The following is a 456970-nucleotide window of genomic DNA, read 5'->3' as shown; positions in this document are numbered from 1 at the left end:
AAGGCGACGATAGCGCGAAGGTGGAGCGTATCGTCAATGATCTTGTCGGCATCATCGCGAATGCCCGCTCTGCCGCGTGAGGCATAGCAACAATAAATCAGCAAAAAGCCGGCCTTCCGCCGGCTTTTTCTTTGAGTATTTACTAATAAATATAGTGAATGAGCGTGGTTAATCGGGACTTAACCATTTTACGTCAATCTCCATGACTGAACAGTTCACTGGCATCTGCTGCCGCAAACGCACGTGCCTCTTCTGGAGTGGAAGTCATGAAAAACGCCCTGGCCGGATTTCTGGCCGTCCTGCTGACCGGCACCAGCGCCATTGCCGCCGATCTTTATCAAGCTGAGCCTGCGCCGACCTATGCTCCCGAAGTGGAGATCACCCAGGCAAGCGGCTGGTATCTGCGAGGCGACGTCGGTTATTCTTTCAATAAGCTGCGTGGTGCCAATTATTATCAGGGTGGCCCTGGTGGCTATCTCGCTGATTTCGATACCGCGAAGATCGACGATAGCTATGTCATTGGCGCCGGTGTCGGTTATCAGTTCAACAACTATTTCCGCAGTGACGTGACCTTCGACTATATGGGCAAGTCGGATTTTCGTGGCTCCACGAGCGGTTTCTGCGGTTCCGTTCCCGGCCGCTGCGTCTCGGAGGATCTTAGCTCGGTTCGCGCCTATACTCTGATGGCAAATGCCTACGTCGATCTCGGGACTTACGGACGTGTGACGCCGTATGTCGGCGGTGGTATCGGCGGCTCCTACGTCAAGTGGGACAAGCTGCGCAACACATCCTGCAGTGTCAATGGTCTTGGCTGCGACCCGACCACCGAACACGGCGGCAGGGGCAAGTGGCGTTTCGCTTACGCCCTTATGGCTGGCGCATCCATTGATGTTACCTGTAATCTGAAGGCCGATATCGGTTACCGTTTCCGTCACATCAACAAGGGCGACATGTTCGCTTATGAGAATGGCGGCGGCCCCGGTCGTGACAAAGGTCTTTATTCGCATGAGGTACGCGTTGGTGGCCGTTATGTCTTCAATGGCTGCGATACCGCTCAGTACATGCCGCCTGCCGATATTCCGCTGCAGCCTGCCGTCTACAAATAGACGTCACGTCCCGCTGATAGTTTCGGGCCGTCCGCATCCTCCGGGTGCGGGCGGTTTTGTGTTATCGGCATGTGGCAAGGGACATGACGCATATGGACCAAGATTCTTCTGCGTAGCGACATATTCCGCTTGACTGGGATCGGCGACAGGAATAGCAACGGCGTCAGGACACTCCACCCTAACGTGGAGCGCCTATCTGGAAGGGTAGTCAAATGACAGATATCGTGAAGCCGGACGTCCGTCCGGGCAATACGCATTTTTCCTCTGGTCCCTGCTCGAAGCGCCCCGGTTGGTCGCTAGATGCTCTCTCCGATGCGCCGCTCGGTCGCTCGCATCGCGCCAAGGTTGGCAAAGCCAAGCTGAAGCAGGCCATCGATCTCACCCGTGAAGTTCTTGATGTTCCCGCCGATTATCGCATCGGTATCGTTCCCGCATCCGACACCGGCGCCGTTGAAATGGCGCTCTGGTCGCTGCTCGGCGAACGTGGCGTCGATATGCTCGCCTGGGAAAGCTTCGGCGCCGGCTGGGTCACCGACGTCGTCAAGCAGCTGAAGCTGAAGGACGTTCGCAAGTTCGAGGCCGATTACGGTCTGCTGCCGAACCTTGCCGAAGTCGATTTCGACCGCGACGTGGTCTTCACCTGGAACGGTACGACCTCTGGCGTTCGTGTTCCCAACGCCGATTTCATTCCCGCCGACCGCAAGGGCCTGACCATCTGCGACGCCACCTCGGCGGCTTTCGCGCAGGATATGGACTTTACGAAACTCGACGTCGTCACCTTCTCCTGGCAGAAGGTTCTCGGCGGCGAGGGCGGCCATGGCGTCATCATCCTGTCGCCGCGCGCCGTTGAGCGTCTCTTGAGCTACGCGCCGGCATGGCCGCTGCCGAAAATCTTCCGCATGGTTTCCGGCGGCAAGCTGATCGAAGGCATCTTCACCGGTGAAACCATCAACACGCCGTCCATGCTCTGCGTTGAAGATTATATCGACGCGCTGCTCTGGGCAAAGAATCTCGGTGGCCTGAAGGCGCTGATCGGCCGCGCCGATGCCAATGCCAAGGTTATCTACGACTTCATCGAGAAGAACGACTGGATCGCCAACCTGGCCGTGAAGCCGGAAACTCGCTCCAACACGTCTGTTTGCCTCAAGATCGTTGATCCCGAGGTCCAGGCGCTGGATGCCGCGGCACAGGCCGATTTTGCCAAGGGCGTCGTCGCCCTGCTCGAAAAGGAAAATGTCGCCCTCGATATCGGCGCTTACCGCGACGCCCCGTCCGGTCTGCGCATCTGGGCCGGCGCCACCATCGAGACGGCTGATATGGAAGCCGTCATGCCCTGGCTCACCTGGGCTTACCAGACGCAGAAGGCAGCACTTTCCAAGGCTGCCGCCTGATTTTGATACCGGCCCTGCGCTGATGCAGGGCCGCATAGTTCCCGCTTTCAAAACTGCACCGTTTTTCAAGGAGCCCGTGAACCATGGCACCTCGCGTACTCGTATCCGACGAACTGTCGGAAACCGCCGTCCAGATTTTCCGTGATCGTGGCGTCGAAGTCGATTTCCAGCCGAAGCTCGGCAAGGACAAGGACAAGCTTGCTGAAATCATCGGCAATTACGATGGCTTGGCCATCCGCTCTGCCACCAAGGCAACCGAAAAGCTGATCGAAGCCGCCACCAACCTCAAGGTCATCGGCCGCGCCGGCATCGGCGTCGACAATGTTGACATCCCGGCCGCCTCGCGCCGCGGTATCATTGTCATGAACACGCCATTCGGCAACTCCATCACAACGGCAGAACACGCGATTGCGCTGATGTTTGCCGTCGCCCGCCAGCTTCCGGCAGCCGACAGTTCCACGCAGGCCGGCAAGTGGGAAAAGTCGAAGTTCATGGGTGTCGAAATCACCGGCAAGACGCTCGGCGTCATCGGTGCGGGTAACATCGGTTCGATCGTCTGCTCGCGTGCACTTGGCCTTAAGATGCATGTTCTGGCCTATGACCCCTTCCTCTCCCCAGAGCGCGCGCAGGAAATGGGCGTCACCAAGGTTGAGCTGGACGAGTTGCTAGCCCAGGCCGATTTCATCACTCTGCATGTGCCGATGACCGACAAGACGCGCGGCATCCTCAACGCTGAAAACCTTGCCAAGACCAAGAAGGGCGTACGTATCGTCAACTGCGCCCGTGGTGGTCTGGTGGATGAAGCTGCCCTTGCGGAAGCCATCAAGTCCGGCCATGTCGCCGGTGCCGGTTTTGACGTGTTCGAAGTCGAGCCCGCCACCGAGAGCCCGCTTTTCGGCCTTCCTAACGTCGTCTGCACGCCGCATCTTGGCGCTTCGACCACGGAAGCACAGGAAAACGTTGCCCTGCAGGTTGCCGAGCAGATGTCGGATTACCTCGTCAAGGGTGCCGTGTCCAACGCCATCAACATGCCGTCGATCACGGCTGAGGAAGCGCCGCGTCTGAAGCCCTTCATCCGTCTCGCGGATGTTCTCGGGTCTTTCGTCGGCCAGGTACAGGAAAGCGCCACCAAGGAAATCGAAATCCTTTATGACGGTGCAACCGCCAACATGAACACGAAGGCGTTGACCAGTGCATTGCTGGCCGGCCTCATCCGCAGTCAGGTTGCCGATGTGAACATGGTTTCGGCCCCGGTCATGATCAAGGAGAAAGGCATCATCCTTTCCGAGGTCAAGCGCGACAAGACCGGCGTTTACGACGGTTACATCAAGCTGACGGTGAAGACGGAAAACCAGATCCGCTCGGTTGCCGGCACGGTGTTCTCGGATGGCAAGCCACGTTTCATCCAGATCAAGAACATCAACATGGATGCCGATGTCGGATCGCACATGATCTACATCACCAATACCGACGTTCCCGGCATGATCGGCTTCATGGGCACCACGCTCGGCGAGGCTGGCGTCAACATCGCCAACTTCCAGCTTGGACGTGAAAAGGAAGGCGGCGACGCCATCGCCCTGCTTTATGTCGACGGTCCGGTTTCCGAAGAGGTGCTGGACAAGCTGCGCGCCAACCCGGCCATCCGTCAGGTCAAGCCGCTGACGTTCAACGTCGACTGATCTATCGTTCCTCCCAAGGGGACAATAGGAACCGGTGCAGGGGAAACCCTGTGCCGGTTTTTGTTTTTCCAGCTTTCGATTTGCGGCAGATTGCACGCGCCTCACGCCTTGGTTGCATATCACAAAAAATTTAAGCCGAGCGGTCTAAAAATGATGATCATGAGTTGCTATATCGCCTGTTGAGATGCCGCTCATGGGAGGGCGGCCAATAGGAGATAACGATGTTTGCTGCCTTTCGGCGCTTCAAGGGTTTGTTCGCAGTCGCCGCGCTTGGTATCGCGGTTTCTTTTGTGGCGGTTGATATGGCAGAAGCACGTCGCGCCAGCGGCGGTTTCGGCAGCCGTGGCACGCGGACCTACTCCGCTCCGCCTTCGACCAGCACTGCGCCCGGCCAGACCGCGCCGATTAACCGAAGCATGACGCCCAACACCAACCAGGCAGCTCCTGGCGCTGCTCAGCCGGCACGTCCGGGCGCGCAGGCGCCGCAGCAGAATCGTGGCCTCTTCGGCGGCATGATGGGTGGTCTGATGGGCGGCCTGCTGATGGGCGGTCTGTTCGGCATGCTTCTGGGGGGCGGTTTCGGCGGCATGGCCGGTTTCTTCGGCATGTTGCTGCAGGTTGCGCTGATCGGCCTTCTGGTCATGCTCGCCATGCGTTTCTTCGCGTCGCGCCGTCAGGGCCAGCCCGCTTATGGATCGGCCAACGGCTCGCACCGCACGGATCATTCCGGCTCCTCCTATAATGGCGGTTCGCAGGCGGGTCCGGCCGCATCCTCGTTCAAGATCCCGAAGATCGGCGCGATGGCCGGCGCTGCGGGCGGAGCGGCTGCTGCTGCCGCAACGGCAAAGCCCACGCCCCACGCCAACGCCATCTCGGAGGGCGACGAAATCGGCATCACGCAGGGCGACCTCGAGACGTTCCAGAAAATGCTGGAAGACGTGCAGGCTGCCTATGCCGCCGAGGATTATGGCACATTGCGCAAACTGACGACGCCCGAAGCCATGTCTTATCTCGCTGAAGAACTCAGCGATAACGCGACCAGCGGTGTGAAAAACGACGTGCGCGAGGTGACGCTACTGCAGGGCGATGTCGCCGAAGCATGGCACGAAGAAGGGCAGGACTACGCGACAGTCGCGATGCGCTACTCTGCCATCGACGTGATGCGCGACCGCACCTCCGGCAAGGTGATCGAAGGTGACGAGCAACATCCGTCCGAATCGGTGGAAATGTGGACCTTTGTCCGCCGCCCCGGCAACGACAACTGGCAGGTCGCCGCCATCCAGGCCGCCGCCTGACGAATCAGAGCCTCTTAAACGGATAAGGCCCGGCGGTCGCTTCACCGCCGGGCCTTATCCGTTTCGTTCGATAAGCTTCCTAAAAAGCATGGCGGGATGCCGCCAAAAAAGATTGGGAGATCTTACGGGTGATATATCCGCCAGCCACGCGCGGCGGATTCGGCTTTCCCCTGCCATGCAAGGCCTTGAGGCTTGTTTGCCTTGGTATGTCCCGGGCGCATGGCTCATCCGTTTCACGGAATTGCCTTTTTTCATTCATCCGGCATTCAGTCCCCGCGTCCTAACCACAGGGCGTACACGTTAATGTGACTTTTCGTGCCGGTTCTAAACCGCTTTGGGAGCGGAACCTCAGCCGCAAAAACGCGTTGACAATCCAATTCCCGGCATCTCGCAGGCCGGGCTGGGTGGCCGGGCAATGCACGGCCCGCGAGAACGGAGAGCTATCGAAATGAAACGCTTTGACCTGATCGACGGGATGCGTGGTTACTTCCTCGTCTTCATGCTGATCAACCATCTGGTGTTTGCCGGCGGCTTCTGGCTGGTGGAAATCAACCATCGCCAGTTCGCCTTTGTCGAGGACGCGCAGGGCTTCGTATTCCTGTCCGGCCTGCTGATCGGCATGGTATATGCGCGCAAGATGATGAAATATGGCTATGACGCCGGTAAACAGATGATCTGGAACCGCGCGCTGGAACTCTATCGTTATGCGATGGGTCTCGTCATCGCCGTTTTGTTCTTCCGTATGATTATCCCGCATGCACCCTATATCTGGTACAATTGGCTCGGCATGACGTCTTTCGACGATCCGCTGCGTTTGGCGGCAATTGCGACATTTCTCTTCCAGCCGACCTTCATGGACATTCTGCCGCAATATATTGTCTACATGATTTTCGCGCCTGTCCTGGTGAAGCTCTGCCTCGATGGCAAGTGGGCCTATGTCATGGCCGGCTCGCTGCTGGTCTGGATGGCGGGACAGCTTGGCCTGCAGCAGATTGTGACGACGCCTCTCAATGAACTCGTCAAGGGCGCGGACGAACAGGGTATTCGCGTAAGCTTCAACCTGCTCGGCTGGCAGCTGGTGTTCTACTCGGCGCTGGTGATGGGTGCTATGACGGCGCAGAACCGCATTCCGTGGAAGAAGATTTTCTCCCCGGAGCACACTTGGCTGCCGAAGGCCGCGCTTGTCATCTGCCTGTTCTTCATGCCGCTTCGCATCGCTACCGCGTGGGGTCTGATGCCGGAATTCATGATGGGCAAGTTTTCGACGATGGAAATCCGCGCCGATTTCGGCCCGGTCTATCTCATCAACTTCCTCGCCGTCGGCGTTGGCCTCACCTGGCTCGTGATTGCCGGACCGCATCACCATCGCCCGCTCGTGCGCTCCATAGCCGAAGGCGTTATCTGGGTGCTGTCGCTGAAGTTCCTGCAATTGCTCGGCCGCCACTCGCTGCAGGTCTATGTCTGGCACGTGGCGATCGTTTACGGCGTTTATTATCTCGATGGACGCACGGCGGAACTGTCGCAGCTGAACAAGACGCTGATCGCCTTCACGGCCATCGGATTGCTGGCCATGCCCGCCCTGTGGCGAGAGCGCGACAAGTGGTTCGGCAGCAGCGGCCAGAAGACGGCTGGCGCCTGAAGCCCTCCACAAGGGGAATCAGACGGCTTTACGGGGCGGTTTTCAGCCCCGTACTTGCGTGTGAAGCCATTCCTTTCTATATGCAGCCCTTAAATCCGCGGTATGGCGAGACAGGACGGCCCGTTTGGTGGCCAAGGTTTCTTGCGGCGGATGACCGACAGGCGGCGGGGCCTTTACCCCCGTTATGACTGACGATGGGAAAAAACGTGAATACGCTCGATTTTGACAAGAGGCCGGAAGATACCCGGATCGTTGTCGCCATGTCCGGTGGCGTCGATTCTTCTGTTGTGGCCGGTATCCTCAAGCGCGAGGGCTACGATGTCCTCGGCATCACCCTCCAGCTATATGACCATGGCGCCGCCGTGCACCGCGCCGGCTCCTGTTGCGCCGGCCAGGATATCGACGATGCGCGCCGGGTCTGCGAAACGCTGGGCATCCCCCATTACGTGCTGGATTATGAAGCGCGGTTCCGTGAAACCGTCATCAACCCCTTTGCGGAAGCTTATGCGATGGGTGAGACCCCCATTCCCTGTGTTGCCTGCAACCAGACGGTAAAATTCGCCGATCTTCTAGCGACCGCGCAGGAACTGGGTGCCGATGCGCTGGCCACGGGCCACTACATCCGTTCGCGGCCCAACCCCGTTCCCGGCCAGGCGGGCCGCCGCGCGCTCTATCGGCCGATCGACAGCGACCGCGACCAGAGCTGGTTCCTGTTCGCAACCACGCAGGAACAGATCGATTATCTGCGCTTTCCCCTCGGTGGCCTCTCCAAGGCCGAAACGCGGGCTTTGGCGGAAGAAATGGGGCTTGTCGTTGCCAAGAAGGCCGACAGCCAGGATATCTGTTTCGTGCCGCAGGGCAAATATACCGATATCATCAACAAGCTGAAGCCGAATGCGGCTCTGGCGGGTGATATCGTGCATCTCGACGGGCGTGTGCTCGGCCGCCACGATGGCATCGTGCATTATACGATCGGCCAGCGCCGCGGTATCGGTGTTGCGACGGGCGAGCCGCTTTACGTCGTGCATCTCGATGCGCGTGGCCGCCGGGTCATCGTTGGCCCGCGTGAGGCGCTGGAAACCCGCCGCGTCTATCTGCGTGACATGAACTGGCTGGGTGATGGCGACCTGGCCGTTGACGCCGGGCAGGGCTTCGCCTGTTTCGCCAAGGTGCGTTCCACCCGTCCTCCGACGGAGGCAGTGCTGCATGCGGATGAGAATGGTATCTATGTCGACCTGATGACCGGAGAGGCGGGTGTCGCGCCCGGTCAGGCCTGCGTGCTTTATTCCGCGCCGGGCGCGGATGCCCGCGTGTACGGCGGCGGTTTCATTGAACGGTCCGAGCGCTCGGCGGAGGCCGAGGCGTCGCTCAAGGCGCTTCTGGAAAAGCCGGTTGCCGCCTGAAACCACTCGCTTTTTGCAGCGATGCGGAAAGCGAATTTTTTGCGCATCTTGCGCTTGACACTTTGGGGAGCGGCACCTTATAAGCCGCTCATCCTGATGGAACAGCCGGTCACATGACTGTCACGTTTCCCCTGTGGCGGGGTAGCTCAGGTGGTTAGAGCAGCGGAATCATAATCCGCGTGTCGGGGGTTCAAGTCCCTCTCCCGCTACCACTTTTCTTCATACAAAAAAACCATACCTCACCGTGCAGCGCGGGAGTTCGTTGCTTGTCTCGGTGGAAAATAGCAATGGATCAAGCGCCTTCGCCGGCGAATCTCGCCCAAAAAAAGGGAAACCCGCTTACTGCTAAAATGCAGCCAGCGGGCCTCAACCTCTACCCCCTCCCACAAGGGCGGCTGCACAAAAGCACACTGAATGAAATATGGCAAGATCAAGGCGTTCATATTGTTGTTGCTGACAGGGTTGTTCCGCCATTCAGCCGCGTATGACGGGGCTCTCACCGTAGTTTTAAAGGGGCGGACGCAAGAGACGACTTTAAAGAGGGTAAAAAAATGCCCGCTGGCAGCGGGCAATCAGAGGGAACTGAGGTTAGGAGCCTCAGCGTTCAAACGGCCATCCTCGATATAGGTTCCGCCCGGGGGACGATTTTTGTACCGCTCGTACACAGACAATATGAAGCCGATGACGCCGAAACGAAAACCGCCGCTGCGAAAAAATAAACATCCGGAAGATCATTACTTGGGAAACTGGAGCGGGCGAAGGGATTTGAACCCTCGACCCCAACCTTGGCAAGGTTGTGCTCTACCCCTGAGCTACACCCGCTCAAATCCACCGGTCCGGGGTAGTATGCTGAACCGTGGGCCGCCGAAGCGGCGACGGGCGCTATATCGCTCAATCGATTTTGGAATGCAACAGGGAAATGACAAAAACGCGAAAATTTCTTTGAGAAATGCGACAAGCGGCGGAAAAGATTGATAATTTTTCCTGCAGCCGATTTTTCCCGCGTTGCCAATGGGCGGCTGCCCCCTTAATCATGACCCAACGACAATGGAATCGGCAGAGGCAGGTGGCAGCATATGGCGGAAAATTCTCGCAAGACGGCAGCGGAGCTGTTCGAATTTCTCGATGGGCTCGGAATTTCGCACACCACGAAACAGCACGAGCCTGTCTTTACCGTCGCGGAATCGCAGTCATTGCGCGACCTGATCCCTGGGGGCCACACAAAGAACCTCTTTGTAAAGGACAAGAAGGACCAGTACTTCGTTCTGACCGTGGAAGAAAACGCGGTGGTGGATCTGAAAAGCGTCCATAAGATCATCGGTGCTGCAAGCCGCGTGTCCTTCGGCCGGCCGGAAAAAATGCTCGAATATCTGGGTGTGGTGCCGGGTTCGGTCACGGTGTTCGGCGCAATCAACGACACGGACCGGCAGGTCACTTTTGTGTTGGATAGCGCGCTGCTGGAAAACGAACTTGTCAATGGCCACCCGCTCTCCAACGACCAGACGACGACAATCGCATCCGCGGATCTCATTCGCTTTCTCGAGGCGACCGGACATACGCCGCTTGTCTTGAAAGTCAGCGAGTGAGATACGATCTTTGCTTCAATCAAGACATATGACAGAGGTTACGGGAGACCGGCATGAGCGACACGAATAATCCTTACGGCGGTTCCTACGGCGGGCAGATGTCCGCAAGCGCGCACTATAGTGGCGAGCTGAATGGTGCGTCCTCCGGACACATTAAGGACACAACGACGGCTGGTTTCTCCAAGGACGTTCTCGAAGAGTCACGTCGTCAGCCAGTTCTCGTGGATTTCTGGGCGCCCTGGTGCGGCCCGTGCAAACAGCTGACGCCCGTGCTCGAGAAAGTCGTCAACGAAGCGAATGGCCGCGTGAAGCTCGTGAAGCTGAACATTGACGACCACCCGTCCATTCCCGGCCAGCTCGGCATCCAGTCCATTCCGGCAATCGTCGCTTTTGCCGATGGCCGGCCGGTCGACGGCTTCATGGGCGCGGTGCCGGAAAGCCAGATCAAGCAATTCATCGAAAAGATTGCCGGCCCTGATGCAGGCGATCCCAAGGCGGAGATCGAGGCCGTTCTGACCGAAGCGAAACAGCTTCTGGCCGATGGCGATTTTAACGGCGCAGCACAGCTCTTTGGCGCCGTCATGCAGGCGGATCCGGAAAACCCCGCAGCGATTGCCGGCATTGCCGAATGCATGATCGCCGCCGGACAATATGAGCGGGCCAGTGAATTGCTGTCGTCACTGCCGGCGGAACTTAATGAGGATGCGGGCATTCAGCTCGTTTCGAAAAAGATCGCGCAATATGAGGAAGCCCGCAAGATCGGCGATCCCGTGGCGCTGGAAAGCGAACTGGCAGCCGACCCGGATCGACACGAGGCACGGGTTAAGCTTGCGAAGGTGCTGAATGCGCAGGGCCGGCGCGACGAGGCGGCGGATCATCTGCTCTACGTCATGCGTAAGGATCGGACCTTCGACGACGACGGCGCGCGCCGCCAGCTTCTCGAATTTTTCGAGGCCTGGGGCTTTAAGGATCCGGCGACCGTCGCGGGCCGCCGGAAGCTTTCGTCGATACTGTTTTCTTAATGCGGGCATATCCCGGCCAGGCGGTTGATCCGCCGGCCGGCAGCAGTGAACAGGGGGCTTGATTCCCATGCATGTCGGAAATGCAAGATATGTGAAGAGCGACGACCTGCCGGAAACCGTGCCGGTTTTTCCCCTTCCCGGTGCTCTTCTGTTGCCGGAAGGCCATCTTCCACTCAATATCTTCGAGCCAAGATATCTTGCCATGATCGACACGGCGTTGGCGGGTCACCGTCTCATCGGCATGGTGCAGCCAGCCCTTCATGTCATTGAATCGGGCCTAGAGGGCGGGCCGTTGAGTGCGGTTGGGTGCCTTGGCCGCATCACCTCCTTTTCCGAAACCGGCGATGGCCGTTACATCATCTCGCTGACTGGTGTGTGCCGTTTCCGTCTGCTGGAGGAGGTGGAGGCCGGCAAGCCCTATCGCAGTTTCCGTCACGCGCCCTTCATCGCCGATCTTTCCGGCGAATACGATGAGGAGGCCGTGGACCGTGAAAACCTGCTGCGGGTGTTCCGCTCGTTTCTGGATGCCAACCAGCTGGAAGCGGATTGGGAGAGTGTGGAAAGGGCCGGCAACCGTGTTCTGGTCAATTCGCTTTCCATGATGTCTCCTTTTGGACCCGCCGAAAAACAGGCGCTGCTGGAAGCGCCCGATCTGAAGACGCGGGCCGAAACATTGATCGCCATCACCGAGATCGTTCTTGCCCAAGGATCGGGTGAGGGCGGCAACGTGCTGCAGTAGGATCGCCGCCATGGACGACAGGATGAACAACGTCGATCCGAAGCTTCTCGAATTGCTTGTCTGCCCTTTGACGAAGGGCCGCCTTTCCTATGACCGTGCCCGCAATGAACTCATCTCCGAAAATGCGCGGCTTGCTTATCCAATTCGTGACGGTGTGCCGATCATGCTCATCTCGGAAGCGCGTAAAATAGAGGACTAATCGCAGCTTCTTTTACTCTCCACAGATTGTCATGGCGCGAATTGACGAAGATGCGTTGACAACCATGCGTGGATTTGACCAGAGTCCCGCCCGACATGTCTGTTGCGGGGAGAGAACTGATGTCGTTGCGCGCGCTCGTCCGGATTTCGCTGGTTGCGGTCTCAGCCGCCATGATTTTTGCGCCAGCCATGGCGGCGGAACCCTCCCGCAAGGTCGTGACCACCCAAAATGGCGATTATTTCGGCTTCGATCTCAGGACGGAGCAAAACGCCTCGTTGGAGCAATGTGGCGAGATTTGCGCCGGAGACACATCCTGCAAGGCCTTTACCTACAATCCAAAGGTGAAATGGTGCTTCCTCAAATCTGATTTCAATCAGCTGAACGCCTTCCCCGGTGCGGTTGCCGGCAAGATTGTCGAAGTGGCGACGGAAGCCGATATCGGCGCGCCGCAGCGCCTGTCCTTCGTCACTGACAGCCTGCAGCAGGAAGCGCGTCGAATGAAATCCGGCCTTGCGGCGAATGACGGTGAGGGCGGGCAAGGCGTGGAAGCCCTCGTACAGACGGCGCGGCAGCAGGCGGCCGGGGGCAATATTCCCGATGCGGTTACGACCTATAAGCAGGCCCTTGCGATCACGCCAGACGATGGCGCGCTCTGGGCGGAGCTTTCCGAAAAGGCGGCGCAGGTCACCGATAATTATTCGATCGCAGGGCAGGCGGCGTCTGCCGCCATCAATGCCTATCAGCTGAGCCGAACGGTCAGCGCCCGCACCGAAGCCCTCAACCGGCTGGCGAAGGCATTTGAAAGAACCCAGAATTATCGCGCAGCCCTCAATGCCTATAAGGAAAGCCTTGCGCTTACCGACGATTCACAGACAAAGGCGGCCTATGCCGACCTGCGCACGCGCCAGGGTTTTCGCGTCATCAACAATACGGTGGATACGGACAGCGTAAGCCCGCGCGCCTGCGTGCAGTTTTCCGAACCGCTGGTGAAGAATGGCGTCGATTATTCTTCCTTCATCACGCTGGATGGGGCAGCTCCCAAGGCCATCGAGGCGAAGGGCAGCGAAATTTGCGTCGAAGGCCTGACCCATGGCCAGCGCTACAAGATCGCACTGCGCGCCGGCCTGCCGTCTTCCGTGGAAGAGCCGCTGGAAAAACAGGTCAATCTCGATATTTACGTGCGTGACCGCACGGCCAGTGTGCGCTTCACCGGCGAGAATTTCGTGCTGCCGGGCAGTGCGCGCCGTGGCATTCCGATTGTCTCTGTGAATGCCGACAAGGCCGACCTGAAGCTTTATCGCGTCGGTGACCGCAATATCACCGCGCTGCTCGCAAATTCGCAGTTTCTGACGCAGATGGACGGTTACAATGCCGACCGTATCGAAAACGAAATCGGCGAGCTTGTCTGGCAGGGCTCGATTGATATCCAGCCCGATCTCAACAAGGATGTGGTCACGAGTTTTCCAGTGGATGAGGCCTTGCCGGAGCGCAAGCCGGGCATCTATGTGCTGACTGCCGTGCCGCCGGGCACGGCGCCGGAAACCTGGGATTCACGCGCCACCCAATGGTTCCTCGTGTCGGATACCGGCATCACCACCTATGCCGGAACGGACGGTTTGAATGTATTTGTCCGTGCACTCGGCAGCGCCAAACCGCTTGCGGACGTGGATCTGCAGCTCCTGGCCAAGAACAACGAGGTGCTGGGCACCGCGAAAACCGATGCGGACGGACGCGCGGTATTCTCTGCCGGCCTGATGCGCGGCACGGCGGCTCAGGCGCCTGCCATCCTGACCGCGCGCAACGGCGATGAGGATTACGTGTTCCTCGATATGACCCGTGCAGGCTTCGATCTCTCGGATCGCGGCGTGACGGGACGTGCAGCACCCGGTGCTATCGACGTGTTCAGCTGGACCGAACGTGGCATCTACCGTGCCGGCGAGACCGTGCATGCCGCAGCCCTGGCCCGTGACGTTGACGGCAAGGCAATCGAAGACCTGCCGCTCACTTTCATTTTCTCACGCCCTGACGGGGTGGAAGACCGGCGCTTTGTCAGCGACGGCAAGGCGCTTGGCGGTCATGCGGTGGATCTGCCGTTGCAGGCAAATGCCATGCGCGGCACCTGGACATTGCGCATCCATACCGACCCGAAAACGGCTGCGATCAGCGAAAAGAGCTTCCTTGTCGATGATTTTGTGCCTGACCGCACCGAGTTTGACCTCTCGAGCAAGGCAAAACAGATCGATCCGGGCGCAGAAACGGCAATCGACGTTGATGGCCGTTATCTTTATGGCGCGCCCGCTGCCGGCCTGACGCTGGAAGGGGAGGTCGCGATCAAGCCGACGCGCACCAGCGCCGATTTCGAAGGTTATTTCTTCGGCCTGGCCGATGAGGAAAGCGAAGAGGAAAACCGCACGACGCTTGCCGATCTGCCGGTCCTGGATGAAGAGGGCAAAGCGAGCTTCAACGTTGATCTCACCGATCTGCCATCCACAACGCAGCTTCTCTCCGCCAACATCACCGTGCGCATGCGCGAAGCCGGCGGCCGCGCCGTGGAACGCTCGCTGGCGCTGCCCATCAAGGCGGAAGCATCCGTCATTGGCATCAAGCCGCAGTTTTCCGGCGATCTCGCCCAGAACTCCGTTGGACGTTTCCATATCATCGGTGTCAGTGCCGATGGTGCCAAACAGGCGATGAATGGCCTGACCTGGAAGCTCATCAAGGTAGAGCGTAACTATCAATGGTATCGCCAGGGTAATTCCTGGCGTTATGAGCCCGTGGAATACACCAAGCAGCAGGAAACCGGCACGCTTTCGGTCGACGCCAATGGCGGCGAAATTTCCGTTCCGGTCACCTGGGGCCGCTACCGGCTGGAAGTGGAGGGTGCGGGTAATGGCGCACCGGTTTCCAGTGTCGAATTCGATGCCGGTTTCTATGTCGAGGCAAGCTCGACGGAAACGCCGGATGCGCTGGAAATCGCGCTGGACAAACAGAGCTACAAGATCGGCGATACGGCCAAACTCAAGGTCTCCTCACGTTTCGCCGGTGAATTGATGATAACGTCCGGTTCGGAAAAGCTGATTGCGGTACAGAACGCCGAGATCGGCGAAGAGGGCGGCGAGATCGACATTCCGGTCACCGAGGAATGGGGCGCTGGCGCTTATGTGACGGCGACGCTGTTCCGCCCCGGCGACGCGCAGGAAAGCCGTATGCCCATGCGCGCCATCGGCATCAAGTGGCTTGCCGTCGATCCGGCCGAGCGCAAGCTTGCCGTCACACTCGGCGCGCCGCAGAAGACGCTGCCGCGCCAGCCGCTCGAAATTCCGATCACGGTTGCGGGGGCTGGTGTGGGCGAAAAGGCCTACGCCATCGTTGCGGCGGTCGATGTCGGCATCTTGAACCTCACCCGCTATGAGCCGCCGAAGCCGGATGAATGGTATTTCGGCCAGCGCCGGCTGGGACTGGAAATCCGCGACCTCTATGGCCGCCTGATTGACGGCTCGCTTGGCGCCACCGGCCGGCTGCGCACCGGCGGTGATGGCGGCGGGGCGGCCCTTCAGGGCAGCCCGCCCACGGAAAAGCTTGTGGCCTTCTTTGCCGGTCCGGTCGAACTCGACGCTAACGGCAAGGCGACTGTGAGCTTCGATATTCCGCAGTTCAACGGGACGGCCCGCATCATGGCGGTTGCCTGGACGAAGACCGGCGTGGGACATGCGGTTTCCGATGCCATCATTCGCGATCCCGTCGTGGTAACGGCCAGCGCGCCGAAATTCCTCGCCCCCGGCGATATCTCGCAATTGCGGCTTGATATCGCCAATACGGATGGCGACGCCGGCGACTACCGGCTGGATGTGACCAGCAATACGGCTCTGACGGTCGATCAGGGTGAAGTGTCGCAGACACTTGCGCTGCAAAAGGGCGGCAAGTCGTCTTTGACCGTTCCGCTGACGGGCGAACAGCCCGGCAATGGCGCGATCACAATCAAGGTCTCCAATGCGGCAGGTGTCTCGCTTGAGCAGGTTCTGAACATTCCGGTGCGCCCGGCCGTTCTTCCAGTCACGACGCGGCGCGAAATCAAGATTGCGCCGAACAGCAGCCTGACGATCAATGGCGATCTTCTGGCCGACAGTATGCTCCTCGGCTCGTCCGTCGCCGTTAATGTCACGCGCTCGCCCGCTTTCGATATCCCGGCGCTGGTGATGATGCTGGACAAATATCCTTATGGCTGCGCCGAACAGACGACGAGCCGCGCGCTGCCGCTGCTTTACGTCTCGGAACTGACGAAGGACAGCGGCATGGCTGAAGATCCCGACACCCGTAAGAGGGTTCAGGAAGCGGTCTACCGCGTGCTGTCCTTCCAGTCGAGTTCCGGCAGCTTCGGCCTCTGGTCGCCGGGTTACGGCGATCTGTGGCTCGATGCCTATATTACCGACTTCCTGACCCGCGCGCGCGAGCAGAGGTACGATGTCCCCGAAGCGGCCATGGTGCAGGCGTTGAACAACCTGCAGAACGGCCTGTCCTATGACAGCAATGTCAAGGATCGCGGCAACGAGATCGCCTATTCGCTTTATGTGCTGGCGCGCAACCGCAAGGCGGCGATCAACGATCTGCGTTATTACGCCGATACTGCGCTTGCCGATTTCCCGACGCCGCTTGCCAAGGCGCAGGTTGCCGCAGCCCTTTCGCTTTACGGCGACCAGGCCCGTTCGAAGACCGTGTTCGGTGCTTCGCTCGACATGGCCAGCCGCGCCACCAATGTCAGCTTCGCCCGCGCCGATTATGGCTCCGCCCTTCGCGACGGTGCGGCGGCGCTGGCGCTGGCGGCGGAAAGCCGTCCGGTTCCGGCCGTCGTGCCGCAGCTTGCCGGTGCCGTGGCAAGGGAATGGGAAAAGAAGCCCTATACCAGCACACAGGAGCAGGCATGGATGCTGCTGGCCGCCCGGGCCGTGAAAGGCGAGGACAAGGACATCCGTCTCGATGTGAACGGTGATTTACAGACCGGCGGTTTCGGGAAGCGGATGAGCGGCGATGAATTGCTGGCGGCACCCTTGAAGATCGCCAATGCCTCGGCTGATCCGGTCACGGCCGTTGTCACTACGGTGGCCCCGCCGGCTCAGCCGCTCGCTGCCGGCGGCGAAGGCTTCACCATCACCCGCACATATTACTCCATGGACGGTGAAGAGGTGAACCCGAGCGACGTCACACAGAACGAACGTTATGTCGTGGTTCTGAACGTGGTGCCGCAGAATAACTGGCAGTCGCGCATTCTGGTAACGGATCTACTGCCTTCCGGTTTCGAGATCGACAATCCGAGCCTCGTCAATTCGGCCGAACTGTCGAATTTCGACTGGTTGCCGGAAACGGAGGCGGCGCATACAGAATTCCGCTACGACCGTTTTGTGGCGGCCTTCGATCGCTCGGCAGGGGACAGTTCGGAAATTGCGCTGGCCTATGTCGTCCGCGCGGTCACTCCCGGTACTTATGATCATCCGGCGGCGTCTGTTGAGGATATGTACCGGGCGCAATTTGCCGCCCGCACCGCAACCGGCCGCATGGAGGTGCGTTCGGCGACCCCATGAGACGGAAAAAAGCTGTCATCGTCGGCTTCGTTGTGGCCGCATTGCTTATCGGCGGTGCGGCCTTCGGTCTCGATGCGCTGGACAAGGCCTACCCGCCGCCGCTCGAGGCAGCGCGGCAGCGATCCTTCGAGGTGTTGGACCGCGACGGCAAGTTGCTGCGTGCCTTCGCAACACCGGATGGCCGCTGGCGGCTCGACACCACGGCGGCCGAGGTCGATCCGCAGTTCCTGCGGATGCTGGTCGCCTATGAGGACCAACGCTTTTACGACCATCACGGTATCGATCCCTGGGCCTTGCTGCGTTCCGCGTGGCAACTGGTGAGCAACGGCCGGATCGTATCCGGCGCCTCGACGCTTTCCATGCAGGTGGCGCGGCTGGTCGAGCCGCGCGCCGACCGCTCCTTCTCGGCAAAGCTTCTTCAGGCCCTGCGGGCTATTCAAATCGAACGGCGGCTCAGCAAGGCGGATATCCTCGATCTTTATCTGAATATCGCGCCCTATGGCGGTAATCTCGAAGGCATACGCGCGGCCAGCCTCGCCTGGTTCGGCAAGGAGCCGGGAAGGCTCGACACGGCCGAAGCGGCCCTTCTGGTCGCCCTGCCGCAATTGCCAGAAAGGCGTCGCCCGGACAGGTATCCCGAGGCGGCGAGACAGGCAAGGGAACGGGTCTTGCAGAGGCTTGCCGTCGAACGTGTCGTGGGTGAGGGCGAAGCCGAACGGGCGACGCTTGCGGGCGTTCCGACCAGCCGGCGCGATCTGCCGGCGCTAGCACCGCACATGGCTGCTGCCGCGCGTGCGAAATTCCCCAATGCTGCGGAAATACGCTCGACTCTGAAGCTTTCGATCCAGCGGGAACTGGAAGGCGTGGCGCGCCATGCAGCAGGAAAAATCGGCGATAAGGTATCCGTCGCCATCGTCATGGCCGATGCAGAGAGCGGGGATATTCTGGCGGAGGTCGGCTCGGCGGATTATCTCGATACCGCGAGGAGGGGTTTCGTGGAGATGAGCCGCGCGGTGCGCTCGCCCGGATCGACCCTCAAGCCATTCATTTATGGCCTCGCCTTTGAGGATGGCCTGATCGGTCAGGAGACCATCATCGAGGATCGCCCGGCTGATTTTTCCGGTTACCGGCCGCGCAATTTCGACATGCATTATCAGGGCGATGTCAGCATCAGGCAGGCGCTGCAACTGTCGCTCAACGTGCCCGCCGTGAAATTGCTCGACTCAGTGAGCCCATCGGCGCTGATGGTGCGGTTCCGGCGGTCTGGCGTCACACTCGCGTTGCCTGCCAACGAAGCACCCGGGCTCGCCATTGCTCTCGGAGGCGCCGGTATTTCGCTTGTCGATCTTGTCCAGCTTTATGCCGGGCTAACAGGTGGCGACGGTCCGGTACGCCTCGGTGATGGCGTCCGCTCCGCCCCGGAACGACTGGAAGGCGACCGATTGTTTTCCGATGCCGCAATCTGGAACGTTTCGGACATCCTGTCCGGCGTGCTGCCGCCACTCGGCATGAAACAGCGCGGCATCGCCTACAAGACCGGCACCAGCTACGGTTACCGCGACGCCTGGTCGATCGGGTATGACGGGCGGCACGTGGTCGGCGTCTGGGTCGGCCGCGCCGATAACGGCGCCGTGCCGGGTATTGCCGGTTACGCGACGGCGGCTCCCATCCTCTTCGAGGCCTTTGAAAAATCGGGCGTGGCCATCACGCCAATGCCGACAGCACCCTCCGGCGTCGCGCGCGTGAGCGTGGCCGACCTTCCGGCAAACCAGCGGCGTTTTACGACGACCGCAAACGGCCTGCTTTCGGCTTCAAGACGTGAAAGCGCCCCGCGCATCGTTTATCCGCCCGAGGGCGCGCGGGTGGAGCTTTCCGGCCAGTCGGGCATCTCGCCACTGGTGCTGAAGCTTCAGGGCGGGCGTGCACCCTTCCGCTGGCTCGCCAACGGTTTGCCTTTGCCGGATGCGTCCCACCGTCGCAACAGTGAATGGCGACCGGAAGGGCAGGGGTTTTCCACACTCACGGTGATTGACGCCGATGGCCGTGCGTCGAGTGTCCGGATTTTCGTCGAATGATGACGGCGCGTCCAAGTCAACAACGGCCGCCGAGGGCTCCTGTAAGACAGGCCTTGTGACCGTCTCGTCGACCAAGTGCGGCAAGCCGGTCAACCGCGGGGAGATGACCGGTCCAATCCTATTGAGCCACATCGAACGAATGGCGGTCGATCCGCTCCTGAAGCGAAGCCACAACCGCTTGCAGAAACTCCCGGCGTCTTTGATTGGTCGTTGCCGCCAACGTCACCTGCAACCGGCTGCTGATCCTGTTCAGGAAGCCAACATGGTTGAAGCTGTCGGCGGCTATATTCACCTCCACCTCGTCCATGTAATGTGCCAGATGCGGTTCCAGCGCGAGATTTGCATCCGTCTGGTAGCAGGCAGCCATCTGTTCTCCAAGTGTGGACATCTGCACATATGGACCATATTCGTCGATCATCAAATCTCCCTCGTCTCGCGCGACCCACTTCGACAGGCGCCTCGTCGTCACTGATAGGAAATAGGAAGCGATTGCTGGCTTTCAACGTTCCCCTACGAAGCTTTGAACTTTCTGTGTTCTAGGAGGAAACGCTATTATGTCGGTCGATCTGATATTTGCCAATTGCAGGCGGCAGGCTGGCAAAGAATACGCACCACTTCTCGCGCCCGGACCAGCTGTCTGCTGGTCGCTGTCCGATTATGTCATTGATTTTAAATAATTTTCAGGAAATGGTGTCCACGAGAAACGCCAATCCTGTTTTGAGATTTCGAATTACTCAATAAAATCAATTATTTCATTTGGGCTGTCAATAGCGGTAATGTAGCAGTCCGTCATTTTTCCTGTAGCATTTGCAACTGCTCTGGCAGGCTTCGTGATCGCTTAGCGGGGCGATGGGATGTGCTAAATTACTCCACGATAAGAAGCGCTCGAACGGGAAACGTCTGTGGTCGTGAAACCGTGTTTGTTCAAGAATGCCTTCGCCACGTCCAAGGGTGTTGGATTTCTTGGTCCTAGGACAATGCGATCTATCGACATTGAGGGCACAGTGCTTGAGAACTGGATCGCGTAGTGTGGCACCAGCTTTCTGCCAGAGGTATGAAACTCGCACTTTGGGTAGTTCTGCGTAACTGACCACGTCAGCCGCGTTTCGTTCTCTTCTCGAAACGCTGGATTTTTCATTCGGTAGGATAAATCCACGAGTGACAGCATGAATGCGCCGACTACAGCGGCGGGGCTGGATAGCACCGCACGAAACTGATCTTGTGCACCTTGCCAACCGGTTGAAGTGGCTGCCGGTATTTTGGAAATCACATCCCGTATTGCGTCCTTTACAGGAAAAAAACGAGTGCGGAAAATCTCAAGCTGTTCGGCTTCGCTGTACACTACCTGTTGTAGTTTTAAACTATTAGAATCCGCACAACTAGCTAGCGAATGGTCATTGAAACCTATCGCGAGACCAAAACCATCGTCTGCATAACCTCGCCATTGACTGAGCATATCATCATCAGGCGTTAGACAGAGACCTAGGACATCCCAAAAATCGAGCGAAGCTTTAAAAAGCTCTGATAGTCGCTGGATTTCCGAGCTAGTGTAGCCGTATTCGAGACAGACGTTTCGCAACAAACTGTCCGTCCAACGCCCTTCTTGGGCGTCATTCGATGACGAAAGTGACGACAGCCATATGCTTTTAGTGCGTATGATGCTCTCAAAAGTCGAAAGACTACAGTAATGATACAATGTCAAAGGCTTACCCAAAAAGCTCGTGACTCAGTTGGATGCGATTAGAGCAGGAAATACCGTGTTTTCCTATGCCCAAGTTAGGTTCCCACAACCATCTCGAAGCTTTGTCGATAATCCGTTCCAAAAATCCAGAAATCCGTAATTTTCTAAATACTCCTGAATTCAAAAACAGGAGATTTACTAATGGATTTAAACAATTACTTTGATGGACTTAACAGCAAGAAGCACGGTTTCAGCAAGTCTGAAGATTTCGAGAAATACTCCCTCTATCGTTGCTACATCAATATCCTTGCTCGTTGCCGCAATGAAAACCACCCGCGCTATGCCGATTATGGCGGAAGAGGCATTCTCTGTCATTTTGAGAGTTTTGAAGCGTTCGCCCGCGAAGTTGGTCTTCGTCCGTCTTCTGGTCACTCCATCGACCGTATCGACAACGAGCGCGGATACGAACCCGGAAATGTTCGTTGGGCAACTGACGCGGAACAGTCTCGCAATCGCCGTCCTTACAAGAAGCGGACAAAGCCAACTGTGAGAAAGCCTACCCTTCACTAAGCGGGAAAAATCGGGAGCGTTCCTGTTCGTCTACATAATGGATGAACAATAAAACATCCCCAAAAGCTCTTCAGATCATCAAGGCGTCTGAAGGCTGCAAACTTAAAGCCTATCTCTGCCCCGCGAACATTCCGACCATCGGATACGGACATACCAAGACAGTCACTTTGGCTGATGTGAAGCGCGGCAAGACAATCACCCAAAACGAAGCTGAGAGGCTGCTTGCCCTTGATCTGGCTGAATTCGAAAAAGGCGTGGCAAGGCGGGTCAAAGTCTCATTGACCGAAAACCAGTTCGGCGCGCTCGTATCATTCGCCTTCAATGTCGGGCTTGGCGCGCTATCAAGCTCAACCCTTCTCAAGAAGATAAACGGCAAAGCGCCGATTACCGAGATCGGGAAGTCATGGCTTCAATGGGATAAGGCAAGGGTGAAAGGGGTTCTCACACCCTTGCGCGGTTTGACTATACGTCGGCAGGCTGAATTTGACCTGTTCAAATCAGGCTAAATCTTACCGTTCTTTTTGATCACTTCAGCAGCGTTGAATGCGCCCCTGGCTCCAGCTTCGTTTGCATGGAACATGATGACTGTCACACCGATCTGTGCTGTAGGCGCGTACATCGGCGTGCTGAAGGAGTTTGCACTGTACGTACCGTAAGCGGTATTGCCATAGACGTTCGCAGAAGCGTTGCCATACGTGTTCGTATTCATTCCGACGAAGCGAGAACCCTGCGCAGTGGCGACCTGATCAAGCCTGAAATGGGTGTATCCGCGTTTTACAGTGGCTTCAGCCGCCTTTTTCATGGTGATGGCACCGGCAGCACTCGTGAAAATCAAACCACTTGCATTTGTGTCCAATCGCACCGCGTTAGGTGCAAGCGGCATTTCACTCGTGGTCGCACAGCTTGAGAGCATCGCGCAAAGCACGAAGCAAGCAACAACAATCTTCTTCATAATTCCCCCAAGAAATAGACAGTGCCATTAGTATTCTTTTTGGGGCTGAAGGCAATTGAATCACGTAATCGACCACAACTTTAATTGGCGGTCGCTGTATCCATAGCTGGTTCGATAAAAGTGCCGTCGCTGCAAATCCAACCCGGTTTAGGGGCGGTATCGTTTTCTTCCAATTCGAAAAGAGTGAAATCGGTTGGGAGCGTCAGATACGTGGCATCAACCTCTGCCCCTACAACTCTGTTATTGGCGACGACGACTTTTATTGTTCCCGAAGTATCGACGCCCTGAACAATGTTCCATCTGGCTCGTGACCACACATACCAATCGTCATCATCTCTTTTCCAAAACATTGCATTGAAAGGTGCATATGGTGGTAGCTCTGCTGGCTTGTAGCTGATCCAATTTCCGTGATTTATCATTTAAATATCCTCTTAAAAATTATCCGACATTGTACCAGTTGCCCCAAATGTCGGTTTGCTGGATGGTGCGGTAAAATAGTGCGACCAGTGATCGATTATCGCCGGGTCCATTATTTGTGGTCACGCCGCAAACAACATTTGGAGCGAGGTTAGTGTCGAAAATACCGCCTGTACTTCTGACATCCGCCCAACCAATACCGCCGTATCTAATTCGGTTTGAACGGCTCATAATGTTAGAAATCCACTCATTGAAGTACGGTAGAAACACGTTGCCATCCGATCCGACACGACCGCCGCCGGGAAGCCATAAAGTTCCGTCCGGTGCAAAATCCCATCCATTTGCATTCGCTCCGATAAATGAGTTGCCGTTAGTACGCTGACCGAACGTTGCAAGACCTTCTGTTCGATTAGCCGCGCCGAAAGACATCATTGCCTGACCGTTCACGGTGTTTCTAATCGCAAGCATTGGTGCGGCTGACGTGCCAGCGTTAGCGATAATGCTCAAACCACCCGCCAAAGAGCCACCGGACGTGTTTAATTTACCCGCAAGACCGGTATCGACATAAGCAGTCGTCGCAAGCCGATTGGAATTATTTCCTTGCGTCTGTGTTGGTGCAGTTGGCGTACCCGTGAAAGACGGAGAAGCCAGATTTGCTTTCAGATTAAGAGCGGTTTGAGTGTTGGTCTGAGCGCTATCCAAAGCGGTCTGAACTGCCGTGGAAATTGGAAGGGTAGCAGGCGTATAAGTCGCCAGTGTGGTTGCATTGCCGTTGATATTGATTGGAAACGTATCGCCAAAATCCGTGCTGTCTGCCTGCATGAGAAGCCGATTGCCGGAACTCATACCAAGAGAAATCTTTGCGCTTCCCTGATTGGCACCACCGCCCTGTTGAATCGGCATGAATGCGAGACTGACCAACTCGAACGCCGTGCCATTATAGACAACTTCGACCATGCGCCCCGAGACGATTGCCCCGGCGATCAAAGGCGAACCATCCGTTTGGGAAACGATTGCCTTGGTTCCAAGCTGGTTGATGTTCAAAGTCGCTGCGCCAGTGTTCGTCGCATGCGCCCAAAAGCGATAGACAATGCCTTTCGAATATCCGGCTGGTGCCGCTTCATATGTGAGAACATAGGCATTGCCCGTTCCCGAAGAGGTGTAAACGGGATTTGCTTGATCATAAAAACGCTTCAGCGATCCACGAATTGTGCGGATTATTGGTGCCACTTGGGAAGGGCTATATCCGCCTTGTACGCCATTCGGGGAAGGCTGAGTGTTGTCGGCATCAAGCTCTTTCCAATCGAAAGAAATTAAGTCTGTCATGAGCTTTTCGCCCTCTTGTTATTATTGATTTTATTTAGATTATTGGTCGTCTTCGTAGCCGAGATCGCGGAAGTAATCGGCAATGGCGGCTGCAACCGCCTGATCAGAAGTACGCTTGCGGATTTCCACGAGCTTCTTCATGTGCCCTTGCATTCCGCCTTTTTGCATCTCTGCCTTGGGGATATCGGCAAGCCACGCGACTGTTTCCGGGTTCTTGAAAAGCGCCACGCGACTGTTGGTGAAAAGCTTGTTCGCTCCAGCTTTTGCGGCACCTTTCGCCGCTCCAATGGCAAGTGCGGACATCGGCTCAACACCCGCCGCCATACCGAGTGCGGAAGTCAGCACGTTGTTCTTGTCCAACGGATTGATGTTGTCGAGCATCTGCTTGTGCGTCTGGCTATTCGAATGGTTCGCACCGCGAGCATATTGCTTCATATTGTTCGAGATGCGGGCAAGCCTGTCCAAGTCCTGTCGATATTGCTGGTTCTTCGTGCCCTTAAAGATGGCATCTTTCGCTTCGGGAGACATCTTGGACCACTTGTTCAGGAACATGGTGGAATTGAATTGCTCCACCCCTTCAACATCCGTGAACTTGCCAAGCTGTTCGATGCTGCTGGAAACAACATCAGCCCATGCGTCTTTGCCGCCTTCGGATTTTTCAACAGTTCTACGAATTTGCGCGATACGATTCCCACCGCGATTGGTCGTCTCGGTCGCGAATTGCCAAATCTTGTCGGTATCGGGAGCTTGGATGATTTTATCGGCAACACTGCCTTTGCCGAACCCTTTCACCGGGTCCATGTGCCGCCTGTACTGATTGTTGGCTTTCCTCCACGCCTGCGCCGCATCCTCACCAGAAGCGAGAGCGGTCTTTTCCATGTCGGCAGTCAATGCGCCGTACAAGCCGTTTAGATGGTTTGAGAGAACCTTATCGTCAGTGTCTTTCGCCCGTTGACCAATAATCGTTCGCGCTTTCTGAAGCTGATCGAAGGTCATGCCGTTCTGAGCGTCTTCAAGAATAGCGGTCGCATCATCAATCACGCTGTCCGTCTGCGAACCGATTGCACGCTTGTCGAAACTGCCCATGGCATCGCGATCCGACTTGAGCTTTTGCAAGAAGGAGGACGTATTGTCGATGACGGCAGGAGAAGTCACTTTCTCGCCAACACGGTCATAGAGTTGATTGGATCGTTGGAAGCCAGCCTGTTTTGCAAGCTTTGCCTGCTCTTTGAGAAGTTCGCCAAGTTCCGCCTGAGTTCTGGCAGTTCCTGTTCCCGAAACAATCCGGTCAAATTCGCCGTCCATCGCCTGATGAGCATCGTCAATGCGCTTCTGAATTTCATCACCGTTTCGAAGCGAAGAAAGAGCATGCTCGAATTTCGATGTGCGCGGATTACCGTTCACCATGCCGGGAAGTGGATTATCAGCGCCGATAGCGTTCAGGTCTGCCAATCTTGCCTGAGCCTTGGCAACATCATCGACTCCACCGACCAGCATCTTTTTATAGGCATTTTTACCGGCTTTCCATCCGGCACCAACCGCACGACCGGCACCTTCGCCAGCCGCACCCATCGCAAACGTCTTGCCCATATCGATAGCTTGTTCAGAACCGGTTCGCGTGTCTTCGTTGCCGAACAGCCAATTCAAACCGCGCTGAACGCCCTCACGACCAGCGACAGAACCGCCGCCAGCACCAGTTACTGCGCCACTAAAGGCACCAACGCCTGTTCCAAGCACAGGAACGGCAGAACCAACAGCACCGCCGCCGATACCACCAAGAACACCACCAACAGCGCCGCCAACCGTTTCACCGATTTCAGGAGTGATAGATGCAAAGTCGCCAAGAGACGGAAACCAGCTTTCCGTATTGTAAAGCCGCGTCCTGCCTTTCTCATCTGTGAAAATGAAGTTGTCGTCGCCATAGGGTTTTGCGTCGGGATATGTCTTTTGAATAACCTTCAGTCGGTCTTCGGGCTTATCGAGTGCACCAACCGCCATGCGGACATTCCAAGGTGCATCGCCTGCGTTGTCAGAGATATCGCGAGGATCGGGACCGGCATTTCCGAAAACGTTCGTGCCGCTATCTTTCTCGATGATCTTGCGCTTCCAATCGGGAATGGCACCGCCATCACGTTCAATAATTTTCTTCTTCCAATCGTCCATATCTTAAAGCGTGAAGCCTCCAAGCCCGGAGAGACCGCCCCGGCGTTTGCGTTGTTCTGGCAATGAAGAAAGAATGGCGATTTCGACGGGACTTCCGCCACCGATCCTACCGCCTTGTGCCCTTGCTGTTGCCTGTATTTGGCTATTTAGCGCGGTATCCTGTTCTGCGAGGGTCTTGGCGAAATCACCGATCTGGCTGAAACCCTTCGTCACTTTATCGGTGTCCATGCCAAGAATTTTGTCACCGATCTGAACGTCAGAACCAGTCAGATTATTGTATGCATCGATCAGAACACCATTACGGCTTTTCGGCTCTTCCGCCTTTTGAGCAAGAGCAAGTGTTTCCGCGCCGGGAACTTCCTTTGGCGCTGATGCAGGATCGGCGGCAGCAATAACTTCCGAGACGATATCGGGCTTGGCTTGGGATGGAGCGCCATTATAGGCAGCTTTTAGCCATTCCGGCGCGTTGTCACCTTTGCCGCCAGCCCCCCAAACACCCGGCGAACCCATACCAATATGCATCGAACCTTGCTGCATATAGCCGGGACCAGCACCGAAACCGGTAATGCCATTTGCTTTGCCTTCGCTGACAATCTGCTGAAAGATCGGGCGATCCTGATCGTTCGCCCAATCCAGCCTTTTTCCGTCTTTGTAAAAGAAAACATCAGCCGCGCCGCCGTGATCGTGCCGGGTTGAACCAACACGATTACCACCTTCCTCGATTCCTGGCTGTCCACCTGAAAAAACTTCGGCAGTGACGCCCATGTTTTCCAGATAGCCAAGCCGTTTCAAAAGCTCTTCGGAAAGCTCACGATTGCGAGTAGCGCCCTGATTGGCATAGCGGATGTAATTGACCATCAGCGCTTCCTCCGAACCATCTCAGCCGGGTCGTCACTGAAGCGGTAGGCTGCACCAGTCGGAACAGCATCATATGCAGCTTCGGAATCAACGACGACCGTTTCAACAGCCGAACGCTTTTCAGGAACAGCAATGCCACCTTTGAGAAATGCGCGCTGCTTCTCGTTTTCGGGCGTATCAGGATAAATGGCATCAACACGAGAACTGTAACTGGCGATCTTGTCTTTCGCGACCTTTTCCTGAATTTCGAGCAGGCGAAGGATGGAGCCTTCATCAAGGCTGATATTGCCGCCTGCCGCCTTTTCTGCGAACGCACGGTCGCTATCGGAGATATTGGCGGAACCGACAATATCCTTGATCATCGCACCGACCATGGGAGCAACAGCCGACTGGAAGGTCTCCGTGTTCTGGATTTCCTTGGTGTCAGCCACGCCGAGCAAAGCGCCGACCTTCTGGAGATATAGCCGCTTATCAGCCATGGCACCGGTAATGGCTCCTGATCTGATCGCGTTCTGCGCTTCGAAGTTCGATTTCAGACCAGCGACGGCGGAAGTCGCGCCTTTCCGTTCGTCAATGAACTCTTCGAAAATCTTCCCGTCTTTAGGAGCCGTATTGACGTTGATATTGGTGTCGTTCTTTTTTGTGAATTCGTATTTGCGGAAATCGGGGTTTTCGACGCCGAACTGATAATCTTTCTGATCAGAGGTAATCTCGGCATTCTGCCCAACAGCCGAACCAAGGCTTTCCGCCTTTTTCGTATCGAACACGCTCTTTCCATAGCCATCTGCAAGCCGATAGGAACCGTCTTCTCCAAGGACCATTCCATTGTCTGCGGCATGCTGCTGCAACTTTTGGATTTGCCCCTGCGTCTCCCGTGCACCAGCGTCATCGCCATTGGCAAGTTGCATTTGGTGAAGCGCAAAAAGGGCTTCAATGGAATAGCCGTTCTCGGAAGGCGAACCATATTTTTCAATGAAGGTAGAAGCGCGATTCTGCGCGTCCTGTACATTCTGAAGCTTCACTTGATTTGCCCGGTTGGTAATTCCTTTCGTCTGACGATCAGCAATGCCGTCCATGTTGGCATTGTATGCACCCACGCCATTGCCGAGACCTTGCCCAACAATCTGGAGAAGGTTCGTAGGCTTCTCAGAAGGACCGCCAGCAGCCATCATTGCAGCACCGCCAAGCAAAAGGCTTTGGGCGAGCGACTGACGCTTATCGGCATCTTCCGGCAGGAACTGAGAAAGGAAGTTCTCTTTCTTCGCCTGTTCAGGAGTGAGAACGGCTTTCAGGTCGTCTTCACCATTGGGTTTCTTTTTGAAAAGGAAATCAAATACGCCAGCCATAATTACGCTGCCTCCATAAGTTTCGTCACATCGATATGGAGCTTTCCGTCAATTTCGATTGCAGCGTCTGTTTTGCGATCAACCTCTTCTGCGACAGGTCCATACCAACGCTGCTGATCGGGGTCGTTTTTGTACGTGAATTCGTAAATCGCGATGCGTTCGCCATTCGTCAGCGGCATAAATCCGACATGCTTGTGCAGGATTTTCTCAGACGCTTGGCAAAGTGCGAACAAGCCAGCGAGCGACGACAAGCCGCCAAGAATTTGACCGCCAGTATTCGAATAGACCGGCGTCTGTGACGACTGGCTATTGTAGCCGCCACCATTGAGCAGGTTGATGAAGTTCGCAGCATTCATAATCGGCTGCTGTTGCTGTTGATCCCAAGAACCAATTTCAGCCGCCTTGAGAGCATCCAGACGAGAATCCTGACTTGCCCCGACATTCGCCAGTTGCTGCGATGGGAGGTACTGGTTCTGATAGGTCTGACCAGCCATGTTTGCAGCATTGAGCTTTTGCGAAGCCAGACTGGAATCCGCTGCAACAGAAGCGTTCGCTGCATTCAGCTTCTGATCGTTCAAGCCGAGCATGTTCGAAATCGAGTTCTGATAGTTGTTGCTCAGCGCGTTCATGCCGGAAAGCTGATAGGAACGATCATTCGCTTGCTGGTTCTGGTTATTGGCGATGTCCTGATTATAGAGCGAGCCATAGGCATTCGCTGCATTCATCTGGTTCGAGACATCCTGATTGTACTGGTTGCCGTACATGTCAGTCGCAACCTTCGCCATTTCATTGGCGGCGGTAGTTTCCGCATTATTCCGTTGAGTAGCGTAAGCGCCGGAACCCATACGACCAATCGCAGCCGCCTGACTGTCAATTCCGGGATTGGTGATGTTCTTCAGCTTGTTGGCAATCTGGTCTTGCTGGTTCGAAACCATCTGAGAAAGATACGGATTGTTGCCGATATTCGCTCCGGAAGCAGTCTTTTGAAGATACTGCATCGCCGGGTTGTTCGAAGTCTGACCGCTTGCAAATTGTCCATTGGCAATATTGGAAGCAATCATATTGGTCGGATTTGGTGCAAAATCACTCGTATTCTGGAGCTGAGAATAAGTGTTCTGCGCTTGCTGATTTCCAGCGCTATTCATCACCGAATTGACGGCGTTCGTTGCGTTCGTCAGCGTGGACGTATTGCCGTTTCTGGCAATGTTTTCCGCCTGACTTAAAGCGTCTTTCGTTGCCTGAGATTGATCAGCAATGAGCGAGCCTTGATACGCTTGGGGAGCGCCAGATTTATAGAGATTGTCGAGAGTCGCATACTGATCAAGCAGATACTGTTTTGACCCGCTCCATGGCTCCGTGGAAGTCGTTGTGGTTGTTGTCTTGGGAGTTGACGCCATTGATTAAAGCCTCTTTATGAATTCTTCTTCTTGTTTTTCGAAGCCGTATTTCAGGATTATTTTATGCCATTCAGGGCGGGGAGTCCCGACCAGTTTTGTAAATCCTTGATCTTTCAGGAACCGACAAAGAATGACTTGGCAGTGCATGATTTCCTTCAAGGATTTGTTCTTTTCACCACCCAAAAGCAGAACGTTTGCGATCCATTCCCCTTCATATTTGCAGAGTTCAAGGACACAAGCGGAGTGATCAGCCGTGACAAGATGCCATTCGGATTTGCGCAGATTTTCAAGCATTTCGTCTTCATCGAAAACCGCTGGAGTTCTTTCAAAAGCAGACAGAAGCCAACTTCTAACCCGCGCATATTCTTCTTCGCTGAAACCCATCTGCATCATACGTTGAACACCACGTAATCGAATGTTCTGGCAGTCGTCGCAGAAGCATGAGTTATGACGAAGGAGCCGCCATTTATTGCGGAAATGAACGTCGAACTTAGAGCATTTGCCGCTGCAACCGTTCTTGCCTGAAGAACGATCTTGCTTTGGCTGTTTACCTTGGGATTCGTAACCGTTGTCGAAGTGGTTGAATTCGCCAAAGTCACAGAGCCGGTATTATCAAACTGACTGGCAATTTGATTTACAACGCTTGTGATCTGTCTTGTATTCGTATGATCGTAGACTCTTTCCATTACGCTATTTAGCGTTTTCCCGCCGTCTGCCCGTCGATCTGAAAAGCAAATGCAGTCTTCCAATCACCAGAAATTCTGACGCGGAAACGCTGGAAACGTGACTTTTCACGGAAATAAGCAAAGCCGGTTTCTGAGCTTGTATCTTTCAAATCTGACCACTGGATTGGATCGGAAAGGAGCCTACGAGTACAGACCTGAATCCGAGCCGTTCCATTGCCTTCAAACAATGGTCTTGCTCTGGAAATGGATGCGATATCCGCACCTGTTTGATTGGGCAGAACTTTCGAAAGCTGATATTCCGGCGTCTCAATCGATAGTTCGAGCGTCTGACCGGAGAATGAATAAACAGCGCCTTCATTGCTCATCGCCCAAAGCATGGACTTGCCACCTGACCAGATGGGATCATCAAAAGAGGCAGGAACATTGTCCAGCGCTCCATACGTATCCAACTGGTCAATCGTCCATGGCAGCGAAATTGAATTGAAGATCATATCCGCTGTTGCATCAGCCGTTGACCATTCGCCCGTCTGATAATTGAAGATCAGCATCATATCAGGATGCCCGTTCGGGGAATTGACCGAACAGAAAGACCAGTAAATCAGGGTTTCGCGGGGATCGGCAGCTACCGACATAAGGTGCAGTTTGTCGGGATCGGCGTTTTGCAGGAACCACTTGTCAATTTTGCCGGAACCAATTGGGGTGAGACCGCCACCGCTAAGAAGGTAAAAGCCATCTTCGGAAAGGAAGAAATGTCGCCCTTCAACGGAAATCACGGATTCCGCCACTGAACAGCCTTTTCCAACTACGCGATCTGTGAAGCTGAAAACGTAGGGTGCTCCGATATACTGCATCTGAACGATACCACGCTGGAGCAGTATCCAGCACTGATCATCCGTGACGATACCCATGATGGAGCCGTAGCCGTGGACATCCTGAAAATCGGATTGCGTGGAAGGATTGAAGGTCCAATCCGAAGGAGCCTCTATGCCGCTCCAGCGGACGCGATAGGGCACAGCGCCGTCAAGGGCGTCATATGTGTTCCCAAGGATCGTGAAGCCCTTGTGAGTGGCGATATGTCTGCCTTTTACCAGCGTCGTCAGATTGGCGAACTGGATATCCTGATTCATATCGATGAATTGGGGTTCATCACTGAAGTTGGTGAAGAGTTGCAGGCTTCCGAATTCGACCGATTTCCAGCGTTCTTTGCCGGTTGTCAGATAGCCACCTGATCGGGAAATGTTCGTCCATTGGCGGGTTGAAGGAGAGAGCTTGTAGAGCGCAGTTGCACCGCCGCCATAGACCTTCGCATCACCAGATGCATTCTGACCAATAGCTGTCCCAAGCGGACGAGAAGCCATTGCCGTCTCAGAATACAGCGATGCAGCTTTCATCGGGAAGAACGTGACACCACCGGCAAACGAACCGCGCCCGGGTGTTCCGTTGTGGGCACGAACAACACCCGGATTGTTGAGCGCGGGAAGATCGGGGGTCCAAGACGTGAAGGGCTGGTCGATTACCATGTTGGACCGCCAAGCGTGATAGAGCCAGTCATGCGTCCGCGCCTGTCATCTTCCGCCAGAACACTAAGAGCTTCGTTCAAAGCAGCCTGCTCAGATGCAATACCTTCGGCGTCCTTTTCCCAACGGTAGAATTCCCTGAGAACGGCTGAAATGTAGACGTTCTGGAAATTATCGAAGAGCCAATTGGAACTGGTCTCGGTCAACGGCGTGAAGGCTGAATAGTAGGTAAGCTTGACCGTATCTTCGGCTTGACCGGCGAAGATCATCTTTTCGGAGACGCGATAATAGCCAACCTCGTCACAAGTCAGCGTGGCACTGTTGATGGAAACAGGTTTGTATCGCTTCGCAATGCCGGTAATGGCGCGAATTTCGATGAAGTCGGCGGGCAGATCGGCAATGTCGTCGGTGATGGAAAGGACAATGGTCTTTTCGGATCGGTAATGGCGAACAATCGGGCGAAGATGGCTTTCAGCACGAAGAATGAAACTGTTGATCGGGGCGTCGTCGCGGATGGTGTAGCTTTTGATCAGGTCAAGGAAGGCTTGATAGGTCATATCAGAGCCTCCAATTGTTCACGCGAAACTTTGCATAATCAGCGTCATTGAGACGGCGCTTCATCGCTTCAGGATCGTCGGTAATGCCTTCGCGTTTCCAATCGAAATACAAGCCGATTGGAATGCCAGCGACTTTCACGACATCGGAATGTTTACCAGTCTGATTGAAATCGGCAGCTTCTTGCGCGTTTGCATCGAGCATTGCCTGAATGTTTTTGTAATCGGTTTTGACAATGATTTTGTCACCGTCTCGGATCAAAGTGACCGTGTAGTCGGGAGTGTCTTCCCATACGATTGAGCCGGATTGTATCAGATCACCAGCTTGAAAATTGTCCATCAATTATGCCTCTAAAATGTCTATTGACGTATTTAGCGGCGGCTTGAATTTGAGAGATTTTGCATAAAAAAGAGCCTCCGAAGAGGCTCTTAGTCGTTCCTTGAATTTATGATTATTAGCCGTTCAAGTCAGCGATCTTGGCATTGCCCTTTTCATTGAGGCATTCCAGCGTCGTTTCGGTGACGAGCATATAGCGTTCGCTATCGCCAGTCTTGCCGAGTTCCTTCTTTTCGACGCCACGAAGGACAGCCGAATTCCAAAGAGCCGGATCGTAAGCAATGACGGTCGAAGTGGACATGAAACGATGCGGAAGGATCGTGACCGTGCCGAAATCCGAAACGTAAAGGTCTACAGCCTGATTGACGGTCTTCTTATCTGCGTTCTGCTGCTTGGTCGAACCACCGTTGAAGGTCGAAATCTTCGACTTCAGGATACCCGGCGCAATAACCGTGTTCGGATCACCACCAGCTTCCCAAATCTTCTGGAGAGCGGAAATGAACAGTGCTTCGGTGAGAGGACGAGCCGTGCCAGCCGTAGGAGCATTGACGACACCACCGGCAAAGCCGGTCGATGCGCCGTTCGCGCCGTGCAGAGCGTTGGTAGAGATGAAAGCTTCAGCGCCACCGAGCTTGCGAACACCGACTGCAACAGAGCCATTGCCAGAGACATAAGCAGCTTCTTGGTCTCGCTTCAGTTCTTTGCCTTTCTTGGCGATCTGGCGAGCAAGTTCATCCTTTGCGCCAGCCGTGTTGACAGCGTTCAGAGTAGAACTCAGGCGAATGTCCTTCTGGAAAATCTGCGTGACGTTCGAAATACGAACAGGACCATTCAGGGTCGTATCCGTGGCGTCCGCGCCTTCAGCAATGGCGTTGTCCTTATTGGCAGCGGCGAGTTCGTCCTGAAGCCATTCATGCTTGACAGCGGTTGCCTTGGTCTTGCCGATAGAGGAAATAAATGGAGTCTCTTCCGGCGAAATCATTGAAATGACGTTGCTCAAATCTTCGCGTACATGGGAGACATTGGTCGTGGTTAAAGTGGGCATTTTCTTACCTTCTTGTTCTTAGAGTAGATTTTTGATGAGGGCTGCGGCGTCCGCAACACTACGAGATTGGTTGAATTTTTCGAAAGATTGACGATCATAATCAGCAGCTGTCTTTCGCGAATTTTCCTTCGCGGAAATAACCGGCTTCTTCGCGATCTTTTCGACTACCTGCGGAATTGCCTTTTGTGCTTTTTCAGCCTGAACAACTCGGTACAGTAGGTCGATGATACGGAAGTCAGCGATGCTCTTGATTTCCTGCTCGTTAAAGCCAGTGTCCAAAAGCAATCCAGTGATGTCACTGAAAACTTCGTCAGCCTTGTTTTTGTCCTTCAGATCAGGGTACTTTTCGAAGAAGCGATTGCTCGTTTCCTGAATTGCGGACCTATGCTGTTCTTCCTCATATGCGGCTGCTTTCCGCTTCAAGGCAGTTTCAGCTTCATAAATTTGGCGAACGGCGTATTCACGCTTTTCCCATTGGGCTTTCTGTCGGACATATTCCGCCGGATCATTTTCTGCGAGCCAATCGAAATCGGGATATTCCATCTGCCGGAACTCGATTGAAACTTGCTGTTTCAGGGCTTCAATCCCTGCCAGTGCTTCAGATCGAAGGGAGTTAATGTCCCTTTGGTTTTCCTGATAGAACTTCCGTTGTTCGGCAATTTCCTGCGTCTTCTTCGTATAATCGGCTTGTCTCATATAAGAGGACCGAATTTCGCTAAGACTTACCTGATTGCCATCGATATCGAAATATTGCTCTTCCGGCGTCTCGTCAGTTTCAGGAGCTTCATCAGCTTCTTCGACTGCCGGTAATTCAACGTTCTCGTCTGGTTGCTCATCAAAAGAGTCCTCAGATACGTCGAGAGTTTGACTGATAAGATCAGCCGCTTCATTAATGTTTAATGCAGTTCCTTCCGGATTATTGCCTTCAATTTCCATCTATTTAGTAATTCCTAAAGTGTTTTTGGTTCGAATATTTAGTATTCTTCATCTTTCTGCGATTGCGTTTCGAACTTTGCGACTTCAATGTATTTATCGAGCCTTTGATTGATCAGCTTGAAGCCATGGCTGAGTTGGTGAACGCCATCTAATTCTTCCGCTTGCCCTAACTTTGTGTTCATGAACGCTTCGAAAATTTCGGCTTCAATGCACTTCATCAGATCGCGGAAATCTTCGTTTTCCTTCAAGCGAAGTGCCGCATTTGCTTTCTCAATATTGTTCATTCGGAACCTCAATCATTATCTGCGGAATGTCGCTTATCGGGGTGTCTGTCTGTGAATATTTCTTGTCCAGTTCCATCAGCTTTAGGAGGTAATTTTGCTCCTGCTGTTTGCTCTTCAATTCCATCTCTTCACGGAATTCGGCTTGCTGCTGCTGGAGTTGGGCAACCAGTTTCTGCATTTCGAAATTGCGATCAGCTTCATCAGATTGCGCCTTCAACTGAGCCTTGACCTTTTCCATCTCAATGAGACCGGCATTAGGATCGACTGGAGGCTGTGGTGGTGGCGGCGGCGGAAGTGTGGATGGATCGACAAAGAACAGGCTGCTATTCTTGAAACCTGCTGTCTCGGAAAGCTTGGCAAGGGTGTTGTAAATCGTCTGAGCGTTGACGATTGGAAGACCAGCCTGCATGGCGGACATCTGCTGTGCCAAGAGGTTGCTCAATGATGCAGTCGATTGGTCACGGCTCATCACACCAAAGGCAACAGAGGTCGTCACGTCCAGTTCAGGCGTAAATTCGTCAATCGGCACAAAGTTGTTCGTCAGTCTGGCGATGAACTCCTGCGCCTCTTCTGGTTTCTGAAGAAGCTGGTCGATCACGATACGGATGAGGTAGGCATAGCCAGTGTCGGCAAAATAGCGGCTGATCATTTCGACCAAGAGCTGGCTGGAGTTGTTGCGCTGGTTCACGGCGGTTGCGGTGGCATTCTGAAGGTCGCTGGCATTCAGGGACACCATCTGAGGACCGACACCAGTCGTGAAATCGAGACTGTTCGACAGATTGGCAATGACCGGCATTGCATCGCCCCCAGCGAAAGGCGGAATAGAATAGCTGATGCCTGCCTGTGGATCGTTTGAGCGAACGATGGAGCCGGGGTGAACGTTCAGAAGGTCGTCCAGATTGACGGCATCCGGGTTCACGATCTTCGTCGGATTTACGTGGCTGTGCAGATCGTCAATGATAGCGCGGTTCAGCCGAGTGATCAGGATATGATCATCGCCAATCTTGTCAGCGATACCCATGCTGAAAAGGGTGTCTGCTTGCGGGAATGGAACGAACGGAGCATATGGATAGAAACGCGTGGTCTCTTCGTAATCGAGCAGGACAGGCTTTTCTGTACCACCGGCAAGGGTGAAGCGATAGTGCCGCGCCTTCTTGTCGATCTTCATTTTGCAGTAGACGACAAAGACTTCGACATCATCGCCTGAAACGCCCTGATCGCCACCAAGGTCTTTCGAGCGTTCCAAGGCAATGCCATCATTCTTGCTCGATGCCAGCGCGATTTGCGACACCTTCTCGGCGTCATAACCCATTTCAAGCAGGGTCGCCTTCGAAACGACCTTACGATGTCCCTGAAGTTTGGCAGCAATACCGCCCGTTTCAGGATCGATTTTTGCGTCTCGGGAAATGATGAAATCTTCGGGAGCGACACTCAGGACGTTGAAAACGGGATTACGGCGAACGGCTCTGATCTTCAGGTCTCGGACCGACATACCAACTTCGTTCAGGTACGGCTTTGAAGCTTCCTCAATTACGATTTGACCGGCTTCCTCTTGCTGATCGAATGCCAAAAGCTGTGCATCTGGAATGCCCTTGAATGTGCGGGGAAGACCTTCAATGGTCTCGGTCGTGAATTCGGCGGTGATGATGCCCAAACCACAAATAAAACCGTTCTGGAGCCATGGCTGAAGAAACGAAAGATGGCTGTTCTTCGTCTTCAAAATCCAATTCACAACGGATGTTTGCTGACGAGCAATCGCTTCGTCTTCTGGTCCAAATGGCAGGAATTCGCAGACATTTTCCGGGCTATCGAAGATGCGGATCATGCTGGCAACGGACCAGTCAACGCGCTGCTGAACTTCAGGCGAAACCCATTTCGAGCGACCTTTGATTTTGTCGTCGCCGGGAAGATATGCGCGCTTATAGTATTTCAGCGCCGTTTCGTGCTTCGTCGCGACATTCGAATTGCTGAAATTTACAGCGTCTTTCAGTTTTACCGCGATGTTGGTTTGAATAGCCTGTTCGTCCATTAATCCTTTCTCTTTGTTTCAGGCTATTTAGCTTCACTGATAGCTTTGGAGGTTCGTGTACTCGATTGGCTTTGACCAAGAGTATTTGCTTTGGAATCGAGAAGGATTGACACTAAAAGTGATAGCCAAGGCGTCGGCATAGTCGGGCGAACGACCGAGCCGCTTTTTCAGTGCCTTCTTCTCTTCAAGTTTGATCTTGCCCGACCCGTCATCGTAAGTCGGTGTGACAAGCTCTTCGATAAGCCGCTGATGATTGGGAATGGAAACATTCTCTGTCTGAAACCATTCGCGCATCTCGAACCAAATCTGGTCACGGACGCGATGATAGCGGTCCGGATTACGTGTCGGCGTTCCAGCAAAAATGCAGGAATGTACAGGAAGCCCGAAGTCTTTCAGGTTGCTGTAGACGCCGTGACCAAGACCGGTCGCATCAACGGCAATGATGGCTGGTCGAAGGTTTTTCGGGGTGGACTGATAAAGGTCTCTGACCTTGTACGCCAACTGTGTCGGATCAAGTCCGCGCCATTCCTCAAAGCCCAACAGCAAATTGTCATGGCGCATCGCCAGAACGGAACTGTCCTTACCAGCGCCAGCCGGATCAAGACCCCATATGACAGGCGCGTTCGGTGCAGGAACGACTTCCGTGTTGAGAACGGCTGTTTCAATCCATTCCCGACTGATCAGCCCGTCAATATCGGAAAGTGGAAACTCGCCAAGGACCATGACGCGATATTCGCGGCTGAGTGGACCGCCATAGTTCCGTGCAAGCTGTTCGAATGTTTTGGGATCGAAATGCGGGCTATCCTTCATCTGCCCGTGGACTTGCGTCCATTCATCTCGGATGTCTGGATCGCAGTGAGTGCGCCAGAAGAAGCCGCTTGCCTTCGAAGGGTTCGAGACCAGACAGAGCTTTGCGTTGGGATCGGTAAGGATGTTTAGCAACGCGCCAGTGAAAACGGCGTCGTCAATGCCGGATGCCTCATCTACGATGACGAAGTTGTTGTGGGCATGGATACCGCGAGCATTGTCGGGCTTGTCGCCGCTTGCCAGACGATATTCGGCAAAACAGGAACTCGGATTGACCGTGCGGCTGATGCGCGTTGCCTGAACGTCAAAGCTCTCTTTGAAGATCGGAGACATCTTCCCATGGAGTACCTGGAGTTCTTTCCAGATACCGCCGCGTAGCTGTGGTTCCGATGGTCCGAAGATCGAAACCTGAACCTGATCGTGGGTGATCAATGCCCACCACGTCACAATGGCTTCTGCATGCGTCTTGCCGAATCCGACACCGCCGCGAAAGGTAATGGTGCGCTTAGTGCGGAAAGCTTCGCAGAATTCGATTTGTTTCGGGGTAAGGGTAGAGCAAAAAACCTGAAGCGCGAAAACGGCAATGTCTTCGCGGTAAACGTCTATAAGTGCTGCTAATTCGTGTAAATTGTCGTCTTTATTCGCCATCCGATATTTAGCGGAATGGCAAATTCAATCAGACTTTCGGTTGAGGAAACGAAGCAGGAATTCCCGCAAATCCTCTTTCATCTTGCCGGGATTTTTCGCGTAATCCTTGGCAATGAGCAGCAAGGCTTCAGCGAAATACATGCCGAGAAGACCAACGCCGAAGGCGACGGAATTTAGTGTTTGTGGATCGGCAATCGAGAACAGAGAAGCAATCAGGGGAGTGACATAGGCGGCAATGATGCTGCCGATGAATCCACCGAACAGGTTCTGCCAGAGCGTACCGGTTTTCGCCACGAAGGATCGCACGACCGAACCGAAGAAGCCTGCAACGATGTGACTGGTCTGGAAGCCATTGCTCGCCAAAAACAGTGAGATGGCAGCGACTGCCGCAACTATCCAATCAATCATCGTCGTCGGTGTCTTCTTCCGGCGTGATGTCGATCATCTTTTCCTTGGCACCCGGCAGCTTCAGCGAATTGATTTGCGCGAGCATGCCGGCAATCGAATGGGAGTGGTTCACATTGACGTTCGTATCTGCCTTTGCCTTGGGAATGATTGCGCCCAACAACCATTCAGCACACTTGAAGCGAACGCCGTCGCTGGTGTTCGGATTATTCATCAATGCGATCATGTTTTCTAGCGCTTCAGGCGTGGCGTCCATGATGCTGTTTTTAAGCTCTTCGGGAAACTTTTTGCGTCCACTGCCTTTTGGTGGCGGGTTGCCTTTTTGAAAACCTATCTTCTTCAACCGCTCCTTGTTTTCCTCCGACTTGCTCCATTCACTCATACGGCTCTGCCTCCAAATGTTTTGAGAAAGGCAAGCGCGTCATCTTCATAGGTGAAATCGACCGTGAAGAATCCTTCATCGACGGCTAACTTAAAGTCTTCTGAAATGAGTTCACGGATTTTAGAACCGAACTTGGAATCGATCCATTCGGCATAAATGTTGTCTTCCTTTGCCTGTTTAATTGCCGCGTCATATCCGCGTGGAAGATGAAAAATAACTTGCATGCTTTGCTTTTCTCTGAGATCCGTTTTTCAGATATTTAGCGAAACAACGATTGGAGAGTTAAATGACAACCTTCTTGGAGTATTCGAAAAGCTATGAGGTCAAGGAAAACGAAGCCGTAAACGCTTTTTTGGCGGCACTTATTCGTCAGAAGAAGGCTTTCGAAACCGGCGAAACAAGCCGTCGCAGTTGGGTAAAAGAAGAAAATGGCAGCTTCTACATTAAGCTCGGAAAGCTCGCAAAAACATACCGTGTGGGAAGCAAACCTGATGTCAGCGACTTCCTTCACCGGGCGGCAGTAGGCGCACAGACAGAGGCGGACTTCAGAGCTTCGATTGAAGAAGCCTACGGCTCGTCGGATGTAGCTTCAGAAACCAAACCCAAGCGCGGTCGTAAGCCGAAGAACGCCTGATCAATTCGGCTGAGTTGCCGCCTTCAAACGTTCGATGGACAGGGCGAATTCTTCGTTCGCCCGTTCTTCGCTCAATGCATCCAATAGGTCGATTGCCGACCATTCCCTTGCAAAGCTGTCTTCAATCACGCGGTTTCTTTTATTCAGGGCAACGATGGAGTTGGACAGCGTTTCCGCATCCAGCTTCATTTGTTCAATGGTCTTTTCATTCAGGGAAACTGTAAGGCTGAGCGTCGAATTTTCAGCGGTCAACGATGCGATCTGGCTAGAGGCGATCTTGTAATAGATGCCGAAAGCCGCGATCAGAGCAAGAAACAGGGTGATTGCGCCGATGGTGGCATAGGATTTCAGTTGAGCGAACATGCCGGTATTTAGCAAGCACGGCGTCACACGCTAAATCGATCAAGCACCTTTGGTCTGAGCGTCGTCTTTGCGCGCTAGCGCTTTTGGCAGTTGCCGGTTCACGATATCGTCAAATTGGTCCATCAGTTTGATAGCGTTGCCCGCATCGGGATCATCCCCCATAAATGAGCAAATTCGGATAGCAAGCGCGTGTGGTGTGGCATCACCATTTTCATTGCCATCAAGCGCTATGGTCGCATCATGAAGCTTTTTGAGATGGACTTTGATTTGCTTCGGGGTGTCATTGTGAGCAATTGCATTGCGAAGGTGATTAAACCGAACAAGCGCATGAGCAAGTTTGTCACCGCTATCGTCTGTACCGCGCCATGAAGCTCTGACAACCGCAATCTTATGAGTGTAGCCCAATCGACCGTCAGCAAGCTTTTCCGCGTGAGGAAGCGAACGAGCAAGGAATTCGTCCATCTCCAGTTCAAGCGCAGCGTGATAGGTCAGGACATCCACCGTGAGCTGATCGGGTTGCTTCTGACCGGACGCTGTGACGCGAAGAATGCCTTCGAGACTGTCATAACCCACCTTACCCATCGCATGCCCCTCTGGTTTTGGACGGAAACTTCACGTTGATACAGTTCGTATTGCAACCTCTCGATTATGGTTTGTCAACGTGGCGTACGGGATGAAAACTATGGTGTTCAGGCATCATCCGAAAAGCTGTGACGATTCAAAATTTCTGGATACCCTGATCTTTGTAAGCAGGAAGTGCAGAGGGGGGTGTGGGGTGCGAGTCACCCCCTCACGTTCCACCGGATTATAGATGTGCGACCTGTTCAGCGGCAGCGGCTTTCTTCGCACGGCTTCTTTGTGTCCGTTCCCTTTGGTCCTGCTTTCGCTCTTCCGGCGTCATGTCTTTATGCTTAGTACGAGTGCGAATGATTGGGTTCAATGCTTTAACCTCCATTCTTGTAGAGGGCTTGGTAACGCCGAACAGGTTGCGCAAATAATTGGCGGTTCGCAGATCAAGCACGATGAACACAAGCTCTTCCGGCTTGCTTCCATGGTCTCTTACCGAGCTACGGGTAAGCATCTGGAAGACCATCTCACAACTTTGCGCGATATGAAGTTCTTCCTTCGATATGCCAGTCACCGCGTTCCAGATACGTTCATCCAATTTCGAAGGATTGAGCGGTGCAAGATGCAGACAGACATGACGATCCATGAAGGCATTCAACCCGACTGGATTGGGTGGCACCATCTCTGAATTGTTGAGGGGCCATGTGAAAATGGATTTGGCTGAGAGCGTCACGAGATGATCAACGGCACCATATTCGGCAAGAAACACACTAGCCGTCGCATCCGCGAACTTCTGATACCCAACCTTCTCCAAGCCCGACATCGAAACGTCTTGGTCCAGTAAATGACGAAAGGTGATGTTTGCTGCCTTGTGGCTGAAGTCGTCGTAGCGTTCACCCTTGATCGATGGATGAGGCACGAAATTCACGCGGTCTTTCCATGCATGATATAGCTTCGTTTGGAAGAAGTTGGCACCAGCGAGTGACACGGTCTTATTGTGGCGCAATGCAGACGGTTGGAGCCATGCATAGATGTTCAATATGCCGTCTTCTTCGTCATTGTTCTCTTCGATGTTGGCGACGAAGTTCTGATATTCAGCCTTTGAGACGAGAACCAAATAATCGTCGCTGCTGATCCTCTTTGCAATTTCGCGCAGATGCGGCAAAGCCTGAAAGGATGAATCGTGAGACATGCCGTTCTCAACGATGTCTTCGACGGCTTCGGTAAGAACAAGCTCGATGAAGCCTTCATACTGGCTTGCTCTGGATTTTTTGATGATGGAGACGACAAATTCGCGAGCGGTCTTCACTTTCTCTTTCAGGACAAATTTCTCAACTGGCGAGAAGAACTCATCAATGAATAGGTGATGATCAGCGGTCGCTTCAAGTGCGAGCTTTGCCACGTTGTGGTTGATAATGGCAATGCTGTCTCGCTTTTCCTCACAGTGCTTTACAAGCGATTGAGTGCAGTTTCCATGTCCGGTTTCTTGCGAAATTACTTTGGATTTAACGCCGATTGCAGCAAGATCATGGTGCTGCTCGAAGGACAAAAGGTTTGTCGGTGTGGCGATAATGGCTGGCTCGTTCAGCGTCTTGAGATATCGATGTAGACTGTGAGTTTTTCCGGCACCGGGCAGAGCATCGACATAGTAAATTATGGGTTTCATTTTCCTTTCCCGAGTTGTTTGTTTCGACAATAAAAAGGGACTTAGCACCCGGTCCAAGCGCGCTAAATCCCTTCAAAATCATTCATACAGGAAATGGAAATGCGTAAACCGTTCAATATGACCCTTGGAATAGAAGCCATTGGACCGGTTTCGTTTTCCATCTGTATTTAGACAGCGAAGAAGCTGGAATGGCGATATTTTATTGCTTTGTTTCGTCCTAAATGTAATTTTATTGCGTTGTGAAAGGCAGGATAAAAACGGACACCACTCAAGTACCGGCTGGACTGAAACATCCACCACTCAAGTACCGGAAAGGTAAAAGGAGGACTCAATATTAAACGAGTGGAAATCAATTATCTTGGAAAGGAAAGATCATATTCAATGATTTTATCTACCTGTTTCCCGCGAAGCGGCGAGCCGTAGGCTCGCATCTATGCTTGGTAGGAAATCTTCTTATTCCTAGAATTTAATATGAAAGAAAGATCATATTCAATACCATATTCGATGGACGCCGTAGGCGGACATGATCGCGTAGCGATCCACCTAAGTTTGGTGGGAAAACTTCTTATTCAATAAGGAAACATTAGATTTCTTGTAAACTGGAAGGAAAGATTATTACCTCATCATATTCAACCATTTCAAAAGACATATGTGATGGACGCCGTAGGCGGGCATGCCGCGCAGCGGCTTACTAGATCGAATATTATAATTGGCTAGGTCTCATTGAATTTCATGAGGAAAGATTATCACTTCAACAAATCCAATCATTTCCTACCAAACTTAGGTGGATCGCTACGCGATCATGTCCGCCTACGGCGTCCATCGAATACGGTTTTTAATAAGCTAGAAATAATCCAACCCCACCAATAACCATCAGTTAAATGTCACAAATCCTCTTAGATATTTAAGAAGAAATGTTACAATTCATTGCGAAGCAATGACGTACTTGAGTGGTGGTTGGTGACATCAAATCACCCATTTTCGATCAGCTATTCAAAGCCTTTCCGAAAACCAGTAACTTCTCAAATTTCCTTAAATCCAACATTTCAAAACCCCTGAAAAATAAGGGTTTCCGGCTGCTATAAACACGTCTTTTTCGCCGAAACGTATAATCTTACCCCCACCGGAAAATAAAATCGCTCTCAGTTTAAGGGAATCAGCGAAAGCGCTTATTTCTAAGGGCTCGTAGCGTCCGATAGGGTATAGCTCTGCGTACATCCAAAACCCTAGTCCAATTGGTGTCCGTTAGGGTTGACTTCGGTCAACGTACATGCATTTAATCGGTCAGCACCTATTCGGACACTTGGAGCCGCTATGACCACCATCCTTTACGCCCGCGTATCAACCCTCGAACAAGACCTTTCACATCAGGAAACCCACGCGCGGCAAGCCGGTTTCGAAATCGATGAGGTAGTTGCAGATCATGGCGTTTCAGGCGTCAGCACAAAGCTCTCCGAAAGACCTGAAGGAAGGCGACTATTCGACAAGCTGCGCAAAGGAGATGTACTCGTTGTTCGTTGGGTAGATCGTCTTGGCAGGAGCTACGAGGATGTGACCGAGACCATTCGACACTTCATGAAAATGGGGGTGATCATCAGAACCGTCATCAACAAAATGACTTTCGATGGATCGACTGATGAGCCAATTGAAAAGGCAGTCAGAGACGCCCTGATTGGCTTCATGGCGGCGACTGCACAAGCACAGGCGGAAGCGACTAAAGCCGCTCAGCGAGCCGGTATTGAAGCAAGGAAAAATAATCGCGAGCTCTATCGGGGGAAGAAGCCAAGTTTCGACCGGAAAGCCTTTAGCGATGTCATGGACATGCTGGCGAACGATGCAGGCGCATCAGCCATTTCTAAGGTGACAGGACTTACACGACAGACCATTCTCCGCATTAAAGCAGACCCGGCAGCGGCTGAAACTGCATTGCAAAGATGGGGTATGTGATTGTTCTATGATAGTGGAATATCGCGAAAATGCGGTGCGAGCGGCGGTCGCGGGCTGGATTTGTGGTCGCATTCAGCTGTCGAGTGAGTGAAATCTACTTGAAGTTGTCGTTCGTATCAGATATCTCCAAATTAGTTTATATGAGGGGAATATGCCGTTTTCTGCAACAGTTCTTAATGTTTTGATCGCGTCGCCGTCTGATTGTAAAGAAGAGCGCGCTGCGATTGCGCAAAGCCTTCACGAGTGGAACTCTCTTCACTCTGCGACGCAGCAGATAATACTGCTTCCGGTTATGTGGGAGACGCATAGTGTGCCTGAGATGGGGGACAGACCACAAGGACTCATCAATAACCGAGTCGTTAGAGGATGCGATATACTGATTGGTTCTTTCTGGACTCGAATTGGTAGCCCTACTGGAGAAGAAATCAGCGGGACAGTTGAAGAGATCCGGTGGTTTTTGTCTCAGAAAAAGCCAGTAATGCTTTACTATTCCAAGAAAAACGTGGGTTTAGACTCCGTCGATTTGGAGCAGGTAAGAAAATTGAAAGAATTCAAGCTTTCGATACGCGATAAAGGCATCCAAGAAGATTACAATGACATCGGCGAACTACGTGAAAAATTGTCACGTCACCTCACTATTGTGCTGCGGGACGTTCCAATTGCACCTGTAATCGATAAGAAGATTGTAGCAGCAGCGAAAGCGTCGACTCGTGATGATATGCCTGCTCCAAAGAAAAAAACAACAACTATGCCGACATCAGGCGGTACGTCTGAGATATATTTAGAGGAATCTACCCCGAAGTCTTTCATCATTAGAGGGGAAGTGAAGGGATTAGAAACTGCGCTGGAGGCTGTAGGTGGAAAACTAACAACGCTTCAAACCGGCGGAAGAGCTTGGATGTTTTCAAAGCGCCACGTTGCGACAGTCGCAAAGATTCTAAAGATCAAGCCTGTCATTCGTGAGAAAGGTTAGGACGTGTGGACTTCGATGAATCACTAACGACGTGAGACACGATCCGAGGCTGTTTTTTGGAGGCAGTCACGGGTCCACACGTGATCGGCTACAAGCGCATCCGCGGTTGGTCAGGGTGCGATAACCCTTGAATTGGGGTAATCTATTTATCTGCGAAGCGACCAGCCATCCTAACCCTTCCGGCATATGTCCTCACAATTGACCGCTCACCTATATCGTCACTCAACGCGCGCTCGCGAATCCGCATAGTGTGACCTAGTTTTTCTCCGGGGTCTTTCCTCCCCCAGTGAGGGGCTGCCATTTCTGCTTCTGATCGGTTAGCTGCTTCATAAACGCTGTACGGTTGGAGCAGAAGCTCCATTGCTTTATTCAGATTGTAGCCTTTGATAAAACGGGGAACATCCGAATTCCCGGATTTCCTCGCAACGAACACGTCCATAACATCCTTCTGGGTGGTTAAAGGGTTGCCTTTAAGAAAAGCACATATCATCGGAAAAATGATAGGAACTTCGATCTTTCTTTTATCATCCCATACAGAGCAAATGATTTCAAAAAGATCGATAGCTTTTTCAATCTGTCTGAGTTCCATCTCAAATTGCATCGAAATGTCTGTAATTAGCTCAACCACATCCATCGTTTCCAATGTAGATAATCTTTGCCCTACAAAACTCCCGCTTTTCACCAAATGTGCAGTAAGTTCGGAGGTTTCGGCAGCCGCCAGCATGTACGAGCGATCAAAAAACCTTGCCAAATAGTGCCGACTATCGAACTCGCTTCCGTAAACAGCCTTGATCGAATTCGCCAGTTGGGTGGTGTCGGTGCCAAGAACGAACACAACGTTTTCGACTTCAAATAGGTGCTTGATCCGCTCCAGCATTTCGATTGCGTAGGTCGGGCGGCAACGATCTAGTTCGTCAATGAGAATGAAAAACGGTGGCTTAAAATTCACCCCTGACAGGGTCTTCACAGCATTTGCCAAGCTCGCTTGAAAATTATCGAGGCTGACTTTCGCTTCGTTGAACTGTGCTAACTTTCGCTCGGCAAACTTGTCGATTTGTGCCTGAGTGAATTTTATCACTTCACCTGTTGCGTCATCCACCACTGCTTCGACTTCGACTTTTCCGGAGACGATCTCCTTTGCTGTTTCGGCAAGCTCTTCGGCAGCTTCACCCACGACGTAAGTCGTCGCTCGTTTTGCGATGCCTTTACCGATGAGAAGGGACATCTTTCCCACGTTACGACGGAAGTTTTTTGTAGCGGTTTTGATCTTTCTTTTTGCTGAACGATCTTTTGACTGAAAATTTGTCAGAAACCGATCGAATTCAGCAACAACGGCTGTCAACGGATCATCCGAAAAGTCGTCTCGCCATGCGTCGATCATAATTGCTGGATGTCCAGCTTCTTTGAGGTCGGCAAATAGCCCTTTCATAAAAAAAGTTTTGCCTTCACCCCACGTCGCATCAATATTGAGGACATATGATCCGGTCTTGCCGCGTCCAATTCGTTCAAGCACACGCTGTTGAAGGAACTTGATGATGTATGCCGACTCTTCAGCCCGCCCAAGTTTATCGTGGTTCTCGATCCAATATGACAAGTTCAGCCCGCCTGATATGTAATCTACCCAACATGAACTAAATCATGCGTTGAGTTTGGCTTGCAATACTATTTTTACGAGGGAGGTCGCGCTTTTCGAGATATGCCCAGATTACTGCCAAAGCAGTTAGGGCGATGACCGACGCAAGCACCACGGAGAGCACACCCTGCGCTGAGACTTCTAGTCCTAGGAACTTTATGGTGATCTTGGGCATTGGGCGCACCTTTCCATTAAAAAACAAATGAAGGTGCTGCTTGCTGCTTCGCATAGTGGGAAACGGCACAGATTCGTCAATGGTATTATTGCAACATTATTCTATCCAGAGCGGCTAATTTGCCATTCTGTGGACAACGGGGATGCCTGATAGCCGATTGCCCCTATGAAATCCCCAAGAGTGAAGCAAGTGCAGTGAGGGACAAGCTGGAAAAGATCGCCGCAAGTACAACCCGATTTGCGGTTGCGGCATCATTATTCTCATGAAGACGGTTCACCGGGAAAGCCCATTTCACGTATCCAAAGAGAGCGCGATACGCGAATAATGAAATGCCGATGCCGTAAATGAAAAAAGCTATCCGATATGACCAATTAGGACGCTCTGCCGGGAAGAAATACTCGGCGTAGACGGCAATCCAATAAAGCGCGTAAGGAAACGCACACAGCCATAATCCGACATCGTATGCAAATTTTTCATGGATGAAGGCATACCATCTTCTTTTTGAATTCAAGCGCTGACGGACGATTGTTTGCGCAGCTCTGAAGAAAGCTACGTCTTGGCATTCGAGTACAGCTTCACTCTCGTTGGGGGTTGGGTCTGAAACAAGGGGATTGGGATCGAACAAGGGCGGCTTGTCGAACGCCAGTGCGACACCAAAAAAGTTCGCAGGCTTGTTGCCGTTGGCATTCCGTTTGAACGCAGTGAGGTTGGTGAAGTAAATTGTTTTGATTGGGAACGGTACATCCTCCGCATCGAATACCTCTTGTGTCTCTCCGTACACGGTCTGCCCATCAAAACCGACGATGGACACAGTCACCCTGAAGGCATCCTGTAGAAGGAAGGCTTTCCGGCTATCGAACGCTTCATCGCCTTCGTTTTCAAGCTTGACGAGTTTGGATATGATCGATGCACCTTCCCGAGCGTTTAGTTGCTGAAGCTCACGGTAGGATGCTTTGACATCGGAAAGGGTGAGGTGATTGCCGCGAATTGGAATTCGCTCTTCGTACCAGATAGCATCTGGATTGTAGCGTTGCGAAATATTCGTTTCCGACATCAGGTTTTGCCTACAAAACAACTTATGCTCGATTCTTCGAGCAGTTGGCGCTTTCAGTCAACCGCACGAGTGGATCGTGCACTGCTTTAAAGTCGCCGACGAGCAATCAGCGCAAAAGCTATCACTGTTAGAAAAAAGACGAGAAACACTGGAAGCGCGCCTGTCGCTGTCGCTTCCATAAACCAGAGTTTTATCGACAATTGTTGCTGCATTAGGCATGCCTCTCGAAAAACTGAGTTATTATTACAGTGCATTTTGTCTACCGATGCAGCAAGCCTACTATATATAGTATTAACGCATTCTTGCCTTTAACGGGTTGTTAACCTGCACTCCATCTCATCCAGCTTTTCCAGATCGCGTTTGGTCAGCTTCAGCATTTCTCTGGTGAGGCTCTTAGCGTCCTTCAGAATGGCTTCGAATTCAGCAAATCGTTGATGGTCCATGGTCTTCGTTCTCCTGTCGGTTGATGGCAGGAATATTTATCGTTTGGAGCGTTTTGACGTGTTTGCGCGAAACCCGGCACATTATCCAGTCGTTGAAATATGCCGGGTCCAAAAGCGCATCATGATTGAATTGGGTTTTTGCTTCGAAGTAGCCGCATTCTGAAGAGGAACGGCAGAGATGCAGGATTTCGCGCTTGAAGCCATCGGAACCATTAGCCGCGACCAGTTTTTTCAGGGTCGTATTGCTGCCATAGTAGGTTTGCCAGTCGCTTTCGGTGATCTTCGTGCGCTTGCGAGACTTCCCTTTGAGCGGGGGGAGCTTCTTGCGACTGAAGAAGGCTTTACGACCGATGTATTTTCGCCGTGTGGCGATTTCGGTGATGAGATAGACGAAGCCGTAATGGTCGTTGATGTCAGCGGAAGTGAATTCCTTTCCCTGAAAGAGCCACATGCGAAAATACCCTAAGTTTTAAACGGGTATTTAGCGGGCAACAAAAAAGGCGTCGGGAAGGAGAAACCCGAAGCCTTTTAAGCGGAGAATAATCCATGCCGACTGAATTGCAGGATCATTCCTATTTAGTATTTTTCTGAACGGCGGCGCTTACCGAACGTTCTTAATCCAGTCCATTGAGGTGTTTTCCAACCTTTGCGCCGATGGCGAGAACGACAAAGCATGCAACGGTGAAGGTGCTGATAGAGACAGTGATCATCTCTGCCTCCTTGCAATATCGAAGCCAGCAAAAAAGACTGCGAAAGCAAGCCCGATAACCTGCCAGTACGTGAGCGTGATCTGAGTGATTTCGGTCATAGTGCGATAGCCTTTGCGTCCCTAAACGCCTTATGAAGTGGATCGAGCGCTTTTTCTGTCTCCGTGATCCTTTTCGCAAACTCAGCAGGGTCCGTGACCACTTCCTCAGCCCGGTCGAGCGAAGCCTCAATGGATGACGCGCTCACAATGATTGCCTCGAACTCAGTGTGTCCGCGTTCCCTCCACGCTTCGGCTTCTTCTGATACCTGCTTTAATTCGCGCCTACGGCTATCTAGGATTTTGCGACCTAAATCGTTTTCTTTGAAGCGTTTTGCTGCTGCTCGTACCTCTTCGAGAGAACTGGTCGTTTTCACGAGATCGTTGATTGTGTTTTCTATATCGTCGCTCATGCTATTTCCTCGTTTCAGATGTGGGGATCAGATTGAGTTCGTCTTGAACCCGCTTCTTCGCCTTGGCATGTGAAATTGCCGCGTCAATGAAGCCTTTTTCTTTCGCGATCCGAATTAGCCAATCACTATGATTGGCTAATTCGTTCCGTAGTTTTTCGCTCTTAACGAGCTTTTCAAATGTAAATTTGGTCATAAAAAATCTTTCAAATAAGTAACCCAATTTCGTTTTGTATTCGATTTTTATTGCGGGCATGAATGATCGCGGTGTCGTAGTATCCCTTCGCCTTAAGTTCAGAGATAAGCCGATCATAAAGAAGAAAAAACTCCTCCCGCACGGTTTTATTTTTAATTATATTTTCGAATGTAAATTCCTTCATTTTGCATATCCGTTTTGGGATATGACTCTGTTTCATAATGTATTTTGGCTGCTGCCTTCACGGTCAAGTCATATGCTGTTTGAGTTAGGGGTTGCTTCGTCTGGAATAGCCTTTTGGAGAGCATCCAGTTTGTTTTCGAGGTCATATCCAGCGCCGTACCTCATCGTCATGCCAGCGCTGGAATGTCCCATGATGCTGTTCTTGAGAGTGTCATTGCAGCCAGAGTTTCGCAGCCGATCTGCCATCAGATGGCGGTAGCTGTAAAAGCTCTTGTCCGGGGTGATAGTGCGAATGAGCTTGTTCACCATCGCGGAGAAAGCTTCTGGTCCCGTATCGTGATTGTAGCGAGGGAAGCCTTTCGGATATTTCTTAAGAGCTTTCACTGCCGCTGGAAGTAGCGGGATATCCCGTACACGGCTTTGAGCTTTCGCTTTCACTCGTAAAGCGTTGGGCTGGATCGAAATGTAAGGGATCGGCACATCAAGGTGGATGTCATCCGCCGTTAAAAAAGCGATCTCTTTGCAGGTTGCGCCGGTCAATTCGCCAAGCAGCGCAATGCATTTCAGTTCGTCGTTCGCCTTGCTGCCCTGAATCTTCTCCCGAAGCTGCACGACTTCAGCTTCTGTAAAGGTGTCGCGTTTGCCATCTTGTGTTTTGAATTTGAGACCGTCGAACGGATTTAGGTGCGCCCGCTCGGGTGCAACCTCTTGCAATGCTTCTTTTACGACGACCTTTAGCCACATGAATTTCTTGTTCGCCGTCGCCGGGGTAATCTTGCCTTCCTTTTTTGTTGCCGCCTTGAACCGCTTTGACAATTTGAGTTTGTAGTCGCGAGCGACCGTCGCAGAGATGTCAAGTACGTCCAAGTCACCGATTTCTTCGATAAAATTACTGACGGCTTCCCGGTACTTCATCCATTTTTTATCGGATTCTCTCTTATTGCCCGAATGCAACTCGTCGCTATGGAGGTCGATGTACCGTTCCAGCGCTTGGGAAAGTGTCATTGCCGGTTTTGTGGCAACCCCGCCAAGAGCAGCCACTTCGGCATGATCGGGAGACTTGATGATGTTCAGCATCTTCAGATGCCCTGCCATCATAGATATTGAATCGCGTATCAGCGCCAACTCAACTTCAAAGGCTGGCTGGTACTTGATTCCTAGCCTATCGGAGACTCTCGAAAGCTCATCGAATGACGGTCGTTCAATATCCGCGATATCGGTTTCGCTGAACAGATTTCGATAGTGAGCCATGAGCGCTGCTGCTTTAACAGCAGCTTCATTCTCGGATCGGGTTTTCAGTGAGCGCCAGAACTCCCGCCGCTTGAATTTTCGTCGTTGGGCAATGGGTACGGCGATCCTGAAATAATATACGCCTTTACGGTTGAAAATGTATTTTACGTCGAGCAGCATTACCATGACCTCCCAATATGAATAAAAAACACCTCCTTCGACAGAACATCGGTGAATTGATTTGTTTTCAAAATATAATTGATTTCCGCACGGGTGAATGGAAGCGAATATTTGGCGCTTCCACGAATGCGAGTGAATATATTAATCGCATAATTAATGAATAATGTCAACAGTGCTTTGGAGGGTATTCTTCCATTTTCAAAAAAGTAACTTTCTATTTTGGAAACATATTGTGTTCTTCGCTTGCTGATACTTCGATAGCGCAATAGACCCCGCTTATGGGGAGGCAAAAGGCTGCACAGATGCGGGTTTGTAGCAAACCCGCTCGAATAATGTAGCAAAATAGGGCTGAAAGCCCATAATGCGTTGATTTTAATAGAAAAAATGGTGTCCACGAGAGGATTCGAACCTCCGACCCCAGGATTCATACCGCTTCGGCTTTCGCCGCCGCCCTGCCTTGTTGGGAAGGGCGTTCGTGGTCTGGACTGTCCCTTCACCATGGGCCGTGAGGCCTTTAGGTGCTGCCCATCCAGTCTCTACACCTTCACCGGATTTCTCCGGAGCTTGGCTCGGGATTGGCATGCTGGAAGACCAGCGAAGCTTTCCCCGACTTTGAGCAGATCGATTGCGTCGTTTCCGGGCGCAACCCCCAATTTGTCTTAGGAATCCTGTGCTCTATCCTGCTGAGCTACGTGGACACTGAATTGCTCTTTAACCTGACCCAGCCGGCGGATCAACCGCGTTCTTCATAGCGGTTGATCTCGTCCTCCGCTTTCTTCGCGTTGGCCTGACATCAGCTCGTCAGGCGCTGTTCTGCAAGTTTTACCCAATAGGAGATGCCGTAGGCGATGGCTTCGTCGTTGAAGTCATAACCAGGATTGTGGAGCCCGGCCGAATCGCCATTGCCAATAAAGATGAAGCAGCCGGGCCTTTCCTTCAACATGAAGGAGAAATCCTCTCCTGCCATGGAGGGATCGACATCGGGGTCTACATTCGGTTCGCCAACCACATCGCGGGCCACACGGATAGCGTGGTCGGTTTCAGCGGCGTGGTTGAAGGTCACCGGGCAATAGCGCTCATAGACGACTTCGGCTTCCGCGCCATTGGCAAGCGCAATGCCTTCCGCCATCTGCTTGATACGTTCCTGGGCGAGATCGCGCACTGTTTCATCGAGGCTGCGCACGGTGCCGGCGATCAGCGCCTCGTTGGGAATGATGTTGTGGCTGGAGCCGGCCTGAAAGCGCGTGACCGAGACGACAACGGAGCGGATCGGATCGGCATTGCGTGAGGCGATCATCTGCAGGTTGCCAACGATCTGCGCGCCGATGGTGATGGGGTCGATCGTGCGATGCGGCTGGGCCGCATGGCCGCCTCGGCCCTTGACCGTGATTGAGAACTTGTCCGGTGCGGCCATGATGCCGCCCTTGCGGATGGCGAAGGCGCCAAGCGGAATGCCCGGCATATTGTGCATTCCGTAAACTTCGTCGATGCCGAAACGCTCCATCAGGCCGTCTTCGACCATGGCGAGCGCGCCGGCGCCGCCTTCTTCCGCTGGCTGGAAAATGACAGCGATCGAGCCCGCGAAATTGCGGGTCTCGGTGAGGTACTTCGCCGCGCCGAGAAGCATCGCGGTGTGGCCGTCATGGCCGCAGGCGTGCATGACGCCGGGCGTTTTCGATGCCCAGGCTTTGCCGGTTTCCTCGACTATGGGCAGCGCGTCCATATCCGCGCGGAAGCCGATGGTGCGATTGCCTGGAAGATTGCCCCTGATGATGCCGACGACGCCGGTGCGGCCGAGACCGGTCACGATTTCGTCAACGCCGAAAGATTTCAGCTTCTCCGCGACGAAGGCCGCGGTGTTGTCGACATCATACAAAATCTCTGGATTTTCATGCAGGTGATGCCGCCATTCGCTGACTTCCTGCTGGAGTTCGGCGGCTCTGTTCAAAATCGGCATTCGTTCATTCCTGGGTTCATCGGTACGGCGTGTCGTAAAACTCCATCCTCCGTGGTGGATAGTGCGCCGCATAATTGACGTAATCAATGTACTTTGCCATTGCTAGGACATATATGGTGAATATTGCCATTCCCCGACTGAAGACGGGAATTCGAGGACTAGCCTTGCCACAGACTTTCAAATCGCCAAACGCCGCCCGCCGGCTTTCCGCAGCCATTGCCATCATCACCGCAGGTGTCGTCGCCGCGGCCCCGGTGGCCAATGCCAATCCGAAAATGGTGGTCGATGTCAAAACCGGCAAGGTGATCTCGCACCAAGAAGCCTTCCGCAAATGGTATCCGGCCTCGCTGACCAAGCTGATGACCGCCTATATCGCCTTTTCGCAGATGAAGGCTGGCAAGATCAGCCCGCAGACCGAAGTGGTGATGAGCAAGAAGGCCGCCGACCAGCCCGCCTCCAAGATGTATTTCAAGCCCGGCCAGAAACTGACGATGGACAGCGCGCTGAAGCTGCTGCTGATCAAGTCCGCCAACGATATTGCGGTCGCGATTGCGGAGACCATCGGCGGCAACACGGATAATTTCGTGGCGCAGATGAATGCGCAGGCGCAGCGCCTCGGCATGAATTCCACGCATTACGTGAACCCCAATGGTCTGCCGGGGAAGGGCCAGTACACGACGGCCCGCGACCTCGCGCTGCTGGCGCTGATCATCAAGCGGGAATTTCCCGAATATGCGCATTATTTCTCGCTTGAGGGCGTCACCACGGGCAAAAAGAATTACGCCAATTTCAATATGCTGGTTGGCCGCTTCGATGGCGCGGATGGCATGAAGACCGGCTTTATCTGCGCTTCCGGGTTCAACCAGGTGGCATCGGCCGTGCGCAATGGCCGCTCGATCATCACTGTGGTGCTGGGTGCCGATAGTCTCGCGGGTCGAACCGACCAGTCGGCCGATCTTCTGCAGATGGGCCTGACGTCTCCTTCCGGTCAGGGTGTCTCGCTCGCCTCGCTTGCCCCTTATGGCGATACCGCAGAGGTCAACGATATCAGCGCCGAAATATGCAACCCGAAGGCGGCCAAAATCCGCAGTGAGGGACGCGACGATGCCGGCCGCATGGTCATCCATTCGCCCTATGTGCAGGAAATGACCCGTCCGCCGGAATATTCCTTTGCCGGTCTTATACCGGGCAGCGAGACGGTCGCGGTTAATGCGCCCAAGGGCGCGGCCGCAAAGGGCCAATTGGCGAATGTGCCGATCCCGATCCCGCGCCCCACATTCTGACGGACAGGCGAAGGTGCTGGGACAGGTCTCCCGGCCGCCCTGCCATTTGGCTATTCGCAGATCGATCATGTTATGATATTACAATGTCGCTCGCGGCTTCCAGCCTCGGGCGATTTGTTTTAGCTTTATGCCGTTGCGGGTTTTATGTCCTGAACTGACTTCCCCAAAGCGGCAATCAACATACAGGCCAGACATGTCTCGCGATCGTATCCCGGTTTCCATTATCACCGGATTTCTCGGCGCCGGAAAATCGACTCTGCTCAATCGGCTCCTCAAGGATCCTGACATGAGCGACGCGGCGATCATCATCAATGAATTCGGCGATGTCAGCATCGATCACATGCTGGTCGAAAGCGCGGGCGAGGGCATTATAGAACTGGCGGAAGGGTGCCTTTGCTGCACCGTGCGCGGCGAACTGGTGGACACGCTGGCGGAACTGATGGACGGTATCCAGACCGGCAAGCTGAAGCCGGTGAAGCGCGTGGTCATCGAAACGACCGGCCTTGCCGATCCCGCCCCCGTCATGCAGTCGGTCATGGGTAACCCCGTCATTGCGCAGAATTTCGTGCTGGTTGGCATGGTCACTGTGGTGGATGCCGTGAACGGCCTCTCCACACTCGACAATCATCAGGAAGCTGTGAAACAGGTGGCTGTGGCCGATCGTCTTGTGGTGACGAAACGAGCGCTCGCCGATGACGCCACGATTGCGGCATTGACTGCCCGCCTAGAGGCGCTCAATCCGCGCGCGATCATCGAGGACGGTGACAAAACCGACTGGAGTGCTGCGGGGCTTCTCAATAACGGCCTTTACGATGCCGGCAATAAAACTGCCGATGTCAGCCGTTGGTTAGGCGAAGAGGCGCTGCACGATCACCACCACCATGATCATGCACATGATCACCATCACGGCGAGCACGATGATCACCACCACCATGACCACGACGTGAACCGCCACGATGCATCCATTCGTTCCTTTTCGATCATACACGACGAGCCGATAAGCCCAATGGCCATCGACATGTTTGTGGATTTGCTGCGCTCGGCGCATGGTGAAAAGCTTCTGCGCATGAAGGCCATCGTGAAGCTCACGGACAATCCGGACAGGCCGTTGGTGCTCCATGGCGTGCAGACGATTTTTCACGCGCCGGAGCGTCTTTCCGCCTGGCCGGACCCCGCTGATCAGCGCACGCGCATGGTGCTGATTACGAAGGATTTGCCGGAGGCTTTCGTAAAGGACCTCTTCGCTGCCTTCACCAGCGCGCCGGGTATCGATCGACCTGACCGGCAGGCACTGACGGATAATCCTTTGGCGGTTTCTGGGTTGAAGTTTTGAAGTAGTATGGAATGGCGGCCGGGCCGGGGTGTGGCTTACCCCCCTCTGTCCTGCCGGACATCTCCCCTTCAAGGGGGGAGATCGACAAGGGGCCTGCTCCGAATACTCATTTCCGCATCGACGGTCGCAGCGAGCATACTGGCGAGGGAACGAGCGGCCACAGCGACTGATCTCCCCCCTTGAAGGGGAGATGTCCGGCAGGACAGAGGGGGGTGAACCACCGGCGACACCGTCAAACGTCGGTTTTCCCACCCTTCATAATCCGAAACCGATGGCCCTTATCCAGCGCCGTCGTCTCCACCAGGCAATGCCCATCCTCATTGCACATATGTGTAATATCGATCACCGCCAAAGGATCGGTCGTCTCGACGGTGAGAACATCCCCCGTCTTCAGCGTTGCGAGCTTCTTGCGGCTTCTCAAAACCGGAAGGGGGCATTTAAGCCCCCTCAAATCATAGATGATATCGCTTGTTGCGGTCATTCCTTGGCCCAGAACTTCCAGAATGGCTTTTTCTCCGGTGCTTCCGGCGCCGGGGCTGCGGAATAGGCAAGCGGGTTCATGGCTGGCACCGGAACGCTCTGGGCAGCAGCGCCAGTCTGGCCTGCTGCAGGCGTAGCCGAGGCAACCATTGTCGGGGTAGCTGGTGCCGGGTTCGATTGCGGCGCCGTGGCCGGCTGGTTAGCCGAAGGGCGAGGGCCACGCAGCGCCGAGGCGGTTGCGGTGGTCGCTGGCGAAGACGATGTCACCTGCTGCGCCTTCTTCTCCATCAGCGCGGCATATTCCGTTTCCTTCATCAGTTTGCCGGCCTTCAGCGCCGAGCCCGTCGGGGCATAGGCGGGTTCGCGGCCCTTGCGCTTTTCGGCCACCAGCGCCTTGCGCTCGGCTTCGCTCGGGTCGTACCAGGCCATGCCTTCATATTTCTTCATCGCCTTTTCATAGGCGAGATCGTAAGTCTTCTCATAGCTCGAAAGCGCGCTGACAAGTGCGGGCGGCGTGCTCATGGGCGGGCACTGGGCCGACGCGTTGAAGCTGCCACCTTCCGCCTGCTGGTTGAAGACATATTTCTTCTCGCAGACATTCACTTCCGGCGGACGTTTGGTGACTTCGAAATTGTCGTAGCCGACCTTCAGCATCTTCCAGAATTCGAGGTGCTCGCTCTTGCGATGACGGGCCATGTTTTCCGCCGTCATGCGGAAAGGAAATGCCTGCAGCTGAACTGTCTTCTGGCCGCCCTTGAAGGCATCGCGGGCAAAACCGTAGATTTCAAGAATCTGCGCATCCGTCATCGAGTAACAGCCTGATGATGAGCAGGCGCCATGGATCATCAGGTTGGTGCCGTTGCGGCCATTGGCAGCATCGTAGCGGTTCGGGAAGCCGGTATTGATGGCGAGGTAATATTTCGAATTCGGATTGAGATGGGCTGGCGTCAGGTTGTAGAAACCTTCCGGCGCCTGCCGGTCGCCTTCCTTGACCTTGGGGCCGAGTTTTCCCGACCATGCGCAGATTTGATATTCGGCAATCTTGTCGAAACGGTTATCGCGCTTGGCCTTCCAGATTTCCAGCGCACCTTCTTCCTTGAAGATACGGATCATGATCGGCGACGTGCGGTCCATGCCCTTCTTGTCGATCTCGGCCAGAATGGACGGAGACAGCGGGTAATCAACCTTGTTCTTGATGTGCGACACATCACGTTCGACGGTTTCGAGTGTATCGTTACAACCGGCGAGAACGAGCGCGGTACAGGCAAGAAGTGCAAAATGTGTCAAACGCATGATCTGATCCGAAAGACGATGGCACGAAGTGGCGGCAGTTCTATACCGTTCCGTGTGCAATTTAAATACGGTATTAACCGTTTACATCTTCTTAACTCAAATCGGATCCGCCCCCGCGGCCGCCGATCCATCTTTTGATGTGACCGGACTATGGCCGAGTTGGGGCGATAGCGGCGGAAATTAAGGCCGCCTCAGAGATTACGGCCGATATCCAGGAACTTCTGGCGGCGTTCGGCCCTAAGCTGCGTGCCCGAGCGCTGGGAAAGATCGGCCAGCGCCTTGGCGATAACGTCGCCTGTCGCGCTGATCACGGTTTCCGGCGCGCGATGCGCGCCACCGATCGGCTCGGGAATGATACCATCGATGACGCCGAGCGACTTCAGATCTTCCGAAGTGATCTTCATGTTGGTGGCGGCTTCCTTGGCGCGGGTCGAATCGCGCCAGAGAATGGAGGCCGCACCTTCCGGCGAGATTACAGAGTAGATTGCATGTTCCAGCATGTAGACGCGGTTGCCGGTGGCAATCGCGATGGCTCCGCCCGAGCCGCCTTCGCCGATGACGACGGAGACGATCGGCACCTTCACGTTCAGGCACATTTCCGTCGAGCGGGCGATGGCCTCAGCCTGGCCGCGCTCTTCCGCACCCACGCCGGGGTAGGCGCCCGCGGTATCGATAAGCGTGACGACAGGCAGCGAGAAGCGGTCGGCCAATTCCAGCACGCGGATAGCCTTGCGGTAACCTTCCGGGCGCGGGCTGCCGAAATTGTGCTTCAGCCGGCTCTTGGTGTCATTGCCCTTTTCCTGGCCGATAATTGCGACTGGCTGACCGTTGAAACGGGCAAGGCCGGCCTGTATGGCGGCGTCTTCGGAGAACTTGCGGTCGCCGGCAAGCGGCGTGAAATCCGTAAACAGGGCCTTGGCGTAATCAACGAAATGCGGACGCTGCGGATGACGCGCGACCTGCGTTTTCTGCCAGGCGTTCAGCTTGGAATAGATGTCCTGCATCGCATCGTTGACGCGCGATTCCAGGCGGTTGATCTCCTCCGAGGTGTCTATGCTCTCGTCTTCATCGGCAAGCTTCTTCAGCTCGATGATCTTGCCCTCAAGGTCCGAGATAGGTTTTTCGAAGTCGAGATAATTGTGCATGAGATCCGTTTCCGATCGTTTTGCGCAAGGTTTGACCGGATTATCCGGCGGTTCCGGTCGCTCTAATCAAGGTTTTTGCCCTGTTTGGCAAGGGGGTGATGTGTTTGTACCAGCTCTTGCAAGCGTTCTTCCAGCACATGTGTATAGATTTGTGTCGTGGAAATGTCGGAGTGGCCGAGCAGTTCCTGCACCGCGCGCAAATCCGCACCGTTCTGCAAGAGGTGGCTGGCAAAGGCGTGGCGCAGCACATGCGGTGACACTGCCGAGTGGGGCAGCCCGGCCCGAATGGCGATGTCCTTGAGGTCGCGGGCGAAGACCTGACGGGGCAGATAGCCTTCCTTGCTGTTGGATGGGAAGAGCCACGGGCTATCCGTCGCTTCGGCCTTTTTCGCTGCCTTGCCTTTTTCTGAGGCAAGCGCCTTTCGGGCGGCTTCATATTTTTCCATGGCCTCGATCGCCGTTCGGGAAAGAAGAACCATCCGGTCCTTGTTACCCTTGCCGCGGATCATCAGGAAACGTCCTTCCTGACGCAGCACTTTGACCGGAAGCGAGACGAGTTCGCTGACACGCATGCCGGTGGCATAAAGAAGCTCAAGCAGCAGATGCATGCGGATGCGCGCGAGCTGGCCGGGACCTTCGTTTGCCGCTTCCTGCGCCGCGAGCCCAAGGAGACGGTTTACATCGGCGACGCTCATCGTTTTCGGCAGGGCAACGCCCTTCTTGGGCGCATCGATGATGCCGGTCGGGTCGTCACTGCGCAGGCCTTCCGAATAAAGAAAGCGATAAAACTGCCGCATGGATGAGAGGCGTCTCGCCTGCGAGGTCGCAGCGAAGCCTTGCGCGGAAAGATGGGTCAGATAGGCGGAAAGGTCCGATGTGGCGGCTTCTGTCAGAGACTGGCGGCGGCTCCCAAGGAATTCGCGCAGGTCCGTCAGATCACGCTCGTAAGATGCGAGCGTGTTGGCGGCTGCACCCCGCTCGGCGCTCATCATCTCCAGAAAACTCTCCAGCCGCGCGCTGTCGCGCCCCCCCGCCGGTTGTCCGCTCATGGGGTGCGCCTTGCCGGTTCTGCCCCCGGTGGGTTCAGCCTTTCCGAGGGAATGCGCACCGTTACTTCGCGGTCGCGGGGCTGAACGACCATGACAAGCAGCACCATGCCGCCATAGACCAGCCCCGCGATGGTCGCCAGTATCATCGTGAAGCGGAAGAGGGTGGGCATGGCGGCTCCGTGAAGGTGGCGGTCGAAACGTATATGCGGTGCGGCGAAACCGGCGGCAAGCTGAAAAAGCCTGCCACTGTCACCGCCGCATGCGGCGATCATTGTGATTCACCGCAATTCAGTCAGCAATTTGGCTTGACGCTTCGTAAACATTTGCAGATATCCATGCCAAACGGGCTTTCAAATTTATGAGCGAAACGAATTTATCCGTCCCGGCGACACTCGGGGAGCAAGCGCGGGCAAAACTCGGACGGCGCAATATCGTCTTTGTCGGACTGATGGGCGCCGGAAAGTCGGCGATAGGCCGCATGGTTGCCCAGCAGCTCAGGGTTCCCTTCATCGATACGGATGTCGAAATCGAACGGGTTTCGCGCATGACGATATCAGAACTTTTTGCCACCTATGGTGAAGAAGAATTCCGGGCGCTGGAAACGCGGGTCATCAAGCGGCTGCTGCGCGGCGGGCCCAAGGTCATCTCAACTGGCGGCGGCGCCTTCATAAACGACAATACGCGCCGGCACATCAGCCGTGGTGGGATTTCGCTGTGGCTGAAGGCGGATCTGGAGGTGTTGTGGGAGAGGGTGAACAAGCGTGATCACCGCCCGCTTCTCAAGACCGAAAACCCCAGGGCCACGCTGGCGGCCCTGATGGAGAAGCGCTATCCGATCTATTCGGAAGCAGATCTCACCATCGAATCCCGTGATGTCCGCAAGGAAATCATCGTGACCGAAGTGCTGGCCGCCATTGCCGGCATCGAACAGAAAGACTGATTCCCATGACGCCTTCTGAAATCCACGCCGATGAACGTCTCGTCCATGTGCCGCTCGGTGAGCGCGCCTATGACATTCTGATCGGGCCGGGCCTCATCGGCCGGGCTGGCGGCGAAATCTCGGCGCGGCTGAGGGGCCGGCGTGCGGCGATCATCACCGATGAGCATGTCGCGCCGCTCTACCTTGAAGGCTTGATGGATGGACTGCAGACGGACGGCATCGAGGCTGTTTCCCTGACCCTGCCGGCCGGTGAAAAGACCAAGAGCTTCGAGCATCTCGTCACTGTCTGCGATGCGGTTCTAGCCGCAAGGGTGGAACGCAATGATGCGGTAATCGCGCTTGGCGGCGGCGTGATCGGCGATCTCGCCGGTTTTGCAGCCGGTATCGTCCGCCGCGGCGTACGTTTCGTGCAGATACCGACCTCGCTTCTGGCGCAGGTCGATTCCTCCGTCGGCGGCAAGACCGGCATCAACACCCGCCACGGCAAGAACCTCATTGGCGTCTTCCACCAGCCTGATCTGGTGCTGGCGGATACGGCAGTGCTCGATACGCTCAGTCCACGCGAATTCCGCGCCGGCTACGCCGAAGTGGTGAAATACGGCCTGATCGACAAGCCGGATTTTTTCTTCTGGCTGGAAAAGAACTGGGACGACATCCGCACCGGCGGCCCTGCCCGCATCCAGGCGATTGCGACCAGCTGCCAGGCCAAGGCAGACGTGGTGGTGGCCGACGAAAAGGAAAACGGCGTACGCGCCCTTCTGAATCTCGGCCACACCTTCGGTCACGCACTGGAGGCGGCGACCAATTACGACAGCAAGCGGCTGGTGCATGGTGAAGGTGTCGCCATCGGCATGGTGCTGGCGCACCAGTTCTCTGCCCGCCTGAACCTCGCAAGTCCTGACGATGCCGCGCGCATCGAAGCGCACCTGAAGGCAGTCGGCCTGCCGACCACAATGAAAGATATTCCCGGCGAATTGCCGCCCGTCGAAACGCTGATGACGGCAATTGCGCAGGATAAGAAAGTCAAGGGCGGCAAGCTCACCTTCATCCTCACCCACGGCATTGGCCAGTCCTTCGTGGCGGATGACGTTGCGGCATCCGAGGTGCAGTCCTTCCTGTCGGAGAAGCATCCGGGGTGAACTGGCGCTGAGAGGTACGGTGAGGGCGCCCCCTCATCGCCTCGCTTCGCTCCGGCACTTCTCCCCGGCGGGGAAAAGAACAAGCTGTTTTGGCAATGCTCTACGGGGAAAAGTTGCTGGCGCCTTGAGCAAGGCGTTGCCGCCCGGTTTCTTCTCCCCGCCGGTGAGAAGGTAGCCCGAAGGGCCGGGTAAGGGGGGCTTGCTCTCGGTTCTGATGACAAGCTTTACTTAAAACCGCACCGCTTCCCCCGGTGCCGCTGCCTCTATCGCCAGCGCGTGAAGCCCGGCATCGAGTTCGGGCTTCAAAAGCGCGTTGATTGCCCGGTGCCGTTCGATGCGGGACTTGCCGGAAAAGCTCTCCGACACTATCTGGACACGCATATGCGTTTCGCCGGTACCTGTGATATCCGGCTGGTGGCCCGCATGCATCTGGCTTTCATCGACGACCCTCAGGCGCTCCGGTGAAAAGCTTTCCCGAAGCTTGGTTTCTATGCGCTCTCGCAGAGACATTCGAAGGGCTCCAATTCTGTTTGCCGGTCTTTGAAGGGGGCTCCCTAAAAGCCTGTAACATTCCGCTTTGTCAATTCTTGTTGTGCGGCTTTTCGCACCCCATAATCAGGGCATCATGAAACTGGATTCGAAATATTTCGACCGCATCCGCACGCGCCGGAAAAGGGAGCGGGAACCTGAGGTTCAGGCCCCAACCTGCCAGTGGGACGGATGCGACAAGCCGGGCATTCACCGGGCACCCGTCGGCCGCAATGCCGAGGGGCAATTCTTCCTGTTCTGTTTTGAGCACGTGAAGGAGTATAATAAAGGCTACAATTATTTTTCCGGCCTGTCCGACAGCGAGATCGCCCGTTACCAGAAGGAAGCGATCACCGGCCATCGCCCCACCTGGACGGTTGGCGTCAACAAGACCGCCCGCGACAGCCCGCTGCATTCCACGCTGCGCTCCGGCACGGCGAGCGGCAATGCCCGTATCCGTGATCCTTTCGGCTTTGCCGGCGGTTTTGCGGGCGGCTCGAAGGCAGGCGGCACCCGCATGCAGCAGGACCGCAAATTGAAGACGCTGGAGGCAAAAGCCTTCGATACGCTCGGACTTTCTTCCAGTGCAAAGCAGGAAGACATAAAAAGGCGCTATAAGGAGCTTGTCAAAAAGCACCATCCTGATGCTAATGGTGGCGATCGTGGTTCGGAAGAACGTTTTCGGGCTGTTGTTCAAGCATATCAATTGTTAAAGCAGTCAGGTTTCTGCTAAGCCAACTTCTGTGTTTACCGCCTGATTGATGATGTGGCCGGGTGGCTGCCGCCCGCCTTGGAGACGTGATGAGCAAAATCGACCTTGATATTTCCAACCTGCCCGACACGACGGTGTCCGTGCGGGAGGTTTTCGGCATTGATACGGATCTGCGGGTTCCCGCCTATTCCCAGGGCGACGCCTATGTGCCTGATCTCGATCCCGACTATCTTTTCGACCGCGACACGACGCTCGCGATCCTTGCCGGTTTTGCTCACAACCGACGTGTCATGGTCTCCGGCTTCCACGGCACGGGTAAATCCACCCATATCGAGCAGGTGGCTGCCCGTCTCAACTGGCCCTGCGTGCGCGTCAACCTCGACAGCCATGTCAGCCGTATCGATCTCGTCGGCAAGGACGCCATCGTCCTGAAAGACGGCAAACAGGTTACCGAATTCAAGGACGGCATCCTGCCCTGGGCCTACCAGCACAATGTCGCGCTTGTCTTCGATGAATATGATGCCGGTCGCCCAGATGTGATGTTCGTGATCCAGCGCGTGCTGGAATCGTCTGGCCGCCTGACCCTGCTCGACCAGAGCCGCGTTATCCGTCCTCATCCGGCCTTCCGCATTTTCGCGACCGCCAACACCATCGGCCTTGGTGATACGACCGGCCTTTACCACGGCACGCAGCAGATCAACCAGGCGCAGATGGACCGCTGGTCCATCGTCACCACGCTGAATTATCTGCCGCATGAGCAGGAAGTGAACATCATCGCCGCCAAGGTGAAGAGCTTCGACAATCCGAAGGGACGCGAAACCGTCTCCAAGATGGTGCGCGTGGCGGATCTTACCCGTTCGGCTTTCATCAATGGCGATCTCTCCACCGTCATGAGCCCGCGTACCGTCATCACCTGGGCGGAAAATGCGGAAATCTTCGGCGATCTCGCCTTTGCCTTCCGCGTGACCTTCCTCAACAAGTGCGACGAGCTGGAGCGCACGCTGGTGGCCGAACAGTATCAGCGGGCCTTTGGCGTCGAGCTGAAGGAAAGCGCTGCGAACATCGTTCTCAGCGCCTGATCGTTCCCGGCTTGCCCGGAAAAGATCATCCATGACTTGAGGACGCCGGCGGATCGCGCATCCAGAGATGCGTAGGCCGCAGGCGTCGACAATCGACAGGAAAGACAATGGCAGCGCGCGGCGACAATTCCAGAGCGAAACCGGGTACGGCGGTCGATACGGAACCGTTGCGTCAGGCGATTGCCGGATGCGTGCGATCCGTCGCTGGCGATGCCGAAGTCGAAGTCGTTTTCGCCAATGAACGGCCGGGTCTTGCCGGCGAGCGCATGCGCCTGCCGGAAATTTCCAAGAAACCCACCGCGCAGGAAATTGCCATTACCCGCGGCCTCGGCGATTCCATGGCGCTGCGTCTCGCCTGCCACGATGCGGATACCCATGCGGTGATGTCGCCGCAGGGCGCTGAAGCGCGGTTGATCTTCGATGCGGTAGAGCAGGCGCGCGTTGAATCGATCGGTGCGCTGCGCATGCCGGGCATGGCTTCCAATATCCATGCCATGAACACGGAAAAATACGCCAAGGCGAATTTTGCCGGTATTACAAAACAGGATGATGCTCCTCTTGCCGAAGCCGTTTCGCTGTTGGTGCGCGAGAAGCTGACAGGCGAAAAGCCGCCGGAAAGTGCCGGCAAGGTTCTCGACCTCTGGCGCGACTTCATCGAGGACAAGGCTGCCGGCGACCTGAACGATCTTTCCAAGGTGATCGGCGACCAGAAGGCGTTTTCGCGTCTTGTGCGCAAGATGCTGACCTCCATGCAGATGGCGGAGGATTTTGGCGACGAGGATAACGAGCCGGAAAGTCAGGAAGCGGAATCCAACGAGGACCAGCCGCGCACCAACGAGACCGAAGAAGAGCAGGTCGAGGAAGAGGCCGGCTCCGACGCGACGCCCGCCGATGAGAACGAGGCCTCGCAGGAGGAAATGGAAGAAGGCGAGATGGACGGCGCCGAGATGTCGGACGAGGAAATGTCCGACGATCTCGACGAGGATTCCGAAACGCCCGGCGAGACCCGCCGTCCCAACAGCCCCTTCGATGATTTCAACGAGAAAGTCGATTACCGCATCTTCACGCAGGAATTCGACGAGGAAATCCACGCCGAGGAACTGTGCGACGAGGCCGAGCTTGACCGTCTGCGCGCCTTCCTCGACAAGCAGCTTGCTCATCTGCAGGGCGCTGTGGGGCGCTTGGCGAACCGTCTGCAGCGCCGCCTGATGGCGCAGCAGAACCGTTCCTGGGATTTCGATCTGGAAGAGGGTTATCTCGATCCGGCCCGCCTCGTCAGGCTCATCATCGATCCCATGCAGCCGCTCTCCTTCAAGAAGGAACGCGACACCAAATTCCGCGATACCGTGGTTTCGCTGGTCATCGACAATTCCGGTTCGATGCGCGGCCGTCCGATCACGGTTGCCGCCACCTGCGCCGATATTCTCGCGCGTACCCTGGAGCGTTCCGGTGTAAAGGTGGAAATTCTGGGCTTCACCACCAAGGCATGGAAGGGCGGGCAATCGCGTGAGCAATGGCTCGCCAGCGGCAAGCCGGCTTCGCCGGGCCGCCTTAACGATCTGCGCCATATCATCTACAAGTCGGCGGATGCGCCGTGGCGGCGCGCACGGCGCAATCTCGGCCTGATGATGCGCGAAGGCTTGCTCAAGGAAAACATCGACGGCGAGGCGCTGATGTGGGCGCATAATCGCCTGATCGGCCGCCCCGAGCAGCGCAAGATCATGATGATGATCTCTGATGGTGCGCCGGTGGACGATTCAACCCTGTCGGTCAATCCGGGCAACTATCTGGAGCGGCACCTGCGCGCCGTTATCGAGCAGATCGAAACGCGTTCGCCGGTGGAGCTGCTGGCAATCGGTATCGGTCATGACGTGACACGTTATTATCGCCGCGCGGTCACCATTGTGGATGCGGACGAGCTGGCTGGCGCGATGACCGAACAGCTCGCGGCGCTCTTTGAAGATACGAGCGGTGCTGCCGGTTCGTCCCGCAGGGTCCGTCGTGCGGGATAAGCAGGGCGGGGCGTCCTCCGCCCGCAAAACGCTCTTGATGGCCGCCATTCTGGCGGCCGTATCGCTTTGTCCGGTTTCCATTGGCGCGTCCGCCATCGATGTGCCGGTCACCGTCCGTCAGCTCTCCGGTTTCGAGGTCGGCACCAGCGAAAAACGTTTCGGCAAGCTGGAATTCATTGGCGGAATGGTGATGAGTGCGCCGGAAAAGTTGTTCGGCGCTATCTCCTCCATCCGGTTCCGCCCCAACGGGGAAGACTTCGTTGCGGTGCTGGATACCGGCCACTGGCTGACCGGTAGGGTGACACGTGACGCTGTCGGGGCGCTGTCTGGTCTTGCTGAAGTCCGTATTACCCCGATGCTGGACATGAACGGCCGCGAACCGCCGCGCAAGATGGAGATGGATGCGGAAGGGCTGGCGCTCCGCGGCGGCAGGGTTTTCGTCAGTTACGAGCAACGCCACAGGATCGATATCTATCCCGATCCGGGCTTTGCCACCTCGAAGCCACTTGGCCGTCTGCCGCATCTCATTCCCAATAATGAGCTGCGCCACAATGGCGGCATGGAGGCGCTGGCGGTCTCGCCAGCCGATTCGCCGCTCGCGGGCGCTCTCGTCGTCGTTGCGGAGAAAAGCATTGATGCGGACGGCAATCTTCTCGCCGCGATCCTTGAGGGGCCGCTGAAAGGCACATTCGCGGTTACCCACCATCCCTCCTTCGACGTGACTGATGGCGCATTCCTGCCCAATGGCGACCTGTTGCTGCTCGAGCGCCGCTTCAATTTTGCCGAAGGCGTCGGCATGCGCATCCGCCGCATACATGGTGCTGATATCCGGCCGGGCGCGGTGGTGGATGGTGAAATCCTCATGGAAGCCGGCATGGCCTACCAGATCGACAATATGGAAGGCATGGATGTGGTGAAGGGGCCGGATGGTTCGACGCGCCTCGTCATCATTTCTGATGACAACCACTCTTTCCTCCAGCGCAACCTGATGCTGGAATTCAGACTAGTGGAGTAAAATCAAGTCTGCTGCTGCGCCGCCTTGTAGGCAGCCATCAGATCCTCGACGGGAATGCCGTCGATCTTCATGCCGGTCATTCGGCATGACGTTATCTGCGCACCGGACAGATTTGAGTTGCTCAGTTTCAGACCGGAAAAATTGACGTCATCGATCGACCAGCCGGACATGTTGTTATCCGTGAACGACGCACCCGACAAATTAATATTGTTGAAGCTCGCCCCGGAAAGATTGACGTTGTCGAAGACCGTGCCGGAAAGATTGACGTCATTGAAGGTTGAGCCTGAAAGCGTAGCGCTGGCGGCCTCTACAATGTCGATAACGTCCTTGATCTGCATGTCTACTCGCCTCCGCGCTGTGCCACGGACGACAGACTGCAATGCTGACGGCTGGCTTGCAAGCGCGATTTGATCCGCGCTTGACGGTCTCAAACGCGGCCGGTTTTGACGGCGCCCGGCATCGGCTTCAGCGTGTTCATCAGCGCGCCGTAAGGCAGGAGCATGACAAGGCCGACGAGAACCTTCACCGAAAGATCGCCCAGGGCCCATGAAATCCAACGGGGTGCTTCCACGGCGAAGACACCGAGGATGGGAGCGTATTCGATTGCGAAGGCATCGTTGGGGCCGACGAAGGAGAAGCTTGCCGCAAAGGCGATGGAGAAGAAGAGCGCCGTATCCAGCACCGAACCCAGCATGGAGCCGGCCAGCGGCGCATGCCACCAGCGCTGGCGGCGCAGGCGGTTGAACACGGAAATGTCTAGCAGCTGGCCGATCAGATAAGCCGTCCCAGAGGCGACTGCAATGCGTGGAATGGATGTCCAGAAAGACAGCGTGACCCCGACGACGAAGCCAGCAAGCACGACGCGGCGCGCTATGGATGGGCCAAACTGGCGGTTCGTCAGGTCCGTGACAAGGAAGGCGATTGGATAGGTGAAGGCGCCCCAGGTCAGCAGGTCGCCGAGATTGATGCCGAACAGCGAACCGGAAAGCGGATATTGCACCAGAATGTTGGACGCAACGACCACGAGGGTCATCAGCACGACATAGATAAGCGTATAGCGCAGGTAGAGCATTTTTTTATCCTGGGTGATGCCACCAGTTGGAACCGGATTAAACAAGCAAAAGGCTTGAGCGGCCAAAGCCAGTCAAGCCTTCCGAATGTCGATGATGTCGAAACTGCTATTAAGCAGCTTCAGCCGTCTTCTTGGCGATCTGGCGGCGCAGGAGACGAGCGCGCATGCTCAGTTCGTTTTCGCCGGACTTCAGAAGGAAGGCATCGAGGCCGCCACGGTGTTCAACGGAGCGCAGAGCGGCTGCGGAAACACGCAGGCGGAAACGCTGGCCGAGAGCATCGGAGATCAACGTAACCTGGCAAAGGTTCGGAAGGAACCGGCGCTTGGTCTTGTTGTTGGCGTGGCTGACGTTGTTGCCCGTCTGGACGCCCTTGCCGGTCAATTCGCATACACGGGACATGGGTACACCTATTCGTTTCGTCTGTTTCACCACTGGCTCGCCACCGGCAAAACCGGGGTGGCAATCCAACTGGCCATGATTGGAAAGTTGCGGTTCTATAGTCAGACGAGACTTAACAGTCAAGCCGCTCGCGAGCAAATGAAAGGAAATTCCGGCGTTTTCAACCGGCATCCGCTTTTTTATTGCCACAAGTCGGCGTATATCATCGCCCGATAAGGCCGCTTCCGCGCCTCTTTTAAGGTGATATCGAAATGATTGCCAGAGGAAAAAGCATTTTCGTGGCCGCGACAATGGCGTTAGCGGGTGTCTCCCCCTCGCTCGCTGCCGAAGCGCGCCACACAAGCGAATACAGCATCAATCTCGGCATTTTGCCGATTGCCAAAGCGAGTTTTTCGACTCGCATGGATGGACCAAATTATTCGATCTCCGGGTCCTTCAGTGCCGCCGGTCTTGCCAGCATTCTCAAGGATATTTCCGGCAAGACGACCGTTTCCGGCGCGAGACGTGGCCATCGGCTGCAGGCCAACGAGTATTCGCTGGTCTATAAGGACGGCAAACGCGTGCGCACCTATGACGTCGTCTATCGCAACGGCAACGTCACATCGACGACGGTGAAACCGGAGCCGAAGACACGGCCGGACAATTGGGTTGATGTGAAAGACCGCGACCTGCGCTCGGTTCTCGATCCGATTTCAGGTCTCATCATTCCCGCGGGCGGCCGCGTCTGCCCGACTCGTCTGCCGATCTATGACGGCGAATCGCGACTCGATCTGGTTTTGAGCTCCAGCGGCACCAAGCCGTTCAAGACCAATGGTTTTAATGGCGATGCCATCGTCTGCAAGGCGCGTTATGTGCCGAAGTCGGGTTACCGGCAGGGGCGCAAGGATATCGAATATCTGAAATCCATTTCGATGGAGATCTGGTTCGCCAAGTCGAACAACATGGATGTCTATGCGCCTGTTTACGCGATCATCCCGACGCGGGTGGGACAGGTCTACATCACCGCCACGAAATACGGCGGCTGACTAAGGCTGATGGTAGTGTAAGAAAAGCAGACGTTGCGGCGTATTTTTTCTCCCCGCCAGGGAGAGGGTGGCCCGAAGGGTCGGATGAGGGGGCAAGCTCTCGGTTTGTCTCTACCCTTGCCTCCTCATCCCGCTGCCGCGGACCTTTCCCCGACGGGGAAAAAACAAGTGGCATCCGCTCGCTTCATCGGCATTGCTCTGAAAGTTACTGCGCATCCCCAGGCGACCAGCCGGGTTCGGCCATGACGAAACTCGAAAAAGCAAAGCCCGGCGAGACGGTGCAGCCGACGAGGGTATAATCACCGAGGCTTTCGGCCGACTGCCAGCAATTGGCGGGAACGATGACCTGCGGGCGCTCGCCTTCCAGAATGGCAGGGCCGAGCGTGAAGGTCTGCACTTCCCGGCCATCCTGCGAAAGATGCAGCGCGATCGGCGCGCCGGCATAATAGTGCCAGACTTCCACCGCATCGGTTACCCGATGCCAGTGCGAGCGATCGCCTTTTTCCAGGAGATAATAGATGGCCGTCGAATGACCGCGATCGCCGCCGGCCTTGTCACGGAAAGTCTGGTGGTAAAAACCGCCCTCGGGATGCGGCTCCAGCCCCAGTTCACGAATGATCGCCTGCGCAGATATATCCGTTCCCATCAGAAGTTATCCTTGCGCGTGCGGATTTCCGCGAAGACGTCGGCATCGGTGGCGCTTTCCAGACCAAGATTTTTGCGAATGCCGGTATCCGCCACCCGCATATAGGGGTTGGTCTGTTTTTCGAGCCCGATGGTGGTGGGAATGGTGAATTCATTCGCCTGCCGTGCCTTTTCCACCTTTTCCGCGCGGTCACGCAGCGCGGCATTGTCGGGGTCGATGGTCAGGGCAAAGCGGGCATTGCTCAGCGTGTATTCATGGCCGAAATAGACCTTGGTCTCATCCGGCAAAGCCATCAGCTTCTGGAAGGAATGCCACATATCCGCCGCCGGGCGTTCGAAAAGGCGACCGCAGCCCATGGCAAACAGCGTATCGGCGGCAAACAGCAGCCCGTCATCCGGCATATAATAACAGATATGCCCCGCCGTATGGCCGGGTGTGGCGATGATCTGAACGCGGCGGCCGGCGAATTCGAATTCGTCGCCATCGGCCTGCGAGCGGTCGAGCCCCGGTATGGCCACGGCCTCATCATAAGGGCCGTAAATTTCGCACTGAAACTTGTCTTTCAGCGCAAGATTGGCTTCCACATGGTCCTGATGGTGATGCGTGGTGAAAATATGGGTGAGCTTCCAGCCGTGGCCGTCGAGAGCGTGCAGGATAGGGCCTTCTTCCGGCGCGTCGATGGCGGCAGTCGCCCCGCTTTCGGGGTCGTGCAACAAAACCCCGAAATTGTCGCTGCGGCAAAGAAAGACGTCTATTTCCAAAGGTTTCATCGTATCCTCTCCATTTGCCGGCCAAAACCGGCGCATTCGCCTGCCTGACTTTCCCAACTGACTTCCAATGTAAGGGCAGACGCCTTGAAGTCCAACCGCCTGATGCTACATTCTCGCCCATGAATACCGATATCGTCGATCTGCGCGAATTCTATCATTCTCCGCTTGGCCGCTCTGCCGAGCAGGCGATCACCATGGCGCTTTCGACGCTGTGGCCTCCCTTGCCGGAAGAGCGGCTGGTGGGCCTCGGTTATGCCGTGCCGTTTCTGGACCGGTTCCGCCGCGATACGGAGCGCACCTTTGCTTTCATGCCCGCGGGGCAGGGCGCCGTGAACTGGCCGGCCGGTGAGCTTTCATCCACCGCGCTAGTGTTCGACGAGGAGCTGCCGCTGCCCGATTCGTCGATAGATCGGGTCCTGATGGTGCATGCGCTGGAATTTGCCGAAAATCCGCGTGAAAGTTTAAAGGAGCTGTGGCGGGTGCTGGCGCCGGGCGGTCGCCTAGTCATCGTGGTGCCGAACCGCCGCGGCGTCTGGGCGCGCATGGAACACACGCCTTTCGGTTCCGGCCGGCCCTATTCGCGCGGGCAGCTGACGGCGCTGTTGCGCGAAACCAATTTCACGCCGGGCGCCACCGCCGAGGCGCTGTTCTTTCCGCCCACCACAAGCCGGCCGGTGCTGAAATTCCGCCGTTACCTAGAACATACCGGGCGTCGTCTCTGGCCGCTGTTTTCCGGCGTCATCGTGGTGGAAGCGCAAAAACGTCTCTATCAGGGATTGCCAGTCACCCAGCGCGCCTCGCGCCGGGTTTTCGTGCCGGTACTCGCGCCACAGGGGGTGCCCACCACCCGCGCGGCCGCAAACCAAGGAAAGCCGCGCTGACCCTCGACAAAGCGACCGTTCCGGTCTAATGCCTCCGGCATTGCTTTTGCCGGGTTCTCCGGCGCTTTCCAAAGGTCGATCAAATGAGTGCAGAGCTTAGCCAACCTGTTCCGCGTCCGGGTATTCTGGATATCGCCGCTTATGTTCCGGGCAAGGAGCATGTGGATGGCGTTGCGAAGGTTTATAAGCTCTCCTCCAATGAAACCCCGCTTGGGCCGAGCCCGAAAGCCATCGAGGCTTTCGGTACGGCGGCCAGCCATCTGGAAATCTATCCGGACGGGCAGGCGATTGCGTTGCGGCAGGCCATTGCCGACGTGCATGGCCTCAACATCGCGAATATCCTGTGCGGCAACGGCTCCGACGAGCTTCTTGGCCTGCTTTGCCACGTCTATCTGGGTGCGGGCGATGAGGCGATCATCACCGAACACGGTTTTCTCGTCTACAAGATCCAGATCATGGGCGCGGGCGCGACACCGGTGACGGTGAAGGAAAAGGATTGCGCTGTCGATGTGGACGCGATCCTCGCCGCCGTGACGCCGAAGACCAAAATGGTGTTCATCGCCAATCCCGGCAATCCCACCGGCACCTATGTTCCGGTTGCGGAAATTCGCCGCCTGCAGGCCGCCCTGCCGAAACATGTTCTGCTGGTGCTGGATGCGGCCTATGCCGAATATGTGCGCAAGAACGACTATGAGGCCGGGCTGGAACTGGTTTCCGGCAACCGCAACGTGGTGATGACCCGCACCTTCTCGAAGGTCTACGGCCTTGCTGCCCTGCGCGTGGGCTGGATGTATGGTCCGGCCGCCATCGTCGACGCGCTGAACCGTGTGCGCGGACCGTTCAACATGAGCGCGCCGGCCATCGCAGCGGGTGCCGCTGCCATCCGCGATCAGGCTTTCGTCGAAAAAGCCGTGGCGCACAACGCGGTGTGGATGGAAAAGCTGGTCACGACCTTTACCGGCCTCGGCCTCACCGTCACGCCGTCAGTCACCAACTTCATCCTCATCCATTTTCCGGATCAGGACGGCAAGCGGGCAACGGACGCTGACGAGTTCCTGAGCCGCCGCGGATACATTCTGCGTGCGGTGCGCGGTTACGGTTTCCCCAATGCGCTCAGAATGACCATCGGTTCGGAAGAGGCCAATCTTGGCGTCATCGCTGCTCTCAACGAGTTCATGGGGCGGGCTTGATGGCTGAGATCATGTTTGAACGCATCGCGCTGATCGGCATCGGCCTGATCGGCTCGTCCATTGCCCGGGACATCAAGGAACTGGGGCTCGCCCGCCATGTGATTATTTCCACCCGCAGCGAAGATACACTGAAACGGGCGGAAGAACTGGCGCTTGGCAAGGATTATACCGTCTCGGCGGCGGAAGCGGTGAAGGATGCCGATCTCGTCATCGTTTCGGTGCCGGTCGGCGCGTCTGAAAGCGTGGCGCGGCAGATCGCACCGCATCTGAAACCGGGCGCCATCGTTACCGATGTGGGTTCCACCAAGGCTTCGGTCATCGCACAGATGGCGCCGCATATGCCTGACAACGTGCATTTCATTCCCGGCCATCCGCTGGCAGGTACGGAAAAATCCGGCCCGGATGCCGGTTTTGCCGGCCTCTTCCGCGACCGCTGGTGCATCTTCACCCCGCTGCCGGGCACGGACGCGGCGGCGCTGGAGAAGCTGAAGGATTTCTGGCGGGCGCTCGGTTCGCGCGTGGATGAAATGGATGCCGAACACCACGACAAGGTTCTGGCCATTGTTTCGCATCTGCCGCATATCATCGCCTACAACATCGTCGGCACCGCGGATGATCTGGAGACGGTGACCGAATCGGAAGTCATCAAATATTCTGCCTCCGGTTTCCGCGACTTCACACGTCTGGCCGCCTCCGATCCTACCATGTGGCGCGACGTCTGCCTGCACAACAAGGACGCCATCCTTGAGATGCTTGCCCGGTTTTCCGAGGACCTCGCCTCCCTGCAAAGGGCGATTCGCTGGGGAGAGGGCGACAAGCTGTTCGAGCTGTTCTCGCGCACCCGCGCTATTCGTCGCTCCATCGTGCAGGCAGGTCAGGACGTCGATGCGCCCGACTTCGGTCGTCACGCGCTGGATCAGAAGAAGTAGGGCGCCGCTGGCGACAGTCCTGGCCGGATTTGATCCGGCCATCAAACCGCTGGTAAAGTGTCACAGCCTTGCTTTCGTCATCCTCGGGCTTGTCCCAAGGATGACGTCGATTACGGGCTAACCCTCAGATCGGCGGAATCTTGCCCAGCGGGATAAAGCCACTGATCGTGGCGCGGCCGCGGTCCACTACGAGATCGACGGACGCCCTGTCACCGCCGCCGGCGAGTGCGCCGAGCAGCTTGCGCGCCGTGTCGATGGTGGATTGCAGCTGTGGAAACGCCTGCTTGGCATTGTCAGACCACGCGCCGAGCTTTTCGATCTCCAGCTTGAACTTGCCGGAGAGATAACCCTCGTTATCGAAGGAGAAGGGGCCGCTGATGCGCATGACACGGCCTTCGCCGATATCGGCGACCAGCCGGCGAAGCTCGCCACTTGCGCCATAAAGGCCAGCTGTATCGCTGCCATCCACCATGCCTGCCTTGCCGGCGAGCGTGACATCGGCAATGGCGTTGAGACGCGGAAGAACCTGCGGCCAGTCCTTGATGGCGGTCGCGGAGTCCGTGAGCGTGATCGCGCCATCGAGATCGGCGCCGTTCTGGCGCAGGTGCATCTCCGTCTTGACGGCATCGAAGTCGATGGTCTGGCCGGTGACCGAGGAAACCGCCTGCGCCTTTAGCCCGTCGATGATGAGTGAGCTGCGGTCAATACCCTTCAGCCTGGTGACGATGCTGGACTGCATGTTCTTCCATTCTGCTGAAATGGTCAGGCCGTGGGCCGAGCGGATTTCCGCAGGCGAATCGAGTTCCCAGACGATATGGCCGGGATTGTAGACCTGTGCCGCCGAGCGCAATTCGCCAAAGGAGGCGGAGACGCCGTTCTGGCTGTCATCCACCGTCACCTTCGCGCAGAAGAGGCCGATGCGAAAGGGATAACCCTTGAAGGCGATATCGCTGCATTCGCCGCTGACGCTGCGGGCCTGCGAGGGGGAAATCACGTTCAGGACAGTCTGCTTCAGCCTGTCGGCGGCGTAAAACCACCCGGCGGTATAAAGTCCGATAACCACGAGGATGGCGATGGCGAGCCAGAGGAATTTTTTGGCCGTGCCGGATTGGCTTGACGCTGCCATATTGATCTCCGATGAACAGACTTCAGGGAATTTTGATTTGGCTTGGGATATGGACGATTTTTGGGTCTTTGGCTACGGTTCGTTAATGTGGAACCCTGGCTTCGCCTTTGAGGAGAGGCAGCAGGCACGATTGCACGGTTATCGGCGCTCGCTCTGCATCAGCTCCAATTTTTACAGAGGCACGGAAGAAAAGCCCGGCCTCGTTCTCGGGCTGGAACGCGGTGGTTCATGTCTTGGCGTCGCTTTTCGCGTGCGGGGCAAGGATCATGATCCCGTCATGGCCTATCTGCGTGAGCGCGAACTGGTGACGAACGTCTACAAGGAGCGGGTAGTTTCGATCGCGCTTTCCGACGGCCGGCGCGGGAGTGCCGTGACCTACGTGGCCGATCCCGCGCATGAGCAATATATCGGCGGTCTCGGCGTTGCCGAATCGGCTGTCATCATCGCGGCTGCGGCCGGTCGCTCCGGTCCGAACACGGATTACGTCTTCAACACCGTGCAGCATCTGCAGGACATGGGCATACGCGATTCCTTGCTGGAGAGCATCGCTGCCAATGTCGGCGCGCTTGTCGCTCAGCCAGCCGTTGATTCCTTGCCCTGAAGTTCGGCAATCCGCTTCACCGCAGTCGGCGGCAAGGGCAAATGCGGATTGTTGCTCACGGTTTCCAGCAGCAATTCGTCGCTTGCCTTTTCCGTGACATCGATCAGGCGCTTGAAGAACACATCGGGGTCGAGCCCCGGTTCGATGGCGGGCAGGATACGCACCTTGAAATGGCCGGGATAACGCATGGTGGAACGGCGCGGCCAGAAGAGGCCCGGATGCATGGCGACGGGAATGACCGGAACCTGAAGGTCACGGTACAGCCTCGCGATGCCGTAACGATATTCAGGCTCGGCGCCCGGCGGCCGGCGTGTCCCTTCGGGATAGATGATGAGTTCGCGGCCCGCGGCCATTTCCTCTTTCGCGCGCTCCATCACCTTCAACATCACCTTGCCGCGTGCGGCGCGGTTGACCGGGATCATCCTCTGTTTCATCGCGTACCAGCCGAACAGCGGGATCCACAAAAGTTCGCGCTTTAGAATATAGACCGGATCGGGAAGGTTGGGCAGCAGCGCATAGGTGTCCCAGAAGGACTGGTGCTTCGGCGCGAAGATGCAGCCAGTCTCTGGAATGTTTTCCAGCCCTTCGATCTCGAAGGTGGTGCCGACGATAGTTTTCATCAGCCAGTGATTGGAGCGCGCCCAGTTCTTCGGGATTTCGTAGGCGATCTTGCGTGGCAGGATAAAATAGATCGGCGTCAGCACGATCATGCGGACAATCAGGTTGAGATAAAACAGCGTATTGAAAAGAAAAGAGCGCAGCTTGAGCATCAACAGCCTTCCCGGGACGCAGCCGTTTCGAAGTCTTTAGCGTTTCGATGCCGGATGCCGATGTCAGACGCCTACACGAAAACAAGGGGCGGCAGCAAGCGTGTTTCTGGATGCTTATGAGGAAGCTGCAGTGACTTTAGGTGCAGTGTGATCGGCAGTGGCCTTGCGCAGGCCATCGCCCTTGCCGAAGCCCGTCAGGTCACGTCCGGCCGCCGCCACGAATTTCAGATATTCATAAAGCATGGTTCTCACCACATCCGGTTCCACGAACCAGTTGGTGCGGGCAAGATCGGCGCTGATGACGGGATAGGCGATGAATTGCGTGTGTGGGCTGGCGCTGCGCAATTCATGAAGGCTGCGATGCATGTGATAATTATTTGTGACGACCACGATGGACGAGTAGTTGTGATCGCGTATCCAGCTCGCCGCCTCATTGGCGTTACCGATCGTATCTATCGCCTTGTAGCCCATGTCCACGCAGCAGGTGAACATATCGGACGACCCTTGCGTCATCTTGCGTATCTGCGAGCGGGTGGTGGCCGGGTTGACGCCTGAAATCAAAAGCCGTTTGCCCACGCCGTCTCTCAGAAGGCCGACCGCCTGTTCGATGCGCTGATAACCGCCAGTGAGCACGATGATGGCATCGCCTCTGGCACCCTCGGGCGGGCGCATCGAGGCGACAGAATCGGCAAACCACAGGAAACCACCGGAAAATGCGCCGAGCGCGATGACGCAGAGCAGGATGAGGCCGCGGATAAAACGGCGCAATGGACCACGCCGCGCCAAAAGCCCCTTTCGGGCCGGTCGCGTCGCTGCCTGATCCTGGTCCGTCCGACTCACAAACATTCCTCCTGATTACTCGCCGATTAAGGCAAGGAACAGGCATTTTTGTCCACCGTCCGCAGGTTACATCCCGTTCGTGACGGTTTCAGTTTTTCCGCTAGATTCATCGTGTCATCACGATGCCAGGCCGTCGCTTTTCGACGGATCGGACCGGACGCGATCGATATCGTCGATGGTGCGGATGACGGTGACGCGTGCGGTGATGGTGGTGAGAAGCGCGATGATGATCATCGTCATCGCAATGCCGAAATAACCGCCAAGGCCGACGGAAAAGGAGCCAAAAAGCGCACTTGCCTGATCGCTCTGGGGGGTGGCGACGGTGCTCGACTGCCAGAAACCGGCGACGAGGAACACGGCGGCTGCCAGCGCACTGCCCGCTGCCGCGCCCTTGAGGCTGATCTTCAGGAAGTGTTTCTGGAATTCCCGCGCCACGAAGCTGCTCTCCGCGCCGACAAAATGCAGAACCTCGACAATGTGCCGATTGCCGGAAAGCGCGCCGCGGGTGGCAAATACGACAGTCAGCACCATGGCTGTGAACACGAGAACGAGGACGCCAACGCCGATCATGACAGTGGTTCTTGCCATGGAAACGAGCCGGTCGACCCAGGTGCGATGGTCGTCCAGAAATGCCTGTGGAATCTCGGCCTTCAGCATATCCCGCATCGCCTGGAAATCGGGCGGATTGTTTTCATCGATGGTGATGACGACGAGACGCGGTATGGGAAGTTCGGAGAGATCGAGCCCGCTGCCGAGCCACGGCTCCAGCAGGCGCGATGTCGCCGCATCGTCAAGAATGGTGCCATCGCGGGTGCCGACGAAGGTGAGCGCCAGATTGCGCACCTTGTTCAGCGCTGCATTCATGTCCAGCCCGTCCTCGGGTTTGATCTGGATGGTGATCTCACGGGAAATCTGGCTCTGCCACGTGGCGGCGGTGGCGCGCACCATGGAAACGGCGCCGAGCGTGAGGCAGGCGAGAAAAGCCATGATGGCGATGACCACCATCAGCGCATTGCCCTGAATGTTGGAGGGCGGCAGAATGGGTGCCATCGGGCGGATGCGCATGGGCGGACGCTTCGGCTGCGCCGCTTCCGGCTTCAACGGTTTGCGGGTGATCTCATTCATAGATGTCGAGCCGCCCTTCGGTCAGGATCATCCGGCGCGCATCGATCTGGTCCATCAGGCCGAAGTCATGGGTGGCGATAACGACGGCGGTGCCCAGCCGGTTGAGTTCCAGAAACAGGTTGAGAAGGCGCTTGGCCATCGGCGGATCAACATTGCCGGTCGGCTCGTCGGCCAGCAATATTTCCGGCTGGTCCATCAGCGCGCGGGCAATGGCGGCGCGCTGCTTCTCGCCGCCGGAAAGGATCGCCGGCAGCACGTTGACACGCTCGCCGAGCCCAACCCATTTCAGAAGCTCGATCACGTCATTGCGATAGGCGCTTTCTTCCTTGCCACGCACGCGCAGCGGCAGGGCGACATTCTCATAGGTCGTCAGATGATCAAGCAGCCGGAAATCCTGAAAGACAATGCCGACGCGCCGGCGCAACATCGGCAGCTCGCTGCGCGGAATGCGTGACACATCGCGATTGAACATGCGGATATTGCCGCGGGTCGGCTGCAGCGACATCAGTAGCAGGCGCAGCAGCGTTGTCTTGCCGGCGCCCGAGGGGCCGGTCAGAAACTGGAACGACCCTTTGGGAATATCGAAGGTCATGTCCCTCAGGATTTCGGGTCCCATGCCGTAACGCAACCCGACATTTTCGAAATGGATCAACGGACTTCCAGTCTCTTCGTTTCGTGGTGGTTCGCAAGCCGCTGGGATGAAGCCGGAGGGCGCGGTCTACCCCGGTTCGGGACGCCCGGCGAGCGGTTTTTGCGAAGCATTAACCATTTAAATTTAAAACTTGGCAGGATTCGTTGCAATGCCCAGTTTTGCGGGCCGGAAAACCTCACCCAAGGAATTCTATGGCTATGTTCCGTTCATCTCGCCGGCAAGCGGCATTCGATTTTGACCTCCTGATGCCGGAGACGCCGCTGCGCCGCACGGCGCGGGCGGCAAACCCGACAGTTGACGTGGTAGACGCGGAATTTGTCACCATCAAGGAAAACCGTCCGCGCCAGCCCGGAAACGACAATCGCGGCGCGAGGCCCCTGGACGGGGCAAAACCACCTGTCACCATCGGTGTGCTTGGCCTCGCCTTCATCGGCTGGCTGGATCGCAGATTATCCCTCCTGTCGGCGGACGCTTATTCCGCGCTGGTGGCGGGGCTCGCCATTCTTGTTTTTGTCTGTTCAGGCGGCCTCTCGGTGGTGGTGCCGGAAAAGACCGCTGTAGCAGCGTTGGTCAGTCCCCTCGCCATTTCCCATGTCACCGTGACGCCGCAGGAGGCGGGCGGTATGGATATCCTGCTCATCAATGGCATCGTGGAGAACAACGGCGGCAAGCTTGAAGAGGTGCCGGCCCTTCGCGCCGACCTTTTTGCCGCCAAGGGACAACTGGTGGCCAGCATGGTCATTGAACCGCCGGTTAAACAGATGCAGCCCGGTTTCAGCCACGGTTTTTCGGCAAAACTGCGCCATCCCGGTGGAAAAACGCCCGAGATCAAGCTTTCCTTCGTTGAGGCGGGTGCGTCCGGACGCTGACTGTGCTAACGCCTGTCTTCTATTTTTACTGAAAGGTAAAATCGGCAAGGCGCAGCACAGGAGTAAGAATGCCCGTCGTCCGTGGAAAAAATATCGAGCCGCTTTATACCGCCGAGCAGATTGCAGAGCGCAATCGCGACATGGCCAAGCACATTGCCAGCGGCCCGACCAAGGATCTGCTCGTCATTGCCGTGCTCAAGGGATCGTTCATTTTCGCGGCCGACCTTATCCGCGCGCTGCATGACAGTGGTCTTGCCCCCGAGGTCGAATTCATTACGCTGTCGAGCTATGGCACCGGCACGGTCTCGCAGGGCGTGAGGATCGTCAAGGATATCGACAGCGACGTGAAAGACCGCGACGTCCTGCTGATTGACGACATTCTCGAATCCGGCCGCACGCTGCGCTTCGCCAAGGAACTGCTTTACGAACGTGGCGCTCGCAACGTCACCATCGCCGTGCTTCTCGACAAGAAAGTCAAGCGCAAGGAAGATCTGGAAGCCGATTATGTCGGTTTCGAATGTCCTGATTATTTCGTGGTGGGTTACGGCATGGATGTCGCTTATGCGTTCCGCGAGCTGCCCTTCGTCGGCGTTGTCACCGGCGACGCCTGAGCAGTTTTCCCGTGCCGGAACGGCACAGCGAAGAGACGCCTCATTAACCATTCACCTAGCCAAAGCCTGGGTGTTTACCTCTTGAAAAGAGGAGCCTGCGATGTTGCTCACGGCTGGAAATGATGCCCAGGAGCAATGAGTAATGGCGAAGATTCTGATTACCGAAGACGAGGATGCGCTGCGTTCTTTCGTGGCGCGGGCGCTCCGTCTCGACGGTCACGAGACCCATGAGGCGGCAGACGGCGAGCAGGGCCTGGAAAAGCTTCAGGAAACCAGTTTCGATCTTCTTCTTTCGGATATCCGCATGCCGGTCATGGATGGCATCGAGCTGGCGCACCGCGCCGCCGAAAGCTTCCCGGCCATGCGTATTTTGTTGATGACCGGTTACGCCGAGCAGCGCGAACGGGCGGATGATCTGGCGACGAAGATCGTGGACGTGGTTTCCAAACCTTTTGCGCTTCCGGATATTCGCAAGGCCGTGGCGCGGGCGCTTGCGGCCTGAGTGGCAAGGGCGCAGAGATTTAAAGGGCGGCCGTCGGGCCGCCTTTTTTGTTGGTCAGCCCCCTGGCTCAGCGCAGTTCCCTACCTCCGTCATTCCGGCCTTGAGCCGGAATCCAGCCAGCCCAAGTCCTTGGGCTGAAAGAACTCTTTCCGCCGCGCAGACGCGCGTCTGCTGGATGCCGGATCAAGTCCGGCATGACGGAAACTTTAGCTTCTGAAAAAGGATGTAACGAGGCGCACCATTACCTGTGCGGACCCTCACCTGATATCCAGCAGCCGCTCGAGATAACGCCGTTCCACCTCACCCGGCGGATTGTTGCCGAGCTTTTCGCGGATGGCATCAAGAATCTCGCGGGCGCGTTGCACGTCTATTTCGTCAGGCACCTTCACCTGATCGCCAAAGTCAGGGCCGGTGGTGCTGCGCGGACGGCCGAGCGGATCGCGGCCGTTCTGGCCGCCTTGACCGGCCATGCCTTCCTGCCCCTGACCAGGCTGCTGGCCCTGCTGGCGCATGGCCTGCATGATCTGGCCCATCATGTCCTGTGCGCCCTGGCGCAGCGCATTCAGCGCATTGCCCTGGCCCTCGACGGCCTGTTCACCCTGGCTCTTGCCCAACGCCTCACCGGCACCCTGCATTTCCTGCTGCGCCTTGCCGAAATTTTCGCCCGGCTCCATGCCGAGATCGCGAAGTCCCTGCTGCAATTCGCCGAGCTGCTTGCCGAGGGCATCCTGCTGGGCCCGCAGGTTTTTCAGCGCTTCGCGCAATTGCTCGGCGGTCATCTGGTCAGTCTGCTGCTGTCCGCCCTGTTGGCCATTCTCACCCTGTTGGCCTTGCTGGCCCTGAGGCGGTTGCTGGCCGTTTTCGCCCATCTGCTGGTCGTCGCTTTCGCCGCCCTGCTGCGGATCACCGCGCTGCATCCGGTCGCGCAATGCCTGATCCAGCTTGAAGGTTTCGTCCATCAGCTTCTGTTGCTGCTGCAGGATTTCGCCAAGCTTGTCGATCTGCTGGCGCATCTTGCTGCTCTGCTGCTGGCCTTGCTGCCCCTGACGCTGCGGTCGGCCGGCTTGCAGATTGTTCATCATGCGCTGCAATTGCGAGAGCATTTCCTGCGCGGCATCGCGGTTTCCGGAACGGGCGAGATTCTCGATCTGGTTCATCATGTTTTCCAGATCGCGTTGGCGCAGCACGTTCTGTGCCTGTTGGTTCATGTTGGCTTGCGGCGCATTCTGCATGCGTTGCGCAAGCTCGCTCATGAACTGCTGCATCGCCTCGCGCAGCTCCTGCATGAGCTTGGCCACTTCTTCATCGGAGGCATTGCGCTGAAGCGCCTCGGAAAGGGCGGTCTGTGCATCGCGCAGGCGCCTTTCCGCCTGCGAAAGATCACCATCCTCGATGCCCAGTGCGATCTCCCAGAGGTAATCCGCCGTGTCCTTCAGCATTTCCTCATTATAGGCGAGCCGCATGCGGGTCTGCGCCGATTGCAGCAGGAGATAATGCGTCGTGTTGGGAATGGTCTCTTCCGGACGCATTCCAACCGCCTCGTTATAGGCGATCGCCTTCGGCATCTGGCGTGTGTCGAGCGAAAAAATCTGCCGCTGTTCGGCAATGGAAGCGGCCAGCGGTTCGGAAAAATTGCGGCCCGGCAGCACCATTTCATGCGGAGGGCTGCGGCCGGTCTGGCCTGCACCGTCAGTCGCCACCAGTGTAATACGCACGCGTTTCCCGGCCATCGGATGTTCGGTCAGGTTGCGGCTGGTCAGCCCCTTGATCTCGCGATTGTTCTGCCGCGGCAGATCGAGCTTGAATTCCGGCGACGGGTAAAGCGCTGTCGCGCCTTCGGCAACGCCGATAGGCTCAATAATTGCGTGAGCTTCCTTCAACCCGTAATCATCCTTGGCGGTGAAGCCGATTTCCAGCGCGCCGTTGACGGCGCGGCGCGGCATGTTGTCGAAGGCAATGCTGGGCGGCTGGTCCGGGATGACATTGAACAACCATTGCTCACCATTGGCGGTTATCATGCCGCTTTCGGTGACATCCATCGCGAAGGTGCGCGGTGCCAAGGGCTGATCCGCCAAAGGAGCCTGCGCCGGAACCGCGACATCACCGCTCGCGCTGTCGGCCCGGGTTGTCTCGGGAGCGAGCTTTTGCAGGGCGCCCGCCATTTCCGGTTCGAAGGTCACTTCTTCGCCGCCATCACCACCGGTCATGCGGATCGTCAGCCTGGAGGACTGCGGCACGGAAACCGCGTCGCGGTTGGTCGCGTCACGCCCAGTCAGGAAAATCGGTGCACGGCCGGTATAAGAGGGCGGCGTAACCCAGGCGTCCAGTCGAATATCGGGATTGAGCGGACCCACGGTCGGTTGGCTGCGGAAGGCATCGGCAATCGTGCCTGCGCCGTTGGAAAAGGAAAAACCGAAGGCAGCGGCCAGAAGAAGGGCGGGAACGGCGCGTAGGGCGAGACGGTCATAACGGGCGATATCGGGCTTCGGCAGACCGGCATTCAGTGCGGCGATACGCTCCGCCATGCGGATCTGGTGTTCCTTCCAGAGCGTTCTGGAAAAAGGCGTGTCGAAGGCCGGTTCGTCTTCCTGTACTCCAACAGGTTGGTGTGCAAGACCGTTGCGATCTTCGAGAAGGCGGGAAGCGTCGTTGTCGGTCGGCCATTTCAGCCGCGCGATCGGCAGGAGAGTGGCAATGAAGGCGAACACGAGCACGAAAACGACGCCGAGCCGCAGAAAATCCGGCATGTGCCGGTAAAGGCCGAACCAGGCAAGCACCAGAAACAGAGCGGCAATAGAGAGCGGCCATAGCGTTTTCGGGGCGATCTTCTCCGAAAGCAGAACGATTTTTGCGAAGAAACGCTTGGCGGCAACCCGGCGGGCAAGGTCCGGCCGCTGCACGAATGCGCCAGTGGAGCGCTTTCTGCCTGTCCTGTCCTCTCCGGCTGTGGTCATCAATCCGTTCTCCCGGTTCTGGCCACGTCAACGCCATTCCCGGAACGGCGAGTTCTCCATATCACAGAGGCAAGGATAACATTCTTTGTGGCGAAGACGAGGGCAGCCAAGCCCTCACCCCCATTTTTTAGGCAGCTTCGCTCAATTGTGATCGGCTGCAAGCGGATCAGTCGAGCCAGGCGGGCACGGAATCGAGGGCGATCAGCTCTTCATACGTGCCGCGGGGGCGGATGACGTGGAATTTGTCACCCTTGACCAGCACTTCCGGCACCAGCAGGCGGGAATTATAGGTTCCTGCCTGCACCGCACCATAGGCACCAGCGGAACTGACGGCGATGAGATCGCCCGGTTGCGGTGCGGCCATCTCACGGTCCAGCGCCAGATAATCGCCGGTTTCGCAGACCGGGCCGACGATATCGGCCTTGATGCGCGGCGTATCCTCTGCCGGTTGCACCACCGGGCGGATGCCGTGATAGGCCTCATACAGTGTGGGACGGATGAGGTCGTTCATCGCGCCGTCAACGATTACAAAGGTCTTTTCGCCGCCATCCTTCACATAGATGACTTCCGTTACCAGAATGCCGGCATTACCGACGATCAGACGGCCGGGCTCGGTGACGATCTTGCAGTTGAGGCTTTTCAACTCGTTCTTGACGATATGCGCATAGGCATCCGGCAGCGGCGGCGGATTGTTGTCGTCGCGGTAGGGAATGCCGAGGCCGCCGCCGATATCGACGTGGCTGATCGCATGGCCATCGCCGCGAAGCGCTTCCACCAGTTCGCGCAGCAGCCGGAAGGCGTCTTCGAAAGGCTGCAACTCGGTGATCTGGCTGCCGATATGCATGTCGATGCCCGTGACTTCGATGCCGGGCAGGGTTGCAGCATGGGCATAGACGGCGCGCGCCCGCTCATAGGAAATGCCGAACTTGTTTTCTTTCTTGCCGGTGGAAATCTTGGCGTGGGTGCGCGCATCCACATCAGGGTTGATGCGGAAGGAGACATGCGCCCGCTTGCCCGCCTTGATGGCGCGCAGATTGAGGACTTCCAGCTCCGGCTCGGATTCGATGTTGAAACAATAAATGCCCACATCCAGCGCATAATCCATTTCCGCAACCGTCTTGCCGACGCCGGAGAACATGATGCGGTTTGCCGGCACGCCAGCAGCCAGAGCGCGACGCAATTCACCGCCGGAGACGACGTCGATGCCAGCGCCGAGCTTTGCCAGCGTCTTCAGCACCGCCTGGTTGGAATTGGCCTTCATGGCATAACAGACCATGGCGTCCACATCGGCAAACGCACCTGAGAAAACCTTGTAGTGGCGCTCCAGGGTTGCGGTCGAATAGACGTAGAAGGGCGTGCCGACCGCCTTGGCGATCTCGGGCACGGGCACGTTTTCGGCGTGCAGCACGCCGTCGATATAGCCAAAATGGTTCACGGCTTTTTACCCGTCAGAGAAGCTTGTCGAGAATGAAGGGCCGTTCCGCCGTTGCCGGCTTCGGCTCACTGCCATCGGCGGCGCGCTTGTTGCGCATTTCGACCGGCGTGCTCGGCGGATCGATGTCGCCCTTGCGCCCGCAGGCGCTGAGAGCGAGGCTTACGGCAAGCGTCATGCCGATGGGAACGATGAGTTTGCGCACGGATTTTGAAAGCATGGGCCTGTCCAAAGGAAATATGTGCCTCTCTGATAACGAAAAACAGGGCGCTTGTGCACCCTGTTTCTTGTGATCGCAGCGTAACGTGATTTTATCAGTTGCGTCCGCGCCACCAGGCGATCTGCTTCTTCACTTCCGAAGGAGCCGTGCCACCGAAACTGGTGCGGCTGGCGACCGACGCCTCCACGGACAGAACGTCGAAAACACCCTTGTTGATACCGGGGTGGATCGCCTGCAACTCCTCCAGCGAAAGATCGGCGAGATCGCAGCCTTTCTTTTCCGCCAGCGCCACGGCATTGCCGGTCACATGGTGGGCATCGCGGAAGGGCAGACCTGCTTCTCGCACCAGCCAGTCGGCCAGATCTGTCGCGGTGGAATAACCTGAACCCGCCGCTGCGCGCATGCGGTCCTTGCGTACTTCGAGGTCGCGGATCATGCCGGTCATGGCGGCGATCGCCAGTTCCAGGCTTTCGGCGGCGTCGAAAACCTGTTCCTTGTCTTCCTGCATGTCCTTGGAATAGGCGAGCGGCAGACCCTTCATCACGGTGAGGAGAGCGATCAGCGAGCCGTTGATGCGGCCGGTCTTGGCGCGCACCAGCTCAGCGGCATCAGGGTTCTTCTTCTGCGGCATGATCGACGAGCCTGTGGAAAAGGCGTCCGACAGCCGGATGAAACCAAATTGCGGCGTCGACCAGATGACGATCTCTTCGGCAAGACGCGACAGATGCGTGGCGCAGATGGAGGCGATCGACAGGAATTCCAGCGCGAAATCGCGGTCGGACACGGTGTCGATGGAGTTGCGGGTCGGCTCGCGGAAACCGAGCGCCTTGGCCGTCATGTGGCGATCGATCGGATAGCCGGTGCCGGCAAGGGCAGCCGCACCAATCGGGCTTTCGTCCATGTGCTCGATGGCGTGGCGTACGCGGGCGCGGTCACGGCCGAACATTTCCACATAGGCCATGCAATGATGGCCGAAGGTGACAGGCTGCGCCGTCTGCAAATGCGTGAAACCGGGCATGACCGTATCGGCGTTTTCCTCGGCGCGGTCGAGGAAGGCGGCGATGAGCGCCGTCAGCATACCTTCGGCTTTCTGCAATTCTTCCTTGACCCACAGGCGGAAATCGAGCGCCACCTGGTCGTTGCGCGAGCGGGCGGTATGGAGGCGGCCGGCGGCCGGGCCGATGAGGGTGGCAAGCCGCGCTTCGATATTCATGTGAATATCTTCGAGCTTGCGGGAGAATTCGAAGCTGCCGGATTCGATCTCTGACAGGATCGTGTTCAGGCCTTCGGTGATCTTGTCTTTATCTTCAGGCGAAATAATGCCTTTAGATGCCAGCATGGCGGCATGCGCCATAGAGCCGCGGATATCCTGGGCGTAAAGTTTCTTGTCGAAGCCGATGGAGGCATTTATCTCTTCCATGATGGCAGATGGCCCGGAAGCGAAACGCCCGCCCCACATCTGGTTGGAGGATTTCTGATCTGTGCCGTCAGCCATGTGTGATGCCCTGGAGTATTCGATGACAGAGAAAAGGCCGTTCAGGCTTCCTTCCGCCAAATTGGTTGCAATTGCTGCCGTTGCCGGTGTGCTCGCCGGTGCAGGCGCGGTCTGGTTCAGGCATATTGGGTCTGAGGGCCCGGTTCAAGGGGCAGCGGTGGCCGACGCCGGTTTATGTGAAGGTGCGGCGAACCGCATTGCGACGCTGAAACCCTTTCTGAAGGGCCAGGTGGCGGCTATGTCGGCGGCAGACGCCCCGCGCGTTATTCCGCTCTCCTTCAAAGGGCCGGAGGGGAAAGATATGAGCCTTGCCGATCTCAAGGGTAAAGCGGTGCTGCTCAATCTCTGGGCGACGTGGTGCGTGCCCTGCCGGGAAGAAATGCCGGCGCTGAACGCGCTGGAGAAGGAAAAGGGCGGTAACGGCTTTGAAGTCGTGGCTGTTAACATCGATACGGGCGGGGATGAAAAGCCGAAAGCCTTCATGGACGAATACAAGATCGATTCCCTGAAGCACTATCGCGACAGTTCCATGGGCGTTTTCAACGTTCTCAAAAAGGAAGGCCTTGCCTTTGGCCTGCCCGCAACCCTGCTGCTGGACGAAAACGGGTGCCTGCTCGGCGCCATGAACGGCCCGGCGGCGTGGGATAGCGAAGATGCGAAGGCGCTGATATCGGCAGTCAAATGACTGCCGATAAGACTTTTCGAACTCAGTATAGCGGGTCCACCGATACACCGTAATAAAGGCCTCGGCCGACACGACCCTGATTGCCTTCAAGGGTAATGCCAAACCCGGCTTCAATTTCCTTCAATATTGCAGCTTTGATGGAGGCGCTGGTTGATGCCTTATATGTAATGGCGTAATCCAGATCCGCCTTGCAAGCAGAACGTACAATATGTGCATTTTGCTTCTTGCGTTGTTTCCGAAGGATATTGCGGCACTCCGGCCCCAGCGTCTTTTCTATGGCTTCGAGTTTGTCGAGGCCGTATTCGAGATATTCGATATTGCTGAACCTGATTGTCAGGTTGTTCACATATTGCGCGCTGCTTGAAAATCCGAGTTTCTGCAGATTGTCTGCATTGAAGGAGAAATCCTTCTTTCGCCCGAAATCACTGATTTCGCCCCTCCCTTTTTCAGGGCTGCCAGGGAACGTCACATATTCCGGAGAGCAGATGTAACCAAGCGAGATATCGTCTTTGTCGTTATATCGATTGGTCTTTTTCCAGACGATGTTACCTGGACCAAAGCTGGTGCTGGGCGGCACCGTCGTGAGATAACCAGCCCTTCTGACAATCTCCCGCGGATTTTCCGAAACGCAACCGCTCGCGAGAATGGCGACAATAGACATTGCAATATGAATTTTCATGTAAGCCCCCAAAAGAATCACAGCATGATCTTGGGTTCGCACGCACTGCGCGTCTACTTACTTTATAATCGCATAGATTGCATTGTCGCCCGGTTGCTTTCTGCGGTGGAGCAACGAAAGAACAGTGAAGGTTCTATCGTGTCGGAACCGGCGTCTCGCCGCGGTAATCATAAAAACCGCGGCCGGACTTGCGGCCGAGCCAGCCGGCTTCGACATATTTGACCAGCAGCGGGCAAGGGCGGTATTTGCTGTCGGACAGGCCGTCATGCAGCACCTGCATGATCGACAAACAGGTATCGAGGCCGATGAAGTCTGCGAGCTGCAGCGGACCCATCGGGTGGTTCGCGCCGAGGCGCATGGCGGTGTCGATGGCTTCCACGGAGCCAACGCCTTCATAAAGCGTATAGATTGCCTCGTTGATCATCGGCAGAAGGATGCGGTTGACGATGAAGGCTGGGAAATCTTCGGCGACGGTGATCGCCTTTTCGAGCGTCCGCACATAGTCCTTGGCCGCATCGAAGGTCTTTTCATTGGTGGCGATGCCGCGCACCAGTTCCACCAGTTTCATGACCGGCACCGGGTTCATGAAGTGGATGCCCATGAACTGTTCCGGACGGTCGGTGGCAGAGGCAAGCCGGGTGATGGAAAGTGAAGACGTGTTGGTGGCGAGAAGCGCCTCCGGCTTCAGGACCGGGCAGATCTGCGCATAGATCTTGCGCTTGATCTCTTCGTTCTCGGTGGCAGCCTCGATGACGAGGTCCATGGGTGCCAGATCGTTGACATCGGTCGAACCGCTGATGAGCGCCAGGGCCTGCTTGCGGGCCTCGTCGGAAAGCTTGCCGTTGGTGACCTGGCGCGCGAGATTGCCATTGATCGTGGCAAGGCCGGCCTCGATGCCGTCTTTGGAAAGATCGTAGATATGAACCCTGTAGCCGGCAACCGCAGAGACATGTGCGATGCCGCACCCCATCTGACCGGCTCCGATGACACCGATGTTCTTAAAGGGGGCGGTCATATGCTGTTCTCCCATGTGCTGCATGTGCAAATTCGCTGGCGATGTTACGCATATCGCCGAAAAAGAGAAGGCGGCGCGTTCAAAAAACGCGCCGCCTTCATCATCTATTTGAAATCAGAGGGCCTTTTGCAGTTCCGGCAATGCCTCGAAGAGGTCCGCCACAAGGCCGTAATCGGCAACCTGGAAGATCGGCGCTTCTTCGTCCTTGTTGATGGCGACGATGACCTTGCTGTCCTTCATGCCGGCCAGATGCTGGATGGCACCGGAAATGCCCGCCGCGATGTAAAGCTGTGGGGCGACGACCTTGCCGGTCTGGCCCACCTGCCAGTCATTCGGCGCATAGCCGGCGTCGACGGCAGCGCGCGATGCACCAACGGCAGCACCGAGCTTGTCGGCGACAGGAAGGATGACTTCCTTGAATTTTTCCGAAGAACCGAGAGCACGGCCACCCGAGATGATGATCTTCGCCGAGGTCAGTTCCGGACGGTCGGACGAGGCCAGTGCATCAGAAACGAAAGAGGAGACGCCTGGGTTTTCAGCGGCGGCGATCGTCTCGACCGCTGCCGAACCGCCTTCTGCCGCTGCCGCAAAGGCCGTCGGGCGAACGGTGATGACCTTCTTGCCATTGGTTGCCTGAACGGTCTGAATGGCATTACCGGCATAGATCGGGCGCTTGAAGGTATCCGGGCTGACAACTTCGATGATTTCCGAGACCTGAGCCACGTCGAGAAGCGCAGCAACACGCGGCGTGACGTTCTTTGCCGAGGCGGTCGCAGGAGCGATGATGACGTCATAGGACGGGGCAAGCGAAACGATCAGCGCCGCCAGCGGTTCCGCCAGCTGGTTTGCATAGAATGCGTCGTCGGCAAGCAGCACCTTGGAAACACCGGAAAGTTTTGCTGCGGCGTCGGCAGCGCCCCTGGCGCCGGATCCGGCGACCAGCACATGGACGTCGCCGCCAATCTGGGTTGCCGCCGTCAGGGTCTTTGCCGTCAGGTCGGAAAGGGTTGCGTTGTCGTGTTCTGCCAGAAGAAGAATGGCCATGAGAATATCTCCCTTTTCCGAAACCTTAGAGGACGCCGTCGGCTTTGAGCTTTTCGACCAGCTCGGCAACCGAGCCCACCTTGATGCCGGCCTTGCGGCCCGCCGGCTCTTCGGTCTTCAACACCTTCAGGCGCGGCGAAACATCGACGCCGAAATCGGCCGGAGCCTTCTTGTCGAGCGGCTTCTTTTTCGCCTTCATGATGTTCGGCAGCGAGGCATAACGCGGCTCGTTCAGACGAAGATCGGTGGTGACGACAGCGGGAAGCTTCAGTTCCACCGTCTGCAGGCCGCCATCGACTTCGCGGGTCACCGCAACCTTGCCGTCGGCAGGCACGACCTTCGAGGCGAAGGTGCCCTGGCCCCAGCCGAGGAGGGCTGCCAGCATCTGGCCGGTCTGGTTCGAATCGTCGTCAATCGCCTGCTTGCCGACAATGACGAGACCGGGCTGCTCAGCCTCGGCCACGCCCTTCAGGAGCTTGGCGACAGCGAGCGGCTCGACCGTTTCATCGGTCTCGATCAGGATGGCGCGATCGGCACCCATCGCAAGCGCGGTGCGCAGCGTTTCTTCCGCCTTGGCAGGTCCAATGGAGACGACGACGACTTCTTCAGCCTTGCCGGCTTCCTTCAGGCGAAGGGCCTCTTCCACCGAGATTTCGTCGAACGGGTTCATCGACATCTTCACATTGGCAAGCTCAACGCCGGAACCATCCGCCTTCACGCGGATCTTCACGTTGTAATCGACGACTCGTTTAACGGGGACAAGGATTTTCATCGGCGGCTTTCCTCAAACTCCTGTCCGCTTGGCAATGCCGAGCGGACCTCCAAAAACAGGTTGGCGACATGGATAAGCATTTTTCCCGCAATTACAACGGAGCAATCTTCATTATCGCATGCACACAAGGCATATCTTACGTTGACGTTAACGTAAATACTCTATCTCTGACGTGACCTCTCATCTACCCCCGTCATAGCCGCGTTCGATGTGCGACAACCCCGCCGTTTGCGACGTATTTTTGAACTGTGCCGCCCTCGGCGGGACAATGGTGCGATCAAACAGGGGAACGCCCCGTCTGCGCATTAAAATTACCATGATGGCGCCCGCCAAGATGCCGCCGACATGCGCGCCCCAGGAGACATTCTCTTCCAGCCCGAGCGCCAGCATCAGGAACTGCTGGCCAATCCACAGCGCCAGGGGAATGAAGGCGGGCAGTGGAAGCGGAATGCGCATGAGGACCAGCACCCAGACGCGCACTTTTGGATGCAGCAGGAAATAGGCCGCGACGACGCCGGAAACCGCACCCGAGGCACCGATCAGTGGTCCTTCCGAGGTGGGTGCGACGAAACCGTGAAACAGCGCGCCGGCGATGGCACAGGCGAGATAGAAGATCAGGAAACGAAAATGGCCGAGCGCATCCTCGACATTGTCGCCGAAGACCCAGAGAAACAGCATGTTGCCGGCCAGATGCCAGAAATCGAGATGAAGAAAGGCATAGGTGATGGCGGTGAGGTCATCAGGCACGACCTGCAGGGCGGGTTCCAGATAGGCGTAATCGAACACCACGGCGGGAATGAAGCCGAGGCCGAGGGCAGCGGCATTGGCTTCGGTGTCGCTGGCCAGCACGCCGGTAAACAGCCAGACCAACACGTTGACCACGATCAGGCCGATGGTGACATATTGCAGCCGGATATGCTTGAGGGAATTCGCATCGTGCAGCGGTATGAACATCGAACGCCCTTTGGTTGCGTCGTTGAAACGCCTTAGCGGTTCTTGCCCGGAACCCACAATATGTCGGCCTTGCCGGCATCATTGGCGAAACGGGCCGCGACAAACAGGAAGTCGGAGAGGCGATTGGCATATTTGATGGCGGCCGGGCTGACGATCTCGTTCTCGGTGACGGAAAGCTCCACCATCAGCCTTTCTGCGCGCCGGCAAACCGTGCGTGCCAAATGCAGATTTGCCGCCGCGGCGCTGCCGCCCGGCAGCACGAACGACGTCAACGGTTCGAGGGTGGCGTTGAGGTCGTCGATTTCGCTTTCCAGCCGTGTGACCTGGCTTTCGACTATACGCAACGGTTCGTAAGGCAGCGGTTCGCCATCGTCAGGCGTGGCAAGATCGGCGCCGAGGTCGAAAAGATCGTTCTGGATGCGGAAAAGCATGGCATCCAGCTTTTCCAGCCCAGCCGTGTGAAGCCGCGCGACACCGATGGCCGAATTGGTCTCGTCCACCGTGCCATAGGCTTCGACGCGCAGATCGTGCTTCGGTCGGCGCGGGCCGGAAACCAGCGCCGTCGTGCCCTTGTCGCCGGTGCGGGTGTAGATCTTGTTCAGTTTCACCATGTCAGCGGCCGCCTCCGCTGAGCCAGAGGGTGAGCATGATCAGAGCGATGGCAATGGCCTGCAGAAGCAGGCGAAGCTGCATCAGCTTGTTGGACCGGTTGGCGTCCTGTCCCTTCAGCATGTTGAAGAGGCCGCGTATCAACACGATGACGACAAGCCCCATGACGATAAGGGCCAGAACGGTGGTGAAGCCGGACATGCGGTATTACTCCTCCTCAATCGAATCTGCGCAGCAGACGATAGAAAAGTCCGGCAGGCAAGAGCCGTTTCAGCATAAGCCCCTGTTTGGCCGGAACAGTAACGGGATAATGTGGTTTCGGCCTTGCAGCCGTCAGGGCGTGTTTCAGCACGGCATAAACGGCATCCGGGCCGAGCTTGTGACGGTTGACGGGGCCGGAACCATCCATACGCGCCAGCTGGCGTTTATATTCTGCCGCATGGGCCGAATTTTCGAGATCGATATGCTCATTGATATGAGCAAGCGCCGTCGCGGTGAATTTCGACGTGATCGGGCCGGGTTCGATCAGACTGACATGGATACCGCTGTCCTGAAGCTCCATGCGCAGGGTGACGCCCAGCCCCTCAAGCGCGAATTTCGAAGCGGTGTAGGCGCCGCGATAGCGATAGGGCACGAGCCCGAGAATGGACGAGCAATGCACGATGCGGCCCGCACCACCCGCCCGCATAAAGGGAATGACCCGCCGCGTCAGATCGTGCCAGCCGAAGACATTGGTTTCGAACTGGGCTCTCAGCGCTTCGACTGGCAGGTCCTCCACCGCGCCCGGCTGGCCATAGGCGCCATTGTTGAAAAGCGCATCGATGCGGCCGCCGGTGCGGGCGGCGACGGTGTCCACCAGCGCGGCGATGGTTTCGGGCTTTGTGTAATCCATGATCAGGGTTTCTATGCCCTGATTTTCGAGGGCTGCCATGTCAGCGATGCGCCGCACGGTGGCAAAGACCCGCCAGCCGTCCCGGTGGAGCGCGCCGGCGCAATAGGCGCCGATGCCCGAGGAACATCCGGTGATGATGATGACGGGTTTTTCAGACATTTGCCGCTCCGGGAAACCGACTGTCGCTCTGGTCCGATTACCCGGCCCGTTAAAATCCAATCGCGCGAAATCCGTGTCCTTCGGGAACCGAAAGGTCAGCTTGCGCGCTGTACAAAACGAAGCTGATTTCCCATATTCGGGGCGAAGTTACAAATGAAATGCCGATGAATGGAGGCGACATGGTTGCCGCAGTGCGCCTGGCAGGCAAGGTTGCCTTCGATGCCTATTCCCATTTCGCCGAGGATGACGGCTGGGCGATGGCGAGCCACATGGCGCTGTCCATCCTGCTGGCGCTGTTTCCGTTCCTGATCTTCGGCACGGCGCTGGCCGGTTTTCTGGGCGCCGACCAGTTCTCAGAAACGGCGGTGCATCTGATTTTCGACACCTGGCCGGAAGCAATTGCCGGTCCGCTGGCAGCTCAGGTGCAGCAGGTTCTCACCATCCCGCGCGGCGGCCTGCTGACGATTTCGGTACTGGCGGCTGCATACTTCGCCTCGAACGGCGTCGAGGCGCTGCGCATTTCGCTGAACCGCGCCTATCGCGTCACGGAAACGCGCTGGTGGTATGTGACCCGGCTGCTCAGCCTGCTTTATGTCCTGATTGCCGTTGTGGTCTTTGCCGGAATCAGTACCGTGCTCGTCGCCGTGCCGGTCGCCATGTCCTTCGCCGAACGGCGGTTTCCGTGGCTGACGGATGTGCTGAACACCATTTCCAGCCTCGGCCTTTATGGCACCATCGTGGTGCTGACGGCGGGGCTGGTGGCGGCGCATCTGTGGCTACCCGCAGGCAAGCGCCGCATCTGGGATGTCTGGCCGGGTATTTTGCTGACGATGATATTCTGGGTCATCGGCGCGGCTATCTTCGCCTATTATCTCTCCACCTTCGCCAATTATGCCGCCACCTATGCCGGTCTCGCCTCCGTCATGGTGGTTCTGGTGTTCCTTTATATGGTCGGCGTCATCTTCATGCTCGGCGCGGAGGTGAATGCCGCGTTGATGAAATACAAGGTCCGGCAGATCATCCGCCGTAACATCGGCGGCAATGGCACGCGCCGCGGGCAGGCGCTAGAGGAGGCCGACAAGCCGGCGGATATCTGAGGGCGTCGCTCCTTCGGCGCGAAGGGCGGAAAGCCCGGTACTGCCTTCGCTTTTCGAAAGCTTGCGCCCGTCCGTGCCCAAAATCAGTCGGTGATGATGATAAGCGGGCTGCGGTAGGTCCAGCAGCTGCTGCAGCAGCCGGTGGATGGCGGTGGCATGGAAGAGATCCATGCCGCGCACCACATGGGTGATCCCCTGCAGTGCATCGTCAATAACAACGGAAAGATGATAGCTCGAAGGCGCGTCGGAACGCGACAGCACCACATCGCCCCAGAGCGCGGGCAGGGCCTCGATCTGCCCCGTCGCCCCGTCGCCGCTCTCCTGCCAGAACAGGGGGGTACGGGCGGCGCGTATCGCCTTGTCCATGTCGAGCCGCCAGGCGTGTTGCCGGCCGGATGCGAGCAGGGCCGCCCGTTCCGCCTTCGGCCTCTCGCGGTCGACGGACGGATAGAGCGGCGCTCCGTCAGGATCGCGCGGCCATGTCCCGCCTTCCGCTTCGAAGGCACCGACAATGGCCCTGGTTTCGCCACGGCTGAGAAAGGCGGGATAGGCAAGATCCGCCTCGATCAGCCTGTGCAGCGCCATCCGGTAATCATCGAAATGCTCCGATTGTCGCCGCACTGGCTCTTCCCAAGAGAGTTCCAGCCAGCCGAGATCATCATAGATCGCCTGTTCCAGCTGCGGCGTGCAGCGCGTCTGGTCTATATCCTCTATACGCAGCAGAAAGCGGCCGCCATTGTTCAGCGCCATGTCATGGTTCAGGAATGCGGAAAGCGCATGGCCGAGATGCAGCGGGCCGTTGGGGCTTGGCGCGAAACGGTAAACCGGTTTTTGACGGATGGATGAAGGCATGGTTTCTTCTGCCATGTTTTAATGCACCCCGCCAGCGGGCTGGCGGCATATGGAATGACCGACATGAAAATCATCACCGGGATGGATGACATCAGCGAAGGGCTGGAGCATCTCGCCCGCCTCGACCCCGCACTTGCCCCTGTCATTGAGATAGCCGGTCCGCTGGAACTGCGCATCCACGAGCCCGGCTTTGCCGGCCTTGCTCATATCGTCGTCTCGCAGATGGTGTCGCGCGCCAGCGCCACTGCCATATGGGCGCGTATTCACACCGGGACGGGCGGCGCGGTCACGGCGGAAAACTATCTCGGCGCACCGGAGGAATTGCGGGCTACTTTCGGCCTTTCGCGTGCCAAGGCGACGACGCTGGAAGGACTGGCTCGCGCCGTTACCGAAGGGCAGATCGACCTTGACGGCGTGGTGCGCAAGGAGGGGAGTGCAGCCCTTTCTGAACTGGTGGCGCTTCGTGGCATAGGCCCATGGACGGCAGAGGTATATCTGATGTTCTGCGGAGGCCATCCGGATATTTTTCCCGTTGGCGATGTGGCGCTGAGATCAGCGGTGGCACATGCGCTCGATCTGGAGATCAGGCCGGAAGCGAAATGGCTCGCGGAACGCGCGACACTCTGGTCGCCATGGCGCTCCGTCGCCGCCCGGCTTTTCTGGGGTTATTACGCCAACATCATGCGGCGCGCGATGGTGCCACTGCCCTGAGCGGGGTCAAAAATCGGCAATCCGATAGGGCAGGGCGCCGCGTGAAAGATGATCGAAATGCAGCTTGCGTTTCAGCGGCGGCACGGCGCGCTGCACGCAATCCACCCTTTCGCACACCCGACAGGAAATGCCGATCGGTTTGAAGGAAGCCGCATTGCCGAGATCGAGCGTGTCGGCGTAGACGAAATTCTGCGCATGGGAAATTTCGCAGCCGAGTGCGATGGCGTAACGCGGCCTTTCCGTATTGAAACCGGCGCCGGCCTTTTCGATCTGGGTGGCGATGGAAAGATAGCGCACGCCGTCAGGTGTTTCCGCCAGCTGCCGCACGATCCTGTCGGAGCTTTCGAAAGCCTGATGGATATTCCACAGCGGACAGGCCGCGCCGAACCGGGCAAATTGTAGCCGCGTGGCGCTGTGGCGTTTGGTGATGTTGCCGGCGCGGTCGATCTTGGCGAAAAAGATGGGTACGCCCTTCATGCCGGGTCGCTGCAGGGTGCTCAGACGGTGTGCCACCTGCTCAAGGCTCGCGCCAAAACGCACGGCGAGAAGTTCGAGATCATGGCGCAGTTCCTGTGCCGCCCGGTGAAATTGCCCATAGGGCAGGATGAGCGCTGCGGCAAAATAATTGTGCAGTCCGATGCGACAGATTTCGGCCGCTTCCGTGTTGCGGAAATCGGCGCCAGCCAGCACCCTGTCCACCGTCGGGCCGGCGTGAAGCTGGGCGATCTGCAACGCGAGCTGAAAACAGCGGGTGGATGCGGCCATGTAGGAACTGAGGGCGAGCGTTTTGCCGACAGGATCGAAATGCCGGATCAGCCCGCCTGCCGCCGCGGTTCTTGTGATATGGATGCCGTAACGGTTCCTGAGATGCGCTGCCAGAATGCCGTCGGTCTCGCCGCCCTCGATCTCCAGTTCCTGCGCCAGCTCCTCGGCCAGAAGATCAATCTCGGCAACGTAATTGTCGACGAAGTGAAAGAAATCGCGGACCTCCTCATAGGGTGTTCTTTCAACCTGTGCGGTGCCGCGGCCCAGGCGGTCATCCAGTTGCACCAGCTGTTCGCTGTTCTGGCGATAGGCCTGATGGGCCCGCAGCAGCGCATGGGCAAAACCCGGTGCGTTCTGGGCAATCAGCTTCAACTCCTGAAGCCCCGGTTCATAATTCATGAACAGTGGGTCCTTCAGCGCCTCGCGCACGGCGGAAACCAGCCGGTCGCTTTCGCCTGTCGCCAGTTCCGCCATGTCGAGCTGGAATTTTTCCACCAGCGTCACCAGAACGCTGGCCGAAACGGGGCGCTGGTTGTTTTCGATCTGGTTCAGATAGCTCGCGGAGATGCCCAGCCGTTCGGCAAATTGCGCCTGCGTGGCGCGGGCATTTTCGCGAAGGCCGCGCACCTTGCGGCCGATGAAGAGTTTTTCCGTCGCCATGTTGCAACTTTGCAAAATTAAATATTGCAAATATTTATGGCACGCATACGCGCACGATCAAGGCTTCTGGCAGAGTATTTTCTGGGTTATTGATCGTGGCATAACGCATGGAGGATACATGCCCGGCATTCTGGAGCAGTTGGAAACGCGGCGGGAAGAGGCTCGGCTCGGTGGCGGCGTCAAGCGCATCGAGGCGCAGCACGCAAAGGGCAAGCTGACGGCGCGCGAGCGCATCGACGTACTCTTGGATGAGGGTTCCTTCGAAGAATACGACATGTATGTCACCCACCGAGCGGTGGATTTCGGCATGGCGGGCCAGAAGATCGCGGGCGACGGCGTCGTGACCGGTTGGGGCACCATCAATGGCCGGCAGGTCTATGTGTTTTCCCAGGATTTCACCGTGCTCGGCGGTTCGCTATCCGAGACCCATGCGCAGAAAATCTGCAAGATCATGGATATGGCGGTGCGTAACGGCGCGCCTGTTATCGGCCTCAACGACAGCGGCGGCGCGCGCATTCAGGAAGGCGTGGCCTCGCTTGGCGGTTATGCTGATGTCTTCAAGCGTAATGTCGTCGCCTCCGGCGTCGTGCCACAGATCTCCGTCATCATGGGGCCATGTGCGGGTGGTGCGGTTTATTCGCCTGCTATGACCGATTTCATCTTCATGGTGCGCGATACCTCCTACATGTTCGTGACGGGGCCGGATGTGGTGAAGACGGTGACGAACGAGATCGTCACGGCCGAAGAACTGGGCGGCGCCTCGACCCATACCAAAAAATCTTCCGTCGCTGACGGCGCTTACGAAAACGACATCGAGACGCTGGAACATGTGCGGCTGCTCTTTGATTTTCTGCCGCTCAACAATCGCGAAAAGCCGCCGGTGCGGCCGTTCCACGACGATCCGGCGCGCCTGGAAGCGCGGCTCGATACGCTGATCCCCGACAGTTCCAACAAGCCCTATGACATGAAGGAACTGATCCACGCGCTGGCCGACGAGGGCGATTTCTTCGAATTGCAGGAGGCCTTTGCCCGAAACATCATCACCGGCTTCATTCGTCTCGAAGGCCAGACGGTCGGCGTCGTCGCCAACCAGCCGATGGTGCTGGCCGGCTGCCTCGATATCGACAGTTCGCGCAAGGCCGCCCGCTTCGTGCGCTTCTGCGACGCCTTCAACATTCCGTTGCTGACGCTGGTGGATGTGCCGGGTTTCCTGCCAGGCACGGCCCAGGAATATGGCGGCGTCATCAAGCACGGCGCAAAACTTCTCTTCGCCTATTCGGAGGCGACAGTGCCGATGGTGACGCTGATCACCCGCAAGGCCTATGGCGGGGCTTACGACGTGATGGCCTCCAAACATATCGGCGCGGACGTCAACTACGCCTGGCCAACGGCCGAAATTGCCGTGATGGGTGCCAAGGGCGCGGCGGAAATCCTCTATCGTTCCGAGCTTGCCGATCCCGAGAAGATCGCTGCGCGCACAAGAGAATATGAGGAGCGTTTCGCCAATCCCTTCGTCGCGGCGGAGCGCGGATTTATCGATGAGGTCATCATGCCGCATTCCTCGCGCCGCCGCATCGCCCGCGCGTTTGCGTCGCTGCGCAACAAGAGCGTGGAAACCCGCTGGAAGAAACACGACACCATTCCGCTCTGATCTGCTGAAGGGCTGGAAAAATGCTTCGGCCACCTTACTATATGGATGTTCAGGCGCCCGGATGTCCGGATGTCCTCTTGAAACGCACAAGGACACATTTTCATGGCCGAAAAATCCTCAGCAGATAATTTCCCCGCCGGATATGAAGTGCCCAAGGTCTGGACCTGGGACAAGGGCAATGGCGGCCAGTTCGCCAATATCAACCGGCCGATCGCCGGTCCCACCCATGAAAAGGAACTTCCCGTCGGCAAGCATCCGCTGCAGCTTTATTCGCTGGCGACGCCGAATGGCCAGAAGGTCACCATCATGCTGGAAGAATTGCTTGCCGCCGGCCACAAGGGCGCCGAATACGATGCCTGGCTGATCAAGATCGGCGAAGGCGACCAGTTTGGTTCCGGTTTTGTCGAGGTCAACCCGAACTCCAAGATCCCGGCGCTGATGGACCATTCGACGCCGGAGCCGACGCGCGTTTTCGAAAGCGGCTCCATCCTCGTTTACCTCGCGGAAAAATTCGGCGCCTTCCTGCCGAAGGAGGGCAATGCGCGCACGCAGGCGCTGAACTGGCTGTTCTGGCAGATGGGCTCCGCCCCCTTCCTTGGCGGTGGTTTCGGCCATTTTTATGCCTATGCGCCGATCAAGATCAAATACGCCATCGATCGTTACGCCATGGAAGTCAAACGCCAGCTCGACGTGCTGGATCGCCATCTCGCCGAAAACCGTTATCTCGCCGGTTCGGAATACACGATTGCCGACATGGCGGTATGGCCGTGGTATGGCAAGATCGCGCTTGGCCAGGCATATGGCGATGCGGGTGCTTTCCTTGAAGCAGACGGTTATAAGAACGTCATGCGCTGGACACTGGAAATCGGCGAACGCCCTGCTGTAAAACGCGGCGTGATCGTCAACAAGACCTCCGGCGATCCGTCTGAACAATTGCATGAACGCCACGATGCCTCCGACTTCGACACGAAGACGCAGGACAAGATCGGCAAGGCGTAACAGATACGAGAAGGACTAAAGATGGCGAACCTGCCCGAAATGACCAAACACAAGGGATTTCCCTCCGGTATGCCGAGCACGGGCGTCCAGTTCACCATCCGCCGCGCCAACCCCAAAGGGGTAACACCGATCAAGATGATACCCCGCCGGGCGCGCAACGACACCAAGGAGCATCGCATCGATGCCGCCTTTCTGCACTCGCTCTGGCACCATTTCGGTGCCGAGCCCTTCGAGCGCGGCAATCTCGACGCCGCCCGCCTCAACCTGCTTTTCGGCCGCGAGGTCGTACCTGCGGAGAAAAATTTCGACCCTGTTTCCTATCAGGCAATGCTCGTCATAGACGAACGCGTCGCCCGGCAGAATTTCCCGGAATCCTTCGAGAATTTTTTCGAGATTTGAGGGCTGTTTAAGGGTTTGTGCTGAGGGAGAGGGCAACAACCGCATGATCAAGAAAATCCTCATCGCCAATCGCGGCGAGATTGCCTGCCGGGTCATCAAGACGGCGAAGAAGATGGGCATCGCCACCGTTGCGGTCTATTCGGATGCCGATGCCAATGCGCTGCATGTGAGACAGGCAGATGAAGCCGTTCATATCGGCCCGGCACCCTCGTCACAGTCCTATATCGTCATCGACAAGATCCTTGAGGCGATCAAGAAGACCGGAGCGGATGCGGTCCATCCGGGCTACGGATTCCTGTCGGAAAACGCCGCCTTTGCGCAGGCGCTGGAAAAGGCGGGTGTCGTTTTTATCGGTCCGCCCGTCGGCGCGATCGAGGCTATGGGTGACAAGATCACGTCGAAGAAACTGGCTGCGAAAGCCGGCGTCTCCACCGTGCCCGGCCACATGGGGCTGATCGAGGATGCGGATGAGGCGGTGAAGATCGCCTCGCAGATCGGTTATCCGGTCATGATCAAGGCGTCTGCCGGCGGTGGCGGCAAGGGCATGCGCATCGCCTTCAACGACGCTGAGGCGCGCGAGGGTTTCCAGTCCTCGAAAAACGAGGCGAAATCCTCCTTTGGTGACGACCGCATCTTCATCGAAAAATTCGTCACCCAGCCGCGCCATATTGAAATTCAGGTGCTGGGCGACAAGCACGGTAATATCCTTTATCTCGGGGAGCGCGAATGCTCTATCCAGCGGCGCAACCAGAAGGTCATCGAGGAAGCGCCGTCGCCGTTTCTGGACGAGGTGACTCGGAAAGCCATGGGCGAGCAGGCCGTGGCGCTGGCGAGAGCGGTCGGTTACCACTCCGCCGGCACGGTGGAGTTCATTGTTGATGGCGACCGCAACTTTTATTTCCTCGAAATGAACACCCGTTTGCAGGTGGAACATCCGGTAACGGAACTGATTACCGGCATCGATCTGGTTGAACAGATGATCCGTGTGGCCTCAGGTGAAAAACTGTCCTTCGGACAGGCGGATGTAAAGCTGAACGGTTGGGCGATCGAAAGCCGGCTTTATGCCGAGGATCCCTATCGCAACTTCCTTCCTTCGATCGGTCGTCTGACGCGTTATCGGCCGCCGCAGGAGGGGGCGCAGGAAAACGGCACCATTCTCCGCAACGATACCGGCGTTTTCGAGGGCGGCGAGATTTCGATGTATTACGATCCAATGATCGCCAAGCTGTGCAGCTGGGGCAAGGATCGCGAAACAGCCATCGATGCCATGGGGCAGGCGCTCGACCGTTTCGAAGTGGAGGGCATCGGCCACAATCTGCCCTTCCTGTCGGCCGTCATGCAGCATGAGCGCTTTCGCTCTGGCAGGCTCACGACGGGCTTCATCGCGGAAGAGTTTCCGGAAGGCTTCTCCGGCGTCGAGCCGGATGAAGCCGCAGCACGCAGGCTTTCTGCCATTGCCGCTATCATCAATCAGCGTGTGCAGAACCGAGCGGTGGAAATTTCCGGTACCATCGGCAATCATCGCCGCATTATCGGGCAAGACTGGATGGTTTCGTTTGGTGAGTTTCGCCACCGGCTCAGCATTGAAACCGGTGCGGATGGCGCGGCGGTCAGTTTTGAAGACGGGACAGCGCTCACCATCGATACCGGCTGGCTTCCCGGTCAAAGCCTTGGCCTGTTTACGGTGGCGGGCGAGGTCATTGCCGTCAAGGTCGATCTTGCAGGCGCAGCGGTTCGTCTGCGCTGGGGTGGCATGGATGTTCTCGCCCGCGTGCGCAGCCCGCGCGTGGCGGAACTGGCGCTGCTGATGCCGGAAAAACTGCCGCCGGATACGTCGAAACTGCTGCTCTGCCCCATGCCGGGGGTCATCACCGGTATTTCGGTGGATGAGGGTGACGAGGTAGAGGCCGGGCAGGCACTGGCGACGGTGGAAGCCATGAAAATGGAAAACATCCTGCGTGCCGAAAAACGCGGTCGTGTTGCGAGAGTGGCGGCGAAACCCGGCGATAGTCTCGCTGTGGATGAGGTTATTCTCGAGTTCGAGTGAAGGTCGCTGCCGGTTTTTCCGGAACGGATACCGGCCGGGGCGGTTTACCGCGTCGGACCTGCGGACGGGCCGGGCGAATCTTGCCTTGATCTCCCGCTGGAATGCTAGAGCGAAATGCAAACGGGGAGAGATGCATGTCAGGTGAAAAAACGGTGCGGGATTGGCTTCACCTTGCTGAAAAGGAGCTGAAGCGCTCACCGGACACACTCGTCTGGCACACGCCCGAGGGTATCGAGGTCAAGCCGCTCTATACGGCCGACGACCTGCAACATGTTTCCCATCTGAACAGCCTGCCGGGATTTGCGCCTTTCACCCGCGGCCCGCGCGCCACCATGTATGCGGGACGGCCCTGGACCATCCGCCAATATGCCGGTTTCTCCACCGCGGAAGCCTCGAATGCCTTTTACCGCAAGGCGCTGGCTGCCGGTCAGCAGGGCGTTTCCGTCGCCTTCGATCTCGCTACCCATCGCGGTTATGACAGCGACCATCCGCGCGTGGAGGGCGATGTCGGCAAGGCGGGCGTGGCGATCGATAGCGTCGAGGACATGAAAATCCTGTTCGACGGCATCCCGCTCGACAAGGTCTCGGTGTCCATGACGATGAATGGCGCGGTCATCCCCGTTCTTGCCAATTTTATCGTCGCGGGGGAGGAACAGGGCGTGCCGCGTGCCGCGCTTTCCGGTACCATCCAGAACGACATCCTCAAGGAGTTTATGGTCCGCAACACCTATATCTATCCGCCCGAACCCTCGATGCGGATCATCGCCGACATCATCGAATATACGGCGAGGGAGATGCCGAAATTCAACTCCATCTCCATTTCCGGCTATCACATGCAGGAGGCCGGGGCGACGCTGGTGCAGGAGCTTGCCTTCACACTCGCGGATGGCCGTGAATATGTGCGGGCGGCGCTGGCCAAGGGGCTGAATGTTGACGATTTTGCCGGCCGCCTGTCTTTCTTTTTCGCCATCGGCATGAATTTCTTCATGGAGGCGGCCAAGCTGCGCGCCGCGCGCCTGCTCTGGTCACGCATCATGGAGGAATTCAAGCCGCAAAAGGCGTCCTCGCTGATGCTGCGCACCCATTGCCAGACATCGGGCGTGTCGCTCCAGGAGCAGGACCCCTATAACAACATCGTCCGCACTGCCTTCGAGGCCATGTCGGCCGTGCTCGGCGGCACGCAATCACTGCACACCAATTCCTTTGATGAGGCGATTGCGCTGCCGACGGAATTCTCCGCCCGCATTGCCCGCAATACCCAGCTGATCCTCCAGCATGAGACCGGCGTCACCCGGGTCGTCGATCCCTTGGCCGGTTCCTATTATGTCGAAAGCCTGACGAATGAGCTGGCCGAGAAGGCCTGGGCGCTGATCGAGGAGGTCGAGGCGCTTGGCGGCATGACAAAGGCCGTGGCGGAAGGCCTGCCGAAACGGCTGATTGAGGAGGCCGCGACACGCCGGCAGGCGGCGGTGGACAAGGGCGAGGAGGTGATCGTCGGCGTCAACCGCTATCGTCTCGAGAATGAAGAGGATATCGATGTTCTCGATATCGATAACGCCGCCGTGCGGGCCGCGCAAATCCGCCGCATCGAAGACACGCGCCGGCGCCGCGATGGCAAGGACGTGACCGCCGCTTTGCAGGCGCTTTCAGAGGTGGCCCGCGGCGGCAAGGGCAATATTCTCGAAGCCGCCGTCGTCGCGGCCCGTGCACGCGCCACGGTGGGAGAGATTTCCGATGCGCTGCGCGCGGCCTTCGGAGACCACGCTGCGGTGCCCGAGGTGGTGAGCGATATCTACGGCGAGGCTTATAAGGATGAGCCGGAACTCGCTACGCTTGCCGCCCGCCTTTCAGGTGTGGCTGAACGGATCGGCACCAAACCGCGCATCATGGTCGCCAAGCTGGGGCAGGATGGGCATGATCGTGGCGCAAAGGTTATTGCGTCTGCCTTCGGCGATATTGGTTTCGACGTGTTGGCCGGTCCCCTGTTCCAGACCCCGGCGGAGGCGGCCGAGCTTGCCGTTGAGAACAAGGTGCATGTGGTCGGCATATCGTCGCTCGCCGCAGGGCACAAGACGCTTGCGCCGCAGCTGGTCGAGGCGCTGAAACAGAAAGGCGCGCAAGGCGTCATCGTTGTTGTCGGTGGGGTCATTCCGCGCCAGGATTATCAGTTCCTGCTCGACCACGGAGTCTCGGCAATCTTCGGCCCCGGTACCAATGTCATGGATGCGGCCAACAAGGTGCTCGACCTGCTCGAAGGCATCAGGCGGAACGTGTGAGGGAAGGCGGCCATGTTCGGAAGATTGAACCACGTTGCCCTTGCGGTGCCTGATCTTAATGCCGCTGTTTCGCGATACACGGCGCTCGGCGCACGGGTTTCCGAGCCGCAATCGCTGCCGGAACATGGTGTGACGGTGGTGTTCATTCAGGCTGATAACACCAAGATCGAACTTCTTCACCCGCTCGGCGAAAACTCGCCGATTGCCGCTTTTCTCGAACGCAATCCGGGCGGCGGCACACATCATCTCTGCTTCGAGGTGCCGGATATACTGGCGGCGCGCGACGACCTCATTCAAAAAGGCGTCCGTATTCTCGGCGATGGCACGCCAAAGATCGGCGCGCACGGCAATCCCGTTCTTTTCCTGCATCCGAAGGATATGGGCGGGGTGCTTTACGAACTCGAGCAGGTTTCTCAGACACACGGCTGAAACATAAATCTCCTAGGAGGCTGACCCTGTGAGGCAATGGCCACGGTGGCGCTTTTACGTGCGCTTTCGGGGTTCGTTTGTTTTCTTTTGACATTCGTTTTGTTTTCGTTTTTATGTAATTGTCTTTCCATAAAGGGTTTCTCCCTTGCATTGTCGCGGAGGCTTCATGTCCAGCGAAAACATTTTTGATCTTTTTGTCATCGGCGGCGGCATCAATGGCTGCGGCATTGCCCGTGATGCGGTGGGCAGGGGTTATTCCGTGGCGCTTGCGGAAAAAGGCGATTTCGCTTCCGGCACGTCGTCCGCCGCCACCAAGCTCATCCATGGCGGCCTGCGGTATCTCGAACATTACGAGTTTCGTCTGGTGCGCGAGGCGCTGATGGAGCGGGAAATTCTCTGGGCCATGGCACCGCATGTCATCTGGCCCATGCGTTTCGTCCTGCCCATTCAGAAGGGCGGGGTGCGCCCGGCCTGGATGGTTCGGCTTGGCCTGTTTCTTTATGACAATCTCGGCGGCCGGAAACTTTTGCCAGCCACCCGAACGCTCGATCTGCGGAAGGACCCGGCTGGAAAGCCTCTGAAGCCGGCTTTTGCCAGGGCCTTCGAATATTCCGACGGTTGGGTGGATGATGCCCGTTTCGTGGTTCTCAATGCGCGCGATGCCGCTAATCGCGGCGCGATGATCATGAACCGCACGCGGGTCGTTTCCGCACGACGCGAAGGTGGGCTATGGCTCATCGAAACTCTGGACGAAAAAACCGGCCGTGCGGGCGTGCACAAGGCACGTATGCTGGTGAACGCCGCTGGTCCCTGGGTGGATACGGTGCTTTCCGGCGTCTTCGGGCGAAAGGATGTGCATAATGTCCGGCTCGTGCAGGGCAGCCATGTTATCGTGCGCCGGAAGTTTTCCGATCCGCGCGCCTATTTCTTCCAGAACCCTGACAACCGCATCATCTTCGCCATTCCCTATGAGCGGGATTTCACCCTGATCGGCACCACGGATCGCGACTACAAGGGCGATCCGGCCAAGGTTCGCATTTCCGAAGAAGAGATTTCCTATCTCTGCAACGCCGCCAGCGACTATTTCAGCGAGCCGGTTCGGCCGGAAGACATCGTCTGGACCTATTCCGGCGTGCGGCCGCTCTTTGATGATGGTGCTTCGAAAGCGCAGGAAGCCACACGCGATTACGTGCTGAAGGTTGAGGAGGGCAACGGGCAAGCTCCACTCCTCAATATTTTCGGCGGCAAGCTCACCACCTATCGACGGCTGGCGGAACATGCGTTGGAAAAGATCGGCGCGGCGATCGGCGAGAAGGGCAAGCCATGGACGGCGGGCTCACACCTGCCGGGCGGAGATTTCGGCGCGGAGAGATATGAGACGCAGGTGCGGGCGCTTGTCTCCCGATATCCTTTCCTCGATAGACACCATGCCGAGCGGCTAGTCAGAAACTACGGTACGAAGGCTGCGGAATTGTTGGGCGGCGTTACCGATGCCGTCGGGCTCGGCCGGCATTTCGGCGGCACGCTCTATGAATGCGAGGTGCGCTGGCTGGTTGAGCAGGAATGGGCCTGCACGGCCGAGGACATTCTCTGGCGACGCACGAAACAGGGCCTTCGCCTGAACAAGGCCGAGGCCGCCGAGCTGGATGACTTCGTATCCAAGCTGACGGGTGGAAGGAAAGAGGCGGAAGCTGCGGTGGAGCGAGCCTGAACGTCTTCCGCTAGTGTCAGGCTGTGGAGTTCCTCGCCGGTTTCGGAAAGCTTTCTGCACTCAATATATAGTCATCGGCGGCGGAAAGAGCGTGTTCCATATGCCCTTCGAACACCAGTTCCGGTTCGTTCGGTGCTATTACAATTTCCGGCATGCCGCCGAAACGCACTGCTTGCGATTGCGCCAGCCCGTCGCGCAGGCCGCTTTCCAGGAGGTCGAAATAACGCGTGCCGGGGCCGGTGATGAAAACCGGCATATGACCATGCAGGCTGAAGAGGCGTGAAAGGCCGTTGCCGAGCGCCAGCCCAGCGGTGCGGAACGCAAACCGCGCCATGCGTCCCCCCGCGCGGGCTGAAGCGGCGATCTTGTCCACCTCGGCTATCGGCACGAACTTCGCAGGTTCGGCCTGCGGTGGGGCCTCGAAAGCCGAGCGCAGGATGGCGTAGAAGCCGGAATAAGCCTCGATGCAGCCCTTGGTGCCGCAGCGGCACAAGGCGCCGTCGGCCAGATGCAGCATATGTCCGAAGTTGGGGGCGCTAACCTCGATCGTGCCGCCCGTTGCACGCGCGACGCCAAGGCCAATACTATGGCCGAGCGACAGGGTAACAAGGGCATCCGGCGCGGGATTGCCCTTCGCATGCTCTCCCATCCAGATGGCTTTTGCGGCCAGCAGCGTCTCGTTGTTCAACGTCACGCGGGTGCGCCCGTCTTGCGAAACAAGCTGCTGGAAATCTATCTTTTCGTCGCCGAGAACCGGAGACCAGAGAAGCGTTGCCGCGCCCGCATCGACCAGCCCCTTGCTGCTGATCGAGACCTGGAGAATATCATGACTGTCGATGCGTGAGCGGTCGGCAAGCCGTGCAAGACCGCCAAGGATCGCGCCGCCGAACGTGCCTTTTTCAGCGGCGATCCTCTGTTCGGTAAAGCGGTCCACCAGCTTGCCGGCATAATTGACCAGCGAATATTGCACGCTATCTGAAGAAATGATGACGATGGCGACGTGACAGAAAGCCCCGCGTGGCCCGAAGAGAATGCGCGGCCGGCCCCGACCGGCGGTTGCAAGCTGTTCTTTCCGTAATATGAGGCCCGCCCGCTCAAGCTCGGTGGTGATGGCGGAAACGGTTGCTGAAGCAAGCCCGGTGAAAGTCGACATGTCCGTATGGGAGAGACTGCCGTGCAGGCGCAGTGCGGCCATCACCGACAGGCTGTTTTTCTGGCGCACCAGTTCCGTGCTTGCAATGGCGGACATGGGCTGGGGCATGCTCCCTGAACGGCCTTTTTCCTGTCGTGCTAGACCTGTCCATGGCGCATGTGCTGGACAAGATCAAGGCACCCGGATGCTGCCCGCAGCCGTTGTTGACAGCATAGGGAATCTCTGACATTAATTTTCTCGACTGTCGAGAAAATTGTGAAACCACAGCGACCGGCAGCTTTTTCAGGCGTTTTCCCCGCATGGAGGTGTGGGGCAGCGCTCTTACCGGGAGGACATCATGAATTCATTTGCCAAGCTTCTGGCGGGTACAGCCGTACTCGTTTCCCTGCATACGGCCGCTATTGCGGCTGACCTCGTCGTCGGCGTATCCTGGTCGAATTTCCAGGAAGAGCGCTGGAAGACCGATGAGGCGGCCATCAAGGCAGCCCTCGACAAGGCAGGCGCAAAGTATATCTCCGCCGATGCGCAGTCATCCGCGGCCAAGCAGCTGACTGATGTGGAATCGTTGATTTCCCAGGGCGCCAACGCGCTGATCATCCTGGCGCAGGACAGCGACGCCATCGGCCCGGCTGTTGAAAAGGCAGTTGCCGAGGGTATTCCGGTTGTCGGTTATGACCGCCTGATCGAAAACAAGAACGCCTTCTACATCACCTTCGACAACAAGGAAGTCGGTCGTCTGCAGGCAGCCGAAGTCTTCAAGGTGAAGCCGGAAGGCAACTATGTTTTCATCAAGGGCTCATCTTCCGATCCGAACGCGGATTTCCTCTTTGCGGGCCAGCAGGAAGTGCTGAAGGCGGCCATCGACGGCGGCAAGATCAAGAATGTCGGCGAAGCCTATACCGATGGCTGGAAGCCGGAAAATGCCCAAAAGAACATGGAACAGTTCCTGACCAAGAACAACAACAAGGTCGATGCGGTCGTCGCCTCGAATGACGGTACGGCCGGTGGCGCAATCGCCGCGCTCGCCGCGCAGGGCTTGGCGGGGTCGGTCCCGGTTTCCGGGCAGGATGCCGATTTCGCCGCGCTGAACCGCGTCGCGCTCGGCACACAGACCGTCTCAGTCTGGAAGGACAGCCGCGAACTCGGCAAGGAAGCAGCCGGCATCGCGCTGGAACTGGCCGGTGGCAAGAAGATGACGGAGATCAAGGGCGTCACCGCTTTTGACGGAGGTCCGAAGAAGGTGACGATGCAGTCGGTGTTCCTCAAGCCGATCGCCATCACCAAGGACAATCTGAACGTCGTTATCGATGCGGGCTGGATCAAGAAGGAAACCGCCTGCCAGGGCGTGAAGGCCGGGTCCGTCAAGGCCTGCGACTGATCGAATATGTCCCGGTTCGGGCGCCGCGCCATGGTTCATGGCGCGGCGCCCTTTAAGATGTGAGGAGCACCGGCAGTTCATGGCCGATATGACCCAATCCAATTCCACAGCGTCCGCCAAGACGGAAAAGACCGGCTCGATTGCGCGCTTCATCAGCGCCACGGAACTCGATACCCGCCTGCTCGGGATGGTCGGCGCACTTCTTCTGATCTGGATCGGATTTCATATCCTGTCCGGCGGCCTGTTCCTGACGCCGCGAAATCTCTGGAACCTTTCCGTGCAGACCGCGTCCGTGGCCGTTATGGCAACCGGCATGGTCCTCGTCATCGTCACCCGCAACATCGATCTCTCGGTGGGTTCCATCCTCGGTTTTTCGGGTATGATCATGGGTGTCATGCAGGCGGAAATCCTGCCGCAGATCCTTGGCTTCGAACATTGGGCCACATGGATTGTCACGCTTGCGGTCGGCATTCTCGTCGGCGGCGCGATCGGCATGTTGCAGGGCTCCATCATCGCCTTCCTCAACGTACCCTCCTTCATCGTGACGCTCGGTGGCCTGCTCGTCTGGCGCGGCGGCACGTGGTTCATCACCAGCGGCCGCACGGTGGCGCCGATGGATTCCACCTTCCGCCTGATGGGGGGCGGCACCAGCGGCTCGATCGGTGCGACATGGAGCTGGATAGCCGCGGCCGTCGCCTGCGTCGCCATTGTGGCGGCAATCCTGAATTCACGTCATCAGCGCCGACGTTTCGGCTTTCCGCTACGGCCCGTCTGGGCGGAGTATTTTCTGGCCGCGCTCGGATGCCTTGTCGTCATCGGTTTCGTGGCCGTCGTCAACAGCTACCCATGGCCGGTCAACATTGCCCGCAACTATGCCGATGCCAACGGCATCGCCTGGCCGGATGGCGGCCTGTTCATTCCGCACGGCATCGCCATTCCCGTTTTGATGGCGCTCGCCGTCGGTGCGGTCATGACCTTTATCGCCACACGGCTTCGTTTCGGACGGTATGTCTTCGCCATCGGCGGTAACCCTGAAGCTGCCGAACTTGCCGGTATCAAGACCCGCTGGGTCACGGTGAAGATCTTCACGCTGATGGGGGTTCTGTGCGCCATCGCCGCGGCGATTTCAACCGCTCGCCTCAATGCCGCTACCAATGCCCAGGGTGAGCTCGATGAACTCTACACCATCGCGGCAGCCGTCATCGGCGGCACCTCGCTTGCCGGCGGCGTCGGAACCATAGCGGGTGCGATGCTCGGCGCGCTCGTCATGCAGTCGCTGCAATCCGGCATGGTGCTGGTGGGCATCGATACGCCCTTCCAGCGCATCGTCGTCGGTGTGGTTCTGGTCGTCGCCGTCTGGCTCGACACCATCTATCGCGCCCGCGCCAAGTAAGAACCGAGGAGAACTCTTATGACGGACCAAGTCACGCCCCTCGTGGAAATGCGCAATATTTCCATTTCCTTCGGCGGCATCCACGCGGTGGAAAACGCCTCTGTCGATCTTTTCCCCGGCGAGGTTGTCGCCCTTCTCGGCCATAACGGCGCAGGCAAATCGACCCTGATCAAGATCCTCTCAGGCGCCTATCGGCGCGATAGCGGCGATATCCTCATCAATGGCGAAGAGGCGGATATCCGCAATCCCCGTGACGCCAAGAAATATGGCATCGAGACCATCTACCAGACGCTTGCCGTGGCCGACAATGTCGATGCGGCAGCCAATCTTTATCTCGGCCGCGAGCTGAAGACGAAATGGGGCACGCTGGACGATGTCGCCATGGAAGCCTCCGCGCGTGAGGTCATGGGACGTCTCAACCCGAATTTTCGGCGGTTCAAGGAGCCGGTAAAGGCGCTGTCCGGCGGCCAGCGGCAGTCCGTTGCCATTGCCCGTGCCATTCTCTTTGACGCCCGCATCCTTATCATGGACGAACCGACGGCGGCGCTCGGTCCGCAGGAGACCGCGCAGGTCGGCGATCTCGTCAAGGAGCTGAAACGGCAGGGCATCGGCATCTTTCTCATCAGCCACGATATTCACGACGTTTTCGATCTCGCCGATCGTGTGTTCGTGATGAAAAACGGCAAGGTGGTGGGCCATGCCCGCACCCAGGATGTGACCAAGGACGAAGTGCTCGGGATGATCATTCTGGGCAAGGTGCCTGCGGGTGCCGTGGCAGGCCCCGGCGCGGTCGTATCCTGACTGTCGAATATTCCGTCCGAAGACGCGCAAAATCCGAAGCGGCTTCGGACTTCCTTTCGCAGCGCTTGTTGATGACAAAGGCCCGGTGGTAAGCCGGGCCTTTGTCATTGGATTTGCAGAAAACCGGAAGCGCTACCGACGGACCGGCCGCGCCGGAGCGGCACGAAAAAAGCGGACCGACGCCTCATGACCGGAGATCGAGATGGAGGCGCTCAATCCTGCAGATTACGCCAGCCGCCTGTTCAATGGAGGTCGGCCGGAGCGAAACCACCCCCATTCGCCTCCGCGGCTGTGAGCGGCAGGCCGTGCTGATTGATGTCCTGGGCGAGCGACAACAAGGCCATTTCCAGGAAATAGGTCGACATGCCGAGTTCCAGAGATTTCGACCGCTGGCATAGGTAGGAAACCATCCGCCCAAGCGCCAGAATCTCGTCTGCATCGTCCTGTTCAAGTACTGCTGTGGTAGGCGTGACCATGATTCCCTCTCGACAGTCGACGGTATGAGAACGCGTGAAACCGCGTTGTTCATTTTCGACCACATCGAGCGTCACGCGAGCGTCACACCTGCGTCAATCGTCGTTTTTGGTTTCCGCGGTGCCAGCATTTTCAATGGCTTCGGAAGCTGCCAATGATGTGACGAGGGCAACAATGCTCTTGCGCACGGCGGCGCTCCTGATGCGCGAAAAGGCCTGGTTGAGCGAAAAACCTTCGTTGGAGGCGACAAATGTCTGCATGGCGTTGATCGAGCCGAGGGCCGGATTGGCTTCTCCGCCGTCGGGCGTGGCATTGGCGAATAGCGAACTGACCTCTACACCGAGGATGGATGCTATGGCCTGCAGGCGTGATGCGCCGACGCGATTGGCGCCTTTTTCGTATTTCTGCACCTGCTGAAAGGTGATGCCCAATCGCCCGGCCAGCGCGCTCTGGCTCATGCCGAGCGACTTGCGGCGCATTCTGATTTGCGCGCCCACATGCACATCGATCGGGCTGGGTAGTTTCGCTTGCATTACAAATTCCTCCGGCTGTGAGGGCTAATTCGATGATCGTCAATTAATATTGTCGAAGGTATACATTCAACACAATTTCCACGGGTATTATGAACCTTTATTGCTAAAAGAACAGGGTTTTTCATCTGGAATCGATTGTCAGAGGCCCCGCATTATAACCTTTGTAGCGCAGCGCAACGCCCCGTTGCGGCTTGCAAGATGACTGAATCCCAAAACGCCGATCGCACGAAAGCCGAGGCTTTCCCATATCCGCCGATTTTCCGCATCGAAGTCCGCGAGCAGTTCCAGATCGCCGAAATGCGGAACCCAGACCAACGGCTGGGTCTCGCCGTTGCGCGTCACGTTTTCAAGGAGGACGTTGTTGTAAAGCCTCGGCAGGCATTTGTTGGTGTCGATGGTGGGCAAAACCGGCACGGGATTTCGCAGGATGGCGAAACCCTGGCGCGCGAGTGAAAGAGCAGACGCGTCCAGCTTCCGTTTCAGCTCCTCGGCGGCACGGGGGTAGCGCATGTCACCGGCTTCCGGATCGGCGACGAGCAGAAGCGGCCGCCCGTCGCGCCGAAGTCCGGTTATCGAAACGAACTGATCGACGTGGAAACCGCACTGGTGGATGTTCCTGGCGGCCATTGCCGGTCCGGACCCCGTCTGCGAAAGGTCTGGTTGGACTGTTTCGCCGAGGTCTTCCGGCCTATAGCCGAAGCTGAAGACGGCCCGTGGGTCAAGAGCCTCGATCCGCAGCCAACGACGTGAAAGGGTGGCCGGCGCGCTCCGCGCGCTTTGTGCGCCGCCCTGCAGGCTGGCGTGGCCGACCAGCCGGTAATCCGGGCCGACAAGTTGGTTGCCGCCGGGCAGGATGACATCGGAGATTGCGGTCCCAAACCCGAAACGGACTGCAAGCGCCTGGCTTATAGCGCTCTCCCCGCTTGAGACCAATTCCGGTGTCAGGGCGTCTGCGCGCAGCCGGACATGGAACATATCCTGTATCCACGGGTGCGGAACGGTGCCGGGTTCATCAAGCGTCACCAAGTCTACCTGGCAGGTGACAGCGAGACGATCGAGCCAGCTCCGCGCGGCTGCAAGGCACGGACGATCAACCAGCAGAAGAACCGCGACATTTCGCGGCAGGGTCAAAAGCAGGTTACCGATGGGAACAAGAGGTGAAACGGTAAAGCCGATCCCGGCGTCGGCAAACCAAGCGGCGGGCAGCGAGAGCGCGATCGTCTCGATGAGGCCACCACAATCGGCCATCAGAGGCGAAGGCTGATCAGTGGTCACCGCGTGGACCTCCCGCGGTCCGTCCGGACGCCAATTGCTGGAAGAAGAGAGTATTCTGGAATTTCCAGCCTGGCGGTGGCGGGGTCGGTAACGCGCTGCCGTTCAGTATGGCCAGAAGCAGGGCGGCGTCGTTTCGTTTGACGGAAACAGCATGAGCGGCGAGAAGATTTGCCGCTTCGGCTTCGAGACCGGCCTCCGTGGTGACGGAGCGCCAGGTCCTGCGGGTGAAATGCAGAGAGCGGGCGGCATCCAGCAGGGCGTTCCGCTCTGCGGGCCCGAAGGAGGTTCCGCACGCCGCGAGCGTTGCTTCGGCATCAACCAGCGCGACAGTGAGCGGGCTGTAACCGAGCTCTCTTGGGGCGTGGTTCACGGCCACATCGGCATCGGAAAAACGCCGTCCATCCCGATAGTCTTCGAAGACGTGACCAATGCCGATCATGCCAAAGGCGGCGCATTCTGCCGCGCGCAGCGCGCCCATGCTGGCGGCACCGAAAACGGTGACGCCTGATGCAAGCGCGTAAAGGATTTCCTTGTGCCAGACGGCGGCGCAATCGCCATAAAGCCCATCGATCAGCCCAATGACCTTGATGTCTTGACGGACCGCATCGAGAATATCGCCGCATGCCGCCGGGCCGCGAAGATCAAGGCCGGCGAACTGGCCGGCAATGCCGTGGATGGATGGGCCCGCGAAAACCACCGGTTTCATGTCGTCCTCCCGGCCTTCAGAAAACCCTCGAGCGTTCGTTGCGATAGGCGTTGCATTCCGCGGCTAAGCGGGGCCAGCCCGCTTGCCAGGACGCGCACGACGTGCAGCCCGGAGAGGCCCGTTTTCAGCGTAAAAACATGGACATCGTCGATGCCATGCGCAAAAAGGTGTTCCGCAAGCTGGCGCCATGGCGGCAAAAAGGTTTCGAAACGCGATAAGTCGAGACTGCCCGGCGCCTGTTCTGCCTGATTTGCCCCAGGGGCCACGGGCTTGGAAGCAACCCCGTCACGCCGATAACGAAGCGGGGAGAGATCGTCGCGGGCACCACTAATATCCGTCAACCGCGACTGGACCGCCTCCAGTAGCGCGGCAAGCGCGGCGTCGTAAACGTCGGGACGGCAGGCCGCCCCGGCAGCGCTGCGGGTCGCCGGCCCATCCTGCGCATGAAGCGACCGCGGCAGGCTTGCCATCACCACCGGCACGCCGAGTGCATTTGTCATGTCAAAGAAGGAGGGCGGCAGACCGAGGTCCGAAAGATGCCGGACAAGCCTGTCGAATGATGTTTCGACGCCCGCTGGCAACAGGATCGGTCTGGGGCTGACGGCGCGGGTTTCGAAAGCGTCCACGAGAAAGCAGGCGTCGTTTTCGATCAATTCCTGCAGGGCATGGAGGACGACGTGGTCATGATTGAAACCGGCTGCGAGGCCCTGCGAACTCATGAGGAAGGCTTGCCGGTCCCAGGGGAAATCCGCTCGAAAATCCATGCCGATCAGCTCAAAGGGAGCGTAGATCTCCTGCTGCCGACGAACCGATGTTCCCTTCACCCACGCGCGTTCACGCTGGGGGTCGAGCATGTCCATATCGACCCTGCCAACGCTCTCGAAGGGGATTAAGGGAAAACCCTTGTCGCGCATATCGTGGATTGAGCCGAAAGCGACCGTGTGTCTGCGGGTATCCTCGGCAACCGCGCCTTCGATCGCCTCCATCACGGCAGAGAGCCTCGCCTGCGCCGGAACTAGTCCCTTGCCCTGTGACACCGATAAACCGCGCGAATTGGGGCGAACCGCAAACCAAACGGGTATGCCGACAATATCGAGGCCGGTCACGTCGCCGACACGGGTAATCCCGAACCGCCGGAGCAGTTCGGGATCGAAGATGGAAGCGTCTGCATCACCTTTGTCCGTTGTCGCTGACATGGAAGGACCTTGAGCGGTCAAGGCTTCACAATCGCCGTCAGGGCGCGGCGTTCGGGTCGTCGGCAAGGATCGCGTCGAACAATTCGCCGGTGATCGAACCCGCGGGCCCGACTGCCTTCAGTGCCGCTTCGATCGGCGTCAGCACCATGCGGTTGAAATCCCAGCCGGCATCGACCACTTCACCGATAAAGGCAAAATCGGCTTCGGACACGACGGCGCCGCCTGAGACAAGCGCCTCGATGCCTTGAATCTGGACCTGGTCCAGCTCGGCTTCAGGTTGGCCGTCCTGGCGGACAAGCATGGCCTTGGCTGCTGCAGCCACGCGGGCGTAACCATCCACGCCGGGGTGGCTCGCCTCATAGGCGGTGATCGTTTCGTGCGATACCGAAGCAACCCTGAGCGGCGTGGTGCGAATGAACAGAACGCCAAAACCCTTTTTCCCGACGATAAAGAAATGCGACGACATATTCTCTCCTATTTGATCCCGGCTAAACGAAGCGCTTGATAAAATTTTTCGTTTGCTACCGGGTCGCGGTCCGGAGACAGGCTGCTGATCTCCCTTGCCGTCATGCCCGGATAGTTTTCCTGTAGCCTGCTGCCGGCTTCCCGGGCGGCGGCCAGATCACCGTGAAGCGCGTGACTTGCGGTCAGAACTCGCAGCGCGGGCTCATCGTCTTCCATGCGACCGCAGAGTTCCACCGCGGCCCCATAATCTTCTCGCTTGAACGCGATGCTGGCCCCAGCCCACCAGTAAATATCGGGGGCGAGCGGGTTGAGGTCGATGGCCTGCTGAAATTTTTCCCACGCGACTTCCGCCTCACCGAAATGGGCGAGCGCATCGGCATGCTGGAGAAGCAGGTCGGCTGAGTTCGGGGCGAGCGCTTCCGCCTCGAAGAATTTCTCGGCAGACATGTCGAAATCCCGCTGATAAAGCGCCACCACCGCGCACATCCAGTGGCCGACGCCGAGGGCCGGATCAATCTCCACAGAGGCGTCAGCCTCGGCCTTGGCGCGGTGCAGCAGGTGAGGGTCGTTACCGCCCAGCATCAGCCACTCCAGTTGCAGACTTTGCGCAACGCGGGCGCGGGCGACCGCCATTCCGTGATCGAGATCGACAGCCTTGCGGAACATCGAGCGGGCCCTGCGCAGGAGCGGCAGGTCGCATTTGCCGCGCAGAAGCTGCTGGCCCTCCAGCAATTGCCGGTAAGCCTCGCCACTGTGGTTACGGTCGGGTTCCACCTGAAGCCGCTCGATCTCCCGCGCAAGCGCAGCAGCCACCTGTTTGGACAGCAGCCGGAAGGCCGCGTGGATGTGCCTTTCGGTCAGCACCGCCTCCAGCGACCAGACGATTTCACCGGTCGTTTCCTCGATCAGCGCCACGGACATGCGGGCATCGTCAAAAACTGTCGACATGATGCGATAATCGGCCCGCAACATGGCATATCCGTCATCCGCCCGGTCATGCGAGAGCGCAAAGGTACTGTGCGGTGAAAGGACGGTGAAGGTCCGATACCGCACAAGGCTGTTTGCGACGTCTTCGACAAAGGCCTGCATCACCGGTGAAACGGATAGCCCGTCCACCCGCGCCGGCCGGCAGAAAGCCACGCGCGGTTTTGCCAGCGATTGCCGGCGACTGCTTTCCTCCGGCTCGGCGGGGGTCGCGATTGTCGCGGTGAGGCTTTGTATTCGCCGCCTCAGCGCGACGGTTTCGGCTTCCGGCGGGCGTCCCTCCTGGCGGAGCTGTTCCAGCAACAGCTGGTACATGCTCTCGCAACCGCTGATATTGCCGATCCGCGCATAGGAGGCCATGGCGGCACGATAGGTTTCTTCGCGCTCCGGCTCGATATTGCGCGCGCGCTCGGAAAGTCTGGCGATATCATTCGAGCTGGCGCGACCGAAGCGGGTCAGCTCCTCCAGAAGCTGCGTGTAGCTCGAAAAAAACAGGTCCTTGAGACGGCGACGCTCTGAAAGCAGCCAGAGGTAGAGATGGTCCTGGCCGGCATCCAGTCCCTCCAGAAGGTCGCCGCCGAACTCCAGAAGGGCCTTCAGCCGCCGCATCGGGTTTTCGGCTCTCGCATCGGCGAGAAAAAGCGCGAGGTCCGTGCGCTGCGCCAGCTTTCCGGCCTTCAGATCATTCCCTTCCGTCAGCAGAATGGCCTCGTCGTCGCCGAAGAGTTTCTGAAGGCGCAGAATGAGCTGCCGCAAATTGCCCAGCGCCCTTTTTTGCTCGACATCTTCCCACAGCAGCGATGCGAGGTGCTGGCGGGACAGGGACTGGTTGGGAGCAAGGATCAGGGCGGCCGTGAGGGCAAAACCCTTGGACGGAAAAAATGCCTCCCGCACCGCTTCACAGCGCGGGGTGCCAAAAAGCCGGATCGCTATCAGTTCATCGTTCCCAGCCACTTTCGTCCCCCTTGAATCACCATCTAACAACGTGCCCGGGAAATTGAAAGTCATCATAGCATTCGATTTGACGCTGGTGTGACGCCGCCTGCCTATTGTCGCAAACAGAAGCGTGAATGACGGGCGGAACCGGCAGGCGACAGGTATCGGGGATCATCGAAAGTGATAGCGTTCAACGGAAGCTACATGGCATTCGAGCCGCGTATTGAGCCTTACCAGCGCGCCGATGACGTCGGATACGCGGTTAGTGAATTCATGTGGTTCAAGGGCCGCCCGTTTTATCCGGTCTCGGCGCTGGTTCACGCGAAGGTCGCGCATGCAAGGCTGTCGGCGGAAAAATGCGATGATCAGGATGAGGACAATCTCGACATTCTCTTCCGCATGCCTGCCGTGGCGGGCGGACACTTCTTCGAGATCGTGCTGCGTTCGAACGAAGGCACTTTCTATGGCGGCTGGCTGTGGGGAGAGGAACTGGAAATCCTGAACGAGGTGGTCAACGGCTATCGCGTTCTGGCGGGTAAATTCGACGACAGGCTCATCCGGTTCGAATATTCCAGACGTTTTCAGCGTTACCGGACGGTGGAGCCGCTGCCGGTGGAGAAATCAGTTTTCCTGATCCAGCGGGAGGCGAAACCTCACCCGGGCGGGCGGAGTTTTCCCGCGGGCGCGGCGCGCTGATTGCGGGGTGCTTCGCGTTCAGGGGAGAACGCGGCGCGCGGGCAGAGGGGGTTCGGTAGATTCACCTGGCAGAGCTCAGGCCTGATCGGGGAATACCGGTGCATATTTTTATTTTTATTGTGTGGAAAATTATGATGCCCAATCAAGGTAACATGCGTAACAGGCGGGTGTCATCGCAGCTTCTGGCGGTGAATAGCGCTTCCGACAGCCGTGCGTTTTCGACGGAGCGCGCCGAGGGGGAATCACGTCCGCAAGCTCATAAAGACAGGCTTCATGTCGTGGAAGAGGGGGAAGCCGGGCTGGCGTTCCCGCCGCGCCCTTCGGACGTGCGCGAGGGGGAAGAAGCGGGACGCCGGGCGGAAATCAGCAACATGGTCGTCGACGCCGATATCAGGGTCGCGAAATGGGCATGGGCAGTGCTTGCGATTGGGCATTGTCTGCTGATCTATTTCATGGTGCGTAATCTCGGTTGACTCCTCCTGCCCAAACGGGCTTCAACAGCCGATATCGTCCGCCACTAATTCGGGCATCGGAACTTGGAGAGTGTCGCACCCCCGAAACTGAGTGGATATCCAGTCCGGCTCCTCCGCAGCCCTGTAGCGCCGCTTCCGCCACGTCGATTTGCGGACTTCGCTCAGCGGAATGTCATAAAGCTGTAAATGAACAAACTTAATTGAGTGATCGGTCTCGATGGAGACGCATCACCACGGTCCACCCGTTGGCCTCGCCGGCGGGCACGGACTTTTCTTATCACGTCGCTTCGGCCGAGACAGACCATGTCTGTGCTGGCCGGCCTGATCTTTCGGTGCGGCATGACGCGCTGCGCGGTCGCGCGAATTCGCATGACTTTCTTAGCTCTGGAGATGACGAAGTGAGCAATCTTATTGGTACCGGTTTTAACGCCGGCTCGGACGATGGCGAGTTCGCCACGCTTGAAAACGATTTGCGTGCCCTTGCCGATATTGACTGCGACACCGTCGAAATCGCCGCCACCAGCCTCGACGTGATTGCCGGCGGCCGCATCATCGAGGAGCGCGCGGACCGTCTCGTGTCGCTCGCAAGGCAGTTCGGCTTCCGTTACACGGTGCACGGCCTGGTTTCATCCAACTTCATGGATCCGGTGACCTGCCGCTACCAGATCGATGCCGCGAAGGCGCTTGCCGTTCTCTGTGACCGCATCGGTGCGGGTATTCTTGTCCAGCATGGCGGCGCGCTGCGCGCTGACCAGATCGCCGAGCGGGCAGAGGCCGATCATCGTGAACGCGACGCGCTTTTCGAACTCGCGGAATTCTGCCGGCCCTATGGTGTGCGGATTGCGCTCGAAAATATCTTCACCACCGAACCCGGCCAATACCGCCAGACACCGGCTGAGGTGGCAGCGACCGTTAAGGCTGTCGGCCACGACAATGTCGTGGCGCTGATCGACTTCAGCCATGCATATCTCGAATCCACTTATCGTGGCCTGGACTTCCGTGAACAGCTTCGTGCCATGGCGCCGGTCGCCGGTCATCTCCATGTCCACGATTCCTTCGGCCGGCCGCAGGGTTTCTACCAGCCCTATTTTCCGCAGGAAAACACAGCGCTCGGCATCGGCGATCTGCATATGCCGCTCGGCTGGGGCGACATTGAATGGGAGAGCATCTTCTCCGAACTGACCTTCCTGCCTGACACCGTTCTGATGATGGAAATCGGCCGTCGCTATCGGGCCGAGCAGCCCGCAAGCCTCGAAACGGCGCGGCGTCTGATGACGCTTAACGCCGAACGGACACTGCTCGCAGCAGAGTGAGGGAACCGAATTGCGCGCGGCCGCGATCGGCTGACGCGGCTGCCGGCATTCTGTTCACGCTGCCCAGTCGGAGAGCGAATAGGCCCTGATGTAGTCGATCATCATTTGCGAACCGTCGCTGAAATCACCTGCCGAGGGTGTTCCCGCCATGCCGCCGACGGCAAGATTGACGACCATGTACATCGGATCATGCATATCGTCAGGCGTATCCGTTTGCGCAACGGCGACATCATCGAAATACCAAGTGATGTGTTCGGCATCCCACAACACGCCGTATGTGTGAAACCCCTCCGTGCTCGGCACGCTGACGTTGTTGATGACAGAAGTCTGTTCGCCGGTCGCATTCGAATGTGTGGACATGATGAGCGTATTGGGATTTTGGCCGCGCATTTCGATCACGTCCAGTTCCGGCGGCCACGACCCGTCTTCCGGCAGAAGCCAGAAGGCCGGCCAGGCACCGCGATCGGTCGGCATATCGGCGCGAATTTCAAAATATCCATAGGTCTGGCTGAAGGAGGAATAGGTGTTCAGCATCCCGGAGGTGTAATCATATCCCTCGACCTCGTCGGCGATCGATTGCGGGGTCTCGGCAGCCGTGATGGTCAGGACGCCGTTTCTGACGCTGAACGGGTCTACCTCCGACGTTCCGGTATATGCCGGGTTGATATACCACTGCGCCTCGCCATTCGTCGTCAGGGAACTGCCCTTCTCCGGTGCCCACCAATATTTGGCATCCCAGGTTCCCTGATCACCGTTGCGCAGTGACAGCGTATCAAACTCGTCTGCAAAGGTTTGTGTCAGGGATGACCGGTCGAGGCTGAGCTCGAACTGATCGGGCTGGATATCCTCTATGGTCGTTCCGGCCAAAACGACGGCTTCGCCATTCGAGAAATTCAGCCACAGATCATTGCCCTGCTGCGTGGCATTGCTTGCAAGCTGATCGAAGGAGGTAATGCCGTAGCCATTGAGGCGGATCGTGTCATTGGCGCTGAAATCCATGATGAGATCGGTGCCATTGCCGCTCGTGAATACGAACGTATCCGCACCGCCGCCGCCAATCAGCACATCATTGCCGGCACCGCCGTCAATCGTCTGGCTGCCAGATCCGCCGGTGATGATATTGTCGAGCGAATTGCCGAAGGCATAACGGCCATCGCCGGTGACCCGCAAGTTTTCGAAATTTTCGGGAAGTGTATAGCTCATCCAGGTGTCGATCGTATCGATACCCTCTCCGGCATTTTCGACGGCGCGATTGATGCTGGAATAAAGATAATAAATATCGTCCCCGGTGCCGCCCGCCATTGTCACATTGACGGAACTGTCACCCCACATGGAATCATTGCCGGCCGTACCGGCAAGCAGCGGGCCGGAGCCCGTGGCGGAGAAAAATCCGGTGGAACTGCCGCTATAGTAGAGTGTGTCTCCAAGCGCATTCACAACTGTTCTGGCCATAAGCCTTCTCCTGTCCTTTCGCGTCGCTTCCTACCTCCTCCTGAACAACAGCCTAACAGCGCGAAAAGCTTCCTGTTAGGGCCAGAAATGAGGGGTATGTTCCGTTCCGGACGGAGGGGAGATATTACGCAGAGAGTTGGCTCGTTCCTGTTTGATTGAGATCGAAAGATCGTTTCTTGGATTTGTGCTCTTGCTGCGTTGCTGCCGGTAGTGGCAAAATCGCTCCGGGTTAGCGGTTGTTGTCAGCATCCCGTCGCAATGGAGTTGTAGGATTGAGTGTAGCCTTTACCAAGGAAGACAGTGCGGAGACCGCAGCCGAAACGGTTCTGCCGGATCGGGTGATTTCACCTCATCCCAATCTGGTGACCAAGACAGGGCTGAAAGCTCTGGAAGGGCAGTTACAATTGGCCCGTGAAGCCTGTGAAGCCGCTGGCGCGATCGAGGATGTAAATGAAAGGCGGCGCGCTTCTGCCGGCCCATTGCGAGACATGCGTTATTTTGCGGAGCGAGTCCGCACGGCTCAGGTGATGCCAGATCCGCCCACAAATGCCGTTGTGGCATTCGGCAATCTGGTAACCTTCCGCCGCGACGATGGCCGCACGCAGCGGTTGCGGATCGTTGGCGAGGATGAGGCCAATCCCGCCAGGGGATCGATGTCCTATGTTTCTCCGGTGGCTCGGGCCTTGATGGGAAGAGCGGTCGGAGACTTTGTCGGGTTGGCTGACAGGGAGATTGAAATTGTCGACATTTCGTGACCGGCACCTTGGCATTGGCACCAACATTATCACCGGGAAAATGGCACTGCCGAGCTGCCTCCACCGCTGGCCATTGCCGTCAGCCGCATCATGACGTTCTTCAGGAAAAACCTGAAATCGAGGTCGATAGAGGCGTATGCCAGTGCTAGTCCCACATGCGCCATGAAGACGGGATTAAAATTCAGTTCTTCAAATTGGTAACCGATAATGACCGCTATCGCGGAATAGGCGAAAAAACCGACTTTGCGTTTCCGAAGGATCGTATAGACGAGTGCGAAGGCAGCTAGAAGGCAAAACGGGATGCCGGAGGCGTAGGCAGTAGCCAGAAAGCCGTTATGCGGCGTGCCGATACCCGCGACCTGCGTAAGCTCCTGAATTCGTGCCGTGAAACCGACGCCGAAAGGGTGATCGAGCATCACTTGGAAGCCGCCTGCGATGGTTGTCCATCGTTCCTGCACGTTGTCGGTACTGTGGCTGTCCTCCACAAAGCGTTTCGAGAACGCCTGTTCTGCGAAATCGAGAATTCCGAAGGGCAAAACGGCAGCGATGACGAGCGCAGATAGAGCGAAACCGAAATACGTGCTGAACAGCATTCGTATCGAAAAATTTCTAAAATAAAAATAGAGTCCGATCGCGATTACCGCAAATAGGCCCGATCGATTGAGCGTCAGCGTGAAGCTGGCCAAATATACCAGTATAAATATAGCAAAGAGCATTGGGCGCTTGTAGCGCTCCGCAAGATGAGCGGCTGCCGCACCGGCTAGAGCGAAAGCCGGTCCGGCCGTGTTGCCCACCGGCCATATTCCCCCCGCCTTCTCCAAACGTAATAATAGCGGGCTTATTTCACCTCGAGCCGCGGACTCCAGCACCGACGCCTCATCGAACATGAAGGATAGGCCAAGCGAGGCGAGCCTGTCATGAATGACGATATCCAGGAACAACAGGATAGTCACTGCGATGAAACCGATGAACATGCCCCAAGAGAATAATTCGAGAAGGTTCTCCTTGAAAAGCATATAGGCGAAAAAGAGGAAATAGATCGCGTAAAAATATGTCAGCGCTGTCGTATAAAATTCGCCTTCGCCACGATCATCCGCGAAGAAAGTAGAAAGTAGAAAAAAAACGGTCAGCGGAACGAGATAGAGAAGAATGATTGAGGGGGTGAGGCAGCGAATATAGAGAATGGCGATAACAGGAAGCGTTACCAACACCAGCATGTCGCTAATGTTCAGGAAGCGCAGTCCGATATTGCTCGTCACGATGTTGCATTGAATAAAAAAGCCAATGGAAAAAACGAAGATCGCCAGGATCACGCTAGGCACATGGACGATTTTGGAAGGATAAAACGGCATCGCTAAGACGAAACCCGGTATCGATAATCGATACGCAGCCCCGTTATTTGCATGACGTGTCATTCGCGGCCTTTATTCTTCGCTGCAGACAATGAAATTGTCCTGAGGTTGTTGGGCGCCGCGACCGTGGGGTGAGGCGTTGGATAGTGATCCTGATGACGTCAGCGTGCAAGTCCTTTCCTTTATTCTTCAGCCGGTGAGATTACCTTTCGGCAAATCTCCCTCCACCGCAATTATCCTTTGAAGGTAAAGCGGTGCATTGGACGTCGGGACACTATAGCCAAAGGCTGGGAGGACTCGGAGGTAGAAACTGTATCCGCTCGGATCGATATCGGGATCCAGCGGAATTCCATTGGCTGTGGCCCACATCCAGCCGCTGTTATCGAGGATGCCAGCGTCTCCAAATTGCAAGGTGCCGCAGATGATCGTCCTGAGATCGCCCCCGCTTTTAGCAACCAAGTCTACAAAAGGAGTGCGTTGTCCTGCGCTGTTCTTATAGAGCACCGCAAAGGAGAGAGTCTTGCCGATCATCGCGGCCGCTTCTTCGTTGCGGAAATAATGGAAAAGCCCGCTGAACTCGCTGCCATTCGCTCGCAATGCGAGGCTATAGGCGAAAGAGGGGGAGAAGGTGACCTCCGTGCTCTTGGTGGCGGAGGCTGACTCTGCAAGGGACCAGCCTGAAGGAGCGGGCCCGGACCATTCGGTGAAATCGCCGTTGGCGATCAGGTTGGTGGCGGATAGTTTTGGCCAGCATGGAGTCTCGAAGCCGCTATTCGGCGCTGACGCCAGATAGGCGGCGAACAAGGTTCTGGCGATGAGCGCCGAACCTGTGCTGCTGGGATGAATATTGTCGTTGTAAAGCGTGGCGTCCTTGCCGTTTGCGATAAATGCCGCATGGGTGTCCACCAGCGTCAGGTTCGGGTGCGCCCGGGCGACGTCCAGTATGGTGTGATAGACCTTGTCGTAGCCCGTTCCATCCTTCCAGGGGTTTTGGGTGGTGATGAGCTGTGCAGCGCCCGGCCAATGCCATTCGGTCATGCCCAGCGGCCCAAGCAGGGCAGCCCTTCCGGGGCTTCGAATGCCGCCCGGCGTTTCGAAGCTCTGCATATTATATCCGTGATGCATGATGCAAAGGTCGGGGCGTGGAATTTGCAGCGCCGCCATGCGCTGCTCGGCAAGCATGTAGCCCGGCCTGCCAACCGGCAGTGTGGCGAGATAGACAGTCAGCGTCGCGCCCGTGCCGGCGCGCAGTATAACCGGGTCAGCATAGGCCTTGGGACCCGTCGCGGCATGGGTCTGCCATTCCGCCCAGCGGTAAAGCACGACCTTGATATCATGCAGGCCGCCAAGCATGATGGCGAATTGCTGGAATGGCCCGTCGTCCGCATGGGCGGTGCTGTCGCCATTCACGAAGATCGTGGCGTTCTTGCCCGCAACAAGACGGGCCCGCAGGGGGGAGAACGCATCGACTGATCCCGCCATCGCCGTGCGGTTTTGTTGGGAAATGCCGAGCGATACGCCGATCATGCCGGCACCTCTTCCGTTCCGGTCATATATATGCATATCTTGTCTTCAAGCAGCATCATTTCGGTCTCCTTGTCTGCCCCTTGAGAATAACCTCGCGGTGAGGCCCGGGGAAAAACACAGGGAGCCGGACGCTGAATCGCAATAAAACTGCACGTCACGAATTTTCTTCGATTTCAACTAAAGCATATAAATAAAATAGATTTTTTATTTTATCTGGGTCGGATTTGTGATCCGCACGAAGGTTTGAATGTCACTTTTTTTCCGCGCGATCAAGTATTGTTATTTCTCAATTACTGTCTCCGCCAAATATCCCGCCGCCACTGACGGAGGGGGCGGTCGTTCTGACCCCGACCCCGGTGATGCCCGCAAGACGGAGTGGTGCTATCCCTGGTGTCTGCATGCCGTGGAGCTCAAGGCATGACATCGGCGCTTTTCGTCAGCCACACGGGGGAAAAGGGCGGTGCCGAACTTTTTCTGGCGGATATCGTCAAGGCCGGGCCGCGCTCCTGGCGAGCCTGCTTCCTCAGTGGCGGTGGGGCAGCAGACGATCTGGCGGAATGCGGCAGGCCGCCTCTTCTGCTGTCTGCGGGAGAAAAAATGCTGTCGATCCGGCGGGATTCGTCGTTCGGTGCGATGCTGCGAGGGGCCCTCGATGTTTTGGCCGTTGCCTGGCAGCTCAGCCGTCAGGCAAAAAACCATGACGTGATCTGCGCCAATTCGCAAAAGGCGCTTTTTGTCTGCGCGTTGGCGGCGAAGCTCAGTCGTCGGCCGTTGATCTGGATCCTGCATGATATTGTCACCGACCCCGCCTTCAGCGCCGCAAACCGCCGCGCCTCGCTGACATTCTCGCGTCTTTTCGCAAGGCTGGTTGCCGTCAATTCGCAAGAGACGGGCAGGGCTTTTGTGAAGGCGGGAGGCGAGGAGGACAAGGTCCGCATCGTCTATAACGGTTTCGACCCAGCCAAAGCGTCAGTTTATGACCCCGCAAGAGCGCAGCAATTGCGCAGGGAGCTCGGCCTTGGCCCACAGCCACTGATCGGATTGTTCGGCCGGTTGAGCGAATGGAAGGGGCAGCATGTTTTCCTGGAGGCGATTGCTGCAATGGAGGGGGTCCAGGCCGTGATCGTTGGCAGCGCGCTTTTCGGGCAGGAGGCTTACGAAGCCCGCATCCGCACGCTGGCATCCAGTCTCGGTCTTGATTCCCGTGTCCGATTTCTCGGTTTTCGCCCGGATGTAACGGAGTTGATGGCGGCGATGGACGCGGTTGCCCATACCTCAGTTGTTGCCGAACCGTTTGGTCGTGTGGTGGTGGAGGCCATGATGTGCGGAAGACCGGTTGTCGCCACCCGCGGCGGTGGGGTCACCGAGATCATCCGTGATGGTGAAACCGGCCTGCTTGTGCCGCCTGCGGATGCGCCGGCACTGGCCGCGGCGCTGGGCCGCATCCTGACGGACCCGACGTTGGCTGAAAAACTGGGGAAGAAGGGGCGGGAAGATGTGATGTGGCGTTTTTCGCTCGAGGAAACCTGCAGGACGATCTCCGCGCTTTTGTCTGAAGTAGCGTGACGCTGCGGTCTGCGACCGCTCACAGGCGGCAATCCCAAACGGGTGGAAGGTTGGAATGCGCATTCTCGTGAACATGCCGAGCCAGTATGGCGGGAAAGCTTCCGGCGTTGCCCGCGTAACCTTCAGCCTGCTGGAGCGGCTTCTGGAGCAGACTGATGATGATTATATCCTGCGCTCGCCCTGGACGAGGGCGCAATTGCCCGCGGAATTGCGCGACAGCCGCCTGCGGCTGATAGAGACGGCTCGGCCGCACATCATGGTGCTTGACGTGCTGCGGCAGGCCATGACGCTGCCGGTGCTTTGCCGCCGGGAAGGCATTGACGTGCTTTTTAATGCCGATCCTTTTGGCAGCCCGCTGGGCGGCAGGCGTCGGATCACCCTTGTTCACGATCTCTATTTCAAGACCATACCTGAACAGATTGGCTGGCGGGCGGCCTTGACCACCGATTTCATTTTTCGCCTCATGCTGGCCGGTTCGCACCGGATCGCGTGTGTATCCGACGCGACGCGAATGGATCTTGCGCGTTTTTATCCCGGCGCTGCCCGCAAGAGCGTGACCATTCATTCCGACAGCACGTTGAAGCTGGAGGCAGGGGCCACGGCTGCGCCGCCGCCGATCGCGGGGCGTTACATACTGGCGGTTGGAAACGCGACCTCGAACAAGAATTTTGCTCTTCTGGGCAAGGCTTTTGCGCGATTGGCCCCGACGATGCCGGACCTGCGTATTGTCCATGTGGGCCGCGACGAGGCGGAAGAAATCGCCAACACGCTTGACGATCCGGGATTGAAGGCCCGGCTTATCCGGCTTTCAGGCATCGATGACCGGGAACTGGCGGAACTTTATCGTCATGCAGCCTGCCTTTGCGTGCCTTCCACTTATGAGGGCTTCTGCCTGCCGGTGCTGGAGGCGCAGCAACTGGGATGCCCGGTCGTCTGCTCCAATCGTTCTGCGACACCAGAAATTGCCGGTATGGGCGCGCTGACCTTCGATCCCTCGGACACCGATAGTCTCGTCGCAACTCTGGAGCGGCTCTTTCGCGAGCCGGCGCTTGCGGAGACGCTGCGCCAGGCGGGTTACGAAAACCGCAGCCTTTATTCCTGGGAAAAGGCGGCGGAGACATATGCGCAGCTTTTCCACGAGACGGCCTGACTATGCCGTGATCGGCCGCCGCAGATCAGCATAAAGTTTTTCATACGCGGAAATCACCCGTTCCGGCGCGACGCCTTGAGAAATCCGCTCTCTGGTTTGCGCCAACTCTGTAAGAACGGCGGGATTTTTCATGGCCTCGATCATACGGGCGGCAAGTTCGTTGGCATTACCTGGCGCAAAAAGGCGGTCCGGCCTGTCGCGGCCAATCTGTTCGGCAACTCCGGCGAGATTGGCTCCAATGACAGGGACGCCGCGCAAAATGGCCTCCGCTACCGTTCTGCCGAAAGCCTCCGGCCACAAAGGCGGCACGACGAGGCAATCTATGCCAGCAAAAAAACTGTCGGCCTCGACATATCCGGGAAAGTCGACGGGCAGGCCTGATGCCTTTCGCTTATAAGTTTCGATGCCGCCGGGCGCTCGACCGGCCATGGTCATTCGCCAACCTTGCGGGGGCAGGAGCCGCATGGCCCCGATAAGGAGATCGGCGCCCTTGGGTTCTTCGATACGTCCGAGATAACCGAAAACCAGCGGTTCTCCTGCAACACGGGCTTTGCGGGGGTTCAACGATTCTGGTTGCGCGATGGCGTTCCAGATTATCGCGCGGCGATTTTCAGGAACATGTGTGAAAAAACCGGCCTCCAGATGGCGTTTCAGAATGTCGCTGCCAACGCCGGTGACAGCATCCACCGCGCCTTGGCAGCGCCGGTGCAGACAGGAGAAGGCCCGGCATTTTTTGCTCCTGCCATCGCAGATATGCCCTTCGTGAAACAGGGAGCCATTGGTGCACATGCTGGTGAAATCATGCAGGGAGTGCACAAGCGGAATACCGCGTCTGCCAATCATCGGCCAGATCAGCGGCGTCAGTTCCGAGAGGGAATGGGTATTGACCACATCCGGACGAAAATCCTCAATGACGCGCGCCAGCCGCTGCACCAGCCGGGGATCGATCTGGACGGCGACCTTGTAATATTTGCGTTTCCATTCTGCTTGCCCCTCCCAATCCCCAATGAAAAAGGGCGTCGTATGTCCAAGCCGATGAATGGCGAAACCGTCTCGCAATTCTGCGGTCTGGCGCTCCCGGGAAATGGCGGCAACCGCGATTGTATGTCCTTTCCCAGCCAAACCCCGGGCAAGGTCTTCGACGAATATCTCCGCGCCTCCTACGCGGTCGGGAGAAAACAGTGATGTCACCTGCAAGATACGCATGTTTAAATTCCTGTGCCGGCGGCCGAGACGGAGGAAGCGGCATTGGCCGAAGTTTGTCTGCGCCGATCTGCTCCTGGTGGGTGCAGGCAAAGGGTGAAGATGGGTGCGAGGAAAACGGCGTAAGCCATGGCGAAGCCCGGCACTTGCAGTGAAAAATCGAGGGACGAGTGCAGCGCCACCAGCAGCAGCCCGGCGAGGCCGAGATGCGAGGCATAACGATAAGTTTTGCGCCTGCGGGCCCCGCGAATGAAAATAAGCAACTGGCCGAACAGGAAAAATGCCGCATAAAACGGGAAAGCGGCTCCGAGGGTCAGCAAGCCCTCGGCATACACATTATGGGCATGGGTGACGACGGCATCGACGCCGCATTCCGCGGAATGATAGGGAGCGTAGGTTTCTGAAAAGCTGGCCAGCCCCGCGCCCAGGGGCCAGTTATCCGTTATCGCGCGTGCAATACCGGGCATATAGCAGAAGCGCATGTCGTCTTCGAGGCGTGTTTCCATACGCAGCGCTACACGATTTGCAAAAAGAGCGAAGAGGCCGATGGCAATGGCGAGCAGGATTGCTGCGCGTCGTCTGGAGCCGCGTCTTCTGCGCCGTGAGGGAGCGACATTCCGGCCGGGCCCGGGAGAGTTGAAAACGATGAGAAGGATGAGCAAAAGCAGCGCCGCGAAACTGGACATGATGCCCGCGCGTGATCCCGTCAGCATCAGGGCGATGAAACAGAACCCGGTCAGAAGGCCGATGAAGGCGGCGTGGCGGATGAGGCGTTTTTGATCGCCCGGCACTGTCAGGCGGTTTGCCACAAGCGCTCTCACCCTTCCCCAATCCGGAGCCGCCAGCTTGTTATTCAGCAGCACCACAAGCGTAAGCAGGATAAGCCCGAAGAAAGTCGCCGCCGTATTGCGGTTGACGAAGAGCCCCGTCAGGCTGCCGAGATAAAAACGCTTTTGAATAAGGCCGAGCATATCGGGAAACAGGAGAAATTGCAGGATAGCGCCCAGCGACAGCCAGCCGCCGGCGATTGCGAAGCATCGCAGTGCTTTTGCCGCACGCTCGTCCGTATTACAGATCACGAGCCCGGTCATGAAGGCGCCAAAGGGCAAGGCGGCGCTCAGCAGGCCCAGCCAGTCATCTGCCGGCGTGAGCGAGATCGTGGCAGCGGGCGCCACCTGCGTAAACATCGCGGCGGCGGACCAGGCGGGGTTGGACGGCAGTACGCCCTGCCTGGCGGATGTCTGAAGCAAGACCTGAAGCATCAGTGCGCCGAGCAGAAGACAGGCCGCTGCCAGGGCCTTCCCTATGGCGGGCTGGGGCGGGCCGAAGAGAGGCAGGGCGGCAAGGAGCAGCAGATAGGCGGCGAATGTGATGACGATCCGGCTTTCGATGTCGGTTGCGCCGCGATTGAGCAAGGCAAGCAGGAATATGGTCCAGAAAGCGATCGTGACGATTGCCTGGGCGCGATGCAGAACAAATGCCGGCCGGGGCGGCGAGGATGACAGCAATTCCGGTGGAGCGTCGAGGATCTGCATGATGTTCGGCTTTTGAGATCTGCTTGTTGTGGTGACGATGAACTAAAGAAAGGACTTGGCGCTTCCGTGTATCTCAGGGCCGTGGTTTGGCGCTTTGCATGCCGGTCTGAAGCTCCTGGGAGCAGACATGCCGCAACGACCATCGCAATATTTCGCCCTGCCTGCCGCAGACGATCGCGGTGTCGGCTTCACGGGCCGCCTCAGCCTGCGGTAGGGCGCCTTTGGTAAATTGTTGCCAGATGACAAAGCGCCCGCGGATCAGATTGGCATCGGCGGGGCCATAAAGCTGGGAGAAATTCGTCAGCACGGCGATTTCCATGGCAGAGGCGTTGCGCAACGAGCGAACCATGGCGAGGCGCAGCCACACATCGCCATTGGCGGGAAGACACGACAGGGCGTGGCGCATATAGGTTTCGGCAAAACCGAGGCGCATGGCATCCGTTTCTGGCGATGCATCCCCGGCATGGGCGTCGATATCGGCAAGCACGAGCCGCATCCCGGCCTTGATGATATCCGAACGGCAGATTTTTTCGGCAATGACGGGCTGCAGACCCTCGACGGTTTTCGTCAGCAGATCGGGAGAGAGACCATTGTCCTCGTCGGCAATGCGCGCCAAAGCGATGATATCGGAAAACCGTCGTGTTTCGGAAAAAGCCTGGGCCGCGAGCAACAACACAAATAGCGAAACGATCAATACCGGCGTGACCGTCAGGACCCTGCGCAGGCTCGGCACGCCAGCGGTCCTAGTCATGATAATATCGCGTGTAGCGGGAATGATAATATTCGCTTGAACCGTAAGCCCGGTAAAGCTTGAGCTTCTCCGTGTCGACCTTGTTGAGAATGACGCCCAGACATTTCTTGCGGATTTGAACTTCGTTTTCGATGGTGTTGCGAACCGCCCGCCGTGCGGTTTTGCCCCATTCCGTGACGAAAACGAAGCCGTCGATCCGGCCGGCCATCGCCCGCGCATCAACAACGGGGCCAAGTGGCGGGAGGTCGACGATGATGTAATCGAAGGCCCCGCTTGCCTCGGCCAGCAGGCGGTGCATCTGCGCGGAAGTCAGGAGTTCCGAGGAGTGCGGGACACGCTGCTTGACGACCGTGGGCAGGAAAGCAAGCCGAGTCTTTTCATCATGCACAAGCGCCTCGCGGATGGAGCGACCTTCCAGCAGCACTTCAAGCAGGCCTGCTGTCGCGTGGCGGGCAAGGGCGCGGGTGGCGCCCGGGTTGCGAATATCCGCATCGAGCAGCAGCACCCTTGCGCCCTGTGCGGCCAGAAGCTGCGCGAGATTGATGGAAATTGTCGATTTTCCCTCACTCGGCAGGGCGGAGACGACGCCGACGACCCTGGCGCCGTTTTTTGCCGCTATGCCAAGATCGATCGCCAGCCGCGTGCTGCGCAGTGTTTCGGCGAAGGAGGAGAGTGGGTGGTCTACGGCATAACGGGCAACGCCGGAGGGGCGCGTGACGGTTGGGCCGCCATCTTGCCCTCTCGGTTCCGTGTCTGCGGCCAGCTTGTTCGGCACAAGCGGTGTATTGCCCAGAAATTCCAGGCCAAGCACGTCGCGGACCTGCTCCCCCGTGCGAAAAAAGCGATCGCGGAATTCGCGGAACATGGCGACGCCGCCCCCCGCGGCCGCACCCATGATCATGAACAGCGCCAGAATGAGCGCCTTGTTCGGCTTGCTCGGCGTTCTCGGCGGTACGGCCTTGGAGATCACGCGCGCTTCCGTCACCGGGAAGGACTGCTGCTGCATGGCCTCCTGATAACGCTGCAGGAATGTCTGATACATGTTCTTGTAGGTTTCCGCCTCGCGCTGCAATTCGCGAAGCTGAACCTGCGTCTCGCCAGCGGAGTTGCTGATATTGGTGGCCTTGGCGACGGTTTCGGCCAGGGATTTCTCCCTTGCGTCGGAAACTTCCAGATCGCTCTTATAACTTTGCGCGATACGGCTGATTTCCTGGAACATCAGCCTGCGATATTCCTGCATCTCGTTGCGCAGACGCACCGCCTGCACATGGTTGGCGCCCAGCCGGCCGGTGATCTCGGCTTCGACCTTCGAGGATTCGAGATATTTCTTCCGCAGGTCGTTTGCGACCGAACTGTCGAGAATATCCGTCACGACCGCATCGACATCGTCGGTAGCGAGGATGTGTTCGATACGTTGCACTCTTGCCCGCGCCCTGGCGGTTTCCGATTGCGCCAGGATAAGCGCGCTGTTCGACTCCGCCAGCTGCTGGTCGGAAAGCAGCCCGTTATTGCCGGTCGAGATCAGGTTATGCTCAGCACGGAATTTCTGGACGGCGAGGTCGGTCTCGAGCGCCCTCTGGCGCAGTTCGGCAATGCGATCGGACAGCCAGTCGCTCGCCCGCCTCGTTGCCTCATATTTGGAATTCAGCTTGTCCACCAGATAGGCTGCGGCGACCGCGTTGACGATCTGCGCTGCAAGGACCGGCGACGTCGAATTATAGGTGAGTTCCAGCGCATAGGTCCGGCCGATACGCTTGACGCTGAGACCCTGCAGCAACCGGTCCGAAAGACCCCTTTTCAGGGTTCCGTCATCCACTACCGCCTCTTTTGTCGCCGGCGCGAACCATTGCGATACGTTGACAAGTGAGCGGATGGTGCCCAGCACGGAGCTTAGGAACGAGGCGCGTGTCGCCCTGAATTCCTGGTTTTCCGTCAGGTTGAGGCTGTCGACCACGGCGAGCCCGATGGTTTCCGATTGCAGCACCTCGACCTGGCTGAGAATGGACGCCTCGTCCTCGATCACGCCCCCGATCGTCGAAAGCTGTTCGACAACCTGGCTGTTGTTGCGGTCTATCAAAAGGGTTGCAGTAGCGGAATAGATCGGAACGGCTGTGGCTGCGAAAGCAAGGCCGATTGCCCCGGCAACGGCGACGGCCGCCAGCACGATGCGCCACTGACGGCGAACCGTCGCAAGTGCGGCATCTATATCGATAAAGTCAGCCGTAAAGCCGTTTTTATCGAAATCGGCCATCGTCAGTGGATCGTGCCTTTGCAACAACTGTCAGCCTCGCTTTTTTAGGCAGGCACAGGGCCTGCCAAAGTCCCGGTTGCATCACGTTTCGGGCGATCGCCGCTCCCGCGGGAGACGGCAAGGCCGGACCTGTTAAACGGGGCTGGTGCTGACCGGCGTACTGGTGCTGCCGGTGGAAAGCGATCTGCCACGGCCGGCAGGCGCGCCTGTTCCACCGGACTGCGCGGTACCCGCCCCGGTCTGGCCGCCCGCCGAACCACCGACGCTGTTGCCGCTCGCAGGCGTGGAGCCCGCGCCGCCGATCGGCGAGGCGGCTGCTGCGGCCGCGGGTGCTGCTGCCGCAGCCGGGCCGGCCGCGGTTCCTTCAATGTTTTCGCTGAAGGCGATCAGCAGATCGGAAGGCACGCCGGCGCCCTTCGTCTGCAGCTGAATGGCGGCCGCAAGGATCGTGTTGTTGTTCTGCATCGCCGCGGAATAGGCAAGCGCCAGACCTTCGCCCACCACTTCCGAGAAATCCTTGTTGCCGACCTTCTGTGCCAATGCGACGACGGCGGGCAACTGGCTGGAGTCGCTCAGTACAAGTGCGGAAATCTGCTCGGAAAACTGCGCGGCACTGGTGGAGACGGCGATGATCGGAAATCCGCCCGTCACCTTCGCCGCCAGCTCGGCCGTGGCGGCATCGGTGCTGGAAGCGACGGCGATCAGGTCCCTGACCGTTGGCGACGTCGGAGACTGCTTGAACGCTTCAGCGGCGGCAAGGGGAACCATGTCCGGACTGGTCGTGTTCACCCGCCCCAGAAAGGCGGCGGTGCTTTCATCGGGGGATTTGACCGGTGCGCCTGTCGCCACGCTCTGGGCGGGCGCGGCCTGCTGCTGCGGCGCGCCTGGCGCAGGTTCGACATTCTGTGCATGGGCTGAGGCGGAAACTATAACCGTGCCGATAATCAATATCGCACAGGTGAGCGCCGAGCCATTAAGAAGGCGAGACATCACAACTCTCCAAATTTTTAAAATACGACTTTAATTACGCGCAACGCCGATATGGTTATTCAGCACTTAAAATGTTCTTCTTAGATCGCATAGGCTAGGCGGCGGATCAAGTGCTAAAATACTCTGGGCGCAGTAACTCTGAATACAATTAACGGCTGCCTTCACCGACTCCCATGTTCACCATCAAGACGTGACCGTTTTTGCCCGCCGCGTCTTAAACTGGCTTCTGAGCCATTCTGTTGTAGGCTTCTCTACGAAGAGGTGAAAGAGGTGTGCGATGGTGATCGTTATTCCGATAACGGAAATATAGATGGCGCTACTCCATTGCTGTTGAATCTCCACGACGTTGAGAATCCCCTTTAAAACTAGAAAAATAAACGGGTGAAGCAAATAAAGCGCATAAGAGGAGTCTCCGAGCGCCGAAATGGGCCGCGCGAAACGAGGCAGACCGATCTCTCGTGTCAACGTGGCTGCAGCCATCAAAAGAAAGGCACCGCCGCCGAGAACGGAAAGGCGAGGAAAGGAATAGAAACCAGGGTTACCATAGGATTCGAAAATGCGCAGATCTATGAGGCTCCAGACGGCCAGCCCGCAAAGGCCGACCGCAGCGCCGATTACCGGGTTGAGGCTGACCCCTCTAAGGTAGGCGACGGCCAGGAACATTCCTCCAACAAATTCGAGAACGATGGGTTGAAGCCAAAAGCTGAACGGCAACGCCACATTGAAGAACAAGCCCACTAGGACGCCACTGACCAAGGCCGCCGCCACATATAAAACGGCACGTTCCATTGGTAGAACGATGAACAGTGCGAATATTGCGTAAAAAAACATCTCGTAGTTCAGTGTCCACCCAAGATCGAGTATTGGGAACGGATACCTATCGCCATATCCCATGCTGTCATAAGGAATGAAGAAATAAGACGTGAGGATAGACTCGAGTGACGGGAAGGACTTAATACCGAGAATGGCCGCTGCTGCCAGTGCTACAAGGCGCAAGGTAAGAGCGAACCAGTAAAGGGGGACAATGCGTATAAGTCTACGGAGCAGAAAGGCCGATCTGCCCCCTGATTTCGTGAAATAGGACTGGGAAGCATAGACGATTACAAAACCGGAGATGACGAAAAACAAGTCGACGCCGGCGCCCAACTTCTCCGTTGGCAGCGGAAAAAGAGAAAAGTTCCAGTTGGCATGGGCATGCAGCGCAACGACCATCGTGGCCGCCACCGCGCGCATCAACTGAAGGGTATCGAGGCGTCTTGATCCGCCTACAAAAGAGGTTTGAGATATTTGCGTTCTCATCTTTCTACAAATTTATAAAAAATTATGACGCTCATAAGAGTAAAAAACATGGAGCTACTATCATGCCAAATAGCAGTTTCATGCAATGCACAAAATCCGGCGCTACAACATTTTCGTTCAAAAAACTTCCAGCACCGTCAACTGGTCGCTGACGGCAAGCCGATATTGCCCGCCTTCCTGCGGAATAACGCGCTGGATAACGGAGCCGTCGTCCTGAAACCGGTGGGCAATCACCTGGCTGTGTGGACCGGTAACGATAAAGCTTGCTGCACGTTCGGCTGGCGGGTTTTCGATCTGCGCCGGCCATTGCCAGCCCGATATTGCAAGCCACACCGGCACAAGCAGCGCGCCATCCGGTCGCGACAGTCTCAGGGAAACACTTTCGGAGGCGCTTTCGATGAATTCGAGCTGGCATTGCGTGGGCGCGGTCTGGCGTCTTGCCGTCAGGAGCGAGAGCAGGGCGCGAACCGCCTCATAGGCGGCGGTGCGGCTCAGATCGTGGCGCAGCAGGCCGAAGGAGGACTCGGGATTGGTGTCATCCCGGGCGAAGCTTGACACCATTTCATAGATATATGTCCGGCGGATACCATTGATGAAGCACCACAGGAGCGTGCGCGGCATGTAGCGCGCCCTTATTCCTTCGGTGACAGGAAAATGAAAGCTCTGGGTCTTCAGGGCGCTATGGTAGCCGATTTCGGTGGCGAGCGTCGGCCTGCCTGCTGCTATGTGCGCGGAAGCGGCAAGAGACTTCGAGAGGGCGCCCGGCCCGGTCGTTTCGGGGTGTTCCATGCCCGCATAGGGATGAATGTTGCCATATTGGCAAACCTTCGCGAGATCAAACGCCAGCGCCCTGTTGCTGAGGACATAGCTTGGCGCGGCAAGGGGAAGATCCCTGAGCGCGGGGTTTGCGCGGATGGCGTCGTGCAATGCAGTCTGATGTTGCGCCGAAAGGCGCGGCGCATTTTGCGGATCGGACGTAAGCTCGGGTTCGTTGCTGCCTTCGAAAACCTCGATGCCGCCATCGCACCAGTCGTAGAAATCCACGAGCCTGTCCAATGGCGTGCTCAGATAGGGGTTGAGATCGTCAAAACAGATGACGGTGAGGCGCAGGCCTGACGCAACGATCTGGCGCAGCCGCTTAAAGGAGGCGCTTTCCCGGCGGTCTTCGGGAAAGATGATACCTTCGTCGCGTAAATGGCGCACTCCGAGAGCCTTGAGTTCCGGAAGGATGCGGTCGAATTGTTCCGGATAGACGCCACGTGTGCGGGTGAAATGGCCGCACACTCCAACACTGTCCAGAAATGCCTCCGTATCGGCAGAAAAATTGGTTTTGACCTTCGCCGCTGCGGCACGCAGACCACCGGCTGCCGCGAAGGCGAAAGAGGCTGCAGAGAGCAATGTACGTCGCGTCATGGAGCGAGCACCGACAGGCCTGTTTTCTTTCATCAAGATCTCCTGCCGTATTCTTGCTGACTATGTTCCTATCTCAATTTAACGGGCCAAGGTTGCACTTAAATGTCTGCGGGATGCCGAATTGACGACATTCTCTCCCCAGGCGAGCACGGGTGCTAAAACAAAACGATTGGCGGCCAGGCCGCATGTGATGGCCAAGAGGACAGAAATAACCATAACGATGGATGGGGACAGCGATGTATTGGCTGGCGTAAACCCGATCCTGTCGAGAGCCGCATAGACGGACGGATGACACAGAAAAATGGCGTAGCTTGCACCGCCGAGGGGCGCCAGCCGATTGAGGACAGGCCTCTTCATCGCCGAAACCGCAAGGAAAACCGTCATGCCTGTGCCGTAGCTGATGGCGTAGCGATACCAGGTCTCCTCGAAGCCGTAGTCATGCGAATAGGCCAGGAGGCAGATGGGGAGAAGCATTGCGTAGAAAGTGCCGACCGCAATCCAGGCACAATATCGACTGTCACGGTTGCGCCCGGCATCTGACGCCTTCCACAGCGATGCCAGAAAGCACACACCCACCATCAGCGGCAGGGCAACCGGCATCTTGATGCCGAGCTTGTATCTTACGAGGGAGAGAATTGCCGCAAAACCAAAAAGCGCAACTGTTGCGGCCGTCACCACCCGCAAATCGGCTGCTCGTCCCATCAGGAACAGCAGCACGCACAGCGCGTAAAAAGTCAGGTTGATCTGCAGGGTCCAGTAGAGTCCCATGACATTTTCCGTCATGAAAAAGCCCTGCAGCATCGTGGCGTTGATGGCGACGACATGGGCCGGGAATATCTTGCCCGGGTCATCCCAGGGCAGCAGCACGCCGAAAAACAGTGACAGCCAGTAGGCGGGATAAAGATGGAAAAACCGATGCAGGACAAAGGCGGTAAGCGGTCTCCGATACCGCATGGCGGCACTTTGCAGCGATGAGAGAATGAAGTAACCACCGAGCGCGAACAGCACGATCACGCCGAATTTGCCGACATCGAGAAAAACCTTGGTGACATCGAAAAGGGCCCGGGTCACTCCATCAGTATCGCCGCGATTGTGCATCTTCAGCGCCAGATGAGAATAAGCAACGCAAATTGCGGCAAGACCGCGCAACATGTCGAGATTATAGTTTCTCGGAAGCTTTCCGCTACTTTGAGAAGACATGGGAATCCAAATTTTCTAAAATAAAATAATAAGATCAATGGTGCAGCGGCGGGGCTGCATATTGTTAGGTTTTATATTCGAATATAATTAGCAACGGAGATTCTTTTTTGCAATACGGCATGAATTCCGCGGCGCCGCAAAAAATCACTTGAAACGGCGGTGTTTTCGGTGCTCTTTAAGCCCGATATTCTGATGTTGATTTTTAAATTGTTACTTCCTTCGGCCTGGTCACCGCCCTTTCACGACCGTTCCTTTGGTCGGTTCAGCGGTACCGGTGCGGAAATATAAATTTTAAAGGATATTGAGCGTAGCCCCATGCGAATCCTCCATCTCAGCAGTCTTTACCCGCCGCATATCGTCGGTGGATGCGAACGCTCGGTCGAGCATCTGGCAGAGGAACTGGTTGCCATGGGGCATACGGTGGGTGCCGCCTGCATAGAGCGCCAGGCCGAGGCGAAGTCGGTGCGCAATGGCGTCAGCGTCTACCGCATGTTCCACAACAATGATTTCTGGCTGGAAGACTGGCCGCAATATACGCCGCAGCAAAGGCGGATGCAGAAGATCAGGCAACAATGGAATTTCAACGTCGAGAAGCAGTTCGAGGCGGTTCTTGACGATTTCAGGCCCGATGTCCTCAACACGCATTCGTTGCTCGATGTTACCACGCTGGTGTGGCGGGCGGCGCATAAGCGCCGCATTCCGATCGTGCATACGATTTGCGAATATGACCTGCTATGCGGCAACGCCGCCATGTTCAAGGGTGGCAAACCCTGCGACCATATTCATCTGGGCTGTCGGGTTGTGAATTTCACAAAGAAATTCACACAGCGTTATATCGGCGCGGTCGCTAGCGTCGGTACGGAAATCCTCAGGACGCATGTCAATCACGGGCTTTTCCACCATATTCCGGAAAGCCTGCGGCGCGTCATATTTTATTCCTGCACGGTCCCGGAAGGCGACCCCGTGGCGCGACGACAGATCGACCGCAGCGGCCAGCCCATGACCTTCGGTTACATAGGCCGCATCAATACGGAGAAAGGCGTCGGCAACATGGTCGATGCTTTCAGGGAAATCGGTCATGGCAACTGGCGCTGTCTGGTGGCGGGCCACGCGATGGACGATTCCATTGAGCGCTTCAAGGCGCAGGCCGGCGATCTGCCGATCGAATTCATCGGCTGGGCGAAACCGAAGGAGTTTTTCGAACAGATCGATGTTCTCATCGTTCCCTCGTTCTGGGCAGAACCCTCACCACGCACGATCTATGAGGCCTATGCGATGGGCGTGCCGGTCATCGGCGCCGCCTCCGGCGGCATTCCGGAACTGATCGGCGAGACCAATCATGACTGGCTGTTCGAACCCGGCAATGCTGCCGATCTGGCTGCCCGTATCCGTCGGGTGCTGACACTGTCACGCGAGCAATTGCCGACGGAAGCCGACTTCGGAAATATTGTCGAGGAATCCACTTCGCGTCGGGTAGGCGAGAATTATGTGAAACTCTATGAGGACGTCCTGGCAAAAAGCAGGGCCGCGGCGGCATGACGGGCCGCCGACGGCGCGAGCCTGCTCCCGATGCCGTGGGTGAAGGGTTGAACAGGCCGCACTGGAGCCGGCCATGTTGAAAACGAAGGACGATACCCCCGGCCTTGAGAGGCGGTCGGTCACGAGCGCCCTGTGGAGCGCCGTCGGCGGTTACGGCAATGTCTTCCTCTCATTTGCAGTTTTTCTTATCCTCGCGCGTCTGCTGACGCCGGATGAGTTTGGCCTCGTCGCCATCGCCACGGTTTTTGTCGATATCATTCTCGTCATCGCGCGCGGCGGATTGCCGGAGGCGGTGGTGCAGCGGCCTCAACTTGAAGAAGACTATGCGGATACAGCCTTCTGGTTCTCCCTTGGCTGGGGCGCTGCCTTATGCGTTGCGCTGTCCGTGGCGGCACCGTTCCTCGCCGGCCTGTTCGGGCTCGCGGAACTCGGCCCCGTGTTGATGGCGCTTTCCGCGGTGCTCCTGATCATGGGTGCCGGCAGTATCCATGAGGCCCGGCTGCAGCGGGCGTTCGCGTTTCGAAAGCTGGCAATGCGGGCGATTTTTTCCAACATGCTCGCCGGGGCCATTGCCATAGTTCTTGCCCTCCAGGGATGGGGGATATGGGCCATGGTGGCCCAGCGCCTGCTGGCCAGTATCGCAACGACGATCATGAACTGGCTCGCATCAGGCTGGGTGCCGCGCCGCCGTTTCGTCAGGCATTACGCGGCTGACCAATGGAGTTTCGGGTCCAGAATTTTCTCGGCCAGCTTCCTGCTCGCCATGAACCTCAGACTTCAGGAACTGATCGCGGCCATGTTCCTGACGCCGGCTGCCGTGGGTTACATCAGGCTTTCCTGGCGCTGTATCGATCTTGTCAGCCAGTTCGCCGTTATTCCTTTCGGTTCGGTGGCCATGGCGACCTACTCGCAGGCCCATGCACAGAAAGGCTCGGTGGAAGAGGCCTGTCTCGGTTTCATCCGCTTTTCGGGCCTTCTCGCATTTCCGTGTTTTGCCGGCATGGCAGCGGTTGCGCCTATATTCATTCCAGTATTGTTTGGCGAAAACTGGAAACCCGCGGTGCCGGCGCTGCAAATTCTCTGCCTCATTGCCATACCCTTCGTGGTGGAATCCTTCACCTGGGGTGTTCTGGCGGCGATCAAAAGGCCAGGGCTCAATCTCAAAATTTCGGTCCTGCAATTGGTCGCCGGTATCGGACTGAGTTTCCTCGCCGCTCCTTTCGGTCTTTATCCTGTCGCCTGGGCGCATGTCGCGAAGGTGTATGGCGTCTGGCCAGTGGGTGTTTTTTATACCCAGCGTTACGGCGGCGTAGAATTCCAGAAAATCATGAGGGTCATTGCCATCCCGCTCGGTGCATCGATCGTCATGGGAGCGTCCGTATTTGGATTGGAGCAGGTCATCGAGGGTAGATTGCCTCCGATCATCTCTCTCGCATGTCTGGTCGTGGTGGGCGCCTGCATCTACGCGGCGCTGATTTTCGCGGCCATGCCCGCGGTCGCGAAAACCTCGGTCGTAGAGTTGCGCAAAATTCTGTCGCGCCGCTAAAGCGGGGCATTGCAGACTATTTCGCCGTCGTCTCTCATCAGGAAAAGGGCAGCGCCCGCAATTTTTCAGGACCGGGAGAGACAGGTCGCGGGCGCAGAATATCCCGGAATGCGGCCGGGTGACGGATGGTTTTTAGGGCAAGAGCCAGCAATTGCCTGTTTTTATAGAGCTTTACCATCTCGGCTTTCACCGGTTCCCGGCGTTGCGACAGATTAAGACGCGCCTTTCGCTCAAGAAGAGCGTTGCGCCCGCCGTCCCCCTGCTGCAGCCGCTCGATGAGCATGTCACTCGAGGCGAGTAAGTGCGCATTATTGACGATTGTCTGCGATGTCGAACGCTGACCCGATACTGCGCCGGTGGGCGTGGTGTATAGATAGAGCGCCTCATCAAGAATGGCTGCCCTGCAGCCGGTGAGAATCAATTCGGCATAAAGAAGAAAATCCTCGCCGACGCGAAATGTGTCGTGGTAGCGAAGATTATTCTCCGTAAGCAATTGCTTGCGAAAAACAGGCTTCAGCCATCCCGCGTGGCTGTGTCGGCCGGGGCCATCGTTTTCGCAGAGAGTCCGGATCGTCCATTTCGAAAGCGCGTTCTCCATCGCAAAGGCCGGGCCGACGATGGTATCGGCCCCGAGGTCGTAAAGCAGGAGATTGTCAGCGATCATATCGAGGCCGACACGGTCGGATATTTCCGCCAGCCTTTTCAATCGATCGGGCAGGTAGGCGTCATCGGCATCGAGAAGCGCGATCCATTCTCCCCGTGCATGCTCGATGCCCGCGTTGCGGGATGCGGCCGGGCCGGCGTTTTTCGGCTGGCGCAAAACCCGGAAGCGCGGGTCGCGCGCAGCATGGACTTCTGCCATCTCCGCCGTACCGTCGGTGGAAGCGTCGTCGATGATCAGGGCTTCCCAGTCACCGAAGCTCTGTTGGCTAAGGCTGTCTAGTGCGCGCGCCAGGGTTTTTTCGGAGTTGAAGGCCGGAACGAGAATGGAATAACGCATGAAGCCTCTTGCAGTTGGCTGGCCCTGGACCTGAAGCGACGACCGAGCGGGTTACCTGCTGCTGCGGTTTCGCGTGTGAGGCTTGTGGGAAACGCCCGCGGAGCTTCATCGGGGATCAGGGAAAGTGTTCCTGTTTGTATCGGCGCTGGCGGGGCGTCCTGAATGTTTAAATTATAGCCGGTTTTTCCCGGAAATATGCTGCAGTCATTTTAAGTATCCATCTTTTTAAAAGGCAATTTTCTTCAGGAATAAAGTGAAATTTCTCTCGTCAAAACAATAAACGGATATTCAAACGACATGTTGTATGGCGGTGACAGAAGCGACAGGGTTACACGATAATCGAAAGACCCGATTCCACGATCTTCAGGACGGTCAGTCTGCCCGTGGTGAAAGCACCGGTATCGATGCCTACCCGTTGCGGCCCGGTTTCCGGTTCCGTCACCGGCGTGTGGCCGTGGATGACAAGGAGGTCCAGTCCCGCGCCCTGGGACAGAAAAGGTTCCCTGATCCACAGCATGTCCTCATCGGTCTGCGCTTCGAGCGGCAGACCCGGACGCAGGCCGGCATGCACAAAAATATAGGGCCCGATGCGGGCGTAGATCGGCAGATTGGCCAAAAGCTGGCGGTGAGTCTGGGGAATGGCGCCCAGCAGGGCATCCTTGAAGGGTTGAACCCTCAGGCGGCCCTTTTCAATGAAATAATCAATATCCACACCATAGGACAGAAGCGTCTGGCGACCGCCGAAATCCAGCCAATGCATGTTTTCGCGCGGGTTTTCGAGAAAGTCGCTGAACAGCTGCTCGTGATTGCCGCACAGCGCGATGCGGCGCAGTGGCGCAGGCGGCGGCCGCAGCAGATGCTCGAGAACCCCACAGGAATCGCGTCCGCGATCGACATAATCGCCGAGCAGCACGACAAGGGCGGGAGAGGGGTCGCCGGCCAGATCCGCAAGGATTTTTTGTTCTGCCTGCAAAAGCAGGTCGAGACTGCCGTGCACATCGCCGATTGCATAGATCGGAAAGGATGTCAGCCTGTCGCCAAGCTCAACTCTGCGCCGTCTCCGCGCCTCGCGGGGGGCTGGTTGTTTACGACCGCGAATCCAGTTGAGCACCTTGGGCATAGCTGCCGATACTGTCTCCCTTACACGAGGTCAAGAGCGTTGGAAGCTGATGCCACGTCACCCGCCCGAGACAGGTCGTGCCCGGTCAGAATCTCGCTCCCGGCCCCTGCCGGAAGGCTTCGCCAGAAGCGGTTTTTGCGCGGCGGGGCCTCGATCGGCGAGCGGCAGGATACTCTTTTTCGCCTGCAAAGACTATGTCTGCTTCAGACCTAGAGTTTCAGCCAGACACGCGGGTCTTCGTGCGACTGGATCTTGATCCATTTCAGATCCACGGACTTCCACGGTTTGACGACATTGGTGCGATTGTCCAGCACCAAATCCCCTTGGGTGGTGCTGACCACCAGAACCGCGTGGCCGACACCGCTGGGGGTGCGTGCGGTGGCGATGCGCAGGGCGCCGGAAGGCCAGCCGGCACGCAGCAGGCGCTGCCGCTTGCTCACCGCATAGTCATCGCAATCACCGCTTGCCGGGTTCAGCTTCCATTCGTCTTCGCCCTCCAGTTCGCCAACATAGGTAATTGCGGTGTTGATCTCGGAGTTGATGCGCTGAAGCTCCACGCGTTTCTGTTTGGTCAGTTCGATCGTGTCACGATCACCAATGCGCACGCATTGGTCGGCGGCATTGTCGCAGAATTTGGCAAAGGCGATCGGCGCGATCGTTGGGCGGCTTGTCGTCATGAATTGGCCGGGCCGCGACGCCGCCGGGTTTTTCGCGAGGCCGCCGAGCTGAACGGCCGGTGCCGTCGTCGCCACGCCTGCCGCCACGCCGATGGCAATGGCCAGACTTGCCGCCACACGGGTTGTTTTCTTCGCCATGTTCTTGCCCCTGCACAGTTGTTTTCCTTATGCCCGGGAACATAGCGATGCTTTCTTGCAGGCCATTTAAGTCGATAGATTGCTTTTTAGTGAAATCCCATTTTTCTCGCGGGGATGCCATCAGTTGCAGCGTGTTCGGCCTTCGGCGTCGACGATACATGTCTGCTGCGGTACGCTGGTTCTCCGGTCGCGCCGCGTGTCCGGGGAGACGCGGCCGGCGGGCGGCCTGTCGTAACTGCGGGGCACTTCGAAATTTCGCCCGCCTATCGTTCCCTGCGCACCACCGCGGCCATCCGGCGCGATCTCGAAATTCTGATATTGCTGGGCAGGTGACGAACCCGCCAGGCAAGCGGCAAAGATCCATGCGCCGCTCGCAAGGGCCGCCCGAAATGCTGCTGTTAGATGCCGATGCGCCGTCATTCCGTTTCCTCCGGGGCGCGCGAATGGTCGTCGCCGGCAGCGCCGTTTTCATCTCGCCGTATCGCTGATCATATCATTGATGCAGCAGCTGTCGTGAGAAGGATTTGACGGTTCCTGCGCATGGAATCACCCGCCGCTGTCTCGTCGTACGACCGGCTGATCAATCGGCCTCTGCCTGCCTCACCGGAACATAAAAGGGCCTTTTTCCCGCTGAAAAATTAAGCTCTTCTCCGCTGCATTTATAGGCTTCACAATCCTGTAACAACGGACCTAATATACAAGTGCAGATGCCGAATCGCTCAGGAGAAGCCCTTGACGATTGCAGTTTCACCACAGGCCCTGCCGGCGCTCGTTCTGAACGCAGACTATAGGCCGCTGAGTTATTATCCCTTGTCGTTATGGTCCTGGCAGGACGCGATCAAGGCCGTCTTTCTAGACCGTGTGAACATCATTGCAGAATATGATCATGCGGTGTCGTCACCCAGCTTTTCCATGCGGCTGCCGAGCGTCGTCAGCCTCAAGACCTATGTGCAGCCCACCCGCAACCCCGCTTTCACACGCTTCAACGTCTTCCTGCGCGACAAGTTTGAATGCCAGTATTGCGGGACACGGGACGAATTGACCTTCGACCATGTGATTCCCCGCGCGCATGGCGGCGAAACCACCTGGCACAATGTCGTGGCGGCGTGCTCTCCCTGCAACCTTAAAAAAGGCAGCAAGCTTCCCAAACAGGCGGGCATGTTCCCGGCGCAGAAGCCTTTCCAGCCGACGGTTCAGGACCTGCACAATAATGGGCGTCTGTTTCCGCCCAATTATCTGCATGAAAGCTGGATGGACTATCTTTACTGGGATACCGAGCTGCAGCCCTGAGCTTTCAGGACTGCGACGCGGTTTTCCGCTTAGCGGCTTTTACGGCTTGCGCCGAAAAAGGCGACTGCCGCAAGTGCCAGACTTGCGATGACATTCCATCCGGCGAACGACAGGCCGAGGACACGAAGTGCCGCATCATTGCAGGAAGGCGCCTTGATGGCGTTGAGGTTGCCCAACAGGTCGCCGGCATTGGTCGTGATGGAAGGCGCCCCGGTGGCGCAGGTAATCGGCCCCGCCCAGAAACCCCATTCCACACCTGCATGATAGACGCCGAGGCCGGCCCCAATCAGCATGGCCACGCCGATAAGGGCGAGAAGCAGCCGTGTTATTTGAACCGGCAATTTGAAAATGCTGGATGCAATGGCCAAGATGCCAAGCGGAATGGCGTAATAATAGGGATCGCGCTGCAGCAGGCACAGCGCGCAGGGCGTGTAACCGCCAATATGCTGGAAACCGAGGGCTGAGCCGACGGTAAAGATCATTCCCGCCGTGACGCCGAGAGCGGCGAGTGTGCGGCTGTTATCGGCGGATGTCGCATTGGCCATGTAAATTTCCCCAAACTTCGCGAAGAAGCAGATATCCCGAACGGGCTTTCAAAAAGGCGGGCGTGATGGCGAAATTAAGTCGCCGATCTCGATGAATGTTACGGGATTCGTCTAATCCAGTCCTCTGCAACTGGCAAATGAAAGCCTGGTAAGAAACGGAGGCGGATGAGCAAGCTTTCGTGAGGACACCAGCCTCTACGCCACCCATCGAAGCCGCTATGAAAAAAGCATCTGGAGCAGGGAAAATTGAGATGTGTAGGTAATGGTACCCCAAGCCGGGATCGAACCAGCACTCCTTTCGGAACCGCATTTTGAGTGCGGCGCGTCTACCAATTCCGCCATTGGGGCAACGGTGGTAATGTCACGGCGTCTATCACGGGCGAGACCCCGCGTGCAACCCCAAAAGCTGGAAATTTGCGCGTTTGAGCGTGTAACTTCGCGCCTTTCAAATGGCAGCTCATCGCTGCCATTCCTTGGAATTTTAAGCGTTTCGCTGTGCCTGAGCACCAGGTAGGGCGTGGACGGACGGGCCGCTGGCTTCCGGTATGGCGCTCGTCGTTTCCCACCATTGGCCGAGAGAGTCGATCAGCGGTACAAGCGTGTTGCCCGCGGGGGTCAGGTCGTATTCGACGCGCAACGGATATGCGAGTGGCCTGGAACGTGGAGAGCCGGCTAAAGGCAATGGAAGCTGCCGGGGCCATGTTGATCTCGCAACGCTTGTCGAACGGTTCGGAAACTGACGAGGGCAGCGTGGACGGATTTTACCGCCCACGCTGTCCCGAAATGATACATCCTCGGTTGCGTTTTCATGATAATTTTAGATAGTTCTAATAAATTAGTATGTACGCAATTGCTAATTGAATTTATAATGGCTGGGTGGAGTTTCCACGCGGGGCGGGAGTAGCCAACTCATAGGGAGGAAATTATGAGGGCTTTTTCTCGCAATTTATTATTGTCTGCCTGCCTGATCCTGCCGGTCAACGCCCACGCGCTGGATATAGGGATCGGTGGAGAGAATGGGGTTAATGCGAGCGTGGGTGGCAATGGCAGTGGTGGGCTCGGGGTCGATGCTTCCGTTGGTGGCAGCGGCGGCGTCAACGCCAGTGCCGATGTCGGCGGCAGAAGCGGCGGCGGATTGGGCGCGGATGTCAACGCTTCGGTTGGTGGCAGCAATGGGGTCAATGCGGATGTCAACGCATCCGTCGGCGGTTCCAGCGGGGTCAATGCGGGCGTGAACGCCTCCGTTGGCGGCTCCAACGGCGTCAATGCCAATGTCGGCGCAAATGTCGGCGGATCGAGCGGCCTGGGCGTTGATGTCGGTCTCGGCATTGGCGGTTCAGGTTCCACGGGCAATCCCGGTAATCCGGGCAATCCTGGAAACCCGGGCAGTCCGGGAAATCCGAACAATCCCGGCAAATCGGGGCCGGTAACGCCTGGCGCCATGCGTAACGCCATTCAGGCTTATAACGACATGTCGCGCACCGAACAGATCAGGCTCGCCCGGCGTTGCATCGATATTCTGGGTGGCGGATACGATGCAGCTTTGACGCAATTGTGCAAGATGATCCGGACGGCCTCGCGCTGAAGCGGACCCGAACAATCCGGAGGATGCCGTTGGCGTCCTCCGGCCTCAGTTGCCCTTGCGACCGAAGGACAGGATTTTCTGCCGCAGGCTGCGGGCGAGGTTACGGGTGTTGCGATACATGTCCACCTGCGTGGAAACCTGTCGAACGTCCCTGTCACTGTTCTGGGTGAGCCCCACGACAAGCGTGCCCATTTCCTGCCGTTCTTGCCAGAATCGGCTCATGACAGGATGATCGGGCACGGCGCAGCTGTCACTGCGGAGAATATTGGCGTCGTCCAGATGCCAGTCGGTCAGTTTCTGTACCAGGAGCTTGCCGGGCGAAAATTGCGCGTAATTCTCGTCGAAGGCGGTTTTCCACGTATAGGCCTCGCCGGCGGTGATGAAGACGATCATGGAGGCAATGGCGCTTCCGTTGAGATCGATGGTGTGGATACGCACGGCATCGGCTTCGGCCAGGTTGGTGATCGCCTCGCGGGCGAAGGCCGCGCGATACCGGTCGTTGACCAGCGCGGTGCGTTTGCGGCCCTTCCAGCCGCTTGCCTCCAGCGCCAGAAACTCCTCCATGCGGTAGCGTATATCCTTCGGCTGGCGGGCGACAGTGTAGGATAACGCGCCCAACCTCTCGAGCTGTCGCCACTGCCGGCGCATTTCCCGCAAATGATGCGGGGCAAGGGCTTTTTGCAGATAAGCCTGGCCATCAAGCAGGCTTTCCAGCATCGGCCGGTGATAATGACCCGTCGTCGTCACCGGCAGGTTACGGCTGAGCGCGATGGCTCTGAACATGCGGGCAAAAGGCCCCTCCAGCCGCACATCCGGCAGAACCAGAACATTCGGCAGCCGCATATCCCGGTCGGAAAGGGCGTCGAAAAGGTTATCGAGGGTCTCGGCCGCCCCTTCGGTATCCACCAGCGGCGTCCCGAGCGGCCCGAAGGGATTGGCCCAGACGCGAATAATGGAAGGACCGATGGAAAAACCCGGCTTTTCAACGGTAAAAGGCATCAGAAACCGCATGCGGCTTCGGGCGCCGTTCTCATCGCGAATGAGGGCGAAGCGCACGGTCTTGTCGTCGATGCGCGGCATGGCCGGAGCAAGAAGCCGGCCGGTGAAAAAGACGTTTGCCTCCATGACGCGGTTGGAGAGAAAGTCGAGTTCCTCCTGCATGTTGTAACCGAGCTGCCCCGGATAGATGCAGAATTCACGGCCTTCCCGGCCCACACGCCGGCTGCTGTCCGCCACCGGGCGATCACGCTCCGCAGACGCCATGAGCGCCGCGATGCGCGGGTCCTGAAAATCCGGATTCTTTGGATCGCTGGACATGCTTATCGTTACACCGCCTTACCAGTGTTTTGACTCGCCCGGGGGTCGTTGAAGGCAAAAAGGACGATCCCGAGTGTACGGCGTATGGCAACATGCAATAGCACAGCCTCTATGGACATGGCTATCGCCACCGCTGCCGCGGCGCCTGTCAGACCATAGACCGGAATGAGCGCCATGTTGAGTGCAATGTTGCAACCGAAGATGATAATATAAAGTATCACGCACAATTTTTGTTTGCCGGCCATATTCAGCAGCGTCTCTCCGGGGCCGATGAGCGCTTTTGCCAGGAACCCCGCAAACAGGAAGAACATCAGCTCGTAACCCTCTACGAAGCCAGGACCGAACAGCGAAAGCAGGAATGGCCCGGCCAGAAGCACCACGCTGCCAACGGCGAGAGACGGCCAGAAGGCCCAACGTGCGGCCTGGCTCGCGAAGCTCGCAAGCCCCGGCCTGTCATTGGCCGAAATCAGCGCCGCGAGACGTGGTGCGGCCGCCGCCTGGACGGAGAAAAACACGAACTGCATCAACACGATGGTTTTCGCCGCGGCGAAATAGATGCCGACCTGATCCGGCGGCAGATAAAGGCCGACGATCACCACATCGGAATTGGTCATCAGAAAACCGATGCCGTCGATCAGAAAGACCGGAAAGGCAAATCTGATCCAGTGACGAAAATGAACCCTTCGGGCGGCGCTGCGGAAATGTCGGTTGAGCCGGCGGTTCAGGAAGACGAAGTGAAAAATGGTGGTGACATAAGTTGCGAGAAGCGCCGTCAGCATGGCCGTCGTCGCAGTCTTTTCGGCTCCCAGGGCAATGGCCACCAGCATGAACAGGAGGATCAGCACGGGACGTACGATGTAGGTGGGGCTAAGGGCGGAGATGGCCCAGCCATTGGCCCGCGCCGTGCCGTTCAACACATCGCCCAGAGCCACCATCGGCAGGGTGAAAAGCGCCAGCGAGACAGGAATGAGATAATAGGCGGCGATGCGCTCGCCAAAGAAATACAGAAAGATGAAACCGCAAAGCGCCAGCGTGCTGGCAGACAGCATGGCGAATACGCGGGCCGTCGAGGTTAGCCCCATGATCTTGTCATGGGCATCTTCCAGACGGTAGCCGGGCAGGAAGCGGATGACGGTGGTGTGGAAGCCGAGACAGGAAAGATTGCCGAACAGGATTACCAGAACCCACACGAAGGCGAAGAGGCCATATTCGAACTCGCCCATCAGGCGGGCAAGGATGATCTGCGATATGAAGGCGATGCCGGCGCTGACGATGCGCACCGCGAAGGCGACGAGCGCCATTCGCTGTGCCCGGGCAACCTCGTCCCTCGCGGAGACAATGAGGGCGATTTTATCGCCCAGCGGCGAAATCTTCGCGCGCAGGCCTGCGGGTAAGGCTTTTTCCGCCGTGCTGAGGATAGCCATGATCCACACGCCATTATTTCCAGTTGAATGGGCAGGCCGATTGTAAGCCCTTCATCCTTAACGAAGCGTTTGGGAGGCGGCTGCGCCTGTCCTGATGTCACCCGCTTCCCGCGGCTTGCGGATGCCGTTGAAGAGAAACAGAGCCAACGGGCTGCGGCGTATCGCCTGATGCAGAGAGTAAGCCGTGATGGTCGTGGCTGCGACGATGATGGTGAATTCAACGAGGGGCGGCAGGGAGATGAGAATAAAAAGCGTACCCAGAACGTAAATCAGCGGGTGGTGAAACAGATAGATAGTGAAGGACGCATCCGTCATCCGTCTGGCAAACCGGCTTGGCCGGTCGAAATACCGGCAGGCGAGGTCGATCAGCAGGCGGCTCACAGTTACTGCGGCAATTGCCGACACCAGCACGAGCAGGGCTGAATTCGAAAACGGGCTTTGCAGCCTGAGTGTCACTGCCGCCGCAATGGCGGCCGTCGCTACGATTGCCGTGAGAATACCGGTCTGGCGAAAGCGGTGAAAGAGGGTCCGGTCGCGGTGGAGCAGGGCTCCGACAAGGAAGAAGGGCAGATAGCGCCCATAGGGGTCGGAAGCGCGCTCATAAAGAGAAAGCAGGCTGCTTTCGGTTTCTGCCGCAATCAGGCTGGAACCATATATCGCCAGCTCCCATAAAATGGGCAGGATGCAGAGTGCGGCGAAAAACACCCCGGCATGTCGCCGCCGCAGCCTGTCGAGCCTGTCTACTGCGCGCGCAAAAGGCGGACGTTCCAGAAGATACAAGAAAGCGGCAAGCACCACGGAATAGGCTATGAGAGCGGGCAGGAACCACAGATGCATGATCCATTGTTCACTCGGGCGCAGCAGACCCGGCAGGCTCTCAATCAGTCCTTCGGCTGAAATCTCGCCTTTGGCGATACCGGCCAGTCGCAACAGTAAAAGCTGCAGCGGCCCGAGCAGAACGAGCGTCACGACGAAGGGCACGCCGAGGCGGAGGAAACGTTGTCTGAGCCAAGGCATTTTGCCTTTTTTGCCGATGACCATGGTGGAAAAATACCCGGCGACCAGAAAAAACGCCGGCATTCGGAAGGTGACGAGCCCGGCACCGAGCGCGGTCAGGAGCGTGCTGGTCTCAAAATCCTTGATGTCCCAGGGCAGGGCGTAGCTATAGAGCAGTGAGGCATGATAGGGAATGCCGAGCAGCATCAGAAGCGCTCGCAACGGGTCCCAGTAATGTTCATAATCTGAGCTGCTCGGTTGCATTTTCTCCTCGCGTCGCACATGCGATCACGCGTGATCTGCGGTAGCCGACACGACTATTGGTGGAAAACGCTAACAAACCCTTCATGCGCCGGCCGGTGTGGGCGGAGCCTTCTTTTTGGGTAGAAGATCGAGCACCAGCGCGCAGCCGAGGATAATGATGCCCGCGCCGAAGAGCTGAGGCAGCGACAGCGGCTCATCCAGCACGAGGGCGCCGATAAGCACCGCCACAACGGTGACCGCAAACTCCACACTGATGGCCTTTGTCGCGCCGATCACGGAGACGAGGCGAAAATAGGTTATGTAGGTGAGGCCGCTCATGACGATGGCCTGGATGAGCAGGTATAGATAGTCGATCGGCGCGGGAATGCGGGGAATCGGAACTGCCAGCAGCAGTGGCAGCGTCATGATGCCACCGGTCATGAATGAGCCGATGGTAATTTCCCATGAACCCACGCCTTTGAGATACCGGCTGGCATAATTGCTGCCGAAGGCCGCGCAGATGCAGGCGGCGACACAGGCAATGCAGCCGATGACAAAGCCGGTCGTGACGGGTACGGCGGGAAAACCCACGAGCAGCACAATGCCGCCGAAGCCCAAAACCAGCCCCACGACACCTTGCCTCGTCAGTCGCTCCAACCCCCAGACCTGCGAGATGAGCATGGAAAAAAGCGGGATGGTCGCGACCAATATTGCGGCCATGGCGGTCCCGACAAGCGGCGTGCCATAAGAAAGGCCGATTAACTGGCCGGCAACGGTGGTTGCGCCCACAATGGCAAAGGCTTGCCAGCTTGCCGAAAACGCCAGTTTGCGTCGCGCAGTTCTCGCGATCAGGAAAAGAGTGGTGGCGGTCACCAGTGACCGCAACGTCACTGCGCCGATCCAGCCGAATGCATCCACAACCTGTAGAAGCAGGAGGAAGGACGCGCCCCATGCGAGTGCGAGAAAAACATAGGCGGCAAGATCGCGAGGGGCCATGGCAGCATTTTCCGGAGGATGATCCGGCTCCCATATTGAAACCCACTATGCCCGTCAACAACAATGAATTGCGCAAAGAAAATCGCCCGCAACCTGGGTTACGGGCGATGGTCTTCATCGGATATGCGCGGCGTTCAGGCCTGTTCGTAAACGCCGTGGCAGTGCTTGTATTTCTTGCCGGATCCGCAGGGGCACATTTCATTGCGGCCGATACGGCCCCAGGTGGCGGGGTTGTTCGGATCGCGCTCCTCGGCCGGCACGAAGGCGGCAGGCGTCGCCTGCAAGCCCTGAGCCATTTCATCCTCGCCCGTGTTCGGGTCAAGGTGATGGGCAGTCATTTCCGGCAGTTCCGGCTGCTGCGGCTCCTGCTGAACCAGTTCCACACGCATCAGCTGGGCGGTCACGGCTTCGCGCAGATTGGCGAGCAGCGCCTGGAAGAGTTCGAAGGCTTCCGCCTTGTACTCCTGCAGCGGGTCGCGTTGCGCATAACCGCGGAAACCGACGACGGAGCGGAGATGGTCGAGGTTGACGATATGCTCGCGCCACAGATGGTCGATCGTCTGGAGAATGACCGAGCGTTCCACATAGGTCATGATCTCGGGGCCGAAACGTTCCGCACGCTCGGCGGCGTATTTGTCGGCCGCCTCGGTGACGCGCTGGAGAATATCGTCCTCGGCGATGCCTTCTTCCTTGGCCCACTCTTCCACCGGCAGGTCGAGGTTGAGGAACTGGGCGATGCCGGCCTTCAGGCCTGCAATATCCCACTGTTCGGCATAGGCATTTTCGGGAATATGCTTGGTGACGAGCATTTCGATGACTTCGTGACGCATATCGGCTGCGGTTTCGCCGATATTATCGGCTTCCATCAACTCAAGGCGCTGATCGAAGATCACCTTGCGCTGATCGTTCAGCACGTCGTCATATTTCAGAAGGTTCTTGCGGGTCTCGAAGTTGCGGGCTTCGACCTTCTTCTGGGCGCGTTCCAGCGCCTTGTTGATCCACGGATGGACGATGGCTTCGCCTTCCTTGAGACCCAGCTTCTGCAGCATCGAGTCCATACGCTCGGAACCGAAGATGCGCATCAGGTCGTCCTGAAGCGAGAGGTAGAATTTCGAGCGGCCCGGGTCGCCCTGACGGCCGGAACGGCCACGCAGCTGGTTGTCGATACGGCGGCTTTCATGGCGTTCGGTGGCGATGACGTAGAGGCCGCCGGCGGCCAGCGCCTTTTCCTTGAGCACCTTGATTTCGGCGCGAATCGCCTGTTCCTTCGCATCGCGCTCCGGACCCGGCTCCATGCCTTCCAGCTCGCGCTCCAGACGCATCTCGACATTGCCGCCAAGCTGGATGTCGGTACCGCGGCCCGCCATGTTGGTGGCGATGGTCACGGCGCCCGGCACACCGGCCTGCGAGACGATATAAGCTTCCTGCTCGTGGTAACGGGCGTTCAGAACCTGGAAGTCGGAGAAACCGGACTGGCGCAGGAGATGTGCCAGAAGCTCGGATTTTTCAATCGACGTCGTGCCCACCAGAACCGGCTGGCCGCGCTCATGCGCTGCCTTGATCTCGGTAATGATCGCCTGGAATTTCTCTTCGCCGGTGCGATAAACCTCGTCGTCTTCGTCGATACGCTGGATCGGCAGGTTTGTCGGCACCTCGATGACATCGAGGCCGTAGATGTTGCCGAATTCTTCCGCTTCCGTCGCTGCCGTACCCGTCATGCCGGCCAGCTTTTCATACATGCGGAAATAATTCTGGAAGGTGACGGAGGACAGCGTCTGGTTTTCCGGCTGGATCTGTACCTTTTCCTTGGCTTCGAGAGCCTGGTGCTGACCTTCGGAATAACGACGGCCCGGCATCATGCGACCGGTAAATTCGTCAATGATGACGATTTCGTCATTGCGGACGATGTAGTCCTTGTCGCGGGTGAAGAGCTTGTGGGCCTTCAGCGCATTGTTGATGTGGTGGACGATCGCGACGTTCTCGACGTCGTAAAGCGATTCGCCCTTGAGCAGCCCCGCCTGCCGCAGCAGGTTTTCGAGCTTTTCGGTGCCTTCTTCGGAGAAGTTGGCCGAGCGCTGCTTCTCATCGATTTCGTAATCTTCCGGCGTCAAGAGCGGAATGAAGGCGTCGATGGTATTGTAGAGATCGGAACGGTCGTCCAGCGGCCCGGAAATGATGAGCGGCGTGCGCGCCTCATCGACCAGGATCGAGTCGACTTCGTCGACGATTGCGTAGTTGTGGCCGCGCTGAACCATCTGGGCGCGGTCATATTTCATGTTGTCGCGCAGGTAATCGAAGCCGAGCTCGTTATTCGTCGCGTAGGTGATGTCGCAGGCATAGGCCTCTCGGCGCTGGTCGTCGTCAAGGCCATGAACGATGACGCCGGTGGTGAGGCCGAGGAAGCGATAGAGCCGGCTCATCGTGGCGGCGTCGCGCTGGGCGAGGTAGTCGTTGACGGTGACGACGTGCACGCCCTTGCCGGCGAGCGCGTTGAGGTACACCGCAAGAGTGGCCACCAGCGTCTTGCCTTCACCCGTTTTCATCTCGGCGATGGCGCCGCCGTGCAGGATCATGCCGCCTGTCAGCTGCACGTCGAAGGGACGCATGCCGAGAACGCGGCGCGATGCTTCGCGGGCCACGGCAAATGCCGGGATCAGCAGGTCGTCGAGTGTCTTGCCGTCTGCCAGCTGCTGGCGGAACTCGGCGGTCTTGGCCGCCAGCGCTTCGTCGGAGAGCGCCTTGGTGGCTTCTTCCAGCGCATTGATGGCTGCGATCTTGCTTTTATAAGAGCGGACGCGGCGATCATTTGCCGAACCGAACAACTTGCGGGCTATTCCGCCGAGACTGACCATCTTACTGGCCCTTTCTGAAATTCCGTTTTGCCGGGCGCTTTGGTCCGTCACGCTGTTTTCAGCACAAATGACGGACTTCGCCCTTCAACGTATCTGGACGCGAGGTTGCGTGACAGATAAGAGGGGGGGCAAATGATGTCAACGGTTCTGCCCGTTACAGAATGGCCACATTCCGGTGTTTGGAAGTTTTTTCAGAGCCGGAAACCATGTCTGGAGCCGGCATTGTCCCCGAAAGGTTCAAAATGTTGCGCTATAATAAAATTGCGGCTGCGGTGATTGTGGCCACGCTCGGCCTCCAGCTTCCGGCTTTCGCACAGGAAGACAAGGTCGTCGCCAAGGTCGGCGATCTGGAAATCCACCAGTCCGAACTCGACCTCGCCATGAGCAACCTCGATCCGCAACTCGCGCAGCTTCCCGACGAGCAGAAGAAGGTCGCAGCCCTTTCCGGCGCGATCGATGTCAAGCTTCTCGTCAAGAACGCCAGCGCCGAAGGTCTGGAAAAGACTGAAGATTTCAAGAAGCGCATGGAATTCATTCAGGACCGTGAGCTGCACAACGCGTATTTCCGCAAGCACGTGGTCGACGCCGTCACCAATGACGAAGTAAAGGCCCGCTACGACAAGGAAGTCGCAGCCCTGCCGCAGGAAGAAGAGATCAAGGCAGCTCACATCCTCGTCGCCAGCGAGGACGAAGCCAAGGACATCATCAAGCAGCTTGATTCGGGCAAGGATTTCGCAGCCCTCGCCAAGGAAAAATCCACCGATTCCAACAAGGATGACGGTGGCGATCTCGGTTGGTTCGGCAAGGGCCGCATGGTTCCGGAATTCGAAGAAGCCGCCTTCGGCCTCGAAAAGGGCGCCTACACCAAAACGCCTGTGAAGACCCAGTTCGGCTTCCACGTCATCAAGCTGGAAGACAAGCGCATTGCGCCGCCGCCGGCTTTCGAGCAGGTCGAGCCGCAGGTTCGTCAGCTTGTCATGCGCGACAAGTACGTTGCCCTCATCGAGAAGGCCAAGGCTGACCAGAAGATCGAAATCATGGATGAGACGCTGAAGAAGGGCTATGACGAAGCCACGAAGGAACAGCAGGCACAGCCGCAGCAGTAAAATTTCGGATTACGGGGCGGCTTAACGGCCGCCCCGTTTCATCTCAGGCCATCTCCAGACATCCATTCCAGAATTTCAGGCGCTTCCCATGTCCGTTGCCGTTTCTCCGCTCGCTCCGAAATCCTATCCTGACATGCCTGCGCTCCGCGGCGTTCGCATGGCGACGGCCGCCGCCGGCATCAAGTACAAGAACCGCACGGACGTTCTCTTGATGGTTTTCGACAAGCCTGCAAGCGTTGCGGGCGTCTTCACCAAGTCGAAATGCCCTTCCGCCCCGGTTGATTTCTGCCGCGCCAATCTCGGCGGCGGCGCGGCGCGCGCCGTGGTGGTTAATTCCGGCAATGCCAATGCCTTTACCGGCCTCAAGGGCAAGGCCGCGACCGAGCTGACGGCGAAATCCGCCGCAGCTGCCATCGGCTGCTCCGAAAGAGAGGTCTTTCTGGCATCGACGGGCGTGATTGGGGAACCGCTGGATGCCTCGAAATTCGCCGGTGTCCTGGGTGACATGAATGTTCGGGCAGAAGCCGATTTCTGGCAGGAAGCCGCCAAGGCGATCATGACGACCGACACCTATCCGAAGGTCGCCAGCCGCACCGCCGAGATCGGTGGCGTGATCGTGACGATCAACGGTATCGCGAAGGGCGCCGGCATGATCGCGCCCGATATGGCGACGATGCTTTCCTTCGTTGTGACGGATGCGGATATTGAGCCTGCCGCGTTGCAGGCCCTGTTGTCGGCCGGCGTTGGCCCGACCTTCAATTCCGTAACGGTCGACAGCGATACCTCCACCTCCGATACGTTGATGCTGTTCGCCACGGGCGCTGCGGCCGAAGACGGCCAGGTGAAAGTGACGAATGCCGATGATGAGCGCCTTTCCGGCTTCCGCGCTGCGCTGAACGATCTTCTGAAGGACCTTGCCTTGCAGGTCGTTCGTGATGGCGAAGGCGCGCGCAAGATGGTGGAAGTTACCGTGACAGGAGCGGAAAACGACGCCGCCGCCAAGAAGATCGCCCTTTCCATCGCCAATTCACCGCTGGTGAAGACCGCGGTTGCCGGTGAGGACGCCAATTGGGGCCGTGTCGTCATGGCCGTCGGCAAATCAGGCGAAATGGCGGACCGCGACCGTCTTGCCATCTGGTTCGGCGGCGTGCGCGTGGCCGTCAACGGCGAACGCGACCCGAACTATTCCGAAGCGGAAACCAGTGCCGTCATGAAACTGGAAGACATCACGGTAAAGGTCGATATCGGCCTCGGTCAGGGAACGGCCACGGTCTGGACCTGTGACCTGACGAAAGAATATGTTGCGATCAACGGCGACTACCGGAGCTGACCGTTGGAGCCGAAGAGAATGCAGGACAACAAGGCCGTCAATCTGCCGCTGGTTCGCCGTCTGGAAGCCGTCAGCTTCCGGGCGTGGCCAGCCTCGTCGGTTATTTATGACGGCAGCTGGCAAATCCGTCTCACGGGTTCGCATCCCTCCAAGCGTATCAACTGCGTAGTGCCGCTCGATCCGTCCGATTACGGAAACAGCGCGGTGCGGCTGGAAAAGGCGCGCAAGCGTTTCGATGATTTCGGCCGGCCGCTGGTGGTGCGCGAAACGACGCTGATGCCGCCGCAGCTTGTGGAATTTCTGGTCAATGACGGCTGGTCGATGTTCGAAGAGGTTGTGGTCATGACGGCCGATCTTTCCGACATGGAGTTGCCGGAAACGCTGGTCAGCCTTCCGAGCCACGATATCGGCCGTTTTGTAGAGGCGAGCATCAAGGTGAGCGATGGCGATCCGGCGCTGCGCCCGGCAATTGCTGAAATCGTCAGTTCCATCAAGCCGACGCTCGGTCTCTTCATCAATGAGGAAGTGGAAGGCAATCCGCTCGCAACCGTCATCTGCGTGCAGGACAACGATCTTGCCGGCATCCTTTCCCTCGATGTCGAAAAGTCGCAGCGTAAGAAGGGCCTCGGTACGCAAATCCTGTCATCCGCACTGCGCTGGGCCAGGATCAGCGGCGCAAAAAGCGCGTGGCTGCAGGTTGAAGCCGCCAATGCGCCGGCAATCGCACTTTATGAGAAATTCGGCTTCTCCGAGGCTTATCGCTATCGCTATTGGCGCAAGGGTTCAGGAGAATGAGCGAGGCCGGCAAAAAAATCCTGCTGGTCGCCGCCTGCGCCCTTCTCGATCAGGATGGCCGCATTCTTCTGGCGCAACGTCCGGAGGGCAAGTCGCTCGCGGGCCTGTGGGAGTTTCCGGGCGGCAAGGTGGAGCAGGGCGAGACGCCCGAGGAAACTCTCGTGCGCGAACTGGACGAGGAGCTGGGTATCAAAACCAAGATCGCCTGCCTTGCGCCTTTGACATTTGCCAGCCACACTTATGAGACATTCCACCTTCTGATGCCGCTTTACGTGTGCCGTCGTTACGAGGGCATTGCGCATGGCCGGGAAGGACAGGCGCTGAAATGGGTAAAACCGCAGGCGTTGCGCGATTATCCCATGCCGCCGGCCGATGAGCCGCTGATCCCCTTCCTGCAGGATCTGCTTTAGAACAGGCAATCGCCGGCGTCCCTCGCTTATGATCCCGTCACAGCTTCGTGAAAATGCCCCGTTGCCAGCGCTTTGCCGTGCCAAAACGGGTCTGTGTTAAGAGATCGTTCAGCACCCTCTGGCAGATTGTTAAGCTAAAGAAGCGGTAAACTGCGCGTTATGAGGTTGGTCATGAACGAGGATTTCTGGAAGACGGTGGAAGGTCGTCACTCTTATTCCGATAAATCCAGTCGCACCGGCGTTCTGAACGTCGCATTGCTTTTCGGCACGGCCGTCATCGCCCTGTCGTTGATCATCACACCCATGCTCGCCGGAAAGTCTTCCACGCGTGTGGCGCAGTTTCCCGACAATTACGACATGATCAGCACCGGCTCCATCAAGAAGACAGATGTGGGCAAGACATACTCCATCCGCCGTAGCATAACACAGCCGATGCCGGAAATGCCCTGCGTGGTGACGGGCTACAGCAATGAGAGCGGTTGCTGATCGTTTACCATTGTCGGTAACCGATCTCTCACATAGCCCGTCTAGAATAAGCCGACTTCAATAGGTCATATTGCCGGCTGGCGGATTGGGCATATTCTGTGCTGCGTTCATTTATCGATTTCTGCAGGAATGAAGACGGCGCCAGCGCCGTTGAGTATGGCCTGATAGTGGCCGTGATTTCCGTCGCCCTTGTCGGCGGCGCGAGCGCCATCAGCAGCAATATCAATGCCCTGTTTCAGTTCATCGCCGACACTTTCGCCAGTGTCTGAAGCGGTCATTCTTGCGTTCAGGATAGCTTGACTTCCCTGGTCTTCAGGGCGTCCGCCAGGCGCACTTTGGCGGAGCCGGGCTTCAGCGGTTTCTGCTGGCTCTCATGCGGCGCCCAGCCCGAGACATAGATGACGGAGAATGTCGCCCTTATGCGCCCATCCGGATCGGCATAACGTTCAGCATAAAGCTCTGCCGCCCGCATGAAAAAGGCACGGTTGAGCGGTCGTCTGCTACGGCCTGCCAGCGGATTGGCCATGCCCATCGCACGCAGGTCGCGCATCAGCGGGAAAATCGAATCGTAACGTACCGTGTAGGTTTCCGCGTCGGTGACGGGAAGCGCAAAACCGGCGCGTTGCAGAAGCGCGCCGACATCGCGCACGTCGGCGAAGGGAATGACGCGCGGGCTTGCCCCGCCGGTCAGTTCCGCCTCTGCCGTCAACAACACGTCGCGAAGTTCCTGCAGCGTCCCGCTGCCGGGAATCGCGCCAAGAAACAGGCCGTCCGGCTTTAATGCCCGCCGGATCTGGATCAGCGCGCCGGGCGTGTCGTTGGTCAAATGCAGGGCAAGCGGTGAAACGATGAGATTGGCGGAGGCCTCTTCCAGTGGCAGATGCTCCATGGATGCCGCCTCCGGAATATTTTCATCCGTGGTGAAACGGCTTTCCGTCTCTATGCGGCGAATGGAATTCACCTTTCCTGTCTGGGCCAGCCGCCGGGCGGCAACGCCGGTGCCGCCATGCAGCTCGATGGCGGACTCGAACTTGCGTTCGACAATGGCAAGCCTGTCTGCCAGTTCTTCAGCCGCCATGTCGAGAAGAAAAAGGGCTTTGTCGTCGCGCCGGTTCCACGCCCGGCGACGGTTTTGTTCGATCACGGCCTGGTCAAAAAGAATGTCCATCGTCTTGCCTGCTCGGCCTCTGGCGCCATCGGTACGGCGGGGCCGCATTCTGTGTCATGCCGTTTCAGGCATTGCTTTTCCGGCATCAGCCGGAATGATCTGTCTCGCAAAGGCACCCGTTCGGCGCTAAAGTCAACCTCATGGGTGCTGGTGAAGGTCTGTTTTCGGGGATGCTGTCGAAATCTGCGGTCGTACCGCGGGTCGCACGAGACGTGTTTCGTTCGGTCTTCCGCATGATTTACCCGCCGACCTGTGCCGGCTGCACCCGCATGATCGGCGCAGAAGGGGCGTTGTGCCCGGAGTGCTGGCGGGACATTGTTTTTATCGAGCGTCCTTATTGCGAAATTCTCGGCATTCCCTTTGTCCGCGACCATGGCGAAAACATTGTCAGCGCCGAGGCCATTGCCGACCCGCCGCCCTTCGACCGTCTGCGTGCCGCCGCCAGCCATCAGGGCGTCGCCCGCAAGCTGGTGCACCGTCTGAAATATCAGGACCGGACAGAGCTTGCGCGGTTGATGGCGTTGTGGATGCTGCGCGCAGACGACGGAGCGGTCAGCGCCTGCGATTGCATCGTGCCCGTTCCTCTGCATCGCTACCGCTTCCTGCGCCGCCGTTTCAACCAGTCCGCCGAGCTTGCGCGGCATCTGGCCCGGGCGGCCGACAAGCCTTTGCTCGCCGGCACCCTGCTGCGGGTGAAATCGACGGAGCGGCAGGTTGGGCTCTCGGCGATCGCCAGGCGTGACAATATGCGGGGCGCTTTCGCTCTCGCCCCTGGTCGGGAAGCGGATGTTTCAGGCAAGCACGTGGTGCTGGTGGATGACGTTTACACCACCGGCGCGACAGTGCGTGCGGCAAGCCGGGCCCTCCGAAAAGCGGGTGCTGCGGAAGTAACAGTTTTGACCTTTGCAATGGCCATTTCCGGTCCTATATGAAGCCATAATGACATGAGGAAACCGTGCGCTTGACCGCACGTTTGCGAGGCTTTGAAAACATGGCACCGGTGACAATCTATACGCGGGATTTTTGTGGTTATTGCGCGCGCGCCAAGGCGCTGCTGGATAGCAAGGGCGTGGATTATGCCGAATATAACGCCACGACGACGCCCGAATACCGGCAGGAGATGATCGAGAAATCGGGCGGAACGACCTTCCCGCAAATCTTCATCAATGGGCAGCACGTGGGCGGCTGCGATGATCTTCATGCGCTGGACCGCGCCGGCAAGCTGGACGCGATGCTGGCGGCCTGATCTGCCCGAGCGACGGAGGAAATCATGAGTTTCAAGGCTGCCGCCATTCAGATGCGCTCCGGTGTCGATACGGCGAGGAATGCCGCCGATATGGATCGGCTTGTGCGCGCCGCCGCGGCCGAAGGGGCTGTTTATGTTCAGACCCCGGAAATGACGGGCGCAATCCAGAAGGACAGGCAGGCGCTGCGGGCCCAGCTGCGCGACGATGACGGCGATATCATCGTCGCGACCGCCGCACGCCTTGCCCGCGAACTCGGTATTCACGTCCATGTGGGCTCTACGGCTATTGCCCGCCCGGACGGCAAGATCGCCAATCGCGGCTTCCTCTTCGCGCCGGACGGCTCGCGCATCTGCAGCTATGACAAGATCCACATGTTCGATGTCGATCTCGACAATGGCGAGAGCTGGCGCGAAAGCGCCGCTTACGAGCCCGGCGAGGTGGCGCGCATCGTTGAACTGCCGCTGGGTAAATTCGGCTTCGCAATCTGCTACGACGTCCGTTTTCCGCAGCTTTTCCGGGCGGAAGCTCTTGCCGGCGCTGAGATCCTGACGGTTCCCGCTGCCTTCACGCGCCAGACCGGGGAAGCCCATTGGGAAATTCTGCTGCGCGCCCGCGCCATTGAAAACGGCGCGTTCGTCATCGCCGCCGCTCAGGCGGGCGTACATGAGGACGGGCGTGAAACATTCGGCCATTCCATCATCATCGATCCCTGGGGTAAGGTTCTGGCAGTCGCCGGCGGCGCTGGCGAGGAGATCATCTTCGCCGAGATCGATACATCGCTGGTGGCGACCGCCCGTGGAAAGATTCCCAATTTGCGCAATGCCCGGGAGTTCGGGCTGGATACGGTCATTCCCCTCAAACCTGTGGGAGGTGAGGCAGCGTGATCCGGTATGCGCTAGCCTGTGAAAAGGGCCACGAGTTCGAAGGCTGGTTTGCCGGTAGCGACGATTTCGATGATCAGTTGCAGCGCGGTTTCCTGTCCTGCCCGGTTTGCAATTCCGCGCAGGTCTCCAAGCTTTTGATGGCGCCGTCGGTTTCCACCGCCCGCAAGAAGGACGAACGCCAGACGCTCGCCATGGATGCCGCCAGAAAAGAGGCGCTTGCAAAAATCCGCGAGGCCGTCGCCAATATTCGCGCCACTGCCGAGGATGTCGGCGACAGGTTTCCCGAGGAAGCCCGCAAGATCCATTATGGCGAAGCGGACGAGCGGGGCATCATCGGCAATGCCTCGGTGCAGGACGCCAGGGCCTTGCTGGAAGAGGGCATTGAGATCGCACCGCTGCCGGTGCTGCCCGACGACGTCAACTGAATTTCAGAGACATCGCTTACGGAGCGCCCGGCGTTACCCCTGCGCCGGGCGCTTTGCCAGCATCATGTAGTTGACGTCCATATCCGGTGAGAGGTTCCAGCGATCCTGCAGCACGTTGTAGAAGACGCCTGTCCGGTGGATGATATCCATTCCGCTTGCAACCAGCGGCCGCTCAAGCTCTTCCGGGCGAACCAGCTTTTCATATTGATGCGTGCCGCGCGGCAGCCAGCGCAAAACATTTTCGGCAGCAAAGATCGCCAATGCCCGGGCTTTCAGCGTGCGGTTGATGGTGGCCGCGAACATCAGGCCGCCGGGGCGTACCATTTTCGCGCAGGTGGTGACGAAGAGATCGACATTGGCCACGTGTTCGACCACCTCCATGTTGAGGATGACGTCGAAGGTTTCGCCGGCTTCCTGCAGCTGTTCGGCCGTCACCGCGCGATAGTCGACACTGACCCCGCTTTCATGGGCGTGGGTGGAGGCGATGCCGATGTTCTTTTCCGAGGGATCCGCGCCTACCACATCGGCGCCCATGCGGGCGACGGGTTCGGAGAGAAGGCCGCCGCCGCAGCCGATGTCGAGAACGCGCAGCCCTTCCAATGGGCGGTGCGCCTTCGGGTCCCGGCCGAAATTGTCGCAGATGCGGTTGCGGATATATTCGAGACGCACCGGATTGAATTTGTGCAGCGGGCGGAACTTGCCGGTCGGGCTCCACCACTCTGCGGCCATCGCGGAGAAGCGATCCACTTCGCTCTGGTCGACGGTCGTCTGTGCGGTCTCGCTCATGGCTCTGCTCCATATTGCTGTTGCATTGAAGTCGGACGATTGCCCCCCGAAGTCAAGACCGGAGACTTTCTCCGGCAGCGATTTATCGGGCGCCCATTGCCGCAGGGGAACTGATGCGGCCCCTCATTTGTTTCATGCTGCGTTCATGGAAGAACGCGTATTTTCCGATCGTGGCAGTATGCGGAACGCATGCTCGTCCATCTAACAGGATGGATGCCGACAAGGGCAAAGCGGGCCTTTGCTTGAGGAGAAAGAAGTGAAGAAAAAACTGTTTGGCGCAATTGCGCTGGTGGCCATGCTCGCCGCGCCGGCCCTTGCCGAAGCTGCAACGCGGGGTTTCGCCACCGCGAATGTGAATATGCGCTCCGGTCCCAGCACGGCCTATCCGGCTGTTGTCGTGATCCCCGTCGGCGCACCATTGACGGTACACGGCTGCCTGTCCGATACGCCGTGGTGTGATGTGTCTTTCGTCAACGGTCGAGGCTGGGTAGCCGGCCGCTACATCCAGACGACATTCCGGCAAAACCGGGTATACGTCGAGCCCCGTTATTATCGCGATCTCGGCGTTCCCATAATCACCTTCGAAGCCGGCCGTTATTGGGACCGTTATTATCGCGATCGCGATTTTTACCGCGAACGTGACCGGTGGCGTCGCCCGCCGCCATCAGGCGGCTACTGGAACGCCCCGCCCCCGAGTGCTGGATGGGATCGCCCACGTCCGCGTGACGACTGGCGCGATGGTCGCCGGGACGACTGGCGTGATGGTCGCCGCGATGAGTGGCGTGATCCCCGCCAGGGCGGTGGTCCGAATGATGGTCGTTGGGAACGTCGCTACGGCGACTGGAACCAGGGCGACCGAAATCAGGACAGGCCGCGTCGCGACGATGACCGCCGTCGTTGGGAAGATGAAAATCGCGACCGTAATCGTGATCGCGACGCTAATCGCGATCGTGGAGGCCAGCAGAACCAGTATAACGGTCAACGCGGTCAGTTGGATGGCCAGCCGCCGCGCCCGCCTACACCTGCTCCGGATGCCCCTCTGCAGGGGTGCATCATCGGTAGTCCAGGTTGCGCATCGCGCTAAAAGACAAAGCCCGGCGAGATTTTGTCGGGCTTTTTCATTTGGGGCTTTGTTCGATGTGTCGTTGCGGTCCTATTTTTCGGCGGGAGCCTTGCGGGAGCGGCTCTTGGGTTTTGCCGGCGTTTCCGCATCCGGTGTTGCAACATCCGCGACAGCCTTGGGAGCGGCCTTCTTGCGCGTTGCGGGCTTCGTCGCTTCCGACGTCTTCAGCAGCGAAAATTCATGTTTGGCCTGTTCCCAATGGTGCGCATCGCGCCCGTGCGGGTGGCCTTCCTTTTCCCAGAGTGTATATGCGCGTTTACTGATCCATTCGTGTTCCGAAACCTGCATGCTCGTCTCCCGTTGCTGTTTACAGCGCCTATGAGAAGGCGACATTCCGCTTTGGTCCGGCACACGCTCGACAGGAATCAATGCCGGCATTTCCAGAGGCCATTACATGCCATGATTTTCCGGGCGTCAAGCAAACATGCTGCATTGCGAAAACCGATTTCTGGCATTTTCTGCCCGTTAAAGCGGTTTGAGCGAAAGACGTTCCTGCCACGCAAGATCAACGTTGCGTGATTGCGCCAAGGCCGCCAAGATGGCCGAACGAACGGGCAGCGGAGGAGGCGGTCTTGGAGCGGAGAATGGAAACGGATGCGCAGGTCATCGTCGAAAAACAGGGAGGGGCGGGCATCATTCGCCTCAACCGGCCGAAGGCCATCAACAGCCTGACCTTGCCGATGGTGCGCGACCTGTTCCATGCGCTTCAGCGTTTCGAGGAGGAACCCGGCGTTGCTTGCGTGGTGTTGACGGGAGAAGGGGACAGGGGGCTTTGCGCGGGGGGCGATGTCCGTATCATTCACGATCTCGGCAAGGCGGGCGACCCACGGGTCCTTGATTTCTGGCGGGAAGAATTTCCGCTGAATTATCGTATCGCCCACTTCGGCAAGCCCTATGTGGCGCTGATGGATGGTATTGTCATGGGCGGCGGCGTTGGCATTTCAGCCCATGGCAGCCATCGTATCGTCACGGAGCGCACAAAGCTCGCCATGCCGGAGACGGGCATCGGCTATTTTCCTGACGTTGGCGGGTCCTGGCTTTTGCCACGGGCGCCGGGCGAATGCGGCACCTGGCTGGGGCTGACGGGCAATGCCGTTACTGCCGCCGACGCCATCTATGCGGGCTTTGCCGATTATCTTGTTCCTTCGGATCGCCTTGGCAGGCTGGTTCAGGATCTATCGCGATCGGCGGATACGGACAGTGTTGAGACGGCGATCACGGCGCATGCCATTGAGGCCGGCGAAGGTATCTTATCCCTCAATCGGGAGATCATCGACGCGACATTTCGTTTTGACACGGTCGAGGAGATTTTTGCCGCGCTTTCGGCGCGCCAAGATGCATTTTCACGCGAGACCCTCGAGGCTCTGCAAAAGCGCTCTCCCACCAGCCTGAAGCTGACCCTGAAGCTGCTGCGCCTGGGTCGGGAAAGCGCGAGCCTCATCGAATGCCTTGAGCGGGAATTTGCTGCCGGCACGGAGATATTGCGCCAACGTGATTTTTATGAGGGCGTGCGCGCTGCCCTCGTCGACAAGGATCGCAATCCCCGCTGGTCGCCGGCGCGGCTGGAAGAGGTGCGGGAGGAGGACCTTGCGCCCTATCTCGCCAAGCATTCCGGCAACCTTTTTCCCGATCATCGCCTTTAGCCAGGCGCAAAAGAAATCCAGCTTCCGGGCCTATATGAAATCCTCGCCTTCCAAGTGAATATTATTTGGGCGAAATTTCCAATCCATCCTCCGGCAAGGCATAGTTGTTTCTCGCGGGCGTTGCTGCCGCCCGCTATGTTGAGCACCATTCGAATTGCCGGGGGTATTCATGAAACGTCTTCTCATTATCGGAACTGCCATCGCCGCTCTTTTTTCAGTCGCGGCGCAGGCGCAGTCTCCGACTACCATTCTCAACGCGTCCTATGATGTCGCCCGCGAGGTCTTCGCGGCCGAGAACGAGGCTTTCATCAAGCAGCATCCGGGAATAACCGTCGATCAGTCGCATGCCGGCACCTCCAAACAGGCGCGTGCCATCGTCGAGGGTCTTGAAGCCGATGTCGTCACTTTCAACCAGGTGACCGATGTCGATTTTCTGGTGAAGCAGGGTTTCGTTTCCGCTGACTGGCAGAAGGATTTCCCGAATGACGCATCGCCCTTCTATTCCTTCCCCTCTTTTCTTGTCCGCGCCGGCAACCCCAAGGGAATCAAAGACTGGGACGATCTTGTCCGCGACGACGTGAAGGTCGTTTTCCCCAATCCGAAGACCTCCGGTAACGCCCGTTACACCTATCTCGCCGCCACGGCCTACGCCAAGGAAAAGTTCAAGGGCGACGACGCGAAGGTCCAGGAATTCGTCAAGAAAATCTTCGACAATACGCCTGTTTTCGACACGGGAGGCCGCGCTGCAACCACCACTTTCGTGGAGCGTGAAATCGGTGACGTCTTGATTACCTTTGAAGCGGAGACCCGCGGCATCGCCAAGCAATATGGCGCCCAGAAGGTGGAAGGCGTCGTGCCCTCCGTCAGTCTGCTGGCCGAATTCCCGGTTGCCGTGGTGGACAAGGTCGTCGACAAGCGTGGCTCTCGCGATCTGGCGAAAAGCTATCTCGACTTCCTCTATACTGAAGAGGGGCAGCGCATCGCCGCTGAATTCGGCCACCGTGTCCATAATGAAAAGGTTGTCGGTGAGTTCAAGGACAAGTTTCCGGCCATCCGCCTCGTCAACGTCAATGACGTTTTCGGTGGCTGGACTAAAATCCAGAAAGAGCATTTTGCATCCGGCGCGACGCTTGATACGCTCTACGGCAGCCGCTAATCACAGCGACAGCAACATTTGAATGACCCGGCGGGAAACTGCCGGGTCGCTTTTTGATTGATGGGGGCGGGGTTTGAAGCGGAATGTTCTGCCGGGGCTGAAATTGTCCCTTGGCGTTACCCTCACTTACGTCGCAATCATTGTGCTTTTGCCGCTCTCGGCGCTTGTGTTCAAGGCGGCAAGCCTCGGGCCCGCCGAGTATTGGTCCATCATTTCCTCGCCGCGGGCCGTCGCCAGTTACCGTGTCACCGTGCTCTGCGCACTGGCCGCAACCCTGTTCAATGTGATCTTCGGACTTGCGCTCGCCTGGGTGTTGACGCGCTACCGCTTTCCCGGCTGGCGTTTTGTCGATGCGATCGTCGATCTTCCCTTCGCGCTTCCCACCGCCGTCGCCGGCATCGCCCTGACGACGCTGTTTGCCGGCAATGGTTGGTTCGGCTCGGTGCTGGCGCAATTCGGCATCAAGGTGGCCTATACGCCGCTTGGCATCATGGTGGCGATGGCTTTTACCAGCCTGCCCTTCATCGTGCGCACCGTGCAGCCGGTGCTGGAAGACCTCGATCCGGCGCTGGAAGAAGCGGCGCAGTCGCTCGGTGGTTCCGATCTTGAGATTTTCCGCAAGATCATCCTGCCGCTCCTGACTCCGGCTCTGCTCGCCGGTCTCTCGCTCTCTTTCGCCCGCAGCCTGGGTGAATTCGGGGCAATCATCTTCATCGCCGGCAATCAGCCGTTCTCGACGGAAATCACCGCCCTGCTGATCTTCATCCGGCTCGAGGAATATGATTATCAGGCGGCAGCGGCCATCGCCTCCGTGTTGCTTATCACCGCCTTCGTGATGCTGGCGGTGACCAATTATCTGCAGGCGCGCGCGCTTCGATATACGGCGAGGGGCTGAGAAGATGAGCGGCGTTTCCTCACATCGCAAACCGCCCCGTGTCGGCGATGCACCTCTTGTGCGCCGCAGCCTGATCGCCTTCGTGCTCATCATCGGCACGCTTCTCGTTGTGGCACCGCTCGTCATCATCGGTGTCGAAGCGTTCTCGCAGGGCTGGAAGGCCTATTCGGCCACCATCACCCATCCGGATACTCGTCACGCCATTATGCTGACGGTGCTGACCGCACTGATCGCCGTGCCGGTCAATACGGCCTTCGGTGTTGCAGCGGCATGGTCCATCACCAAGTTCGATTTCCCGGGCCGGCGCTTCCTGCTGGTGCTGATCGAGATACCTTTCTCGATTTCACCGATCGTTGCCGGTGTCGCATATCTCTTCGTATATGGTTTGCAGGGCCTGTTCGGGCCGTTCCTCGACGCGCATGATATCAAGATATTGTTTGCGCTTCCTGGCATCGTTATCGCCTCAATGTTCGTGACGGCACCTTTCGTGGCGCGTGAACTCATTCCGCTCATGCAGGCGCAGGGTCGTGATCTCGAGGAGGCGGCGACCTCGCTTGGCGCATCCGGCTGGCGAACCTTCTTTTCGGTGACCTTGCCGAACATCAAATGGGCGCTGCTTTATGGTGTCGTGCTGTGCAACGCCCGCGTAATGGGGGAATTTGGCGCCGTATCGGTCGTGTCAGGCAATATTCGCGGTCAGACCAATACGCTGCCGCTGCATATCGAGCTGCTTTATCACGATTACCAGACGGCTGGCGCTTTCGCCGCGGCGTCGATCCTCGCGACCCTCGCCGTCGTCACCATCATCGCCAAGGTGGCGCTGGAACGGCGCGGCGCAGGGCGCGGGCGTAAAAAGACCAACGCCGATGCCGCCATCGCCACGGAGACCTGATTCCCATGAAAATCCGCCTCGAAAATGTGGTGAAGACCTTTGATACGTTCCGTGCCGTGCGCGATGTTTCGCTTGATATCGAAAGCGGCGAGCTTCTGGCGCTGCTCGGTCCGTCGGGCTCCGGCAAGACCACGATTTTGCGCATGGTCGCCGGCCTCGAATATAGCGATGGCGGCCAGATTTTCTTCGGGGAGGAGGATGCCACCAATATTCCGGTGCGTGACCGCGGTGTCGGATTTGTGTTCCAGCATTATGCGCTGTTTCCGCATATGACGCTGAACGAAAACATCGCCTTCGGCATGAAGGTCTCTAAGGTGAACCGGGACAGGGCGGCTATCGCCGCGCGCGTCGAAGAATTGCTGCGACTGGTGAAGCTCGATGGCCTGGGCGACCGTTTTCCCGCGCAGATTTCCGGCGGCCAACGGCAGCGCGTGGCGCTGGCGCGGGCGCTTTCGGTCGATCCCAAGGTGCTATTGCTGGATGAGCCTTTCGGAGCGCTGGACGCCAATGTGCGTCGCGACCTGCGCCGCTGGCTGCGCGAGATCCACGATTCGCTCGGCATCACGACGATTTTCGTGACGCATGACCAGGAAGAGGCGCTCGATCTGGCCGACCGGGTCGTCATTCTCAATCAGGGCGAAATCGTGCAGCTGGGCACGCCGAAGGAGGTCTGCCGCCAGCCGAACAGTGCCTTCGTCATGCGCTTTCTGGGCGACGCCAACCGGGTTGCCGGTGTGGCGCGCGGCGGAAAGGTGTATGTGGGTGAGAATGAACTGCCCTTCTCCTATGCTCAGGGCGATGGCGCGGTTGATATTTACGCGCGTCCCAGCGATCTGGAGTGGGAAGACCTGCATGACGGCATACCGGCGTCCGTGGAGCGCGTCCTTGACCGCGCCGGTGAGCGCCGGGTGATCGCCAGTACCGACGGCGGCGATATTCTGGAATTCGACGTGCCGCCCGAAAACGACGTCGCCGCCGGAGATCGCGGTTCCGTCATCATTCGCCGGGCGAAGATTTTCCCGGCGCCGTAAGGCGCCAAGGGCCTTTGCCCGCTTAAAACAGAAGTTCGAATGCGCTTTCGGCTATCAGCCTGCCGTTGATCACAAGGTCGACCCGGTGGACACCGGGATAGTGTTTGCGGGTCGTAAAATCACGTATGGCTCGGCTGATTGACAATTTACATGTCTCGCCGGGCGGAAGCTCGACTTCCTTCCACTTGAAGACCTTTGCGGAGGCATCGCCGCTCTTCTTCACATAATGCACGGCGTAATCGATCACCAGCTTTTGCCGGCTCTTCGCCGTCGAAGTGAAAGAGGCGGAAATCCGCACCGGATTGCCGAGAGCGACTTTTGCCGGCAACACCTCGAACGCCGCAAGTGTAATCTGCGCCTCCTCATGCGCCCCGAGATGGGCAAGCGCTGCGGTGTCGCCCTTCTTGATCAGCGTGCGCAAGGCCTGCCGCATGATCCAGCGTGTATGCGGGTTGTCCTTCGGCCATCCATCGATGAGCGCCAGCACAAAAGCGGGATTATCCTTGGTGATGTCGTTCAGGTGGTTGGCGACGGATTTGCGCACATAAAGCGCCTGGTCTGCTTTCATGGTGTCGAGGATCGCGGTAACCGGCGAGGGATCATCGATCAGGGGCTTGAGCTGGAATGACCATGGCAGGCGAGGCCGGCAGCCTTCGCTTGCAAGCCGCCGCACATGCTCATTTTCGTGCCGTGACCAAGTTTCCATCACGGCAAGGGTGGCGGTCAGGTCCTTTTGCAGAAAATGCCGGATGGCGAATTCCGAGGAGCCAAAGCGGGTGAAATATTGCAGCGCGTCCATGGAAAGATCGAAATCATCGAGGCCGTAAAGCGCGACATACTCCGGAAGCGAAATCGAAGCGAAACCGTTGCCGATGCCAGGCGCTGCGGCTGTGAGGATTTCGATGTTGCGGGCATAGTCGCCGGGAAGCGTCGCATGCAGGCTTGTTGCCACCTGCCGCATGCGCTGCATGATGCCCAGCGCTTCAAGGTTTTCGGTGGCGAGCGCCATGAAGGCGGAAACGTCAAAGGGCGGATGGACGGCCCTGGTCTGATCGGCGATATGCTGCAGTTTCTCGTGGTTGAAGATTTCCTTCAGTGCCGGTGCCGCCGTGTCGCTCATAATGTCCCCAAAGTTCACTTTTTGTTCTTTTAAGGCATGAGGAGATCCGAGGCAAGGGAAGACTGAGTCGCTTTCGAATACTGCTGACGGACCGAGCGCGTGCCACAAACGTCTCCTCCCCGTCCGGGGGAGAAGTTCGCGGTAGCGGGATGAGAGGGCAAGGTTAGCGAAAAGTCGCGAGCTTGCCCCCTCATCCGGCACTTCGGGCCACCTTCTCCGCGGCGGGAGAAGAATTTTCTGCGAAAATCAGCTCATCTGGCTGACGAACTTCGTCTCCAGATAGGCCTGGACCGCTTCGGAGCCACCTTCCGTGCCATAACCGGAGTCCTTGATGCCGCCAAAGGGGACTTCGGGAAGAGCAAGGCCGTTGTGGTTGATGGTCAGCATGCCGGCCTCGACCTGTTGGCCAAGCGCGTGCGCGGTCTTGACCGAACCGGTGAAGGCATAGGATGCAAGGCCGAAGGGCAGGCGGTTCGCCTCGGTGATGGCGTCATCGAAGCTTGAGAACCGGTTGATAATGGCGACCGGGCCGAAGGGCTCGTCATTCATGATCTTGGCTGATGTCGGCACATTGGCGATAACCGTCGGCTCGAAGAAATTGCCCTTGTTACCGATGCGGCGGCCGCCGGTCTTCAATTCACCGCCATGCGAAACGGCGTCGTTGATGAGGCCTTCCAGCGCCGGGATGCGACGCTCATTGGCGAGCGGGCCCATCACGACACCATCTTCCAGGCCATTGCCCACCTTGATCGCCTTGGTTGCTTCCACAAAACCTTCAAGGAACCGATCGGCCACACCGTCCTGCACAAGGAAGCGGGTAGGGGCGACACAGACCTGGCCGGCATTGCGGAACTTGGCAAGCGAGGTGACTTCGATGGCCTTGTCGATATCGGCGTCGTCGAAGATCATGACAGGCGCATGGCCGCCCAGTTCCATCGTTGCGCGCTTCATGTGCCTGCCGGCCAGTGCAGCCAGATGTTTGCCAACGGGCGTGGAGCCTGTGAAGGATATCTTGCGAATGACCGGATGCGGAATGAGATATTCCGAAATCTCTGACGGTACGCCATAGACGAGGCCGACGACGCCCGCCGGAACGCCCGCATCAACAAAAGCGCGGATGAGTTCGGCAGGCGACGCCGGCGTCTCTTCCGGCGCCTTGACGATGATGGAGCAGCCGGTTGCAAGCGCGGCGGAAAGCTTGCGGACGATCTGGTTGATCGGGAAGTTCCATGGCGTAAACGCTGCAACAGGTCCGACCGGCAGCTTGATGGCAAGCTGTGAGACACCGGTTGCCCGCGCCGGGATGACCTGCCCATAGGTGCGGCGCGCCTCTTCTGCGAACCAGTCGATGGTGTCGGCTGCACCCATGATTTCAGTGGCGGACTGCGCCAGCGGCTTGCCCTGTTCGCGGGTCATGATGTAGGCGATCTTGTCCTTGCGCTCGCGCAATATGTCGGCCGCCCTGCGCATGATCTTGGAGCGCTCAAAAGGCGAGGTGTCGCGCCACACCTTGAAACCCCGCTCGGCGGCGGCGAGCGCCAGATCGAGGTCTTCCTTCTCGGCATGCGCAATCGCGCCGATGATTTCGTCCGTCGCCGGATCGGAGACGGCGATTGTCTTGCCGGAAACGGCATCGCGCCATTCGCCACCAATGAGAAGTTTGATGTCGGGATAGGTGTGCATAGGGGCTACCTTCATGATGCGGCCGATACGGCGGATGCCGCCCGGCCCGGAGAGGTGAACAGAATTTTCCTGGCCGGACGAAATCCGGCGTCGCAGCTTTCGCAGCGTGGAACAGGTGTCTGGGCTTTTCCGGCGGAGGTCGTGGACTGCCGGAAACGGAAACGACAGTGCTTATATTAAGTTCCGGGCGGTATGTTTCAACCGCTTGCCCGAGGTAATGCCATGATTTTTATGTGACGCGGAACCATCATTCGCCGTTTGTGCCGTCATGGATGTCGATGCCGATTTCCGGCGGCAACGGCGGGCGCGAATCACGTTGCTTCGTAAGGAAACGGTGGAAATTCGGCCACAATTCGGCCGTGGTCACGCTGGACGGATCGGGGGCGGGCGGTGCGCGGCGTTACCGGTTGCGTCATAACAGGGCGCGCAACGTCAAAAAGTACAATAAGACGGAAAAATTATCCAAAGGGTTTACTCAATACCTAGAGAAAATACGGATAAAATCTCAGTGAGGATATAACATCGGTTCCTGATATATATGCTGTTGGCGGTTCCCTTGACCTTCCAGGGTTGGCGAAAACCCTCGACCTGAACGTTATCGATGGAGAAAAATTATGAATTTCGCCCGGGTACTTCTCAGTGCGTTCATGTCGCTCGTGTGGCTTTCCTGTGCCGAGGCGGGAAACATAGCCAAGCCGCAGGGCAAGCCGATATTAACCATATCCGGCAACATCACCAACACTAATACCGATGGAGCTGCGGAATTTGACCGCGACATGCTGGAAGCGCTCGGCATGGACACCGTGGAGACGACGACACCGTGGCACGACGGCCGTGTCCGTTTTGACGGTGTGTCGCTTGCCAAGCTGATGGATGTCGTCGGCGCAAAGGGCACCAGTGTCACGGCGGTGGCTCTCAACGATTATGTGAGCACGATACCGGTTGAAGACTTTAAGAAATTCAATGTTATCCTCGCCATTAAACTGGATGGCAATTATATGACAGTACGCGAAAAGGGCCCGTTGTTTGTCATCTATCCCTATGACAGCGACCCGGAACTGCAGAAGCAGACTTATTATTCGCGGTCCGCATGGCAAGTTGCCAAACTGATAGTGGAATAAAGGTGCCGTTTGCGAAAACTTGTGGCGGTGATCATCTGTTGCTTCGTCCTGGCAACGGGCTATATCGCTTTCGTCATTGCCGAGCGGCAGACCGCTCTGCAGAAGTTCGCCCGCTATAATGACTCATGGGCCGTCAGCCAGACCGTAGCCGAATATCTGCGCCTCCAGAATAAACTCGCCGTGTTCGCGCTTAATCCCGGCAGGGTTGACCGGGATGAATTGCAGCTGCGTCTGGATATCATGCTCAGTCGCCTGGAGCTGTTGAAGCAGGGCAACCTCGGCGCTTTCATCAATGAAAAGCAGCAATGGCGGGATCTGGTAACCCGCCTTGACGCCGTTCTGGCGCGTCTCGAACAGCAGATAAACAGCTTGAATTCGAGCGATGTGCCCGATCTTCTTGCCGCCATGAGCGCGCTGGATGCGCCGATGACGACGCTCGCGTCGTCTTCCGTCGCGTATGATGTGAATCTGATCGATACCGCCCATGAGGATGTCCGCAAGCTCCACATCGTCTATACGGCGCTGGCTGGCGGTCTCATCCTCTGCGGCATCGCGCTTGTCATATTGCTGCTTCGCCAGAACGATCTCCTGAACCGCGCGCAGAAAAGCATGCGCGGGCTGACGGACGATCTGCGCGCCGCGACGCTGGAGTTGCAGGCAAAGAATGTCCGTCTGGAGCATGATGCCTATCACGATGCGCTGACGGGCCTGCCGAACCGGGCGCTGTTCCGGCAGGAACTGATCGAGCGGCTGCGCCGATCCTTCGGTGGCACCGGTACGACAGCCATATTGTTGCTCGATCTCGACGGGTTCAAGGATGTCAACGACACGCTCGGCCACGATGCAGGCGATGCGCTGCTTCAGGCCGTGGCGCAGCGCCTCTCGGCCATCGGCGGCGATTATGACATGGTTTGCCGCCTTGGAGGCGATGAGTTCGCGGTTGTCTCCGACGATCTGAATGAGGACGCCGCGCGCCGTCTTGCCACCAAGCTCATCGATCAGATCAGCCGCACCTATCAGCTGGGTGAGCAGGAGGTCAAAATCGGCACCTGCATCGGCATCGCCATATCGCACGGTGCAGTGGATGCGGATGAATTGTTCAAGCGGGCGGATCTGGCGCTTTACGAGGCGAAAGCCATCGGTCCAGGCCGTGCGAGCGTTTTCAAGGTTCGGATGCAGAAGCAGCTGACCGAGAAGAAATCCTTCGAAGCCGATCTGCAGACGGCACTGCAGAACGACGAGATGGAAGTTTATTACCAGCCGCAGGTGGCGACGCAGACGCGCAAGCTTTGCGGCTTCGAGGCGTTGCTTCGCTGGAAACATCCGGTGCGCGGCGATGTGCCCCCCAGTGTGTTCATTCCCGTCGCGGAAAGAACCGGTCTCATCCATTCGCTCGGAAAGTGGGTGATGGAAACCGCCTGCCGCGAGGCGATGGGCTGGGACGAGGACATGAAGGTCGCCGTCAATCTGTCACCCGTTCAGTTCCACAGTACCAACCTTATTCAAAACGTCATGGGCGCGCTTGAAAAAAGCGGACTGGAACCAAGCCGGCTCGAACTTGAGATCACCGAATCGATCCTGCTCAACAAGAGCGACCAGACGATCAACACGCTGTCGCGGTTGAAGGCAGTCGGCATCAAGATCGCCATGGATGATTTCGGCACTGGCTATTCATCGCTCGCCAATCTGCGCGGCGTCCCCTTCGACAAGATCAAGATCGACCGATCCTTTCTGCGCGATATCACCAGCGACCGGGATGCGCTGGCGATCGTGGAATTCGTGGTCGGCGTTGGCCGCAGTTTGCGAATGACGACGATTGCGGAAGGTATCGAGACGGAAGAGCAATATGAATGCGTCAGGCGTCTGGGATGCGACCAGGTTCAGGGATATCTGATCAGCAGGCCGCTGCCGGCCAAGGAACTCGTCGCCTGGAGCTCTGCCTGAGACGCGCCTGTCCTGGCGGCCATTGAAATTTTTACCAAGTGATACCGTCGCTCGCGAAAACCCATACCGGTTACCGCAACGATGCTGTAGAGCATTTTCGGTTGATACGGGACCGTTGCGGCGAGACGACCGGATTTTGCGAAAAGGCTTGAGACATGGAAATACTGGACGTGCATGGAGTTGCCCTGCCTCTTTCTTCCGATGAGGTGTCGCCCGTCATCTGGCAGGCGCTGACCGACGGCAGCTACGAGGCGAAGGAGGCTCGCAGCGTCCTGAAAGCCATCAAGCCCGGTGATCGGGTGCTGGAGCTGGGTTCCGGTATCGGGATCATCACGTCGATCATTGCAGGGATCAAGGATGTTTCCGTATGGGCTTTCGAGGCCAACCCCGCGACTGCGGCGCTGGCCGAGCGGGTGATCAAGGCCAATTGCCGGGGTAACGTCGTGTTTTCGCAGGGGCTTCTCACCGCCGACGAGCCAAGCTCCTATTCTTTTTACGTTCGCAGGGATCTCTGGATGTCGTCCATGGACGAAAATCAGGGTCCCTATGAAAAACGCATCGAAATCTCCTCCGCCAACATCGATGAATTCATCGCGAGCCGCGGCATCACAGCGCTCGTCATGGATATCGAGGGTGCGGAACGCGATCTGCTAGGCAGGGCCGACCTGAGCGGCGTGGAGCGGATATTCGTCGAGCTGCACGACCACCTCTACGGTCTCGCCGGCGTCCGCGACATCATGCAGGCACTCACCGCCAAGGGTTATGCCTATGATCCGCGCGGCTCTCGCGGTCCTTGCGTGCTGTTTTCCCGGGATGACAGCCCGAGGGAATACGATCCCGAGGTGGATTGAAAGCCGGGCATCTCAAGCCAAGGGCGACGTTGGGGAGTTTGTTTCAAGCTGCGGGCAGGCGCTAAGCGTTCTGCGCGCAATCATTTACCAACCGCTTGCGCCATCTGGCGCAACCTTTGGCGCTTCATGCCGTTTAGTGCCCGTGCCGCAATTCATCTGGCAGCGGGCAGCTCTATTATTATTGCGAAAAATGCAATTCATTCCGAATTATTATTGTAATTGTTGAAGCCATTTTCCTGCGTCATTATCCCTCCATCAAACCGGCGCACAACAGGATGCACCTGAGATTCCAACGCAACCGAAGGAGAAACGATCATGGGCTTTGTTAAGACGACAGACGGAACCGAAATCTTCTACAAGGACTGGGGCCCGAAGGATGCCCAGCCGATCGTTTTCCACCACGGCTGGCCGCTCTCGTCCGATGACTGGGATGCGCAGATGCTGTTCTTCGTTTCCAAGGGTTTTCGCGTTGTCGCCCATGACCGCCGTGGTCACGGCCGTTCCACCCAGGTTGCCGATGGTCACGACATGGACCACTACGCCGCCGACGCCTTTGCGGTCGTCGAAGCGCTCGATCTGAAGAATGCCGTCCATATCGGCCATTCCACCGGCGGCGGCGAAGTTGCCCGTTACGTCGCAAAGCATGGCGAGCCCGCCGGCCGTGTTGCCAAGGCCGTTCTCGTTTCCGCCGTACCGCCGATCATGGTCAAGACCGAAGCCAATCCGGAAGGCCTTCCGATGGAGGTTTTCGACGGCTTCCGCTCAGCGCTTGCCGCAAACCGTGCGCAGTTCTTCCGCGACGTGCCGGCAGGCCCGTTCTATGGTTTCAACCGCGACGGCGCGACCGTGCATGAAGGCGTGATCCAGAACTGGTGGCGTCAGGGCATGATGGGTGGTGCAAAGGCCCATTACGATGGCATCAAGGCCTTCTCGGAAACCGACCAGACCGAGGACCTGAAGAATATCAGCGTTCCGACGCTTGTTCTGCACGGTGAAGACGACCAGATCGTTCCGATCGCCGACTCCGCTCACAAGTCGGTGAAGCTGCTGAAAAACGGCACGCTGAAGACCTATCCCGGCTTCTCGCATGGCATGCTCACCGTCAATGCCGATGTGCTGAACGCCGATGTCCTGGCCTTCATCAAGGGCTGATACTTTTGCGACATCAGAATGCGGCCGATCATTCGGCCGCATTTTGCGTTTCGCATCAGGCGAGGCGGCCTCGCCAGACATTGCGGTAAGACGTGAGACCGGGAATGTCGTGCGGCGTGAAATGGCGCTCTCGACCGGCAAGCGGTTTGATGCCGGTGAGCAGGGCCGCGCCCGCGCTGGTGCCGGTTGATCCTTCGACCGCCGTTACGTCCGTCTCTGCAAAGCCGGCCAGCGCCTTCAGATAAAGGGCGTTGCTGGCGAAAGGGCCTTCGACAAGGATGGGACCTTTCCGCCCGATGAGCGAAAGGCTGAATTCCGTCATCAACGCCAGGTAAAGCGATGTCGCCGCGTGTCGCTCTGCAGCGGTGGCGTTTTTATCGCTGAGCCACTGCGCCGTCTTGTCCGGAAACGGGCCGGAGCCGCTGACAACACTCGGCAGCAGCATCATGCCCCTGGCCACAACGCCGCCGAGAGCTGCGTCTATTGCTTCGTCTTTCGCTTCTCCGAATTGCTGTGCCAGCATTTCATATTCCCTGCCGCCCATGAAGCGAGAGGAGGGAACGGGACGGCCGAAAGCATCGACATTCAGGAGTGTGTCGCGGATGGGATCGAGCGCACCCGCCGCGCCGCCAATGGCGAAATTCACCACCCAGGTGCCGGTGGAGACGACCGAAAAATCACCGTCGCGGCGCAGAAGATGCGGCAGGAGCGAGGCGTTGGAATCGTGGATTCCACAATAGACCGGCATATGCGGCGAAAGGCCGGTTTCGAGTGCCAGTGATTGGTGGATTGTACCCAGGACATCGAAAGCGGAGCGGACCGGCGCCATTAACGTCTCGATACCGAGACGCTCGACGAGCGAGGAGAAGCTCTTCCGGCGCGGGTTCCAGAGATCGGTATGACAGCCGAGCGAGGTCGTTTCCGTGGCCCGAATGCCGGTCAGACGTCCCGCCCAATATTGTGGATATGTAACGATGCTGCGCACCCTGGCGAAATCGTTCGGAAAGGCCGTCTTCTGGAAATGGATTTGCGCGCCAAGGTTCAGCCCGGCGGGAAGCTGTGGTGAACCGGTCTCGGCAAAATCGGGCCGGATGTTGCGATAGGCTTCCTCAATGGCTGCGGAATAGCTGTGTTCATAATCGAGCATGGGCATGACGAGGTCGCCGTTCCCATCGAGAAGTGCTGCCGAAGCGCCATGGGTCGTGATGGAAATCGCATCGAAGCCGGGCTTCTGGCCGAAACGCTGAAGCGTGGAGAGAATGAAGCGCCAGAGCATCTCCACATCGTAATGCGGATAAATTCCATCGCGGAGGACGGGGTTCGCCTGTTTTTTGCTGGCAATCTCCTCGCCGCTGCCGGTGTCGATGACGACGACCTTGGCGTTGGTCTTGCCGATATCGATGACCGCGACGCGGTCCGGTCTGGTGCTCTTGCTCATGGCAGACGGAACACCGTCACCAGATCTTTTGCGACCGGCGAATTATCGGGATTGCTCTCCATGATATCGGCCATGTGGGCCCACCACTTTTTCATCACGGGATGCTCTGGCAGAGCCGCCATGCGATGGGTCTTCGGGCGCGTCAGCACGCCGAAAAGGATGTTGGTTTCCGGGTCGAGATGAATGGAATAGTCACTCACCCCTGCCTCGTGCAGCAGTGTCACCAGTTCCGGCCATATCTCGTCATGGCGCTTTTTATATTCGGCCTCTTTTCCCGGAAAGAGTTTCATCTTGAAGGCGTATTTTTCGAGTTCCGTCATGGCTCAGCTTCTCATGGACCGAAGGCGGCGGACAACGATGGGGATGGCGATGGTGATGATCAGCAGCAGGCCGACGAAGATCGACATGACGATGCCGGGCACATTTAAAAGACCAAGCCCGAAGGTGACGAGGCCCATGACGAAGGCTGCGATGACGACGCCTGCGATGGTGCCGGAGCCACCGAGGATCGACACGCCGCCCAGCACAACCATCGTGACGACCTCCAGCTCCCAGCCCTGAGCAATCGACGGCCGCGTCGAACCGAGCCGCGAGGTGAGGCAGACGGCGGCAATGCCGCTCATCAGGCCCGTGAGCAGGAAGAGGATGAACTTCACCCGCTCGACGGGGATGCCGGAGAAACGGGCGGCGAACGGGTTGTTGCCGATCACATAGACCTGCCGGCCAAAATTGGTGGCATGCAGCAGAACGGCGAAGAGAATGGCCATGGCGATAAACAGGACGAATTCGAACGAAATCACCCAGAAGACGTAACCCTGACCGAAATAGGCGAAATCGGCGGGGTATTTGCCATAGGCCTGATCACCCAGCACCATGTAGGAAATGCCGCGAAACAGGCTCATGGTACCGATGGTGACGACGATGGACGGCAGTTTCAGCCCGGCGACCAGGAAACCGTTGAAGGCGCCGCACAAAAGCCCGGTGCCGATGCCGATCGCAACAAGGCCCGGCGTGCCGGCGCCCATCTGCGCCGCAGCGCCCATGGCGGTGGACGCGAGCGCGATGATGGCGGCGACCGAGAGATCGATCTCACCGGCGATGATCAGCAGCGCCATGGCAAATGCGATGATGGCCTTTTCCGTGAAATTGAAGGTCGCATCAGACAGGTTCCAGGCATTGAGGAAATAGGGCGAGGCCAGCGAATTTGCGATGAAGATCAGGATCGCGACGCCGAGCAGCAGCACTTCCCAGCTGCCCATGATGCGACGTAGAGGTGTTCCCAGCTTGTCTGGAATGATGCGCGGGCTTTGTGTTGAATGGGATGGCGTGCTCATGCTGCGGCCTCCGTGGGCTGATCACCTGCGGCCCGGTCGCGCAGGATGATGCGGCCTTTTCTAGCCTCAGCGCGGGCGTTGAAGACGACGGCGAGCACGATGACGACGCCTGATATCGCCATCTGCGCGAAGGGCGAGATGCCAATGACGGGGAGCGCGTTCTTGATGACGCCGAGGAACAGCGCGCCGAGCACGGCACCCGCCACCGAACCGATGCCGCCCGCAATCGAGATGCCGCCGATCACATTTGCCGCCACGCTGTCCAGTTCGAAGCCGGCGGCGATGTCGACATAGGCAACCGCGTAACGCGACACCCAGAGATAGCTGGCGAGACCGGCGAGCGCGCCCGAGAGCACGAAGGCGAAGAAGCGCGTGCGGCCGACATCGATGCCCGTATAAACGGCTGCACTCGGATTGCCGCCCGAGGCATAAGCGGAGCGGCCGAAGGAAGTCCGGCCGAGCACCAGCCAGGCGCCGGCGATGATGAGGATCGCCACCCAGGAAAGGACCGGCATGCCGAGAATCATGGTGCGCGGCACGTTGAGGAAAGTGGGGGATAGCTGGTGCGCATTCACCCAGCCGCCGCCCGAAAGCACGAAGGCCATGCCGCGATAGATGGTGAGTGTACCAAGCGTGACGACGATGGGCGGAATGCCGAGCCACCAGACCAGAACGCCGTTGAGCGAGCCGAGAAACGCGCCGATGCCGACAGCCATGACGATAAGAAGCGGCAGCGGAATGCCCGGAAAGGCAGCGTTGGTCATCGCCACCGCCATACCGGTAAAGGCAAGATTGGCTGCGACCGAGAGGTCGATGGATTTTGTAAGGATGACCGCCATCTGGCCCAGCGCCAGAATGATGAGAATGGAGGTATCGTTGAAGATGTTGACGAGATTGCCGGGCCGGCCGAAGCCGGGGGCGCGCATCGCAAAACCGGCGATCATGACGATGATGATACCCGCCAGCAGCCATTCGCGGTTTTTGAGTAGACGTTGCATGTTAGCCCCTCTCAGGCATTGCCGGTGGCGGCGCGCACCAGCTTTTCCGGGGAAAAATCGGCGCGTTCGAACTGGCCCGCCATCAGGCCTTCGCGCATGACGATGGCGCGGTCGGACATGCCGAGGATTTCGGGAAGTTCGGACGAGATCATGATGATCGACAGGCCTTCGGCCGCGAGCTCGCTGATGAAGCCGTGCACCGCTGCCTTGGAGCCGATATCGATGCCCTTTGTCGGCTCATCGAGGATGATGACCTTTGGCTGGGTGGCGAGCCATTTGCCGATCACCACCTTCTGCTGGTTGCCGCCTGAAAGTGTACCGACCGGCACCGAAAGGGCGGCGGCGCGCAGATCGAGCCGCGAGGCATATTTGCGCGCAAGCGCGAATTCGTTGGCGGCGGCCAGAAAGCCCTTGCGCGAGGTGCGTGTGAGTGAAGGCAGCGACATGTTCTGGTAGATCGGCATGTCTAGCGCCAGACCGTGGCGGCCGCGCTCCTCCGGCACGTAGACGATACCGGCGCGGATGGCATCTTCCGGCGAGCGGATTGTGATGGGTTGGCCGTTCAACATCACTTCACCCGATGCCGGGCGGGTGATGCCGAACAGCGACTGGCAAAGCTCCGAACGCCCGGCGCCGATCAGCCCGTAAAGGCCAAGAATTTCGCCCTTGCGTAACTCGAGAGAGATATCGCGAAACTCGGTCTGATGAGAGTAATCGCGGACTGAAAGAACCGTGGGACCCAGCGTAACAGCCTGCTTTGGAAAGGCATTCGTTACATCACGGCCAACCATCAGCCGAACGATTTCATCCTGCGGGGTGGTCGTGAGCGTGCCGGCGCCCACCATCCTGCCGTCCCGGAAGACGGCATAGTTTTCCGCAATCTCATAGACCTCATCGAATTTGTGGCTGATGAAGAGAATAGCCTTGCCCTGCCGCTTCAGGTTTTCGACGATGCGGAAGAGATCATCGATTTCCTTGCGCGAAAGGGCGGCGGTCGGTTCGTCCATGATGACGATGCGCGCCTCGACCGACAGGGCGCGGGCAATGGCGACGAGGTGGCGCTGTGCGATCGACAGGTCTTTCAGCCGGATCGTCGGATCGATGGCGCTTTCGAGCTGTTCAAGCAGAATTCTGGCACGCGTATTGATGGTCTTCCAGTCGATCAGGCCGAAACGGCCCTTCGGGGCATGACCGAGAAAGATGTTTTCACCGACGGAAAGCTCATCGAACAGCACGGTTTCCTGATGAATGGCAGTGACGCCTGCATCGATGGCATCCTGTGCGCTGTGGAAGTGGACAGTCTTGCCATCCAGCAGGATTTCGCCTTCGTTCGGGCGATAGATGCCGGTGAGGATCTTGACGAGCGTGGATTTGCCCGCGCCGTTCTCGCCGATCAGCGCGGTAACCTTGCCAGGGTATAGCGCGATATCGACGCTATCAAGCGCTTTCACGCCAGGGAATATCTGGCTGATGCCGCGCATTTCCAGAATGGGCGTGGGGCTGGGGGCTTCTGCAGCGTTTAGGATTTGGGTTTCAGCGCGCATCGTCAGGTCTTACCGGTCGGTTTTGAGTGAAGTGATTGGGGCCCCCCCCCCTCTGCCCTGCCGGGCATCTCCCCCTCAAGGGGGGAGATCGGCAAGCGGATAGCACCCCGCGTTATGAATCGAGCGGGTGCGGCATATCGATCTCCCCCCTTGAGGGGGAGATGCCCGACAGGGCAGAGGGGGGTAACCCTCCGCCCGCGGTCAGCAACTTCTCAGATTAAAAAATCTTCGAAAACTGATCGATATTCTTCGCGTCATAAACGAACGGATCAGCCATCGCCGCTTCGCTGTTTTCGCCAACCTTGATCTTGCCCATACGGCCGGCTTCAATTTCCGAACCCGGCTTGCCGTCGGTTTCGCCCTTCACGAGGCGATAGGCGATCTGGGTGGCGGAATAGCCGAGGTCGATGGGGTTCCAGATGGCGAATTCCTTGGTTGCACCCGACTTGATGGCGCCGGCCATTTCGGAAGGCAGGCCAAGACCGGTGACATAGACCTGACCGATCTTGCCGGCATCCTTCACGGCCTGCGAAGCGGCGAGAACGCCGACCGTCGTTGGCGCGACGATGACCTTCACATTCGGCTGCGAGGAGAGAAGGCCCTGAGCTTCGCGGTAGCTCTTGTCGGCGAGGTCGTCGCCATAGACCGTCGTGACGAGGTTGAGGCCGGGGAAGTCCTTCAGCTGCTTCTTCATCTCATCGATCCAGATGTTCTGGTTCGTGGACGTGGTGGTAGCCGAAAGAATGGCGAAATCGCCCTTGCCGCCTTCCAGATGCGATGCTGCGAGCTGCAGGCACATTTTGCCGATCAGCGCGTTGGACGAGGGGTTGAGCTGAAGAATGCGTCCTTCGGGCGCAACGCCGGAATCCCAGGAAATCACCTTGATGCCGCGCTGCGCCGCCTTCTTCAGCGCCGGAACCACGGCGTCGGGATCGTTGGCGGAAATGGCGATGGCGTCGACGCCCTGCGCGATCAGCGAATTGATGACTTCGATCTGGCCTTCCGCCGTTGTGCTGGTCGGGCCGGTATAGATGATCTCGACTCCGCCGAGGTCCTTTGCGGCCTCCTGTGCGCCCTTGTTGGCGGCTTCGAAAAAGCCGTTGCCAAGCGATTTCACCACCAGCGCGATCTTCACGTCGGCGGCCTGTGCAACGCCGCCGAGTCCGGCGACGGAGAGTGCCGCGCCGAGCGCGAGTACGCTCGTCAATGTTCTGCGTGTAAGTTTCATGTCCCTTTTCCTCCCGTTTTTGAACCTTGCAACTTCCCTGCCGGCGCTCCTCAAGCGACCGACGAAGAATTCTCCTCATCCGGCGGACCGGCCGTTTTCGCGTCCGCCACGGCGCCGGCGATCAGCAGCTCTACCCCGGCATCTTCCACCATCCTTGCCGCCTCGTCAGAAATCCCGTCATCGGTGATGATGGTCGAGACGTTCTCGAGCGGGCAGAGAATGAGGCTGGACCGTTTCCTGAATTTCGAGGAATCGACCATCACGATCAGCTCTTCCGCCTGCCGCATCAGCTTCTGCTCGCTCTGTATGACCAGCGCGTCGGATTCCATGATGCCGAGCGCACCCACGCCCTGCGCCCCGAGAAAAATCCGCCGTGCATAGAAGTTGCGGATTGCGTCATTCTCGAAGGGTGACAGGATCAGGCTCTGGTCACGATAGATCGCGCCACCCGGCACGCTGACATTGCATTTGGAATGCTTCACCAGATGCTCGGCGATGGCGAAAGAATTGGTCATCACCTGCAGGCGGCGCGCCGCCATGTAATGCACCATCTGGAATGTCGTGGTGCCGCCATTCAGGATGATCGCATCGCCATCATTGCAGAGATCGACCGCCTTGCGCGCAATTGCGCGTTTCTTGTCGATGTTGACTGATTCGGACACGCGGAATGGCCGCGCGGCCAGATTGCCGAGCTGCGGCGGATGCACCGCTTCCGCACCGCCGCGCACGCGCCGCAACTTGCCCTGCACGTGCAGGGACGCAATATCCCGCCGAATGGTCGCTTCCGACGCATCCGTCAATTCCGCAATATCCTGCACCGTCACCACAGGTTTTTCCTGTATGGCGCTCAAGATGATGCGATGGCGTTCGCGTTCGTGCATTTGGTCCTCCTGATCGTGATTATTCGCAATCTCTTTACGTTGTCAATCAACAACGATCAAATTAATCAATATCGCGCTGCAACATGAAAATTTATGATCGTTTTTGATTGACATTGGGCTTTTGGATGCGCGATACCTGCCGTTAAAGGAGGCGGACCGGTGTCGGTTCGCGAATGAAGACCATGTGGGAGGAAGACATGACGGGAACATCCCGCCTTCTCGAAAGCCGTTGGGACGACGCTTATGCCAGGACGCTCGATGAGCCGGGAAAGCTTCTTTACCGCTCCAACCTGCTCGGTGCCGACAAGCGCATCACCAATTACGGAGGCGGGAACACATCAGCAAAGGTGCTTGAAGCCGATCCCCTGACGGGCGAGAAGGTCCGCGTCATGTGGGTGAAAGGCTCCGGCGGCGATGTCGGCACCATCAAGCTCGATGGTTTTGCAACGCTTTATCTCGACAAGCTGGAAGCGCTGAAAGGCATTTACAAGGGTGTTCAGGATGAGGACCGCATGGTCGGCTTCCTGCCGCACTGCACCTTCAACCTCAATCCGCGCGCGGCCTCCATAGATACGCCGCTGCACGGTTTCGTGCCTTATGATCATGTCGACCATATGCATCCCGATGCAATCATCGCTATCGCCGCCTCGAAAAACTCGAAGGAATTGACGCAGCAGATTTTCGGCGACGACATCGGTTGGCTGCCCTGGCGTCGCCCCGGTTTCCAGCTGGGCCTCGATCTGGAAGCTTTCGTCAAGGCCAATCCGAAAGCCAAGGGCGTCGTGCTGGAAAGCCACGGCCTCTTCACATGGGATAACGACGCCAAGGCGTGTTACGAACTGACGCTCGCCATCATCAACAAGGCCATCGAATGGTTTGCGGAAGAGACCGAAGGCAAGGCGATCTTCGGCGGGGCAGTGGCCAAAAGCCTGCCGGTTGCCGAACGTCGGGCCATCGCCGCCCGGTTGATGCCGGAAATCCGTGGCCGCATCGGCCGTGAAGAACGCAAGCTCGGCCACTTTGACGATCAGGATGCCGTTCTGGAATTCGTCAATTCGAAGGATTTGAAACCGCTCGGTGCGCTGGGCACATCCTGCCCGGACCATTTCCTGCGCACGAAAATTCGTCCGCTGATCCTTGATCTCGATACCGCAAATCCAGATGTGGATGCGCTGACGGCCAGCCTAGACAAGGCGCTGGAGGACTATCGCGCGGATTACACGCGCTATTATGAAGCTTGCCGCCACGATAATTCGCCAAAAATGCGTGATCCGAACCCGGTGATATTCCTCATCCCCGGCGTCGGCATGCTGTCTTTCGCTAAAGACAAGGCCACGGCCCGCATCGCCGGCGAATTTTATGTCAACGCTATTAATGTCATGCGTGGCGCGTCCACCGTGTCGGAATATCAGGGTCTTCCCGAGCAGGAAGCCTTCGATATCGAATATTGGCTGCTGGAAGAAGCGAAGCTGCAGCGCATGCCGAAGCCGAAGAGCCTTGCGGGCCGCGTGGCCTTCGTTACGGGCGGCGCCGGCGGTATCGGCCGGGCGACGGCGGAGCGGCTGGCGGGCGAGGGTGCCTGTGTGGTGCTGGCCGATATCGATGAAGCGGCACTGGAGGCTGCGAAGGGCGATTTCGTCAAGCGGTATAGCGCGGATGCGGTGCGTACCGTCAAGCTTGACGTGACGCAGGAGAATGCAGTGATTTCCGCCTTCGCGGAAGCGAGTGTGGAATTCGGAGGCGTGGATATCCTCGTTTCCAATGCCGGCATCGCTTCTTCCGCTCCCGTGGAAGATACGACGCTTGCCATGTGGAACAAGAATATCGACATTCTCGCGACAGGCTATTTCCTCGTTTCGCGAGAAGCATTCCGGCTGCTGCGGCGCCAGAATCTCGGCGGCAACGTCGTTTTTGTCGCTTCCAAGAACGGCCTCGCCTCTTCGCCCAATGCCTCGGCCTATTGCACCGCGAAGGCGGCAGAAATTCATCTCGCCCGTTGCCTTGCGCTTGAGGGGGCGGAGGCCGGCATTCGCGTCAACACCGTCAATCCCGATGCCGTGCTGCGCGGTTCGAAGATCTGGAGCGGCGAATGGCGCGAGCAGCGCGCGGCCTCTTCCAAGATCGAAGTGACCGACCTGGAGGAACATTACCGCAAGCGCTCCATGCTAAAACTCAATGTCTTTCCGGAAGATATCGCCGAGGCGATCTACTTCCTGGCGTCCGACGCCTCCGCAAAGTCCACCGGCAACATCATCAATGTCGATGCGGGTAATGCGCAGAGTTTTACGCGGTAGAAATTTCTCCACGTCTTACCTCCGTCACTCCGGCCTTGAGCCGGAATAACGGAGCTGGGGCGATGAACTAGCATGCACTGGACCGATTCCGGGGAGGAAGAGATGACCGAGACGACAATCGCCGCCGATGTGATCGCGGCTGAAAACGAAAAGCGCGCTGCTGCTTTGAAGGACGATTATCAGGCGCTTGGCAACCAGCTCGCGCGCCGCAATATCGATATCGAGGCCGTCACAACCAGGGTCGCCGAATTTTTCGTTGCCGTGCCCTCCTGGGGCGTCGGCACCGGCGGAACCCGTTTTGCCCGTTTTCCCGGCGCGGGCGAACCGCGCGGCATTTTCGACAAGCTCGATGACTGCGCCGTCATCAACCAGCTGACGCGGGCGACGCCCAATGTTTCACTTCATATTCCGTGGGACAAGGAAGACCCGAAACGCCTGAAAGCCCATGCGGATGCGCTGGGTCTCGGCTTCGACGCCATGAACTCCAACACGTTTTCGGATGCTCCGGGCCAGAGCCATTCCTACAAATACGGCTCGCTCAGCCACACCGACGCCGCCACACGCCGGCAGGCGGTGGAACACAATCTCGAATGTATCGAAATCGGTAGGGCCATCGGCTCCAAGGCGCTGACGGTGTGGGTGGGTGATGGCTCCAACTTCCCCGGACAGAGCAATTTCACCAGAAGTTTCGAGCGTTATCTCGCCGCAATGGCCGACATCTACAAGGCGCTGCCCGATGACTGGCGCATCTTTTCCGAACACAAGATGTATGAGCCGGCCTTTTATTCCACCGTCGTGCAGGATTGGGGCACCAATTATCTCATCGCCAATGCGCTCGGCGACAAGGCCTTCTGCCTCGTTGATCTTGGTCACCATGCGCCCAACACCAATATCGAAATGATCGTCGCCCGGCTGATACAGTTCGGCAAGCTCGGTGGTTTCCACTTCAACGACAGCAAATATGGCGATGACGATCTGGATGCCGGCTCGATCGACCCTTACCGCCTGTTCCTCGTTTTCAACGAACTTGTCGACGCCGAACACCGCGGGGTGAAGGGTTTCCATCCCGCCCACATGATCGATCAGTCGCATAATGTGACGGACCCGATCGAAAGCCTGATCTCCAGCGCCAACGAAATCCGTCGCGCCTATGCGCAGGCGCTGCTGGTGGATCGTGTGGCTCTTGACGGCTACCAGCAGGACAATGATGCATTGATGGCTTCAGATGTGCTGAAGCGGGCCTACCGCACCGATGTCGAACCGATTCTCGCTCAGGCGCGGCAACTGGCAGGCGGCGCGATTGATCCGATTGCGGCCTATCGGGCAAGCGGCTATCGCGAGCAGGTTGCGGCGAAGCGCCCGGCTTCGGTTGGCGGCAGCGGCGGGATTGTGTAAATTCGGTGTCGTTGGAACAGGGGGGAGCCGAGGCTGACTACACACCTTGCCTCTATCTCGACGTCATCCCCGGCATTGTGCCGAGGATCTGCCTGCTTTGCATAAAATCGATCGGTAATAGATGCTCGGGAGAGGCCCGAGCATGACGACGGTGAAGGTGTTGGTCACGAAGCGCCCCCGCCCGCTGCGCCTTCACGACGTCCCAGAAGGCGATTGTCGGCGCACCTGAAACGTATGTTCGGGCCCGGGAAACGCCCCTGCGCGAACCTCATCGGCATAGGCCGCCGCCGCTTCGGAGATCGTCGGGCCCAGATCGGCGAAACGCTTGACGAATTTCGGTTTGAAGTCGGTGAAGAGGCCGAGCATGTCGTCGGAAACCAGCACCTGCCCGTCACAGGCTGGCGATGCGCCGATACCGACGGTGGGCGCGGCAAGTTTTTCCGTCAACTCGCGGGCCAGCGGCTCGACTGTGCCTTCTACGACGATGGCGAAGGCGCCCGCCTGATCCACCGCAATCGCGTCACGCCAGATCTTTTGCGTTTCCGCATCAGAATGCCCCAGCGAGCGGAAGCCGCCGGCCGTGTGAACAAGCTGCGGCATCAGACCGACATGGCCGAAGACGGGAATGCCGCGGGCTACCAGGAAGGCGATGGTTTCTGCCATTTCCTCGCCTCCCTCCAGCTTCACGCCGTCGCAGCCGGTTTCCTGCATCAGCCGCGCCGCGTTGCGGAAGGCCTGTTCCTTGGATTCCTGATAGGTTCCGAAGGGCAGATCAACAATGACGCAGGCATGTTCGACGCCGCGCATGACGGCGCGGCCATGGGCGATCATCATGTCCAGCGTCACGCCGACTGTGGTATCCATGCCGTAGAGCACCATGCCGAGGGAATCGCCGACCAGCAGCAGGTCGCAATGCGGGTCAAGCAGGCGGGCGATCGGTGTGGTATAGGCGGTCAGGCAAACGATGCGCGCCTCGCCCTTCATCTGCCGGATGAAGGCCGTCGTCAGCCGTTTTTGTTTTCCATGGGCGCTCATTGGGCTGCCTCCCTTTTCTCTGTTCTCTCGCGGCCAATGACGCGGTTGTCGAGAAGCCTTGTGCTGCCGAGGCGCACGAACAGCGCCACCAATATTGGCCCTGCCTGCACGGAAGCAACGGGTGCCAGCGTATCGGGATCGCGTACCGCAACGACGTCGGGACATGCCAAAGGCTCGGCGGCGATAAATGTTTCGAGAGCCGATTCGAACTCGGCGGGGTCATCCAATCCCAGGTCATAAAGCCGTTCCGCCTCGTTCAGCGCCCGCGGAACGATCACGGCGGCGGCGCGTTCCTCGTCACTCAGATAGACGTTGCGTGAGGAGCAGGCGAGCCCATCCGGCTCCCGCACGGTTGTGACGGGAACGACCCTGACTGGCTGGGCGAGGTCCTCGACCATGCGACGGATCAACGTTACCTGCTGATAGTCCTTCTCACCGAAATAAGCCGAATCTGGCTGAACAAGATTAAAAAGCTTCGTCACCACGGTTGCGACACCGGCGAAATGCCCCGGCCGAACCGCGCCTTCCAGCTGGCTGCCGAGTTCCGGCACGTCAACGACGGTTGCCATTGGACGCGGATACATCTCCGAGACTTCGGGCGCGAAAAGAATGTCGACGCCAGCTTCCTCCAGAAGCGCGCTGTCGCGGGCGAGGTCGCGCGGATAGCGGGCCAGATCCTCATTGGCGCCGAATTGCAACGGATTGACAAAGATGGAAACCACCGTCACGTCGTTTTCCGCCTTCGCTCTGGAAACCAGCGTGAGATGACCGATATGGAGAAAACCCATCGTCGGTACGAAGCCGACGGTTTTGCCGGCGCGGCGAAAGACGGCGATCGCATCGCGCAATTCGGCGACAGTTTTTACAAGGCGCATAGGGTCTCCTCCGGCTTCCCGATCACCCTCCGGCGAAAGGTGCTGGATAGAACGCGATTTGTGAAACGGGGTCAACGCGGTCAAACCCATTATATCGATTAACGGAGTTGGCGATCGACACACCCTGCCTGTCTGGCCTCAGGGCTTGCCGGTCCAGCGCGGGGGACGTTTTTCCGCAAAGGCCAGACGTCCCTCCCGCGCCTCATCACTGCCGCTGACGACGGCGATGATGCGTTCGGCGAAGACGAGCCGTTCCGCCGACGGCATGTCGCGCATGGCGAGCAGCGCCGCCTTTCCGGCCGCGATGGCACCCGGTGCATTGTGCCGCAGCGTTGCAAGAACCTCTTCGATCAGGCCGTCGAGGCTGGCGAGGGGAACGGCGCGGTTTATGAGCCCGAGACGTGTCGCCTCACTGGCGCTGACCGTGTGGCCGAGATAAGCCATTTCCTGAAGCCCGCCCAATGGGATTTTTGCCAGAAGTTTCGCTGCGACCATGGCGGGGAAAACACCGACCTTCACCTCCGGCAGGCCGAATTCGGCATGATCGGCTGCATAGACGAGATCGCAGGCGGCAACGAGGCCAAGCCCGCCCGCCAGAACCCGGCCATTGATGCGGGCGATGACGGGCCTGTCGCAGCCTTCTATGGCGCGCATGACGTCGGCTATAGGGTTCGTGCCGTCCCGGGACAGGAACATGCCGCCCGCACTTTCCTTCAGATCTGCACCCGAACAGAAACTGCGTTCTCCCGCTGCCGTTATCACAACGGCGCGCAGGCCATGGTCGCCGGAGGCTGCGCGGATCGCATGGGTGAGCGCATCGGTCATCGCGGCATTCAGGGCATTATGCACCTCCGGTCGGTTGAGCGTCAGCCACAGAACATCCTTGCGTTTCTCGCTCAACACCTCATTTGCCATGGGCTTCACCCTTCCGTTTCGCGGCGAGAAGTGCCTTGCCGGCACGCGCTGCATTGGACCTGCCCAGATGCCTGCTTATCCAGTCACCGGTTGTCGCCACGGCCATCAGGTCGACGCCGGTTTCTATACCAAGTCCCGAAAGCAGATAAATGACGTCTTCGGTGGCGACGTTGCCGCTCGCGCCCGGCGCGAAGGGGCAACCGCCCAGCCCGGCGACGGAACTGTCGAACGTCGTTATGCCCTGTTGAAGCGAAGCCAGCACGTTGGCGACGCCCTGTCCGTAGGTATCGTGGAAATGCATGGCGAGTTTTTCAAGCGCGATATGTGCCGAGACCCGCTCGATGATGTTGCGGATCTGGCCCGCCGTGCCGATGCCGATCGTATCACCCAGCGAGATTTCATGGCAGCCGAGCGCAATAAGGGCATCCGCCATCGCCGCCACTTCATCGGGCGCAACTGCTCCGTCATAGGGGCAGCCGGCAATGCAGGAAAGGTAACCGCGCATGCGGATATTTCGCACGGCAGCGGCATCCGCGACATCGCGCAGACGGTCTAGGCTTTCGGCGCGCGAACAGCCGATGTTGTGCTGGCTGAAACCTTCGGAGGCGGACACGAAAACCGCGATTTCCGTGACACCGGCTTCAAAGGCAGCTTCGAAACCTCTCATGTTGGGAACAAGCGCCGGATAGGCCGTTCCCGCTCGCCTTTCGAGGCCTCTAAACACCTCTTTCGACCCCGCCATCTGCGGCACTTTTTTGGGTGAGACGAAAGCGCCCGCTTCCACCGTTTTCAGTCCTGCTGCAGCCAGCCGCTCGATAAGCTCGATTTTTGTCGCGGTCGGAACCTCGGTGGTCTCGTTCTGCAAGCCGTCACGTGCGCCGACCTCAACGATCCTGACGGTTCGGGGCAAGCTCATCTCATGCTCCTTCCGGCTCGAAATTCACCAGCACCGCGCCGGCCGCGACCATATCGCCTTCATTGCAATTGATGGCCTTGACGATGCCCTTCGCCGGCGCACGGATCGTATGCTCCATCTTCATCGCTTCCATAACCACAAGCGCGTCGCCGGCCTCCACGACAGCACCGTTCCGGCTGAGCACCGCGCGGATCACGCCCGGCATGGGAGCTTCCAGGCCACCGGCATGAACGGAAGAATCCGCGATTTCGACGGGATCTGGCTGGCTGATGCGGTAAGGCTCGCCATGCAGGAAAAGCGCATAGGTGCCGGTCTCTGCGAAGAAATAGCCCTGACTTTTCCGGCCGTCCAAGGTTGCAAGGAGCTGGCCGTCACCGGAAAGGCTGCCGTAGGCTCGGATCGTCCGCCCCTCGATTGCGAGCGTGAATTCATCACCCTCATGCGTGACGCCGACGCTTAACGGCTGGTTATCAAACATGAAATTCAGCGTTTCCCGCGCCGGTGCGTTGAGGCGGAATGCGACCTTCGTGTTCCACGGGCTATGGGGATCCGCCTCTGATTGCGACATTCCATTTGTCCGGCGGGAGAGCAGCAGGCCAAGCGCGGCGAGCGCGATGACACTTCCATCACTCGCGGCTGGAGCAAAGAGCGAAGCCTCGTTGCGGGTGATGAAACCCGTATCGAGGTCGGCTGAGGCGAAAGCTTCCAATCGGGCAAGCCGTGTCAGAAAGGCGGCGTTGCTGGTGACGCCGCAGATCGCCAGATTTTCCAGCGCCAGCGTCAGACGCCGCACGGCTGAGGCTCGGTCCCGATCCCAGACGATAAGCTTGGCGATCATCGGATCGTAATGCACGGTGATGGCGTCGCCGGCGCGGATGCCGCTGTCGATCCTGACGTGAGGGCCCTGATCGGGGAAAACGAGATGGCTGATGGTGCCGACCGAGGGCAGGAAATCATGCGCCGGGTCTTCGGCATAGATACGGGCCTCGATGGCATGACCATGTATGCTGAGATCGGCCCAGTCCTGCGGTAACGTTTCACCATCCGCAACACGGATCTGCCATTCGACCAGATCGAGACCGGTAATATACTCGGTCACGGGATGTTCGACCTGAAGCCTCGTATTCATTTCCATGAAATAGAATGCGCCGGAAGGATCGAGCAGGAATTCCACGGTTCCCGCACCGCGATAGTCGATCGCACGGGCGGCGGCTGTTGCCGCTTCATACATACGTTGCCTGAGCGCATCCGGCAGGCCGGGGGCAGGGGCTTCTTCCATGACCTTCTGATGCCTGCGCTGGATGGAGCAGTCACGTTCGAAAAGGGAAAAACAATTGCCGTGGCTATCGGCAAATATCTGAACCTCCACATGGCGCGGCCGTTCGAGATATTTTTCGATCAGCATGCGGTCATCACCGAAGGCGGCCGACGCCTCGCGTTTTGCCCCGGCAAGTTCCGCTGCAAATTCACGTTTTTGCCTGACGATGCGCATGCCCTTGCCGCCGCCGCCGGCCGAAGCCTTGAGCAGGACGGGATAGCCTATGGCTTCCGCCTCATTCCCCAGCCGTTCCTCCGCCTGGTCCTTACCGTGATAACCGGGAACCACGGGCACGCCAGCCTTGGCCATCAGTGCCTTTGCTTCGCTTTTGCCGCCCATGGCGCGGATCGCCGCGGCCGGTGGGCCGATGAACACCAGCCCGGCGGCGGCACAGGCTTCGGCGAAACCGGCATTTTCCGAAAGGAAACCGTAACCCGGATGAATGGCTTCTGCGCCGCTTGTCTTCGCTGCGGCGATGATCTTTTCGCCATCGAGATAGGAGGCACGCGCGGGTGCAGCGCCGATGGCGATCGCTTCGTCGGCAAGCGCCACATGCATGGCGTCACGATCGGCATCGGAATAAACGGCGACGGTACGAATGCCCATTTTGCGGGCGGTATGGATGATGCGGCAGGCGATCTCGCCCCTGTTGGCGATGAGTATTTTCGAAAACATCGTCGCCTCACATCCTGAATATGCCAAAACGGGTGGGTTCAATGGGTGCGTTGAGCGCGGCGGACAGACCGAGGCCGAGGACGAGGCGGGTATCCTTTGGGTCGATGATACCGTCGTCCCAAAGCCGCGCGCTGGCATAATAGGGATGGCCCTCCCGCTCGTATTTTTCGCGTATCGGCTGCTTGAACGCTTCTTCGCCTTCCTTCGACCAGTGCCGGCCATCAGCTTCGATACCGTCGCGGCGAATCTGTGCCAGAACGGAGGCCGCCTGCTCGCCGCCCATCACGGAAATGCGGGCATTCGGCCACATCCAGAGGAAGCGGGGCGAATAGGCCCGGCCGCACATGCCATAATTACCGGCCCCGAAGGAGCCGCCGATGATGACGGTGAATTTCGGCACCTTGGCGGAGGCGACGGCGGTGACGAGCTTGGCGCCATCCTTGGCAATGCCGCCAGCCTCATAGGCCTTGCCGACCATGAAGCCGGTGATGTTCTGCAGGAAAACCAGGGGAATGCCGCGCTGGCAGCAGAGCTCGATGAAATGCGCGCCCTTGAGCGCCGATTCCGAAAACAGGATGCCGTTATTGGCGATGATGCCAACGGGATAGCCATGGATATGGGCGAAACCACAGACCAGCGTCGTGCCATAAAGCGCCTTGAACTCATCAAATTCAGAACCATCCACCAGACGGGCGATGATCTCACGTACCTCGAAGGGTTTGCGCGTATCGGCGGGAACGATGCCGTAAAGCTCTTCGGGCGGGTAAAGCGGTTCTGCCGGTTCACGGATATCCAGCCCCAACTGTTTGCGGCGGTTGAGGCTGGAAACGATCCGCCGGGTCAGCGCCAGCGCGTGGCGGTCGTCATGGGCAAAATGATCGGTGACGCCGGATTGCCGGGAGTGCACATCCGCACCGCCCAGCTCTTCCGCACTCACCACCTCACCTGTTGCCGCCTTCACCAGCGGCGGGCCGCCAAGGAAGATCGTGCCCTGGTTTTTGACGATCACGGACTGGTCGCTCATCGCAGGCACATAGGCCCCGCCCGCCGTGCAGCTGCCCATCACCACGGCGATCTGGGCGATGCCTTTCGCCGACATATTGGCCTGATTGTAGAAGATACGGCCGAAATGATCGCGGTCGGGAAACACTTCGTCCTGATTGGGGAGGTTCGCGCCGCCGGAATCCACGAGGTAAATACAGGGCAGGCGGTTCTCGGCGGCAATCTCCTGCGCGCGCAAATGTTTCTTCACCGTCAGCGGATAATAGGTGCCGCCCTTCACCGTCGCATCATTGGCGACGATTACACATTCTCGGCCCGAGACCCTGCCGATGCCGGTGACAATGCCGGCGGCCGGAACAGGTTCGTCATAAACCTCGTAAGCTGCAAATTGCGAGAATTCGAGGAATGGACTGCCGGGATCGAGAAGTGTCTCGATGCGGTCACGTACCAGCAATTTGCCACGGGAAAGATGCCGTTCGCGGGCCTTGTCGCCGCCGCCTCTGGAGATTTTTTCGACCTGTCGGCGCAGGTCAGCCACCAGATCCGACATGAACTCGACATTGGCAGCGAAGGCGGGATCGCGATTCATACTGGACGTAAGCTTCATCGCGTGTCCTCACCCGTTGCCCTTGACCAGTTCGCGGCCGATCAGCATCCGGCGGATTTCGCTGGTGCCAGCGCCGATCTCATAAAGCTTGGCGTCGCGCAGCAGCCGTCCGGCCGGGCTTTCATTGACATAACCGGAACCGCCGAGAAGCTGGATCGCATCCAGCGCCACCTGCGTCGCCCGCTCGGCGGCGAAGAGGATAGCCCCCGCCGCATCCTGCCTCGTGATGCGGCCATTGTCGCAGGCCCGGGCCACGGAATAGACATAAGCGCGCGATGCGTTCATCGCCGAATATATATCCGCGAGCTTACCCTGCACGAGCTGGAATTCACCGATCGGTTTGCCGAATTGTTTGCGCTCGCGGGCATAAGGCAGCACCAGGTCGATTGCCGCCTGCATGATACCTACAGGGCCGGCGGCCAGCACGGCGCGCTCGTAATCCAGCCCGCTCATCAGCACCGCTACGCCGTCATTCAACCGCCCGAGGATGTTTTCCTCCGGCACCTCGCAATCCTCGAACACGAGTTCCGAGGTGGGGGAACCTCGCATGCCGAGCTTGTCGAGTTTCTGGGCCGGACGAAACCCTTTGAAGCCCTTTTCGATCAGGAAGGCCGTGATGCCGCGCGGGCCGGCGGACATATCCGTCTTGGCGTAAACCACCAGCGTATCGGCCTCGTGGCCGTTGGTGATCCACATTTTCGCACCGTTCAGCACATAGCGGTCGCCCCTGCGTTCCGCCTTCAGCCGCATCGAGACGACATCCGAACCGGCTTCCGTCTCGCTCATGGCAAGCGAACCGACATGCTCGCCCGAGACCAACTTCGGCAGATATCTGCGCTTCTGCTCTTGCGTTCCCCAGCGGTGAATCTGGTTGATACAGAGGTTGGAATGAGCGCCGTAGGAAAGGCCAATGGAGGCGGAAGCCCGGCTTATTTCCTCCATCGCCACGCAATGGGCGAGATAGCCCATGTCGGCACCGCCGAATTCTTCCGAAACAGTAATGCCGTGCAGGCCAAGCTCGCCCATTTCAGGCCAGAGCTGACGCGGGAAGCGGTCGTCCCTGTCGATCTCCGCCGCCAGCGGGACGATTTTATCATCGGCAAATGCACTTGCGCTGTCGCGCAATGCTGCGATTTCCGGGCCGAGATCGGCATCGAAAATGGCGGCGAGGTTCAAACTCATCGCGTCTCCTCCTCCGGACGGCAGGCCGTCCTTTGTCAGCAGCCGGCACCTCCTCCGCGCCGGCAGCCCTTGTTTACGGCGTGTCACCCCCGGTGAAGGCGGCGGAACGGCGCACGAATGTCTTGATGGCAAAGTTGGACTGGATGCGCGACACGCCGGGTACGGTGGTCAGGAAATCCAGCAGCTGCTGGTAATGCGGCAGATCCCGCACCATGGCGTGGATCAGATAATCGGAACTGCCGCTCGTCTGGTAACCACCCACCACCTCGGGAATGGAGGCCACATGATGTTCGAATGTCGTCAGCGCTTCCTTGATCTGCCGCTCCAGCGTGACGGAGATGAAGACACCCATATTGCCGAGCAGCCGGTTCTCATCGAATACGGCGGTATAGCCGCGAATGATGCCTTCCTCTTCGAGCTTGCGCACGCGGCGCAACGTTGGCGTGAAGGAAAGGCCTATCCGAGCCGCAAGATCCCGCCAGCTGACCCGCCCGTCATCGCCGAGAACATGCAGAATCTTCTGGTCGAAACTGTCGAGCTCAATCATGGATCATTTGCTCTATGATATGACTATTTGTTGGATCAAAGATATCGCCAATCAAAAAACTGTCAATCAAAATAGCTTTGAAATGAATTCGAGATAGTGATAGCGTTCACGTCAGTCGCGGTCTGGAGGAGATTTGCGGCGGGCCGGTTCCTCACGTCAGGGCTGGCCAAGGGAGGTGAATTTGGCTGTGCATGACCCTGTCGTGATGGATGGGGCCGCCCGTGCTTTCAAGGGCAGCCCTCGCGACCAATTCCAACTGGCGACGCGCCTGATACGCTTCTGCTTTTTGGCGGGAGGCGGCGATGATGCTCACTGAATCCCAGCAGCAGATCAGAGATATGGCCCGCGACTTCGCGCGGGAAAGGCTTGCCCCTGGCGCCTCGTCGCGTGACCGGGAAAGCCGTTTCCCCAAGGAAGAATTGAAAGCGATGGGCGAGCTCGGCTTCCTCGGCATGCTGGTGTCCGAAGAGTATGGCGGGGCGGAAACCGGTGCTGTCGCTTATGCGCTGGCGCTGGAGGAAATCGCTGCAGGGGACGGTGCCTGTTCCACCATCATGAGCGTCCATAATTCGGTCGGTTGCGTGCCGATCCTAAAATTCGGGACCGAGGACCAGAAGCAGCGTTTTCTGCCGAAGCTTGCCTCCGGTGAATGGATCGGTGGCTTTGCGCTGACCGAACCACAGGCCGGCTCCGATGCCTCAAATCTCAAGACCAGGGCGCGTCGCGATGGCGATCGTTATATTCTTGATGGCGCGAAGCAGTTCATCACCTCGGGTAAGAATGGCGATGTCGTCATTGTTTTTGCCGTTACGGATGCAGCGGCAGGCAAGAAGGGTATCAGCGCCTTCATCGTGCCCACCGATACGCCGGGCTATGAGGTTATCCGGGTGGAAGAAAAGCTTGGCCTTCACTCGTCCGATACCTGCCAGATCGCTTTCAACGGCATGGCCATTCCCGCCGATTTACGGCTCGGTGAGGAAGGTCAGGGTTACCGCATTGCGCTCGCCAATCTGGAAGGCGGCCGCATCGGCATCGCGGCTCAGGCGGTGGGCATGGCGCAGGCGGCGTTTGAGGCGGCGCGGGATTACGCCCGTGAGCGCAAGGCCTTCGGGCAGGCGATCATCGAGCATCAGGCGGTGGCGTTTCGTCTCGCGGATATGGCGACACGCATTCAGGCGGCGCGGCAGCTGGTGCTGCACGCGGCGGCGCTGAAGGAGGCGGGTGAACCCTGTCTTTCGGAGGCCTCGATGGCCAAGCTCTTCGCGTCGGAAATGGCCGAACGCGTTTGTTCGGACGCCATCCAGATCCACGGCGGTTATGGCTACATGGCGGATTATCCGGTGGAGCGGATCTATCGCGATGTGCGCATCTGCCAGATTTACGAGGGGACAAGCGATGTCCAGCGGATGGTGATCGCAAGAAACCTTTGAGAGTTGTTTCACGGTCTGGAGGAGACCGCGACGGGAGGAGTAGAATGGACATATCAGAAACGCCACATCTCAGCCTGCATGTTCCGGAACCCGCCGTGCGGCCCGGCGATCAGCCGGATTTCTCCAATGTAAAGATACCCAAGGCCGGTTCCGTGCCTCGCCCGGAAGTGGATGCCGCGCCCGAGAGCATGCGTGATCTCGCCTATTCGATCATTCGCGTCCTTAATCATCAGGGTGAGGCCGTCGGACCTTGGGCCGGGCTGCTTTCGGATGACGACCTGCTGACGGGTCTGAAGAACATGATGAGGCTTCGGGCTTTCGATGCGCGCATGCTGATGGCGCAGCGGCAGGGCAAGACCTCTTTTTATATGCAGCATCTCGGGGAGGAGGCAGTGAGTTGCGCCTTCCGCAAGGCGCTTTCCAAGGGCGACATGAACTTCCCGACCTATCGGCAGGCAGGTCTGCTGATAGCCGACGACTATCCGCTCGTCACCATGATGAACCAGATCTATTCCAACGAACTCGACCCGCTGCACGGGCGGCAACTGCCGGTCCTTTACTCTTCCAAAGAACACGGTTTCTTCACCGTATCCGGCAATCTCGCCACGCAATATGTGCAGGCGGTGGGATGGGCGATGGCATCGGCCATCAAGGGTGATACAAAGATTGCGGCCGCCTGGATTGGCGATGGCTCGACGGCGGAGTCGGACTTTCATTCGGCGATGGTTTTTGCATCGACCTACAAGGCGCCGGTCGTTCTCAACATCGTCAACAACCAATGGGCCATTTCCACCTTTCAGGGCATTGCACGCGGGGGCTCCGGGACCTTCGCGGCACGCGGGCTGGGTTTCGGTATTCCCGCACTGCGGGTCGACGGTAATGATTATCTGGCCGTTTATGCCGTGGCCCGTTGGGCCGTGGAGCGGGCGCGCCGCAATCTCGGCCCGACGCTCATCGAATACGTCACCTATCGTGTCGGCGCGCATTCCACCTCTGACGATCCGAGCGCCTACCGCCCGAAGACCGAGTCCGAAGCATGGCCTCTGGGCGACCCTGTCCTGAGGTTGAAGAAACACCTCATCCTGCGTGGCGTCTGGTCGGAAGAGCGGCACCGGCAGGCGGAGGCGGAGATCGCCGATGAGGTGCTGGAAGCCCAGCGCGAGGCGGAAAGCCACGGCACGCTGCACGAGGGCAAAAAACCGCCGAAGAAGGATATTTTCGAAGGTGTTTACGCCGAGATGCCGGCGCATCTCGTCCGCCAGCGCCAGAAGGCAGGATGGTAAGACATGGCAAGAATGACGATGATTGAAGCCGTCCGCAGCGCCATGGATGTGTCCATGGAGCGCAGCGACGAAGTCGTGGTGTTCGGCGAAGATGTTGGCTATTTCGGTGGGGTTTTCCGCGCCACGCAGGGGCTGCAGCAGAAATACGGTAAAACCCGCTGTTTCGATGCGCCGATCAGCGAATCCGGCATTGTCGGCACCGCCATCGGCATGGCCGCTTATGGATTGCGGCCCTGTGTCGAAATCCAGTTCGCCGATTACATGTATCCCGCCTATGACCAGATTACCCAGGAGGCAGCGCGTATCCGTTATCGCTCAAACGGGGACTTTACCTGCCCGATCGTTCTTCGTATGCCGACCGGCGGCGGCATTTTCGGAGGCCAGACGCATAGCCAGAGCCCGGAGGCGCTTTTCACCCATGTTTGCGGGCTGAAAGTGGTGGTTCCTTCCAATCCTTACGACGCCAAGGGGCTACTGATAGCGTCCATCGAAGATCCCGACCCCGTAATGTTTCTGGAGCCGAAGCGGCTTTATAACGGCCCGTTTGACGGTCATCATGACCGGCCCGTAACGCCATGGTCCAAACACGAGAAGGGGGAGGTGCCGGAAGGGCACTACACCATTCCCATCGGCAAGGCCGAAATCCGCCGCCCCGGAAACGATGTCACGGTCATCGCTTATGGCACCATGGTGCATGTGGCGCTGGCAGCGGCGGAAGAGACGGGGGTGGACGCCGAGATCATCGATTTGCGCAGCCTGCTGCCGCTCGACCTCGATACCGTCGTGAAGTCGGTTTCCAAGACCGGCCGCTGCGTCATGGTGCATGAGGCGACGTTGACCTCCGGCTTCGGGGCAGAAGTCGTGTCGCTGGTGCAGGAACATTGTTTTTATCACCTTGAGGCTCCCGTCGTGCGCGTCGCAGGTTGGGATACGCCTTATCCCCATGCGCAGGAGTGGGACTATTTTCCGGGGCCAGCCCGCGTCGGGCGCGCCCTTGTCGAAGTCATGGAGGCCTGATCATGGCAGAATTTATTCTAACCATGCCCGATGTCGGTGAAGGTGTGGCGGAAGCCGAACTCGTGGAATGGAACGTCAAACCGGGCGATCTTGTCCACGAGGACATGGTGCTGGCCGCGGTGATGACCGACAAGGCGACGGTGGAAATCCCTTCGCCGGTGGCGGGCGTCGTCACCTGGCTCGCGGTAACGGTGGGAAATACGGTGCCGGTGAAAGCACCGCTCCTGCGCATCGAAACCGATGTCGCTGCCGTCGCTGCCAATGGTAGCGCGCCGGAAGGGGAGGCGCCGACCCGCATGACGGAAGAGGAAGCGCCCGCCGACATGACGGACACGCCGCCACCCGTTGAGACCCAGCCGGTGCCACGCGAAGCCGGGGAAGCCAACACGGCGCCTGCGGTCGAACTGCACCATAAGCCGCTGGCGTCTCCGGCCGTTCGCCAGCGTGCTGACGATCTCGATATCGATCTTGCACAGGTCAAGGGAACGGGTCCCGACGGGCATATTACCCATGCCGATCTCGACGCGTTCTTAACCGTGCGGGGGCGGCCGGAGCGCACTGAACCGATGGCACCCCACGATAGCGCTGTCGAAGAGGTGAAGGTGACCGGGCTCAGGCGCAAGATTGCCGAGAAGATGGTGCTTTCCGCCTCCCGCATTCCCCACATCACCTATGTCGAAGAAGTCGACGTGACCGATCTGGAAGATCTGCGCGCTACGATGAACGGCAACCGCCGTTCCGGGCAGCCGAAACTGACGGTCCTGCCATTTTTGATGCGCGCGCTTGTCAAAGCCGTTGCCGATCATCCTGGTATGAATGCGCTTTTCGATGATGAAAAAGGTGTCGTCAGCCACTACGAGGCGGTTCATATCGGCATTGCCACGCAGACACCGTCAGGCCTCACCGTTCCGGTTGTGCGCCACGCGGAAGCGCTCGGCCTTTGGGAGTGCGCAGACGAGGTCGCACGCGTTGCCGAGGCCGCTCGCACCGGGACGGCGCATAGGGAAGAACTGATGGGCTCCACCATCACCATCAGCTCGCTTGGGGCGTTGGGTGGTGTCATTTCGACGCCCATCATCAATTACCCCGAAGTGGCGATCATCGGCGTCAACAAGATCGTGACGCGGCCGGTCTGGGACGGAATTCGCTTTGTGCCGCGCAGGATGATGAACCTGTCTTCGAGCTTCGATCATCGTGTCGTGGACGGCTGGGATGCGGCAGTCTTCATACAGGCCGTCAAGGCGCTTCTGGAAAAGCCCGCGCTGATCTTCATCGATTGAAGGCGATCCGTGCTCCCTCCTCCCTGTGTTTGTCACAGTGATCCTTTCAGCCCAAGTCTTTGGGCTGAAAGGACTCGTCCCGTCGCGCAGACGCGCGTCGGCTGGATTCCTGTGACGAGCACAGGGATGAGGGCGTATGCGTGTCATGACCGCATTTCTTAGCCCGCGTTTTCAGCCTTCACGGAACTGTTTGGCTATCGGTATAGGCTTGCGTTCGTCATCTTCGGGTATAGAAGAGAAGAACGAGAAGCATGTTTTCTCATCACGATCACAGTGGCGGACGAGGGCGCTCCGGTGCCCGGCGGTCCGCTCTCCGCCGGCAACAGAACGAAAAGGGTCCTCCCATGCAAACTCCCAAACCCGTTGTCCTGACTATTCTCGATGGCTGGGGGCTGAGTGAGGATACATCCAGCAACGCGCCTGTTCTGGCGAACACGCCCACCATGGACCGGCTTTTCGCCACCTGCCCGAATGCGAGGCTCACCACGTTTGGCCCTAAGGTGGGGCTGCCTACCGGACAAATGGGCAATTCCGAAGTCGGTCATACCAATATCGGTGCGGGCCGCATCGTCGCCATGGATCTCGGCCAGATCGATCTTGCAATCGAGGATGGCAGCTTTTTCCGCAATGCGGCGATGCTTGATTTCGCCGCCAAGGTGAAGGCCGCAGGCGGTGTGGCGCATCTGATGTGCGTCGTTTCCGATGGCGGCGTTCATGGCCATATCCTCCACGGCCAGGCGGCGGTGAAGCTGATGGTCAGCCACGGCCTGAAGGTCGTGGTGCATGCCATCACCGATGGTCGTGACGTCGCGCCGCAATCCGCTGAAGATTTTGTGGCTGCGCTTGTGGCAAGCCTGCCGGAAGGCGCCAGCATCGGCACCGTGATCGGCCGTTATTATGCTATGGACCGCGACAACCGCTGGGAGCGTGTCGAAAAGGCCTATGACGCGATGGTCCTGGCCAAAGGCGAGCACGCCCGGGATGCGGTGAGCGCCGTTGCACAGAGCTACGCGAATAAAGTCACGGACGAGTTCATCCTGCCGACCGTGATCGACGGTTATGAAGGCTTCAAGGCCGGCGATGGCCTGTTCTGCCTGAACTTCCGTGCTGACCGCGCGCGTGAAATCCTGCTTGCCATCGGTGCCGATGATTTCGACGGTTTTGCGCGCGAAAAGCCAGTGCTCTCGGCGCTGCTTGGCATGGTGGAATATTCTACCCGGCACAATGATTTCATGACCACGGCTTACCCGAAGCGCGATATCGTCAACACGCTTGGCGCCTGGGTGGCGAAGCAGGGCCTTACGCAGTTCCGGCTCGCCGAAACGGAAAAATATCCGCATGTGACGTTCTTCCTGAACGGCGGCAAGGAAGAGCCGGAAGTCGGTGAAGATCGCTTCATGCCGAAATCCCCGAAGGTCGCGACCTACGACCTGCAGCCGGAAATGAGCGCGCCCGAGGTAACGGAAAAATTTGTCGAGGCGATCGGCAAGGGTTACGATCTCATCGTCACCAATTACGCCAACCCTGATATGGTCGGCCATACCGGTGATCTGCAGGCCGCAATCAAGGCCTGTGAAGCCGTGGATCGTGGCCTCGGTGCGGTCGTTGCCGCACTCGAAAAAGTGGGAGGCGCAATGCTTGTGATTGCCGACCACGGCAATTGCGAAACCATGGTCGACCCGGTGACCGGCGGCCCGCATACGGCGCACACCACAAATCCGGTTCCGGTGATCCTTTTCGGTGGCCCTGAAGGTGCGAAGCTGCATGACGGTATTCTCGCCGATGTCGCGCCCACCCTGCTGCAGCTGATGAATGTGCCCTTGCCGCCGGAAATGACGGGCAAGAGCCTGATCGACCTTTAATCTAGCGTCGTCGCGCGGCAGCACTTCAGCCCCGCGCGACCGTCTGTTTTAGGTTCCGAACGAGCGTTTTAAGCTATGACTGCTTCGCGTAGAGGCGGTCGTGCGCCAGCATGCCGGCAATCATGGCGCAGACGAAAAGAACGACTGGCATCAGCCCAAGGCCGACAGCGGAGAGTGCCGGGCCGGGGCAGAAGCCGGCAAGCCCCCAACCGATGCCGAAAATCGCCGAGCCGGTTATCAGCGGCCCGTCGATGCGGGTCTTTGCTGGAAGGCGGAAATCGTCGGCGAGAACGGGCTTGGCGAGACGTCTGCTGAGCAGCACGCCCGGCACCGCGACCATAATGGCACCGCCAAGAACGAACATCAGGCTCGGGTCCCAATGGCCGCTTGCGATGTCGAGAAAGCCGGAAACACGCGCCGGATCGACCATGCCCGACAGCGAAAGGCCGAATCCGAACAACGCTCCTGCAAGCAATGCAAGTGCAATACGCGCTACGGCCGGATTTTTCATGACAGGGCTCCCGCTATCGTCGCAGTAAAGATGCCGGCGATCAGGAAGGTGGCGGTTGCGGCTATCGAGCGCCGGGAAAACCGCGCCAGCCCCATGATGCCATGGCCGGAGGTGCAGCCGGAGCCCAGGCGTGTGCCAAAACCCACCAGCAGACCGGCAATCAGGATAAGGGGCCAAGGGGCAGCGACGGTGATTGCGGGTAGCCGGCCGAATGCTGCGGCATGGATATAAGGTCCCGCCAGCAAGCCGGCGATGAAAGCGAGATCGGCAAGACGCCGCTGCCTGCCAAGAGTTCTGCCGATGATCCCGCTGATACCGGCAATGCGGCCGTTAAAGACAAACAGGAGAACGCAGGCGAGGCCGAGCAACATGCCGCCGAAAAGAGAAGACCAGTAGGGGCTCACGCGGTCTCCTCCTCCGGCGCGCAGAATATGGTGTAAAGCGCCTCGATCAGCTGCGCCGCTTTCGCTTCGCTCAGCTGGTAGAAAATTTGCTTGGCGTCACGCCGGGTTTCAACCACACCGGCTTCCCGCAGGACGCCCAGCTGCTGGGAGAGTGTAGGCTGGCGAATATCCAGCCTGGCTTCCAGCTCTCCCACGGAGAATTCTCCCTGCGCCAGCGTGCAGGCCAGCATCAGCCGCGCAGGGTGGGCAAGGGTCTTCAAAAGCAGCGCGACTTCCACGGCCCGTTCCTCCATGGCGGGAAGGGGAATGTCAGGAGTATGAAGGGGCTTTCCGGGCGTCTTTCCCTTTACCACGTGCTTCCCTCCAGCACATCAAGAGGGAATTTCAGGTAACGCCTGCCATTTGCCTCCGGCTCCGGCAGGCGTCCGCCGCGAATATTGACCTGCAGGGCATGGAGGATGAGCTTTGGCATCGGCAAGGTCCGATCCCGCGTTTCCCTGAGGTGGATGAAGCTTTCCTCCGTCATGCCGACCAGATGTGGATTGCTGCGTTTCTGTTCGCCCACCGTACTTTCCCATTTCGGCGCGCGGCCGCCGGGCTGATAATCATGGCCGGTGAACAGCCGTGTTTCGTCCGGAAGGGCGAGAATGTCCCGAATGGACGCCCAGAGTTCTCTGGCGCTGCCACCGGGAAAATCAGCCCGCGCTGTGCCTGAATCCGGCATGAAAAGCGTATCGTGCACGAAGGCGGCATCTCCCGCCACATAGGTTACGGAGGCGAGCGTATGGCCGGGCGAAAACAGCACGCGCGCTTCAAGCGAACCGATATTGAACCTGTCGCCCGCCTCGAACAGCCTGTCCCACTGCGAACCATCGGTTTCAAGGTCCGGCCAATTGTATTTTTCCTGCCAGAGCCGTTGTACGCCGGTGATTTTCGCGCCGATGGCTGTCTGCGCACCGGTCTTCTGCTTCAGGTAATAGGCGGCGGAGAAATGGTCGGCATGCGGATGGGTATCGAGAATCCATTCCACCGACAGGCCTTCGCTTTCCACATGGTTCAGAATGGCGTCGGCATTCATCGTTCCGGTTGCGCCGGATTTCTCATCGAAATCATAGACCGGATCGATAATGGCGCAGCGTTTGGTCACTGGATCGGAAACGACATATTGCACGCTCCAGGTGCGCGGATCAAAGAATGCCTTGACGTGCGGAACCGCTGCCGCGCGTCGCTCCAGCCAGCGAGTGGCGCCGGAAAGATCAAAGCCATGCGCCTTGCCAAACGCCTCGATGTCGCCGCGTTCCATGCGTCCGTCGAGCGCTTCCCCAAGCACATGAAGCGTGAGCGCACGGGTGCCACCCTTGCAATGGGCAAAAACGGGGCCTGCCGCTTCCGCCATTTTCTGTTGAAAGGCGCGGATATCGGCCTCATTGATGGCAGGGCCGGTGACCGGGATGAAGCCATAGTCCATGCCTGCCGCCCCGGCGGCGCTTCTTTCCTGCTCACTGCCCGGTTGGCTCGGCTCTTCGCCATCCGGCCGGGCATTGATGACGCATTTATAACCCTGCGCGGAGAGCGACTGGAAATCGGCGATCATCGGCTGCCCCGCAACGGTCAAGCGCTCGTTAATCTTAACGACTTTCATCGACATCTCCTGTGGCAACAAATCAATATATATTATTGTATAATGTATATTGATCGATGGCAAGAGTGCGAGGTGCCTTCGCAGCTATCTGCGGCTTGTGGCGTGTTAGCGGAACATCCCCTGCGCCCGAGTGGCAGGGCGCAAGGCATGTGTGCGGCATCGATTGGAATTCACACTGGCCTCAGACGGCAAGCCTGCGGCGCGTCGCCTTCCAGCCGAGACAGATGGCTCCTACAAGCAGGACCGTCTGGGCGATCAGGAAGGGTGGTTCATTGCCGTTCGGCGCCAGCTTGTTGAGCGTTTCGACCTTGAGAAAGGCCTGTACGATCAGGACGAACATGTTGAGATAGAGGCTCATCGTGGCGGTGATCGTATAAATGATGCGCGCCCTGCCATTCAGACCGTATCCGTAAAGCGCGACAAGTGCGATTGCCAGAACGAGGGTCGATATGACGCCGACACCGAGTGCCGGTGTGAAATTTCCGATTGGGAACAGGAAGCCGGTGAGCGTGGTGGCAAGCGTGGTGACGAGGAATAGCGCCATCATGCGGGGCATCCATCGCCCTGCCGCATAAGCGGGCAGGGCGATCAGTCCGGTAGCAATGCCGATGAAGCTCAAGCCCACATGCAGTGCAGTGAATTGGGGAATGGTGAGTCCAAGGATCATGATACGTATCCCTCTATTCGGGTTTGGCTGCACGATACCGGCTGGCGGCAAGTGCATGGGAGAGATTGGGCCGCAGGGCTGCACGCGCGGCAAGGAAATTTTCAAGATCGGCAGTGTCCGGCAGGGAGGGAATGGTCAGCGCTTCGCCAAGGTCGAGACCGGCAAGGGCAGCATCCACCATGTCATGCACATCCATGACCATCGCGGCCGGAATGGCATCGAGCCGTTCTTCCTCCCAGATGGCCGTGCGGGTGATACCTGGAAGAACGGCCTGAACCCGCACGCCAGAGGGTGAAAGCTGTGCCTGCAGCGCCTCGGTAAAAGCGAGCACGAAAGCCTTGGTGGCCGGGTAGACGGCGGTGAATGCTGCCGGCATCAGTGCTGTAACTGATGTGATGTTGATGATCGTACCCTTTCCGTCGGCGGCAAGGCGCGGCGCGATGGCCGCCGCAAGCCGCGTGACGGCGAGAATGTTGAGGTTGATCATCGTCGTCACATAGGCTGGGTCCAGCGCCGTGATCGCGCCTTCACCAGCGATACCGGCATTGTTGACGAGGCCGGCAATCCGCCGGTCCTCACGCAGCCGCGCCTCGACCTTTTCGAGATCTTCCGCCCTGGAAAGATCGGCGGAGAGAACCTCGACGGCGATGTGATGATCCTTTTCCAGCTGCGCGGCCAATGCCTTCAGCTTCTCGGCGCGTCGCGCCACCAGAATGAGATCGTGGCCGCGTTTTGCCAGACGTTCGGCATAAACCGCGCCGATGCCGTCGGATGCGCCGGTGATGAGAAATGTATTCTGTGTCATGTCCGTGTCTCCTGTATCCGGTGGTTTCAGCCGTTGATGAAGGCGAGCAGGTCGGCGTTGAACCGGTCCTGATGGGTCTGTGTCAGGCCATGATCGGCTCCCTGATAGATTTTGAGCACCGCATGTTTGACGATCTTGACCGTGGAAAGCGCGGAAGCGCCGACCGGCACGATCTGGTCGTCATCGCCGTGCAGAACCAGCGTCGGCTTGTCGAAAGCTTTCAGGTCCTGATGGAAATCGCTTTCCGAAAAGGCGCGGATACTGTCGAGCTGACCTTTCAGGCCGCCCATCATGCCCTGCCGCCAGAACTCATCACGGATACCTTCGGATATGACGGCGCCTTCGCGGTTGTAGCCGTAGAAGGGAATGGTCAGATCCTTGAAGAACTGGCTGCGATTGTCATAGGTGCCCTTACGGATGCCGTCGAAAACATCGATTGGCAGACCGATGGCGTTGCTTTCCGTCTTCAGCATCAGCGGCGGCACCGCGCCGATGAGAGCGATCTTGGCAACGCGGGCGGTGCCGTGGCGGCCGATGTAACGTGTCACCTCGCCGCCACCGGTGGAATGGCCAACCAGAATGATGTCGTGAAGATCGAGTTGTTCGATTAACTCGGCCAGATCGTCGGCATATTGATCCATGGTGTTGTCATGCCAAACCTGATCGGAGCGGCCGTGGCTGCGGCGGTCATGGGCGATGGTGCGGAAACCGTTATTGGCGAAGAACACCATCTGCGCGTCCCAGGCGTCGGCGCTGAGCGGCCAGCCGTGGGAGAAGATGATGGGCTGGCCGTCTTTCGGGCCCCAGTCCTTGTAGAAGATGTGCGTTCCGTCTCTGGTGGTGATCGTTGTCATGGCTTTCTCTCCTGTTGCAGGGAGCTTGCTTGCGTCCCGTGGGAATAGAGATACTCTTGACGCAGCCGGGGCTGGATTGGCGCTTCTGACAGAAAGCGAGCCGAAACTGACAAAACGGGGGTTGGGCATGGCGGGTGTAACGGGAAGCGCGCTGGAAGTGGGGCTGGTCCTCTATCGGGACTGCCAGATCGCCATGGTGCATGGCATCACCGATCTTTTCGCCATCGCGTCGGTATTTTCACAGGATCGCGGCGGGCCGAAATTGCGGGTCAGCCATTGGAGCATGGGCGAAGGCGGTGAATTTTCCCGCTCCTATGACACGGAACCCGGCGGGCTGGGGCATCCCGATATCTTCGTTGTGCCCGGCCGGTTGACCGGGCCGGCTGAAATCGAGGAAGCTGAGCCTTACGCCCGCTGGCTGCTGAACCGGCACGCCCAGGGCGCGACGCTGGCTGCCAGTTGCGGCGGGTCGTTCATGCTCGCGGCCACCGGGCTTCTGGCTGGCCGCCCGGCGACGACCCACTGGTTGTTTGCGGGACGTTTTCGGGACCGATTTCCCGATGTCCGGCTGGAGATAGACAAGATCGTCATCGAGGACGGCGATATCATCACGGCCGGCGGGTTGATGGCGTGGACCGATCTTGGTCTGCGCATCGTCGACCGGCTGCTCGGCCCTTCCGTGATGATCGAGACCGGCAAGTTTCTGCTGATCGACCCGTCAGGACGGGAACAGCGTCATTATAGTAGTTTCGCCCCAAGGCTGACGCATGGCGATGAGCCGATCCTGAAGGTGCAGCATTGGTTGCAGGCCCGTGCCGGGCGGGCGACAAGCGTTACCGACATGGCCGGCCATGCCGGGCTGGAGGAGCGAACCTTCTTGCGCCGCTTCAAGGTGGCGACCGGCATGAAGCCCATCGAATATGTCCAGCACCTGCGGGTCAGCAAGGCGCGTGAATTGCTGGAATTCACCCGCCGTTCGGTCGATCAGATCGCTTGGTCGGTGGGTTATGAGGACGCTGCCGCCTTTCGCCGGGTGTTTCACCGCATTCTCGGCCTCTCACCGGGAGAGTATAGAAGCCGCTTTTCCAGCGGTTCGGCCATGGTTGCTGCCTGAGGTTGATCCGATGGGGGTGGTGGTACCCGGCACTTGCAATGTGGCCGGTGTTTGCTAACATGCCAGACAAGTTTAAAACAGGTGGGCCGGAATGGACGTCGAGAGCAGCACCAAGCAAGTATCGCTTGCGGCGAAAATCAGTTCGGCCTTGCGACGGGATCTGGCGGAGGGGGTGTTCCGCCCGGGTGACCGGCTTCCGAGCGAAAGCGAATTGACGCGGGAATATTCCGTCAGCCGAACGGTTGTGCGCGAGGCCATCGCCATTCTTCGTGCCGATGGCCTCGTTGAAGCACGCAAGGGCGCAGGGGTCTTTGCTGTCGAAGCCAAGCCGGCAAAGGAACTGCCTTTTAACGATCTCGCCGTGGGTCGCATTTCCTCGGTCATCGAACTCCTGGAACTGCGGACCGTGTTCGAAGTGGAATCCGCCGGGCTGGCGGCCTCGCGCCGTTCCGCCGTGCAGGTGGAATCGATCGTGGATGCGCATCGGCGTGTCGGTGACTGTCTCGCCGCCGGGCTACCAACGCGGGACGCCGATTTCGAATTCCATCTCGCCATCGCGCAGGCCACGCAGAACAGGCGGTTTCCGGAGTTTCTTCAACTCATTCGGTCCGGTATCATTCCCCGCGGCGAATTACAGGGTGCCGCGCCGGGGTCGCGCCCCAAGGATTACAACCTCCACCTTCAAGAGGAGCACGGCAAGATCGTCGATGCCATTATCGAGGGAGACGCCGATGCCGCGCGCCAATATATGGCCTCGCATCTGCGCGGCAGTCTCGAGCGTTACAAGGTGCTCCTGCGGTCCCGCACCGTGGCTGAGTAGGGCGGAAATAGCTGATATGGCAATGAATTATGCGTTTGCCCGTCGGTAAAAGGCCAGGGAAGCAGCAAGCGTCAGCAGCGCGCCGCCGCAGATGCGGTCGAGCCATAATGCTCCGGACTTGCGCAATATCCTGACCGCCTGCGCGCCGAACAGGGCGTATGCGAACATCACGATGAAATCGATGCCGGCGAAGATCAGCGCAAGTACGGTATATTGCTGAGTCTCCGGCGCGGCGACATCGATGAATTGCGGCAGGAAGGCCGAAAAAAACAGGTATCCCTTAGGATTGGTCACGGCGACGAGAAAGCTCTTCAGGAAGATTGAACGCGCCGATGCGGCCCTGTTTGCCTCTGCAGAGCCGAGAGCGCCGTCAAGCGTCCCTCTTGAACGCAGAAGCATGATGCCAAGGTAAACAAGGTAGCAGACCCCCGCCCATTTGACGACACCGAACCAGAACTCCGAGGTGGCCATAAGAGCCCCGAGTCCCAGTGCAACCGCGCCGATCAGGAAGAAATCCGAAAGGACGGCACCAGCCATGCCGATCATCGCGCGACGCACGCCGAGTTTCGAACCATTGGCAAGCGCCAGCAAGACGGTGGGGCCGGGTGTTGCAATGCCGATAAAGGCGACCATGGCAAAGGCCAGGAGCGTCACGTCGATCATATTTTCCTCCCCCGAGGCAGCAGACACGAGCGGTCAAATCGCCACGAATTTCCATGTCAGCCTTCTGTGGGCAGGGAGAATACAGCGTTTTGCGGTTGTGGCAATGTGGGCTTCTTTAGGGAAAGAAGAACGCCGCAACCGCCGCCTGGGCAACGCTGTACCTGTATACCCCCGCGCTTGCCGATATCGATTTTGGCGTCGGATGCTTGACAGCCCGCAACACCTGTGACAACTTTACCGTAGTTGTCAGACAGGATGTGGTCCTTGCACGTTCGGTGACTGGCAAGGGAGGAATCATGTCAAAAAGACGCCTTTCGCTTTATGGCTTGTCCGGCCAGATCGGAAGTATTGCGGTCACGCTGCTTGGATTGCTGCTGCTGACCTTTTTCATTGGCCGCCTGATGCCCGCCGACCCAGTGCGGGCCATTGTCGGTGAGGATGCGACCCGTGAAACCTATGAACAGGTCTATCACGCGCTCGGCTTTGACCGCCCGCTGTGGCAGCAGTTCGTCTATTATCTCGGAGATGTCTTCACCGGCAATTTCGGAACGTCGATCCGCACGGGCCGCCCCGTCATCGAGGACATCATAAGCGTGATGCCGGCGACGATCGAGCTTGCGACCTTCGCCATCCTGATCGGTGCCGGCCTCGGCATCCCCATGGGCGTTTACGCCGCCGTGAAGAAAGACCGCTGGCAGGATCATCTTGTGCGCGTTCTCAGCCTGTTCGGCCATTCCATGCCGATCTTCTGGACCGGCATGATCGCGCTGATCGTTTTTTACGCTCATCTCGGCCTCGTTGGCGGCGGTGGCCGCATGGACCAGTTCTATATCGGTCTGGTGGAGGAGCGGACGGGCTTTCTGCTGATCGACAGCCTGCTTGCGGGTGACATGGAGGTCTTCCGGTCGGCCATCAACCACCTCATCCTGCCAGCTGCCCTGCTGGGCTATTCCTCCTCTGCCTATATCACCCGCATGACGCGCAGCTTCATGCTGGATCAGCTGGGGCAGGAATATGTGACGACCGCGCGTGTCAAAGGCCTGTCGCAACGGCAGACGGTGTGGCTGCATGCTTTTGGCAATATTCGCGTGCAGCTGGTCACCATCATCGCGCTGGCTTACGGTTCGCTGCTGGAAGGAGCGGTCCTCATTGAGACCGTCTTCGCCTGGCCGGGTTTCGGGCAATATCTCACCAGCAATCTTATCATCGGCGACATGAATGCCGTGATGACCTGTGTACTGATCGTCGGCGTCATCTTTATCGGGCTCAATCTCCTGTCCGACATTCTCTACCGCTTTTTCGATCCGAGGACCCGCTGATGACGGCCCGTGCTGAAACTTCCTTCCGTCTTCCGGTGCCGCTGAACGCGCTGAAGAACATTATCGTCTTCCTGCTCAAGAGCCCGACATCGGCTTTCGGCCTGCTGATCTTGCTGCTGCTCGTCATCTCGGCGATTTTTGCGCCCTGGCTCGCGACGCATGATCCTTACGCACAGAATCTCGCCAACACGCTGCAGCCCCCGGGCAACGGCCATGTCTTCGGGACGGATGAGCTGGGGCGCGATATCTATAGCCGTCTTCTCTGGGGCGCTCGCATCACGCTCACCATCATCACGCTGGTATCGATCATCGTCGGTCCCGTCGGCCTTCTGGTCGGTACGGCATCCGGTTATCTCGGCGGCAAGTTCGATACGGTGATGATGCGCATAACGGATATCTTCCTGTCTTTCCCTAGCCTCATCCTGTCGCTCGCCTTCGTCGCAGCACTGGGTCCGAGCCTTAATAACGCGATCATTGCAATCGCACTCACCTCATGGCCGCCGATTGCGCGTCTTGCCCGCGCTGAAGCCATGACCTTTCGCAAGGCGGATTACATTGCCGCTGCAAGGCTTCAGGGCGCGTCGCCGCTGCGCATCATCGTCAAGTCGATCATGCCCATGTGTCTCCCCTCGGTTCTCATCAGACTGACGCTGAACATGGCAACCGTCATTCTGACCGCCGCAGGTCTGGGCTTTCTTGGCCTCGGCGCGCAGCCGCCGCTGCCGGAATGGGGAGCGATGATCGCCACCGGCCGGCGTTACATGCTGGATAGCTGGTGGCTGGTGACCTTTCCCGGCATTGCGATCCTGTCTGTCAGTCTCGCTTTCAACCTCCTCGGTGACGGGCTGCGGGATGCGCTCGATCCGAAGCAGATGAACCGGAGATAGAAACATGGAAAAACCAATCCTTGATGTTGAAAATCTCCGTATCCGTTATGGTGGCTCACCCACCGAGGCGGTGCGCGGCATCTCCTTCACGCTCGGTCGGGAGCGGCTCGGCATTGTCGGTGAAAGCGGTTCGGGAAAATCCACAGTCGGACGCGCTCTGTTGCGCCTCCTGCCTTCGGCAACGATCACCGCTGACAAGCTGGCTTTCGACGGGCTCGATCTTCTCTCCCTCGATGAGAAGGAGATGCTGAAGGTTCGCGGCCGGCGCATGTCGATGATCCTTCAGGATCCGAAATTCTCCCTCAACCCCATCCGTCGCGTCGGCGATCAGGTGACGGAGACCTATCTGCGCCACTTCAGGGCATCAAGAGCCGAGGCACGGGAAAAGGCGCTGGCGATGCTGGATGCGGTGAAGATCCGCGATGCCTCACGTGTCTACGAGCAATACCCGCACGAAATCTCCGGTGGCATGGGTCAGCGCGTGATGATCGCCATGATGCTGCTTGCCGATCCCGATCTCGTCATCGCTGACGAACCAACTTCGGCGCTTGATGTGACGGTGCGGTTGCAGGTGCTGAACATTCTCGACGGTCTGGTGCGCGATCGCGGCATCGGCCTCATCATGATCAGCCACGATCTCAACCTTGTGCGCAATTTCTGCGACCGGGTGCTGATCATGTATTCTGGCCGCGTGGTGGAAACGCTGGCCGCCCGCGATCTCGATCAGGCGCAGCATCCCTATACGCGCGGCCTTTTGGCGGCACAGCCGCGTATCGGCGGTGCGCGCGCACCGCTTGCGGTGCTGGACCGCCGCCCTGAATGGCTGGAGGAGAATGCATAATGGCCGTTTCTGTCGAAACCCGCGATCTTTCCATCACTTTCGGCAGCGGCAATACTGCACTGAAAGTGCTGCCTTCGGTGTCGTTCCGTGTCGAGCCCGGCGAATGTTTCGGGCTGGTCGGTGAAAGCGGTTCGGGCAAGTCCACCGTGTTGCGCTGCGTCTCAATGCTCAACGATTTCTGGACTGGCGATATCCTCATCGACGGCAGATCGGTGCGAGACGTGCCGCTGATCGAGCGCTGCCGCATGTTGCAGATGGTGTTTCAGGACCCCTATGGCTCTCTGCATCCCCGCCAGTCGGTGCGCACCGTGCTTGGTGAATCGCTTGCGATCCACAAGCTCGGCGACCGCGAGGAGCGCATGCGCAAGGTCATCACTGATGTCGGCCTGCCGGTGTCTTTCCTCGACCGTTTCCCGCACCAACTCTCCGGCGGCCAACGGCAGCGCGTGGCGATTGCGAGGGCGCTGATCCTGGAACCGTCGCTGCTGCTGCTCGATGAGCCGACCTCGGCGCTCGATGTCTCGGTCCAGGCGGAAATCCTCAACCTCTTGCAGCGGCTGCGGGAAGAGCGCGCTTTCACCTATATCATGGTGACCCATGATCTCGCCGTGGTCGATCACATGTGCGATCGCTTCGCCGTGATGCTGCGTGGCGAAATAACCGAAATCCTGCCGCGCGAGGCCATTGCTGGCAACGATGCAACGCATCCTTATGCGCGCGAACTGATCGGTGCTTCACTGGAATATGAAGGCGCGTGACGGCTCCAAGAATGTGACCGTCCTCCTCCGGGGCGCCACGGATAATAACAGCCTCCTTCCTTGCCCGGCCTCCCCGCCGGGCATTTTTTTTTGGGAAGGCAGGCCGAAGATAGAAAAGACCGGTGGTAATCGGGCCTTAGGCTGCTGACAAACGGAGCCTCTCCGCCGTCATGCCGGACTGGATCCGGCATCCAGCTACGGGGTGTCTGCGCCATAAGAGGAGTCTTACGCGATCAAGGACTTGATCGGGCTGGACCCCGGATCTAGTCCGGGGTGACGGAGTGCGGATGCCTCACTCTTGGGGAATATTTCGGCTTTGTAAGGCCTCGTCGGCAGCAAAAAAGCGCGGGGTTAGCCGCGCCTTTTCTTACTCGCAGATATGGCGCCGATTATCGCTCCTTGCTCACCACTTCAAACCTAGAGAGCCAGGGACTGACGATCATGCCCTTGACGTCGCTGCGGAAGGCTGCGGTGTCGACCACTTCGGAGAATGGCTGAATGGACATGACGATTTCATCCATATAACCCTGCAGGTCTTCATAAAGCTTCGTCTGTTTTGCCGCATCGCGCTCAACAAGCGCTTCCTCGATCATCTTGTTCAGCTTTTCGTCGAAGAAGCTGGTGCGCCAGCTCTGGTAATTCGTGAGCTTGGCGTCATCGGCATTATTGGGATTGTAGGCAATCGAGCGCAGGTTGTTGTCCGGGTGCGGCTGCTGGCCGCCGCCACCGCGGCCGAGCAGCAATTCGAAGTTGCGCTCGCGCATCGCACCATAGATCTGGTCGCCGGAGCCGCTGATCAGCTCGGCCTGAATGCCTGCCTGGGCGAGCGTGTTCTGGATCGCCGTTGCGGCTTTCATGAACGGGTCTTCCGAAAGCACGCGCAGCGTTGTCTTGAACCCATCAGGATAACCGGCCTCGGCCAGAAGCGCCTTGGCTTTTTCAATATCGAGCTTGTAGCCCTGATCCGGCAGCGCACCCATGACGCCGGTGCTGAGGGAGCGCTGATGCAGCTTGCCGTAATAGGGCATGACCGCCTTGTCGAGACCATCGTAATCAATCAGGTAACGCAAGGCCTCGCGCACCTTCTTGTTCGCGAATTTCTCATCCTTCATCGAAACGCTGAGGTAATAGAAACCGGAGCCCGGTGTGGATTCGATGGTGACGGCCTTGTCGGCCTCAAGTGATTTCAGATCCGGAGCCTGCAGGGAATAGGCAACGTCGATATCGCCCTTTTCCAGCATGAGCCGCTGCGACTGCGATTCCGGCAGATGGCGCATCAGGATACGCTTCATCTTGGCCTTTTCACCCCAATAATCGTCGTTGCGGGTGAGGATGATATATTCGTTGGATTTCCACTGGGTCAGCTTGAAGGGGCCGGAGCCGGCGGAATTCAGCGTCAGCCATGCGCCGCCGAGATCGCCATCCTTCTCATTCTCAAGCGCGGTCTGGCTGTCGATGATCGAGCCGGGACCGTTCTGGGCAAGGATCATCAGGAGAAGGTTGGGATCGTCGGGCTTGGGGATATTCAGCACGAAGATCTGATCGCTTTCGGCAACGAAAAGCTTGTCGGCCTCTTCGAGCTTGAAACCGCGGGTTTTCAGAAAGGATGATTGCGCCAGGTTGCGGGCGAGCAGCCGTTTGAGGCTCCATGCCACATCCTTTGCCGTCACGGCATTGCCGGAAGCGAACTTGGCATCGGCACGCAGATGGAAACGGATCGACTTCCGGTCTTCGGCTATTTCCCAGCGTTCGGCAAGGCGCGGCTGGACGCTGCGGTCCTCAGGCGAAAGCACGATCAGGGTGTCATAGATATTGTTCAGAACCTGCACGGTCTCGCGGCCGGTGATGGCGGCGGGGTCGAGTGTGAGGATATTGCTCATGGTCGTGGCGACAATAAGCTGGTCCTTTGGCGTCTCGGCAAAAGTGCTGAGCGGCATGGCGCCGATCAGCAGGGCGCCAAGTGCTGCTGTTGCAAGAAAATGTTTCATCTTTCCTCCCAATACGGCCGCTTCATACGGCCTTCCACGTTTCGATCCACCTGCCCGGTTCCTCCTCGGGCGGCGTGTGATCAACCAAGAATATCTTTGACTGGCGTGGCCAGGGCCCGGCCGATCGCCGCTGTCGCCGGCGCGTCCAGATGCACGCCGTCCACCGGCGAAGCACTGGCGACCGAACCGGCGTCGAAGAAGTGATGTCCGAGTTCGGTAGCGAGTTTTTGGTAAAGCGGCGCAAGCCTGAGCGATTGCCCGACATCCCGCCCTCCCGCCGGTTCTCCACCCGGGCCTGCAACGCAGGGCGGTGGGGCAACGATCAGCAGTTTCGGTACCGCTTCTCGCGGCTTGTAGATGAAGGTCTCGACGATCTGCGCTAACCGGCGCATGCCGGAAACGGCGGCTTCCGCGCGTCCGCCATGCACCGGTTTGATGTCATTGGTGCCGAGCATGATTATGACGAGGTCAAGCGGCATATGGCACGAGAGCGCTATTTCCAGCGCCCGCGCGCCGTTGCGGCAGGCCGGACCGGCGTGGTCGTCGTAGCAGGTGGTTCGCCCGCCAAGACCTTCGGGGTAAACTTTCGCCATGCCGGCAAGCTCGGTTTCCAGAACCTCCGGCCAGCGATATGCGGCGGGGTGCCTGAGGCCCGTTGCCGGGTCCGCGCCCCAGATGAGGCTGTCTCCAAAGGCGAGCACCGTTTTCATCGCCCGTTACCTCACCCGGTTGTTGTCGATGAAGGTAAAATCGATGTCCTCGCCAAGGCCCGGCCGGTCGGGAACGTGGACAAAGCCATCCCGGTCCATCGGATCGGACAGAGACTTCAGATAGTCGTGGCCGTCATCATATTCGAGGAAGGGATGTAGCAGGCCACGCTCATACCAGCGGCAATTCTTGGTGGCGGCAACCACATGCAGGTTCATGGCGGTATTTCCATGCACTTCGCACTCCATGCCGAAGGCTTCGGCCAGATGCATGGTCTTCAGCGCCGGTGTGATGCCCCCGACATCGTTGACGCCGGTGCGCAGAATGTCGCAGGCGCCGGCCTTGATCCATTCGGCACGGTGCCAGTGTTTGCCGGCCGCACTTTCCGGGCCGACGACCGGAATATCGAGATTATCGGAAAGCCACTTGTAGGAGGACAGCGACTGTTCATCCATCGGCTCCTCGATCCAGTCGAAACCGAGTTTTTCGAGGCCACGGCCCAGCGCCAGCGCATCCGTGCGGGAGTACCAGTGGAAGGCGTCAATCATCAGGCGGATATCGGGGCCGACCGCCTCGCGCACGGCCGCGCAGGCCTTGAGGTCCATCTTCACATCCGGCGCCCAGCTGACGGGCGGCATCCACGTGTGCAGCTTGATGCCCTTGTAGCCGCGCTTCACCAGTGTCTCGGCAAAGCGGCCGTAGTCGTCCGGTGTCGCCAGCCCGCCTTCCAGTTCGTCACCGCACATGATGGAGCCATAGGCGAGCACCTTGTCGCGATAACCGCCGATCAACTTGTATACAGGTTGATTGAGGGAGCGGCCGGCAAGGTCCCATAGCGCGCAGTCAACCACCGCCAGCGTGCGGTCAGTCAGTTGGGCGGCTGAACCGCGCTGCCAGTGGGCAAGGTCCTGCCACAGCCGTTCGCGGTCTCGATGGTCCTCACCGATCAGGACTTTCTTGACGAATTTTTCTATGACATGCGGGCGAACTATCTCTGGCGCGGTGAAAGAATGGCCCTCGTGGCCGTCCTCTGTCCGGATCGTCAGCATGGCCTGTTCCACCTGATGCGCCGGACCCGGATGCGCGTGGCCGGCACTGTCCGAGTGCCGACGGGTCGTCGTGCGGAAAACACGGACCTCGACGTCGGTAATGATCATAATTCCTCCCTCATGCAGGTGTCTCGGCGTTGTTGGTCGCCGCAATGTCATACATGTGTGCAATATTTGTCAACATGTATGATAATCTGTATTACATGTTGGAGGGGGAAATCAAGGTCATTTGTGCTCGACGCTGCGCAGGTCGACGGTGAGGAACAGCCTCTGGCGGATTTGCCTCATCCCAAAAAAAGACCCGAGGAAGCGTGAGGGCGGCCTGTGTGGAGGGATAGTCCACAATTTTAGTGTATTATTGAATCGCGCAATGATCTTTCAACAATGGCCGGGACTATAAACGAACATGCCGCGCCAGTTGCCGCCGTCATCATGCATGCTGTGTGAGCATGCGTCGCATCGGGCGGTCGTTCCAAACCAGGATGGCTGCGTTTGCGTCGCTGAGTTTCAACTCGTTTCCGGATGCACGCCCATGCCCCTTTCCCATATCTCCCATTTCGCCTTTCTTGTCCCGGGCAACTATCATGACGATGATCCGGGACAGGGGCTGGAAGAAACCCTGCAGCTTTTCGAAGCAGGAGAGGCGCTGGGTTATCATAGCGCCTGGGTCCGCCAGCGCCATCTGGAGCGGGGTGTTTCCTCTGCGGCGACTTTCCTCGCTGCGGCTTCGCAACGAACCAGACGGATCGGGTTAGGCACCGCCGTTATTCAACTCGGTTACGAGAACCCATTCAGGCTGGCGGAGGATCTGGCCACCGTGGATGTCCTGTCGCGCGGACGGCTGAATGTGGGGGTTTCGGTGGGCGCACCGCCCTTCGCCCATCTTATTTCCGACTATGTCGATACGGTTGTCGAAGCGGACTACAGCCACGCGCGCGCTGAGAAGCTGGCGAGGGCGCTGCGATCGGAGCCGCTGTCGAACGAGACGGAGGCGGGCAATGCGGCCGGTGCGCAGGTGCCGCGGCTTCGGCCAGTCGCCAAGGGGCTGACGGACCGGTTATGGTATGGCGGTGGATCGCAGAACTCTGCGCGCTGGGCTGGCAGGGCAGGGTTCAACCTTCTGACGGGCAATATTGTCAGCGGCGAGAATACCGATGATTTTCTGACCGCTCAGGCGGCTCTCGTTGCTCGCTTCCGGCAGGAATGGGCGCATGAGCGCGAACCGCGTGTCGCTCTTGGCCGCGTGATCCTGCCAACCGATAGCGCAAGCCCCGCCACGCGCCGCCGTTACCAGGAATTCGTTGCCGAGCGGGACAAGCGCACGACCTCGCCGCATGGGGCGCGCCGCACGCTTTTCCTGCCGGATATCGTCGGGACGACGCATGAGATTCTGGAAAGATTGTCTCGCGACCCCGTTCTGCCGTTTGTCTCGGAATTCCGCCTCGAACTTCCCTATGAATTCCAGCCGGACGATTATCGCCAGATCGTGGCGGATTTCGCCTCTGTCCTGCCGCAGCTTTCCGGCGAAAGGCCGGTTTTGAAAGTGGCGACGGGGCAATAACGTCGTCACCTCCCGCCATTCGACTTTCAATGGAAGCCGGCGGGAGGTCGACTGAGCGACATTGCCGCATCCGTCCTTCAATCGGGGTACGGCAGGCCATAGCGGTCGCGGATCGTCGTGGCTTCATATTCGCGCGGGTAAACCCCGCGATCCTGCAGTACCGGAACAACGTGTTCGACGAATTCAGCGATATCATCGGGCGCCCGTGGCGGCTGTAATGTGTAGCCGTCCACTGTGCCATCCTGCCAGAGGTCGATAATGCCGTCCGCTACCTCTTCCGCCGTGCCGAGCAGCAGCCGGTGGTGCCCTTCCGAGCGGCGTACGGCCTCGCGGGCAGTCAGTTTTTCATGGGTCAGAAGATCGGAAAGGCCAAGGCCCATGCCTACCGCCCATTGCCGGTTCTGATCGGGGATGAAACGCTCGGCATCGAGTTTTGCGTCGGGGTCGAAATCGCGAGGCTCTATGCCGTTTTCTCTGGCGAAACGTGCCAGGAGACCGTCTTCCGAACCGGCGCCGCTGTAGAGTTCGTGTTTACGCAAGGCTTCCTGCCGGGTTTCGCCGAGAATGACGACGAGGCCGGGAACGATGCGGATGCCAGAGGGATCGCGCCCGAGGGAGACGGCGCGGTCGCGGACCTTCTTGCCAAAGGCCTGCCCTGCGGGACGTGACAGAATATTGCAATAGATGATCTCGCCATGGCGTGCCGCGAGATCAATGCCGCCTTCGGAGGCGCCGGCCTGCGCGATAACGGGATGCCCCTGCGGCCCGCGCGGAACGTTGAGGGGGCCTTTGACATGGAAATATTGCCCCTCATGATCGATGGTTTCGGCTGTCGCCGCATCCCAGAAGCGGTTCTCCGGCACGTCGCTCTCGCGGCGGGGGTCCCAGCTAGACCAGAGCTTTTTTGCGACATCCAGAAATTCGGTAGCCTTGGCATAACGTTCGCTGCGCGGCGGCAGCGGGTCATTGCCAAAATTGGCGGCAACATTGGGATTAAAGGAAGAAACGATATTGACGATCAGCCGGCCGCCGGTGACGAGATCGATGGATTGAGTTCGTCTGGCGAAATTATAGGGCGAATTGTAGGTGGAGGACACGGTTGCCACAAAGCCGATATCCGGCACCTGTGCGGCAAGCGATGTCGAGAGGATGAGCGGATCAATGGTGTGGAACGGCCGGCTTGCCGGGTCGGTCAGCAGTGCCGGGTGGTCGGAAAGGAAAACGGCGTCGAACCGGCCCTTATGCGCCAGTTCCGTCAGTCGTCGGTAATATCCGATATCGTTTATATCGTGCCGGTCTCCGCTCCGATATTTCCAGGCATTGGCGAGATATCCTGTCGTGTTGATGCCGACGTTGAGATTGAGCCGGCGTTTGGTCTTGCTCATGCTGCCACTTTTTCTTTCGGGTCTGTTGGATTATCGGCCTGTATGGCCGCGCAATTGCGGGAAGCGTAACAGCCGGGGGGCCGGTCGCGAGTTAAAAATCCTTGCTGTGCGGAGAAGAAAAACTTTCGTCTCCAGTTTCACCCGCGCGTGGTCGATCTGATCGATGCCCGACAAAAATCCCAGCGAAATCCTGCTTTTATCGAAAGGATATTCCGCCATGCGCCGCATGAGCTGGTAAGATGGAAACGAATTTCCTCAATCGCGTTTGAAATAGTACACTTTATCTATAGAAAATGTTTTATGGCGTGTAGCGTGCCGTCCAGATCGCAATTTCGAGGACGAACGCCATGGCCAACGCCGCTCTTCGCCAGGGAACCCAACCCGTAACGGTGTGGTATACACGCTGCCCGGCGCCCACGCCGCTTTCCATCGCAACGCAACTGGGCTGGATTGAGCAGAGTTTTGCCAACCACGGCATCTCCGTTTCGTCCATTCGCGATGCGGCCGATCCAGCCATTCGCCAGAGTCATTTTGATCATCGGCTGGACTGGTCGTTCCGTCAGGGCGGCAACATCCCACCGATCTGGGCGAAATCCGGTGGCCGGAAAACACGGCTGGTGGGGCTGACAAGGACCGACGAGTTCCAGGCCGTCATTGCCTTGCCCGCAAGTGGCATAAGCAAGGGAAGCGACCTGAAGGGGCGGCGCATCGGTCTGCCGAAGCGCCCGGACGAGATCATCGATTTCCAGCGCGCCACCTCGCTCAAGGGCATCGTGTCGGCATTGACGGTCTCGGGGCTTTCCATCGCAGATGTCGAGCTTGTCGAGCTTGCCGCCAAAGAACCCGTGCTGCTCGGCCCGACGGAGGAACGGTTCCACGGTCTGCGCCGGCGGCTTCCCTATGGCGAGGAAATCGCAGCATTACACCGGGGCCAAATCGATGCATTTTTCGTCAAGGGCGCGGAAGGCGTCACTGTCGCCAATCTCATCGCCGCGCAGGTCGTGGTATCGACGGGTTTTCACCCTGATCCGAAGATCCGCATCAATAACGGTACGCCGCGTCCGCTGACCGTGGACGCCACTTTTGCCGATGAGCGTCCGGATCTGGTAGCGGAACTGGTGGCCACGGTTCAGCGCGTTGCGGATTGGGCAAATGACAATCCGGGGGAGGCCGTGCGTTTCATCGCTCGCGAGATCGGCGTCAGCGAGGAGGCGGTTCTCGCTGCGAATGGCCCGGACGTACATCGCAATCTGAGACTCGATCTCGATCCGGCTGAGCTGGATGCGCTCAGTCACTTCAAGGATTTCCTGCTGCAATGGAAATTCATTCCCGAAGATTTCGATGTCCAGGACTGGGCCGATCCACGTGCCCTTTCTGCACCGCAGGATACCGCGCACCATATTGTTGGGAGATGAGAACATCATGGCAGCCATCATTCTTGTAACGGGTGCAACGGGCAAGCTCGGGCAAAGGGTCGTCAGCCGTCTTTTGCAACGTCAGGCGGAGGTTCGGGTATTGACCCGCCGGCGCGAAGACGCGCTGAAGCTGTGGGGCGACAGGGTCGAGATTGCGGAGGGTAATTTTTCCGATCGGGCCAGCCTGAAGGCGGCGGCGCGGGGGGCCGACAGGGTGTTTCTGCTTTCGCCCATCGGGGAGACGCTGGCGGCAGACCAGAAGACGGTCATCGATGCCGCTCTCTCCGCCGGTATATCGCGGATCGTGAAAATATCCGGTTCCGACTGGACTATTGGAAATGCTGCACGCTCGATTTCGGGAGCGGCGCATGGCGAGGTGGAACAATATCTGGCGGCAAGCGGCATCGCGCATACGGTGTTGCGGCCGAACGCCTGGATGCAGGTTGCGCTGGAGCCTGTTGCCGCCGCGCTTCGCAAAGGCGAGGACGTGCCGGCCCGTTTCGGCGATGCGGCGGTCTCCTTCATCGATGCCGACGATATTGCCGATGTCGCTGTACAGGCTCTGGCTTCAAGCGCACCGCTCGTCGGCCCATTGGTGCTGACCGGACGCGAAGCGCTGACGGCGCTGGAAATTGCCCGCATTGCGGCCCGTATCCTGCATCGGCCCGTTGGCGTTTCGCACCATGCTACCCCCGTCTTTCCGCCGCATATCGGCGCTTTCGAACAGATGGCGATCGGTGAATTCGGAGAACTCATCCGCGAAGGTTTCGCCGCATCCATCACCGACGCCATCTACCATATCACCGGCCGCCAGCCCCGCAGTGTCGAAGATTATCTGCGCGCGCGGCTGGCGACTGCCCCACAGGGCGATCATTCCGAGGGAGAAAAGACATGGCGCTAACTGTTCCATTACCCGAAGATTCTGAGCTCAAAGGTCTTAAGCTGAAAGGCCCGGCTGATTTCGACGACAGCCCGCTCAGTCGCGCCATCAAGCAGCCCCTGATGCTCGGTCTGTTCCTCAATCTGCAGGATATCAATTTCTCCAGCTTGCCGACCAGCAACAGCTGGACCTTCGATTACAATGTCGAGCTGGTGAAGCGTGCCGAAGAGCTCGGTTTCGAAATCGCCTTCAGTCGCACGCAATGGCTGCCGAAGGGTGGTTATGACGGTGAATCCTCGCTTGACAGTTTCATTGCGCTTGGCGCGATGGCGGCGGTGACGAAGAGCATTTTGCTGATCTCCACCATCCACGTTCTTTACGGGCCCCTGCATCCGCTGCATCTCGCCAAATATGGCGCGACGCTGGATCATATCGCCAAAGGGCGCTGGGGCATCAACATCGTCACCGGCCACCGTGCCATCGAACATGAAATGTTCGGCTGGCAGCGGATCGATCATGACAAGCGTTATGACATGGCGGGGGAATTGTTCGATGTGCTCCACCGCCTTTGGGGAGAAACCGAAAACTTCTCTTATGAAGGCAAGCTCAACCCGTGGGCGATCAACAATGGCTGGATCACGCCAAAGCCCGCCTTCGGCCGCCCGCCGCTGGTCACAGCGACGGGTTCTCCCGCCGGTATCGATTTCGCCGCCCGTCATTCCGATCTGGTTTTCGTCACTTCGCCAGGCGGTGCGCATATAGACAGTGCGCTCGAAACGCTTCCCGATCATGTCGCCACCATCAAGAACCGCGCCAAAGCCTATGGCCGGCAGGTGAAGACGATCATCAATCCGATCATTGTCAGTCGCGATACGGAGAAGGAGGCGATCGCCTATGCCGATGCCATCGAGGCCGGAAAGCCGCAGCCCGGCACGCGTGCTTTCGCCACCAATAATTACGACAGCGACGCCCATGCCTGGCGCGGACGCGGTGATGCACGCCACAAGCAGGGCCGCAATCTCGGTGGCAATATCGAAATCATCGGCTCGCCGGAACAGGTGGTCGAGCAGCTTGTCGGCCTGAAGAAGGCCGGGATCGATGGCGTTCAGCTGAATTTCTACGATTTCCGCGAAGACCTCGATTATTTCGCCGAGCGTATTCTGCCCTTGATGAAGGAGGCGGGCCTGAGGCTCTGACGCCTTTCCAGCCCTGATTTTCCTATCCGAAGCCAATCCTTCGCAATCGTCCGATTGCGAAAACGATATTTTTTGTCCTGAGGAGATACCGTGAATATCGCCGTCGATCCCGTTAAAACACCCGCCCCTAAAATCATCGACCGGATCGGGACGTTTGTTCCCGAGCTCGTCTCCATCCGCCACGACCTGCACCAGCATCCCGAAATCGGCTTCGAGGAGGTGCGCACGTCAGGCATCGTCGCTGAAAAGCTTGCTTCCTGGGGCATCGAGGTTCATCGCGGTTATGGCAAGACCGGCGTGGTTGGCGTGCTGCGCGGCCGTCATGCGGGCAATCGCTCCATCGGGCTCCGGGCCGATATGGATGCCCTGCCGATGCCCGAGGAAACCGGTCTGCCCTATGCGTCCGTCTACCCCGGAAAGTTCCATGGCTGCGGGCATGATGTGCACACCACCATCCTGCTCGGCACCGCCCGTTATCTGGCGGAAACCCGCGATTTCGCCGGCACGGTGGTGTTCATTTTCCAGCCTGCCGAAGAGGGGCTGGGCGGCGCGCGCGCCATGATTGCCGATGGGCTGTTCAAGGATTTTCCGGTCGACGAGATTTACGGGCTCCACAATTCCACCCATGCCGCGCCCAATCACCTCAAGGTTTCGCCGGGCACCATTCTGGCTGGTGCGGATTTCTTTGACATCCGGCTCAAGGGTCGGGGTGCTCATGCCGCGCATCCCGATGTCTCCCGCGACCCGGTGCCGGCAACGGGTGAGCTGATCCAGGCGCTGCAGACCATCGTCAGCCGCAACGTATCGCCCACCGATCCCGCCGTGCTGTCGATCACGCGGATCGAAGCTGGATCAGCCTATAATGTCATTCCCGAAACGGCCGCGATTGCCGGAACAGTGCGAGCCTTCTCCGACAGCGTGCGAGAAACCATAAGGGGCCGCATCCGCACCATCTCGGATCATATCGCTGCTGCCTATGGCCTGAGTGCTGAGGTGGATATTCGCGACATATTCTCGGTCCTTACCAATGATGACGTGTCAGTGGAAATCGTTGCCGGCGTGGCGCGCGAGGTTCTGGGAGACGAGCGCGTTTCCACCGAGCCCGGCCGCTTCATGGGCAGCGAGGATTTCGCCGATCTTTTGAAACACGCACCGGGTGCGTTTTTCACCCTTGGCCATTCCGGCACGGTACCTGCCCACAATCCCGGTTTCATCGTTGACGACGACATCCTGCCCGTCGGGGCGACCCTGTTCGCGCGGCTGGTGGAAACCCGGCTGAAACCTGCCTGAAATTTAAAAAACAAGTCTGTAAGAGGAAACATCCATGGATATTACAAGACGTAAGACATTGCTTCTGAGTGCCGCCCTGGCCGGAGCCACATTGCTGCCATCCCTGCCGACGCTGGCGGCGGAAACGCCGAAAAAGGGCGGGATCGTCACTTTTGCAGGTCTCGGCGAGCCAACGACGCTAGTGCCGCTTTCCGATTCCAATACGCGCACCCGCGCCATTTCCACGAAAATCCTCGAGGGTCTGGTGCGGTTCGACAGCGAGTTCAAACCGCATCCGGTTCTGGCCGAAAGCTGGGAAACATCGGCCGACGGGCTGCGCTATACTTTCAAATTGCGCAAGGGTGTCAAATGGCATGATGGCAAGGATTTCACGTCGCAGGACGTCAAATTTTCGTTGCTTGCCTTCAAGAAGGTCGGGCCACGGGGGCGCATCACCTTCGCCAATGTTGCCGATATCGAAACGCCTGATCCGCTGACGGCCGTGGTGGTGCTTTCCAAACCCGCGCCTTATCTTCTGCGCGCGCTGACGGGCGGCGAGACGCCCATATTGCCGGCCCATGCCTATGCTTCGGAAAACTACAATGAAAGCCCGAACGGCAATGCGCCAATTGGCACAGGCCCCTTCGTGTTCGAGGAATGGAAACGCGGCAGCTATGTGAAGCTGAAGAAGAACCCGGATTACTGGCAGGCCGATCTGCCCTACCTTGATGGTTTCGTGGCACGGTTCGTCGCCGATGCGGCTTCCACCACCATTTCCGTGGAGACGGGTGAGGCGGATTACACCGCCGATGTCTCCTACAGCGATCTTGAGCGCCTGCGGCAAAATCCGAAACTGGCTGTGGAGGTCTATACCGACGCTTATCTCAACAATGCGGCCGTGTTCGAGTTCAATCTGGAGAACCCAATTCTGGCGAAGAAGGAGGTGCGTCACGCACTGGCCCACGCCATCGACCGCGATTTCATCAATGACGCCATCTTCTTCGGGACGGCGAAACCTGCCGGCTCCAACATCCCGGCAGTCTTCACCGCCTATAACGACGAAAAGCCTTTCACCTATCCCTTTGATCTCGCCAAGGCGAATGAGTTGCTGGACAAGGCCGGCTACCCGAAGGGCGAGGATGGCACGCGCTTTTCGCTGCGGCTCGCCTTTCTGCCGTCCGACGTCTTCCGTAAAACGTCCGAATATCTCCGCTCATCCTTCGGCAAACTCGGCGTGAAGGTGGATATCGTCGAAGGCGATCTCGCCACCTTTATCAAGCGCGTTTATACCGAGCGCGGTTTCGACCTGACGGTGAACGGCATCAGCCGGTTGTTCGATCCGACAGCGGGCGTGCAGCGTCTTTATTGGTCCGATGGCATCAAGAACCCCGCGCCTTATGTCAACGCCGCCCACTATAACAATCCCACGGTGGACAATCTTTTCCGGGCGGCCGCCATCGAGGTTGATGAAACGAAGCGGGCCGGGCAGTTCCATGAGATCCAGAAAGTCGTCGGAGATGAGCTGCCGAATTTCTCGATCGTTGCTTTGCCGACCGTCATTCTACGCAACACCAGCCTGAAATCGCTCGTGACGACCATCGACATTGCCTATGGCGATCTGGCGACAGCCTGGAAAAGCGAGTGAGGACAGAAATCCGATCACCCTGCAGCGCGAAAGTTATGACGAACTTTTCTCCGCATTCAACGTCATCCTCGGTCTTGCACCGAGGATCTCCCAAGGCATCCTACGCCTTGTAGATCGCAGATGCTCGGGACAGGCCGGAGCATGACGAAGGAGAGGTTTTACGCCAACAGCATCTCACCAGAACCCGGCAATTCTGCCGGGTTTTTTATTGCCGAAACCCACCCTCCATCCTGTTTGCATCTTCGCGCGGCAAGCCTGTTTCAGGGAAAAACTTTGCGCATGAGACAGATCGGGTGAAACAGCGATACCATCCACGAAAATTTCGAAAAAATCAATTTCATCAATAATTTAGCGCAAAGCTTTTCTTCGTTTCCAAGCAAGAATTGCTTTCTGGACCCGCGCTATGGCCGCCTGCACTGTGAGCTGGAAATCTCACCCTCACATGATGGATGCCATGGCCAAGGATACGCTTTTTTTGATCGCTCCCGGTTTTGAAGACCCCAAGCACCCCGGTGTCCGGTTCGTCTGCCCGCATTGTAACCAGATCGAGGGTCTGCTCGCCGCGTTTCCTGACCTTGCGGCTGGGATCGACGTCCACCGCGTCGGGTTCCAGCGCCCACGTGAGGCGGTTATCGCCGCCGTGGGAGAGGAAAATCAGTCGCTGCCGCTGTTGATCTTCGCCGGCGACGCGCCTGCCGACGTCACGGTCAAGGGCGAGACGCATTTCATTCAGGACACCAAACGCATTTTGCAAATCCTCGCCGAGCGCCACGGGTTCCCGCAGCTGCACTGAGTTGCCGCACCCCGCATATCGGATTTTTCGGAGACAGACATGACCATTTCCAGACGCCAGTTTCATAAGATCGCACTTGCTGCCGGCGCATTCGTGGCGCTCCCGGGCGGTTCTTTCGCCGCGGCCGAAGAGCCGGTTTCGGGCGGCACGCTCAAGATTGTTTATTTTCCTGAGCCGACCCAGCTCGTGGCCATCAATACAAGCGCGGGCGGACCGCAGTTCATCGGTTCGAAGATTTACGACGGGCTTCTGACCTATGACTATGAGCTTTCGCCCAAGCCGAGCCTTGCCAGGGAATGGAGCGTATCGGCGGACGGACTGGAATATGTTTTCCACCTCCAACCGAAGGCCAAATTCCATGATGGCAAACCGGTAACATCGGCGGATGTGGAATTTTCCATCCTGCGGCTGAAAGAGGCCCATCCGCGCGGTCGGGCGACGTTTGCGAATGTCGAGAGCGTCGATACATCCGATCCGCTGGTCGCAAAGGTGAAGCTCTCCAAGCCGGCACCGGGCCTGATTACCGCGCTCGCGTCGTCTGAATCGCCCATCGTGCCGAAGCACATCTTTGAAACCTTCAAACCGACCGACAATCCCAAGCCTGCGCAGATCATCGGCAGCGGCCCTTTCGTGCTGAAGGAATGGGTGCCAGGCAGCCATATCCTGCTGGAGAAAAATGCCGACTACTGGGATGCGCCGCGCCCTTATCTGGAGCGCGTCATCATCCGCCTCATCAACGATGCGGGCGCCCGCGCGGCGGCGCTGGAAACCGGGGAAGGGGATATTGGCCCCAACCCTGTGGCGCTCGCCGATCTGGAGCGGCTGAAAGCGATCCCGACGTTGAAGGTGGATGACCGCATCTATGCCTATGCCGGCCAGCAGAACCAGCTGGTCATCAATCTTGAGAACGAATATCTGAAGGAACTGAAGGTCAGGCAGGCCATTGCCCACGCCATCGATGTTCCGGCGCTCATCGATACCGTGCTTTACGGTTACGCCGTGCCATCGCCGACACCGATCAGCCCCGGTCTTGCGAAGTTCCACAATCCCGATATCGGTTTTGCCAGGTTCGACGTCGCGCAGGCGGAAAAATTGCTGGACGAGGCGGGTTTCCCGCGCAAGGACGGCGGCAAGCGTTTCAAGCTCCGCGTCACCACCAACCCATTCAATCCGCAGACCTATTCGGATTTCATCGCGCAGGCGCTGTCGAAGATCGGGATTGAGGCCGATATCCAGAAATTCGATTTCGGCACCTATGTGAAGGTGGTCTACACTGACCGCGCCTGGGACCTTTCGGTGGAATCCCTGTCCAACACTTTCGATCCAACGGCCGGCGTCCAGCGCGTCTACTGGAGCAAGAACTTCAAGATAGGCCTGCCATTCTCAAATGCCAGCCACTACGCCAATCCGGAGGTGGACCGGCTGCTGGAAGCGGCGGCGGTGGAGCCTGACATCGAGAAACGCGCTGCCTTCTTCAAGGAATTCCAAGCCGTTGTCGCGAAAGATCTTCCCGTCATCAATCTCGTCGCACCCATCCAGCCGGTCGTCGGCAGCGTGCGCATCAAGGATTATGCGACGGGGGCCGAAGGTCTCGGCGGTAATCTGGCCAGGGCATGGCTGACGAAGGAGGCGTGAGCCGCCGCAGTTGGTCCTTAGAGCAGTGAGGTCATTTCATGAGCAGAAAATCCGAAAAGCTGGTTCTCAACGCCTTCATCTATCCGGGCGGACATCACGAAGCGGCCTGGCGGCACCCGGATTCAGAGCCGCACCGCGTCACCGATATCAGGCTTTATCAGGATATCGCCCGCAAGGCCGAGGCGGCGAAGCTGGATGCGATCTTCTTTGCGGATGCGCCGGTACTGGATGCCAACATCCGCTACGCCGCCCGCCACCGGCTGGAGCCGATCACCATGCTGGCGGCTCTCGCTGCCGTCACCGAAAAGATCGGCTTCATCGCCACGGCGTCGACCACCTATTATGAGCCCTATAATCTCGCCCGGCTGTTTGCCTCTGTTGATCATATCAGCGGCGGCCGCGTAGGCTGGAACATCGTCACGACCTCGGCGGATGCAGCGGCCGGCAACTTCAACCTCCAGAAGCACCCGCCGCATGCCGATCGTTATCGTCAGGCCATCGAGTTCGTCGATGTGGTGACGAAGCTCTGGGACAGCTGGGAGGATGATGCCATCGTCGCTGACAAGGAAAGCGGTCTATTTGCCGAAACAGATCGCATCCATCCCGCCAATCACGATGGCGAATTTTATCGGGTGCGGGGCGCATTGAATGTGCCTCGTTCACCACAGGGACGGCCAGTCTATGTTCAGGCAGGCTCCTCGGAGGAAGGCCGCGGTTTTGCCGCCCATTATGCTGAGGCAATCTTTACCGCGCATCAGACTCTGGAGAGTGCGCGGTCTTTTTATTCCGACATCAAGCGGCGTGTCGCGGCCACGGGGCGCAATCCCGCCCATGTGAAAATCTTACCCGGCATCAGCCCCTTCATCGCATCAACCGAAGAGGAGGCACGAAACCTTGAGGCCTCCTTCAACGATCTCATCCAGCCGGCATTTTCGCTTGGGCAATTGCAGCGCATCACCGGCATAGACCTGTCATCGGCCGATCTCGACCGGCCGCTGCCGCAGGAAGCCGTGGAAGCGACGCGCGCGCAGGCGAACAGCAGCCGCCATCAGCTGGTTCTCGACATCATCGACCGGGAAAACCCGACGATCCGGCAATTGCTTCACCGGCTTGCCGGCGGGCGAGGTCACAAGGTCATATCAGGCACACCGGAACAGGTAGCGGACTGGATAGAGACCTGGTTTCGCGAGGGTGCTGCCGACGGATTCAATATCATGCCGCCATGGCTGAATGGCGGGTTTGATCTCTTCGTGGACGAGGTGGTGCCGATCCTCAAACAACGAGGCCTCTTCCGTGAGGATTATGAGGGCGACACGTTGCGTGATCACTACGGCCTGCCACGACCTGACAATATTTACGTGGCGAGAGAGCCGCAAAAGGAACGCGCCTGAGGTGGGACGGGCGTGTTCAGGCGGCGGCCTCAAGAGCGCGCATATCCTCGCGCAACAGAGCGAGTAGAGATGCGACCTCCGGCAGCCGCCGCCTGTCAGGACTGGTCAGGAGGTGATAGCGGCTGGCGGTCGGCTGCGGCGAACCAAAAGGAGCGATCAGGCGGCCGCTTTTCAGTTCTTCCGAAATCAGCGAATGACGCACCAGGCCTATGCCGTGCCCTGATGAGATCGCTTCTATCAGCGCGGTCTGGCGTGAAAAACGCGGACCCGTTGCGGAAAGCCTGAGCGGAATGCGGCAGGCGCGAAGCCAGTTCGCCCACTCAAATGCCGGGTCAAGGCCATTACCACGCAGCAGCGCAAAGCCGATATCACGCAACCGCTCCGGTTCGCCTGCAAGGCCATGGCGGGCTGCAAATTCCGGGGTGCAGACGGCGCTGACGGTGTCGGGAAATAGCGGTTCATGAATGAAGCCGGGAATTTGGGCGGCGGTGGCGACGATGGCGCAATCGGCATCAAAATGGGTGAGATCGACGGTATCGCCCTCGATGGATTCGATCGAAAGCTCGACGTCTCCGAGTGCCGGAACGATGCTGCCCAGCCGCGGCGCAAGCCAGCGGGCGGCAAAGCAACCTTCCGCCAGAACTTTCAACTGCGGCCGTGCATTCGAAACCATCAGGTCGGAAAGACTGCCGATCATGGTCTCGAAAGCGTCCGCCAGACCGGGATAAAGTGCGCTGCCGGCATCGGTCAGCACCAATTCACCGCGCTGGCGGCTGAAAAGCGGCTGGCCGAGGTGGGTTTCGAGAATGCGGACCTGCTGTCCGATGGCAGCGGTCGAAACATGCAGCTCCTCCGCCGCGCGTGAGAAGCTGGCGTGGCGCGCAGCCACGACAAAGGCGCGCAGGGCCGTCAGCGGCGGCAGCCGGGAAAGCGTGGGCAGGCGAAAAGCTGTCCGGCCCCCGGCGGGAGCGACAAACTCCGTTCTCATTGCTGCTTCTCCTTTGTCGGCTGCATCTTCCGCACAGTCAGAACACCCGGCCTTCCCTGAGATGTGTCGTCGTGCCGTTGAGATAATAATCACCGATCACCCGCGCTTTGTGGGCAAGCGGATTGTGATTGTAGACGGTGCGGATATTGCGCCAGTGACGGTCGAAATTCCGGTCGCTGGATGTCGCCGAACCGCCCCCCAGTTCATAAAGGTTGGTGGCAACGGTCAGCGACAGCTGCGAGGCAATGATCTGGGTGCGGGCAGTGGCGAGCGAGCCTTCCAGCAAGGCCGCCTCGATCGCCTCTTCATCGCCGGTGGCGAAGGCGGCCGCGGTGCGGTCGAGCGTTCGGGCTGCTTCGCGGATAAGGGTTTTCACCGCGAAGGCGCCGGCGCTGATTTCGCCGAGCATCTTCTGCACGAAGGGGTCCTGATTGGCGGTTTCGGCACTGCTGTGAAGCGTGGTGCGCGCCTGGCGCAAAACATACTCGACACCGTCATTCAGCGCGCCCTGAACGGCGCCGGCGGCCGAGGCGGCAAGGTGCAGCTGCCGCATGGCCGAACTGTGCCGGCCAATCTGGCTGCCGAGCTTACGGGTCGTCAATTCATGCGGCAGAACCTCGACATTATCCAGTAGCACGCCGCCGCTCGCTGTCATGCGCTGGCCCATGCTGTCCCAGTCATCGAGGATGGTGATACCCTGGCGATCAAGCGGAATGAGCACGCCGATTGGTTGCTCGTCATCGCCGATAGCGCTGAAAGTGCCAAAATCGGCAAAGGCGGTGCCGGTTGCATACCATTTGCGACCGTTCAGCCGGTAACGGTCGCCCTCGGCGCTGAGCCGTGTGGTGATTTCGCCGGGGCGCTTGGTGCCCTGTTCGGTGCTGGCACCGGCGAAAAGCTTGCCGGCGAGCACATGTTCGAGATGGCGCCGGTCTTCCAGCTCGATGGGTGCGAGAGCGAGGTTTTCGGTAAAATTGAAATGGCTGCGAAGCGCGTGGGGAATATTACTGTCGGCTTCGCCGAGGATCATCAGCACATCGATATAGTCCGCAATCGAGCCGCCCGGTCCGCCCTTGGCTTCGGGAATACGCAATGTACCGATCTTCGCCTCCTTGATGAGGGCGAAGATATCGTAAGGAAGTTCCCGTTGGCGTTCGCGGCGGGCGGCATCCTTTGCTGCGATAGCCGCAATGTCCTTTGCCCGGGCCAGAATCTCGTCACGGCTCGGTACGCCGGAATTGTCGGTGGTGGTTGTCTGCAGTTTCGGAGTGGACATTGCGGTTTTCCCTGAGCGGATGTGAGGGCCTGCGGCACAGCGCGCCGCAGGCATGGTCTTCTGGACGATCAGGCGACCGCGCGCGGCTTGAGCGCCGGGCGGTGCGCCGCTTCAAGATTGCGCGGCACACGGCCTTCGACGGGGTGGCTCGGATCGTTGAAACCGGGTGTGGAGGGATGGCCGGTGGTAACGAGGCTGTCGACCAGCGCTTCATCTTCCGCATCGATCTTCACATCGAGTGCGCGAATATATCCGTCCCAATGCTCTTCGGTGCGCGGGCCAGTGATGGCGGCGGTGACGAACTTGTTGTTCAGCACCCAGGCGAGCGCAAAATCCGCCGCTGAAACACCTTTCGAAGCGGCATGGGCCGCGACCTTTTGGGCGATCTCGACCGATTCCGGACGCCATTCCGTTTCCAAAACGCGCTTGTCGCCACGGCCAACGCGGGTATCGGCGCCGGGCTGTTCGCCAGGCTGGTATTTGCCGGTCAGCACGCCGCGGGCGAGCGGCGAATAGGACACCACGCCAAGGCCGTAATGATTGGCCGCCGGCAACTGCTCGGCTTCGGCCGTACGGTTGACGATGTTGTAGAGCGGCTGGCTGGCAACCGGCCGGTCGATGCCGAGCTGGTCGGCCAGATGCGAAATTTCGGCTATGCGCCAGCCGCGGAAATTCGACACGCCGAAATAGCGCAGCTTGCCGGCGCGGATGAGGTCGGCAATGGCGCGCACCGGCTCTTCCAGCGGCGCATCGAACACGGCGCGGTGGAAATAGAGGATGTCAATGTAATCGGTGTTGAGGCGGCGCAGCGAATTTTCGACCGTTTCGATCACCCATTTGCGCGAATGGCCGCCAAGGTTCGGGCCCTTGGTATGGGAGTTGACGAATTTCGTGGCCAGAACCCAGTGATCGCGCGTGGCCTTGATGCCGCGGCCCACGACCTCTTCCGACTTGCCGTCGTGATAGACATCGGCGGTGTCGATGAAATTGATGCCCTGTTCGCGAGCCTTGTCGATGATGCGGAAGGCCACGTCATCCGGCGTCGGGCCTCCGAACATCATCGTGCCGAGGCTCAGCGGTGAAACTTTCAGCGCGCTGCGTCCGAGATAGCGATAGTCGACCATTATGGTTGCTCCTTCAGTTTATTGGGCATGGTGGCAGGCCACGGCGTGGTTCTTGCCGAAAAGGGTATAGTCAGGTGCTTTTTCGCGACAGAGATCGGTGGCGAGCGGGCAGCGTGTATGGAACCGGCAGCCGGATGGCGGATTGTGCGGGCTCGGCAGATCGCCCGAAATGGGGGCCGCCTGCTTGCGGCGGGCGGGATCCGGAACGGCGGCGAGAAGCGCGCGGGTATAGGGGTGTTTCGGGGATGCCCAGAGTTCCGATGTGGGCGCGCTTTCGACGATCTTGCCGAGATACATGACCAGCACGCGATCGGAAAAATAACGCACCACGGAAAGGTCGTGCGAGACGAAGAGATAGGACAGCGAAAGCCGCTTCTTCATCTCCACCAGAAGATTGAGAATCTGCGCCTGTATCGACAGATCGAGCGCCGAGACCGGCTCGTCACAGACGACCAGTTCCGGTTCCAGAACAAGTGCGCGGGCAATGCCGATACGCTGGCGCTGGCCGCCCGAGAATTCATGCGGATAACGGTCGAGTGAATCCGCCGGCAGGCCCACCTGCGCGACGATGGCTTCAACGATCTCCCGCTGGCGCGCCCGGTCTCCTATGCCGTGCACCTTCAACGGCCCGGTAAGGATGGTGCGCACCGTCTGGCGGGGATTGAGCGAGGCAAAAGGATCCTGAAAGATCATCTGGATGCGGCGGCGAATGCCGCGCAGTTCGGACGATGTCATTGCGGTCACATCCGCACCCTTGAAGGTGATCCTGCCGGAAGACGGTTCGACCAGACGCATCAGGGACTTGCCGAGCGAAGACTTGCCGCAACCGGATTCGCCCACCAGGGCAACGGTTTCACCCGCCTCGATATCGAGCGACACGTCATCGACGGCGCGCACCGTGCCGCGTCCGCCCGTATAATGGGTGGAAAGACTATGCACCGACAAGAGCGCCATTGGGTATCTCCTGAGATGTTGGAGCAACGAAGGGGCAGGCGGCGTAACGGCCGTCTGAAATCTGCCTCAGCGGTGGTACATACTGCCCGCAGAAGCCGCGGGCGCTCGGACAGCGCGGCCGGAAGGCGCAGCCGCGTTCCCCCGTGGCGGAAACGATGGAGCCGGGAATTTCGATGAGCGGCCCATCGCGATAGTGCTGGCCGTCTTCGGCGCGCGGCGAGGCGGCAAGCAGGCCACGCGTATAGGGGTGGTAGGGATTGGAGAAAACCGGTTCCGGCAGCCCTTCCTCCACCTTGCGTCCGGCATACATCACCATCACCCGGTCCGCCCATTGCGCCACGATGCCGAGATCGTGGGTGATGAGGATGACGGCCATGTTGAGATCACGGCGCAGATTGTCGAGCAGCTGGAGTATCTGCGCCTGTATCGTCACGTCGAGCGCCGTCGTTGCTTCGTCGGCGATCAGCAGTTTCGGATTGCAGGCAACGCCGATGGCGATCATCACGCGCTGACGCATGCCGCCGGACAGCTGGTGCGGATAATCATCCACTCTACGGCTGGCATCGGGAATATTGACGAGGTCTAGGAGCTCAATGGCCCGTTTGCGGGCCTGATGCCGGTCGATCTTCTCATGGATACGCAGCACCTCGATGACCTGTTCGCCAACAGTCAGAACCGGGTTCAGCGAGGTCATAGGCTCCTGAAAGATCATGCCGATATCGCGACCGCGAATGCCGCGCCATTGTTTTTCCGAAAGCGGCAGCAGATCGCGCCCTTCGAGCAGAACCCGCCCGCCCGTCTTGGCGTGGGAGGGCAGGAGGCCGATCAGGCCGAGCGCCGTCAGGGATTTGCCCGAGCCGCTCTCTCCGACGATCGCGAGCATTTCACCGGGGCTGACATCGAAACTGACGCCTTTGACGGGCTGGGCAGAGCCGAAGCTGACGGAGAGATCATGGACTTCAATCAGTTTGCTCATCGGCGTTCTTCCGAAAAACGGGGGTTGAGCGCATCGTTGAGGCCATCGCTGATGAGGTTCAGCGAAATGACGGTGAAGACGATGGCGAGGCCGGGAAGGGCGGTCAGATACCAGGCGGTGCGGATGACATCGCGGCCAGACCCGATCATCGAACCCCAGGAAACGCGGTTGGGGTCACCAAGGCCCATGAAGGAAAGTGCTGCTTCCATGAGGATTGCGCCCGCCACCATGACGGAGGAGGTGACGATGATCGGCGGCAGCGCGTTGGGCAGGATTTCCTGAAACACGATGCGCGCATGGCCGTAACCGAGGCTGCGCGCGGCAAGCACGTAGTCCTTCTCGCGGATGGCGCGGAATTCGGCGCGGGTGAGGCGTGCCACCAGTGGCCAGGTGATGATGCCGATCGCCGAGGTGACCGTGGTGACTGAAGGCTGGGCGATGGCGACGAGCACGACCAGCAGGACGAAATTCGGCAGGGTCTGGAAGATTTCGATCAGCTTGACGAGGATATCGTCAATGATGCCGCCGAAATAACCGGCGAAAGCGCCAACGGCGATGCCGATGGTGAGCCCGATCAGTGTCGCCACGACACCGACGGTGAGCGAGATGCGCGCACCATGCACGATGCCTGCCAGAACATCCCGGCCCATGGAATCTGTGCCAAGCGGATAGGCCGCGTTCTGGCCGGGCCACAGGAACGGGCGGGCCACCATTTCCAGGGGATCGCCGGGATAGATCAAGGGGGCGATCAGCGCGGTAACGATGACGGTCGCGAGAAACAGCAGCCCTACGATGGCGTTGGGATTGGTGAGGAAGATTTTCAGTTCCCGCCGCAGGCCGCGCCGGGGCACGGAAACGGAGCGGGCCGAGAGCGCATCCGGCGCATGGATATAGGGCCAGGTCTTTTCTTCGGGCTTCTTCGGTTTGGGGCTGGTTTCTTCAGCGCCGAGTTCGGCCGTGTCGAGAACCGCTGATGTATGGGAGGAATTCATCGGCTTTCTCCAATGCGGGGGTCAAGCCATGCCTGCAACAGGTCCACGGCTGCATTGACGATGATAACGACGAGGGAGGAGAGAAGCAGAATGCCGAGCAGAACGCTGAAATCCCGCGCCATGACGGCTTCGAAAGCAAGGCGGCCAAGGCCGGGCCAGCTGAAGACGGTTTCGACCACGACAGCACCACCAAGCAGGCCGCCAATATGCATGCCGGCCATGGTTGTGATGGGGATCAGCGCATTGCGCAGAATGTGGCGTGTGGTCAGCCTGATCGGTGAAACGCCCTTGGCACGAGCGGTGCGCACATAGTCCTGCGACTTCACCTCCAGCATCGCCGCGCGGGTGAGGCGGGCATAGATCGCCAGAAAATAAAGTGCCAGGGACAGGGCGGGGAGGACAATATAGCGCAGCCGGTCCAGCAGGGCGGAAAACCCGGTGAGGCTGCTGCCAATGGTGCTGTCGCCGCCCGAGGGAAGCCAGCCGAGCTTCACCGAAAAGGTAAGGATCAGCATCAACCCGATCCAGAAACCGGGTACGGAATAAAAGATCAGCGAGCCGATGGAAATGATCCGATCCGGCAGCTTGCCGGAAAAAAGGGCCATGATCGAGCCGAGAAACACGCCGACGAAAATCGCAATGCCGAGCGCCGCGCCCATCAAGGCAAGCGTGCCCGGCAGGCGCTGGCCGATGAGATCAGCCACCGGCATGCCGTAGCGCGGCGAAAATCCGAGGCTGAACTGGGCGAGATTGCCGAGATAATTCATCAGCTGGTGCAGGACCGGCAGGTCCAGCCCGAAACGATTGCGGATTTCCGCCATGGTTTCGACGGTCGCCGAACCCGCTTCCGCAGCCAGCACATCTGCGGCATCGCCCGGCGCTAACTGCAGCAGGAAGAAGTTCAGAATGACGATACCGAGAACCGTCGGGACGGCCTGAATGGCCACCCGTTTCGCCTGCGATAAAATCCTTTTCGAATTTGACATCGGCTCCAGTCCGCAATCGTTAAAACATAAATCCGCCGGTGAAGGCACGGACATTAGTTGACTAATTTTATGGAATTTGTCAAAGAGTAATAGAATTATTTTCTGAAATTTACGGAAAATCGCGCCTTAAAGAAAAGATAATTCCTATTTGTGAGAATGGTTGGTTCACTATCCCAATCTCGTTCTCGTCCGAGGAACAAACTTCTTCCCAAGCGCAAGAGTTCAGTTTCGCCGGTTTTTTGCCGGTTCAATCAAGGAGAGGGTATCGCATGACTGTTTTCAACCAGACGACGCGGCGGGGATTTCTGCTGGCGTCGGTCGCCCTTGGCGTGGTGTCTTTGCCTGGGCTGAAGCTTCGCGCGGCAGAGCCCGCAAGTGGCGGAACAGCCACGTTGCTTATCTCGTCGGAACCGCCGGTGCTGACGACGATTGCGCACACGGCCTATAATTCCGTCTATATATCACCGAAGGTCACCGAGGGTCTGCTGACCTATGATTTCGATCTCAATCCCAAGCCGCTGCTGGCAAAATCATGGGATGTGAGCGCGGATGGCCTGCGTTACACCTTCAAGCTGAGACCCGGCGTTAAATGGCACGACGGCAAGCCCTTCACATCCGCCGATGTGGCGTTCTCCATCAACACCATCAAGGAAGTGCATCCGCGCGGCCGCAACACATTCCTCAATCTGACTGCCGTCGAGACGCCGGACGAGCTGACGGCGGTGCTGGTGCTTTCCAAGCCCGCGCCCTACCTCATTACAGCGCTCGCCGCCGCTGAAACGCCGATCGTGCCGAAACACCTCTATGAAGGGACGAAAGTGACCGAAAACCCGGTCAATCTCGCACCCGTTGGCACCGGCCCGTTCAAGTTCAAGGAATGGGTACGCGGCAGCCATATCGTTTTCGAGCGCAATGCCGATTATTGGGATGCGCCGCGCCCCTATCTCGACAAGCTCATCATACGCTTCATTCCTGATGCTTCCGCCCGCGCGATTGCCATTGAAACCGGCGAAATCGATCTCGCGCCTAGCACCCCGGTTGCCTATAGCGATCTCGACCGTTTGAAGGAGCTTCCGAGCCTCGGCTTCGAGACCAATGGCTATCAATATACCAACTCGATCAGCCGCGTGGAGTTCAACCTTGAAAAGGATGTCTTTAAGGATGTCCGTGTCCGCCGCGCCTTCGCGCATGTCATTGACCGCAACGTCATCTTCAACACCGTCAACTATGGTTACGGCGCGACGATCACCGGGCCAATCAATCCGAAGCTCACGAAATGGTTCGTGGATGATCTGAAGACCTATCCGATCGATCTGAAGGCCGCCGAAGCGCTGCTCGATGAGGCCGGATACAAGCGCGGTGCCGATGGCATCCGTTTCAAGCTCAATCTGGATTACGTGCCGAGCACCGAGGCCTATCCGCGCGGCGCAGATTATATTCGCCAGGCGCTGGCGAAAGTCGGCGTTGATGTGACGGTGCGCACGCAGGACTTCGCCACCTACACCAAGCGTATCTATACGGATCGCGACTTCGATTTTGCCTATGAGGGCATGAGCAATCTCTTCGATCCGACCGTGGGTGTGCAGCGGCTTTATTGGTCAAAGAACTTCAAGAAGGGCGTGCCTTTCTCCAATGGCGCGGCTTACAGCAATCCGAAGGTGGATGCACTTCTTGAAGCGGCCGCCATCGAGATCGATCCCGACAAGCGCGTCGCGCAATGGAAGGAGATCCAGCAGATCCTCGTCGAGGACGTGCCGGCCATCGACATCGTCGCAGCACCTGAAATCACCATCTACAACAAGCGTATCGCCGATCACACCATCGGTGCCGAAGGTGTGGCGGGAAGCCTCGCCTTCGCGCATATCGCCGCATCCTGATCGTCTCACCAGGCCCGGCTCGCCCTTGCGGCGGGCCGGGATGTCTCCCTTCAGCCGACGGGCGCCGCAGCTTCGCTTTCCGGTGCCATCGTTTCATTGAGGCCATTCCATGAGCACGACACTTTCTGAAATCTGGTACACACGCTGCCCGGTGCCCACGCCAGTGGGGCTCGCGGCGCAGCTGGGTTATCTCGAGCAGACCTTCAAAGAGGCCGGCATAGCGCTGAAATCCATCATCGACTCACCTGACCGCTCCGTTCGCCAGAGCCATTTCAACCACACGCTGGAATGGTCGTTCCGCCATGGCGGCAATGTGCCGCCCATCCGTGCCCGCTCGGAAGGGCGCAATACGCGTCTCATCGGGGTGACGTGGACGGATGAGTTTCAGGCGATCATTACCCTGCCGGAAACCGGTATCCGTTCGCTTGCCGATCTCGTCGGTCGCCGTTTCGGCGTGCCGCGCCGGCCGGAGGGCATCGTCGATTTCATGCGGGCGACGGCGCTGAAGGGCATCGTTTCGGCGCTCTCGCTGGAAGGGCTGAAGGTCGGGGATATCGAACTCACAGATATTGTTATCAAGGATTCGGTGCTCGCCTCGCAGGAGGGGCCGTCGCTGTTCGGCCTGAAGCGCCGGCAATCTTTCGGCGAAGAGATCATCGCGCTCCTGCGGGGCGAGGTCGATGCGATTTTTGTCAAGGGAACGGCTGGCATCGCCGCCGCGAACCTGATCGGTGCGGTGCAGGTGGCGGAGTTCGGTTTTCACTCCGATCCGAAGATACGCATCAATTCCGGTTCACCCCGGGTGTTGACGGTGGATGGGCGGCTTGCCGATGAGCGTCCCGATCTGGTCGAGCGGCTGGTTGCCGCCATCGGCAAAGCCTCGCTCTGGGCGGAGCAGCACCCCGAGGAGACGCGTCGTTTCATCGCGCGTGAGGCTGGCGCGACCGAAGAGCAGGTTCTGGCCGCCAACGGCGCGGAGGTTCACCGCCATCTTGGCCTTGGCCTCGATGCCGACCTTGTCGGTGCCGTGGGCCATTACAAGGACTTCCTGCACCAGTGGGGCTTTCTCGAAAACGACTTCAATCTTGAGAACTGGATCGATGATCGTTTCGTTACGGCGAATGAAAGGGTGGTGGCATGAGCGTCGCACTTTCCGCCGTTCCGAACGCGCCGGCGCAGCGAGCCGATCCGGTCGCCGTGGCAACCGCGCTGGCCGAAGATTTCAGCCTGACGGCTGCGGACCATGACAAAAGCGGTGAATTCGCTGCGGGTAATTTCGAGGCGCTTTTCAAATCAGGACTGCTCGGTCTTGTCACGGCTGAGAAGGATGGCGGCTGGGGCGAGGGCATGGAAACGACCCATGCCGTCATCACAGCCATCGCCAAGGGCGATCCATCGACCGCTCTCATCCTCGCCATGCATTATAGCGTCCATGCCGCGATCCGGCGCGGCAAGTGGCCGGCGGCACTGGCCGCAAGGGTGCTGGCCGCCAATGGCCGGGAATTGGCACTCGTCAACAACGCGCAGGCAGAGCCGGGTGTCGGTTCGCCGGCCCATGGCGGCCTGCCGGAAACAACGGCGCGAATTGAGGGCGATGTCTGGGTCGTCAACGGCCGCAAGAGCTTCGTGACTGGCCTGCCGGGCCTGAAATGGGCGATCGTGCTCGCCGTGACGACGGAAGAGACGCCGCGCCTCATCCAGCTTCTGGTTCCTCTCGACGCGACTGGAATCACCCAGGAAAAGGCATGGGAAGCGACCGGCATGTACGCCACCGCCAGTCATGATCTGGTGTTGAAGGACGTCAGGGTGCCACTTGCCGATATCGTGGCCGAGCAACCGGCGGATGAGCCGCTGCGGCGCGATGAAGTGGACGGTTACAATTTCTTCGTGCTGCTGGCTTCCGTCTATCACGGCGTCGCGCTCTCGGCGCGGGACGATCTGCTGCGCCATCTTAATGGCCATGTTCCGGCGAGTCTCGGGGCACCGCTGTCCTCCATCCCCCGCATTCAGGAAGGTCTCGGTCAGATCGAAGTATTGCTGGCGGCGAACAGACGCCTGCTTGCCTCCGTCGCCCGGGATATCGATGTGGGGGAGAGAGTGGGAACCGATGCACTGGCCGTTCGCCAGGTCGTGATTGACAATGCGGTGGCGGTGACGGATCTGGCTCTGGAACTGGGCGGCAATCGCGGCCTGCGCCGGGACTACAATCTTGAGCGCCATCACCGCGATGCCATCACGGCACGGGCGCATGCGCCGCAGAGCCATATGATCCGCACGATCCTTGGCCGCCAGAGCATCAAGGCAGCCGGCGGCTGACCGGAGAAGGCATTGGGCGGCCCTGTTCCAGCAGGGTCGCCCGGCAGCTTCACCGCATCAATCCCGCAGCAGCGGCAGCAGCCTGTCGCCCTGCCGCTCAATTTCTTTCAGATAGGGCGTATCGGACAGCACGAAATGGGTGATCCCCAACGCACGATACTTCTTGAGCGACGTTGCGACATCTTCCGCTGATCCTACAAGCCAGGTCGTCCCGGCGCCGCCGCCACCAAATTTGCCCGGAGCGGTGTAAAGATTGTCGTCCAGCACGTCGCTCTGCCGGTGCAAGTCCAGAAGGCGGCGCTGGCCGACTGCGACTGCCTGAAGATGGTCGTTCCAGCGCACGCCATTGTTTGCGGCCATCTCGGCAACCTTTGCTTCCGCATCGCGCCACGCCTCGGCGGTCGTTTCGCGCACCAGCGTGGTGATCCGCAGGCCGAATTGCAGCGGCGGCAGATCGCGGCCGAGCGTTTCACTGAGGTACCTGAGCCGTTCTATCCGCTCACGCACACCGGCGAGCGGCTCTCCCCAGAAAAGCTGCACGTCGGCCTCGGTTGCGGCAACCTGCTCGGCTGCTTCGGAAGCGCCGCCGAAATAGAGTTTGGGATGCGGCCTGCCTTCGCGCGGCGCGATGCGCGGCAGGACAGTGGAGTTCTTCACCCGGAAATGCTCACCTTCGAACGAGACGTTTTCCTCCGTCCAGAGCCGCCGCACCAGCCGCATGAATTCTTTCGTGCGGGCATAACGCTGCGCCTGATCGCCTTCATCGTCGCCATAGGCCGCAAGCTCATCCCTGCCGGAGACGATGTTGATCCTGACCCTGCCACCCGAAAGCTGGTCGAGGGTGGCGGCTGCCGATGCGAGGTTGGCCGGTTTCCAGTAGCCGGGGCGGATGGCGATCAGCGGTTCGAATGTGGTGGTGCGCGCAGTAAGCGCCGCCGCCACCGTGAACGTGTCGGGTCTTCCCCAACCCGTGCCGACCAGCGCGCCTTTCCAGCCATGGGTTTCAAGCGCCCTGGCATGGCCCGTCAACGTGTCGAGACTGTTGTGATTATCGCTGACGGCATCGCCACGGTGACCGGGTTTGACGTCATTGGGGATGTACCAGAGAAATTCGCTCGTGCTGCTCACATTATCCGCCTGAATTTTCGTTTGTGGTGCGGCGGAGCGGCTCTGCCAAAGCCCGGCCTCTGCCACTTGGGCTACGGGAAGCGCAAGCCTACCCACGTGCGAGAATGGCAAAGCGGCGACGGCGCGGCGAAGCAGCGACGTTTCTTTTGTTGTCCGGCAGAGGAAAAGCTTTCCGTCTGCGAAGCCTAAATTGCACATATTTTCTATATAAAAAATTTGAGGAAATGATTTCCTCTGACGGACATTATCTTGGGGACCGAGAACGTATTTTCTGAACTATCGGATTTGTCTGGATCGTTTTTCCTCGTGCATCCAAAAGGTGAGCAAGGCCATAGTCGACTGGAATCATAAAATTCACCATGCTTGGTGCACTCGCACACAACCTACGGAGCAGGCATGTGTACCACCTTGATTGTTCCTGGCCTGAATGGTTCGGATGAAGGGCATTGGCAGCGACATTGGTTGCTGGATGATCCCGATGCCCAACTGGTTGATCAGGACAATTGGCAATGCCCGGTTCTCGACGACTGGCTTGACCGTCTGGAGGCAGCGCTGGCGACCGTCGAAAGTGCTTATGTCGTCGCCCACAGCCTCGGTTGCCTGTTGGTGGCGAATATGGCGTCTCGACCCTCCGCCGCCAAGATCAGGGGCGCGCTTCTGGTTGCACCCGCTCATCTCGACCGCGTGGAGGCGATGCATCCCTGTATTGTGCGGTTCGGCGCATTTCCGCAGCAGCCGCTTGCTTTTCCGAGCCTCGTCGTGGGCAGTATGAACGATCCCTACATGGATGCCGAAGAGCTCTCGCGCAGTGCCAGCCTGTGGGGGAGCGATCTCATCAATCTCGGCGCCGTCGGGCATATCAATATTGCCAGCGGCTACGGACGATGGCCCGAGGGTTATGCTCTGCTCGAACGGCTGGAGATGGGTAACGCACCCGCAAAGGCGGGGACCCGATCGAGGTCCAACACACTGAGTGCGCTCAGTGATGCGTATTTTTGAAGAGAAGAGTGGTCGTTTGCGGTCCATGTACTGCCATTGGCCGTCGGAAACGGATTTTTTCCCTCACGCCGCAAGGTTGGTCCACATTTGCCGATGATCCTCTAATTATAGAATGGTAATTTTATCGAAAATATTGACGATTTTGGATGATCGCCTGAGGATGGAGTGAGTAGAGCAAAGGAGGCGCACATGCCGCAGGGACTTCATGCGTTTACTTTCGATCTGTTCGGTTTGACCCGGCGTCAGCCGCGTGACGAGGAACAGGTCAGCCTTCATCCCTTGGACCATTCCGGACGCATAAGGCGAGAAAAAAGCGATCTCGAACTCGAGCGGGAAGAGATCTGCGAAATGAATTTTGCAATGCTCGGCCTTTACCCGGTCTTCTGACGGCTATTGGCGGAGGCTTCGTTTCGCTTCGCAGGGCGGGTTATCCGGGAGAGAAACTCTCCATGCCGAATGGAAATTGGAACAAAATTTCTTAAACGCGCCGGGGAATTGGCTACCCTTTATCATCAGAACGCATTGCCCGAAGGGCGGATTGCAAAGGACCAGCCGATGAGCACAGCCGACAAACCCCTCGATTTTCTTTGGTTCATTCCCTCGTCGGGCGACGGTAGTTATCTGGGCTCCGACGATCTCGCGCGTCCTGCCGATCCCGGCTATTTTCGCGAAATCGCGCAGGCTGCCGATCGGCTGGGTTATTCCGGCGTGCTCATTCCAACCGGCGTCGCCTGCGAGGAATCCTTTATTCTCGCGGCCAATCTTGCGGCTTATACCGAGAAGCTGAAATTCCTCGTTGCCATCCGTCCGGGCGTCGCGTCACCCGCCTATTATGCCCGGCTGGCCTCCACGCTTGATCGTGTTTCCCATGGACGGCTGCTTCTCAACATCGTGGTAGGCGGCAGCGCGCAGGAACTGGGCGGCGACGGCATTTTCCTGCCGCATGACGAACGTTACGACCATGCCGACGAGTTCTTCCAGGTTTTCAATTCACTGATCGAAACCGGCAAGGGGGGCCTGGACGGCAAATATATCAAGGCGGTGGACGCAAGGCTCGGCCTGCCGCCGGTACAGGAGCCGCGCCCGCCGCTTTATTTCGGCGGCTCTTCCGATGCCGGCATCGAGTTTTCGGCTGGTATCACCGACAAATATCTCACCTGGGGCGAGCCGCCGGCACAGGTCGCTGAAAAAATCGCCAAGGTACGTGCGGCCGCCGCCAAAAAGGGCCGCGAGGTAACCTTCGGCATTCGCCTGCATTTCATCGTGCGTGAAACCGACGAGGAGGCCTGGGCCGATGCCGACAGGCTGATTTCGAAGCTCTCCGACGAGACCATTGCGTCTGCTCAGGAAGTATTCTCCAAAGCGTCGGATTCCGTCGGGCAAGCGCGGATGCAGGCGTTGCACAACGGCCGACGCGACCGGCTCGAGGTTTCCCCGAACCTGTGGGCGGGCATCGGGCTCGTCCGTTCGGGCGCCGGCACGGCGCTGGTCGGTTCGCCTAAGACGGTTGCGGCGAGACTGCGGGAATATCAGGCGCTCGGCATCGATACCGTCATTGCGTCCGGTTATCCTCATCTCGAGGAAGCCTATCGCGTTTCCGAACTGTTGTTCCCGGAAATCGGGCTCGGCGGACCGCGCGATCAGATCCGCTCGTCATTCGGAACGAAGCAGGTCTTTGGCGGCGGTGGCCATGGCGGCAACGTCAAGCTTGTATCCGGGTCCTGAATGGCCTGCGAAAGGCAGGCCATTCTTCTTCCGCCTCGTATCCTGCGGCAGGCTGCAACGGCGCAGAAGCATATAAAACATTATTTCTATAGAATTTTGTCATTATGGAAAAAGGTGCCTGTTTCCCACCCTATCGCCGCTGTTAGCTATTGAACAAATCAGCTTTTTCAGGAGCCACCGATGACATTGCAATATGCGGCCAAGGATCAACAATTCATCAATCTCCGTGACCCCGTTGCCGGCAAGGCTCCGGATGCCGACAGCCTCAAGGCGGCGCTGAGAACACTGGGCGGCGGCGTCAGCGTGATCACGGCGGGGGAAGGGGAGGCCCGAACGGGTGCGACCGTAACCTCGGCCACGGCGCTGTCGGTCGATCCCCCCAGAATTCTTGTCGCGCTCAATCGCTCCTCGTCCACATGGCCGGTCGTGCAGCGTTTCGGCCATCTCGCCGTGAACATCATCGGCCCCAACCATCAGTTCATCGCCAACCAGTTTGCCGGCATCGGCGGCCTGAAGGGTGCGGATCGTTATCGCGGCGCTGAATGGACCCGGCTGGCGAGCGGCGCGCCCATTCTTGAGGATGCTGTCGCGGCGATCGACTGCACCATTGAGGAAGCGATCGAACGGCATAGCCATGTCATCGTGATCGGCAAGGTGGAGGCGATCCGCGTCGGCTCCGGCTACTCGCTGGTCTATCAGAACGGGCGTTATCATTCGCTGGGTTAAGCGTCGGCCGCCGGCGCGTTACTTTGTCATTGTTTGAGGGAGTTGAGCATGGGATCCGTCACGCCTCTCGGCGAAAGACTTCGTTTCGTTCCTCCACGCCTTGGCGCGGATATCGATGTGCTGACCGTCGCACGGGCAATCGCCGCGAACTGCGGGGTTGAAAGTCCAGGACACATCCACGCTCGGATTGCCCGTTCCGGCCTTCTCGCTCTTTCCGTTCCAACGGAGCTCGGTGGAGCGGATATCACCAATGACATTCTGTCACAGGCGCTTGCCATTATTTCAGCAGCCGATGCCGAGGCGGCGCAGGGCCTCGTTGAACATTTCACTGCCCTTGAGTTCATCAGGAATGCGGGCAGCGAAGAGCAGCGCAGGGCGCTTTTCGCCCGTCTCGATCTTGGCGAGACATTCGGACTGGCAACGTCTGCCGCGAATCTGGACCAAGCGGTTACGGTGACGGAAGATGACTACGCCCTGCGGCTTCCCGACGACGTTGTTGGGTCGGTGAGGGGCGACGCGGACTGGATCGTCGTGCCAGCGGTCAATACGTCCGGGCAGCCCTTGCTTATCGTCTTGCGCAATCGCCCCAATACGTCGTGGGAGGGTCTGTTGCGTGCCGATCAGGTTGTGTTCCTGGCTCAGGGCGCCGGAAATCTGGCCACTTCCGTGTCAACTCTTTTGAGGGCCGCAGTGGCGTTGGGACAAAAGCAGGGTGAGCTTTCGTCCCTGCTGATCGACAGGCTGGCGTATAAGGGTGCGGCACGACCCGTCATAGGGGAAGTATTTCTCGCCATCGAACTCCTGAGGGCGCAGATAGCAAGCCTTGCGGCCAATATCGATGCGGCACAGGTTGGTGCAGAAAACGTCACCTTTCGCTCGGTTCGCAACAATGCCATCACGCTTGAAATCCTGATGGCGCGCCTCGGTCTTGTCGAAGGCGTCAGCGAAGACGGATTGATCGCTTCGCTGGAGGACGATCTGCGCAGGCAATGAGTAGATCGCGAATGACCGACCGTTCGAAATCTATTGACCGGCCGGAATGGCGTGGGCGTCCTGCCCGTCCTTCTCCACGAATTGCGCAAGCGTCATATTGTCCAGAATCGTTGCGATGGCGTCACGCACGTCCGTCATCGAAAGTCTGACCTGACAGGTCTCCGGATCATCGCAGTCGTCACAGGCTTCAAAGGCTGTGCGGCTTGCGCAGCGGATGGGCGCCAGAGGACCGTCCAGCGTGCGGATAACTTGGCCGATCATGATTTCCGACGGCATTTTCGACAGTGAATAACCGCCATTGGGCCCCTTCTTGGAGCGCAGGATTCCGCTATTGCGCAGTTCCAGAAGAATGGTGTCGAGAAATTTTTTCGGGATGTTGTTACGGCTCGCAATCTCTGTCACGAAGGCGGTTTCGCCCTGGGGCAACCGCGCCAGATCGACAAGTGCCTTTAGTCCGTATTTGCCTTTTTTGGTCAACATCACATGATCCGAAAGAGAGACGGCACATTTTACAGCGCCTCGCCATATTATTCCTGAGTTACTAAGTAGTTTTTACCGAATTTCGGCGCAAGCCCGTTTCGCCTTCGTTTGGTGCTGAAAGCGGCCAGTTGCAACGTTATTTTGAGGTGACCCTCCGCGTTGCGGATGCCTCCCGCCTGCGCCGGCTTTCCGCGACACCACTGAAAACAATATTTTCTCTCATCGTGCCGCAACGTGGAACGATCATCCTTTATTAGTATATAAAATCCGTAGACAAAGTATGCATCAAAGACACGCGAGGTGATGATGTATACGCTCAGTTTGCTGGACAAGAGCCCTGTTCCAACGGGTGAGGACGCGGCGAGTGCATTCCGCGACACGATCAATCTCGCCAGACGTGCCGAAGAGCTGGGCTACCGCCGTTTCTGGGTGGCCGAGCATCACAATTCGCCGGAACTAGCCGGGTCCGCGCCGGAAGCGCTGGTTGCGTGGATATTGGCGAAGACCTCCCACATCCGCGTCGGCTCAGGCGGTGTCATGCTGCAGCACTACAGCTCTTACAAGGTTGCCGAGGTTTTCAACGTTCTGTCGTCGCTCGCGCCTGGCCGGGTCGATCTCGGCATCGGTAAGACACCGGGCGGGCTGCCGCTCGCGACGTCAGCCTTGCAGCAGGCCTATGATCCTGCCCGCAAACCGGATTTTGAAGCGGCCTTCGGCGAGCTTACCACATTCCTGTCCGGCGCCGCGCCGCACGAACACGCGCAGGCCGGATTGCGGGCAACTCCCGTACCGCCGGTCGCTGCGGAACGATTCCTGCTCGGCGCCAGCCCGGAAAGCGCGAGGCTTGCCGCTTCACGCGGATGGAATTTCGTTTTTGCCGGCCACCTCAATGGCGACGTGGAGGTTCTCCGCCGCAGCCTTTCGGTTTTCCGTGAAGAAAGCGGCGGAGTTGCCCCGGTCCTTGCCCTGTCCGCGTTTGCTGCGAGCGACCCCGCTCATGCCGCGCGGCAGGTCGAAGGTCAGCGCATTTACCGGGTGTTCCTCAGTGATGGCAGGGCCTTCAATCTGGGCCGGCGTGAACAGGCGGAGGAATTTGCCCGCCAGTCCGGCGATGCCGATTACCGCATCGAGGAGCGCAAGCCCAATGTCCTGCATGGCGGGCCGGAGGATATTCACAAGGCGCTTCGCGCGCTTTCCGAAGAGCACGGCATCGAGGAATTCATCATCGAGCCGCCGCATGTCGGGGCGGATCAGCGGCTTGCCTCGATCGAACTCTTGGCCACGCACCGCCTTTCCCGGGCGGCGTGATTTAGTCCTCAGGAGGAGATGACATGACGAGAAAGAAAATCCGTTTCGGCATCATGCTTCAGGGCCCCGGCGGGCATATGAACGCCTGGCGGCATCCCAAAAGCCCAGTTGACGCCAGCGTCAATTTCGAGTTTTTCAGGAAGAATGCGTTGAAGGCGGAGGCGGCCGGTATCGCCTTCGCTTTCGTGGCGGACGGGCTTTACATCAACGAAAAGTCGATCCCTCATTTCCTCAACCGGTTCGAGCCGCTGACGATCCTTTCAGCGCTGGCCGCGGTGACCTCGAAGATCGGTCTCGCCGGAACCGTTTCGACCTCCTATAGCGACCCCTTCACCATCGCCCGCCAGTTTGCTTCGCTCGATCTCCTGAGCGGTGGCCGCGCCGGATGGAATGCGGTGACGACACCTCTCGAAGGCACGGCGAAGAACTACAGCCGCAATCATCCTGAACATGCGCTGCGTTATGAGATTGCCGACGAATATCTCGAAGTCATCAAGGGTCTGTGGGACAGCTGGGACGATGATGCCTTTGTGCGCAACCGTGAGACGGGGCAATTTTTCGACCGCACCAAACTTCACACCCTCGGCCATAAGGGCCGCTTTTTCCAGGTGGAAGGCCCCTTGAACATCCAGCGTTCGCCGCAGGGGCAGCCGGTAGTGTTTCAGGCCGGCTCATCCGATGCCGGCATCGGTCTTGCGGGCAAGCACGCTGATGCGGTCTTCACCAATTCCGCTTCACTTGAGGAAAACCAGACCTTCCTGAAGCGAGTCAAGCAGAGTGCCGTCGCGCAGGGCAGGTCCGCTGCCGATGTGAAGATCTTCCCAGGCATCGGACCGATTGTCGGCGAGACCCAGGAAGAAGCGGAGGCGAAATACGACGTTATCCGCAACCTCATCACAATCGAGGAGGCGCTCGCCTATCTCGGCCGCTTCTTCGATCATCATGATTTCAGCGTCTATCCGCTGGATGAGCCTTTCCCTGACCTGGGCGATATCGGCAAGAACAGTTTCCGTTCAACGACCGACCGCATCAAGCGTCGCGCCAAGGAAAAGAACCAGACGCTGCGCGAGGCGGCACTGGAGGCGGCGACCCCGCGTGAGGGTTTCATCGGCACACCGGACAAGGTGGCTGACGAAATCATCCGCTGGGTGGAGCACGACGCTGCGGACGGCTTCATTCTCGGTTTTCCCGTGATTGCCGAAGGGCTGGATGATTTCATCCGCCTTGTCATTCCTGTGCTGCAGCGGCGGGGTTATTTCGATCCGCATCTGGACGGGGCGACGCTGCGCGACCATCTCGGGCTGCCTTTCCGGGAAAGTGTCTACGCCCGCGGCGAAAGCGGTTCGGACAAGGCCATCGCATAAGATCGCGGCCGGAGGGCGACCCGGCCGGCGCAGACTTTCAGGACGCGGCGCGTAAAGGGTCGTGCAGGAGATAGAACCATGAACATCCACATTGACGGCGCGCGTCCGCAGGACGACGCCGAACGGGGAATCCTTGCCTTCATCGAGGAGAGCATCGCCATCCGGCGCGATCTCCACCGGCATCCGGAGCTCTCGCTGAAGGAGAAACGCACGGCCGCTCTCATCGCCCGTTATCTTCTGTCCTTCGGATATGAGGTGACGGAGGGCGTCGGCGGACATGGCGTCGTGGCGACCCTCAAGCGCGGCCACGGCGAAAAACGCCTCGGTATTCGCGCCGATATCGACGCGCTGCCCATTGCCGAGGAAACCGGCCTTGCCTATGCCAGCGACACGCCGGGCGTCATGCATGCCTGCGGTCACGACGGCCATACGACCATCCTACTCGCAGCAGCCCGTTATCTTGCCGAGACCTCGAGGTTTTCCGGCACGTTGACACTGATCTTCCAGCCCGCCGAGGAAATCGGCGCCGGCGCGAGGGCGATGATAAAGGACCGGCTGTTCGAACGCTTTCCGGTCGACGCCGTCTTTGGCCTGCATAACTGGCCGGGTGTCGAGGCGGGCCAGTTCGGTTTCGTTGAAGGTCCTGCAATGGCCTCCGTCGACAAGGCGAAGGTGCGGATTGTCGGCAGGGGCGGACACGGGGCAGCGCCGCACGAAACGGTCGACCCGGTTCTCGCCTCGGCAAGCTTCGTCACCGCGCTGCAAAGCATCGTTTCACGCAATGTCGATCCGCGCGAGATGGCGGTGCTGACGGTTGGCTCCATTCATGGCGGGACGGCTTCGAATGTCATTCCCGAGAGCGTCGAACTGCAGATCACTGCACGCGCCTTCTCGCCGGTCGTGCGCGACAGGCTGGAGGAGCGGCTTCCGGCGCTGGCAAAGGCGCAGGCGGAAAGCTTTGGCGCAAAGGCCGAGGTTGCTTATTCACGGGGTTTTCCACCCGTCATCAATCATGCCGTGCAGACGGCTTTCGCCCAAGATGTCGCCAGACGGCACTTCCCGCCAGGACAGATCGCCGAGAGCTTTCAGCCGAGAACCGCGAGCGAGGATTTCGCCTTCATGCTGCAGGAGCGGCCTGGTTCCTATCTCTTCGTCGGCAATGGCGACAGCGCGCCGCTGCACAGCCCTCACTACGATTTCAACGATACGATCATCGCGCCTGCGGCGCGCTTCTGGGTGCGTCTGGCGGAAGACTACCTCTCCTGACGCAAAATTTGGGACAAGGACATGAGCGACAGTTTTTTCTACACATCGGTCAAGGATCCGCTCGCGACGCCGCTTCTTGAGGAGTTGCTGTTCGAATATGACAGCCGCTACGGCACATTTTTCAATGCGGAAGGGGCCAAGGCGGAGCTCAACAAATATCCGCCTGAGGCCTTCAGCCCGCCATCTGGCAACTTCCTGCTGCTCCTGCGTGACGGCAAGGCGATCGCCGGTGGGGCTTTCATGCGCTACGACGACGAGACGGCAGAATTCAAGCGCGTCTGGACACACTCCGCCCATCGCAGGCAGGGGCTCGCGAAACTTGTGCTGCGTGAACTGGAGCTGCAGGCGATCCGTCAGGGCTACGGTCGCGTTTATCTGACCACCGGCTTCCGTCAGCCAGAAGCGGTCGGTCTTTATCTGACCAACGGCTACCGCGCCCTGTTCGACACCGCGGCCGATCCCGAGACGATCAAGTCCCTGCCTTTTGAAAAAAGGCTGTCTGAAGCTTCTGCGCCCATCAGGGATGGCGCATCGCTTTCGGCCGCGCGGCCGCAACTCTCTCCAGTTCATCCGTGAAAGGCCTTTTCCGATGACGATAGCTTCCGATTTTCCGAATGTCTCGGTGAGTGAACACAAGGGCGAGCCGGTCAGGGACGGTTACGCGCATTTCCGCGTCGTTCCTGCCCGCTATCCACTGCGTACGGCGGGCACCGTTCTTGCGGTTCTCATCATCGCGGCCGTCCTGCATTCCGTCTTCGGTAACCCACGCTGGGGCTGGAATGTATTTGCGGAATGGTTTTTCGCCGAACCGGTGCTTGTCGGGCTAGGCCGGACGCTGCTGCTGACGGCGCTTGGGGCTTTTCTCGGTTTCGTGCTCGGCACCGTTCTCGCCCTTGCCCGCGTTTCGGGGTCTCCCCTGCTTGTCGCGATCTCCTGGACCTATATCTGGATATTCCGTTCCATTCCGCTGATTGTGCTGCTGCTGATCCTCAATAATCTCGGTTATCTCTACGAGACCGTCACGATCGGCGTTCCCTATACCGGTATCAACTTCTTCAGCTGGAACACGACGCAGCTCATGACGCCCTTTGCGGCTGCGGTGCTCGGACTGACGCTACATGCTGCGGCTTTCTCATCGGAGATCGTGCGCGGTGGCATCCTATCGGTCGAACAAGGTCAGCTCGAGGCGGCGGCCTCGCTTGGCCTGCCGCGCCGCCGGCAGTTTTCGCGCATCGTGCTACCGCAGGCGATGAGAACCATTCTGCCCAATGGTTTCAACGAGATCATTCTCCTCGCGAAGGGAACGTCGCAGGTCTATATCCTCGCGCTGCCCGAGCTATTCTATACGATCCAGATCATCTATCGCCGCAATCTGGAAGTGATCCCGCTGCTGATGGTTGCCACCGTCTGGTATCTGGTGATCCTGACCGCGCTTTCCATCGTCCAGCATCACATTGAGCGGCACTTTTCGCGTGGCGCGCTGCGCAACCCTCCGCCCTCACTATTTGCAACGCTCTACCGCACAATCCGGCCGCGCCGGCCCTTGCCTGAAGCGGTGGAGGCACCAGCGCCTGCGGACGCTAGAGCCGAACGGCCGACCGCCGTCAGGACCGGTAGTTTCCAGCTCGGAAATCGCGGTGGGTCGGTCAATATTCACGGTGTTTCGAAGTCTTTCGGCTCGCTGAAAGTCCTTGATGATGTCACCGTTTCCATTCCGGCGGGCAGTGTCACCACCATTCTCGGCCAGTCCGGGTCCGGCAAGTCCACCCTGCTGCGCTCCATCAATCACCTGGAACGCGTGGATGATGGCTTCATTGCCATTGACGGCGAACTGGTCGGATATCGCCAGCAAGGCGACACGCTCTACGAGCTGAAGGAGCGGGAGATCCTCAAGCGACGCGTTGAAGTGGGTATGGTTTTTCAGAGCTTCAACCTCTTCCCCCATCTTACCGCACTGGAAAATATAGCCGAAGCGCCGGTCGTGGTTCGCGGCATCAAGAAGGAGCAGGCCGAGGCGGAGGCGAGGGATCTTCTGGCTCGCGTCGGTCTTGCCGAAAAGTCCGGAGCCTATCCGCGTCAGCTTTCGGGCGGCCAGCAGCAGCGCGTGGCGATTGCGCGGGCGCTTGCCCTGCGGCCAAAGGTGCTGTTGTTCGATGAGCCGACCTCGGCGCTTGATCCCGAACTCGTCAACGAGGTGCTTGACGTCATCAAGGAACTGTCCCGGTCCGGCGTCACCCTCATCATCGTCACGCACGAGACCGGTTTTGCCCGCGAAGTTTCCGACAGGGTGATCTTCATGGAGCAGGGGCGGATTCTCGAAACGGGCACGCCTGACAAGGTGTTCAATAATCCCGAGCATCCGCGCACAGCCGAATTCCTCGCCAAAGTTCTCTAATCAACAAAAAGGAAACACTCACATGGCTTTTTCATCGAAATTATTTTCCCTGCTCGCCGGTGGTCTTTTCACGGCCACTGCCGCGCTCATCCCGGCAGCGCATGCGCAGGAGGTTGACCTGTCGCCGGAGCAGAAGGGTCGCGTTCGCGCAGAAAAGGTGGAGGAGGCGATCAAGCTTCTGCCTGCCGGCCACAAGTTCGTCGCCGATGGAAAGCTGACGGTTGCGACCGTACCTTTCCGGTTGCCGCTGGTGGATTACGCGAGCGACACGAAGACGCCGATCGGCGTGGAGCCGGATATTGCCCAGCTCGTCGCCGACAGCCTTGGACTTGAACTTCAGCTTGTCCCCATCGCCTGGGCTGACTGGCCGCTCGGTCTCACATCAGGCAAATATGACGCCGTGACGTCTAATATAACGGTGACGGAGGCCCGTAAGGAAAAGTTCGATTTCTCCAGCTATCGCAACGACTTGCTTGGCTTTTACGTGGGCAACAACAGCAAGGTCACGTCAATCGGCAAGCCCGAGGATGTTGCCGGGCTGAAGGTGATTGTCGGCGCGGCCACCAATCAGGAGCAGATACTCTTGAAGTGGATCAAGGACAACAAAGCCAAGGGTCTGGCCGACACCGAGGTACAATATTACGACGACCAGGCGGTGCTTGATGTCGCCCTGCAATCCGGCCGCGCGGATGCCTATCTTGGCCCCAATGCCACCTCTGCCTTCCAGGCGGCAAGTCAGAAGAAGACGAAGCTCGTCGGCACCTTCTCCGGCGGCTGGCCCGAAGCGGCGGAAATCGCCGTCGCTTCGAAAAAGGACGCCGGTATTGCCGAAGCCATCACTGCCGCACTGAATGCCCAGATCAAGAACGGCAACTACGGCAAGGTTCTCGCCCGCTGGAATCTGGGCTCGGAGGCCATCACCGAATCCCGCACAAACCCGCCCGGTCTGCCCAAGAGCTGAGAAGGAACATCGCTGACAGCCAAGTTGCCGAAAAAGCTGAGTTGAAGGTGGGACATCACTCAGCCGGTAGCGCGGGCCTCCTCCCGCCCGCGCTACCTCCGTCCCGCGATCAATATCGGGAAACACCAATGACTTTCAACTTTCGCCTGACCTCCGTCACGCTCGGCGCCTTTCTTTCCTTTGCCGGCTTCGCGTCTGCTTTCGCAGATGATGTCTTCGATCTGTCGCCGGATCAGCCTAGGCGTGTCAGGGTCGAGAAGGATGCCGGTGCCATTGCCGCCATCCCGAAGGATTTCCGGTTCGTCTCACCAGGCAAATTCACCGTGGCCGTTTCACCGGGCGGCCCGCCGCTGGCCACTTACGCAACCGACGCGAAGACTGTCGTAGGGGCCGATCCCGATTATGCGCTCGCCGTTGCCGACAGTCTCGGGCTTGAGCTGGAACTGGTGGCGGTCGCCTGGGCGGACTGGCCGCTGGGGCTCGCGTCGGGCAAATACGATGCGGTGATCTCGAATGTAGGTGTCACGGAGCAGCGCAAGGAAAAGTTCGACTTCTCCACCTACCGGCAGGGTCTCCACGGCTTCTTCGTCAAGTCCGACAGTGGCATAAGCGCTATCAGGGAGCCGAAGGATGCGGCGGGGCTGCGTATCATCGTCGGCGCCGGCACCAATCAGGAGCGTATTCTGCTGAAATGGAGCGACGAGAACGTTGCCGCCGGTTTGAAGCCGATCGAGCTGCAATATTACGACGATGAAGCAACGCGGCTTGTAGCCCTTTCGGCAGGGCGGGCGGATGTAATCGTTCAGCCGCATGCCCAGCTGGTTTTCATCGCCGCACGCGACAAGACAATCAAGCGTGTCGGAACCCTTTCCGCCGGATGGCCGGAACGTTCCGACGTTGCAATCACCACCCGCAAGGGTTCGGGACTGGCCGATGCATTGACACTCGCCACCAACGACCTGATCAAGAGTGGTGCCTATGCGAAAATTCTCGACCGCTGGCAACTTTCCGAAGAGGCGCTGCCGGAATCGCGGACCAATCCTCCCGGACTGCCGAAAAGCTGACCTGCAGATGAGATGCGGCGGACTGCAATACCCGCTGGGTCAGCCCCGCGGGTATTTGTCCGTCAGAAATCCGCGACCTTGCCCCAGGCCGAGCTGTTAAAACGGCTGGGATGATAAGGCGCGGGATCGACGATCGGGCTGGCGCCAGTGACGATATCGGCAATGAGGTGGCCCGCTCCCGGACCTATGCCGAAACCATGGCCGCTGAAGCCCGCGGCGAGGATGAAGCCGGGCAATTCGATGGTTTCACCAATGGCAGGTACGCCATCCGGTGTGCTGTCGATAAAGCCGGCCCATGTGGTCGAAACCTGCGTTTTGCGCAGAGCAGGCAGGAGCTGCAAAGCTCTTTCATGGGTTTCGCGGATCGCTGCCGCATTCGGTTTCGGATCCAGAATGCGAACCCTTTCCATGGGGGTCGGCGCATCGAGCCGCCAGTTTTTCAGTGACTCATGGCCGCCGCGAACGCCTTCCAGGCCGCCCGGCCTGAGACTGCGCCAGCGCTTGAGGAACATCGGCACGAACTCACGCGCAAACCGCGCCTGCTGCGCCGTCGGGTCAATGCGTCCAAGCCCGCTGATGGCGAGCGTATAGCCCCCATTATTCCGCTTCGTTACCGAGACGGCGGCAGTGTGCAGCGCATCCGGCAGACCTTCCGCGCCGGGCGTAACGGCGAGAATAGAGGACCGAACCGAAGCCTGTGGAAAACGGATGCCCAGCTGGCGGCAGAATGAAGAGGCCCAGGCGCCGCCGGACATGATCGCCGTTTTCGTGCGGATGGTTCCTTTTTCGGTAACGACGGCGCTGACGCGACCATTTTCCGTCTCAAGGCCCCGCGCGGCGCAGTTCTGATGTACCGTGCCGCCCAGCTTCATGATGGCACGCGCTACGGCGGGGGCCGCCATGGAAGGATCGGCTGTCCCGTCGGTCGGTGAAAAAACGCCCCCCCTCCAGCGTTTTCCGGTCGCATGCCCACGCTCGCTCGCCTCATCTGCGCTCAACATATGGGTCGTCACGCCGGCAGTAAGGGCAAAGTCGCGCCAGCGCGCCCATCCAGCAAGCTCGGCCTCGTTGTCGCTCAGGTAAAGCAGCCCGCAGCGGCGAAAGCCGGTGTTCTCGCCGCTTTCGGCCGCAAATCGTTCCCAGAGCGTAAGGCTCTGCGTCGAAATCGGCAATTCCCTTGCGTCGCGGTTCTGCTGCCGGCACCAGCCCCAGTTCCGGCTGGATTGCTCGGCGCCGATAAGACCTTTTTCGACAAGGGCGACTTTCAGGCCGCGCTGCGCGAGGTAATAAGCAGCGAATACGCCGACGATGCCGCCGCCGATGATGACGGCGTCAGCCGCTTTCGGCAGGTCCGGCGATGTCGTTATCTGTTGCAGCGGGGCGGGCATGGTCTGGCTCCTTATAGTCGTCCTAATTTACCTTGGCCGGCGCGCAAACGTTGCCAGACTGGGCTCTCTGTCGGAATTTCCTGCTGTTCGCAGACCTCTCTGCAACTCTTTCTGCTGAATGAAAAAAACATCGTTGCGTCGACAGCGCGCGTCCATGTGGTAAGATTTCAATTGCCGCGCCAGAATTTTATGCCGCGTGTCTGAAAAAACAAAAGGGGTTCCGCACGTGATGAAACTTGACCGGATCGATATCAAGATTCTCTATGAACTTCAGAAAAACGGTCGCATCACCAATGTCGAGCTGGCGGAACTTGTCAATCTTTCGCCAAGCCCCTGCCTGATGCGGGTGAAGAAGCTCCAGTCGGAAGGTTATATCGAGGGGTATTCGGCGCAGATCAACATCAACAAACTCGGCCAGACGCTGACGGTCTTCACCGAGATCACACTCAAGAATCATCGCCAGATCGATTTCGCCCGCTTCCTCGGGGTCGTCGAAAAAATCGATCAGGTGGTGGAATGCCATCTCGTTTCCGGCGGTTACGACTACCTCCTGAAATTCGTCACGTCGGGCATTGTCGAATATCAGTCGATCATGGAAAGGCTGACCGATATGGACGTGGGCATCGACAAATATTTCAGCTTCGTGGTGCTGAAATCGCCGATTATCAAATCGCATATGCCGCTGACCAGCCTCTTTCCGCTTTGAAGTGAGAGGTAGTACATCAGACGTCCGCAGAACCGATGGGTTTGACAGGGGGTTGCACTTACACTCCGTCACCCCGGACTTGATCCGGGGTCCAGCGCGATCAAGTCCTTGATTGCAAAAGACTCTTCTCACGGGGCAGACGCGCCGTGGCTGGATGCCGGATCAAGTTCGGCATGACGGAGGACAGCGTCTCAATCCTCTTTGGTAATCACCCAGGTTTTTGCAACGCCTTACTGTTTTTCAGCAGCTCACCGCTTGGAAAACGCCCGCACCAGCTCTGCATCCTGCTGAAGATTGTCGAGCCATGTCGGGTCGAGTTTGGGTACCGAAGAGAAGAGCAGCTTTGAATAGGGATGCGTCGGCGATTTTATGGCTTCCGTCTCCAGATGCTCCACCTTCTTGCCGGCGTACATCACCACGATTTCGTCGCAGATGGTCTCCACCACCGAGAGATCGTGGCTGATGAAGATGTAAGAGAGGTTCAGCTCCCGCTGCAATTCGCCGAGAAGATCGATGATGGCGGCGGCAACCACGGTGTCCAGCGCCGAGGTGATTTCGTCGCAGATGATGAGTGATGGTTCGGCGGCCAGCGCCCGGGCGAAATTGACGCGCTGCTTCTGCCCGCCTGACAGGCCTGAGGGATGACGGTGGCGCACCGAGCGCGGCAGCTTCACCATGTCGAGAAGCTGATCGACCCGCGCATCCCGGGCCTTGCCCTTCATGCCGTGATAAAAGGTCAACGGCCGGCCGAGAATATCCTCGATCGGTTTCGAAGGGTTAAGCGCGGTATCGGCATATTGGAAAACGATCTGCATGCGGCGCAGCTGGTCGCTTGTCCGATGGCGGGCATCGGCATCCAGCTCCTTGCCTTCGAAAATGACATGGCCGCCTGCCGCCGGAAGAATGCCGGCAATGGCGCGTGCCAGTGTCGATTTTCCGCAGCCGGATTCGCCGATGATACCGAGATTGCGACCGGGATAGACCGAAAGGCTGACGGAATCCACGGCGCGCACGAGCGGCATCCTGTCGTCGCCCTTGGTGCCATATCCAGCGATCAGATTTTCAATATCCAGCAACGGTGCTGCCCGCTCCTGCGTTGGCGGGGCGACCGCGCGGACCTTGTCATGAAATGCCGTCAGCAATTCCTTTGTGTAGGGATGCTGCGCATTTTCGAGAATATCCCTGGTGGTGCCGGTTTCCTGTACCTCGCCGCCTTTCAGCACCACGATCCGGTCGGCGATCTGGGCAACGACGGCGAGATCGTGTGACACATAGACACCTCCGATGCCGCCCTTACGCATTGCCGATTTGAAGGCGCGCAGGACCTCGATCTGGGTCGTCACGTCGAGTGCGGTGGTCGGTTCGTCGAAGATCACCAGCTTCGGATTGCCGATCAGCGCCATGGCCGCGGAGAGGCGCTGAAGCTGACCGCCGGAGACCTGATGCGGATAACGGTCACCGATGGTTTCCGGGTTGGGCAATGAGAGCGCCTTGAAGAGCTCAACCGCGCGTGCACGGGCTTCCTGCGGCGGCATCAGGTGATGGATGCGGGTGACTTCGATGACCTGATCTATGATCTTCTGTGCCGGGTTGAAGGCGGCAGCAGCGCTTTGCGGGACATAGGTGACTTGTGTGCCGCGAACCCTTTCGCGCTCTGTTTCGGAAAGCTGCACCATATCCTGACCCGCCACCTTGACGCTGCCGCCGGAAATGCGGCAACCGGGGCGGGCATAACCCATCAGCGTCAGTGCGATGGTGGTCTTGCCGGAGCCGCTTTCGCCGATCAGTGCGACGATTTCGCCATCGGCGATATCGATGTCGACGCCCTTGATGATATCGATGCGACGGCCTGAATCGGTGGTTGCCTCGACCTTCAATCCGCGGATTTCAACGAGATTGTTCATGCTTCGCTCCTGTCGCGAATTTTCTGCGGCAGATTGTCGATCAGCAGGTTCACGCTGATCGTCAGGCTTGCAATGGCCAGTGACGGAAAAATGACCGCGGGAGCCGCGAAAGGCAGGCCGCCGATGTTTTCGCGCACCAGCGCACCCCAGTCGGCATTGGGTGGCTGCAGGCCGAGGCCAAGGAAGGAAAGGCCAGAAAGAAGCAGGACGATAAACACGAACCGCACGCCGAGATCGGCAAGCACGGGCCGGATGATGTTCGGCAGAATTTCGGAGCCGATGAGATAAAAGAGGCTCTCGCCGCGAACACGCGCCACTGTGACGAAATCCATTGTGTTGACATTGACTGCAAGCGCGCGGGCAAAACGATAGGCGCCGGGCGTGTAGATGACCGAGAGCGTGACGATCAACACCGGAATGGACGAACCGACAGCGGCGACGACCACAAGGCCGAAAAGCTTGCTTGGAATGGAATTCACCGCATCGAGAAACCGGCTGAGCGCGGCGTCGAACCAGCCGCCGATGACGGCGGCGCACATGCCGAGCACAACGCCGCAGGTGCAGGCGATGGCGACCGCTGCCAGCGAAATGCCGACCGTAAAACGTGCGCCCATGAGAATACGGGAAAGCACGTCACGACCGAGATAGTCCGAACCGAGCCAGAGCTCCGATGTCATCGGCCCGAAATAATCGAAATCGACGATTTCACCGACCGGATGCGGAATGAGATATGGCGCGAAGATCGCAACCATGGCCCAGAGAAAGATGACGAGAAAGCCGAAAACGCCGACTGCGTTGATCTTGTAACCCAAACGCGAGGTCCCCGAAGTTGTTTTGACATGATCGGCCATCAGCGCAGCCTCGGATTGGACATGATGGCGATGATGTCTGCCGTCGTGATGAGGAGGAGATAACCGACGCAGAAGATCATTGCGCAGGTCTGGATCAGCGGCAGGTCGCGGGTGGCGACGCCATCGACCATCAGCTTGGCGATGCCGGGATAATTGAAGATCGTCTCGACGATGATAACACCGCCGACAAGATAGGAGAGCGAGAGCGCCACCGCGTTGACAATGGGGCCGAGCGCGTTTGGCAGCGCGTGGCGCAGCACGATGCGCATGCGCGGCGCACCTTTCAGCAGCGCCATTTCGACATACGGCGTGTCGAGTGTCTCGATAACGGCGGCGCGGCTCATGCGGATCATTTGGGCGGAGACAACGAAGGTCAGGGTGATGACGGGCATGGCGTAAACACGCAGCACATCGAAAAGCGTGTGCACTTCGCTGACGAGCGAGAGCGCCGGCAGCCATTTCAGGTAAACGGCAAAAAGCAGCACCGCGAGCGTCGCGATCATGAATTCCGGCACCGAAATGACGCCGATGGTCAGCACGGTGACGGCCCGGTCATAAAGCGTTCCGCGCAGCATTGCGGAACTGATGCCGAGCGTCAGCGCCAGCGGCACGGCGATGATGGTCGTGATGCCGGCCAGCTTCATGGAGTTGATGAAACGCGGGCCGATGAGATCGGCAATCGCCATGTTATTGGCATAGGACGTGCCGAGATCTCCCTGCACCAGGCCGAAAAGCCAACGGATGAAACGCAGCAGGGCGGGATCGTCGAGATGCATGGCGGTACGCAGGCCGGCAACGGCTTCAGGCGTCGCCGCCTGGCCGAGGAGGATCGTCGCGGTGTCGCCGGGTAACAGGCTGGTGGCTGAAAAGACGATAAATGAGACGATAAGCAGCGTCGTCAGCATGACGACCAGCCGCCTGGCGACAAGGGATAATATCCGGCTGTTCATTCACATGCTCCTGCAACCTGCCTGATGGTGGAGGCTTCCCGCATCTTGGGGAAAGCTTGCCGGGCGCTGTTTCACGCCCGGCACCATGGTTTATCAGGCTTCGAGCCAGACGTATTCCGCGAAGGCGTAACCCATCATGCCGCCGAGTGGATTGGCTTCCAGCCCCTTCAGCTTGGAGGAGATTGCGTCCACATTGGTGAGATAGGCGGGAATGATGGTGCCTGCTTCGTCGGCGATCATCGTCTGCATCTCGAAGTAGATCTGCTTGCGCTTCTCCATGTCGAGCAGGCCGCGCGCCTCCAGCATCAACTTGTCGAATTTTTCCGACTTGTACTGGCTTTCGTTCCACGGCGCGTCCGATGCATAAAGCAGCGAGAACAGGATGTCGGGCGTCGGACGCGGGTTGATGTTGCCGAAATGGATCGGGGCCTTCAGCCAGTAATTGCTCCAGTAGCCGTCGGCGGGAACGCGCTGCACGTCCAGCTTGACGCCGATTTCCGCAGCCGAAGCCTGGATGATCATCGCCATGTCGATGGCCGAGTTCGCCGCGTCGGAGGTAATGACCGGGATGGACTGGCCATTGACGCCGGCTTTTTCGAAGTGGAACTTCGCCTTCTCGGGATCGAAGGCTTTCGGCTTCAGATCCGGATTGTGATAGGGGCTCATGGGCGGCACCGGCTGGTCGTTCCCCACTTCCCCAAGTCCGCGCAGGGCCGCCTTGACGATCTGCTCGCGATTGACGATCGACTTCATGCCGGCAATGAAATCGGCCTTGTTACCGGGGGCCTGATCAAGACGGATGTTGAGATTGGTGTAGTTGCCGGACGTTCCCTTCGACAGGACAACGCCCTCCTGCTTGTCGAGCAGACGGAGCGCGCGCGGGTTGATGGCGGCGGCGAGCTGGATATCACCGGAGAGAAGCGCGTTGACACGGGCATTATCGTCCGAGATCGCGAAGAACTCGAAGCTGTCGACGTGCGGTCCGCCGGATTTCCAGTAATTGGTATTCTTCGCCATGATCGAGCGTACCCCCGGCTCGAATTTTTCCAGCTTGAAGGCACCGGTGCCATTGCCCTTGGAGAAATCGGTGGTGCCGTCGGCCACGATCATGAAGTGGTGCATGGCAAGGATCGTCGGCAGGTCGGCATTGGCGCTGGCCAGCGTAATCTCGACGGTGCTCTTGTCGACGGCTTTGAAGCCGGTCATCTGCGCCGCGATCTTGGCAACCTTGGAGCCGACGGCTGGATCGAGATGGCGCTTCAGCGAATAGACCACGTCGTCGGCGGTCAGCGCCTTGCCGTCGTGGAAGGTCACTCCTGAGCGGAGTTTCACGGTCCAGGTCTTGGCGTCCCTGGATTCGATCGATTCGGCCAGCTCCATCTGCGGCGTGCCGGAAATGTCGAGAAAGCTCAGGCGGTTGTAGAGCGCGCAGCAGCGGACATAATCCGTCGAGAGCGAGGCTTTGGCCGGATCCAGCGTATCGGCAGTGGAGGCCGACCAGCCCGCCGCCTTCAGCGCGCCGCCGGAAACGGGGGTAGCCGCCACGGCCTGCGAGGCGCGGCCGAGGATTGCCGAGCCGGCGGAAAGGGCCACGCCGCCCGCCAGCATCATGTGAAGCAGTTCGCGCCGTGTGGCGCCGCGGCGTATCGCCTGTTCAACGGCAGCATCGTCGGAGCGGGTCCAGTTTGAAATCCTGTCACTCATGGTCTTCCCCTTTTGTATGATTTCTTGAAATGCGTCTGTAGAAATTATCTGCGGCTGGGCACCGGTGTGCGCCACGCCGACAGCAGGGGCGGCTCAGCCGCCCGATTGTCTGGCGGCTTCGGCAAGGCCGGCCATGGACGTGAAGTGATAATCCGGTTCGGTAAAGTTTTCCGGCTCGATCGTGCCGCCATATCCCTTCTGGGCATGGCGACGCTCTATCCAGCAATTGGTCATGCCGAGTTTTCGGGAAATGCCGATATCGTGGTACTGGCTCTGCGCCACGTGCAGAATGTCGTCCTTCGACGCTCCTTCGCTTTCCACGAAGGAGAAGACCTTCTCGAAGAAGGCAGGGTCGGGCTTTTCAGTGCCGGTGTCATCGGCAGTGAAAGCGGCGTGGAAGGGGTTGCCGAGTTCCTTCGAGAAATAGTCGAAGGCCCAGCGTCGGGCGTTGGTCATGGCGATCAGGCGGTGGGTCTTTGAAAGTTCGGCCATGGCGGCGCGGCTGTCGGCAAAGCCTTTCCAGTCCTTCGCCGCGTCGCGCAGACGCTCACCATAGGCGCGCTCCACCGGCAGGCCGAGCTCAGGGGCAATGATGAGGTAGACGCGCACGAGATCATCGGGAAAAAGGTCGGTCGCGTCGGAGTAGCGGGCCGCACGGTAGAGCGCGAGCGCCTTTTCACCATCGACCTCAACACCGTTTTCCGCACCGATTGCGGCCAGCGTCGATGTCAGACCCCGTTCGAAATCGATGAGGGTTCCCACCACGTCGAAGCTCATATATTTGAAGTCGCTCAGTTTTTTGGGCAATGTCGGTCTCCGCTCTGCCGCCACGTCCTTTTTAGGGGAGGGTTGCGGCATTTTATTTCGTTCCCGGACGGAATCCTTGTCCCGTTCCCATTTTTGAAAACGCCTGTTTTAGTGGCGTTTTGTGCTTTTTCTTAGGGATAGTTTGGCAGTTCCGGCGCGCCGGATTCTCCGAAATGGATCGGCTCTTCGGCAGAATATTGCGAATATCCGCTGTGTGGCGACATTTCGCGAAGGTGCCGGGAAAGAGCCGGTCGCCGCTTCAGGCCATTGCCGCCCGCACGGTCGGGTCCTCTAACGTCTGATCGAGGGTTTTAAGCGTCCGTTCGATTATCGCATCGATCTCGCCATCCGTACAGCAGAGCGGCGGCGCGTAGCCGAGGATGCCGTTCGCGAAGGCGCGTACGATGAGGCCGTTCTCCCAGGCGCGATCAAAAACCCTGCGGGCCGGTATGGCCGCTGCCGGAAGCGGGGTTTTCTTCTCCTTGTCGGTCACAAGCTCGACGGCGGCAAGCATGCCGCGGCCGCGCACATCGCCGACCAGCGGATGGCTTCTCAGCCCTTCCAGCCCCGCCATGAGGTGCGCGCCGGCGCGGCGGCCATTCTCCAGCAGCCCGCCTTCGTAGAGCTTCAGCACTTCCAGACCCACGGCTGCGCTGACCGGATGAGCGGAATAGGTATAGCCATGGCCGACCGCCGCGTCGCCTGCGAAATCGGCAATCGTGTCGTAGACATGATCAGCCATGAATACCGCGCCCATCGGCACGTAGCCGGACGTGAGGCCCTTCGCCGCGGTGATGAAGTCGGGCACGATATCTTCGTCGGCGCAGGCAAAAAGCGGGCCGGTACGCCCGAAGCCGGTGATGACTTCGTCGGCGACGAAAAGGATGCCGTATGACTTGCAGAGGTCCCGCATGGCCTTGATCCAGCCGGGCGGCGGTACGAGCACCCCGCCGGAACCCTGAATGGGCTCCGCATAAAAGGCGGCGACGCGCTCCGGACCGATCGTCTCGATCTTGTCCTTCAGAATTTGCAGGGAGGAGGCGATGATGGCGGCGGGATCGCTTCCGGCCGGGTTGCGATAGGCGTAATGCGACGGGATTTTGTGCTGCCAGTCGTAAGGCACGCCGAAACCAGCATGAAACGCGGGCAGGGCGGTGAGGCCCGAGCCGGCGGTGGTGGAGCCGTGATAACCCTGTTCGATGGAGATGAACTGGTCACGCTGCGGCTCACCCCTGGCGTGCCAGTAATAGCGGATGAAACGGATGGTGCTGTCCACGGCATCGGAGCCGCCAAGCGTGAAATAGACATGGTTCAGGTCGCCGGGCGCTCGGTCGGCGAGTTCCGACGCAAGCCGGATGGCCGGCTCGCTGCCAATGTCGAAATAGGCTGTGGCATAGGGCAATTCCCGCATCTGTCTGGCTGCGGCCTCAACGATGCTGTCATGACCATAACCGGCATTCACGCACCACAGACCGGCAAAGCCATCGATGAGCTGGTGGCCGGTGATGTCGGTGACGGTGGCGCCGCTTGCCGATTTCAGCACCCGCACGCCCAGCTTCTCATGGCCGCGGAAGGAGGAGACGGGGTGCACCAGATGGGCGCGGTCCAGTTCGATCAGGGAATTGCTTAACATGGGTCTCTCTCCGGATTCAGCCGAGTGCCTGGCTGGTCAATGCAAATGTTTTGAATTTTCTGCCGGGGGCGATATCGGTCTTCGGTCGGCGCATGGCGATGCCGCCGCCGACATGGGCAAGACCATTTTCGACGAGCCATGGGGCGAGACCCGTATCGGCGGTGGTGTCCACCCGCAGGAACATGCCGGGGCGCTCGGCAATGAAGAAAGCGATGAGGGCCTTTGCAGTTTCAGCATTTTCTGCCACGACCGGGCCTATTACCTCACCGCGCCCGAAGGCGCGCAGGCCTGCAAAGCCCTTGAGGACGCCCTCCTGCCGGACTTCGGCAAAACGCGCTCTCGCGACAAGCGCTGCAAAGAGCGGGGTGCGGTCCGCGCCGAACGCCTGCGCATCGAGCACCGCAAGCTCCCCTGGAACGACGGTCTCGAGCCAGGCGACACCCGCCGGCTTTTCGCCAGGAACAGGAACGCCCTGATGCTGGAGCACTTCCCCCGAGGCGACGAAGCCCATTTTTTCATAGAGGGGAAGGCCATCGGCCGTGGCGACCAGGCGGCATTCGCGCTCCTCGGCGGCGCCGATCGCCGCATCCATCAGACGGCGGCCAAGACCGCGGCCGCGCATGGCCTCATCCACGATCACCATATTGACGGTGGCGCAGCCATCTCCCAGCAGCGTCGCCATTGCGGTTCCGACGACACGGCCGTTTTCGAGCGCGACGAAGCCATTGCTGATTGAAAGGACAAGCGCCCAGTCTTCCTTGCGATGCGGCCAACCGGCCTGGCGCGAGAGTTCGACGGCGGCGTCAAGATGGTCAGGTTGAAAGGACTGGATGTCGATGGGGCTGGCGTGCATGCCGAAACTCCGTTTGCTCTGCTGGTTCATTGATAGACTGAGGTTTGAAGAAGATTGTCCCGACAAATGGGAAGGTTCGATATGTTTCGCTGTTGCTTTTATCCGTTGCCGCATCTTATGCCGCCTGTCGTGCGCGCCTGGCGGCAAACCGGGCCAGGCGAGGGCATCCGGGTTTCTCCGCGCGCAACTCTCTGCCAAACTGGCAGCTACATACGCAACAATCTGCTTTCGCGACGGGCAATTGCGGTGCGCCGACGGGACAAAGGCTTTCTATGATCTCATTATTCCGGCCACACTCGATCCCCAATCAAGGATGACGACGACATGACCATCTTCCGCCCGAAATACATCACTTTCGATTGCTACGGTACGTTGATTAACTTTCAGATGGCCGAGGCCGCCCGCGATCTTTACGGCGACCGCCTGGATGAAGCGCAGATGCAGGAATTCATCAAGAATTTCTCCGCTTATCGTCTGGATGAGGTCATGCATGACTGGAAGCCTTACGCTGAAGTCGTTCACAACGCGCTGTCACGGACATGCAAGCGCAACGGCGTATCCTTCAAGGACGAGGATGCCATCATGACCTATGAGCGCGTTCCGACCTGGGGTCCGCACGCGGACGTCCCCGCTGGTCTGGCGAAGGTCGCCAACGAAATTCCGCTCGTCATCCTGTCCAACGCCATGGATTCGCAGATCATGTCGAATGTCGCAAAGCTCGGTGCGCCGTTCCATGCCGTCTATACGGCCGAGCAGGCGCAGGCCTACAAACCGCATTTCAAGGCTTTCGAATATTTGTTCGACATGCTCGGCTGTGGTCCGGAAGACATTCTCCACGTCTCGTCCTCATTCCGTTACGACCTGATGTCGGCCCATGATCTCGGCATCAAGAACAAGGTCTGGGTCAATCGCGGCCACGAACCGGCAAACCCTTATTATGGTTATGTCGAGATCGCCGATATTTCCGGTCTCGCGGGTGTTGTCGGACTGTAAGGAAAGGACCAGGCCATGAAGCTCGTCTCCTACTGGCACGATACTGCCCCCTCTTTCGCGGGGGCGGCGGAAGGTCCTGTAGAGGGTCACTATGATGTAGCCGTCATCGGCGGCGGCTTTACCGGTCTTGGTGCTGCGCGCCAGCTCGCAAAAGCGGGCGCGCGCGTCGTTGTTCTGGAAGGGCAGCGGGTCGGCTGGGGTGCTTCCGGCCGCAATGGCGGGCACCTCAATAACGGCCTTGCCCATTCCTATCTTTCCGCTAAGGCGGAGCTTGGCAAGGAACGAGCCATTGCGCTCTACAAAGCGCTGGACGCGTCAATCGACACGCTGGAGAGCCTGATCGCCGAGGAAGGTATCGACTGTAATTTCCGCCGGGCGGGCAAACTGAAAATGGCCTCGAAGCCGCAGCATTTCGAAGGGCTGGCGAGGAATTTCGAAGCTGTCCACGCCGAGGTCGATCCCGATACGGCGCTTCTGTCCGCCGCCGATCTTACGGCGGAAATAGGATCGCCCTTTCATGGCGCCATGCTCTCGAAGAAGAGCGCCATGATGCATATGGGCCGTTATGTGGCAGGGCTCGCCGAAGCTGCCAGCCGTCATGGCGCGGTGATCTTCGAAAATGCGTCGGTGACGAAACACATCCAGAACGGCGGGCTTCACGAACTTGAAACTGCGCGCGGCAAGGTGACCGCGGACAATGTTCTCATTGCGACTGGCGCTTACACGCCCTCTGGTTTCGGTTATTTTCGCCGGCGCATCATCGCCGTCGGCAGTTTCATCATCGCAACGCGGCCGCTGACGGATGCAGAAGTGAAGGCGTCGGTTCCGGGCAACCGCACCTATGTCAACTCCATGAACATCGGCAACTACTTCCGGCTGGCTCCGGATAACCGGCTGATCTTTGGCGGCCGTGCACGCTTCTCCGCCACGTCGGACCAGCGTTCTGACGCCAAGAGCGGAGCGATCCTGACGGAAAGCCTCCATCGCATTTTTCCCCAGCTTTCGCATGTGCCGATAGACTATTGCTGGGGCGGACTGGTGGACATGACCAAGGACCGCTATCCGCGGGCCGGCTATCACGATGGCGTCTGGTATGCCATGGGCTATTCCGGTCACGGGGCGCAGCTTTCCACACATCTCGGCATGGTGGTTGCGGACGCCATTCTGGGGCGGCCGGACAACAACCCGCTAAAGGGGCTTGAGTGGCCGGCGGTGCCAGGTCATTTCGGCAAGCCCTGGTTCCTGCCGCTCGTGGGTTTATATTACAAGATGCTGGACAAGATACAGTAGCCGGCCGCAATTTGTGGCCGCGCCAGCCAGGCGCGGCCACTCCTTGAATGCCCCGGATGCACGGTTAACCCGCGCGCTTCAGTTGAAGGTGGGATACACCCGCTGCAACATTAACGCCGGTTCCCACTTCCGCACTGATAGGCTGCAGGGCAAAGTTTTTGGCATTGCCGCCGATCAGCGCATTGGCGCCGACACCGACCCCGACCGACGCTCCTGCGGAAGCGCCGACATAATCACCGCTCAGCGCGCCGTCACCCACACGGCTTGCCGCCGTGTTCAGCACGATCCAGCTCATAAAGGTCTTGCCGGTCACGCCGATGTCGAGACCGAGCTTGCCGATCTTGCCCGTGTAGCGCTCAGTCTTTCCTGAGCGCTGGCGGAATTCGCAGTTCACCGCCTTGCTGGATCCGACGACGAGGCCGACGCCGCCGGCGATTTCACACGACAGCGTGCCGACACGCTCCTTCTGCGCGGTTTCCGTAGCGCGCTTGCCGTTGTGCTTCGTCTCGGCGGAAGCGAGTGGGGCAATGGCCAGCGTTGCAATTGCAGTTGCGAGAACGAGTTTTTTCATTGTCTGTCACTCCTGTTATCATTCACGAGGCGGATGCGTGGGGAAGAGGCATCCAGATAGGGATAGGGCGGCTGCCGGATCGCCAGATCCGCAATGATCGGCCGCGATGCGAAACATTCCGCGATGATCACCGCACGTTCGAAGGCAGAGAGCGTTTCAACCTCGCCCGAGAGCACAATACGGCCCTCGACCGACGTGACGGAGATTGAGCTTTTCTCCTGTCCGTCAGCATAGGCGATTACGGCCTGCAAGGCGGCGCAGAGGCTGACCTCCTGCGGAAGGCAGCTTGCCGCCGGGGTTGCTTCGCACGCAAGCATCATGGTGAAACCTCCTGCCTTGAACATTGACGGTTCACTTGAATGCTTTTTTGACGGTATCCTTCGTCTGGCCCAGCTTTTCCTGCGCCTGGCCGGCCAGTTTTTCGGCCTTGCCTTCAGCCTGAAGCTTGTCATTGCCGGTGATCTTGCCGGCTGCTTCCTTGATCGTGCCCTTTGCCTGACGGGCGATACCTTCGATACGGTTATTGTCCATGACGAACTCCTTCCATCGTTTGAGCGTGCCGCGGTTGGTAACGGCATGATGGAAAGGTAGCCCTGGAATAGTGCTCCTTGCAGAGCATTAGCTACTAGTTCAACTGGTACAAATTGACCTATTTTGCGGGTGGCGAATGTTGTTTTTCCCGGCGGCCGGCAAAACCGCGCTCCCTAGCCCAGATGACCGCCGCCGTGCGGCGGTTAACGCCGATCTTGCCGTATAGCGACGCAATATGATTGCGGATGGTATGTCTGGACAGGTTCAACCGGTCGCTCATTTCCTTGTCGCTGCATCCGTCGCAGATCAGAGACAATATCTGCTCTTCACGCTCGGTGAGATCCTTGAGCGAAGCGGAGGATGACGCCCCGCGGGAATTCTGCCTGAGCCCTGCCAGCCGTTCCACCACGGTGCGACTGAACCATGATGTATCGGCCATGACGCTCTCGATCGCCTCGATCAGTTCGTTCTCGGAGCGGCGTCGTTCCGTCACATCCTGTATCGCCCAGATGACACAGAGCTGGTCATTGATCTCGGCGCGTTCTGCAGAAACGATACATTCGGCCGCGCTGCCATCGGCAAGGTTCATGCGCAGGTTCTCGTTGCGGATCGGGATATTGTCCTTCAGCCGCTTTTCGACATCGCGCCGTGCTGCCACATCGTCCCACAATTTCAGTTCGCTCGCCGTCTTGCCCACCACCTCGGCTTCCTTGCGTCCGCACAGCGTCAGAAATGCATCGTTGACTTCTGTCAGCACGAAATCTTCAAGCCTCGAAATCGCAGCCGGTGCAGGCGAGAGTCGGAAGGATTTGAAAAAGCGCTCCTCGCTCTGGCGAAGGGCATTTTGTGCTTTCCGGCGGCCGTCGAGATCGGCGAAGGTAAAAAGCATGCACGGCTCTTCGGCAACGGCGATGGTTTCTCCCGCCACAATCACCAGCCGGTCGCCGCCGGGAATGGGGATGAGCGCCTCACGCTGGCGTATGACACGTCCTTCATGCAGGCGTTTCAGCGCATCCTCGCCGGTATCGCATTCGGAAAACAGGCCGAGTTCCTCGACGCTGATGCCGATAATATCCTCCCGGCTGAAGCCGGTCATTTCCAAAAAGCCCTGGTTGACGCGAATGAAGCGCTGGTCTTCAAGCCTGCAGATGAGACCAGGTGCGGGATTTGCGTTAAAAGCACTCTCGAAACGTGCCTCCGCTTCGTAGCGCGGCGTTTCGTCACGAATGATCAGCACCAGCACATCCGGTTTCGCGCCGGCATCTTCCAGGATAAGGCCACGCACGGTGTGCACCCAGCATTCGGTTTCATCGTCACTCGGCGATATTTCCACCGTGACGTCTTCAAAGGTCTCGCCGGCAAGAAGCCGCTCAAGCGGATACTGCCCTGCTTCTAGAAGGTGATTATTGCGATACCGAAGCGTGAAATTCCGCCGGTAGCTTTCGGTATCGTCGCCGAGTTCGGATACCGATTCTATGCGGTGCATCACAAGCGCCGCCCTGTTGGCCCAGGCGATTGTTCCGTCGTTTTCGAGAAGGATCAGCCCGTCGCTCAGCCCGGTTACGAGATTTTGCAATACGAGCCGGTTGATCTTGGGAACGGTCAAGCTGTCGTCCATGTCGCCCCTGGCATCTAGAAACTTTATGCCTTTATAACGCCAAGTTCCGCCAAGTGTTGCAAAGCCGGCATAGACGACACGATAACGCGCCGCTTGACCGCGATAAGCGCCGGAATCGGATGGTGCGGATTTGTTGGCTGTCCGTCATACCGTCACCTCAAGGCTCATTTTCGCCCCCTGCAAACGCGGCGGTGATCACTTGCTTATGGGCGCGCCCATCGGACATACTGCCTCTTGAACCACAGATGCCAAGGGCGAGACGACGCCAGAGACTTGAAGCTGGATCGCGCAGCCATCCGAGAAGATTGAGCCATGAATACCCGATTCCTCGAAACCTTTCTCTGGGCTGCCCGATTGAGCAGCTTTTCGGCAGCCGCGGAACGCTTGCACACGACCCAGGCATCTGTTTCAAACCGCATCGCCGCGCTGGAGCGGGAGCTCGGCGTCGTGCTGTTCACGCGTGATGTGCGCTGCGTCAACCTGACGCCCGCCGGTCGTCTGGCGCTGCAACATGCCGAAAAGATCGTCAACCTCACCGGCGAATTCCGGCAAATCGTCAGCAATCGGGAAGCGCTGAGGGGGACTGTGCGGATCGGTGCTGCCGATACGATCGTGTATGCCTGGCTGCCGCTTCTCATCCGCCGCATGAACGAGCAATATCCCGGCGTCAGTCTGGATCTGACAATCGATACCAGCCTGAAACTTTCACAGCGTATCCAGAACGGCGAGGTGGATGTCGGCTTCATCATGGGGCCGATCATGGCTGCTGACATCTATAACTCACCGCTTTGCACCTTCGAATCCTGCTGGGTGGGCGCGGTCGAACTGCCGCTGCCGGAAACCGGCGTGACGCTTGAAGATATCGCGCATTTTCCGTTGCTTACCTTCTCCACCGGCTCGCAGCCGCATCAGGCGTTGCGGGCGCTTCTGGATTCGCACGGCCTGTCCGACAGCCGGATTTATAATTCGAATTCGCTGTCGATCATGACACGCCTCGTGGCCACGGCCGTCGGCGTCGGTGCGCTGCCGCGTGTCTTGGTGGACGGCATCATCAAATCTGGCGAAGCGCGTATTCTCGACATCACGCCATCGGTGCCGCCCCTGACCTTTCACACGGTTTACCAGGAGCGAGGCGACAATGCGCTCGCCCGCGCGATCGCCGACATGGCGACGGAAATCGTCAGTGAAACCACGATTCAGTGGATGACCGCCGCAGCTTAATTTTTATGCTGCATTGCAAGATGATTAATCTATAAGCTTATCTTATGGGTTTCGATAGAGTTTTTCCGTTTGTCACGAAAACAGTTCCCGTTCTTAATTCTCCTCGCAACATGAGAGGAGAGCAACGTGAAAGTCTCACTTGTTCAAATGAATACCCAGAATGACAAGGCAGAGAACCTGAAGGTTGCTGTCGATTTGATTGAGAAGGCAGTCAAGGCGGACAATCCAGACCTTGTTGTTCTTCCTGAATACTTTGCATTTCTTGGAGATAATCCTCAGGAGATGCATGAAAGCGGCGAGGAATTTCCCGGCGGTGAAATCTATACGCTGCTTTCGGGGCTCGCGAAGAAGCATGCCATAACGCTCCATGCCGGCTCCATCGTTGAGAAGGAAGGCAACCGCTTCTATAATTCGACCCTCGTTTTCGGCCCTGATGGCAAGCAGATCGCCCGTTATCGCAAGATTCACCTGTTCGACGTCGATACGCCGAACGGCATCAGCTACCGCGAATCCGATTCCGTCGCCCGCGGCGAAGAGGTCGTAACCTATAAGGTTGGCGACAAGACGGTCGGTTGCGGCATCTGCTACGATATCCGCTTCCCGGAACTGTTTCGTGCGCTGCGGGACAAGGGCGCGGATGTCATCGTTCTGCCGGCTGCATTCACGCTGATGACGGGGAAGGACCATTGGGAAGTGCTGGCCCGCGCCCGCGCCGTCGAGACGCAGACCTATTTCCTTGCCGTCGGACAGATCGGCACCCATGCGGGTGGAAAGAAAGCCTGCTGGGGACATTCCATGGTCATCGATCCGTGGGGTCACATCGTCGCGCAATGCTCCGACACTGTCGGTACAGCCGGCGCCGCTCTCGACTTCGACTATTCGGCCAAGGTGCGCGCCAACGTGCCGGTGGCGAACCACCACGTTCTCTGATCGGAGAAAGACCCAATGTTTATCGTTAACCCCATGCCGGAACAGATCGGCCCCGACATCATCGAACTTCTTGAAAAGGTCGAAGTCGCGACGATCGGCCATGTGCTCCATTCCGGTTTCGTCGATCCTGAAATCCGGGCGGTCCTTTCGGGCAAGCGCGTGGCGGGCACCGCCGTCACGCTTCGCATCCCGAATGCGGATTCGACCATGCTGCACTACCTGACGCAACTCGTGCGTCCGGGCGATATCGTTCTCATCGACCGTTGCGGTGATACCCGCCACGCGTGCTGGGGCGGCGTCATCACCAACACCATGAAGATGGCCGGTGTCAAAGCCGGTGTCGTCGATGGTCCGGCGACCGATTTTTCGGAGTTTACCAAGGTGGACATGCCCATGTGGTGCCGCGGCCCGTCGCCGATCACCACGAAGATCCTCGGTCTGGAAGGCGCGATCAATATTCCAATCAGCGTTGGCGGCCAGGTGATCAATCCGGGTGATGCGATCCTGTGCGATGAGAGCGGCGTGGTCGCCCTTCATCCGAGCCAGGCTCGCGCCATGGCGGAGCGCGCCATCGGCATGCAGGAAGCCGAGATCGTGCTTCTGGAGCGCCTGCGCAACGGCGAGAAGCTGCCGGATATTTCGGGCGCCAATAAATTCGTCCAGGCCAAGCTCAGCGCCTGACACAGGCTTACGGGTGGCGGATCCGTTCGCCACTCCCAATAACAATAGAGGAGAACAGGACAATGAAGAAAACGATACTTCTGAGTGGGATTCTCATGCTCGGTGCGGCTGCCCTGCCGGCGCAGGCCCAGCAGACCGTGACGTTCCTCGGCTATAGCGGCCTTTTCCAGGAGCGTTACACGAAGGCCGTCATCGAGCCTTTCATGGCCGCCAACCCTGACATCAAGGTCGAATATTTCCCGCAGCAGGGTTCTGCCGCCATGCTCGGCTCGCTGCGCGCCCAGAAAGCTGCACCGCAATCCGATATCGCGCTGATGGATGTCTCTGTTGCCAAAACCGGCACGGATGAAGGCCTGTTCGACAAGATCGATGAAAGCGTGACGAAGAATGTCGCCGACCTTTATCCGAACGCCCGCTTCGAAGGTGTGGCCGGTGTTGGCGTGACTTTCGACAACCTGGTTCTCATCTACAATACCGATGCGGTCAAGACCGCCCCGGACAGCTGGAATGCCCTGAAAGACAGCGCCTTCAAGGGCAAGGTCGCCATGCTGAGCGCCCCTGACATCGTCGGTATCGGCACGACGATCATCATGGATCACATGAATGGCGGCAAAGACTTCATCAAGAATATCGACGCCGGCATCAATGCGATGGCCGAAGTCGCGCCGAACGTCCAGACCTGGGAACCGAAACCGGAAGTCTATCCGAATGTCGTCAATGGCCAGGTATCGCTGGGCGTGGGCTGGAACGCCCGCAGCCAGGTGAATGCCGATGGTTCCAAGGGCAAGATGAAGGTCGTTCTTCCGAAGGAAGGTACAATCCTCCAGATCAATACGCTCAACCTCGTCAAAGGAGGCCCTTCGTCCGAGGCGGCCCGCAAGTTCGTCGATTATGCATTGAGCCCGGAAGCCCAGGCCGCCTTCACCGCCGCCATGTATTATGCGCCGACCAATGCCAAGGCCACGGTGGCTGCCGATGTCAGCGATCGCACGGTCGTCAAGGCGATGGACAAGGTCATTCCGGTTGACTGGATCGGCCTCTCGAAGGTTCGTGACCAGATCACGCAGGACTGGCGTCGCAAGGTCATTCCGCTCAGCCGCTGAGGCTTTTCGCGCCTGGCGTGAGAAATGGCAAGACTTCCGCACCCCTTATCGGCTGCGGAAGCAGCATACCAAACCCCTCGGCTCATCTTCCCCACCGACGCTCGGGTCGGTGGCGAGGTGGGTCGGCGCGCAAGGGACAGGACATGTTCAAGACGCCAAGTGTCTGACATGCTCTGGAGAAAGGCAAAAAGCCAGAATGGGAACTTCAGACATCATGCAGCCAGGATTTCTCTCAATTCGTTCGCTGACCAAGCGCTATGAAACCATGGTCGCCGTGCATAATCTCAATCTCGAGATACCCAAAGGCGAACTGGTCGCCTTTCTCGGTCCGTCCGGCTGCGGCAAGTCGACGTCGCTGCGCATGATTGCCGGGCTTGCCCCGGTGACGTCGGGCTCGATCCTGATCGATGGTAAGGACGTAACCCGGCTTGCGCCCTACAAGCGCGATATTGGCCTTGTTTTTCAGAGCTATGCGCTGTTCCCGCATATGACGGTTCTCAAGAACGTCATGTTCGGTCTTGAAATGCGCAAGGTGCCGGCTGCGGAAGCGGAACGGCGTGCCCGTGAGGCAATCGCCATGGTTCGTCTGGAAGGGCGCGAGGACCGCCGACCGGCCCAGCTTTCCGGCGGCCAGCAGCAGCGCGTCGCACTGGCACGTGCTCTCGTCATCCAGCCCTCCATTCTCCTGTTCGACGAGCCTCTTTCCAATCTCGACGCCAAGCTGCGCGACGAGATGCGCTCTGAAATCCGCCGTATCCAGAAACAGCTCGGCATCACTTCAATCTTCGTCACCCATGATCAGGTGGAGGCGCTCAGCATGTGCGACAAGGTCGCCGTCCTCAATGGCGGGCGTCTGGAACAGCTCGGCACGCCGCACGACCTCTACGAGCGCCCGGCGACGGCATTCGTCGCTTCTTTCGTCGGCCGCACCAACCGCCTGGTCGGAAACGCGGTCGGCGATCACATCACGGTCGGTGATGCGGTATTGCGGGCGCCCGGTTCGCACAATGGCAAGATCGACCTTATGGTCCGGCCGCATCGCATGGCCATGACGGTGGCCGGTGACGTCGCGCCCGATTTCGAGGGAGCACCGGTCAATCGTATCGCCGGTGAAGTCCGCGATGTCTATTATGCCGGTGACATCCTCCATTACGAGATCGCCGCGGGCGGCCAGACGCTGTCCGTAGAGCGTGCCACATCAGGCGGCGAAACGCCGGTGGCGGCGGGCAGCACAGTCAGCCTCGTCTGGCGCGTGGAGGACACGCTGGTCTTCGGAGCAAACCAATGACAGCGGCGGTCATGATCACGGCTCCCGGCAGCCGCACATCCTCCATGGTGTTTCTTGCAACGCTTCTTCTCGGGCCGATCATCGCGGTCAACGGCCTTGCCTTTGTGATGCCGGTCTTCAACCTGCTCCTGCTTTCCTTCCGCGAAAGCCTCGGCGGCGGCGGTCTTGGCGAAGCCCACACACTCGACAACTGGACATCGACGCTGACCGACGGTTTTTATATCGAACTGATCGGCCAGAGCATTCTGACCAGCCTCTTGATCACCGTCCTCACGCTTATCGCTTCCTATCCCATCGCGCTCTATCTTCACCGGGCGCAGGGTCGCTGGAAGACGCTGCTGCTGGTACTGGTCATCTCGCCGCTTTTGACCTCGGCCGTGGTGCGTACCTATGGCTGGATCGCGATCCTTGCCGATGACGGCCTCATCAACAATATCCTCTTCGCATTCGGTGCGGAAAGCGGTGTGCGGCTGCTGTTCAACAAGGTCGGCGTTGTCATCGGTCTCACCGAAATCCTGATGCCCTATATGATCCTGGCGCTGCTTGCCGGTTTCGGCAGGCTCGATCCGCGTGTCGAGGAGGCGGCCGAAACACTCGGCGCATCGCCCTGGAAGGTGTTCTGGCGCATCATCGTGCCGCTCACCATGCCCGGTGTCGCGCTCGGTTGCCTGCTCTCTTTCGTCCTCGCCGTCAGTTCGTTCATCACCCCCAAGCTGCTTGGCGGCGGGCGTGTCTTCCTTCTGGCGACGGAAATTTACGATCAGGCCATCGTGACGCTCAACTGGCCGCTCGCTGCGACGTTGTCGATGATCATTCTCGTGATCTTCGGTGCGGCTCTGGTGCTTTATTCCCGGCTTCTGCGGGCCATTCTTTAGGGAGATCAAAGATGGAAGAACGTCCCGTTCCGCTGGCGCTGAAAATCGTCGCCTTCATCATGTTCGTTTTTCTGCTGGCGCCCGTGGTGCTCGTGGTGCCGATCTCGTTTTCGGCCGATAGCTACATGGCTTTCCCGCCTTCGGGCTGGAGCCTGCGCTGGTATGTGGATCTCATGCATAATTCGAAGATGATGGGAGCGCTGGGCACCAGCACCCTTCTCGCCATCATCGTCACCGTGCTGTCCATGCTGATCGCGCTGCCGGCCTCCTATGCCATCGTTCGCATGCGGGTCATCGGCGCGGACGCGCTTCTCGCCTTCTTCACCGCGCCGCTGCTGCTGCCGACAATCGTTCTCGGCCTTGCTATCCTCATCGTCTTTGCCGGTGCCGGTCTGCTCGGCACCTTCACCGGTCTGGTGATCGCGCATCTCATCATCGTGCTGCCTTATGCGCTGCGTGTGCTTACCACCTCGCTTGCCGGCCTGCCGCTGATCTTCGAAGAGGCCGCCTCCACCCTGGGCGCATCGCCGCTCACGGTTTTCCGCCGCGTGACCATGCCGATGATTGCGCCGGGTGTCGTGGCGACGGCGGCGCTTTCCTTTTTGGTGTCGTTCGACGAAGCCGTGATTTCGCTGTTCCTCACGGGTCCGCGCATCACCACGCTTCCGGTCGCCATGTATCAGCATGTGGAGACGCAGGCGGATCCGCTTGTTGCGGCCATTTCCGTTCTCTTGATCGTGCTCACACTTGCCGTCGTCTTCATCGTTGACCGCACGGCGGGCCTGACAAAGACTTTTGTGAAGTAAAGTCGCGGGGTCGCCGGCCGGTGCCGGCTGCCCCTGACTGGCAAAGACGAAGATTTCATCCCCGTTTATCAACACCGCTTCTGCATCGGTGCGACTCGTCGCGCCTGTTGATCTCGCTTGGAACGACGAAGGCAAAGGTAAGCCCATGGCCGAGACCCCCTCTACGGAATTTGATGTCGCCGTCATTGGCGCCGGTGTCGTCGGTTGCGCGGTCGCCCGCCGTTTCGCACTGGCCGGTGCGAAGGTGGTGGTGATCGAAAAAGGCCCCGACATCCTCTCCGGCGCTTCCAAGGCCAATAGCGCCATCCTCCATACCGGTTTCGATGCGCCGGAAGGCAGCCTGGAGCTGGAACTGGTGAAGGCAGGCCGGGCGGAATATCTCTCCATTCATCGCCCGATGGGTCTCAGCATCGTCGAAACGGGCGCACTGGTCTGCGCCTGGAACCCGGGCGAAGCGGAAAAACTGCAGGGGATCGCCGAACAGGGGCGGCGCAACGGCATTGCCGGGCTTGAGTTACGCACGGCCGAGCAGGCCCGTGAAGCCATGCCGGGCCTGTCCGGCCGCCTTGTCGCCGCACTTGACGTTCCGGGCGAACATATCATCGATCCCTGGTCCGCGCCGCTCGGCTATCTCACGCAGGCGGTGGCGCTGGGTGCCCAGCTGCTGCGCAACGCGGAGGTCCTGTCCGGTGCATTCGACGGCGTGTGGCAGATAGAGACGACGGCGGGCACCATATTTGCCGCCAGCGTCGTCAATGCCGCCGGGCTGTTCGGAGATATCGTCGACGCACGTCTGGGATTTCCGCCCGACTTCATCATCAAGCCCCGCAAGGGGCAGTTCGTGGTGCTTGATAAGGCTGCCCGTAGGTATGTGCCGCGCATTGTTCTGCCCGTTCCGACCGAAATCACCAAGGGCATCGTGGTGTGCCCGACCGCCTTCGGCAACGTTCTTGTCGGTCCGACGGCGGAAGAGCAGGAAGATCGCGAACGCGCGACGGTCGAGACGGCGACGCTGAAAGGACTGCTGGAACGCGGTACGGAGATCGTTCCCGCGCTGGCTTCCGTTTCCGTGACCGCTGTTTATGCCGGTCTGCGCCCGGCCTCTGAAAAGAAACACTACCGGATTTCCACCCGGCCAGACCGGCGGGCGATCACGCTCGGCGGCATTCGCTCCACGGGCCTCAGTGCCGCGCTCGGACTGGCGCAGCATGCGCTGAGGCTTCACGAAGGTTTCGGTACGCGTTTTAACCCGCCATCCTCAATCCCTGAAGTGACGATGCCCAATCTGACCGAAACCTGCGGGCGGGACTGGCAGCGTGCCGATCACGGCGAAATCGTCTGTCATTGCGAACTCGTCACCCGCAGGGAAATCGAGGCGACATTTTTGAGCCCGGTGCCACCCGGCGATTTCGGAGGCCTGCGGCGGCGTACCCGCGCCGGCATGGGGCGCTGTCAGGGCTTTTATTGTAACGCGCGGTTGGCCGCGATGACCGGCGACCGTCTGGCAACGCCGCTTTCCGTCCGGGAGGGAGCGGACCTATGAGCGCCGGGGAGCCGTTTCAGCGCGTGCATCAAAACATTGAGAATGCAGATGTCATCGTGGTCGGCGGCGGTCCGGCGGGCGTGGCTGCGGCGCTGGAGCTGAAAGCGCGCGGTATCCCCCGCGTGATGATCCTCGACCGTGAACCCGCTCTCGGCGGCGCGACCCGGCATTGCGTGCATTCGCCCTTTGGCATGCGCGAATTCGGACGCGTCTATTTCGGCCCGGCTTATGCGCAACGCCTGCAGTGGCAGGCGCAGGAAGCGGGTATCGATATCCGCACCGGTCATTCCGTCGTCGAACTGGGGCAGGATGGGACGCTGCTGGTGACATCGGCACGCGGCGTCGAGACACTGAAGGCCCGGCGTATCGTGCTGGCCACGGGCGCGCGGGAAAAACCACGCTCCGCGCGGCTTCTGCCCGGTGACAGGCCGGTGGGCGTCCTCACTACCGGCACGCTGCAAGCCTATGTCGCCTTTCACGGCATCGTGCCATTTCGCCGGCCGCTGATCGTCGGTTCGGAACTGGTTTCCTTTTCTGCGCTTTTGACCTGCCTAACGCATCATGCCCGGCCGGTAGCGATGATCGAGCCGGAGCCTTATCCACTCGCGCGGTGGCCTTTTCGATGCTTCCCGCCGGTTGTTGGGGTGCCCTTTCATTGTGGCGCCGCACTCACGGATATCCGCGGACGCGGCCGGGTCGAGGAGGCGGATATCCGTCTGGTGGATGGTCGTATCCTGACAGTTCAATGCGATGGTGTTCTGCTCACCGGGCGGTTCACGCCGGAGGCGGCGCTTCTCGATGCATCCCCGGTGGAGGTGGCGGCAGGCAGTGCCGGGCCGTTGATCGACCAGGACGGGCGAATGGCCAATCCGATCTTCTTCGCCGGCGGAAATGTCTTGCGGGCCGTGGAAACGGGCGGCTGGGCGTTTCGCGAAGGCCGTCGGGTTGGCGTGGCGGTGGCCGACGATCTCGCCCGGGCACCCTGCAGCGCGCCGGGCGTTCTCGTCACGTTCGCTGAACCGCTCAAGCTGGTAGTCCCCGCCATGCTGCGGCCTGGCGGGCTTGAACGACCGGCTTTTCGCGACTTCCAGCTTCGTTTCACCAGACGCGTTCGAGGCATGCTTTCGCTTCGTCTCGATGGAAAGGAAGTGTGGAGCAAGACCGGCCAGTGGTTCCCTGAACGCCGTGTGCTTGTGCCCATTCCCGCTGCGGCGTTTGAAGCGGCTCAGATTTCCTTTCATTTTCAGGAGACCAGTTGATGCGCATTGCGGCGATCGACCAGGGGACGACGTCAACCCGGTGCCTTGTGGTGATCGATGGCGGCACGGCGGAGGTTGTGGCCAGCCGGCGTCACACACAATTTTACCCCGCCGCCAATCATGTTGAGCATGATCCGGAAGAACTGCTTGTTAATATCCGCGCGGTGCTCGCCGCCGCCGGGCCGGTGGACGCCATCGCCATCGCCAATCAGGGCGAAAGTTGTCTGGCGTGGGATGCCGTCAGCGGTGAGGCGCTGTCGCCGGTCATCGTCTGGCAGGATGCCCGCACCGCCCAAACGCTGGCCGCCCTGCCGCCCTCGGCAACACATCTTTCGAAAGAGATTTGCGGGCTGCCGCTTGATCCGTATTTTTCGGCCAGCAAACTGGCCTGGCTGGTCAGGCACAATCCGGCAGTGGCAGAGGCGAAGGCAGCCGGGCGTTTGCGGCTGGGCACCACCGACGCGTTCTTTCTGGACCGGCTGACGAGCAGTTTCCGCACCGACCTTGCGACGGCGTCGCGCACGGGGCTGCTGGATCTTTCAACCGGAGACTGGAGTCCGGAGCTCTGCGCGCTGCATGGCGTGACGATGGATTGCCTGCCCAAGGTCGGCCCTGTCGACGGCGGTTTCGGTTCGATCGAGGGAACGCCCATCCGCGTTTCCATCGTTGATCAGCAGGCCGCACTTTATGGCCACGGCTGCCGCACGGCAGGCGATTGCAAGATAACTTTCGGAACGGGGGCGTTTCTGTTGTCCGTTGCCGGTAACGGGCGCCCATCGACGGGAGAGCTTCTGCCAACAATTGCCTGGCAGATGCAGGGCGCGCCCGCCGTTTTCGCCATTGAAGGCGGCGTCTATGATGCCGGCGCGGCGGTCGAATGGGCGAAAAAGATTGGCCTCTACGCTGAAAATGCCGAACTCGATTGGTTTGAGGGGCCATCGGCCATTCGCCGTGGTCTCGCGTTCGTACCCGCGTTTTCGGGCCTTGCCGCGCCTTATTGGGACAGACACGCGGTGCCGCTGTTCATTGGTATGAACCACGCCACCGAGCGGAGTGACATGGTGCGCGCGGTGCTGGAAGGTATTGCCCTGCTGACGGCGCGGCTGATCGAAGCTGCATCGGCTGTTGCTCCCATAGGCGACACGATCTCCATCGATGGCGGCCTGTCGAACAGCCGCTATTTTGTCCGCTTTCTGGCAGCAGCCAGCGGCCGGACCATTTGCGTGCCGGCCATGCGCGAGTTGACGGCGCTAGGGCTGGCCGAACTGTGCGGCATTGATGTCGCCGCCATGCGGCGCGAGACCGAGATATTCGCGCCCGATGGATCGGTCGGCGCCGAAGATCACGCCCGGTTCGCACGCGCCATAGACAATGCCCGCTGCTGGGGGCGATAAGGCGCCTTGGCAACCGCTGTCACGCTTCCCTTGGCGTAGAGGGAGCAGTGGGTGGATTGAACAGGCGACAAAGGCGACGAAATTTGATAAATTACAAGTCGGCCGGTTGCTGTTTGACGCACGGGTGAAAGTCGCCGGGCGTTCCCATACTGCAAGCCGGATCATGGCGCAGGAGGAGAAGTGCTATGACGGCATTCCATGTCATGGCCGGTGCGAGTGGCGAATTTGCCCGCCCGGAAGTCCGCAAGATTGGTATTGCAGATATAGCCGACGCGTTAAGGCTGGGACTGGAGGACTTTAAGGAAAAGCCGTCCCATTATTTTTTTCTCTGTCTCATGTATCCGATCGCCGGTGTTTTCATAGTGATGTGGAGTGCCGGCGCTAATATGCTGCCGCTGATCTATCCCCTGATGTCGGGTTTTGCACTGATTGGCCCAGTCGCGGCGATCGGCCTCTATGAAATCAGTCGAAGGCGCGAACAGGGGTTGGATAGTTCGTGGCGGCACGCGCTGGAGGTTCGTCACTCTCCGGCACTGCCGTCGATCATCGCGGTCGCCGTCATGCTGCTTGCGCTTTTCGCTGTCTGGCTGATTGTTGCGCAGCACATCTACACCGTGAATTTCGAGGCGGCCGCTCCGGTTTCGCTCTCCGCCTTTCTCTCCGATGTATTGATAACGCCGCAGGGGCTCTCTCTCGTCATCTGGGGCAATCTGGCTGGTTTCGTTTTTGCCGTCATCGTGCTGGCGACAACGGTGGTGACGTTTCCTCTGCTGCTTGATCGGGATGTCGGCGCGGTCGCGGCGGTGGATGCAAGCATCCGTGCCACGCTTGTCAACCCGGTTCCGGTGGCGCTATGGGGCTTGATTGTCGCTGCGCTGCTCGTTCTCGGGACGATCCCGGCATTCGTCGGTTTAGCGGTTGTCGTGCCCGTTCTCGGCCATTCTACTTGGCACCTTTATCGGAAAATGATCGTCCCCGATTATTCCAGCCGTGTGTCTTGAATTTATCAAGTAACCCTGTCGTGCCGTTCTTGCGGCAATGACGGGCAACCTTCGAAAGCGGCGGTTCGTGAGATCGGCGCACCACATTCAGGATTTTGGAAGCAGCACGCCAACGGCAAATTCTTCCTCAGTTGCCGTGTGGCCGGCCTGTGTCTTGCGGTATTCGCTGGGCGTAAAACCGCGCTCGGTTCGAAGCGTACGGGAAAGATGGGGTGCGTCGCAAAAGCCGGTGGCAAGCGAGATCTGGGTGATGGGGTCGTGCGTGGTGCGCAGGAGCGAGAGCGCCCGGTCGAGACGGAGCTCCAGATAGACCTTGGATGGTGTGGCCTTCAGATCATTGAGGAAACGCCGCTCGAGGCTGCGGCGGCCAAGGCCGAGGTCGCTTGCCAGTTCCAGCACGGTCTTGGGAACCTCGATATTCTGCTGCATCCGCAGGATCGCTTTTTTGACAAGGGGATCGCTGGCCTTACGTGTGCTCTGCTGGCCCGGCTGGGGTTTCTCACCGCTCAGCGCGCTGTCGATCATCATGATGTTTAGGCTCTTGATGGCGGCGGATTGGCCGACATGGCGCTCGACGAGGAAAGCCGCCAGATGCGCGGCACCATGGCCGCCCGAACAGGTCAGCCGGTCGCGGTCGATGACGAAGATCTGGTCGGATATCATCTGAACCGTATCGAAACGGTCGAGAAAATCCTGGTGGTGGAACCAGCTTACGCAACAGCGATAGCCATCGAGCAGCCCCGCTTCGTGGAGGATGAAGACGCCGGTGCAGAGGCCAACAATCGGAACGCCTGCCGTTGCGCGGTCTTTCAGGAAGCGCAGTGCTTCCGGCGGCAGGGCGCTATGATCGCTGATCAATCCGCCGACCACGACGATGTAGTCGTAGTGACCGGCATCGCTCAGCCGCGTATCCGGCTGCACTTTCACGCCGCAGCTCGACTGCACGCTGCCGAGCGTTGCGGAGAGCACCGACCATTCGCAGAGGATGGGTCGGGAGCGGTCCGCCTCATCGGCGGCAAGGCGCAACACGTCGACGAAATTCGCAAAGGCTGACAGCGTGAAGCGGTCGGCAAGCAGGAAGGCGACGCTAAGGCGTTTTTTGGCGACGTGCGATTTCATGACGCAAATATTCATGCAAACAGACGCGATTGTCCAGCCGGGCGATGGCAAATGATCCTAGCTTTTACGACAACAGATTTTCCAACCGTCGGGTCCGATCATGACGCGTTTTAATGCTTTCAGTCTTTTGAAGAATGCCCTGACGGGCAATAAAAACTGGGAAGAACAATGGCCCGACAGCCAGCCGAAGGCCGAATATGACGTGATCATCGTCGGTGCCGGCGGCCATGGGCTTGGGGCGGCCTATTATCTGGCCAGCCAGCATGGCATCACCAATGTTGCGGTTATCGACAAGGGCTGGCTTGGCGGCGGCAATACCGGCCGTAACACCACGATCATCCGCTCCAACTATCTCTATGACGAAAGCGCCCGTCTTTACGATCACGCCGTCGATCTCTGGGAAAATCTCAGCCAGGAACTGAACTACAACGTCATGTATTCGCGGCGCGGCGTGCTGATGCTGGCCCATAATGTGCACGACGTGCAGAGCTTCAAGCGTCATATCCATTCCAATCGCCTGAACGGTGTCGACAATCGCTGGCTCACGCCTGAGGAATGCAAGGAATATTGCCCGCCCTTAAGCCTTTCGCCTGACGCCCGTTACCCTGTCATGGGCGGCGCATTGCAGGAGCGTGCGGGCACGGCGCGCCACGATGCGGTCGCCTGGGGTTATGCGCGCGGTGCTGCCGCGCGCGGTGTGGATATCATCCAGAACTGCCCGGTCACCGCTATTCGCCGCAACGCCGACGGTTCCGTTGCCGGTGTCGAGACGGCGAGGGGCTTCATCAAGGCGAAGAAGGTTGCAGTTTCGGCCGCCGGCCACACCTCTGTCGTCATGGATACGGCCGGTGTCCGCCTGCCGCTCGAAAGCTATCCGCTACAGGCGCTGGTATCGGAGCCGATCAAGCCGATTTTCCCCTGTGTTGTCATGTCGAACGCCGTGCACGCCTATATCAGCCAGTCGGACAAGGGCGAGCTGGTGATCGGTTCGGGCACGGACCAGTATACATCCTATTCGCAGCGCGGTGGCCTGCCGTTGATCGAGCATACGATCGCGGCCATCGTCGAAATCTTCCCGATCTTCAACCGCATGCGGATGCTGCGCAAATGGGGCGGTATCGTTGATGTCACGCCGGATCGCTCGGCCATCCTCGGCAAGACCCCCGTTGCCGGTCTTTATGTGAATTGCGGCTGGGGTACTGGCGGGTTCAAGGCCACGCCGGGTGCTGCCCACACCTTCGCCTGGACCATCGCCAAAAACGAACCGCACCCGATCAACGCGCCGTTCACGCTGGAACGCTTCCGATCCGGCCGCCTGATCGACGAGGCCGCTGCCGCTGCCGTGGCGCACTGAGGACATAACGATGCTTTTGATCCGCTGCCCCTATTGCAACGAAACGCTGCCCGAAGCCGAATTCACCTATGCCGGGCAGGCCCATGTCGTTCGCGCCGCCGACCCGTCGTCGCAGACAGATGAGCAATGGGAAGAATTCCTGTTCATCCGCGAAAACGTCAAAGGTCCGCATTTCGAACGCTGGCGGCACCTGCATGGCTGCGGCCGCTTCTTCAACGCCGTGCGCGACACGGTGAGCGACCGTTTCCTGACGACCTATCGTGCGGGTGAGCCGCGCCCTGAACTATCCTCCCTGACACGCTTGACCGCAAGCTCCGAGGTGTCGAAATGAACTCCTATCGCGTTTCCGGCCGGGGCCGGGTGGATGCTTCCCGTTCGGTCAGCTTCACCTTCGACGGCAAGACCTATCGCGGCGTCAAGGGCGATACCGTCGCCTCCGCGCTTCTCGCCAATGGCGTGCATCTCATGGGCCGCTCGTTCAAATACCACCGCCCGCGCGGCCCGGTGGCGGCGGGTTCCGAGGAGCCGAATGCGCTGATCGGCACCCGCCGTAGCGCCGGCCGGTTCGAGCCGAATACCCGCGCCACGGTGCAGGAAATCTGGGACGGGCTGGAAACCACCTCGCAGAACAAATATCCGAGCCTGAAATTCGATATCGGCGCTGTCAACGACATGGCCTATATGCTGTTTTCGGCCGGTTTTTACTACAAGACCTTTATGTGGCCGAAGAGCTTCTGGAACAAGGTCTATGAGCCCTTCATCCGCGCGGCCGCGGGTCTCGGCGTTTCGCCGACGGAAGAAGATCCTGACACCTATGCCTCGCGCAACCTGCATTGCGATGTGCTGATTGTCGGTGCCGGTCCCGCCGGTCTCGCAGCCGCGCGCGCGGCGGCGGTCGAGGGTCTCAAGGTCGTGCTGGTCGATGAAAATGCCGAAGCCGGCGGCACGCTGCTCTCGGAACCGCAGGCGAAGATTGATGGCAAGCCCGCTTGGGTCTGGCTTGCTGACGAAGTGGAGGCGCTGAAGGATCGGGGCGTCAAGGTGATGACGCGTACCACGGCGATTGCCTATTACCACCAGAACATGATCGGCCTTTGCGAAAAGCTGACCGACCATCTCGAAACCGTACCGAAGGATGTGCCGCGCGAACGCCTCTGGCGGGTAAGAGCCCGGCAGGTGGTGCTGGCGCAGGGCGCACTGGAAAAGCCGCTGGTTTTCCACGGCAATGACCGGCCGGGCGTGATGCTCGCAGGTTCCGCCCAGACCTATCTCAACCGCTATGGCGTCAAGGTCGGTAACCGGCCAGTGGTGGTGACGAGCCATGACAGCGCCTGGTATGCCGCTTTCGATCTTCACGGTGCTGGCGCACCTGTTCAGGCCATCGTCGATACCCGCGCCAAGGTGCGCGAGGAGCTGGTAAACGAGGCGCGTGCGCTCGGCATTCCGGTCAAGCTCTCACATACGGTCACGGCGACGTCGGGGCGGTTGCGCGTCAAATCGGTTCACGTCAATCCGGTGAATGGTTCCACGGTCGGCGCAGGTCAGGACATTGCCTGCGATGCCGTGCTGATGTCGGGCGGCTGGACGCCGTCGCTGCATCTCTTCTCCCACACACAGGGTAAGATCGCCTGGGATGACGAGCGGACGACCTTCCTGCCAGCGCTCACCAATGAGGATTGTGTGATTGCAGGCGCCGGTCGCGGGCTCTGGGGCATCGAGGCCGCACTGAAGGACGGTGCGGAACGGGGGCGTGAAGTCGTTGCAGCCCTTGGCAAGACCGCCAATGTTTCCAGTCATGCCGTCGATCATGACCGCATTGGCAGCGGTGTATCCCACACGGAACTGCCGAGCGACCGCGATGCCGGCAAGGCAAAGGCTTTCGTCGATTACCAGAATGATGTGACCGCCAAGGATCTGCGGCTTGCCGTGCGCGAGGGCATGCGCTCCATCGAGCATGTCAAACGCTACACCACCAATGGCATGGCCACCGATCAAGGCAAGATGTCCAACATCAACGGCCTCAACATCGCTGCGGAAGCTCTGGGCAAACGCCAGCCGGAAGTGGGGCTCACCACCTTCCGTCCGCCCTATACGCCGACAACCTTTGGGGCCTTCGCCGGTTATCACCGCGGCGCGCATTTCGAAGTGACGCGCAAGACGCAGATCGACAGCTGGTCCGAGGCCCATGGCGCGGTCTACGAGCCGGTCGGGCAATGGCGTCGCGCCTGGTATTTTCCAAAGTCGGGCGAGGACATGGATGCCGCCGTTCGCCGCGAATGCCGGGCGGTGCGCCAGAGTGTGGGTATTTTTGATGCCTCGACGCTCGGCAAGATCGAGGTTGTCGGTCCCGATGCGGTCGAGTTCATGAACCGCATGTATACCAATCCCTGGACAAAGCTGGCTGCCGGTCGCTGCCGTTATGGCCTGCTGCTCGGCGATGACGGTTTCATCCGCGACGATGGCGTTATCGGCCGCATGACCGACGACCGTTTCCACGTCACCACCACGACTGGCGGTGCCGCCCGGGTGCTGAACATGATGGAGGATTACCTCCAGACGGAATGGCCCGATCTCAATGTCTGGCTGACCTCGACCACGGAGCAATGGTCGACCATTGCGCTGAACGGGCCAAATGCGGCGAAGCTGCTCGCGCCGCTGGTGGAAGGTGTGGAGCTCACGGAAGAGGCCTTCCCGCATATGTCCTGCGCGGAATGCACCGTGGCCGGCATGCCGGCGCGGCTGTTCCGGGTCAGCTTCACCGGCGAGATCGGCTTCGAGGTCAATGTGCCTGCACCGCTCGGTCGCAAGCTCTGGGAAATCCTGTGGGAATCCGGTCAGCAATATGGCATCACGCCTTACGGCACCGAGACGATGCATGTGCTGCGTGCGGAAAAGGGCTACATCATCGTCGGTCAGGACACCGATGGCACCGTCACGCCCTATGACGCGGCAATGGGCTGGGCCGTGGGCAAGAACAAGCCCGATTTCGTCGGCAAGCGGGGTCTTGCGCGACCCGATCTCGTCGCCAAGGGCCGCCGCCATCTCGTCGGCCTTCTGACGGAAGACCGCTCGAAGCTGGAAGAGGGCGCACAGATCGTCTTCGACCCGAAACAGCCTATCCCGATGAAAATGGTCGGCCACGTTACATCATCCTACCATTCGGATGCCGTTGGCCAGCCGATCGCGCTGGCGCTGGTGGAGGGCGGTCATGAGCGGATGGGCGAGACCGTCTACATCCCGATGCTGGACCGTACCATCGCCGCGAAAATCACCGGGATGGTCTTTGTCGATCCCGAAAACACCCGCCTTAAAATCTGACCCGGAGCCGACAATGAACATGCGCGTTTCCTCCTCCGTTTCCGGCGTGCTTGCCGAAAGCAAAGCGGCACGGGTCAGCATCTCGGCCGCACAAGCCCGGTTTTCGCTGCGCGCGCGCGGCGATCTGGCGCCGCTCAATGCCGCCCTCGGCCTGAGCCTGCCTGAGCGGATCGGCGCCCGTGCCGCTTCCGGTCACGTTGAAGCTCTACGCCTCGGTCCCGACGAGTGGACCATCGTGGCGCCGATGGACGAAATCGATCGGCCGATTGCCGCATGTGCGGGCGTTTATGCTGGCCATCCCCATAGCCTTGTCGACATTTCTGGCCGTGAAGTGACGATGTTGATCGAAGGTCCGCAAGCCGCCGAACTGCTGACGCTGGGCTGCGCCCGGGACATTGACACCATTGCCGTTGGCGAGGGACGCCGGACGATTTTCGACGGCGTGACCGTGGTGCTTTGGCGAGATGCTGAACACCGGTTCCGCATGGATGTCTGGAACAGTTTCGCGTCGCATCTCGGCCATCTGCTTGAAACCGGCTGCAGGGAGCTCGCCGCCGAAACCGCCTGAACGCGTTGCAGTTTCACAACCGTCCAGGAGCTGATCCACCAAGGGGAGCAGGATTTGACCACCTATGTCATGAAAGTCTCGTGCCCGGCGCGCAGCGGCATCGTTGCGGCCGTATCCGGATATCTCGCGCTGTCCGGCTGCAATATCAATGACAGCTCGCAATTCACCGATCAGGAAACCGGCCGTTTTTTCATGCGGTTGAGCTTCGTTTCGGAGCAGGGGCTGGAGCGGGACGCTCTCGCCGAGGGTTTTGGTCCGGTCGCCGTCGACTTCGACATGCAATACGACATCCACGACCTTTCCCGCAAAACCAGAGTGGTGATCATGGTGTCGCGCTTCGGTCATTGCCTCAACGATCTGCTTTATCGCTCCCGCATCGGCGCATTGCCGGTGAAGATCGTCGCGGTGATATCCAATCATCTCGATTATCAGAAGCAGGTCGTGAACGACGACATTCCGTTTCATCATATCCGCGTCACGCCTGAGACAAAACCGGAAGCCGAAGCGGAAATCCTGCAGGTGGTGCAGGATACTGGCGCGGAACTCGTCGTTCTCGCCCGTTACATGCAGGTTCTGTCGGACCGGCTGTGCCAGGAAATGTCGGGCCGCATCATCAACATCCACCATTCCTTCCTGCCATCATTCAAGGGCGCAAATCCCTACAAGCAGGCCTATGAGCGCGGGGTACGGCTGATTGGAGCAACCGCCCACTACGTCACCGCCGATCTCGATGAAGGGCCGATCATCGAGCAGGACACGATCCGGGTAACCCATGCACAGAGCGCGATGGATTATGTGTCACTCGGCCGCGACGTGGAGAGCCAGGTGTTGGCGCGCGCGATACATGCCCATATCCACCACCGGGTTTTCCTGAATGGCAACAGGACCGTGGTTTTCCCCGCCTCGCCGGGAGAATATGTCTCGGAGCGGATGGGCTGAGCGCGGCGCTGCCGTAGCCCCGGCTCCGCCATCCCCTTGAACAGGCGCGGGCTGCTGAACGGCAGCCGCCCTCGTCCGGTGCCGGGTCAACCGTCATACTCATCGTCGGTGACCTGTTCCAGCCAGTCCACCACCTTGCCGTCCTTGACCTCCTGAAGCGCGATATGGGTCATGGCCACATCAGGTGCGGCCCCGTGCCAGTGCCTCTCGCCCGGTGCGAACCAGACGATATCACCGGAGCGGATTTCCTCCACCGGGCCACCGTCACGCTGCGCCCGGCCGAGACCGGAAACCACGATCAGCGTCTGACCGAGGGGATGGGTGTGCCATGCCGTTCGCGCCCCGGGTTCAAATGTAACCTGAGCGCCCTGCACCCGCTCTGCATCGAAGGGGTTGAAGAGCGGATCGATGCGGACCGTGCCCGTGAACCAGGCCGCGGGGCCTTTTGCCGATGCCCGTGTTCCTGCGCGCAATATTTCCATGGTCATTCTCCTGACTGATGTTCCAGGCCGGCGTGAAGCGCGTGGCCTGCCGTCGCCCACAGGGCGGGGCGGGGTCATCGCTTTCCGCATTCTGTGAAGCCCTGCCGCCGGTCTCCGCCACGCGCTTCATTCTCGCGTGTTTCCGAGAGTTGAGCCGGCCGCTTCCGGGACCTTTTCAGACCGCTCGACAAAAATCAATCTCGGGATTGACTCACTTATGAAAACGGTTACATTCGCTGATGTAAACGGTTTCATAGTCGATATCCGTTGCTTGGAGGAGCAAGTTTTCATGTTTAGACATTTGTTGGCTGCTGCCGCGATGGTGCTGGCGGCGGGCACGTCCGTGCACGCGCAGGAACAGAGTTTCAAGATCGGTCTTTCCAATTCTTTCGTCGGCAGCGAATGGCGCACGCAGATGATCGAGGAAGCTCAGGCTGCCGCGAAGGCGTGGGGCGAAAAGGGCGTCAAGGTCGAGGTTGTCGTCCAGAGCGGCAATGTCGACGTGCAGGGGCAGATCGGTCATATCCGCAATTTCATGAACCAGGGCGTTGATGCGATCCTCATCAATCCCGGCAGCCCGACCGCCTTCGATCCAATCTTCGCGCAGGCCAAGGCGCGCAACATCCTCGTTATCGCAACCGACGCCGAAGTGTCCTCCAAGGATGCGATTTATGTCGGCATCGACCAGAAGGCATGGGCCGCGCAATCGGCGCAATGGCTGGCGGATGCGCTGAAGGGCAAGGGAAGCGTCGTCGCCATCAACGGTATCGCGGGCAATCCGGCAAACGAAGCCCGCGTCGCCGGTTATCGCGAAGTGTTCAAGAAATATCCTGACATCAAGGTGCTGAACGAAGCCAATGCGAGCTGGGATCAGGCGCAGGGGCAGCAGGCCATGCAGAACCTGCTTGCCACTTATCCCGACATCAGCGGTGTCTGGGTGCAGGACGGCATGGCCGACGGCGCGTGGCGCGCCATCGAAGCCGCCGGCAAGACGAAGGACATTGCTGCGACCGGTGAAATCCGCAAGGACTTCATGACCCGCTGGGAAAAGGAAAGATTCAACTCCGGCGCCTCGGTCAATCCGCCCGGCGTGATGGCCAGTGCGCTCAATGTCGCTGTCCTGAAGCTTCAGGGCAAGGAATTCAAGGACGGTATCTTTGGCGGCACCTATGGCAACGCCATCTATATTCCGATCCCCTTCGTCAGCAACGAAAACCTTGCGGACAATATCAAGGCTGCAGAAGGCAAGCCCGGTTACTGGTCCGTCACGGCGACCGTGACGCCGGAACAGGCCGGCGAGTTCTTTAAATAAGACCCGTCCCGGGCCGGCGGAAGCGCCGGCCCGAACCGGAATTTCGAGTGCGGACCGCGCGTCGGCTGGCCGCCTGTGACAAGCATTATTCGGGGGCATGCGATGGCGAACGCTTTGGAAGCGGCCGGCATAACGAAGAATTTTGGCGCCGTACGTGCGCTTTCCGACGGCAGGCTGACTGTTGGTCGCGGTGAAATTCACGCGCTGCTGGGCGCCAATGGCTGCGGCAAGAGCACGCTCTGCAAAATCGTTGCTGGCGCGGTGGCGCCGACAAGCGGCACGATCAAATTCAAGGGCGAAGATGTGCGCTTCAAGAGCCCGCGTGACGCCGAAGACGCCGGTATTGCGCTGTTTTACCAGGAACTCAGCCTTGTTCCGCAGCTTTCGGTTGCCGATAACATCTTTCTCGGCCGGGAGCCGAAACGTGGCATTTTTGTTGACCGTAAGGTGCTGAAAGCCGAGACGGCAGGGCTGATCGCCCTGTTTGACGGCGTGGCCGGCGAAGGACTGGAGCCGGATGCGATCGTTGGCACTCTGCCGCCCGATCAGCGCCAGCTCGTCGAAATCCTCAAGGTCTTTGCCCAGAATGCCAGCCTCATGATTATGGATGAGGCTACGGCAGCGCTCGATGGTCGCCAGTCCCAGCGCTTTTTTGAGATACTCCGGGCTAAGAAGGCGGATGGTGTCTCGACCATCATGATTTCCCACCGTCTCGACGAGGTTTTTGCCGTCTGCGACCGCATTACCGTGATGCGAAACGGCGCAACGATTTCGGAGCTCGATACGGCGGCAACCACGCGTGAAGCTGTGGTGCACGATATGGTCGGCGATGTCCGCGCAGCACCTGCCCGCCAGCAGGGACGCGCTGCCGCAACTCCCAGCCTCAAGGTGACGGATGTTACAGGCGAAGGCGTGCGCGGTGTCAGTCTTGAAGCCTATCCGGGTGAAATCGTCGGTCTGGCCGGCCTGCAGGGGCAGGGACAGTCGGCGCTTTTGAAGGGGCTGTTCGGCGCGACGCCCTTTGCGACGGGCCAGACATGGTTCGATGGCCGTGAAATTACCATCGGCAAGCCATCGCACGCGGTTCACAGCGGTTTTGCCTATGTCTCTGGCGACCGCGGGCGTGACGCTTCCCTTCAGGGGCGCTCGATCTTCGAAAATCTCGTCGCGGCCCTGATGGTGCGCGAAAAGATGCGGCTGGTCCGACCCGCCACGCTGAAGCCGCGGGTGCAAAAGGTCGCGGATGATATGAAGACGAAGTTTGCCGGCCTGGATATGGCGATCGGCACGCTTTCCGGCGGCAATCAGCAGAAGATCTTCATTTCCCGCTGGCTCGCCACAGCGCCGAAACTGCTTCTGCTGGATGATCCGACCAAGGGTATCGATCTCGGCGCCAAGGCCGATCTTTTTGCGCTGATGCGTCAGCAGGCCGATGCCGGCGCGACCATCCTTCTTTATTCCTCGGAAGATGCGGAAATCCTCGAATATGCCGACCGCATTCTTGTGTTCAACGGCGGACGCATCTCTGCGGAACTGACCGGAGCCGACATGACATCCGTCAACATGACCCGCGCCGCCTATGGAGACGCCGCATGAATTCCCAAGGCGTTCTGCGCAGGCAACCCTGGATCATCACCCTCGTCGTTCTGGCCGTTCTCGTTGCCGTGAACACGTTTTTGCAGCCATCCTTCGTTCAGCCCTCCGTGCTGCAATCGAACCTGACGACGTTTTTGCCGCTGATCCTGGTCGCCATCGGCCAGACCTATGTCATTCTGGCGGGCGATATAGATTTGTCGGTTGGCAGCATCGTGGCGCTCGCCAATGTCGTCACCGTCAGCGTCATTGCTGCTCTTGGCGGCACGACTGGCGCTGTCTTCGCCGGCATGGCAGCGGGTGTAACCGTTGGGCTACTCTGCGGCCTGGTCAACGGCCTCTTCATTTCGGGCCTGCGTTTCCAGCCGATCGTGACCACCTTCGCGACAGGTATCATCTTTGCCGGGATGGCGATCTGGGTTCTGCCGCAGGCGGGCCTGCCGGTGCCGGAGGCCTATTGGCAGACCTATTCCGGCAGCTTCGTCGGCCTGCCCTTCGTGCTTTGGGTGCTGATTGCCGGCATCGCCTTCACGCTTATCGTGTCGCGTATTCCTTTTCACACGCATCTGCTTGCGGTGGGTGGCAATCGCACCGGCGCCTTCCAGACGGGGCTACGCCTCTCCGGCATCCGTATCGGCGCTTACATGATCTCTGGTCTTTTCTCCGCGCTGGCGGCGCTCTGCCTGACGGGTGAGACGGCCTCGGGCGATCCGCTTCTCGGCGCAAGTCTGGCGCTATCTTCCATCTCTGCGGTGGTCTTGGGCGGTACGGCGCTTTCCGGCGGTTTCGGCAGTTCGACCGGGTCGATCGCGGGCGCGCTGGTGCTGGGCATGATCGGCAATGTGATCTTCTTTGCGGGCCTGCCCTTCGAGTACCAGACACTGGTGCAGGGTCTGATCGTGCTGACGGCTCTGGCCGGTGGCGTTCTGGTGACGAGGCGTTGATATGACCAATCCCGGCTTGCAACTCAAAACCCTTCTCACCGATCCCCTGACCATCGCCATCTGCGCATCGGCTTTCCTGCTGCTTGTCGGCGAATTGTTGTCGCCCGGCTTCGCACAGGGATCGCAGATCGTGCGGCTGCTGACGATTGCCGCCATTCTCGGTATCGTAGCGGCGGGCCAGAATCTCGTCATCCTCGGCGGACGCGAAGGCATTGACCTTTCCGTCGGCGCGATGATCTCGCTCGGCGCGGTGCTTGCCGGCAATATGATGAACGCCCAGAATGCCGGTATTCCTCTTGCCATTCTGGTTGCGGGCGGCATTCCGTTCCTGATCGGCCTCATCAACGGTCTCGGCATCACCTTCGTGCGCATTCCGCCGCTGGTAATGACGCTCGGCATGACGGCGGTCATCCAGGGCGGGCTGGTGGTTTATTCGCAGGGCGTTCCGTCAGGTGCGGCGGCTCCGCTGCTCGCAGGCTTCATCAACCGTCCCCTCATCTTCGGCATTCCCGGTGTACTCTTCGTCTGGCTGGGCATCGCCGCGATCATGCTCTTCGTCCTGCGCCGCACGGCTTTCGGCTTCGCCATTTACGCCATCGGCTCCAACGAGCGGGCGGCGACGCTGGTAGGTCTTCCTGTTCCGCTGATCCGCACGCTGCTTTATGGCCTTTCCGGCCTGTTCGCTGGCCTGACCGGGGTTTGCGTCATCGGCTATACCGGCACGTCCTTCATCTCTGTCGGCGACCAGTATGTGCTTCCGTCGATCATCGCAGTGGTCATTGGCGGCACCTCGCTGGCCGGCGGGGCTGGCGGATATGTCGGAACCATGGCCGGCGCAGTTGCGCTCACCATTCTGCAAAGCGTACTGATAACGCTCAACCTCGATGTATGGGCACGGCAGATCATATTCGGTGTCACGTTGCTAGCGCTGATGCTGCTTTATGGCCGCCAAAAGCAGTTGCGTGTGTGACAGATGAGCAAAGAACACGGTTCGAATATCAGGGAAGTTGCAGCTCTCGCGGGTGTCTCCATCGCGACAGTATCGCGCGCGCTGCAGCAACCCGACAAGGTTCGCCCGGAAACCCGCAAGAAGGTTTTCGATGCCGTTCGGCAGGCGAACTTCGTTCCCAATGCGCAGGCGGCCAGTTTCCGCCGCCAATCCAACAACACCGTCATCCTTCTCGTGCGCGATATCGGCAACCCCTTCTATCTCGAAATCTACAAGGGTGTTGAGGAAGCGGCGGGCGAAGCGGGCTTCAAGGTGCTTATGGGCGATGCCCGCAATGACGAGCACCGTGTGGCGACCCACATCGATATGGTACGGCAGAAACATGCCGACGGCCTCATCCTGATGACCGGGCAGTTCCCGTCCGAGCTTCTCGATCAGGGCGATGCGCTGCCGCCGATCGTCATCGCGTCGGAGACGGTGCCCGGCCTCGAGCTGCCGACCGTCAAGGTGGACAACCGCGCCGCATCGATGAACGCCGTGCGTCACCTCATGGAAGCGGGACATGAAAGGATCGTGCATCTGGCCGGTCCCGTACCGGAAAGTCTGGCGCAGGAACGTTTCGATGGTTACCGCGCGGCACTTGCGGAGGCCGGCATAGCTTATGCCGACGAACTGGTGGTGACGGGTGATTACAGCATTGAGGCCGGCCGGCAGGCGATTGCGGGCCTTCTCGAAGGCGGCATTGTCTTTACCGCGATCTTCGCATCGAGCGACCAGATGGCGATTGGCGCGATCAGCGAGTTGCGGGGCAGGGGTCTGTCGGTCCCGGGTGACGTCTCCGTCATCGGCTTCGACGATATCATCTTCGCCAATGCCTTTGAGCCGCCGCTGACGACGGTGCGTCAGCCCCGGCAGGAAATGGGCCGAAGGGCCATGGCGCTGATGGTGGACAGGCTGAATGGCAAACGCACCGCCGAGACCATCGTGCTGGATACGGAACTGGTGGTGCGCGGCTCGGTCGCGCCGTGCCGACCGCCGCACCGGTAGCGGCCAGACTGTGAATGCAAGGAGTGTAAGGACATGAAGACGATCAAAGGCCCGGCGATTTTCCTCGCGCAATTCGCCGGAAACGAGGCCCCTTTCGATACGCTCGACAATCTCGGCCAATGGGCGGCTTCGCTCGGCTACAAGGGCATCCAGGTGCCGACCGACCCCAAGCTCTTCGATCTGGAAAAGGCTGCGGAATCCAAGGACTATTGCGACGAGATCAAGGGCCGTCTGGTCGAGATCGGTGTCGAGATCACCGAGCTTTCGACGCATATTCAGGGCCAGCTCGTTGCCGTTCATCCCGCCTATGACGAGATGTTCGACGGTTTCGCTCCGGCCGAACTGCGCGGAAAGCCGCAGGCGCGGCAGGAATGGGCGGTCAATCAGCTGATATGCGCAGCGAAGGCGTCGCGGCATCTCGGCCTCAAGAGCCATGCGACCTTCTCCGGCGCGCTCGCCTGGCCGTTCGTTTATCCGTGGCCGCAGCGCCCGGCGGGCCTTGTCGAAATGGCCTTTGCCGAGCTCGGCAAGCGCTGGACACCCATTCTCGATGCCTTCGAGGAAAATGGCGTGGATCTCTGCTACGAGCTGCATCCGGGTGAGGACCTGCATGACGGCGTCACCTTTGAGCGATTTCTCGAAGCCACCGGCGACCACGCGCGCGCCAACATCCTCTACGATCCCTCGCATTTCGTGCTGCAGGCGATGGATTATCTCGGCTTCATCGATATCTACCACGAGCGTATCCGCGCCTTCCACGTCAAGGATGCCGAGTTCAATCCAACCGGCCGTTCCGGCGTTTATGGCGGGTATCAAAGCTGGGTCGATCGGCCGGGCCGTTTCCGTTCGCTGGGCGACGGGCATGTCGATTTCGGCGCGGTTTTCTCGAAGCTCACCCAATATGATTTCGATGGCTGGGCGGTTCTGGAATGGGAGTGTGCGCTGAAGCACCCGGAAGACGGCGCGCGCGAAGGCGTCGCCTTCATTGAAAACCACATTATCCGTGTGACCGAGCGGGCCTTCGACGATTTCGCCAAGAGCGGCGTCGATGATGCCGCCAATCGTCGCCTTCTCGGCCTCTGAAAGGGATAGCCATGTCTTCCGCACCAAAAAAATTCGACAGCCGCCGTATCCGTCTCGGAATGGTCGGCGGCGGTCAGGGCGCCTTTATCGGTGCGGTGCACCGCATAGCGGCCCGGCTGGATGACCGTTACGAGCTCGTGGCCGGAGCGCTTTCCTCCGATCCCGCGCGTGCGGCCGCTTCGGCAACCCTGCTCGGCATCGCGCCGGAGCGTTCCTATGCCTCATTCGAGGAGATGGCTGCGGCAGAGGCCGGTCGAGACGACGGTATCGAGGCAGTCGCCATCGTGACGCCCAATCACCTCCATTTTGCGCCCTCAAAGGCCTTTCTCGAGGCCGGTATTCACGTCATCTGCGACAAGCCTGTGACCGCGACACTTGAGGAAGCAAAGGCGCTGGCCGAGATCGTCAGGGCGTCGGACAGCCTGTTTGTCCTGACGCATAATTACACCGGCTACGCCATGCTGCGGCAGATGCGGCAGATGGTGGCTGATGGAGCCATTGGCAAGCTGCGCCACGTTCAGGCCGAATATGCCCAGGACTGGCTGACCGAGGCGGTTGAGAAGACCGGTGCGAAGGGGGCGGAATGGCGCACCGATCCCAGCCGCTCCGGCGCGGGCGGGGCCATCGGCGATATCGGCACCCACGCCTTCAACGCTGCCGCCTTCGTTACCGGTGAAATCCCGAAGAGTCTTTATGCCGACCTGACCTCTTTCGTGCCGGGCCGGCAGCTGGATGACAGCGCCAATATTCTTTTGCGTTACGAAAGCGGCGCCAAGGGCATGCTTTGGGCAAGCCAGATCGCAGTCGGCAATGAAAACGCGCTGTCGCTGCGGGTCTACGGCGAAAAGGGCGGGCTTGAATGGCACCACCGCGTGCCGGATGAGCTGTGGTTCACCCCTTACGGCGAGCCGAAGCGGCTCATAACCCGCAACGGCGCAGGCGCAGGAGCCGCGGCCAACCGTGTCAGCCGCGTGCCATCGGGGCACCCGGAAGGATACCTCGAGGGTTTCGCGACGATCTACCGCGAAGCCGCAGATGCAATCATTGCCAAAAGGGAGGGAAAAGCAGCCGCCGGGGAGGTGATTTACCCCGGCATGGAGGACGGCCTTGCGGGTCTCGCATTCATCGATGCCGCCGTTCGCTCCAGCCAGACCTCGACCTGGATCAATATCGATATCTAGGTCGCAGCCTATCGGAGGAGACGACACAGGGTGCCGAAGGCGGTGCCCGGCAAAGGACACGTGTCGTCATATTGATCAAACGGAAAGGGAGTTACGCGTTTGAAAACGTTCAAGTCAAAATTCGCAGGCATGGCAGTCGTCGCAGCATTGGCGGCCGGTTTCGCAAATCCGGTTTTTGCCGATGACAGCAAGACCCTGCCGATTGCCGCGCAGATGTATACGCTGCGCAATTCCGGAACGCTGGAGGAGCAGCTGACGATCCTCAACCGCGCGGGCGTTTCCGCGGTGGAAACAGTGGACATGCAGAAGGTCAGCGCCAGCGAATTGAACACGCTTCTCGAAAAGCACAAGATCAAGGTCATTTCCTCGCATGTGCCGATCGACAAGCTGCGCGGCAATCTCGACGAGGTCATCACCGAACAGAAGGCTGTCGGCAACCCTGTCGTGACCGTACCTTTCCTGAAGCCGGAAGACCGACCGAAGGACGCCGCTGGCTGGACCGCCTTCGGCAAGGAACTGGGTGGCTATGCGGACAAGCTGTCCGCTGCGGGCCTTTCCATGGCCTATCACAACCACGACTTTGAAATGGCCAAGTTCGACGGCAAGACGGCGCTGGAACTGTTGCTCGACGCCGCCGGCCCGAAACTGCAGGCCGAAGTCGACGTCGCCTGGGTGGCGCGCAGCGGCAATGATCCCGCAGAATTCCTCGGTACCTTGACGGGCAAGGTTTTTGCCATCCACGCCAAGGACAATGCACCGGCGGGGACGGCGGAAAACGAACGCGGCTTCGCCATACTCGGCACCGGCACGCTTGACTGGAAGACGATCCTGCCGGCGGCCAAACATGCCGGCGCAAAATGGTTCATCCTCGAGCACGACCTTCCGCTCGATGCCGAAGCGGTCGTAACCAAGGGCAACGCGTTCCTCAACGAACACCTGCCGACCATTCAGTAAACGCTGCCAGTAAAACCAGAACCGCTCCCCGGCGGCCGGTTTCGGCGGGGAGCATGAGGTTCGACAGACGCATGTCCATTTTCCGCCGCGCCGCGACGGGAAGCGCTTTGCCCTGTCGTTTTTTCCAAGCTCACATCGGAGGAGTTATCATGGCAAACAATCATTATGATGCGATTGTTGTCGGCTCGGGCATCAGTGGAGGCTGGGCCGCAAAGGAACTCACGCAGAAGGGCCTGAAGGTTCTGATGCTGGAGCGTGGCCGCAATATCGAACACGTCACCGACTATCAGAATGCCGACAAGGAAGCCTGGGACTACCCCCATCGCAACCGCGCCACGCAGGAAATGAAGGCGAAATATCCCGTTCTCAGCCGCGATTATCTGCTGGAAGAGGCGACGCTTGGCATGTGGGCCGATGAGCAGGAAACGCCCTATGTCGAGGAAAAGCGGTTCGACTGGTTCCGCGGTTATCATGTCGGCGGCCGCTCGCTGCTGTGGGGACGCCAGACCTATCGCTGGTCGCAGACCGATTTCGAGGCCAATGCAAAAGAAGGCATCGCCGTTGACTGGCCGATCCGTTATGAGGACGTGTCCCCCTGGTATGACTACGTCGAGCGCTTCGCCGGCATTTCAGGCAGCCGCGAGGGATTGGACATCCTTCCTGACGGGGAATTCCTGCCGCCCATTCCTCTCAATTTCGTGGAGCAGGATGTCGCAAGCCGGCTGAAGAAGGCGTTCAAGGGCACGCGCCACCTCATCAATTCGCGCTGCGCCAACATCACCCAGGAACTTCCCGATCAGGAACGCACGCGCTGTCAGTTCCGCAATAAATGCAGGCTGGGCTGTCCTTTCGGCGGCTATTTCAGTACGCAGGCATCCACCCTGCCGGCAGCGGTCGCTACGGGAAATCTCACGCTTCGTCCCTTCTCCATCGTCAAGGAAATCCTGTATGATAGGGACAAGAAGAAGGCGCGCGGCGTCGAGATCATCGATGCCGAGACAAACCTGACCTATGAATATACCGCCGACATCATCTTCCTGAACGCATCGACGTTGAACTCGACCTGGGTGCTGATGAACTCGGCCACCGATGTCTGGGAAGGCGGGCTTGGCAGCAGCTCCGGCGAACTCGGCCATAATGTTATGGATCACCATTTCCGCATGGGCGCCACCGGCCAGGTGGAAGGTTTCGAGGACTTCTACTTCAAGGGTCGCCGTCCGGCGGGCTTCTACATTCCCCGGTTCCGCAATACCGGTGACGACAAGCGCAAATATCTGCGCGGTTTCGGTTATCAGGGCTCCGCCAGCCGGTCGCGCTGGGAGCGGGAGATCGCGGAACTGAATATCGGCGCCGATTACAAGGAAGCGCTGACCGAGCCGGGCGGCTGGACCATCGGCATGACCGCCTTCGGTGAAATGCTGCCCTATCATGAGAACCGCGTGAAGCTGGATCATGAGAAGAAGGACAAGTGGGGCCTGCCGGTCCTTTCCATGAATGTCGAGATGAAGCAGAACGAACTCGACATGCGCGAAGACATGGTCAATGACGCCGTCGAGATGTTCGAGGCGGTCGGCATCAAGAACGTCAAGCCCAGTCGTGGCAGCTATGCGCCGGGCATGGGCATTCACGAAATGGGAACGGCCCGCATGGGACGCGACCCGAAAACCTCTGTCCTTAACGGCAACAACCAGGTCTGGGATGCGCAGAACGTCTTCGTCACCGATGGCGCCTGCATGACTTCGGCCTCCTGCGTCAACCCGTCCTTGACCTATATGGCGCTGACCGCGCGTGCGGCCGATTTCGCCGTTTCCGAACTGAAGAAGGGGAACCTGTGATGAACAGACGCGAACTGCTGAAACTCATAGCCGTTGCGACCGGCCTGCCGCTGATCGGTGCGGATATCCTGACAGCCGCCGAAAACGCTGCCAGGCCCGCCGGGGGTGCCCATGTCTTTACGCCCGAGGAAATCCGCTTTCTGGACGAGGTGGCGGAAACCATCATTCCGCGGACCTCCACGCCGGGCGCGAAGGACGCGGAAGTCGGTGCATTCATGGCCGTCTATGCGGCCGATTGCTACACTGACGAACAGCGGACACTCTTCCTTTCGGCCATTTCCGACATCGAGAAACGCAGTCAGGCCGAACACGGGAAGGCCTTTGTGGATTTGACCGCCGAACAGCGCCAGGCGCTGCTTTCTGTGCTGGACAAACAGGCCAAAGCGGAACAGTCGCCGGCAAAACCGCATGCTTTCACGCTGGTCAAGCAGCTGACACTGCTTGGTTTCTTCACCTCGAAGATCGGCGCCACGGAAGTTCTCGTCTATGACGAGATTCCCGGTGGCTTCGTGGATCGCGTTCCCTACAAGAAGGGCACGCCTGCCTGGGGCACGACCTGAAGAAAATCGCCGACCCGTCTGCTTCCGCGGACGGGTCGTACTCAAGCGGCAAGACAAGGATGACACGATGCACAAAATAACAATCATCGCGGCGGCAATGTTTGCCGCAAGCGCCATTCCTGCTTTTTCGGAGGGCGATGTTGCCAAGGGCGAGGCCGTCTTCAAGCGGTGTTCCGCCTGTCACGCCATCGGTGAGGGCGCTAAAAACAGGGTCGGCCCGCAGCTTAACGGGATTATCGGCCGCGCGGCGGGCGGCGTGCCGGACTATACTTACTCGGCCGCAATGAAAAAAGCGGGCGAGGAAGGCCTCGTCTGGACGCCGGAAGAATTGCGGGCATTCCTGAGCGCGCCCAAAAAGAAAATCCCTGGCAACAAGATGGCGCTGGCCGGCATCAGCAAGCCGGAAGATCTGGACAATCTCATTGCCTATATTGAAAGCGCGGCTTCGAAACCTGCAGAGTGATGGCGGCCGAGGCGGGGGAGGATAGGCTGATCCTCCTTCCGGCTGCTGCCGGGAGAGGACGGCCAATGTCATAGAACCCGCCCCGCTTCCTCGATGAATCTTCGCACCAGCGGCAGATGTCGTCTTTCGGCAAGGCAGATCGCATATTCATCGATGAGTTCGGTGGCATCGCAGAGCGGCACGAAGGAAAGGCGCGCGTCGTGACCGAATTCCAGATCGGCCACCACGCCGCATCCCACACCGTTGGCGATGGCTTCTCGCACGCCCTCGCGGGAGGAGATTTCTATGACGGGCTGGATGGAGATGCCGTGATCGGCAAGGTTCTTTTCGAAGATTTCGCGGGTGCGCGATCCCCGCTCTCGCATGACAAAGGACAGGCCTTCAAGCTCTGCCACGAAGACGCTCTCCCGCGCCGCCAGCGTGTGAAAGACGGGCACGCACAGGCCAAGCCGCATGCTGAGGAATTTGACGCCATAGAGGCGCGGATCATCAGGTGCACGGGCGGTAATGGAAAAGACATGCTGGAAGGCGGTGACGGCAACGAACGCTGCTGGCCGGTGCCGGCAACGACATGGTGGATGCGGGCGCTGGCAACGACCGTGTTGTTGCTGGTGACGGCAACGACATCGTCGAGGGCGGCGCCGGCAATGATGTTCTTCACGGCGGTGCTGGCAACGACCAGCTGAACGGCGGATCGGGCGATGACACGCTGATCGGCGGGGCGGGCAACGATGTGCTGACCGGTGGCAGTGGTGCGGATACCTTCGTTTTCGCGGCCGGCAGCGGCCGGGATGTGGTGACGGACTTCCAGGCCGGCGCTGACGGCAAGGATGTCGTCGAACTCTCGAAGGACGTCTTTGCGGATTACCAGGCGTTTATCGCCTCCGGGGTCTTCACGGATGGCGACCACGGTGCCGAGATCGCCTTCAAGGACGGGTCGACGATTACCTTCGATGGTGTGAAGACCAAGCAATTCGTCATCGATGACTTCCGCTTCGCGTAAACCACAAGGGCGCATCCATCCGGGTGCCCTTCAAATCGCGCCAAACCCGCCGATTTCGGCGGGTTTGTGCTTGAGGGAGCCTGGCATGAGTGGCCCACCCTGTCGGCAAAGACGAAGTAAGAAAACGTCTTCGTCATTGGCCCCCCGGGGGCCGGAGAGCACGCTGTCGCCAATATTGCTGCAGCGGACGTGCTGACCGGCGCTGGCGCTGGACGGGATCGCCCATATTCGGACGGCGACCTGTTGGATGGCCAGCGTCGAACCAGCTGCCGTTGGATATCTCAAATCATAATCGATGTAGGGGAGGGCGGTTTTCATCGCCGATGCGTGTGATGACTCATGAATTTTCTTGATCGATTGTCGGAAATGCACGCGCAAGATTGACGTTTTTCCGGTGCGGCGCTACCACCTGTGCCGGTGCCCGTCAGCCGACGGTCATTCGCTGAAATAGCGGCTGGTCGGCGTGCTCGGGTTGTCGTGTCAAAGGGGGAACCGTCCTTGTCGCTTTATCCTGTTCTCCTCGGCAGGCTTGCCCGGCCGGATCTGTTTTCCGATCTTGCAGGCATCGCTCTCGGCGGCAAGGCTTGGTCGGGCGCGGAATTCGATGTTTTAAATCCTTCGACCGGTGCGCTGCTTGCGCGGCTGCCGGATATGGGGCCCTTGGAAACCCGGGACGCGATCGATCGCGCGGCTGAAGCACAGGGCGTGTGGCAGAGCCTGCCGGCCAAGGATAAGAGCGCGGTGATGCGCCGCTGGCACCAACTGATTATTCTCCATTCGGACGACCTCGCAACGATCCTGACGGCAGAAATGGGTAAACCGCTGACGGAGGCAAAATCCGAAGTCGCCCATGCCGCTGCTTACGTGCAATGGTATGCCGAGGAGGCGAACCGCATCTATGGCGAAACGATTTCCGCCCCTTCCAACGATCGGCGGATGCTGGTTATCAAGCAGCCGGTGGGCGTGGTCGGCACCATCACGCCGTGGAATTTCCCAGCATCCATGGTCGCCCGCAAGATTTCGCCCGCACTTGCCGCCGGCTGTGCCATCGTATTGAAACCAGCGGAACAGACGCCGCTGGTGGCAGGGGCAATGTTCGTGCTCGCGCGGCTTGCCGGTTTTCCGGAGGGGGCGCTTAACCTTATCTATGCCAGTCACGGTGCCGATGTCGGTGCGGAATTGTGCACCAATGCCAGGATACGCAAGATCAGCTTCACCGGCTCAACCGAAGTCGGGCGGCTGCTGATGAGCCAATGCGCGCCGCAGATAAAGAAGCTCAACCTCGAATTGGGCGGCAATGCACCCTTCATCGTTTTTGACGATGCCGATATTGATGAAGCCGTGGAAGGCGCCATTCAGGCGAAATTCCGCAATGGCGGCCAAACCTGTGTTTCGGCCAATCGCATCTATGTCCAGTCGGCGGTTCACGATGAGTTTTCGGAAAAATTCGTTGCGCGGGTGGCAGAATTGAAGGTTGGCGACGGCTTCGATCCCGAGGTGACCATCGGTCCGATGATCGACAGCCACGCCATCGACAAGATCGAGGCACATCTGGCCGACGCCAGCGCAAGAGGCGGCTCAATAAGGTGCGGCGGCAAGCGTGTCGGCAATGGCGGAACCTTTTTCGAACCAACGGTCCTCACCGGCGTCACCACCGCGATGCGGGTGGCGCAGGAAGAGACTTTCGGACCTTTAGCGCCGATCATCCGTTTCGACGATGCGGAGCAGGTTGTTCGTGAAGCCAATGACACGATCTACGGTCTGGCTGCCTATTTCTACGCCTCCAATCTCAAGCGCGTGTGGCGTGTTGCCGAAGCCCTGGAATATGGCATGGTCGGTATCAATACCGGCCGCATGTCGTCGGAAGCAGCTCCTTTCGGTGGTGTCAAACAATCCGGCATCGGCCGCGAAGGCTCGCGCCACGGCATGGAGGATTATCTTGAAATGAAATATCTCTGCATGGGCGGCATATAGCGGCCGGCCGTCACGGGTTCCCGTGGATCATCGCCCTCAGTAACATTTGTGCGCCAGCGACGCTGGCTGCGATCAGCCTGTCGTTCATCAACGAGAAATGCAGGGTGGGCTGGTGAAGCAGCAGCCCTTTACTAAACCGATGGCCGCCATGGGAAATCCCTATGGCGCGTTTACGATTTTTCAGGTCTCCGTCATCCGCACGTTAGCCTTTGCCGCTAGGCGTGCCGACATGGCTCTCGGGCCACTCCCGTGTCGCGAAGGAAGGGCAGGAGATGACGACCTCTTCAAACATGATCGCCGGCCCGCTCGCGATGCGCTTTTTCCCGTTCGCGGAAGATTGTCACAGGCGTATTGCCGCCGGGACTGGAAGCGAAGCGTTTGCATTGTGTGAGTTTCAAAAAGTTTGAATTGACCGCCTCTCACGGCGAGGCAAAGCTTAAGGCATTGGCAAGGGAGAGCAAAAATGGACCAGCCGTGGCGTCACATGACAAGCGCACCGAAAGACGGTACCCGGATTCTCGTGACGATCCGCTCGTCGGAGCAAGGCCCGGCACAGGTGGATCTTGTTTATTGGTCCAATGGCGACCGGCTCGGAGCAGAAGGCTGGCGAGCTTCAGACTCCTCACCGGGTCGGATAATTGAATATGCGGAACCGGAGCTGAAGTGCTGGATGCCGGTTCCGGCGGCGAATACCGGTGGGCTATCGGCGCCATCTCCCTGGGAAGGGGATGATGACCGCGAGCTTTTCGGATCCGGAATATGATGGGTGGAATTGCAGTGAATTTGCGGGAATATCGTGGTGTATCATCCCTGCCTCGTCCGCGGAACTGATATCGCAAGTGCGGCTGCATCATCCTGATGCCCTGCGCGCAGGATCGCGTGCGGGAATGGATGTCATGCTCAGAGCATTCTCGATTGCAGCGCCTGAGGCGGTGTTGTCGAAGACGCACCAACCGTCAGGCGCAACGAGTTCGCAAAAGTGCCTGATCTCATCGTCGCTATAAGTGGAATAATAGATCTTTGGTTTTCCGTGCAGGCGAACATATCGCGGGGGTTCGTTAAAGGTTTCCGCAGGCCACACGAGCGCCGGATCGGCGAAAACGCGGTCAATCTTGTATGTTTTCAGCAAATCAATCGCGTCCTGCGACGCCCAGCTCTCGTGCCGGGCTTCAATGACAATCTGCCCGTTATCAGACCCACGCATCGCCTCGAACGCCCTGTCTGACGCCCGGATATCAAAGGCAAGCGATGGCGGAAGCTGACACAGAAGCGGTCCACGCTTTCGACCCAGTGGCGCAAGGTCTTCTATGAAAGTTTCAAACGGTTCGGCTATATGGTTCATTCTGCGCGTATGCGAAATCTCTTTGGGCATCTTTGCAGAGAAACGGAAGGTGTCGGGCACGGATTCAGCCCACCGCGCGAAGGTGGACGCCTTGTGCCGACGGTAGAATGTGGAGTTGATTTCGACTCCATCAAAGACCGAGGCGTAACGTTGAAGGCCGCTCCCTTCTGCCGGGAACCGGTCGGCCACCTTTCTCGGGATGGACCAGGCCGCAGTGGCAATGATTGGCAAATTGTGTCTCCTTCACCTCACCGGATCCAGTTCAACTCTTTAAAGCTCGATTTCAGCTCAAGAATTTGCTCCAGCCAAGTTCGTCTTAAAACCTCGTCGGCTGACAAGGTTCCGCGACGGTGATCCGGTCGGGGGTCCAGCCGGCTCTTTTCAGTGTCGCTCGCTGGTAAATAGCCGGTTGCAGCATCGAGACGGATCCGGGTGCTCGAATAGTATTCCGGTTACACAGTGTTGGGTGTTGGCGTCTGCGTCTTCCCGTGAGAGTAGCGATGAAACCGGACAATGACCCGGAGCCGGGACTGACCGATGATTGAAATTTCCGCTGCTGCCAGTTGGCTAATGGCTGAGTTCCGACCGGGCTTGGAACACTTCGACAAGGTCCGCGGTTTGTACCAAGGGTCAAGGCGGAAAAGAGAGGAGATATCATGTCTAACTCAAAATCCACGGGTGGCGGTTACGCCGAAAACACGGGTACGACCGCCAATCGGTTCGGCTACTCGCTTGAAAGCCAGGCTCAGTTTGACGATGCCACCGAGATAGCGCGCGGAACGGCCGCCGGCGAAACCCTCAATGTTTATCGCCTTGAACCTGTTGCGGCGCCGGACGACCCACGCTGGCAGAATGCGCCTGCCCACGGAACCGTGGTCGTCGCAGCGCGGACGGCGGGTGATGCACGGATTGTCGCTGCAGGCGCGGAACTCGATTTCATGGAGATCGACGCCCTTCCCGCTGAAGACGTGTCGACGTTGAATGCAAGCGCCTTTAGAGATGAAAAACTCTATACGGTGATCGAAGTGGAACACGATCGACAGGGTCTGACGCGAGGGGTGATGGACGGCGATGTCCGTATAGACACCATCAAGCCAGTGCAGATCTGAGAACGTGCCGACCCGAAGGGCTGCGGAATTCTCCGTTCTGCCGCAGGCTTTCAGTTATCAGCTCCGATCTGGGTAACGATATGATCGTCAGCTCACCCGGCGGGCCTGCTCCCTGTCAGGAGATACGCGTTCCGGGCCAAGCTGCGAGAGCAAGGTCGATCAGCCGCTTCAGCAAGGCGTTGCAGGCACCGTCGCAGGCTTGGGCGGACATGCCCTGGATGATTGCACCATAAAAGCGGGCAAGCGTGTCGGTATCGGTTCCCGCCGGCAGTTCCCCTTCGTCGACTGCACGGTCGAAGCGGGTCTTGAGGGCCTGCATTGATGCCTCGCGCAATGTCGCCGTCAGACGCGCTACGGACGCATTTTCTTCCGCATGCTGCAGGACGGCCGTGGAGACCATGCATCCGCGCGGCTTGTCCGGCTGGGTGTCTCCATCGGCAATATCGTAGAGGTAAAGCCTCAGAGCTTCGTAAAGCGGCAGATCGGACTGCAATATGTCGGATCGACGGCTGTTTTCACGAGCAATGCTGAAATCCAGCGCCTGGCGGTACAACTCCTCCTTCGATCCGAACATCGAATAGAGCGTCGGCGGATTGATGCCCATCGCTTTCGTCAGATCGGCGGTTGAGGTTCCTTCGTAACCGCGCTCCCAAAACAGCCGTGCCGCGATGTCGAGCCCAACGTCGCGATCGAGCAGGCGGGGTCTGCCTCGTCTGCGGACTGGTGTCTCCATAAAATAGTGATCCCTATTATATTGTTGACAGATGCGTTTCGCTCCTTATTGTAGGGGTCACTATTTATATTGGCAACGGAGTGATCAATGTCCAGACGACTTGCAGACAAGACAGCCCTTATCACTGGAGGTTCACGCGGGATCGGCCGGGCGGTTGCCCTTGCCTTTGCCAGGGAGGGTGCCGCGCTGATTGGCGTGCATTATGCCGCCAACGCGGATGCGGCCAATGCCACGGTGCACGAGATCGAAGGGCTCGGCGTCAAGGCCGTCGCCGTGAAGGCCGATCTCAGACAGGGCAAGGACGCGGCCGACAGCCTGTGGGCGCAGTTCAGCGAAGCAGCGCAGATCGAGACGGGCTCGACCGCTCTTGACATTCTCGTGAACAATGCCGGTATCGCGCCCGCACTGCCATTGACGCAGACGAGCGAAGCCGCGTTCGATGAGGTGATGACGATCAACTACAAGGCGCCGTTTTTTCTGATCCAGGCCGTGGCCGACCACATCCGTGAAAACGGCCGTATTATCAACGTCTCGACCGGGTTTACGCGGATCGCAGCGCCGACTCATCCCGCTTACGCCGCGTCCAAGGGCGCGCTGGAAACGTTGACATTGGCGCTGGCACCGGAGTTTGCTACGCGCGGTATCACAGTCAATGCCGTGCTGCCGGGTGTCACGGAAACCGACATGAATGCAGAGTGGCTGTCGTCTCCGGAAGCGCGCGCTGGCGCCGAAGCCCTCTCTGTATTTTCGCGCGTCGGAAAGGCGGAGGATATCGCCGACTTGATTACCTTCCTCGCATCCAGCGATGCCCGCTGGACTACGGGCCAGATGATCGATGCAACGGGCGGCGCCCGCATCTAGGGTACGTTGCTCTTGCTTTAGCTAAAGCTGTTCAAGCAAAAGCAGCCCACGAGGAGAATCTGATTAAGTTCAGCTTGCTTGTCGTTTATCATCACATCCACGGGCGCTACGCGTGTCCGTGGCGTCGTTATCCCCTTGTGCGGTGCCGCCGAGCTACGCGCAAACGTGGTCGCGGACATGTGACGCGCCGATCCCTGCAGATTGATCCTGCCGGCACGCCGTCTAGACGCTTTGCACTACCATCCAGCGGGATGCAAGGCAAAGCCACCGGCGCTGTCGCGGCGGGTTCCGCCAAATTCCGATAGTGTTCTGTCGCGCCTGCAGACTGCCTTGGCAAAAGCCGTCCATTTCTAAATTATTCTGCCGCGATTGTTACGTTTCCGAAACGAGCTTTGACGAGAAGCGCGGCTTCTGCGATTGCCTGATTTACCCGGGCGTTCACCACGGGAGAAACCTGTCCTTCCACGTAATCCCGGCCGGAGGTGTAGATTGCGGTCGGCGTCACGAAGGCTTCGAAAAAGGCAAATAGCGGCCTGAGTTGGTGTTCCACCACAAGCGAGTGCCGGTCTCCGCCGCCTGTCGCGGTCAAGATGACAGGTTTGCCCCTGAGGTCGGCGGGATCGAGAAGATCGATGACGTGTTTGAAGAGGCCGGTATAGCTTCCCTTGTAAGTTGGTGAACCGATCACCAGAGCTTCAGCGTCGATGATGGTCTGAACGACCTGCCGCGCGCTGCCTTCCAGGTCCGCTACGGATCGTGCCGAGCTTAGGGAGGGGCCGAGATCCTCAACGTCGAAAACCTGATGTTGCAGGCCCAGTTGGCCGGCCAGCGCCTCGCTGACGCTTTCGACGAAGCGCTTTGTGCTTGATGGCCGCGATGTGTTGCCGGAGAAACCGACGATCAGATTGTTGCTCATTGAACTTTCTTTCGGGTGATCCTGCATAAATGCGGTTTCTGTCTGCGCGCCCTAGGCCGTCTTGAGAATTGACAGCCCGGCCGGATGTGCCGATCGATCATTCTCGCCGGTCTTCCACTTCTCAAAGGCGGCGCGTCCGAGAATGGCGACGGACGTGTCTTCCTGAGGTGCATGGACGAGGACTGACTGGATATCCCGGAAATGACGCTCGAGCCCGAGATCGGCATTGAGACCGGGGTTGCCGATGCCGCGGACCGCCAGCTGGACAGCGTCGCGGATTTGCCTCCCGGCGAGAAGGCGGGCCCTTATCAGGTGTTCGGCATCGCCAATATGGTTTGCGAGCGCGCCAAAGATGATCTGGCGGGCGCCGGCAACCAGAAGGTCGATTTCACCCGAGAGTTCAACGAAACGTTCCGTTTGCGCAATCGGGCGGCCAAGATTAGCCGGCACGCGCTCATGCGCGAAGCGGATGAACGCTTCTTGGGCGGCTTCGGCCGCGCCCAGATAGATGGCAGTGAGTGCAAGCGTCATTGCCGCGTGGCCGCGATTATCCTGCTGGGCGACCGAGGGATCAACGAGCTCCAGCACATTTTCTGCCGGGATTTCAACTTCGGTGTACTCGACATCGTGCGAACCGGTCGCCCGCATGCCGAGGCTTTTCCAGTTCTCGATAATCTTGATGCCGGGCAGACCGTTGGGGACAACGAAGGTGCCGACTCGTGGCTGAACCTCATCGGTATGCGCCCAGACGAGAAAATGGGTAAGGCCATAGGCACCCGTTACGAAGCGCTTGCGGCCCGTGATCGACCAGCCATTTGCCGTCCGGTGCGCACGCGTGGACGGCAATCCGCCGCGGGCCGGCGACCCCAGCTCTGGTTCCACACGCGCGGCGTTCAGAAGAAGCGGCTGCTGCTTTGCCTGTGAAAGAAGTTCCCTGTAGAGACCGTCCGGCCAATGGCCCTTCGTGGCCTGCCCGAGATGTGTAAAAATCGTCATTGCGCTGATAAGCGCTACAGAAGGATCGCCTCGCCCGAGCGCCGCCAGAATATGGGCTGCGGTGCTCAAGGTTCCTCCCGGTCCGCCATAACGCGTGGCCACCGTGCTTTCGAGAAGTCCAGCCTTATGAACGGCGCGAATACCGGTCCAGGGAAACTGACCGGTCTGATCCGCATCCGGTGCGGCTTCGGAAAGGACGCGCGCGGCTGCGTCGAGTGCGGTGGGGTCATAGGACATGCGGATAGCGGCTTTCTCATGGTCGGCAGGCGGGATCATCCGTCACAGGGGTGGATGATCCCGGTCTTGGAAGAGAGGTGGATCGGTCCGACGGCGTGGTCGGACTGCCGTGATCAGGCGGCTGCCTTCTTCTTCGCCTCTTCGCGTTCGCGAATACCCTCGCGGACGAGGGGCAGGATGTATCGTCCGTAGTCTACGGCATCATTATAGTTGTCGTATCCACGGATCGAAATCAGATCGGCGCCAAGGTCGATATAGTCGAGAATGGAGTCGGCGATCGTGCGTGGCGACCCGACCAGGGCGGTAGTCGCGCCGCTGGCATTGGTGGCGGTAACTGTCGGATACCAGAGTGCGCGGTCATGGACGTCGCCGCGCTTGGCGATATCCAGCAGACGCTGGGACCCGATATTGGCAGGAGGTGCTGCATTGACCGGGGCACGAGACAGGCCTTTCTGGCGGTTCTCGTTCAGACGGTCGAGAACCCTGTGCGCCTTTTCCCAGGCCAGTTCATCCGTTTCGGCGACGATCGGCCGGAATGTCACCCAGATCCGGGGGCGGTCGGTGCGTCCGGCTTTTGCGGCTTCGGCGTAGATACGGTCAATCTGCTGTTTTGTTTCAGCCAGCGGTTCGCCCCAAAGGCCGAAAATGTCGCAAAGGGAGCCGCCGATACGATAAGCAGCATCCGAAGAGCCGCCGAGCGAAATCGGGATAAGGCCATTGGTCGGACGCACGGCGCTGCGGAACTGCTTGAACTGGTAATATTTGCCTTCGAAATCGAACGGCTCCGTCGAAGCCCATGCAAGGCGAAGAATGCGGATATATTCTTCCTGACGCTCGTAACGCTCTTCCTTGTTGAGGAAATCGCCTTCGCGTGCCTGCTCCTCGTCGCTCCCGCCCGCGATGAAGTGGACGACCACGCGTCCGCCGCTCAACTGGTCGAGTGTGGCGAGGGACTTGGCCGCAACCGTCGGATAAACCGTGTTGGGGCGGAGCGCGACAATGATCTTGATGTTCTTCGTGTGCGCAAGCACCGTCGCACCCAGCGTGAAAGGATCGAACGAAGAGGAGGAATAGGGAATGAGCGTGTAGTTGAACCCGTAGTCATCCAGTGCCCGCGCGTAACGTTCCAGAAACAGCGGATCGACCGGAGCATCAGGGATGGGGTTCAGATCATTGGATGCGTTGGGAAAGCTGACGCTGATGAATTCCGCAGCCATGGGAGCTCCTTGCTGTTTCTAATGTCGAGTGAAAGCTAAAGCCGACGTGGCATATGAGGAAGACAGGTCTTTCTATTTCTATGGAAAATGTAGAAAATATTGCCTGACTATTCTGGTGGCCTAGAACCGGCGATTGCCGCCGGGCCTGCATCTGCGTCATAAGGGCCGGGTTTCCACCCCAGGGAGGGAGCAACCGTCGTCGCAAGATCGGTGAGCAATCTTACGTTTTCGGTCAATCCGAAAGCCGGAGGCAAAAAGAGGACGAGCTCATCTGCGGCCGCCAGCCCGGGGTCGCTCAGTACCGCCTCAATGACCGTATCCGGTGCGCCCTGAAAAACGGGGGAAATCATGGCACCAGCCGGTTGGCCGGCAGGAGCCAGCGCACCCTTCGGGCGTGAGGCCGCAATGCCGACTGTGCGACGTTCAAGGTCATAGGCGGCATATTTTTCCCGCAGTTCCGGAGTGGTGCCGACCAGGATCGACGCTGCAACGGCGACCGGAGGCGGCGTTGTCTTCCAGATTCGCAGCCAGTGAGTGCGATAGGCATCGATGATACGCGCCTGATATTGGCCAAACGTCTCGCCTTCGTCCTGATCGTGAAGGACGGTACCGGAAATCAGGCCGATACCGAGTTCGGCGGCCTGAATCGCTGAATCGATACTGGCGGAGCCCTGTCGGATACGGCTGCGCAAGGTGGGGCTGTGTGGGGTCACCCGCAACTCGGCTCCCGGAGGCGCACCAACGTCGTTCGGCGTAACAACGTGCAGAACATCACCGGCAATGGCGGCAAGAAAACGCGACTGTCGCCGCTTTGCCTCTGTCCGGGCATCGGTATCCACGGATCCGAATACGGCATCGAACGCCCCATTTGCCCCGGTTGAAATCGCGAGTTCAAGCCGGCCGTCGATCAGCAGGTCGGTCGTGCCCGCCGCTTCGGCCAGCAGAATAGGGTCCTGATAACGCATCGGGATGACGGCGGAGCCAAGCGTAATGTGCCGTGTATGCTGGCCGACCGCCGCAAAGAAGGGCAACGGGGAAGAAAGATAGTGGTCGAAATGGCGCTGATAGGCCGGCCCAGCCGGACTGATACCCCAGCCTTTCCGCCTGTCTGAACAATTCTATGCCCTGTCGGAGCCCCTTTGCCGGACCGTCATCGTCGTTGAATGATACCCGCGTATTGAAACCCAGCCGGCTTTTCGGCCGGAACAATGCGGGAAGGTCGCGCGACGCTGCTGCAATATTCATGCGAGTTGTTCCTTCCGCAGCGCGTGCGGGGCTGCATGGGTGCGGGCCGTTCCGGCGATGCCCGATGGGATGGAGTTCAGCAGCGACGCGGTGTATTCGTGTCGCGGATTGCCGAAAATCTCGGTGACGGTCCCATGTTCGACAATGCGGCCTCGCTGCATCACGGAAACGCTGTGCGCAAGTTGCCTGACGAGGGCGAGGTCATGCGAAACAAAGACATAGGTCAGTCCGAGCTTCGCCTGCAGCGACAGCAGAACCTCGACGATATCCGCCTGAACGCTGACATCGAGAGCGGATGTGGGTTCGTCCAACACGATCACATCAGGCTTGAGGACCAGCGAACGGGCAATTGCCACACGCTGACGCTGCCCGCCTGACAGGTCTGATGGCTTGCGTTCCATGAGGTGCTCGCTCAAGCCGACATTTGCGAGAGCTTCCCGCACCTGCTCGGATCGCTGCTTCGGAGTACCGATCTCGAATCTGTCGAGCGGCTCACGAACAAGCTGGCCCACCTTCCATGTCGGGTCGAGTGACGTGAACGGGTTCTGGTAAACCAGTTGCAGATGCCGCCATACCGACCGCAGGGAAGCGCGGCTCTTGCTTGTAACGCTCTCGTCGGCAACCGTGATGGTGCCGCTTTCCGGCTGCTCGAGCCCCAGCAGCAGGCGGATGGTCGTGGTTTTCCCGGAGCCGGATTCGCCGACAAGCGCGTGTGTCGTGCCTGCCGGAACCGTAAACGAAATATCATCCACAGCGGTCAGGGTTTTGCCATCGACGGTGAAGCGCTTGGTAACGCCGCTGACAGCGATCTTTGGCGATTTGTCACTATCGAGAAGGCTGAACCCCGGATCGCGAAATTTGGCATAACGCTCCGGGTTGAGCGCGGGCACGTCGCCATGGAGTTTTTTGGCATAGGGAGAGGAGGGGGAGGAAAAAACAGCCGATGTCCTGCCCGCTTCCTGCACGACGCCGTTCTTCAGCACGACGAGATTGTCCGCCCTCTCCGCCGCTATTGCGAGATCATGGGTGATGAGAAGCAGGCTGATGTTCAGCTCATCGCGAAGACGGGAGAGGAGATCGAGAATGCGTTTCTGGATTGTGACGTCGAGCGCCGACGTCGGCTCATCCGCCACCAGCAATGCGGGGCGCGGTAATATTGCGAGCGCGATCAGTACACGCTGCAGCATTCCGCCCGACAGTTGATGCGGATAGGAATCGTAAACCCGTTGCGGATTGTCGAGACCCACCTTCGCGAATGTTTCCAGAATGAGGAGCTTGCGGATTGCGGGGTTGGCCTCTTCCGTCAGCGCTGCCGCCTCCAGCGCCTGCGCGCCGATTGTTCTCACAGGATTGAGAGAGTTGCCCGGATCCTGCGGCACGAAGCCGATTTCGCGGCCACGAAAAGGCCTGAAGCGTCGTTCCGGCAATGCCAGAATGTCCTGCCTGTCGAAAACAACCCGGCCCGTGGCGTTTGCGCCGTTGGGAAGCAGTCTTAGTACAGCCTTTGCTATGGTCGACTTTCCCGAACCGGATTCTCCGATCAGCGCAAGACTTTCGCCACGCCCAAGCTCGAAGCTGACACCGTGCACGACCTCCTGCCGCCCGTAGGAGACGGCAAGATTTTCAACGCCGAGCAGGGGTATGGCGGGCTGCGGAGCCTCTGCCACTATCCGGGGAGGGGTCGGCGCTGTTTTCAATGCGATTTGCGAAGCCATCGGCTGATCCTGTTGACAGAGAGGACGGTCACGATCGTAACGAACGCGGGCGCATAAACGAGCCAGGGCCATTTGAGGTAGTCCTTGCCGATCGAGATCAGCAGGCCCCAGTCGGAAGAGGGCGGCGGATCGCCGTAGCCGAGGAAGGCGAGGCTGGCGATGACGAGAATGGACTCGCCGAATTGCAGGACGGCCAGCGGCAACATCGAGCGGGATGCGTTTGGCAGCACATGTCTCAGCACAATGTAGCCGCGTGAGCCACCCGAGAGAAACGACGCCTCCACGAAGGTCGCCTGACGCGTCTTGATGACCTCTGAGCGCGCCACACGGGCGAAGAAGGCGATCGCCGATATGCCTGTCGCAATGGCGGCGTTGATTGTCTCGAAGCCGATTGCGGTGACGATGATGACCGCCAGCAGGAACTTCGGGATGGATAACAGCACGTCGACAAAACGTGCAAAGACGATATCCACCCAGCCGCCGAAAAATCCGGCAAGCAGACCGATCACACCGCCGATGACGACGCCGATGACGACAGCGACCAAAGCGCTCGATACAGATGAAGCGGTGCCATAAACGACCCGTGTATAGAGATCGCGCCCGAGATGATCCGTGCCGAACCAATGGGCAAAACTTGGCGCAAGAAGCTTGTCAGCCGGGACGCCGTTGATCGGGCTTTGGGTGGTGAAAAGCTGCGGTGCAATCGACCAGGCGACGACGATTGCGATGACAAGCAGGGAGAGGGCGACCGTTGCAGTTATGTTGAGAGTTTTCAGTCTCTCCAACGGATTGCTGATGGAAGCCGGGCTGGAAATAAGGCTCATGGTTTGGCCCCCGTTTCAAGGCCAAGCGACGTGTCATCGATCGTCGACAGGCGGCGTTTTCGGCCAACGATAATTTTTACCCTTGGATCGAGCAGCGGATAGAGGAGATCGGCGATGAGGTTGACGACGACGAACACCACGGCCCCCAGCGAGACGATCGCCTGCAGGACCGGCAGATCCTGAGTGCTGACGGAACGCTGGACGAGACTGCCGATACCGGTGCGGCCGAATACCGTCTCCGTAATCAGCGAGTTGCCCAGAAGTTCGCCGACGGTGAGGGCGATAACCGTCACCACGGGCAAGGAGGCAGGCTTGAGGAGATGTGTTGTGAAAAGCCGTCTTGGCCCGATGCCGCGACTGCGGGCAACCGCTGCGTAATCCTGCTCTGCCTCATGATCGAGATTGGCGATCAGAACCTCCGCAATCTGTGCGGAAAACGGTATGCCGATGGTGATCGCCGCAAACAGCGTGGCCCAGAAACTGTCGGGTTCGATGACCCGGAACAGCCTGAGCTGAAAACCGAAAAGGTGGATCAGAAACAGGCCGATGACGAAATTGGGTGTCGACAGGAACAGGGAAGGGAAGGCGCGCAGCAATCCCTGTCCGTAACGCTTCGGCACGACCTGCGTGCCGTAGGCGACCGCAAAGGCGAGGATCAGCGCCACGGTCAGCCCGGCGGTGGCCAAGACCAGCGTCGATGGCAGCACCTCGGCGATGAGCGTCGAGACCGGTCGGTTGGAGCGCATCGAGATGCCCAGATCGCCTGTCAGGAAGGCCGACAGGGAGTGCCAGAGCTGCACGATGATCGGCTGGTCCAGCCCCTGTGCCGCAATGATTTCGGCGATCTCCTGCTCGGTAAAGCCGTTCTGCGGGTTCCGCAGAACGCTGGTGATCGGGTCGCCAGGCAGGACGCTGACGACCACGAAGGTGAAGACATAGGCCAGAAGGATGACGACGATCGCCTGGCCGAGCCGCTTTGCGGCGTAGGTTAGGTAGGCATTGTTCATGCCGTCACCTCCTTGACGTTACTCGGTGGGTGCTGGCGTCATTCGGCAATGAACGCTGTGTAATAGCTGGCATAAGCGACGCCGTTATAGACTTCGCCCTTCAGCTTCGGCGATTGCACGTAAATGCGCTGGACGATTTGCGTGCGCGGGATGAAGTAACCCTGTTCCAGCACGTATTTTTGCAGGCCATCGAGCAGAGGCTTCCGATCCTCGACGGAACCTGCACCAGCGATCTTGTCGCGCAGGTCGTTGAGCGTCGCATCACGCTCGTCCAGCGCAAACCAGTTCTCGCCATTATTGGCGTTGGTCAGGATGCTTGCGACCGTGCCGGCGTCGATAAAGCTGCGGGTGACTTCATATGCCGGAACGGCGGCGCCACCGAATTTGACCTTCTCGCCAAAGGTCACGACATCATACGCCCTGATATTGACCTTCCATCCAAGCCGGCCGAGCTGCTGGGCAATCAGCTCATCGACTGATTTCGAGGTTGCCAGATAAGGATTGGAATGGATCGTCAATTCCAGCGGCTTGCCGTCCTTCACGCGAACGCCGTCCGCACCCTTGACCCATCCGGCTTCGTCCAGAAGCTTTTCCGACTTGTCCGGGTTATAGGCGAGGAGATCGCTGTGATCCGTGGCTCCCGGGACGTTGCTCTGGATGAAGGACGTCGCGAGCTTCCAGTCCTGCGTATAGACTGTGTCGATGATTTCCTGACGGTTGATGCCTGCCTGAAGTGCCTGACGCACCTTCACATCATCATAGGGCTGAAGCTTGGTGTTGACGGCCCAGCCGTTGACGAAGCCGAGATAACGCGGGGTCGCGATGGTGAAGCCTTCCTCCTTGAGCGATTTCAGTTCCTGGGGCGAGGCATTGTAGGCGACATCCGCCTGACCGGACTGAACGGAGGCGACGCGAAGGGATGGCTCAGAGACCAGCTTGTAGGTGATGGTATCGAGATATGCGGGGCCGGTGTGGCCGACTGCGGCGGGACCCCAATTATAGTCCTTGCGCTTGACCAGGGTGACGTGGTCGCCCTCTTTCCAGGACTCCACCACATACGGTCCGCTGCCTGCGGTCTTGCTGAGGTCCGCCTGCTGGCCGGCAGGCTGGGCAATGGTCTTGGGAGAGATCAGGATGGAGCCGTGGTAGCCAAGCGTCGGAATGAACCCGAGCGTCGGCTTCTTGAAGAAAACCTTGACCGTCGTCGCACCAACCGCTTCGGCGTGATCATAGGTCTTGGGGAAGAGGCCGATCGGGTTGATGCCCTCGTTCTTGCGGCCGGCATACCAGATGTCGAGATTGGCAACGACGGCCTTGGCATCCAGCGGTTCGCCATCGGAGAAAGTCACGCCGCTTTTGAGGTGGAGGGTGAACTCCGTCGCGGTGTCGTTCTGCTCCCAGCGCTCGGCAATCCACGGGCTGACCTTGCCTTCGGCATCGACGTACAGCAGCTTATCCGTGACATGACCCCATATATGGCCCTGGAAACTGGAGATCGCGCTGTTGTTGGGGATCCACGTGTCGCCCAGGGAATCGATCAGAAACGTGATGTCACCGCCATCATGTGGCGTGTCTGCGGCCACAGCACTCAAAGGTGCAGCCGTCGATAAAAACAGCGAGGCGGAAACAGCGAGCGAAGCCGTAAGAAGCAGCCGACGACGCGAAAGAGACGATGAGAAAGGACGCTTTGTCATTGTATGATCCTGAAAATTCCAAAGTTTTTCGTTGCAATTTCGGCATCTCCTGGGATGCGCGTGCTTCTGCGGTGGCTGCTCAAACGCATGTCAAACCGTTGCCGCGCCGGCCTCTCGGCCGAGCAGGAGATGCTTAAGTTCATTGGTGGCCTGATTGGGCGACGCGACGCTAGCGAGCGGTTCCCGAGAACCTGCGTGGCAGAGGAGCGCGCCCGCTTCTACATATTCCAGTCATGGCGCGATCCCCTTCTGCGCTGTCCGTCTTGCCCTTAACCTAGCAGTCAGGCGTGAGGGAGAAAGACTGGTTATTCTTTTTCTATGGATTTAGTGAATTATTTTATCGTCATTTCGGCGGCTGTTTGGATTGGTGTTTCAGGGCCCCTTGGAATGCGGGGGTTCCGGCGTGGAGTGACGACGGCTCGGCGTCTGGGCCGACCTGGTCTCGCGATACAAATCGCATGGCCTGGAAAATTGTCACGGGTGGCAGAGCCCCGGTGAAGCGCTCGATATCCACCTTCGCGATCTGGCCGGTCGATGCCTGCGACAGTTTCGATGTGCCGATATCGCGGGTCAGAATATTTGGATTTCCGTGGATGCATATCGAGTTTTCGGCAGTTGGATCCTCTGGTTCGAACCAGGCGCCGGTAGCGAGCTGCATTACCCCCGGCATGATGTCTTCACTGAGAAGGGCGCCCGCCAGGCAGCTGCCGCGCTGATTAAAAAGCCTTACGACATCGCCGTCAGATATTCCACGGGCCGAGGCGTCGGCTGGATGGATACGGACGGGCTCCCTGTCCATGACCTTGGTGGAACGGCTGAAATCGCCATAGTCCAGCTGACTGTGCAGGCGTTGATATGGTTGATTGCAGACGAGATGCAGCGGATAGAGGTGCGCATCGTCTGGAGTTTCCATTTTGGGTGGATACCAGCGCGGATGACCCTTGCAGTCATCATAACCGAAACCCTCGACGGTCCCGGAAAAAATCTCGATCTTTCCTGAGGGGGTCGCCAGCGGTTTCGTTGCGGGATTCTCAAGGAAAGCGCGCGCCGGTCCACCGTCGTCCGGCTTGACTGGAAGGGACAGTTCTCCGCGTTCCCAGAAGGTTTCAAAGTCCGGCGCCTCATGGCCCGACGCGGCAAGTGCCTGACGGGTCGTTTCGTATAGAAAGGCAAGCCATTCTCCGCTGCTGCGGTTTTCGGTGAAGGCCTCGAACCTGCCCAGTTCGCGGGCAATGCCGGCGAATATTTCGTAATCGTCGCGTGCTTCGCCGACGGGGGCGATCAGGCGCTTCATGGCGATCATCAGCGGATCGCGATCGGCGGCACCGATGTCATCACGCTCAAGCGTGGTCGTGGCGGGCAGCACGATATCGGCGTGTCTGGCGGTGGAGGTCCAGGCGGACTCGTGGACGATGATCGTTTCCGGCCGCCTGAAAGCGGCTCGCAACCGGTTGATATCCTGATGATGGTGAAATGGATTGCCGCCCGCCCAATAGACAAGCCGGATGTCAGGATAAAGAAGCGTGCGCCCGTTGTAATGGAACTCGGCGCCGGGATTGAGCAGCATATCGGAGATGCGTGCGCAGGGAATGTAGTCCGGCACAGGGTTTTTGAATTGCTGCAGCGTTGGCAGGGGAACGGCGAGCAGATTCTTGCCGATATTGCCCAACGCGCCAAGGGAATAAGAAAATCCGCCGCCGTCCGATCCGATCTGGCCGAGCATGGCGGCAAGCACAATGCCCATCCACACCGGCTGCTCTCCGTAATCGGCCCGCTGCAGCGAATGACTGACGGTGATCAGGGTTCTCGAACCGGCCATCCTGCGCGCCAGCTTGCGTATCGTGTCCGGCGCGATGTTGCAGATTTCGGCCGCCCATTCCGGGCTCTTGTGCTGGCCGTCCTCCCTGCCGAGAAGATAGTTTTCGAACCGGTCATATCCGACCGTATAACGCTCCAGAAACGTCCGGTCGTGCAGCCCTTCCGTAACGAGGACGTGCGCCAGCCCGAGCATCATCGCCACGTCGGTGCCCGGGATGATGGGAAGCCACTCGGCATCCGCCTCAGCGGGGAAATCGTCTGCCAGAGGGCTGATGAATGTGAAATGCGCACCGCGAGCCTTCGCGCCGGCAAGTTTTTGCCGGACCGTGTGCGTGCTGATCCCTCCGCCGTGGACATCGGCATTCTTGATCGCCATCCCGCCAAAGGCGAGCACCAGCTCGCTGCTGCGTTCGATGGCATCCCAGGTCACGCTCTTTCGGTCGAAGCTGTCATAAGGGCCCAGGACATGGGGGATTATGACCATGGCCGCACCGGAACTATAGGTGTTGACCGACCGGACATATCCGCCGAGGACATTCAAGAAGCGGTGGATCTGGCTTTGCGCGTGATGAAAGCGACCGGCACTGGACCAGCCATAAGAGCCGCCGAACACGGCGCTTGGACCGTGACTGTCGTAGACCCGCCTCAGTTCGTCGGCGACCAGTGTCGTCGCTTCGGCCCAGCTGACCTCGACATAGTCGTCAGCGCCCCGCCGCTGTGCATGGTCGGTTTCGCGCTCAAGCCACCCCCGCCGGACAGCGGGCCGTCGGATGCGGACGGGGCTGTCGGCGATCGCCGGAAGATTGCCCAGTAGCGGGGATGGATGGGGGTCGCCGGAGTGAGGCTTTATCTCCAGTCGCCCATTTGTGAGCCGCCCGGAGAAGGCGCCCCAGTGAGAACTGTGAGTCTTGAAAGAATTCATCGTGTCGCCCCAGCGGTCGCGGATCGCAAAGTAACATTCTATCTCGGCAGGATTTTGCCGGGATTCATGATGCCGGCTGGATCGACTGCATGTTTGATGAGCGCCATAAGATCGACCGCGTCACCATGTTCTTCACGCAGGTAGGCGATCTTGCCGGTGCCCACGCCATGTTCGCCGGTCGAGGTGCCGCCGACCGAGAGGGCGTATTGCACCATCTTCTTGTTGATGGCCGCCACCTCGCCGAGCTCTTCCGCATTGCCGGGATCGACCGCGAAGACGACATGATAATTGCCATCGCCGACATGGCCGAGAATGGCAGCCGGTACGCTGCAATCCTGCAGGAGCTCGCGGGTCTTCAATATGCAGTTGCTGAGCTGCGAGACCGGAACACAGACATCCGAAGACCAGCCTTTGGCGTTTGGCCTTTGCGATACGACAGCATAAAACGCGTTGTGGCGCGCTTTCCAGAGGCGATTGCGTTCTTCGGGGGCGTTGGCCCACTCGAAATCCTTGCCGCCATGGTCTTCCACAATGGCGGACACCATATCGACCTGCTCCTGAACGCCGGCGGGCGAGCCGTGAAACTCGAAAGCCAATGTGTCCTCGATCTTCAGCTCCAGCCCGGAATAGGCATTGACGGCCGTGATCAGGCCACGGTCCATGAGCTCCATGCGGGCGACGGGGATGCCGAGTTGCACGACCTGAATGGCCGCCGCGACTGCTTGTTCGACGCTCTCGAAAGAGCAGAGCGCCGCCGAGATGGTTTCGGGTATTCCATAGAGGCGAAGGGTTATTTCGGTGATGATCCCCAGCGTTCCTTCCGAACCCACGAACAGCCGCGTCAGGTCGTATCCGGCAGAAGACTTTCTGGCGCGACCGCCGGTTTTGATAACCTGGCCGGTCGGCAGCACCACGGTCAGGCCCAGTACGTTTTCACGCATTGTTCCGTAGCGGACGGCGTTGGTGCCGGAAGCGCGGGTTGCAGCCATGCCGCCAATCGAAGCGTTTGCGCCGGGATCGATGGGAAAGAACAGTCCCATGTCTCGCAGATATGTGTTCAACTGCTCCCGCGTTACCCCGGCCTCGACCGTACAATCCAGATCTTCACTGCTGATACGGGTGATTTTCGACATGCGTGAAAGGTCGATCGAGACTCCGCCATTGACGGCTGTCAGATGCCCTTCCAGGGAAGTGCCGGCGCCAAAAGCGATGACGGGCACGCTTTCCGCCGCACATAGCCGCACGATCTCGGACACTTCGGAGGTGGTTTCCGCGAAAGCGACCGCATCGGGAAAGGCGGCTGCGTGATGCGCCTCGCCGCGCCCGTGCTGCTCGCGCAGTGTCGGCGACGTTGAAAGACGCTCCCCGAGGAGGTCTCGCAGGGATCGGATGAGAGAAGGAGACAGGTCAGGCATAAAACATTCCGTGTAGGCGGGTCGCAAAACACTGCGACAGACTTACAAACCTTGAGGGCGAGGCGCGCGGCCGGCGACGCCATCTGGCAGTGAACATCAGGCGGCCAGTTTTTCGCCCCTGAGATGACGCTCGAGGAACGGAAGGCTGTCCTGCCCCCAGTAGAGTTCATCCTGATAGCGATAGGTCGGAACCCCGAACACACCGGCGGCCCTGGCAGCTTCGAAGCTCGCCTTCTGCAAGACAGCAACCGCGTCGCTTTTGCCATGTTCATCGAGGGCTACAGCATCGAAGCCTGCAGCCGTCGCGATGGCCTGGCGGATGTCGGCCTTGCCGATGTCTTCACGGCGGACCCAGAAAGCCTCCTGCAGTGCAACTGCAAGCTTCAGCCAGTCTTCACCGGTTTCGATTGCCGCCGCAACCATCAGGCCTGCCGGGGACGGATCCGAGAGCGCAGCGCGATTGTCGAAATTGAGCACTTTTCCGCGCAATGCCGCCCACCGCTTCAGATCCGTGATCCAGTAAACGCGTCTGGCCACCGGGCGATTTTTCGAGTAAATGCCACCGTTTTCCTCGATCAGCGGAATAAGGTGAGGGCGGATAGTGGCGCCCTGCTGTTTCGCCAGGGCGGCAAAGGGTTCAACACCAATGAAGGCCCAGGGTGAGCCGATGCTGAAGAAATAATCGATCGTCTTTGTCATTGTCTGCTGCTTTCAGTTCGGTTGATCGGTGGAGGCGGCGGCCGTGGCGAAAACGGAGAGAGCGCAGTCACGCGCGATCAGCACCGCCTTGGGGTCGCGTCCAACCGCGACGGTCGCCAGCGCCCCTTCGTAGAGAAGTGAGAGATGGGCGGCGGCGATCTCCACTGTGCTGCCGGCCCTCGCCAGGATAGCGGCGAACAGGTCCCTGACCTTGGCCTTATGGGTACGCGCAACGAACACGACCCGCTCGGATTCGCCATGTTCGGCAACCGCGAGAGCGAAGGCGCAGCCGCGAAAATCCGGGCTGTCGGCCTTTTCGTGGAGTTGCTCGAAAATCAGCCGGATCTGCTCCTTCGGAGCCATGTCCGCATCCACCACGTTCTGAAGCGCGTGGATCACCCGCTCATGACGCGCTTCCAGATAGGCTGCAACAAGATGATCCTTCGAAGGGAAATGCCGGTAGAGCGTCGCCTTCGCGACATTCGCTTCCTCGATGATCCGATCGATGCCGACAGCCCGGATGCCTTCGCGATAGAAGAGCGTGCCGGCGGCGGTGAGTATATGGTCTGATATGGCTTCTCTCATTATATCGTTTCACACTGTCGTTTGATAAATCGCACTGCTTGAGGCCGCCGGTCACGAAGGGCTGGCGGGATTCGGCTGCGCCGGCTGGTCCGGGCCGGCGATGAGCGACGTGATTGCATCGAGCGGCAGCGGCTTTGAAAACCCGCCCTGTTGCGCCAGTTTGCCGGCCAGCGTCTGAACAGCGTCGTTATAGGGCGTTGGCACATTGTGAAGCCGGCCGAGCAATACGATCTCTCCGTTGAGGAAATCCACCTCACTTGAGGCTCCGCGCCTGAAACTCTGCCACGTCGATTGCTGGCCCGGGTGAATGCCGCTGTTCGGCGCTACTCGCCAGTTCGAGATGTCTACGGTTCGCTCGGAGGGCGAGGCGAGGGTGTAACCTGCCGCGTCGAGCACATGGCGGGCTTCATCCACCAGCGCCGCGCTGATCTTGTCGTTCAGATCGGCCGGACCGTCGAACAGTTCGAGGACGTTGCGAACGTTGTGAAGGAGCTTTGCTGCTTTCCAGCGGCGGATATCGTCGCTGGCCTCGGCAAGATATCCCGCCCTGTTGAGGTCTGCCGTGACCTGCGTCGTCACCTCATCCTGTCCGAGCGGAAAACGCCCGACCGTCACGATGCCCAGTTGCGGCTCGCCGCCAACCACCACCTTCCCGGTTTCTGTGAACCGCGCCGGTGTCAGAATGCTTGCGCCATAGACCCTGGAAAATGTTCTCAGGGCATTGGCTTCAGTCGCCAGTCCATTCTGAAAAGTCACTATAGGCAGCTGTGCAGCCGCCGGTGCCGTCGTGCTGGAGACGTTCTGCCAGGACCAGAAGGCGAGTGCGCTTATGGCATCCTGAGCCTTCACCGTGAGCAGGAGGATATCATCCCGTCTCAATTCCGGAAGATCCGTCAGGTCGAAGACCTTCAGATCGATCTGCCGCGTCTGTGCGGGTCGTTGAAAGGTGAGGCCATGCTGCCTGATATGGCTTATCTGGGCTCCCCGCCCGAAAAGTGCATAATCAATGCCGGAAAGTGCAAACTGTGCTGCAAGGCTCGCGCCCACCGCGCCGGCGCCAATGATAACATAACGTGGCATCTGTCGTTTCTCGTCCTGTCTTTTTACGCTCCGGATTTACGGAGATATTGGTGTGGTGATTGGTTCGGCGGTTTCGGCGGCGGTTGAGGACGGTGGCAGGATGCGTTCAGGAGCATTCTGAACGGATCGTAAGGCCTTCGAGCGGGGCAAAGGAAGACCGGTCATTCTATATCTACTAATTTTATAGAAAATAAGTTCCCGAAACCGGTGATTTCGGGAGAGATTGCGCCGCCCCGGCCCGCGCCTTGTATCGCCGGGGCAAGGGCGCGTCTTCGTTATACCGTCAGCCGCAATGGAATTTATTTGATAGCGAAACCGAGGCGACGCAGCGTCCGGCTCAGTTCCGCACGGCCCTTCAGCGCGGCGGCGTTCTCCACACGCTGGGCAATGGGCCCTGTCCAGCCATTTTGGGGCAGGCCCTGTTTTTCCTGAAACACCTTTAATACCTCATCATAAGAATTGAGGTCATCGTGGGCGGGTTCCGAATAGGTTTCATGAAACAGAACGGATGATTGTGACAAGCGCGGTTTGACATCTGTTTTTACCGCCGGGTCAGGATAGCCGACCGTCAGGCCGAAGACGGCAACCGTCTCGGCAGGTAGGTTGAGTTCGCGGGCCACGTCCTCCGGCCTGTTGCGGATGCCGCCGACGTAGCAGGAGCCCAGGCCGACTGAATCAATTGCGGCAACAGCGTTCTGCGCTGCCAATGCAGCGTCGATGGCGCCGATCAGGAAGCTTTCCAGGTAATCCAGTCCTTCACCCTCATTCCCCTGGCGTGAAGCGACCGTGCGCAGCCGCTTCAGGTCGATAAGCCAGATGAGGAAAAGGGGGGCATCCTTTATATGGGCGTTGCCGCCGGTGAAACCCGCCAGTCGTGCCTTGCGCTCCTTGTCCTGCACCGCAACCACACTCCACGCCTGAAGATTGGATGATGTGGGCGCTGATTGCGCGGCGGCGACCAGAAGCTCCAGGCTGCCCTCCGGCAGAGCCTTGGGCAGATAGGCGCGGGCGGTGCGATGGTTCAGCAAGGCGTCGATGGTGTCATTCCAGAAAGGCGGAGAAAAATCGGCCTGCGTTCCATAACGGGCCTCGACGCGCTGCTGTGGGATTTCCAGTTTGGTAATCGGACTGGGCGGGGTCATCGGATGAAACTCCATAATTGGGGGTGGAAGGGTCGGGCTCGAATGTGCGGATCAGAAAGGCGGCAAATTCCTGTGATTTGATATGGCCGGCCGAGGCATCTGCCGAGCAATGTCCTTCTCAATCGCGATTTTGCGATGAAACAACATTTCCACGGGAATGCTGAAACAAACGCCGGCGAGATTTCTTCGCATTCCACCATCTGCTCCGGATGCGCAACGAAGATCCCGATGGATGGGGCAATTCAGCGCGAGTTTTGGTGCCTGCTTGCGTAAGTATTGAAATAAAATTCCGCAAGGAATGATTTCTTCGACTAGGAGGAAGAATTTTATCCTTAGGAATGCGCCGCATTGCCCCGATGCTTTCGTCATCGAAACGACGTTTTCAAACGGGGATTTTCATGACGATCGGACGCCGGCAGTTCAATAAAATGCTTCTTTTGGCAACGGCAGGAACGGCCCTGCCTGGTTCGGTGTTCGCGGCGGGTGGCGATGCGAGCCGGCCCGTCTCCGGCGGCACGCTCAGGCTGCTCTATCGTGTCGATCCCGGCAACGCGCTTTTCGCCATCAACACATCGTCAGGCACGGGGCAGGCGATCGGCCCAAAGATTGTTGAAGGCCTCCTCACATTCGATTTCGACCTCAAGCCGCAGCCCTTGCTGGCAACGGAATGGTCCGTTTCCGATGACCACCTGCGTTATACGTTCAAACTCAGGCCAAATGTGAAATGGCATGACGGCAAAGATTTTACATCGGAAGACGTTGCCTTTTCGATTTTCCGCCTGAAAGAAGCACACCCGCGCGGCCGCATAACCTACCAGAACGTTCAGGCGGTGGAGACGCCTGATCCCCTCACTGCCATTATCGTTCTGTCCAAACCCGCACCGTTTCTCATTGCTGCGCAATCGAGTTCGGAATCGCCGATCGTGCCGAAGCATATTTTCGAAAAGCTGAAGCCCGCCGATGGCCAGACGCTGCAGACTGCTATTGGCACCGGCCCCTTCAAACTGACCGAATGGACGCCGGGGAGCCATCTGATCTTCGATCGAAATCCCGATTATTGGGATGCTGGCAAACCCTATCTTGATCGCATCATCCTGCGCATCATCACCGACCCGGCTGCGCGGGCAGTGGCGCTGGAGACGGGGGAAGTCGATCTTGGCGACAACCCCGTGCCGCTGGCGGATCTCGAACGGCTGAAGCAGAACCCCGATCTCGTTCTGGATACGAACACCTATGCCTATGCGGGTCCGCAGCAGCAGTTGTTCTTCAATTACGATAACGAAATCTTCCGCAAGAAAGATGTTCGCCTGGCCATTGCGAAGGCAATCAACCTCGATGAGATCGTCAATGTAGCGCTCTTCGGTTATGCGCAGATATCACCCAGCCCCGTCAGCACGGCCCTTCCCAACTGGTATGATGCTTCGGTCAAGCCATATGCCTACGACCCGAAAGAAGCGGAAAAGTTACTCGACGCGGCGGGATATCCGCGCAAGGAGGACGGCAAGCGTTTTCCAGTACGATTGACGTATAATTCCTATCTAACGCCCGGCTATGCCGATGTTCTTCGCAGCCAGCTTGAAAAGATCGGCATTGCCGTTGAAATCCGCAAATACGACCTGCCGACCTATCTGAAAACTGTCTACACCGACCGCGCCTTTGATCTGGTGGTGGAATCCCTCTCCAATACCTTCGACCCGTCGCTCGGCATCCAGCGCGCCTACTGGAGCAAGAATTTCAAGATCGGGCTGCCCTTTTCCAATGCGGCAAACTACGCCAATCCAGAGGCGGATGCGCTTCTTGAGGCGGCCGCCATCGAACCGGATCCGAAGAAACGCTGGGTAACCTGGAGCAAGTTCCAGCATCTTATCCATGACGACGTTGCCTCCGTCGATCTCGTGGCGGCGGGAAGCCAGATCGTGGCGCACAAGCGGGTCAGGAATTATGTCACCGGCGCGCAGGGGCTGAACTGGAGTTTCGGCGATCTGTGGCTCGATCCGACCGCTTGAAACCCCGCATGAAAATTCCGGATTTGTCAGGAGAAAACGCAATGTCCGTATTTGCTGTAACAAAAGATCGTCTCATCGAATGGCTGCGGGATGGCAGGGAACTTGCGGTTCTGGATATCCGTACCGCCGAGGAAGTGGGGTATGCTTCACCGCTATTTGCCACGAACCTTCCGGTTGACAGGCTTGAGGCGGAAATCGATCGCTTCATTCCTCGCCCCGTCGTGCGCACCGTGCTGGTGGATGATGGAAAAGGCAGCGCGGAGCAGGCGGCCGAACGGCTTGCCGCCAAGGGTTGGACCGACATTCATTTTCTGCGTGGCGGAATCCCGGCATGGATCGAAGGTGGCGTCGAGGCGTTGCCGACATTCGATATTCCTGGCGTTCCTTTCGTTCAGAAGGTGCGAGGCGAGAAAAACACGCCTGTGGTTTTTGCGCGTGAGCTCAAGGCGTGGCAGGAAGCCGGTGAGGATGTTGTCATCCTCGATACGCGCACATTGCCGGAATATGAAAAGGCACATGTGCCCGGTGCGATCGGTGTGCCGGGTGCCGAACTCCTGCTGCGCTTTTCCGATCTCGTTCCCTCGCCAAAAACAAGGGTCGTCGTCTCCTGCGCGGGCCTGCCCCGCGCAATTCTCGGCGCGCAGACATTGATCGACGCCGGTGTCGAAAACGATGTCAGTTACCTGCATGATGGGACGCGCGGCTGGACGGATGATGGATTTGAGCTGGAAACAGGCCGCTCCCGAACATATTCGCATGTCAGCGCCAAAGCGAAAGAGATTGCAGAGGCGCGGTTGAAGGCCTTTTCCAGGGATGACGATCTGCGCTTCATCGACCGTCCGACTGCCGAGACATGGTTGAAGGACCCATCACGAACGACCTATTTCCTGGACGTGCGCACACCGGAAGAGTTCGAGACTTCCCATCTGCAGGGCTCAATTTCGTCGGAAGGCGGGCAGCTTCTCGGTGTCGCCTATCGAACGATCGCGGTGCGCGGTGCCCGGGTCATTCTGGTGGATGACCTGCTCGGCGCCCGCGCCAGGGTCGTGGCCCACTGGCTGAAACGCAGAGGATTCGAAATCGCGCCCCATTTACACGACTTCGAACAGGGTGCCGAAGCGGCAGCCGCCTAGACCCGGCCGGGTGTTCGCCAGACTGCTCCACAGACAGGAATTTGCAATGACCAATGCCAGCCATGCCTGGGGTTCTGCGCCCAGCAAACGTTTTGACGCGATCGCCGAGAGGTTTCGGGGAATTTTTTCCGAAATCGGCAAAGATTCAATACGACACGATCTGGAACGCGAGCTTCGTTTCGATGACTACGAAGCTTTGAAAAAGGCCGGCTTTTCCAGATTGCGCCTGCCGGAGAAATTTGGTGGTCTGGGCCTGACGCTTCCCGAGCTTTTTGGCTTGATCATTGAACTCGCGCAGGCGGATCCCAACCTCACCAATGCTTACCGCAGCCATCTCGGCTTTACGGAGGATCTGCTGAATGCACCACCTTCGCCATGGCGGGATGCGTGGCTGGAGCGGATCGGACGTGGCGAAACCATTGGCAGCGGCTTTTCGGAAATCGGGGATGCCAAACTTGGAACCTATTCCACCCAGCTCACCCGGGATGGCGGCGGCTGGCGGCTGAATGGCGAGAAATATTATACGACCGGCTCGCTCTATGCCGACTGGATCACGCTTGGAGCCGTGGATGGCGATGGTGTACCGGTTGGCGCGCTTGTTCCCACAAAGGCTGAAGGCGTCGAAATCGTCAACGACTGGGATGGTTTCGGACAGGCGCTGACGGCCAGCGGCACGGCGCGATTTACCGACGTGGCGATTTCCGAGGACCTCATCAAGCCGAGCGCGCTTCGTTTCAGCTATTCAGGCGGCTTTTTCCAGCTCGTCCATCTGGCCTCGCTTGCCGGGATCGGCCGCGCGGCCGCATTGGAAATCGCCCGCCATGTTGCGGAGCGCAAACGCGTCTATCAACGCAGTAACGCCGCGCGTTTTTCTGAAGACCCTCAGGTGCTTCAGGTCGTGGGGCGGATCAGGGGTGCGGCCTATAGCGCCGGCGCCATCGTGTTAAAGGCCGCAGAAGCCCTGCAGGCTGCCTATGATGCCAATCTCTCTGGAGACGAGAAGCGCATTGCATCTGCGAACCGTGACGCGGAGCTGGAAGTCAGCCAGTCGGTTACTGTCGTCAGCAACCTTGTCCTGGATGCGTCCACTGTCCTCTTCGATGCGCTTGGCGCCTCAGCCGCAAAACGCAGCCATGGTCTTGATCGTCACTGGCGAAACGCCCGCACGATAACCTCACACAATCCCCGTATCTATCACGACCGTATCGTTGGAGATTTCGCCGTGAACGGCGCCTCACCAGCGCCAAATGGAGGCGTGGGGATAGCACCGCAAACGCAGAAGGAAAAATCCGAAGCATGATCAAAACATGCGGTCCGACGGGCGATACGCATTGGAGCCTGTTGTTCGGTATCCACGCAGTGCAAACAGGATAGTGAAATTGGGCAGGATTTATCGGGATTTCACAGAACTCGTCGGCAATACGCCGCTGGTGGAACTCGCCAGAATTCGGACGAAATACAATCTCCAATCGCGCATTCTCGCCAAGATCGAGTACCTCAATCCCGCAGGCAGTGTCAAAGACCGCACCGCCTGGGGCATCATACGTGAGGCTGAGAAGAGCGGCCGATTGAAGCCGGGCGATCTTCTTTTTGATTTGACCAGTGGCAATACAGGCATCGGAATTGCGGCGGTTGCCTCCGCACGCGGCTACCGCACGAAATTTTATCTTCGCAATACCATCAGCGAAGACAAGATCAACATCCTCAGGCAGTTCGGCTCCGAGATCGAACTGATCGAAAATGAGGAGCTCTTCCAGCCTCATGCCATCCATCGCATCATCGACAGGATCAAGGCTGAAAATCCGGATGCATTTTATACCGGCCAGCGTTCAAATGATGCCAACCCGCAGGTTCATTTCGAGACGACCGGGCCGGAAATCTGGCGCGATACCGAAGGTGACGTCGATATCCTGGTCGCCACCGTTGGTACGGGCGGCACCGTGTCCGGTGCCGGGCGCTTCCTGAAGGCGCAAAAACCGGAGATAAGGATCGTTGTTGCCGAGCCGACACCGCAGTCCGTTCCATCCCCCGAAAACCCCGACGCTTCCACGATCGAAGGCGTCCACAAGGTGACCGAGGTGGAGGAAGGGACCTTGCCGGAGACCTACGACAAGAGCGTCGTGGATGAAGTCATTGCCGTTACCACCGAAGAGGCGCGGCGGGCAGCGCTTGCGGTGGCCAGAGAGGAGGGCTTCCTTGTGGGAACCTCATCCGGTGCGGCCATCTTTGCCGCGATCGCGCTTTCCCGCCGCGCGGAAAACGACGGCAAGACGATTGCGGTCGTGTTTCCGGATAGCGGCGAGCGCTATCTTTCGCTCTTTGATGCCCCTGACTGAAAAGTCTGCTCGCATGGTTCGCGGCCCCGGAGAAGTTTGAACTGTGCCCGTGAATGACCATGTCGGCGAAATCATTGCCCCCTGACGCCGGATGTGGAGCGAACACAAGACCGTCAGCCGCCGATGCTTGAAAAGAGCGCAGGCCGTTATTGAAGCGGCCTTGAATGCCCCATTTGCAAGCGCTACATTCCATCGGTCCGCAGCAACAACAGGATGGTCGACAATGGATTTCAACCCGATAGCAACGCCACTTTGCCTTGCCATGCGGGAAAACCTTGTCCATGACCCACTTTATCACACTCTCCAATCTGTCCTGGTTCACGCCTGACGGTCGTTCGCTTTTCACCAATCTGAATATTGTGTTCGGCCCGGAGCGTGTCGGGCTTGTCGGTCGTAACGGCGCCGGCAAGACGACGCTCTTGAAGCTGATCGCCGGCGAATTGACACCATCTTCGGGTTCTGTCTCTGCACCGTCGGGTATCCACATCCTGCGTCAAAGCGTCCAGGTGGCCGAAGATGAGACGATTGCCGATCTCTTTGGCGCGCGTGAAGCGCTCGCTGTGCTTGAACGGGCGCAGGCGGGTGGCGCGACGTTGGAGGAACTGGCCGATATTGATTGGATGCTTGAGACGAATATCGAGGCGGCACTCGCGCGCTTCGGCCTGTCCATGCCCGCGACGACACTGCTCGCCCGACTCTCCGGCGGGCAGCGCACCCGTGCAGCGCTTGCCGCTCAAATCTATCATGCACCGGAGTTCCTGATCCTCGACGAACCCACGAACAACCTCGACCGTGACGGTCGGACTGCAGTGATCGAACTTGTGAGCGGCTGGCGTCACGGCGCAATCATTGTCAGCCATGATCGTGAATTGCTCGAAACGGTCGACAGCATTGCTGAACTGACATCGCTCGGTATCAGTCGTTATGGCGGAAACTGGGACCACTACAGCGATCGCAAGGCACTGGAGCTTGACAATGCCAGGCATGAACTGTCCGAGGCCGAGAAGCGGCTCAGCGCCGTCGAGCGCAGGGCGCAGGAGACGGCCGAGCGGCAGGCTCGTCGCGATGGTGCAGGCAAAAGGAAGGCGGCGGAAGGAGGAATACCGAGAATTTCGGCCGGAGGGCGCGCCATGCGGGCGGAGCAGACAAGCGGTGACAACGCCGCCACGGCGCGCCGAATGACGGGGGAGGCCAAGGCAGACGTCGCAGAGGCGCGAGGGCGCATTGAGGTGCTTGAACCATTCATGCTGTCCATACCGTCCACCGGACTGGTGGCGTCAAAGACGGTTCTGCGGCTGGAAGACGTAACTGCGGGTTACGAACGCAATGCGCCTGTCCTGTCCGATCTGTCGCTTGCGATTACAGGTCCGGAACGGATTGCGGTGGCGGGGCCGAACGGTTCGGGAAAGACGACGCTGCTTTCCGTCATCACCGGGTCTCTCGCGCCATTTTCTGGTTCGGTCCGAGTTGAGGTTGCTTGCGCGTTGCTGGACCAGAAGGTCAGCTTGCTGCGACCCGGGCTATCCGTCCGGGACAATTTCATGCGTCTCAACCCGCGGTCCAGTGATAACGCCTGCCGGGCCGCTCTTGCCCGCTTCCTGTTTCGCGGCGACGCCGGTTTGCAGGATGTGCGGCATCTGTCTGGCGGCCAGATGCTGCGCGCCGGCCTTGCCTGCGTCCTTGGCAACCAGAAGCCGCCGCAGCTTCTCATACTCGATGAACCGACCAATCACCTCGATCTTGATTCCGTCGCGATCGTGGAGGCCGGCCTGAAAGCGTATGACGGCGCAATTCTGGTCGTCAGCCACGACGAGGCATTTCTGGAGGGGATCGGCGTGTCCCGACGGTTTGAGCTTCATGGACGCCGTCAAACATGAGCAACGCCGCGCATTTTAGCGCGGCATTTGGTCATTCGAGAAGCCAGCTCGACGGCCTGAAGAACGTCCTGAGGCTCTCTGTGCAGGCGATTGACGGCAGCACGCATCTTGATTTCTTGTTTCGAAACGGAGGCCACCCGCCACTGCGATTCAGCGTTAAACCTGTGCCTGGCCGCCGTCCGCGAAGAGCTCGGCGCCGTTGACGAAGCTCGCATCATCGGAGGCGAGGAACAGCGTCGCCTTGGCGATTTCCTCGGCTTCGCCGACGCGACCGAGAGGGATGCGAGAGGCGAGATAGTCGAGCAGGCCCTGCTGCTGTTCCTTGTCGTCGCCTGCAAGTTCGACGAGGCCTGGTGTGCGCGTGGCGCCGGGCGAGATGACGTTGACGCGGATGCCCGTGCCCTTGAGGTCGAGAGCCCAGGAACGAGCCAGGTTGCGCACCGCGGCCTTGGAAGCGGAATAGACGGAAAAGGCAGCCGTGCCTTCGGTGCCGGCAGTCGAACCCGTCAGCACGATGGACGAGCCCTTGCCCATCAGCGGAAGTGCCGCCTGCACGGTCAGGATCACAGCTTTCACGTTGCGGCCAAAGGTGTCGTCAATCTGCTCCTCGGTGATCTGGCCGAGCGGCAGCATGGTGCCGCCACCGGCATTGACGATGAGGGCGTCAAGGCGGCCCTGTTCCGCCTTCACCTGGGCGAACAGCTTGTCGAGGTCAGCGTTGCTCGAGGAGTCCGCCTGTACGCCGACTGCGCCCTGTCCTATTTCTGCCACCGCTTCGTCCAGAGCGGCCTTGCGGCGGCCTGTGATATAGACGCGTGCGCCTTCGGCAGCGAACAACTTGGCCGTCGAAAGACCGATGCCGCTGGTTGCTCCGGTGATGACGGCGATCTTGTTTTGAAGCCTGTTGGCCATGTTAACTCTCCTGATGCTTGGGCGCGCGAAATGGTTCAGCCCGAATGCACGGCCTGTTGAAGTTCTGAATTTGCTCGGGATGTGGCGCGGGTCATTGGCCTCGTCACCGTCCGATGAGGAGAAGTTAGTTCGTCAGCCCGGTGGAGAGAAGCCGCTCAGGATGGAGACATTATCCATCTGGATGGATAGTCGTCTTCGTCACATCGCGCCGTGCGTCGACCGCTTCGAACACCTTCGCTGCCCATTCCGTGAAGGCGCGTAGCCGCGGATTTGGGAAACGATCAGCGGGATAGACGAGATGAAGGGGATGATTGTCCGGCTTCCAGTCGGGGAGAAGTTCAACCAGCGCCCCGCTCTTGAAATGGGGCCGCGCGAGAAATCCGAAGCTTTGGCCAATTCCCAGTCCCGACAGCAGCGCGTTCAGATGCGCGGTACTCTCGTTGACGGAAACGCCGCCAGAGGCCGGGAGATACTCGCTTCGCTCTTCGCCGCGCTGAAAACGCAATGGAAATCTCTTTCCAGATGACGCGGAGAAGTAGGAGACGATCCGATGCTTCTCGATATCGTCAGGTCGCTCCGGCAACTGCAGACCAGCCAGATAAGTGGGCGATGCGCAAATGACGTAGTCCAGCTCGCACAGCTTTCGCGCCTTCATTGATGAGTCACCCAGCGCCCCGCCGCGAATGACGCAATCGATACCCTCACTGACGAGATCGGCGGGGCGATCGCTGACACCGAGCATGAGATCGATTTCTGGATAATGGCGCTGAAAATCCGAAAGTGCCGGGATAAGGATCTGGTTTGCCAGCACAGAGCCGATGTCGACGCGCAGCTTTCCTTTGGGTGTGCTGCGGGAGCCGGCAATAGTGCCGTCCATGTCATCGAGATCGGCGAGGAGCTTCAGCGCGCGTTCGTGATAGGCGACGCCCTCCGTGGTCATCGTGACCGACCGCGTGGTGCGCTCCACGAGCTTTGTTCCGAGATGTGCCTCGAGATCCTGCACCAGCTTGCTGACTGAGGACCGAGGAAGGTTCAGCATATCCGCCGCCTTGGCGAAGGACCCGGCTTCGGCGACGCGGACAAATGTTCGAATTGCGAGTATCTGATCCAAGAGAGGCCCAACAAGCAGGTGGAGATAATCTACATCTACACTTGGCCGGGGAGCGCTGCCATGCAGGTTCTTGCGAAAGGTGGATAAATCTGCGCCATACGACGATATCCGAACGTTCATTCACGAACACAGGCAAAACGCCGCGTGTCCTTTCGGGCACGCGGCGATTTATCGTGAAACCGGATGGCAATTCCCTCGCGATCCGGTTCCGTTCATGCCTGTGCGTCAGCCGATCTTCACATTGTCGTCGCGCTTGATGGCGATGACGGTCGAGCGGGGCAGCTTGCCTTCGCCGTCCGGGAAGGGGGCGTCGGGGTGCTGGATGCCGACGAAGTGGGTGCGCTTGTCGGCGGACCAGGTCTGGCCGGTGACTTCGGAACCCTTCGGCGCAGTCAGGAAGCGCTCAATGCGGCCAGTGGCCGGGTCGCCCGCCAGCATCTGGTTGTTGCCCTGGCCGGCGAAGTTGCCTTCATTGGTGTCCTCGCCATCGGTCTGGATCCAGAGCAGGCCGGTCGAGTCGAACATCATGCCGTCAGGCGAATTGAACATGTTGCCTTCGTTGATGTTCGGGGAGCCGGCATAGGCGTCCTTGTGGACGGCGGGGTTACCGGCCATGCAGAACAGGTCCCACTTGAACTTGCCGTCCGCATGGTCATCATTTTCCGGATACCAGCGCACGATCTGGCCGTATTCGTTCTTCTCGCGCGGGTTGGCGGCATTGATCGCCATGGCGTCGCCACCGGCATTGGCGCGCAGCTTGCCGTCCTTCATTTCGCCGCGGCGGCTGTTGTTGGTCAGCGCGCAATAGGCTTCGATGGCGACGGGGTTGATGGCGACCCATTCCGGGCGGTCCATGGTCGTCGCGCCCACCTTGGAAGCGGCCTGGCGGGTGAAGACGCAGATTTCGTCGATCTTCATGCCCGTGGTTTCCGGCGTCAGGGCAAGCCACTCGCCGGCACCGTCATCGGAGAACTTCGCGACGTAAAGCGTGCCTTCGTCCAGCAGCTTGGAGGTGTCGCCGCCCGGCACGTAGATGCCGCTGGAGACGAATTTGTAGAGGAACTCGCCGCGCTCGTCGTCACCCATGTAAACGACGACACGGCCGTCACGGGCGATCACCACGGCGGCGTTTTCATGCTTGATGCGGCCAAGCGCGGTGCGCTTGATCGGCGTGGACTTGGCGTCCGAGGGATCGATCTCCACCACGTAACCGGCGCGGCGTGGTTCATTGGGGTTCTTGGCAACGTCGAAACGGGCGTCGAACTTCTCATAGGCGTAGCGGGTCTCGGCGACGATGCCGTAACGCTTGTAATCGTCAGGCAGCTTGAAGGCGGCGTCGGTGGTGCCGAAATAGCCGTTGAAGTTCTCTTCGCAGGTGAGGTAGGTGCCCCAGGGCGTGCGGCCTGCGCCGCAATTGTTGAAGGTGCCGAGACAGTCGACACCCTTGGGGTCGGCGGCGGTCTTGACGAGATCGGAGCCTACGGCCGGGCCGGAAAGCTTCATCGGCGTGTTGTGGTGGATACGGCGGTTGAAAGGGCTGTCGAGAACGATTTTCCAGCCGTCCTTGTCTTCCGCGACTTCCATGACGGTGACGCCCTGCATGTTCTGCAGGATCTTCACGTCGTCGGCCGTCTTCGGGTTGCCTTTTTCGGCGTGCGGCAGGTTGGTTTCCGGGTTCACATATTCATGATTGACGGCGATCAGCTGGTGGTTGCCCACCACGAAGAGTTCCATGCCGTCGGTATTTTCGCCGAAGACCTTGTCGGAATTTTCAACGCTGACGCCCTTTGCGGGGTCGAGATCAGGAACGTTGGAGAACAGCGGCTGGCCCCATTTCGCCAGCGGCTTCCAGTTATAGCCTTCCGGCACATGGATGGTGTGGTCGGTGGCGGCGGCAACCGGCTTGAAGGGGAAACGGCCGACAGCGGCTTCCCGCGCTTCGGCCGAGGTGCTGCTCATCAGGTTGCCGAGCGTGCCCATGGCGGCTGCGGCCGAACCGAAGGCGAGCACGCCGCCCAGAAAGCCGCGGCGGGAAATCGCGGTTTCGACCACGCGGTCGAAATCGGTTTCGTCCGGCGGCGGGTTCTGCAGTTCGTCCCACTCGTCCCAGGACAATTTGCTCGTATCGATGTCGGTCATATCGTGTCTCCACCGTTCAATGTTTGGAATCATTCCACAGGCTGCGTACCTTCCGAGTGTTTCACTCGGATGACGGGAAGACAGGTTTAAAATATGATTGTCGCGGTTATGAATCCGCTGTTTTTCCCTCAATGCGGGATAAGGACGCGGGTGAGGAGCTGGCCCTCGAAGCGGCAGAAACGGAAAGGAACCTCCGTTCCGCACCGCCATTCCTCGCTGAGTTCAGCCGTCAGGCACAAGGATCCCGAGCCATTTGCGTCCAGGCGGGATAATTCGGCCGCCTCGAAAAAGAACAGCTTTTCCACCATGGGATACAGCGCCTTGAACAGGCTTTCCTTGGCCGAGAAAATCAAGCCGGTGATGAAGGGATCGATAATGTTGCCGAGGTTGTAGCGCTCATTTGCGGTCAGGAGTTGTGGGGCGATATCGCGGGCCTCCTCCTCTGTCAGCAGTTTTTCGATATCGACGCCGATACCGCGAAACTGTCGACAGCAGCCGACAAGCGCAATCGCCGTACCCTCGCTGTGGGAAATTGCGCCAATCACCCCTTCGGGCCAGAGAGGCGCACGGTCCTCGCCCATACCGGGAAAGATGGAACGGCCGGTCAGGCGGCGGATGGCTTCCGCAGCGCATCTGCGCCCCGCGATGAATTCCGCCTTGCGTCTTTGCGTGGCGCTTGAAAGCTGCGGCGGCAAGGGAGGGACCTCGCCGCCGCAGCCCTCATCGGCGCTGAAACGAAGGGTAAGGCAATGGCAGCCGCATATGTCGTCCGGCCAAGGCCAGATGGCCTCGGGTGGATCGCCGGAGATGGCGTCGTGATCAAACGCCGTTACAACGTCCATGTCCCTTACTCTCAATCCAACGGCTCGAATTCAAGCCGCAAGCGTGGCACCGCCATCAACCACGATCTGCTGCATCGTCACGTGCCCGGCCTGATCGGAGGCGAGGAACAGCACGGTATCGGCAATATCGTCCGGCCTTGCGATCTTGCCGAGCGGAATGCCGAGCTTGAACTGCTCGGGCAGGCCGGCGACCAGCCGGTCCTTGCCGGCAGGATCGCTCAACATGCCGGCAAGCATCGGCGTATCGGTGGACCCGGGTGAAACGACGTTGCAGCGCACGCCATAGGGCGCAAGCTCGAGGGCGGCGCAATGGCTGAGGCTGACCAGCGCCGCCTTGGAGGCGCAATAGGCCATCATGCCGATGCGCGGCACGACGGCGGCATTGGAGCCGATATTGACGATTGCGCCGCGCCGCTGCCGTTTGAAGGTGGCGCTCCACTGTCTCAGCATATGGAACGGCCCGGCAGCGTTGACATCCATGCACGCCTTCCAGTCTGCGGGCGTCAGGCTTTCACTGTCGCCGAGCCGCAATATGCCGGCGGCATTGACGAGAATGTCGAGCCCGCCCCATTCGGTCTCGATCGCCTTGCAGGCCGTCTCCACCGCCGCCGCATCGGTGATGTCGAGTGCGATCTGGCGGAAGGGCGCTTCCGCCGTTCTGGCCTGGAGGTCGAGGCCGATGAGATCGGCCCCTTCCTCGATGAAACGTTCGGCGATGCGGCGGCCGATGCCCTGAGCCGTACCCGTCACCAGCACGCGCCGCCCGGTAAATCTCTGTTGCGTCATCTTTTTTGTCCGCTCAGGCCGCGAGCCGCTTTTGGTCGATCAGCGTCCACCAAGCGGAGAGAGTGGGCACACGCGCAAGCTCATCGAAGCCGACGGTGACGCCGCGTTCCTTCAACTCTCCGGCAAGCTTCATCACCTGCAGGGAATCCAGCCCGTAGAAGATCAGGTTTTCGTCGGGGTCGATATCGCTCTCATCCTCCACCATCTGCAGGACGCGGGCTTTCAGCCATTCGTTGATATCGTCGCCCTTTCCCGCGCCGACAAGGCTTGCGGCATCGATCACCACGCCGCAGCGTGTGGCCACATATTGCAGCGCCATGCGATGCTCCGCCTCGGAAAAATCGGCAACGCCATCACCGATCATGAACGGCTGGATGTCCTTCATAAAGGCTTCCACTGCCGTCATCATGCAGCCTATATGGGCATAAACGCCGCCGACGATGATCTGATCACGGTTCCAGCCCTTCATACGTTCGGCAAGGTCGGAGCGCTGGAAAGCGCTGTAGCGCCATTTGGTCAGCACCACGTCGTCAGGCGTGGGGGCGAGCTTGTCCACCACCTTCTGCAGTTCGGGATCAACGACGGTCAGACCCGGTCCCCACATGTCGTTAAGAAGAGCGCGGTCGCCGGGCGGCTGATTATGCGGCTGGGCGGTGTAAATGACAGGGACGCCGTTTTGAACGGCCCATGTCTTCACCTTGGCGAGATTGTCGATGAGGGTCGTCATCAGCTTTCCGTCGGCCTCGTAGAACCGCAGGAAATAACGCTGCATGTCGTGGATGAGGAGGACGGCGCGTTTCGCATCGGGCTGCCATTTTGTCTTGTTGGCCGGAAAACTCGCGGCGACCGGCATGGGATAGTCGGAAATGGTGGGGATCGTCATGATGACCTCGGTTTGTGCGGCACCGGCTGGGCTGGCGCATTTAGGAACATGGGGACGCCATTTTGGCGTCCCTTTCGATGGGTGCGGAATGTCAGGCGCTGACGGCGACGGGGGTCGTCAGCAGATCGCGCAGGCGTTTTTTGTCGATTTTTCCGACGGCGGTGAGGGGCATGGCGTCGATGAAGCGCACACGATCCGGCAGCTTGTAATCCGCGACGCCGAGGCCTGCGAGGTGCTGGCGAATAGCCGGCGCCTTGAGAGCGGGATTGCGCGACACGACGAAGACGCAGCTTTTTTCGCCGAGAAGTTCGTCTTGCATCGCCACCAGAGCCGCATGGGTGACATCCGGATGCCGCAGGATCAGGTTTTCCACCTCTTCCGAAGCGACCTTTTCGCCGCCGCGATTGATCTGGTCCTTCACCCGGCCAACGACCCTCAGATAACCTTCGGGCGTGCGCTGCACGACGTCGCCCGAGTAATAGAAGCCATCCTTGTCGAAGACCCGGGCGCTGTGTTCGGGCGCGCGGTAATAGCCCCGGAACGTATAGGGGCCACGCGTTGCCAGCATGCCGGCTTCGCCCTCGGGCACGTCGTTGCCGTCCTCGTCAACGATGCGGATTTCGTCATCCGGGCTGATCGGCCGGCCTTGCGTGGTGAAGACGATATGGTCGGGGTCACCGAAGCGGGTGTAGTTCACCAGACCTTCCGCCATGCCGAAGACCTGTTGCAGATCGCAGCCCAGCACTTCCGGCACCTGGCGGGCCAAAGCCTCGGCGAAGCTTGCACCGCCGACCTGCAGGAGCTTGAGCGACTTCAGCCTTTCGCGATGGGCGGGCGCCGCCTGCAGCCACAGCGCAACCGCTGGCGGCACCAGCGGCACAATGTTAACGCCGTGTTTTTCGATGAGATCGAAGCAGGCAAGTGGTTCCGGATTGGCAGCCATGACCACCGCACCGCCGGCGTGGAACACACCGAGCGCGCCGGGCGAACTCATCGGGTAATTATGCGCCACCGGAATGGCGCAGAGGAAGCGGGTCTCAGGCGAAAGGCCGCAGATTTCCGCACTGGCCCGAACGCTGTAATCATAGTCGTTATGCGTCCGGGGGATCAGTTTTGGCGTACCGGTGCTGCCACCGGAAAGCTGGAACAGCGCCACTTCATCGGCGGCGGAAGGGGCGTAAACGGGTGGGTTTTCGGCAGGGGCGGCCAGCCGCCGTTCCAGGCTCAACCGCGGATCTGTTTCGCCAAGCAGAAGGGTCAGGGTAAGCCCGGGAGAAGCCGCCTTCAGCGCCTCCAAAAATGTGTCATTGGCGAAAAGCTCGTGGCTGCGCGAGCCGATCACCAGCTTCGGCGCGATCTGCTCCGCATAGGAGGTCATTTCCAGCCGGCGATGGCTGAAAAGTGCGTTGACGGGGGAAGCGCCGATCTTCATCAGCGCGAAAAAGACGAGATAGAACTCGGCAATGTTCGGCAACTGTACCAGCGCGGTGTCGCCCTTGCCGATGCCAGCGGCGGAGAGATGTCCGGCCAGATTGGAGGATTGCCGGTCGATATCCGCGTAGGTGAAGCGGCGGTGGCCGCAGATCAGCGCCGTCGCGTCCGGCCGGCGCTCGATCTGTTCGGTGAGGATGCCGCTCAGCGGCCTGTCGATCCAGTAACCGCGCTCGCGGTACCGGCGCGTCAGATCGTCGGGCCAGCGTTGAAATTCGATTGTCATGGTTTGTCCCCGGGAAATCAGGCAGAAAGACCGCAGGCGTTCAGCATGGTCTTGAGTTTGGTCTGCACCTCGGCCCATTCGGATTCGGGCTCCGATGCCTCAACGATGCCGGCGCCGGCAAAGAGCCGCACCGTTTTTCGCTGCACGGAGCCGCACCGGATCGTCACCACCCACTCGCCATTGCCCTCAGAATCCGTCCAGCCGACCATGCCGGTGAAGAGGCCGCGCTCGAAAGGCTCGACGAAGCGGATAAGGCGATGGGCGCGCTCGGTGGGGAAACCGCAGACGGCCGGTGTCGGGTGCAACAGGCACGCAAGCTGCAGGGCATTGGTCTCGGGGTCGGCGAGGCGGCCTTCGATGCGGGTCGAAAGATGCCAGAGGGCCGCCGTGTTGATGAGGGAGGGTTTTTCAGGGACATCGAGTTCCGCGCAGACCGGCGAAAGCAGGGAGCGGATATCCTCGATAACGAGGCTGTGCTCGTAGTGGTCCTTTTCCGAAGCCGATAGCCGCTCGGCGTTGGCCTTGTCCGAGGCGGGGTCGACCATCCGCTTTGCCGATCCCGCCAGCGGGTTGGAGATGATGTTCTCACCCTGCTTGCGAATCAGGAGTTCCGGGCTGACGCCGATGAGGTCGCCGCCATCGGGCAGCGGAATACGGAACTGGTAACCTTCGCGATTCTGTTTGGCGAGACTCGCCAGCAATCTCTCGACATTGACCTCGGAAGCGAAGGTGAGTTCGCGCATGACGGAAAGTACCGCTTTACGGACATCGGAATGGCGGAAATTGACGATGGCGTGCTCTACGGCGCGTTTAAAGCCGGTCTCGTCCGGCAGGCTGTTCTGGCCGACAAGCGCGGGCATGGCCGAATCGGCGACGACCGGCGCGGTTTCTCGTGGGCTCCACTCATGGTTGTTCGGTATATAAAGGCATGAGGGTTCGCTGACATCGAAGGGGATTGCCCCAATGGCGATCGGATTGTCCTGACCAGCCCGGCGGGCCCGTTCGAAAGCGGCTTTAATCGCTTGCTGCAATGGGCTGCCCGTATCTTCTCCGCCGCGGGCCGGAAGCGTTATCCTTTCGCGAATTCCTTTGGCCCGCAACTGCCCGGTACCGGAAGTGAAAAGAAAATCTCTATTAAAATCAGCAATTTCGTCGGATTCGACGTCATTCGTCCTGAGTGCTCCCGTTTTCATGGGATGCCTCCTGTTCGAGTGGTTGACGATGGCTTATACTTGATTATGATAATCATGTTTTGTCAATCGGTGCAAATTCACATGCTAAATTTAACTCCGATGCAGGTGGCCTACTGGGTCGGTCGGGAGACGGATGGGATACTCGGAAAAGTTACGCCCCATCTTTATCTCGAGTTCGAGGGGCGAACTCTGGAGCTGGAAAAACTGGCCGTTGCGGTCGGCAGGCTTTGCCGGCGACACCCGATGCTGAGCCTCAGGATCGATGCGGAAGGGCGTCAATCCGTCGATCCTGATGGTCGCCCGCTGCATCTCGATGTGGAGGACATGACGGCGCTTGATGCGGAGACGCTTGCGCGCCGGCTCGAGATCAAGCGCCACGCGTGGAGCCATCGCGCGACGGATCTTCGCACTGCGCCGCCCGCGGCGATTGCGCTCAGCCTGTTGCCGCATGGCCGTAGCCGGCTGCATGTGGACACGGACATGTTGGCCATCGATCCGGCCAGCGTGCGGATATTGATGGAGGACCTCGCCGGCCTTTACGACGAGGCGGACAAGGATGAAACCGCGCGTCCCCCAGCGGCGCAGCCATCCTTCTTCGACTGGACGAAACGCCTTGCGGCCGATCCTGACCTCAAGAGCATGCGGGAATACGACCGGTCGTGGTGGCGGCAGCATATTGCGGATATTCCGGACGCGCCGCCGCTTCCATTTTTACCGGAGGATGCGTCACGCGCCGTTCATACGGACCGTTTTGCCACGATGCTTACGGTCGTTGAACGTGACGGTCTTGAACGGGCTGCGCGGCGTTGCTCGGTAACGATGTCGACCCTGTTGCTCGGTGTTTTTGCCGTGGCGCTGTCGCGGGCGATCGATTCCGAAAAGTTCCGGCTCTCCGTTCCGGCTTTCTGGCGTGCACCCCTGGTCGAAGGGGTTGATTCCATCGTCGGTGAGTTTTCCAACGTGCTGGTGCTCGGCGTCGATATCAGACCTGCTGAAAGCGTCGAAGCCCTGCTCGGGCGGGTTTTCGATGACATGAACGGCCTGCTTGCCCATCAGGCCTATCCGGGCGTCAGCATCATGCGCGACCTCTCTCGCCTGCGCGGCGGTTTGCAGACCTCGCCCGTGGTTTTTACCGCCGGTGTCGACCTGCCGGGCGGCGATCTGTTTTCACAAAGGGTTGGGCAGCTGTTCGGCTCCCTGGTCCACACGGTATCGCAAGGGCCGGGGGTTGCGCTGGACGCGCAGGTCGCGAGGCTTGATGGCGGCCTGCTGATAAACTGGGATGTGCGGCTCGATGCGCTGCCTGAACCATGGCTGCGCGCCCTGTTTGAAACCTACGTGGGTCTCCTTCGCCGGCTCGCTGATCACCCGGAGCTCGTTGAGGAATGCGTGGAACGATTTGGTGCTGCGATGCCCGAACAGCTGGCCGAGAAAAAAGGAAACGCCATGGAACGTCCGCTCTCGCCGCTGCAGAAGGCATATCTTCTCGGTCGCGGCACACATCTGCCGCTCAGCGGCGTGGCGATGCAGGAGTTTCGCGAATATCGCGGCAGCATCGACCCCGCCCTGCTGCGGACCCGCCTTTCTGCCATGGTCGAGAGACATGAAAGCCTGCGCACCCGCATCGACGAGCGGCGCCTCGTGCAGATCGTGTCCGGGGAAGCGGAGATCAACCTTGATATGATCGATCTCTCGGATATTTCCCCGGCGACAGCGGAAGCGAGGATCGATGCCGTCAGACGGGATTTTTCCCACGCCCATTTTGATCTCGCCGCCTCTCCCTGGCAGGTCACGGTCTTCCGCCTGCCGGCGTCCGAAGCAAAGGCTGATCATGTCGTGGTGTTCCTGCGTTTTGACGCTCTCATCCTTGACGGGCGGGCGATAGCCAGCCTCGCAACGGAACTTTTCGACGGTGTCCCGCCGGTCGCAATCGCCGCTGCGGCTGAAACGCCAGGAGAGGATATCGCAGCCGCCCGTGCCGGGCACGCGGCCTATTGGACCGAGAAGCTGAAAGAAGCTGAAGTGCCCTCGCAGTTGCCCTGGAAAGCACCGCTCGAAACCATTCCGACGTCGCGATATAGCCGCCAGAGTCTGATTGTCGAAAAGCAGCGCTTCTCCGCCTTTGCGCGGGCCGGTGCGAAAGAGCGCCTGTTCAAGAATTCGGCGCTCACGGCGGTCATTCTCGAGGTGCTGTCGCTCTGGCTGAACGAGGGTGCGCTGGTGGTCGGCATTCCCGTTGCGCCGCAGGTGGATGGGGCCTTCGCCAACCGCTCCAGCTTCATCGCCGTCCAGTGGAATGCGGCAAAAGACGATTTTGACGTGCGGGCGGCAGGCCTGCAGAGGGATGTGCTGGAAGGGCTGAACCATCTGGCTTTTTCCGGCATCGATCTCAATCGCGTGCTTCTCAATGCGAATGCGGGCGGGCTCGCCCTGCCTGTGGTGATTACCAATGGTCTCACATGGCCGACGCTTTCGCCGGATTCGGCCATGCGCTGGACGGACGGTCTGACGCAGACGCCGCAGGTCGTGCTGGATTTTCGCTTTTCGCAGAATCCGGAGGGCGATCTAGTGCTCGATATCGACTATGCGGAGCAGGCGATCGATGCGGCGATGGTGGCGGATATTCTCGCAGCCGTCGAGCGCGCGATTGCGGGGATCGCGGATAGCGGCGCTTTCGTCCTCAACGGACGCGATATTGTCGACCTGTCCCATTACCGGCTGAATGGCGATGAAGGAAACTTCGTCTGCCCGCCATTTCTGGAACGGATCGCCGGCCGGCTTTTCGAAGGAGAGCCGTCACGTACCGCGCTTGTCAGCGGCAAGCGGCGCATCGCCTATAGCGAGCTTGGCGAGATGGTGGCGCGCGTGATCACGAGCCTAAGGGCGCGCGGCATCGGTCGGGGCGATGTCGTGGCCATCTGCCTGCAGCGTAGCCCCGAACACACGGCGATCACGCTCGCCGCGGCCCTGATGGGGGCGGTCTGGGTGCCGGTCGACGCCGGTTCACCCGACGATCGCCTGCAGTATCTGCTGACCAACTGCCGCCCGGCGCTCATCGTCGCCCGTCGCGTTCCGCAGGGTTTTGATGCTGCCGATCCGGCGGTGCTTCTGTCCACGCCCGCTCCGGCTGGCGCACCGGTCTCCATGGCGGAGTTAGCGGCGCTTTCCCGAAGCGAGGACCCTGCCTATTTTCTTTACACGTCTGGCACGACAGGCAAACCGAAATGCGTCGTGCTTTCCAACCGCGCCACGGCCAATGTCATTGGCGGCACGCTGGCGGAATGGGCGGTGACGGAACGCGACGTATTCATCTCGGTCACCCCGCTGCATCACGACATGTCGGTCTTTGATGTTTTTGGCGCGCTCGTTGCAGGGGCGACGCTGGTGCTGCCGGAACCCGGAGAGGAAAAGGATGCGGTGCGCTGGAACGAGCTGGTCGCAGAACATGGTGTCACGCTGTGGTGCTCCGTGCCTGCCATCCTCGAAATGCTTCTCGCCTGCCGCCGTGGTAACCAGCTATCGTCGCTCCGGCTTGTCGCGCAGGGCGGGGACTATATCAAGCCTGTTATCATAGAAGAGCTTCGCCGGCTGAATCCTGACCTGCGGCTGATATCGCTCGGCGGGCCAACGGAAACGACGATCTGGAGCATCTGGCACGAGATTGTTGCGGAAGATGTGGCGGCCGTGCCCTATGGCCACCCGCTGCCCGCCAATCGTTATTTCGTCCTCAACGATCACGGCGGCCATTGCCCGGCGGGCGTCGTTGGCCGCATCCATACGGCCGGCGTGAATGTCGCGATCGGCTATCTCGAGGACGGCGCGATTACCCAGACGGATTTCGTGACGATTACCGATCCGCAGGGAAACAGCGTGCGCGCCTTCCGAACCGGGGACCGCGGCCGCTACCGGCCGGATGGCAAGATCATGTTCGCGAGCCGTGTCAACGGTTACGTCAAGGTGCGGGGCGTGCGCGTCTCGCTGCCGGATGTGGAAAACGAGCTGATCCGCCACCCTTCTCTCCAGAGGGTTCTGGTTGTGGATTACGGTGTCGAGCAAAAGGGCGAGGCGGCCATCGGCGTGCTTTATGTCACGGCACCCGGCCTCGAACTCACCACTGCCGAACTGCGCGACTTTGCCCGCCGGCATCTGCCGGAATCGCATGTGCCCGGCCGGTTTCTCAAGGTTGACGATCTGCCGCTTTCGACCAATGGCAAGCCCGACCGCCGTCGCGCCCGTGAACTCTTGACCGGTGGAACGGCTGACGCGGAACCGGCAAAATTCTCCGCCTCTGTGGTTCCCGACGTCGATCACGGGGACCGCCGGGTGCTGGATATCTATCTCAGCGTATTGGGTAAAAAGCCGGCAAATGTGGATGCAGACAGCGACCTGCTGGCGCTCGGACTTTTGCCGTCGCACCTGAAAACCGTCTCGGCCGAAATTCGCGCTGTCTTCGGTGTTGACCTGACACCGCAGCAGCTTTTGCGGTGCCGCAACGCCAGGCAGGTGACGTCGCTCATGGCCGTACGGGCGGCGTGAATCCCATCATTTCGGGTGGCACGTCGCGCCCGGCAACGAAAATAGTGCAAGGAAAAACAGATGGCGCATATCGATCCCGCCGGCGGCTGGCTTCCACTGACGCAGCCGCAACTCGATTTCTGGGAGGAGTTTTCCTTCCATCCCGACGAACCGGTTTCAACCGTCGCCCATTACATCGATCTTTCCGGTGCGGTGAATGAAAGCGCGCTCCTTCAGGCGATCACACGCACCGTGCGCGAATCCGAAGTCCTGTCTATCCGCTTCCGCGTCGGCGATGATGGCGAGACGCCGCAGCAATGCTGCGACCCAAGCCATGCCCCGGTTGTGGAACTTGTCGATCTCCGAGGCAATCCCGCTCCGCTGGAGGAGGCTTTGCGGCGCATGAACGCGGATGTGGAAGCGCGGCTCGATCTCACGGCCGACAGGCTCTCGGCGCAGCTCCTCTACCGTATCGCCGATGATCGTTACCTTTGGTATATCCGCGCTCATCATATCGTCGTTGATGGTTATGGGCTGACGCTGGTGGAGCAGCGCTGCGGCCAGCTTTACGGGCACTATTGCGGCAAGGGTGAAGCGGGTCCGGATTTTCACCCCTTCGGCGATTTCCTGGCGGAAGAGGAAGCCTACAAGCGGAGCCGGCGTTTCGAAAAGGATCGCGATTTCTGGACAGCCTATCTCGCCGCACCCGCCGATCTGCCGGTGCTGGACAAGGATTGCGAGGATTATGGCGGCGGCGGCCTGCATGCGGATGCGGCCTTGCCGCCCGGTTTCAGCACGCGGTTGCAACGACTGGCCGGCGCACTGGAGATTGGCTGGCCCGATCTTCTGGTGCTGCTTTCCGGTCTTTATCTCCACCGGGTGCTGCCCCGTCCGGATCGTGATGTCCTGACACTGTGGCTGCCTTTCATGAGCCGCTGGGGCAGTTTCGGCGCGCATATGCCGGCCATGCTCGTCAACATCCTGCCGTTCCACCTCACCATCGAGCCTGGAGAGGACGTCGGCGCATTTCTGACGCGCAACGCCGCCAATCTGCGGAAGCAGCGCCTGCACGGCCGCTACCGTATTGAACAGATCGCCGCCGACCGGGAAATACCGAAAGGCCGGCGCTTCTTCTTCTCGCCGCTCATCAATGTCCTGCCGTTCAGCGCGCCGGTGTTTGCCGGGCTCACCGTTGCTAGGCACATTCTGGCGAATGGTCCCGGCGACGGGTTCAACCTTACCTTCCGCGGTGAAGATGACGGCAGCGAACTGAACCTGCACATCGATGCGGACTCGGCGCTGACACAAGCGGGAGACTTCGCCCGCTACCGTAAAGAGCTGCCATTGTTCCTCGATGCCATGCTGCGCGAGGAGGCCTTGGCGCTTGCGGCGGTGGAGGCGTCCACGGCGTTCCGCCTGGCGGTCTGAGGTGTGACGGCGTGCGGATGCAGGGGCCGCGCCAGGACATTCTCATCAGCGTTCAAAGACAAATAACCCGGCTCCGTCAGGCGAAGCCGGGTTTTCCTTGGCAGGTCCGGCTCAGGCGAGCGTCGTCAGCACGCGGTCCGAAGCGCCGGTTTCCGCAAAACGGCTGAAGATGCCGCTGGTGGTGCTGCGCAGCCGCTCGACATCCTCAGGTCCGTAACGGCCCGAACGGTAGCTCATCAGCACGCGAATGGAGCGATCGCCGCCGATCGTCTCTTCCATTACCTCGAACTGCAGCCCCAGCATGGATTCGTGTTTGTCAGGATCGATCTGGCGGAATTCCACCGCCCTGCCATCCGGCCCCGCAAGGGCGCCGTTCAGCTTGTTCTTGGCGTGGATCTGGATGAAGACCTCGAACAAATGGTCGCGACCCGGCGTCATGCCCAGTGCTTCCTCCACGAGATCGATCGGGATTTCGCTGTGTTCCAGCGAGCCATTGATGGTGTTCTTCACCGAGGAAATCAGTTCGCCGACGGTCATCGTTTCCGTGAAACGAACGCGATGGGCGACGACCGTGGTGAAATAACCGATCGTATCGAAATAGTTGCTGTCGGTGCGGCCCGAAGCCGAGGTGCCGACCACGAGATCGCTCAGCCCGCCGAGATGGCGCAGCGATGCGGCAATCGCGGCATAGACCACGTTGAACAGCGAGGCGCTGTTCTGCCTGGCAATGGCGTAAAGCCCGTCGCTGACATGTTTTTCCAGCTTGAACTCGATCCAGCCGCCTGCCGGTGCTTCGTCCTGCGATGCCTCGTGCGGTGTGCTTTCCTGTCCGTTGAGAGTAAGGCCTCTCGGCGCATCCCGCAACATATCGGTCCAGTAGGCAAGGTGGCTGGAATTGACGCCTGACGCGACCTGTTGTCTTGCAAATTCGTGGAACGGGGCTGGTCTGGTCGCGAAGACCGGGGCCATGCCCGTCGCCCTTGCCCGGTAAGCCTCGGTCAGCTCGTCCATCATCAGGTTCACCGACCATTCGTCCAGCACGATGTGATGGAAGAGGAAGGAAAGCACCTGACGGCCGGTGTGGGGGTCGCGCAGGAAGCGCAGCCGCATCGGCAGTTCGCGCGCTAGATCGAAGCGCCAGCCAGCCTCGGCGTGGCGGTCCACCCCTTCGCTTTCTTCGCTGGTCCAGAACCATTTGTAACCGGGCAGATCATGCATTGGCACGATCCTCTGCAGAACCATATCGTTTTCGACGTAGAAATGGGTCCGCAGGCCAGGATGGCGCTCGATTATATCGAGGAAGGCGCATTCGAAGGCGGTCTCATCGACCGGATCGAGGAAATCGAGCGCGAAGGGAATGTTGAAGATTTCGCCGAAACCGAAAGCGGCATAGGCTTTCCAGAGCGACATCTGCGCCAGCGAAAGCGGCGCGGACAGCGAGCCGCTCGCCGTCGCGTCCGCCTGCGCAGGCGCAGCGGTTGCGAGCCGCGTCGCCTGTTTTGCGAGCGTGGCGGCGGTCGGGTAGCTGAACAGATCGTTGAAACGCAGCTCGATGCCGTGATTGGCGAGAAGGCGGCCGATGATGCGGGTCGCGATCAGCGAATGGCCACCGAAATCGAAGAAATCGTCATCCGGCCCCATGTCGGGTGAGACGAGCGCTTCACGGAACTCGGCGAGGATCGTTTCGACGGTGTCGTCCTTCTGAGCGGACGCACTGGGCGAAAGGGCTGCCTGCTGCGGTGCTGCCGCGGCGTCTTGAGGGACGACCTCGGAAAAATCCGTGCCGCCTTCAAGATGGCTGACGAAGCGCTCCAGGAGGAAGGCCGTCGCATGCGGCGATGTTTCCCTGCCGCCCGTCAATTCGAGGCGGATTTCGCCCGCGGCCGTCGGCCCGACGGCAAGTGTCAGGCCGAGGCCGGATTGCAGGGAGGGCAGGGGCAGGTGCTCGAAGTGAAGACCATGTTCCGATATGGCCCGAACAGGTGTTGCAAGCGCCTGCAGCGTTAAGGTGACCTTTGCGCCTCCATTGTCGGTTCGTTGCTCCAGCCCCAACAGCACGGCATTTTCAGCCTGTTCGGGCGATTGGTCGCGGGTGATCGCTATCCGCGCCACGGACTCGGCTGAAATCGGCGTGGCTGCGCCGAGGCCGGGCCGCAGGCGAAGGGTTACTGTTTCGGGGCCACCGCTTCTTGCCAGGAAAAGTGCAAAACGCGATCCGGCACGCGCGAGGATCGCGTTTGCAGCCGTGGAGCTGTGGAGGCCGAGCAGGGAAGCCGCAAGGTCGACGCCGTGGCTATGGCTCGCAGGCCTGTCAATTGTGTTCTGCCGCAGCGCCACGACGGTCGAGCCAGTGGCTGGACGTTGCAGCCAGCCAAGCGGAAGCGGGTCGACGCTGTCACTTTCGACCGCACGCGGCGAAAGCGGTTTCGGCGTTCCACCGGCATAGGCCGCCGTAATACCGTCCAGCAGGATCTGCGGCGAGAGGACCTCGCCCAGCAGGGCATGGACCAAAAATGCCAGCAGGATTTCCCCTTCGCTCAAAAGCACGACGGCCTGGAAAGGCGGGTCGGTCTCGGCATCAAAGGGCCTCCCCTGAAGGTCGTGCAGCAAAGTCAGTGCCTCCTCTGCCGAGGGGACATGCAGCAGCTGCACGATGGATGCGGATGGAGCCTCAATACCCTTGGCAAGCGTGCCGTCCTCGCCAAAGGCAAAGCGCGCACGAAGCTCGGGCCAGACCTCACAAACCGTCTTCAGTGCCGAGGTTAGACGCAGCAGATCGCATTCTTCACCGATCCGATAGGCGAGAAGCTGCCGAAAGACCTGATCGGGATCCTGAAACTGTTCGAACCAGACCCGTTCCTCATATTGGCTCGGCGGGGCCTCCCCTTCGTTGTCGAAGCCTTCTTCGATGCGACGTGCGAGCATACGTGTGTTGTCTGCTGCCATGGTCCTCTCCTTGGTATAGTCGGAAATCGCGCTCCGGCGCGAAACGTGCCGGTTCGCGGGATCAATGTCCCGCGCGCGACCGTTCGATGAGTGCCTGCCACGCGGCAAGCGTTGGCCGCCGGGCCAGATCGTCATAAGCGAGCCGCGCTCCCGCAAGCTGTGAAAGCGGCTGCATCAGGCGCATGAGGGCAAGCGAATGAAGTCCATAGCCGAACAGGTTGTCCCCCGGTTCGATATCGCGCACTTCATCTTCCAGAACCCTTGCGAGAAGGGCTCTGAGTTGCGTCATAGTCGCTTCCGCATCCCGCATGGCAGCCGTCGTGATTGCCGGGTTACTCATCGAAATGATCGTGAACGCCGCTCGCGCCGCGCCGCCAGTAGCCGGAAGCACGGGTCCATTTGGGGTTGGCGCCAAATTCCTCGACCAGAAGGGCGCGAACCGCCTTTGCGGTCTTCGATTCGCAGGCGACCCAGCTGAAGAAGTCGCCCTTTGGCAGTTCGAGCTGGCGCAGGGCGCTCGTTAATGCATCGTGGTCGGTTCCGTTGTCCGGCCTCTGCGTTATCCAGACGATCGAAGCGTCCGCCCTGGTTACGAGCTCCAGCCGGTCCGCCTCCGTTTCGACTTCGATCAGCGCCACGACGGGTGTGCCCGCAGGCATCTCCTCCAGTCGCCGTGCCAGCGCGGGAAGGCCGGTATCGTCGGCGATCAGCAGGTGCCAGTCATAGGTGAAGGGAACGGTGAAGGAACCGCGTGGGCCGGCGATCCATGCCTTGTCACCGACTTTCGCGTTCTTCGCCCAGTTGCTGGCCGGGCCATCGTGATGGGTGGCGAAATCGATGGCGAGTTCGCCTTTTTCGGCATCGAAGCTGCGCGGCGTGTAGTCACGCGCCAGCGGCCGCGGCGCGCCTTCCGGGAATTCAATGCCGTTCGGGCCGATCACCGGCAGGGTCGGTTCGGTTTGGCCGGGCTGGGGGAAGAACATTTTGACGTGGTCGTCAAAACCGAGGCTCGTAAAGCCCTCCAGTTCCGGCCCGGTCAGCACGATGCGTACCATGGATCGGCTGAGTTTTTCGGTCCGCGCCACGTCCAGCGCGCGCAGCGTCACGGCGTGGCGGTGGCGTTTGGGAGTGCGGTCCGGAAGGGCGGAATCCATGGTTTCTGGCATGCTCATGCTGCTGTCTTTCCTGGGATGACGCCGACGGGTTCGGCGGTCTCGCTGTCCCGGGTCGGCGTGCCGGATGATCGCGCTTTGGGGTTCTCGTCCGGCGCGATATTCCGGCGTCGTTGCGTCAAGATGCGCGGACCATAACAGGCGGTTTCCGCCCCGGCAATATAAGTTTCTTCGAAAACTCAAGTTTATGCCCGGTACGTGATCGTGCCGGGATTTGTCGGGCAGAAAGGTGGTCAGCGGCGGCCTGCCCAGCTTTCCACTTCATCCAATGTATGGAGCGCGCTCGGAATGGAAGGCGTCGTCACCCTGGTGGAATCGAGGAAAACAATCCTTTTCTCGCGTGCCGGTTTTACGAAACGCTCCCAGCCGGGAATGATCTTTTCAAGCGCGGCGCGGGTTCCCGCCTCGCCGCGGGCTGGGCTGGTATAGCTGTTCATCACCACAAGCAGATCGGGATTGAGCTTGCCGAATGCTTCGGCGCTCAGCGGTATCATAAGGGTCGAGCCCATTCCGCCCGAAGAGGCGGTACTGTCGATCTTCAACCTGACATAACCGAGATCCTCTATTGCCTGCACCGCGCCGGACATGTTCCCCACGGCGTTGATCTGGTCCGTCAGCAGGATCGCGAGATAAGTCTTGCCGTTGATATCTTCACCCAGCGTCTTCTTGACGGCGGCGAGCTTGGTGTCATAGGTCCTCCGACGCTCAGCGAAGACATCGCTTCGCCCAACCAGACCTGCAAGGTCTTCCTCCACGCTGAAGCCATAGGCTTTGCCGGCGCTTGCCTTTTGCAGATAGACCGGTGCGACCGTGGAGAGCTGTTCGGCCTTGCCGCTGTCCATTTCCGTGGCGACGATGAGGTCCGGTCGCAGCGCCCGCAGCTTTTCGAGGTCGATTTGGCCGACAGCGCCGAAACCCTTCGGTTTCGCGTGGCCTTCGCCAAGAACGGTATCAACGAAATCGACGGCGGTTGCGAATTTGCCGTCGCTGTTGCGGCCATAGGCGCCGACCACATCAGCGCCAAGATCCATCAGCGGCACGCCCAGAAGCGGCTCGTGCATGACGACAATGCGCTGCGGCTTTTCCGGAACGGTGACGGTGCGGCCGGCGGCATCGGTCACGCTGCGCTCGGCGGCGAGACTCGTTCCGGCGGCCAGAAGTGCGGCGACGAGGATGGCAATTCGCATGGCATTCCCTTTATTCGATATATTAGTGAGCGTTGGTTCTGCGCAACGCCTGCAGGCGCAGCGTGAGGATGAAGAGCGGCACGCCGATCAGCGTCAGAGCAAGGCCAATCGGCATCGGCACATCCGCCACCAGCCCGCGCGAGAGCGTATCGGCGGCGACCACCAGAATGCCGCCGGTAAGCCCCGACAGGAAAAGCCTGGCGCGGCCGACGGCGGGCGAAACGAAGGTGGCGAGATGCGGGGCGATGACGCCGAGAAATGTCAGCGGGCCGACGGCGGTAACGGAGGAGGCGCTTAGAATTACCGCAAACACAATGACGAGCGGTCGCGAATGCCTGACGGTTTCTCCGAGTGCCATGGCCATCTCGCTGCCAAGATCGAAGACGGCAAGCGCCCGGCCAATGAGGAAAATGCCGGCAAGGCTTGCTGCAAAGAGGGGAGTAAAAACGATGATGGTCGGCCAGCTTGCCTGAAACAGCGAACCGGCCATCCAGTCCGCCAGCGAAAGCGAGGTTTCGGCTGGCGTATAGAGCAGAAGCACCGATGAGACAGAGGAAAGCGCCGCCTCAATTGCGATGCCCATCAGCAATATGGCAAGGCCGCTCGAACGTTCGCGCCCGACAAGCGCGATCAGAAGGAAGGCCACGGCCAGGCCTCCGCCGACAGCCGCAAGAGCCACCAGCGTCTTGGGGGCCGTCGGCACCAGCACCAGAAGCAGCATGATGGTGGTCATCGACCCCTGGCTCAGCCCGAACAGGCCGGGATCGGCGAGCGGATTGCGCGCGACGGATTGCAGCATCGCGCCTGCCAGCGCCACGCTCCAGCCAGCCATGAAGCCGAGCAGGATGCGCGGCAGCCGTACCGTCCACAGCGCATAGGCCTGATCATCGCCGAGATGCCCGCCGGCAAACCCGTGCAGGAGATCAATAAGGCCCGTTTCGGTATTGCCGAGGCTGACGGACACGGCGGCGATCGTCAACGCCAGCGCAACCAGCGTCAGGCCGGCCGTCAGATTGCCGATGCCGATCTGCAGCCCGCCGGGCAGCCTGAGAACGGCTTTCCCGTCTGTGGCGAAATCCCGTTTCACGATAACCCCCTTGCCGAAGGCGACAGATAGAGGCGCTTGACGATGACGATGAAAACGAGGCCGCCAAGCAGGTCCATGAACAGCCCGGTATTGACCACGTAGGGCGCAAACAGGGTTTGCGCGCCAAGATCGGCGAGCACACAGATGCTCGCGCCGACAAGCGCGGAGGCCGGCAAAGCAAGCGTGAAATTCACGCCGACCAGCGGCCGGATCATATGTGGCACTATAAGGCCGACGAACCCGATCGGGCCGCAGATCGCTACCGCCGAGCCTGACGCCAGCATGGTGGCAAACAGTGCGAGCCGGGAAATACGCGTGACATTCACGCCGGCGGAAGCGGCTTTTTCCGCGCCCAGCAGAACGAGCGTCAGCGGCCGCGCGACCGATAGCAAAATCACCATTGCAATGGCGCCGATCCACCAGAAATCGGTGAGCCGTTCGATATAGACATGGTTGATATTGCCGCCAACCCAGCTCAGGAATTCGGCCCGACGCGTGGGGTTGGAAAGAAGCAGGGCGTTTGTCACGCCGATCAGCAGCATGGAAACCAGCGCTCCGGAAAGGATGAGCGACAGACCGCGCGGATCGTTCACCCGCCCGGCAAGACGCGCGACAACGAAGCAGGCGGCAAAACCGAAGCCGGCGCCCGCAAGCGCGGCAAGGCCCTGTGCCTCAGCAGAGAGATCGAACAGCAGCGCGCCGGCGATCACGAAAAGCGTCGCTCCGGCATTCAGCCCAAGGGTCGAGGGCGAGGCGAGGGGATTGCGGGCAAGCCCCTGCAGCACGCAGCCGCTGACGGCGGTTGTGGCGCCCACATAGATGGCGATCAGCGACCGTGGAATTTGCTGATAGAGGAGCACCGATTGTTCATAGCTGTCGGCCTCCCCGCGCCAGAGTGTCGCCATGACTTCGGCAGGCGGCATGTCGCCGGACATGACGAACAGATTGACGGCGAGGATGGCGGCCAGCAACAGCGCCGCGGCAAGGATCAGCGTTATTTTCGCGATCATGCCGGAATGGCCTGTTCCTGTCGTTCCAGCCGGGGCACGCAGATGAGACGCCCCTGTCTGGAAAATATATCGGCTTCGAGGTCGAAGATTTCGGCGACATTTTCGGGTGTGACCGTGTCTGCTACCGGCCCTGATGCCAGAACCTGCCCGGCCTTCAGCATGATGACGTCGTCGGCGAAAGTGGCGGCGAGGTTGAGATCGTGCAGCACGACGATAACGGTCTTGCCGTGCCTGTCGGTCAGCTCGCGCACAAGGCCAAGAACGGCATATTGATATTTCATGTCGAGATGGTTGACCGGCTCGTCCATCAGGATCACGTCCGTATCCTGCGCCAGCACCATGGCGATGAAGGCGCGCTGGCGCTGCCCGCCGGAAAGCGTGTTGACCTGCGCTCTCGCCTTGTCCTCCAGCCCGACTGTCTTCAGCGCCCCGGCGAAAAGCGCCCGGTCACGCTCGCTCGGGCCGCCGGCAAGGCCGTAGCGTGCATAACCCGCAAGCTCGATCAACTCGCCGAGCGTCATATAGTCGGGGCAATGGCATTCCTGCGGCAGATAGGCGATACGGCGCGCGAGATCCCTGCGTCCGATGTCGCCCAGCGAACGCTCGCCAAGCCTTATCGCGCCCGATGTCAAAGGCACGAAACCCATGATGGTTTTCAACAGCGTCGACTTGCCACAGCCATTGGGGCCAACCAGCGCCGTGACGCGACCGCTGTGGAAGCGGCAAGAAAGCCCTCGCAGGACGGGAACGTGGCCATAGCTGGCGTGAAGGTCCGTGGCGTCAAGCACCGGATACAACTCCTGTTAGTCATGCGCTCATGCGTCGAGACGCCACATGAGGATTATAAGTCTTTGAATCTTAACATCGAACCTGCGGGAAACGGGCTCCTTCCCGACGGGCGCGACACTCTGGTCTTGAAGCGACACTAAACTATAGTAAAACTCTCCACAAATCGAAATTTGCCGATTCAACGCGCGGTTTTCTTGCCGGATATTTCAGTCGAGGTGCATCATGTCAGTCGCAGCCAAACTTCATGTGGGCATGTCGCTGGCCCCAACCTGGCTCAGCGGCGAAGCATGGCGTCGAGCCGACAGCGATATGAATCGGGTATTTTCCAGCGATTATTTCGTCGATCTGGCACAGCGCGCGGAAGCTGCGCATGTGGATTTCGTGTTCCGGCCGGACACGCTTTTCCTCCGCACCGAGGGGCTGGAAACCGGCGGCGGATTTGCCAGCATGGACCCGACCATGCTTCTTTCGGCCATTGCGCGGGAAACGAGCCATGTCGGCCTGTTGTCCACCGTATCGACCACATTTCTGCCGCCCTATGTGGTGGCCCGCCAGCTTCAGTCGTTGAACTGGCTCAGCAATGGCAGGGCCGGGTGGAACATCGTCACGGCACTTGAGGGGCACGAAAATTTCGGCCTGAGAGAAATGCCGTCACCGCAGGAGCGTTATGGACGCGCCGCCGAATTCACGCAGGTCGTGCAGCAGCTCTGGGCGAGTTTTCCAAATGAAGCCCTTAAACTCGACAGGGAAAGCGGGCGATTTGCCGATTCCTCGCTGGTGCGCCCGGTAGCGCATGAGGGCAGGCATTTCAGTGTGAAAGGGCCGCTCAACCTGCCAGCCCACGCCAGCCGCATTCCGTTGGTGCAGGCCGGTGCGTCTCCCGAGGGGCGCGATTTCGCCTCTTCGGTGGCGGATGCAGTCTTTGCTTCCACGCCGGACATGCGGGCAGCCATCGAACTGAGGGCGGACTTACGGCGGCGCGCCGAAGGACATGGCCGTGAGCCTGACGGGGTGAAGCTGATGCCGGGCCTCAGCCTATATCTGGCGGATAGCGGCAAGGAGGCGCTTGAACTCTTTTCTGAGACCCATGCCCGCGCCAACCGCGCCCGCACCCTGGCGTCGGTTCTCGACATGACGGGCCTCGACCTCACCGACTGGCCGCTCACGCGGGTGGTCACCGCTTCCGACCTGCCGCCGCCGCCCGAAAAACCGCGAAGCCGCACCCATGCCGGACTGCTGCGCAGGCTGATTGAGCGGGAGACGCTAAGTGTCGCGGAATTACTGCGGCGGCCGGAGGTGATGGGATCCGGCCATTGGCAGATCGTCGGCACCGTTGAAGATGCCTTTAAGGGCATCCGTGAATGGGCGGCCGCAGGGGCAATCGACGGTTTTGTCGCGGTGCCCGGCGGCTCGGTGGCATCCATGCGGCTGGTGCTGGAGCGGCTGCTGCCGAAACTCGCCGATGCCGGGCTTTTCCGCACCGCCTATTCCGGCCGCACCTTTGCGGAGCATCTGGCCGAAGGTGTCTAGCCGCCGCCGGATTCGGCGGTTGCCTGCCGGGCGGCCTCGATCAGTCGCGAAAAATGCCGTTCCGCTTCGGCGGTAGCCACGAAGGAGACGGTGGTGACGACACAACAGAGTTCGCCCTGGGCATCGAAAACCGGCGCCGCCTTGCCCGTCAGGGCGGAGAACAGATGTTCATTGAGTTCGGCGCCGCCCGTCTCGCGGATGGTTTCGAAAATGCCGGCAGCAGGAGGAGAGCCGCGAAAGGCGGGTGGTTGCAGCCTGCGCACGGCAGCCACCCTGTCCGGTGGCAGATAAGCCTGAAAAACCAGACCGCAGGCGCTGTTGTCCAGCGGCAGAACATCGCCAAGAGCGACGGTGCTGATGGAAAAGCTGGCGCTTCGCGCCCACCGCACCACGGTCGGGCCGCGCTCGGTCCAGATCGCCACGCCGCAGCTGGCGCCGATTTGCGCGGCAAGCGCCTTCATCTCACGTCCGGCGGTTTCGACCGGGTTGATTCGTCGGAGGGCGCTGATGCCGATGCCCAGCGCTGCGGGGCCGAGATCGTAACTGCCGCTTGCGGGGTCCTGTATCACCAGTCCCTCCCGCACGAGGCTTTGCATGTAACGATGCGCGGTGGAGCGACCGGTGCCGGCGCGTTTAGCAAGTTCGCCCAGCGCCAGCCCCGTATCGGACCTGGAGAGAAGATTAAGAAACCGCGCCGCAATCGATACGGATTGAATAAGCGCCGAGCGCTTTTCACCTTCGTTTTCCGGCCGTTCTTCGGTTTCGTCATCCATGGCGTTCAAGGTCGTGCCCCACTCTTTCGAGAATGCCTAACGCATTGCGACGAAAATCGGAATGGCTGTCTTCAGCCTTTTCAATGACTTCTCCGGCCGGGCTGCCATGGCGGAAAAGGCGGCCCCTTAAACTTTGTTGTAAATATGGCACATCCCGTTACGGAAGCCTGCTTGTCCGCAATACGGAACGCATTCCCTATTGCGAAACGGAAAACGCTTCCGTTACTTGAATATGACTTTAATACTCATGTTTATTTGGGGTGTATGATGGGGTTTAGCTCTAACGGCCGTTTGATGAGCGGGGTCAGTGTTCTGACGTTGGCGACATTGTTCGTGACGCCGGTTGTCGGTCAGGATCAGCAGGCTGATACAGCAGGGACGACCGTGTTGAAGCCGATTGTCGTGACCGGTGAAAAAGTGGCGCGCGACATGAAGAACACGGCCTCGTCGGTGTCAGTCAAAACCGCCGAGGAGATCAAAAAGGAAAAGACCGGCGATTCGACCGTATCCGAAGCGATCAAGGATATTCCGAACGTCGTCTACACCGACAATGTCAGTGCCCCCATCATTCGCGGACAGGACACGCAGGGCCCGAATACCGGCTCCATCGCCTTCTTCACCGGTACGGTGCCGCGCGCGACGATCAATGTGGACGGTCACTATCTCGGGTATAACGAGTTCATCTACGGGGCGACGTCCATATGGGATGTCGACACCATCGAGGTGTTCCGCGGGCCCCAGACGACCTCGCAGGGCGCCAACGCCATTGCCGGCGCCATCCTTGTCAACACCAAGGACCCGACCTTTACGCCGGAAGCCAGCTATCAGGCGGAAATCGGCAACTATCACCAGAAGCGTGGTTCCTTCGCCTTTTCCGGCCCGCTGATCGAAGACGAGCTGGCGGCGCGCATGGCGATCGATTATTCCGGCCGCGATACCTTCATCGATTACATCAATTCCGCCTTTGCGCATGAGGGAACGGACCAAAACTTCAAGGAATTCAACGGTCGCTTCAAGCTTCTTTGGGAACCGTCTGAAATTCCCGGTCTTTCCACAAAGCTGACCTATTCCTACAACGCCTCCAACCGGCCAAGCCAGGAAGCGGCGTCGCGTCCCTTCGAAGATCTCAACCACATCACCACGACGATGCCGAATTTCAGCCAGTATACCAATACGGGCATTCTCGACATCAATTACGATTTCGAGAACGGCGTGAAACTGTTCAACCAGACCCAGTTTTCCGACTCCACCGCCAAACGCCGGGTCGGCATCGCCAACAACGGCGACGCCGATGTCGATCTCAGGAACACGTCGCATGAAACGCGCGTCACCTTCGGCGATCAGGAGGATGTTCTGAGCGGTGTCGCCGGCATTTTTTATGCGCACACGAAAGCCGACGAGGTGCTTTATCTGCGCGGCACCTCTCGCTTCAGCGACACCAAGGACAATCTCGGCCTCTTCAGCGAGCTGAGCTATCGGCTGACCGACCAGTGGACCCTGACGGGTGGCCTGCGCTACCAGCAGGACCAGATTCAGCGCGCCGGTTACCGGACGCTCAGCGCCACCAGCAGAAGTTCAGTCAATTATGACGAAACCTTCTCTCAAATCCTTCCCAAGGCGTCTCTCGCCTATGCCATCAATGATGATTGGACTGTCGGCGGTCTTGTCAGCCGCGGTTACAATCCCGGCGGCGTCGCATTCGACCTGACCACCAGCAAATGGCGGAGCTTCGACAAGGAAACCATTTGGAACTACGAAGTGTTCACCCGCGCCAGCCTGCTCGATGACGCACTGACGGTAAACGGCAATCTGTTCTACATGGACATGAAGAACGCCCAGTTTAACGTACCCGTCGTCGTCTCCACCGGCATCAGCGAATCCTACACCGTTAACGCAGAAGAAGCCCATGCCTATGGTCTGGAAATTGGCGCGGATTATCGGGTGCTCGACAATCTCACGCTGAAAGCCAGCGCCGGTCTGCTGAAGACGAAGATCGACGAGATTTCCAGCAATGCCGCCTATGTCGGCAAGGAGTTCGCGAAGTCGCCGGGATACAGCTTCACCGTCGGCGCAAGCTGGGACGTGACGGACAAGTTCACCGTGTCCGGGCAGGTCCGCCATCTCGACGGCTATTATTCCGATACGGACAACAAGGCCGTCTATGCGATCGATCCCTACACGATCGCCGATGTGCGGGCGAGCTACAAGTTCCAGGACGAACTCGAGTTCTACGCTTACGTCAAGAACGTCTTCGACGAGCGCGCGCCGACCCTTATGAAGGAAAACCGCGGCATCGGCGGCATCGAGGCGAGCATGACCGAACCGCGCATGTTCGGCATCGGGGTGCGCGGCACATTCTGAGCCGTCACCTGAGCTCGAAAAGAAAAAGGCCTTCGAAGCGATCTTCGGAGGCCTCTTTCTTGACGGAACCGCTACGGTCCATAACCCTCAGAAAAACGCCTGAATGCCCGTCTGGGCCCGGCCGAGGATCAGCGCGTGCACGTCATGCGTACCTTCATATGTGTTGACCGTTTCGAGGTTCTGCGCGTGGCGCATGACGTGATATTCGATCTGGATGCCGTTGCCGCCATGCATGTCGCGGGCCTGGCGGGCGATATCCAGCGCCTTGCCGCAATTGTTGCGCTTGACGATGGAAATCATTTCCGGCGCCATCTTGTGCTCGTCCATCAGCTGGCCGACGCGCAGCGATGCCTGAAGGCCGAGCGCGATCTCGGTCTGCATGTCGGCGAGCTTCTTCTGGTAAAGCTGCATGCCGGCAAGCGGCTTGCCGAACTGCTTGCGGTCGAGACCATATTGCAGGGCACGGAACCAGCAATCTTCGGCAGCGCCCATGACGCCCCAGGAAATGCCGTAGCGGGCGCGGTTGAGGCAGCCGAAGGGGCCCTTCAGGCCGGACACGTTGGGCAGCAGCGCGTCTTCGCCGACTTCGACGCCATCCATGACGATTTCGCCTGTTATGGAAGCGCGCAGCGAAAGCTTGCCGCCGATTTTCGGTGCTGAGAGGCCTTTCATGCCCTTTTCGAGCACGAAACCGCGGATCTGGTTGTCGTGGGCTTCGGATTTGGCCCAGACCACGAAGACATCGGCGATCGGTGCGTTGGAAATCCACATTTTCGAACCGCGCAGACGATAACCGCCCTCGATCTTTTCAGCACGGGTCTTCATGCCGCCCGGATCGGAGCCGGCATCCGGCTCGGTGAGGCCGAAACAGCCGATCAGTTCGCCCGAGACGAGGCCGGGCAGGTATTTCTTCTTCTGCTCATCCGAACCGTAAGCGAAGATCGGGTGGATGACGAGCGAGGACTGCACGCTCATCATCGAGCGGTAACCGCTGTCGATCCGCTCCACCTCGCGGGCGACGAGACCATAGGCCACATAGCTCGCATTCGCCGCGCCATATTCTTCCGGCAGGGTAACGCCGAGAAGGCCTTGCCGGCCCATCAGGCGGAACAGTTCCGGCTCGGTGGTTTCAGAAAGATAGGCTTCGGAGACACGCGGCAGAAGCTCCGATTTGCCGAAGGCGGCCGCGGCGTCGCGTATCATCCGCTCGTCGTCAGTCAGTTGGTCTTCGAGCAGGAAAGGATCCTGCCAATTGAATGCTACGCGTTCGCTCACTTTATGCCTCCGGATTTGCTGGCCGGATTATTCGTATTCAGCACGGATGGCACAAGCCATGTTTACTCATTTTTGCATTACATATAGTAATGGCTCATGACATCTCTCAGCCGCAAACTCCTGCCATCCACAAGTGCGCTTGCCGCTTTCGATTCCGTTGCCCGGCTCGGCAGCTTTTCCGCCGCCGCAGATGAGCTGGCGCTGACGCAGGGGGCAATCAGCCGGCAGGTTATGTCACTGGAAGAACAGCTTGGCGTGCGGCTCTTCGACCGCGGCGCACGCGGCGTGGCGCTGACGGCGGAGGGGCAGGTCTACGCAAAATCGATCGCGGCAGCGCTCGGCGAGATACGCTCAGCCTCCCTGCAGATCATGACCAAAACGCATGGCAATACGCTGAACCTCGCCATGCTGCCCACCTTCGGCACCCGCTGGCTTCTGCCGCGTATACCGGATTTCGTGGCGAACCACCCGGAGATCACCATCAATTTTGCGACCCGCATCGGCCAGTTCGATTTCGAGCGTGAGCAGCTGGATATGGCAATCCATATCGGCCAGGCCGATTGGCCAGGCGCGGAAAGCACCTTTCTGATGCATGAAATGGTGGCGCCGGTGTGCAGCCCGCAGTTCCTCAGCGCCCATCCGGTGGAAAAGGGAGAAGACATCGCTGCCCTGCCATTGCTGCACATGGCCTCGCGGCCGGGCGCATGGGGCCACTGGTTCGAAAGCCTCGGCCTGTCACTCGTCTTGCCGCAGGGCATGCGCTTCGAACAGTTTTCCAGCGTTGCGCAGGCCTGCATCGCCGGCCTCGGCGTCGCGCTGATGCCGCTCTTCCTCATCGATAACGAGTTGAAATCGAAGCAGCTGGTCAAAGCCTTCGATCATCAGGCCAGAAGCCCGAGCTCGTATTACGCGGTGGCCCCGCTTTCACGCGCCAACCACGTCCCGGTCGTCCTGTTTCGAGATTGGCTGGTGCGTCAGGTGGAGGCTTATCGCGCAGCCAGTACCCAGAGCGCGTAAAAATAATCGCTCTTTTTTCGGGCATTTAACCTTTGTGCCCAGCTTTTCGCCCTATTTTGCCAGCGCAGGACTCGACAGCGGTTCGCGCCTCGATTATCGTGATTAAACGTTTAATCAGCCCTTCCGGACCATTATGGCGTCGTCACGACCTGCCACCAATCTGAGCGCGATAGCAGCGGCACTCGGCGTGTCGGTGGCAACCGTGTCCAATGCGCTGTCCGGCAAGGGCCGCGTTTCGCCCGAACTGGTGGAACGTATCCGCAAGACGGCGAGCGAGCTGGGCTATGTGCCGAGTTCGGCGGGCAGGGCGCTTCGCACCGGCAGATCGGGCGTTCTCGGGCTCGTCCTGCCCGATATTGCCAATCCTCTCTTTCCACAGATTGCGCAGGCCATCGAGAAGGCGGCTGTCAACGCGGGTTATGGCGTGCTGATCGCCGATGCGCGCGGTGAGATCGCCATGCAGACGGATGCGATCGACCGGCTGATCGAGCGCGGGGTGGACGGCATGGTGGTCGTTCCCCGACGTGGCACACGCATTTCCGGCGTTGATTGCCCGGTGGCCGTCATCGACAGCCCGTCGACACCGGGAAATACCGTTGCTGCCGACCATTGGGATGGCGGCCGGCAGGTGGGTGAATATCTTGCGAGCCTCGGCCATCGCAAGGTGGTGCTGGTCGGCAAGAACAGGGATTCCAATGTTCAGAATGACCGTCTCGGCGGCATTCGCGATGGTCTCGGCAAAACATGCCTGGCCCAGACGCTCTGGATCGATGGCATTGAAAAGGCCGGTGGCGCGGGCTGCCGGCTGGGCCTTGCGGAGAAAGTTGCCGAAGGTTTCACGGCCTTTGCTGCCGTATCCGATCTGCACGCGCTGCGCGTGCTGACCGAATTGCAGCGCGCGGGAATCGAGGTGCCGGAAGAGGCGAGTGTCACCGGCTTCGACGATCTTATCTTTTCTGCCGTGGTCACCCCGCCCTTGACGACCATGCGCATGGATATGGGCCGCATCGCCGATCTCGCCGTTGGCGCGCTTTTGCGCGCGATCGATGGCGCCGGAGAAAACGGGGCCGCCGTCGACGTCACGGCGGATGTTTCGAAAGTACCGATGGCGCTGATCATGCGCGGCTCCACCGGCAAGACAAAGCATGATGCGATTGAAGCCAAGAACACGACAGCAGGAGAACTCACACCATGAAAAAGATCATTCTCGCATCGGGCACCGCCCTGATGCTGACGATGGGAGCCGCTGAGGCCCAGGACAAGACGTTGACGATCTCGGTCTACGCCTTCGCGCAGGATGAATTCAAGGAACTGGTCTATACGCCCTTCGAGCAGAAATGCGGCTGCAAGCTCGTCGTCGAGACCGGCAACAGCGTCGAGCGTCTGGCCAAGATGGAGGCCAACAAGGCCAGCCCGGTCGTCGATCTCGCCATCGTCTCCATGGCCGATGCGCTGTCGGCCACCCGCAAGGACCTGATCCAGAAGATCGATGCTTCCAGGGTTCCGAATATTGAAAAGCTCTATGACATCGCCAAGGACCCGAATGGCGATGGCATGAGCGTCGGCGTCAATTTCTACGCCACGTCGATTGTCTACCGCACCGACAAGATGAAGATCGACAGCTGGGCCGATCTTTTGAAGGACGGTATCGTCGACCACGTCGCCTTCCCGAATGTCACCACCAACCAGGGCCCGCCGGCGCTTTACATGCTGGGCAAGGCCATCGGCAAGGACACGCCCGATCTTGCCGGCGCCATCGAGGCCGTGGGCGAAAAGAAGGACGATATCGTCACCTTCTACGTCAAGTCCTCGCAGCTGGTGCAGCTCATGCAGCAGGAGGAAATCTGGGCAGCGCCGATCGGCCGCTTCTCCTGGGCGCCTTTCACCAAGCTCGACCTGCCGCTCGCCTGGGCAACGCCCAAGGAAGGCCAGACCGGCGGCATGAACGTGCTCGTCGTACCGAAGGGCACGAAGAACGAGGACCTTGCGCTGCAATTCATGGATTTCTGGCTCTCGACCGACGTCCAGAAGGCGCTGGCGGAAAAGCTGGTGGACAGCCCGACCAACAGGGAAGTCAAGGTTTCCGACGAGGTGGCGAACAACATCACCTATGGCGATGAAACCGCCCGCAGCCTGCAGCTCATTCCTTCCGACGTAACGCTCGATAACCGCGACAAGTGGCTGTCGGAGTGGAACGCCAAGGTGGGGCAGTAACAAGCTCGAAGGGGCGGGAATGGGTTACGTGCTGGCGCACGTCACCCCCCTCTGTCCTGCCGGACATCTCCCCCACAAGGGGGGAGATCGATATGCTGGCACCCACTGACGCCAAATGAACAAGTCCTCCGCCAAACGTAGCCGGCGGAATTTCAAGACCGGAGAATGCCATATGTTTCAGAACCGGGCCGAAGCGCTGGCGCTTGCCTTGCCCGCCGCAATTTTCGCGGCGGCGGTCTTTCTCGTGCCGGTCTTCATGCTTTTGTCGGAAGGCTTTCGCACCGCTGACGGCTGGACATTGTCGGCCTATGGCGCTTTCTTTTCCGATCCGCTGAACCAGACGGTTTTCCTGCGCACGCTGAAGCTCGGCGCGCTCGTCACCGTCGTTTCGGCGGTGGTGGGCTACGCGGCGGCTTTCGCCATCGTCAACCTGTCGCCGGCCAGGAAGGGCCATGTGGTCAACCTCGTCGTGCTGCCGCTGATGATTTCGCCGGTCGCCCGCACCTATGCCTGGATCGTCATTCTCGGCAGAACCGGCATCGTCAACCAGGCGCTGCAGGCGGTGGGCCTCAGCGACGGGCCAATCCGCATCCTGTTTTCCGAAACGGCCGTCTTCATCGGCCTTCTGCAATTGTTCCTGCCATTGATGATAATCTCCCTCATCAGCGCGCTGGAGAACATGCCGAAGGATACAATCGCTGCTGCCCGCGTTCTCGGCGCCAACTGGTTTCAGGTGTTCTGGAAGGTCATCCTGCCGCTCACCCGGGAAGGGCTCGTCGTCGGTGGCACGCTGGTCTTCACCGGTTCGCTGACCGCCTATATCACGCCCGCCATTCTCGGGGGGTCCAAGGTGCTGATGCTGGAAACCCTGCTTTACCAGCAGGTCACGGTTTCCAATAATTTCGTCGCCGCCAGCGTCATCGCCTTCATCCTGATTGTCATGAGCTTTGCCGCCAATATCCTCTTGAAGCGCATCGCCACTGCGAGGAACAAGAAATGACCCGGCAGCTCTTCATTCCGCTCACGCTTCTGCTTGTCGTCGGCTTCCTCATCGGGCCGTTTCTCATCATCGTTGCGGCCTCGTTTTCGGCCGGGGATACGCTCGCCTTTCCGCCGCAGGGCTTTTCGCTGAAGTGGATCGCCAAGGTCTTCACGGTCGAAAGCTTCCGCGAGAGCTTTGCGATGTCGATGTTCCTTGCCATCGGCGGCACGTTCACGGCGCTGATCCTCGGCATTCCCGCTTCCTACGCCATGTCGCGCTACAAACTGCCCTTTAGCGAGACGGTGCGCACCATCGTGTCCGCGCCGATCATCGTGCCGGGCATTATCGTGGGTCTTGCGCTGCTGCGTTATTTCGTCGTGCCCTTCGGCATCGGCATCACGCTTGCGTTGTTTCTCGCCCACACCGCGCTCATCCTGCCCTATGCGGTGCGCGTGGTTTCAGCCAGCCTCAACAATCTGCGCTCCGATATCGAGGAGGCGGCGGTGCTGCTCGGCTCGTCGCGGCTTGGCGCATTTTTCCGCGTTGTGCTGCCGAATATCCGCGGCGGCATCCTGTCGGCCTTCATTCTCGGTTTCGTGACGAGTTTCAACCAGGTGCCTGTGTCGCTGTTCCTGTCCGGTCCCGGCGTGCGCACGCTACCCATCGACATGCTGGGCTACATGGAAATCGTCTTTGATCCTTCCGTGGCCGCCCTTTCCTCGCTGCTCGCCTTCCTTTCCATCGGCATCGTTTTCATGGCCGAACGTTTCCTGGGGTTCTCCCGTTATGTCTGACGCAAATTATCTTTCGCTCCAAAAAATCTCGCTCGCCTATGGCGGCAATGTCGCCGTCAAGGATCTCGATCTCGATATCCGCAAGGGCGAATTGCTCGCGCTTCTCGGGCCCTCCGGCTGCGGCAAGACCACGACGATGCGCGCCATCGCCGGGCTGATGCCGGTGGCTGCCGGGCGGATCAATCTCGATGGCGCCGATATTACCCGTGTCGCGGCCAACAAACGCGCCGTCGGGCTGGTGTTCCAGTCCTACGCGCTCTTCCCGCATCTGACGGTCTATGAAAACGTCGCCTTCGGCCTGAAACTCAAGGGAATGAGCGGCAAGGCGCTGGAGGACAAGGTCGCCTCCGGCCTGAAGTCGGTCGGCCTGTCCAATTTCGCCTCACGCAAGCCGGCGGAACTATCGGGCGGCCAGCAGCAACGCGTGGCATTGGCACGCTCCATGGTCATGGAACCGAAAGTGCTGCTTCTCGACGAGCCGCTCTCCAATCTCGACGCCCGCCTGCGTCTTGAAATGCGGACCGAACTGCAGCGCGTGCAGAAGGAAACCGGTGTCACGATGATCTTCGTCACCCATGACCAGATCGAGGCGCTCGCGCTTGCCGACCGCATTGTCGTCATGAAGGGCGGCAAGATTGAGCAGATCGGCACGCCGGAAGAGATTTACAACGCGCCGGTTTCCGCCTTCGTGGCCGACTTCGTCGGCTTCGAAAACATCTTCGCCCTTCAAGGCGGGGCTTTGAAAACAGCCAACGGCACAACACCGCTTCCCGGACCAGTCCTTTCAGCATCCGGACTGGCCTGGCGGCCGCGCATGGTCACCCTCGGTTCAGGTCCTTTCCAGGGAACCGTGCGCGGCACATCCTTCGCCGGCAACAGCCGCGAATATCTGCTCGACACACCGCTCGGGCCCATCAAGGCTGAAACCGACGCGGCCCTGACCTCCCACGCAATCGGCGATACGCTTGCCTTCGACCTGCCGGTCGAAAAGGCGGCGAGCCTCAAGGTATTCAACTGATCATGGGTGTTTGGATCGATACCGATATGGGCTTTGACGATATCGCCGCCATCTTGGTGGTGCAATCGTCGGGTCTCGCCATAGACGGCATCTCGCTGGTCTTCGGCAATGCGACGCTTCAGGCCGTCTGCGGCAATGCCGCGGGTGCGGTTGCCGCTTTTGGCTGGTCGATGCCGATCCATCAGGGCCGCGCCATGCCGGTGTTGGGTGCACTTGAAACGGCGCAGTGCATTCTGGGCGAAAACGGCATCCCGACCGTCGGCCAAAGCTTGCCGGATGCCGCGGCCTTGCCGAAAAGCGATGCCTTCGCCGCTCTCTGCGCCTGGCTGGAGGGGGAGGGCGAGAGGCGCATTCTCGCGCTTGGTCCGCTCACCAATATTGCCGCCCTGTGCCTCGCCCGGCCTGATCTTGCCACGAGAATTTCCGACCTCACCTGGATGGGCGGCGGCGTGACGAGCGGCAATCACACGGCCTCGGCCGAATTCAACGCCTTTGCCGATCCGGAAGCGCTGGCCATCGTGCTTTCCCATGGCCTGCCGTTGCGTATGGTCGATCTGGACGCCTGCCGCAAGGTTACCGCTTCGCCCGCCGATGTGCTGCCGATCCGCAAAGCGGGTGGCAGGAATGCCTGGCTGATCGCCGATCTGCTTGATGGTTTCATCGGCATCGCCACCCGTCGCGGCAGACCAGGCATGGCGCTTTACGATCCCGTCGCTGCCGTTGCCTTCGCCTCGGGCTCCGCCTCTGGCCTAATCGGCTGGCGTCACGCGCGGATAGATGTCGAGCTTCAGGCGACGCTGACGCGGGGCAGAACGGTGGTCGAGCCGCGTGCGGAGAAAGCGCAAACATTCAACGCGCATTTTGCTGAGACGCTGGATGCCGACGGTGCGAGGACGGTTATTCTTGAGGCGCTGCGCCGGGAGGCCGCCCGATGAACGCGAACCTCACCACATGCGAACCTGCCGATCTCGGCGATGATGCGCTCCGCGCCCGCGCCGTTGCCGCCGCACGCGGCGATGCGCCTTTCGACATCCTCATCACCGGTGCAACATTGGTGGATGTGGTAACCGGTGAGCTGCGCCCCGCCGATATCGGAATTGTCGGTGCGTTGATCGCCAGCGTGCACGAACCGGCAAGCCGCAAAGATGCTGCAAAAATCATCGATGCGGCCGGCGGGTATGTCTCGCCGGGTCTGATCGACACGCATATGCATATCGAGAGTTCGATGGTCACACCGGCTGCCTATGCGGCAGCGGTTGTCGCCCGCGGCGTTACCACCATCGTCTGGGATCCGCATGAGTTCGGCAATGTGCATGGCGTCGAAGGGGTGCGCTGGGCGGCGAAGGCCGTCGAAAACCTGCCGCTGCGTGCCGTTCTCCTGGCGCCCTCATGCGTGCCTTCCGCACCGGGGCTGGAACGCGGCGGAGCTGATTTCGACGCCGCCATTCTCGCCGATATCCTGTCATGGCACCAGGTCGGCGGTGTCGCGGAAATCATGAACATGCGCGGCGTCATCGAGCGCGATCCGCGCATGAGCGGCATCGTACAGGCCGGGCTTGCCTCGGAGAAACTGGTCTGCGGCCATGCGCGCGGCCTCAAGGACGCCGATCTCAACGCCTTCATGGCGGCGGGCGTCTCGTCCGATCACGAGCTGGTCTCGGGCGAAGACCTCATGGCGAAACTGCGGGCCGGCATGACCATCGAGCTGCGCGGCTCGCATGACCACCTGCTGCCGGAATTCGTGGAAGCGCTGAACGCGCTGGGCCACCTGCCGCAGACCGTGACGCTGTGCACGGACGATGTCTTCCCGGACGACCTGTTAAATGGCGGCGGGCTGGATGATGTGGTGCGCCGCCTTGTCCGTTATGGCCTGAAAGCCGAATGGGCACTGCGCGCCGCAACGCTCAATGCCGCCCAAAGGCTTGGGCGTCCTGACCTCGGGCTCATCGCCGCCGGCCGTCGCGCCGATATCGTTATCTTCGAGGACCTGAGCGGTTTTGCCGCCCGTTACGTCCTTGCCGGGGGCAGGACGGTTGCGGAAGGCGGACATATGCTTGTGGACGTGCCCGCCTGTGATATGACGGCGCTCGAAGGCTCGATGAAGCTGCCGCTGCGCGTGACCGAAGATTTTCGGATTGCTGCCGAAGGTGCGAGGGTGCGCCTCGCCACCATCGACCGCCCGCGCTTCACGCAATGGGGCGAGGTGGAGGCCGAGGTGAGAGGTGGTTTCGTCGTTCCGCCCGAAGGTGCGACGATGATCTCCGTCACCCACCGCCACGGCAAGTCCGAACCGGTCACCCGCACTGGCTTCCTCACCGGCTGGGGAGACTGGAACGGCGCCTTCGCCACAACGGTCTCGCATGACAGCCATAACCTCACCGTTTTCGGCGGCAATGAGGAAGACATGGCGCTCGCCGCCAATGCGGTGATAGCGGCAGGCGGTGGTATGGCCGTCGCCTCCGAAGGTAAGGTAACTGCACTTCTGCCGCTGCCGCTCTCCGGCCTCGTTTCCGATGCGGCACTTGAAGATGTTGCAAAGGCTTTCGAGGAACTGCGCGAAGCCGTTGGCAGGGTGGTGGAATGGCAGCCGCCCTATCTCGTCTTCAAGGCCTGCTTCGGGGCCACGCTCGCCTGCAATATCGGCCCGCACCAGACGGATATGGGCATTGCCGACGTGCTGACGGGACAGGTGATGGAGAGCCCGGTGATGGCGGTTTTAGGGTACTAACGCCACGGGCTGCCGCGACGGCACCGTCGCAGCAGCCCGTGCGTCTCAGTTCACATTGTGAAGTTGCGCTTCGCCGTTATGCAGAAAGCAGGCTTTGGTGAAGAGGCCCAGATCAAGCAGGTTGGGAAGGCGGATATCGCGCATATCGGGAACTCGTTTGATTTGCGGATCAAATGAGCGGTCAATCTGCGAGATGAAAGCGAAAATAACGCCAGTCTTTTTTGCGAATTCTGCAAGAACGGTGACTTGTTGCGACAGGTCCGGCTTCTGGCGCTGCTGGTCGAGTAACTGCAGATAATCGATTACGGCGAAGGTGCCGGATTTGGCTGGAGAGAGGTAACGGATCATGTAGTCCGCGCATATCTCGTCCGATGTCACGATCTCGATTTCTCTTTGAGCGCCTGCGTGTTGCTCGGTGCGTTTTCGTACCTGTTGCTCGGTCATTTCGAGCGTGAATAAAATGGACTGCCGTCCGTCTTCGGCTGCCGCCCGCAGAAGCTCAAAAGCAAGCGCTGTCTTGCCCTGGCCCGGCCGGCCGGCGAGCAGGAGCATGTCGCCATTCACGATGCGCGAGAACAGGTCTTTGGACAAAGAGCCAGCCGCAACGTGAGCGGAAAGCAGGCTCCAGGCTGCAAATCCTTCCTCGCACGCGATCTGGTCCAGCGCTTCGTGAAGGGGAATGGCATTATTCCGGACCATAAGTTTGGCCCGTCGCTTCAATTGGAAAATCGGGGTGGAAAGCTTCATCACAAAACCTCTATTGCGGGTTCAAAACGCAATCCCTCCTTATGCGAATGCCCGAACAGATGGTTCGATGATGAGATTACCCAGCATGTCGAATGCTTCCCCGAAAGGAGGGGGGAGGCGTGGGTCCAGCCTGTGTCTGAAAGCTACCGCGCCCGATGATTCGCCACAAGTGTCTGAGACGTTGCCGGTCGAAAAACAGCAGGGAACAAGATGGATTTACTCCGCCGCCAGTTCCTGCTCCACCAGCGTCGCCCAGAAAGCTACGCCCGGCACGATGGCCGCATCGTTGAAGTCGTAAGAGGTGTTGTGGTGCAGTGCGCCGTCCACCGCCGGGCCGTTGCCGAGCCAGACATAGCAGCCCGGGGCTTCGCCCGCGAAAAAGGCGAAATCGTCGCCGGCGGTCGAGGGCGGAAAGGCGGTGCGCGCTTTGTTGCCGAAGACGGTTTTGGCTGCCCGGAGCGCCCGTTTCGTCGCGTCCGTGTCGTTGATGACGGGCGGAATGCGGCGGATGAATTCGTAATTTGCCTCGATGCCGAACATTGCCGCCGTGCCCTTGGCCAGCCTGCCGATTTCCGCCTCGAGCTGGTCTCGCACTTGAGGCGCATAGGCGCGCGCGGTACCGCCGATTTCGACGAGATCTGGGATCACATTGAGTGCCTTGGGGTCGCCTGCCCGCACCGAACAGGCACTGACCACGGCCGGCTGCAATGGGTCGACCACGCGGCCGACGATAGTTTGCAGCGAGGCGAGGAAGGTGCCGGCCGCCGTTACAGGATCGCGACCAAGATGCGGCTTCGCGCCGTGGGTGCCGACGCCCTTGAAGGTGACGCGCCAGCTGTCCGACGAGGCAAGCTGCGGTCCTTCCACCACCGCCATTTCGTCGATGCCCAGCCCCGGCATGTTGTGCAGGCCATAGACCGCATCGCAGGGGAACAGCTCGAAAAGCCCGTCCTCGACCATTTTTTTTGCGCCGCCACGGCCTTCTTCGGCCGGCTGGAAGATGAAATGCACGGTGCCGGAAAAATCGCGGGTCTTTGCGAGGTAACGCGCCGCACCCAGAAGCATGGCGGTGTGGCCGTCATGGCCGCAGGCATGCATCTTGCCGGGGAATTTCGATTTGTAGGGGCGGTCTGGGACCTCAGGCATGGCAAGGGCATCCATGTCTGCGCGAAGACCAATGCTGCGCGTGCCGTTGCCCACCTGCAGCGTGCCGACCACGCCGGTGCCGCCGAGACCGCGGTGCACCTTCAGCCCGGCGCGCTCAAGCAGATCGGCGACGATGGCGCTCGTTCTTTCCTCTTCGAAACCCAGTTCCGGATGCGCATGCAGATCATGACGGAGTTCCGTCAGGAATGGCAGGTCCTCGCCGATCCGGTCCAGGAGTCTCATGGGAAGCTTGTCCTTGAATGTGGGAAAAACCCGCGTCATAGGTGGGTTTGTCCAAATGCCTGTTGCTTTTTTCTCTTCTAACGGAAAAAGCCAATGAAATGAACCCGCAGCGTCTCTGTGGTTGCTAAAATGATAAATCTGCCGAACGGGATTGGCGTGGCTGAAAACCGTCTCCGCCATGCGCCATCTCCGTTCTGAAAGGAAAACAGATGCCGTCACCAGCATCGCCCGCCATCGCCCCGTCTCCCGCAACGCCGCATGAGTTCTGGCAGCAGATCCATCCGCCCCGGAGCTTCGAAACAGCAGGCGCATATTCCACATTCTTTCCGGCGGAACTGGATGATGGAAGGCAGATCTGTCTGCCCATACGGCCGCTTGCGGACGGAGAGCACGCACTCGCATCGCTCATCGTCAACCAGGCTTCCTTTGAGGTTCTGGAGGCGCTGGCCGCCGATCTTGCCGCAAAGCTTCTTCCCTCCAAGCCGGATGTCGTTATCGGCCTGCCGACGCTCGGCCTGACGCTTGCGGCCGCCGTTGCCCGCCATCTGGGCCATTCCCGTTACGTGCCGCTCGGCACCTCGCGCAAATTCTGGTATCTGGAGGAGCTGTCGGTGCCGATGTCCTCCATCACCACGAAGCAGGAAAAAAGGCTTTATGTCGATCCGCGCATGCTGCCGCTCATCGAGGGTAGACGGGTGGCGCTGGTGGATGACGTGATCTCCAGCGGCAGTTCCATCCTATCGGGCCTTGCGCTACTCACCGCCTCCGGCATCAACCCCGCCGTCATCGGCGCAGCCATGCTGCAATCGGATCGCTGGCGGGAAAAAATCGCCGCTTTCGGGCCGGAATGGCCGGAGCGGGTGAGGGGTGTTTTTGCGACGCCGCTGCTGACCAAAGCGGAAGATGGCTGGCGCGCCTGACGAAGCGCAAATTCCGTCAAAAGGCAAGTGGTGATAAATTTACCGCTGCCTAATTTGTATCTTGCGAAGCTCGAATAGATCGTCCTAAGATCGCGGCTGACAGACAATAGCGGTCGGCTGATAACGCGCCGGCTTGCTTTCGCGTGGTGTCATCCCGGCGTCTGCCTGCCCCGTTTATTGTTTCGATGACTGGAATTTCTTCCCATGCATGCAGTGTTTGACGGTCATAATGATGTGCTGCTTCGGTTGTGGCGCAACAGCAAGGCCGGTGCTGATCCCGTGGCCGAATTCAAGAACGGCACTCGGGAAGGTCATATCGATGGTCCGCGCGCACGGGCAGGCGGGCTCGGCGGCGGTATCTGCGCCATCTATATCCCGTCCGGCGATCTGATTCTGCAGGAACCGGACGAGAACGGCCATTACGATACGCCGCTCGCCACGCCGCTCGAGCGACTGCCTTCGCTCGATATCGCGATGGAAAAGGCGGCGATTGCGCTGAGGCTCGATCGCGCTGGAGCGTGGCGGCTCTGCCGCTCCACGGCGGATATCCGCAAGGCCTTTGCCGAGGATATCTTCGCCGCCGTGCTGCATATGGAAGGCTGCGAGGCGATCGGCGCCGATCTCGATGCGCTGGAAGTATTTTATGCCGCGGGTCTGCGTTCGCTCGGCCCGGTGTGGAGCCGGCACAATATTTTCGGCCATGGCGTTCCTTTCTCCTATCCCATGTCGCCCGATACCGCGCCCGGTCTCACCGATGCCGGGTTTGCGCTGGTGAAGGAATGCAACCGCCTCGGCATTCTCATCGATCTCGCGCATATCACCGAAAAAGGCTTCTGGGATGTGGCCAAGACCACCAACCAGCCGCTGATCGCCAGCCATTCCAATGCGCATGCGCTCACTCCGGTCGCCCGCAATCTCACTGACAGGCAGATGGATGCCATCAAGGAAAGCGGCGGGCTGGTTGGCCTCAACTACGCCGTGACCATGCTGCGTGCCGATGCGCGTGATATCGCCGATACGCCGCTCTCCGATATGGTGCGCCATATCGACTATATGGTGGAGCGTATGGGCATCGACTGTGTGGCGCTCGGATCGGATTTCGACGGCGCGACGGTACCTGTCGGAATTGCTGATGCCAGCGGCAACCACAATCTGGTTGCGGCGCTGAAATCGGCGGGCTACGGTGATGGAGAACTTGCTAAAATATGCCGGGAAAACTGGCTGCGCGTCTTGTCCCAGGCTTGGCACGAAGCGGCCTGATAAACAGTTTAAGCGAACCAAATCAATCTCATAACAAAAGGGGAGATCCTATGATCAAATCGCTCAACAAATCCATGCGTATCCTCAGCACCAGCGCTGCCCTGTCGCTGATGATGCTGTCTGCCCCGCATGCTTTTGCCGCCACGCCGGCCGATACGCTGGTGGAAGGTTTCGCCATCGACGACATCATCACGCTCGATCCGGGTGAGGCTTTCGAACTGTCTGCCGCTGAAGTCACCGGCAACACCTATAGCAAGCTCGTTTCCATCGATCTCAACGACACGTCCAAGGTTGTCGGTGATCTCGCCGAAAGCTGGACGACCTCCGAGGATGGCTTGACCTATACGTTCAAGCTGAAATCCGGCCTGAAATTCGCCTCCGGCAATCCGGTCACCGCTGATGACGTTGCCTTCTCCTTCGAACGCGCCGTCAAGCTCGACAAGTCGCCGGCATTCCTGTTGACGCAGTTCGGCCTGAAGGGCGACAACGTTACCGAAAAGGCGAAGGCAACGGACGCGAACACCTTCGTACTGACCGTCGACAAGCCCTATGCGCCGAGCTTCGTGCTGAACGTGCTCACCGCAACCGTCGCTTCGGTGGTGGACAAGAAGCTCATCACCGAAAAGGCGAAGTCGGTCACGCCGAGCGCCGATTACAAATACGACACGGATTTCGGCAACGAATTCCTGAAGACCGGTTATGCCGGTTCCGGCCCTTACAAGATCCTTGGCTGGAAGGCCAACGAAGCCGTCATTCTGGAGGCCAACCCGAACTATTACGGTGAGAAGCCGAAGCTGAAGCGGGTCGTCTATCGTCACATGAAGGAAAGCTCCGGCCAGCGTCTGGCGCTTGAAAACGGCGATATCGATGTTGCCCGTAACCTTGAGCCCGGCGATATGGAAGCCGTTTCCAAGAAGGAAGGCCTTGCCGTTACCTCCGCGCCCAAGGGCACCGTTTATTATTTCAGCCTCAACCAGAAGAACGAGAACCTGAAGAAGCCTGAGGTCATCGAAGCGTTCAAATATCTCGTCGATTATGACGCGATCGGCGCGACGATCATCAAGGGCATTGGCGAAGTCCATCAGACCTTCCTGCCGAAGGGCCAGCTTGGCGCGCTTGATGAGAACCCCTACAAGCTTGACGTCGCCAAGGCCAAGGAACTTCTCGCCAAGGCCGGTCTGAAGGACGGCTTCACCGTCACCATGGATGTGCGCAACACCCAGCCGGTGACGGGCATTGCCGAAAGCGTGCAGCAGACGCTGGCACAGGCCGGCATCAAACTCGAAATCATCCCCGGCGACGGTAAGCAGACGCTGACCAAATATCGCGCCCGCACGCATGATATCTACATCGGCCAGTGGGGTTCGGACTATTTCGACCCGAACTCGAATGCGGAAACCTTCACCATCAACTACGACAATTCGGATGAAGGCAAGAACAAGACGCTGGCCTGGCGTAACGCCTGGGATGTTCCTGATCTGACCAAGGAAACCCAGTCTGCTCTCTTGGAAAAGGACAGCGCCAAGCGCGCCGCCATCTATGAAAACCTGCAGAAGGAAGTTCTGGCGAAGGGTCCCTTCGTCATCATCTTCCAGCAGACGGAAGTGGCCGGTTATTCCGCCAAGCTCAAGGGCCTGAAGCTCGGACCGAGCTTCGACACCAACTATGTCTATCCGATCTCCAAGGAATGATCCGGAAGGATCGGTCTCTTGAGCATCGTTGAAGCAAACAGCCGGGCGAGGCAGGGCAAACGCCGTGCCAACGCCCGCGCGAAGGCCATTCTCGGCTTCGCCGTCACCGTCATCACCACCTTTCTGGGGCTGATGGCGGTCACATTTTTCATTGGCCGCGTGGTGCCGATCGATCCCGCACTGGCGATCGTCGGCGACCGCGCGCCTGCGCATGTGGTCGAGCGCGTCCGTGAGCAGCTCGGCCTCAACCTGCCGCTCTGGCAGCAGTTCTTTATCTATCTGAAGCAGGCGCTTTCGGGCGATTTCGGCACCTCCGTCCTCACCACCAATCCTGTGATGGAGGACATCAAGCGGGTGTTTCCGGCGACGATCGAACTTGCCACGATCGGAACGATCATCGGCGCGGTTTTCGGCATTCCGCTCGGCGTTCTCGCGGCCGTCAAGCGCGGCAGCTTCGCCGACCAGGTCGTGCGTGTCATCGGCCTCATCGGTTATTCCGTGCCGATCTTCTGGCTCGGCCTGCTGGCGCTGCTGGTGTTTTACGCCCGGCTGCAATGGGTGGCCTATCCCGGGCGCATGGACATCGTCTATGAATTCACCTTCACGCCAGTCACTGGCTTCTTCCTGATCGACGCCATCTGGCAGCGGCAATGGGACGTGTTGTGGGATCTTTTCCGCCACATCATCCTGCCGGCCTCGCTGCTCGGTTATTTCTCGCTGGCCTATATCAGTCGCATGACGCGCTCCTTCATGCTGAATGAGCTCGCCCAGGAATATGTCGTCGCGGCCCGCGCCAAGGGGCTTTCGGAAACGCGCATCATCTGGTTCCACGCGCTGCGCAACGCTGCCGTGCCGCTGGTAACCGTGATTGCGCTCTCCTATGCCGGTCTGCTGGAAGGTTCGGTGCTGACCGAAACCATCTTCGCCTGGCCGGGGCTTGGCCTCTACATCACCAATTCCCTGCAGAATGCGGATATGAACGCCGTTCTCGGCGGCACGATCGTGATCGGCGCCATCTTCGTCGGCATCAATCTCTTCTCCGATCTGCTTTACCGGACGCTCGATCCAAGGACGCGCAGCCGATGACGATTTCGACCGATACACTCAAACCCTATAGCCGCGAATGGCTGCTCTCCGACCGGCCGGCCTCGCGCAGGCAGGCACGGCTTGGCCGCGCCTATGTGATCTGGCGGCGCTTTTCGGAAAACCGGCTGGCGCTGCTCGGCCTTGGCATCATCATCGCGCTGCTGTTCGTGGCGATTTTTGCCAATGTGCTGGCGCCACATAATCCGGTGCAGGGCGATCTGCGCAATGCCCGGCTTCTGCCGCCCGGCACTGCCGGTTATCTGCTCGGCACCGATGATCAGGGCCGTGATATTCTCTCGCGCCTCATCCACGGGTCGCGCCTGACCCTGTTCGTCGTGCTTTTGGTGGCCATCATCGCCGCACCCATCGGGCTCATCGTCGGCACAGTCTCGGGTTATGCCGGCGGCTGGGTGGATGCGGTTCTGATGCGCATCACCGATATTTTCCTCGCTTTTCCGAAGCTCGTTCTGGCGCTGGCGCTGGTAGCGGCCCTGGGGCCTGGCATTGAAAATGCGGTGCTCGCCATCGCGGTCACCTCGTGGCCGCCCTATGCGCGCATCGCGCGTGCCGAAACCATGACCTTCCGCAATTCCGATTTCATCGCTGCCGTGAAGCTCATGGGCGCGTCACCCTTCCGCATCGTCTTGAAACACGTCATGCCGCTTTGCATGTCGTCGCTGATCGTGCGTGTCACGCTCGATATGGCGGGCATCATCCTCACTGCTGCGGGCCTCGGTTTTCTTGGCCTGGGCGCACAGCCGCCGCTGCCGGAGTGGGGCGCGATGATCGCGTCGGGACGGCGTTTCATTCTCGATCAATGGTGGGTGGCTGCCATGCCGGGTATTGCGATCCTGATCGTCAGCCTCGGTTTCAACCTTTTGGGTGACGGTCTGCGCGATGCGCTTGATCCCAAGGAGGCGGGCCAATGAGTGCGTCTCTTCTGACGGTTGAGAACCTGCGTGTTTCCTTCCCGACCCGCACCGGGTTGGTGGAGGCGGTGCGCGGCGTGTCCTTCACGCTGGGGCGCGAGCGCCTCGGCATTGTCGGCGAATCCGGCTCCGGAAAGTCGCAGACTGGCCGCGCCATCATGGGTCTGACGCCGAAAAATGCCCGGATCGAGGCCGATACGCTGCGTTTCGGCGATATCGACCTGCTCAAGGCATCGGCAAAAGAGCGGCGGCTCATGCGCGGCAAACGTATGGCCATGATCCTGCAGGATCCGAAATATTCGCTGAACCCGGTCATGACCATTGGCCGCCAGATCATGGAAACGCTGCGTACCCACGAAAAGATTGGCTCCAGCGAAGCGCGCCAGCGCACGCTTGCCATGCTGGAGGCAGTACAGATCCGTGATCCCGAGCGCGTCTTCGATCTCTTTCCACACGAAGTTTCCGGCGGCATGGGCCAGCGCGTCATGATCGCCATGATGCTCGTCTGCGGTCCGGAATTGCTGATCGCCGACGAGCCGACCTCGGCGCTCGATGTGACGGTGCAGCTGGAAGTGCTCGATATTCTCGACAAGCTGGTGCGCGATCGCGGCATGGGGCTGATCTTCGTCAGCCATGATCTCAGGCTCGTTTCCTCCTTCTGCGACCGGGTTCTCGTCATGTATGCCGGCAAGGTGGTGGAGGAGCTTGCTTCCGCTAACCTCAAGGAAGCGAAACATCCCTATACGCAGGGCCTGTTGAACTGTCTGCCGCAAATTGGTGGCCACCGGCATCCGCTGCCCGTTCTGGAACGCAAGCCGGAGTGGCGCGCATGAGCACAGTTCTTTCCATTAGAGACATGGTGGTGGATTTCGACGGTTACATCGCGCTCGACAGCGTCAGCGTCGATGTGGCCGAGGGTGAATCCTTCGGTATCGTCGGTGAATCCGGTTCCGGTAAATCGACCCTGCTGCGCGCCATCGCCGGCCTCAACCATTTCGATGAAGGTTCGTTGATGGTGGCCGGGCGCTCCTATTCGGGCAAGCACCGCGACAAGAGCTTTTATCGCGATGTGCAGATGGTGTTTCAGGACCCGTACGGTTCACTGCACCCGCGCCAGACGGTGGATGCGCTGCTGCTCGAGCCGCTCGTCATCCACGGTCTCGACAATCGCGAACAGCGCATTGCCCGCGCTTTGGACGAGGTGGGTCTCGGTTCCGGTTTCCGCTTCCGTTATTCACACCAGCTGTCCGGCGGCCAGCGCCAGCGCATCGCCATTGCCCGCGCACTGATCGTTGAGCCGAAGATCCTGCTGCTAGATGAGCCGACCTCGGCGCTTGATGCGTCTATTCAAGCTGAAATCCTGAACCTCCTGGAACAGGCCCGCAAGGACCGTAACCTCACCTTCGTCATGGTCAGCCACGATCTCGGCGTCATCAGCCACATGTGCGACCGTCTGGCGGTGATGAAAAGCGGCAAGGTGGTGGAAATGCTGGAGGCCGAGGCGCTGGAAAGCCGCGAGTTCAGCGCGGATTATACGAGGCAGCTGCTGGTGGCGAGCGAGGGTTTCAAGCGTCCGTAAAGGCGTGAGGGTGCGGGCCGTTTCTTCTCCCTGAGGGGGAGAAGATGCCCCGAACGGGGCAGATGAGGGGGCAAGCTCTCCGTATATCTCCACCGTCGCCCCCTCATCCGGCGCTGCGCGCCACCTTCTCCCCGGCGGGGAGAAGAAACAAGCGGCGAGCTTTACTTTCACGAGCGATCTTTCCGGGTGAAGTATTCTCTCGCGACGCTGCGATGATATGGTGAGCCGCACACCAGCCCACCCGAACAAGGTACCACCCATGCAATTGCGCGCCTTGATGTATTTCGATGAACTCGTCCGCACCAATTCCATGCGCGCCGCGGCGGAAAACCTGAATGTGGCGCCGACGGCGGTGAGCCGGCAGATCGAAAATCTCGAATATTATTTCGGCTCGCCCCTGGTGGAGCGTTCCAGCCGTGGCGTGAAGCTGACGGCGGCGGGCGAGCTGCTGGCCGCCCGCGCCGGCAAGACGCTGCGCGAACTCGACCATGTGCACCAGCTGATCGACGATCTGAAAGGCCTGCAGCGCGGCCGGGTGACGATTTACGCCAATGGCGCGACAGTGGCCAACCTTCTGGCGCCGGTGCTGGCGCAGTTCAGCCTCAAGTATCCGAAGCTGCGTTTCGAGGTCCATATCACCAGTGCGCGCCAAGCCATGGAAGCGCTGGGGGCTGCGGAAGCAGACCTCGTCGTCAGCCTTTTTGCGCCAAAGGTCTCCGGGGTCAAGGTGCGCTCGCGCACGCGCATCAATTACGATGCGATCTTTCCCGCCGGTCATGCCCTTGCCGGTCAGCCGGAGGTGTCGCTGAAGGAACTGGCCGGGTTGCCACTTGCCTTGCCGGACAAGAGTTTTGCCGCGCGTCAGGCCTTCGATATGCTTTTTGCCGAGGCGGATATCGAACTTGACCCCGTTTTCATCACCAGTTCGCTGGAAATGCTGAAAGAGCTGGTGCTGGGTCACGCCGCGGCCACGCTGCTGCCGGCGCTTTCGGTGGCGCGCGAAATCCGTAGCGGCCAGATGGTCGCCGTTCCGCTCTCGGGCAAGAAGGGTATCCACACCCAGATTGACCTCTGTGTAGCGCCCGACAGGCAATTGTCCTTCGCAGCTTCCAAGCTTGCCGATTTCATCGAGCGTTTCATGCGTGAGGCGACGGCAGGGTAGTTTCTTCTCCTCGGCGGGGCGAGCAACCGGAGACGTTCCCGGAATTGCCCACCAAGGTTGATTTTCACCCGCATTCCCGTGTAGCCATTTCAGCTACACGGAGCACACAAAAATCATGATTGTGTGTGCGCCTGCAACATGACACTCTTTTTGCAACGGGTGGTCTTTTGAAGGGCAAAAATGCCCCGGCCGCCAGACAGGGGACTAAAGGATGCCACGTACCTATCTTTCGCAGGCGGCGAAGCTCTCGCGCCGTACCGCGCTGGCGCTTGCTCTCGGCACGGCGCTCTTTCTGCCGCTCTCGATTGCTGAGGCCGAAGCTGCGGCGAAAACCGCTTTGACGCTCGGCATGACGGTGGAGCCGACCGGTCTCGATCCGACCATTGCCGCTCCCGTCGCCATCGGTCAGGTCACCTGGCAGAATATTTTCGAAGGTCTCGTCACCATCGACAGCAAGGGCAAGGTGAAGCCGCAGCTCGCCGAAAGCTGGGAAATTTCCCCTGATGGCAAGACCTACACCTTTAAGCTGCGCAAGGGTGTCACCTTCCATGACGGCGAGGCGTTCGATTCCTCCGTCGCGAAGTTCTCGCTGGACCGGGCGCGTGGTGAAGCTTCCGTCAATCCGCAGAAACGCTTCTTTGCGGCGATCGACAGCATCGAGACCCCGGATGCCGACACGCTGGTGCTGAAGCTGAAGCAGCCCGCCGGCAGCCTCATCTACTGGCTCGGCTGGCCTGCCTCCGTCATGGTCGCGCCCAAGAGCGCAGAGACCAACCGCACCACGCCCGTCGGCACCGGCCCGTTCAAATTCGTGAACTGGGCCAAGGGCGACAAGGTGGAGTTGCAGAAGAACGCCGCCTATTGGGACAAGGCCGTGTCGGTAAAGCTGGAAAAGGCGACGTTCCGTTTCGTTTCCGATCCGCAGGCGCAGGCGGCGGCGCTAAAATCCGGCGATATCGACGCCTTCCCGGAATTCGGTGCGCCGGAATTGATGAGCTCGTTTGACGGCGATGCGCGCCTCGGCACCTTCGTCGGCAATACCGAGTTGAAGGTCGTGGCGGGCATGAACAGCGCCCGCAAGCCCTTCAGCGACAAGCGCGTGCGCCAGGCGCTGATGATGGCGGTGGATCGTGGCACGGTCATCGAGGGTGCATGGTCCGGTTTCGGAACGGCCATCGGCAGTCACTATACGCCGAATGATCGCGGATACATCGATACGACGGGCGTTCATCCCTATGATATCGATAAGGCCAAGGCGCTGCTTGCCGAAGCGGGGTATGCGGACGGTTTCAGCTTCACCATCAAGGCCCCGCAGATGGCCTATGCTCAGCGCACCTCGCAAATCCTGCAGGCGATGCTGGCTGAAATCGGCGTGACCATGACCATCGAGACCACGGAATTTCCGGCCAAATGGGTGGCGGATGTCCTGAAGGGTGCGGATTACGACATGACCATTGTCGCCCATGCCGAGCCGATGGATATCGATATCTACTCCCGTGATCCCTATTATTTCAACTACAAGAACCCGGCCTTCAACGAGGTCATCGCCAGCGTCGAAAAGACGGCGGATGCCGGTGAGCAGGAAAAGCTTTATGGCGACGCCCAGAAAATCCTCGCCGAAGATGTGCCGGCTCTGTTTCTGTTCGTAATGCCGAAGCTCGGGGTCTGGGACAAGAAGGTGAAAGGGCTGTGGGAAAACGAGCCCATTCCCTCGAATGTGCTGACGGATGTGCATTGGGAAGAGTGACGTTTGACGATACTCATGTCTTCCGTCATGCCGGACTTGATCCGGCATCCAGCCAGCCCAAGTCCTTGGGCTGAAAAGGCTCCCTCCGCCGCGCAGACGCGCGTCGGCTGGATGCCGGATCAAGTCCGGCATGACGGGAGAGTGTGGAGCTTTCCAGCCGTCGCGGGTAAAGTATCGCAAGGAGCAGATGCCAGATGTTAGCCGTCCTCATCCGGCGTCTCGTAAGCCTCGTCATCACGCTGTTTGCCGTCTCGCTCATCATCTATCTTGTCATGGGCCTGCTGCCGGGTGATCCGGCCGCCATCATGCTGGGAACCTCGGCCAGTCCGGATACGCTGGCCGCACTGCAAAAGCAGATGGGTCTCGATCAGCCGCTGCTGCTGCGCTACATCCACTGGCTTGCTGGCGTCTTCCGCGGCGATCTCGGACAATCCTATACCTATGGCGTGCCGGTGGCGGGCCTGATCGTCGAGCGGTTGGCCGTGACGCTGCCGCTTGCGCTGCTGGCCGTTTGCCTGTCCGTCACTATCGCCATCCCGCTCGGCGTAGCGGCGGCGAGGAACCGCAACGGGGCGCTGGATTTCGCGGCCGGGCTGTTTTCCCATGTGGGCATTGCCGTGCCGGGCTTCTGGGTCGGGCTGCTGCTCATCATCGTCTTTTCCACCACGCTCGGCTGGATGCCGGCGGGCGGTTTTCCCGGCTGGTCGCCAAGCTTTGCAGCGGGTCTCACGGCGCTCATCCTGCCGGCGGTCGCCTTGGCACTGTCGCAGGCCGGCGTTCTTACCCGAGTCTGCCGTTCCGCCGTGCTTGAAGTGATGAACGAGGATTTCGTGCGCACCGCCCGGGCCAAGGGCCTGAGCGAGCGAGTGGCGCTGTGGCGGCATGCGGTGCCGAACGCGATGATACCCGTCGTCACCATGATCGGCCTGCAATTCACCTTCCTCATTGCGGGTGCGGTGCTGGTGGAAAACGTTTTCAACCTGCCGGGCCTTGGCCGGCTTGCCTATCAGGCGCTGACCCAGCGGGATATCGTCGTCATGCAGTCCGTCGTGCTGTTCTTCTCGGCGCTGGTCATCATCATGAATTTCGTGGTCGATATAGCCTATCTCTTCATCGACCCGAGACTGCGGGCAGGTGCGCGATGATGCGATTTATCCGCCGCCGCCCGGCCTTCGTTATCGGTATTGCCGTCACGGCCTTTCTCGTCGCCGTCGCGCTGTTGTCGCTGGTCTGGACACCGGTTTCGCCCACCAAGATGCAGATCGTCCAAAAGCTGAAATCGCCCTTCGTCTACGGTGGTCTCGGTACCGACCATTTCGGCCGCGATGTGCTCTCCATGCTGATGGCCGGTGCGTGGAACTCACTTTCCACCGCCATTGCCGCCGTCGCCATTGGCGCCTTTATCGGCACGGCGATCGGCGTCACGGTCGCGGCGCTGCGCGGCTTTACCGAAACCGTTGTCATGCGCATCTGCGATATCATCTTCGCCGTGCCGCCCATCCTGTCGGCCATGATGCTCGGTGCTTTCATCGGCACGGGACGCTTTACCGCCATCATCGCCATCGCCACCTTCATGGTGCCGGTCTTTGCGCGGCTGACGCTTGGCGCTGCGCTGCAAATCTGGGCGCGGGAATACATCACCGCCGCCACCAGCATCGGCCAGAACCGCGCCAAGATCACGATGTTGCACGTCGTGCCGAATATTTCCAACCAGATCATCGTGCAGGTGACGATCCAGCTGGGCCTGGCAATACTGACGGAGGCAGGCCTTTCCTTCCTCGGTCTCGGCATGCCGCCGCCGGCCGCCACCTGGGGGCGGATGCTGGCGGACGCCCAGACCTATCTCGGCGCGGCGCCCTGGCTTGCCATCATGCCCGGCCTTGCCATTGCGCTCGCCGTCTTCGGCCTCAATCTTCTCGGCGATGGCCTGCGCGACCTGCTGGACCCGCGCGATACAAGCTGACCGCTTCAAGCCGATATCGCCCCTATTTCCTGTTTTTCTGACGAGACGATGCCATGACCGATCTCATACACCTCAACACGCTCGAAATTCTGGCGCTTTACCGGGAAAAGAAACTCTCGCCATCGGAATATTGGCAGGCGGTGGAGGCGCGTATCGAGGCATTCGAGCCTATCGTGAACGCCCTTTACGCTTATGATCCGGAGGATGCGCGCAGGCAGGCGCTGGCCTCGACGGAGCGCTGGCAAAAGGGTGAAACGCTGGGAGCCCTCGATGGAATTCCGGTCTCGCTGAAGGAACTCATCGCCACGAAAGGCCATCCTGTGCCGCTCGGCACCAGGGCGGTGGAGCTTGTGCCCGCGGTTGAAGACGCGCCGGTGGCCGCCCGTTGCCGTGAGGATGGTGCGATTATCTATGCCAAGACGACGTGCCCGGATTACGGCATGCTCTCTTCCGGCCTTTCCAGCTTCCATAAGCTCAGCCGCAACCCGTGGGACCCCACCCAGAATCCCGGCGGCTCCAGCGCCGGTGCTGCTTCGGCCGGTGCTGCGGGTTACGGCACCTTGCATATCGGCACGGATATTGGCGGCTCGGTAAGATTGCCGGCGGGGTGGACGGGCCTCTTCGGCTTCAAGCCGAGCCAGGGTCGTATCCCGGTTGATCCCTATTATACCGGCCGCTGTGCCGGGCCGATGACGCGCACGGTCGTTGATGCGGCTTATGCCATGGCAACGCTTTCGCGGCCGGACTGGCGCGACGGCACATCGCTGCCGCCGAACAGCATCGACTGGATGGACCTCGATATTGATATGAAAGGCCTGAAAATCGGACTGATGCTGGATGCGGGCTGCGGCCTGCCGCTGGACGAAGAGGTGCGCGACGCCGTTGTCGCGGCTGCAAAACTGTTCGAGGCGGCCGGCGCCATTGTGATCCCGGTCGAGCCGGTGCTGACGCGTGAGATGCTCGACGGGCTGGATGATTTCTGGCGGGCGAAGTTCTGGGGCGACATGGTGGCGTTGAGCGCGGATCGTCGTGCCGCGATCCTTCCCTATATTCACGAATGGGCGGAAAAGGGTGCTGATGTTTCCGGCGCGCGTGCCGTTTTCGGTTTCAACCAGACCATGGAAATGCGTAAAGTTTGCGGGCGGTTGATGCAGTCCGTTGATGTGGTGATTTCACCCGTTAACCCCATCGTCTCCTATCCTGCCGACTGGGCTTCTCCCACCAACGATCCTGCACGCCCCTTCGAGCATATCGCTTTCACCGTGCCGTGGAACATGTCGGAACAGCCGGCATCCTCGATCAATTGCGGTTTCTCGGCATCCGGCATGCCCATCGGCCTGCAGATCGTCGGTCCGCGTTACCAGGATCTATTCGTGCTCAAATTGTCCAAGTCTTTCGAGGATTGGGGTGGTGGCGTCCGGCGCTGGCCGGAGCCGCCGGCCGGCTGATATCACCTTTATCGGGCATGTAGTATTGCCATAATACCCGCATCTCGATCCCTCCTGTTAGGGTGCCCAAAGGCATTCGAAAACGGGAGGAGCAGACATGCCGAAGAAGATTTTGATGATCACCGGTGATTTCGCCGAGGATTACGAGACCATGGTGCCGTTCCAGACGCTGCTCGCTGTCGGCCACACGGTGCACGCCGTCTGCCCCGGCAAGAAGGCGGGCCAGACCATCGCCACGGCCATCCACGATTTCGAGGGCGACCAGACCTACTCGGAAAAACGCGGCCATAATTTCGCGCTCAACGCCACCTTCGCCGATATCAAACCGGCGGATTACGATGCGCTGGTCATTCCGGGTGGCCGTGCGCCGGAATATCTGCGGCTCAATGCGGACGTGCTGGCGGCGGTGAAACATTTCTTCGAGGCAGACAAGCCTGTCGCGGCCGTCTGCCATGGCGCGCAATTGCTGGCGGCTGCGGGTGTGCTCAAGGGCCGCACCTGCTCGGCCTATCCCGCCTGCCGCCCGGAGGTGGAGCTGGCAGGTGGCACCTATGCCGATATCGCCATCGATGCGGCGGTGACCGACGGCAAGCTGGTGACGGCGCCCGCATGGCCCGCCCATCCCGCCTGGCTTTCGCAGTTCATGGCGGTGCTCGGTAAATAAGACCGGCGAACGGGGCTTTTTCCGGCCCCGTTTTCCGCCTATATCTCAGGCGTGGTGAGGGAGGAAACCATGTGCAAGCTCTTCATCAAGGCAGACCCGGCGCTCTGGGAAAGCCATACGCGGTCGCTCCGCATCGATGGCATGGTCACCAGTGTCCGGCTTGAAAACTTTTTCTGGACGACGCTGGACGAGATCGCGCGGCGCGACGGCATGAACAGCGTGCAGCTCATCGCCAAGCTCTATAATGAATCGATCGATGCCGGGCACGATCTCGGCAATTTCACCTCGTTCCTGCGGGTCTGCTGCGGGCGTTATCTCGCGCTTCAGCTTTCTGGCGATATTCCGGCGCGGAACGATATCCCGATTGCCGCGCTGGATGCGGACAGCATTCTGGATGCAGAAAAGGTGAATTATCACTAGGACGCGTTGCGCTTTTGTGCCGCGATACGCTCAACCTCATCCCTGTGCTTGTCACAGGGATGAGGGAAGGGAAGCGTTCAGCTCTTCAGCGCCCGCGGATCAAGCGCATCGCGCACGGCATCGCCGATGTAATTCACGCTCAGAACCGTCAGCGAAATCGCCAGCCCCGGCCACAACACGCGCGAGGGCGTCAGTTGCAGGAAGTTCGCGCCGTCGAACAGCAGCCGTCCCCAGGTCGGAAAGTCGGAGGGGAAGCCAAGACCGAGGAAGGAGAGGGCGGATTCCGTGATGATGGCGGCAGCGATGCCGAGCGTGGCGGAGACCATGATCGAGCTCAGCACATTCGGCAGAATATGCCTGAGGATGATGCGGTATTCGCGCATGCCGCTCGATTTCGCAGCCATGATGAATTCCTGGCTTTTGATCGTCAGCACATCACCGCGCACGATGCGGGCTGTATGCATCCAGCTGGTTATCCCGATCACGAAGACGATCAGGATGAAGATGCCAGTCTCCGGCCCAAAGGCCGCACGCAGCGTGTCGCGAAACAGCATCAGGATGACGAGCAGCAGCGGCAGAAGCGGTAGGGCCAGGAACAGGTCGGTGAGGCGCATCAAGGGTCCGTCCAGCCTGCGGAAATAACCTGACAGAACACCCACCAGCGTGCCGAGGAACAGAGCCAGCAGCATGGCGGTGATGCCGACGGCAAGTGAAATGCGCCCGCCGGCCAGGACCTGCGCCAGCATGTCCTTGCCAAGATTATCGGTGCCGAAGGGATGCGCCAGCGACGGCCACTGATTGCGCGCCTTCACATTGATGGCGTTCGGAGCAACGGTGTGAATATAAGGCCCGACATAGACCGCGAGCAGGATGAAGATAAAGACGAAGAGCCCCGCCACGCCGCCCTTGTGAACGCGAAACTGTTTCCAGATATCGGCAAGGGCGGATTGCGTGGGGGTGGCCGCAACCGTCGGCGCTGTAATGGTGGCGTCAGTCATAGCGGATCCTCGGGTCGAGAATGCCGTAAAGCACGTCGGCAATCAGGTTGAAGAGCACGATCAGCACCGCAAAGATGAAGGTCAGCGTCTGAACCAGCGGAATATCCGCCCCCTGAACGGCTGTTATCAGCAATTGGCCAAGCCCGTTCACGCGGAAAATCTGCTCGGTGATGATGGCGCCGGAGAAGATGGTCGGCACCCCAAGCGCAATAACCGTTACGACCGGGATGAGGCTGTTGCGCAGCACGTGGATGAGCAGCACGGATTTTTCCTTCACGCCCTTGGCGCGTGCGGTGCGCACGTAATCCTGATGCAGGTTGTCGAGCATGGAGGCGCGCACGAAGCGGCTGATCTGCGAGACGTTATAGAGCGTCAGGACCAGCACCGGCAGGAACATCTGCTTCACCTGCGCCACGAAGCTCGCCCAGTCCGTGACCCTCAGATTGGTGTCGTAGACTGAAGGGAACCATTGCAGGTAAGAGCTGAAGATGACGACCAGCAACACGCCGGTGAAGAAGGTCGGCACCGAATAACCGACCATGGAGACGAAAGTGCCGATCTGGTCGAAGATCGAATATTGCTTGTAGGCGGAGATCACCCCGATCGGGATCGCCAGCAGCGCACCGAAGAGATAGGCAAGGCCCACCACCCACAGTGTCTGCGGCATGCGCTGGATGACGAGATCGACCACCGGGCTGCGTGTCGCCCAGGAAAGCACCCGCATACGGCTGCCATCGCCGATCTGCCAGCCGGTCAGCTTTTCGAAGAGGTTCAGCGGCTCGTTGATGAAGAATTGCTGCAGCCACATCAGGTAACGGATGAAGAAGGGCTGGTCGAGGCCAAGCGAGGCACGGATTTGCTCACGCACTTCAGGCGGGATGGTGAGGGGAAGGTCGCCGGTCGGATCGTTGGGCGCGAGATCAAGCAGCGCGAAGATGACGAAGCTGATGACGAGCAACGTCGGAACGGCAAAGGCTAGCCGCCGGAGCGTAAAGGTAAACATCTGAAACTCTCCAGACCCAGAGCGCGGCAGAGCGAAAATTGGGAGCTATTTCGCCTTAACGCGGCAAATGTGTCTTCAGAACATGGTCCAGGGGCATGCAGAAGGCCGGCCTCTCCGGGGGAGAAGCCGGCGCATCTGCGTGTTACTTCTTGCGGGACCAGTCCGCGACGTTCCAGAGTTCCGAGTCCCAGGCATTCATGCGCACGCCTTCCAGCGTCAGCGAATGCGAGGAAACGCTGCCGCGGTGGATGAGCGGAATATGCGCGCCTTCCTCCGTCAGCATGTCGTTGAGCTGCTTGGAAATCTCCGCACGCTTGGCAAGGTCGGCGGTCTTGGAGAGTTCACCCACAAGCTTGTCGAATTCCGGGTTGCAGTAACGCGGAATATTCTGCCCCTGCCAGCCATTTTCGGGGGCCGGAATTTTGTCGCACAGCCATTCCGCCAGATATTTTTCCGGGTCCGTACCGTCGAAATTGTTGGTGTACATTTCGACGTCGGCATAAAATTTCTGGAAGGTATCCGGGCTCGCCGGGTCACCACCGAAGAAGACCGAGGCGCTGACATTGCGCAGTTCGGAAGCGACGCCGATCTGCGACCACATGTCCTTCACCAGTTCCTGCGTGGCCTGGCGAACCGAGTTTGTGGACGTCTGGTAAAGGAAGGAAAGTTTCACGCCATTCTTGGCGCGAATGCCATCGGCACCCTTCACCCAGCCGGCATCGTCCAATAGCTTGTTTGCGCCTTCCACATCCTGCTTCAGGCACCAGCTGTCATTCTTGGTGGAAGCGACGGCTTCCGGAGCCGGTACGATGTTGCAGGTCGGCTTGCCCGCTTCTCCGTAACCTGCTTCATCGATGACCTCACGGTCGATGGCGAGCGAAAGCGCGCGTCGCACGGCGGGATCGGAAATGGCCGGATGGGGACCGGCCTGTTTGGTGGAGCGCTTGTCGCCCAGCGAAGGATCGGCATTGTACCAGTTAAGATTGATACGCTCGACCTGCGTGCCGAAGGCGGTTTCCAGCTTGCCCTTGCCGGCCGCCACCATGGTGGCGAGGATTTCCGGCTCCACCTGCATGTTCCAGGCATAGTCGAATTCCCCGGTTTCCAGCACGGCGCGCGCGGCGGAAGCGGCATCGCCGCCGCCCTTCAGGGTCGCCGTGGCGAAGGCGGGCTTGGCGGGGTCACGGTAATTGGGGTTGGCAACGAAGCTGATGACGTCGTTCGGCTTGAAATCCTTGACGACGAAGGGGCCGGTGCCGATGGGGCCGAAATTGGCGGAGGTGCAGCCGGGAGCTGCCGCGCCGACGCATTTTTCAAACTGCTTCTTCTGGATGACCGGCGACTGTGCGCCCACGAATGCCGAATAGGGGTAGGGTTTCGGCTCGGTGAAGCTGACCTTGACGGTGTGGGCGTCGATGGCCTCGACGTTCTTCACGCCCTCATATTGTGCCGCCTGCGCGCAGCCGCCATCGGGCGCGGTGCAATATTTCCAGGTGAAGATCACATCCTCTGCGGTGAAGGGCGTGCCGTCAGACCACTTCACGTCGGTCTTCAGCTTCCACGTCATGCTGAGCAGATCCTTCGCGACGCCGCCATTGTCGATCGTCGGAATTTCGGTCACCAGCATCGGCACCAGCTCGCCCTTTTCGTCATACCGCGCCAGCGGCTCGATAACCATGGACGAGCTGTAGACTTCCTTCGTGCCACCCGAAAGATAGGGATTAAGCGTCGATACGGCCTGCCAGAACAGGATTTTCAGTTCGCCGTCACTGCCGCGCTCGGCGTGGGCGGCAGAGCCCGCGAGAGCCATGGCCGCCACCGTGCCGGCAAAGAGAACGCTGCGCTTCTTCATTGTGGTTTTCCCCTTTTTGGATTTTATCTGTTTGAATGTTTGACGCTTTTCCCGTCGTCATGTGCAAGGTCTGTTATTCTAACTATTTGACTTTGCTAAGGAATATTCCTCCATTCCAGATGATGCTATTGTCAGTTTTTTTGAAAAGCAAGTCCCAATGTTTCATTGATGAACAAATTTTGAGCCATTTAGTTTTGGGCCTATTTTTCGCTCATGCAGCAAATTTCATGCTTGCAAAAGAGGAAATTCCAAACTCAATATGGCGTCCGACAACCCGGCGGGGAACAAAAAAAGGGAAAAAGAGAATGCCGATATTGAACCGTGTGGCTGAAATGCAGGAAGAAGTTGCCGGCTGGAGGCGCCATCTGCATGAACACCCGGAACTGCTCTACGATGTCTACGAAACATCGAAATTCGTTGCCGAAAAACTGAAATCCTTCGGCTGCGACGTGGTCGAAACGGGCATTGGCAAAACAGGCGTGGTCGGCATCATCAAGGGCCGGCACGGGGATGGTCCGACCATCGGTTTCCGATCCGACATGGATGCGCTGCCGATCCTTGAGACGAGCGGCAAGCCATGGGCCTCGAAGACGCCGGGCAAGGCCCATTCCTGCGGTCATGACGGGCATACCGCCATGCTTTTGGGTGCGGCGCAATATCTGGCCGAGACGCGCAATTTCAAGGGGTCGGTGGCGGTGATCTTCCAGCCGGCGGAAGAAGGTGGCGCAGGAGCGCTTGCCATGTTGAATGACGGCATGATGGAGAAATTCGGCATCTCGCAGGTCTATGGCATGCATAACGAGCCGGGCATCCCCGTCGGGCAGTTCGCCATCCGCAAGGGTTCCACCATGGCGGCTGCGGACAGCTTCGAAATCACCATCACCGGCAAGGGCAGCCATGCGGCGGCACCGCATCTTTCCATCGATCCGGTGCTGACTTCGGCGCATATCATCATCGCCCTGCAATCCATTGTCTCGCGCGAGACGGATCCGTTGAAATCACTCGTCGTCACCGTGGCCACCACCCATGGCGGCACGGCGTCCAACGTCATTCCCGGTGCGGTGACGCTGACCGGCACCGTGCGCACGCTGCTGCCGGAGACCCGCGATTTCGCCGAAAAGCGCCTCAAGGAAGTGGCCGCCGCCACCGCCATGGCTCATGGCGCGACGGTGGAGGTGAAATACGATCGCGGTTATCCCGTCACGTTCAACCACAGTGACGAGACAGAATTCGCGACCGGCGTGGCGATGGGTGTGGCCGGCGCCAATGCCGTCAACACCAATCCCAATCCGCATATGGGCGCCGAGGATTTCTCCTACATGCTGGAAGCGCGCCCCGGCGCCTTCATCTTCATCGGCAATGGCGATACCGCCGGACTGCACAATGCCGCCTATGATTTCAATGACGACGCGCTGCCTTACGGCATCAGCTACTGGGTTTCGATGGCCGAAACCGCACTTGCTGCATGAGACATCCGGCGGCCCCTCGTGGCCGCCTTCTGCTTTTCAGGAGATCGGCATGCTTTTGGCAGCGACATCAATGGAACAGACCGGCGGTTCGGTCAGCCCGGTTTTATCGGTTCAAAATCTCACCACCTCCTTCCGCGTCGATGGCGGCTGGAAATCCGTGGTGCGCAATATGAGTTTCGAGATCGCGCCGCGTGAGACGGTGGCGATCGTCGGCGAGAGCGGCTCGGGCAAGAGCGTCACCTCGCTCTCCATCATGCGGCTGCTCGATAAAAAGACGAGCCGCATCGAAGGCAAGGTCATGCTCGGCGGGCGCGATCTGCTGGCACTGCCGGAGGAAGAGATGCGCAAGGTCCGCGGCAAGGACATTTCGATGATCTTCCAGGAGCCGATGACCAGCCTCAACCCGATCTTTCCGATCGGCAAGCAGATCGCCGAAGCGCTGACCGTACATCAGGATATTTCCTCCTCTGCCGCAAAGGCCGAGGTCATCCGGCTTCTGGAAAAAGTCCGCATTCCCAATGCGAAGAACCGTTTCGACGATTATCCTCACCAGTTTTCCGGCGGCATGCGCCAGCGCGTGATGATCGCCATGGCGCTTGCCTCCAAACCGAAGCTGCTGATCGCCGACGAGCCGACGACGGCGCTCGACGTGACCATCCAGGGCCAGATTCTCGACCTCATCAAGACATTGCAGGAAGAGGAGGGCATGTCGGTTCTCTTCATCACCCACGATATGGGCGTGGTGGCGGAAGTCTCTGACCGCACCATCGTCATGTTCCGTGGCGATGTGGTGGAAACCGGCACCACCGACGACATCTTCCATCGTGGCCGCCACCCATATACGCGTGCCCTGCTTTCCGCGGTGCCGAAGCTGGGTTCGATGAAGGAAAGGCTGCTGCCGGCCCGTTTCCCGATCATCGATATCAAGACCGGCGAAAGTCAGCCTGTCGCGGACGTGAAGGATACTGTCTCCGGCGGCCGCACGCCCATCCTTTCGGTCAAGGATCTGACCACCCGTTTCGACATCCGCTCCGGCCTATTCGGCCGCAAATCCGGCGCCGTGCATGCGGTGGAAAAGGTTTCCTTCGATCTCGCCGAGGGCGAAACCCTCTCGCTGGTGGGTGAATCGGGCTGCGGCAAGTCCACCACGGGCCGCTCCATCACCCGGCTGATCGAGCCGACGTCAGGCGATGTCATGCTCGATGGCTACGAGGTGCTGAAGCTCGACAAGACGACGCTGCGAACCATGCGCCGCAGCGTGCAGATGATCTTCCAGGACCCCTTCGCCTCGCTCGACCCGCGCATGAGCGTCGGCACGGCGATCATGGAGCCCTTTATCGAACATCGCCTCGGAACCAAACAGCAGGCCCGGGAAAAGGCTGCCGATCTTCTCGAAAAAGTGGGCCTGAGCCCGGATATGATGCGGCGCTTCCCGCATGAATTTTCCGGCGGCCAGCGCCAGCGCATCGCCATTGCCCGCTCGCTGATGCTCGATCCCAAGGTCATCGTCGCCGATGAGGCGGTATCGGCGCTCGATGTCTCGATCAAGGCGCAGGTCTGCAACCTGCTGCTCGACCTGCAGCAGAACCTCAACCTCGCCTTCCTGTTCATCAGCCATGACATGGCGGTGGTGGAACGCGTCAGTCACCGGGTGGCGGTGATGTATCTTGGCGAGATCGTCGAGATCGGCCCGCGCGCGGCCGTTTTCGATAATCCCCAGCACCCCTATACGAAGAAGCTGATGTCCGCCGTTCCGGTGCCTGATCCCGCGCGACGGCAGATCAAGCGCAACATGGCGACCGACGAGATCAGAAGCCCGATCCGGCCGGTGGACTATGTGCCGCCGCAGCGGCTTTATCGTGAGGTTTCGGCGGGGCATCTGGTCCAGGAAGCGGCTTGATTGAGCAGTGCTGGCTTCGGGCTGAGCGCCGGTAGGGAATCGGGCGGCGGCCACTTGTTTCTCTCCCCGAGGGGGGAGAAGTCCGCGGCAGCGGGATGAGGGGGCAAGCTCTCCGCATATTGCTGGCGTTGCCCCCTCATCCGACCCTTCGGGCCACCTTCTCCCCGGCGGGGAGAAGAATTACGCCGCACCGCCGAGCGTTCTCTTCCGCATCCCCCGTTTGACAGCCGCTGCGAAAAAATGCCAGCAAATGCGCAGACGTAATTCTCAGAGGGCAGCGGCATGGCCAGACGAAACGACGCACATGGACGGCTGGATGATGCGGCCCGTGCCGGCTGGCTTTATTATGTCGCCGGTCGCACGCAGGACGAGATCGCCGCCGCCATGGGCATTTCCCGGCAGTCGGCGCAGCGGCTGGTGTCGCTGGCCGTTGCCGAGCGGCTAATCAAGGTTCGGCTCGACCACCCCATCGCCGCCTGTCTCGAAAAAGCCGAACGTCTCAAGGAAAAATTCGGCCTTGGATATATCGAAGTCGTGCCGAGCGATCCTGCCGGGATTTCTTCCACGGTGGGTATCGCCGAGGCCGGAGCGGCGGAAATCGAGCGCTGGCTGAGAAATGTCGATCCCATCGTGCTCGCCATCGGCACCGGCCGTACATTGAAGGCCGCCGTGGACCAGCTGCCGCCGATGGAATGCCCGCAGCACCGCATCGTCTCGCTGACGGGCAATATCGGCCCAGACGGATCGGCCGCCTATTACAACGTCATCTTCAGCATGGCCGACGCGATCAAGGCCAGGCATTTCCCGATGCCGCTGCCGGTGCTCTGCTCATCGGCGGAAGAACGCGAGTTGCTGCACGATCAATCCATGGTGCGCTCCACGCTGGCGCTGGGGGCCGCTGCCAATGTTACCTTCGTCGGTATCGGTGAGCTCGGCGAAAATGCACCGCTCTGCGTCGATGGGTTTCTTGATGTCGACGAGATGAAGGCACTGATGGCGAGCGGGGCGGTGGGAGAGATTTGTGGGTGGATTTATGATGCCAACGGCCACATCCTCGATCACGCTGTCAACGAGCGCGTTGCCTCCGTTCCCATTCCCTCACGAGACACCTGCACCGTCATCGGCATGGCGCAGGGTGCGCGCAAGAACGCATCGATTCTGGCGGCGCTGAAGGGTGCCCTGTTGAACGGGCTCATCACCGACGAAGCGACAAGTGAATATTTGCTCACACACTGAGCAAAAATTAAACACGTAAAATCAAGAGCTTGGTTTTTCCATGTGCGTCGCAGCACAGGATGTCGCTTGACATTTTTGGTCTCCGGGTGAGTAAATGCCCCAGAGCAAAGCGAATGCTCATCATTTTTCTTCTGGGAGGAAGATATGACATTGAAGACCATTTTGCTGGGCGCATGCTCGGCACTCGCCTTTTCGACCCTTGCATCCGCCGAGACGCTGACCATTGCCACCGTGAACAACGGCGACATGATCCGCATGCAGGGTCTCACCTCGGACTTCACCGCCAAGAACCCGGATATCAAGGTCGAATGGGTAACGCTTGAAGAAAACGTCCTGCGCGAGCGCGTGACGACCGATATCGCCACCAATGGCGGTCAATATGACATCATGACCATCGGCAACTACGAAGTGCCGATCTGGGCCAAGCAGGGCTGGCTGCTGCCGCTCGAAAAGCTCGGCGACAAATATGACGTCGACGACATTCTGCCGGCGATCCGTGGCGGCCTTTCCGCTGACGGCAAGCTTTACGCAGCCCCCTTCTATGGCGAATCCGCCATGATCATGTATCGCAAGGACCTGTTTGAAAAAGCCGGCCTGAAGATGCCTGATAACCCCACATGGGAATTCATCGGCGATGCGGCTCGCAAGATCACCGACCGCAAGGCCGATATCAACGGCATCTGCCTGCGCGGCAAGGCCGGCTGGGGCGAGAACATGGCCTTCATCAGCGCGCTCACCAACTCCTTCGGTGGCCGCTGGTTCGATGAAAACTGGAAGCCGCAGTTCGATCAGCCGGAATGGAAGAGCTCGCTGCAGTTCTACGTTGATCTGATGAAGGATGCCGGCCCGTCCGGTGCCTCCTCCAACGGTTTCAATGAAAACCTGACGCTGTTCCAGCAGGGCAAATGCGGCATGTGGATTGACGCCACTGTGGCTGCCTCCTTCGTGTCAAATCCGAAGGATTCCACCGTTGCCGACAAGGTCGGTTACGCGCTCTTCCCGACCCATGGCGAGCTGAAGAACCATGGCAACTGGCTGTGGTCCTGGAACCTTGCTATCCCGAAGAGCTCGCAGAAGGCCGAAGCCGCTGAGAAGTTCATCTCCTGGGCAACCAGCAAGGACTACACCGCACTCGTCGCTTCCAAGGAAGGCTGGGCAAACGTGCCTCCGGGCACCCGCACCTCGCTTTACAAGAACGCCGACTATGAAAAGGCAGCCGCCTTCGCCAAGCCGACGCTTGCCGCCATGGATGCCGCCGACATCACCAAGCCGACTGTAAAGCCCGTGCCTTACACCGGCGGTCAGTTCGTGGCGATCCCTGAATTCCAGGCGCTCGGCACCACGGTTGGTCAGCTGTTCTCGGCGGTCGTTGCCGGTCAGTCCAGTGTCGATGACGCGCTTGCGAGCGCCCAGTCGACGGCGACGCGCGAAATGACCCGCGCCGGTTACATCAAGTAATCCTCCCGAAGATCGCTGTCCGGCGCCAATGCCGGGCAGCGAGACTGCGGGCTGAAGACCGCCATGCGGCTTCGATAGCTTTCAAATCAAAACAAGAATGAGCCGGTTCTTCCGGATATGCCGGGCGCATCTCTTGATGCCCGAGCCCAAGGGGAGGTGAGTGCAAATGGCAACACGAAACACAAGCGGTCTTGCGCGGGTGATGCTTGCGCCTTCGGTTCTGCTGCTTCTGGTCTGGATGATCGTGCCTCTGGCAATGACCCTGTGGTTCTCGTTCCAGAACTACAACCTCCTGAACCCGGCCAATGTCAGCTTCGCCGGCCTGTTCAATTATCAGTATTTCTACACCGACCCCGCCTTCTTCCAGTCGATCTGGAACACGCTGCTGATCGTCGGCGGGGTGCTTTTGATCACCGTGATCGGCGGCATTGCCATTGCTCTGTTGCTTGACAACGACATTTTCGGCCAGGGCATCGTGCGCATCATGATCATCTCGCCCTTCTTCGTCATGCCGCCGGTTGCCGCGCTGGTCTGGAAGAACATGATCATGCATCCCGGCTACGGCGTGCTTGCCGATCTCTCGCGCTTTTTCGGTTTCCAGCCGGTGGACTGGTTTGCACAGTTTCCGCTGCTGTCCATCATCATCATCGTCGCCTGGCAATGGTTGCCCTTTGCGACGCTGATCCTGCTCACCGCGCTGCAATCGCTCGATGGTGAGCAGAAGGAAGCTGCCGAGATGGATGGCGCCAACTTCGCCAACCGCTTCATCTATCTAACGCTGCCGCATCTTTCCCGCGCCATCACGGTCGTCATCCTTATCCAGACGATCTTCCTGCTCGGTGTCTACGCGGAAATCCTCGTCACCACCAATGGCGGCCCAGGCTACGCTTCCACCAACCTTGCCTTCCTGATCTATCGCACCGCGCTTCTGGGTTACGACGTGGGTGGCGCTTCGGCCGGCGGTATCATCGCCGTCATCCTCGCCAATATCGTCGCCATCTTCCTGATGCGCGCGGTCGGCAAGAACCTCGACCGGTAAAGGGGAAACATCATGGCCCGCAAGACAACCACTCGCGCAAAGATCGGCTTCTCCATCGCTGCATGGATCGTCGCGCTCCTGCTGTTCTTCCCGATCCTTTACGCCTTCCTCACTTCGATCAAGACCGAGCCGGAGGCGATCGCCGGCTTCAGCCTCATTCCCTCGGGCACGCTTGAGAATTACGTGACGGTCCAGACCCAGCGCGATTACTTCAAGCCCTTCATGAACTCGGTGGTGCTGTCACTAGGTTCTACGATCATCGCGCTGATCATCGCCATTCCCGCCGCCTGGGCCATGGCGTTCTCGCCGACCAAGCGCACCAAGGACATTTTGATGTGGATGCTTTCCACCAAGATGATGCCGGCCGTCGCGGTGCTGGTGCCGATCTATCTGATCTTCCGCAATGCCGGCCTGCTCGATACCCGCATTGGCCTCACCATCATGCTGACTTTCATCAACCTGCCGATCGTCATCTGGATGCTCTACACCTATTTCCGGGAAATTCCCGGCGAGATCCTGGAAGCGGCGCGCATGGATGGCGCATCGCTGTGGAACGAGATCGTGCATGTGCTGACACCGATGGCGGTGCCCGGCATTGCCTCGACGCTGCTCCTGAACGTCATCCTCGCCTGGAATGAATCCTTCTGGACCATCCGGCTGACCACCACCAATGCGGCGCCACTGACGGCCTTCATTGCCTCCTTCTCCTCGCCGCAGGGGCTGTTCTGGGCAAAACTTTCGGCCGCCTCGATGATGGCGATCGCCCCCATTCTCGTCATTGGCTGGTTCTCGCAGAAGCAACTCGTGCGCGGCCTGACCTTTGGCGCCGTGAAATAAGGAACGACAAACATGGGCAGCATTTCCCTTCAGAACGTGTCCAAGGTCTTCGGTGAGGCAAAGGTCATCCCGTCGATCGATCTCGATATCAACGATGGCGAATTCGTCGTCTTCGTCGGTCCCTCCGGTTGCGGCAAGTCCACGCTTCTGCGCCTGATCGCCGGGCTGGAGGATGTCTCTGGCGGCAAGATCGTCATCGACGGCAAGGATGTGACCGAGCGTGCGCCGGCCGAACGTGGCCTTGCCATGGTGTTCCAGTCCTATGCGCTTTATCCGCATATGAGTGTCAGGAACAACATCGCCTTCCCGTTGAAGATGGCCAAGCTCGACAAGGCGGTCATCGACAGGAAGGTGGAGGATGCGGCACGGGTGCTGAACCTCACCGATTATCTCGAACGCCGGCCCTCACAGCTCTCGGGCGGCCAGCGCCAGCGCGTGGCCATCGGCCGCGCCATCGTGCGCGAGCCTTCCGCCTTCCTGTTTGATGAGCCGCTCTCCAACCTCGATGCGGCGCTGCGCGGCACCATGCGGCTGGAAATTTCCGAGCTGCACAACACGCTGAAAACGACGATGATCTACGTTACCCACGACCAGGTGGAGGCCATGACCATGGCCGACAAGATCGTGGTGCTGAACCGTGGCAATATCGAGCAGGTCGGTTCGCCGATGGAGCTTTATCGCTCTCCCGCCAACCTCTTCGTCGCCGGCTTCATCGGCTCGCCGCGCATGAACCTCATCACCGGTGACTTCGCCCGCCAAAAGGGTGCCGCCACAGCCGGGGTTCGGCCGGAACATCTGGTGCTGTCGAAGGAAAGCGGTCTCTGGCAGGGCAAGGTCACCGTCGCCGAACATCTCGGCTCCGACACCTTTCTGCATATCGATGTCCCAGGCATCGGCCCGATTACCGCCCGCGCGGACGGCGAATTCGCCTGCAAGCACGGCGACACTGTCTTCATCACGCCCGACGATACCAAAATCCACAGGTTCGATGACAAGGGCAAGGCAATCTAGGCGGGGCTGGCCCTAAAGACGCAGCGGCTCGCCTTTCGGTGGCGGCCGTTTGCAGATAGTCCGAATGCCCGCGACAGGGCGATTGGCAAGACCACCGTTTTCCCTTCGAGGATCATGACATGACATGCAAACTTTCCCTCACAACGCTTGACGAAGCAAAAAAGACGGCGGCCGTTCCGTCCTACAGCCGGGACGATCTTTCTGCCGGCATCGTGCATTTCGGCGTTGGCAATTTCCACCGCGCCCATCAGGCGGTTTATCTCGACGACCTCTTCAACACCGGAGCGGACCATGACTTCGCGATCATTGGCGCGGGTGTCCTGCCGTCGGATACGGTGATGCGCGAAAAACTCGCCGCACAGGATTTCCTGACGACCGTTGTGGAGCAGGACAATAACCGCACCGGTGCGCGTGTCACCGGGCCGATGATCGATATTCTGCCGGTCGGAGACAGCGCGGCGATCATCGAAAAACTGGCCGATCCGCAGATCCGCATCGTTTCCATGACGATCACGGAAGGCGGTTATTTCATTGACGCCTCCGGCTCCTTCAATCCGCAGCATCCGGCGATTGCCGAAGACGGCAGAAATCCGGCTTCGCCGAAAACCGTGTTCGGGCTGATCGTCGCCGGGCTGAAGGCGCGGCGCGACAGAGGCGTGCAGCCTTTCACCGTCATGTCCTGCGACAACATTCCGCATAATGGCAAGGTCACGAAAAATGCCGTGGTCGGGCTGGCGGCCCTGTCCGATCCTGCCTTTGCCAACTGGATTGGCGAAAACGTTGCCTTCCCCAATTCGATGGTCGACCGCATCACGCCAGCCACCGGCGAGCGCGAACGCAAGATCGCCCAAGACGATTTTGGCATCGAAGACAATTGGCCGGTGTTCTGCGAAGAATTCAAGCAATGGGTGATGGAGGATAATTTCCCGGCGGGCCGCCCGGCGCTCGAGAAAGCGGGCGTGCAGTTCGTATCCGATGTTGCGCCCTATGAGCATATGAAAATCCGCATCCTCAATGGCGGCCATGCGGCAATCGCCTATCCTGCGGCGCTGCTCGACATCCACTTTGTCCACGAGGCGATGGAGCATCCGCTGATCCGGGCGTTTCTGGCCAAGCTCGAAAAGGAAGAGATCATCCCGGTCATTCCGCCGGTGCCGGATACGGACCTCAATGAGTATTTCGCGCTGATCGAGCGGCGCTTCCTCAATCCGAAGATTGGCGACACCATTCCGCGTCTGGCGCAGGACGGTTCCAACCGCCAGCCGAAATTCATCCTGCCTTCCACCGCCGACCGGCTGGAGCGCGGAGAGGATATCACCGGTCTTTCGCTGGTTTCGGCCTTGTGGTGCCGCTATTTTCAGGGCACCTCGGACAGCGGCAAGGAAATCGTCTTCAACGATGCCAGCGCCGAGCGCCTGCAGGCGGCGGCCATCAAGGCCAAGGACGATCCCATGGCCTTCCTCGCGCTTAACGATATTTTCGGAGCAGTTGCCGAATCGGAACTTTTCCGTAAACGCTTCGCCCACGCGCTGAAGACGCTGTGGCAAGAGGGTACAGCGAAGACCTTGCAGCTTTATCTGGATGACAAGCTGACCGAAAAGTGACGATGAGATGGAAGACGACACCGGCCCCCTTTTGATTTTCGACTGCGACGGCGTTCTCGTCGACAGCGAGCCGGTTTCCATCTCCGTCCTCCTCGACATGCTCTCCCATCTGGGTGTGACGATGGGGGAGGAGGAAGCCTATGAGCGCTTTCTCGGCCGAAGCGTCGCCAGCATGACAAGGACGTTGTTCGAGGATTACGGTGTCGAGACGGATATCGATTTTCTCGATCATATGCGGGCGACGCTGTTCGAGCGCTTCAAAAGCGAGTTGCAGCCGATCGACGGCATTGCGCAGACGCTCGACAGGCTTGTGCCATTCAGGCGCTGTGTTGCTTCCTCCAGTCAGCCGGAACGTATCCGTTATTCGCTGGGGCTGACCGGCCTGATCGACAAATTCGAACCGCATGTCTTCAGCGCCACCATGGTGAAGAACGGCAAGCCGGCGCCTGATCTCTTCCTGCACGCGGCGCGCCAGATGGGCGTCGATCCGCGTCACTGCATCGTGATCGAGGACAGCCCGGCCGGTATTGTCGCGGCAAAGGCCGCTGGCATGGGCGTTTTTGCTTTCACCGGTGGTTCGCATGCCCGTTTTCCCGCATTCCGTGAAAAGATCGCCGGGCTTGGCGCGGATGCCGTGTTTGACGCGATGCCGGATTTGGTCCAACTTGTCGGCAGCTATGTGGGGAAGGGCGGTTTGGGCGGCCAAGCGGAACGTGATGCAGGCTAAAACGGATTTCGCCTGCCGCCGCTGTCGCCGGGCCGTTGCGCAAGGGATGGAATTGCAGTCTTGAAGCGTCAAAATCTCGTCGCTGTCGATGTCGGCACCGCCAGCGCCCGGGCCGGCATTTTCGATGCGGCCGGCCGGCTGCTTGCCCGCGCCACCCATCCGATCCTGATGCAGAGGCCGCAGGAAAACCACGCCGAACATGATTCCACCGACATATGGAAGGCAGTCTGCATCGTGGTAAGGGCAGCGCTTGCCGAGGCGGGTGTTCCGCCGCAAAGCATTGCTGCAATCGGTTTCGACGCCACCTGCTCGCTCGTCATCCGCGATGGGCGGGGTGAGCCGGTTTCGGTATCCGTGACCGGGGAAGACCGGTTCGACACCATCGTCTGGCTCGATCACCGGGCGATATCGGAGGCCGACCGGCTGACGGCATCGGGACACCGGGTGCTGGATTTCGCCGGCAACAGCGTCTCGCCGGAAATGCAGATGCCGAAGCTGATGTGGCTGAAGCAGCATATGCCCGGGAGCTGGTCGCGCATGTCCTTCGCCTTCGATCTGGCGGATTTCCTGACGTGGAAAGCGACCGGTTCAGCAAAACGTTCTAATTGCACGCAGACGGCGAAGTGGAATTTTCTTGCGCAGGAAAATCCCGGCTGGCAGGCGGATTATCTCGAACTGGCGGGGCTTGCCGACTTGAGAGAGCGGGCGGGGCTCCCCGAAACCACCGTGATGCCGGGAGAAAGCATCGGTCCGCTTTCGCCCGAAGCTGCAGCCGAGCTTGGTCTCGACACCGGTTGTCAGGTCGCTGCGGGAATGATCGACGCCTATGCCGGCGCGCTGGGGGCGCTGGGCGGATGCCTGTCTGCCGATGTTGGCCGCCATGTTGCGCTGATCGCCGGGACTTCGAGCTGCCTTGTTGCGGTGTCGGAGCGGCAAATGCCCGGCCATAGCCTCTGGGGCCCCTATTGGCAGGCGATCCTGCCCGGGCACTGGCTGGTGGAGGGCGGGCAATCGGCCACAGGCGCGCTGCTCGATCATATGGTACGCATGCATGCGGCGGGCGGGGAGCCGGATACGGCGCTGCATGCCCGCATCGTTGCGCGGGTAACGGAATTGCGGGCGCTTGAGGGCGAGGCCTTTGCCGAGCGGCTGCATGTGCTGCCGGATTTTCACGGCAACCGCTCCCCGCTTGCCGATCCGCACGCCGTCGGCGTCATCAGCGGGCTGACATTGGATACGTCTTTCGACAGTCTCTGCCGTCTCTATTGGCGCACCGCCGTCGCGATTGCGCTCGGCGCGCGCCATGTGCTCGATGCGATGGAGCGTTTCGGTTATGCCGTGGAGAGCCTGCATGTCACTGGCGGACATGTGAAAAACCCGCTGCTGATGGAGCTTTATGCAGATGTGACCGGCAAGCGCATCGTGGTTCCCGCCACCGCCGATGCGGTGTTACTGGGCACGGCAATGACAGCGGCAACCGCCGGCGGGGTGCATGCAAGCCTCGCGGCTGCTGGCGCCGCCATGTACCCCGGCAACGCGGAAATATCAGGCGATCCGGCGCGGGGACCACGTTATGAGCGGGATTATCGCCGTTTTCTCGCCATGTACCGGCATCGTCAGGAGCTGGAAAGCCTTTGACTTATCAGCGTGGAATTTTTGCTGACGGATGCCGCGCGATTCTTCTCCGGCGGGAGAAGAAACAGGTGGTGGCCACTCGATCCTGCCGCCTGCCAAGCGCAGATCAGCCGCGTAGCGAGCGCTTCAGCTCGGCAAAGTTTTTCGCCCGCGCTTTTGTTGCGTCATCGGCCCCGGCGCTTAGCGCGCAGAGGGTGAATTCCAGCAGGGAAACCAGTTGCAGCAAGCCTTGGCCGCCATTTTGCGCCTGCGGCATGGCGAGACAGAGGTCGGCACTTTCCGGACCCCATTCGTAAAAGCGCGTGGTGATCAGCAATGTGCGATAGCCGCTCTTGCGCGCCATTGCAGCCAAGCGCTGCAGCGGTGACAGGCTGCCGCCGCAATCCATGATGACGAGCAGGGTCTTCGCGGCGTCGAAATCCCACAGGGCAACATAGGCGGCGCTGTCGCTGCCGAGATAATGGATGTGCCCCCGGCTTTCGAGAAGACGCGCGTAGAAATGCCGCCCGGCATCGAGACCTTCCGGCGAGGTTGCCAGAAAGACATCGCCCGCCGTGGCGATCTCGTTCATGGCAAGCCGCCAGATTGACTGGGACGTCATGTCGAAGGCGGTCTGGACGGCCTGGATCTGCTGCGAAAGAAGCTGTGAAAACGGGTTGGACTGGCGTTCGCCGCCTTCCGCCGTTGCGGGCTGGTCCGCGCCGGCGGTTTCTTCGGCATGGCGCAGATCGGCGCGGATATCGCTGAACTGCCGGTATCCCAGCGAGCGCAGGAAACGTCCGACCGTCATCGGGCTGAGGCCGAGCTTCGCAGCCAGCGTCTGCGCCGTCTCGAACGGTAATTCGTCGAGATGTTCGATCAGATATTTGGCGATCTTGCGCTCGGAAGGGGTGCCTGCCTTCATGGCGCGCGTAAGGTTCAACAGCAGCTTTTCCACCAACGCCTCATTCTTATCTTTATTGAACGATGATGCATGCGCGCGCGCAGACAAGCGTGCGAACCGCAATTTGACGGTGGGGGATAGCTTTTCCGGCCTTGCCCTCCACCGGACCGGAATGCGAATTATGATAGGTATATTATTATATTTTAGAGATACCTTTTATTCAAGAGAAATTCCATCTCCGGTTTAGATCGCGCTAATCTACCTTTTGGGTCCCCGTCTTGCGCAGGATGGGGTCATCGCCTATCTCCTCCTGAGAGAGTGCCCCAACCCGAGAAGCTTCAGGGAGTTCCGAATGATTTTTGATGCGGCGCGGCTCGCCTTCCAAAATCTCTTTGCCGCCGAAACCCGGTCGGTGTTCTGGAAGGTACTGGGGCTCACCCTTCTCGTGCTCGCGGCCCTGTGGTTCGCCATCCGCTCGATCTTCATCTATTTCGCCCTGCCATGGATAGATGCGCTGATTCCCGGCGTGCCGGACTGGGCGGGCTGGCTGAGCTTCGTTTTCGCCATTTTCGCCGGAATAGGGCTGGCTTTGGCACTGGCGCTGCTCATCTCGCCGGTCACTGCCGTCATCGCCGGCCTGTTTCTCGACGATGTTGCCGAAGTGGTTGAAAAAAAGAGCTATCCGGACGATCCGCCCGGCAAGGCGATGCCGATGGGCGAGGCCGTGCTCTCCTCCATCAAGTTTTTCGGCGTTGTCATTGCCGGCAACCTCGTTGCGCTTTTTCTGCTGCTTGTTCCCGGTATCAACCTCATCGCGTTTTTTCTGGTGAACGGTTACCTGCTCGGCCGGGAATTCTTCGAATTCGCGGCGATGCGTTTCCGCTCGCCCGCTGACGCCCGGCTGTTCCGGGTAAAACACCGCACCACCGTCTTCATGGCCGGGCTGGTCATTGCGGCCTTTCTGGCGGTTCCATTCCTCAACCTGCTGACGCCGCTTTTTGCGGCCTCCATGATGGTGCATCTGCACAAGGCTGTCAGCCGCCGCGACCCTTCATTCGCCGCCAGCCGAACCGAACAGCTGCGCGGGTAATTCCACCAGCGGCGCCGGAATATCGAAGGTCTTTTCCGGCGATTTGCAGATATCGGCGATCACGCAGCGCTCGCATTCCGGCTTGCGTGCCTTGCAGCAGTAACGCCCGTGCAGGATCAGCCAGTGATGGGCATGGAACAGATATTCTTCGGGAATGATGCGGATCAGCCGGTCTTCAACCTCGTCAGGGGTCTTGCCCGGCGCAAGACAGAGCCGGTTGGCGATGCGGAACACATGTGTGTCCACCGCAAGCGTGGGCACGCCGAAGGCCATCGACATCACCACATTGGCCGTCTTGCGGCCCACACCGGGAAGAGTCACCAGTTCGTCGCGGGTCTTCGGCACCTCGCCGCCGAAATTGTCGATCAGCATCTGCGACAGGGCAATGACGTTCTTCGCCTTGTTACGGTAAAGCCCGATGGTCTTGATGTAACCGATCAGTTCTTCCTCGCCGAGCGCCAGCATCTTTTCCGGCGTATCGGCCACCTTGAACAGCGCACGGGTGGCCCGGTTCACGCCCACATCGGTCGCCTGTGCGGACAGCGCCACAGCCACCAGCAGGGTAAAGGGATTGGTATGTTCCAGCTCGCCTTTCGGTTCCGGCCGCTGGATGGAAAAGCGGCGGAAGATTTCGCTGAGCTCCTCCCTGGAATAGGCCGTCTTCACCCGCGCCGGCCTGCGCGCGGCTGCCGGATTTGACTTTTTCAAGGTTTGGGTGCTGGATCGTTTCTTGGCGATTGTCATGGATTATCTATAGCCAGCCCGCCCAAAGGAAAGCAACGTGGATACGCTCAACGACCAGCCGATTTTCGCGGCGGAACTCGTTCCGCACCGTTCGCTTGGCCGCCGCGGTTTCCGGCTGCTTCTCATCCTGTCGGGATTTGCCTGCCTGATCTATGGCGGCTTTTTCTTCGCCACTGGAGCGTGGCCGATCGGCCTGTTTTTCGGACTGGATTTTCTGCTGCTTTATATCGCTTTCCGCGCCAATTACCGGGCGGCCAAGGCGCGGGAGGAGGTCAGCGTCTCGCGCACCAGCCTGTCGATCCGAAAATTCTCCCCTGCCGGACGAATGGTGGAGCATCGCTTCAATCCGTTCTGGGCGCGTTTCAGGGTGAGGCGGCATGACGAGATCGGCATCGTCTCGATGCATGTGACGGGCGAGGGCCGGGCGACCGACATCGGCTCGTTCCTCAATCCGGATGATCGGGAAAGCTTTGCCAAGGCGTTTGGCGGTGCGCTGGCGACGGTGCGGCGGATGTAAGAGGATAATCCAGCTCTCCCTCCGTCATTCCGGCCCTGAGCCGGAATCCAGCCGACGCGCGTCGGCGCAGCGGAAAAGACTCCCTTCCGCCCAAGGACTTGGGCTGGCTGGATACCGGCTCGAGGCCGGTATGACGGTAGAAATGGAGCAGGGCGCAAGAAACGGGTGGAGACGACCACGCTTTAATGGTTTTCTCTTAACTGTTAGGAGATTTGCGATGAACGCCAATATTGCGCTGAACGAAGACATCACCCCCATCGGATCCGATTACGACACGGTGCGCGGGGTCATCGAGCTTTTGACGCTGGATTATCGCGAGCAGCCCTCCCTCGAAGCCATTGCCGCAAGGCTCGGCCAGTCACCGACGCAATTGCAGAAGACTTTCACCCGCTGGGCCGGCCTTTCGCCCAAGGCATTCCTTCAGGCTGTAACGCTCGATCATGCCAAGCGGCTTTTGCGCGAGGAGGATCTGCCGCTGCTCGAAACCTCGATCGAGGTCGGCATGTCGGGGCCGGGACGACTGCACGACCTCTTCGTCACGCATGAAGCCATGTCGCCCGGCGAATGGAAGGCGAAAGGCGGCGGGCTGACGATCCGTTACGGGTTCCACGCCTCGCCCTTCGGTCTTGCGCTGGTCATGGTGACCGATCGTGGCCTTGCCGGCTGCGCTTTTGCCGATCCGGGTGAGGAGAGGGCCTGTTTTGAGGACATGGCCGGCCGCTGGCCGAATGCGGATTATGTCGAGGATCGCGGAGCGACCGCGCCTTATGCCGCCCGCATCTTCGATCCGTCCATGTGGTCGGCGGACAGGCCGCTGCGTGTTGTGCTGCTCGGTACGGATTTTCAGGTGCGGGTATGGGAAAGCCTCCTCAAAATCCCGATGGGCCGCGCGGTCACCTATTCGCACATCGCCTGTGATATCGGCCAGCCCACCGCCTCCCGTGCCGTGGGTGCCGCAGTGGGGGCAAACCCGGTGTCCTTCGTCGTTCCCTGCCATCGCGCTGTCGGCAAAAGCGGGGCTCTAACGGGTTACCATTGGGGCCTCACTCGCAAGCGGGCGATGCTGGGTTGGGAAACGGGAAAGGTGTGAGGCTAGTCTCCCTCATCCCTGTGCTTGTCACAGGAATGAGGGGTGTCTGAGTAGGCTGCCTGACAACGCCTAAACCAGCTCCATCAACGCCCGCGCCGCCGCCTCGTCCGTTATCAGCGTATTGCAGCCGATCCGCTTGATCGTGGCGCGGATGGCGATGGCGCGGTGGGCGCCGCCGGAGGCAAGCACGATGTGTTTGGCCTTGCGCAGCGTATCGAGATCGATCGCCATGGCGCGCTGGTTGATTGGATGATCGACCGAGCGGCCCTCGGCATCGATGAAGTTGAACATGGTGTCGCAGACGCAGCCGGCGTCAATGAGTTCGCGCAGCGTCTCCCTGGAGATGAAACCTTCCGACAAAGATGTGGAGTGCGGGCCGATATCGCCGCAGGAGACGATGGCAAGATCGAGCGTTTCGGCGAGATCGTACAGCGTTGCAAGCCCGCATTTTTCGATCAGCGCCCGTTTGGTCTCAACCGAATCCACCAGCAGCGGCGCGAGGAACATGTAACATTCCGCGCCGAGCGCGCTCGCCAGCCGCCAAGTGTAATCGAGCGGATTGGTCTGGTGCACGGCGACGATACCGCCGAGCAGCGAAACGACCTTGCAGTTCTCCCGGCGCGGCGGGCGGAAGCTGGAAAGCGAGGCGGTCATGGTGCGACCCCAGCCAACGCCGATGGTGGCGCCATTCGGCACCGCTTCGGAGAGGAATTGCCCGAGCGCCAGCCCGACAGCCTTGGCGGTGCCTTCGGCACTGGCTTTGTCTGGAGAGGGGATGATCACGGCCTCGTCCAGCCCATAAGCCGCCTCAAGCTGGCCAGCCAGCGAGACGAAATCTTCGATGCCCTCATTGATCCATATCTGCACTTCGGAGCGCTTCATCGCTTCGTCCAGCAGGCGGATGACGGTGGAGCGGCTGATACCCAGTTTTTCGGCGACGTCCTTCTGCGTCATGCCTTGATTATAATAGAGCCATGCCGCCCGCAGCCGCAGCGAAGCCGCTTCCGAATAGGCCGTATGGGTTTCTCTTCTCAGTTTTGCCACGGTTTCCGCCATTCATTATGTTCGCCGAGTATCGCAGGCATGAAACTTATGTCAATTGCGATGCGCAAATGTCTTGACTTTCGACCGTGCGGCTTGCGATAGTCGAAGCCGACGAAACCGCGATTTCGGCCTTGGGCGCACCCATGGTGCGGGAACGAAATGACGGCTGAGCAAGTTTTCAAGAGATCATGAAGGATCATTAGATATGACATCCAAACTCGAACAACTTCGCGCCATCACCACGGTCGTTGCCGACACCGGCGATATCGAGGCGGTTGCCCGCCTGAAGCCGGTGGATTGCACCACCAACCCGACCATCGTTCTGAAGGCGCTTGGCACGCCGGCATTTGCCGATGCGGTCAAGGAAGCCGTCGCCTGGGGCAAGAAGCAGGGCGGTCAGTCCGACGCCGTTGTTGCCGCCGTTGCCGATCGACTGGCCATCTCCGTGGGGGCAGCGCTTGCCGGCCTCGTGCCGGGCCGCGTATCGACCGAAGTCGATGCCGACCTTTCATTCGATACCGAAGCCTCCATCACGAAGGCCCGCCACATCATTGCCGCCTACAAGGAGCGCGGCATCGAGCGTGAACGCATCCTCATCAAGCTTGCTTCCACCTGGGAAGGCATCAAGGCTGCCGAAGTGCTGCAGTCCGAAGGCATCGACTGCAACCTGACGCTCCTTTTCTCGCAGGCTCAGGCGATTGCCTGCGCCGAAGCCAAGGTCTTCCTCATTTCGCCCTTCGTCGGCCGTATCCTTGACTGGTACAAGAAGTCGACCGGCGAAAACTACACCGCTGAGACCGATCCGGGCGTCGTTTCCGTGCGCAGCATCTACAACTACTACAAGGCCAATGGCATCAGCACCGTCGTCATGGGCGCGTCCTTCCGCAACGTCGGCGAAATCGAAGCGCTTGCCGGTTGCGACCGCCTGACGATCAGCCCGGCGCTGCTGGAAGAGCTGGACAAGGATACCGGCAAGCTGGAGCGCAAGCTTTCGGCAGAAAACGTCAAGGCCGAGCCGCTGCAGTCGCTGGACGAGAAGGCATTCCGCTGGGCGCTGAACGAAGACGCAATGGCCACCGAGAAGCTCTCGGAAGGTATCCGCCTCTTCGCCAAGGATCTGGTGACGCTGCGCGAAATGGTGCGCAAGGAACTGACGGCCGCCGCCGCCTGACGAAAAAAGGGGGAACCATCCACGTTCCCCCGACGTTTACGAGACATAAATCTCCAGTCAACTGAAACGCGATCGGGTCCCTGCCGGTCGCGTTTTTTTGTGCTCAGATAGTGCCCGTCACGATCTCGGAGATACGTTTTGCTGCCTCGCGGATCAACACCTCGCAGGCCTCGCGTGTGGGCGCCTTGCCGCCAAGAGGGGTAATATAGGGGCAGGTGATCACGGCCAGCGCGGTGCCATCGAGCGTCAGCACCGGAGCGGAAATATTGCGGACCCCGGCGGTCTGGAGGCTGTCCATCGATTCGAAGCCGTTCTTGCGCACCTCTGCCAGCCGATCGGCAAGACCCTGCGGTATGGTCTCGCCGCTGCCGCGCACCTGTTCGGTTATCATGATCTGGCGCTGCGCTTCTGTCTGGAAGGCCAGAAGCACGTGGCCCGAGCCGGTGTGGAACAGGCTCATCTGCGCGCCGACACGCATGGACATGGCCCAGTAGGTGGATGATTCCTGTTGGGCAATGACCACAACGCTGCCGCGATCATGGACCGCCAGATGGCAGGCCTGCTCCGCACTCGCCGAAAAATCGCGCATGACAGGGGCCGCGAAGGAAACCAGCCGGCGGATCGGCGCATGGAAATGCGCCAGCCCGAACATCTTCAGCGTCAAAGAGAATCGATCGCCGTCAAGCCGCTGCACATAACCCCGGCGTACCAGCCGGTCCAGCATGCGGTAAAGCTCGTTGGGGCTCTTTCCGATGGACTTGGCGATCTCGATCTGTGTCAGCCCGCCATCGGTGCGGGCCAGAAGTTCGAGAATGTCCAGGCCCTTGTCGAGGGCGGGAGCGCGATATCTTTCGCTGTCGTCGTCGGTCATCTGGCCTCGATGATGATGGTGTGTATGGTCGCCGGCGCCGGGCTGGGCCTGAAAATAGGCTTGCCCTATACCGACTGTCCACGCAAGTTTGCTTGACGCCATATGAATACCGCGTTTACATATGAATTGTCGATCCATATTTGAGATCACTGAAATTCAACGGCTCTGCCCCGGCAGGCGGGCGTGCCTTAGCGGGAGGCTATTCATGGTGCAGGATTTTAACGGCCGGACAGTGGTGATCACCGCGGCCGGTCAGGGTATCGGGCGGGCGGCGGCAGAGCGGTTCGTGTCGCTCGGGGCGCGCGTCATCGCCACCGATATCAATGAGCAGGCGCTTTCTACGCTCAAGGGGGCAGAGACGCGGGTTCTGAACGTGCTCGACGGCGATGGCGTAAAAGATTTTGCCGCCGATATCGGCCATGCGGATGTGCTGTTCAACTGCGCCGGTTTTGTTCATTCCGGCACCATCCTCGAGTGTGAGGAGAAGGACTGGGATTTCTCCTTCGACCTCAACGCAAAGGCCATGTACCGTACCTGCCGCGCTTTCCTGCCCGGCATGCTGGAGAAGGGCAAGGGCGCAATCGTCAACATGTCCTCGGTTGCTTCCAGCGTAAAGGGCGTGCCAAACCGGTTTGCCTACACCGCTTCCAAGGCCGCCGTTGTGGGCCTGACCAAGGCGATTGCGGCGGACTTCGTGACAAAGGGCATTCGTTGCAACGCCATCTGCCCCGGAACGGTGGATAGCCCTTCGCTGCACGATCGTCTGCGCGCCACCGGCAATTACGAACAGGCTCTTGCAGATTTCATCGCGCGCCAGCCTATGGGCCGCATCGCCACGCCGGAAGAGATCGCAGCGCTCGTCACCTACCTCGCGTCAGACGAAGCAGGTTTCACCACCGGCCAGATCCATGTCATTGATGGCGGCTGGACGGGCTGACGGATTTTAAGGGAGAGAGGAGGGCGACCGGCGTGACAACCGGTCGCCTTTTTCATTCAGACGACGGCGCTTCCGGCCATCAGTGCAAGCACGAGGAAGACCAGGAAGATCACCACGGCGATGAAGAACAGAATGCGGGCCACGCCGGCTGCGGCTGCCGAAATGCCGGTAAAGCCGAACACGCCTGCGATCAAAGAAATGACAAAGAAAATAAGAGCCCATTTAAGCATGGCGCTTCCCCTTTTGCGAAATTTTCCCGAGCCGCCGCCCCGCGACAGGCTCGATAAAATGACGCGCAAAAGGAGAAAATGTTCCACGCGCCCGTAAAAATCGTTCTTTTATATTGCCGTCTCACGGGCCGTGTCGGTACGGCGGGTTTTCCAGATGGTGCGGACGAATGTCGCGACGAAGGTGACGCTCATGAAGAGCACGATCGTGGGGGCGGGAGCGCTGTCGATCAGGAAACTCAGCCATATGCCCGCAAGCGACGAGGCGACCGCAACCGCAATGGCCACCAGCAGCATGGCGGAAAAACGCCGGGTCAGCAGGAAGGCGATTGCGCCCGGTGCGACGAGCATGGCGACGGAGAGAATGATGCCAACCGCCTTCAGCGCGCCGACTACGGTGAGCGACAGCACCATCAGCAGGCCATAATGCAGCACACGCACGGGCAGCCCGATGGCTCTTGCATGTTGCGCATCGAAGGCGTTGACCAGCAGATCCTTGCGCAGGATGCCGAGAAACAGAGTGGCGAAAAGCGCGATCACGCCCGTCTCCAGCATGTCCAAGGGCGCGATGCCGAGCATGTCGCCGAAGAGGATATGGTCGAGATGTACGTCGCTCTGCACCTTCACGTAAAGCACCAGTCCCAGCCCGAACATGCCGGAAAAGACGATGCCGAGCACCGTATCCTCCTTGATGCGGCTGTTTTCCTTGATGAAACCGGTGCCGAGGGCACATATCATGCCCGCGATGAAGGCCCCGATGGAAAGCGGGATGCCAACGATATAGGCCACCACCACGCCGGGCAGCACGGCATGGGAAACGGCGTCCCCCATCAGCGACCAGCCCTTCAGCACCAGAAAACAGGAGAGCATTGCCATGGGCACCGCGATCATCAGCGTGATCAGGAAGGCATATTGCATGAAAGGCAGTTGAAACGGCAGTATGGCCAGTTCGAGATATTCGCTCATGGCGTTTCCTCCAGCGCCCTGCGCGCCTTGGCGCGCGAGGCGAGCAGGCCGTGTTTGGGTGCAAAGACGAAGGCGGCAAGGAAGATCGCCGTCTGTAGCACCACGATGACGCCGCCGGTCGCGCCATCGAGAAAATAGCTGAGATAGGCGCCGATGAAGCTGGTGGCCGCGCCGATGATGAGGCTCATCAGGATCAGCCGCTCGAAACGGTCGGTCAGGAGATAGGCAGTAGCGCCCGGCGTCACCACCATGGCGACGACGAGGAAAGCGCCGACAGTCTGTAGGGCGGCAACCGTGGAGGCGGCCAGCAGGGTGAAGAAGATCACCTTCAGCACTTCCGGTTTCAGCCCCACGGTGCGGGCGTGGTTCTCATCGAAGAACACCACCATGAAGTCGCGCCATTTCAGCGAAAGCACAAGGAGGCTGATACCGCCGATCAAAGCCAGCTGGATGGTGTCTTCAGCAGTGATGGCGAGGATATTGCCGAGCACGATGGTCTGGATATTCACCGAGGTCGGCGAGAGCGATACCATGAACAGGCCAAGCCCGAAAAACGAGGTGAAGATCAGGCCGATAATCGCATCTTCCTTGAGCCGTGTCTTCTGATTCAGAAACAGCATGGACCCGGCCGCCAACCCGCCGGAGAGAAACGCGCCGAGCGAAAAGGGCAGGCCCAGCATATAGGCTCCGGCAACGCCGGGAACGATGGCGTGGGAAAGCGCATCGCCGATCAATGACCAGCCCTTCAGCATCAGATAGGCCGAGAGAAAGCCGCAGACACCGCCCACCAGTGCGCTGACCCAGATGGCGTTCAACATGTAACCATAGGTGAAAGGCTCAAGAAGGGTGTCAATCATCGGCTTTCTCTTTCGGAGCCTCAGAATCGCGCCTGTCCTGGCCATTTTTGCCGTAGATCACGAAGGGCCGCTCGTCATCGGTTATGACCTTCAGGCGGCGCGGATCGGCGTCGCTATGCAACTCTGCCCCGCCGAGAACGAAGTGGCGCAGGCTGCCGCCGAAAGCCCTTTGCAGGTTTTCCTCTGTAAAGGTGTCGCTTGTTTTGCCCGACGCCAGAACCGTACCCTTGACGAAGACGGCGCGGTCGCAGAATTCCGGAACGCTGCCAAGATTGTGGGTGGAGACCAGCATGACGCGGCCCTCGTCGCGCAGCGCCTTCAAAAGCGCGACGATCTGCTCCTCCGTCGTCACGTCGACACCGGTAAAAGGTTCGTCCAGCAGGATCACCTGCCCTTCCTGCGCCAGCGCGCGGGCCAGAAACACGCGCTTCTTCTGCCCGCCGGAGAGTTCGCCGATCTGCCTTTTGCGATAGTCGAGCATGTTGACGCGTTTCAGCGCCTCTTCCACCATCTGGTGATCGCGCTTCGAGGGGATGCGCAGGAAATTCATGTGGCCATAACGGCCCATCATCACCACGTCTTCCACCAGCACCGGAAAGCTCCAGTCCACCTCTTCCGCCTGCGGCACGTAAGCGACGAGGTTTTTCTTCAGCGCCTCCTTCACCGTCAGGTCGAAGATCGAGACGGAACCGGCGGCCAAAGGAACGAAACCCATGATCGCCTTGAAAATCGTGGACTTGCCGGCGCCGTTGACGCCGACAAGTGCCGTGATCGTTCCGCGGGGAATGGAGAAGCTGGCATCTCGTAATGCGGTGTGGCCGTTGCGATAGGTCACTGTCGCATTTTGAACCGTCAGGCCGCCGCCTGATTTTTTACTCCCCATTCTCATGAAGACAGTCCCTTGGCGATTGTTTCGCTCGTCACACGCAGCAGGTCCAGGTAAGTCGGGACGGGACCATCAGCCTCGCTCAGCGAATCCACATAGAGAATGCCGCCATAAGCCGCACCGGTTTCCTTGGCCACCTGCTGGGCGGGATCGGCGGAAACGGTGCTTTCGCTGAAGATGACGTGGATATTATGCTCGCGCACGGCGTCGATCACACCCCGAACCTGCTGCGGCGTGCCCTGACTATCGGCGTTGACCGGCCAGAGGAACAATTCCTTCAGGCCGAAATCGCGGGCGAGATAAGAAAAGGCGCCTTCACTCGTCACCAACCAACGCTTGTTTTCCGGAAGGGCCGAAAGTTCATTGCGGATCGGCTGCACCGTGGCCCTGATCCTGTCCGAATAGGCCTTGGCATTGGCGGCGTAGACATCGGCGTGGGCGGGGTCGATCTCGCTCAGGCCCTTGCGAATATTTTCGACGTAGATCAAGGCGTTATCGGGAGACATCCAGGCGTGCGGATTGGGCTTGCCCTGATAGGCGCCGCCGCTGATCGCCATCGGCTTCACACCATCGCTCACCGTCACATCAGGCACCCCGGAGAGATTTGTCAGGAACTTCTCGAACCACAATTCCAGATTGAGTCCGTTGCGCAGCACCAGATCGGCCTTGCGGGCCTTCAGAATGTCGCGGGGCGTCGGCTGGTAATTGTGGATTTCCGCGCCGGGCTTGGTGATGCTTTCCACCTCGGCCGCGTCACCCGCTACGTTGCGCGCCATATCGGCGATGATGGTAAAGGTGGTCACGACAACAGGTTTTTCCTGGGCAAAGCCGACGCCCGGAAGAAAAAGCGAGAAAGCGAAAATGGCGTGGCGGAATTTATGGACGTTCACGTGCTCACCAGATTTTGTTGCGACTAATTCGCAATACCATCTGTTATAAAATCACCTTTGTCAACGCTATTGCAAATCATTCGCAAATCTCAAGATTTCTGAAATGTCCGAAAATGATGCGCTTTTGCGGGTATCTTGCCTGCGGGATTAAACTTTTTTCAATGAGAAAGCGGCACTATCGGAAGGCTCGGACAGCGTGGTCCGAAGCTTATCCCGCGTGTGTTCCTCATCCTTCGAGCCACGTTTCCGGGGTGAGGGCGAGAGGCGGGGTACTTGATGTCAGGATGTTGCGGGTGAAAGCTGTATTCGGACGAATGCGGTTTTCGCGCAAGCTCGTTATGATTGGAGGCGGGATCCTGCTTTTGGCAGGCGCGACCGGTTCCGCTGCCGTGTTCATCGGCAGCGAGCGGCTGCTTGGCCCATCCTATGCCTCCACCAACGGGCTTTCCTGCGACGCAGTCCAGACAGTGAATATCCGCAAGAACGGCTCGCTATGGGTACGCAAGTTCATTCGCACCGAAGGCGGAGACGGCACGGAGCGGTTGAAAACCGCCCTGCGCGTCGCCAAAGCGGTTTACGACAAACAGAAGCCCGATCTGGTTCAGGTCTCCGTGCTTGACAGGAACGGTCCGCAGCTGCGTTCGGAAATGCGCGGCCGGGCCATTGCCGCACAGGTGGTCTTCATTCCGGATCCGGCGAAAATTCCCGAGGGCGCCGAGGCCCGCCGTTATTCAGCCTTCTATTATGACGGCGCAGCAAATGGCAGCGGCCAGTTTTACGGTCTGCGCATCGATCTGCCTCTTGAAGATACCGAAGCTATGGCTGCCAGCCTCAGCGACTTCGCCGATTGTGCGACGCCGGTTGCGGAGCCGGAAGCGGGCGGCCACGAGGGCAAGTCCGCCAAAGGTCACGGCGAAAGCAAGGGCGGGGCCAGCGGCGAACATGACGCTGCGCCAACGGAGCCCGGCCATGGCGAAACTGCTCCGGAAGCACATGATGAAACTCCGTCTCCCGAAGCGCATGGTGAGACCGTCACCGACGAGCTTCTGACCTCGACACCGGAAGCCGAGGGCAGCAGCATCTTCAGCCTGTCCTATCTGAAGTCACTGATCTTCGGAAAAGGCTCGACCACCGCGCAGGCGGCGGAGGAAAAACCGATGGACGGAGAGGCGGCGGTGGCAGAGGAAGCTGCTGGCGAAAAGGCCAAGGCGGGGCATTGAGAGGGATTCGGCTGTTGCCGATGCGTTCCTGTTTCATGCCGGCGGCAGGTTCCGCCGACGCTGCCTTGTCATGCTTGCGCGACGTCATCCTTGGGCTTGTCCCACGCCTCTAAGCACGTCAACAAAATCGCTACGTTAGCAAATCCTCGGGACAAGCCCGAGGATGAGGTTGAGTGAATATTCACCTTTCAGCGCCAACTTCAAGGGGATTGCAGCTTGCCCGGAAATTCGAACCGGGCAGCGCTCCTGGTGCCTCAATCCGCCTTGTTGCGGCGGGCCGGGAAGAGAATGACGTCGCGGATCGACGGGGCGTTGGTCAAAAGCATGATCAGGCGGTCGACGCCGATGCCGAGGCCGCCGGCGGGTGGCATGCCCTGGTCGATGGCGTCGAGGAACTCGTCGTCCAGCTGCTTGTCCTTTTCGCCACGCGCATGCGCCTGTTCCAGCTGCTCCACCATGCGGCGGCGCTGTTCTTCCGGATCGTTGAGTTCCGAGAAGGCGTTGCCAACTTCCCAGGCGTTGCAATAGCTTTCGAAACGCTCGACGAGGCGCGGTTCACCCGGCACTTCCTTGGCGAAGGGCGAGATGTCTTTCGGAAAGTGCGTGACGTGGCTCGGCTGGATCAGCGTGCCTTCCACCTTCTCTTCGAAGATGAAGGCAAGGCATTCGCCCCAGGTCCAGTCCTTCTCGACAGCAAAACCGGCGGCCTTGGCGGCAGCTCGGGCTTCTTCGTCGGTCTTGATGGCGAGGAAGTCGATACCGGTTGCTTCCTTCACCGCATCAGGCATCGGCACGCGCTTGAACGGACCCTTGAACGAGATCGTCTGGCCCTGGAATTCCACCTCTGTGGTGCCGTGGAGCGAGATCGCCAGCGTCTCGAACAGCCGCTCAACGAGACCCATGATGTCCTCGTAGTCGGCATAGGCCCAGTAGCACTCCATCATGGTGAATTCAGGATTGTGCCGTGTGGAGACGCCTTCGTTGCGGAAGTTGCGGTTGATTTCAAAAACCTTGTCGGACAGGCCCGAAACCAGCGTGCGCTTCAGGAACAGTTCCGGCGCGATGCGCAGATACATGTCCATCTTCAGCGTGTTGTGGAAGGTCTTGAACGGGTCGGCCGTTGCACCGCCATAGACGGTCTGCAGCATCGGCGTTTCGACTTCGAGGAAGCCTTCGGCTTCCATGAAGCGGCGGATGCCGGAGAGAATCTTCGAGCGCTGCAGGAATCGCAGCTTGGATTCCTCGTTGGAGAGAATGTCGAGGTGGCGCTTGCGGTAACGCAGCTCGATGTCGGAGACGCCGTGCCATTTCTCGGGCATTGGCAGCAGCGACTTCGTCAGCATGGTGATTTCTTCGGCGTTGATCGTCAGCTCACCGCGCTTGGTGCGGCGCACCTTGCCAGTCACGCCGATGATGTCGCCGATATCGATCATCGGCAGCAGGTTGCGCGCCGCTTCCGGCGTCGTATCCTTGTGCGAGAAGATCTGCACCTTGCCCGAGGCGTCATGAATATCCATGAACATGCCGGAATTGCGCGAGGAATAAACGCGCCCCGCCACCGTCACCGTATCACCGGTCTCGACGTCGGCTTCGATATCGGCATATTTTTCCGCCAGCTCGGCATTGCTCATCGTGCGGTGGAAATGCGCCGGATAAACGTCGCCGATCTGCTCGCGCAGCAGCGCAAGTTTCTGGCGGCGCACTTCTGTCGCGTCGGAGGAGAGGGCGGTGGTTTCGGTCTTGGTGTCGGTCATCGTGTTCGCCTTTAGCGGGCTTGTTCGTTGCGGTTACCCTTGGCGCTCTGGGTTACCCCCCTCTGTCCTGCCGGACATCTCCCCCTCAAGGGGGGAGATCAGATGCCGCGCCCGCCCGTTCCATGGGCAAGGTGTCAGCCGCTTGTCGATCTCCCCCTTTGAGGGGGAGATGCCCGGCAGGGCAGAGGGGGGTGAGCCCCAGGCAAAGGGCGTATTCTAAAATGCTGCCGTCACCGCCAGCACGTCATCATCAGCTTCCGCTGCCAACCATCGTGGCCACAACGGCGATCGCAGCCTTCAGGCGCTGGCGCACGACGGAGCGGCCAAGCAGCGCCATCGAGTCAAACAGCGGCAGCGAGCGCGACGATCCGGACATGGCGACGAAAAGCGGCGGCGTGACGACACGCAGCTTCTTGCCAGTGCGTTCGGCCACATCGCGCAACTCCGCCTCGATGGCTTCCACGTTCCAGTCGGGCATCTTTTCGAGGTCTGCGGCAACCGTGGTGAGGATTTCGTGGATTTCTTCCGGCTTGCTCTTCAGCCCGGCAAAGGAGGCGGGCGTCAGGCCGGCATCGCTTGCGAGCAGGAAGCCGGCAAGGTTAGGCAGCTCGCCGAGTTTGGAAACGCGGCTCTGCGCAAGCTTCAGGCCCTCGGTCAGGCGGGAATTCTCCATCGCCCATTCCAGTGTGCGGGCAATGAACTCTTCCGGCGAAAGCTTTTCGCGCAGCCAGCGGCCGTTCAGCCAGTCCAGCTTCTGAATGTCGAAAATGGCGCCGGCCTTGGAAAGCGCTTCCGGGTCGAACTTCGCGGCGAGCTCGTCCATGGTCAGAAGCTCTTCGCCCTCTGCGATCTGGATGAAGAACAGGCCCAGGAAGTTCATCAGCGCTTCCGGCAGGTAACCGAGCGCGGAATAATAGGAGATCGAGGTCGGGTTCTTGCGCTTGGAAAGCTTGGACTTGTCGGCGTTGCGCATCAGCGAGAGATGCATGAACACCGGCTCCTGCCAGCCGAAATAACGGTACAGCAGAATGTGCTTGGGCACCGAAGCCAGCCATTCTTCACCGCGCGCCACATGGCTGATCTTCATCAGATGGTCGTCGATGACGTTGGCCATGTGATAGGTCGGCATGCCGTCGGCCTTGATCAGCACCTGCATGTCGACGGAATCCCACGGGATCGAGACATCGCCATAAACGCCGTCATGGAAATCGCACGAGCCTTCGGTCGGGATTTTCATGCGCACGACGTTGGCTTCACCGGCGGCAACGCGGGCGGTGACTTCCTCGGCCTTCAGGTTGAGGCAGTGTCCGTCATATTTCGGCGGCTTGCCGGCGGCGCGCTGGGCCTCGCGCATCTGCTCCAGCCGCTCGGGCGTGCAGAAACAGCGGAAGGCATGGCCTTTTTCCAGCAGCTCTTCGGCATAGGGCCAGTACATCGCCTTGCGCTCTGACTGGCGATACGGACCGTAAGGGCCGCCGACATCGGGGCCTTCCGACCAGGTAAGGCCGGTCCAGCGCAGGGCTTCCAGCACCTTCTGCTCATATTCGAGGGTCGAGCGGGTGGCGTCGGTATCCTCGATGCGCAGGATGAACTCGCCGCCGTGTTTCTTGGCGAAGAGATAGTTAAACAGCGCGATATAAGCGGTGCCGACATGCGGCTCGCCGGTGGGGGAAGGTGCGATGCGGACGCGAACGCCGGAAGTGGTCATGAATTTCACTCGTCGTGACGTGGCGGTGACATCGGGGCGGTTCCACCCTGATACCACGGAGTTTTCGTTTGGATGCGGCAGGACATCATGTCGAAAGGCGAAAGGAAAGTGCCTTTTTCATATTCCCGTTCGGCTTGGGCTTAGGCCATATTCTGCCGCAGGCGTCAAGGAAATATGAAGTCTCCAGAGGTCGGCCGGTCCTGCCGGCTGGCTTCAGTTGACCGGCCAGACGTAAAGCAGCATGGGAATGCTGGCGAGGACGATCATGATCGATAGCGGCAGGCCAAGCCGCGGGTAGTCGCTGAAACGATAACCGCCGGGACCCATGACCAGCGTATTGCACTGGTGCCCGATAGGGGTGAGGAAATCGCAGCCCGCGCCGATCGCCACCGCCATCAGGAAGGCCTCCGGCCGGAAACCGAGCGTGGTGGCAAAACCCGCGGCAATCGGCGCCATGACCAGCACCGTTGCGGCATTGTTGAGAAAGGGCGTAACCGCCATGGCGGTGAGCAGGATCATGCCGAGCGCGGCAAAGGGCGGCAGGCCCTGAGCCGCGTTGCCGAGCCAGGCGGCGATCAACTCGCTGGCGCCGCTGGTGCGCAGTGAGTCGCTGACGGGAATGAGGGCGGCGAGCATGACGAGGATAGGGCCATCGACGGATTTGTAGACTTCGGTCAGCGGAATGGCGCCGACGACGATCATCATGAAGGCGGCTGCGAAAAAGGCGACCGAGACCGGGACCAGACCGCTGCCGGCCGCGATCATGGCGGCGGCGAGTACGATGACCGGCAAAAGCGCGCGGCGCTGTACGCCGAGCAGAATCTCCCGCTGCGCCAGCGGCAGCAGCGAAAATTCCTGCAGCACCTGCGGCAGGTTCTTGCGGCTGCCCTGTAAAAGGATGACGTCACCCGCCTGCAATGTCAGTTCCGAGAGCCGCTGGCTGACACGCTGGCCGCGCCGGCTCACCGCGATCAGGTTGACGCCACGCGTATAGGACAGCGCGAGTTCCCGCGCCGAAATGCCGTTCAGAACGGATTCGTTGCTGATGACGGCCTCCATGGAAATGAGGTCGGCGGTCTTCTGGCCGTTCTCCATCAGGGGCTTGCCGGAAAGCAGCAACTTTGCCTGGGAGACGATGCGGTCGAGGCCTTCCGGGCTGCCTTCGAGCAGAACCGTGTCTCCGGCCTTCAGCGTCACGTCGGGAAAGGGGGAAATGCGCCGCGGTCCGCGCAGGATGGTGCTGGCGATGACATCGCCATCGGCCTGCTTGAGAAGTTCGCGCAGCGGCTTGTCCGCAAAGGTATTGTCTGCAGGCAGCGTCGCTTCGGCGGTATAGGCGGACTGGTCGAGAATATCCTCGACAGAGGCCTTTTCCCGGTTGCGCACCGGCAGCAACCGATAACCGAAGGTCAGGAAGATGATGCCGATGACGGTGAGGCCAGCCCCAACGGGCGTGAAATCGAACATCGAGAAGCTCTTACCGGTCATCTCCTCACGCAGGCGCGAGACGACGATGTTTGGCGATGTGCCAATCTGCGTCATCAGCCCGCCCAGCAAGGCGGCAAACGCCATGGGCATCAGGTAATAGGAAACCGGGCTTCCTGATTTGCGGGCGAACTGGAACGCGACAGGCATCATGATGGCGAGTGCGCCGATGTTCTTGATGAAGGCCGACATGACGGCGACGACGATCATCAGGAAGGCGAGCTGCAGGCCTTTTGAATGCATCTCGGGGAAATATTTCTTGATCGTCATGTCGACGATGCCTGAACGCGCCACCGCCGAACTGACAACCAGCGCGCTGCCGACGATGATGACGATATCATCCGAAAAGCCGGAAAATGCCTTGTCGAAAGGCACGACGCCGAGTGCTACAGCCACCAGCAGCGCGCTGCAGGCGACGACGTCATAACGAAACCTGTCCCAGATGAAGGCCACCATCATGCCGGCGATGACGGTGAAGGCGAGGATCTGGTCTGTCGTCATTTGTGCGGGTTACTTTCGCATGCGGGGGATGGAATCGTATTTGCTTTTTTTGTCAGGGACCTGCTCATCAACGCAAGTGCGGGGCGGGAGTTCCTCGTGCCTGCGCACATCATTTCATTGCTTGAAAAATGCCTCGATAAAACGTGTTGCCTCGTCAGATATGCCGACGATCTTGTCTGTCGCCTGGCGGTAAAGTTTGAAATTGAGTTCGGTCTCAGGCTGCCCGTCCTCCCAGTCCCGGAAATCCCGCAACTGTGCCCGGCCGAGAGGACGCCAGGCCGTTGCCGTTCTCTTTATGGTGAGATCGACCCGGGGCGTTTGGCGCGCGATGCCCGGTCTGCGGGCAATTGCCCGGGTGGCTGTCACGACGCCGCTCGCAATGAGGCCGTGCCCGCCCTCATTTTCGCTGGCAAACAGGAAAACAGTATCGCCCGCCATGATGGTCTTGCCGCCATACATGGTTTTCTGCGCGGTGAATGCGAAAGTTTCCGCGTCGGGGTCTGAGATTTCCGCTTTAATGACGAAAGCCATGTTCTCGTCCCTTCGGGCGATGCCATGTGTCGGCCCCCTTGGTCCGGTTATGCAAGGCCCGCATGCTGCGGGCCCTACCAGTCGTTGCAGCTATCACTCAATGCAGCTGTTTGTTCTTTCGCCTTGCATTGCGCGCCAGCATGTTGAGCAGTTCCACCAGTGCCGAGAACGCCATGGCGGCATAGACGTAGCCCTTGGGAACATGGAAGCCCATGCCTTCGGCGATCAGTGTCGTGCCGATCATCATCAGGAAGGCGAGCGCCAGCATGACGATGGTGGGGTTACGCTCGATGAAATTGGCGAGCGGCGTTGCGGCCAGCAGCATGACTGTCACGGCCACGATGACGGCGACGATCATGATCGGCAGGTGAGGGGTCATGCCGACGGCGGTGATGATGCTGTCCACCGAGAAGACGAGGTCGAGCAGCAGGATCTGGCCGATGGCGGCGCCGAAATTCATGCCCACAGGGCCGCCCACCAGGTCTTCCTTGTGGTCTTCCGGGTCGACATTGTGGTGAATTTCCTTGGTCGCCTTCCAGACGAGGAAGAGACCGCCGGCGATGAGGATCATGTCCTTCCACGAGAATGGGTGGCCGAAGGCTTCGAAGACCGGTGTGGTGAGCTGCACGATCCAGGCGACGGTACCAAGCAGGCCAAGGCGCATGACGAGCGCGAGGCCTATACCGATCTTGCGGGCTTTTTCGCGCTGTTCAGGCGGCAGCTTGTTGGTGAGAATGGAGATGAAGATCAGGTTGTCGATGCCAAGAACGACCTCCATGACGATCAGTGTGACGAGCGCCACCCAGGCGGCGGGGTCCGACAGAAGAGGGAGAATGGACTCCATCAGGTATGTTTTCCTTTCAGCAACAAGGCCAGCCGATATATTCGGTGGGTGGAATTTATAGCGCAATACGCGAGAAACAAGGAGATAGCTCCTGTGTTTGGCAAGATTTCATCGAAATTTCGCGCAAACCGCGTATCGGACGCCATCGCCTTGCCGGCCTGATGCCGGTCAGGCCGTCCCTTGCTGAATGGTCTCAGGCTTTGTCTGTTCCGTAAGCCGCCATGAATACGTTGATGGCGCTGCTGATAACCCGGTCCAGTTCCTCGTCGGGAACCGGGCCTTCCAGTTCGCCGAACAGCCGCAGCTTGAAGAAGGTGCCGGTGGAAAGCTCGATATATTGCCGGGCGGCCAGTTCAGGATCGTCCACTTTCAGGTGGCCGATTTCGACCTGATGTTGGATGAAATCCAGGAGCACGGTGCGCACGTTGTTCGGAGCCGACAGGAAAAAGCGCTGCGCCAGTTTTGGCATGCGATCGATGACGCCGAGCACCGAACGCATGGCGGGGATCATGTCCGAACAGATCATCTTGTTGGCAAAGGCCTTGCCGAACTGCTCCAGCCCCTCGCGCACCTCCTCGGTGCCCTCAAGGATATGGCGCATGGAGGTGGCGAATTCGTTGCGATGGTGGTCGACGAGCGCAACGAACAGATCCTCCTTGTTGGAGAAATAGACGTAGATCGTGCCCTTGGAAACGCCCGCTTCACGCGTGATGTCGTTCATGCTGGCCGCATCGAAGCCCTTGCGCTTGAACACACGCCAGGCACCTGCCAGAATCTGCTCGCGTTTGGCCGGGTCTTCGCCCGCCGCAAAACGCCCGGCGGCATTGCCCGGACAGCCCGTTTCCGTTTCCGTCTCCATATCCCTGTCTTCACCTGCCATCGCTACCGCCTTCATAGCATCACAACGGCGTAAAAAAAATTAACCGAACGTCGAACCAATCGGTTCGATAACACTTGATATGTGTCAGGAAAGAGATTATGTCAATCGAACCGAACGGTTCAGTTCGAAAAACTTTCTTCAATCTATCACGGTAAGCTCTCTCATGTCGGCCCAGAAGAATAATGCGGTTCGCGCCGTCAACGATGCGGAAGAGGCGGATATCTCCGCCAAGGCCGAGACCTCTCCCGCAAAGCCGGCGGAGGCGCCTTCCCAGCAGCCGCAGGCAGCGCCGGCACCAAAGCAGAAGAAGCGCTCGAAGCTTCTGCCTGTCATTGCCATTGCACTGCTGGCCGGTGCTGGCTGGTACGGTTACAACTGGTGGATCGATGGTCGCTTCCTGGTGTCGACGGACGACGCCTATATCGAAGGTGACATCGCGGTCATCGCGCCGAAGGTTTCCGGTTACGTCGCCAGGGTGAACGTGGTCGAGAACCAGGAAGTCAAGGCGGGCGACCCGCTGGTGACGCTTGACGACGGCGATTATCGTATCGCGCTTGACCAGGCCGAAGCGCAGATCCGCACCGAGGAACTGTCTCTGAAGCGTATCGATGCGCAGATCATCGGCGGCGAAGCGGCGCTCGAGCAGGCCGTTGCCCAGAAGGGCGCGCTGGATGCAGCCCTTCGTGGTGCGGAAATCACCCAGAAGCGCGCAAGCCAGCTGCAGGCAAAGGATGTCGGCACGGTTGCCGCGTCCGATAATGCGCAGGTCGCGCTCGATCAGGCCAAGGCGAATGTCGTGGCCGGCGATGCCGCCATCGCTTCGGCCAAGGCCAATGTGGAGCTCCTGCGCGCCCAGCGTCAGGAGGCGGAAAGCACCATCCGTTCGCTGCAGCTGTCCCGCGACAAGGCGGCCCGCGATCTGTCCTTCACGGTTCTGAAGGCGCCTTATGACGGCGTTATCGGCAATCTCGCGGTACAGAATGGCGATCTGGTGTCTGTCGGCAAGCGTCTGGCTTCGCTGGTGCCGATGAACGAGCTTTATATCGACGCCAATTTCAAGGAAACGCAGCTCGCCCGCGTCGTACCCGGTTCGAAGGTGCGCGTGCATGTCGACGCCTTTGACGACGCGACGATCGAAGGCACGGTCCAGTCGATCTCGCCGGGTTCCGGCTCGGTCTTCTCCATGCTGCCGCCGGAAAATGCGACAGGTAACTTCACCAAGGTCATCCAGCGCGTGCCGGTTCGGATCGTCTTCTCCAAGGAAGACCTCGAAAAGCATAATCTGCGCGCGGGCCTCAGCGTTGTTGTCGATGTCGACACCCGCACGGCGCCGGAAACCACCAGAACGGCGCAAGCTAATCCGCAGGCCAAGTAAGGCGCGTCTTTGACGCACCGTTGAGGGCAAGATCATGGCGGCTACGGTTGTCGGTACGGGCGGGGCGTCCATCCCCGCCGATCCTCCGATGGACAGGCGCAGGCTCATCGCATTCTTCGCGATGGTCTTCGGCATGTTCATGTCCATTCTCGACATTCAGATCGTTTCCGCCTCGCTGGCGGAAATCCAGGCCGGCCTCGGCGCCGGCTCGGATGAGATCGCCTGGGTGCAGACGTCCTATCTGATCGCGGAAGTCATTATGATCCCGCTGTCGGGCACGCTGGCGCGCATCCTCTCCACGCGCGTGCTCTTCGCCACCTGTGCTGCGGGCTTCACGATCTCGAGCGCGCTCTGCGCCACTGCCACCAATATCGACCAGATGATCGTTTACCGCGCGATCCAGGGCTTTATCGGCGGCGGCATGATCCCGTCGGTCTTTGCGGCCGCCTTTACCATCTTCCCGCCGTCGAAGCGTTCTGTCGTGTCGCCGATCATCGGTCTCGTCGCCACGCTTGCGCCCACCATCGGCCCGACGGTCGGCGGTTATCTTTCCAACGCCTTTTCCTGGCACTGGCTGTTTCTCGTCAACATCATCCCCGGCATCATCGTCACCATCCTGACATGGAGCCTGATCGATTTCGACAAGCCGGAGCGGTCGCTCTGGAAGAAGTTCGACTGGTGGGGGCTCATCTCCATGGCCGTCTTTCTCGGCTCGCTGGAATATGTGCTGGAAGAGGGTAACAACAAGGACTGGTTTAACGACGAACACATCGTCATGGGAACGGTCGCCATGGTTATCGGCGCGGTCGTCTTTTTCTGGCGCGCCTTCAAGGTGGAGTTCCCCGTGGTTGATATCCGCGCCTTTGCGGACCGCAACTTCTCCATCGGCTCGCTGTTCTCCTTCGTCATGGGCATCGGGCTTTACGGGTTGACCTATCTCTACCCGCTCTATCTTGGCCGCGTGAGGGGATATGACGCGCTGATGATCGGCGAGACCATGTTCGTGTCCGGCCTTGCGATGTTCTTCACCGCGCCGATTGCCGGCAAGGTCTCCACCAAGCTCGATCCGCGGGCGATGATGGCCATCGGCTTCATCAGCTTCGGCTGCGGCACCTGGATCATGACGCATGTGACGACCGACTGGGATTTCTACGAGCTGCTGATCCCGCAGATCCTGCGCGGTTTCGGCCTGATGATGTGCATGGTGCCGATCAACAACATCGCGCTCGGCACCCTGCCGCCCGCCCGTATCCGCAACGCGTCCGGTCTGTTCAACCTCACGCGTAACCTCGGCGGGGCCGTTGGTCTTGCCGTCATCAACACCATGCTGTCGCAGCGCACGGACGACCATTATGTGCGTCTGGCCGAACATATCAGCTATTCCAACCCCAAGGCGCTGGAATGGCTGAACAGTGTCGGCGCCAACTATGATTCCTACGGGCTGGACGGCGCATCCGTCGCGGTCAAGAAAATGGTCGGCATGGTCTCGCAGCAGGCATGGATTCTAGCCTTCGCCGATGTGTTCTTCGCGCTGACGCTGCTGTTTTCCAGCCTGATCTTCATGACGATCCTGATCCAGAAACCCAAGGCAGCGCCGCCACCAGACGCGGCGCACTGATAACAATCCCCTCCCATCCACCGCAGAGCTGGGGCCGTCGGAAATGACGGCCCCTTTTTTACATTCGCTCAAAATCCCGATTTCGTCTGTTGCCTGATTTCGACTGTTGATCGCAGCGGGCAAGCCATGTATATCAATTTATGAGGTACGTACCTCAAAAAGGCGCAAATGGAGCGAAAACGGGGTCGGGAGGACGGCTGACCGGGATTTGGGCCCCTTGGGCAGGGCAGTTCAGAGGGGGAGATCATGGCGGCCTTGGAACTCAATCCAGACTTCGCAATCACGGATGAGCAGTCGCTTCGCGGCCTGTTCGAGCCGACACATGCCCTCGCGCTACAGAAGTGTCAGGACAGGCTCGGCGAACATGCGCAGGAATTCATTCGGCGTTCGCCCTTTCTCTGCATCGGCACCCAAAACCTTGAGGGAAAGGCCGATGTCAGCCCCCGCGGCGATCCGCCGGGCTTTGTAAGGGTTCTCGACGCGCGCACGCTGGCGATCCCGGACCGGCCGGGCAACAATCGCCTTGATACGCTCAGCAATATCATCGCCAACCCCATTGTCGGTCTCTTGTTTATCGTGCCCGGTTTCGACGACACCCTGCGGGTGAACGGGCGAGCGACACTGAGCAACGATCCAGAACTACTGAAGCTGATGAGCGTTGCGGATCGTATTCCCAAACTTGCCATCGTCTTGAAGGTGGATGAGGTCTTCATGCATTGCGCCAAGGCGTTCCGGCGCTCCCACCTGTGGGATCCCGCGCATCACCAGTCCCGGTCGGAAATGCCCTCGCTTATCAAGATCATCTTGGATGAAACGTCGCGCACTCCGACAAATGGGGATGACCTGCGGAAGATGGATGAGCAGCTGGAGCAGGACTACCGCCGGACCCTCTATTAGCCTCAGCCAATGCCGGGATTGATATTCCGCAGCCATTTGATGAATTATGAGGTACGTACATCATTTTTCGATTTACGGCGGCGGCAAAGCTGGATATGCAGGAGGCGGGAGGAGCCATGAAGCCGACAGTTCACGATATCGCCGAGCGGGCGGGCGTCAGCCTCGCCACCATAGACCGGGTGCTGAACATGCGTCCCGGCGTGCATGCCGCAACGCGGGCGCGGGTGGAAGCCGCCATTGCCGAGCTGGGTTACGTGCGCGACATCGCCGCCGCCAATCTGGCCAAGGGGCGCAATTACTCGATGATCTTCATCCTGCCCGGCAACGACAATTCCTTCATGGCGACGCTGCGCGCCGAGGTACGGGCTGCGGCCAGCCGCTCGCATCTGGAGCGGACGGCAATCCGCGTCATCGAGGTGCCGCCGTTTAATGCTGCGGCTCTGACTGAGGCTCTGGAAGTTGCGCGGCGGGAAAAACCATCCGGCGTGGCCTTCGTCGCCACCGATTCCGAAGATGTGGCGGAGGCCGCCGACCGGCTGGCGGAAGACGGCATCGCCACGGTGACGCTGGTGTCGGACCTCTCGGGTTCGAGGCGTGATCATTATGCAGGTGTGGACAACGTCGCGGCCGGCCGCACGGCGGCGAGCCTGATGGGACGTTTTCTTTCCGGGCGCGGCGGAGATGTCGCCGTTGTCGCGGGCTCCATGCTGGTGCGCGACCATCGCGAGCGTCTGGAAGGGTTTCGCGCCGTCATCGAGGCAGAGTTTCCCCAGGCGCGGCTGCTGCCGGTGCTGGAGGGCAGGGACGATCCGCTGACCGTCGAGGCGCTGGTGTGCGAGGCGCTCGGCAATGCAACCCTCGCCGGCATTTACAGTCTCGGTGCCGGTAATCGAGGTCTCATCCGCGCGCTTGGAGCGGTAGATGACGAAAGACCGCTTTCGGTCATCGCCCATGAGCTCACCGAAACCACCGCCAATGCGCTGCGGCAAGGGCTGCTGGATGCCGTGCTCAACCAGGACGCGGGTCACGAGGTGCGCAGCGCCATCCGCGTCCTGAAGGCGCGCGCCGATGGCCTGCCCGTCATCGCCGCGCAGGAACGTATTCGTATCGATATCTTCCTCAGGGACAATCTTCCCTGAAGAAACTCTTCCGAAGGAAAAGTGGTCGCTGGTTTTCCCTCTGGCGGCGACTTTAAAAAACCGCATGAACTTTGGCGCATGGCGCGCCGGAATGGAGAAATATATGTATCTCGGTCTCGATCTTGGCACTTCAGGCGTCAAAGCCCTGCTGATGGACGGCGATCAGAAAATCATCGGCTCGGCCAACGGCTCGCTGGATGTCTCGCGCCCGCATCATGGCTGGTCGGAACAGGACCCGGCGGACTGGATCGCCGCGACGAAAACCGCAGTTGCCGGCCTGAAGCAGAAGTTTCCGAAAGAGCTTGCCGCGGTGAAGGGCATCGGCCTTTCCGGCCAGATGCACGGCGCCACACTTGTCGATGCCGATGGCAAGGTGCTGCGCCCCTGCATTCTCTGGAACGACACCCGCTCCCATGCCGAAGCAGCCGCACTCGATGCTGATCCGCGCTTCCGCAAGATAACCGGCAATATCGTCTTCCCCGGCTTCACCGCGCCGAAGCTCGCCTGGGTGGCAAAGAACGAACCTGAAGTCTTCGCAAAAGTCGCCAAGGTATTGCTGCCGAAGGATTATCTGCGGCTGTGGCTGACCGGTGAGTATATCTCGGAAATGTCCGATTCCGCCGGCACCTCCTGGCTCGATACCGGCGCGCGCAAATGGTCTTCCGACCTGCTTGCCGCGACGGGGCTCGATGAAAAACACATGCCGTCTCTGGTGGAAGGCACGGATGAGGCGGGCGTTCTGCGCGCCGAGCTTGCCTCCGAATGGGGCATTTCCGGCCGGGCCGTGGTTGCCGGCGGAGCGGGCGACAATGCCGCCTCGGCCTGTGGCATGGGCACTGTGAAGGAAGGTCATGCCTTCGTGTCGCTCGGAACCTCTGGTGTGCTCTTCGCCGCCAATGCCTCTTATCTGCCGAAGCCGGAAAGCGCAGTTCATGCTTTCTGCCACGCGTTGCCCAATACCTGGCACCAGATGGGCGTCATTCTCTCCGCCACGGATGCGCTGAACTGGTATTCGCGGCTGACAGGCCAATCCGCCGCCGATCTGACCGGCGAACTCGGCGACACGCTGCTTGCGCCGACTGGCGTGACTTTCGCGCCCTACCTTTCCGGCGAGCGTACACCGCACAATGATGCTGCCATCCGCGGCTCCTTCATCGGCCTTTCGCATGAGAGCGACCGCAAGGCGCTGACGCAGGCCGTGCTTGAGGGCGTGACCTTCGCGATCAGGGACAATCTCGAAGCCTTGAAATCCGCCGGCACCTCGATCTCTCGTGTCACCGCCATCGGCGGCGGCTCGCGTTCGGCCTATTGGCTGGCGTCGATTGCTACGTCGCTTGGTGTGCCCGTCGATATTCCCGCCGAGGGCGATTTCGGTGCGGCCTTCGGTGCCGCGCGTCTCGGCCTGATTGCTGCGACCGGAGCTGATCCGGTGGCGGTGTGCTCGCAGCCGGAGACGGCGCGGACGATTGAGCCGGTGGCTGATCTGGCCGGTGCCTATGAGGAGGCTTACCGGCGGTATCACGCGGTTTATCCGGCGATTAGGGGGCTTTCGCATTGAGGTGTTGAGGGTGCGGCTTCACCCCCCTCTGCCCTGCCGGGCATCTCCCCCTCAAGGGGGAGATCGGCAAGCGGCGGACACTTCACTTCATCTTCAGCCTCGCAAGAGGTGGACACCTAACCACGAGTCGATCTCCCCCCTTGAGGGGGAGATGTCCGGCAGGACAGAGGGGGGTGAGCGGCAAACGCCAACCCTGAAATTTCAGAACACCATCTAGACCCACCAAGGAGGAACCACCCAATGAGCACAGGCTTCTTCGGCGATATCGCCAAGATCAAATATGAAGGCCCCGACAGCACCAACCCGCTGGCCTTCCGCCATTACAACCCCGACGAAATCGTCGCCGGCAAGCGCATGGAAGATCATCTGCGTTTTGCGGTGGCCTACTGGCATACCTTTACCTGGCCGGGCGGTGACCCCTTTGGCGGCCAGACGTTCGAGCGTCCATGGTTTGAAGACAGCATGCAGGCCGCGAAACTGAAGGCCGACGTGGCGTTCGAATTCTTCTCGCTGCTCGGTTCGCCGTTCTACTGCTTCCACGATGCCGACGTACGGCCGGAAGGCAAGAACTTCGCGGAAAACACCAAGAACCTCAACGAGATCGTTGATTATTTCGCGCAGAAGCAGGCCGATACCGGCGTGAAGCTGCTGTGGGGCACGGCCAACCTCTTCTCCAACCGCCGCTTCATGTCGGGTGCCGCGACCAATCCGGATCCTGACGTCTTCGCTTTCTCCGCCGCAACGGTTAAGACCTGCATGGACGCCACCAAGAAGCTCGGCGGCGCGAACTACGTTCTGTGGGGCGGCCGCGAAGGCTACGAAACCCTGCTCAACACCGATCTGTCGCGCGAGCTCGACCAGCTTGGCCGCTTCCTCAATCTGGTGGTGGAATATAAATACAAGATCGGTTTTGAAGGCACGATCCTGATCGAGCCAAAGCCGCAGGAGCCGACCAAGCACCAGTACGACTATGACGTCGCCACCGTTTATGCCTTCCTGCAGAAGAACGGTCTCGACAAGGAAGTGAAGGTCAATATCGAGCAGGGCCACGCCATCCTCGCCGGCCACTCTTTCGAGCACGAGCTTGCCATGGCGAACGCCTTCGGCATTTTCGGCTCCATCGATATGAACCGCAACGATTACCAGTCCGGCTGGGATACGGACCAGTTCCCCAACAACGTGCCGGAAATGGCACTCGCCTATTACCATGTTCTCGCCGGCGGCGGCTTCAAGAATGGCGGTACCAACTTCGATTCCAAGCTGCGTCGCCAGTCGCTCGATCCGCAGGACTTGCTGATCGGCCATATCGGTGGCATGGATTGCTGCGCCCGTGGCCTCAAGGCGGCGGCGAAGATGATCGAGGACGGTGCGCTTTCGAAGCCGCTCAAGGAGCGCTACGCCAAGTGGGATTCGCCGGAAGCCCAGAAGATGCTGCGCGGCGAGCTGAAGCTCGACGAGATCGCGGCATTGGTCGAGCGCGAGGATATCAACCCCGAGCCGAAGTCTGGCCGCCAGGAATATCTCGAAAACGTGGTCAATCGTTACGTTTGACGTGATGGAGGGGGTGACGGCAACGTTGCCCCTCATCGCCTCGCTGCGCTCCGGCACTTCGCCCCGGCGGGGGAAAGAACAAGCTTCACGCTCCTTGCCAAACGCGGCGGGCCCGGCATATCTCTTCTCCCCGCCGGGGAGAAGGTGGCCCGAAGGGCCGGTTGAGGGGCCCGCTCTCCGTTCTGCTCCAGAAGAAGCGGACAACTCTGCGCCACCCCTCCATCCTTTTCAGTCACTTCCGAAAAAATTCTTCCTCTCCCGTCCGCATGGCCCTCCTTGGCTGCATCATTCCTCCCGCAACCGGAACGGAAGGGCGATACGCGCGGCGCCTTTTGCGAACCGGTTGCCGGCATCGACAAGCATGGTTCTGGTAGACCGTGTTTCGGAGAGGCGTCCCGCACGGCCAGAGGCGGGAAGGGCTGATCGGATAGATGTCGTGAAAAGGCTGTAAGCGAGGGGCCGTGATTATGGTCTCCACAATGCGGCCAGGTGCATGCAAATACTTCCACCACTACCCATTTCACACGCATTCACCGGGCCTGCCTCCCATGCCGCCGCTACGCGCTGCGGTGACGTTTGCGCATGCAAAGCGCTTTGGGCCTGTTCACCGCGCATCCTGAAACGTTGTAGATTCCGCCGAGCCCGACTGTACCTCGCAGGCGACATGGTCTAAACCGCTGCTGATCTTTTCACATCCGATGGACTCTCCGATGACCGATCCCAAAACGCTCGCAGCCCGTTTCCCCGGCGATTTCCTGTTTGGCGTCGCAACTGCCTCGTTCCAGATCGAAGGTTCCACCAAGGCGGATGGCCGCAAGCCCTCCATCTGGGATGCCTTCTGCAATATGCCGGGCCATGTCTTCGGGCGTCACAATGGCGATATCGCCTGCGATCACTACAATCGCTGGGAGGAAGACCTCGATCTCATCAAGGAGATGGGGGTGGAGGCCTATCGTTTCTCGATCGCCTGGCCGCGCATCATTCCCGATGGTTTCGGGCCGATCAACGAGAAGGGTCTGGATTTTTACGACCGCCTCGTTGATGGCTGCAAGGCACGCGGGATCAAGACCTATGCGACGCTGTACCATTGGGATCTGCCGCTGACCCTGATGGGGGATGGCGGCTGGTCTTCCCGCTCCACGGCACATGCCTTCCAGCGTTACGCCAAGACCGTCATGGCGCGCCTTGGCGACCGGCTGGATGCGGTTGCGACCTTCAACGAGCCTTGGTGCGCGGTGTGGCTCAGCCATCTCTATGGTATCCACGCGCCGGGTGAGCGCAACATGGAGGCGGCCCTTGCCGCCATGCACCATATCAACCTCGCCCATGGTTTCGGCGTGGAAGCTTCCCGCCACGTCGCGCCGAAAGTGCCGGTGGGGCTGGTATTGAACGCCCATTCCGTCATTCCCGCTTCCGATGGCGAGGCTGATCTGAAGGCAGCCGAGCGGGCCTTCCAGTTCCACAATGGCGCGTTCTTTGACCCGGTCTTCAAGGGCGAATATCCCGCCGAGATGATGGAGGCGCTGGGTGATCGTATGCCCGTCGTGGAGGCGGAAGACCTCGGCATCATCAGCCAGAAGCTTGACTGGTGGGGCCTGAATTATTACACGCCGATGCGCGTCGCCGACGACGCGACACCGGGCGCGGAATTCCCCGCGACTATGCCCGCACCGGCGGTCAGCGATGTGAAGACCGATATCGGCTGGGAGGTTTACGCTCCGGCGCTGAAGTCGTTGGTTGAGACGCTCTACAGGCGTTACGATCTGCCGGAGTGCTACATCACCGAAAACGGCGCCTGCTATAATATGGGCGTCGAAAACGGCGAGGTGAATGACCAGCCGCGTCTCGATTATTACGCCGAACACCTCGGCATCGTCGCCGATCTCATCCGCGACGGTTACCCGATGCGCGGTTATTTCGCCTGGAGCCTGATGGATAATTTCGAATGGGCCGAGGGTTACCGCATGCGTTTCGGGCTCGTGCATGTGGATTATGAGACGCAGGTGCGCACGCTGAAGAACAGTGGCAAGTGGTACAGCGCGCTGGCTTCGGGTTTCCCGAAGGGGAACCATGGGGTTGCCAAGGGGTGAGGTTTTTTCCCCTCATCCCTGTGCTTGTCACAGGGATCTAGCCAGCCTAAGTCCTTGGGCTGAGGGGAGTCTTTCCGCCACGCGGACGCGTGTGGGCTAAATTCCTGTGACAAGCAAGGAATGAGGGTGGGGAGGCCGGCTGATGCGTAAAATTCAACGTCGACTCCTGACGGGCGAGGGCACGAAGCCTGTCCGCAATAAAGTTCTCTCCCCTTATTATCAGTTTTCCAAACTTTTTTGTCGGTTACCCCACGGTGCCTGCTTGCGCCTGCCGTCCCGGCTCCTATGTGAGACGGGCTACGAAGCGTAGCGCCCATCCTGCCGTCAAGGGGCAGGGCGGGCTGGTCCTCCCAGGGAAAACGAACATGCTTATCGAAAAACTTAACTGGCGTTATGCCACCAAGAAAATGGACCCTTCAAAGACGGTGTCCGAAGACAAGGTCGAGCGCATTGTCGAGGCAGCGCGGCTGGCGCCCACCTCCAGCGGTCTTCAGCCCTTTGAAGTCATCGTCGTCACCGATCCGGAGGTGCGCGCCAAAATCCGCGAGATTGCCTGGAACCAGGCGCAGGTGACCGAAGGCTCGCATCTGCTGGTCTTTGCGGCGTGGGATAATTACACCGAAGAGCGGATCAACCATATGTTCGATCTGGTCAATGAAGAGCGCGGCATCAAGAATGAAGGCTGGGAAGCCTATCGCCAGATGCTGCTTAACACCTATCCGCAGCGCGATCAGCAGGTGAATTTCGAGCACGCCGCCCGTCAGGCCTATATCGGGTTCGGCATGGCTGTGGCGCAGGCCGCCTTTGAGGGTGTGGATTCCACTCCGATGGAAGGTTTCGATCCTGCCAAGCTCGATGAAATCCTTGGCCTGCGTGAGAAGGGCCTGCGCTCCGTCACCATCCTGCCGCTCGGTTATCGCCAGCCGGAAGGCGACTGGCTGGTGAACCTGAAGAAGGTGCGCCGTCCCGCCGAAGAATTCGTCAGCCGCGTCTGATTCAAGGTACTCGCAAAATCTTGACTGCCGCAGGGCTGCACACGCGGCTTTGCGGTAGATTTTTCCTCTCTTTTCAGATAATTGAAAAAACATCCCTGTTAAAAGGTGGCGTGTGCGGGCAAGTATGCGCCATCGAATTGCCGATCCCCGGCATTTCTGAGTGAAAGCCTGACGAAATGACCCGGAAAATCAGCTGTCATCGAATGTGCCCGAAGGCTGCATGAAGAGAGCGGTTCAGCACCGCAACAGGATTTTTTGAGACCCGATCCGTCACGCATTCCCAGAGTTCACAATGAGTTTTCCATCCAGTGCGGCCTCGCCCGCGCGCCAAGAACAGGCGGTCCCTGAAGGGGCGGCAAAGGAGCCGATGGTCACGTTCGAAGGCGTGACCAAGACCTTTGGCGGCACGGGCGGCAAGCCCGGCTTCGCAGCCCTAGCCGGTATCGATTACGCCGTGCCGAAGGGCTCAATCACCGGCATCATCGGTCGCTCCGGTGCCGGCAAGTCCACGCTCATCCGCCTCGCCAACGGCCTTGAAAAGCCTTCGACCGGTCGTGTGATCGTTGATGGTGTCGATGTTGCGGCGCTCGGTGAAAAGAGCCTGCGCACGCTGCGTCGTTCCGTCGGCATGATCTTCCAGCATTTCAATCTCCTGTCCTCGCGCACCGCCTTCGACAATGTGGCGCTGCCGCTCGAAATATCAGGCATGGGCAAGAAGGATATCGAGACCCGGGTTGCGCCGCTGCTCGATCTTGTTGGCCTGTCCGATAAGGCAAAGCGTTATCCGGCGGAACTTTCCGGCGGCCAGAAGCAGCGTGTCGGCATTGCCCGTGCGCTCGCCACCCAGCCGAAGCTGCTGCTTTCCGACGAAGCAACGTCTGCGCTCGATCCGGAAACGACACAATCCATTCTCGAGCTGCTGAAGCGCATCAATGCTGAACTCGGTCTGACCGTGCTGCTCATCACCCATGAGATGGAGGTGGTAAAGACCATCGCGTCGCAGGTGGCCGTCATCGACAGGGGACTGATCGTTGAGCAAGGCACCACCTTCGATATCTTCACAGCGCCGAAACACGAGACCACCCGCAGCCTGCTGTCGTCCTCTGTCGGCGTGAAGCTGCCGCACTGGGTTACCTCTGGTCTCAAGCCGCAGGCAGCGGAAGGCGATCGTGTTCTGGTGCGTCTGGTGTTCTTCGGCGAAACGGCCTTCCAGCCGCTGACGGCCCGTCTCGTCGCCGAAATCGGCCCCGATGTGAACATCCTCGCCGGCACCATCGAGGAAATTTCCGGCGAGCCCTTCGGTTCGCTTGTCGTCTCCTATCCGGCCTCGGCTGAGGTTACGGCGCGCGCCGATCGCTTTTATGCTGAAACCGGTCTTCACACGGAGGTGCTCGGTTATGTCGCCTGATATGATCTTCAGCCTTCTGCTGAAAGGGCTGTTGCAAACCCTTCACATGGTTGCTGTTTCCGGCATCGTTGGGTCCATCATCGGCGTGCCGATGGGCGTTTTCCTCGCCACCAGCGGCAAGGGCGAACTGTTTCCCGCGCCCATGACCAACCGCATCCTCGGCCTCATCGTGAATGCGGCGCGCTCCACGCCCTTCATCATTCTTGTCGTGGCGATCATTCCCTTCACCCGTCTCGTGGCCGGCACGTCGATCGGCACCAGTGCCGCCATCGTGCCGCTGACGGTTGCGACCGTGCCCTTCATCGCCAGGCTGGTGGAAGCGGCGATCCGCGAGGTGGACAAGGGTCTGATCGAGGCTGCCCGCGCCATGGGTGCGACGCCGCTGCAGATCGTCACCAAGGTTCTGCTGGCTGAGGCGAAGCCCGGCATCACGCTGGCGCTCACGCTCACGCTGGTCAGCCTCATCGGTTATTCGGCCATGGTGGGCGCGGTTGGCGGCGGCGGGCTGGGCGATCTCGGCATCCGCTACGGTTACCAGCGCTTCATGCCAGACGTGATGCTGGCCGTGGTTCTGGTGCTGATCGTGCTGGTGCAGCTGGTGCAGAGCGCCGGCGACCGGCTGGCGCGCAGCTTCGACAAGCGTACACGGAAGAATTAACTGCGTTCATAATAACAACCCAAGGAGACACCCATGAAGAAACTCATCCTCGCGGCATCGCTCGCCGCTCTCTTCACCGCCGGTCAGGCGCTGGCCGAGACGATCAAGATCGGCGTCACCCCCGCCGAACCCGCGCAGATCATGGAACAGGTGAAGAAGATCGCGGCCGCCAAGGGCCTCGATATCGATATCGTCGAGTTCTCCGATTATGTCGTGCCGAACCAGGCGCTGAACGACGGCGAGCTGCAGGCCAACTCCTTCCAGCACCAGCCGTACCTCGACAACCAGATCGCTGACCGCAAGTTCGATCTCGTCAGCGTCGGCACCACCATCACCACCCCGATGGGCGTTTATTCGAAGAAGGTGAAGAGCCTTGACGAGCTGAAGGATGGCGCGACGGTCGGTATTCCGAACGATCCCACCAATGGCGGCCGCGCCCTTCTGGTTCTTGCCTCCAAGGGCCTGATCAAGGTCAAGGAAGAAGCTGGCCTCAAGGTAACCCCTGCCGACATCACCGAAAACCCGAAGAACATCCAGATCGTCGAACTCGACGCCGCACAGCTGCCGCGATCGCTTGACGATACCGACGCTTCGGTCATCAACACCAACTATGCCACGGCAGCCGGCCTGAACCCGAAGAAGGACTCCATCGCCATCGAAAGCGAAAAGTCCCCTTACGCGAACGTCATCGCCGTTCGCACGCAGGACAAGGACAAGCCCTGGGTGAAGACGCTGGTGGAATCCTACCACAGCCCGGAAGTGAAGGCCTTCATTCTGGAGAAGTATAACGGCACGGTTATCCCGTCCTGGTAATCGCTCCATCACGATGAAAATGATGACCTCTCCCGCTCGCGGGGGAGGTTTTTTGTTTTACGGACGGGCGCAAATCCACTTTTCCTGAAAAACCTCCATTCTTTCCAGAAAGGATTTTTCAGATTTCCGGTCGGACTGTCGTTTTGTACCCGTTGTTTTTTGGGTCGGTGTTACGGCGCGGCTTAACGGCTTTTGAATGTTTCCTTCGCAAGATGATGCTTTCGAAGGGGATTTTATGCGGATTGCGCCGCGCAACATTGGGGACTATTTGCCGGTCGGGCGCAGAACCGCCGTCGGCGTTGTGCTGTCCACCTTCGCGCTGGTGCTTCTCATCGTTACGGCGCTCGTCCTCTCCGCTCTCAGTCAGGTCCGGGAAAAGGCCAATCTGCTCGACAGTGCCCGTTCACGCGAGACGACGGCGGGAGCTCTCGTCACTTTTCGCGAACAGCTTGGTGCGACGCTCAACGATTACGCCGCCTGGGACGATGCCGCCGAATATGTCTATGCTCCTGATCGCTTCGACTGGGTGGCCAGCAACTACGGCGACATGACGGCCAATAACGATCTTTTCGATACTGCCGTTATCATCGACGAGGATGACAAGGTCCGTATGGCTTATCAGAATGGCAAGCCGGCGAAATGGGTGCCCGGCACCTATTTCGCCGCCGGCCTTCCGGAAATGATCGAACGGGTGCGGTCCATGCGTCCCGGCGTCACCTCGCAGGTCACGGGTTTCGTCAAAACCGGGGATGGTATCGCCGCTGCCGGTGTTGCGCTGGTGCGGCTCAAATCGGGAGCGCTGCCGCCGGTCGGCGCGGAGCGGCGCTATCTGGTTTTTGCCCGTCATCTCACCCAGGCGACGGTGCACAAACTCGCCCGCAACTACGTGATCGAGGGCCTGGAGCTGCAATATGGCGAGGGAACGGCCGCCAACCACGTGGATATCGTCAATCCGCTGGGGCAGGTGCTGGCACGGCTCGTCTGGCGGTCGCACCTGCCCGGAGATGTCAGTTTTCATGAGGCGCGGCCGGTCGTCTTTACCGCGCTCGGTATCGCCGGCACGTTCTTTCTGGTGCTGCTCATCATCGGTTCGGCCACGCTCGATCGTCTGAAGGCGGATGAGGCGGCGGCGCGGGAAGAGGCTCTGCGCGATCGGCTGAGCGGCCTCAATAATCGCGCCGGTCTCTTCGCGAGGCTGGACCGCATGGTCGCCAGGGCAAGCCACGACAAGACGGATATCAAGCTGCTTTATCTCGATCTCGACGGCTTCAAGGAAATCAACGATTCCTACGGCCACGCGGCGGGTGACCGGCTCATCAAGGGCGTGGCGGCGGCGCTCAGGGTGCTGGTGCCGGAAGGCGCGGTTCTGGCGCGGCTCGGCGGCGACGAATTCGCCATCGCCATTCAGGGCGACGACGTGTGGGTGGAAGGCCGCAAGCTCTGCATGTCACTGCTGGAACTCTTCACCGAACCCTTCAGCATAGGCGAGCGTGTGGCAAGTATAGGCTGCAGCATCGGCACGTCGATTTCGCGGGCGGGGGACATCAATGGTGAGGAATTGCTGCGCCGCGCGGATATGGCCATGTATCAGGCCAAGGAAAACGGCCGCGGTCGTTACGTGTCCTACGAATTGAAAATGGATGCGCTGCGCGAGGAAAAACTGCAGCTCGAGGCCGATCTTCGCTCCGCCATTTTGAACGACGAGATACAGGTGGTTTATCAGCCGGTCGTCAGCGCCGCCACGCGCTGCATTACCGGGGTGGAGGCGCTGGCCCGCTGGCAGAGGCCGGGATATGGCTTCGTCCCGCCCGACATATTCATCGCCGCTGCCGAGACGAGCGGTCTCATCGACCGGCTCGGCCTGCTGGTGCTGCGCAAGGCCTGCGAGACAGCACAGCAATGGCCGTCCATCAAACTGTCGGTCAATATTTCACCCGTGCAGTTCCGCAATCCGGCCTTTTCCGGCCATGTCGCGGATATTCTGGATGCAACGAAGACGCCGCCGGAAAGGCTGCGGCTGGAAATGACGGAAGGTTATTTCATCCAGCACCCGGAGCGGGCAAGTGCGGCAATAGACAAGCTGAAACAGCTCGGCCTGCATATCGCGCTCGACGATTTCGGCGCCGGCTTTGCCAGCGTCGGCTATCTGCGTCGCTTCGGCTTCGACAGGATGAAGATCGACCGTTCGCTCATCATGGCGCTCGACAAGGGAGGCCGCTCGCTGGAAATGCTGCAGGCGACCGTGGCGCTGGCGAAATCACTCGACATTCCGGTCACGGCCGAAGGCGTGGAAACGGAAGAGCAGGCGGCCATACTGCATCTGTGCGGCTGCGACGAATTGCAGGGTTACCTGTTCTCAAAACCGGTCGCGGCGGAAGAGATCACCGCCATGCTGGACGGGCAGGATGCGCCGCTCTTTGCGCTGCGGGCGGGGGCGTGAGGTTCTCAACGTGTCGCTTCTCGTTTCTTCTCCCCGGCGGGGAGAAGAAACACGCGGCGCCGCTCTATCCAAATTTAGATACAGTCCTGTAGCTACCTGGGCTTACCGCCCCAGATGCCGCTCGCCGCGCTTCTTTGCGAGGTCGATCTGCTGTTGCCGGTCGCGGAAGCGCTGGCGGTCTTCTTCGCTGCGCTCATCGTAGCAGCTCGGGCAGGAGACGCCTTCCTCGAACTTGGGTGACAGGCGCACTTCCGGGGTGATCGGGTTGCGGCAGGCGTGGCACAGCTGGTGGTCGCCTTCGGCCAGGCCATGCACCACCGACACACGCTCGTCGAAAACGAAGCAGGCGCCCTCCCACAGGCTTTCTTCTTCCGGCACTTCTTCCAGATATTTCAGGATGCCGCCCTTCAGGTGATAGACCTCGTCGAAGCCCTGCTCCTTCATGAAGGCCGTGGCCTTTTCGCAGCGGATGCCGCCGGTGCAATACATGGCGATCTTCGGCTTGTTGTGCAGGCCGGGATTGTTCTTCACCCAGTCCGGAAACTCGCGGAAGGTTTTCGTCTTCGGATCAACTGCACCCTTGAAGACGCCGATGGCGGTTTCGTAATCGTTGCGGGTATCGATGACGATCGTGTCCGGGTCGGAGATCAATTCGTTCCAATCGCGCGGGTCGACATAGGTGCCGACGATCCGGTTCGGATCGATATCAGGCACGCCCATCGTGACGATCTCTTTCTTGAGCTTCACCTTCAGCCGCACGAAAGGCATGTGCGAGGCGCGGCTTTCCTTGTGCTCCAATGCCGAAAATTCCGGCTGGGCGCGCAGGAAGGAAAGCACGGCGTGAACGCCTGCATCCGGGCCGGCGATCGTGCCGTTGATGCCCTCGGCGGCCAGCAGCAGCGTGCCCTTGACGCCGTTCTTCTGGCAGAGCTCGAACAATGGCTCACGCAGGCTCTCGAACCGCGGCAGGCGGGCGAAATGGTAAAGCGCGGCCACAAGGAAATCGCCAGAGACTTCCGGGCGGGGGAGAATGGTCGTGTCGGTCATGGCCGGTGAAATACAGCGACGGCGGCCGCAAAGCAATATTTATCGGTGGGTTCGGGCATTTTGAAAATCGTCAATCGGGAGGATTTGTAGGCTTCCTGTCATTCCTGCTGCCGTGTGCAGGCAACGGGATGTCGCAATGACGGAGGTGAGCGAGCGCCGAAAGTGGCGTTTGGCCTACTTCGCCGCCTGCCGCCACAGCAGGCCGACGATGCGGCTTTCCGTGCGGGCAGATTCGGAAAAGACCTCATCTGCCAGTTCAAGGCCTTCGGCACGCAGCGCCTGCTGCCTTTCGATGATGGCGTCGAGCAGCAGCGCCAGCCGTTCGCCGTTGCCAAAGCGGTCGGGCTCGCGGTCGGCCACGGCGGCGAGAACCGAGAGATCGTGTTCGTGGCCGAGAATGTCGACCAGTCGCTTGGTATCGGCGCGCTTGGCGCGCATGGCGGATGGCCAGATACGCCTCATCAGACCAAGATGCATCCAGTAGGTCTGGCCGGCCTTGCGCAACTCATGGAAATGCTCGACATCGGCCTGCTCGTGGCAATCGGCCAGCGCCCGTCGCGCCCGTTTCCTCTGCCGCGCCCAGCTTGTCCTCAGTAGCCGGGCGCTGTTCTTGAGCTCATCCGGCAGCGATAGCGTCTTCAGCCGTTCACGTCCCGCCTCGCAGCCAATGATGGCCGCAGAAATCGCCTCGTCCAGAGCGGCCTCGTATTTCACCGCATGATCCCGACGCGCGCGCAGCATCGCCGTGATGGACCGCCGCGCCTCACCCTGTGTATCGGAGAGCGCGAAAGCCTCCAGATATTCCGCCGTTTCCACCAATGCCGTCGCATCACGGGCGAAGGCGAGCGAACGGGCAATATCCCGGAAGCGGGCATTTTCCTCTCGGCTGAAATCCGGCGCCGCCTTTCGGATGAGGCGGTAGAGGGCCCGCAGCCGCTTGAAGCGCTTGCGCGCATCGTGCACGGCCTCGTGCGGGCCGGACGGACGGTTATGCAGGATGGTGACCGTGTCTTCGATCAATTCCAGGCCGGCGCGGCGGATTTCATCGTCAAAGGGCTTTTTCGGATCAATTCTGAAAGGCATCCGACAGGTCTCCGCTCTGGTCGTCCGTGGCGAGGGACTGGTTGGAAAAGCGCCTGTCGCCCGTTACCTCCCTGCCTAGCCAGGCAGGAAGATCCGGATCGGCATTTTCGTCATCCATCTCCACTTCCGCCACGATAAGCCCCTTATATCGGCCTTCGAAAACATCGATCTCCCAGGTGAAGCCGCCGTGATCAACCGTGTGCCGCGTCTTCTCGATCACCACGCCGGGCGCGCTGGCCATCAGTTCCTCGGCATCTTCCAGCGGGATGGGATATTCATATTCGTCACGAACAAGCGCGCTTGCGCCGATCTTGATGGTGAGTGTCGCGTCACGCCCGTCGACGATCCTCACCCTGACCGAACGATTTTCCATGGAGGCGACATAGGCCTGCCGGAAAGCCATGCTATGCGTTACCTCATCGCGCCATTCACCGCCTGCAACAAGAAACTTCCGTTCGATTTCCTTGGCCATGCTGTCTCCGCAAACTGGTGCGCCAGACTATCGCAAGACAGCTTGATGAAGAAGCGAATTGATTGAAGTATCAGGGCAAAAAATGGCCTTGCCATGCCTCGACATCAAAGCCGGGGCAGGCTAATCGGTAAACGGGATTTCAATCGTTTCAATCGCGCAAGGAGGCTCATCTTGGCCCAGGACTCCGAAAAACTTCTCTCCATCCTGAAACTTCAGCCGGTCGTGCCGGTGCTGATCGTGGATGACGCCGCCTCCGCCGTGCCGCTTGCGCGTGCTTTGGTCGCTGGCGGTCTGAAGGCAATCGAGATCACCATGCGCACGCCGGCCGCGCTGGACGCCATCCGTGCTGTTGCGGCGGAAGTGGAAGGCGCCAATGTCGGCGCCGGCACCATTCTCAATGCGAAGGATTTCGAGGCGGCTGCCGAAGCCGGTTCCACCTTCATCGTCAGCCCAGGCATCAACAAGAGCGTGCTGGAAGCTGCGCGCAGCTCCAGGGTGCCGCTGCTTCCGGGCGCCGCCACTGCCAGCGAAGTCATGGCGCTGCGCGACGAGGGTTACAAGGTGCTGAAGTTCTTCCCGGCCGAACAGGCTGGCGGCGCACCTTACCTAAAGGCGCTGTCTTCGCCGCTCGCCGGCACCGTCTTCTGCCCGACCGGCAGCGTATCGCTCAAGAACGCAAACGACTATCTCTCCCTGCCGAACGTCGTCTGCGTCGGCGGCTCCTGGGTTGCCCCACGCGAACTGGTGGCGACGGGTGATTGGGCGGGCATCACCAAGCTTGCCGCCGAAGCTGCTGCGCTGCGCGGCTGATTTGTCTCCTGTCAAACCCGTTCACGAAGGCGTGAGCGGGTTTGACATTTATAATCGGCCCACGGCTTCCTATCTCCCCTGTAGATTTGACCTCTACAGGAGATTTTGATGTTCGACGCCAAGAAGCTTCTTGAACAATTCCTCGGCTCGCAGGTGCCGGGCCTTTCGGGAAGCGTCCGTGACAGAGCCGGGCAGGCCGCCGATATCGCCAAGAACAATCCCCTCAAGGCCGGTGCTCTCGCCGCCGCAATCCTGGGCACCAAAACCGGCCGCAAGCTCGCCGGCAACGTCGCCACCATCGGCGGTGTCGCCGCCATCGCTGGCCTCGGTTACCTCGCCTACAAGAATTACAAGTCAGGACAGGCGCCGGAAGCCGCGCCGAAACCCGAGCCGGAACTTCTCGCTCCGCCCGCCGATTCCGCTTTCCATCCGCAGTCGCCGGCGCTTTCCAATGATTTCGCGCTGAAGCTCATCCAGGCCATGATCGCGGCTGCCAAGGCCGACGGGCATATCGATGAGAAAGAGCGCGCCAATATCATGGACAAGGTGCAGGTTTCCGGCCTCGATAGCGAAGCCGAGCGTTTCCTCGAAAAGGAACTGGCCGATCCGCTCGACATCGACGCGCTGGTGGCCGCTGCCCGTACGGAAGAGCAGAAGGTGGAGCTTTATACCGCCTCGCGGCTTGCCATCGAGGCCGATACGCGGGCGGAGCGGGGGTATCTCGATCTTCTTGCCGGGCGGCTTGGGTTGCCGGATGCGCTGGTGGATCACATCGAGGCGACGGTGGTGGCGGCGAAGGTGTAGGTTGGCGTTTGGGCTTGGGCGTGAAGGTTTGAGCGTGTGGCTTCCCCCCTCTGCCCTGCCGGCAGAGGGGGGTGAGCCACGCCCACCGAGGATGATAAGCGCCCCGCCGAGATCACCGCATCCCACCCCCACATCCACTGTTGTCATCCCGCCCGGCTTGCCCTAATCCTTCTCCCAGCAAATGGGGAAGAGAATGCGCGATCTGAGTGAATTCAAGGGATGTCCGGCGCCGCAGCCGGTGGTGCTGAAGGGCCGTTATGTAACGGCGGAACCGTTCGATCGCGACAAACATCTGGAGAAACTCTGGGCTGCGCTTGGCGGCGAAGGCACCAATGCGCTGCTCAGATATTTCCCGCAAAGCGCCTTTCCCGATGCGGATGCCTTTGGCGACTGGCTTGTTGGCGCTGGCGAAAAGCTTAACTGGGTGACGCTGGTCTTTGTCGAAAGCACAACGGGCGAAATCGTCGGCATGGCGAGCTACATGCGGCCCGATCCCGCCAATGGCGTGGTAGAAGTCGGCTCCGTCGCCCATGGGGCGAAAATGAAACGTTCCCCGCTTGCCACCGAGGCGCATTACCTTATGGCGAAGCATGTGTTCGAGGATCTGGGGTATCGCCGTTACGAGT

The 456970-nt window shown here is 59.2% G+C and carries 414 protein-coding genes, 3 tRNA genes and 2 pseudogenes (2 of these 419 only partly in view); 213 read left to right on the top strand and 206 right to left on the bottom strand.

Features of this window, described 5'->3' with window-relative positions; all coding sequences use genetic code 11:
* The 8 genes from glmM to ACZ47E_RS22415 all read left to right on the top strand — a co-directional run.
* A protein-coding gene (glmM, locus tag ACZ47E_RS22450) for a phosphoglucosamine mutase (protein WP_004445721.1) crosses the window boundary here: on the top strand, positions 1-80 show its final stretch. It extends 1273 nt beyond the left edge of the window; 80 of the gene's 1353 nt are visible here — the last part of the coding sequence; the start codon falls outside the window, past its left edge; the stop codon is at positions 78-80.
* A 186-nt stretch (positions 81-266) separates the two neighbouring features.
* Positions 267-1106, top strand: coding sequence for an outer membrane protein (locus ACZ47E_RS22445; RefSeq protein ID WP_004445720.1), 840 nt, complete (start codon positions 267-269; stop codon positions 1104-1106).
* A gap of 212 nt (positions 1107-1318) precedes the next feature.
* Positions 1319-2497: a phosphoserine transaminase gene (locus tag ACZ47E_RS22440; RefSeq protein WP_022563040.1), complete on the top strand. Its 1179-nt coding sequence runs from the start codon at positions 1319-1321 to the stop codon at positions 2495-2497.
* An 83-nt stretch (positions 2498-2580) separates the two neighbouring features.
* The gene (gene serA, locus ACZ47E_RS22435) at positions 2581-4176 is read left to right on the top strand and encodes a phosphoglycerate dehydrogenase (protein WP_003506257.1); all 1596 of its coding nucleotides are present in this window, start codon (positions 2581-2583) and stop codon (positions 4174-4176) included.
* A 221-nt stretch (positions 4177-4397) separates the two neighbouring features.
* Positions 4398-5471, top strand: coding sequence for a Tim44 domain-containing protein (locus ACZ47E_RS22430; protein ID WP_022563039.1), 1074 nt, complete (start codon positions 4398-4400; stop codon positions 5469-5471).
* Between the two features lie 448 nt (positions 5472-5919).
* On the top strand, positions 5920-7110 hold the full coding sequence (locus tag ACZ47E_RS22425) for an OpgC family protein (protein ID WP_022563038.1): 1191 nt from the start codon (positions 5920-5922) through the stop codon (positions 7108-7110).
* Between the two features lie 206 nt (positions 7111-7316).
* Positions 7317-8513, top strand: a complete 1197-nt coding sequence (mnmA, locus tag ACZ47E_RS22420) for a tRNA 2-thiouridine(34) synthase MnmA (protein ID WP_004445712.1) — start codon at positions 7317-7319, stop codon at positions 8511-8513.
* 135 nt (positions 8514-8648) lie between these two features.
* A tRNA-Met gene (locus ACZ47E_RS22415) sits at positions 8649-8725 on the top strand.
* A 535-nt stretch (positions 8726-9260) separates the two neighbouring features.
* Here ACZ47E_RS22415 and ACZ47E_RS22410 read toward each other — a convergent pair.
* Positions 9261-9335 (bottom strand) — tRNA-Gly (locus ACZ47E_RS22410).
* Positions 9336-9589: 254 nt separating this feature from the next.
* On the opposite strand from ACZ47E_RS22410, the gene ACZ47E_RS22405 reads away from it, so the two are divergent.
* The 6 genes from ACZ47E_RS22405 to pbpC all read left to right on the top strand — a co-directional run bounded on the left by ACZ47E_RS22405 (position 9590) and on the right by pbpC (position 19710).
* The gene (locus ACZ47E_RS22405; protein ID WP_004445709.1) at positions 9590-10099 is read left to right on the top strand and encodes a prolyl-tRNA synthetase associated domain-containing protein; all 510 of its coding nucleotides are present in this window, start codon (positions 9590-9592) and stop codon (positions 10097-10099) included.
* 53 nt (positions 10100-10152) lie between these two features.
* A complete protein-coding gene (trxA, locus tag ACZ47E_RS22400) occupies positions 10153-11121 on the top strand; it encodes a thioredoxin (protein ID WP_022563036.1) in 969 nt (322 codons plus the stop codon).
* 67 nt (positions 11122-11188) lie between these two features.
* A complete protein-coding gene (locus ACZ47E_RS22395; protein WP_022563035.1) occupies positions 11189-11860 on the top strand; it encodes an LON peptidase substrate-binding domain-containing protein in 672 nt (223 codons plus the stop codon).
* Positions 11861-11870: 10 nt separating this feature from the next.
* A complete protein-coding gene (locus tag ACZ47E_RS22390; protein ID WP_004445702.1) occupies positions 11871-12059 on the top strand; it encodes a Trm112 family protein in 189 nt (62 codons plus the stop codon).
* Between the two features lie 119 nt (positions 12060-12178).
* A complete protein-coding gene (locus tag ACZ47E_RS22385; protein WP_112668364.1) occupies positions 12179-17635 on the top strand; it encodes an alpha-2-macroglobulin family protein in 5457 nt (1818 codons plus the stop codon).
* A complete protein-coding gene (pbpC, locus tag ACZ47E_RS22380) occupies positions 17632-19710 on the top strand; it encodes a penicillin-binding protein 1C (protein WP_022563033.1) in 2079 nt (692 codons plus the stop codon). The genes ACZ47E_RS22385 and pbpC overlap by 4 nt, the downstream gene beginning before the upstream one ends.
* Before the next feature lie 118 nt (positions 19711-19828).
* On the opposite strand, the gene ACZ47E_RS22375 is transcribed toward pbpC, so the two are convergent.
* A complete protein-coding gene (locus tag ACZ47E_RS22375; RefSeq protein ID WP_004445697.1) occupies positions 19829-20128 on the bottom strand; it encodes a hypothetical protein in 300 nt (99 codons plus the stop codon).
* Between the two features lie 441 nt (positions 20129-20569).
* On the bottom strand, positions 20570-21166 hold the full coding sequence (locus ACZ47E_RS22370) for a DUF2971 domain-containing protein (protein ID WP_464017193.1): 597 nt from the start codon (positions 21164-21166) through the stop codon (positions 20570-20572).
* Between the two features lie 426 nt (positions 21167-21592).
* Between ACZ47E_RS22370 and ACZ47E_RS22365 the strand changes: the two genes are divergently transcribed.
* Both ACZ47E_RS22365 and ACZ47E_RS22360 read left to right on the top strand, forming a co-directional pair.
* Entirely contained in the window at positions 21593-21961 is a 369-nt protein-coding gene (locus ACZ47E_RS22365; RefSeq protein WP_464017175.1) for a hypothetical protein, read from the top strand.
* Between the two features lie 41 nt (positions 21962-22002).
* Positions 22003-22467, top strand: a complete 465-nt coding sequence (locus ACZ47E_RS22360) for a lysozyme (RefSeq protein ID WP_464017174.1) — start codon at positions 22003-22005, stop codon at positions 22465-22467.
* Here ACZ47E_RS22360 and ACZ47E_RS22355 read toward each other — a convergent pair.
* From ACZ47E_RS22355 to ACZ47E_RS22265, 19 genes are all read right to left on the bottom strand, one after another.
* A complete protein-coding gene (locus ACZ47E_RS22355) occupies positions 22464-22913 on the bottom strand; it encodes a hypothetical protein (protein WP_464017173.1) in 450 nt (149 codons plus the stop codon). The genes ACZ47E_RS22360 and ACZ47E_RS22355 overlap by 4 nt on opposite strands.
* An 80-nt stretch (positions 22914-22993) precedes the next feature.
* A complete protein-coding gene (locus tag ACZ47E_RS22350) occupies positions 22994-23332 on the bottom strand; it encodes a hypothetical protein (RefSeq protein ID WP_464017172.1) in 339 nt (112 codons plus the stop codon).
* Positions 23333-23351: 19 nt separating this feature from the next.
* Positions 23352-24656: a hypothetical protein gene (locus tag ACZ47E_RS22345; protein ID WP_464017171.1), complete on the bottom strand. Its 1305-nt coding sequence runs from the start codon at positions 24654-24656 to the stop codon at positions 23352-23354.
* A gap of 39 nt (positions 24657-24695) precedes the next feature.
* Positions 24696-26819 carry a hypothetical protein gene (locus ACZ47E_RS22340; protein WP_464017170.1) on the bottom strand — a complete coding sequence of 708 codons (2124 nt, stop codon included), beginning with the start codon at positions 26817-26819 and terminating at the stop codon, positions 24696-24698.
* Positions 26820-26822: 3 nt separating this feature from the next.
* On the bottom strand, positions 26823-27677 hold the full coding sequence (locus ACZ47E_RS22335) for a hypothetical protein (protein WP_464017169.1): 855 nt from the start codon (positions 27675-27677) through the stop codon (positions 26823-26825).
* A complete protein-coding gene (locus ACZ47E_RS22330; RefSeq protein WP_464017168.1) occupies positions 27677-29023 on the bottom strand; it encodes a hypothetical protein in 1347 nt (448 codons plus the stop codon). The genes ACZ47E_RS22335 and ACZ47E_RS22330 overlap by 1 nt, the downstream gene beginning before the upstream one ends.
* 2 nt (positions 29024-29025) lie before the next feature.
* Positions 29026-30420 (bottom strand): hypothetical protein, encoded by a 1395-nt coding sequence (locus ACZ47E_RS22325; protein ID WP_464017167.1) that lies wholly within the window; start codon positions 30418-30420, stop codon positions 29026-29028.
* 3 nt (positions 30421-30423) lie between these two features.
* Positions 30424-30813, bottom strand: a complete 390-nt coding sequence (locus tag ACZ47E_RS22320) for a hypothetical protein (protein WP_464017166.1) — start codon at positions 30811-30813, stop codon at positions 30424-30426.
* A 301-nt stretch (positions 30814-31114) separates the two neighbouring features.
* Positions 31115-32626, bottom strand: a complete 1512-nt coding sequence (locus ACZ47E_RS22315) for a hypothetical protein (RefSeq protein WP_464017165.1) — start codon at positions 32624-32626, stop codon at positions 31115-31117.
* A complete protein-coding gene (locus tag ACZ47E_RS22310) occupies positions 32620-33180 on the bottom strand; it encodes a phage adaptor protein (RefSeq protein ID WP_464017164.1) in 561 nt (186 codons plus the stop codon). The genes ACZ47E_RS22315 and ACZ47E_RS22310 overlap by 7 nt, the downstream gene beginning before the upstream one ends.
* A gap of 1 nt (position 33181) precedes the next feature.
* The gene (locus ACZ47E_RS22305; protein ID WP_464017163.1) at positions 33182-33517 is read right to left on the bottom strand and encodes a hypothetical protein; all 336 of its coding nucleotides are present in this window, start codon (positions 33515-33517) and stop codon (positions 33182-33184) included.
* Between the two features lie 115 nt (positions 33518-33632).
* Positions 33633-34559, bottom strand: coding sequence for a DUF5309 domain-containing protein (locus ACZ47E_RS22300; RefSeq protein WP_464017162.1), 927 nt, complete (start codon positions 34557-34559; stop codon positions 33633-33635).
* Positions 34560-34577: 18 nt separating this feature from the next.
* On the bottom strand, positions 34578-35495 hold the full coding sequence (locus ACZ47E_RS22295) for a hypothetical protein (protein WP_464017161.1): 918 nt from the start codon (positions 35493-35495) through the stop codon (positions 34578-34580).
* A 38-nt stretch (positions 35496-35533) separates the two neighbouring features.
* Positions 35534-35779, bottom strand: coding sequence for a hypothetical protein (locus tag ACZ47E_RS22290; protein ID WP_464017160.1), 246 nt, complete (start codon positions 35777-35779; stop codon positions 35534-35536).
* Complete coding sequence (locus ACZ47E_RS22285) at positions 35766-37808, bottom strand: portal protein (RefSeq protein ID WP_464017159.1); 2043 nt, start codon at positions 37806-37808, stop codon at positions 35766-35768. Before ACZ47E_RS22285 ends, ACZ47E_RS22290 begins: the two co-directional genes overlap by 14 nt.
* Positions 37809-37841: 33 nt before the next feature.
* Positions 37842-39263, bottom strand: a complete 1422-nt coding sequence (locus tag ACZ47E_RS22280; protein ID WP_464017158.1) for a hypothetical protein — start codon at positions 39261-39263, stop codon at positions 37842-37844.
* Positions 39264-39287: 24 nt separating this feature from the next.
* Entirely contained in the window at positions 39288-39671 is a 384-nt protein-coding gene (locus ACZ47E_RS22275) for a hypothetical protein (RefSeq protein WP_464017157.1), read from the bottom strand.
* Entirely contained in the window at positions 39664-40050 is a 387-nt protein-coding gene (locus ACZ47E_RS22270) for a hypothetical protein (protein WP_464017156.1), read from the bottom strand. The genes ACZ47E_RS22275 and ACZ47E_RS22270 overlap by 8 nt, the downstream gene beginning before the upstream one ends.
* Positions 40047-40274, bottom strand: coding sequence for a hypothetical protein (locus ACZ47E_RS22265; protein WP_464017155.1), 228 nt, complete (start codon positions 40272-40274; stop codon positions 40047-40049). The genes ACZ47E_RS22270 and ACZ47E_RS22265 overlap by 4 nt, the downstream gene beginning before the upstream one ends.
* A 62-nt stretch (positions 40275-40336) precedes the next feature.
* Here ACZ47E_RS22265 and ACZ47E_RS22260 point away from each other — a divergent pair, with 62 nt between their 5' ends.
* The gene (locus tag ACZ47E_RS22260) at positions 40337-40684 is read left to right on the top strand and encodes a hypothetical protein (protein ID WP_464017154.1); all 348 of its coding nucleotides are present in this window, start codon (positions 40337-40339) and stop codon (positions 40682-40684) included.
* On the opposite strand, the gene ACZ47E_RS22255 is transcribed toward ACZ47E_RS22260, so the two are convergent.
* From ACZ47E_RS22255 to ACZ47E_RS22245, 3 genes are all read right to left on the bottom strand, one after another.
* Positions 40685-41047, bottom strand: coding sequence for a hypothetical protein (locus ACZ47E_RS22255; RefSeq protein ID WP_464017153.1), 363 nt, complete (start codon positions 41045-41047; stop codon positions 40685-40687). It abuts the gene before it with no gap.
* A gap of 39 nt (positions 41048-41086) precedes the next feature.
* A complete protein-coding gene (locus ACZ47E_RS22250; RefSeq protein ID WP_464017152.1) occupies positions 41087-41629 on the bottom strand; it encodes a hypothetical protein in 543 nt (180 codons plus the stop codon).
* A gap of 223 nt (positions 41630-41852) precedes the next feature.
* Complete coding sequence (locus ACZ47E_RS22245) at positions 41853-43280, bottom strand: hypothetical protein (RefSeq protein ID WP_464017151.1); 1428 nt, start codon at positions 43278-43280, stop codon at positions 41853-41855.
* Between the two features lie 1314 nt (positions 43281-44594).
* Between ACZ47E_RS22245 and ACZ47E_RS22240 the strand changes: the two genes are divergently transcribed.
* Positions 44595-45227, top strand: a complete 633-nt coding sequence (locus ACZ47E_RS22240; RefSeq protein ID WP_464017150.1) for a recombinase family protein — start codon at positions 44595-44597, stop codon at positions 45225-45227.
* A 151-nt stretch (positions 45228-45378) separates the two neighbouring features.
* Entirely contained in the window at positions 45379-46200 is an 822-nt protein-coding gene (locus ACZ47E_RS22235; RefSeq protein ID WP_464017149.1) for a hypothetical protein, read from the top strand.
* A 142-nt stretch (positions 46201-46342) separates the two neighbouring features.
* Here the strand turns inward: ACZ47E_RS22235 and ACZ47E_RS22230 are convergent, their stop codons facing one another.
* The 7 genes from ACZ47E_RS22230 to ACZ47E_RS22200 all read right to left on the bottom strand — a co-directional run bounded on the left by ACZ47E_RS22230 (position 46343) and on the right by ACZ47E_RS22200 (position 54406).
* Complete coding sequence (locus ACZ47E_RS22230) at positions 46343-47794, bottom strand: KAP family P-loop NTPase fold protein (RefSeq protein ID WP_464017148.1); 1452 nt, start codon at positions 47792-47794, stop codon at positions 46343-46345.
* A 377-nt stretch (positions 47795-48171) separates the two neighbouring features.
* A complete protein-coding gene (locus tag ACZ47E_RS22225; RefSeq protein WP_464017147.1) occupies positions 48172-49062 on the bottom strand; it encodes a hypothetical protein in 891 nt (296 codons plus the stop codon).
* Positions 49063-49370: 308 nt separating this feature from the next.
* Positions 49371-49505, bottom strand: a complete 135-nt coding sequence (locus ACZ47E_RS22220; RefSeq protein ID WP_464017146.1) for a hypothetical protein — start codon at positions 49503-49505, stop codon at positions 49371-49373.
* Positions 49483-49956 carry a hypothetical protein gene (locus ACZ47E_RS22215; protein WP_464017145.1) on the bottom strand — a complete coding sequence of 158 codons (474 nt, stop codon included), beginning with the start codon at positions 49954-49956 and terminating at the stop codon, positions 49483-49485. Before ACZ47E_RS22215 ends, ACZ47E_RS22220 begins: the two co-directional genes overlap by 23 nt.
* Positions 49957-50309: 353 nt before the next feature.
* On the bottom strand, positions 50310-50663 hold the full coding sequence (locus ACZ47E_RS22210; RefSeq protein ID WP_464017144.1) for a hypothetical protein: 354 nt from the start codon (positions 50661-50663) through the stop codon (positions 50310-50312).
* A gap of 445 nt (positions 50664-51108) precedes the next feature.
* Positions 51109-52449, bottom strand: a complete 1341-nt coding sequence (locus ACZ47E_RS22205; RefSeq protein WP_464017143.1) for a DUF6538 domain-containing protein — start codon at positions 52447-52449, stop codon at positions 51109-51111.
* 793 nt (positions 52450-53242) lie between these two features.
* Positions 53243-54406 carry a M20 aminoacylase family protein gene (locus ACZ47E_RS22200; protein ID WP_022563031.1) on the bottom strand — a complete coding sequence of 388 codons (1164 nt, stop codon included), beginning with the start codon at positions 54404-54406 and terminating at the stop codon, positions 53243-53245.
* 164 nt (positions 54407-54570) lie between these two features.
* Here ACZ47E_RS22200 and ACZ47E_RS22195 point away from each other — a divergent pair, with 164 nt between their 5' ends.
* Both ACZ47E_RS22195 and ACZ47E_RS22190 read left to right on the top strand, forming a co-directional pair.
* Positions 54571-55689: a D-alanyl-D-alanine carboxypeptidase family protein gene (locus ACZ47E_RS22195; protein ID WP_034497250.1), complete on the top strand. Its 1119-nt coding sequence runs from the start codon at positions 54571-54573 to the stop codon at positions 55687-55689.
* A gap of 193 nt (positions 55690-55882) precedes the next feature.
* On the top strand, positions 55883-57022 hold the full coding sequence (locus ACZ47E_RS22190) for a CobW family GTP-binding protein (RefSeq protein WP_004445686.1): 1140 nt from the start codon (positions 55883-55885) through the stop codon (positions 57020-57022).
* A gap of 232 nt (positions 57023-57254) precedes the next feature.
* On the opposite strand, the gene ACZ47E_RS22185 is transcribed toward ACZ47E_RS22190, so the two are convergent.
* The 5 genes from ACZ47E_RS22185 to ACZ47E_RS22165 all read right to left on the bottom strand — a co-directional run bounded on the left by ACZ47E_RS22185 (position 57255) and on the right by ACZ47E_RS22165 (position 61159).
* Entirely contained in the window at positions 57255-57503 is a 249-nt protein-coding gene (locus ACZ47E_RS22185; RefSeq protein ID WP_022563028.1) for a sulfurtransferase TusA family protein, read from the bottom strand.
* Positions 57500-58795: a L,D-transpeptidase family protein gene (locus tag ACZ47E_RS22180; RefSeq protein WP_022563027.1), complete on the bottom strand. Its 1296-nt coding sequence runs from the start codon at positions 58793-58795 to the stop codon at positions 57500-57502. The genes ACZ47E_RS22185 and ACZ47E_RS22180 overlap by 4 nt, the downstream gene beginning before the upstream one ends.
* Positions 58796-58986: 191 nt before the next feature.
* Complete coding sequence (locus ACZ47E_RS22175; protein WP_004445681.1) at positions 58987-59940, bottom strand: acetyl-CoA carboxylase carboxyltransferase subunit alpha; 954 nt, start codon at positions 59938-59940, stop codon at positions 58987-58989.
* A gap of 62 nt (positions 59941-60002) precedes the next feature.
* Positions 60003-60989 carry a site-specific tyrosine recombinase XerD gene (gene xerD, locus ACZ47E_RS22170; protein ID WP_064263490.1) on the bottom strand — a complete coding sequence of 329 codons (987 nt, stop codon included), beginning with the start codon at positions 60987-60989 and terminating at the stop codon, positions 60003-60005.
* Positions 60986-61159: a hypothetical protein gene (locus ACZ47E_RS22165; protein WP_034497628.1), complete on the bottom strand. Its 174-nt coding sequence runs from the start codon at positions 61157-61159 to the stop codon at positions 60986-60988. The genes xerD and ACZ47E_RS22165 overlap by 4 nt, the downstream gene beginning before the upstream one ends.
* 188 nt (positions 61160-61347) lie before the next feature.
* On the opposite strand from ACZ47E_RS22165, the gene ACZ47E_RS22160 reads away from it, so the two are divergent.
* Positions 61348-61929 (top strand): shikimate kinase, encoded by a 582-nt coding sequence (locus tag ACZ47E_RS22160; RefSeq protein WP_004445677.1) that lies wholly within the window; start codon positions 61348-61350, stop codon positions 61927-61929.
* Positions 61930-61934: 5 nt separating this feature from the next.
* On the top strand, positions 61935-63068 hold the full coding sequence (aroB, locus tag ACZ47E_RS22155; RefSeq protein ID WP_022563025.1) for a 3-dehydroquinate synthase: 1134 nt from the start codon (positions 61935-61937) through the stop codon (positions 63066-63068).
* Positions 63069-63296: 228 nt separating this feature from the next.
* Here aroB and ACZ47E_RS22150 read toward each other — a convergent pair whose 3' ends face one another.
* Complete coding sequence (locus ACZ47E_RS22150; protein ID WP_004445674.1) at positions 63297-63578, bottom strand: BolA family protein; 282 nt, start codon at positions 63576-63578, stop codon at positions 63297-63299.
* A 115-nt stretch (positions 63579-63693) separates the two neighbouring features.
* Between ACZ47E_RS22150 and ACZ47E_RS22145 the strand changes: the two genes are divergently transcribed.
* The 4 genes from ACZ47E_RS22145 (at position 63694) to ACZ47E_RS22130 (ending at position 68414) form a co-directional block, all read left to right on the top strand.
* Positions 63694-64329, top strand: coding sequence for a J domain-containing protein (locus ACZ47E_RS22145; protein ID WP_004445673.1), 636 nt, complete (start codon positions 63694-63696; stop codon positions 64327-64329).
* 68 nt (positions 64330-64397) lie between these two features.
* Positions 64398-65387 (top strand): cobaltochelatase subunit CobS, encoded by a 990-nt coding sequence (cobS, locus tag ACZ47E_RS22140; protein ID WP_004445672.1) that lies wholly within the window; start codon positions 64398-64400, stop codon positions 65385-65387.
* 107 nt (positions 65388-65494) lie between these two features.
* On the top strand, positions 65495-67399 hold the full coding sequence (cobT, locus tag ACZ47E_RS22135) for a cobaltochelatase subunit CobT (protein WP_022563024.1): 1905 nt from the start codon (positions 65495-65497) through the stop codon (positions 67397-67399).
* 37 nt (positions 67400-67436) lie between these two features.
* The gene (locus ACZ47E_RS22130; RefSeq protein WP_048902898.1) at positions 67437-68414 is read left to right on the top strand and encodes an esterase-like activity of phytase family protein; all 978 of its coding nucleotides are present in this window, start codon (positions 67437-67439) and stop codon (positions 68412-68414) included.
* Between the two features lie 2 nt (positions 68415-68416).
* Here the strand turns inward: ACZ47E_RS22130 and ACZ47E_RS22125 are convergent, their stop codons facing one another.
* From ACZ47E_RS22125 to rpmB, 3 genes are all read right to left on the bottom strand, one after another.
* The gene (locus tag ACZ47E_RS22125) at positions 68417-68752 is read right to left on the bottom strand and encodes a pentapeptide repeat-containing protein (protein WP_006697146.1); all 336 of its coding nucleotides are present in this window, start codon (positions 68750-68752) and stop codon (positions 68417-68419) included.
* An 89-nt stretch (positions 68753-68841) separates the two neighbouring features.
* Positions 68842-69486 carry a queuosine precursor transporter gene (locus ACZ47E_RS22120; RefSeq protein WP_022563022.1) on the bottom strand — a complete coding sequence of 215 codons (645 nt, stop codon included), beginning with the start codon at positions 69484-69486 and terminating at the stop codon, positions 68842-68844.
* Between the two features lie 109 nt (positions 69487-69595).
* Positions 69596-69886 (bottom strand): 50S ribosomal protein L28, encoded by a 291-nt coding sequence (rpmB, locus tag ACZ47E_RS22115; protein WP_003509888.1) that lies wholly within the window; start codon positions 69884-69886, stop codon positions 69596-69598.
* A gap of 251 nt (positions 69887-70137) precedes the next feature.
* Here rpmB and ACZ47E_RS22110 point away from each other — a divergent pair, with 251 nt between their 5' ends.
* The gene (locus ACZ47E_RS22110) at positions 70138-70911 is read left to right on the top strand and encodes a DUF3108 domain-containing protein (RefSeq protein ID WP_022563021.1); all 774 of its coding nucleotides are present in this window, start codon (positions 70138-70140) and stop codon (positions 70909-70911) included.
* Positions 70912-71116: 205 nt separating this feature from the next.
* Here the strand turns inward: ACZ47E_RS22110 and ACZ47E_RS22105 are convergent, their stop codons facing one another.
* Both ACZ47E_RS22105 and gloB read right to left on the bottom strand, forming a co-directional pair.
* Positions 71117-71557: a cupin domain-containing protein gene (locus ACZ47E_RS22105; protein ID WP_004445662.1), complete on the bottom strand. Its 441-nt coding sequence runs from the start codon at positions 71555-71557 to the stop codon at positions 71117-71119.
* Positions 71557-72327: a hydroxyacylglutathione hydrolase gene (gloB, locus tag ACZ47E_RS22100; RefSeq protein WP_022563020.1), complete on the bottom strand. Its 771-nt coding sequence runs from the start codon at positions 72325-72327 to the stop codon at positions 71557-71559. The genes ACZ47E_RS22105 and gloB overlap by 1 nt, the downstream gene beginning before the upstream one ends.
* A gap of 119 nt (positions 72328-72446) precedes the next feature.
* Between gloB and ACZ47E_RS22095 the strand changes: the two genes are divergently transcribed.
* The 3 genes from ACZ47E_RS22095 (at position 72447) to ACZ47E_RS22085 (ending at position 75327) form a co-directional block, all read left to right on the top strand.
* Positions 72447-73208, top strand: coding sequence for a class I SAM-dependent methyltransferase (locus tag ACZ47E_RS22095; RefSeq protein ID WP_022563019.1), 762 nt, complete (start codon positions 72447-72449; stop codon positions 73206-73208).
* An 83-nt stretch (positions 73209-73291) separates the two neighbouring features.
* Complete coding sequence (gene hisC, locus ACZ47E_RS22090) at positions 73292-74398, top strand: histidinol-phosphate transaminase (RefSeq protein ID WP_022563018.1); 1107 nt, start codon at positions 73292-73294, stop codon at positions 74396-74398.
* Positions 74398-75327, top strand: coding sequence for a prephenate/arogenate dehydrogenase family protein (locus ACZ47E_RS22085; RefSeq protein WP_022563017.1), 930 nt, complete (start codon positions 74398-74400; stop codon positions 75325-75327). The genes hisC and ACZ47E_RS22085 overlap by 1 nt, the downstream gene beginning before the upstream one ends.
* Positions 75328-75451: 124 nt before the next feature.
* Here ACZ47E_RS22085 and ACZ47E_RS22080 read toward each other — a convergent pair whose 3' ends face one another.
* Complete coding sequence (locus ACZ47E_RS22080) at positions 75452-76453, bottom strand: DUF2125 domain-containing protein (protein WP_022563016.1); 1002 nt, start codon at positions 76451-76453, stop codon at positions 75452-75454.
* 49 nt (positions 76454-76502) lie between these two features.
* Here ACZ47E_RS22080 and ACZ47E_RS22075 point away from each other — a divergent pair, with 49 nt between their 5' ends.
* Positions 76503-77054, top strand: coding sequence for a gamma-glutamylcyclotransferase (locus tag ACZ47E_RS22075; RefSeq protein WP_004445654.1), 552 nt, complete (start codon positions 76503-76505; stop codon positions 77052-77054).
* Here ACZ47E_RS22075 and ACZ47E_RS22070 read toward each other — a convergent pair.
* The 4 genes from ACZ47E_RS22070 to ftsE form a co-directional block, all read right to left on the bottom strand.
* Positions 77027-77824, bottom strand: a complete 798-nt coding sequence (locus ACZ47E_RS22070; RefSeq protein WP_022563015.1) for a lysophospholipid acyltransferase family protein — start codon at positions 77822-77824, stop codon at positions 77027-77029. The two genes, ACZ47E_RS22075 and ACZ47E_RS22070, sit on opposite strands and share 28 nt — an antisense overlap.
* 114 nt (positions 77825-77938) lie before the next feature.
* Positions 77939-78670 (bottom strand): YdcF family protein, encoded by a 732-nt coding sequence (locus ACZ47E_RS22065; RefSeq protein WP_035209126.1) that lies wholly within the window; start codon positions 78668-78670, stop codon positions 77939-77941.
* 111 nt (positions 78671-78781) lie between these two features.
* On the bottom strand, positions 78782-79789 hold the full coding sequence (locus ACZ47E_RS22060; protein WP_022563014.1) for a cell division protein FtsX: 1008 nt from the start codon (positions 79787-79789) through the stop codon (positions 78782-78784).
* A complete protein-coding gene (gene ftsE / locus ACZ47E_RS22055) occupies positions 79782-80441 on the bottom strand; it encodes a cell division ATP-binding protein FtsE (protein WP_004445648.1) in 660 nt (219 codons plus the stop codon). Before ftsE ends, ACZ47E_RS22060 begins: the two co-directional genes overlap by 8 nt.
* Positions 80442-80638: 197 nt before the next feature.
* On the opposite strand from ftsE, the gene ACZ47E_RS22050 reads away from it, so the two are divergent.
* From ACZ47E_RS22050 to ACZ47E_RS22040, 3 genes are all read left to right on the top strand, one after another.
* A complete protein-coding gene (locus ACZ47E_RS22050) occupies positions 80639-81310 on the top strand; it encodes a hypothetical protein (RefSeq protein ID WP_464017142.1) in 672 nt (223 codons plus the stop codon).
* A 68-nt stretch (positions 81311-81378) separates the two neighbouring features.
* Entirely contained in the window at positions 81379-81921 is a 543-nt protein-coding gene (gene hpt / locus ACZ47E_RS22045; RefSeq protein WP_004445644.1) for a hypoxanthine phosphoribosyltransferase, read from the top strand.
* Positions 81922-82063: 142 nt separating this feature from the next.
* A complete protein-coding gene (locus ACZ47E_RS22040) occupies positions 82064-82423 on the top strand; it encodes a response regulator (RefSeq protein ID WP_004445642.1) in 360 nt (119 codons plus the stop codon).
* Between the two features lie 257 nt (positions 82424-82680).
* Here the strand turns inward: ACZ47E_RS22040 and ACZ47E_RS22035 are convergent, their stop codons facing one another.
* The 4 genes from ACZ47E_RS22035 to argH form a co-directional block, all read right to left on the bottom strand.
* The gene (locus ACZ47E_RS22035) at positions 82681-85377 is read right to left on the bottom strand and encodes a TIGR02302 family protein (RefSeq protein WP_022563012.1); all 2697 of its coding nucleotides are present in this window, start codon (positions 85375-85377) and stop codon (positions 82681-82683) included.
* A gap of 166 nt (positions 85378-85543) precedes the next feature.
* Positions 85544-86812: a diaminopimelate decarboxylase gene (gene lysA, locus ACZ47E_RS22030; RefSeq protein ID WP_022563011.1), complete on the bottom strand. Its 1269-nt coding sequence runs from the start codon at positions 86810-86812 to the stop codon at positions 85544-85546.
* A 13-nt stretch (positions 86813-86825) separates the two neighbouring features.
* Positions 86826-87029, bottom strand: coding sequence for an LPS translocon maturation chaperone LptM (gene lptM / locus ACZ47E_RS22025; protein WP_004445637.1), 204 nt, complete (start codon positions 87027-87029; stop codon positions 86826-86828).
* Positions 87030-87123: 94 nt separating this feature from the next.
* A complete protein-coding gene (argH, locus tag ACZ47E_RS22020) occupies positions 87124-88524 on the bottom strand; it encodes an argininosuccinate lyase (RefSeq protein WP_022563010.1) in 1401 nt (466 codons plus the stop codon).
* Positions 88525-88546: 22 nt separating this feature from the next.
* Here argH and tlpA point away from each other — a divergent pair, with 22 nt between their 5' ends.
* Positions 88547-89209, top strand: a complete 663-nt coding sequence (gene tlpA, locus ACZ47E_RS22015; protein WP_022563009.1) for a thiol:disulfide interchange protein TlpA — start codon at positions 88547-88549, stop codon at positions 89207-89209.
* Between the two features lie 22 nt (positions 89210-89231).
* Here the strand turns inward: tlpA and ACZ47E_RS22010 are convergent, their stop codons facing one another.
* The 8 genes from ACZ47E_RS22010 to ACZ47E_RS21975 form a co-directional block, all read right to left on the bottom strand.
* The gene (locus ACZ47E_RS22010) at positions 89232-89888 is read right to left on the bottom strand and encodes a hypothetical protein (RefSeq protein WP_022563008.1); all 657 of its coding nucleotides are present in this window, start codon (positions 89886-89888) and stop codon (positions 89232-89234) included.
* Positions 89889-90021: 133 nt separating this feature from the next.
* Positions 90022-90903, bottom strand: coding sequence for a 3-hydroxybutyryl-CoA dehydrogenase (locus ACZ47E_RS22005; protein WP_004445632.1), 882 nt, complete (start codon positions 90901-90903; stop codon positions 90022-90024).
* A gap of 114 nt (positions 90904-91017) precedes the next feature.
* Positions 91018-91947, bottom strand: a complete 930-nt coding sequence (locus tag ACZ47E_RS22000; protein ID WP_278067631.1) for an electron transfer flavoprotein subunit alpha/FixB family protein — start codon at positions 91945-91947, stop codon at positions 91018-91020.
* A 25-nt stretch (positions 91948-91972) separates the two neighbouring features.
* A complete protein-coding gene (locus ACZ47E_RS21995) occupies positions 91973-92719 on the bottom strand; it encodes an electron transfer flavoprotein subunit beta/FixA family protein (protein ID WP_022563006.1) in 747 nt (248 codons plus the stop codon).
* 180 nt (positions 92720-92899) lie between these two features.
* The gene (locus ACZ47E_RS21990; protein WP_022563005.1) at positions 92900-93673 is read right to left on the bottom strand and encodes a rhomboid family intramembrane serine protease; all 774 of its coding nucleotides are present in this window, start codon (positions 93671-93673) and stop codon (positions 92900-92902) included.
* A gap of 32 nt (positions 93674-93705) precedes the next feature.
* On the bottom strand, positions 93706-94284 hold the full coding sequence (locus ACZ47E_RS21985) for a cob(I)yrinic acid a,c-diamide adenosyltransferase (RefSeq protein ID WP_022563004.1): 579 nt from the start codon (positions 94282-94284) through the stop codon (positions 93706-93708).
* Between the two features lies 1 nt (position 94285).
* On the bottom strand, positions 94286-94483 hold the full coding sequence (locus ACZ47E_RS21980; RefSeq protein ID WP_022563003.1) for a twin transmembrane helix small protein: 198 nt from the start codon (positions 94481-94483) through the stop codon (positions 94286-94288).
* A gap of 16 nt (positions 94484-94499) precedes the next feature.
* Entirely contained in the window at positions 94500-95333 is an 834-nt protein-coding gene (locus tag ACZ47E_RS21975) for an SDR family oxidoreductase (RefSeq protein ID WP_022563002.1), read from the bottom strand.
* 179 nt (positions 95334-95512) lie between these two features.
* Here ACZ47E_RS21975 and ACZ47E_RS21970 point away from each other — a divergent pair, with 179 nt between their 5' ends.
* Positions 95513-96430 carry a YihY/virulence factor BrkB family protein gene (locus tag ACZ47E_RS21970; protein WP_022563001.1) on the top strand — a complete coding sequence of 306 codons (918 nt, stop codon included), beginning with the start codon at positions 95513-95515 and terminating at the stop codon, positions 96428-96430.
* On the opposite strand, the gene gluQRS is transcribed toward ACZ47E_RS21970, so the two are convergent.
* Positions 96398-97297, bottom strand: a complete 900-nt coding sequence (gluQRS, locus tag ACZ47E_RS21965) for a tRNA glutamyl-Q(34) synthetase GluQRS (RefSeq protein WP_048902896.1) — start codon at positions 97295-97297, stop codon at positions 96398-96400. The genes ACZ47E_RS21970 and gluQRS overlap by 33 nt on opposite strands.
* A 39-nt stretch (positions 97298-97336) precedes the next feature.
* Here gluQRS and ACZ47E_RS21960 point away from each other — a divergent pair, with 39 nt between their 5' ends.
* On the top strand, positions 97337-97993 hold the full coding sequence (locus tag ACZ47E_RS21960; RefSeq protein ID WP_162472001.1) for a DNA-3-methyladenine glycosylase family protein: 657 nt from the start codon (positions 97337-97339) through the stop codon (positions 97991-97993).
* Between the two features lie 6 nt (positions 97994-97999).
* On the opposite strand, the gene ACZ47E_RS21955 is transcribed toward ACZ47E_RS21960, so the two are convergent.
* Positions 98000-99418, bottom strand: a complete 1419-nt coding sequence (locus ACZ47E_RS21955) for a helix-turn-helix domain-containing protein (RefSeq protein WP_022562998.1) — start codon at positions 99416-99418, stop codon at positions 98000-98002.
* Between the two features lie 118 nt (positions 99419-99536).
* Between ACZ47E_RS21955 and ACZ47E_RS21950 the strand changes: the two genes are divergently transcribed.
* The 7 genes from ACZ47E_RS21950 to ACZ47E_RS21920 all read left to right on the top strand — a co-directional run bounded on the left by ACZ47E_RS21950 (position 99537) and on the right by ACZ47E_RS21920 (position 108930).
* On the top strand, positions 99537-101069 hold the full coding sequence (locus ACZ47E_RS21950) for an acyl-CoA carboxylase subunit beta (RefSeq protein WP_022562997.1): 1533 nt from the start codon (positions 99537-99539) through the stop codon (positions 101067-101069).
* A gap of 102 nt (positions 101070-101171) precedes the next feature.
* Positions 101172-102068, top strand: coding sequence for a glutathione-dependent disulfide-bond oxidoreductase (gene yghU, locus ACZ47E_RS21945; RefSeq protein WP_022562996.1), 897 nt, complete (start codon positions 101172-101174; stop codon positions 102066-102068).
* Between the two features lie 21 nt (positions 102069-102089).
* Positions 102090-102467, top strand: a complete 378-nt coding sequence (locus ACZ47E_RS21940) for a hypothetical protein (protein WP_004445608.1) — start codon at positions 102090-102092, stop codon at positions 102465-102467.
* Positions 102468-102510: 43 nt separating this feature from the next.
* Positions 102511-104514: an acetyl-CoA carboxylase biotin carboxylase subunit gene (locus ACZ47E_RS21935; RefSeq protein WP_112635204.1), complete on the top strand. Its 2004-nt coding sequence runs from the start codon at positions 102511-102513 to the stop codon at positions 104512-104514.
* Between the two features lie 134 nt (positions 104515-104648).
* Entirely contained in the window at positions 104649-106790 is a 2142-nt protein-coding gene (scpA, locus tag ACZ47E_RS21930; RefSeq protein ID WP_064263487.1) for a methylmalonyl-CoA mutase, read from the top strand.
* 12 nt (positions 106791-106802) lie between these two features.
* Positions 106803-107219, top strand: coding sequence for a methylmalonyl-CoA epimerase (gene mce, locus ACZ47E_RS21925; RefSeq protein ID WP_022562993.1), 417 nt, complete (start codon positions 106803-106805; stop codon positions 107217-107219).
* A 166-nt stretch (positions 107220-107385) separates the two neighbouring features.
* Positions 107386-108930 (top strand): glycerol-3-phosphate dehydrogenase, encoded by a 1545-nt coding sequence (locus ACZ47E_RS21920; RefSeq protein ID WP_022562992.1) that lies wholly within the window; start codon positions 107386-107388, stop codon positions 108928-108930.
* Between the two features lie 16 nt (positions 108931-108946).
* Here the strand turns inward: ACZ47E_RS21920 and ACZ47E_RS21915 are convergent, their stop codons facing one another.
* A complete protein-coding gene (locus tag ACZ47E_RS21915; RefSeq protein WP_022562991.1) occupies positions 108947-110179 on the bottom strand; it encodes an ROK family transcriptional regulator in 1233 nt (410 codons plus the stop codon).
* 241 nt (positions 110180-110420) lie between these two features.
* Here ACZ47E_RS21915 and xylF point away from each other — a divergent pair, with 241 nt between their 5' ends.
* The 3 genes from xylF (at position 110421) to ACZ47E_RS21900 (ending at position 113655) form a co-directional block, all read left to right on the top strand.
* Positions 110421-111461, top strand: a complete 1041-nt coding sequence (xylF, locus tag ACZ47E_RS21910) for a D-xylose ABC transporter substrate-binding protein (protein WP_004445598.1) — start codon at positions 110421-110423, stop codon at positions 111459-111461.
* Between the two features lie 79 nt (positions 111462-111540).
* The gene (locus tag ACZ47E_RS21905) at positions 111541-112854 is read left to right on the top strand and encodes a sugar ABC transporter permease (RefSeq protein WP_004445596.1); all 1314 of its coding nucleotides are present in this window, start codon (positions 111541-111543) and stop codon (positions 112852-112854) included.
* An 18-nt stretch (positions 112855-112872) separates the two neighbouring features.
* Entirely contained in the window at positions 112873-113655 is a 783-nt protein-coding gene (locus tag ACZ47E_RS21900) for an ATP-binding cassette domain-containing protein (RefSeq protein ID WP_004445595.1), read from the top strand.
* 242 nt (positions 113656-113897) lie between these two features.
* On the opposite strand, the gene ACZ47E_RS21895 is transcribed toward ACZ47E_RS21900, so the two are convergent.
* The 7 genes from ACZ47E_RS21895 to ACZ47E_RS21865 form a co-directional block, all read right to left on the bottom strand.
* Positions 113898-114131 (bottom strand): hypothetical protein, encoded by a 234-nt coding sequence (locus tag ACZ47E_RS21895; RefSeq protein WP_004445594.1) that lies wholly within the window; start codon positions 114129-114131, stop codon positions 113898-113900.
* Positions 114132-114224: 93 nt separating this feature from the next.
* Complete coding sequence (locus tag ACZ47E_RS21890) at positions 114225-114662, bottom strand: helix-turn-helix domain-containing protein (RefSeq protein WP_006697702.1); 438 nt, start codon at positions 114660-114662, stop codon at positions 114225-114227.
* Between the two features lie 138 nt (positions 114663-114800).
* Positions 114801-115937: a hypothetical protein gene (locus ACZ47E_RS21885; protein WP_022562989.1), complete on the bottom strand. Its 1137-nt coding sequence runs from the start codon at positions 115935-115937 to the stop codon at positions 114801-114803.
* Complete coding sequence (locus ACZ47E_RS21880) at positions 115927-116643, bottom strand: TfuA-like protein (RefSeq protein WP_022562988.1); 717 nt, start codon at positions 116641-116643, stop codon at positions 115927-115929. The genes ACZ47E_RS21885 and ACZ47E_RS21880 overlap by 11 nt, the downstream gene beginning before the upstream one ends.
* Positions 116640-117839 carry a YcaO-like family protein gene (locus ACZ47E_RS21875; RefSeq protein WP_004445590.1) on the bottom strand — a complete coding sequence of 400 codons (1200 nt, stop codon included), beginning with the start codon at positions 117837-117839 and terminating at the stop codon, positions 116640-116642. The genes ACZ47E_RS21880 and ACZ47E_RS21875 overlap by 4 nt, the downstream gene beginning before the upstream one ends.
* A 37-nt stretch (positions 117840-117876) precedes the next feature.
* A complete protein-coding gene (locus ACZ47E_RS21870; RefSeq protein ID WP_004445589.1) occupies positions 117877-118305 on the bottom strand; it encodes a hypothetical protein in 429 nt (142 codons plus the stop codon).
* Positions 118306-118313: 8 nt separating this feature from the next.
* On the bottom strand, positions 118314-120296 hold the full coding sequence (locus tag ACZ47E_RS21865) for a BTAD domain-containing putative transcriptional regulator (protein WP_004445588.1): 1983 nt from the start codon (positions 120294-120296) through the stop codon (positions 118314-118316).
* A 132-nt stretch (positions 120297-120428) separates the two neighbouring features.
* On the opposite strand from ACZ47E_RS21865, the gene ACZ47E_RS21860 reads away from it, so the two are divergent.
* The 3 genes from ACZ47E_RS21860 to ACZ47E_RS21850 all read left to right on the top strand — a co-directional run bounded on the left by ACZ47E_RS21860 (position 120429) and on the right by ACZ47E_RS21850 (position 122706).
* A complete protein-coding gene (locus ACZ47E_RS21860) occupies positions 120429-120920 on the top strand; it encodes a hypothetical protein (RefSeq protein ID WP_004445587.1) in 492 nt (163 codons plus the stop codon).
* 98 nt (positions 120921-121018) lie between these two features.
* The gene (locus tag ACZ47E_RS21855) at positions 121019-121393 is read left to right on the top strand and encodes a hypothetical protein (RefSeq protein WP_309762064.1); all 375 of its coding nucleotides are present in this window, start codon (positions 121019-121021) and stop codon (positions 121391-121393) included.
* Between the two features lie 398 nt (positions 121394-121791).
* A complete protein-coding gene (locus ACZ47E_RS21850) occupies positions 121792-122706 on the top strand; it encodes a TIM barrel protein (RefSeq protein WP_022562986.1) in 915 nt (304 codons plus the stop codon).
* Between the two features lie 54 nt (positions 122707-122760).
* Here the strand turns inward: ACZ47E_RS21850 and eglC are convergent, their stop codons facing one another.
* The gene (gene eglC / locus ACZ47E_RS21845; RefSeq protein ID WP_022562985.1) at positions 122761-124158 is read right to left on the bottom strand and encodes an endo-1,3-1,4-beta-glycanase EglC; all 1398 of its coding nucleotides are present in this window, start codon (positions 124156-124158) and stop codon (positions 122761-122763) included.
* A gap of 272 nt (positions 124159-124430) precedes the next feature.
* On the opposite strand from eglC, the gene greA reads away from it, so the two are divergent.
* Positions 124431-124913 (top strand): transcription elongation factor GreA, encoded by a 483-nt coding sequence (greA, locus tag ACZ47E_RS21840; protein WP_004445578.1) that lies wholly within the window; start codon positions 124431-124433, stop codon positions 124911-124913.
* A 29-nt stretch (positions 124914-124942) separates the two neighbouring features.
* Here greA and ACZ47E_RS21835 read toward each other — a convergent pair whose 3' ends face one another.
* Together ACZ47E_RS21835 and ACZ47E_RS21830 are read right to left on the bottom strand one after the other, a co-directional pair.
* Positions 124943-126328 (bottom strand): O-antigen ligase family protein, encoded by a 1386-nt coding sequence (locus tag ACZ47E_RS21835; RefSeq protein WP_022562983.1) that lies wholly within the window; start codon positions 126326-126328, stop codon positions 124943-124945.
* 126 nt (positions 126329-126454) lie between these two features.
* The gene (locus ACZ47E_RS21830) at positions 126455-127792 is read right to left on the bottom strand and encodes an SGNH/GDSL hydrolase family protein (protein ID WP_022562982.1); all 1338 of its coding nucleotides are present in this window, start codon (positions 127790-127792) and stop codon (positions 126455-126457) included.
* A 417-nt stretch (positions 127793-128209) separates the two neighbouring features.
* Between ACZ47E_RS21830 and ACZ47E_RS21825 the strand changes: the two genes are divergently transcribed.
* On the top strand, positions 128210-129358 hold the full coding sequence (locus ACZ47E_RS21825; RefSeq protein ID WP_022562980.1) for a glycosyltransferase family 4 protein: 1149 nt from the start codon (positions 128210-128212) through the stop codon (positions 129356-129358).
* A gap of 55 nt (positions 129359-129413) precedes the next feature.
* Positions 129414-130508, top strand: coding sequence for a glycosyltransferase family 4 protein (locus ACZ47E_RS21820; protein WP_022562979.1), 1095 nt, complete (start codon positions 129414-129416; stop codon positions 130506-130508).
* Here the strand turns inward: ACZ47E_RS21820 and ACZ47E_RS21815 are convergent, their stop codons facing one another.
* The 8 genes from ACZ47E_RS21815 to ACZ47E_RS21780 form a co-directional block, all read right to left on the bottom strand.
* Positions 130509-131714 carry a glycosyltransferase family 4 protein gene (locus ACZ47E_RS21815; protein WP_022562978.1) on the bottom strand — a complete coding sequence of 402 codons (1206 nt, stop codon included), beginning with the start codon at positions 131712-131714 and terminating at the stop codon, positions 130509-130511.
* Positions 131715-131716: 2 nt separating this feature from the next.
* Positions 131717-133246: an O-antigen ligase family protein gene (locus tag ACZ47E_RS21810; protein ID WP_022562977.1), complete on the bottom strand. Its 1530-nt coding sequence runs from the start codon at positions 133244-133246 to the stop codon at positions 131717-131719.
* 73 nt (positions 133247-133319) lie between these two features.
* Positions 133320-133997: a hypothetical protein gene (locus ACZ47E_RS21805; RefSeq protein WP_022562976.1), complete on the bottom strand. Its 678-nt coding sequence runs from the start codon at positions 133995-133997 to the stop codon at positions 133320-133322.
* Complete coding sequence (locus ACZ47E_RS21800) at positions 133990-136248, bottom strand: polysaccharide biosynthesis tyrosine autokinase (RefSeq protein ID WP_112635200.1); 2259 nt, start codon at positions 136246-136248, stop codon at positions 133990-133992. Before ACZ47E_RS21800 ends, ACZ47E_RS21805 begins: the two co-directional genes overlap by 8 nt.
* Before the next feature lie 132 nt (positions 136249-136380).
* A complete protein-coding gene (locus ACZ47E_RS21795) occupies positions 136381-137238 on the bottom strand; it encodes a hypothetical protein (protein ID WP_022562974.1) in 858 nt (285 codons plus the stop codon).
* Positions 137239-137421: 183 nt separating this feature from the next.
* Entirely contained in the window at positions 137422-138471 is a 1050-nt protein-coding gene (locus ACZ47E_RS21790; RefSeq protein WP_022562973.1) for an acyltransferase family protein, read from the bottom strand.
* A 183-nt stretch (positions 138472-138654) separates the two neighbouring features.
* Entirely contained in the window at positions 138655-139983 is a 1329-nt protein-coding gene (locus ACZ47E_RS21785; protein ID WP_022562972.1) for a hypothetical protein, read from the bottom strand.
* 45 nt (positions 139984-140028) lie between these two features.
* Positions 140029-141150, bottom strand: a complete 1122-nt coding sequence (locus tag ACZ47E_RS21780; protein WP_022562971.1) for an acyltransferase family protein — start codon at positions 141148-141150, stop codon at positions 140029-140031.
* A gap of 315 nt (positions 141151-141465) precedes the next feature.
* On the opposite strand from ACZ47E_RS21780, the gene ACZ47E_RS21775 reads away from it, so the two are divergent.
* Positions 141466-142689: a glycosyltransferase family 4 protein gene (locus ACZ47E_RS21775; protein ID WP_022562969.1), complete on the top strand. Its 1224-nt coding sequence runs from the start codon at positions 141466-141468 to the stop codon at positions 142687-142689.
* Between the two features lie 73 nt (positions 142690-142762).
* Positions 142763-144235, top strand: coding sequence for a lipopolysaccharide biosynthesis protein (locus ACZ47E_RS21770; RefSeq protein WP_112635196.1), 1473 nt, complete (start codon positions 142763-142765; stop codon positions 144233-144235).
* Positions 144236-144272: 37 nt separating this feature from the next.
* Here ACZ47E_RS21770 and ACZ47E_RS21765 read toward each other — a convergent pair whose 3' ends face one another.
* The 4 genes from ACZ47E_RS21765 to ACZ47E_RS21750 form a co-directional block, all read right to left on the bottom strand.
* On the bottom strand, positions 144273-145235 hold the full coding sequence (locus ACZ47E_RS21765; protein WP_022562967.1) for a glycosyltransferase family 2 protein: 963 nt from the start codon (positions 145233-145235) through the stop codon (positions 144273-144275).
* A gap of 328 nt (positions 145236-145563) precedes the next feature.
* Complete coding sequence (locus ACZ47E_RS21760) at positions 145564-146355, bottom strand: metallophosphoesterase family protein (RefSeq protein WP_022562966.1); 792 nt, start codon at positions 146353-146355, stop codon at positions 145564-145566.
* Positions 146356-146564: 209 nt separating this feature from the next.
* The gene (locus ACZ47E_RS21755) at positions 146565-147170 is read right to left on the bottom strand and encodes a transglutaminase-like cysteine peptidase (protein ID WP_022562965.1); all 606 of its coding nucleotides are present in this window, start codon (positions 147168-147170) and stop codon (positions 146565-146567) included.
* Positions 147171-147290: 120 nt separating this feature from the next.
* The gene (locus tag ACZ47E_RS21750; RefSeq protein WP_022562964.1) at positions 147291-147590 is read right to left on the bottom strand and encodes a hypothetical protein; all 300 of its coding nucleotides are present in this window, start codon (positions 147588-147590) and stop codon (positions 147291-147293) included.
* A 312-nt stretch (positions 147591-147902) separates the two neighbouring features.
* Between ACZ47E_RS21750 and ACZ47E_RS21745 the strand changes: the two genes are divergently transcribed.
* Positions 147903-148460 (top strand): HNH endonuclease, encoded by a 558-nt coding sequence (locus ACZ47E_RS21745; protein ID WP_003585610.1) that lies wholly within the window; start codon positions 147903-147905, stop codon positions 148458-148460.
* Between the two features lie 29 nt (positions 148461-148489).
* Here ACZ47E_RS21745 and ACZ47E_RS21740 read toward each other — a convergent pair whose 3' ends face one another.
* From ACZ47E_RS21740 to ACZ47E_RS21730, 3 genes and pseudogenes are all read right to left on the bottom strand, one after another.
* On the bottom strand, positions 148490-149005 hold the full coding sequence (locus tag ACZ47E_RS21740) for a disulfide bond formation protein B (RefSeq protein WP_003585612.1): 516 nt from the start codon (positions 149003-149005) through the stop codon (positions 148490-148492).
* 263 nt (positions 149006-149268) lie between these two features.
* Positions 149269-149353, bottom strand: a tRNA-Leu gene (locus tag ACZ47E_RS21735).
* 133 nt (positions 149354-149486) lie between these two features.
* Positions 149487-149648, bottom strand: a pseudogene (locus ACZ47E_RS21730) (winged helix-turn-helix transcriptional regulator); the annotation flags it as partial.
* Positions 149649-149930: 282 nt separating this feature from the next.
* Here ACZ47E_RS21730 and uppQ point away from each other — a divergent pair.
* Positions 149931-150590 carry a polysaccharide biosynthesis GNAT family N-acetyltransferase UppQ gene (gene uppQ / locus ACZ47E_RS21725; protein WP_003585617.1) on the top strand — a complete coding sequence of 220 codons (660 nt, stop codon included), beginning with the start codon at positions 149931-149933 and terminating at the stop codon, positions 150588-150590.
* A gap of 45 nt (positions 150591-150635) precedes the next feature.
* On the opposite strand, the gene ACZ47E_RS21720 is transcribed toward uppQ, so the two are convergent.
* From ACZ47E_RS21720 to secA, 5 genes are all read right to left on the bottom strand, one after another.
* Positions 150636-151907 carry a GNAT family N-acetyltransferase gene (locus ACZ47E_RS21720; RefSeq protein WP_022562961.1) on the bottom strand — a complete coding sequence of 424 codons (1272 nt, stop codon included), beginning with the start codon at positions 151905-151907 and terminating at the stop codon, positions 150636-150638.
* A gap of 8 nt (positions 151908-151915) precedes the next feature.
* Complete coding sequence (gene uppV / locus ACZ47E_RS21715) at positions 151916-153331, bottom strand: Wzx-type polysaccharide biosynthesis protein UppV (RefSeq protein ID WP_022562960.1); 1416 nt, start codon at positions 153329-153331, stop codon at positions 151916-151918.
* A 57-nt stretch (positions 153332-153388) separates the two neighbouring features.
* The gene (locus ACZ47E_RS21710) at positions 153389-154591 is read right to left on the bottom strand and encodes an acyltransferase family protein (RefSeq protein WP_022562959.1); all 1203 of its coding nucleotides are present in this window, start codon (positions 154589-154591) and stop codon (positions 153389-153391) included.
* A gap of 81 nt (positions 154592-154672) precedes the next feature.
* A complete protein-coding gene (locus tag ACZ47E_RS21705; RefSeq protein ID WP_003585624.1) occupies positions 154673-155566 on the bottom strand; it encodes a DMT family transporter in 894 nt (297 codons plus the stop codon).
* A 134-nt stretch (positions 155567-155700) separates the two neighbouring features.
* Positions 155701-158418 carry a preprotein translocase subunit SecA gene (gene secA / locus ACZ47E_RS21700; protein ID WP_022562957.1) on the bottom strand — a complete coding sequence of 906 codons (2718 nt, stop codon included), beginning with the start codon at positions 158416-158418 and terminating at the stop codon, positions 155701-155703.
* 242 nt (positions 158419-158660) lie between these two features.
* On the opposite strand from secA, the gene ACZ47E_RS21695 reads away from it, so the two are divergent.
* From ACZ47E_RS21695 to ACZ47E_RS21670, 6 genes are all read left to right on the top strand, one after another.
* Positions 158661-159524 carry a peptidylprolyl isomerase gene (locus ACZ47E_RS21695; protein WP_035211677.1) on the top strand — a complete coding sequence of 288 codons (864 nt, stop codon included), beginning with the start codon at positions 158661-158663 and terminating at the stop codon, positions 159522-159524.
* Between the two features lie 88 nt (positions 159525-159612).
* Positions 159613-160854 (top strand): bifunctional glutamate N-acetyltransferase/amino-acid acetyltransferase ArgJ, encoded by a 1242-nt coding sequence (gene argJ / locus ACZ47E_RS21690; protein ID WP_022562956.1) that lies wholly within the window; start codon positions 159613-159615, stop codon positions 160852-160854.
* 18 nt (positions 160855-160872) lie between these two features.
* Positions 160873-161649, top strand: a complete 777-nt coding sequence (locus ACZ47E_RS21685) for a GNAT family N-acetyltransferase (RefSeq protein ID WP_006698498.1) — start codon at positions 160873-160875, stop codon at positions 161647-161649.
* Positions 161646-162059 (top strand): 8-oxo-dGTP diphosphatase MutT, encoded by a 414-nt coding sequence (gene mutT, locus ACZ47E_RS21680; RefSeq protein WP_003585633.1) that lies wholly within the window; start codon positions 161646-161648, stop codon positions 162057-162059. The genes ACZ47E_RS21685 and mutT overlap by 4 nt, the downstream gene beginning before the upstream one ends.
* 171 nt (positions 162060-162230) lie before the next feature.
* Positions 162231-162545 carry a hypothetical protein gene (locus ACZ47E_RS21675; protein ID WP_003585635.1) on the top strand — a complete coding sequence of 105 codons (315 nt, stop codon included), beginning with the start codon at positions 162231-162233 and terminating at the stop codon, positions 162543-162545.
* A gap of 98 nt (positions 162546-162643) precedes the next feature.
* Positions 162644-162814, top strand: coding sequence for a Flp family type IVb pilin (locus tag ACZ47E_RS21670; RefSeq protein WP_077985725.1), 171 nt, complete (start codon positions 162644-162646; stop codon positions 162812-162814).
* 17 nt (positions 162815-162831) lie between these two features.
* Here ACZ47E_RS21670 and ACZ47E_RS21665 read toward each other — a convergent pair whose 3' ends face one another.
* Positions 162832-163713, bottom strand: coding sequence for a methyltransferase domain-containing protein (locus tag ACZ47E_RS21665; protein ID WP_048902961.1), 882 nt, complete (start codon positions 163711-163713; stop codon positions 162832-162834).
* Between the two features lie 140 nt (positions 163714-163853).
* On the opposite strand from ACZ47E_RS21665, the gene ACZ47E_RS21660 reads away from it, so the two are divergent.
* Genes ACZ47E_RS21660 through ACZ47E_RS21645 form a run of 4 tightly spaced genes read left to right on the top strand, consistent with a single transcriptional unit; the run spans position 163854 to position 166269 of the window.
* Positions 163854-164645 carry a ComF family protein gene (locus ACZ47E_RS21660; protein WP_022562953.1) on the top strand — a complete coding sequence of 264 codons (792 nt, stop codon included), beginning with the start codon at positions 163854-163856 and terminating at the stop codon, positions 164643-164645.
* A 59-nt stretch (positions 164646-164704) separates the two neighbouring features.
* On the top strand, positions 164705-164959 hold the full coding sequence (gene grxC / locus ACZ47E_RS21655) for a glutaredoxin 3 (RefSeq protein WP_003585640.1): 255 nt from the start codon (positions 164705-164707) through the stop codon (positions 164957-164959).
* A gap of 24 nt (positions 164960-164983) precedes the next feature.
* Positions 164984-165844, top strand: a complete 861-nt coding sequence (locus ACZ47E_RS21650; protein ID WP_022562951.1) for a carbon-nitrogen hydrolase family protein — start codon at positions 164984-164986, stop codon at positions 165842-165844.
* A complete protein-coding gene (locus ACZ47E_RS21645; protein WP_003585644.1) occupies positions 165841-166269 on the top strand; it encodes a DUF1178 family protein in 429 nt (142 codons plus the stop codon). The genes ACZ47E_RS21650 and ACZ47E_RS21645 overlap by 4 nt, the downstream gene beginning before the upstream one ends.
* A gap of 33 nt (positions 166270-166302) precedes the next feature.
* On the opposite strand, the gene ubiG is transcribed toward ACZ47E_RS21645, so the two are convergent.
* The gene (gene ubiG, locus ACZ47E_RS21640; RefSeq protein ID WP_022562950.1) at positions 166303-167055 is read right to left on the bottom strand and encodes a bifunctional 2-polyprenyl-6-hydroxyphenol methylase/3-demethylubiquinol 3-O-methyltransferase UbiG; all 753 of its coding nucleotides are present in this window, start codon (positions 167053-167055) and stop codon (positions 166303-166305) included.
* A 256-nt stretch (positions 167056-167311) separates the two neighbouring features.
* Here ubiG and ACZ47E_RS21635 point away from each other — a divergent pair, with 256 nt between their 5' ends.
* Positions 167312-168139: an SH3 domain-containing protein gene (locus tag ACZ47E_RS21635; protein ID WP_022562949.1), complete on the top strand. Its 828-nt coding sequence runs from the start codon at positions 167312-167314 to the stop codon at positions 168137-168139.
* 69 nt (positions 168140-168208) lie between these two features.
* Here ACZ47E_RS21635 and ACZ47E_RS21630 read toward each other — a convergent pair whose 3' ends face one another.
* Complete coding sequence (locus ACZ47E_RS21630; RefSeq protein WP_022562948.1) at positions 168209-168466, bottom strand: DUF2934 domain-containing protein; 258 nt, start codon at positions 168464-168466, stop codon at positions 168209-168211.
* A 296-nt stretch (positions 168467-168762) separates the two neighbouring features.
* Here ACZ47E_RS21630 and ACZ47E_RS21625 point away from each other — a divergent pair, with 296 nt between their 5' ends.
* From ACZ47E_RS21625 to ACZ47E_RS21605, 5 genes are all read left to right on the top strand, one after another.
* Positions 168763-169821, top strand: a complete 1059-nt coding sequence (locus tag ACZ47E_RS21625) for an enoyl-CoA hydratase/isomerase family protein (protein WP_022562947.1) — start codon at positions 168763-168765, stop codon at positions 169819-169821.
* A gap of 169 nt (positions 169822-169990) precedes the next feature.
* Entirely contained in the window at positions 169991-170977 is a 987-nt protein-coding gene (gene cysP / locus ACZ47E_RS21620) for a thiosulfate ABC transporter substrate-binding protein CysP (RefSeq protein WP_022562946.1), read from the top strand.
* Between the two features lie 73 nt (positions 170978-171050).
* On the top strand, positions 171051-171872 hold the full coding sequence (gene cysT / locus ACZ47E_RS21615; RefSeq protein WP_003585655.1) for a sulfate ABC transporter permease subunit CysT: 822 nt from the start codon (positions 171051-171053) through the stop codon (positions 171870-171872).
* A gap of 4 nt (positions 171873-171876) precedes the next feature.
* Entirely contained in the window at positions 171877-172764 is an 888-nt protein-coding gene (cysW, locus tag ACZ47E_RS21610; RefSeq protein ID WP_022562944.1) for a sulfate ABC transporter permease subunit CysW, read from the top strand.
* Positions 172765-172769: 5 nt separating this feature from the next.
* Positions 172770-173795, top strand: coding sequence for a sulfate/molybdate ABC transporter ATP-binding protein (locus ACZ47E_RS21605; RefSeq protein ID WP_464017141.1), 1026 nt, complete (start codon positions 172770-172772; stop codon positions 173793-173795).
* Between the two features lie 22 nt (positions 173796-173817).
* Here ACZ47E_RS21605 and ACZ47E_RS21600 read toward each other — a convergent pair whose 3' ends face one another.
* Positions 173818-174915 (bottom strand): DNA alkylation repair protein, encoded by a 1098-nt coding sequence (locus ACZ47E_RS21600; RefSeq protein WP_048902890.1) that lies wholly within the window; start codon positions 174913-174915, stop codon positions 173818-173820.
* Positions 174916-175161: 246 nt separating this feature from the next.
* Positions 175162-176598 carry an NAD-dependent succinate-semialdehyde dehydrogenase gene (locus ACZ47E_RS21595; protein WP_022562941.1) on the bottom strand — a complete coding sequence of 479 codons (1437 nt, stop codon included), beginning with the start codon at positions 176596-176598 and terminating at the stop codon, positions 175162-175164.
* A 614-nt stretch (positions 176599-177212) separates the two neighbouring features.
* Between ACZ47E_RS21595 and ACZ47E_RS21590 the strand changes: the two genes are divergently transcribed.
* From ACZ47E_RS21590 to ACZ47E_RS21575, 4 genes are all read left to right on the top strand, one after another.
* The gene (locus ACZ47E_RS21590; protein WP_022562939.1) at positions 177213-177719 is read left to right on the top strand and encodes a putative pterin-binding protein; all 507 of its coding nucleotides are present in this window, start codon (positions 177213-177215) and stop codon (positions 177717-177719) included.
* Positions 177720-177728: 9 nt separating this feature from the next.
* A complete protein-coding gene (locus ACZ47E_RS21585) occupies positions 177729-179663 on the top strand; it encodes a putative bifunctional diguanylate cyclase/phosphodiesterase (RefSeq protein WP_003585661.1) in 1935 nt (644 codons plus the stop codon).
* Between the two features lie 155 nt (positions 179664-179818).
* Positions 179819-180514 carry an FkbM family methyltransferase gene (locus tag ACZ47E_RS21580; protein ID WP_006698480.1) on the top strand — a complete coding sequence of 232 codons (696 nt, stop codon included), beginning with the start codon at positions 179819-179821 and terminating at the stop codon, positions 180512-180514.
* 315 nt (positions 180515-180829) lie between these two features.
* On the top strand, positions 180830-181666 hold the full coding sequence (locus ACZ47E_RS21575) for an alpha/beta fold hydrolase (RefSeq protein ID WP_022562938.1): 837 nt from the start codon (positions 180830-180832) through the stop codon (positions 181664-181666).
* 55 nt (positions 181667-181721) lie between these two features.
* On the opposite strand, the gene ACZ47E_RS21570 is transcribed toward ACZ47E_RS21575, so the two are convergent.
* The 7 genes from ACZ47E_RS21570 to ACZ47E_RS21540 form a co-directional block, all read right to left on the bottom strand.
* Positions 181722-183104 carry an FGGY-family carbohydrate kinase gene (locus ACZ47E_RS21570; protein ID WP_022562937.1) on the bottom strand — a complete coding sequence of 461 codons (1383 nt, stop codon included), beginning with the start codon at positions 183102-183104 and terminating at the stop codon, positions 181722-181724.
* Complete coding sequence (rhaM, locus tag ACZ47E_RS21565; RefSeq protein WP_022562936.1) at positions 183101-183424, bottom strand: L-rhamnose mutarotase; 324 nt, start codon at positions 183422-183424, stop codon at positions 183101-183103. Before rhaM ends, ACZ47E_RS21570 begins: the two co-directional genes overlap by 4 nt.
* A gap of 3 nt (positions 183425-183427) precedes the next feature.
* A complete protein-coding gene (locus ACZ47E_RS21560) occupies positions 183428-184438 on the bottom strand; it encodes an ABC transporter permease (RefSeq protein WP_072493167.1) in 1011 nt (336 codons plus the stop codon).
* A complete protein-coding gene (locus ACZ47E_RS21555; RefSeq protein WP_022562934.1) occupies positions 184435-185436 on the bottom strand; it encodes an ABC transporter permease in 1002 nt (333 codons plus the stop codon). The genes ACZ47E_RS21560 and ACZ47E_RS21555 overlap by 4 nt, the downstream gene beginning before the upstream one ends.
* A gap of 11 nt (positions 185437-185447) precedes the next feature.
* The gene (locus tag ACZ47E_RS21550; protein WP_022562933.1) at positions 185448-186980 is read right to left on the bottom strand and encodes a sugar ABC transporter ATP-binding protein; all 1533 of its coding nucleotides are present in this window, start codon (positions 186978-186980) and stop codon (positions 185448-185450) included.
* 217 nt (positions 186981-187197) lie between these two features.
* Positions 187198-188208, bottom strand: a complete 1011-nt coding sequence (rhaS, locus tag ACZ47E_RS21545; protein WP_004445550.1) for a rhamnose ABC transporter substrate-binding protein — start codon at positions 188206-188208, stop codon at positions 187198-187200.
* A gap of 50 nt (positions 188209-188258) precedes the next feature.
* A complete protein-coding gene (locus ACZ47E_RS21540; RefSeq protein ID WP_004445548.1) occupies positions 188259-189089 on the bottom strand; it encodes a DeoR/GlpR family DNA-binding transcription regulator in 831 nt (276 codons plus the stop codon).
* 197 nt (positions 189090-189286) lie between these two features.
* On the opposite strand from ACZ47E_RS21540, the gene ACZ47E_RS21535 reads away from it, so the two are divergent.
* A complete protein-coding gene (locus tag ACZ47E_RS21535; RefSeq protein WP_022562932.1) occupies positions 189287-191383 on the top strand; it encodes a bifunctional rhamnulose-1-phosphate aldolase/short-chain dehydrogenase in 2097 nt (698 codons plus the stop codon).
* A gap of 102 nt (positions 191384-191485) precedes the next feature.
* Entirely contained in the window at positions 191486-192778 is a 1293-nt protein-coding gene (gene rhaI / locus ACZ47E_RS21530; protein ID WP_048902889.1) for an L-rhamnose catabolism isomerase, read from the top strand.
* 192 nt (positions 192779-192970) lie between these two features.
* On the opposite strand, the gene panB is transcribed toward rhaI, so the two are convergent.
* From panB to ACZ47E_RS21490, 8 genes are all read right to left on the bottom strand, one after another.
* Positions 192971-193813 (bottom strand): 3-methyl-2-oxobutanoate hydroxymethyltransferase, encoded by an 843-nt coding sequence (gene panB, locus ACZ47E_RS21525; RefSeq protein WP_022562930.1) that lies wholly within the window; start codon positions 193811-193813, stop codon positions 192971-192973.
* Positions 193810-194688 (bottom strand): pantoate--beta-alanine ligase, encoded by an 879-nt coding sequence (panC, locus tag ACZ47E_RS21520; protein WP_022562929.1) that lies wholly within the window; start codon positions 194686-194688, stop codon positions 193810-193812. Before panC ends, panB begins: the two co-directional genes overlap by 4 nt.
* Before the next feature lie 138 nt (positions 194689-194826).
* Positions 194827-195603 carry an enoyl-CoA hydratase-related protein gene (locus tag ACZ47E_RS21515; RefSeq protein WP_022562927.1) on the bottom strand — a complete coding sequence of 259 codons (777 nt, stop codon included), beginning with the start codon at positions 195601-195603 and terminating at the stop codon, positions 194827-194829.
* Complete coding sequence (locus ACZ47E_RS21510) at positions 195593-196519, bottom strand: hydroxymethylglutaryl-CoA lyase (protein WP_022562926.1); 927 nt, start codon at positions 196517-196519, stop codon at positions 195593-195595. Before ACZ47E_RS21510 ends, ACZ47E_RS21515 begins: the two co-directional genes overlap by 11 nt.
* A gap of 1 nt (position 196520) precedes the next feature.
* Entirely contained in the window at positions 196521-198512 is a 1992-nt protein-coding gene (locus ACZ47E_RS21505) for an acetyl/propionyl/methylcrotonyl-CoA carboxylase subunit alpha (protein WP_112636341.1), read from the bottom strand.
* 7 nt (positions 198513-198519) lie between these two features.
* A complete protein-coding gene (locus tag ACZ47E_RS21500; RefSeq protein WP_022562924.1) occupies positions 198520-200121 on the bottom strand; it encodes a carboxyl transferase domain-containing protein in 1602 nt (533 codons plus the stop codon).
* Between the two features lie 9 nt (positions 200122-200130).
* Positions 200131-201303 carry an isovaleryl-CoA dehydrogenase gene (locus tag ACZ47E_RS21495; RefSeq protein ID WP_022562923.1) on the bottom strand — a complete coding sequence of 391 codons (1173 nt, stop codon included), beginning with the start codon at positions 201301-201303 and terminating at the stop codon, positions 200131-200133.
* A 73-nt stretch (positions 201304-201376) separates the two neighbouring features.
* Positions 201377-201850 carry an Lrp/AsnC family transcriptional regulator gene (locus ACZ47E_RS21490; RefSeq protein WP_004445535.1) on the bottom strand — a complete coding sequence of 158 codons (474 nt, stop codon included), beginning with the start codon at positions 201848-201850 and terminating at the stop codon, positions 201377-201379.
* 302 nt (positions 201851-202152) lie between these two features.
* On the opposite strand from ACZ47E_RS21490, the gene ACZ47E_RS21485 reads away from it, so the two are divergent.
* From ACZ47E_RS21485 to gpmI, 5 genes are all read left to right on the top strand, one after another.
* Positions 202153-203280: an acyl-CoA dehydrogenase family protein gene (locus ACZ47E_RS21485; RefSeq protein ID WP_022562921.1), complete on the top strand. Its 1128-nt coding sequence runs from the start codon at positions 202153-202155 to the stop codon at positions 203278-203280.
* Between the two features lie 44 nt (positions 203281-203324).
* A complete protein-coding gene (locus tag ACZ47E_RS21480; RefSeq protein ID WP_022562920.1) occupies positions 203325-204563 on the top strand; it encodes a 3-methyl-2-oxobutanoate dehydrogenase (2-methylpropanoyl-transferring) subunit alpha in 1239 nt (412 codons plus the stop codon).
* A 3-nt stretch (positions 204564-204566) separates the two neighbouring features.
* Entirely contained in the window at positions 204567-205580 is a 1014-nt protein-coding gene (locus tag ACZ47E_RS21475) for an alpha-ketoacid dehydrogenase subunit beta (protein ID WP_112636344.1), read from the top strand.
* A gap of 2 nt (positions 205581-205582) precedes the next feature.
* A complete protein-coding gene (locus ACZ47E_RS21470) occupies positions 205583-206860 on the top strand; it encodes a dihydrolipoamide acetyltransferase family protein (RefSeq protein WP_022562918.1) in 1278 nt (425 codons plus the stop codon).
* A 344-nt stretch (positions 206861-207204) separates the two neighbouring features.
* Positions 207205-208722 carry a 2,3-bisphosphoglycerate-independent phosphoglycerate mutase gene (gpmI, locus tag ACZ47E_RS21465; protein ID WP_004445529.1) on the top strand — a complete coding sequence of 506 codons (1518 nt, stop codon included), beginning with the start codon at positions 207205-207207 and terminating at the stop codon, positions 208720-208722.
* 73 nt (positions 208723-208795) lie between these two features.
* Here gpmI and ACZ47E_RS21460 read toward each other — a convergent pair whose 3' ends face one another.
* The 7 genes from ACZ47E_RS21460 to ACZ47E_RS21430 form a co-directional block, all read right to left on the bottom strand.
* Positions 208796-209233: a YeeE/YedE family protein gene (locus ACZ47E_RS21460; protein WP_022562916.1), complete on the bottom strand. Its 438-nt coding sequence runs from the start codon at positions 209231-209233 to the stop codon at positions 208796-208798.
* Positions 209230-209637 carry a YeeE/YedE family protein gene (locus ACZ47E_RS21455; RefSeq protein WP_022562915.1) on the bottom strand — a complete coding sequence of 136 codons (408 nt, stop codon included), beginning with the start codon at positions 209635-209637 and terminating at the stop codon, positions 209230-209232. The genes ACZ47E_RS21460 and ACZ47E_RS21455 overlap by 4 nt, the downstream gene beginning before the upstream one ends.
* A complete protein-coding gene (bigR, locus tag ACZ47E_RS21450) occupies positions 209634-209930 on the bottom strand; it encodes a sulfite-sensing transcriptional repressor BigR (RefSeq protein ID WP_045531466.1) in 297 nt (98 codons plus the stop codon). The genes ACZ47E_RS21455 and bigR overlap by 4 nt, the downstream gene beginning before the upstream one ends.
* A 53-nt stretch (positions 209931-209983) precedes the next feature.
* Positions 209984-211279, bottom strand: a complete 1296-nt coding sequence (gene blh / locus ACZ47E_RS21445; RefSeq protein WP_022562913.1) for a bifunctional sulfur transferase/dioxygenase Blh — start codon at positions 211277-211279, stop codon at positions 209984-209986.
* A gap of 181 nt (positions 211280-211460) precedes the next feature.
* Positions 211461-211946, bottom strand: coding sequence for a hypothetical protein (locus tag ACZ47E_RS21440; RefSeq protein WP_004445520.1), 486 nt, complete (start codon positions 211944-211946; stop codon positions 211461-211463).
* A 13-nt stretch (positions 211947-211959) separates the two neighbouring features.
* The gene (locus ACZ47E_RS21435) at positions 211960-212751 is read right to left on the bottom strand and encodes an SDR family NAD(P)-dependent oxidoreductase (protein WP_006698455.1); all 792 of its coding nucleotides are present in this window, start codon (positions 212749-212751) and stop codon (positions 211960-211962) included.
* A gap of 26 nt (positions 212752-212777) precedes the next feature.
* Positions 212778-213605, bottom strand: a complete 828-nt coding sequence (locus ACZ47E_RS21430) for an alpha/beta fold hydrolase (protein ID WP_034497036.1) — start codon at positions 213603-213605, stop codon at positions 212778-212780.
* A gap of 127 nt (positions 213606-213732) precedes the next feature.
* Here ACZ47E_RS21430 and ACZ47E_RS21425 point away from each other — a divergent pair, with 127 nt between their 5' ends.
* Positions 213733-214719 carry a GlxA family transcriptional regulator gene (locus ACZ47E_RS21425; protein ID WP_022562910.1) on the top strand — a complete coding sequence of 329 codons (987 nt, stop codon included), beginning with the start codon at positions 213733-213735 and terminating at the stop codon, positions 214717-214719.
* A 91-nt stretch (positions 214720-214810) separates the two neighbouring features.
* The gene (locus ACZ47E_RS21420) at positions 214811-215539 is read left to right on the top strand and encodes a FadR/GntR family transcriptional regulator (protein ID WP_004445516.1); all 729 of its coding nucleotides are present in this window, start codon (positions 214811-214813) and stop codon (positions 215537-215539) included.
* A 27-nt stretch (positions 215540-215566) separates the two neighbouring features.
* Here ACZ47E_RS21420 and ACZ47E_RS21415 read toward each other — a convergent pair whose 3' ends face one another.
* Positions 215567-216202, bottom strand: coding sequence for a LysE family translocator (locus ACZ47E_RS21415; RefSeq protein ID WP_022562908.1), 636 nt, complete (start codon positions 216200-216202; stop codon positions 215567-215569).
* A 296-nt stretch (positions 216203-216498) separates the two neighbouring features.
* Here ACZ47E_RS21415 and ACZ47E_RS21410 point away from each other — a divergent pair, with 296 nt between their 5' ends.
* The 4 genes from ACZ47E_RS21410 to ACZ47E_RS21395 are packed head-to-tail and all read left to right on the top strand — an operon-like array spanning position 216499 to position 220007.
* On the top strand, positions 216499-217521 hold the full coding sequence (locus ACZ47E_RS21410) for an ABC transporter permease (RefSeq protein ID WP_004445514.1): 1023 nt from the start codon (positions 216499-216501) through the stop codon (positions 217519-217521).
* Positions 217521-218408, top strand: a complete 888-nt coding sequence (locus ACZ47E_RS21405; protein ID WP_004445513.1) for an ABC transporter permease — start codon at positions 217521-217523, stop codon at positions 218406-218408. The genes ACZ47E_RS21410 and ACZ47E_RS21405 overlap by 1 nt, the downstream gene beginning before the upstream one ends.
* Positions 218409-218412: 4 nt before the next feature.
* Entirely contained in the window at positions 218413-219249 is an 837-nt protein-coding gene (locus ACZ47E_RS21400) for an ABC transporter ATP-binding protein (RefSeq protein ID WP_022562907.1), read from the top strand.
* Entirely contained in the window at positions 219249-220007 is a 759-nt protein-coding gene (locus tag ACZ47E_RS21395) for an ABC transporter ATP-binding protein (RefSeq protein WP_022562906.1), read from the top strand. The genes ACZ47E_RS21400 and ACZ47E_RS21395 overlap by 1 nt, the downstream gene beginning before the upstream one ends.
* A 389-nt stretch (positions 220008-220396) precedes the next feature.
* Here ACZ47E_RS21395 and ACZ47E_RS21390 read toward each other — a convergent pair whose 3' ends face one another.
* The 3 genes from ACZ47E_RS21390 to ACZ47E_RS21380 all read right to left on the bottom strand — a co-directional run bounded on the left by ACZ47E_RS21390 (position 220397) and on the right by ACZ47E_RS21380 (position 223860).
* On the bottom strand, positions 220397-221995 hold the full coding sequence (locus tag ACZ47E_RS21390; protein WP_004445506.1) for an ABC transporter substrate-binding protein: 1599 nt from the start codon (positions 221993-221995) through the stop codon (positions 220397-220399).
* A gap of 80 nt (positions 221996-222075) precedes the next feature.
* Positions 222076-222705, bottom strand: coding sequence for an SGNH/GDSL hydrolase family protein (locus ACZ47E_RS21385; RefSeq protein ID WP_022562905.1), 630 nt, complete (start codon positions 222703-222705; stop codon positions 222076-222078).
* Positions 222706-222711: 6 nt separating this feature from the next.
* Positions 222712-223860, bottom strand: coding sequence for a mandelate racemase family protein (locus ACZ47E_RS21380; protein ID WP_006698448.1), 1149 nt, complete (start codon positions 223858-223860; stop codon positions 222712-222714).
* 424 nt (positions 223861-224284) lie between these two features.
* On the opposite strand from ACZ47E_RS21380, the gene ACZ47E_RS21375 reads away from it, so the two are divergent.
* Positions 224285-225313, top strand: a complete 1029-nt coding sequence (locus ACZ47E_RS21375) for an LLM class flavin-dependent oxidoreductase (protein WP_174151273.1) — start codon at positions 224285-224287, stop codon at positions 225311-225313.
* Between the two features lie 77 nt (positions 225314-225390).
* On the opposite strand, the gene ACZ47E_RS21370 is transcribed toward ACZ47E_RS21375, so the two are convergent.
* Positions 225391-226698, bottom strand: coding sequence for an NtaA/DmoA family FMN-dependent monooxygenase (locus ACZ47E_RS21370; protein WP_045531472.1), 1308 nt, complete (start codon positions 226696-226698; stop codon positions 225391-225393).
* 347 nt (positions 226699-227045) lie between these two features.
* On the opposite strand from ACZ47E_RS21370, the gene ACZ47E_RS21365 reads away from it, so the two are divergent.
* The 8 genes from ACZ47E_RS21365 (at position 227046) to ACZ47E_RS21330 (ending at position 236922) form a co-directional block, all read left to right on the top strand.
* On the top strand, positions 227046-228113 hold the full coding sequence (locus tag ACZ47E_RS21365; RefSeq protein WP_045531474.1) for an ABC transporter substrate-binding protein: 1068 nt from the start codon (positions 227046-227048) through the stop codon (positions 228111-228113).
* Positions 228114-228120: 7 nt separating this feature from the next.
* Positions 228121-229014, top strand: a complete 894-nt coding sequence (locus ACZ47E_RS21360; RefSeq protein ID WP_045531476.1) for an NmrA family NAD(P)-binding protein — start codon at positions 228121-228123, stop codon at positions 229012-229014.
* Positions 229005-230189 carry an LLM class flavin-dependent oxidoreductase gene (locus tag ACZ47E_RS21355; protein WP_278067616.1) on the top strand — a complete coding sequence of 395 codons (1185 nt, stop codon included), beginning with the start codon at positions 229005-229007 and terminating at the stop codon, positions 230187-230189. The genes ACZ47E_RS21360 and ACZ47E_RS21355 overlap by 10 nt, the downstream gene beginning before the upstream one ends.
* 90 nt (positions 230190-230279) lie before the next feature.
* Positions 230280-231479 (top strand): M20 aminoacylase family protein, encoded by a 1200-nt coding sequence (locus ACZ47E_RS21350; RefSeq protein WP_022562898.1) that lies wholly within the window; start codon positions 230280-230282, stop codon positions 231477-231479.
* Between the two features lie 34 nt (positions 231480-231513).
* Positions 231514-233103, top strand: coding sequence for an ABC transporter substrate-binding protein (locus tag ACZ47E_RS21345; RefSeq protein ID WP_022562897.1), 1590 nt, complete (start codon positions 231514-231516; stop codon positions 233101-233103).
* 442 nt (positions 233104-233545) lie between these two features.
* Entirely contained in the window at positions 233546-233896 is a 351-nt protein-coding gene (locus tag ACZ47E_RS21340) for a DUF3088 domain-containing protein (RefSeq protein WP_034497013.1), read from the top strand.
* Between the two features lie 39 nt (positions 233897-233935).
* Positions 233936-235531, top strand: coding sequence for an ABC transporter substrate-binding protein (locus ACZ47E_RS21335; RefSeq protein WP_022562894.1), 1596 nt, complete (start codon positions 233936-233938; stop codon positions 235529-235531).
* Positions 235532-235569: 38 nt separating this feature from the next.
* The gene (locus ACZ47E_RS21330; RefSeq protein WP_004445487.1) at positions 235570-236922 is read left to right on the top strand and encodes an LLM class flavin-dependent oxidoreductase; all 1353 of its coding nucleotides are present in this window, start codon (positions 235570-235572) and stop codon (positions 236920-236922) included.
* Between the two features lie 16 nt (positions 236923-236938).
* Here the strand turns inward: ACZ47E_RS21330 and ACZ47E_RS21325 are convergent, their stop codons facing one another.
* The 7 genes from ACZ47E_RS21325 to ACZ47E_RS21295 all read right to left on the bottom strand — a co-directional run bounded on the left by ACZ47E_RS21325 (position 236939) and on the right by ACZ47E_RS21295 (position 244218).
* On the bottom strand, positions 236939-237910 hold the full coding sequence (locus tag ACZ47E_RS21325; RefSeq protein ID WP_022562893.1) for a LysR substrate-binding domain-containing protein: 972 nt from the start codon (positions 237908-237910) through the stop codon (positions 236939-236941).
* 37 nt (positions 237911-237947) lie between these two features.
* The gene (locus tag ACZ47E_RS21320) at positions 237948-239186 is read right to left on the bottom strand and encodes an acyl-CoA dehydrogenase family protein (protein ID WP_022562892.1); all 1239 of its coding nucleotides are present in this window, start codon (positions 239184-239186) and stop codon (positions 237948-237950) included.
* Positions 239187-239254: 68 nt separating this feature from the next.
* A complete protein-coding gene (locus ACZ47E_RS21315) occupies positions 239255-240310 on the bottom strand; it encodes an aldo/keto reductase (protein ID WP_004445482.1) in 1056 nt (351 codons plus the stop codon).
* A gap of 18 nt (positions 240311-240328) precedes the next feature.
* Positions 240329-241264, bottom strand: coding sequence for an ABC transporter ATP-binding protein (locus ACZ47E_RS21310; protein WP_006698435.1), 936 nt, complete (start codon positions 241262-241264; stop codon positions 240329-240331).
* The gene (locus tag ACZ47E_RS21305) at positions 241242-242240 is read right to left on the bottom strand and encodes an ABC transporter ATP-binding protein (RefSeq protein WP_464017140.1); all 999 of its coding nucleotides are present in this window, start codon (positions 242238-242240) and stop codon (positions 241242-241244) included. Before ACZ47E_RS21305 ends, ACZ47E_RS21310 begins: the two co-directional genes overlap by 23 nt.
* On the bottom strand, positions 242237-243232 hold the full coding sequence (locus ACZ47E_RS21300) for an ABC transporter permease (protein WP_004445477.1): 996 nt from the start codon (positions 243230-243232) through the stop codon (positions 242237-242239). Before ACZ47E_RS21300 ends, ACZ47E_RS21305 begins: the two co-directional genes overlap by 4 nt.
* On the bottom strand, positions 243229-244218 hold the full coding sequence (locus ACZ47E_RS21295; protein ID WP_004445474.1) for an ABC transporter permease: 990 nt from the start codon (positions 244216-244218) through the stop codon (positions 243229-243231). Before ACZ47E_RS21295 ends, ACZ47E_RS21300 begins: the two co-directional genes overlap by 4 nt.
* Before the next feature lie 269 nt (positions 244219-244487).
* Here ACZ47E_RS21295 and ACZ47E_RS21290 point away from each other — a divergent pair, with 269 nt between their 5' ends.
* From ACZ47E_RS21290 to ACZ47E_RS21280, 3 genes are all read left to right on the top strand, one after another.
* The gene (locus ACZ47E_RS21290; protein ID WP_464017139.1) at positions 244488-246095 is read left to right on the top strand and encodes an ABC transporter substrate-binding protein; all 1608 of its coding nucleotides are present in this window, start codon (positions 244488-244490) and stop codon (positions 246093-246095) included.
* Positions 246096-246204: 109 nt separating this feature from the next.
* A complete protein-coding gene (locus ACZ47E_RS21285) occupies positions 246205-247236 on the top strand; it encodes an ABC transporter substrate-binding protein (protein ID WP_022562891.1) in 1032 nt (343 codons plus the stop codon).
* Entirely contained in the window at positions 247233-248411 is a 1179-nt protein-coding gene (locus tag ACZ47E_RS21280; protein WP_034497003.1) for an acyl-CoA dehydrogenase family protein, read from the top strand. The genes ACZ47E_RS21285 and ACZ47E_RS21280 overlap by 4 nt, the downstream gene beginning before the upstream one ends.
* A 57-nt stretch (positions 248412-248468) precedes the next feature.
* Here ACZ47E_RS21280 and ACZ47E_RS21275 read toward each other — a convergent pair whose 3' ends face one another.
* The gene (locus ACZ47E_RS21275; RefSeq protein WP_034497593.1) at positions 248469-249539 is read right to left on the bottom strand and encodes an LLM class flavin-dependent oxidoreductase; all 1071 of its coding nucleotides are present in this window, start codon (positions 249537-249539) and stop codon (positions 248469-248471) included.
* Between the two features lie 396 nt (positions 249540-249935).
* Here ACZ47E_RS21275 and ACZ47E_RS21270 point away from each other — a divergent pair, with 396 nt between their 5' ends.
* From ACZ47E_RS21270 to ACZ47E_RS21250, 5 genes are all read left to right on the top strand, one after another.
* Entirely contained in the window at positions 249936-250538 is a 603-nt protein-coding gene (locus ACZ47E_RS21270) for an alpha/beta hydrolase (RefSeq protein WP_022562888.1), read from the top strand.
* 189 nt (positions 250539-250727) lie between these two features.
* The gene (locus ACZ47E_RS21265) at positions 250728-250925 is read left to right on the top strand and encodes a hypothetical protein (RefSeq protein WP_004445462.1); all 198 of its coding nucleotides are present in this window, start codon (positions 250728-250730) and stop codon (positions 250923-250925) included.
* A 168-nt stretch (positions 250926-251093) separates the two neighbouring features.
* Entirely contained in the window at positions 251094-252263 is a 1170-nt protein-coding gene (gene ssuD / locus ACZ47E_RS21260) for an FMNH2-dependent alkanesulfonate monooxygenase (RefSeq protein ID WP_022562886.1), read from the top strand.
* Between the two features lie 180 nt (positions 252264-252443).
* Complete coding sequence (locus ACZ47E_RS21255) at positions 252444-252989, top strand: flavin reductase family protein (protein WP_004445459.1); 546 nt, start codon at positions 252444-252446, stop codon at positions 252987-252989.
* Positions 252990-253037: 48 nt separating this feature from the next.
* Positions 253038-253982, top strand: a complete 945-nt coding sequence (locus ACZ47E_RS21250; protein ID WP_004445457.1) for an acyl-CoA dehydrogenase family protein — start codon at positions 253038-253040, stop codon at positions 253980-253982.
* A gap of 30 nt (positions 253983-254012) precedes the next feature.
* On the opposite strand, the gene ACZ47E_RS21245 is transcribed toward ACZ47E_RS21250, so the two are convergent.
* Complete coding sequence (locus ACZ47E_RS21245; protein ID WP_004445456.1) at positions 254013-254462, bottom strand: RrF2 family transcriptional regulator; 450 nt, start codon at positions 254460-254462, stop codon at positions 254013-254015.
* Between the two features lie 303 nt (positions 254463-254765).
* On the opposite strand from ACZ47E_RS21245, the gene ACZ47E_RS21240 reads away from it, so the two are divergent.
* The 7 genes from ACZ47E_RS21240 to ACZ47E_RS21210 all read left to right on the top strand — a co-directional run bounded on the left by ACZ47E_RS21240 (position 254766) and on the right by ACZ47E_RS21210 (position 262820).
* Positions 254766-255770, top strand: coding sequence for an LLM class flavin-dependent oxidoreductase (locus ACZ47E_RS21240; RefSeq protein WP_034496999.1), 1005 nt, complete (start codon positions 254766-254768; stop codon positions 255768-255770).
* Between the two features lie 23 nt (positions 255771-255793).
* On the top strand, positions 255794-257134 hold the full coding sequence (locus ACZ47E_RS21235) for an LLM class flavin-dependent oxidoreductase (RefSeq protein ID WP_022562883.1): 1341 nt from the start codon (positions 255794-255796) through the stop codon (positions 257132-257134).
* A gap of 78 nt (positions 257135-257212) precedes the next feature.
* Positions 257213-258400, top strand: coding sequence for a M20 aminoacylase family protein (locus ACZ47E_RS21230; RefSeq protein ID WP_022562882.1), 1188 nt, complete (start codon positions 257213-257215; stop codon positions 258398-258400).
* Positions 258401-258421: 21 nt separating this feature from the next.
* A complete protein-coding gene (locus ACZ47E_RS21225; RefSeq protein WP_022562881.1) occupies positions 258422-258976 on the top strand; it encodes a GNAT family N-acetyltransferase in 555 nt (184 codons plus the stop codon).
* 13 nt (positions 258977-258989) lie between these two features.
* On the top strand, positions 258990-260795 hold the full coding sequence (locus ACZ47E_RS21220) for an amino acid ABC transporter permease/ATP-binding protein (RefSeq protein ID WP_278067614.1): 1806 nt from the start codon (positions 258990-258992) through the stop codon (positions 260793-260795).
* Positions 260796-260817: 22 nt separating this feature from the next.
* Positions 260818-261756 carry an ABC transporter substrate-binding protein gene (locus ACZ47E_RS21215; RefSeq protein WP_022562879.1) on the top strand — a complete coding sequence of 313 codons (939 nt, stop codon included), beginning with the start codon at positions 260818-260820 and terminating at the stop codon, positions 261754-261756.
* A gap of 128 nt (positions 261757-261884) precedes the next feature.
* Positions 261885-262820 carry an ABC transporter substrate-binding protein gene (locus ACZ47E_RS21210; protein WP_022562878.1) on the top strand — a complete coding sequence of 312 codons (936 nt, stop codon included), beginning with the start codon at positions 261885-261887 and terminating at the stop codon, positions 262818-262820.
* 62 nt (positions 262821-262882) lie between these two features.
* On the opposite strand, the gene ACZ47E_RS21205 is transcribed toward ACZ47E_RS21210, so the two are convergent.
* Complete coding sequence (locus ACZ47E_RS21205; RefSeq protein ID WP_022562877.1) at positions 262883-264208, bottom strand: NAD(P)/FAD-dependent oxidoreductase; 1326 nt, start codon at positions 264206-264208, stop codon at positions 262883-262885.
* Between the two features lie 229 nt (positions 264209-264437).
* Between ACZ47E_RS21205 and ACZ47E_RS21200 the strand changes: the two genes are divergently transcribed.
* Positions 264438-264914: an Lrp/AsnC family transcriptional regulator gene (locus ACZ47E_RS21200; protein ID WP_004445447.1), complete on the top strand. Its 477-nt coding sequence runs from the start codon at positions 264438-264440 to the stop codon at positions 264912-264914.
* Positions 264915-265162: 248 nt separating this feature from the next.
* Here the strand turns inward: ACZ47E_RS21200 and ACZ47E_RS21195 are convergent, their stop codons facing one another.
* From ACZ47E_RS21195 to ACZ47E_RS21165, 7 genes are all read right to left on the bottom strand, one after another.
* A complete protein-coding gene (locus ACZ47E_RS21195) occupies positions 265163-266818 on the bottom strand; it encodes an ABC transporter ATP-binding protein (RefSeq protein ID WP_022562875.1) in 1656 nt (551 codons plus the stop codon).
* Entirely contained in the window at positions 266815-267669 is an 855-nt protein-coding gene (locus ACZ47E_RS21190; protein ID WP_004445444.1) for an ABC transporter permease, read from the bottom strand. The genes ACZ47E_RS21195 and ACZ47E_RS21190 overlap by 4 nt, the downstream gene beginning before the upstream one ends.
* Entirely contained in the window at positions 267669-268619 is a 951-nt protein-coding gene (locus tag ACZ47E_RS21185) for an ABC transporter permease (RefSeq protein ID WP_004445443.1), read from the bottom strand. The genes ACZ47E_RS21190 and ACZ47E_RS21185 overlap by 1 nt, the downstream gene beginning before the upstream one ends.
* 93 nt (positions 268620-268712) lie before the next feature.
* Positions 268713-270323 carry an ABC transporter substrate-binding protein gene (locus tag ACZ47E_RS21180; protein WP_022562873.1) on the bottom strand — a complete coding sequence of 537 codons (1611 nt, stop codon included), beginning with the start codon at positions 270321-270323 and terminating at the stop codon, positions 268713-268715.
* Between the two features lie 93 nt (positions 270324-270416).
* A complete protein-coding gene (locus ACZ47E_RS21175; protein WP_034496993.1) occupies positions 270417-271130 on the bottom strand; it encodes an HAD-IA family hydrolase in 714 nt (237 codons plus the stop codon).
* A gap of 259 nt (positions 271131-271389) precedes the next feature.
* Positions 271390-272763 carry an aspartate aminotransferase family protein gene (locus tag ACZ47E_RS21170; protein ID WP_022562870.1) on the bottom strand — a complete coding sequence of 458 codons (1374 nt, stop codon included), beginning with the start codon at positions 272761-272763 and terminating at the stop codon, positions 271390-271392.
* Positions 272764-272779: 16 nt separating this feature from the next.
* Positions 272780-273616 carry a GNAT family N-acetyltransferase gene (locus tag ACZ47E_RS21165; RefSeq protein WP_022562869.1) on the bottom strand — a complete coding sequence of 279 codons (837 nt, stop codon included), beginning with the start codon at positions 273614-273616 and terminating at the stop codon, positions 272780-272782.
* A 324-nt stretch (positions 273617-273940) separates the two neighbouring features.
* Between ACZ47E_RS21165 and ACZ47E_RS21160 the strand changes: the two genes are divergently transcribed.
* Both ACZ47E_RS21160 and ACZ47E_RS21155 read left to right on the top strand, forming a co-directional pair.
* Positions 273941-274609 carry a haloacid dehalogenase type II gene (locus ACZ47E_RS21160; protein WP_022562868.1) on the top strand — a complete coding sequence of 223 codons (669 nt, stop codon included), beginning with the start codon at positions 273941-273943 and terminating at the stop codon, positions 274607-274609.
* Between the two features lie 15 nt (positions 274610-274624).
* Entirely contained in the window at positions 274625-275899 is a 1275-nt protein-coding gene (locus ACZ47E_RS21155) for an NAD(P)/FAD-dependent oxidoreductase (RefSeq protein WP_022562867.1), read from the top strand.
* A 64-nt stretch (positions 275900-275963) separates the two neighbouring features.
* Here the strand turns inward: ACZ47E_RS21155 and ACZ47E_RS21150 are convergent, their stop codons facing one another.
* The 4 genes from ACZ47E_RS21150 to ACZ47E_RS21135 all read right to left on the bottom strand — a co-directional run bounded on the left by ACZ47E_RS21150 (position 275964) and on the right by ACZ47E_RS21135 (position 278619).
* Complete coding sequence (locus ACZ47E_RS21150) at positions 275964-276470, bottom strand: DUF992 domain-containing protein (RefSeq protein ID WP_022562866.1); 507 nt, start codon at positions 276468-276470, stop codon at positions 275964-275966.
* Positions 276467-276814 (bottom strand): BON domain-containing protein, encoded by a 348-nt coding sequence (locus tag ACZ47E_RS21145; RefSeq protein ID WP_080823375.1) that lies wholly within the window; start codon positions 276812-276814, stop codon positions 276467-276469. Before ACZ47E_RS21145 ends, ACZ47E_RS21150 begins: the two co-directional genes overlap by 4 nt.
* A gap of 7 nt (positions 276815-276821) precedes the next feature.
* Positions 276822-277001, bottom strand: coding sequence for a CsbD family protein (locus tag ACZ47E_RS21140; RefSeq protein WP_004445431.1), 180 nt, complete (start codon positions 276999-277001; stop codon positions 276822-276824).
* Between the two features lie 118 nt (positions 277002-277119).
* Positions 277120-278619 (bottom strand): helix-turn-helix transcriptional regulator, encoded by a 1500-nt coding sequence (locus ACZ47E_RS21135; protein ID WP_022562864.1) that lies wholly within the window; start codon positions 278617-278619, stop codon positions 277120-277122.
* 312 nt (positions 278620-278931) lie between these two features.
* Between ACZ47E_RS21135 and ACZ47E_RS21130 the strand changes: the two genes are divergently transcribed.
* From ACZ47E_RS21130 to ACZ47E_RS21080, 11 genes are all read left to right on the top strand, one after another.
* Positions 278932-279840 carry a LysR family transcriptional regulator gene (locus tag ACZ47E_RS21130; RefSeq protein WP_004445429.1) on the top strand — a complete coding sequence of 303 codons (909 nt, stop codon included), beginning with the start codon at positions 278932-278934 and terminating at the stop codon, positions 279838-279840.
* A gap of 147 nt (positions 279841-279987) precedes the next feature.
* Positions 279988-280770, top strand: a complete 783-nt coding sequence (locus ACZ47E_RS21125; protein ID WP_034496988.1) for a carbon-nitrogen hydrolase family protein — start codon at positions 279988-279990, stop codon at positions 280768-280770.
* Between the two features lie 15 nt (positions 280771-280785).
* The gene (locus ACZ47E_RS21120) at positions 280786-281451 is read left to right on the top strand and encodes an RraA family protein (protein WP_022562861.1); all 666 of its coding nucleotides are present in this window, start codon (positions 280786-280788) and stop codon (positions 281449-281451) included.
* A 62-nt stretch (positions 281452-281513) separates the two neighbouring features.
* Positions 281514-282554, top strand: a complete 1041-nt coding sequence (locus ACZ47E_RS21115) for an ABC transporter substrate-binding protein (protein WP_022562860.1) — start codon at positions 281514-281516, stop codon at positions 282552-282554.
* Between the two features lie 214 nt (positions 282555-282768).
* Entirely contained in the window at positions 282769-283842 is a 1074-nt protein-coding gene (locus ACZ47E_RS21110; protein WP_022562859.1) for an ABC transporter ATP-binding protein, read from the top strand.
* Positions 283839-284717, top strand: a complete 879-nt coding sequence (locus ACZ47E_RS21105) for an ABC transporter permease (protein WP_004445419.1) — start codon at positions 283839-283841, stop codon at positions 284715-284717. Before ACZ47E_RS21110 ends, ACZ47E_RS21105 begins: the two co-directional genes overlap by 4 nt.
* 11 nt (positions 284718-284728) lie before the next feature.
* Positions 284729-285523 (top strand): ABC transporter permease, encoded by a 795-nt coding sequence (locus ACZ47E_RS21100; RefSeq protein WP_004445418.1) that lies wholly within the window; start codon positions 284729-284731, stop codon positions 285521-285523.
* A gap of 145 nt (positions 285524-285668) precedes the next feature.
* On the top strand, positions 285669-287066 hold the full coding sequence (locus ACZ47E_RS21095) for an NAD(P)/FAD-dependent oxidoreductase (RefSeq protein WP_022562858.1): 1398 nt from the start codon (positions 285669-285671) through the stop codon (positions 287064-287066).
* Positions 287063-288325, top strand: a complete 1263-nt coding sequence (locus ACZ47E_RS21090) for an NAD(P)/FAD-dependent oxidoreductase (protein WP_112636345.1) — start codon at positions 287063-287065, stop codon at positions 288323-288325. Before ACZ47E_RS21095 ends, ACZ47E_RS21090 begins: the two co-directional genes overlap by 4 nt.
* Complete coding sequence (locus ACZ47E_RS21085) at positions 288325-289719, top strand: FGGY family carbohydrate kinase (protein WP_022562856.1); 1395 nt, start codon at positions 288325-288327, stop codon at positions 289717-289719. Before ACZ47E_RS21090 ends, ACZ47E_RS21085 begins: the two co-directional genes overlap by 1 nt.
* A 185-nt stretch (positions 289720-289904) precedes the next feature.
* The gene (locus ACZ47E_RS21080) at positions 289905-290720 is read left to right on the top strand and encodes a DUF2189 domain-containing protein (protein ID WP_022562855.1); all 816 of its coding nucleotides are present in this window, start codon (positions 289905-289907) and stop codon (positions 290718-290720) included.
* A gap of 87 nt (positions 290721-290807) precedes the next feature.
* Here the strand turns inward: ACZ47E_RS21080 and ACZ47E_RS21075 are convergent, their stop codons facing one another.
* Positions 290808-291854, bottom strand: coding sequence for a GlxA family transcriptional regulator (locus tag ACZ47E_RS21075; RefSeq protein ID WP_022562854.1), 1047 nt, complete (start codon positions 291852-291854; stop codon positions 290808-290810).
* An 85-nt stretch (positions 291855-291939) separates the two neighbouring features.
* Between ACZ47E_RS21075 and ACZ47E_RS21070 the strand changes: the two genes are divergently transcribed.
* From ACZ47E_RS21070 to purU, 5 genes are read left to right on the top strand one after another with little or no spacing between them, the layout of a single operon-like run.
* Entirely contained in the window at positions 291940-293193 is a 1254-nt protein-coding gene (locus ACZ47E_RS21070; RefSeq protein WP_022562853.1) for a sarcosine oxidase subunit beta family protein, read from the top strand.
* Between the two features lie 10 nt (positions 293194-293203).
* Positions 293204-293524, top strand: coding sequence for a sarcosine oxidase subunit delta (locus tag ACZ47E_RS21065; protein ID WP_022562852.1), 321 nt, complete (start codon positions 293204-293206; stop codon positions 293522-293524).
* Positions 293521-296511, top strand: coding sequence for a sarcosine oxidase subunit alpha (locus tag ACZ47E_RS21060; protein ID WP_022562851.1), 2991 nt, complete (start codon positions 293521-293523; stop codon positions 296509-296511). The genes ACZ47E_RS21065 and ACZ47E_RS21060 overlap by 4 nt, the downstream gene beginning before the upstream one ends.
* Positions 296512-296524: 13 nt before the next feature.
* Positions 296525-297079, top strand: a complete 555-nt coding sequence (soxG, locus tag ACZ47E_RS21055; RefSeq protein ID WP_022562850.1) for a sarcosine oxidase subunit gamma family protein — start codon at positions 296525-296527, stop codon at positions 297077-297079.
* Between the two features lie 54 nt (positions 297080-297133).
* Entirely contained in the window at positions 297134-298018 is an 885-nt protein-coding gene (gene purU, locus ACZ47E_RS21050; RefSeq protein ID WP_022562849.1) for a formyltetrahydrofolate deformylase, read from the top strand.
* An 86-nt stretch (positions 298019-298104) separates the two neighbouring features.
* Here purU and ACZ47E_RS21045 read toward each other — a convergent pair whose 3' ends face one another.
* Complete coding sequence (locus ACZ47E_RS21045; protein ID WP_022562848.1) at positions 298105-298500, bottom strand: (R)-mandelonitrile lyase; 396 nt, start codon at positions 298498-298500, stop codon at positions 298105-298107.
* Positions 298501-298789: 289 nt separating this feature from the next.
* On the opposite strand from ACZ47E_RS21045, the gene ACZ47E_RS21040 reads away from it, so the two are divergent.
* The 11 genes from ACZ47E_RS21040 (at position 298790) to ACZ47E_RS20990 (ending at position 310421) form a co-directional block, all read left to right on the top strand.
* Complete coding sequence (locus ACZ47E_RS21040; protein ID WP_022562847.1) at positions 298790-299812, top strand: substrate-binding domain-containing protein; 1023 nt, start codon at positions 298790-298792, stop codon at positions 299810-299812.
* A 102-nt stretch (positions 299813-299914) separates the two neighbouring features.
* On the top strand, positions 299915-301408 hold the full coding sequence (locus ACZ47E_RS21035; protein ID WP_022562846.1) for a sugar ABC transporter ATP-binding protein: 1494 nt from the start codon (positions 299915-299917) through the stop codon (positions 301406-301408).
* Positions 301405-302349 carry an ABC transporter permease gene (locus tag ACZ47E_RS21030; protein WP_022562845.1) on the top strand — a complete coding sequence of 315 codons (945 nt, stop codon included), beginning with the start codon at positions 301405-301407 and terminating at the stop codon, positions 302347-302349. The genes ACZ47E_RS21035 and ACZ47E_RS21030 overlap by 4 nt, the downstream gene beginning before the upstream one ends.
* 1 nt (position 302350) lies before the next feature.
* Positions 302351-303319 carry an ABC transporter permease gene (locus tag ACZ47E_RS21025; RefSeq protein ID WP_022562844.1) on the top strand — a complete coding sequence of 323 codons (969 nt, stop codon included), beginning with the start codon at positions 302351-302353 and terminating at the stop codon, positions 303317-303319.
* Positions 303320-303322: 3 nt separating this feature from the next.
* Complete coding sequence (locus tag ACZ47E_RS21020) at positions 303323-304345, top strand: LacI family DNA-binding transcriptional regulator (protein WP_022562843.1); 1023 nt, start codon at positions 303323-303325, stop codon at positions 304343-304345.
* A 33-nt stretch (positions 304346-304378) separates the two neighbouring features.
* Complete coding sequence (locus ACZ47E_RS21015) at positions 304379-305428, top strand: sugar phosphate isomerase/epimerase family protein (protein WP_022562842.1); 1050 nt, start codon at positions 304379-304381, stop codon at positions 305426-305428.
* 11 nt (positions 305429-305439) lie between these two features.
* Positions 305440-306609, top strand: coding sequence for a Gfo/Idh/MocA family protein (locus ACZ47E_RS21010; protein WP_022562841.1), 1170 nt, complete (start codon positions 305440-305442; stop codon positions 306607-306609).
* Between the two features lie 99 nt (positions 306610-306708).
* Positions 306709-307563, top strand: coding sequence for a sugar phosphate isomerase/epimerase family protein (locus ACZ47E_RS21005; protein WP_022562840.1), 855 nt, complete (start codon positions 306709-306711; stop codon positions 307561-307563).
* Between the two features lie 149 nt (positions 307564-307712).
* On the top strand, positions 307713-309398 hold the full coding sequence (locus tag ACZ47E_RS21000) for a GMC oxidoreductase (protein ID WP_022562839.1): 1686 nt from the start codon (positions 307713-307715) through the stop codon (positions 309396-309398).
* Positions 309398-309958, top strand: a complete 561-nt coding sequence (locus ACZ47E_RS20995; protein ID WP_022562838.1) for a gluconate 2-dehydrogenase subunit 3 family protein — start codon at positions 309398-309400, stop codon at positions 309956-309958. The genes ACZ47E_RS21000 and ACZ47E_RS20995 overlap by 1 nt, the downstream gene beginning before the upstream one ends.
* A gap of 67 nt (positions 309959-310025) precedes the next feature.
* A complete protein-coding gene (locus tag ACZ47E_RS20990; protein WP_022562837.1) occupies positions 310026-310421 on the top strand; it encodes a c-type cytochrome in 396 nt (131 codons plus the stop codon).
* 68 nt (positions 310422-310489) lie between these two features.
* Here the strand turns inward: ACZ47E_RS20990 and ACZ47E_RS20985 are convergent, their stop codons facing one another.
* Positions 310490-310876 carry a LysR substrate-binding domain-containing protein gene (locus tag ACZ47E_RS20985; RefSeq protein ID WP_022562836.1) on the bottom strand — a complete coding sequence of 129 codons (387 nt, stop codon included), beginning with the start codon at positions 310874-310876 and terminating at the stop codon, positions 310490-310492.
* 116 nt (positions 310877-310992) lie between these two features.
* Between ACZ47E_RS20985 and ACZ47E_RS20980 the strand changes: the two genes are divergently transcribed.
* Positions 310993-311424 (top strand): calcium-binding protein, encoded by a 432-nt coding sequence (locus tag ACZ47E_RS20980; RefSeq protein WP_022562835.1) that lies wholly within the window; start codon positions 310993-310995, stop codon positions 311422-311424.
* A gap of 30 nt (positions 311425-311454) precedes the next feature.
* On the opposite strand, the gene ACZ47E_RS20975 is transcribed toward ACZ47E_RS20980, so the two are convergent.
* On the bottom strand, positions 311455-311802 hold the full coding sequence (locus ACZ47E_RS20975) for a hypothetical protein (RefSeq protein ID WP_048902888.1): 348 nt from the start codon (positions 311800-311802) through the stop codon (positions 311455-311457).
* Positions 311803-311967: 165 nt separating this feature from the next.
* Here ACZ47E_RS20975 and ACZ47E_RS20970 point away from each other — a divergent pair, with 165 nt between their 5' ends.
* The 3 genes from ACZ47E_RS20970 (at position 311968) to ACZ47E_RS20960 (ending at position 314161) form a co-directional block, all read left to right on the top strand.
* Positions 311968-313398, top strand: a complete 1431-nt coding sequence (locus ACZ47E_RS20970) for an NAD-dependent succinate-semialdehyde dehydrogenase (RefSeq protein ID WP_048902958.1) — start codon at positions 311968-311970, stop codon at positions 313396-313398.
* A 272-nt stretch (positions 313399-313670) separates the two neighbouring features.
* The gene (locus tag ACZ47E_RS20965; RefSeq protein ID WP_272913824.1) at positions 313671-313805 is read left to right on the top strand and encodes a hypothetical protein; all 135 of its coding nucleotides are present in this window, start codon (positions 313671-313673) and stop codon (positions 313803-313805) included.
* Between the two features lie 56 nt (positions 313806-313861).
* Positions 313862-314161: a hypothetical protein gene (locus tag ACZ47E_RS20960; protein ID WP_004445373.1), complete on the top strand. Its 300-nt coding sequence runs from the start codon at positions 313862-313864 to the stop codon at positions 314159-314161.
* 87 nt (positions 314162-314248) lie between these two features.
* Here ACZ47E_RS20960 and ACZ47E_RS20955 read toward each other — a convergent pair whose 3' ends face one another.
* Positions 314249-314971: a DUF72 domain-containing protein gene (locus tag ACZ47E_RS20955; protein WP_022562832.1), complete on the bottom strand. Its 723-nt coding sequence runs from the start codon at positions 314969-314971 to the stop codon at positions 314249-314251.
* A 425-nt stretch (positions 314972-315396) separates the two neighbouring features.
* Between ACZ47E_RS20955 and ACZ47E_RS20950 the strand changes: the two genes are divergently transcribed.
* Positions 315397-315849, top strand: coding sequence for a hypothetical protein (locus tag ACZ47E_RS20950; protein WP_022562831.1), 453 nt, complete (start codon positions 315397-315399; stop codon positions 315847-315849).
* A 115-nt stretch (positions 315850-315964) separates the two neighbouring features.
* Here ACZ47E_RS20950 and ACZ47E_RS20945 read toward each other — a convergent pair whose 3' ends face one another.
* Complete coding sequence (locus tag ACZ47E_RS20945) at positions 315965-316582, bottom strand: TetR/AcrR family transcriptional regulator (protein WP_022562830.1); 618 nt, start codon at positions 316580-316582, stop codon at positions 315965-315967.
* An 87-nt stretch (positions 316583-316669) separates the two neighbouring features.
* On the opposite strand from ACZ47E_RS20945, the gene ACZ47E_RS20940 reads away from it, so the two are divergent.
* Positions 316670-317443, top strand: coding sequence for an SDR family oxidoreductase (locus ACZ47E_RS20940; RefSeq protein WP_022562829.1), 774 nt, complete (start codon positions 316670-316672; stop codon positions 317441-317443).
* Positions 317444-317798: 355 nt separating this feature from the next.
* Here ACZ47E_RS20940 and ACZ47E_RS20935 read toward each other — a convergent pair whose 3' ends face one another.
* The 14 genes and pseudogenes from ACZ47E_RS20935 to ACZ47E_RS20870 all read right to left on the bottom strand — a co-directional run bounded on the left by ACZ47E_RS20935 (position 317799) and on the right by ACZ47E_RS20870 (position 334955).
* A complete protein-coding gene (locus ACZ47E_RS20935) occupies positions 317799-318359 on the bottom strand; it encodes an NAD(P)H-dependent oxidoreductase (RefSeq protein ID WP_022562827.1) in 561 nt (186 codons plus the stop codon).
* A gap of 51 nt (positions 318360-318410) precedes the next feature.
* The gene (locus ACZ47E_RS20930) at positions 318411-319592 is read right to left on the bottom strand and encodes an acyl-CoA dehydrogenase family protein (protein ID WP_048902886.1); all 1182 of its coding nucleotides are present in this window, start codon (positions 319590-319592) and stop codon (positions 318411-318413) included.
* A gap of 113 nt (positions 319593-319705) precedes the next feature.
* Positions 319706-320809, bottom strand: coding sequence for an LLM class flavin-dependent oxidoreductase (locus tag ACZ47E_RS20925; RefSeq protein WP_004445361.1), 1104 nt, complete (start codon positions 320807-320809; stop codon positions 319706-319708).
* 107 nt (positions 320810-320916) lie between these two features.
* A pseudogene (locus ACZ47E_RS20920) lies at positions 320917-322054 on the bottom strand (LLM class flavin-dependent oxidoreductase).
* The gene (locus ACZ47E_RS20915; protein WP_022562824.1) at positions 322051-323769 is read right to left on the bottom strand and encodes a dipeptide ABC transporter ATP-binding protein; all 1719 of its coding nucleotides are present in this window, start codon (positions 323767-323769) and stop codon (positions 322051-322053) included. The pseudogene ACZ47E_RS20920 and the gene ACZ47E_RS20915 overlap by 4 nt, the downstream one beginning before the upstream one ends.
* Positions 323748-324593, bottom strand: coding sequence for an ABC transporter permease (locus ACZ47E_RS20910; protein ID WP_004445358.1), 846 nt, complete (start codon positions 324591-324593; stop codon positions 323748-323750). Before ACZ47E_RS20910 ends, ACZ47E_RS20915 begins: the two co-directional genes overlap by 22 nt.
* A complete protein-coding gene (locus ACZ47E_RS20905) occupies positions 324590-325600 on the bottom strand; it encodes an ABC transporter permease (protein ID WP_022562823.1) in 1011 nt (336 codons plus the stop codon). Before ACZ47E_RS20905 ends, ACZ47E_RS20910 begins: the two co-directional genes overlap by 4 nt.
* A gap of 38 nt (positions 325601-325638) precedes the next feature.
* Positions 325639-327294, bottom strand: a complete 1656-nt coding sequence (locus tag ACZ47E_RS20900; protein WP_022562822.1) for an ABC transporter substrate-binding protein — start codon at positions 327292-327294, stop codon at positions 325639-325641.
* A 343-nt stretch (positions 327295-327637) separates the two neighbouring features.
* The gene (locus tag ACZ47E_RS20895) at positions 327638-330034 is read right to left on the bottom strand and encodes a molybdopterin guanine dinucleotide-containing S/N-oxide reductase (RefSeq protein WP_022562820.1); all 2397 of its coding nucleotides are present in this window, start codon (positions 330032-330034) and stop codon (positions 327638-327640) included.
* Between the two features lie 38 nt (positions 330035-330072).
* Positions 330073-331449: an FAD-binding oxidoreductase gene (locus tag ACZ47E_RS20890; RefSeq protein WP_022562819.1), complete on the bottom strand. Its 1377-nt coding sequence runs from the start codon at positions 331447-331449 to the stop codon at positions 330073-330075.
* A 96-nt stretch (positions 331450-331545) separates the two neighbouring features.
* Entirely contained in the window at positions 331546-332148 is a 603-nt protein-coding gene (locus tag ACZ47E_RS20885; RefSeq protein WP_022562818.1) for a 2-hydroxychromene-2-carboxylate isomerase, read from the bottom strand.
* Positions 332149-332160: 12 nt separating this feature from the next.
* Positions 332161-332733, bottom strand: coding sequence for a TetR/AcrR family transcriptional regulator (locus ACZ47E_RS20880; RefSeq protein WP_022562817.1), 573 nt, complete (start codon positions 332731-332733; stop codon positions 332161-332163).
* Positions 332734-332784: 51 nt separating this feature from the next.
* Positions 332785-333813, bottom strand: a complete 1029-nt coding sequence (locus tag ACZ47E_RS20875) for a ketopantoate reductase family protein (protein WP_022562816.1) — start codon at positions 333811-333813, stop codon at positions 332785-332787.
* A gap of 299 nt (positions 333814-334112) precedes the next feature.
* Positions 334113-334955, bottom strand: a complete 843-nt coding sequence (locus ACZ47E_RS20870) for an NADPH-dependent oxidoreductase (RefSeq protein ID WP_006698371.1) — start codon at positions 334953-334955, stop codon at positions 334113-334115.
* A gap of 398 nt (positions 334956-335353) precedes the next feature.
* Here ACZ47E_RS20870 and ACZ47E_RS20865 point away from each other — a divergent pair, with 398 nt between their 5' ends.
* The 5 genes from ACZ47E_RS20865 to ACZ47E_RS20845 all read left to right on the top strand — a co-directional run bounded on the left by ACZ47E_RS20865 (position 335354) and on the right by ACZ47E_RS20845 (position 342307).
* On the top strand, positions 335354-336961 hold the full coding sequence (locus ACZ47E_RS20865) for an ABC transporter substrate-binding protein (RefSeq protein WP_022562815.1): 1608 nt from the start codon (positions 335354-335356) through the stop codon (positions 336959-336961).
* 41 nt (positions 336962-337002) lie between these two features.
* The gene (locus tag ACZ47E_RS20860) at positions 337003-338094 is read left to right on the top strand and encodes a rhodanese-like domain-containing protein (RefSeq protein ID WP_022562814.1); all 1092 of its coding nucleotides are present in this window, start codon (positions 337003-337005) and stop codon (positions 338092-338094) included.
* 46 nt (positions 338095-338140) lie between these two features.
* Positions 338141-339394, top strand: a complete 1254-nt coding sequence (locus ACZ47E_RS20855) for an acyl-CoA dehydrogenase family protein (RefSeq protein ID WP_022562813.1) — start codon at positions 338141-338143, stop codon at positions 339392-339394.
* Positions 339395-339467: 73 nt separating this feature from the next.
* Positions 339468-340430: a PLP-dependent cysteine synthase family protein gene (locus ACZ47E_RS20850; RefSeq protein ID WP_234704080.1), complete on the top strand. Its 963-nt coding sequence runs from the start codon at positions 339468-339470 to the stop codon at positions 340428-340430.
* Positions 340431-340711: 281 nt separating this feature from the next.
* Positions 340712-342307, top strand: coding sequence for an ABC-F family ATP-binding cassette domain-containing protein (locus ACZ47E_RS20845; RefSeq protein ID WP_022562811.1), 1596 nt, complete (start codon positions 340712-340714; stop codon positions 342305-342307).
* 156 nt (positions 342308-342463) lie between these two features.
* On the opposite strand, the gene ACZ47E_RS20840 is transcribed toward ACZ47E_RS20845, so the two are convergent.
* The 8 genes from ACZ47E_RS20840 to ACZ47E_RS20805 all read right to left on the bottom strand — a co-directional run bounded on the left by ACZ47E_RS20840 (position 342464) and on the right by ACZ47E_RS20805 (position 351890).
* Positions 342464-343219 carry an SDR family NAD(P)-dependent oxidoreductase gene (locus tag ACZ47E_RS20840; RefSeq protein ID WP_022562810.1) on the bottom strand — a complete coding sequence of 252 codons (756 nt, stop codon included), beginning with the start codon at positions 343217-343219 and terminating at the stop codon, positions 342464-342466.
* A gap of 169 nt (positions 343220-343388) precedes the next feature.
* Positions 343389-344330 (bottom strand): LysR family transcriptional regulator, encoded by a 942-nt coding sequence (locus ACZ47E_RS20835; protein WP_034496907.1) that lies wholly within the window; start codon positions 344328-344330, stop codon positions 343389-343391.
* 225 nt (positions 344331-344555) lie between these two features.
* Positions 344556-346469, bottom strand: a complete 1914-nt coding sequence (locus ACZ47E_RS20830; RefSeq protein ID WP_022562808.1) for a PhoX family protein — start codon at positions 346467-346469, stop codon at positions 344556-344558.
* A 128-nt stretch (positions 346470-346597) separates the two neighbouring features.
* A complete protein-coding gene (locus tag ACZ47E_RS20825) occupies positions 346598-347311 on the bottom strand; it encodes a 4'-phosphopantetheinyl transferase family protein (RefSeq protein ID WP_022562807.1) in 714 nt (237 codons plus the stop codon).
* 30 nt (positions 347312-347341) lie between these two features.
* On the bottom strand, positions 347342-348097 hold the full coding sequence (dhbA, locus tag ACZ47E_RS20820; RefSeq protein WP_022562806.1) for a 2,3-dihydro-2,3-dihydroxybenzoate dehydrogenase: 756 nt from the start codon (positions 348095-348097) through the stop codon (positions 347342-347344).
* 13 nt (positions 348098-348110) lie between these two features.
* Complete coding sequence (locus ACZ47E_RS20815) at positions 348111-348980, bottom strand: isochorismatase (RefSeq protein WP_022562805.1); 870 nt, start codon at positions 348978-348980, stop codon at positions 348111-348113.
* Between the two features lie 91 nt (positions 348981-349071).
* Complete coding sequence (locus tag ACZ47E_RS20810) at positions 349072-350697, bottom strand: (2,3-dihydroxybenzoyl)adenylate synthase (RefSeq protein WP_022562804.1); 1626 nt, start codon at positions 350695-350697, stop codon at positions 349072-349074.
* Positions 350698-350714: 17 nt separating this feature from the next.
* Complete coding sequence (locus tag ACZ47E_RS20805) at positions 350715-351890, bottom strand: isochorismate synthase (protein ID WP_022562803.1); 1176 nt, start codon at positions 351888-351890, stop codon at positions 350715-350717.
* An 81-nt stretch (positions 351891-351971) separates the two neighbouring features.
* Here ACZ47E_RS20805 and ACZ47E_RS20800 point away from each other — a divergent pair, with 81 nt between their 5' ends.
* Positions 351972-356426, top strand: a complete 4455-nt coding sequence (locus tag ACZ47E_RS20800; protein ID WP_022562802.1) for an amino acid adenylation domain-containing protein — start codon at positions 351972-351974, stop codon at positions 356424-356426.
* A gap of 60 nt (positions 356427-356486) precedes the next feature.
* On the top strand, positions 356487-357833 hold the full coding sequence (locus ACZ47E_RS20795; RefSeq protein WP_278067612.1) for a condensation domain-containing protein: 1347 nt from the start codon (positions 356487-356489) through the stop codon (positions 357831-357833).
* Between the two features lie 111 nt (positions 357834-357944).
* Here ACZ47E_RS20795 and ACZ47E_RS20790 read toward each other — a convergent pair whose 3' ends face one another.
* The 7 genes from ACZ47E_RS20790 to ACZ47E_RS20760 form a co-directional block, all read right to left on the bottom strand.
* Positions 357945-360779, bottom strand: a complete 2835-nt coding sequence (locus ACZ47E_RS20790) for a condensation domain-containing protein (RefSeq protein ID WP_278067611.1) — start codon at positions 360777-360779, stop codon at positions 357945-357947.
* A 61-nt stretch (positions 360780-360840) separates the two neighbouring features.
* Entirely contained in the window at positions 360841-361119 is a 279-nt protein-coding gene (locus ACZ47E_RS20785) for a phosphopantetheine-binding protein (protein ID WP_108081550.1), read from the bottom strand.
* On the bottom strand, positions 361112-361951 hold the full coding sequence (locus ACZ47E_RS20780; protein WP_278067610.1) for a siderophore-interacting protein: 840 nt from the start codon (positions 361949-361951) through the stop codon (positions 361112-361114). The genes ACZ47E_RS20785 and ACZ47E_RS20780 overlap by 8 nt, the downstream gene beginning before the upstream one ends.
* Positions 361952-362184: 233 nt before the next feature.
* Positions 362185-363138 carry an ABC transporter substrate-binding protein gene (locus tag ACZ47E_RS20775; RefSeq protein WP_278067609.1) on the bottom strand — a complete coding sequence of 318 codons (954 nt, stop codon included), beginning with the start codon at positions 363136-363138 and terminating at the stop codon, positions 362185-362187.
* A 22-nt stretch (positions 363139-363160) separates the two neighbouring features.
* Entirely contained in the window at positions 363161-364225 is a 1065-nt protein-coding gene (locus ACZ47E_RS20770; protein WP_278067608.1) for a FecCD family ABC transporter permease, read from the bottom strand.
* The gene (locus tag ACZ47E_RS20765; RefSeq protein ID WP_278067607.1) at positions 364222-365235 is read right to left on the bottom strand and encodes a FecCD family ABC transporter permease; all 1014 of its coding nucleotides are present in this window, start codon (positions 365233-365235) and stop codon (positions 364222-364224) included. The genes ACZ47E_RS20770 and ACZ47E_RS20765 overlap by 4 nt, the downstream gene beginning before the upstream one ends.
* Positions 365232-366032 (bottom strand): ABC transporter ATP-binding protein, encoded by an 801-nt coding sequence (locus ACZ47E_RS20760; RefSeq protein ID WP_042936078.1) that lies wholly within the window; start codon positions 366030-366032, stop codon positions 365232-365234. Before ACZ47E_RS20760 ends, ACZ47E_RS20765 begins: the two co-directional genes overlap by 4 nt.
* Positions 366033-366246: 214 nt before the next feature.
* Here ACZ47E_RS20760 and ACZ47E_RS20755 point away from each other — a divergent pair, with 214 nt between their 5' ends.
* On the top strand, positions 366247-367554 hold the full coding sequence (locus tag ACZ47E_RS20755; RefSeq protein WP_464017138.1) for an NtaA/DmoA family FMN-dependent monooxygenase: 1308 nt from the start codon (positions 366247-366249) through the stop codon (positions 367552-367554).
* On the opposite strand, the gene ACZ47E_RS20750 is transcribed toward ACZ47E_RS20755, so the two are convergent.
* Positions 367551-368327: an IclR family transcriptional regulator gene (locus ACZ47E_RS20750; protein WP_153776079.1), complete on the bottom strand. Its 777-nt coding sequence runs from the start codon at positions 368325-368327 to the stop codon at positions 367551-367553. The two genes, ACZ47E_RS20755 and ACZ47E_RS20750, sit on opposite strands and share 4 nt — an antisense overlap.
* A 294-nt stretch (positions 368328-368621) precedes the next feature.
* On the opposite strand from ACZ47E_RS20750, the gene ACZ47E_RS20745 reads away from it, so the two are divergent.
* Positions 368622-370688, top strand: a complete 2067-nt coding sequence (locus ACZ47E_RS20745; protein ID WP_464017137.1) for a TonB-dependent receptor — start codon at positions 368622-368624, stop codon at positions 370686-370688.
* Positions 370689-370775: 87 nt separating this feature from the next.
* On the opposite strand, the gene ACZ47E_RS20740 is transcribed toward ACZ47E_RS20745, so the two are convergent.
* Positions 370776-371963, bottom strand: a complete 1188-nt coding sequence (locus tag ACZ47E_RS20740; RefSeq protein WP_278067605.1) for an acyl-CoA dehydrogenase — start codon at positions 371961-371963, stop codon at positions 370776-370778.
* Positions 371964-372059: 96 nt separating this feature from the next.
* On the opposite strand from ACZ47E_RS20740, the gene ACZ47E_RS20735 reads away from it, so the two are divergent.
* The 8 genes from ACZ47E_RS20735 to ACZ47E_RS20700 all read left to right on the top strand — a co-directional run bounded on the left by ACZ47E_RS20735 (position 372060) and on the right by ACZ47E_RS20700 (position 380716).
* A complete protein-coding gene (locus ACZ47E_RS20735) occupies positions 372060-372980 on the top strand; it encodes a LysR family transcriptional regulator (RefSeq protein WP_278067604.1) in 921 nt (306 codons plus the stop codon).
* A gap of 133 nt (positions 372981-373113) precedes the next feature.
* Positions 373114-374175, top strand: a complete 1062-nt coding sequence (locus tag ACZ47E_RS20730; protein WP_107339527.1) for a LacI family DNA-binding transcriptional regulator — start codon at positions 373114-373116, stop codon at positions 374173-374175.
* Positions 374172-375194 carry an ABC transporter substrate-binding protein gene (locus ACZ47E_RS20725; protein WP_278067603.1) on the top strand — a complete coding sequence of 341 codons (1023 nt, stop codon included), beginning with the start codon at positions 374172-374174 and terminating at the stop codon, positions 375192-375194. Before ACZ47E_RS20730 ends, ACZ47E_RS20725 begins: the two co-directional genes overlap by 4 nt.
* A 172-nt stretch (positions 375195-375366) precedes the next feature.
* Positions 375367-376194, top strand: a complete 828-nt coding sequence (locus ACZ47E_RS20720; protein ID WP_004445303.1) for an ABC transporter permease — start codon at positions 375367-375369, stop codon at positions 376192-376194.
* On the top strand, positions 376191-376970 hold the full coding sequence (locus ACZ47E_RS20715) for an ABC transporter permease (protein ID WP_004445302.1): 780 nt from the start codon (positions 376191-376193) through the stop codon (positions 376968-376970). Before ACZ47E_RS20720 ends, ACZ47E_RS20715 begins: the two co-directional genes overlap by 4 nt.
* A complete protein-coding gene (locus tag ACZ47E_RS20710; RefSeq protein WP_004445301.1) occupies positions 376963-377988 on the top strand; it encodes an ABC transporter ATP-binding protein in 1026 nt (341 codons plus the stop codon). Before ACZ47E_RS20715 ends, ACZ47E_RS20710 begins: the two co-directional genes overlap by 8 nt.
* Positions 377989-377990: 2 nt before the next feature.
* Complete coding sequence (locus ACZ47E_RS20705; protein WP_034496862.1) at positions 377991-378923, top strand: nucleoside hydrolase; 933 nt, start codon at positions 377991-377993, stop codon at positions 378921-378923.
* A complete protein-coding gene (locus tag ACZ47E_RS20700) occupies positions 378920-380716 on the top strand; it encodes an adenine deaminase (protein ID WP_278067602.1) in 1797 nt (598 codons plus the stop codon). Before ACZ47E_RS20705 ends, ACZ47E_RS20700 begins: the two co-directional genes overlap by 4 nt.
* Positions 380717-380761: 45 nt before the next feature.
* Here the strand turns inward: ACZ47E_RS20700 and ACZ47E_RS20695 are convergent, their stop codons facing one another.
* A complete protein-coding gene (locus tag ACZ47E_RS20695; protein ID WP_278067601.1) occupies positions 380762-381463 on the bottom strand; it encodes a DNA helicase in 702 nt (233 codons plus the stop codon).
* A gap of 216 nt (positions 381464-381679) precedes the next feature.
* Entirely contained in the window at positions 381680-382852 is a 1173-nt protein-coding gene (locus tag ACZ47E_RS20690) for a M20 aminoacylase family protein (protein ID WP_278067600.1), read from the bottom strand.
* A 209-nt stretch (positions 382853-383061) separates the two neighbouring features.
* On the opposite strand from ACZ47E_RS20690, the gene ACZ47E_RS20685 reads away from it, so the two are divergent.
* The 14 genes from ACZ47E_RS20685 (at position 383062) to ACZ47E_RS20620 (ending at position 397721) form a co-directional block, all read left to right on the top strand.
* On the top strand, positions 383062-383772 hold the full coding sequence (locus ACZ47E_RS20685; protein WP_107339534.1) for a phosphoribosyltransferase: 711 nt from the start codon (positions 383062-383064) through the stop codon (positions 383770-383772).
* A 204-nt stretch (positions 383773-383976) separates the two neighbouring features.
* Positions 383977-385032, top strand: a complete 1056-nt coding sequence (locus tag ACZ47E_RS20680; protein WP_004445294.1) for a dipeptidase — start codon at positions 383977-383979, stop codon at positions 385030-385032.
* Positions 385033-385082: 50 nt separating this feature from the next.
* A complete protein-coding gene (locus ACZ47E_RS20675; protein ID WP_004445293.1) occupies positions 385083-386723 on the top strand; it encodes an ABC transporter substrate-binding protein in 1641 nt (546 codons plus the stop codon).
* Positions 386724-386741: 18 nt separating this feature from the next.
* Complete coding sequence (locus ACZ47E_RS20670) at positions 386742-387809, top strand: ABC transporter permease (RefSeq protein ID WP_004445291.1); 1068 nt, start codon at positions 386742-386744, stop codon at positions 387807-387809.
* On the top strand, positions 387806-388738 hold the full coding sequence (locus ACZ47E_RS20665; protein ID WP_004445289.1) for an ABC transporter permease: 933 nt from the start codon (positions 387806-387808) through the stop codon (positions 388736-388738). Before ACZ47E_RS20670 ends, ACZ47E_RS20665 begins: the two co-directional genes overlap by 4 nt.
* Positions 388735-389571, top strand: a complete 837-nt coding sequence (locus ACZ47E_RS20660; RefSeq protein ID WP_034496847.1) for an ABC transporter ATP-binding protein — start codon at positions 388735-388737, stop codon at positions 389569-389571. The genes ACZ47E_RS20665 and ACZ47E_RS20660 overlap by 4 nt, the downstream gene beginning before the upstream one ends.
* The gene (locus ACZ47E_RS20655; RefSeq protein WP_034496845.1) at positions 389568-390317 is read left to right on the top strand and encodes an ABC transporter ATP-binding protein; all 750 of its coding nucleotides are present in this window, start codon (positions 389568-389570) and stop codon (positions 390315-390317) included. Before ACZ47E_RS20660 ends, ACZ47E_RS20655 begins: the two co-directional genes overlap by 4 nt.
* A 259-nt stretch (positions 390318-390576) precedes the next feature.
* Positions 390577-391479 (top strand): LysR family transcriptional regulator, encoded by a 903-nt coding sequence (locus tag ACZ47E_RS20650; RefSeq protein ID WP_004445283.1) that lies wholly within the window; start codon positions 390577-390579, stop codon positions 391477-391479.
* Between the two features lie 211 nt (positions 391480-391690).
* On the top strand, positions 391691-393226 hold the full coding sequence (locus tag ACZ47E_RS20645) for an ABC transporter substrate-binding protein (protein WP_137069394.1): 1536 nt from the start codon (positions 391691-391693) through the stop codon (positions 393224-393226).
* Between the two features lie 194 nt (positions 393227-393420).
* On the top strand, positions 393421-394371 hold the full coding sequence (locus tag ACZ47E_RS20640; protein ID WP_004445279.1) for an ABC transporter permease: 951 nt from the start codon (positions 393421-393423) through the stop codon (positions 394369-394371).
* On the top strand, positions 394368-395189 hold the full coding sequence (locus tag ACZ47E_RS20635; RefSeq protein ID WP_004445277.1) for an ABC transporter permease: 822 nt from the start codon (positions 394368-394370) through the stop codon (positions 395187-395189). Before ACZ47E_RS20640 ends, ACZ47E_RS20635 begins: the two co-directional genes overlap by 4 nt.
* A gap of 53 nt (positions 395190-395242) precedes the next feature.
* Complete coding sequence (locus tag ACZ47E_RS20630; RefSeq protein ID WP_153775771.1) at positions 395243-396637, top strand: amidase; 1395 nt, start codon at positions 395243-395245, stop codon at positions 396635-396637.
* Between the two features lie 97 nt (positions 396638-396734).
* Positions 396735-397301, top strand: coding sequence for a DJ-1/PfpI family protein (locus tag ACZ47E_RS20625; protein WP_004445273.1), 567 nt, complete (start codon positions 396735-396737; stop codon positions 397299-397301).
* A gap of 69 nt (positions 397302-397370) precedes the next feature.
* Positions 397371-397721 carry a ribbon-helix-helix domain-containing protein gene (locus tag ACZ47E_RS20620; RefSeq protein WP_004445271.1) on the top strand — a complete coding sequence of 117 codons (351 nt, stop codon included), beginning with the start codon at positions 397371-397373 and terminating at the stop codon, positions 397719-397721.
* A 77-nt stretch (positions 397722-397798) separates the two neighbouring features.
* Here ACZ47E_RS20620 and ACZ47E_RS20615 read toward each other — a convergent pair whose 3' ends face one another.
* From ACZ47E_RS20615 to ACZ47E_RS20605, 3 genes are all read right to left on the bottom strand, one after another.
* Entirely contained in the window at positions 397799-398719 is a 921-nt protein-coding gene (locus ACZ47E_RS20615; protein ID WP_004445269.1) for an ABC transporter permease, read from the bottom strand.
* Entirely contained in the window at positions 398712-399722 is a 1011-nt protein-coding gene (locus ACZ47E_RS20610; RefSeq protein ID WP_004445267.1) for an ABC transporter permease, read from the bottom strand. Before ACZ47E_RS20610 ends, ACZ47E_RS20615 begins: the two co-directional genes overlap by 8 nt.
* A 142-nt stretch (positions 399723-399864) precedes the next feature.
* Complete coding sequence (locus ACZ47E_RS20605) at positions 399865-401574, bottom strand: peptide ABC transporter substrate-binding protein (RefSeq protein ID WP_004445265.1); 1710 nt, start codon at positions 401572-401574, stop codon at positions 399865-399867.
* A 305-nt stretch (positions 401575-401879) separates the two neighbouring features.
* Here ACZ47E_RS20605 and ACZ47E_RS20600 point away from each other — a divergent pair, with 305 nt between their 5' ends.
* From ACZ47E_RS20600 to ACZ47E_RS20555, 10 genes are all read left to right on the top strand, one after another.
* A complete protein-coding gene (locus ACZ47E_RS20600) occupies positions 401880-403043 on the top strand; it encodes a M20 aminoacylase family protein (protein WP_004445263.1) in 1164 nt (387 codons plus the stop codon).
* 49 nt (positions 403044-403092) lie between these two features.
* A complete protein-coding gene (locus ACZ47E_RS20595) occupies positions 403093-404943 on the top strand; it encodes an ABC transporter ATP-binding protein (RefSeq protein ID WP_022562770.1) in 1851 nt (616 codons plus the stop codon).
* Positions 404944-405225: 282 nt separating this feature from the next.
* Positions 405226-406179: a sugar-binding transcriptional regulator gene (locus tag ACZ47E_RS20590; protein ID WP_278067598.1), complete on the top strand. Its 954-nt coding sequence runs from the start codon at positions 405226-405228 to the stop codon at positions 406177-406179.
* Positions 406180-406323: 144 nt separating this feature from the next.
* The gene (locus ACZ47E_RS20585) at positions 406324-407637 is read left to right on the top strand and encodes an ABC transporter substrate-binding protein (protein WP_034496827.1); all 1314 of its coding nucleotides are present in this window, start codon (positions 406324-406326) and stop codon (positions 407635-407637) included.
* 166 nt (positions 407638-407803) lie between these two features.
* Positions 407804-408676 carry a carbohydrate ABC transporter permease gene (locus tag ACZ47E_RS20580; protein ID WP_034496826.1) on the top strand — a complete coding sequence of 291 codons (873 nt, stop codon included), beginning with the start codon at positions 407804-407806 and terminating at the stop codon, positions 408674-408676.
* A gap of 12 nt (positions 408677-408688) precedes the next feature.
* Positions 408689-409513: a carbohydrate ABC transporter permease gene (locus ACZ47E_RS20575; protein WP_004445255.1), complete on the top strand. Its 825-nt coding sequence runs from the start codon at positions 408689-408691 to the stop codon at positions 409511-409513.
* Between the two features lie 12 nt (positions 409514-409525).
* The gene (locus ACZ47E_RS20570) at positions 409526-410524 is read left to right on the top strand and encodes an ABC transporter ATP-binding protein (RefSeq protein WP_072493057.1); all 999 of its coding nucleotides are present in this window, start codon (positions 409526-409528) and stop codon (positions 410522-410524) included.
* 119 nt (positions 410525-410643) lie between these two features.
* Positions 410644-412128 carry a mannitol dehydrogenase family protein gene (locus ACZ47E_RS20565; RefSeq protein ID WP_278067597.1) on the top strand — a complete coding sequence of 495 codons (1485 nt, stop codon included), beginning with the start codon at positions 410644-410646 and terminating at the stop codon, positions 412126-412128.
* Positions 412129-412135: 7 nt separating this feature from the next.
* Positions 412136-412855, top strand: a complete 720-nt coding sequence (locus ACZ47E_RS20560) for an HAD family hydrolase (protein ID WP_112636892.1) — start codon at positions 412136-412138, stop codon at positions 412853-412855.
* A 60-nt stretch (positions 412856-412915) separates the two neighbouring features.
* Entirely contained in the window at positions 412916-414493 is a 1578-nt protein-coding gene (locus tag ACZ47E_RS20555) for an FGGY-family carbohydrate kinase (RefSeq protein ID WP_006698329.1), read from the top strand.
* 103 nt (positions 414494-414596) lie between these two features.
* On the opposite strand, the gene ACZ47E_RS20550 is transcribed toward ACZ47E_RS20555, so the two are convergent.
* Positions 414597-415430: a MurR/RpiR family transcriptional regulator gene (locus ACZ47E_RS20550; RefSeq protein ID WP_278067596.1), complete on the bottom strand. Its 834-nt coding sequence runs from the start codon at positions 415428-415430 to the stop codon at positions 414597-414599.
* A gap of 295 nt (positions 415431-415725) precedes the next feature.
* Here ACZ47E_RS20550 and ACZ47E_RS20545 point away from each other — a divergent pair, with 295 nt between their 5' ends.
* The gene (locus tag ACZ47E_RS20545; RefSeq protein ID WP_278067595.1) at positions 415726-416463 is read left to right on the top strand and encodes a sulfate transporter family protein; all 738 of its coding nucleotides are present in this window, start codon (positions 415726-415728) and stop codon (positions 416461-416463) included.
* Here the strand turns inward: ACZ47E_RS20545 and nth are convergent.
* A complete protein-coding gene (nth, locus tag ACZ47E_RS20540) occupies positions 416425-417207 on the bottom strand; it encodes an endonuclease III (RefSeq protein WP_006698327.1) in 783 nt (260 codons plus the stop codon). The genes ACZ47E_RS20545 and nth overlap by 39 nt on opposite strands.
* A gap of 37 nt (positions 417208-417244) precedes the next feature.
* On the opposite strand from nth, the gene ACZ47E_RS20535 reads away from it, so the two are divergent.
* Together ACZ47E_RS20535 and ACZ47E_RS20530 are read left to right on the top strand one after the other, a co-directional pair.
* The gene (locus ACZ47E_RS20535; protein ID WP_004445240.1) at positions 417245-417724 is read left to right on the top strand and encodes a DUF2244 domain-containing protein; all 480 of its coding nucleotides are present in this window, start codon (positions 417245-417247) and stop codon (positions 417722-417724) included.
* 217 nt (positions 417725-417941) lie between these two features.
* On the top strand, positions 417942-418814 hold the full coding sequence (locus tag ACZ47E_RS20530) for a methylated-DNA--[protein]-cysteine S-methyltransferase (protein WP_142182727.1): 873 nt from the start codon (positions 417942-417944) through the stop codon (positions 418812-418814).
* A 69-nt stretch (positions 418815-418883) separates the two neighbouring features.
* On the opposite strand, the gene ACZ47E_RS20525 is transcribed toward ACZ47E_RS20530, so the two are convergent.
* The gene (locus ACZ47E_RS20525) at positions 418884-419858 is read right to left on the bottom strand and encodes a sugar-binding transcriptional regulator (protein WP_034497564.1); all 975 of its coding nucleotides are present in this window, start codon (positions 419856-419858) and stop codon (positions 418884-418886) included.
* A 205-nt stretch (positions 419859-420063) separates the two neighbouring features.
* Here ACZ47E_RS20525 and tal point away from each other — a divergent pair, with 205 nt between their 5' ends.
* Positions 420064-421029, top strand: a complete 966-nt coding sequence (tal, locus tag ACZ47E_RS20520; RefSeq protein WP_034496814.1) for a transaldolase — start codon at positions 420064-420066, stop codon at positions 421027-421029.
* A gap of 103 nt (positions 421030-421132) precedes the next feature.
* Here tal and ACZ47E_RS20515 read toward each other — a convergent pair whose 3' ends face one another.
* A complete protein-coding gene (locus ACZ47E_RS20515) occupies positions 421133-421900 on the bottom strand; it encodes an IclR family transcriptional regulator (RefSeq protein ID WP_034496812.1) in 768 nt (255 codons plus the stop codon).
* Positions 421901-422105: 205 nt separating this feature from the next.
* On the opposite strand from ACZ47E_RS20515, the gene ACZ47E_RS20510 reads away from it, so the two are divergent.
* Positions 422106-422837, top strand: a complete 732-nt coding sequence (locus ACZ47E_RS20510) for an SDR family oxidoreductase (RefSeq protein ID WP_004445231.1) — start codon at positions 422106-422108, stop codon at positions 422835-422837.
* 56 nt (positions 422838-422893) lie between these two features.
* On the opposite strand, the gene ACZ47E_RS20505 is transcribed toward ACZ47E_RS20510, so the two are convergent.
* The 5 genes from ACZ47E_RS20505 to ACZ47E_RS20485 form a co-directional block, all read right to left on the bottom strand.
* Positions 422894-423067, bottom strand: coding sequence for a DUF1328 domain-containing protein (locus ACZ47E_RS20505; protein WP_003499086.1), 174 nt, complete (start codon positions 423065-423067; stop codon positions 422894-422896).
* Positions 423068-423175: 108 nt separating this feature from the next.
* Positions 423176-424030: a metal ABC transporter permease gene (locus tag ACZ47E_RS20500; protein ID WP_107327605.1), complete on the bottom strand. Its 855-nt coding sequence runs from the start codon at positions 424028-424030 to the stop codon at positions 423176-423178.
* Positions 424027-424887, bottom strand: a complete 861-nt coding sequence (locus tag ACZ47E_RS20495) for a metal ABC transporter permease (RefSeq protein ID WP_034496805.1) — start codon at positions 424885-424887, stop codon at positions 424027-424029. Before ACZ47E_RS20495 ends, ACZ47E_RS20500 begins: the two co-directional genes overlap by 4 nt.
* Positions 424880-425776, bottom strand: a complete 897-nt coding sequence (locus tag ACZ47E_RS20490) for a manganese/iron ABC transporter ATP-binding protein (RefSeq protein ID WP_035207124.1) — start codon at positions 425774-425776, stop codon at positions 424880-424882. Before ACZ47E_RS20490 ends, ACZ47E_RS20495 begins: the two co-directional genes overlap by 8 nt.
* Complete coding sequence (locus ACZ47E_RS20485) at positions 425773-426663, bottom strand: metal ABC transporter substrate-binding protein (protein ID WP_427832847.1); 891 nt, start codon at positions 426661-426663, stop codon at positions 425773-425775. Before ACZ47E_RS20485 ends, ACZ47E_RS20490 begins: the two co-directional genes overlap by 4 nt.
* A gap of 314 nt (positions 426664-426977) precedes the next feature.
* Between ACZ47E_RS20485 and ACZ47E_RS20480 the strand changes: the two genes are divergently transcribed.
* Entirely contained in the window at positions 426978-427883 is a 906-nt protein-coding gene (locus tag ACZ47E_RS20480; protein WP_034496798.1) for a hypothetical protein, read from the top strand.
* Between the two features lie 254 nt (positions 427884-428137).
* On the opposite strand, the gene lysS is transcribed toward ACZ47E_RS20480, so the two are convergent.
* From lysS to ACZ47E_RS20450, 6 genes are all read right to left on the bottom strand, one after another.
* On the bottom strand, positions 428138-429637 hold the full coding sequence (lysS, locus tag ACZ47E_RS20475) for a lysine--tRNA ligase (RefSeq protein ID WP_004445220.1): 1500 nt from the start codon (positions 429635-429637) through the stop codon (positions 428138-428140).
* Between the two features lie 250 nt (positions 429638-429887).
* Positions 429888-431345: a glutamate--tRNA ligase gene (gene gltX, locus ACZ47E_RS20470; protein WP_022562751.1), complete on the bottom strand. Its 1458-nt coding sequence runs from the start codon at positions 431343-431345 to the stop codon at positions 429888-429890.
* A 213-nt stretch (positions 431346-431558) separates the two neighbouring features.
* Entirely contained in the window at positions 431559-433331 is a 1773-nt protein-coding gene (locus ACZ47E_RS20465) for an SLC13 family permease (protein ID WP_278067594.1), read from the bottom strand.
* A gap of 114 nt (positions 433332-433445) precedes the next feature.
* Positions 433446-433862 carry a hypothetical protein gene (locus ACZ47E_RS20460; protein ID WP_022562749.1) on the bottom strand — a complete coding sequence of 139 codons (417 nt, stop codon included), beginning with the start codon at positions 433860-433862 and terminating at the stop codon, positions 433446-433448.
* Positions 433863-433959: 97 nt separating this feature from the next.
* Complete coding sequence (locus ACZ47E_RS20455; protein WP_004445214.1) at positions 433960-434706, bottom strand: TerC family protein; 747 nt, start codon at positions 434704-434706, stop codon at positions 433960-433962.
* A 193-nt stretch (positions 434707-434899) separates the two neighbouring features.
* The gene (locus ACZ47E_RS20450; protein ID WP_004445213.1) at positions 434900-435586 is read right to left on the bottom strand and encodes a TetR/AcrR family transcriptional regulator; all 687 of its coding nucleotides are present in this window, start codon (positions 435584-435586) and stop codon (positions 434900-434902) included.
* A 163-nt stretch (positions 435587-435749) separates the two neighbouring features.
* Between ACZ47E_RS20450 and ACZ47E_RS20445 the strand changes: the two genes are divergently transcribed.
* The 12 genes from ACZ47E_RS20445 (at position 435750) to ACZ47E_RS20390 (ending at position 452128) form a co-directional block, all read left to right on the top strand.
* A complete protein-coding gene (locus ACZ47E_RS20445) occupies positions 435750-436961 on the top strand; it encodes an HlyD family secretion protein (protein WP_004445212.1) in 1212 nt (403 codons plus the stop codon).
* Positions 436962-436995: 34 nt separating this feature from the next.
* Positions 436996-438579, top strand: a complete 1584-nt coding sequence (locus ACZ47E_RS20440; protein WP_077986917.1) for a DHA2 family efflux MFS transporter permease subunit — start codon at positions 436996-436998, stop codon at positions 438577-438579.
* A gap of 246 nt (positions 438580-438825) precedes the next feature.
* Entirely contained in the window at positions 438826-439476 is a 651-nt protein-coding gene (locus tag ACZ47E_RS20435; protein WP_072493042.1) for a pyridoxamine 5'-phosphate oxidase family protein, read from the top strand.
* A 116-nt stretch (positions 439477-439592) separates the two neighbouring features.
* Entirely contained in the window at positions 439593-440615 is a 1023-nt protein-coding gene (locus tag ACZ47E_RS20430; protein ID WP_072493041.1) for a LacI family DNA-binding transcriptional regulator, read from the top strand.
* Positions 440616-440718: 103 nt separating this feature from the next.
* On the top strand, positions 440719-442173 hold the full coding sequence (gene xylB, locus ACZ47E_RS20425) for a xylulokinase (protein WP_072493040.1): 1455 nt from the start codon (positions 440719-440721) through the stop codon (positions 442171-442173).
* Positions 442174-442413: 240 nt separating this feature from the next.
* On the top strand, positions 442414-443724 hold the full coding sequence (gene xylA / locus ACZ47E_RS20420) for a xylose isomerase (RefSeq protein WP_004445208.1): 1311 nt from the start codon (positions 442414-442416) through the stop codon (positions 443722-443724).
* Positions 443725-444434: 710 nt separating this feature from the next.
* A complete protein-coding gene (locus ACZ47E_RS20415; RefSeq protein WP_278067593.1) occupies positions 444435-445814 on the top strand; it encodes a GH1 family beta-glucosidase in 1380 nt (459 codons plus the stop codon).
* 365 nt (positions 445815-446179) lie between these two features.
* Positions 446180-446809, top strand: coding sequence for an NAD(P)H-dependent oxidoreductase (locus ACZ47E_RS20410; protein WP_004445205.1), 630 nt, complete (start codon positions 446180-446182; stop codon positions 446807-446809).
* A gap of 367 nt (positions 446810-447176) precedes the next feature.
* Positions 447177-448217, top strand: a complete 1041-nt coding sequence (locus tag ACZ47E_RS20405) for a methionine ABC transporter ATP-binding protein (RefSeq protein WP_278067592.1) — start codon at positions 447177-447179, stop codon at positions 448215-448217.
* The gene (locus tag ACZ47E_RS20400) at positions 448207-448875 is read left to right on the top strand and encodes a methionine ABC transporter permease (RefSeq protein ID WP_004445202.1); all 669 of its coding nucleotides are present in this window, start codon (positions 448207-448209) and stop codon (positions 448873-448875) included. Before ACZ47E_RS20405 ends, ACZ47E_RS20400 begins: the two co-directional genes overlap by 11 nt.
* A gap of 33 nt (positions 448876-448908) precedes the next feature.
* Positions 448909-449688 (top strand): MetQ/NlpA family ABC transporter substrate-binding protein, encoded by a 780-nt coding sequence (locus ACZ47E_RS20395; protein ID WP_464017136.1) that lies wholly within the window; start codon positions 448909-448911, stop codon positions 449686-449688.
* 196 nt (positions 449689-449884) lie between these two features.
* The gene (locus ACZ47E_RS20390; protein WP_034496788.1) at positions 449885-452128 is read left to right on the top strand and encodes a bifunctional diguanylate cyclase/phosphodiesterase; all 2244 of its coding nucleotides are present in this window, start codon (positions 449885-449887) and stop codon (positions 452126-452128) included.
* 102 nt (positions 452129-452230) lie between these two features.
* Here ACZ47E_RS20390 and trhO read toward each other — a convergent pair whose 3' ends face one another.
* The 3 genes from trhO to ACZ47E_RS20375 all read right to left on the bottom strand — a co-directional run bounded on the left by trhO (position 452231) and on the right by ACZ47E_RS20375 (position 454730).
* Positions 452231-453175 (bottom strand): oxygen-dependent tRNA uridine(34) hydroxylase TrhO, encoded by a 945-nt coding sequence (gene trhO / locus ACZ47E_RS20385; RefSeq protein WP_004445192.1) that lies wholly within the window; start codon positions 453173-453175, stop codon positions 452231-452233.
* A 174-nt stretch (positions 453176-453349) separates the two neighbouring features.
* On the bottom strand, positions 453350-454258 hold the full coding sequence (locus ACZ47E_RS20380) for a CHAD domain-containing protein (RefSeq protein ID WP_278067591.1): 909 nt from the start codon (positions 454256-454258) through the stop codon (positions 453350-453352).
* Positions 454242-454730: a CYTH domain-containing protein gene (locus ACZ47E_RS20375; RefSeq protein ID WP_006700246.1), complete on the bottom strand. Its 489-nt coding sequence runs from the start codon at positions 454728-454730 to the stop codon at positions 454242-454244. Before ACZ47E_RS20375 ends, ACZ47E_RS20380 begins: the two co-directional genes overlap by 17 nt.
* Positions 454731-454901: 171 nt before the next feature.
* Here ACZ47E_RS20375 and ACZ47E_RS20370 point away from each other — a divergent pair, with 171 nt between their 5' ends.
* The 3 genes from ACZ47E_RS20370 to ACZ47E_RS20360 all read left to right on the top strand — a co-directional run.
* The gene (locus ACZ47E_RS20370; protein ID WP_006700245.1) at positions 454902-455540 is read left to right on the top strand and encodes a 2-dehydro-3-deoxy-phosphogluconate aldolase; all 639 of its coding nucleotides are present in this window, start codon (positions 454902-454904) and stop codon (positions 455538-455540) included.
* A gap of 108 nt (positions 455541-455648) precedes the next feature.
* The gene (locus ACZ47E_RS20365; RefSeq protein WP_004445183.1) at positions 455649-456344 is read left to right on the top strand and encodes a tellurite resistance TerB family protein; all 696 of its coding nucleotides are present in this window, start codon (positions 455649-455651) and stop codon (positions 456342-456344) included.
* A gap of 193 nt (positions 456345-456537) precedes the next feature.
* Positions 456538-456970, top strand: the 5' portion of a protein-coding gene (locus ACZ47E_RS20360) for a GNAT family N-acetyltransferase (protein ID WP_278067590.1). It continues 260 nt past the right edge of the window; 433 of the gene's 693 nt are visible here — the first part of the coding sequence; it begins with the start codon at positions 456538-456540; its stop codon lies off the right edge, out of view.

Source organism: Agrobacterium sp. 5Ca39 (assembly GCF_055382365.1).
Note: the sequence above shows the minus strand (reverse complement) of the source record. Positions and strands in the feature narration are given on the sequence as shown.

Excerpts from the sequence above, each read along its gene's own strand:
- ACZ47E_RS21575 (WP_022562938.1), top strand. The coding sequence starts at position 180,830 with ATGGGCTTTGTTAAGACGACAGACGGAACCGAAATCTTCTACAAGGAC.
- ACZ47E_RS21540 (WP_004445548.1), bottom strand. The coding sequence starts at position 189,089 with ATGCACGAACGCGAACGCCATCGCATCATCTTGAGCGCCATACAGGAA.
- ACZ47E_RS21120 (WP_022562861.1), top strand. The coding sequence starts at position 280,786 with ATGTTTATCGTTAACCCCATGCCGGAACAGATCGGCCCCGACATCATC.
- ACZ47E_RS21180 (WP_022562873.1), bottom strand. The coding sequence starts at position 270,323 with ATGAGTGACAGGATTTCAAACTGGACCCGCTCCGACGATGCTGCCGTT.
- ACZ47E_RS22335 (WP_464017169.1), bottom strand. The coding sequence starts at position 27,677 with ATGGTCAATTACATCCGCTATGCCAATCAGGGCGCTACTCGCAATCGT.
- ACZ47E_RS21980 (WP_022563003.1), bottom strand. The coding sequence starts at position 94,483 with ATGTCCGGCTTCACCACCGTTCTGGCCCTTATCGTCATGGGGCTTGTC.
- ACZ47E_RS20960 (WP_004445373.1), top strand. The coding sequence starts at position 313,862 with ATGGACCAGCCGTGGCGTCACATGACAAGCGCACCGAAAGACGGTACC.
- ACZ47E_RS22270 (WP_464017156.1), bottom strand. The coding sequence starts at position 40,050 with ATGAGTGAATGGAGCAAGTCGGAGGAAAACAAGGAGCGGTTGAAGAAG.
- ACZ47E_RS20935 (WP_022562827.1), bottom strand. The coding sequence starts at position 318,359 with ATGAGCAACAATCTGATCGTCGGTTTCTCCGGCAACACATCGCGGCCA.
- ACZ47E_RS20445 (WP_004445212.1), top strand. The coding sequence starts at position 435,750 with ATGTCGGCCCAGAAGAATAATGCGGTTCGCGCCGTCAACGATGCGGAA.
- ACZ47E_RS22070 (WP_022563015.1), bottom strand. The coding sequence starts at position 77,824 with ATGCTCAAGCTGCGCTCTTTTCTTTTCAATACGCTGTTTTATCTCAAC.
- ACZ47E_RS21590 (WP_022562939.1), top strand. The coding sequence starts at position 177,213 with ATGAATTTCGCCCGGGTACTTCTCAGTGCGTTCATGTCGCTCGTGTGG.
- ACZ47E_RS21390 (WP_004445506.1), bottom strand. The coding sequence starts at position 221,995 with ATGAAACATTTTCTTGCAACAGCAGCACTTGGCGCCCTGCTGATCGGC.
- ACZ47E_RS20685 (WP_107339534.1), top strand. The coding sequence starts at position 383,062 with ATGCCGTCACCAGCATCGCCCGCCATCGCCCCGTCTCCCGCAACGCCG.
- ACZ47E_RS22005 (WP_004445632.1), bottom strand. The coding sequence starts at position 90,903 with ATGACCGCCCCCTTTAAGAACATCGGTGTCATCGGAGCCGGTCAGATG.
- ACZ47E_RS21785 (WP_022562972.1), bottom strand. The coding sequence starts at position 139,983 with ATGAAAGAAAACAGGCCTGTCGGTGCTCGCTCCATGACGCGACGTACA.
- ACZ47E_RS21335 (WP_022562894.1), top strand. The coding sequence starts at position 233,936 with ATGACCATTTCCAGACGCCAGTTTCATAAGATCGCACTTGCTGCCGGC.
- ACZ47E_RS21705 (WP_003585624.1), bottom strand. The coding sequence starts at position 155,566 with ATGGCCCCTCGCGATCTTGCCGCCTATGTTTTTCTCGCACTCGCATGG.
- ACZ47E_RS22395 (WP_022563035.1), top strand. The coding sequence starts at position 11,189 with ATGCATGTCGGAAATGCAAGATATGTGAAGAGCGACGACCTGCCGGAA.
- lptM (WP_004445637.1), bottom strand. The coding sequence starts at position 87,029 with ATGCTTTCAAAATCCGTGCGCAAACTCATCGTTCCCATCGGCATGACG.
- ACZ47E_RS20755 (WP_464017138.1), top strand. The coding sequence starts at position 366,247 with ATGTCAGTCGCAGCCAAACTTCATGTGGGCATGTCGCTGGCCCCAACC.
- ACZ47E_RS20730 (WP_107339527.1), top strand. The coding sequence starts at position 373,114 with ATGGCGTCGTCACGACCTGCCACCAATCTGAGCGCGATAGCAGCGGCA.
- mutT (WP_003585633.1), top strand. The coding sequence starts at position 161,646 with ATGAGCGAGGCCGGCAAAAAAATCCTGCTGGTCGCCGCCTGCGCCCTT.
- ACZ47E_RS21280 (WP_034497003.1), top strand. The coding sequence starts at position 247,233 with ATGAGCGTCGCACTTTCCGCCGTTCCGAACGCGCCGGCGCAGCGAGCC.
- cysW (WP_022562944.1), top strand. The coding sequence starts at position 171,877 with ATGAGCGGCGTTTCCTCACATCGCAAACCGCCCCGTGTCGGCGATGCA.
- ACZ47E_RS20925 (WP_004445361.1), bottom strand. The coding sequence starts at position 320,809 with ATGGCTGCGGAATTCATCAGCGTCAGCTTTCCCAACGCATCCAATGAT.
- ACZ47E_RS22250 (WP_464017152.1), bottom strand. The coding sequence starts at position 41,629 with ATGGGTAAGGTGGGTTATGACAGTCTCGAAGGCATTCTTCGCGTCACA.
- ACZ47E_RS21325 (WP_022562893.1), bottom strand. The coding sequence starts at position 237,910 with ATGAGAACGGAGTTTGTCGCTCCCGCCGGGGGCCGGACAGCTTTTCGC.
- ACZ47E_RS21125 (WP_034496988.1), top strand. The coding sequence starts at position 279,988 with ATGAATACCCAGAATGACAAGGCAGAGAACCTGAAGGTTGCTGTCGAT.
- ACZ47E_RS22120 (WP_022563022.1), bottom strand. The coding sequence starts at position 69,486 with ATGCTCTACCTGCGCTATACGCTTATCTATGTCGTGCTGATGACCCTC.
- ACZ47E_RS21365 (WP_045531474.1), top strand. The coding sequence starts at position 227,046 with ATGGCCAACGCCGCTCTTCGCCAGGGAACCCAACCCGTAACGGTGTGG.
- ACZ47E_RS20990 (WP_022562837.1), top strand. The coding sequence starts at position 310,026 with ATGCACAAAATAACAATCATCGCGGCGGCAATGTTTGCCGCAAGCGCC.
- cobS (WP_004445672.1), top strand. The coding sequence starts at position 64,398 with ATGAGCAAAATCGACCTTGATATTTCCAACCTGCCCGACACGACGGTG.
- ACZ47E_RS21195 (WP_022562875.1), bottom strand. The coding sequence starts at position 266,818 with ATGAACAATCTCGTTGAAATCCGCGGATTGAAGGTCGAGGCAACCACC.
- xylB (WP_072493040.1), top strand. The coding sequence starts at position 440,719 with ATGTATCTCGGTCTCGATCTTGGCACTTCAGGCGTCAAAGCCCTGCTG.
- ACZ47E_RS22285 (WP_464017159.1), bottom strand. The coding sequence starts at position 37,808 with ATGGACGAACAGGCTATTCAAACCAACATCGCGGTAAAACTGAAAGAC.
- ACZ47E_RS20395 (WP_464017136.1), top strand. The coding sequence starts at position 448,909 with ATGAAGAAACTCATCCTCGCGGCATCGCTCGCCGCTCTCTTCACCGCC.
- panB (WP_022562930.1), bottom strand. The coding sequence starts at position 193,813 with ATGAGCGCCCATGGAAAACAAAAACGGCTGACGACGGCCTTCATCCGG.
- ACZ47E_RS20375 (WP_006700246.1), bottom strand. The coding sequence starts at position 454,730 with ATGGCCAAGGAAATCGAACGGAAGTTTCTTGTTGCAGGCGGTGAATGG.
- ACZ47E_RS20985 (WP_022562836.1), bottom strand. The coding sequence starts at position 310,876 with ATGCGGCTTGGCCTGTGCGTGCCCGTCTTTCACACGCTGGCGGCGCGG.
- xerD (WP_064263490.1), bottom strand. The coding sequence starts at position 60,989 with ATGAGCGGACAACCGGCGGGGGGGCGCGACAGCGCGCGGCTGGAGAGT.
- ACZ47E_RS20830 (WP_022562808.1), bottom strand. The coding sequence starts at position 346,469 with ATGACCGACATCGATACGAGCAAATTGTCCTGGGACGAGTGGGACGAA.
- ACZ47E_RS21935 (WP_112635204.1), top strand. The coding sequence starts at position 102,511 with ATGATCAAGAAAATCCTCATCGCCAATCGCGGCGAGATTGCCTGCCGG.
- ACZ47E_RS22010 (WP_022563008.1), bottom strand. The coding sequence starts at position 89,888 with ATGAAAATTCATATTGCAATGTCTATTGTCGCCATTCTCGCGAGCGGT.
- ACZ47E_RS21345 (WP_022562897.1), top strand. The coding sequence starts at position 231,514 with ATGGATATTACAAGACGTAAGACATTGCTTCTGAGTGCCGCCCTGGCC.
- ACZ47E_RS20440 (WP_077986917.1), top strand. The coding sequence starts at position 436,996 with ATGGCGGCTACGGTTGTCGGTACGGGCGGGGCGTCCATCCCCGCCGAT.
- ACZ47E_RS21820 (WP_022562979.1), top strand. The coding sequence starts at position 129,414 with ATGCGCATTCTCGTGAACATGCCGAGCCAGTATGGCGGGAAAGCTTCC.
- ACZ47E_RS21515 (WP_022562927.1), bottom strand. The coding sequence starts at position 195,603 with ATGGCAAATGAGGTGTTGAGCGAGAAACGCAAGGATGTTCTGTGGCTG.
- ACZ47E_RS20790 (WP_278067611.1), bottom strand. The coding sequence starts at position 360,779 with ATGGCAGCAGACAACACACGTATGCTCGCACGTCGCATCGAAGAAGGC.
- ACZ47E_RS20465 (WP_278067594.1), bottom strand. The coding sequence starts at position 433,331 with ATGACGACAGACCAGATCCTCGCCTTCACCGTCATCGCCGGCATGATG.
- ACZ47E_RS21600 (WP_048902890.1), bottom strand. The coding sequence starts at position 174,915 with ATGAGCGACACGGCGGCACCGGCACTGAAGGAAATCTTCAACCACGAG.
- argJ (WP_022562956.1), top strand. The coding sequence starts at position 159,613 with ATGTCCGTTGCCGTTTCTCCGCTCGCTCCGAAATCCTATCCTGACATG.
- ACZ47E_RS21230 (WP_022562882.1), top strand. The coding sequence starts at position 257,213 with ATGAACATCCACATTGACGGCGCGCGTCCGCAGGACGACGCCGAACGG.
- ACZ47E_RS22190 (WP_004445686.1), top strand. The coding sequence starts at position 55,883 with ATGTCTCGCGATCGTATCCCGGTTTCCATTATCACCGGATTTCTCGGC.
- ACZ47E_RS22205 (WP_464017143.1), bottom strand. The coding sequence starts at position 52,449 with ATGCTGCTCGACGTAAAATACATTTTCAACCGTAAAGGCGTATATTAT.
- ACZ47E_RS20795 (WP_278067612.1), top strand. The coding sequence starts at position 356,487 with ATGGCGCATATCGATCCCGCCGGCGGCTGGCTTCCACTGACGCAGCCG.
- ACZ47E_RS22365 (WP_464017175.1), top strand. The coding sequence starts at position 21,593 with ATGGATTTAAACAATTACTTTGATGGACTTAACAGCAAGAAGCACGGT.
- ACZ47E_RS20930 (WP_048902886.1), bottom strand. The coding sequence starts at position 319,592 with ATGTCCTATGACCCCACCGCACTCGACGCAGCCGCGCGCGTCCTTTCC.
- ACZ47E_RS22160 (WP_004445677.1), top strand. The coding sequence starts at position 61,348 with ATGAGCGAAACGAATTTATCCGTCCCGGCGACACTCGGGGAGCAAGCG.
- ACZ47E_RS21770 (WP_112635196.1), top strand. The coding sequence starts at position 142,763 with ATGTTGAAAACGAAGGACGATACCCCCGGCCTTGAGAGGCGGTCGGTC.
- ACZ47E_RS20585 (WP_034496827.1), top strand. The coding sequence starts at position 406,324 with ATGACATTGAAGACCATTTTGCTGGGCGCATGCTCGGCACTCGCCTTT.
- ACZ47E_RS20895 (WP_022562820.1), bottom strand. The coding sequence starts at position 330,034 with ATGAATTCTTTCAAGACTCACAGTTCTCACTGGGGCGCCTTCTCCGGG.
- trxA (WP_022563036.1), top strand. The coding sequence starts at position 10,153 with ATGAGCGACACGAATAATCCTTACGGCGGTTCCTACGGCGGGCAGATG.
- ACZ47E_RS21555 (WP_022562934.1), bottom strand. The coding sequence starts at position 185,436 with ATGCAACGTCTACTCAAAAACCGCGAATGGCTGCTGGCGGGTATCATC.
- ACZ47E_RS21970 (WP_022563001.1), top strand. The coding sequence starts at position 95,513 with ATGGTTGCCGCAGTGCGCCTGGCAGGCAAGGTTGCCTTCGATGCCTAT.
- ACZ47E_RS21650 (WP_022562951.1), top strand. The coding sequence starts at position 164,984 with ATGAGTTTCAAGGCTGCCGCCATTCAGATGCGCTCCGGTGTCGATACG.
- ACZ47E_RS21420 (WP_004445516.1), top strand. The coding sequence starts at position 214,811 with ATGGACGTCGAGAGCAGCACCAAGCAAGTATCGCTTGCGGCGAAAATC.
- ACZ47E_RS21435 (WP_006698455.1), bottom strand. The coding sequence starts at position 212,751 with ATGACACAGAATACATTTCTCATCACCGGCGCATCCGACGGCATCGGC.
- ACZ47E_RS20810 (WP_022562804.1), bottom strand. The coding sequence starts at position 350,697 with ATGACAATCGAATTTCAACGCTGGCCCGACGATCTGACGCGCCGGTAC.
- ACZ47E_RS20865 (WP_022562815.1), top strand. The coding sequence starts at position 335,354 with ATGACGATCGGACGCCGGCAGTTCAATAAAATGCTTCTTTTGGCAACG.
- ACZ47E_RS22050 (WP_464017142.1), top strand. The coding sequence starts at position 80,639 with ATGTTCCGTTCATCTCGCCGGCAAGCGGCATTCGATTTTGACCTCCTG.
- ACZ47E_RS21045 (WP_022562848.1), bottom strand. The coding sequence starts at position 298,500 with ATGGAAATATTGCGCGCAGGAACACGGGCATCGGCAAAAGGCCCCGCG.
- ACZ47E_RS21875 (WP_004445590.1), bottom strand. The coding sequence starts at position 117,839 with ATGTCAGCGACAACGGACAAAGGTGATGCAGACGCTTCCATCTTCGAT.
- ACZ47E_RS20615 (WP_004445269.1), bottom strand. The coding sequence starts at position 398,719 with ATGACTGACGCCACCATTACAGCGCCGACGGTTGCGGCCACCCCCACG.
- ACZ47E_RS21940 (WP_004445608.1), top strand. The coding sequence starts at position 102,090 with ATGGCGAACCTGCCCGAAATGACCAAACACAAGGGATTTCCCTCCGGT.
- ACZ47E_RS21080 (WP_022562855.1), top strand. The coding sequence starts at position 289,905 with ATGACGGCATTCCATGTCATGGCCGGTGCGAGTGGCGAATTTGCCCGC.
- ACZ47E_RS21025 (WP_022562844.1), top strand. The coding sequence starts at position 302,351 with ATGACCAATCCCGGCTTGCAACTCAAAACCCTTCTCACCGATCCCCTG.
- ACZ47E_RS21825 (WP_022562980.1), top strand. The coding sequence starts at position 128,210 with ATGACATCGGCGCTTTTCGTCAGCCACACGGGGGAAAAGGGCGGTGCC.
- ACZ47E_RS20900 (WP_022562822.1), bottom strand. The coding sequence starts at position 327,294 with ATGACAAAGCGTCCTTTCTCATCGTCTCTTTCGCGTCGTCGGCTGCTT.
- ACZ47E_RS21950 (WP_022562997.1), top strand. The coding sequence starts at position 99,537 with ATGCCCGGCATTCTGGAGCAGTTGGAAACGCGGCGGGAAGAGGCTCGG.
- ACZ47E_RS21375 (WP_174151273.1), top strand. The coding sequence starts at position 224,285 with ATGCCCCTTTCCCATATCTCCCATTTCGCCTTTCTTGTCCCGGGCAAC.
- ACZ47E_RS21630 (WP_022562948.1), bottom strand. The coding sequence starts at position 168,466 with ATGCAGGTTTCGGAACACGAATGGATCAGTAAACGCGCATATACACTC.
- ACZ47E_RS21920 (WP_022562992.1), top strand. The coding sequence starts at position 107,386 with ATGTCCAGCGAAAACATTTTTGATCTTTTTGTCATCGGCGGCGGCATC.
- ACZ47E_RS21225 (WP_022562881.1), top strand. The coding sequence starts at position 258,422 with ATGAGCGACAGTTTTTTCTACACATCGGTCAAGGATCCGCTCGCGACG.
- ACZ47E_RS20380 (WP_278067591.1), bottom strand. The coding sequence starts at position 454,258 with ATGCCTTTCAGAATTGATCCGAAAAAGCCCTTTGACGATGAAATCCGC.
- ACZ47E_RS22235 (WP_464017149.1), top strand. The coding sequence starts at position 45,379 with ATGCCGTTTTCTGCAACAGTTCTTAATGTTTTGATCGCGTCGCCGTCT.
- xylA (WP_004445208.1), top strand. The coding sequence starts at position 442,414 with ATGAGCACAGGCTTCTTCGGCGATATCGCCAAGATCAAATATGAAGGC.
- ACZ47E_RS20745 (WP_464017137.1), top strand. The coding sequence starts at position 368,622 with ATGAGCGGGGTCAGTGTTCTGACGTTGGCGACATTGTTCGTGACGCCG.
- ACZ47E_RS21220 (WP_278067614.1), top strand. The coding sequence starts at position 258,990 with ATGACGATAGCTTCCGATTTTCCGAATGTCTCGGTGAGTGAACACAAG.
- ACZ47E_RS22035 (WP_022563012.1), bottom strand. The coding sequence starts at position 85,377 with ATGACCACAGCCGGAGAGGACAGGACAGGCAGAAAGCGCTCCACTGGC.
- ACZ47E_RS20890 (WP_022562819.1), bottom strand. The coding sequence starts at position 331,449 with ATGCCTGACCTGTCTCCTTCTCTCATCCGATCCCTGCGAGACCTCCTC.
- ACZ47E_RS20390 (WP_034496788.1), top strand. The coding sequence starts at position 449,885 with ATGTTTCCTTCGCAAGATGATGCTTTCGAAGGGGATTTTATGCGGATT.
- uppV (WP_022562960.1), bottom strand. The coding sequence starts at position 153,331 with ATGGCTATCCTCAGCACGGCGGAAAAAGCCTTACCCGCAGGCCTGCGC.
- ACZ47E_RS21900 (WP_004445595.1), top strand. The coding sequence starts at position 112,873 with ATGACGGACCAAGTCACGCCCCTCGTGGAAATGCGCAATATTTCCATT.
- ACZ47E_RS21340 (WP_034497013.1), top strand. The coding sequence starts at position 233,546 with ATGATGGATGCCATGGCCAAGGATACGCTTTTTTTGATCGCTCCCGGT.
- ACZ47E_RS20400 (WP_004445202.1), top strand. The coding sequence starts at position 448,207 with ATGTCGCCTGATATGATCTTCAGCCTTCTGCTGAAAGGGCTGTTGCAA.
- ACZ47E_RS21550 (WP_022562933.1), bottom strand. The coding sequence starts at position 186,980 with ATGCGCGCTGAAACCCAAATCCTAAACGCTGCAGAAGCCCCCAGCCCC.
- ACZ47E_RS21870 (WP_004445589.1), bottom strand. The coding sequence starts at position 118,305 with ATGTCGTCGCATTTCTTTATCGTCGGGAAAAAGGGTTTTGGCGTTCTG.
- ACZ47E_RS22085 (WP_022563017.1), top strand. The coding sequence starts at position 74,398 with ATGGCTGAGATCATGTTTGAACGCATCGCGCTGATCGGCATCGGCCTG.
- ACZ47E_RS21145 (WP_080823375.1), bottom strand. The coding sequence starts at position 276,814 with ATGTTCAAGGCAGGAGGTTTCACCATGATGCTTGCGTGCGAAGCAACC.
- ACZ47E_RS21440 (WP_004445520.1), bottom strand. The coding sequence starts at position 211,946 with ATGATCCTTGGACTCACCATTCCCCAATTCACTGCACTGCATGTGGGC.
- ACZ47E_RS21685 (WP_006698498.1), top strand. The coding sequence starts at position 160,873 with ATGCAGGACAACAAGGCCGTCAATCTGCCGCTGGTTCGCCGTCTGGAA.
- ACZ47E_RS22110 (WP_022563021.1), top strand. The coding sequence starts at position 70,138 with ATGATTGCCAGAGGAAAAAGCATTTTCGTGGCCGCGACAATGGCGTTA.
- ACZ47E_RS20510 (WP_004445231.1), top strand. The coding sequence starts at position 422,106 with ATGGTGCAGGATTTTAACGGCCGGACAGTGGTGATCACCGCGGCCGGT.
- ACZ47E_RS21000 (WP_022562839.1), top strand. The coding sequence starts at position 307,713 with ATGGCAAACAATCATTATGATGCGATTGTTGTCGGCTCGGGCATCAGT.
- ACZ47E_RS21880 (WP_022562988.1), bottom strand. The coding sequence starts at position 116,643 with ATGAAACCGGTGGTTTTCGCGGGCCCATCCATCCACGGCATTGCCGGC.
- ACZ47E_RS21215 (WP_022562879.1), top strand. The coding sequence starts at position 260,818 with ATGGCTTTTTCATCGAAATTATTTTCCCTGCTCGCCGGTGGTCTTTTC.
- ACZ47E_RS22145 (WP_004445673.1), top strand. The coding sequence starts at position 63,694 with ATGAAACTGGATTCGAAATATTTCGACCGCATCCGCACGCGCCGGAAA.
- ACZ47E_RS21410 (WP_004445514.1), top strand. The coding sequence starts at position 216,499 with ATGTCAAAAAGACGCCTTTCGCTTTATGGCTTGTCCGGCCAGATCGGA.
- ACZ47E_RS21205 (WP_022562877.1), bottom strand. The coding sequence starts at position 264,208 with ATGCCCGCCCCGCTGCAACAGATAACGACATCGCCGGACCTGCCGAAA.
- ACZ47E_RS21795 (WP_022562974.1), bottom strand. The coding sequence starts at position 137,238 with ATGTCTCGCCTTCTTAATGGCTCGGCGCTCACCTGTGCGATATTGATT.
- aroB (WP_022563025.1), top strand. The coding sequence starts at position 61,935 with ATGACGCCTTCTGAAATCCACGCCGATGAACGTCTCGTCCATGTGCCG.
- ACZ47E_RS22405 (WP_004445709.1), top strand. The coding sequence starts at position 9,590 with ATGGCGGAAAATTCTCGCAAGACGGCAGCGGAGCTGTTCGAATTTCTC.
- ACZ47E_RS21070 (WP_022562853.1), top strand. The coding sequence starts at position 291,940 with ATGACGCGTTTTAATGCTTTCAGTCTTTTGAAGAATGCCCTGACGGGC.
- ACZ47E_RS20630 (WP_153775771.1), top strand. The coding sequence starts at position 395,243 with ATGACCGATCTCATACACCTCAACACGCTCGAAATTCTGGCGCTTTAC.
- ACZ47E_RS21570 (WP_022562937.1), bottom strand. The coding sequence starts at position 183,104 with ATGAGCAAGAGCACCAGACCGGACCGCGTCGCGGTCATCGATATCGGC.
- ACZ47E_RS20775 (WP_278067609.1), bottom strand. The coding sequence starts at position 363,138 with ATGCGAATTGCCATCCTCGTCGCCGCACTTCTGGCCGCCGGAACGAGT.
- ACZ47E_RS21305 (WP_464017140.1), bottom strand. The coding sequence starts at position 242,240 with ATGAGCAAACTGATTGAAGTCCATGATCTCTCCGTCAGCTTCGGCTCT.
- ACZ47E_RS21300 (WP_004445477.1), bottom strand. The coding sequence starts at position 243,232 with ATGAATTCCTCCCATACATCAGCGGTTCTCGACACGGCCGAACTCGGC.
- ACZ47E_RS21830 (WP_022562982.1), bottom strand. The coding sequence starts at position 127,792 with ATGATCGGCGTATCGCTCGGCATTTCCCAACAAAACCGCACGGCGATG.
- ssuD (WP_022562886.1), top strand. The coding sequence starts at position 251,094 with ATGAGCACAGCCGACAAACCCCTCGATTTTCTTTGGTTCATTCCCTCG.
- argH (WP_022563010.1), bottom strand. The coding sequence starts at position 88,524 with ATGGCTGACGGCACAGATCAGAAATCCTCCAACCAGATGTGGGGCGGG.
- ACZ47E_RS21245 (WP_004445456.1), bottom strand. The coding sequence starts at position 254,462 with ATGTTGACCAAAAAAGGCAAATACGGACTAAAGGCACTTGTCGATCTG.
- ACZ47E_RS22220 (WP_464017146.1), bottom strand. The coding sequence starts at position 49,505 with ATGGACCATCAACGATTTGCTGAATTCGAAGCCATTCTGAAGGACGCT.
- ACZ47E_RS21595 (WP_022562941.1), bottom strand. The coding sequence starts at position 176,598 with ATGCACACCTATCCCGACATCAAACTTCTCATTGGTGGCGAATGGCGC.
- ACZ47E_RS20410 (WP_004445205.1), top strand. The coding sequence starts at position 446,180 with ATGCTTATCGAAAAACTTAACTGGCGTTATGCCACCAAGAAAATGGAC.
- ACZ47E_RS20455 (WP_004445214.1), bottom strand. The coding sequence starts at position 434,706 with ATGGAGTCCATTCTCCCTCTTCTGTCGGACCCCGCCGCCTGGGTGGCG.
- ACZ47E_RS20595 (WP_022562770.1), top strand. The coding sequence starts at position 403,093 with ATGCTTTTGGCAGCGACATCAATGGAACAGACCGGCGGTTCGGTCAGC.
- ACZ47E_RS22200 (WP_022563031.1), bottom strand. The coding sequence starts at position 54,406 with ATGCCGATTTTGAACAGAGCCGCCGAACTCCAGCAGGAAGTCAGCGAA.
- ACZ47E_RS21265 (WP_004445462.1), top strand. The coding sequence starts at position 250,728 with ATGCCGCAGGGACTTCATGCGTTTACTTTCGATCTGTTCGGTTTGACC.
- ACZ47E_RS20430 (WP_072493041.1), top strand. The coding sequence starts at position 439,593 with ATGAAGCCGACAGTTCACGATATCGCCGAGCGGGCGGGCGTCAGCCTC.
- ACZ47E_RS20750 (WP_153776079.1), bottom strand. The coding sequence starts at position 368,327 with ATGGATGACGAAACCGAAGAACGGCCGGAAAACGAAGGTGAAAAGCGC.
- ACZ47E_RS20910 (WP_004445358.1), bottom strand. The coding sequence starts at position 324,593 with ATGAGCCTTATTTCCAGCCCGGCTTCCATCAGCAATCCGTTGGAGAGA.
- ACZ47E_RS22185 (WP_022563028.1), bottom strand. The coding sequence starts at position 57,503 with ATGACCGCAACAAGCGATATCATCTATGATTTGAGGGGGCTTAAATGC.
- ACZ47E_RS21760 (WP_022562966.1), bottom strand. The coding sequence starts at position 146,355 with ATGCCCAAGGTGCTCAACTGGATTCGCGGTCGTAAACAACCAGCCCCC.
- ACZ47E_RS21810 (WP_022562977.1), bottom strand. The coding sequence starts at position 133,246 with ATGCAGATCCTCGACGCTCCACCGGAATTGCTGTCATCCTCGCCGCCC.
- ACZ47E_RS22305 (WP_464017163.1), bottom strand. The coding sequence starts at position 33,517 with ATGGACAATTTTCAAGCTGGTGATCTGATACAATCCGGCTCAATCGTA.
- ACZ47E_RS20870 (WP_006698371.1), bottom strand. The coding sequence starts at position 334,955 with ATGACCCCGCCCAGTCCGATTACCAAACTGGAAATCCCACAGCAGCGC.
- rhaM (WP_022562936.1), bottom strand. The coding sequence starts at position 183,424 with ATGACGGAACTCGAAAAATACGCCTTCAAGATGAAACTCTTTCCGGGA.
- ACZ47E_RS21075 (WP_022562854.1), bottom strand. The coding sequence starts at position 291,854 with ATGAATATTTGCGTCATGAAATCGCACGTCGCCAAAAAACGCCTTAGC.
- ACZ47E_RS21060 (WP_022562851.1), top strand. The coding sequence starts at position 293,521 with ATGAACTCCTATCGCGTTTCCGGCCGGGGCCGGGTGGATGCTTCCCGT.
- ACZ47E_RS22445 (WP_004445720.1), top strand. The coding sequence starts at position 267 with ATGAAAAACGCCCTGGCCGGATTTCTGGCCGTCCTGCTGACCGGCACC.
- ACZ47E_RS20565 (WP_278067597.1), top strand. The coding sequence starts at position 410,644 with ATGACATGCAAACTTTCCCTCACAACGCTTGACGAAGCAAAAAAGACG.
- blh (WP_022562913.1), bottom strand. The coding sequence starts at position 211,279 with ATGAAAGTCGTTAAGATTAACGAGCGCTTGACCGTTGCGGGGCAGCCG.
- ACZ47E_RS21370 (WP_045531472.1), bottom strand. The coding sequence starts at position 226,698 with ATGAGCAAGACCAAACGCCGGCTCAATCTCAACGTCGGCATCAACACG.
- ACZ47E_RS21780 (WP_022562971.1), bottom strand. The coding sequence starts at position 141,150 with ATGTCTTCTCAAAGTAGCGGAAAGCTTCCGAGAAACTATAATCTCGAC.
- ACZ47E_RS20905 (WP_022562823.1), bottom strand. The coding sequence starts at position 325,600 with ATGAACAATGCCTACCTAACCTACGCCGCAAAGCGGCTCGGCCAGGCG.
- ACZ47E_RS21355 (WP_278067616.1), top strand. The coding sequence starts at position 229,005 with ATGGCGCTAACTGTTCCATTACCCGAAGATTCTGAGCTCAAAGGTCTT.
- ACZ47E_RS20815 (WP_022562805.1), bottom strand. The coding sequence starts at position 348,980 with ATGACGATCCCCACCATTTCCGACTATCCCATGCCGGTCGCCGCGAGT.
- ACZ47E_RS21605 (WP_464017141.1), top strand. The coding sequence starts at position 172,770 with ATGAAAATCCGCCTCGAAAATGTGGTGAAGACCTTTGATACGTTCCGT.
- ACZ47E_RS22215 (WP_464017145.1), bottom strand. The coding sequence starts at position 49,956 with ATGTGGCTCTTTCAGGGAAAGGAATTCACTTCCGCTGACATCAACGAC.
- ACZ47E_RS20635 (WP_004445277.1), top strand. The coding sequence starts at position 394,368 with ATGATGCGATTTATCCGCCGCCGCCCGGCCTTCGTTATCGGTATTGCC.
- rpmB (WP_003509888.1), bottom strand. The coding sequence starts at position 69,886 with ATGTCCCGTGTATGCGAATTGACCGGCAAGGGCGTCCAGACGGGCAAC.
- ACZ47E_RS21100 (WP_004445418.1), top strand. The coding sequence starts at position 284,729 with ATGGAAGAACGTCCCGTTCCGCTGGCGCTGAAAATCGTCGCCTTCATC.
- ACZ47E_RS20545 (WP_278067595.1), top strand. The coding sequence starts at position 415,726 with ATGATTTTTGATGCGGCGCGGCTCGCCTTCCAAAATCTCTTTGCCGCC.
- ACZ47E_RS21505 (WP_112636341.1), bottom strand. The coding sequence starts at position 198,512 with ATGTTTTCGAAAATACTCATCGCCAACAGGGGCGAGATCGCCTGCCGC.
- ACZ47E_RS20450 (WP_004445213.1), bottom strand. The coding sequence starts at position 435,586 with ATGGCAGGTGAAGACAGGGATATGGAGACGGAAACGGAAACGGGCTGT.
- ACZ47E_RS21470 (WP_022562918.1), top strand. The coding sequence starts at position 205,583 with ATGGCAGAATTTATTCTAACCATGCCCGATGTCGGTGAAGGTGTGGCG.
- ACZ47E_RS21625 (WP_022562947.1), top strand. The coding sequence starts at position 168,763 with ATGGAAACGGATGCGCAGGTCATCGTCGAAAAACAGGGAGGGGCGGGC.
- rhaS (WP_004445550.1), bottom strand. The coding sequence starts at position 188,208 with ATGAAACTTACACGCAGAACATTGACGAGCGTACTCGCGCTCGGCGCG.
- ACZ47E_RS21510 (WP_022562926.1), bottom strand. The coding sequence starts at position 196,519 with ATGAGCTTGCCCCGAACCGTCAGGATCGTTGAGGTCGGCGCACGTGAC.
- ACZ47E_RS20405 (WP_278067592.1), top strand. The coding sequence starts at position 447,177 with ATGGTCACGTTCGAAGGCGTGACCAAGACCTTTGGCGGCACGGGCGGC.
- ACZ47E_RS21490 (WP_004445535.1), bottom strand. The coding sequence starts at position 201,850 with ATGATTGAGCTCGACAGTTTCGACCAGAAGATTCTGCATGTTCTCGGC.
- ACZ47E_RS21405 (WP_004445513.1), top strand. The coding sequence starts at position 217,521 with ATGACGGCCCGTGCTGAAACTTCCTTCCGTCTTCCGGTGCCGCTGAAC.
- ACZ47E_RS21835 (WP_022562983.1), bottom strand. The coding sequence starts at position 126,328 with ATGACACGTCATGCAAATAACGGGGCTGCGTATCGATTATCGATACCG.
- ACZ47E_RS20785 (WP_108081550.1), bottom strand. The coding sequence starts at position 361,119 with ATGAGTAACCCGGCAATCACGACGGCTGCCATGCGGGATGCGGAAGCG.
- eglC (WP_022562985.1), bottom strand. The coding sequence starts at position 124,158 with ATGGCCAGAACAGTTGTGAATGCGCTTGGAGACACACTCTACTATAGC.
- ACZ47E_RS22265 (WP_464017155.1), bottom strand. The coding sequence starts at position 40,274 with ATGCAAGTTATTTTTCATCTTCCACGCGGATATGACGCGGCAATTAAA.
- ACZ47E_RS22210 (WP_464017144.1), bottom strand. The coding sequence starts at position 50,663 with ATGAGCGACGATATAGAAAACACAATCAACGATCTCGTGAAAACGACC.
- ACZ47E_RS21095 (WP_022562858.1), top strand. The coding sequence starts at position 285,669 with ATGGCCGAGACCCCCTCTACGGAATTTGATGTCGCCGTCATTGGCGCC.
- ACZ47E_RS21915 (WP_022562991.1), bottom strand. The coding sequence starts at position 110,179 with ATGTCCGCCATTGCAAGCACGGAACTGGTGCGCCAGAAAAACAGCCTG.
- ACZ47E_RS22375 (WP_004445697.1), bottom strand. The coding sequence starts at position 20,128 with ATGATCGACGAATATGGTCCATATGTGCAGATGTCCACACTTGGAGAA.
- ACZ47E_RS20950 (WP_022562831.1), top strand. The coding sequence starts at position 315,397 with ATGTCTAACTCAAAATCCACGGGTGGCGGTTACGCCGAAAACACGGGT.
- ACZ47E_RS21210 (WP_022562878.1), top strand. The coding sequence starts at position 261,885 with ATGACTTTCAACTTTCGCCTGACCTCCGTCACGCTCGGCGCCTTTCTT.
- ACZ47E_RS21400 (WP_022562907.1), top strand. The coding sequence starts at position 218,413 with ATGGAAAAACCAATCCTTGATGTTGAAAATCTCCGTATCCGTTATGGT.
- ACZ47E_RS22175 (WP_004445681.1), bottom strand. The coding sequence starts at position 59,940 with ATGCACAATTATCTCGACTTCGAAAAACCTATCTCGGACCTTGAGGGC.
- pbpC (WP_022563033.1), top strand. The coding sequence starts at position 17,632 with ATGAGACGGAAAAAAGCTGTCATCGTCGGCTTCGTTGTGGCCGCATTG.
- ACZ47E_RS22310 (WP_464017164.1), bottom strand. The coding sequence starts at position 33,180 with ATGACCTATCAAGCCTTCCTTGACCTGATCAAAAGCTACACCATCCGC.
- ACZ47E_RS20640 (WP_004445279.1), top strand. The coding sequence starts at position 393,421 with ATGTTAGCCGTCCTCATCCGGCGTCTCGTAAGCCTCGTCATCACGCTG.
- ACZ47E_RS21790 (WP_022562973.1), bottom strand. The coding sequence starts at position 138,471 with ATGCGCGCGGTGGCGGCCACGATGGTCGTTGCGCTGCATGCCCATGCC.
- bigR (WP_045531466.1), bottom strand. The coding sequence starts at position 209,930 with ATGGAGGAACGGGCCGTGGAAGTCGCGCTGCTTTTGAAGACCCTTGCC.
- ACZ47E_RS21990 (WP_022563005.1), bottom strand. The coding sequence starts at position 93,673 with ATGTTCATACCGCTGCACGATGCGAATTCCCTCAAGCATATCCGGCTG.
- ACZ47E_RS20940 (WP_022562829.1), top strand. The coding sequence starts at position 316,670 with ATGTCCAGACGACTTGCAGACAAGACAGCCCTTATCACTGGAGGTTCA.
- ACZ47E_RS21805 (WP_022562976.1), bottom strand. The coding sequence starts at position 133,997 with ATGACTAGGACCGCTGGCGTGCCGAGCCTGCGCAGGGTCCTGACGGTC.
- ACZ47E_RS22325 (WP_464017167.1), bottom strand. The coding sequence starts at position 30,420 with ATGGCGTCAACTCCCAAGACAACAACCACAACGACTTCCACGGAGCCA.
- ACZ47E_RS21240 (WP_034496999.1), top strand. The coding sequence starts at position 254,766 with ATGATGTATACGCTCAGTTTGCTGGACAAGAGCCCTGTTCCAACGGGT.
- ACZ47E_RS21660 (WP_022562953.1), top strand. The coding sequence starts at position 163,854 with ATGGGTGCTGGTGAAGGTCTGTTTTCGGGGATGCTGTCGAAATCTGCG.
- ACZ47E_RS20600 (WP_004445263.1), top strand. The coding sequence starts at position 401,880 with ATGCCGATATTGAACCGTGTGGCTGAAATGCAGGAAGAAGTTGCCGGC.
- ACZ47E_RS21415 (WP_022562908.1), bottom strand. The coding sequence starts at position 216,202 with ATGATCGACGTGACGCTCCTGGCCTTTGCCATGGTCGCCTTTATCGGC.
- ACZ47E_RS21285 (WP_022562891.1), top strand. The coding sequence starts at position 246,205 with ATGAGCACGACACTTTCTGAAATCTGGTACACACGCTGCCCGGTGCCC.
- ACZ47E_RS21165 (WP_022562869.1), bottom strand. The coding sequence starts at position 273,616 with ATGCACGCCAGCCCCATCGACATCCAGTCCTTTCAACCTGACCATCTT.
- ACZ47E_RS21395 (WP_022562906.1), top strand. The coding sequence starts at position 219,249 with ATGGCCGTTTCTGTCGAAACCCGCGATCTTTCCATCACTTTCGGCAGC.
- soxG (WP_022562850.1), top strand. The coding sequence starts at position 296,525 with ATGAACATGCGCGTTTCCTCCTCCGTTTCCGGCGTGCTTGCCGAAAGC.
- ACZ47E_RS20655 (WP_034496845.1), top strand. The coding sequence starts at position 389,568 with ATGAGCACAGTTCTTTCCATTAGAGACATGGTGGTGGATTTCGACGGT.
- ACZ47E_RS20700 (WP_278067602.1), top strand. The coding sequence starts at position 378,920 with ATGAACGCGAACCTCACCACATGCGAACCTGCCGATCTCGGCGATGAT.
- ACZ47E_RS22360 (WP_464017174.1), top strand. The coding sequence starts at position 22,003 with ATGAACAATAAAACATCCCCAAAAGCTCTTCAGATCATCAAGGCGTCT.
- ACZ47E_RS21765 (WP_022562967.1), bottom strand. The coding sequence starts at position 145,235 with ATGCGTTATTCCATTCTCGTTCCGGCCTTCAACTCCGAAAAAACCCTG.
- ACZ47E_RS21865 (WP_004445588.1), bottom strand. The coding sequence starts at position 120,296 with ATGACTTTCAATTTCCCGGGCACGTTGTTAGATGGTGATTCAAGGGGG.
- ACZ47E_RS22130 (WP_048902898.1), top strand. The coding sequence starts at position 67,437 with ATGGCCGCCATTCTGGCGGCCGTATCGCTTTGTCCGGTTTCCATTGGC.
- ACZ47E_RS21170 (WP_022562870.1), bottom strand. The coding sequence starts at position 272,763 with ATGTTAAGCAATTCCCTGATCGAACTGGACCGCGCCCATCTGGTGCAC.
- ACZ47E_RS22390 (WP_004445702.1), top strand. The coding sequence starts at position 11,871 with ATGGACGACAGGATGAACAACGTCGATCCGAAGCTTCTCGAATTGCTT.
- ACZ47E_RS20945 (WP_022562830.1), bottom strand. The coding sequence starts at position 316,582 with ATGGAGACACCAGTCCGCAGACGAGGCAGACCCCGCCTGCTCGATCGC.
- ACZ47E_RS20645 (WP_137069394.1), top strand. The coding sequence starts at position 391,691 with ATGCCACGTACCTATCTTTCGCAGGCGGCGAAGCTCTCGCGCCGTACC.
- ACZ47E_RS21960 (WP_162472001.1), top strand. The coding sequence starts at position 97,337 with ATGACCGACATGAAAATCATCACCGGGATGGATGACATCAGCGAAGGG.
- ACZ47E_RS21115 (WP_022562860.1), top strand. The coding sequence starts at position 281,514 with ATGAAGAAAACGATACTTCTGAGTGGGATTCTCATGCTCGGTGCGGCT.
- ACZ47E_RS21495 (WP_022562923.1), bottom strand. The coding sequence starts at position 201,303 with ATGAGTTTGAACCTCGCCGCCATTTTCGATGCCGATCTCGGCCCGGAA.
- ACZ47E_RS21235 (WP_022562883.1), top strand. The coding sequence starts at position 255,794 with ATGACGAGAAAGAAAATCCGTTTCGGCATCATGCTTCAGGGCCCCGGC.
- ACZ47E_RS21015 (WP_022562842.1), top strand. The coding sequence starts at position 304,379 with ATGAAGACGATCAAAGGCCCGGCGATTTTCCTCGCGCAATTCGCCGGA.
- ACZ47E_RS22370 (WP_464017193.1), bottom strand. The coding sequence starts at position 21,166 with ATGCTCAGTCAATGGCGAGGTTATGCAGACGATGGTTTTGGTCTCGCG.
- uppQ (WP_003585617.1), top strand. The coding sequence starts at position 149,931 with ATGAGGGCTTTTTCTCGCAATTTATTATTGTCTGCCTGCCTGATCCTG.
- ACZ47E_RS20735 (WP_278067604.1), top strand. The coding sequence starts at position 372,060 with ATGACATCTCTCAGCCGCAAACTCCTGCCATCCACAAGTGCGCTTGCC.
- ACZ47E_RS21860 (WP_004445587.1), top strand. The coding sequence starts at position 120,429 with ATGGCATTCGAGCCGCGTATTGAGCCTTACCAGCGCGCCGATGACGTC.
- ACZ47E_RS20570 (WP_072493057.1), top strand. The coding sequence starts at position 409,526 with ATGGGCAGCATTTCCCTTCAGAACGTGTCCAAGGTCTTCGGTGAGGCA.
- ACZ47E_RS22165 (WP_034497628.1), bottom strand. The coding sequence starts at position 61,159 with ATGCCCACCCTCTTCCGCTTCACGATGATACTGGCGACCATCGCGGGG.
- ACZ47E_RS20725 (WP_278067603.1), top strand. The coding sequence starts at position 374,172 with ATGAAAAAGATCATTCTCGCATCGGGCACCGCCCTGATGCTGACGATG.
- ACZ47E_RS22300 (WP_464017162.1), bottom strand. The coding sequence starts at position 34,559 with ATGCCCACTTTAACCACGACCAATGTCTCCCATGTACGCGAAGATTTG.
- gluQRS (WP_048902896.1), bottom strand. The coding sequence starts at position 97,297 with ATGGCAGAAGAAACCATGCCTTCATCCATCCGTCAAAAACCGGTTTAC.
- ACZ47E_RS20805 (WP_022562803.1), bottom strand. The coding sequence starts at position 351,890 with ATGAAAACGGGAGCACTCAGGACGAATGACGTCGAATCCGACGAAATT.
- ACZ47E_RS21890 (WP_006697702.1), bottom strand. The coding sequence starts at position 114,662 with ATGCAAGCGAAACTACCCAGCCCGATCGATGTGCATGTGGGCGCGCAA.
- ACZ47E_RS20995 (WP_022562838.1), top strand. The coding sequence starts at position 309,398 with ATGAACAGACGCGAACTGCTGAAACTCATAGCCGTTGCGACCGGCCTG.
- ACZ47E_RS20365 (WP_004445183.1), top strand. The coding sequence starts at position 455,649 with ATGTTCGACGCCAAGAAGCTTCTTGAACAATTCCTCGGCTCGCAGGTG.
- ACZ47E_RS22280 (WP_464017158.1), bottom strand. The coding sequence starts at position 39,263 with ATGGCGAATAAAGACGACAATTTACACGAATTAGCAGCACTTATAGAC.
- tlpA (WP_022563009.1), top strand. The coding sequence starts at position 88,547 with ATGACAGAGAAAAGGCCGTTCAGGCTTCCTTCCGCCAAATTGGTTGCA.
- ACZ47E_RS21360 (WP_045531476.1), top strand. The coding sequence starts at position 228,121 with ATGGCAGCCATCATTCTTGTAACGGGTGCAACGGGCAAGCTCGGGCAA.
- ACZ47E_RS22320 (WP_464017166.1), bottom strand. The coding sequence starts at position 30,813 with ATGATGCAGATGGGTTTCAGCGAAGAAGAATATGCGCGGGTTAGAAGT.
- ACZ47E_RS20675 (WP_004445293.1), top strand. The coding sequence starts at position 385,083 with ATGATCAAATCGCTCAACAAATCCATGCGTATCCTCAGCACCAGCGCT.
- ACZ47E_RS20825 (WP_022562807.1), bottom strand. The coding sequence starts at position 347,311 with ATGGACGTTGTAACGGCGTTTGATCACGACGCCATCTCCGGCGATCCA.
- ACZ47E_RS22075 (WP_004445654.1), top strand. The coding sequence starts at position 76,503 with ATGGACGATTTTTGGGTCTTTGGCTACGGTTCGTTAATGTGGAACCCT.
- ACZ47E_RS22440 (WP_022563040.1), top strand. The coding sequence starts at position 1,319 with ATGACAGATATCGTGAAGCCGGACGTCCGTCCGGGCAATACGCATTTT.
- ACZ47E_RS21150 (WP_022562866.1), bottom strand. The coding sequence starts at position 276,470 with ATGAAAAAACTCGTTCTCGCAACTGCAATTGCAACGCTGGCCATTGCC.
- ACZ47E_RS21330 (WP_004445487.1), top strand. The coding sequence starts at position 235,570 with ATGAGCAGAAAATCCGAAAAGCTGGTTCTCAACGCCTTCATCTATCCG.
- ACZ47E_RS22340 (WP_464017170.1), bottom strand. The coding sequence starts at position 26,819 with ATGGACGATTGGAAGAAGAAAATTATTGAACGTGATGGCGGTGCCATT.
- ACZ47E_RS20460 (WP_022562749.1), bottom strand. The coding sequence starts at position 433,862 with ATGGCTTTCGTCATTAAAGCGGAAATCTCAGACCCCGACGCGGAAACT.
- ACZ47E_RS20765 (WP_278067607.1), bottom strand. The coding sequence starts at position 365,235 with ATGATCGCGAAAATAACGCTGATCCTTGCCGCGGCGCTGTTGCTGGCC.
- ACZ47E_RS21295 (WP_004445474.1), bottom strand. The coding sequence starts at position 244,218 with ATGTCAAATTCGAAAAGGATTTTATCGCAGGCGAAACGGGTGGCCATT.
- ACZ47E_RS22315 (WP_464017165.1), bottom strand. The coding sequence starts at position 32,626 with ATGGTAATCGACCAGCCCTTCACGTCTTGGACCCCCGATCTTCCCGCG.
- ACZ47E_RS20490 (WP_035207124.1), bottom strand. The coding sequence starts at position 425,776 with ATGAGAATGGGGAGTAAAAAATCAGGCGGCGGCCTGACGGTTCAAAAT.
- cobT (WP_022563024.1), top strand. The coding sequence starts at position 65,495 with ATGGCAGCGCGCGGCGACAATTCCAGAGCGAAACCGGGTACGGCGGTC.
- ACZ47E_RS22180 (WP_022563027.1), bottom strand. The coding sequence starts at position 58,795 with ATGCGTTTGACACATTTTGCACTTCTTGCCTGTACCGCGCTCGTTCTC.
- ACZ47E_RS20690 (WP_278067600.1), bottom strand. The coding sequence starts at position 382,852 with ATGAGACTCCTGGACCGGATCGGCGAGGACCTGCCATTCCTGACGGAA.
- ACZ47E_RS20505 (WP_003499086.1), bottom strand. The coding sequence starts at position 423,067 with ATGCTTAAATGGGCTCTTATTTTCTTTGTCATTTCTTTGATCGCAGGC.
- ACZ47E_RS21425 (WP_022562910.1), top strand. The coding sequence starts at position 213,733 with ATGGCGGGTGTAACGGGAAGCGCGCTGGAAGTGGGGCTGGTCCTCTAT.
- ACZ47E_RS22355 (WP_464017173.1), bottom strand. The coding sequence starts at position 22,913 with ATGAAGAAGATTGTTGTTGCTTGCTTCGTGCTTTGCGCGATGCTCTCA.
- ACZ47E_RS20860 (WP_022562814.1), top strand. The coding sequence starts at position 337,003 with ATGTCCGTATTTGCTGTAACAAAAGATCGTCTCATCGAATGGCTGCGG.
- ACZ47E_RS20575 (WP_004445255.1), top strand. The coding sequence starts at position 408,689 with ATGGCCCGCAAGACAACCACTCGCGCAAAGATCGGCTTCTCCATCGCT.
- ACZ47E_RS21190 (WP_004445444.1), bottom strand. The coding sequence starts at position 267,669 with ATGGCCGATCATGTCAAAACAACTTCGGGGACCTCGCGTTTGGGTTAC.
- ACZ47E_RS21695 (WP_035211677.1), top strand. The coding sequence starts at position 158,661 with ATGTTGCGCTATAATAAAATTGCGGCTGCGGTGATTGTGGCCACGCTC.
- ACZ47E_RS22225 (WP_464017147.1), bottom strand. The coding sequence starts at position 49,062 with ATGTCGGAAACGAATATTTCGCAACGCTACAATCCAGATGCTATCTGG.
- ACZ47E_RS22255 (WP_464017153.1), bottom strand. The coding sequence starts at position 41,047 with ATGTTCGCTCAACTGAAATCCTATGCCACCATCGGCGCAATCACCCTG.
- ACZ47E_RS21560 (WP_072493167.1), bottom strand. The coding sequence starts at position 184,438 with ATGAGCACGCCATCCCATTCAACACAAAGCCCGCGCATCATTCCAGAC.
- panC (WP_022562929.1), bottom strand. The coding sequence starts at position 194,688 with ATGCGCCTTGTAAAAACTGTCGCCGAATTGCGCGATGCGATCGCCGTC.
- ACZ47E_RS21110 (WP_022562859.1), top strand. The coding sequence starts at position 282,769 with ATGCAGCCAGGATTTCTCTCAATTCGTTCGCTGACCAAGCGCTATGAA.
- ACZ47E_RS21185 (WP_004445443.1), bottom strand. The coding sequence starts at position 268,619 with ATGAACAGCCGGATATTATCCCTTGTCGCCAGGCGGCTGGTCGTCATG.
- gpmI (WP_004445529.1), top strand. The coding sequence starts at position 207,205 with ATGCAAACTCCCAAACCCGTTGTCCTGACTATTCTCGATGGCTGGGGG.
- ACZ47E_RS21315 (WP_004445482.1), bottom strand. The coding sequence starts at position 240,310 with ATGGTCGACTATCGCTATCTCGGACGCAGCGCGCTGAAAGTTTCACCG.
- ACZ47E_RS21320 (WP_022562892.1), bottom strand. The coding sequence starts at position 239,186 with ATGTCCACTCCGAAACTGCAGACAACCACCACCGACAATTCCGGCGTA.
- ACZ47E_RS20650 (WP_004445283.1), top strand. The coding sequence starts at position 390,577 with ATGCAATTGCGCGCCTTGATGTATTTCGATGAACTCGTCCGCACCAAT.
- ACZ47E_RS21255 (WP_004445459.1), top strand. The coding sequence starts at position 252,444 with ATGACATTGCAATATGCGGCCAAGGATCAACAATTCATCAATCTCCGT.
- ACZ47E_RS21130 (WP_004445429.1), top strand. The coding sequence starts at position 278,932 with ATGAATACCCGATTCCTCGAAACCTTTCTCTGGGCTGCCCGATTGAGC.
- ACZ47E_RS22245 (WP_464017151.1), bottom strand. The coding sequence starts at position 43,280 with ATGAAACCCATAATTTACTATGTCGATGCTCTGCCCGGTGCCGGAAAA.
- ACZ47E_RS22295 (WP_464017161.1), bottom strand. The coding sequence starts at position 35,495 with ATGGAAATTGAAGGCAATAATCCGGAAGGAACTGCATTAAACATTAAT.
- ACZ47E_RS22150 (WP_004445674.1), bottom strand. The coding sequence starts at position 63,578 with ATGTCTCTGCGAGAGCGCATAGAAACCAAGCTTCGGGAAAGCTTTTCA.
- ACZ47E_RS21380 (WP_006698448.1), bottom strand. The coding sequence starts at position 223,860 with ATGATCATTACCGACGTCGAGGTCCGTGTTTTCCGCACGACGACCCGT.
- ACZ47E_RS20500 (WP_107327605.1), bottom strand. The coding sequence starts at position 424,030 with ATGAGCGAATATCTCGAACTGGCCATACTGCCGTTTCAACTGCCTTTC.
- ACZ47E_RS21755 (WP_022562965.1), bottom strand. The coding sequence starts at position 147,170 with ATGGCGAAGAAAACAACCCGTGTGGCGGCAAGTCTGGCCATTGCCATC.
- yghU (WP_022562996.1), top strand. The coding sequence starts at position 101,172 with ATGGCCGAAAAATCCTCAGCAGATAATTTCCCCGCCGGATATGAAGTG.
- ACZ47E_RS21200 (WP_004445447.1), top strand. The coding sequence starts at position 264,438 with ATGAAACTTGACCGGATCGATATCAAGATTCTCTATGAACTTCAGAAA.
- ACZ47E_RS22060 (WP_022563014.1), bottom strand. The coding sequence starts at position 79,789 with ATGAATGAGATCACCCGCAAACCGTTGAAGCCGGAAGCGGCGCAGCCG.
- ACZ47E_RS20495 (WP_034496805.1), bottom strand. The coding sequence starts at position 424,887 with ATGATTGACACCCTTCTTGAGCCTTTCACCTATGGTTACATGTTGAAC.
- ACZ47E_RS22385 (WP_112668364.1), top strand. The coding sequence starts at position 12,179 with ATGTCGTTGCGCGCGCTCGTCCGGATTTCGCTGGTTGCGGTCTCAGCC.
- ACZ47E_RS21905 (WP_004445596.1), top strand. The coding sequence starts at position 111,541 with ATGGCCGATATGACCCAATCCAATTCCACAGCGTCCGCCAAGACGGAA.
- ACZ47E_RS21035 (WP_022562846.1), top strand. The coding sequence starts at position 299,915 with ATGGCGAACGCTTTGGAAGCGGCCGGCATAACGAAGAATTTTGGCGCC.
- ACZ47E_RS21815 (WP_022562978.1), bottom strand. The coding sequence starts at position 131,714 with ATGCGTATCTTGCAGGTGACATCACTGTTTTCTCCCGACCGCGTAGGA.
- ACZ47E_RS20800 (WP_022562802.1), top strand. The coding sequence starts at position 351,972 with ATGCTAAATTTAACTCCGATGCAGGTGGCCTACTGGGTCGGTCGGGAG.
- ACZ47E_RS21750 (WP_022562964.1), bottom strand. The coding sequence starts at position 147,590 with ATGACGGCGCATCGGCATCTAACAGCAGCATTTCGGGCGGCCCTTGCG.
- ACZ47E_RS20715 (WP_004445302.1), top strand. The coding sequence starts at position 376,191 with ATGACCCGGCAGCTCTTCATTCCGCTCACGCTTCTGCTTGTCGTCGGC.
- ACZ47E_RS21535 (WP_022562932.1), top strand. The coding sequence starts at position 189,287 with ATGACGGGAACATCCCGCCTTCTCGAAAGCCGTTGGGACGACGCTTAT.
- ACZ47E_RS21310 (WP_006698435.1), bottom strand. The coding sequence starts at position 241,264 with ATGGCGCTCTTGTCGGTGCATAGTCTTTCCACCCATTATACGGGCGGA.
- gltX (WP_022562751.1), bottom strand. The coding sequence starts at position 431,345 with ATGACCACTTCCGGCGTTCGCGTCCGCATCGCACCTTCCCCCACCGGC.
- lysS (WP_004445220.1), bottom strand. The coding sequence starts at position 429,637 with ATGACCGACACCAAGACCGAAACCACCGCCCTCTCCTCCGACGCGACA.
- ACZ47E_RS22350 (WP_464017172.1), bottom strand. The coding sequence starts at position 23,332 with ATGATAAATCACGGAAATTGGATCAGCTACAAGCCAGCAGAGCTACCA.
- ubiG (WP_022562950.1), bottom strand. The coding sequence starts at position 167,055 with ATGAGCGAGACCGCACAGACGACCGTCGACCAGAGCGAAGTGGATCGC.
- ACZ47E_RS21740 (WP_003585612.1), bottom strand. The coding sequence starts at position 149,005 with ATGGCCAATGCGACATCCGCCGATAACAGCCGCACACTCGCCGCTCTC.
- ACZ47E_RS20625 (WP_004445273.1), top strand. The coding sequence starts at position 396,735 with ATGCCGAAGAAGATTTTGATGATCACCGGTGATTTCGCCGAGGATTAC.
- ACZ47E_RS21475 (WP_112636344.1), top strand. The coding sequence starts at position 204,567 with ATGGCAAGAATGACGATGATTGAAGCCGTCCGCAGCGCCATGGATGTG.
- ACZ47E_RS21710 (WP_022562959.1), bottom strand. The coding sequence starts at position 154,591 with ATGCAACCGAGCAGCTCAGATTATGAACATTACTGGGACCCGTTGCGA.
- ACZ47E_RS21800 (WP_112635200.1), bottom strand. The coding sequence starts at position 136,248 with ATGGCCGATTTCGATAAAAACGGCTTTACGGCTGACTTTATCGATATA.
- ACZ47E_RS22240 (WP_464017150.1), top strand. The coding sequence starts at position 44,595 with ATGACCACCATCCTTTACGCCCGCGTATCAACCCTCGAACAAGACCTT.
- ACZ47E_RS22125 (WP_006697146.1), bottom strand. The coding sequence starts at position 68,752 with ATGCAGATCAAGGACGTTATCGACATTGTAGAGGCCGCCAGCGCTACG.
- ACZ47E_RS21010 (WP_022562841.1), top strand. The coding sequence starts at position 305,440 with ATGTCTTCCGCACCAAAAAAATTCGACAGCCGCCGTATCCGTCTCGGA.
- ACZ47E_RS20845 (WP_022562811.1), top strand. The coding sequence starts at position 340,712 with ATGACCCACTTTATCACACTCTCCAATCTGTCCTGGTTCACGCCTGAC.
- ACZ47E_RS20965 (WP_272913824.1), top strand. The coding sequence starts at position 313,671 with ATGACGACCTCTTCAAACATGATCGCCGGCCCGCTCGCGATGCGCTTT.
- ACZ47E_RS22430 (WP_022563039.1), top strand. The coding sequence starts at position 4,398 with ATGTTTGCTGCCTTTCGGCGCTTCAAGGGTTTGTTCGCAGTCGCCGCG.
- ACZ47E_RS20415 (WP_278067593.1), top strand. The coding sequence starts at position 444,435 with ATGACCGATCCCAAAACGCTCGCAGCCCGTTTCCCCGGCGATTTCCTG.
- ACZ47E_RS21995 (WP_022563006.1), bottom strand. The coding sequence starts at position 92,719 with ATGAAAATCCTTGTCCCCGTTAAACGAGTCGTCGATTACAACGTGAAG.
- scpA (WP_064263487.1), top strand. The coding sequence starts at position 104,649 with ATGTCAGGTGAAAAAACGGTGCGGGATTGGCTTCACCTTGCTGAAAAG.
- ACZ47E_RS21485 (WP_022562921.1), top strand. The coding sequence starts at position 202,153 with ATGATGCTCACTGAATCCCAGCAGCAGATCAGAGATATGGCCCGCGAC.
- ACZ47E_RS21140 (WP_004445431.1), bottom strand. The coding sequence starts at position 277,001 with ATGGACAATAACCGTATCGAAGGTATCGCCCGTCAGGCAAAGGGCACG.
- ACZ47E_RS21030 (WP_022562845.1), top strand. The coding sequence starts at position 301,405 with ATGAATTCCCAAGGCGTTCTGCGCAGGCAACCCTGGATCATCACCCTC.
- ACZ47E_RS20620 (WP_004445271.1), top strand. The coding sequence starts at position 397,371 with ATGTGCAAGCTCTTCATCAAGGCAGACCCGGCGCTCTGGGAAAGCCAT.
- ACZ47E_RS20880 (WP_022562817.1), bottom strand. The coding sequence starts at position 332,733 with ATGAGAGAAGCCATATCAGACCATATACTCACCGCCGCCGGCACGCTC.
- mce (WP_022562993.1), top strand. The coding sequence starts at position 106,803 with ATGTTCGGAAGATTGAACCACGTTGCCCTTGCGGTGCCTGATCTTAAT.
- grxC (WP_003585640.1), top strand. The coding sequence starts at position 164,705 with ATGGCACCGGTGACAATCTATACGCGGGATTTTTGTGGTTATTGCGCG.
- ACZ47E_RS20660 (WP_034496847.1), top strand. The coding sequence starts at position 388,735 with ATGAGTGCGTCTCTTCTGACGGTTGAGAACCTGCGTGTTTCCTTCCCG.
- cysP (WP_022562946.1), top strand. The coding sequence starts at position 169,991 with ATGAAACGTCTTCTCATTATCGGAACTGCCATCGCCGCTCTTTTTTCA.
- ACZ47E_RS21460 (WP_022562916.1), bottom strand. The coding sequence starts at position 209,233 with ATGAAAAATCCGGCCGTAGCGCGTATTGCACTTGCATTGCTTGCAGGA.
- ACZ47E_RS21085 (WP_022562856.1), top strand. The coding sequence starts at position 288,325 with ATGCGCATTGCGGCGATCGACCAGGGGACGACGTCAACCCGGTGCCTT.
- ACZ47E_RS21985 (WP_022563004.1), bottom strand. The coding sequence starts at position 94,284 with ATGGTGAAACTGAACAAGATCTACACCCGCACCGGCGACAAGGGCACG.
- ACZ47E_RS20875 (WP_022562816.1), bottom strand. The coding sequence starts at position 333,813 with ATGCCACGTTATGTTATCATTGGCGCCGGCGCGGTGGGCGCGAGCCTT.
- ACZ47E_RS22095 (WP_022563019.1), top strand. The coding sequence starts at position 72,447 with ATGAATACCGATATCGTCGATCTGCGCGAATTCTATCATTCTCCGCTT.
- ACZ47E_RS22275 (WP_464017157.1), bottom strand. The coding sequence starts at position 39,671 with ATGATTGATTGGATAGTTGCGGCAGTCGCTGCCATCTCACTGTTTTTG.
- xylF (WP_004445598.1), top strand. The coding sequence starts at position 110,421 with ATGAATTCATTTGCCAAGCTTCTGGCGGGTACAGCCGTACTCGTTTCC.
- gloB (WP_022563020.1), bottom strand. The coding sequence starts at position 72,327 with ATGAAACCTTTGGAAATAGACGTCTTTCTTTGCCGCAGCGACAATTTC.
- ACZ47E_RS20605 (WP_004445265.1), bottom strand. The coding sequence starts at position 401,574 with ATGAAGAAGCGCAGCGTTCTCTTTGCCGGCACGGTGGCGGCCATGGCT.
- ACZ47E_RS21270 (WP_022562888.1), top strand. The coding sequence starts at position 249,936 with ATGTGTACCACCTTGATTGTTCCTGGCCTGAATGGTTCGGATGAAGGG.
- ACZ47E_RS20695 (WP_278067601.1), bottom strand. The coding sequence starts at position 381,463 with ATGAAGCTTTCCACCCCGATTTTCCAATTGAAGCGACGGGCCAAACTT.
- ACZ47E_RS21250 (WP_004445457.1), top strand. The coding sequence starts at position 253,038 with ATGGGATCCGTCACGCCTCTCGGCGAAAGACTTCGTTTCGTTCCTCCA.
- ACZ47E_RS22080 (WP_022563016.1), bottom strand. The coding sequence starts at position 76,453 with ATGGCAGCGTCAAGCCAATCCGGCACGGCCAAAAAATTCCTCTGGCTC.
- ACZ47E_RS21290 (WP_464017139.1), top strand. The coding sequence starts at position 244,488 with ATGACTGTTTTCAACCAGACGACGCGGCGGGGATTTCTGCTGGCGTCG.
- ACZ47E_RS21135 (WP_022562864.1), bottom strand. The coding sequence starts at position 278,619 with ATGGACGACAGCTTGACCGTTCCCAAGATCAACCGGCTCGTATTGCAA.
- ACZ47E_RS22105 (WP_004445662.1), bottom strand. The coding sequence starts at position 71,557 with ATGGGAACGGATATATCTGCGCAGGCGATCATTCGTGAACTGGGGCTG.
- ACZ47E_RS21500 (WP_022562924.1), bottom strand. The coding sequence starts at position 200,121 with ATGAAGCTTACGTCCAGTATGAATCGCGATCCCGCCTTCGCTGCCAAT.
- ACZ47E_RS22260 (WP_464017154.1), top strand. The coding sequence starts at position 40,337 with ATGACAACCTTCTTGGAGTATTCGAAAAGCTATGAGGTCAAGGAAAAC.
- ACZ47E_RS20710 (WP_004445301.1), top strand. The coding sequence starts at position 376,963 with ATGTCTGACGCAAATTATCTTTCGCTCCAAAAAATCTCGCTCGCCTAT.
- ACZ47E_RS20480 (WP_034496798.1), top strand. The coding sequence starts at position 426,978 with ATGCGGTTTTCGCGCAAGCTCGTTATGATTGGAGGCGGGATCCTGCTT.
- ACZ47E_RS21480 (WP_022562920.1), top strand. The coding sequence starts at position 203,325 with ATGGACATATCAGAAACGCCACATCTCAGCCTGCATGTTCCGGAACCC.
- ACZ47E_RS21975 (WP_022563002.1), bottom strand. The coding sequence starts at position 95,333 with ATGTCTGAAAAACCCGTCATCATCATCACCGGATGTTCCTCGGGCATC.
- ACZ47E_RS20435 (WP_072493042.1), top strand. The coding sequence starts at position 438,826 with ATGGCGGCCTTGGAACTCAATCCAGACTTCGCAATCACGGATGAGCAG.
- ACZ47E_RS21675 (WP_003585635.1), top strand. The coding sequence starts at position 162,231 with ATGAACGAGGATTTCTGGAAGACGGTGGAAGGTCGTCACTCTTATTCC.
- rhaI (WP_048902889.1), top strand. The coding sequence starts at position 191,486 with ATGACCGAGACGACAATCGCCGCCGATGTGATCGCGGCTGAAAACGAA.
- ACZ47E_RS22000 (WP_278067631.1), bottom strand. The coding sequence starts at position 91,947 with ATGGCCATTCTTCTTCTGGCAGAACACGACAACGCAACCCTTTCCGAC.
- ACZ47E_RS22065 (WP_035209126.1), bottom strand. The coding sequence starts at position 78,670 with ATGTTTGTGAGTCGGACGGACCAGGATCAGGCAGCGACGCGACCGGCC.
- hisC (WP_022563018.1), top strand. The coding sequence starts at position 73,292 with ATGAGTGCAGAGCTTAGCCAACCTGTTCCGCGTCCGGGTATTCTGGAT.
- ACZ47E_RS21430 (WP_034497036.1), bottom strand. The coding sequence starts at position 213,605 with ATGACAACGATCACCACCAGAGACGGAACGCACATCTTCTACAAGGAC.
- ACZ47E_RS21155 (WP_022562867.1), top strand. The coding sequence starts at position 274,625 with ATGAAGCTCGTCTCCTACTGGCACGATACTGCCCCCTCTTTCGCGGGG.
- ACZ47E_RS21160 (WP_022562868.1), top strand. The coding sequence starts at position 273,941 with ATGACCATCTTCCGCCCGAAATACATCACTTTCGATTGCTACGGTACG.
- ACZ47E_RS21385 (WP_022562905.1), bottom strand. The coding sequence starts at position 222,705 with ATGAAAACGGTGCTCGCCTTTGGAGACAGCCTCATCTGGGGCGCGGAC.
- ACZ47E_RS20780 (WP_278067610.1), bottom strand. The coding sequence starts at position 361,951 with ATGAGCATGCCAGAAACCATGGATTCCGCCCTTCCGGACCGCACTCCC.
- ACZ47E_RS21105 (WP_004445419.1), top strand. The coding sequence starts at position 283,839 with ATGACAGCGGCGGTCATGATCACGGCTCCCGGCAGCCGCACATCCTCC.
- trhO (WP_004445192.1), bottom strand. The coding sequence starts at position 453,175 with ATGACCGACACGACCATTCTCCCCCGCCCGGAAGTCTCTGGCGATTTC.
- ACZ47E_RS20680 (WP_004445294.1), top strand. The coding sequence starts at position 383,977 with ATGCATGCAGTGTTTGACGGTCATAATGATGTGCTGCTTCGGTTGTGG.
- ACZ47E_RS20590 (WP_278067598.1), top strand. The coding sequence starts at position 405,226 with ATGGCCAGACGAAACGACGCACATGGACGGCTGGATGATGCGGCCCGT.
- ACZ47E_RS21065 (WP_022562852.1), top strand. The coding sequence starts at position 293,204 with ATGCTTTTGATCCGCTGCCCCTATTGCAACGAAACGCTGCCCGAAGCC.
- ACZ47E_RS21955 (WP_022562998.1), bottom strand. The coding sequence starts at position 99,418 with ATGGCGACGGAAAAACTCTTCATCGGCCGCAAGGTGCGCGGCCTTCGC.
- ACZ47E_RS20915 (WP_022562824.1), bottom strand. The coding sequence starts at position 323,769 with ATGGCTTCGCAAATCGCATTGAAAACAGCGCCGACCCCTCCCCGGATA.
- ACZ47E_RS20530 (WP_142182727.1), top strand. The coding sequence starts at position 417,942 with ATGAACGCCAATATTGCGCTGAACGAAGACATCACCCCCATCGGATCC.
- ACZ47E_RS21895 (WP_004445594.1), bottom strand. The coding sequence starts at position 114,131 with ATGGTCACGCCTACCACAGCAGTACTTGAACAGGACGATGCAGACGAG.
- ACZ47E_RS21775 (WP_022562969.1), top strand. The coding sequence starts at position 141,466 with ATGCGAATCCTCCATCTCAGCAGTCTTTACCCGCCGCATATCGTCGGT.
- ACZ47E_RS22345 (WP_464017171.1), bottom strand. The coding sequence starts at position 24,656 with ATGACAGACTTAATTTCTTTCGATTGGAAAGAGCTTGATGCCGACAAC.
- ACZ47E_RS20980 (WP_022562835.1), top strand. The coding sequence starts at position 310,993 with ATGGTGGATGCGGGCGCTGGCAACGACCGTGTTGTTGCTGGTGACGGC.
- ACZ47E_RS22040 (WP_004445642.1), top strand. The coding sequence starts at position 82,064 with ATGGCGAAGATTCTGATTACCGAAGACGAGGATGCGCTGCGTTCTTTC.
- dhbA (WP_022562806.1), bottom strand. The coding sequence starts at position 348,097 with ATGACGCAACAGAGATTTACCGGGCGGCGCGTGCTGGTGACGGGTACG.
- ACZ47E_RS21040 (WP_022562847.1), top strand. The coding sequence starts at position 298,790 with ATGTTTAGACATTTGTTGGCTGCTGCCGCGATGGTGCTGGCGGCGGGC.
- ACZ47E_RS20515 (WP_034496812.1), bottom strand. The coding sequence starts at position 421,900 with ATGACCGACGACGACAGCGAAAGATATCGCGCTCCCGCCCTCGACAAG.
- ACZ47E_RS20610 (WP_004445267.1), bottom strand. The coding sequence starts at position 399,722 with ATGTTTACCTTTACGCTCCGGCGGCTAGCCTTTGCCGTTCCGACGTTG.
- ACZ47E_RS21020 (WP_022562843.1), top strand. The coding sequence starts at position 303,323 with ATGAGCAAAGAACACGGTTCGAATATCAGGGAAGTTGCAGCTCTCGCG.
- ACZ47E_RS20840 (WP_022562810.1), bottom strand. The coding sequence starts at position 343,219 with ATGGCCAACAGGCTTCAAAACAAGATCGCCGTCATCACCGGAGCAACC.
- ACZ47E_RS20580 (WP_034496826.1), top strand. The coding sequence starts at position 407,804 with ATGGCAACACGAAACACAAGCGGTCTTGCGCGGGTGATGCTTGCGCCT.
- ACZ47E_RS22425 (WP_022563038.1), top strand. The coding sequence starts at position 5,920 with ATGAAACGCTTTGACCTGATCGACGGGATGCGTGGTTACTTCCTCGTC.
- tal (WP_034496814.1), top strand. The coding sequence starts at position 420,064 with ATGACATCCAAACTCGAACAACTTCGCGCCATCACCACGGTCGTTGCC.
- serA (WP_003506257.1), top strand. The coding sequence starts at position 2,581 with ATGGCACCTCGCGTACTCGTATCCGACGAACTGTCGGAAACCGCCGTC.
- ACZ47E_RS20855 (WP_022562813.1), top strand. The coding sequence starts at position 338,141 with ATGACCAATGCCAGCCATGCCTGGGGTTCTGCGCCCAGCAAACGTTTT.
- ACZ47E_RS22330 (WP_464017168.1), bottom strand. The coding sequence starts at position 29,023 with ATGGCTGGCGTATTTGATTTCCTTTTCAAAAAGAAACCCAATGGTGAA.
- hpt (WP_004445644.1), top strand. The coding sequence starts at position 81,379 with ATGCCCGTCGTCCGTGGAAAAAATATCGAGCCGCTTTATACCGCCGAG.
- ACZ47E_RS21580 (WP_006698480.1), top strand. The coding sequence starts at position 179,819 with ATGGAAATACTGGACGTGCATGGAGTTGCCCTGCCTCTTTCTTCCGAT.
- nth (WP_006698327.1), bottom strand. The coding sequence starts at position 417,207 with ATGACAATCGCCAAGAAACGATCCAGCACCCAAACCTTGAAAAAGTCA.
- ACZ47E_RS20720 (WP_004445303.1), top strand. The coding sequence starts at position 375,367 with ATGTTTCAGAACCGGGCCGAAGCGCTGGCGCTTGCCTTGCCCGCCGCA.
- ACZ47E_RS21665 (WP_048902961.1), bottom strand. The coding sequence starts at position 163,713 with ATGGACATTCTTTTTGACCAGGCCGTGATCGAACAAAACCGTCGCCGG.
- ACZ47E_RS22290 (WP_464017160.1), bottom strand. The coding sequence starts at position 35,779 with ATGAACAATATTGAGAAAGCAAATGCGGCACTTCGCTTGAAGGAAAAC.
- ACZ47E_RS20885 (WP_022562818.1), bottom strand. The coding sequence starts at position 332,148 with ATGACAAAGACGATCGATTATTTCTTCAGCATCGGCTCACCCTGGGCC.
- ACZ47E_RS20665 (WP_004445289.1), top strand. The coding sequence starts at position 387,806 with ATGACGATTTCGACCGATACACTCAAACCCTATAGCCGCGAATGGCTG.
- ACZ47E_RS21720 (WP_022562961.1), bottom strand. The coding sequence starts at position 151,907 with ATGTCCAGCGATCCAAAGAATCCGGATTTTCAGGACCCGCGCATCGCG.
- secA (WP_022562957.1), bottom strand. The coding sequence starts at position 158,418 with ATGGTCAGTCTCGGCGGAATAGCCCGCAAGTTGTTCGGTTCGGCAAAT.
- ACZ47E_RS20560 (WP_112636892.1), top strand. The coding sequence starts at position 412,136 with ATGGAAGACGACACCGGCCCCCTTTTGATTTTCGACTGCGACGGCGTT.
- ACZ47E_RS21090 (WP_112636345.1), top strand. The coding sequence starts at position 287,063 with ATGAGCGCCGGGGAGCCGTTTCAGCGCGTGCATCAAAACATTGAGAAT.
- ACZ47E_RS20705 (WP_034496862.1), top strand. The coding sequence starts at position 377,991 with ATGGGTGTTTGGATCGATACCGATATGGGCTTTGACGATATCGCCGCC.